The 449,545-nt window shown below is 66.5% G+C and carries 398 protein-coding genes, 1 tRNA gene and 6 pseudogenes (2 of these 405 running past the window's edge); 228 read left to right on the plus strand and 177 right to left on the minus strand.

What is annotated here, in order from left to right; genetic code table 11:
* A protein-coding gene (locus AC0J42_RS11580) for an MFS transporter (protein ID WP_473006233.1) crosses the window boundary here: on the minus strand, positions 1 to 946 show its 5' portion. Its footprint begins 212 nt before the window's first position; 946 of the gene's 1,158 nt are visible here — the first part of the coding sequence; the start codon lies at positions 944 to 946; its stop codon lies off the left edge, out of view.
* Between the two features lie 341 nt (positions 947 to 1,287).
* Between AC0J42_RS11580 and AC0J42_RS11585 the strand changes: the two genes are divergently transcribed.
* The 3 genes from AC0J42_RS11585 (at position 1,288) to AC0J42_RS11595 (ending at position 4,863) form a co-directional block, all read left to right on the plus strand.
* The gene (locus AC0J42_RS11585) at positions 1,288 to 2,403 is read left to right on the plus strand and encodes an aromatic ring-hydroxylating dioxygenase subunit alpha (protein WP_473006234.1); all 1,116 of its coding nucleotides are present in this window, start codon (positions 1,288 to 1,290) and stop codon (positions 2,401 to 2,403) included.
* A 69-nt stretch (positions 2,404 to 2,472) separates the two neighbouring features.
* Positions 2,473 to 3,222 carry a sulfite exporter TauE/SafE family protein gene (locus AC0J42_RS11590; protein ID WP_473006235.1) on the plus strand — a complete coding sequence of 250 codons (750 nt, stop codon included), beginning with the start codon at positions 2,473 to 2,475 and terminating at the stop codon, positions 3,220 to 3,222.
* Between the two features lie 129 nt (positions 3,223 to 3,351).
* Complete coding sequence (locus AC0J42_RS11595) at positions 3,352 to 4,863, plus strand: DHA2 family efflux MFS transporter permease subunit (RefSeq protein ID WP_473006236.1); 1,512 nt, start codon at positions 3,352 to 3,354, stop codon at positions 4,861 to 4,863.
* A gap of 19 nt (positions 4,864 to 4,882) precedes the next feature.
* Here the strand turns inward: AC0J42_RS11595 and AC0J42_RS11600 are convergent, their stop codons facing one another.
* Both AC0J42_RS11600 and AC0J42_RS11605 read right to left on the minus strand, forming a co-directional pair.
* Positions 4,883 to 5,371, minus strand: coding sequence for a hypothetical protein (locus tag AC0J42_RS11600; protein ID WP_473006237.1), 489 nt, complete (start codon positions 5,369 to 5,371; stop codon positions 4,883 to 4,885).
* Positions 5,307 to 5,690 (minus strand): polymorphic toxin type 44 domain-containing protein, encoded by a 384-nt coding sequence (locus AC0J42_RS11605; RefSeq protein WP_473006238.1) that lies wholly within the window; start codon positions 5,688 to 5,690, stop codon positions 5,307 to 5,309. Before AC0J42_RS11605 ends, AC0J42_RS11600 begins: the two co-directional genes overlap by 65 nt.
* 474 nt (positions 5,691 to 6,164) lie before the next feature.
* Between AC0J42_RS11605 and AC0J42_RS11610 the strand changes: the two genes are divergently transcribed.
* Positions 6,165 to 6,458 (plus strand): hypothetical protein, encoded by a 294-nt coding sequence (locus AC0J42_RS11610; protein ID WP_473006239.1) that lies wholly within the window; start codon positions 6,165 to 6,167, stop codon positions 6,456 to 6,458.
* Positions 6,459 to 6,581: 123 nt separating this feature from the next.
* Here AC0J42_RS11610 and AC0J42_RS11615 read toward each other — a convergent pair whose 3' ends face one another.
* From AC0J42_RS11615 to AC0J42_RS11630, 4 genes are all read right to left on the minus strand, one after another.
* Positions 6,582 to 7,001, minus strand: coding sequence for a hypothetical protein (locus AC0J42_RS11615; protein ID WP_473006240.1), 420 nt, complete (start codon positions 6,999 to 7,001; stop codon positions 6,582 to 6,584).
* Positions 7,002 to 7,025: 24 nt separating this feature from the next.
* Positions 7,026 to 8,120 carry a polymorphic toxin type 44 domain-containing protein gene (locus AC0J42_RS11620; protein WP_473006242.1) on the minus strand — a complete coding sequence of 365 codons (1,095 nt, stop codon included), beginning with the start codon at positions 8,118 to 8,120 and terminating at the stop codon, positions 7,026 to 7,028.
* Positions 8,121 to 8,160: 40 nt separating this feature from the next.
* A complete protein-coding gene (locus tag AC0J42_RS11625) occupies positions 8,161 to 8,652 on the minus strand; it encodes a PAAR domain-containing protein (protein ID WP_473006243.1) in 492 nt (163 codons plus the stop codon).
* Between the two features lie 364 nt (positions 8,653 to 9,016).
* Complete coding sequence (locus AC0J42_RS11630; RefSeq protein WP_473006244.1) at positions 9,017 to 9,418, minus strand: hypothetical protein; 402 nt, start codon at positions 9,416 to 9,418, stop codon at positions 9,017 to 9,019.
* Positions 9,419 to 9,594: 176 nt separating this feature from the next.
* Here AC0J42_RS11630 and AC0J42_RS11635 point away from each other — a divergent pair, with 176 nt between their 5' ends.
* From AC0J42_RS11635 to AC0J42_RS11650, 4 genes are read left to right on the plus strand one after another with little or no spacing between them, the layout of a single operon-like run.
* The gene (locus tag AC0J42_RS11635) at positions 9,595 to 10,047 is read left to right on the plus strand and encodes a (2Fe-2S)-binding protein (protein WP_416423700.1); all 453 of its coding nucleotides are present in this window, start codon (positions 9,595 to 9,597) and stop codon (positions 10,045 to 10,047) included.
* Between the two features lie 10 nt (positions 10,048 to 10,057).
* Positions 10,058 to 12,250 carry a xanthine dehydrogenase family protein molybdopterin-binding subunit gene (locus tag AC0J42_RS11640; protein ID WP_473006245.1) on the plus strand — a complete coding sequence of 731 codons (2,193 nt, stop codon included), beginning with the start codon at positions 10,058 to 10,060 and terminating at the stop codon, positions 12,248 to 12,250.
* Positions 12,251 to 12,261: 11 nt separating this feature from the next.
* Positions 12,262 to 13,485, plus strand: coding sequence for a c-type cytochrome (locus tag AC0J42_RS11645; protein ID WP_473006246.1), 1,224 nt, complete (start codon positions 12,262 to 12,264; stop codon positions 13,483 to 13,485).
* Positions 13,472 to 14,668 (plus strand): XdhC family protein, encoded by a 1,197-nt coding sequence (locus tag AC0J42_RS11650; RefSeq protein ID WP_473006247.1) that lies wholly within the window; start codon positions 13,472 to 13,474, stop codon positions 14,666 to 14,668. The genes AC0J42_RS11645 and AC0J42_RS11650 overlap by 14 nt, the downstream gene beginning before the upstream one ends.
* On the opposite strand, the gene AC0J42_RS11655 is transcribed toward AC0J42_RS11650, so the two are convergent.
* Positions 14,579 to 14,974 carry a nuclear transport factor 2 family protein gene (locus AC0J42_RS11655; protein ID WP_473006248.1) on the minus strand — a complete coding sequence of 132 codons (396 nt, stop codon included), beginning with the start codon at positions 14,972 to 14,974 and terminating at the stop codon, positions 14,579 to 14,581. The two genes, AC0J42_RS11650 and AC0J42_RS11655, sit on opposite strands and share 90 nt — an antisense overlap.
* A 184-nt stretch (positions 14,975 to 15,158) precedes the next feature.
* On the opposite strand from AC0J42_RS11655, the gene AC0J42_RS11660 reads away from it, so the two are divergent.
* Positions 15,159 to 15,464, plus strand: coding sequence for a DUF4124 domain-containing protein (locus AC0J42_RS11660; protein WP_473006249.1), 306 nt, complete (start codon positions 15,159 to 15,161; stop codon positions 15,462 to 15,464).
* Positions 15,465 to 15,559: 95 nt separating this feature from the next.
* Here the strand turns inward: AC0J42_RS11660 and AC0J42_RS11665 are convergent, their stop codons facing one another.
* From AC0J42_RS11665 to AC0J42_RS11680, 4 genes are all read right to left on the minus strand, one after another.
* Positions 15,560 to 17,056 (minus strand): aldehyde dehydrogenase, encoded by a 1,497-nt coding sequence (locus AC0J42_RS11665; protein WP_473006250.1) that lies wholly within the window; start codon positions 17,054 to 17,056, stop codon positions 15,560 to 15,562.
* The gene (locus AC0J42_RS11670; protein WP_473006251.1) at positions 17,053 to 17,958 is read right to left on the minus strand and encodes a dihydrodipicolinate synthase family protein; all 906 of its coding nucleotides are present in this window, start codon (positions 17,956 to 17,958) and stop codon (positions 17,053 to 17,055) included. The genes AC0J42_RS11665 and AC0J42_RS11670 overlap by 4 nt, the downstream gene beginning before the upstream one ends.
* Before the next feature lie 31 nt (positions 17,959 to 17,989).
* The gene (locus tag AC0J42_RS11675; RefSeq protein WP_473006252.1) at positions 17,990 to 19,321 is read right to left on the minus strand and encodes an MFS transporter; all 1,332 of its coding nucleotides are present in this window, start codon (positions 19,319 to 19,321) and stop codon (positions 17,990 to 17,992) included.
* Positions 19,322 to 19,487: 166 nt separating this feature from the next.
* The gene (locus AC0J42_RS11680) at positions 19,488 to 20,807 is read right to left on the minus strand and encodes an NAD(P)/FAD-dependent oxidoreductase (RefSeq protein WP_473006253.1); all 1,320 of its coding nucleotides are present in this window, start codon (positions 20,805 to 20,807) and stop codon (positions 19,488 to 19,490) included.
* A 507-nt stretch (positions 20,808 to 21,314) separates the two neighbouring features.
* On the opposite strand from AC0J42_RS11680, the gene AC0J42_RS11685 reads away from it, so the two are divergent.
* From AC0J42_RS11685 to AC0J42_RS11715, 7 genes are all read left to right on the plus strand, one after another.
* Complete coding sequence (locus tag AC0J42_RS11685; protein WP_473006254.1) at positions 21,315 to 22,028, plus strand: GntR family transcriptional regulator; 714 nt, start codon at positions 21,315 to 21,317, stop codon at positions 22,026 to 22,028.
* Positions 22,029 to 22,239: 211 nt separating this feature from the next.
* A complete protein-coding gene (locus AC0J42_RS11690; RefSeq protein ID WP_473006255.1) occupies positions 22,240 to 23,091 on the plus strand; it encodes a glycine betaine ABC transporter substrate-binding protein in 852 nt (283 codons plus the stop codon).
* Positions 23,092 to 23,169: 78 nt separating this feature from the next.
* Positions 23,170 to 24,288 (plus strand): quaternary amine ABC transporter ATP-binding protein, encoded by a 1,119-nt coding sequence (locus tag AC0J42_RS11695; RefSeq protein WP_416423710.1) that lies wholly within the window; start codon positions 23,170 to 23,172, stop codon positions 24,286 to 24,288.
* Positions 24,285 to 25,148: an ABC transporter permease gene (locus AC0J42_RS11700; RefSeq protein ID WP_473006256.1), complete on the plus strand. Its 864-nt coding sequence runs from the start codon at positions 24,285 to 24,287 to the stop codon at positions 25,146 to 25,148. Before AC0J42_RS11695 ends, AC0J42_RS11700 begins: the two co-directional genes overlap by 4 nt.
* Positions 25,145 to 25,996, plus strand: a complete 852-nt coding sequence (locus AC0J42_RS11705; protein ID WP_416423712.1) for an ABC transporter permease — start codon at positions 25,145 to 25,147, stop codon at positions 25,994 to 25,996. Before AC0J42_RS11700 ends, AC0J42_RS11705 begins: the two co-directional genes overlap by 4 nt.
* 10 nt (positions 25,997 to 26,006) lie before the next feature.
* Entirely contained in the window at positions 26,007 to 27,005 is a 999-nt protein-coding gene (locus AC0J42_RS11710; protein WP_473006257.1) for a 4-hydroxyproline epimerase, read from the plus strand.
* Positions 27,006 to 27,121: 116 nt separating this feature from the next.
* The gene (locus AC0J42_RS11715; protein ID WP_416427583.1) at positions 27,122 to 28,042 is read left to right on the plus strand and encodes a GlxA family transcriptional regulator; all 921 of its coding nucleotides are present in this window, start codon (positions 27,122 to 27,124) and stop codon (positions 28,040 to 28,042) included.
* A gap of 37 nt (positions 28,043 to 28,079) precedes the next feature.
* Here AC0J42_RS11715 and AC0J42_RS11720 read toward each other — a convergent pair whose 3' ends face one another.
* Positions 28,080 to 28,925, minus strand: a complete 846-nt coding sequence (locus tag AC0J42_RS11720) for an NAD-dependent protein deacetylase (protein ID WP_473006258.1) — start codon at positions 28,923 to 28,925, stop codon at positions 28,080 to 28,082.
* 33 nt (positions 28,926 to 28,958) lie between these two features.
* Complete coding sequence (locus tag AC0J42_RS11725; protein WP_473006259.1) at positions 28,959 to 29,855, minus strand: LysR family transcriptional regulator; 897 nt, start codon at positions 29,853 to 29,855, stop codon at positions 28,959 to 28,961.
* Positions 29,856 to 29,955: 100 nt separating this feature from the next.
* Here AC0J42_RS11725 and AC0J42_RS11730 point away from each other — a divergent pair, with 100 nt between their 5' ends.
* On the plus strand, positions 29,956 to 30,933 hold the full coding sequence (locus AC0J42_RS11730; RefSeq protein WP_473006260.1) for an aldo/keto reductase: 978 nt from the start codon (positions 29,956 to 29,958) through the stop codon (positions 30,931 to 30,933).
* A gap of 82 nt (positions 30,934 to 31,015) precedes the next feature.
* Here the strand turns inward: AC0J42_RS11730 and AC0J42_RS11735 are convergent, their stop codons facing one another.
* Together AC0J42_RS11735 and AC0J42_RS11740 are read right to left on the minus strand one after the other, a co-directional pair.
* Positions 31,016 to 31,246 (minus strand): hypothetical protein, encoded by a 231-nt coding sequence (locus tag AC0J42_RS11735; RefSeq protein WP_473006261.1) that lies wholly within the window; start codon positions 31,244 to 31,246, stop codon positions 31,016 to 31,018.
* 2 nt (positions 31,247 to 31,248) lie between these two features.
* Entirely contained in the window at positions 31,249 to 32,832 is a 1,584-nt protein-coding gene (locus AC0J42_RS11740) for a phytoene desaturase family protein (RefSeq protein WP_473006262.1), read from the minus strand.
* Between the two features lie 154 nt (positions 32,833 to 32,986).
* On the opposite strand from AC0J42_RS11740, the gene AC0J42_RS11745 reads away from it, so the two are divergent.
* From AC0J42_RS11745 to AC0J42_RS11760, 4 genes are all read left to right on the plus strand, one after another.
* The gene (locus AC0J42_RS11745) at positions 32,987 to 33,400 is read left to right on the plus strand and encodes a winged helix-turn-helix transcriptional regulator (RefSeq protein ID WP_473006263.1); all 414 of its coding nucleotides are present in this window, start codon (positions 32,987 to 32,989) and stop codon (positions 33,398 to 33,400) included.
* 163 nt (positions 33,401 to 33,563) lie between these two features.
* On the plus strand, positions 33,564 to 33,884 hold the full coding sequence (locus AC0J42_RS11750) for a hypothetical protein (protein ID WP_473006264.1): 321 nt from the start codon (positions 33,564 to 33,566) through the stop codon (positions 33,882 to 33,884).
* Between the two features lie 67 nt (positions 33,885 to 33,951).
* Positions 33,952 to 34,311: a DUF427 domain-containing protein gene (locus AC0J42_RS11755; RefSeq protein WP_473006265.1), complete on the plus strand. Its 360-nt coding sequence runs from the start codon at positions 33,952 to 33,954 to the stop codon at positions 34,309 to 34,311.
* Positions 34,312 to 34,744: 433 nt separating this feature from the next.
* Positions 34,745 to 35,032 (plus strand): DUF3077 domain-containing protein, encoded by a 288-nt coding sequence (locus AC0J42_RS11760; protein ID WP_473006267.1) that lies wholly within the window; start codon positions 34,745 to 34,747, stop codon positions 35,030 to 35,032.
* Positions 35,033 to 35,453: 421 nt separating this feature from the next.
* On the opposite strand, the gene msrA is transcribed toward AC0J42_RS11760, so the two are convergent.
* Positions 35,454 to 35,960 (minus strand): peptide-methionine (S)-S-oxide reductase MsrA, encoded by a 507-nt coding sequence (gene msrA / locus AC0J42_RS11765; RefSeq protein ID WP_416423721.1) that lies wholly within the window; start codon positions 35,958 to 35,960, stop codon positions 35,454 to 35,456.
* Between the two features lie 73 nt (positions 35,961 to 36,033).
* On the minus strand, positions 36,034 to 36,939 hold the full coding sequence (locus tag AC0J42_RS11770; RefSeq protein ID WP_473006268.1) for a LysR family transcriptional regulator: 906 nt from the start codon (positions 36,937 to 36,939) through the stop codon (positions 36,034 to 36,036).
* A gap of 168 nt (positions 36,940 to 37,107) precedes the next feature.
* On the opposite strand from AC0J42_RS11770, the gene AC0J42_RS11775 reads away from it, so the two are divergent.
* Entirely contained in the window at positions 37,108 to 37,875 is a 768-nt protein-coding gene (locus AC0J42_RS11775; protein ID WP_473006269.1) for an SDR family NAD(P)-dependent oxidoreductase, read from the plus strand.
* Between the two features lie 24 nt (positions 37,876 to 37,899).
* Here the strand turns inward: AC0J42_RS11775 and AC0J42_RS11780 are convergent, their stop codons facing one another.
* On the minus strand, positions 37,900 to 38,427 hold the full coding sequence (locus AC0J42_RS11780; RefSeq protein WP_473006270.1) for a hypothetical protein: 528 nt from the start codon (positions 38,425 to 38,427) through the stop codon (positions 37,900 to 37,902).
* 360 nt (positions 38,428 to 38,787) lie between these two features.
* Between AC0J42_RS11780 and AC0J42_RS11785 the strand changes: the two genes are divergently transcribed.
* From AC0J42_RS11785 to AC0J42_RS11830, 10 genes are all read left to right on the plus strand, one after another.
* A complete protein-coding gene (locus AC0J42_RS11785) occupies positions 38,788 to 39,918 on the plus strand; it encodes an FAD-dependent oxidoreductase (protein ID WP_473006271.1) in 1,131 nt (376 codons plus the stop codon).
* 14 nt (positions 39,919 to 39,932) lie between these two features.
* Positions 39,933 to 40,949 (plus strand): SMP-30/gluconolactonase/LRE family protein, encoded by a 1,017-nt coding sequence (locus AC0J42_RS11790; protein WP_473006272.1) that lies wholly within the window; start codon positions 39,933 to 39,935, stop codon positions 40,947 to 40,949.
* 28 nt (positions 40,950 to 40,977) lie between these two features.
* Complete coding sequence (hisD, locus tag AC0J42_RS11795; protein WP_416423726.1) at positions 40,978 to 42,261, plus strand: histidinol dehydrogenase; 1,284 nt, start codon at positions 40,978 to 40,980, stop codon at positions 42,259 to 42,261.
* Positions 42,261 to 43,007 carry an SDR family NAD(P)-dependent oxidoreductase gene (locus tag AC0J42_RS11800; RefSeq protein ID WP_416423727.1) on the plus strand — a complete coding sequence of 249 codons (747 nt, stop codon included), beginning with the start codon at positions 42,261 to 42,263 and terminating at the stop codon, positions 43,005 to 43,007. Before hisD ends, AC0J42_RS11800 begins: the two co-directional genes overlap by 1 nt.
* Positions 43,008 to 43,018: 11 nt before the next feature.
* Complete coding sequence (locus AC0J42_RS11805; RefSeq protein WP_473006273.1) at positions 43,019 to 43,450, plus strand: VOC family protein; 432 nt, start codon at positions 43,019 to 43,021, stop codon at positions 43,448 to 43,450.
* Positions 43,447 to 44,430 carry a fumarylacetoacetate hydrolase family protein gene (locus tag AC0J42_RS11810; RefSeq protein ID WP_473006274.1) on the plus strand — a complete coding sequence of 328 codons (984 nt, stop codon included), beginning with the start codon at positions 43,447 to 43,449 and terminating at the stop codon, positions 44,428 to 44,430. The genes AC0J42_RS11805 and AC0J42_RS11810 overlap by 4 nt, the downstream gene beginning before the upstream one ends.
* 2 nt (positions 44,431 to 44,432) lie before the next feature.
* Positions 44,433 to 45,371 carry an NAD-dependent epimerase/dehydratase family protein gene (locus AC0J42_RS11815; protein WP_473006275.1) on the plus strand — a complete coding sequence of 313 codons (939 nt, stop codon included), beginning with the start codon at positions 44,433 to 44,435 and terminating at the stop codon, positions 45,369 to 45,371.
* 123 nt (positions 45,372 to 45,494) lie between these two features.
* On the plus strand, positions 45,495 to 46,730 hold the full coding sequence (locus AC0J42_RS11820) for an MFS transporter (RefSeq protein ID WP_416423731.1): 1,236 nt from the start codon (positions 45,495 to 45,497) through the stop codon (positions 46,728 to 46,730).
* Between the two features lie 85 nt (positions 46,731 to 46,815).
* Complete coding sequence (locus tag AC0J42_RS11825) at positions 46,816 to 48,270, plus strand: carbohydrate porin (RefSeq protein WP_473006276.1); 1,455 nt, start codon at positions 46,816 to 46,818, stop codon at positions 48,268 to 48,270.
* A gap of 14 nt (positions 48,271 to 48,284) precedes the next feature.
* Positions 48,285 to 49,028 (plus strand): SDR family NAD(P)-dependent oxidoreductase, encoded by a 744-nt coding sequence (locus tag AC0J42_RS11830; RefSeq protein ID WP_473006277.1) that lies wholly within the window; start codon positions 48,285 to 48,287, stop codon positions 49,026 to 49,028.
* Positions 49,029 to 49,123: 95 nt separating this feature from the next.
* Here the strand turns inward: AC0J42_RS11830 and AC0J42_RS11835 are convergent, their stop codons facing one another.
* On the minus strand, positions 49,124 to 50,410 hold the full coding sequence (locus AC0J42_RS11835; protein WP_473006278.1) for a hypothetical protein: 1,287 nt from the start codon (positions 50,408 to 50,410) through the stop codon (positions 49,124 to 49,126).
* Positions 50,411 to 50,661: 251 nt separating this feature from the next.
* Here AC0J42_RS11835 and AC0J42_RS11840 point away from each other — a divergent pair, with 251 nt between their 5' ends.
* The gene (locus AC0J42_RS11840; protein WP_473006279.1) at positions 50,662 to 51,636 is read left to right on the plus strand and encodes a VOC family protein; all 975 of its coding nucleotides are present in this window, start codon (positions 50,662 to 50,664) and stop codon (positions 51,634 to 51,636) included.
* 20 nt (positions 51,637 to 51,656) lie between these two features.
* Positions 51,657 to 52,817, plus strand: a complete 1,161-nt coding sequence (locus AC0J42_RS11845; protein ID WP_473006280.1) for an alpha/beta hydrolase family protein — start codon at positions 51,657 to 51,659, stop codon at positions 52,815 to 52,817.
* A gap of 100 nt (positions 52,818 to 52,917) precedes the next feature.
* On the opposite strand, the gene AC0J42_RS11850 is transcribed toward AC0J42_RS11845, so the two are convergent.
* Genes AC0J42_RS11850 through rutA form a run of 6 tightly spaced genes read right to left on the minus strand, consistent with a single transcriptional unit; the run spans position 52,918 to position 57,497 of the window.
* A complete protein-coding gene (locus AC0J42_RS11850) occupies positions 52,918 to 53,943 on the minus strand; it encodes a purine-nucleoside phosphorylase (protein ID WP_473006281.1) in 1,026 nt (341 codons plus the stop codon).
* Between the two features lie 23 nt (positions 53,944 to 53,966).
* Complete coding sequence (rutF, locus tag AC0J42_RS11855; RefSeq protein WP_416423737.1) at positions 53,967 to 54,488, minus strand: NADH-dependent FMN reductase RutF; 522 nt, start codon at positions 54,486 to 54,488, stop codon at positions 53,967 to 53,969.
* Between the two features lie 14 nt (positions 54,489 to 54,502).
* Positions 54,503 to 55,282, minus strand: coding sequence for a pyrimidine utilization protein D (gene rutD / locus AC0J42_RS11860; protein WP_473006282.1), 780 nt, complete (start codon positions 55,280 to 55,282; stop codon positions 54,503 to 54,505).
* 9 nt (positions 55,283 to 55,291) lie between these two features.
* The gene (gene rutC / locus AC0J42_RS11865) at positions 55,292 to 55,675 is read right to left on the minus strand and encodes a pyrimidine utilization protein C (protein ID WP_416423739.1); all 384 of its coding nucleotides are present in this window, start codon (positions 55,673 to 55,675) and stop codon (positions 55,292 to 55,294) included.
* A gap of 11 nt (positions 55,676 to 55,686) precedes the next feature.
* Positions 55,687 to 56,415, minus strand: a complete 729-nt coding sequence (rutB, locus tag AC0J42_RS11870) for a pyrimidine utilization protein B (protein WP_473006284.1) — start codon at positions 56,413 to 56,415, stop codon at positions 55,687 to 55,689.
* A complete protein-coding gene (gene rutA, locus AC0J42_RS11875) occupies positions 56,415 to 57,497 on the minus strand; it encodes a pyrimidine utilization protein A (protein ID WP_416423741.1) in 1,083 nt (360 codons plus the stop codon). Before rutA ends, rutB begins: the two co-directional genes overlap by 1 nt.
* A gap of 300 nt (positions 57,498 to 57,797) precedes the next feature.
* Here rutA and rutR point away from each other — a divergent pair, with 300 nt between their 5' ends.
* Positions 57,798 to 58,394: an HTH-type transcriptional regulator RutR gene (rutR, locus tag AC0J42_RS11880; RefSeq protein WP_473006847.1), complete on the plus strand. Its 597-nt coding sequence runs from the start codon at positions 57,798 to 57,800 to the stop codon at positions 58,392 to 58,394.
* Between the two features lie 1,465 nt (positions 58,395 to 59,859).
* Positions 59,860 to 60,318, plus strand: coding sequence for an REP-associated tyrosine transposase (locus AC0J42_RS11885; protein WP_473006285.1), 459 nt, complete (start codon positions 59,860 to 59,862; stop codon positions 60,316 to 60,318).
* Between the two features lie 103 nt (positions 60,319 to 60,421).
* On the opposite strand, the gene yghU is transcribed toward AC0J42_RS11885, so the two are convergent.
* Entirely contained in the window at positions 60,422 to 61,261 is an 840-nt protein-coding gene (yghU, locus tag AC0J42_RS11890; protein ID WP_473006286.1) for a glutathione-dependent disulfide-bond oxidoreductase, read from the minus strand.
* 199 nt (positions 61,262 to 61,460) lie between these two features.
* On the opposite strand from yghU, the gene AC0J42_RS11895 reads away from it, so the two are divergent.
* The 4 genes from AC0J42_RS11895 to AC0J42_RS11910 all read left to right on the plus strand — a co-directional run bounded on the left by AC0J42_RS11895 (position 61,461) and on the right by AC0J42_RS11910 (position 64,855).
* Positions 61,461 to 62,321 (plus strand): aldo/keto reductase family oxidoreductase, encoded by an 861-nt coding sequence (locus tag AC0J42_RS11895; protein ID WP_473006287.1) that lies wholly within the window; start codon positions 61,461 to 61,463, stop codon positions 62,319 to 62,321.
* A gap of 304 nt (positions 62,322 to 62,625) precedes the next feature.
* Positions 62,626 to 63,021 carry a cytidine deaminase gene (locus AC0J42_RS11900; protein ID WP_473006288.1) on the plus strand — a complete coding sequence of 132 codons (396 nt, stop codon included), beginning with the start codon at positions 62,626 to 62,628 and terminating at the stop codon, positions 63,019 to 63,021.
* Positions 63,022 to 63,052: 31 nt separating this feature from the next.
* Positions 63,053 to 64,318, plus strand: coding sequence for a NupC/NupG family nucleoside CNT transporter (locus AC0J42_RS11905; protein WP_473006289.1), 1,266 nt, complete (start codon positions 63,053 to 63,055; stop codon positions 64,316 to 64,318).
* 126 nt (positions 64,319 to 64,444) lie between these two features.
* A complete protein-coding gene (locus AC0J42_RS11910; protein WP_416423748.1) occupies positions 64,445 to 64,855 on the plus strand; it encodes a response regulator in 411 nt (136 codons plus the stop codon).
* A 4-nt stretch (positions 64,856 to 64,859) separates the two neighbouring features.
* Here AC0J42_RS11910 and AC0J42_RS11915 read toward each other — a convergent pair whose 3' ends face one another.
* From AC0J42_RS11915 to AC0J42_RS11925, 3 genes are all read right to left on the minus strand, one after another.
* Positions 64,860 to 65,807 (minus strand): aldo/keto reductase, encoded by a 948-nt coding sequence (locus tag AC0J42_RS11915; protein ID WP_473006290.1) that lies wholly within the window; start codon positions 65,805 to 65,807, stop codon positions 64,860 to 64,862.
* A gap of 73 nt (positions 65,808 to 65,880) precedes the next feature.
* Positions 65,881 to 67,284: a DUF2252 domain-containing protein gene (locus tag AC0J42_RS11920; RefSeq protein ID WP_416423750.1), complete on the minus strand. Its 1,404-nt coding sequence runs from the start codon at positions 67,282 to 67,284 to the stop codon at positions 65,881 to 65,883.
* A gap of 69 nt (positions 67,285 to 67,353) precedes the next feature.
* Positions 67,354 to 68,307 carry a LysR family transcriptional regulator gene (locus AC0J42_RS11925; RefSeq protein ID WP_473006291.1) on the minus strand — a complete coding sequence of 318 codons (954 nt, stop codon included), beginning with the start codon at positions 68,305 to 68,307 and terminating at the stop codon, positions 67,354 to 67,356.
* 99 nt (positions 68,308 to 68,406) lie between these two features.
* Here AC0J42_RS11925 and AC0J42_RS11930 point away from each other — a divergent pair, with 99 nt between their 5' ends.
* From AC0J42_RS11930 to AC0J42_RS11950, 5 genes are read left to right on the plus strand one after another with little or no spacing between them, the layout of a single operon-like run.
* Positions 68,407 to 69,429, plus strand: coding sequence for a Gfo/Idh/MocA family protein (locus tag AC0J42_RS11930; protein WP_473006292.1), 1,023 nt, complete (start codon positions 68,407 to 68,409; stop codon positions 69,427 to 69,429).
* A complete protein-coding gene (locus tag AC0J42_RS11935; RefSeq protein ID WP_416423753.1) occupies positions 69,426 to 70,253 on the plus strand; it encodes an amidohydrolase family protein in 828 nt (275 codons plus the stop codon). Before AC0J42_RS11930 ends, AC0J42_RS11935 begins: the two co-directional genes overlap by 4 nt.
* A gap of 55 nt (positions 70,254 to 70,308) precedes the next feature.
* Entirely contained in the window at positions 70,309 to 71,637 is a 1,329-nt protein-coding gene (locus tag AC0J42_RS11940) for an MFS transporter (protein WP_416423754.1), read from the plus strand.
* A gap of 13 nt (positions 71,638 to 71,650) precedes the next feature.
* Positions 71,651 to 72,391 carry an SDR family NAD(P)-dependent oxidoreductase gene (locus AC0J42_RS11945; RefSeq protein WP_416423755.1) on the plus strand — a complete coding sequence of 247 codons (741 nt, stop codon included), beginning with the start codon at positions 71,651 to 71,653 and terminating at the stop codon, positions 72,389 to 72,391.
* Positions 72,388 to 73,170, plus strand: a complete 783-nt coding sequence (locus AC0J42_RS11950; RefSeq protein ID WP_473006848.1) for a sugar phosphate isomerase/epimerase family protein — start codon at positions 72,388 to 72,390, stop codon at positions 73,168 to 73,170. The genes AC0J42_RS11945 and AC0J42_RS11950 overlap by 4 nt, the downstream gene beginning before the upstream one ends.
* Before the next feature lie 86 nt (positions 73,171 to 73,256).
* Here AC0J42_RS11950 and AC0J42_RS11955 read toward each other — a convergent pair whose 3' ends face one another.
* A complete protein-coding gene (locus AC0J42_RS11955; RefSeq protein ID WP_416423756.1) occupies positions 73,257 to 74,837 on the minus strand; it encodes an aldehyde dehydrogenase (NADP(+)) in 1,581 nt (526 codons plus the stop codon).
* A 224-nt stretch (positions 74,838 to 75,061) separates the two neighbouring features.
* Between AC0J42_RS11955 and AC0J42_RS11960 the strand changes: the two are divergent.
* Positions 75,062 to 75,784, plus strand: a pseudogene (locus AC0J42_RS11960) (MCP four helix bundle domain-containing protein); the annotation flags it as partial.
* Positions 75,785 to 76,090: 306 nt separating this feature from the next.
* Positions 76,091 to 76,687 (plus strand): annotated as a pseudogene (locus tag AC0J42_RS11965) (methyl-accepting chemotaxis protein); the annotation flags it as partial.
* A gap of 109 nt (positions 76,688 to 76,796) precedes the next feature.
* Here AC0J42_RS11965 and AC0J42_RS11970 read toward each other — a convergent pair.
* Positions 76,797 to 77,177, minus strand: coding sequence for a winged helix-turn-helix transcriptional regulator (locus tag AC0J42_RS11970; protein WP_473006293.1), 381 nt, complete (start codon positions 77,175 to 77,177; stop codon positions 76,797 to 76,799).
* 89 nt (positions 77,178 to 77,266) lie between these two features.
* Between AC0J42_RS11970 and AC0J42_RS11975 the strand changes: the two genes are divergently transcribed.
* Positions 77,267 to 78,112: an SDR family oxidoreductase gene (locus tag AC0J42_RS11975; RefSeq protein WP_473006294.1), complete on the plus strand. Its 846-nt coding sequence runs from the start codon at positions 77,267 to 77,269 to the stop codon at positions 78,110 to 78,112.
* A 4-nt stretch (positions 78,113 to 78,116) separates the two neighbouring features.
* Here the strand turns inward: AC0J42_RS11975 and AC0J42_RS11980 are convergent, their stop codons facing one another.
* From AC0J42_RS11980 to AC0J42_RS11990, 3 genes are all read right to left on the minus strand, one after another.
* The gene (locus AC0J42_RS11980) at positions 78,117 to 79,046 is read right to left on the minus strand and encodes an AEC family transporter (RefSeq protein ID WP_416423759.1); all 930 of its coding nucleotides are present in this window, start codon (positions 79,044 to 79,046) and stop codon (positions 78,117 to 78,119) included.
* Positions 79,047 to 79,358: 312 nt separating this feature from the next.
* A complete protein-coding gene (locus tag AC0J42_RS11985) occupies positions 79,359 to 79,670 on the minus strand; it encodes an RcnB family protein (RefSeq protein WP_473006295.1) in 312 nt (103 codons plus the stop codon).
* A 178-nt stretch (positions 79,671 to 79,848) separates the two neighbouring features.
* Positions 79,849 to 80,673 carry an HDOD domain-containing protein gene (locus AC0J42_RS11990; protein ID WP_416423761.1) on the minus strand — a complete coding sequence of 275 codons (825 nt, stop codon included), beginning with the start codon at positions 80,671 to 80,673 and terminating at the stop codon, positions 79,849 to 79,851.
* Positions 80,674 to 81,002: 329 nt separating this feature from the next.
* On the opposite strand from AC0J42_RS11990, the gene hppD reads away from it, so the two are divergent.
* Positions 81,003 to 82,079 carry a 4-hydroxyphenylpyruvate dioxygenase gene (gene hppD, locus AC0J42_RS11995; RefSeq protein ID WP_416423762.1) on the plus strand — a complete coding sequence of 359 codons (1,077 nt, stop codon included), beginning with the start codon at positions 81,003 to 81,005 and terminating at the stop codon, positions 82,077 to 82,079.
* A gap of 42 nt (positions 82,080 to 82,121) precedes the next feature.
* On the opposite strand, the gene AC0J42_RS12000 is transcribed toward hppD, so the two are convergent.
* Together AC0J42_RS12000 and AC0J42_RS12005 are read right to left on the minus strand one after the other, a co-directional pair.
* Entirely contained in the window at positions 82,122 to 82,907 is a 786-nt protein-coding gene (locus AC0J42_RS12000; RefSeq protein WP_473006296.1) for a CSS-motif domain-containing protein, read from the minus strand.
* A 121-nt stretch (positions 82,908 to 83,028) separates the two neighbouring features.
* Positions 83,029 to 83,931, minus strand: a complete 903-nt coding sequence (locus AC0J42_RS12005) for an AraC family transcriptional regulator (RefSeq protein ID WP_416423764.1) — start codon at positions 83,929 to 83,931, stop codon at positions 83,029 to 83,031.
* 183 nt (positions 83,932 to 84,114) lie between these two features.
* On the opposite strand from AC0J42_RS12005, the gene AC0J42_RS12010 reads away from it, so the two are divergent.
* The 4 genes from AC0J42_RS12010 (at position 84,115) to AC0J42_RS12025 (ending at position 89,541) form a co-directional block, all read left to right on the plus strand.
* Entirely contained in the window at positions 84,115 to 85,167 is a 1,053-nt protein-coding gene (locus tag AC0J42_RS12010) for an NAD(P)-dependent alcohol dehydrogenase (protein WP_416423765.1), read from the plus strand.
* Between the two features lie 216 nt (positions 85,168 to 85,383).
* Positions 85,384 to 86,766: an ATP-binding protein gene (locus AC0J42_RS12015; RefSeq protein ID WP_416423766.1), complete on the plus strand. Its 1,383-nt coding sequence runs from the start codon at positions 85,384 to 85,386 to the stop codon at positions 86,764 to 86,766.
* On the plus strand, positions 86,763 to 87,440 hold the full coding sequence (locus AC0J42_RS12020; RefSeq protein WP_416423767.1) for a response regulator: 678 nt from the start codon (positions 86,763 to 86,765) through the stop codon (positions 87,438 to 87,440). The genes AC0J42_RS12015 and AC0J42_RS12020 overlap by 4 nt, the downstream gene beginning before the upstream one ends.
* A gap of 55 nt (positions 87,441 to 87,495) precedes the next feature.
* Complete coding sequence (locus AC0J42_RS12025; protein WP_416423768.1) at positions 87,496 to 89,541, plus strand: ATP-binding protein; 2,046 nt, start codon at positions 87,496 to 87,498, stop codon at positions 89,539 to 89,541.
* Here the strand turns inward: AC0J42_RS12025 and AC0J42_RS12030 are convergent.
* The 3 genes from AC0J42_RS12030 to AC0J42_RS12040 are packed head-to-tail and all read right to left on the minus strand — an operon-like array spanning position 89,492 to position 92,467.
* Positions 89,492 to 90,466 (minus strand): lysylphosphatidylglycerol synthase domain-containing protein, encoded by a 975-nt coding sequence (locus AC0J42_RS12030; protein ID WP_473006297.1) that lies wholly within the window; start codon positions 90,464 to 90,466, stop codon positions 89,492 to 89,494. The two genes, AC0J42_RS12025 and AC0J42_RS12030, sit on opposite strands and share 50 nt — an antisense overlap.
* The gene (clsB, locus tag AC0J42_RS12035; RefSeq protein ID WP_416423770.1) at positions 90,459 to 91,688 is read right to left on the minus strand and encodes a cardiolipin synthase ClsB; all 1,230 of its coding nucleotides are present in this window, start codon (positions 91,686 to 91,688) and stop codon (positions 90,459 to 90,461) included. Before clsB ends, AC0J42_RS12030 begins: the two co-directional genes overlap by 8 nt.
* The gene (locus tag AC0J42_RS12040; RefSeq protein WP_473006298.1) at positions 91,685 to 92,467 is read right to left on the minus strand and encodes an endonuclease/exonuclease/phosphatase family protein; all 783 of its coding nucleotides are present in this window, start codon (positions 92,465 to 92,467) and stop codon (positions 91,685 to 91,687) included. The genes clsB and AC0J42_RS12040 overlap by 4 nt, the downstream gene beginning before the upstream one ends.
* A gap of 252 nt (positions 92,468 to 92,719) precedes the next feature.
* Here AC0J42_RS12040 and AC0J42_RS12045 point away from each other — a divergent pair, with 252 nt between their 5' ends.
* Positions 92,720 to 93,664, plus strand: a complete 945-nt coding sequence (locus AC0J42_RS12045) for a 2-hydroxyacid dehydrogenase (protein WP_473006299.1) — start codon at positions 92,720 to 92,722, stop codon at positions 93,662 to 93,664.
* A 21-nt stretch (positions 93,665 to 93,685) separates the two neighbouring features.
* On the opposite strand, the gene AC0J42_RS12050 is transcribed toward AC0J42_RS12045, so the two are convergent.
* From AC0J42_RS12050 to AC0J42_RS12070, 5 genes are all read right to left on the minus strand, one after another.
* Positions 93,686 to 94,768 carry a M14 family metallopeptidase gene (locus AC0J42_RS12050; RefSeq protein WP_416423773.1) on the minus strand — a complete coding sequence of 361 codons (1,083 nt, stop codon included), beginning with the start codon at positions 94,766 to 94,768 and terminating at the stop codon, positions 93,686 to 93,688.
* A gap of 101 nt (positions 94,769 to 94,869) precedes the next feature.
* The gene (locus AC0J42_RS12055) at positions 94,870 to 96,120 is read right to left on the minus strand and encodes an MFS transporter (RefSeq protein WP_473006300.1); all 1,251 of its coding nucleotides are present in this window, start codon (positions 96,118 to 96,120) and stop codon (positions 94,870 to 94,872) included.
* Positions 96,121 to 96,320: 200 nt separating this feature from the next.
* Complete coding sequence (locus AC0J42_RS12060) at positions 96,321 to 97,238, minus strand: LysR family transcriptional regulator (protein ID WP_416423775.1); 918 nt, start codon at positions 97,236 to 97,238, stop codon at positions 96,321 to 96,323.
* Between the two features lie 126 nt (positions 97,239 to 97,364).
* On the minus strand, positions 97,365 to 98,717 hold the full coding sequence (locus AC0J42_RS12065; RefSeq protein ID WP_416423776.1) for a DUF1329 domain-containing protein: 1,353 nt from the start codon (positions 98,715 to 98,717) through the stop codon (positions 97,365 to 97,367).
* A gap of 16 nt (positions 98,718 to 98,733) precedes the next feature.
* Entirely contained in the window at positions 98,734 to 100,563 is a 1,830-nt protein-coding gene (locus AC0J42_RS12070) for a DUF1302 domain-containing protein (protein WP_416423777.1), read from the minus strand.
* Positions 100,564 to 100,745: 182 nt separating this feature from the next.
* On the opposite strand from AC0J42_RS12070, the gene AC0J42_RS12075 reads away from it, so the two are divergent.
* Positions 100,746 to 101,777, plus strand: a complete 1,032-nt coding sequence (locus tag AC0J42_RS12075) for a WD40/YVTN/BNR-like repeat-containing protein (RefSeq protein WP_473006301.1) — start codon at positions 100,746 to 100,748, stop codon at positions 101,775 to 101,777.
* On the plus strand, positions 101,774 to 104,158 hold the full coding sequence (locus tag AC0J42_RS12080; protein WP_473006302.1) for an efflux RND transporter permease subunit: 2,385 nt from the start codon (positions 101,774 to 101,776) through the stop codon (positions 104,156 to 104,158). The genes AC0J42_RS12075 and AC0J42_RS12080 overlap by 4 nt, the downstream gene beginning before the upstream one ends.
* Before the next feature lie 96 nt (positions 104,159 to 104,254).
* Here the strand turns inward: AC0J42_RS12080 and AC0J42_RS12085 are convergent, their stop codons facing one another.
* Both AC0J42_RS12085 and AC0J42_RS12090 read right to left on the minus strand, forming a co-directional pair.
* On the minus strand, positions 104,255 to 105,343 hold the full coding sequence (locus AC0J42_RS12085; protein WP_473006303.1) for a polyamine ABC transporter substrate-binding protein: 1,089 nt from the start codon (positions 105,341 to 105,343) through the stop codon (positions 104,255 to 104,257).
* A gap of 35 nt (positions 105,344 to 105,378) precedes the next feature.
* Positions 105,379 to 106,671 (minus strand): NAD(P)/FAD-dependent oxidoreductase, encoded by a 1,293-nt coding sequence (locus AC0J42_RS12090; RefSeq protein WP_473006304.1) that lies wholly within the window; start codon positions 106,669 to 106,671, stop codon positions 105,379 to 105,381.
* Between the two features lie 145 nt (positions 106,672 to 106,816).
* Here AC0J42_RS12090 and AC0J42_RS12095 point away from each other — a divergent pair, with 145 nt between their 5' ends.
* Positions 106,817 to 107,692 carry a LysR substrate-binding domain-containing protein gene (locus AC0J42_RS12095; RefSeq protein WP_473006305.1) on the plus strand — a complete coding sequence of 292 codons (876 nt, stop codon included), beginning with the start codon at positions 106,817 to 106,819 and terminating at the stop codon, positions 107,690 to 107,692.
* 43 nt (positions 107,693 to 107,735) lie between these two features.
* Here AC0J42_RS12095 and AC0J42_RS12100 read toward each other — a convergent pair whose 3' ends face one another.
* From AC0J42_RS12100 to AC0J42_RS12145, 10 genes are all read right to left on the minus strand, one after another.
* Positions 107,736 to 108,224, minus strand: a complete 489-nt coding sequence (locus AC0J42_RS12100) for a winged helix-turn-helix domain-containing protein (RefSeq protein ID WP_473006306.1) — start codon at positions 108,222 to 108,224, stop codon at positions 107,736 to 107,738.
* A gap of 94 nt (positions 108,225 to 108,318) precedes the next feature.
* Positions 108,319 to 109,155, minus strand: coding sequence for a helix-turn-helix domain-containing protein (locus tag AC0J42_RS12105; RefSeq protein ID WP_473006307.1), 837 nt, complete (start codon positions 109,153 to 109,155; stop codon positions 108,319 to 108,321).
* 221 nt (positions 109,156 to 109,376) lie between these two features.
* Positions 109,377 to 111,833 (minus strand): TonB-dependent siderophore receptor, encoded by a 2,457-nt coding sequence (locus AC0J42_RS12110; RefSeq protein ID WP_473006308.1) that lies wholly within the window; start codon positions 111,831 to 111,833, stop codon positions 109,377 to 109,379.
* Positions 111,834 to 111,885: 52 nt separating this feature from the next.
* Positions 111,886 to 112,842 (minus strand): FecR family protein, encoded by a 957-nt coding sequence (locus tag AC0J42_RS12115; RefSeq protein WP_473006309.1) that lies wholly within the window; start codon positions 112,840 to 112,842, stop codon positions 111,886 to 111,888.
* Positions 112,839 to 113,354, minus strand: a complete 516-nt coding sequence (locus AC0J42_RS12120; protein ID WP_473006310.1) for a sigma-70 family RNA polymerase sigma factor — start codon at positions 113,352 to 113,354, stop codon at positions 112,839 to 112,841. The genes AC0J42_RS12115 and AC0J42_RS12120 overlap by 4 nt, the downstream gene beginning before the upstream one ends.
* Before the next feature lie 127 nt (positions 113,355 to 113,481).
* Entirely contained in the window at positions 113,482 to 115,911 is a 2,430-nt protein-coding gene (locus AC0J42_RS12125) for a TonB-dependent siderophore receptor (RefSeq protein ID WP_473006311.1), read from the minus strand.
* Between the two features lie 103 nt (positions 115,912 to 116,014).
* A complete protein-coding gene (locus AC0J42_RS12130; RefSeq protein WP_473006312.1) occupies positions 116,015 to 116,965 on the minus strand; it encodes a FecR domain-containing protein in 951 nt (316 codons plus the stop codon).
* Positions 116,966 to 116,968: 3 nt separating this feature from the next.
* A complete protein-coding gene (locus tag AC0J42_RS12135) occupies positions 116,969 to 117,478 on the minus strand; it encodes a sigma-70 family RNA polymerase sigma factor (RefSeq protein ID WP_416423790.1) in 510 nt (169 codons plus the stop codon).
* Positions 117,479 to 117,648: 170 nt separating this feature from the next.
* The gene (locus AC0J42_RS12140) at positions 117,649 to 118,317 is read right to left on the minus strand and encodes a class I SAM-dependent methyltransferase (protein WP_473006313.1); all 669 of its coding nucleotides are present in this window, start codon (positions 118,315 to 118,317) and stop codon (positions 117,649 to 117,651) included.
* Between the two features lie 41 nt (positions 118,318 to 118,358).
* Entirely contained in the window at positions 118,359 to 119,195 is an 837-nt protein-coding gene (locus AC0J42_RS12145; protein ID WP_416423792.1) for an aldo/keto reductase, read from the minus strand.
* Between the two features lie 168 nt (positions 119,196 to 119,363).
* Here AC0J42_RS12145 and yjdN point away from each other — a divergent pair, with 168 nt between their 5' ends.
* Positions 119,364 to 119,792, plus strand: coding sequence for a VOC family metalloprotein YjdN (gene yjdN, locus AC0J42_RS12150; protein WP_416423793.1), 429 nt, complete (start codon positions 119,364 to 119,366; stop codon positions 119,790 to 119,792).
* A gap of 199 nt (positions 119,793 to 119,991) precedes the next feature.
* On the opposite strand, the gene AC0J42_RS12155 is transcribed toward yjdN, so the two are convergent.
* Both AC0J42_RS12155 and AC0J42_RS12160 read right to left on the minus strand, forming a co-directional pair.
* Positions 119,992 to 120,858, minus strand: a complete 867-nt coding sequence (locus tag AC0J42_RS12155; protein WP_473006315.1) for a pirin family protein — start codon at positions 120,856 to 120,858, stop codon at positions 119,992 to 119,994.
* The gene (locus AC0J42_RS12160) at positions 120,855 to 121,283 is read right to left on the minus strand and encodes a DoxX family protein (protein ID WP_473006316.1); all 429 of its coding nucleotides are present in this window, start codon (positions 121,281 to 121,283) and stop codon (positions 120,855 to 120,857) included. The genes AC0J42_RS12155 and AC0J42_RS12160 overlap by 4 nt, the downstream gene beginning before the upstream one ends.
* 173 nt (positions 121,284 to 121,456) lie before the next feature.
* Between AC0J42_RS12160 and AC0J42_RS12165 the strand changes: the two genes are divergently transcribed.
* Positions 121,457 to 122,365, plus strand: a complete 909-nt coding sequence (locus AC0J42_RS12165) for a LysR family transcriptional regulator (RefSeq protein WP_473006318.1) — start codon at positions 121,457 to 121,459, stop codon at positions 122,363 to 122,365.
* 33 nt (positions 122,366 to 122,398) lie between these two features.
* On the opposite strand, the gene AC0J42_RS12170 is transcribed toward AC0J42_RS12165, so the two are convergent.
* Positions 122,399 to 122,713: a winged helix-turn-helix transcriptional regulator gene (locus AC0J42_RS12170; RefSeq protein WP_416423798.1), complete on the minus strand. Its 315-nt coding sequence runs from the start codon at positions 122,711 to 122,713 to the stop codon at positions 122,399 to 122,401.
* Between the two features lie 137 nt (positions 122,714 to 122,850).
* Between AC0J42_RS12170 and gstA the strand changes: the two genes are divergently transcribed.
* Together gstA and dapF are read left to right on the plus strand one after the other, a co-directional pair.
* Positions 122,851 to 123,480: a glutathione transferase GstA gene (gene gstA, locus AC0J42_RS12175; RefSeq protein ID WP_473006319.1), complete on the plus strand. Its 630-nt coding sequence runs from the start codon at positions 122,851 to 122,853 to the stop codon at positions 123,478 to 123,480.
* Positions 123,477 to 124,304 (plus strand): diaminopimelate epimerase, encoded by an 828-nt coding sequence (gene dapF, locus AC0J42_RS12180; protein WP_473006320.1) that lies wholly within the window; start codon positions 123,477 to 123,479, stop codon positions 124,302 to 124,304. Before gstA ends, dapF begins: the two co-directional genes overlap by 4 nt.
* 67 nt (positions 124,305 to 124,371) lie before the next feature.
* On the opposite strand, the gene AC0J42_RS12185 is transcribed toward dapF, so the two are convergent.
* From AC0J42_RS12185 to AC0J42_RS12195, 3 genes are all read right to left on the minus strand, one after another.
* Complete coding sequence (locus tag AC0J42_RS12185; protein WP_473006321.1) at positions 124,372 to 125,190, minus strand: hypothetical protein; 819 nt, start codon at positions 125,188 to 125,190, stop codon at positions 124,372 to 124,374.
* Positions 125,191 to 125,340: 150 nt separating this feature from the next.
* A complete protein-coding gene (locus tag AC0J42_RS12190) occupies positions 125,341 to 125,712 on the minus strand; it encodes a DoxX-like family protein (RefSeq protein ID WP_473006322.1) in 372 nt (123 codons plus the stop codon).
* A complete protein-coding gene (locus tag AC0J42_RS12195; protein WP_473006323.1) occupies positions 125,709 to 126,161 on the minus strand; it encodes a thiol-disulfide oxidoreductase DCC family protein in 453 nt (150 codons plus the stop codon). Before AC0J42_RS12195 ends, AC0J42_RS12190 begins: the two co-directional genes overlap by 4 nt.
* 221 nt (positions 126,162 to 126,382) lie before the next feature.
* Here AC0J42_RS12195 and AC0J42_RS12200 point away from each other — a divergent pair, with 221 nt between their 5' ends.
* Positions 126,383 to 126,700, plus strand: a complete 318-nt coding sequence (locus tag AC0J42_RS12200) for a TM2 domain-containing protein (RefSeq protein ID WP_473006324.1) — start codon at positions 126,383 to 126,385, stop codon at positions 126,698 to 126,700.
* Between the two features lie 32 nt (positions 126,701 to 126,732).
* On the opposite strand, the gene AC0J42_RS12205 is transcribed toward AC0J42_RS12200, so the two are convergent.
* Positions 126,733 to 127,344, minus strand: a complete 612-nt coding sequence (locus AC0J42_RS12205) for a LysE family translocator (RefSeq protein ID WP_473006326.1) — start codon at positions 127,342 to 127,344, stop codon at positions 126,733 to 126,735.
* 127 nt (positions 127,345 to 127,471) lie between these two features.
* Between AC0J42_RS12205 and AC0J42_RS12210 the strand changes: the two genes are divergently transcribed.
* From AC0J42_RS12210 to AC0J42_RS12235, 6 genes are all read left to right on the plus strand, one after another.
* Complete coding sequence (locus AC0J42_RS12210) at positions 127,472 to 128,344, plus strand: LysR substrate-binding domain-containing protein (protein ID WP_473006327.1); 873 nt, start codon at positions 127,472 to 127,474, stop codon at positions 128,342 to 128,344.
* Positions 128,345 to 128,520: 176 nt separating this feature from the next.
* Positions 128,521 to 129,063 (plus strand): hypothetical protein, encoded by a 543-nt coding sequence (locus AC0J42_RS12215; RefSeq protein WP_473006328.1) that lies wholly within the window; start codon positions 128,521 to 128,523, stop codon positions 129,061 to 129,063.
* A 177-nt stretch (positions 129,064 to 129,240) separates the two neighbouring features.
* Entirely contained in the window at positions 129,241 to 135,885 is a 6,645-nt protein-coding gene (locus AC0J42_RS12220; protein ID WP_473006329.1) for a DUF3320 domain-containing protein, read from the plus strand.
* A 67-nt stretch (positions 135,886 to 135,952) separates the two neighbouring features.
* The gene (locus AC0J42_RS12225) at positions 135,953 to 136,681 is read left to right on the plus strand and encodes an Nmad2 family putative nucleotide modification protein (protein WP_473006330.1); all 729 of its coding nucleotides are present in this window, start codon (positions 135,953 to 135,955) and stop codon (positions 136,679 to 136,681) included.
* A gap of 199 nt (positions 136,682 to 136,880) precedes the next feature.
* Complete coding sequence (locus tag AC0J42_RS12230; RefSeq protein ID WP_416423811.1) at positions 136,881 to 138,152, plus strand: PDDEXK-like family protein; 1,272 nt, start codon at positions 136,881 to 136,883, stop codon at positions 138,150 to 138,152.
* Between the two features lie 67 nt (positions 138,153 to 138,219).
* Positions 138,220 to 139,023 (plus strand): endonuclease NucS domain-containing protein, encoded by an 804-nt coding sequence (locus AC0J42_RS12235; protein ID WP_473006331.1) that lies wholly within the window; start codon positions 138,220 to 138,222, stop codon positions 139,021 to 139,023.
* A gap of 171 nt (positions 139,024 to 139,194) precedes the next feature.
* On the opposite strand, the gene AC0J42_RS12240 is transcribed toward AC0J42_RS12235, so the two are convergent.
* The 3 genes from AC0J42_RS12240 to AC0J42_RS12250 form a co-directional block, all read right to left on the minus strand.
* Positions 139,195 to 139,449: a hypothetical protein gene (locus AC0J42_RS12240; protein WP_416423813.1), complete on the minus strand. Its 255-nt coding sequence runs from the start codon at positions 139,447 to 139,449 to the stop codon at positions 139,195 to 139,197.
* Positions 139,450 to 139,627: 178 nt separating this feature from the next.
* The gene (locus AC0J42_RS12245) at positions 139,628 to 139,882 is read right to left on the minus strand and encodes a DUF3077 domain-containing protein (protein WP_416423814.1); all 255 of its coding nucleotides are present in this window, start codon (positions 139,880 to 139,882) and stop codon (positions 139,628 to 139,630) included.
* Positions 139,883 to 139,946: 64 nt separating this feature from the next.
* Positions 139,947 to 140,168: a hypothetical protein gene (locus AC0J42_RS12250; protein ID WP_473006332.1), complete on the minus strand. Its 222-nt coding sequence runs from the start codon at positions 140,166 to 140,168 to the stop codon at positions 139,947 to 139,949.
* Positions 140,169 to 140,612: 444 nt separating this feature from the next.
* On the opposite strand from AC0J42_RS12250, the gene AC0J42_RS12255 reads away from it, so the two are divergent.
* Both AC0J42_RS12255 and AC0J42_RS12260 read left to right on the plus strand, forming a co-directional pair.
* On the plus strand, positions 140,613 to 140,873 hold the full coding sequence (locus AC0J42_RS12255) for a hypothetical protein (RefSeq protein ID WP_416423816.1): 261 nt from the start codon (positions 140,613 to 140,615) through the stop codon (positions 140,871 to 140,873).
* Between the two features lie 71 nt (positions 140,874 to 140,944).
* Positions 140,945 to 141,454, plus strand: coding sequence for a helix-turn-helix transcriptional regulator (locus AC0J42_RS12260; protein WP_473006333.1), 510 nt, complete (start codon positions 140,945 to 140,947; stop codon positions 141,452 to 141,454).
* A gap of 175 nt (positions 141,455 to 141,629) precedes the next feature.
* Here AC0J42_RS12260 and AC0J42_RS12265 read toward each other — a convergent pair whose 3' ends face one another.
* Positions 141,630 to 142,337: a cupin domain-containing protein gene (locus AC0J42_RS12265; protein ID WP_473006334.1), complete on the minus strand. Its 708-nt coding sequence runs from the start codon at positions 142,335 to 142,337 to the stop codon at positions 141,630 to 141,632.
* 17 nt (positions 142,338 to 142,354) lie between these two features.
* Positions 142,355 to 143,182, minus strand: coding sequence for a GNAT family N-acetyltransferase (locus AC0J42_RS12270; RefSeq protein WP_473006335.1), 828 nt, complete (start codon positions 143,180 to 143,182; stop codon positions 142,355 to 142,357).
* Positions 143,183 to 143,683: 501 nt separating this feature from the next.
* Between AC0J42_RS12270 and AC0J42_RS12275 the strand changes: the two genes are divergently transcribed.
* From AC0J42_RS12275 to argE (AC0J42_RS12320), 10 genes are all read left to right on the plus strand, one after another.
* Entirely contained in the window at positions 143,684 to 144,355 is a 672-nt protein-coding gene (locus AC0J42_RS12275; RefSeq protein ID WP_473006336.1) for a haloacid dehalogenase type II, read from the plus strand.
* 64 nt (positions 144,356 to 144,419) lie between these two features.
* On the plus strand, positions 144,420 to 145,694 hold the full coding sequence (locus AC0J42_RS12280; RefSeq protein ID WP_473006337.1) for an NAD(P)/FAD-dependent oxidoreductase: 1,275 nt from the start codon (positions 144,420 to 144,422) through the stop codon (positions 145,692 to 145,694).
* A gap of 82 nt (positions 145,695 to 145,776) precedes the next feature.
* Entirely contained in the window at positions 145,777 to 147,420 is a 1,644-nt protein-coding gene (locus AC0J42_RS12285; protein ID WP_473006338.1) for an ABC transporter substrate-binding protein, read from the plus strand.
* Positions 147,421 to 147,528: 108 nt separating this feature from the next.
* On the plus strand, positions 147,529 to 148,485 hold the full coding sequence (locus AC0J42_RS12290) for an ABC transporter permease (RefSeq protein WP_416423823.1): 957 nt from the start codon (positions 147,529 to 147,531) through the stop codon (positions 148,483 to 148,485).
* Entirely contained in the window at positions 148,482 to 149,342 is an 861-nt protein-coding gene (locus AC0J42_RS12295) for an ABC transporter permease (RefSeq protein WP_416423824.1), read from the plus strand. The genes AC0J42_RS12290 and AC0J42_RS12295 overlap by 4 nt, the downstream gene beginning before the upstream one ends.
* A complete protein-coding gene (locus AC0J42_RS12300) occupies positions 149,343 to 151,187 on the plus strand; it encodes an ABC transporter ATP-binding protein (protein ID WP_473006339.1) in 1,845 nt (614 codons plus the stop codon).
* Positions 151,184 to 151,492 (plus strand): (2Fe-2S)-binding protein, encoded by a 309-nt coding sequence (locus AC0J42_RS12305; RefSeq protein ID WP_473006340.1) that lies wholly within the window; start codon positions 151,184 to 151,186, stop codon positions 151,490 to 151,492. The genes AC0J42_RS12300 and AC0J42_RS12305 overlap by 4 nt, the downstream gene beginning before the upstream one ends.
* Positions 151,474 to 152,850 carry an FAD/NAD(P)-dependent oxidoreductase gene (locus AC0J42_RS12310; RefSeq protein WP_473006341.1) on the plus strand — a complete coding sequence of 459 codons (1,377 nt, stop codon included), beginning with the start codon at positions 151,474 to 151,476 and terminating at the stop codon, positions 152,848 to 152,850. The genes AC0J42_RS12305 and AC0J42_RS12310 overlap by 19 nt, the downstream gene beginning before the upstream one ends.
* Entirely contained in the window at positions 152,847 to 154,058 is a 1,212-nt protein-coding gene (locus AC0J42_RS12315) for an NAD(P)/FAD-dependent oxidoreductase (protein ID WP_473006342.1), read from the plus strand. The genes AC0J42_RS12310 and AC0J42_RS12315 overlap by 4 nt, the downstream gene beginning before the upstream one ends.
* A 5-nt stretch (positions 154,059 to 154,063) precedes the next feature.
* Positions 154,064 to 155,215, plus strand: a complete 1,152-nt coding sequence (gene argE / locus AC0J42_RS12320) for an acetylornithine deacetylase (protein WP_473006343.1) — start codon at positions 154,064 to 154,066, stop codon at positions 155,213 to 155,215.
* Between the two features lie 87 nt (positions 155,216 to 155,302).
* Here argE (AC0J42_RS12320) and AC0J42_RS12325 read toward each other — a convergent pair whose 3' ends face one another.
* Positions 155,303 to 156,934 (minus strand): methyl-accepting chemotaxis protein, encoded by a 1,632-nt coding sequence (locus AC0J42_RS12325; RefSeq protein ID WP_473006344.1) that lies wholly within the window; start codon positions 156,932 to 156,934, stop codon positions 155,303 to 155,305.
* 235 nt (positions 156,935 to 157,169) lie between these two features.
* Between AC0J42_RS12325 and AC0J42_RS12330 the strand changes: the two genes are divergently transcribed.
* Positions 157,170 to 158,627 (plus strand): NAD-dependent succinate-semialdehyde dehydrogenase, encoded by a 1,458-nt coding sequence (locus AC0J42_RS12330; RefSeq protein ID WP_473006345.1) that lies wholly within the window; start codon positions 157,170 to 157,172, stop codon positions 158,625 to 158,627.
* A gap of 55 nt (positions 158,628 to 158,682) precedes the next feature.
* On the opposite strand, the gene AC0J42_RS12335 is transcribed toward AC0J42_RS12330, so the two are convergent.
* Entirely contained in the window at positions 158,683 to 159,609 is a 927-nt protein-coding gene (locus AC0J42_RS12335; protein ID WP_473006346.1) for a 2-hydroxyacid dehydrogenase, read from the minus strand.
* 190 nt (positions 159,610 to 159,799) lie between these two features.
* Between AC0J42_RS12335 and gabT the strand changes: the two genes are divergently transcribed.
* The 7 genes from gabT to AC0J42_RS12370 all read left to right on the plus strand — a co-directional run bounded on the left by gabT (position 159,800) and on the right by AC0J42_RS12370 (position 167,248).
* Entirely contained in the window at positions 159,800 to 161,095 is a 1,296-nt protein-coding gene (gene gabT, locus AC0J42_RS12340; RefSeq protein ID WP_416423832.1) for a 4-aminobutyrate--2-oxoglutarate transaminase, read from the plus strand.
* Positions 161,096 to 161,160: 65 nt separating this feature from the next.
* Positions 161,161 to 161,802 carry an HAD family hydrolase gene (locus AC0J42_RS12345; protein ID WP_416423833.1) on the plus strand — a complete coding sequence of 214 codons (642 nt, stop codon included), beginning with the start codon at positions 161,161 to 161,163 and terminating at the stop codon, positions 161,800 to 161,802.
* Positions 161,803 to 161,847: 45 nt separating this feature from the next.
* Positions 161,848 to 162,336, plus strand: coding sequence for an Lrp/AsnC family transcriptional regulator (locus tag AC0J42_RS12350; protein WP_158153280.1), 489 nt, complete (start codon positions 161,848 to 161,850; stop codon positions 162,334 to 162,336).
* Positions 162,337 to 162,461: 125 nt separating this feature from the next.
* Entirely contained in the window at positions 162,462 to 163,925 is a 1,464-nt protein-coding gene (locus AC0J42_RS12355; RefSeq protein WP_473006347.1) for an aldehyde dehydrogenase family protein, read from the plus strand.
* A gap of 140 nt (positions 163,926 to 164,065) precedes the next feature.
* Positions 164,066 to 164,953 (plus strand): LysR substrate-binding domain-containing protein, encoded by an 888-nt coding sequence (locus AC0J42_RS12360; protein WP_473006348.1) that lies wholly within the window; start codon positions 164,066 to 164,068, stop codon positions 164,951 to 164,953.
* A 94-nt stretch (positions 164,954 to 165,047) separates the two neighbouring features.
* The gene (gene aguA, locus AC0J42_RS12365; protein WP_473006349.1) at positions 165,048 to 166,160 is read left to right on the plus strand and encodes an agmatine deiminase; all 1,113 of its coding nucleotides are present in this window, start codon (positions 165,048 to 165,050) and stop codon (positions 166,158 to 166,160) included.
* Positions 166,157 to 167,248 (plus strand): extracellular solute-binding protein, encoded by a 1,092-nt coding sequence (locus AC0J42_RS12370; RefSeq protein ID WP_416423837.1) that lies wholly within the window; start codon positions 166,157 to 166,159, stop codon positions 167,246 to 167,248. Before aguA ends, AC0J42_RS12370 begins: the two co-directional genes overlap by 4 nt.
* A 117-nt stretch (positions 167,249 to 167,365) precedes the next feature.
* On the opposite strand, the gene AC0J42_RS12375 is transcribed toward AC0J42_RS12370, so the two are convergent.
* Together AC0J42_RS12375 and AC0J42_RS12380 are read right to left on the minus strand one after the other, a co-directional pair.
* Positions 167,366 to 167,917 (minus strand): cysteine hydrolase family protein, encoded by a 552-nt coding sequence (locus tag AC0J42_RS12375; RefSeq protein WP_416423838.1) that lies wholly within the window; start codon positions 167,915 to 167,917, stop codon positions 167,366 to 167,368.
* Positions 167,918 to 167,959: 42 nt separating this feature from the next.
* Complete coding sequence (locus AC0J42_RS12380) at positions 167,960 to 168,859, minus strand: LysR family transcriptional regulator (RefSeq protein ID WP_473006350.1); 900 nt, start codon at positions 168,857 to 168,859, stop codon at positions 167,960 to 167,962.
* Between the two features lie 114 nt (positions 168,860 to 168,973).
* On the opposite strand from AC0J42_RS12380, the gene salA reads away from it, so the two are divergent.
* The 3 genes from salA to AC0J42_RS12395 all read left to right on the plus strand — a co-directional run bounded on the left by salA (position 168,974) and on the right by AC0J42_RS12395 (position 172,284).
* On the plus strand, positions 168,974 to 170,227 hold the full coding sequence (salA, locus tag AC0J42_RS12385) for a salicylate 1-monooxygenase (RefSeq protein ID WP_473006351.1): 1,254 nt from the start codon (positions 168,974 to 168,976) through the stop codon (positions 170,225 to 170,227).
* Positions 170,228 to 170,332: 105 nt separating this feature from the next.
* Complete coding sequence (gene solA, locus AC0J42_RS12390) at positions 170,333 to 171,508, plus strand: N-methyl-L-tryptophan oxidase (RefSeq protein WP_473006352.1); 1,176 nt, start codon at positions 170,333 to 170,335, stop codon at positions 171,506 to 171,508.
* A complete protein-coding gene (locus AC0J42_RS12395) occupies positions 171,505 to 172,284 on the plus strand; it encodes a MetQ/NlpA family ABC transporter substrate-binding protein (protein ID WP_473006353.1) in 780 nt (259 codons plus the stop codon). The genes solA and AC0J42_RS12395 overlap by 4 nt, the downstream gene beginning before the upstream one ends.
* Positions 172,285 to 172,426: 142 nt before the next feature.
* Here AC0J42_RS12395 and pcsA read toward each other — a convergent pair whose 3' ends face one another.
* Both pcsA and AC0J42_RS12405 read right to left on the minus strand, forming a co-directional pair.
* Positions 172,427 to 173,146 (minus strand): phosphatidylcholine synthase, encoded by a 720-nt coding sequence (gene pcsA / locus AC0J42_RS12400; RefSeq protein WP_473006354.1) that lies wholly within the window; start codon positions 173,144 to 173,146, stop codon positions 172,427 to 172,429.
* 130 nt (positions 173,147 to 173,276) lie between these two features.
* Positions 173,277 to 173,522, minus strand: coding sequence for a hypothetical protein (locus tag AC0J42_RS12405; RefSeq protein WP_416423845.1), 246 nt, complete (start codon positions 173,520 to 173,522; stop codon positions 173,277 to 173,279).
* Between the two features lie 164 nt (positions 173,523 to 173,686).
* Between AC0J42_RS12405 and AC0J42_RS12410 the strand changes: the two genes are divergently transcribed.
* Positions 173,687 to 174,148, plus strand: coding sequence for an Lrp/AsnC family transcriptional regulator (locus AC0J42_RS12410; protein ID WP_416423846.1), 462 nt, complete (start codon positions 173,687 to 173,689; stop codon positions 174,146 to 174,148).
* Between the two features lie 40 nt (positions 174,149 to 174,188).
* Here the strand turns inward: AC0J42_RS12410 and AC0J42_RS12415 are convergent, their stop codons facing one another.
* A complete protein-coding gene (locus AC0J42_RS12415; RefSeq protein WP_416423847.1) occupies positions 174,189 to 175,070 on the minus strand; it encodes a LysR substrate-binding domain-containing protein in 882 nt (293 codons plus the stop codon).
* 116 nt (positions 175,071 to 175,186) lie between these two features.
* Here AC0J42_RS12415 and AC0J42_RS12420 point away from each other — a divergent pair, with 116 nt between their 5' ends.
* Both AC0J42_RS12420 and AC0J42_RS12425 read left to right on the plus strand, forming a co-directional pair.
* The gene (locus tag AC0J42_RS12420) at positions 175,187 to 176,677 is read left to right on the plus strand and encodes a UbiD family decarboxylase (protein ID WP_473006355.1); all 1,491 of its coding nucleotides are present in this window, start codon (positions 175,187 to 175,189) and stop codon (positions 176,675 to 176,677) included.
* Complete coding sequence (locus AC0J42_RS12425; protein WP_473006356.1) at positions 176,674 to 177,294, plus strand: UbiX family flavin prenyltransferase; 621 nt, start codon at positions 176,674 to 176,676, stop codon at positions 177,292 to 177,294. The genes AC0J42_RS12420 and AC0J42_RS12425 overlap by 4 nt, the downstream gene beginning before the upstream one ends.
* Positions 177,295 to 177,301: 7 nt before the next feature.
* Here AC0J42_RS12425 and AC0J42_RS12430 read toward each other — a convergent pair whose 3' ends face one another.
* Together AC0J42_RS12430 and AC0J42_RS12435 are read right to left on the minus strand one after the other, a co-directional pair.
* The gene (locus AC0J42_RS12430) at positions 177,302 to 178,870 is read right to left on the minus strand and encodes a GMC family oxidoreductase (RefSeq protein WP_473006357.1); all 1,569 of its coding nucleotides are present in this window, start codon (positions 178,868 to 178,870) and stop codon (positions 177,302 to 177,304) included.
* A gap of 12 nt (positions 178,871 to 178,882) precedes the next feature.
* Positions 178,883 to 179,443 carry a twin-arginine translocation signal domain-containing protein gene (locus AC0J42_RS12435; RefSeq protein WP_416423851.1) on the minus strand — a complete coding sequence of 187 codons (561 nt, stop codon included), beginning with the start codon at positions 179,441 to 179,443 and terminating at the stop codon, positions 178,883 to 178,885.
* A gap of 172 nt (positions 179,444 to 179,615) precedes the next feature.
* On the opposite strand from AC0J42_RS12435, the gene gloA reads away from it, so the two are divergent.
* On the plus strand, positions 179,616 to 180,143 hold the full coding sequence (gene gloA, locus AC0J42_RS12440) for a lactoylglutathione lyase (protein ID WP_473006358.1): 528 nt from the start codon (positions 179,616 to 179,618) through the stop codon (positions 180,141 to 180,143).
* 67 nt (positions 180,144 to 180,210) lie between these two features.
* Here the strand turns inward: gloA and glsB are convergent, their stop codons facing one another.
* On the minus strand, positions 180,211 to 181,119 hold the full coding sequence (gene glsB, locus AC0J42_RS12445; RefSeq protein WP_473006359.1) for a glutaminase B: 909 nt from the start codon (positions 181,117 to 181,119) through the stop codon (positions 180,211 to 180,213).
* 271 nt (positions 181,120 to 181,390) lie between these two features.
* On the opposite strand from glsB, the gene AC0J42_RS12450 reads away from it, so the two are divergent.
* The 4 genes from AC0J42_RS12450 to AC0J42_RS12465 all read left to right on the plus strand — a co-directional run bounded on the left by AC0J42_RS12450 (position 181,391) and on the right by AC0J42_RS12465 (position 185,826).
* Positions 181,391 to 183,718, plus strand: coding sequence for a T6SS phospholipase effector Tle1-like catalytic domain-containing protein (locus AC0J42_RS12450; RefSeq protein ID WP_473006360.1), 2,328 nt, complete (start codon positions 181,391 to 181,393; stop codon positions 183,716 to 183,718).
* A 64-nt stretch (positions 183,719 to 183,782) separates the two neighbouring features.
* Positions 183,783 to 184,271, plus strand: a complete 489-nt coding sequence (locus AC0J42_RS12455) for a DUF3304 domain-containing protein (protein ID WP_473006849.1) — start codon at positions 183,783 to 183,785, stop codon at positions 184,269 to 184,271.
* Between the two features lie 274 nt (positions 184,272 to 184,545).
* Entirely contained in the window at positions 184,546 to 185,022 is a 477-nt protein-coding gene (locus tag AC0J42_RS12460) for a DUF3304 domain-containing protein (RefSeq protein ID WP_473006850.1), read from the plus strand.
* Between the two features lie 120 nt (positions 185,023 to 185,142).
* Entirely contained in the window at positions 185,143 to 185,826 is a 684-nt protein-coding gene (locus tag AC0J42_RS12465) for a GNAT family N-acetyltransferase (RefSeq protein WP_416423854.1), read from the plus strand.
* On the opposite strand, the gene AC0J42_RS12470 is transcribed toward AC0J42_RS12465, so the two are convergent.
* Complete coding sequence (locus tag AC0J42_RS12470) at positions 185,823 to 187,097, minus strand: glucarate dehydratase family protein (protein WP_473006361.1); 1,275 nt, start codon at positions 187,095 to 187,097, stop codon at positions 185,823 to 185,825. The genes AC0J42_RS12465 and AC0J42_RS12470 overlap by 4 nt on opposite strands.
* Positions 187,098 to 187,128: 31 nt before the next feature.
* Complete coding sequence (locus tag AC0J42_RS12475) at positions 187,129 to 188,451, minus strand: MFS transporter (protein WP_473006363.1); 1,323 nt, start codon at positions 188,449 to 188,451, stop codon at positions 187,129 to 187,131.
* A gap of 104 nt (positions 188,452 to 188,555) precedes the next feature.
* On the opposite strand from AC0J42_RS12475, the gene AC0J42_RS12480 reads away from it, so the two are divergent.
* Positions 188,556 to 189,446, plus strand: coding sequence for a LysR family transcriptional regulator (locus AC0J42_RS12480; RefSeq protein WP_416423857.1), 891 nt, complete (start codon positions 188,556 to 188,558; stop codon positions 189,444 to 189,446).
* Positions 189,447 to 189,479: 33 nt separating this feature from the next.
* Here AC0J42_RS12480 and AC0J42_RS12485 read toward each other — a convergent pair whose 3' ends face one another.
* The 4 genes from AC0J42_RS12485 to AC0J42_RS12500 form a co-directional block, all read right to left on the minus strand.
* Positions 189,480 to 190,676, minus strand: coding sequence for a hypothetical protein (locus AC0J42_RS12485; protein WP_473006364.1), 1,197 nt, complete (start codon positions 190,674 to 190,676; stop codon positions 189,480 to 189,482).
* Positions 190,676 to 191,302 carry a hypothetical protein gene (locus AC0J42_RS12490; RefSeq protein WP_473006365.1) on the minus strand — a complete coding sequence of 209 codons (627 nt, stop codon included), beginning with the start codon at positions 191,300 to 191,302 and terminating at the stop codon, positions 190,676 to 190,678. The genes AC0J42_RS12485 and AC0J42_RS12490 overlap by 1 nt, the downstream gene beginning before the upstream one ends.
* Positions 191,303 to 191,394: 92 nt before the next feature.
* On the minus strand, positions 191,395 to 192,594 hold the full coding sequence (locus tag AC0J42_RS12495; RefSeq protein WP_473006366.1) for an MFS transporter: 1,200 nt from the start codon (positions 192,592 to 192,594) through the stop codon (positions 191,395 to 191,397).
* Between the two features lie 230 nt (positions 192,595 to 192,824).
* Positions 192,825 to 193,664, minus strand: a complete 840-nt coding sequence (locus AC0J42_RS12500) for a LysR family transcriptional regulator (RefSeq protein ID WP_473006367.1) — start codon at positions 193,662 to 193,664, stop codon at positions 192,825 to 192,827.
* A gap of 94 nt (positions 193,665 to 193,758) precedes the next feature.
* Between AC0J42_RS12500 and AC0J42_RS12505 the strand changes: the two genes are divergently transcribed.
* The 3 genes and pseudogenes from AC0J42_RS12505 to AC0J42_RS12515 form a co-directional block, all read left to right on the plus strand.
* On the plus strand, positions 193,759 to 194,268 hold the full coding sequence (locus AC0J42_RS12505; RefSeq protein ID WP_473006368.1) for a thioredoxin family protein: 510 nt from the start codon (positions 193,759 to 193,761) through the stop codon (positions 194,266 to 194,268).
* 209 nt (positions 194,269 to 194,477) lie between these two features.
* A pseudogene (locus AC0J42_RS12510) lies at positions 194,478 to 195,089 on the plus strand (PAS domain-containing protein); the annotation flags it as partial.
* Between the two features lie 153 nt (positions 195,090 to 195,242).
* A pseudogene (locus tag AC0J42_RS12515) lies at positions 195,243 to 195,674 on the plus strand (methyl-accepting chemotaxis protein); the annotation flags it as partial.
* Between the two features lie 89 nt (positions 195,675 to 195,763).
* Here AC0J42_RS12515 and AC0J42_RS12520 read toward each other — a convergent pair.
* Positions 195,764 to 196,666 (minus strand): sugar phosphate isomerase/epimerase family protein, encoded by a 903-nt coding sequence (locus AC0J42_RS12520; RefSeq protein WP_473006369.1) that lies wholly within the window; start codon positions 196,664 to 196,666, stop codon positions 195,764 to 195,766.
* 120 nt (positions 196,667 to 196,786) lie between these two features.
* On the opposite strand from AC0J42_RS12520, the gene AC0J42_RS12525 reads away from it, so the two are divergent.
* The 3 genes from AC0J42_RS12525 to AC0J42_RS12535 all read left to right on the plus strand — a co-directional run bounded on the left by AC0J42_RS12525 (position 196,787) and on the right by AC0J42_RS12535 (position 201,615).
* Positions 196,787 to 197,824: a LacI family DNA-binding transcriptional regulator gene (locus AC0J42_RS12525; protein ID WP_473006370.1), complete on the plus strand. Its 1,038-nt coding sequence runs from the start codon at positions 196,787 to 196,789 to the stop codon at positions 197,822 to 197,824.
* Between the two features lie 388 nt (positions 197,825 to 198,212).
* Entirely contained in the window at positions 198,213 to 200,636 is a 2,424-nt protein-coding gene (locus AC0J42_RS12530) for a glucose/quinate/shikimate family membrane-bound PQQ-dependent dehydrogenase (protein WP_473006371.1), read from the plus strand.
* A gap of 100 nt (positions 200,637 to 200,736) precedes the next feature.
* Positions 200,737 to 201,615 (plus strand): pirin family protein, encoded by an 879-nt coding sequence (locus AC0J42_RS12535; protein ID WP_473006372.1) that lies wholly within the window; start codon positions 200,737 to 200,739, stop codon positions 201,613 to 201,615.
* A 375-nt stretch (positions 201,616 to 201,990) separates the two neighbouring features.
* Here AC0J42_RS12535 and AC0J42_RS12540 read toward each other — a convergent pair whose 3' ends face one another.
* Positions 201,991 to 202,644, minus strand: a complete 654-nt coding sequence (locus AC0J42_RS12540) for an O-methyltransferase (protein ID WP_473006373.1) — start codon at positions 202,642 to 202,644, stop codon at positions 201,991 to 201,993.
* Between the two features lie 91 nt (positions 202,645 to 202,735).
* On the opposite strand from AC0J42_RS12540, the gene AC0J42_RS12545 reads away from it, so the two are divergent.
* From AC0J42_RS12545 to AC0J42_RS12555, 3 genes are all read left to right on the plus strand, one after another.
* Positions 202,736 to 203,380: a TetR/AcrR family transcriptional regulator gene (locus AC0J42_RS12545; protein WP_473006374.1), complete on the plus strand. Its 645-nt coding sequence runs from the start codon at positions 202,736 to 202,738 to the stop codon at positions 203,378 to 203,380.
* Between the two features lie 117 nt (positions 203,381 to 203,497).
* Entirely contained in the window at positions 203,498 to 203,740 is a 243-nt protein-coding gene (locus AC0J42_RS12550) for a type II toxin-antitoxin system MqsA family antitoxin (RefSeq protein ID WP_416423869.1), read from the plus strand.
* 113 nt (positions 203,741 to 203,853) lie between these two features.
* Positions 203,854 to 204,255, plus strand: a complete 402-nt coding sequence (locus AC0J42_RS12555; protein ID WP_473006375.1) for a DUF1801 domain-containing protein — start codon at positions 203,854 to 203,856, stop codon at positions 204,253 to 204,255.
* 36 nt (positions 204,256 to 204,291) lie between these two features.
* Here the strand turns inward: AC0J42_RS12555 and AC0J42_RS12560 are convergent, their stop codons facing one another.
* From AC0J42_RS12560 to AC0J42_RS12570, 3 genes are all read right to left on the minus strand, one after another.
* Positions 204,292 to 204,930 carry a 3-oxoacid CoA-transferase subunit B gene (locus AC0J42_RS12560; RefSeq protein ID WP_416423871.1) on the minus strand — a complete coding sequence of 213 codons (639 nt, stop codon included), beginning with the start codon at positions 204,928 to 204,930 and terminating at the stop codon, positions 204,292 to 204,294.
* A gap of 8 nt (positions 204,931 to 204,938) precedes the next feature.
* Entirely contained in the window at positions 204,939 to 205,634 is a 696-nt protein-coding gene (locus AC0J42_RS12565; protein ID WP_416423872.1) for a 3-oxoacid CoA-transferase subunit A, read from the minus strand.
* Positions 205,635 to 205,876: 242 nt separating this feature from the next.
* Entirely contained in the window at positions 205,877 to 208,429 is a 2,553-nt protein-coding gene (locus AC0J42_RS12570; protein ID WP_473006376.1) for a sensor domain-containing protein, read from the minus strand.
* 142 nt (positions 208,430 to 208,571) lie between these two features.
* Between AC0J42_RS12570 and AC0J42_RS12575 the strand changes: the two genes are divergently transcribed.
* Both AC0J42_RS12575 and AC0J42_RS12580 read left to right on the plus strand, forming a co-directional pair.
* Positions 208,572 to 208,982, plus strand: a complete 411-nt coding sequence (locus AC0J42_RS12575; protein WP_416423874.1) for a RidA family protein — start codon at positions 208,572 to 208,574, stop codon at positions 208,980 to 208,982.
* Between the two features lie 162 nt (positions 208,983 to 209,144).
* A complete protein-coding gene (locus tag AC0J42_RS12580; RefSeq protein ID WP_416423875.1) occupies positions 209,145 to 209,648 on the plus strand; it encodes a GNAT family N-acetyltransferase in 504 nt (167 codons plus the stop codon).
* 65 nt (positions 209,649 to 209,713) lie between these two features.
* On the opposite strand, the gene AC0J42_RS12585 is transcribed toward AC0J42_RS12580, so the two are convergent.
* The 3 genes from AC0J42_RS12585 to AC0J42_RS12595 all read right to left on the minus strand — a co-directional run bounded on the left by AC0J42_RS12585 (position 209,714) and on the right by AC0J42_RS12595 (position 212,704).
* Positions 209,714 to 210,616 carry a LysR family transcriptional regulator gene (locus AC0J42_RS12585; RefSeq protein ID WP_473006377.1) on the minus strand — a complete coding sequence of 301 codons (903 nt, stop codon included), beginning with the start codon at positions 210,614 to 210,616 and terminating at the stop codon, positions 209,714 to 209,716.
* Positions 210,617 to 210,778: 162 nt separating this feature from the next.
* Positions 210,779 to 211,762, minus strand: coding sequence for an aldo/keto reductase (locus tag AC0J42_RS12590; RefSeq protein ID WP_473006378.1), 984 nt, complete (start codon positions 211,760 to 211,762; stop codon positions 210,779 to 210,781).
* A gap of 153 nt (positions 211,763 to 211,915) precedes the next feature.
* Positions 211,916 to 212,704, minus strand: coding sequence for an NAD(P)H-dependent oxidoreductase (locus tag AC0J42_RS12595; RefSeq protein WP_473006379.1), 789 nt, complete (start codon positions 212,702 to 212,704; stop codon positions 211,916 to 211,918).
* 87 nt (positions 212,705 to 212,791) lie between these two features.
* Here AC0J42_RS12595 and AC0J42_RS12600 point away from each other — a divergent pair, with 87 nt between their 5' ends.
* The 5 genes from AC0J42_RS12600 (at position 212,792) to AC0J42_RS12620 (ending at position 218,660) form a co-directional block, all read left to right on the plus strand.
* Entirely contained in the window at positions 212,792 to 213,697 is a 906-nt protein-coding gene (locus AC0J42_RS12600) for a LysR family transcriptional regulator (RefSeq protein WP_473006380.1), read from the plus strand.
* A gap of 205 nt (positions 213,698 to 213,902) precedes the next feature.
* Entirely contained in the window at positions 213,903 to 215,600 is a 1,698-nt protein-coding gene (locus AC0J42_RS12605; protein WP_473006382.1) for an NAD-dependent malic enzyme, read from the plus strand.
* 135 nt (positions 215,601 to 215,735) lie between these two features.
* The gene (locus AC0J42_RS12610; protein ID WP_473006383.1) at positions 215,736 to 217,337 is read left to right on the plus strand and encodes a PqiB family protein; all 1,602 of its coding nucleotides are present in this window, start codon (positions 215,736 to 215,738) and stop codon (positions 217,335 to 217,337) included.
* 96 nt (positions 217,338 to 217,433) lie between these two features.
* Entirely contained in the window at positions 217,434 to 217,901 is a 468-nt protein-coding gene (locus AC0J42_RS12615; RefSeq protein WP_416423882.1) for an RcnB family protein, read from the plus strand.
* Between the two features lie 456 nt (positions 217,902 to 218,357).
* Positions 218,358 to 218,660, plus strand: coding sequence for a DUF3077 domain-containing protein (locus AC0J42_RS12620; protein ID WP_416423883.1), 303 nt, complete (start codon positions 218,358 to 218,360; stop codon positions 218,658 to 218,660).
* 191 nt (positions 218,661 to 218,851) lie between these two features.
* Here AC0J42_RS12620 and AC0J42_RS12625 read toward each other — a convergent pair whose 3' ends face one another.
* Positions 218,852 to 220,066, minus strand: a complete 1,215-nt coding sequence (locus tag AC0J42_RS12625) for a DUF1835 domain-containing protein (RefSeq protein ID WP_473006384.1) — start codon at positions 220,064 to 220,066, stop codon at positions 218,852 to 218,854.
* Between the two features lie 253 nt (positions 220,067 to 220,319).
* Here AC0J42_RS12625 and AC0J42_RS12630 point away from each other — a divergent pair, with 253 nt between their 5' ends.
* The gene (locus tag AC0J42_RS12630; RefSeq protein ID WP_473006385.1) at positions 220,320 to 221,648 is read left to right on the plus strand and encodes an LLM class flavin-dependent oxidoreductase; all 1,329 of its coding nucleotides are present in this window, start codon (positions 220,320 to 220,322) and stop codon (positions 221,646 to 221,648) included.
* Positions 221,649 to 221,667: 19 nt separating this feature from the next.
* Positions 221,668 to 221,824, plus strand: a pseudogene (locus AC0J42_RS12635) (hypothetical protein); the annotation flags it as partial.
* A 145-nt stretch (positions 221,825 to 221,969) separates the two neighbouring features.
* Here the strand turns inward: AC0J42_RS12635 and AC0J42_RS12640 are convergent.
* The 3 genes from AC0J42_RS12640 to AC0J42_RS12650 form a co-directional block, all read right to left on the minus strand.
* Positions 221,970 to 222,185 (minus strand): hypothetical protein, encoded by a 216-nt coding sequence (locus tag AC0J42_RS12640; protein ID WP_416423886.1) that lies wholly within the window; start codon positions 222,183 to 222,185, stop codon positions 221,970 to 221,972.
* Positions 222,186 to 222,269: 84 nt separating this feature from the next.
* Positions 222,270 to 222,668, minus strand: coding sequence for a DUF4440 domain-containing protein (locus tag AC0J42_RS12645; RefSeq protein WP_473006386.1), 399 nt, complete (start codon positions 222,666 to 222,668; stop codon positions 222,270 to 222,272).
* 315 nt (positions 222,669 to 222,983) lie between these two features.
* The gene (locus AC0J42_RS12650) at positions 222,984 to 223,541 is read right to left on the minus strand and encodes a type 1 glutamine amidotransferase domain-containing protein (protein WP_473006387.1); all 558 of its coding nucleotides are present in this window, start codon (positions 223,539 to 223,541) and stop codon (positions 222,984 to 222,986) included.
* A gap of 228 nt (positions 223,542 to 223,769) precedes the next feature.
* On the opposite strand from AC0J42_RS12650, the gene AC0J42_RS12655 reads away from it, so the two are divergent.
* Positions 223,770 to 224,873, plus strand: a complete 1,104-nt coding sequence (locus tag AC0J42_RS12655; protein WP_473006388.1) for a catalase family protein — start codon at positions 223,770 to 223,772, stop codon at positions 224,871 to 224,873.
* Positions 224,874 to 224,916: 43 nt separating this feature from the next.
* On the opposite strand, the gene AC0J42_RS12660 is transcribed toward AC0J42_RS12655, so the two are convergent.
* From AC0J42_RS12660 to AC0J42_RS12685, 6 genes are all read right to left on the minus strand, one after another.
* Positions 224,917 to 225,201 carry a DUF6555 family protein gene (locus AC0J42_RS12660; RefSeq protein ID WP_416423890.1) on the minus strand — a complete coding sequence of 95 codons (285 nt, stop codon included), beginning with the start codon at positions 225,199 to 225,201 and terminating at the stop codon, positions 224,917 to 224,919.
* Between the two features lie 222 nt (positions 225,202 to 225,423).
* The gene (locus AC0J42_RS12665) at positions 225,424 to 226,680 is read right to left on the minus strand and encodes an NAD(P)/FAD-dependent oxidoreductase (protein WP_473006390.1); all 1,257 of its coding nucleotides are present in this window, start codon (positions 226,678 to 226,680) and stop codon (positions 225,424 to 225,426) included.
* A gap of 3 nt (positions 226,681 to 226,683) precedes the next feature.
* The gene (locus AC0J42_RS12670; protein WP_473006391.1) at positions 226,684 to 228,261 is read right to left on the minus strand and encodes an aldehyde dehydrogenase (NADP(+)); all 1,578 of its coding nucleotides are present in this window, start codon (positions 228,259 to 228,261) and stop codon (positions 226,684 to 226,686) included.
* Positions 228,262 to 228,317: 56 nt separating this feature from the next.
* Entirely contained in the window at positions 228,318 to 229,265 is a 948-nt protein-coding gene (locus tag AC0J42_RS12675) for a dihydrodipicolinate synthase family protein (RefSeq protein ID WP_473006392.1), read from the minus strand.
* 42 nt (positions 229,266 to 229,307) lie between these two features.
* The gene (locus AC0J42_RS12680) at positions 229,308 to 230,234 is read right to left on the minus strand and encodes a 4-hydroxyproline epimerase (RefSeq protein ID WP_473006393.1); all 927 of its coding nucleotides are present in this window, start codon (positions 230,232 to 230,234) and stop codon (positions 229,308 to 229,310) included.
* 18 nt (positions 230,235 to 230,252) lie between these two features.
* Complete coding sequence (locus AC0J42_RS12685) at positions 230,253 to 231,887, minus strand: APC family permease (protein ID WP_416423895.1); 1,635 nt, start codon at positions 231,885 to 231,887, stop codon at positions 230,253 to 230,255.
* A gap of 269 nt (positions 231,888 to 232,156) precedes the next feature.
* On the opposite strand from AC0J42_RS12685, the gene AC0J42_RS12690 reads away from it, so the two are divergent.
* The 4 genes and pseudogenes from AC0J42_RS12690 to AC0J42_RS12705 all read left to right on the plus strand — a co-directional run bounded on the left by AC0J42_RS12690 (position 232,157) and on the right by AC0J42_RS12705 (position 235,260).
* A complete protein-coding gene (locus tag AC0J42_RS12690; protein WP_473006394.1) occupies positions 232,157 to 232,948 on the plus strand; it encodes a helix-turn-helix domain-containing protein in 792 nt (263 codons plus the stop codon).
* Between the two features lie 51 nt (positions 232,949 to 232,999).
* Entirely contained in the window at positions 233,000 to 233,431 is a 432-nt protein-coding gene (locus tag AC0J42_RS12695; protein WP_473006395.1) for a GFA family protein, read from the plus strand.
* A 125-nt stretch (positions 233,432 to 233,556) separates the two neighbouring features.
* Positions 233,557 to 233,934 (plus strand): annotated as a pseudogene (locus AC0J42_RS12700) (glyoxalase superfamily protein); the annotation flags it as partial.
* Between the two features lie 114 nt (positions 233,935 to 234,048).
* Positions 234,049 to 235,260 carry a DUF2252 domain-containing protein gene (locus AC0J42_RS12705; RefSeq protein WP_473006396.1) on the plus strand — a complete coding sequence of 404 codons (1,212 nt, stop codon included), beginning with the start codon at positions 234,049 to 234,051 and terminating at the stop codon, positions 235,258 to 235,260.
* Positions 235,261 to 235,308: 48 nt separating this feature from the next.
* Here the strand turns inward: AC0J42_RS12705 and AC0J42_RS12710 are convergent, their stop codons facing one another.
* The gene (locus AC0J42_RS12710; RefSeq protein WP_473006397.1) at positions 235,309 to 235,785 is read right to left on the minus strand and encodes a hypothetical protein; all 477 of its coding nucleotides are present in this window, start codon (positions 235,783 to 235,785) and stop codon (positions 235,309 to 235,311) included.
* A gap of 127 nt (positions 235,786 to 235,912) precedes the next feature.
* On the minus strand, positions 235,913 to 237,133 hold the full coding sequence (locus AC0J42_RS12715) for an MFS transporter (protein ID WP_473006398.1): 1,221 nt from the start codon (positions 237,131 to 237,133) through the stop codon (positions 235,913 to 235,915).
* Between the two features lie 107 nt (positions 237,134 to 237,240).
* Here AC0J42_RS12715 and AC0J42_RS12720 point away from each other — a divergent pair, with 107 nt between their 5' ends.
* Positions 237,241 to 238,170: a LysR family transcriptional regulator gene (locus tag AC0J42_RS12720; RefSeq protein ID WP_473006399.1), complete on the plus strand. Its 930-nt coding sequence runs from the start codon at positions 237,241 to 237,243 to the stop codon at positions 238,168 to 238,170.
* 25 nt (positions 238,171 to 238,195) lie between these two features.
* On the opposite strand, the gene AC0J42_RS12725 is transcribed toward AC0J42_RS12720, so the two are convergent.
* The gene (locus AC0J42_RS12725) at positions 238,196 to 239,086 is read right to left on the minus strand and encodes a LysR substrate-binding domain-containing protein (RefSeq protein WP_473006400.1); all 891 of its coding nucleotides are present in this window, start codon (positions 239,084 to 239,086) and stop codon (positions 238,196 to 238,198) included.
* On the minus strand, positions 239,083 to 239,205 hold the full coding sequence (locus AC0J42_RS12730; RefSeq protein ID WP_473006401.1) for a hypothetical protein: 123 nt from the start codon (positions 239,203 to 239,205) through the stop codon (positions 239,083 to 239,085). The genes AC0J42_RS12725 and AC0J42_RS12730 overlap by 4 nt, the downstream gene beginning before the upstream one ends.
* Before the next feature lie 33 nt (positions 239,206 to 239,238).
* On the opposite strand from AC0J42_RS12730, the gene ydiJ reads away from it, so the two are divergent.
* The 3 genes from ydiJ (at position 239,239) to AC0J42_RS12745 (ending at position 243,933) form a co-directional block, all read left to right on the plus strand.
* Positions 239,239 to 242,256, plus strand: a complete 3,018-nt coding sequence (ydiJ, locus tag AC0J42_RS12735) for a D-2-hydroxyglutarate dehydrogenase YdiJ (protein ID WP_473006402.1) — start codon at positions 239,239 to 239,241, stop codon at positions 242,254 to 242,256.
* A gap of 137 nt (positions 242,257 to 242,393) precedes the next feature.
* Positions 242,394 to 243,134, plus strand: coding sequence for a hypothetical protein (locus tag AC0J42_RS12740; RefSeq protein WP_473006403.1), 741 nt, complete (start codon positions 242,394 to 242,396; stop codon positions 243,132 to 243,134).
* A gap of 73 nt (positions 243,135 to 243,207) precedes the next feature.
* Positions 243,208 to 243,933: a hypothetical protein gene (locus tag AC0J42_RS12745; protein WP_473006404.1), complete on the plus strand. Its 726-nt coding sequence runs from the start codon at positions 243,208 to 243,210 to the stop codon at positions 243,931 to 243,933.
* Positions 243,934 to 244,015: 82 nt separating this feature from the next.
* Here AC0J42_RS12745 and AC0J42_RS12750 read toward each other — a convergent pair whose 3' ends face one another.
* On the minus strand, positions 244,016 to 244,381 hold the full coding sequence (locus AC0J42_RS12750; protein ID WP_473006405.1) for a hypothetical protein: 366 nt from the start codon (positions 244,379 to 244,381) through the stop codon (positions 244,016 to 244,018).
* 173 nt (positions 244,382 to 244,554) lie between these two features.
* Between AC0J42_RS12750 and AC0J42_RS12755 the strand changes: the two genes are divergently transcribed.
* A complete protein-coding gene (locus AC0J42_RS12755; RefSeq protein ID WP_473006406.1) occupies positions 244,555 to 245,736 on the plus strand; it encodes an MFS transporter in 1,182 nt (393 codons plus the stop codon).
* 64 nt (positions 245,737 to 245,800) lie between these two features.
* On the plus strand, positions 245,801 to 246,160 hold the full coding sequence (locus AC0J42_RS12760) for a YciI family protein (protein WP_473006407.1): 360 nt from the start codon (positions 245,801 to 245,803) through the stop codon (positions 246,158 to 246,160).
* 107 nt (positions 246,161 to 246,267) lie between these two features.
* On the opposite strand, the gene AC0J42_RS12765 is transcribed toward AC0J42_RS12760, so the two are convergent.
* From AC0J42_RS12765 to AC0J42_RS12775, 3 genes are all read right to left on the minus strand, one after another.
* Positions 246,268 to 246,696, minus strand: a complete 429-nt coding sequence (locus AC0J42_RS12765; protein ID WP_416423909.1) for a GNAT family N-acetyltransferase — start codon at positions 246,694 to 246,696, stop codon at positions 246,268 to 246,270.
* Positions 246,693 to 247,496, minus strand: a complete 804-nt coding sequence (locus AC0J42_RS12770; RefSeq protein ID WP_416423910.1) for a PhzF family phenazine biosynthesis protein — start codon at positions 247,494 to 247,496, stop codon at positions 246,693 to 246,695. The genes AC0J42_RS12765 and AC0J42_RS12770 overlap by 4 nt, the downstream gene beginning before the upstream one ends.
* A 166-nt stretch (positions 247,497 to 247,662) precedes the next feature.
* Positions 247,663 to 249,042: an MFS transporter gene (locus AC0J42_RS12775; protein WP_473006408.1), complete on the minus strand. Its 1,380-nt coding sequence runs from the start codon at positions 249,040 to 249,042 to the stop codon at positions 247,663 to 247,665.
* 95 nt (positions 249,043 to 249,137) lie between these two features.
* Between AC0J42_RS12775 and AC0J42_RS12780 the strand changes: the two genes are divergently transcribed.
* Positions 249,138 to 250,004, plus strand: a complete 867-nt coding sequence (locus AC0J42_RS12780; RefSeq protein WP_473006409.1) for a LysR family transcriptional regulator — start codon at positions 249,138 to 249,140, stop codon at positions 250,002 to 250,004.
* A 483-nt stretch (positions 250,005 to 250,487) separates the two neighbouring features.
* Here AC0J42_RS12780 and AC0J42_RS12785 read toward each other — a convergent pair whose 3' ends face one another.
* Positions 250,488 to 251,399: a LysR substrate-binding domain-containing protein gene (locus AC0J42_RS12785; protein WP_473006411.1), complete on the minus strand. Its 912-nt coding sequence runs from the start codon at positions 251,397 to 251,399 to the stop codon at positions 250,488 to 250,490.
* Between the two features lie 132 nt (positions 251,400 to 251,531).
* On the opposite strand from AC0J42_RS12785, the gene AC0J42_RS12790 reads away from it, so the two are divergent.
* The 6 genes from AC0J42_RS12790 (at position 251,532) to AC0J42_RS12815 (ending at position 259,201) form a co-directional block, all read left to right on the plus strand.
* The gene (locus AC0J42_RS12790; RefSeq protein ID WP_473006412.1) at positions 251,532 to 252,434 is read left to right on the plus strand and encodes a glycine betaine ABC transporter substrate-binding protein; all 903 of its coding nucleotides are present in this window, start codon (positions 251,532 to 251,534) and stop codon (positions 252,432 to 252,434) included.
* A 27-nt stretch (positions 252,435 to 252,461) separates the two neighbouring features.
* Positions 252,462 to 254,504: an oxidoreductase gene (locus tag AC0J42_RS12795; protein ID WP_473006413.1), complete on the plus strand. Its 2,043-nt coding sequence runs from the start codon at positions 252,462 to 252,464 to the stop codon at positions 254,502 to 254,504.
* A 59-nt stretch (positions 254,505 to 254,563) separates the two neighbouring features.
* Complete coding sequence (locus AC0J42_RS12800) at positions 254,564 to 254,695, plus strand: hypothetical protein (protein WP_473006414.1); 132 nt, start codon at positions 254,564 to 254,566, stop codon at positions 254,693 to 254,695.
* Positions 254,696 to 255,060: 365 nt separating this feature from the next.
* On the plus strand, positions 255,061 to 256,896 hold the full coding sequence (locus AC0J42_RS12805) for a phospholipase D-like domain-containing protein (protein ID WP_473006415.1): 1,836 nt from the start codon (positions 255,061 to 255,063) through the stop codon (positions 256,894 to 256,896).
* A 56-nt stretch (positions 256,897 to 256,952) separates the two neighbouring features.
* Positions 256,953 to 258,161: an SEL1-like repeat protein gene (locus tag AC0J42_RS12810; RefSeq protein ID WP_473006416.1), complete on the plus strand. Its 1,209-nt coding sequence runs from the start codon at positions 256,953 to 256,955 to the stop codon at positions 258,159 to 258,161.
* A 266-nt stretch (positions 258,162 to 258,427) separates the two neighbouring features.
* Positions 258,428 to 259,201, plus strand: a complete 774-nt coding sequence (locus AC0J42_RS12815) for a ParA family protein (RefSeq protein WP_416423919.1) — start codon at positions 258,428 to 258,430, stop codon at positions 259,199 to 259,201.
* Positions 259,202 to 259,246: 45 nt separating this feature from the next.
* Here AC0J42_RS12815 and AC0J42_RS12820 read toward each other — a convergent pair whose 3' ends face one another.
* Positions 259,247 to 260,785 (minus strand): HAL/PAL/TAL family ammonia-lyase, encoded by a 1,539-nt coding sequence (locus tag AC0J42_RS12820; RefSeq protein ID WP_473006417.1) that lies wholly within the window; start codon positions 260,783 to 260,785, stop codon positions 259,247 to 259,249.
* A 130-nt stretch (positions 260,786 to 260,915) separates the two neighbouring features.
* Here AC0J42_RS12820 and AC0J42_RS12825 point away from each other — a divergent pair, with 130 nt between their 5' ends.
* Entirely contained in the window at positions 260,916 to 261,827 is a 912-nt protein-coding gene (locus AC0J42_RS12825; RefSeq protein ID WP_473006418.1) for a LysR substrate-binding domain-containing protein, read from the plus strand.
* Between the two features lie 100 nt (positions 261,828 to 261,927).
* Here the strand turns inward: AC0J42_RS12825 and AC0J42_RS12830 are convergent, their stop codons facing one another.
* Both AC0J42_RS12830 and AC0J42_RS12835 read right to left on the minus strand, forming a co-directional pair.
* Positions 261,928 to 262,653, minus strand: a complete 726-nt coding sequence (locus tag AC0J42_RS12830; protein WP_473006419.1) for an aspartate/glutamate racemase family protein — start codon at positions 262,651 to 262,653, stop codon at positions 261,928 to 261,930.
* Positions 262,654 to 262,674: 21 nt separating this feature from the next.
* Positions 262,675 to 264,195, minus strand: a complete 1,521-nt coding sequence (locus AC0J42_RS12835; RefSeq protein WP_473006420.1) for an NCS1 family nucleobase:cation symporter-1 — start codon at positions 264,193 to 264,195, stop codon at positions 262,675 to 262,677.
* Between the two features lie 410 nt (positions 264,196 to 264,605).
* Between AC0J42_RS12835 and ku the strand changes: the two genes are divergently transcribed.
* Positions 264,606 to 265,433 carry a non-homologous end joining protein Ku gene (gene ku / locus AC0J42_RS12840; RefSeq protein ID WP_473006421.1) on the plus strand — a complete coding sequence of 276 codons (828 nt, stop codon included), beginning with the start codon at positions 264,606 to 264,608 and terminating at the stop codon, positions 265,431 to 265,433.
* An 18-nt stretch (positions 265,434 to 265,451) separates the two neighbouring features.
* On the opposite strand, the gene AC0J42_RS12845 is transcribed toward ku, so the two are convergent.
* Together AC0J42_RS12845 and ligD are read right to left on the minus strand one after the other, a co-directional pair.
* Positions 265,452 to 266,378, minus strand: coding sequence for a DUF72 domain-containing protein (locus AC0J42_RS12845; RefSeq protein ID WP_473006422.1), 927 nt, complete (start codon positions 266,376 to 266,378; stop codon positions 265,452 to 265,454).
* The gene (ligD, locus tag AC0J42_RS12850) at positions 266,378 to 268,858 is read right to left on the minus strand and encodes a DNA ligase D (RefSeq protein WP_473006423.1); all 2,481 of its coding nucleotides are present in this window, start codon (positions 268,856 to 268,858) and stop codon (positions 266,378 to 266,380) included. The genes AC0J42_RS12845 and ligD overlap by 1 nt, the downstream gene beginning before the upstream one ends.
* 196 nt (positions 268,859 to 269,054) lie before the next feature.
* On the opposite strand from ligD, the gene xth reads away from it, so the two are divergent.
* Positions 269,055 to 269,849 (plus strand): exodeoxyribonuclease III, encoded by a 795-nt coding sequence (gene xth / locus AC0J42_RS12855; RefSeq protein ID WP_473006424.1) that lies wholly within the window; start codon positions 269,055 to 269,057, stop codon positions 269,847 to 269,849.
* A 96-nt stretch (positions 269,850 to 269,945) separates the two neighbouring features.
* Here xth and AC0J42_RS12860 read toward each other — a convergent pair whose 3' ends face one another.
* The 5 genes from AC0J42_RS12860 to AC0J42_RS12880 form a co-directional block, all read right to left on the minus strand.
* On the minus strand, positions 269,946 to 271,553 hold the full coding sequence (locus AC0J42_RS12860; protein WP_473006425.1) for a dipeptide ABC transporter ATP-binding protein: 1,608 nt from the start codon (positions 271,551 to 271,553) through the stop codon (positions 269,946 to 269,948).
* A complete protein-coding gene (locus tag AC0J42_RS12865) occupies positions 271,550 to 272,443 on the minus strand; it encodes an ABC transporter permease (RefSeq protein ID WP_416423930.1) in 894 nt (297 codons plus the stop codon). Before AC0J42_RS12865 ends, AC0J42_RS12860 begins: the two co-directional genes overlap by 4 nt.
* Positions 272,444 to 272,446: 3 nt before the next feature.
* Positions 272,447 to 273,403, minus strand: coding sequence for an ABC transporter permease (locus AC0J42_RS12870; RefSeq protein ID WP_473006426.1), 957 nt, complete (start codon positions 273,401 to 273,403; stop codon positions 272,447 to 272,449).
* Positions 273,400 to 275,022 carry an ABC transporter substrate-binding protein gene (locus AC0J42_RS12875; RefSeq protein WP_473006427.1) on the minus strand — a complete coding sequence of 541 codons (1,623 nt, stop codon included), beginning with the start codon at positions 275,020 to 275,022 and terminating at the stop codon, positions 273,400 to 273,402. The genes AC0J42_RS12870 and AC0J42_RS12875 overlap by 4 nt, the downstream gene beginning before the upstream one ends.
* 62 nt (positions 275,023 to 275,084) lie before the next feature.
* Entirely contained in the window at positions 275,085 to 277,520 is a 2,436-nt protein-coding gene (locus AC0J42_RS12880; RefSeq protein WP_473006428.1) for a TonB-dependent receptor plug domain-containing protein, read from the minus strand.
* Positions 277,521 to 277,958: 438 nt separating this feature from the next.
* Here AC0J42_RS12880 and AC0J42_RS12885 point away from each other — a divergent pair, with 438 nt between their 5' ends.
* The gene (locus tag AC0J42_RS12885) at positions 277,959 to 278,930 is read left to right on the plus strand and encodes an aldo/keto reductase (RefSeq protein ID WP_473006429.1); all 972 of its coding nucleotides are present in this window, start codon (positions 277,959 to 277,961) and stop codon (positions 278,928 to 278,930) included.
* Here the strand turns inward: AC0J42_RS12885 and AC0J42_RS12890 are convergent.
* Positions 278,863 to 279,819, minus strand: a complete 957-nt coding sequence (locus AC0J42_RS12890) for a LysR family transcriptional regulator (protein WP_473006430.1) — start codon at positions 279,817 to 279,819, stop codon at positions 278,863 to 278,865. The genes AC0J42_RS12885 and AC0J42_RS12890 overlap by 68 nt on opposite strands.
* A gap of 211 nt (positions 279,820 to 280,030) precedes the next feature.
* Here AC0J42_RS12890 and AC0J42_RS12895 point away from each other — a divergent pair, with 211 nt between their 5' ends.
* From AC0J42_RS12895 to AC0J42_RS12910, 4 genes are read left to right on the plus strand one after another with little or no spacing between them, the layout of a single operon-like run.
* Positions 280,031 to 280,543: a Csu type fimbrial protein gene (locus AC0J42_RS12895; protein WP_473006431.1), complete on the plus strand. Its 513-nt coding sequence runs from the start codon at positions 280,031 to 280,033 to the stop codon at positions 280,541 to 280,543.
* An 18-nt stretch (positions 280,544 to 280,561) separates the two neighbouring features.
* Positions 280,562 to 281,284, plus strand: coding sequence for a fimbrial biogenesis chaperone (locus AC0J42_RS12900; protein WP_473006432.1), 723 nt, complete (start codon positions 280,562 to 280,564; stop codon positions 281,282 to 281,284).
* 15 nt (positions 281,285 to 281,299) lie between these two features.
* Positions 281,300 to 283,621, plus strand: coding sequence for a fimbria/pilus outer membrane usher protein (locus tag AC0J42_RS12905; RefSeq protein WP_473006433.1), 2,322 nt, complete (start codon positions 281,300 to 281,302; stop codon positions 283,619 to 283,621).
* Positions 283,618 to 284,616 carry a Csu type fimbrial protein gene (locus AC0J42_RS12910; RefSeq protein ID WP_473006435.1) on the plus strand — a complete coding sequence of 333 codons (999 nt, stop codon included), beginning with the start codon at positions 283,618 to 283,620 and terminating at the stop codon, positions 284,614 to 284,616. The genes AC0J42_RS12905 and AC0J42_RS12910 overlap by 4 nt, the downstream gene beginning before the upstream one ends.
* Here AC0J42_RS12910 and AC0J42_RS12915 read toward each other — a convergent pair.
* The 5 genes from AC0J42_RS12915 to AC0J42_RS12935 all read right to left on the minus strand — a co-directional run bounded on the left by AC0J42_RS12915 (position 284,594) and on the right by AC0J42_RS12935 (position 290,260).
* Complete coding sequence (locus AC0J42_RS12915) at positions 284,594 to 285,652, minus strand: metallophosphoesterase (protein WP_473006436.1); 1,059 nt, start codon at positions 285,650 to 285,652, stop codon at positions 284,594 to 284,596. The two genes, AC0J42_RS12910 and AC0J42_RS12915, sit on opposite strands and share 23 nt — an antisense overlap.
* A gap of 29 nt (positions 285,653 to 285,681) precedes the next feature.
* Entirely contained in the window at positions 285,682 to 287,382 is a 1,701-nt protein-coding gene (arnT, locus tag AC0J42_RS12920; protein ID WP_473006437.1) for a lipid IV(A) 4-amino-4-deoxy-L-arabinosyltransferase, read from the minus strand.
* Between the two features lie 118 nt (positions 287,383 to 287,500).
* A complete protein-coding gene (pmrG, locus tag AC0J42_RS12925; RefSeq protein WP_473006438.1) occupies positions 287,501 to 288,208 on the minus strand; it encodes a lipopolysaccharide core heptose(II)-phosphate phosphatase PmrG in 708 nt (235 codons plus the stop codon).
* Positions 288,209 to 288,484: 276 nt separating this feature from the next.
* Complete coding sequence (locus AC0J42_RS12930; RefSeq protein WP_473006439.1) at positions 288,485 to 289,159, minus strand: putative quinol monooxygenase; 675 nt, start codon at positions 289,157 to 289,159, stop codon at positions 288,485 to 288,487.
* Between the two features lie 198 nt (positions 289,160 to 289,357).
* Complete coding sequence (locus AC0J42_RS12935; protein ID WP_473006440.1) at positions 289,358 to 290,260, minus strand: LysR family transcriptional regulator; 903 nt, start codon at positions 290,258 to 290,260, stop codon at positions 289,358 to 289,360.
* Between the two features lie 101 nt (positions 290,261 to 290,361).
* Between AC0J42_RS12935 and AC0J42_RS12940 the strand changes: the two genes are divergently transcribed.
* Positions 290,362 to 291,444 carry an extracellular solute-binding protein gene (locus AC0J42_RS12940; protein WP_416423944.1) on the plus strand — a complete coding sequence of 361 codons (1,083 nt, stop codon included), beginning with the start codon at positions 290,362 to 290,364 and terminating at the stop codon, positions 291,442 to 291,444.
* Positions 291,445 to 291,459: 15 nt separating this feature from the next.
* Positions 291,460 to 292,440, plus strand: a complete 981-nt coding sequence (speB, locus tag AC0J42_RS12945; RefSeq protein ID WP_473006441.1) for an agmatinase — start codon at positions 291,460 to 291,462, stop codon at positions 292,438 to 292,440.
* Positions 292,441 to 292,944: 504 nt separating this feature from the next.
* Here the strand turns inward: speB and AC0J42_RS12950 are convergent.
* The gene (locus AC0J42_RS12950) at positions 292,945 to 293,100 is read right to left on the minus strand and encodes a DUF6021 family protein (protein WP_473006442.1); all 156 of its coding nucleotides are present in this window, start codon (positions 293,098 to 293,100) and stop codon (positions 292,945 to 292,947) included.
* Positions 293,101 to 293,270: 170 nt separating this feature from the next.
* Between AC0J42_RS12950 and AC0J42_RS12955 the strand changes: the two genes are divergently transcribed.
* The 3 genes from AC0J42_RS12955 (at position 293,271) to AC0J42_RS12965 (ending at position 295,650) form a co-directional block, all read left to right on the plus strand.
* The gene (locus AC0J42_RS12955) at positions 293,271 to 293,393 is read left to right on the plus strand and encodes a hypothetical protein (protein WP_416423947.1); all 123 of its coding nucleotides are present in this window, start codon (positions 293,271 to 293,273) and stop codon (positions 293,391 to 293,393) included.
* Positions 293,394 to 293,556: 163 nt separating this feature from the next.
* A complete protein-coding gene (gene cycA, locus AC0J42_RS12960; RefSeq protein ID WP_416423948.1) occupies positions 293,557 to 294,966 on the plus strand; it encodes a D-serine/D-alanine/glycine transporter in 1,410 nt (469 codons plus the stop codon).
* A gap of 93 nt (positions 294,967 to 295,059) precedes the next feature.
* A complete protein-coding gene (locus AC0J42_RS12965; RefSeq protein ID WP_473006443.1) occupies positions 295,060 to 295,650 on the plus strand; it encodes a cupin in 591 nt (196 codons plus the stop codon).
* 467 nt (positions 295,651 to 296,117) lie between these two features.
* Here the strand turns inward: AC0J42_RS12965 and AC0J42_RS12970 are convergent, their stop codons facing one another.
* The 3 genes from AC0J42_RS12970 to AC0J42_RS12980 form a co-directional block, all read right to left on the minus strand.
* The gene (locus AC0J42_RS12970) at positions 296,118 to 296,540 is read right to left on the minus strand and encodes a GTP pyrophosphokinase (protein WP_416423950.1); all 423 of its coding nucleotides are present in this window, start codon (positions 296,538 to 296,540) and stop codon (positions 296,118 to 296,120) included.
* Positions 296,537 to 296,635 carry a hypothetical protein gene (locus AC0J42_RS12975; protein WP_473006444.1) on the minus strand — a complete coding sequence of 33 codons (99 nt, stop codon included), beginning with the start codon at positions 296,633 to 296,635 and terminating at the stop codon, positions 296,537 to 296,539. Before AC0J42_RS12975 ends, AC0J42_RS12970 begins: the two co-directional genes overlap by 4 nt.
* Before the next feature lie 170 nt (positions 296,636 to 296,805).
* Positions 296,806 to 297,537 carry a GntR family transcriptional regulator gene (locus AC0J42_RS12980; RefSeq protein ID WP_473006445.1) on the minus strand — a complete coding sequence of 244 codons (732 nt, stop codon included), beginning with the start codon at positions 297,535 to 297,537 and terminating at the stop codon, positions 296,806 to 296,808.
* 109 nt (positions 297,538 to 297,646) lie between these two features.
* Between AC0J42_RS12980 and AC0J42_RS12985 the strand changes: the two genes are divergently transcribed.
* The 4 genes from AC0J42_RS12985 to AC0J42_RS13000 are packed head-to-tail and all read left to right on the plus strand — an operon-like array spanning position 297,647 to position 302,653.
* On the plus strand, positions 297,647 to 298,486 hold the full coding sequence (locus AC0J42_RS12985) for an ABC transporter ATP-binding protein (RefSeq protein WP_473006446.1): 840 nt from the start codon (positions 297,647 to 297,649) through the stop codon (positions 298,484 to 298,486).
* Complete coding sequence (locus tag AC0J42_RS12990; protein WP_473006447.1) at positions 298,483 to 299,475, plus strand: ABC transporter substrate-binding protein; 993 nt, start codon at positions 298,483 to 298,485, stop codon at positions 299,473 to 299,475. Before AC0J42_RS12985 ends, AC0J42_RS12990 begins: the two co-directional genes overlap by 4 nt.
* A 7-nt stretch (positions 299,476 to 299,482) precedes the next feature.
* Complete coding sequence (locus AC0J42_RS12995; RefSeq protein ID WP_473006448.1) at positions 299,483 to 300,232, plus strand: ABC transporter permease; 750 nt, start codon at positions 299,483 to 299,485, stop codon at positions 300,230 to 300,232.
* Positions 300,233 to 300,274: 42 nt separating this feature from the next.
* Positions 300,275 to 302,653, plus strand: coding sequence for a CehA/McbA family metallohydrolase domain-containing protein (locus AC0J42_RS13000; protein ID WP_473006449.1), 2,379 nt, complete (start codon positions 300,275 to 300,277; stop codon positions 302,651 to 302,653).
* 136 nt (positions 302,654 to 302,789) lie between these two features.
* Here the strand turns inward: AC0J42_RS13000 and AC0J42_RS13005 are convergent, their stop codons facing one another.
* The gene (locus tag AC0J42_RS13005; RefSeq protein ID WP_473006450.1) at positions 302,790 to 304,934 is read right to left on the minus strand and encodes a TonB-dependent siderophore receptor; all 2,145 of its coding nucleotides are present in this window, start codon (positions 304,932 to 304,934) and stop codon (positions 302,790 to 302,792) included.
* Between the two features lie 249 nt (positions 304,935 to 305,183).
* Here AC0J42_RS13005 and AC0J42_RS13010 point away from each other — a divergent pair, with 249 nt between their 5' ends.
* Together AC0J42_RS13010 and AC0J42_RS13015 are read left to right on the plus strand one after the other, a co-directional pair.
* The gene (locus AC0J42_RS13010) at positions 305,184 to 307,055 is read left to right on the plus strand and encodes an FAD-binding monooxygenase (RefSeq protein WP_473006451.1); all 1,872 of its coding nucleotides are present in this window, start codon (positions 305,184 to 305,186) and stop codon (positions 307,053 to 307,055) included.
* Between the two features lie 13 nt (positions 307,056 to 307,068).
* Positions 307,069 to 307,503: a MarR family winged helix-turn-helix transcriptional regulator gene (locus AC0J42_RS13015; RefSeq protein ID WP_473006452.1), complete on the plus strand. Its 435-nt coding sequence runs from the start codon at positions 307,069 to 307,071 to the stop codon at positions 307,501 to 307,503.
* Between the two features lie 3,101 nt (positions 307,504 to 310,604).
* Here AC0J42_RS13015 and AC0J42_RS13020 read toward each other — a convergent pair.
* The gene (locus AC0J42_RS13020) at positions 310,605 to 311,906 is read right to left on the minus strand and encodes an aminotransferase class I/II-fold pyridoxal phosphate-dependent enzyme (RefSeq protein WP_473006453.1); all 1,302 of its coding nucleotides are present in this window, start codon (positions 311,904 to 311,906) and stop codon (positions 310,605 to 310,607) included.
* A 55-nt stretch (positions 311,907 to 311,961) separates the two neighbouring features.
* Between AC0J42_RS13020 and AC0J42_RS13025 the strand changes: the two genes are divergently transcribed.
* The 5 genes from AC0J42_RS13025 (at position 311,962) to AC0J42_RS13045 (ending at position 315,718) form a co-directional block, all read left to right on the plus strand.
* On the plus strand, positions 311,962 to 312,636 hold the full coding sequence (locus AC0J42_RS13025) for a glutamine amidotransferase (protein WP_473006454.1): 675 nt from the start codon (positions 311,962 to 311,964) through the stop codon (positions 312,634 to 312,636).
* Complete coding sequence (locus AC0J42_RS13030; protein WP_473006455.1) at positions 312,636 to 313,343, plus strand: MOSC domain-containing protein; 708 nt, start codon at positions 312,636 to 312,638, stop codon at positions 313,341 to 313,343. Before AC0J42_RS13025 ends, AC0J42_RS13030 begins: the two co-directional genes overlap by 1 nt.
* 1 nt (position 313,344) lies before the next feature.
* Positions 313,345 to 313,581, plus strand: coding sequence for a hypothetical protein (locus tag AC0J42_RS13035; RefSeq protein ID WP_473006456.1), 237 nt, complete (start codon positions 313,345 to 313,347; stop codon positions 313,579 to 313,581).
* Positions 313,582 to 313,745: 164 nt separating this feature from the next.
* On the plus strand, positions 313,746 to 314,648 hold the full coding sequence (locus AC0J42_RS13040; RefSeq protein WP_473006457.1) for a diiron oxygenase: 903 nt from the start codon (positions 313,746 to 313,748) through the stop codon (positions 314,646 to 314,648).
* Between the two features lie 50 nt (positions 314,649 to 314,698).
* Positions 314,699 to 315,718 carry a 2Fe-2S iron-sulfur cluster-binding protein gene (locus AC0J42_RS13045; protein ID WP_473006458.1) on the plus strand — a complete coding sequence of 340 codons (1,020 nt, stop codon included), beginning with the start codon at positions 314,699 to 314,701 and terminating at the stop codon, positions 315,716 to 315,718.
* An 84-nt stretch (positions 315,719 to 315,802) separates the two neighbouring features.
* Here AC0J42_RS13045 and AC0J42_RS13050 read toward each other — a convergent pair whose 3' ends face one another.
* From AC0J42_RS13050 to proP, 3 genes are all read right to left on the minus strand, one after another.
* Positions 315,803 to 316,768, minus strand: a complete 966-nt coding sequence (locus tag AC0J42_RS13050; RefSeq protein ID WP_473006459.1) for a ribonuclease Z — start codon at positions 316,766 to 316,768, stop codon at positions 315,803 to 315,805.
* A 38-nt stretch (positions 316,769 to 316,806) separates the two neighbouring features.
* A complete protein-coding gene (locus tag AC0J42_RS13055; protein ID WP_473006460.1) occupies positions 316,807 to 317,577 on the minus strand; it encodes a substrate-binding periplasmic protein in 771 nt (256 codons plus the stop codon).
* A gap of 186 nt (positions 317,578 to 317,763) precedes the next feature.
* Positions 317,764 to 319,266, minus strand: coding sequence for a glycine betaine/L-proline transporter ProP (gene proP / locus AC0J42_RS13060; protein ID WP_473006461.1), 1,503 nt, complete (start codon positions 319,264 to 319,266; stop codon positions 317,764 to 317,766).
* 361 nt (positions 319,267 to 319,627) lie between these two features.
* On the opposite strand from proP, the gene AC0J42_RS13065 reads away from it, so the two are divergent.
* The 4 genes from AC0J42_RS13065 (at position 319,628) to AC0J42_RS13080 (ending at position 324,438) form a co-directional block, all read left to right on the plus strand.
* On the plus strand, positions 319,628 to 319,876 hold the full coding sequence (locus tag AC0J42_RS13065) for an acyl carrier protein (RefSeq protein WP_416423972.1): 249 nt from the start codon (positions 319,628 to 319,630) through the stop codon (positions 319,874 to 319,876).
* Between the two features lie 161 nt (positions 319,877 to 320,037).
* Complete coding sequence (locus tag AC0J42_RS13070; protein WP_473006462.1) at positions 320,038 to 321,810, plus strand: HAD-IIIC family phosphatase; 1,773 nt, start codon at positions 320,038 to 320,040, stop codon at positions 321,808 to 321,810.
* Between the two features lie 34 nt (positions 321,811 to 321,844).
* On the plus strand, positions 321,845 to 323,002 hold the full coding sequence (locus tag AC0J42_RS13075) for an SGNH/GDSL hydrolase family protein (RefSeq protein WP_473006463.1): 1,158 nt from the start codon (positions 321,845 to 321,847) through the stop codon (positions 323,000 to 323,002).
* On the plus strand, positions 322,999 to 324,438 hold the full coding sequence (locus tag AC0J42_RS13080; RefSeq protein ID WP_473006464.1) for an MBOAT family O-acyltransferase: 1,440 nt from the start codon (positions 322,999 to 323,001) through the stop codon (positions 324,436 to 324,438). The genes AC0J42_RS13075 and AC0J42_RS13080 overlap by 4 nt, the downstream gene beginning before the upstream one ends.
* A 123-nt stretch (positions 324,439 to 324,561) precedes the next feature.
* On the opposite strand, the gene AC0J42_RS13085 is transcribed toward AC0J42_RS13080, so the two are convergent.
* The 3 genes from AC0J42_RS13085 to AC0J42_RS13095 form a co-directional block, all read right to left on the minus strand.
* A complete protein-coding gene (locus AC0J42_RS13085) occupies positions 324,562 to 326,211 on the minus strand; it encodes an SGNH/GDSL hydrolase family protein (protein WP_473006465.1) in 1,650 nt (549 codons plus the stop codon).
* 128 nt (positions 326,212 to 326,339) lie between these two features.
* Entirely contained in the window at positions 326,340 to 327,296 is a 957-nt protein-coding gene (locus tag AC0J42_RS13090) for a LysR family transcriptional regulator (protein ID WP_473006466.1), read from the minus strand.
* 27 nt (positions 327,297 to 327,323) lie between these two features.
* Positions 327,324 to 328,091 (minus strand): IclR family transcriptional regulator, encoded by a 768-nt coding sequence (locus AC0J42_RS13095; RefSeq protein ID WP_473006467.1) that lies wholly within the window; start codon positions 328,089 to 328,091, stop codon positions 327,324 to 327,326.
* Between the two features lie 238 nt (positions 328,092 to 328,329).
* Here AC0J42_RS13095 and AC0J42_RS13100 point away from each other — a divergent pair, with 238 nt between their 5' ends.
* The 3 genes from AC0J42_RS13100 to AC0J42_RS13110 are packed head-to-tail and all read left to right on the plus strand — an operon-like array spanning position 328,330 to position 334,025.
* A complete protein-coding gene (locus AC0J42_RS13100) occupies positions 328,330 to 329,460 on the plus strand; it encodes an efflux RND transporter periplasmic adaptor subunit (protein ID WP_473006468.1) in 1,131 nt (376 codons plus the stop codon).
* Positions 329,461 to 329,496: 36 nt separating this feature from the next.
* Positions 329,497 to 332,637 (plus strand): efflux RND transporter permease subunit, encoded by a 3,141-nt coding sequence (locus AC0J42_RS13105; RefSeq protein WP_473006469.1) that lies wholly within the window; start codon positions 329,497 to 329,499, stop codon positions 332,635 to 332,637.
* The gene (locus AC0J42_RS13110; RefSeq protein ID WP_473006470.1) at positions 332,634 to 334,025 is read left to right on the plus strand and encodes an efflux transporter outer membrane subunit; all 1,392 of its coding nucleotides are present in this window, start codon (positions 332,634 to 332,636) and stop codon (positions 334,023 to 334,025) included. Before AC0J42_RS13105 ends, AC0J42_RS13110 begins: the two co-directional genes overlap by 4 nt.
* A 1,068-nt stretch (positions 334,026 to 335,093) precedes the next feature.
* Here the strand turns inward: AC0J42_RS13110 and AC0J42_RS13115 are convergent.
* Positions 335,094 to 336,866 carry an acyl-CoA dehydrogenase C-terminal domain-containing protein gene (locus AC0J42_RS13115; protein WP_473006471.1) on the minus strand — a complete coding sequence of 591 codons (1,773 nt, stop codon included), beginning with the start codon at positions 336,864 to 336,866 and terminating at the stop codon, positions 335,094 to 335,096.
* 177 nt (positions 336,867 to 337,043) lie between these two features.
* Here AC0J42_RS13115 and AC0J42_RS13120 point away from each other — a divergent pair, with 177 nt between their 5' ends.
* From AC0J42_RS13120 to AC0J42_RS13155, 8 genes are all read left to right on the plus strand, one after another.
* Positions 337,044 to 338,270, plus strand: a complete 1,227-nt coding sequence (locus AC0J42_RS13120) for an acyl-CoA dehydrogenase family protein (protein WP_473006472.1) — start codon at positions 337,044 to 337,046, stop codon at positions 338,268 to 338,270.
* Positions 338,271 to 338,302: 32 nt separating this feature from the next.
* Positions 338,303 to 338,812: a flavin reductase family protein gene (locus tag AC0J42_RS13125; protein ID WP_473006473.1), complete on the plus strand. Its 510-nt coding sequence runs from the start codon at positions 338,303 to 338,305 to the stop codon at positions 338,810 to 338,812.
* A gap of 96 nt (positions 338,813 to 338,908) precedes the next feature.
* Positions 338,909 to 339,838 (plus strand): VOC family protein, encoded by a 930-nt coding sequence (locus tag AC0J42_RS13130; RefSeq protein WP_473006474.1) that lies wholly within the window; start codon positions 338,909 to 338,911, stop codon positions 339,836 to 339,838.
* Between the two features lie 24 nt (positions 339,839 to 339,862).
* Positions 339,863 to 340,729, plus strand: coding sequence for a fumarylacetoacetate hydrolase family protein (locus AC0J42_RS13135; RefSeq protein ID WP_473006475.1), 867 nt, complete (start codon positions 339,863 to 339,865; stop codon positions 340,727 to 340,729).
* 58 nt (positions 340,730 to 340,787) lie between these two features.
* Entirely contained in the window at positions 340,788 to 341,723 is a 936-nt protein-coding gene (gene kce / locus AC0J42_RS13140) for a 3,5-dioxohexanoate:acetyl-CoA acetone transferase (RefSeq protein WP_473006476.1), read from the plus strand.
* 63 nt (positions 341,724 to 341,786) lie between these two features.
* Positions 341,787 to 342,974, plus strand: a complete 1,188-nt coding sequence (locus tag AC0J42_RS13145; RefSeq protein WP_473006477.1) for an OmpP1/FadL family transporter — start codon at positions 341,787 to 341,789, stop codon at positions 342,972 to 342,974.
* 67 nt (positions 342,975 to 343,041) lie between these two features.
* The gene (locus tag AC0J42_RS13150) at positions 343,042 to 343,677 is read left to right on the plus strand and encodes a TetR/AcrR family transcriptional regulator (RefSeq protein ID WP_473006478.1); all 636 of its coding nucleotides are present in this window, start codon (positions 343,042 to 343,044) and stop codon (positions 343,675 to 343,677) included.
* A 128-nt stretch (positions 343,678 to 343,805) separates the two neighbouring features.
* Positions 343,806 to 344,276, plus strand: a complete 471-nt coding sequence (locus AC0J42_RS13155; protein ID WP_473006479.1) for a GNAT family N-acetyltransferase — start codon at positions 343,806 to 343,808, stop codon at positions 344,274 to 344,276.
* 4 nt (positions 344,277 to 344,280) lie between these two features.
* Here AC0J42_RS13155 and AC0J42_RS13160 read toward each other — a convergent pair whose 3' ends face one another.
* From AC0J42_RS13160 to xylA, 4 genes are all read right to left on the minus strand, one after another.
* The gene (locus AC0J42_RS13160; RefSeq protein ID WP_416423983.1) at positions 344,281 to 345,417 is read right to left on the minus strand and encodes a sugar ABC transporter permease; all 1,137 of its coding nucleotides are present in this window, start codon (positions 345,415 to 345,417) and stop codon (positions 344,281 to 344,283) included.
* A complete protein-coding gene (gene xylG, locus AC0J42_RS13165) occupies positions 345,418 to 346,974 on the minus strand; it encodes a D-xylose ABC transporter ATP-binding protein (protein WP_473006480.1) in 1,557 nt (518 codons plus the stop codon).
* Positions 346,975 to 347,062: 88 nt separating this feature from the next.
* Positions 347,063 to 348,064, minus strand: a complete 1,002-nt coding sequence (gene xylF, locus AC0J42_RS13170; protein ID WP_416423985.1) for a D-xylose ABC transporter substrate-binding protein — start codon at positions 348,062 to 348,064, stop codon at positions 347,063 to 347,065.
* Positions 348,065 to 348,172: 108 nt separating this feature from the next.
* Positions 348,173 to 349,489: a xylose isomerase gene (gene xylA / locus AC0J42_RS13175; RefSeq protein WP_473006481.1), complete on the minus strand. Its 1,317-nt coding sequence runs from the start codon at positions 349,487 to 349,489 to the stop codon at positions 348,173 to 348,175.
* 152 nt (positions 349,490 to 349,641) lie between these two features.
* Between xylA and AC0J42_RS13180 the strand changes: the two genes are divergently transcribed.
* A complete protein-coding gene (locus AC0J42_RS13180; protein ID WP_473006482.1) occupies positions 349,642 to 350,829 on the plus strand; it encodes a XylR family transcriptional regulator in 1,188 nt (395 codons plus the stop codon).
* Positions 350,830 to 352,007: 1,178 nt separating this feature from the next.
* On the opposite strand, the gene AC0J42_RS13185 is transcribed toward AC0J42_RS13180, so the two are convergent.
* On the minus strand, positions 352,008 to 353,183 hold the full coding sequence (locus AC0J42_RS13185) for an MFS transporter (RefSeq protein ID WP_473006483.1): 1,176 nt from the start codon (positions 353,181 to 353,183) through the stop codon (positions 352,008 to 352,010).
* Between the two features lie 94 nt (positions 353,184 to 353,277).
* On the opposite strand from AC0J42_RS13185, the gene AC0J42_RS13190 reads away from it, so the two are divergent.
* Together AC0J42_RS13190 and AC0J42_RS13195 are read left to right on the plus strand one after the other, a co-directional pair.
* Positions 353,278 to 354,237 carry a LysR substrate-binding domain-containing protein gene (locus tag AC0J42_RS13190; RefSeq protein WP_416423989.1) on the plus strand — a complete coding sequence of 320 codons (960 nt, stop codon included), beginning with the start codon at positions 353,278 to 353,280 and terminating at the stop codon, positions 354,235 to 354,237.
* 75 nt (positions 354,238 to 354,312) lie between these two features.
* Positions 354,313 to 354,388 (plus strand) — tRNA-Phe (locus AC0J42_RS13195).
* Positions 354,389 to 354,441: 53 nt separating this feature from the next.
* Here AC0J42_RS13195 and AC0J42_RS13200 read toward each other — a convergent pair.
* The gene (locus AC0J42_RS13200; protein ID WP_473006485.1) at positions 354,442 to 355,362 is read right to left on the minus strand and encodes a LysR substrate-binding domain-containing protein; all 921 of its coding nucleotides are present in this window, start codon (positions 355,360 to 355,362) and stop codon (positions 354,442 to 354,444) included.
* 97 nt (positions 355,363 to 355,459) lie between these two features.
* Between AC0J42_RS13200 and AC0J42_RS13205 the strand changes: the two genes are divergently transcribed.
* Complete coding sequence (locus AC0J42_RS13205) at positions 355,460 to 356,392, plus strand: DMT family transporter (protein WP_473006486.1); 933 nt, start codon at positions 355,460 to 355,462, stop codon at positions 356,390 to 356,392.
* A gap of 79 nt (positions 356,393 to 356,471) precedes the next feature.
* On the opposite strand, the gene AC0J42_RS13210 is transcribed toward AC0J42_RS13205, so the two are convergent.
* Positions 356,472 to 358,196: an ATP-binding protein gene (locus tag AC0J42_RS13210; protein WP_473006487.1), complete on the minus strand. Its 1,725-nt coding sequence runs from the start codon at positions 358,194 to 358,196 to the stop codon at positions 356,472 to 356,474.
* A gap of 95 nt (positions 358,197 to 358,291) precedes the next feature.
* Here AC0J42_RS13210 and AC0J42_RS13215 point away from each other — a divergent pair, with 95 nt between their 5' ends.
* On the plus strand, positions 358,292 to 358,768 hold the full coding sequence (locus tag AC0J42_RS13215) for a VOC family protein (RefSeq protein ID WP_473006488.1): 477 nt from the start codon (positions 358,292 to 358,294) through the stop codon (positions 358,766 to 358,768).
* On the opposite strand, the gene AC0J42_RS13220 is transcribed toward AC0J42_RS13215, so the two are convergent.
* A complete protein-coding gene (locus AC0J42_RS13220) occupies positions 358,758 to 359,669 on the minus strand; it encodes a DMT family transporter (RefSeq protein WP_473006489.1) in 912 nt (303 codons plus the stop codon). The genes AC0J42_RS13215 and AC0J42_RS13220 overlap by 11 nt on opposite strands.
* 77 nt (positions 359,670 to 359,746) lie before the next feature.
* Positions 359,747 to 360,475 (minus strand): helix-turn-helix transcriptional regulator, encoded by a 729-nt coding sequence (locus tag AC0J42_RS13225; RefSeq protein ID WP_473006490.1) that lies wholly within the window; start codon positions 360,473 to 360,475, stop codon positions 359,747 to 359,749.
* Between the two features lie 89 nt (positions 360,476 to 360,564).
* Between AC0J42_RS13225 and AC0J42_RS13230 the strand changes: the two genes are divergently transcribed.
* Entirely contained in the window at positions 360,565 to 360,945 is a 381-nt protein-coding gene (locus tag AC0J42_RS13230; RefSeq protein WP_473006851.1) for a termination factor Rho, read from the plus strand.
* A 126-nt stretch (positions 360,946 to 361,071) separates the two neighbouring features.
* Here the strand turns inward: AC0J42_RS13230 and AC0J42_RS13235 are convergent, their stop codons facing one another.
* Both AC0J42_RS13235 and AC0J42_RS13240 read right to left on the minus strand, forming a co-directional pair.
* Entirely contained in the window at positions 361,072 to 361,287 is a 216-nt protein-coding gene (locus tag AC0J42_RS13235; RefSeq protein WP_473006491.1) for a hypothetical protein, read from the minus strand.
* A gap of 71 nt (positions 361,288 to 361,358) precedes the next feature.
* Positions 361,359 to 362,258 (minus strand): SDR family oxidoreductase, encoded by a 900-nt coding sequence (locus AC0J42_RS13240; protein WP_473006492.1) that lies wholly within the window; start codon positions 362,256 to 362,258, stop codon positions 361,359 to 361,361.
* Positions 362,259 to 362,412: 154 nt separating this feature from the next.
* On the opposite strand from AC0J42_RS13240, the gene AC0J42_RS13245 reads away from it, so the two are divergent.
* Positions 362,413 to 363,096 (plus strand): glycosyltransferase family 2 protein, encoded by a 684-nt coding sequence (locus AC0J42_RS13245; protein ID WP_416423997.1) that lies wholly within the window; start codon positions 362,413 to 362,415, stop codon positions 363,094 to 363,096.
* A 34-nt stretch (positions 363,097 to 363,130) separates the two neighbouring features.
* On the opposite strand, the gene AC0J42_RS13250 is transcribed toward AC0J42_RS13245, so the two are convergent.
* The 3 genes from AC0J42_RS13250 to AC0J42_RS13260 form a co-directional block, all read right to left on the minus strand.
* On the minus strand, positions 363,131 to 364,471 hold the full coding sequence (locus tag AC0J42_RS13250) for an OprD family porin (RefSeq protein WP_473006493.1): 1,341 nt from the start codon (positions 364,469 to 364,471) through the stop codon (positions 363,131 to 363,133).
* Positions 364,472 to 364,535: 64 nt separating this feature from the next.
* Positions 364,536 to 366,077 (minus strand): MFS transporter, encoded by a 1,542-nt coding sequence (locus AC0J42_RS13255; RefSeq protein WP_473006852.1) that lies wholly within the window; start codon positions 366,075 to 366,077, stop codon positions 364,536 to 364,538.
* An 11-nt stretch (positions 366,078 to 366,088) separates the two neighbouring features.
* Positions 366,089 to 367,297: an aspartate transaminase gene (locus tag AC0J42_RS13260; RefSeq protein ID WP_473006494.1), complete on the minus strand. Its 1,209-nt coding sequence runs from the start codon at positions 367,295 to 367,297 to the stop codon at positions 366,089 to 366,091.
* A gap of 344 nt (positions 367,298 to 367,641) precedes the next feature.
* On the opposite strand from AC0J42_RS13260, the gene nac reads away from it, so the two are divergent.
* From nac to AC0J42_RS13320, 12 genes are all read left to right on the plus strand, one after another.
* Complete coding sequence (gene nac, locus AC0J42_RS13265; protein WP_473006495.1) at positions 367,642 to 368,538, plus strand: nitrogen assimilation transcriptional regulator NAC; 897 nt, start codon at positions 367,642 to 367,644, stop codon at positions 368,536 to 368,538.
* A 212-nt stretch (positions 368,539 to 368,750) separates the two neighbouring features.
* A complete protein-coding gene (locus AC0J42_RS13270; RefSeq protein ID WP_473006496.1) occupies positions 368,751 to 369,170 on the plus strand; it encodes an acetyl-CoA carboxylase biotin carboxyl carrier protein in 420 nt (139 codons plus the stop codon).
* The gene (accC, locus tag AC0J42_RS13275; RefSeq protein ID WP_473006497.1) at positions 369,170 to 370,522 is read left to right on the plus strand and encodes an acetyl-CoA carboxylase biotin carboxylase subunit; all 1,353 of its coding nucleotides are present in this window, start codon (positions 369,170 to 369,172) and stop codon (positions 370,520 to 370,522) included. Before AC0J42_RS13270 ends, accC begins: the two co-directional genes overlap by 1 nt.
* Positions 370,519 to 371,190, plus strand: coding sequence for a 5-oxoprolinase subunit PxpB (pxpB, locus tag AC0J42_RS13280; RefSeq protein WP_473006498.1), 672 nt, complete (start codon positions 370,519 to 370,521; stop codon positions 371,188 to 371,190). Before accC ends, pxpB begins: the two co-directional genes overlap by 4 nt.
* Positions 371,187 to 372,146 carry a 5-oxoprolinase subunit C family protein gene (locus AC0J42_RS13285; protein ID WP_473006499.1) on the plus strand — a complete coding sequence of 320 codons (960 nt, stop codon included), beginning with the start codon at positions 371,187 to 371,189 and terminating at the stop codon, positions 372,144 to 372,146. The genes pxpB and AC0J42_RS13285 overlap by 4 nt, the downstream gene beginning before the upstream one ends.
* A gap of 10 nt (positions 372,147 to 372,156) precedes the next feature.
* Positions 372,157 to 372,552: an acetyl-CoA carboxylase biotin carboxyl carrier protein gene (locus tag AC0J42_RS13290; RefSeq protein ID WP_473006500.1), complete on the plus strand. Its 396-nt coding sequence runs from the start codon at positions 372,157 to 372,159 to the stop codon at positions 372,550 to 372,552.
* Between the two features lie 10 nt (positions 372,553 to 372,562).
* Positions 372,563 to 373,333 (plus strand): LamB/YcsF family protein, encoded by a 771-nt coding sequence (locus AC0J42_RS13295; protein ID WP_473006501.1) that lies wholly within the window; start codon positions 372,563 to 372,565, stop codon positions 373,331 to 373,333.
* Between the two features lie 94 nt (positions 373,334 to 373,427).
* Positions 373,428 to 374,180 (plus strand): SDR family oxidoreductase, encoded by a 753-nt coding sequence (locus tag AC0J42_RS13300; protein ID WP_416424007.1) that lies wholly within the window; start codon positions 373,428 to 373,430, stop codon positions 374,178 to 374,180.
* A gap of 106 nt (positions 374,181 to 374,286) precedes the next feature.
* Entirely contained in the window at positions 374,287 to 374,988 is a 702-nt protein-coding gene (locus AC0J42_RS13305; protein ID WP_416424008.1) for an amino acid ABC transporter permease, read from the plus strand.
* 6 nt (positions 374,989 to 374,994) lie between these two features.
* On the plus strand, positions 374,995 to 375,738 hold the full coding sequence (locus AC0J42_RS13310) for an amino acid ABC transporter permease (RefSeq protein ID WP_473006502.1): 744 nt from the start codon (positions 374,995 to 374,997) through the stop codon (positions 375,736 to 375,738).
* A gap of 23 nt (positions 375,739 to 375,761) precedes the next feature.
* Positions 375,762 to 376,490, plus strand: a complete 729-nt coding sequence (locus tag AC0J42_RS13315; RefSeq protein ID WP_416427590.1) for an amino acid ABC transporter ATP-binding protein — start codon at positions 375,762 to 375,764, stop codon at positions 376,488 to 376,490.
* A 29-nt stretch (positions 376,491 to 376,519) separates the two neighbouring features.
* Positions 376,520 to 377,353: an ABC transporter substrate-binding protein gene (locus tag AC0J42_RS13320; RefSeq protein WP_416424010.1), complete on the plus strand. Its 834-nt coding sequence runs from the start codon at positions 376,520 to 376,522 to the stop codon at positions 377,351 to 377,353.
* Between the two features lie 60 nt (positions 377,354 to 377,413).
* Here the strand turns inward: AC0J42_RS13320 and AC0J42_RS13325 are convergent, their stop codons facing one another.
* The gene (locus tag AC0J42_RS13325) at positions 377,414 to 377,548 is read right to left on the minus strand and encodes a hypothetical protein (protein ID WP_416424011.1); all 135 of its coding nucleotides are present in this window, start codon (positions 377,546 to 377,548) and stop codon (positions 377,414 to 377,416) included.
* A gap of 163 nt (positions 377,549 to 377,711) precedes the next feature.
* Here AC0J42_RS13325 and AC0J42_RS13330 point away from each other — a divergent pair, with 163 nt between their 5' ends.
* Entirely contained in the window at positions 377,712 to 378,860 is a 1,149-nt protein-coding gene (locus AC0J42_RS13330) for an aldose epimerase family protein (protein WP_473006503.1), read from the plus strand.
* A 39-nt stretch (positions 378,861 to 378,899) separates the two neighbouring features.
* Positions 378,900 to 379,310, plus strand: coding sequence for a cupin domain-containing protein (locus AC0J42_RS13335; RefSeq protein WP_416424013.1), 411 nt, complete (start codon positions 378,900 to 378,902; stop codon positions 379,308 to 379,310).
* A 75-nt stretch (positions 379,311 to 379,385) separates the two neighbouring features.
* On the opposite strand, the gene AC0J42_RS13340 is transcribed toward AC0J42_RS13335, so the two are convergent.
* The 9 genes from AC0J42_RS13340 to AC0J42_RS13380 form a co-directional block, all read right to left on the minus strand.
* Positions 379,386 to 380,213 (minus strand): ABC transporter ATP-binding protein, encoded by an 828-nt coding sequence (locus AC0J42_RS13340; RefSeq protein WP_416424014.1) that lies wholly within the window; start codon positions 380,211 to 380,213, stop codon positions 379,386 to 379,388.
* Complete coding sequence (locus AC0J42_RS13345; RefSeq protein ID WP_416424015.1) at positions 380,201 to 381,004, minus strand: ABC transporter permease; 804 nt, start codon at positions 381,002 to 381,004, stop codon at positions 380,201 to 380,203. The genes AC0J42_RS13340 and AC0J42_RS13345 overlap by 13 nt, the downstream gene beginning before the upstream one ends.
* A gap of 9 nt (positions 381,005 to 381,013) precedes the next feature.
* The gene (locus AC0J42_RS13350) at positions 381,014 to 382,000 is read right to left on the minus strand and encodes an ABC transporter substrate-binding protein (RefSeq protein WP_473006505.1); all 987 of its coding nucleotides are present in this window, start codon (positions 381,998 to 382,000) and stop codon (positions 381,014 to 381,016) included.
* Between the two features lie 288 nt (positions 382,001 to 382,288).
* A complete protein-coding gene (locus tag AC0J42_RS13355) occupies positions 382,289 to 383,905 on the minus strand; it encodes a GMC family oxidoreductase (RefSeq protein WP_473006506.1) in 1,617 nt (538 codons plus the stop codon).
* Positions 383,902 to 385,296: a purine-cytosine permease family protein gene (locus AC0J42_RS13360; protein WP_473006507.1), complete on the minus strand. Its 1,395-nt coding sequence runs from the start codon at positions 385,294 to 385,296 to the stop codon at positions 383,902 to 383,904. The genes AC0J42_RS13355 and AC0J42_RS13360 overlap by 4 nt, the downstream gene beginning before the upstream one ends.
* Positions 385,297 to 385,468: 172 nt before the next feature.
* Positions 385,469 to 386,959, minus strand: coding sequence for an aldehyde dehydrogenase (locus AC0J42_RS13365; RefSeq protein ID WP_473006508.1), 1,491 nt, complete (start codon positions 386,957 to 386,959; stop codon positions 385,469 to 385,471).
* 211 nt (positions 386,960 to 387,170) lie between these two features.
* Positions 387,171 to 388,325, minus strand: a complete 1,155-nt coding sequence (argE, locus tag AC0J42_RS13370; protein WP_473006509.1) for an acetylornithine deacetylase — start codon at positions 388,323 to 388,325, stop codon at positions 387,171 to 387,173.
* Entirely contained in the window at positions 388,315 to 388,989 is a 675-nt protein-coding gene (locus AC0J42_RS13375; protein WP_416424021.1) for a DUF1028 domain-containing protein, read from the minus strand. Before AC0J42_RS13375 ends, argE (AC0J42_RS13370) begins: the two co-directional genes overlap by 11 nt.
* 211 nt (positions 388,990 to 389,200) lie before the next feature.
* Positions 389,201 to 390,583, minus strand: a complete 1,383-nt coding sequence (locus AC0J42_RS13380) for an aspartate aminotransferase family protein (RefSeq protein WP_473006511.1) — start codon at positions 390,581 to 390,583, stop codon at positions 389,201 to 389,203.
* 131 nt (positions 390,584 to 390,714) lie between these two features.
* Between AC0J42_RS13380 and AC0J42_RS13385 the strand changes: the two genes are divergently transcribed.
* The 3 genes from AC0J42_RS13385 (at position 390,715) to AC0J42_RS13395 (ending at position 393,282) form a co-directional block, all read left to right on the plus strand.
* A complete protein-coding gene (locus AC0J42_RS13385; protein ID WP_473006512.1) occupies positions 390,715 to 391,326 on the plus strand; it encodes a TetR/AcrR family transcriptional regulator in 612 nt (203 codons plus the stop codon).
* A 213-nt stretch (positions 391,327 to 391,539) separates the two neighbouring features.
* Positions 391,540 to 392,844, plus strand: coding sequence for a flavin-containing monooxygenase (locus tag AC0J42_RS13390; RefSeq protein WP_473006513.1), 1,305 nt, complete (start codon positions 391,540 to 391,542; stop codon positions 392,842 to 392,844).
* A 27-nt stretch (positions 392,845 to 392,871) separates the two neighbouring features.
* Entirely contained in the window at positions 392,872 to 393,282 is a 411-nt protein-coding gene (locus tag AC0J42_RS13395) for a RidA family protein (RefSeq protein ID WP_416424026.1), read from the plus strand.
* 150 nt (positions 393,283 to 393,432) lie between these two features.
* Here the strand turns inward: AC0J42_RS13395 and AC0J42_RS13400 are convergent, their stop codons facing one another.
* Positions 393,433 to 393,990 carry a flavin reductase family protein gene (locus tag AC0J42_RS13400; protein WP_473006514.1) on the minus strand — a complete coding sequence of 186 codons (558 nt, stop codon included), beginning with the start codon at positions 393,988 to 393,990 and terminating at the stop codon, positions 393,433 to 393,435.
* Positions 393,991 to 394,167: 177 nt separating this feature from the next.
* Here AC0J42_RS13400 and AC0J42_RS13405 point away from each other — a divergent pair, with 177 nt between their 5' ends.
* A complete protein-coding gene (locus AC0J42_RS13405) occupies positions 394,168 to 394,818 on the plus strand; it encodes a trypsin-like peptidase domain-containing protein (RefSeq protein ID WP_416424028.1) in 651 nt (216 codons plus the stop codon).
* A 9-nt stretch (positions 394,819 to 394,827) separates the two neighbouring features.
* Here AC0J42_RS13405 and AC0J42_RS13410 read toward each other — a convergent pair whose 3' ends face one another.
* The 8 genes from AC0J42_RS13410 to AC0J42_RS13445 form a co-directional block, all read right to left on the minus strand.
* Complete coding sequence (locus AC0J42_RS13410) at positions 394,828 to 396,009, minus strand: beta-barrel domain-containing protein (protein ID WP_473006515.1); 1,182 nt, start codon at positions 396,007 to 396,009, stop codon at positions 394,828 to 394,830.
* Entirely contained in the window at positions 396,006 to 398,165 is a 2,160-nt protein-coding gene (locus tag AC0J42_RS13415) for a type I secretion system permease/ATPase (RefSeq protein WP_473006516.1), read from the minus strand. The genes AC0J42_RS13410 and AC0J42_RS13415 overlap by 4 nt, the downstream gene beginning before the upstream one ends.
* On the minus strand, positions 398,162 to 399,577 hold the full coding sequence (locus AC0J42_RS13420; protein ID WP_473006853.1) for a TolC family outer membrane protein: 1,416 nt from the start codon (positions 399,575 to 399,577) through the stop codon (positions 398,162 to 398,164). The genes AC0J42_RS13415 and AC0J42_RS13420 overlap by 4 nt, the downstream gene beginning before the upstream one ends.
* A 145-nt stretch (positions 399,578 to 399,722) precedes the next feature.
* Positions 399,723 to 412,751 carry a BapA/Bap/LapF family large adhesin gene (locus AC0J42_RS13425; protein WP_473006517.1) on the minus strand — a complete coding sequence of 4,343 codons (13,029 nt, stop codon included), beginning with the start codon at positions 412,749 to 412,751 and terminating at the stop codon, positions 399,723 to 399,725.
* Positions 412,752 to 413,227: 476 nt separating this feature from the next.
* Positions 413,228 to 413,926: a hypothetical protein gene (locus tag AC0J42_RS13430; protein ID WP_473006518.1), complete on the minus strand. Its 699-nt coding sequence runs from the start codon at positions 413,924 to 413,926 to the stop codon at positions 413,228 to 413,230.
* Between the two features lie 195 nt (positions 413,927 to 414,121).
* Positions 414,122 to 414,580, minus strand: a complete 459-nt coding sequence (locus tag AC0J42_RS13435) for a hemerythrin domain-containing protein (RefSeq protein WP_473006519.1) — start codon at positions 414,578 to 414,580, stop codon at positions 414,122 to 414,124.
* A 205-nt stretch (positions 414,581 to 414,785) separates the two neighbouring features.
* Entirely contained in the window at positions 414,786 to 415,904 is a 1,119-nt protein-coding gene (locus tag AC0J42_RS13440) for an MBL fold metallo-hydrolase (RefSeq protein WP_473006520.1), read from the minus strand.
* Positions 415,905 to 415,980: 76 nt separating this feature from the next.
* A complete protein-coding gene (locus tag AC0J42_RS13445) occupies positions 415,981 to 417,171 on the minus strand; it encodes an MFS transporter (RefSeq protein WP_473006521.1) in 1,191 nt (396 codons plus the stop codon).
* Between the two features lie 119 nt (positions 417,172 to 417,290).
* On the opposite strand from AC0J42_RS13445, the gene AC0J42_RS13450 reads away from it, so the two are divergent.
* The 3 genes from AC0J42_RS13450 to AC0J42_RS13460 all read left to right on the plus strand — a co-directional run bounded on the left by AC0J42_RS13450 (position 417,291) and on the right by AC0J42_RS13460 (position 420,057).
* Positions 417,291 to 417,908 carry a TetR/AcrR family transcriptional regulator gene (locus AC0J42_RS13450; protein ID WP_473006522.1) on the plus strand — a complete coding sequence of 206 codons (618 nt, stop codon included), beginning with the start codon at positions 417,291 to 417,293 and terminating at the stop codon, positions 417,906 to 417,908.
* Between the two features lie 148 nt (positions 417,909 to 418,056).
* A complete protein-coding gene (locus AC0J42_RS13455) occupies positions 418,057 to 419,385 on the plus strand; it encodes an MATE family efflux transporter (RefSeq protein ID WP_473006523.1) in 1,329 nt (442 codons plus the stop codon).
* A gap of 21 nt (positions 419,386 to 419,406) precedes the next feature.
* Entirely contained in the window at positions 419,407 to 420,057 is a 651-nt protein-coding gene (locus tag AC0J42_RS13460; protein WP_416424040.1) for a TetR/AcrR family transcriptional regulator, read from the plus strand.
* 105 nt (positions 420,058 to 420,162) lie between these two features.
* Here AC0J42_RS13460 and AC0J42_RS13465 read toward each other — a convergent pair whose 3' ends face one another.
* Entirely contained in the window at positions 420,163 to 422,859 is a 2,697-nt protein-coding gene (locus tag AC0J42_RS13465) for a beta-glucosidase (RefSeq protein WP_473006524.1), read from the minus strand.
* Positions 422,856 to 423,089, minus strand: a complete 234-nt coding sequence (locus AC0J42_RS13470; RefSeq protein ID WP_416427592.1) for a hypothetical protein — start codon at positions 423,087 to 423,089, stop codon at positions 422,856 to 422,858. Before AC0J42_RS13470 ends, AC0J42_RS13465 begins: the two co-directional genes overlap by 4 nt.
* Before the next feature lie 486 nt (positions 423,090 to 423,575).
* Here AC0J42_RS13470 and AC0J42_RS13475 point away from each other — a divergent pair, with 486 nt between their 5' ends.
* The 15 genes from AC0J42_RS13475 to AC0J42_RS13545 all read left to right on the plus strand — a co-directional run bounded on the left by AC0J42_RS13475 (position 423,576) and on the right by AC0J42_RS13545 (position 439,369).
* Positions 423,576 to 425,300 (plus strand): GspE/PulE family protein, encoded by a 1,725-nt coding sequence (locus AC0J42_RS13475; RefSeq protein ID WP_473006525.1) that lies wholly within the window; start codon positions 423,576 to 423,578, stop codon positions 425,298 to 425,300.
* Position 425,301: 1 nt separating this feature from the next.
* Positions 425,302 to 426,579 (plus strand): type II secretion system F family protein, encoded by a 1,278-nt coding sequence (locus AC0J42_RS13480; protein ID WP_473006526.1) that lies wholly within the window; start codon positions 425,302 to 425,304, stop codon positions 426,577 to 426,579.
* 22 nt (positions 426,580 to 426,601) lie between these two features.
* On the plus strand, positions 426,602 to 427,012 hold the full coding sequence (gspG, locus tag AC0J42_RS13485) for a type II secretion system major pseudopilin GspG (protein ID WP_416427423.1): 411 nt from the start codon (positions 426,602 to 426,604) through the stop codon (positions 427,010 to 427,012).
* 2 nt (positions 427,013 to 427,014) lie between these two features.
* The gene (locus AC0J42_RS13490; protein WP_473006527.1) at positions 427,015 to 427,443 is read left to right on the plus strand and encodes a prepilin-type N-terminal cleavage/methylation domain-containing protein; all 429 of its coding nucleotides are present in this window, start codon (positions 427,015 to 427,017) and stop codon (positions 427,441 to 427,443) included.
* On the plus strand, positions 427,440 to 427,790 hold the full coding sequence (locus tag AC0J42_RS13495; protein ID WP_473006528.1) for a prepilin-type N-terminal cleavage/methylation domain-containing protein: 351 nt from the start codon (positions 427,440 to 427,442) through the stop codon (positions 427,788 to 427,790). The genes AC0J42_RS13490 and AC0J42_RS13495 overlap by 4 nt, the downstream gene beginning before the upstream one ends.
* Entirely contained in the window at positions 427,787 to 428,386 is a 600-nt protein-coding gene (locus AC0J42_RS13500; protein ID WP_473006529.1) for a prepilin-type N-terminal cleavage/methylation domain-containing protein, read from the plus strand. Before AC0J42_RS13495 ends, AC0J42_RS13500 begins: the two co-directional genes overlap by 4 nt.
* Positions 428,383 to 429,093, plus strand: coding sequence for a type II secretion system minor pseudopilin GspK (locus tag AC0J42_RS13505; RefSeq protein ID WP_416424047.1), 711 nt, complete (start codon positions 428,383 to 428,385; stop codon positions 429,091 to 429,093). The genes AC0J42_RS13500 and AC0J42_RS13505 overlap by 4 nt, the downstream gene beginning before the upstream one ends.
* Positions 429,090 to 430,097 carry a type II secretion system protein GspL gene (locus AC0J42_RS13510; protein WP_473006530.1) on the plus strand — a complete coding sequence of 336 codons (1,008 nt, stop codon included), beginning with the start codon at positions 429,090 to 429,092 and terminating at the stop codon, positions 430,095 to 430,097. The genes AC0J42_RS13505 and AC0J42_RS13510 overlap by 4 nt, the downstream gene beginning before the upstream one ends.
* The gene (gene gspM / locus AC0J42_RS13515) at positions 430,072 to 430,686 is read left to right on the plus strand and encodes a type II secretion system protein GspM (protein ID WP_473006531.1); all 615 of its coding nucleotides are present in this window, start codon (positions 430,072 to 430,074) and stop codon (positions 430,684 to 430,686) included. Before AC0J42_RS13510 ends, gspM (AC0J42_RS13515) begins: the two co-directional genes overlap by 26 nt.
* Positions 430,683 to 431,192 carry a hypothetical protein gene (locus tag AC0J42_RS13520; protein WP_416424050.1) on the plus strand — a complete coding sequence of 170 codons (510 nt, stop codon included), beginning with the start codon at positions 430,683 to 430,685 and terminating at the stop codon, positions 431,190 to 431,192. Before gspM (AC0J42_RS13515) ends, AC0J42_RS13520 begins: the two co-directional genes overlap by 4 nt.
* Positions 431,189 to 433,399, plus strand: coding sequence for a type II secretion system secretin GspD (gspD, locus tag AC0J42_RS13525; RefSeq protein ID WP_473006532.1), 2,211 nt, complete (start codon positions 431,189 to 431,191; stop codon positions 433,397 to 433,399). Before AC0J42_RS13520 ends, gspD begins: the two co-directional genes overlap by 4 nt.
* Before the next feature lie 279 nt (positions 433,400 to 433,678).
* Positions 433,679 to 434,575: a nucleoside-specific channel-forming protein Tsx gene (locus AC0J42_RS13530; RefSeq protein ID WP_416424052.1), complete on the plus strand. Its 897-nt coding sequence runs from the start codon at positions 433,679 to 433,681 to the stop codon at positions 434,573 to 434,575.
* A gap of 75 nt (positions 434,576 to 434,650) precedes the next feature.
* On the plus strand, positions 434,651 to 435,979 hold the full coding sequence (gene deoA, locus AC0J42_RS13535; protein ID WP_473006533.1) for a thymidine phosphorylase: 1,329 nt from the start codon (positions 434,651 to 434,653) through the stop codon (positions 435,977 to 435,979).
* A 141-nt stretch (positions 435,980 to 436,120) separates the two neighbouring features.
* On the plus strand, positions 436,121 to 437,764 hold the full coding sequence (locus AC0J42_RS13540; RefSeq protein WP_473006534.1) for an acetolactate synthase large subunit: 1,644 nt from the start codon (positions 436,121 to 436,123) through the stop codon (positions 437,762 to 437,764).
* A 264-nt stretch (positions 437,765 to 438,028) separates the two neighbouring features.
* Complete coding sequence (locus AC0J42_RS13545; RefSeq protein ID WP_473006535.1) at positions 438,029 to 439,369, plus strand: chloride channel protein; 1,341 nt, start codon at positions 438,029 to 438,031, stop codon at positions 439,367 to 439,369.
* Positions 439,370 to 439,399: 30 nt separating this feature from the next.
* Here the strand turns inward: AC0J42_RS13545 and AC0J42_RS13550 are convergent, their stop codons facing one another.
* The gene (locus AC0J42_RS13550; protein WP_473006536.1) at positions 439,400 to 442,162 is read right to left on the minus strand and encodes a beta-glucosidase; all 2,763 of its coding nucleotides are present in this window, start codon (positions 442,160 to 442,162) and stop codon (positions 439,400 to 439,402) included.
* A 443-nt stretch (positions 442,163 to 442,605) separates the two neighbouring features.
* On the opposite strand from AC0J42_RS13550, the gene AC0J42_RS13555 reads away from it, so the two are divergent.
* The 10 genes in view from AC0J42_RS13555 to gspM (AC0J42_RS13600) are tightly spaced (at most 11 nt apart) and all read left to right on the plus strand, a layout consistent with a single transcriptional unit that may run on beyond the window.
* A complete protein-coding gene (locus AC0J42_RS13555; protein WP_416424056.1) occupies positions 442,606 to 442,812 on the plus strand; it encodes a hypothetical protein in 207 nt (68 codons plus the stop codon).
* On the plus strand, positions 442,754 to 444,502 hold the full coding sequence (gene gspE / locus AC0J42_RS13560; protein WP_473006537.1) for a type II secretion system ATPase GspE: 1,749 nt from the start codon (positions 442,754 to 442,756) through the stop codon (positions 444,500 to 444,502). The genes AC0J42_RS13555 and gspE overlap by 59 nt, the downstream gene beginning before the upstream one ends.
* Positions 444,503 to 444,511: 9 nt before the next feature.
* Positions 444,512 to 445,717 (plus strand): type II secretion system inner membrane protein GspF, encoded by a 1,206-nt coding sequence (gene gspF, locus AC0J42_RS13565; protein ID WP_416424058.1) that lies wholly within the window; start codon positions 444,512 to 444,514, stop codon positions 445,715 to 445,717.
* A 9-nt stretch (positions 445,718 to 445,726) separates the two neighbouring features.
* Complete coding sequence (gene gspG, locus AC0J42_RS13570; RefSeq protein ID WP_416424059.1) at positions 445,727 to 446,134, plus strand: type II secretion system major pseudopilin GspG; 408 nt, start codon at positions 445,727 to 445,729, stop codon at positions 446,132 to 446,134.
* Positions 446,131 to 446,556: a GspH/FimT family protein gene (locus AC0J42_RS13575; RefSeq protein ID WP_473006538.1), complete on the plus strand. Its 426-nt coding sequence runs from the start codon at positions 446,131 to 446,133 to the stop codon at positions 446,554 to 446,556. The genes gspG (AC0J42_RS13570) and AC0J42_RS13575 overlap by 4 nt, the downstream gene beginning before the upstream one ends.
* Positions 446,553 to 446,927 carry a type IV pilus modification PilV family protein gene (locus AC0J42_RS13580; protein ID WP_416424061.1) on the plus strand — a complete coding sequence of 125 codons (375 nt, stop codon included), beginning with the start codon at positions 446,553 to 446,555 and terminating at the stop codon, positions 446,925 to 446,927. The genes AC0J42_RS13575 and AC0J42_RS13580 overlap by 4 nt, the downstream gene beginning before the upstream one ends.
* Positions 446,924 to 447,544 carry a prepilin-type N-terminal cleavage/methylation domain-containing protein gene (locus AC0J42_RS13585; RefSeq protein ID WP_416424062.1) on the plus strand — a complete coding sequence of 207 codons (621 nt, stop codon included), beginning with the start codon at positions 446,924 to 446,926 and terminating at the stop codon, positions 447,542 to 447,544. The genes AC0J42_RS13580 and AC0J42_RS13585 overlap by 4 nt, the downstream gene beginning before the upstream one ends.
* A complete protein-coding gene (locus AC0J42_RS13590) occupies positions 447,541 to 448,266 on the plus strand; it encodes a type II secretion system minor pseudopilin GspK (protein WP_473006540.1) in 726 nt (241 codons plus the stop codon). Before AC0J42_RS13585 ends, AC0J42_RS13590 begins: the two co-directional genes overlap by 4 nt.
* A gap of 11 nt (positions 448,267 to 448,277) precedes the next feature.
* On the plus strand, positions 448,278 to 449,315 hold the full coding sequence (locus AC0J42_RS13595) for a PilN domain-containing protein (RefSeq protein WP_473006541.1): 1,038 nt from the start codon (positions 448,278 to 448,280) through the stop codon (positions 449,313 to 449,315).
* A protein-coding gene (gene gspM / locus AC0J42_RS13600) for a type II secretion system protein GspM (protein ID WP_473006542.1) crosses the window boundary here: on the plus strand, positions 449,290 to 449,545 show its beginning. It continues 359 nt past the right edge of the window; only the first 256 of its 615 coding nucleotides appear in the window; its start codon is at positions 449,290 to 449,292; its stop codon lies beyond the right edge, outside the window. The genes AC0J42_RS13595 and gspM (AC0J42_RS13600) overlap by 26 nt, the downstream gene beginning before the upstream one ends.

The following is a 449,545-nucleotide window of genomic DNA, read 5'->3' on the forward strand; positions in this document are numbered from 1 at the left end:
CGCCAATCAGCACGATGGCCAGGGTGTAGGTGCCGCCCGCCGCCGCGCCCAGCAGGAACAGCACCGGCCACAGCAGGCTGCCGGCGCCGATCAGCCACGCCAGGCTGGCGCCGATGGCCAGCACGCACACGCCGCAGGCCAGGTGCAGGGCGGCACGCGGCACGCGGTCGGCCAGCCAGCCCAGGGGCAGCTGCAGGCACATGTCGCCCAGCAGGATGACGCTGACCATCAGCGCCGCCTCGGCCGGGGCGATGCCGTTGTCGCTGGCGTACACCGGGAAAAGCGCCAGCACCACGCTGTCGAAGAATGAGAAGAACAGCACGCCCATGCACAGCGTCGGCGCCAGGCGCAGGAAGCCGGCCAGGGAGAAACTGCGGGCGGTGTCTGCTTCGCTGGCGGCGGGGTCGCTGCTGTCCAGGCCCAGCAAGGCCAACCAGGCCAGCACCAGGCTCACGCTGGCGGTGACGATCACCGCCGGGCCGTCGGTGCCCAGCAGCGAGATCAGCAACGGGCCGAGCATCTGGCTGCCGGTGTAGGCGGTGGTGTACACGGCGATGGACTGGCCGCGGCGCTGGTCGCTGCTCAGTTCATTGATCCAGGCCTCACTGAGGATGATCACCAGGCCCATGCCCAGCCCCATGCCCAGGCGCAGCGCGGCCAGGCTGTACAGCGAATGGCGCGCCGGTTCCAGCAGCGCCACGCTGGCCAGGCACAGGGCCAGGCAGGCCTGGAATAGCTGGCGGCGGTGGAAGCGCCGGGCCAGCCGCGCGCACAAGCTGGCGGCCAGCATCATGCCCACGGCGGGCAGGGCCGAGAGCATGCCGATTTGCGCGGCACTGGCGCCGCCTTCCAGCAGGCGCAGGGCGGTGAGGGGCGCGGTGGCGCCCAGGCAGATGCCGGTCACGGCGGCGACGAACAACAGTACAGGCAGGGTCAGGCGATTCATGGGTGGTCCACGCAGGCAAATCAACCGCGCGCGCAAACCGTCGGGCACGCGCGCGCAACCGGGCGAGCCGCTGCCGTCAGGCACAGGGGCTGGCCGTGGGGATCAGGCGTGGCGGGGCGGGGAGAAGGTGAACGCGAACAGCACGCTGCGGCGGCGGCTCAGGCCGGCGTCGGTGGGGCAGAGTGGCAGTGCCTGGAAAGGGTGGTGGGCACGAAGCATGTGCAAGGCAGTCCGCTGAAACAGGCGGCTACTCTAGGCCAGGCCTGGCCGAACGGTCAACTGTTTGGCCCTGGCGTGGTCCAAGGGGTAACCTTGTTCTTCCTTCTGGCCTGTTCATTCCCATGCTGAAAAATCTCTGGTACGTGGTGCTGCCTTCGGCGCAGCTGACTGATGGCCTGGCGCCGGTGCAACTGCTGGGCCAGCCGTTCGTGGCCTTCCGTGACGAGGCCGGGGTGGCGCGGCTGCTGTCCGATATCTGCGTGCACCGCGGCGGCTCGCTGTCGGCGGGCAGCAAGGTCGGCGCCAGCGTGCAGTGCCCTTACCACGGCTGGCGCTTCGGCGCCGATGGCCGCTGCACGCACATTCCGGCGCAGCCCGAGGCGCGCATTCCGCTCAAGGCGCGGGTGGACGCCTACCCGACCCTTGAACGCCATGGCTGGGTCTGGGCCTTCATCGGCGACCTGCCCGAGGCCGAACGGCCGCCACTGCCGGCGCTGGACTGGGTCGACGACCCCAACGTGCGCGTGGTCTCCGGGCATTTCGACTGGGACGCCAGCTGGGACCGGGTCATGGAAAACGGCCTGGATTTTGCCCACGCGCCGTTCGTGCACGGGTCCACCTTCGGCGACCCCGACCACCCGCAAATCGCCGCCTTCGAGGTGCAACGCCAGGCCTGGAGCGGCCACGCCCACATGGTCATGCGCCGCCCGGTGCGCAAGGGTTGGCTGCGGCGCCGGCCCACGGGCGAGCACGTGGACGTCACCACCGTGCCCGGCTTCCACTTCTCCGGCCCCTGCGCCACCCTGGAGCTGGCGCCGCGCGCGGGCTGGCGCATCCATATCGTCTCCGCCCACGTGCCGGTGGCCGCCAACCGCACGCGCACCTGGTGGATGATGGGCCGCACCTTCCTGCGCTCGCCGCTGTTCGACCGCCGCACCATCGCCAGCAACCTGCGCATCTTCGAGCAGGACCACGAAGTGTTGCGCAAGGTGCGCCCCGAACGCGTGCCCGACACCTGGCAGCAGGAGGTGTCGGTGAAGTCCGACGGCCTGCAGATCGCCTTCCGCCAGCGCCTGCGCGAGCTGGAACAGCGCGGCTGGCGCATCGACGAGGCGCGCCTGGCCCGTGAGTTCACCGGCCGCACCGCCTGCGTGGTGCCCAGCCCGGCGCGGCGCGAGGGCGGGGCCTGGGCCATCGAGGAAATCCCGCTGCTGGACGTCACCGCCCCGCGTTCATGATTGTCCTGCGCGCCGCGCTGCAGTAAGGTCGCCGCCGCGCACGGGGCGACGACGAATGAAGGTAGCAAGATGATCGAGTGGCTGATGTACCTGGTGCTGGGCGCCGCCATGGGCACCCTGGGCGGGATTTTCGGCATCGGCGGCGGGCTGATCGCCATTCCGGTGCTGGCGCTGTTCTTCAACCTCGACCAGCAGCTGGCCCAGGGCACGGCGCTGGTGATGGTGGTGCCGAACATTCTGCTGGCCATGTGGCGCTACCACCAGCGCACGCCCATCAACTTCTTCCAGGCGCTGCCGCTGGCGGCCGGCGGGCTGGTGTGCGCAGGGCTTGCCTCGATGATTGCCGTGGGCCTGGACCCCAATGCCATGCGCATCGGCTTTGCCGTGTTCATGCTGGTGCTGGCCGCCTACAACTACGCGCAGATGTTCCTGCCCAAGGCCGCCGGCAGCGGCGAGGTGCGCGCCCGCTGGCCGGCACTGCTGGCCCTGGGCGGCGGCAGCGGGGTGCTGGGCGGTTTCTTCGGCGTCGGCGGCTCGGTGCTGGCCACGCCGGTGCTCACCAGCGTGTTCGGCGCCAGCCAAGTGGTGGCCCAGGCACTGTCCCTGGCGTTGGCAGCGCCCAGCACCGGCATCACCCTGGTCACCTACGCGCTGCACCATCATGTGAACTGGTTGATGGGCATTCCCATGGCGGTGGGCGGGCTGGTTAGCGTCAGCTGGGGCGTGAAAGTCGCCTACCGCTTGCCCGAGCGCACCCTGCGCACGCTGTTCTGCCTGTTCCTGGTGCTGTGTGCCGGCTTGCTGGCATTGAAACACTAGGCAGCGCGGCCCGGCTCTTCGGCAACTGTGCAGAAACTGCGGAGCTTTCGCCCCCACCCTTGTCAGATGGATAGCCGGCAAGGCTAAATCAGCGGCCGCGCCTTTACCTGACCTTCAAGGAACTGCCCGTTGTCTTCCACCTCCACCACGGAAACCGCCGCCACGGCCTCCACCTCACCGCGCTTCTGGCTGCTGGCCTCGCTGCTGGTGGCCATGGTGCTGGCGGCCCTCGACCAGAGCATCGTCGCCACCGCGCTGCCGGTGATCGCCAGTGAAATGAAAGGCATCGAGGGCATGAGCTGGGTGGTGACGCTGTTCATGCTCACCAGCACCATCGGCGCGCCGCTGTACGGCAAGCTCTCGGACCAGTACGGCCAGCGGCCGCTGTTCCTGATCAGCATCGGCGTATTCGTCGGCGCCTCGCTGCTGTGCGGGCTGGCCACCAGCATGACCCAGCTCATTGCCTTCCGCGGCCTGCAGGGGCTGGGCGCCGGTGGCTTGATGACCTTGTCCCAGGTGGTGATCGGCAGCGTGGTCAAGCCGTCCGAGCGGGGGCGCTATCAGGGGCTGTTCTCGGCAGCCTTCGCCGTCAGCGCCGCGGCGGGCCCGCTGCTGGGCGGCTTCATCACCACCCAGTGGAGCTGGCGCTGGGTGTTCCTGATCAACATTCCCCTGGGCGCGCTGGCCATCGCCGGGCTGATGATCAACCTGCCGGCCATCAAGCGCCAAGCCGATGTGAAGGTCGACTACCGTGGCGCGGCGGTGCTGTGCGTGGCCACCTCGGCGCTGCTGTTGCTCACCCATTCCTTCTCCCTGGCCGGCCAGGCGGACAGTTTCAGCACCTGGGCCCTGGGCCTGCTGGCGTTCTTCGGCTTCGCCCTGCTGTACCGCGTGGAGCACAAGGCGCCGGAGCCGATCATCGACCCGCGTCTGTTCGCCAACCGCCGCTACTCCATCGCCATTGCCGCCATGGCGGCCATGGCCTTCGCCATGATGGGCTCGCTGGTGTTCATGCCGCTGTACTACCAGGCCGTGCTGCACCAGACGCCAACCGAGTCGGGCATCATGACCCTGCCGCAGGTGGTGATGATGGTCATCAGCTCGTTCATCGGCGGCGCCATCTCCACCCGCAAGCAGAACCACGTGGTGCTGCTGTTGCTGGGCGTGGGCCTGGAAGCGGTGGGCCTGTTCATGCTGCTGATCTTTGCCCAGCACAAACTGGGCGCCGGCTACTTCCTGCTGGCCATGGGCGTGCTGGGCTCGGGCATGGGCATCGGCATGCCCAACGCCACGGTCATCGTGCAGAACGCCGTGCCGTTGAAGGTGATGGGCGCGGCCACGGCGGGGCTGTCGTTCTGCCGCTCCCTGGGGGCTGCGCTGGGCGTGGCCGTGGCCGGCGGCATCATGAGCTACACCCTGCGCCGGGAACTGGCAGAGCTGCCGGCGGCGCTGCAAGGCATGTCGCTGACCTTGCCCCAGGGGCTGGGTGCGGCGGCGGGGGCGGATGTGGCCCAGCTGACCGAGCTGTACCGCACGGCAATCAGCGCCAGCCTGTTGGCGGGCGGCGCGGTAATGACGGTGGCGTGGCTGTTGGTGCTTAGCCTGGTGCTTTCCCGCGCAACCACAACCCCACCCCCGTGACGCGGCCTGGCGGCCGCTGCTACGGGCGGACCGCGGTTTGTATCATTGAAAATCGCACCTGCCGGTAATGGTTGGGCGCTGCGACCAATGCGTCACTTCGATAGTCGAATACCCGGCCGTTGACCTTGATCGTGATGCTGTCCTGGCCCTGTTCCGCTTTAACGGCATCATCATCAGCCACCAGGAACGCAGAGGCCTGGGCAAGCTTTTCCAACGTCGCTGCGTCATCCCCCGCGTCCTGCTGCACGTAGTATCGATAGCTGAAGCCGGTGGTCGCGCCTCCACGGTTGTCGCGTGCGCCGTAGAGGAAGGTGCTGTCGCCCAACGGCTGCTTGACCACCAGTTTGTCCAAATGCGGGGCGGTGGGGCGGGTGAGCCATTGCCAGGCGAGGGTGGCGAGCGCCAGCACCAGTAGGACATTGGCAGCGCGTTGCAGGTTTGAACTAGAAGTTTTTCCACTTGGCATACGCAATCCCTTGTTTGATGCAAAGCTGGTCTTGAAGATCATCACCGTACGGCGCGTTGCCCCACCAATGACCCAAGTCGGGATTGGAGGTGCCAGCACGACTCTGCGCAAAACCGGCGGCGCGCAGAAGGACGGTTTCGGAAAAACCGGCGGCCGTTCCGGTGGCGCCATAGTTGAAGTTGCCGAATGCTTCATAATCCCGAGATAGCTGCTTGTAGTCCCACGGCCCCTTATTGCGGACCTGATTGTAGAACCACGAGTAGAGGAAAGCCGAACCGGGCTTCAATACCTGTTTTTTCTGGGCGGCGATGTACAGGTTGGCATCAATGGAAACGCCACGAGGTGATGGGGGAATACGCATGTATCGTCCTGATATGCAGTGCGGCCCGGCATTTTACACGGCGTTTACGCTATCGGATCCTCGGTATGAATAATCAGATAATTCCTACAGATTTTTCGCATACCTATACCCCGTAGCTGCTGCCGCAGGCTGCGTCCGGCCCCTATGCGGTGTCCCCCCAAACGGCGGCGCCCATGACGCGGCCTGCGGCGGATGGCAGCCCCGCCGCAGCTACATCCTTTGGGAGCTGGCTTGCCAGCGAGCTGTTGGGGCCATAAAAGCTCGCTGGCAAGCCAGCTCCCACAGGTAGTGCCATTGCACCCGGTTGCGTCGCCGCTGCCGCAAAGCGGATGTAGGGGTTGCCTCGCGCCGACCAATCCGGGTAAGGTCCGCCCGCCGCTGCATCAGCGGCCCGGGATTGGCGTTCCGGAAAGGAGAAACAACTGAAAAAGCTTGAATGGCTTTCTCGTCGTATTGTTTCGTGAGGATTCTTCCGTGAAATCTGCAACCCAATCGCCAGCCCTTGCCCGCATTCAAAATATCGTTCTACTGCTCGAAAATCTTGATTCTGATTGCTTGAGGGGCGGTGCCGTGCATGCGCTTCTGCTTGAGCAATTGTGCAATTTGCGCGAAGAGTATGTTTCGCACGCCGAAGTACGTTCCCTTGGTTACGTGAAACTGAACGCCGAAGAAAAAACGCTGGTAGAAAACCTGCGCTGGACCCGCCACAAAGGGCGCGACAAGGTGTACCGCCTGGCCGAACAAATGCGCCTGCAAAAGCCCTGGTAACCCACCGCGTAGCAGCTGCCGCAGGCTGCGTCCGGCCCCGCCGCGGTGTATCTGGTAAACGCTGGCGCCCCTGACGCGGCCTGGCGGCCGCTGCTACAGGTGTTGCGATTGTCCCCGGGCAACTCAGGGCGGTGTGGTATCCAGTTCGCACCGCTTCAGGAGCTCCACGTCTGTGCCGCTCCCGGGCCGCCAATCGATGTTGCCGTTAGCATCCAGGTAGACGTGGGTACCTCGTAGCGTCGGGGTGATGCTGATGCAGTGTCCTGGATCTTTATTGTTCCACCATCCAAACTCCATGAAGAACCCGTCGTCAGGAAACAGATATCCAGACCCGAAAGATCCACCGCCAGGTTCCATCTGCCCTCTGTAGATGCGGTGCTGCACATTCCACACATACCACTGTTCGTCTTTGGCGTCCTCATGGTAGTGGATGGTGGCCGAGGGCGTTAACCAGAGCCAGAGATAAAGAGCACCGGCAGCGATGATGGGGATTAACAACCACTTAGCCCAGCGTGGTTGCAAATTATCTGCAGGGTTGCTCATCGCATAGTTGACCCCATGAATGTGCTAGACGCAGGCATGAGCCTTAATCCCGCTGCCCCATTGATTTGGTGGAATGGCAAGTACCTCTTCCATGATGATTCGCCCGCTGATATTGCCTCGCGGATATTGACGTGCAAGCTTTACACCGATACTGATGGAAACTCGATCAGCAACGTCATCCCAGGATCTCAAATCAGTCCATTTATCGGCTGTCGGGTGAGGCCCTGGCATTTTCCATCTCTCCTCCTCGGTGGTAACCATCTCTTCAGCTTTTCTGTACAGGTCTGACGCTATCTGCTCGAGCCCTGCACCATCAAGCAAAATACTTTCGGAGAACCCTGCGATGATGCCGATGTAGCCATAGTGAATATTTGACCAGATGTCATAGAAATAGCTATAGGCTCCTTGTTTGTGCCAGACGCTGGAGAACAACGCTTGTAGCTTCGGTTTATGATCCCACGGCCTGTTTTGCCCCACGCGTTCCGTCCATATAGCGAATGCCCTGGCTTTTTTGCCGATGGCAAGTGAATGGAATTGTGGTGGGTGCCCCATCTTCAAGTGGTAAGGGAGAGCGTTATACTTTTTGAACTCATCGTCTGCTGAAAAATTGTTCAGGCTTTGCATTTTCAACACCGAGGGATGGGAGATATTTTGATTCATTTCTCCCGATATGTAGGTGGCTAAGTCGGCCATTTGGTCAGGGTGTTTGCATTCTCGGGAGTTAACAGTCGAGAATGAACGCTGGTCGGGATGTGAGATGGTCTGGTTTGGTGTTGCGGCATGGGGTGGGAGAGAAGGGGGCGCAGCGTGCCATACTCGCGGGGCTGTTTCATACGTACTGTCGCTGTGGTAGGTAGCGGAGATTACGGATGGTATGAATCGAGCACGGCATGGGCAGGTGCTGACGCTGTCCAAGGTGCCAGCTACTAATTTGCCATGGCTGCTCATATAAGAAACGCCGCCGCTAACTTGATAGGTTTTACCGTCTTTGCCGCATGAAACGGCATCGCCCTCCCTTGCGTGTAGAAGCCCGTGCATGACAACACTATCGCTCCCATTTAATACTTGGCCGCCGCATGTGGTCTTGTCTCCCGCGCCAACGAAATAGCCTGTGCTCATTGGATGTCCTTTTTATTTTGGTTTGCCAGCTGTCGAAAGTTTATAAATTTGGGTGTTGGCGGTGCGGCAGAAAGTCTTCGGGTATCGCAACGTTTCGTCGCACCAATAAGCATCCACAGTTTTGTGGAGTGTTAATGATTTCATCTGAGTTACAGCATTGACTACCTACCAAGGCTGCTCCGTCGAATTTAATCCCCCTGCCCGTAGTGATTCGTGTCTTGCTACCGTCTCCGTAGACAACCCAATCGCCGACTTTTGCGACATTTGCGAATTCGCCGTTCGCTAACCTGATCTTCATTGTGGATGAGCCTGCGGTGATCACACCGCCGTCACGCGTTTGGCTGCCTTCGACAGCCAGTCGATAAATTCCGATAACAGGATGGTCGCGTTCGTACGCGTCCCTGCTTTCCAGTATTGCTAGTGCTTCCATACAGAAGGTCAAGCGTTGTTCTTCAGTGAAAATAGAGGTCCTGTGGTTTTTGGTGAAATCAATGGGTAATTCATTCGTGTAATACATTTTTACATTATTCATTCTGTATCACTGTCTGGATGAGTGTTTGCGAACTGATAGCCGACGTACGCCTCGGGCGGTACAGGCTGAGGTTGAAACTAACAGAGGTTTTCTGGCGGTGTCGTGCGGGGAGTGGTGATCGGGAGGTGTCCTTCAAGAAAAGAATCCTTTTCCTACAGAAATTGCCTCTTGCGGAGTGCAAAGGAATGAATTTCTGCGCGAGACATGCTCGGGGTAATGGAAGTTGGATTGGGTGGGTTTAGCTAATAGACGAGCGTTCAGGCTTGGGCAGCCCGGCTGAGCGGCACTTGAAGGTGCGGAGCGTTACAGGATTTTTAGCATTGCCACTGAGTATCCTGGCAGAAACGGCACATGAGCAGCATCCTCACGCATCGCGCAACAAATCCTCCGCATCCAGCAACCTGAACAATATCTCCGGCTTTTGCACCAACGCCCGCCGTATTGCCGCCGGTATCGCCTCGCGCGTTTTGCGGCACAGCCCTGGCTGTTCGTCGAATTCGATCAGCAAGCCGCGCGCGCTGCGCACTTCGTTGTGGCTGGGGCGGATGCGCACGCGGATGCCCAGCAACTCGTGCATGCGCCCGCACAGGCGCTGCAGGTCTTCGAAGCTTTGCAGGCTTTCCAGGCGCTCGAGCAGTTTGCGTTCCTCGAAGCGGGTGAGTTGCAGGATGCGCAGGTCGGCGCCGGGGTCGGCCAGCAGCTGGCCGTGCCCGCAGTTGCAGGCGGCCGGGGGGCAGGGCTGGCGGATCGGGATGGGGCTGGTCATGGCTCCAGCATAGCGGCTTGCACAAAACTGCGGAATGCTTGCTTCATCGTCCGGTTATAGCACGTCGGTCCAATAAACCGAGGCCTGCACTGCTAGAGTTCTAGACTTGCAAATCGTACTGCCCGGCCAACGTAGCCCGGCAGGCGCCACCGTGATCGCTGTAATGAGGAAACACCATGCACACCTTGACCATCAATGGGCAGGCGCATGACGTCGACGTGCCCGACGACATGCCCCTGCTGTGGGTACTGCGCGATGTGCTGGGCATGACCGGCACCAAGTACGGCTGCGGCATCGCCCAGTGCGGCGTGTGCACGGTGCACCTGGACGGCCAGGCGGTGCGTTCCTGCGTGCTGCCGGTGAGCGCAGTGCAAGGCCATGCCATCACTACCATCGAGGGCGTCGGCGAGACGCCGGTGGGCGCGCAGTTGCAGCAGGCCTGGCTTGAGCACGAAGTGGTGCAGTGCGGCTACTGCCAGCCGGGGCAGATCATGGCCGCGGCGGCGTTGCTGCACAACCACCCCAAGGCGGACGACGAGCAGATCGTCACGGCGATGAGCGGCAACCTGTGCCGCTGCGCCACCTACACGCGCATTCGTGCCGCGATCAAAAGCGTCAGCCAGGCCTGAGGGTAACCCCATGAACTCTGCAAAATTCCCCGGCCCCGACCTGTCGCGCCGTGGCCTGCTCAAGGGCAGCGCGCTGACCCTGGGCGGCCTGGTGCTCAGCACCTGGCTGCCACCGCTGGTGGCCCGCTCCGCCGCGGCTGAAGCGGTGGCGCCCGGGCGCCCCGGTGCCACCCAGTTCGAAGGCTTCGGCGCCTTTGTGCAGATCGGCGAGGACGGCCGCGTGCGCGTCATTTCGCCAAAGATCGAGATGGGCCAGGGCGCCCAGACCGGCATCGCGATGATGGTCGCCGAAGAGCTGGAAGTGGGCCTGGAACAGGTGCAGATCCAGGAAGCGCCGCCCAATGGCGCGCTGTACACCGACACTATCCTGCAGTTCCAGGCCACCGGCGGTTCGTCGTCCACGCGCTACACCTGGGAGCCGCTGCGCAAGGCCGGCGCCACCGCGCGCATCCTGTTGACCCAGGCCGCCGCCATTCGCTGGAAGGTCGCGCCCAGCCAGTGCCGCGCCGAACACGGCCAGATCCACGGCCCCCAAGGCCAGGTGGCCGGTTACGGCGAGCTGGCCAACGCCGCCGCACAACTGCCGCTGCCCACCGACGTGCCGCTCAAGGCCATCGGCGACTTCAAGCTGCTGGGCACCCCGGCCCGGCGCCTCGACACCCCCGACAAGGTCACCGGCAAGGCGCAGTTCACCATCGACCTGCACGTGCCGGGCATGCGCATCGCCTCGACCCTGACCTGCCCGGTGCACGGCGGCACGCTGAAAGCGCTGGACGAAGGCGACGCGCGCAAGGTGCCCGGCGTGCATGACATCATTAAGCTGAGCAACGCCGTGGCCGTTATCGGCGACCACTTCTGGGCCTGCCAGCAAGGCCTCAAGGCCCTGCGCATCGACTGGGACTACGGCCCTAACGGCGAAGGCCATTCGGCGCTGCTGGACAAGGCCTTGCTGGACGCCAGCGGCCGCGACGGCGTGGTCGCCCACACCAGTGGCGACATCGCCCAGGCCCTGGGCGCGGCCAGCAGCCGCTTCGAAGCGGTGTACCAGCAGCCGTTCCTTTCGCACTCGCCGCTGGAGCCCATGGGCTGCGTGGCCCACGTGCGCGCCGACGCCTGCGAGCTGTGGGTGGGTACCCAGGCGCCGGTGTTCGCGCAGATGGGCGCGGCGAAAATCAGCGGCTTGCCCCAGGAGAAAGTGATCATCCACAACCAGCTCATCGGCGGCGCCTTTGGCCGCCGGCTGGAGTCGGACTTCATCTTCCAGGCCGTGGACATCGCCCGCCAGGTCGACTACCCGATCAAGCTGGTGTGGAGCCGTGAAGAGGACATGACCCACGACCTGTACCGCCCGCACTACGTGGACCGCATCAACGCCGCGCTGGACGACGACGGCCGGCCCCAGGGCTGGGACCACCGCATTGCCGGGGCCTCGGTGATCGCCGCCTTCGTCGGTGCGTTGCCGCCCAGTGGCGTCGATGCCGACGCGGTGGAGGTGGCCATCGAGCCCATCTACCAGCTGCCGCACCTGCAGGTGCGCTACATCCGCGAAGACCCGAAAACCATCCCCGTGTCGTGGTGGCGCGGGGTAGGGCCGCTGCGCAGCACCTATGTGCTGGAGTCGTTCGTGGACGAGCTGGCGCACCGCGCCAAGGCCGACCCGGTGGCCTACCGCGCGGGGCTGATCAGCACGCAGCCGCGGGCGCTGGCGGTGCTCAAGCGCGCCGCCGAGCTGAGCGACTGGCACACGCCGTTGCCCAAGGGGCAGGGGCGCGGCATTGCCGTGACCGCCGTGTTCGGCAGCTTCATCGCCACCGTGGTCGAGCTGGAAATGCAGGGTGAGCGCGCCATCAAGATCAAGCGCCTGGTGTCGGTGATCGACTGCGGCTTCGTCAACAACCCCACCTCGGTGACCTCGCAGGTGGAGGGCGGCACGCTGTTCGGCCTGTCGGCGGCGCTGTTCAACGAGATCCTGGTGGAAAACGGCCGGGTGCAGCAGAACAACTTCAACGCCTACCGGCAGATCCGCATGAGCGACGCGCCGCCGGTTGAAGTGCACCTGATGCCCAGCCTGGAAAGCCCCGGTGGCGTCGGCGAGACCGGCGCGGTGCCGGTGGCGGCGGCCCTGGTCAACGCCTTGCACGCAGCGTCCAACGCCCGCGTGCGCCGCTTGCCCCTGAGCCGTTCCGGCTACTACACCGTTTGAGGATGGCTGACATGACGTTTATCAAGATTGCCCTGGCCGCCACCCTGGCCGTGCTGGGGGCCAACGCCCTGGCCGCCGACCCGCAGTTGATCGCCAAGGGCGAATACCTGACCCGCGCCGCCGACTGCGAGGCCTGCCACACCACCCCCGGCGGCAAGCCGTTCACCGGCGGCCTGGCGTTCCAGCTGCCGTTCGGCACCCTGTACTCGCCCAACATCACCGCCGACGCCGCCACCGGCATCGGCAGCTGGAGCGACGACGACTTTGTCAGCGCCCTGCAGAAAGGCGTGGGCAAGGACGGCAAGCATTATTACCCGGCGTTCCCCTACACCTCGTACACGCTGATGCCGCGCGAGGACATCCTGGCGATCAAGGCGTACCTCACCAGCCTGCCGGCGGTGAACCAGCCGCCGAAGGAAAACAGCATCGGCTTCCCGTTCAACCAGCGCTGGGGCATGGCCCTGTGGAACATGGTGTTCGCCGACGACAAGCGCTTCACGCCGGACCCGGCGCAGTCCGCCGAGTGGAACCGCGGCGCCTACCTGGTGCAGGGCCCCGGCCACTGCGGCGAGTGCCATTCGCCGCGCAACCTGGCCCAGGCGGTGGACACCAGCAAGTCCCTGGCCGGCGCAACCCTCGGCAACTGGCAGGCCTACAACATCAGCGCCGACAAGCGCTATGGCGTGGGCAGCTGGCCCCAGGACGTGCTGACCCGCTACCTGGCCACCGGCGAGGCGCCCGGCTACGCCATGGCCGGCGGGCCGATGAGCGACGTGGTGGAGCACAGCCTGCGCTTCCTCACCCCCGATGACATCAAGGCCGTGGCGGTGTACCTGCAGGGCTCGCCGGCCCGTGCCGAGGGCATTGCGCGGCCAGCGGTAGTGGTCAACGACGGGCCGCTGCCGCCGGGCGATGGCCTGGGCCGCAAGGTGTTCGTCGACGCCTGCGCCGGCTGCCACCGCCTGGACGGGCAGGGCAACCAGACTGGCGTTGCGACCCTCACCGGGCTCAAGTCGCTGAACGATCCGGCGGGCACCAACGTCGTTGCCGTGTTGCTGGCCGGGCACTATCCGTTCACGTTCGGGTCGCAACAGAAGATGCCTGATTTTGCCCAGGCCTACAGCAACCAGGAGTTGGCCGCCGTGAGTACCTTCGTCTTGCGCCGCTTTGGCGAAACCGATGCCCGCATCACCGCCCAGCAAGTGGCCCGGAGCCGTGCCAGTGCACTGCATTGATGAGCTGCTGGGCGCCCTGGATGACGGCGCCGAGGCGGTGCTGGCCACCGTCGTCAAGGTCCAGGGTTCGGCCTACCGCCGGCCGGGCGCGCGCATGCTCATCCCCCAGGTGGGCGACCCGCGCGGCACGGTCAGCGGCGGCTGCCTGGAAAACGAGGTGGCGCGCAAGGCCTGGTGGCTGAGCGAACAGGGGCCCAAGGTGGTGGCCTACAGCACGGCCGCCGATGAAGACGACCCGCTGGACGAGGCCGCGTTCAGTTTCGGCCTGGGCTGCAACGGCACGGTGTTCGTGCTGATGGAGCGCGTGCAGCACGACTCGCTGCTGATGCGCACCCTGCGCCGGGTGCGCGACCGTGGCGAGGCCTGCGCCCTGGCCACGGTGATCGCCAGCGACGGGCCGTTGCCGGTCGGCGCGCGCAGCGTGCCGGGCAGCGAAGGTTGGCCGCAGGCGTTGAATGATCAGGTGCAGCAGGGGCTTGCCTGCGTGCTGCAGCAGGGCAAGTCGGCGCTGCGCCGTTACCGTGGCGAGTGGGGTGAAGTCGAGGTGTTCCTGGAATACCTGGCCCCGGCGCGCCGGCTGGTGGTATTCGGCGCCGGCCACGACGTGCAGCCGCTGGTACGCATGGCCGACCTGCTGGGCTGGAAGGTCACGGTGGTGGACGGCCGTTCGCATTTCGCCCGCCCCGAGCGTTTCCCCCAGGCCCAGGCGGTGCTGTGCGCCCAGGCGCGCGAGCCGTTGCCGGCCAGCGTGCAGTTGAACGGCGCCGCCGTGGCCGTCATGACCCACAGCCTCACCCAGGATTTCCACTGGTTACAGGCGGCGCTGGGCAGCGGTGCGGCGTACATCGGCCAGCTGGGCCCACGGGACCGCACCGAGCGGCTGCTGGCGGACATGGACGCCGCGCACCTGCCCGCGCTGGACCGCCTGCATTACCCCATGGGCCTGGACCTGGGCGGCGACAACCCGGAAAGCGTGGCCATGGCCATCCTGGCCGAGATAGCCGCGGTGTTCAATGGCCGCGCCGGCGGGCCGTTGAAGGCGCGCCAGCAGGGCATTCATGACGTCGAGCCGTCAGTGCTGCACGGCGCCCAATCAGGCGTCGGCGACCTTGGTGGCGTGGAACGAGCAGATCTGCCAGTCAGCGCCGGTGCGGCGCCAGACCTGCGTGGTGAAACCGCCTGACGCCACGCTGTGCTCGCCGCCGCGTTTCTGCAGGGTGTTGGCGTGGGGGCCGGTCATGATCGCCAGGTCATCACCGGCGAAGCGCACCTGCAGCGGGCCGCGCTCCACACTCAGGTAGCGCACCACGTCTTGCGCGTAGGCCAGGTACTGGGCCTTGTCGTGGACCAGGCCGGTGGTGTGCACGTACACCAGGTCGTCGGCAAACAGCCGTGCCACTTGGGCGTGGTCGTCCTGTACCAGGGCGCGGCTGCGCTCGGCTTCCAGGGCCAGCAGATGGGCGTGGGTTTCGGTGTGGGTAAGCGTCAAGGCAGTGCCCTCGCAAGGTGGTTGGGGGAGGGGGCATTCTAGGAAGGCAGGGGCCCTGGGCGCTCATCGTGTTTGCCGATGGCAGGCAGTGGCCGCGGCGATGGCCGGCGCATTCATTCACGTTACAAGCGCTCGGCTGCTTGATAGCATTGCGCCGCCATTGGCTAGACAAGGACGGGCGGGGATGAGCAAGGCGTTATTCGTGCTGCTGGCGCTGGCCGCGCCTTCGGTGTTCGCGGCCACCTACAAATGCGTTGCCCCGGATGGCGCGGTGGCCTTTGCCGCCACGCCCTGCGCGCCGGGCGCGGGCGAAAGCACCTTCGTGCCCCCCGCCAGCGGCAACGACCCGGCGGCAGCCGCCCGCCAGCGCACGGCCGCCGCCGCGCCGGCGCGGGTGGTGCTGGTGCGCACGGTCATCACCCACCAGGAACACATCACTTGGACCGTGCGCCACACCCGCGCCGCGCCGCCGCCCAGCGTCATTCCCTGACGCCCCTGACGCGGCCTCCGGCCGCTGCTACGGGAACCGCGCGATCGGCGGGGTGCGCGCGTCCTTGTAGCAGCGGCCGCAGGCCGCGTCTGGAATCAGCGCTCGGACACGTCGATCCAGATGGTCTTGATCTCGGTGTACTGGTCGTGCGCCCACACCGACTTGTCGCGCCCGCCGAACCCCGACTCCTTGTAGCCGCCAAACGGGGTGGAGGCGTCGCCTTCGCCGAAGCAGTTGACGGTGACGATGCCGGCGCGAATCTCGCGTGACAGCTTGATGGCGTTGCGCAGGTTGTCGGTGTACACCGACGCCGCCAGGCCGTACACGGTGTCGTTGGCCAGGGCGATGGCCTGGTCGATGGTCTTGAAGGTGGTCACCGCCAGCACCGGCCCGAAAATCTCCTCCTGGAACAGGCGGCTGTCGGCTGGCACGCCGTCCACCACCGTGGGCTGCACGTACACGCCTTGCTCGGTCTGGCCGCCCACGCGCACCTGCAGTTGTTCCACGCGCGCCTGTTCAAGGTAGGAGGCCACCTTGTCGAAATGCGCCTTGCTGACCATGGCGCCCAGGCGGTTGTCCGGGTCCAGTGGGTCGCCCAGTTGCCATTCGCGCAGGTGCACGGCGATGCGTTCGAGCAAATCGTCCTTGATGTCTTCGTTGACGATCAGCCGCGAGGACGCCGAGCAGTTCTCGCCCATGTTCCAGAACGCGCCGTTGACCACGTGGCTGGCCACCAGGTCCAGGTCCTCGACGTCGCTCATGACCACGGCCGGGTTCTTGCCGCCGCACTCCAGCACGATGCGCTTGAGGTTGGAGTCAGCGGCGTAGTGCAGGAAGCGGCGGCCGGTGGCGGTGGAGCCGGTGAAGCTGACCATGGCCACGTCCATGTGCCGGCCCAGCGGTTCGCCCACTTCCTGGCCGCCGCCGGGCAGCACGTTGAACACGCCTGCCGGCACGCCGGCCGCGAAGGCCAGCTCGGCCACGCGCAAGGCGGTGAGGGTGGTTTCGGTGGCTGGCTTGACCACGATGGAGCAGCCGGCCGCCAGCGACGGGCCGATTTTCCACGCCAGCATCAGCAGCGGGAAGTTCCACGGCAGCACCAGGCCGACCACACCGATGGCTTCGCGCACCACCAGGGTCAGGGCGTCGTTGCCCACCGGGGCGGTGTTGTCGTAGATTTTGTCGATCAACTCGGCGTGCCAGCGGATCATGTGAATGGTTTCCGGCACGTCGATCAGCGCGCACTCGCGCACCGGCTTGCCGCTGTCCAGGCTCTCCATCACCGCCAGTTCGTCGGCGTGCTGTTCCAGCAGATCAGCGAAGCGCAGCAGCACCTTCTTGCGCGCGCCGGGCGAAAGCTTGCTCCAGCGGCCATCCTCGAAGGCGGCCTTGGCCACCGCCACGGCGTGGTCGACGTCGCTGCTGTCACAGGCCACGACGTGCGCCAGCACTTTATCGGTAGCCGGGTTGGTGGTGGCGAAAGTCTTGCCCGAGCGCGACGCATAGGGCGCGCCGTCAACGAACGCCTGCGTCGGCAGCACCAGGGTTTCAGCGATGGCCGCGTACTCGGCCTTGCTCAGCAACGTGCTCATTGCACACCTCCGGTGATCTGCGCCACTTCGCGCTTGAGGTCAGTGATGACGTTCTTCAGCGCCTGCTTCTCTTCAGCCGTCATGGCCTGCAGCGGTGCGCGCACGCCGCCGGTGCTCTGGCCGTTGAGCTCGCAGCCGTACTTGATCGACTGCACGAACTTGCCGCTTTCGAGGAAATCCATCAGCGGCATGAACGCCGACATGATCCTGCGGCCCTTGTCGAAGTCCTTCTCCACCACGCAGGCCTCGTACAGCGCCACGTGCTCGCGCGGAATGAAGTTGGAACCGGCGCACACCCAGCTGCGCGCGCCCCAGGCGAAGAACTCCAGGGCCTGGTCGTCCCAGCCGCAGGACAGGGCGATGTTGGGGTAGTTACGCGCCAGGAAGTGCAGCTGCGCCGGGTCGCCGGAGCTTTCCTTGATGGCCACCACGTTCTTCACCTGCTTGATGGCGGCGAAGTAGGCGGCGCCTATGCTCACGCCCATGCGCGCCGGGTAGTTGTACAGCATGATCGGCAGGTTCGCGGCGCGGTCCACGGCCTGCAGGTGCGCGGCGTTCTCCAGCTCGGTGGGCAGGGCGTAGGGCGGCGAACCCACCAGGATGGCGTCGGCCTTGATCGCGCGCGCGGCCTGGGCGTAGGCCACCGAGTCTTCGGTGCGGATGGCGCCGGTGCCGATCACCAGCGGCAGGCGGTTGCCGATCACGGCCTTGGCGTGGGTGGCCAGGTCCAGGCGCTCCTGGGCGGTGTGGGCGTAATACTCGCCGGTAGAGCCGCCGATGATGATGCCGTGCACCTTGGCCTCGATCAGGTATTCCAGGGTCTCGGCAAAGGCGTGGCGGTCGATCTGGCCGTCGGCGGTCAGTGCGGTGATGGCCGGGGTATAGATGCCTTCGAATTTCATGCGTGGTTCTCCTAGATAAAGGGCAGCAGGTTCAATTGCCGAGCGCCGCGGCGTCGCGCAGGCTCAGGGAACGGGTTTCAGGGGCCATGGCCCAGGCAGCCACAAGGCCTACCAGGGTCACGGCGGCGGCTACATACATGGTGTGGCCGATGCCAATGCCTTGCAGCGAGAGGGGCACCAGGTAGGTGCCCACCGCCGCTCCAACCCGCGACAGCGAGGTACCGATGCCCACGGCAACGGCACGGATTTCAGTGGGGAACAGCTCGTTGGGGTACACCAGTTGCAGCACCTGGGCGCCGCCGATGAACAGCGCGTAGGCGCCGAACAGGGCCAGCACCAGCAGTTCGTTGCCATCGGGGAACAGCCCCAGCAGCAACAGCGCCAGGCCCGACCAGAGGAAGCTGTGAATGAGCATGCTGCGCCGGCCCATGACGTTGATCAGCTGGCTGGCGAAAATGCAGCCGATGACGAACAGCAGGGTGATGGCGATGGAGCCGAACGCCGCCCAGTCGCCCTTCAGGTGCAGGGCTTCGAGCACCTTGGGCGCGAAGGCGTACACGGCGAACACGGGAATGATCGAGCACGACCAGAACAGCGTGACGAACACCAGGCGCTTGGCGTAGCCGCTCACCAGCAGGCCCCACAGCGTGGTGCAGGCCAGCTCCGCCTGTTCCGGCAGGTTGGCCAGGCTGAACTGCGGGCCATACACGCCCTTGATGACCTGTTCGGCCTCGGCGGCGCGGCCCTTGCTCAGCAGCCAGCGTGGCGATTCCGGGGTGCCCAGGCGCAACAGCAACAGGCCCAGGCCGATGGCCGCGGCGCTGGCCAGCACATAGCGCCAGGCGTCATCGCCGCCCAGGTTGATCAGCGTGTTGCCGACGATGTAGGCGAAGGCGGCGCCGGCAAACCACAGGATGGTCAAGGCGGCCAGGCGTGGGCCGCGGTATTTGCGCGGCAGGAACTCTACCAGCAGCGCGGTGGCCACCGGGTATTCGATGCCCACGGCCAGGCCGATGATAAAGCGGCACAAGAATAGCGCGGGGGCCGAGTCCACCCACAGTTGCGCCAGGGAACAGACAATAAATAACAGCGGGCCAATAAAATAAACTTTCTTGCGGCCCAGGCGATCAGTCAGGAACCCCCCGAAGAAGCCACCAAAGAACACGCCAATTAACGCCGAGGCGGCAATCATGCCTTGCCAGAATTCGGTAAGTTGCAACGCCGCGGACATTTGCAACATGGCAATGCCGATAATACTCAGTACATAACCGTCGACAAAAGAACCACCGCCGGAACGCAGGGTAAGTTTGCGGTGAAATGCATTGAGCGGGACATCTTCAATGCAACAGTTGGAAGGTTTCATGAGTCTCTCCTCTATCGCCCGGTAGTGCATTACCGGGCGTACGTTGCGGGAGCTGGCTTGCCAGCGAGTTTTGGCAGTTGTTCGATAGCTCGCTGGTAAACCAGCTCCCACAAGGGGCGTTGTTGTTATTGTTGGTGCAAGAGTGTTGAAACAGGCTCAAGCGTAATCAGCTCTCCTGGCCGGCGCGGTATTGGCCCCACGCCAGGTTCATGTTCACCCCGGCCGACAGCAGCGGTTGCGGCGGGTTCTGGCTGGGCCCGGGGGCGGCCAGCAGGAAGTCGGTGAGGTGGCTGCGCTCGCCCGCCAGCCAGTCGGCCAGCAAGGTGCCGGTGACGGTGCCGCGGGTAACCCCCAGGCCGTTGCAGCACAACGCCCCGTAGACATTGGGTGCCAGCTCGCCAAAGTGCGCCATGTGGTTGCGCGACAGGCTCAGCGAGCCGCCCCAGGTGTACTCGAAGCCCACGTCCGGCAGCATCGGGAAGCGCTTGGCGAACGACACCTGATGGCGTTTGACGAACTGCTGCAGGTACTTCTGTTTGCTGGCGCCGTCCGGGTTGAAGCTGAAGCTGTTGCGCACCAGCAGGCGGTTGTCGACGGTACGGCGCAGGGTGGTGCCGAACGGGTCGGCGGGTATCACCCCCCAGAAGGGCTTGCCGCCCAGGCGTGCCTGCTCGTCCACCGTCAGTGGGCGGGTAAGGCTTGCGTAGGTGAAGATCGGCAGCATGCGCCCTTTCAGGAAGCCGAAGCTCATGCCAAAGGCGTTGTTGGTCAGCACCAGCTTGTCGGCCAGGATGCTGCCGCCCTGGTGTATCAGGCGGGTTTGCGCGCCGTATTCCACCTGGGTAATGGGCGTGTTTTCGTACAGGGTGACATTGCCTGGCAGGCTCTCGGCCAGGCCTTTCACCAGGGCGGCGGGTTGCACCAGCGCGGTGCCGGGGGTGAACAGGGCCTGGCGGTAAAAGCCGGTGCCGATGTGCCCGGGCAGGTCTTGTTGGGCAATAACCTCGTAGGACTGGCCCAGCTTGTCCAGGCCGCGGCGGTAGGCGTCCAGCACGGCGATGCCGCGGTCTTCGATGGCGGCCTGGTACTTGCCGCATTCGCGCAACTGGCAGTCGATGCCGTGTTCTTTCACCAGCGCCTTGAGTATCGACTGGCCTTGCAGGTTCAGCGCCAGGCTCATCTTCGCCGTGGCGATGTCACCGATGTAGTCGTCGGCGCCGATGTCGTGGGGCAGGTCGATGGCGAAGCCGGCGTTGCGCCCCGAACTGCCGTAACCCACCTGCTGGGCTTCCACCAGCACAATCTCTTCGTCAGGAAAACGCCTGGCCAACTGCCGCGCCGCGGCAAGCCCGGTGAAGCCTGCGCCTATCACCACCCAGCGCGCCGTGCGGTGGCCCACGTGGGCAGGGCGCGGCGTGCGCGGTGGGGCCAGGTGGAACCAGCCGCACGTGGAATCATCTGCGGGAATATGCGTGACCTTTGCCATTTCAACGACCCGGTTTTTTTATTTGTCGAACCGGTGGCTGTTCACACCGGCGTCACATGCCTGAGCTAAAAATACTCTGTGTATACATCGTGTCGACACACTATAGGGCAGGTTTTATCGGGGTGTCTAGAGGCCCCGATTTATCCGTTTGAAGGGCTTTGAAAAGCGTCCGCAATGGCCGTTTTTTTCCGCAAAGCCCTTATGCCACGGGCGTTTGCGGGTATATTGGCGCAGCAAATTTCACTGCGGCGAGCGGCCGCAGGTGGCAAGCGCTGCCTTCGCACTGTTCCAAAAACGACAGCCTTGTTTCCTGTTCACGACCAGGCCTTTTGCTAGCCATGTGCGCAAAGGCTTGAACCGCAAGGCTTTGGCCCCGACAATGAAAAAATCTCAGGTATTCACGGTGTATACATCGTGAATACAACCCGTTGACCGATCCCCGTCGCCGTGCGAGTCTGGCTCCATAAGCCGGCCGTTGTTGACGAAAACAGCCCTTGGAGGTCGTTTGTGAAAAGCGGCAAGAACAGTTTGTACGACGACTTGAAGCGTCAGATCCTGACCATGGAACTGGACCCCGACGAGGTGCTGGACGAGGTGGGCCTGAGCGAGCGCTACGGGCTGTCCCGAACCCCGGTGCGCGAAGTGTTCCGCCGCCTGGCAGGCGAGGGTTACATTGATATTCAGGAAAACCGCGGTGCGCGGGTAATCGCCATGAACTACGCCACCCTGCGCAACTTCTTCCTAGTGGCGCCCATGATCTACGCGGCCATTGGCCGTTTGGCAGTGAACAACTTCCGGCCTAAACAACTGGAAGACCTGAAACAGACCCAGTTCCGCTTCCGCCAGGCCACACTGGCCAAAGACCCGCTGGGCATGGTGCTGGAGAACAATCGCTTTCACGAGATCATGGGCGAGATGGCCGGCAACCAGTACCTGGAGCCCAGCCTGGGGCGGCTGCTGATTGACCACGCACGCATCGGCCATACCTTTTACCGGCCGCGCGACCCGGACATGGAGCGGCGCCTGGACTTGTCGGTAGAGCACCACGACCAGTTCATCGAGGCCATCGGCAAACATGACGAAGGTGCCGTAGTGGACCTGGTGTTCGAACACTGGGAGTTGTCGCGGGAAAACATGGAAATATTCATTGCGCCGCAAGGGCTCGATGTCAATGGCCTCGGCGAACTACCCCGCGGTTCGAACTCCGAAAAGTGGTCGTGAACGGCCGCTGTTGAATAACCGGCGCCTGGGTTAACTGCCCGCGCCGGCTTATATATAAACATTGAAACAACGCAAAGGCGTACGGTCGCCGGCTGCGCGAAATTCGAGGTGCAACTTAAAGTAACGACCGCACGCAACGTGTGCGGAGCGATGGCGTGTGGCTTTAACAAACTCAACCCTGTGTTTTTTATTGCGTACTACGAGGTCAGTCATGAAGAAGATGTGGAAAGCACTGTGCGCGGCAACCCTGGCAACGATGGTGATGTTGCCGGTACACGCCGAGGAAAAGACCATCACCATGGGGACACTGTCCTGGGAAGACCTGACGCCCATTACCGGTATTACCAAGAAAGTGCTGGAAGACTCCGGTTATACCGTGAAAGTGGTGGAGTTCTCGGAGTGGGGCATTGCCTACGCCGCCCTGGGCAAAGGTGATATTCAGGTACTGGCTTCGCAGATCGACTACGCGGCCTATGACTACTGGAACAAGAACAAGAGCCGCCTGGAAAAACTCTCGCCGGTGTCCCACGGCCTGTACCAGGCCATCGCCGTGCCCAAGTACGTGCCCATCGATTCGCTGGACCAACTCAACGACAACGCCGACAAACTGGGCGGCAAGATCATCGGCATCGAGCCCGGTTCGGGCCTGATGAGCGACGCCACCAAGGCGGTCAGCGAATACGGCATCAAGCTGCAACTGGTGGAAGGCAGCACCGCGGCCATGACCGCCGCGCTGAAGTCCGCCGTGGACCGCAAGGAACCCATCGCCGTCACCGTGTGGGAGCCATCGTGGATGGCGCAGAAGTTCGACCTCAAATTCCTCAAGGACCCCAAAGGCGTGTTCCCGCCGCCACAAGGCTACTACTGGATCGGCCACAAGGGCTTCTCGGCTGAGTACCCCCACGCCCGTGAGCTGATGGCCAGCGTCTTCGTGCCGGTGGCCGACATCACCGCCATCAACGGCGAGGTGAAGGACGGCAAGACCATGGAACAGGCCATCCAGGGCTGGACCGCCAGCCACGGCGAACTGCTCAAGCGCTGGGAAAACGTAAAACAACAATAAGCCTCGACACTGCTGTGCCACTGCCGAACTTGGATTAATTAGAAAAACCAGCGAAAAACTGGTTCGACGGGTTCCGAAATGACAATGTCCAACGCAAACGCCAATGAAGTGCTGATCGATTGCCAGTCCCTGTGGAAAATCTTTGGCCAGAACGCCCCTGCCGCCATGAAGGCGGTGGTGGACAAAGGCCTGAGCAAGACTCAGGTGCTGCAACAGTTCAGCTGTGTGGTCGGGGTCTCCGACGTTAGCCTGCAGGTGCGCCGGGGCGAGATCTTCTGCATCATGGGCCTGTCCGGCAGTGGCAAATCCACGCTGATCCGCTTGTTGAACAAACTGATTACCCCCAGCGCCGGCAAGGTGGTGGTGAAGGGCCAGGACCTGTCCACCCTCAACCCCACCCAGCTGCGCCAGGTGCGCGCCCGCCACATCGGCATGGTGTTCCAGAGCGTGGCGCTGCTGCCCAACCGCACGGTGCTGGAAAACACCGCCTTCGGCCTGGAAGTGCAGGGCGTGGGCAAGGCCGAGCGCTACCAGGTGGCCGAGCGCGCGCTGGCCAAGGTCGGCCTCACCGACTGGGCCCAGCGCTACCCCAATGAACTGTCCGGCGGCATGCAGCAGCGCGTGGGCCTGGCCCGGGCGATCACCGCCGACCCGGAAATCATCCTCATGGACGAGCCCTTCAGCGCCCTTGACCCGCTGATCCGCCGCCAGCTGCAGGACGAGTTCCGCCAGCTGACCAAGGACTTGGGCAAGTCGGCGGTGTTCATCACCCACGACCTCGACGAGGCCATCCGCATCGGCGACCGCATCGCCATCATGAAAGACGGTGTGATCATCCAGGTGGGCACCGCCGAGGACATTGTCCTCAACCCTGCCGATGACTACGTCGCCGAGTTCGTCGCCGGCATCTCGCGCTTGCACCTGGTAAAGGCGCACTCGGTGATGACCCCGGTGGCCGCCTACAGCGCCGCGCATCCGGGCAGCGACCTGTCGCGCCTGAGCAAAACCACGGTCGAGGCCGACATCGACGAGCTGATCGGCCTGATCATGACCTCGGACCGCGACGCCCTGGCCGTCACCGACAAGGGCGCCATCGTCGGCATCATCACCCCGCGCGACCTGTTGCGCGGCGTGCAGGGCTTGCCCAACGACTTCACCCAGGATGTGCCTGAGGCTGCGGTGGAGCGTGCCCAATGAGCCTGGCCAGCGTTGCCTTGCCCGATTTCGCCCAACCCTTCGACGACCGCGTCGACGCCGGCCTGCAATGGCTGTCGGACCACGGCGCCGACTGGTTCGACCTGGCCAACGCCGGGCTCAAGAGCCTGTTCCAGGCCGTGCTGTGGCTGGTGGCCTGGCCGCCGTGCTACGTGATTGCCCTGTTGATCGCGCTGCTGGGCTGGCGTTTGGTCGGCCGGCGCTTTGCGCTGCTGGCGTTCGTCGCGCTGCTGGGCTGCAACCTGATCGGCCTGTGGCCGGAAACCACCAGCACCCTGGCCCTGGTGCTGACCGCCACGGTGCTGGCGCTGGTGGTGGGCATTCCCCTGGGCGTGGCTGCCGGCCTGGCGCCGCGCCTGGACCGGCTGGTGGACCCGTGCCTGGACCTGGTGCAAACCCTGCCGCCGTACATCTACCTGCTGCCGGCCATCGCCCTGCTGGGCTACGGCCCGGCCACGGCGCTGCTGGCCACCTTCATCGTCGCCGTGCCGCCGGTGCTGCGCCTGACCGCCCTGGGCATCCGCATGACGCCGCGCGAGTTCATCGAACTGGGCGACGCCAGCGGCGTCACCGCCACGCAGATGTTCTTCAAGATCCGCCTGCCGTTCGCCCTGCCCAGCATCATGGCCGGCATCAACCAGAGCCTGATGATGGCCTTCGGTATGGTGGTGATCGCTGGCATCGTCGGCTCCGGCGGCCTGGGCGAGTCCATCTACGGCGCGATACGCACCCTGGACATCGCCAAGTCGATCAATGCCGCCATCGCCATCGTTATCCTTACCCTGATTCTCGACCGCCTGGCGCAGAGTTTCGCCCACAGCAAGGCCGGAGGTGGCCAATGAGCATTGCCGATCTGCGTTTCTCCCCCGGCGAGTACCTGGCGCCCGTGGTGGACTGGCTCAACAGCCACCTGCACCCGCTGTTCGTGGTCATCAGCGAAATCATCGAGGCCACCTTGGGCGCGGTGCAAGGCGTATTGCTGGCGCCGCCGCCGTTGCTGCTGGTGGCCATCGTCGTGGCCCTGGCGCTGTATTTCGCCAACCGCCGCGTGGCGCTGTTCGCCGGGCTGATGCTGCTGTTCTGCCTGTTCAGCGGCCTGTGGCTGGCGTCCCTGCAGACCATCGCCCTGGTCTCGGTGGCGGTGCTGATCTCGGTGGCCGTGGCCTTCCCGCTGGGCGTGCTGGCGGCGCGGGTCAAGCGCGTGGACACGCTGATCACCCCAGTGCTGAACATCATGCAGACCGTGCCGCCATGGGTGTACCTGATTCCGGCGGTGATGCTGTTCAGCCTGGGCCGCGTGCCGGCGATCATCGCCACCATTGTCTACGGCATTCCGCCAATGCTGCGGCTCACCACCCTGGCGTTCAAGCAGCTGCCCAAGGACCTGCTGGAGCTGGGCCAGGCCTCGGGCGCCTCGCCGCGCGACATTCTGTTGAAGATCGAACTGCCCACCGCCGCGCCTACCCTGCTGGTGGGGCTTAACCAGTGCATCCTGCTGTCGCTGGCCATGGTGGTGCTGGCCGGGCTGGTGGGCGCCGGCGGCCTGGGCGCCGAGGTCACGCGCGGCCTGACGCGCATGGAGATGGGCCTGGGCCTGCGCGCCGGCCTGGCCATTGTCGCCGTGGCGCTGTTGCTTGACCGCCTGTCCCGTGGCGCCCTGCAGCGCCATTCACCACGCCAGCTGGCCTGAGGAGTCGACCATGCGCCACAGCTTTTTCTGCATCGACGCCCACACCTGCGGCAACCCCGTGCGCGTGGTGGCCGGCGGCGGGCCGCTGCTGCCGCTGCTGCCCATGGCCGAACGCCGCGACCTTTTCGTGCGTGACCACGACTGGGTGCGCACCGCACTGATGTTCGAGCCGCGCGGCCATGACGTCATGTCGGGCGCCATCCTTTACCCCAGTGTGCGTGAGGACTGCGACTTCGCCGCGCTGTTCATCGAGGTCAGCGGCTGCCTACCCATGTGCGGCGCCGGCACCATTGGCCTGGCCACGGTGGCCATCGAAGAAGGCCTGGTCACCCCGCGCGAGCCGGGCCGGCTGGCCATCGAGACCCCGGCCGGGCGGGTGGACGCCGAGTACCAGATGGGCCCCGGCGGGGTCGATTCGATCCGCCTGCGCAATGTGCCCAGCTACCTGCACGCCGCCAACGTCGAGGTGGACGTGCCGGGGGCAGGGCGTCTGGTGGTGGACATTGCCTACGGCGGCAATTTCTATGCGGTGGTAGAGCCGCAAGCCAACTGGCCGGGGCTGGAGGGCATGGGCAGCGGCGACATCGTCAGCCTCAGCCGGCGCCTGCGCACGGCCCTGGCCCAGGTGTGCCAGCCGGTGCACCCGCTGCATAGCCACATCCACGGTGTGCACCACGCCATCTGGTGCGACGCCCCGCGCAGCCCCAAGGCCGACGGCCGCTGCGCGGTGTTCTACGGCGACAAGGCCATCGACCGCTCGCCCGGCGGCACCGGCACCTCGGCGCGCATGGCGCAGCTGGTGGGCAAGGGCCGGCTCAAGGCCGGTGACACCTACTGGCACGAGAGCCTGATTGGCACGCTGTTCGAAGGAAGGGTGGAGGCGCTGCTCAAGGTGGGAACCTACGATGGCATCGCCCCCAGCATTGGAGGCTGGGCAAGGATCACCGGGCACAATACAATTTTCGTCGATGACCGCGACCCCCTGGTCCACGGCTTTCTATTGCTGTAGGCGCCAGCCACGAATAAGAGAACAACGTGATTTCACACCGTACTTCCCCCGTTGCCGCCACCCGCCAGGCAGGCGCCAGCCCCGCAGCCCCGGCGGCGGGCGCGCGGCAGACCCGCGTGGGCTTTGTGCTGCTGGAGCACTTCTCGCTGCCGGCCTTCACCCAGGCCCTGGACACCCTGGTCACCGCCAACCTGCTGCGCCCCGGGCTGTTCGCCAGCACCACCCTGGGCCTGGCGGGCGAGGAGGTGACCAGCGACCTGGGCCTGGTGATTCGCCCCGATGCCTTGCTGGGCGCCGTGACACCGGCGGATTTCGACCTGCTGGTGGTGTGCGGCGGCCACCGCACCGAGCTCAAGGCCGACCCGGCCCTGAGCGCGTTCATCACCGCGGCCGCCAGCCGCGAGGTGACCCTGGCCGGGCTGTGGAACGGCGCCTGGTTCCTGGGCCGCGCCGGGGTGCTGAACGGCTACCGCTGCGTGGTCCACCCCGAGCACCGGCCGGCCCTGGCGGAAATCGCCAAGGTGTCCCACGTGACCAGCGAAGCCTATGTGCTGGACCGCGACCGCCTCACCGCCTCAAGCCCGGCGGGGGCGTTCCAGATGACCCTGGAGTGGATCAAGGGCCTGCACGACAAGGCCCTGATCGAAGGCATCGAGGATATTCTGGCGTTTGGCGAATCCCGCTACCGGCGCCTCAACCCGTCGAAGAACGTCTCGGTGAGCCCGGCGTTGCGCCAGGTCATCGACCTGATGAACGCCAACCTTGAGGAACCGCTGGAATTCGCCCAGCTGGCCGCGTATGCCGGGCGTTCGCGGCGGCACATCGAGCGGTTGTTCAAGGAGCAGCTGGGCACCACGGCCCAGCGTTATTACCTGGAAGTGCGCATCATCGAGGCGCGGCGCCTGCTGCAGCACACCGAGCTGTCGATGGTGGAAGTGCTGGTGGCCTGCGGCTTCGTCTCGCCCAGCCATTTCAGCCGCTGCTACAGCGGCTACTTCGGCTACCGGCCGTCCAAGGAGACCCGGTTCGTCAAATGATCTGTGGGAGCTGGCTTGCCAGCGAGCTTTTCGGGCCTCAACGGCTCGCTGGCAAGCCAGCTCCCACAAGGCCCGCCGCCAACCGCGGCAAACACTCATCGCACGGCACTTCCAACTTCATCGCCAACAAATCATCGGCACGGGTCCTGCCCAGATTGATCGCCACCACCGGCCGCCCGCGTTCGGCCACCGCGCGGCACAGGCGGAACGCCGAATACGCCATCAGCGACGAGCCCACCACCAACAGCCCCGGCGCCGCGCTGGCCAGGGCCATGGCCCGTTCGGCGGTAGGCGCCGCCACGTTTTCGCCAAAAAACACCACGTCGGGCTTGAGCCGCTGGCCATGGCAATGGGGGCACACCGGCACCTTGAAGCGCGCCTCGAAGCGCGGGTCCAGCAGGGTGTCGCCGTCCGGCGCCTGGGTGGCATCGACGCCGGCCAGGTAGGGGTTCTCGGCCTCCATCACCACCTGCACGTCATCGCGCCGCTGGCGCTGGCCGCAGTCCAGGCACAGCACCCGGTGCAAATTACCGTGCAGCTCCACCACCTCGGTGCTGCCGGCCTGGTCGTGCAGGCCGTCGACGTTCTGGGTGATCAGGCCGCTGATCAACCCGCGCGCCTGCAACGCCGCCAGCGCCTGGTGGGCGACGTTGGCGCGCGCCTGGCGCACCTTCGGCCAGCCGAGCATGGCCCGCGCCCAATAGCGCTGGCGCAGGGCTGCGCCGCTGAGGAATTCCTGGAACATCATCGGCGCGCGGCCGCGGCGCACGCCCTCGCGGTCGCGGTAGTCGGGGATGCCCGAGGGCGTGCTGATGCCTGCACCGGTCAGCACCACGAAGGGCTGGGCGGCCATCAGCGTGCACAGGGTGTCGAAGTCACTCATGGGCAGGCTCCGCAAAAGCAATCAGCATAGCCCCTACGCGGGGCGGTAACGCAAGGCCTCCACCAGCGCCGCCAGCGCCGGCGGCGTCTGGCGGTGGCCGGGGTAGTACAGGTAGAAGCCTGGGAACAGCGGGCACCAGGCTTGCAACAGGCGCACCAGCCTGCCGCTGGCCAGGTGCTGCTCCACCTGCTCTTCCAGGGCGCAGGCGATGCCCAGGCCATCCACCGCAGCCTGCACCACCAGGCCGTTGTCGTTGAACACCAGCGGGCCATCCACCTTGACCCGCAGCGGCCGGCCCTTGTGCGCGAATTCCCACTGGTAGAGGGCCTGGCTGCTGGCCAGGCGGTAGTTGATGCAGCGGTGGGTCGTCAGCGCCTGGGGCGTCTTCGGCGTGCCATGGGCCGCCAGGTAGGCGGGGGCCGCCACCACCGCGCCGCGCAGGTCGGGGCCGATGCGCACCGCCACCATGTCTTTCTCCACCGACTCGCCAAAGCGGATGCCGGCGTCGAAGCGCTGCTCGACGATGTCGGTGAAACGCTCATCCACGTTGATTTCCACGCGGATGTCCGGGTACTGGGCCAGGAAGGCGGGCAGGGCGGGGCTAAGGATCGACACGGCCGCCTGGTGCACGGTGGTGATGCGCACACTGCCGGCCGGGGTGGCGCGCAGCTCGCCCAGCGCGCCCAGTTCGGTGGCGATGGCGGCGAACGACGGGCGTAGGGTTTTCAGCAGCCGCTCGCCGGCCGCGGTGGGCGCCACGCTGCGCGTGGTGCGGGTCAGCAGGCGCAGCCCCAGGCGGCTTTCCAGGCCACGAATGGCGTGGCTCAGGGCCGAGGGTGACATGCCCAGGCGCGCGGCGGCGCGGGTGAAACTTTGCTCGTCAGCCACCGCGACGAAGGCCGCCAAATCGTTCAGTTCATCACGTTTCATTGCTGCATCCTGCTCACAAGGCCATGCCGATTGTGCTGTCTAGTCGCATTGTCCTCGCACTTTTACCATGGCGGCTCACTGACTGAAAGGACACCACGCAATGAACGGACACGACCCGATCGCCACCACCCGCCTGGGCGCCCACGGCCCGCTGGTGGGCGTGCAAGGCCTGGGCTGCATGGGCATGAGCGAGTTCTACGGGGTCAGCGACCGCGACGAATCCCGGGCCACCCTGGAGCTGGCGCTGGACCGTGGCGTCAGCCTGATCGACACCGCCGACATGTACGGCAGCGGCGACAACGAACGCTTCATTGGCCCGGTCATCCGTGCGCGCCGCGCCGACGTGCTGATCGCCAGCAAGTTCGGCTTCGTGCGCACACCCGGCGAGGGCCTGAATTTCAGCCTCGACAACCGCCCCGAGTACATCCGCCGCGCCATCGATGAAACCTTGCGCCGGCTGAACATCGAGACCCTGGACCTGTACTACATGCACCGCCGGGTCAAGGACGTGCCGCTGGCGGAATCGGTGGGCGCCATGGCCGACCTCGTCACTGCCGGCAAGGTGCGTTACCTGGGCCTGAGCGAGGTGACGGCTGAAGAGTTGCAGGAGGCCCACAGCATTCACCCCATCACCGCGGTGCAAAGCGAATGGTCGCTGTTTGCCCGCGACGTGGAGGCCGACGTGGTGCCCATGGCGGCGGAACTGGGCATCGCCTTCGTGCCGTACGCGCCGTTGGGCCGGGGCATGTTGACCGGCGCTGGGCTGACGGGCGCCGAGGGTGATATCCGCGGTTTGCTGCCGCAGTTCGGCGGCGCGGCCGGTGATCACAACCGCCAGTTGGCGGCGCAGGTCACGGCCTTGGCCGGGCAGTTGGGGGTGACGGCGGCGCAGGTGGCGCTGGCCTGGGTGCACCAGCGGGCGCAGGTGCATGGGCTGACCGTGGTGCCCATTCCAGGCACCCGCCGCCGGGTGCGGTTGCAGGAAAACCTGGCGGCGCTGACCCTGCGCCTGGACACCCATGCGCTGGCCAGCCTGGATGCGCTGGCGGCATCCGTGCAGGGCCAGCGCTTGGTGTAACGTATACCCCTGTGGGAGCTGGCTTGCCAGCGAGTTGTTGAGGCCCTAGAAACTCGCTGGCAAGCCAGCTCCCACAAGACAATCAGCGGTGCGGCTTCTTCACTTTCACCGTCGGCCGGAACAACAGGCTCAACAAAAACATCACTGTCCTGAAGTCCAGCAACTTCAACGCCGCCCGCGCTTCCTCGGGCCGCACCTTGGCGATCATCGGCATGGCGCCGAAAATCTTGCCCTTGAGCACCAGTTCGTTGCCGCTGCGTTCGATGGTGCTTACGGCCATCAGCTCACTGTTATCGCTGCCAAAAATCTTCATGGTCAGTTCCTCGTCACTCGCTCGAAATCCATGCCCAGGTCATCGAACATCTTGATGGCCGTGCCACGCCCTGCGCCGAACACACCGCCGCCGGGGTGCATGAACGGCCCCACCAGGTACAGGTTGTCCAGGCCCGGCACGCTCAGGCGGCCCAGGTCGGGCGTGGGGCGGTGGGCGAAGTTCTGGTAGAAATAGGGCGCCACGCCGTGCACGTCGCCCTTGACCATGGAATTGGGCGAGCTGCGCTCAAGGTCCAGCGGCGAGCACACGGTGCGGGCAATGATGTTGTCGGGCGTCAGGTTCTTCACGAACTTGCGGTACGCCTGCAAACTCAGGTCGCCGAACTCTTCCTTGTACTCGTCCCAGCGCGCCGCGCCGCCATCGGCCAGGTTGTACGGTGCGAAGGTCATGCCATGGAACATGCCCTTGCCGGCGGGCACGCGGGTAGGGTCGTTGATGCTCTCGTCGCCGCCGGCCACCAGCCTGCGTTTGGACACGCGGCCGCGGCGCAGCTCGTCGAAGTCGTCGAGCATGTCGCTCAGGCGGTCGCTGCTCATCATGGTCAGCATGGTCGCCCGGCCGACGTCGGGGCCGGCGTGGAATTCGGCTTTGTTGTGCAGGTCGTAGTGGCTGACAAACAGGCTGAACGGCGCCAGGCTGGCGCGTTCGGCGCGTTGCACCACGCCGGCGTCCAGGCCTTCGACGAAGCGGCTGATGACGTGGGGGTGCAGGGCGCCGATCACCGCGTCGCGGGCCAGTATGCGTTCGCCATCGCTCAGTTCCACGCCGGCGGCGCGGCCGTCGCTGACGATCACCTTGCGCACCTCGCTGTTGACCCGGATCTCGCCGCCGTAGTGTTCGATGCAGCGCGCCAGCGCCTCCGACAGCTTGCCGCTGCCGCCCACCGGCTGCGACACGCCGTGGCTGTGCATGATGCCGACGAAGGCGTACACGCCCATGCCGGTGCCCAGCTCGTCGGGCATCTGCAGGTTCTCGGCGATCACCCGCAGCAGGTGGATCTTGACCTTATCGTGCTCGAACAGGTGGTCGATGATGTCCAGGGTGCTGCGCTGCATGGCGTCGAACAGCTCGCGGCCTTCCAGGCTCTGGTCGAGCATGGCCACCATGGCGCCCATGGGCAGCGGCGGCGAGTAGAAGCCGGAGAGGAACATGGGCAGCAGGCCCATGGCTTTCAGCGCCAGGCGCCGGTAGGTCTCGGCATCGCGCGGCGACACGCTGGCGATCGACTCGCAGGCCTTGTCCAGGTCGCGGTAGGTGATCAGCGCGCTGCCGTCTTCAAAGACCGTGGCGTGGGGAATGTCGGAGTAGTTGTATTTCAGCCCGAAGTGCTTGAACAGGCCCAGTTCGTCCTGGGTGATCATGGGGTTGCCCTGGATCATGATGTGCACGCTTGAGTGCTCGTCATGCCAGAAACCGGGCGTGTTAAGCTGGCGCGTCGACACGCCACCGCCCACGTAGTCCTTGCGCTCCAGCACCAGGACCTTCTTGCCGGCCTTGGCCAGGTAGGCCGCGGCCACCAGCCCGTTGTGCCCGCCGCCGATGGCGACGACATCGTAGTGATTCATGTGGACCTTCCGCGTCATTGTTGTTCTTGTCAGTCAGCTCATGGGCTGTGTGGGCGATGATGGGGCAGGCGTGCAGCGCGCGGAAGATCGCACTTTTATGTGGGTGGGTTACCTGAATGTGCGTACCCCCCCGGCCAATAACAAGGAATACCCCGTGAACGACGACGCCCAACGCCAGGCCCTGGACCAACTGCGCGCCCGCGTGCAGCACAACGGCAACGACCCCCAGGGCCCCATCCGCGAAACCCTGGCGCGCCTGGGCGACCGCTGGAGCCCGCTGCTGTTGCTGATACTGCGCCACGGCATGCTGCGCTTCACCGAACTGCAGCGCGAGGTCAACGCCATGGCCGACAGCGAGCTGTCCCAGCGCATCCTCACCCTGAAACTGCGCGCGCTGGAGCGCGACGGCATGCTGCAGCGCACCGTGATCCCGACCATTCCGCCGCAGGTGGAATACCGCCTGACGCCGCTGGGAATGGAACTGGTGGCGCGGTTGGAAGGGCTGGTGGGGTGGCTGGAGCAGCAGGCGCCGACGATCGAGGCGGCGCGGGTGGCGTACGATCAATGATGTACTCGAAGGCCCGGTTCCTGCTCAAGTGGAACACCCATACCTTCGATGTTCCGATGGGGAGAGTCGTTGGCTGGGGCATTCGTCGTCAGGCGCCGGACACTATTGTTGAAATGTCCAAGTCATCGTGACAGCGTTCCCGGTCTTATGAGGAGCAAGAACAGTGGCGTATAACGTCCTGGTTGATTTCATGTATGAGGTGGGTAATGGCGTTGGCGTATTCCTGCCGGAGGACGAGCAGCGTGAATTCACCCCGTTGCCGCTTCCGGCCATCGTAGGCAGTTATGCCCGGTCCCGTGGCCGCTTGGCGGTGTTCTTGTTGCGATGGCAAATTCGCCGCTACATTCGCGCCAACCTGACGCCCTCCGGGTTGAGATACGCCGACCCGTTCGACCAGGAGCTTGCTTTTCCGGAAGATTATTTCGAAGGGGATTTGCTGGTCTTTCTCAGGACGGTCCAGACGCTCCTGAAGCTGGCGCGCTAGCGCCCACAAATGTCCGGCGCCGCAACGGCTACGCTTAGGGCTGGCCCCCTGCGCGTCGAGGCACCTGATGAAACAGCCATCCGCCGACCACCCCATCACCGTCAGCCCCGTGGGCGGCACGCTGGAGGTGCAGTTCCACGGCACCACCATCGCCCGCACCTCCCGCGCGCTGACGCTCAAGGAGGCGCATTACCCGCCGGTGTATTACCTGCCGCGCGCGGATATCGTCGCCAGGCACTTCCAGCGCACGGCGCATTCCAGTTATTGCCCGTACAAGGGCCAGGCCAGTTATTTCAGCCTGGTGGCGGGCGATCAGGTCAGCGAGAACGCGGCGTGGAGCTATGAAAAACCCTACCCGGCGGTGGCCGGTATCGAGGGCTACGTGGCGTTCTACCCCGACCGCGTAACGTTCACCACAACCCCGTAGCAGCTGCCGCCAGGCTGCGTCCAGCGGTGTACCAGGAAAGGAGGGGGCGCCGGTGACGCGGCCTGCGGCCGCTGCTACGGGGGTAATGGTCAGGATTTGGCGGCTATGCCGTGGGCTTTTGTAGGACGCTTCTGAAATAATACCCCGCGCGGATTCTGCGCTTGTTCCGGTTCCAGGGCTGCCATTACCCTCCGTTCGCCGCTGCCATTGCAGTGGTCGGGTTTTAGCAGACCTGGAGGAAATCAACGAACAAGCGCCGGTTCACGGCCAGCTGACGCATCTTGTGTGTCCGATGGCCCGCCACTATGGCGGCTGTGTGCGGGGCATCTTCGGATGCGCCGGGTTCGTTGGTTTCCTCGGTCTGCTAACCCGCGTACAGCCGCCACCCACCGTTTAGCAGCGGCGGGTGTGGGCAACCACATGGAAGCCAAAGATGGACAATTTGACACCCGATACCCCACGCACCACCCACAACCACCCCTTCGGCATCCGCGACAGCGACGACCAGCCGCTGTTCTGCATCCCCGAAGGCGCCAGGGCCGAAGACGCCTTGGCCCACGCCTCGCTGCTGCTCAAGGGCGCCTACGAAACCACCTACGAACTCACCGACATAGGCCTTGGCCATTCCGGCCTGCTGTGGTCGGTGCTGCACCTGGTGGAAAGCGCCAAGGCGCTGGTGGATGCGGTGGTGGCCCAGCCGCACCCCACGGCTCACACCTGACCGTAGCCGCTGCCGCCAGGCTGCGCTGGCCCTGTGCGTCGCTGGAAATCTTCAGGGTTCACACCGGCCAGCGCAGCCTTCGGCAGCGGCTACGCGCCAGGCGCATGGAACCTGTACAAATTAGGTTGGAGTGCACATTCGTGGATCAGCGAGATGACCGAAGCAACGCTGCGGCGGATGCTCTGACCAACACAGCGCCCAGCGACCCGTGGGACAGCTGGTTCGAGGAAAATGGCGCAACGGATGATTTTCTGGCTGAACGTGATCAGCCTGTCGAACAGCGGCGAGGAAGCTTCTGAAGCGTTGTCGCCGCAAGGCCACCGCCGTTCAGGTGGCCCCATCGCGGCCAAGGCCGGCTCCTACCACGGTTGGGGTAGGAGCCTGCCTTGGCCGCGATACAGGCGACGCCGAGCCCTGGCCATTAACCGCGCTTGGGCAACTTCCAGCTAGGCCGAATGAAGTGGCAGGTATACCCGTTCGGAATACGCTCCAGGTAATCCTGATGCTCCGGCTCCGCCTCCCAAAAAGGCCCCGCCGGCTCGATCTCGGTCACCACGCGCCCCGGCCACAACCCTGAAGCGTTCACATCGGCCTCGGTGTCTTCGGCAATGTCACGCTGCTGCTCGTTCAGGTAATAGATCGCCGAACGGTAGCTGGGCCCGCGGTCATTGCCCTGGCGGTTGGGGGTGGTGGGGTCGTGGATCTGGAAGAAGAATTCGAGAATCTGCCGGTAGCTGATGCGCGCCGGGTCGAAGACGATCTCGATGGCTTCGGCGTGGTCGCCGTGGTTGCGGTACGTGGCATTGGGTACGTCGCCGCCGGTGTAGCCCACGCGCGTGGCGAGCACGCCGGGGTAGCGGCGCAGCAGGTCCTGCATGCCCCAGAAGCAGCCGCCGGCGAGAATCGCGGTTTCGGTTTGGGTGGTCATGGTGCGGTCCTTCCCCTCGGAATGAGTCAGAAGGGCAGCATACGCCATCGTAGCCGCTGCCGCAGGCTACAGATCAGGCCAGGCTCGCCGCCGTCTCGATAACCAGATTGCGCAACCACGCCAACCCTGGGTCATGCTGCTGGTACTTGTTCCACTGCAGGCTGATGGTCATCTGCGGCGCCGCCCACGGCGTGGGCAGGATGCGCAGCGGCAGGTACTGCGCCCAGCGCTGGGCCAGGCGCTTGTGCATGGTGGCGATGCGCGGGGTGCCGATCAGGTAGGGCGGCACGCTGTTGAAGGTGTGGGTGGTGACTTCCACCTTGCGCTCGAAGCCGAAGCTGCGCAAAAACCAGTCGTCCACCGTGGGCGCACGGTGTTCGGTGCCAAAGCGCACCAGCACGTGGCCGTTGTGCTTGTAGTCGTCGAAGGTCAGCGCCTGCGGGCCATGGTCGCGGCACACCACGCAGACGAATTCGTCGCTGAACAGCGCCGTCGAAGGGTGTTGTTCGAGGATGTGGGTGTCGGGCAGCAGCAGGAAGTCCACGTGCCCGCGTTCAATCTCAAGCGACGCATCGTCGGTGGGCGAGAACAGCTCGATGGCGCACTGCGGGGCGATGGCATTCAAGCGCCGGCTGACCTCGGGCATCAGCACCATGCCCACGTAGTCGGAGGCCATCAGGGTGAACGTGCGGCTCGACAGGTGCGGCTGGAACTGGCTGCGGTTTTCCAGGGTGGCGCGCATCTGTATCAGCAGGTCGCGCACCGGCTGCGCCAGGGTTTCGCCCATGGGCGTGCGCACCATCTTGCGGCCTATCTGCACCAGCAGGTCGTCGTCGAAATAGCTGCGCAGGCGGGCCAGGGCGGCGCTGGTGGCAGGCTGGCTGAGGTGCAGGCGCTCGCCGGCACGGGTGATGTTCTGCTCGGCCAGCAGCACGTCCAGCACCACCAGCAGGTTCAAGTCCAAACCATGGAAACGCATGGTCGTTGCTCCGTTTTTCTTATGATTGTGGGCACAGGCATTTGTTGCCGTTATACCTGCGCCGGGGTTATTCGTCGAGCCCATGGCAGGCATGCCCAAGCCGAATTTCCGCAGCCGCGCGGGGCTTCTTATAGTGATTGGCCTCACTGGCAATCATAAGGAAACCGCATGCGCCTCTTGGGAAAAACCGCCATTGTCACCGGAATCGGCAGCGGCATCGGCCAGTGCTGCGCGCTGATGTTCGCCCGCCAGGGCGCGCGCGTCGTCGGCGCCGAACTGGACCCGGCCGCCGCCCGCCACACCGTAGCCCTGGCCGCAGCCGAGGGGCTGCACATCGACAGCCTCGACCCCTGCGACCTCACCGACCCGGCCCAGGCCGCCGCCCTGGTGGAGTTCGCCTGCGGCCTGCACGCAGGCTTCGACATTGTGGTGAACGCTGCAGCCTTCGGCGCCTTCGCCTGGATCGAAGACATGGACTACCAGCAGCACTGGCGCAAGACCCTCACCGGCGAACTGGACCTGGTGTTCCTGCTGTGCCAGGCCGCCTGGCCGGTGCTGAAGGCCCGCGGCGGCGGTTCGATCATCAACTTCGCCTCGGCCAACGCCTGGATGAGCCTCAAGGGCTCGCCCGCCCTGGCCCATTGCGCGGGCAAGGGCGGGGTGCTGGCCATGACCCGGCAACTGGCCATGGAGGGCGGGCCCCACGGGATTCGCGCCAACAGCATTTCACCGGGGTTGATCGAGACCAGTGCCACCCGCGCGCATTTGGCCGCAGACCCGGGGTTTCGCCAGGCGGCGCTGGACCATCAGTTGCTGCCACAGCGTATCGGCCGGCCGGAGGACATCGGTTGGGCGGCGGTGTATCTGGCCAGCGATGAGTCGGCTTGGGTGACGGCAACAGATCTGCGCATAGACGCCGGCGCGACGGCCTGCTAATTGATGATGAATGTAGCAGAGACGCTATCGCTTAAAATACGGCTCACCGTTGAGTTTCGCTGCTGTGAGCAGGTGAGGTGATTTTAACGGGGTAAGGGATAGTTTTATATTGTCAACGTCGAGTTGATAAAAAGAGTAGCAGTTGATGATCATGAGATCATGCTGGGTTTCACGCCGCTTAAATAGGTGGCCTTCCACATGTTTCCATGCGCCGGGTAATGTTTCCGATGTCGGCACGGCAATATGCATGGCTACATGAAGGCCAGGAAAGCCGTTGCCGACGATAATCTGGACGCCCATGATTTCTGAGTGTTCAGAAGTAAATTGATAGGTGCGCATGTCCATGCTGAATGCGTAGTAAGCGCCTACCTCGATGTTTGGAACGTTTTTTTCAAAGTCCATGCCGTTGTATGCGTAGTCATTTTTACTGACAAGGAAGTCATTTCCGTTTTCTGTGGCAAGAAATGTATTGGGTGTGTCTTCATGAATTCGCCATCCACTGAGATTTCCGCCGGTGAAATCGATGAGTTCATAGTTGTTAAGTTTAGACATGGTTTTGTGCTCAAGAATGAGGGGTGATGTAATTGTAGTTGGGGCAATGGTTAAGTGCGGAGAGGGTGCATGAATATCTTTGTTTTTTTGTTTGTTGCTTGAATTCAACTATACGAGTTGTGCGATTTCGATATATCCACCCCACAAATGCCTCGCATCCAAACAAACAATTTCCGGCATACCCGCCCGCTGTTTAAGGTAACCCCAACGCTGCACACAATAAGAACAAACCGGAGATACCCCCATGTCGCTTCCCCCGAATACCCCCCACACCTGACCCCCTTTCGCCGTTTGCACAGGCATGCGCCGGGCTTCCCCGTGCGTGGCCGTCCAGAAGAATCGTTGCATGAGGAACGCTTGATGAGCGACATCGCAAAAGTGCTGATCGTAGGCGCAGGCATTGGTGGGCTGAGCGCCGCCATTGCCCTGCGCAACGCCGGGGTGGAGGTCGATATCGTCGAGATCAGCCCCCAGGCCAAGGTCTATCACGTGGGCATCGTGGTGCAGGCCAACTGCATTCGCGCCATGGCCCAGTTGGGCATCGCCGACGCCGCCGTGGCCGCCGGTTTCCCCTACAAGGGCCTGCGCATCTGCAACCAGCAGGGCCAGGTGAAAGCCGAGCTCAGCGGCGCGCAATTGGCCGGCAAGCAGTACCCGGCCAACCTCGGGCTGACCCGCCCGGCGTTGCACCAGGTGCTGCTGGACGCGGTAGCCGCCAGCGGCGCCACCTTGCGCCTGGGCCTGACCTTCAGCGACATCGAACAAAGCGCGGACAAGGTCTCGGTGCGCTTCACCGACGGCAGCAGCGGCGAGTACGACCTGCTGGTGGGCGCCGACGGCGTGTATTCGAAAGTGCGCACCACGGTGTTCGGCGAACAGTACAAACCGCGCTTCACCGGCCAGGGCGTGTGGCGCTACAACCTGCCACGGCCCAAGGACCTGCTGTGGTCGCACATGTTCGAAGGCAAGCCGGGCGGCAAGGCCGGCTACACGCCGCTGACCGAAGACAGCCTGTACGTGCTGTCGGTGTTCGAGGAACCGGGCAACCCGTTCTTCGCCCCTGACACCCTGGCCGCCGAGTTCCGCAAGCGCCTGGAAGGCTACGGCGGCCTGGTGTCCGAGCTGCGCGAGCAGATCACCGACGACAGCCAGGTGGTGTACCGCCCGCTGGAGGCGCTGCTGATGCCCGCGCCCTGGTACCGCGGCCGGGTGCTGCTGATTGGCGACGCCGCCCACGCCACCACCCCGCACATGGGCCAGGGCGCCGCCCAGGCGGTGGAAGACGCGGTGGTGCTGGGCGAGCTGTGTGGCCTGCCGCGGCTGAGCCTTACCGAGGTGCTGGAGCGCTTCATGGCGCGGCGTTTCGAGCGCTGCAAGTTCATCAACGAAGGCTCGGTGCAGATCGGCGAATGGGAACAACGGCCCAGTGCCGACGCCGACTTCACCGGCCTGATGGCGCAGATGATCAACGTCGTTGCCCAACCTATCTGACCAAGGTGCCCTGCATGAAACCCAACCCGCTCAAAGGCTGGCAGGTCGACCGCGACGCCATCGGCTTCATCGGCCACGACCTGCAACGCCCCGAATGCATCATCGCCCAGCCCGACGGCAGCCTGTGGGCCGCCGACGCCCGCGGCGGGGTGATGCACATTGCCGTCAACGGCGAGCAGACCCTGCTGGCGCCCAAGCAGCCCGCGCCGCAGCAGGCCTCGTTCGAGTCGCGCTACGTGCAGTCCCAGGGTGCCTCGCTGCCCAACGGCCTGGCGCTGACTGCGCAGGGCGACTTCATCATCTGCAACTGGGGCCTGGACCGCATCGAGCAGCTCGACCGCCAGGGCAACATCAAGGTGCTGTTCGACCAGCTGGACGGCAAGCCCCTGGGCAAGACCAACTTCCCGCTGCGCGATAGCAAGGGCCGTATCTGGTTCACCGTGACCACCACGATGCAGCCCTGGACCGACTCGATCAATTCCGGCGTGCTGGACGGCTACATCGGCGTGATCGACGACAACGGCATGCGCATCGTCGCCGAGGGTTTTGGCGGCACCAACGAGATCCGCTTCGACGACAACGAAGAGTGGCTGTACGTGGTGGAAAGCAACGTGCGCCGCATCTCGCGGCTGCGCCTGAACGCCGACGGCTCGCTCGGCGACCGCGAGGTGTTTGGCCCGGCCGAACTGGAAGGCTTCCCTGACGGCTTTGCCTTCGACAGCTACGGCAACCTGTGGGTGACCCTGGTGATGACCGACAAGCTCATTGCCCTGACCCCGGACGGCGAAGTGCTGACCCTGCTGGACGACAGCAACCCGGCCGCCACCGCCGAGCTCAACCGCCACTACCACGCCAAGACCCTGACCCCGCAGATCATGCAGGCGGCCCACGGCACCCTGGCGCCGTGGCTGGCCAGCCTGACCTTCGGCGGGCCGGATCTGAAGACCGTGTACCTGGGCAGCCTGCAGGGCACGCGCATCCCGTTTTTCCAGGCCCCGGTGGCCGGCCAGGCGTTGATCCACTGGCGCTGAATTCGATTAGAACAACAAGGAACCGACCATGATTCGTTATCTCAAGCAAGGCAAGCCGGCCCAGCAGAAGGCCGAACTCAACGCCCAGGTGCGCGACACCGTGGAGCAGATCATCCAGGCCATCGAACAGCGCGGCGAAGCGGCGGTGCGTGAGTATTCGGAGAAGTTTGACCGCTGGAACCCCACCAGCCTGCGTTTGAGCGCCGAGGAAATTCAGGGCTGCATCGACAGCCTGTCGCCCCAGGCCATCGCCGACATCAAGTTCGCCCAGGCACAGATCCGCCGCTTCGCGCAGATCCAGCTGCTGTCGATGCGCGACGTGGAAGTGGAGACCCTGCCTGGCGTGGTGCTGGGCCACAAGAACATCCCGGTGAACTCGGTGGGTTGCTACATTCCCGGCGGCAAGTACCCGCTGCTGGCGTCGGCGCACATGAGCGTGCTGACCGCCAAGGTGGCCGGGGTGAAGCGCGTGATTGCCTGCGCGCCGCCGTTCGACGGCAAGCCGTCGCCGGAGATCATCGCCGCCATGGCCCTGGCCGGCGCCGATGAGATCTACGTGATGGGCGGGGTGCAGGGCGTGGCCGCCATGGCCTTGGGCACTGAACACATTGCCCCGGTGGACATGATCGTCGGCCCCGGCAACGCCTACGTGGCCGAAGCCAAGCGCCAGCTGTACGGCCGCGTGGGCATCGACCTGTTCGCTGGCCCCACCGAAACCATGGTGATCTGCGACGACACGGTGGACGCCGAACTGGTGGCCGTCGACCTGCTGGGCCAGGCCGAGCACGGCCCGACCTCGCCGGCGTTCTGCGTCACCACCAGCACGCGCATCGCCGAAGAACTGCCGGCGGCCATCGAGAAAGTGCTGGCGCGCCTCGACACCGCGCCAATTGCCAGCGTGGCCTGGCGCGACTATGGCGAGATCATCCTCTGTGACACCGACGAGGAAATGCTCGCCGAATCCGAGCGCATCTGCTCCGAGCACGTGCAGGTGATGACCCGCGACCCGGACTGGTTCCTGGCGCGCATGACCAACTACGGCGGGCTGTTCCTGGGCCATCGCACCAATGTGTCCTACGGCGACAAGGTGATCGGCACCAACCACACCCTGCCCACCATGGGCGCCGGGCGCTACACCGGCGGGCTGTGGGTGGGCAAGTTCATCAAGACCCACACCTACCAGCGCGTGCTCACCGATGAGGCCAGCGTGGCCATCGGCGAGGTGTGCTCGCGGCTGTGCGCCCTGGAGCATTTCTCCGGGCACAAGGAACAGGCCGACATTCGTGTGCGCCGCCTGAAGCAGGCCCTGTGATGCAGGCCCTGGAAGGCAAGGTGGCGGTGGTCACCGGCGCCACCGGCGGGTTGGGCGGGGCGATCTGCGCCGCCCTGGCCCAGGCCGGCGCGCGGGTGGTGGCCGGCTACAACCGCAGCGCCGAGGCGGCCCAGGCGCTGGTCGCCGCGCTGCCCGGCGGCGACCACCTGGCGGTGGCCGCGCCGGTCACCGACAGCGCTGCGTTACACGCCCTGGCAGCCACGGTGCAAGCGCACTACGGCCGCTGCGACCTGCTGGTGAACTGCGCCGGCACCACGCGCTTCGTTGCCCATGCCGACCTCGACGGCCTGGACGACGGGCTGATCGACAGCATCCTGGCCACCAACGTGCGCGGCCCCATTGCCTGCGTACGCGCCCTGGCGCCGCTGCTCAAGGCCAGCGGTGACGGCCTGGTGGTGAACATCAGCTCCATCGCCGCGCGCACGGCCATGGGCAGCAACATCGCCTACTGTGCGTCGAAGGCGGCGGTGGACAACCTTACCCAATCCCTGGCCCGCGCCCTGGCGCCCCAGGTGCGGGTGGTGTCGGTGGCGCCGGGGCTGGCCGACACCGAGTTCGTCCAGGGCCTGGCCCAGGACTGGCGCGACGAGCAGGCCGCGCGCACGCCCCTGGGGCGCCTGGCGCTGCCGGCCGAAGTGGCGCGCGCGGTGCTGGCCCTGGCCACGCAACTGACCTTTACCACTGGCGCCGTCATCCCTGTGGATGGCGGCCGGCCGCTGAGCTGAGGAGGGCGCCCATGTTCGCGATCAAACCGCACCACGGCGGCATCAGCGTGCCCAGCCTGGACGAGTCGATTGACTGGTACCGGCACATGCTCGGCTTCGAGCTGGAAAGCCGCGCCTTCATCGAGCAGATTCCGGCGCATATCGCGTTCATTCGCAGCGGCGACTACCGCCTCGAACTGTTCCAACTGGCGCAGGCCAAGCCCTTGCCGGCCGACCGCCGCGAGCCACACCTGGACCTGCAGACCCACGGCCACAAGCACCTGTGCTTCGCCGTGCAGGACGCCCCGGCCGCCTTCGCCGCGCTGCGCGCCAAGGGCGCCGACATCGTCTTCGAGAACGTCATCGACGGCACGCCCATGGGCTTCCTGCGTGACAACAGCGGCAACCTGCTGGAACTCATCCAATACCCGGCCCTGTGGGCCGACCAAGGAGCACCCCTATGAAACTGGCCACCCTCAAGGACGGCAGCCGCGACGGCCGCCTGGTCGTGGTATCCCGTGACCTGCGCCGCGCCGTGCTGGCGTCGGGCATTGCCGCCACGCTGCAGGCCGCCATCGAAGACTGGCCGCGCTGCGAGCCGCTGTTGCAGCAGCTGTCTGCCGCGCTGAACGGCGGCCGTGCCACCCAGGCGTTCGATTTCGAGCCGCGCGAGGCCATGGCGCCGCTGCCACGGGCTTACCAATGGGCCGACGCCTCGTCGTTCCTCAACCACGGCATGCTGATGGAGCGCGCGTACAATCTGGACATCAAGAAAGACCCCGGCGTGCCTATTATCTACCAGGGCGCCGGCGATGATTTCCTCGGCGCCTGCGACGACTACCCGGTACCCGGTGAAGAGCATCAGATCGATTTCGAAGGGGAGGTCGCCGTGGTACTCGATGATGTGCCCATGGGCATCCAGCCTGCCCAGGCGGCAGGCCATATCAAGCTGTTGATGCTGCTCAACGACGTGAGCCTGCGCGCGCACCTGTTCAAGGAAGTGAGCATCGGCTTCGGCCCGCTGCGCGCCAAGCCCAGCACGGTGTTTGCGCCGGTGGCGGTCACCCCAGACGAGCTGGGCGCGGCCTGGGACGAGGGGCGGGTGAAGCTGCCCATGCACGTGCAGTGCAACGGCCAGCGTTTCGGCGAGCCCAACGGCACCGAGATGGACTTCAGCTTCCCCGAACTGGTGATGCACCTGGCCCGCACGCGCAAGCTGGGCGCCGGCACGGTGCTGGGCTCGGGCACCTTCTCCAACCGCGACTACAACGTCACCGGCTCTGCGTGCCTGGCCGAGCGCCGGGCGGTGGAGACCATCGAGCAGGGCGAGGCGAAGACGCCGTTCCTGAAGTTCGGCGACCGCCTGCGCTTCGAGATCTTCGGCCTGGACGGCGCCAGCGTGTTCGGCGCCATCGACCACCGCTTCGTACCGGCGCAGGTGTGACCATGCACATACTCATCACCGGCGCCAACGGCTTCGTCGGCGCCACCCTGGTGCAACGGCTGCTCAGCGATCCGGCGGCGTTGCCGGGCTGGAGCCAACTGACGCTGCTGGACCTGACGTTCGATACGCCGATCCACGACCCACGGGTGCGTTCGCTGGCGGGCAGCATTGACGACAGCCGCCTGTTGGCCGACGCCCTGGAAACCCCTGTGGACGTGGCCTTCCACCTGGCCAGCGTGCCCGGTGGCCTGGCCGAGCGCGATTACGCGCTGGGCCGCCGCGTGAACCTGGATGCCACCCTGGCCTTGCTGGAAGGCTTGAAGGCCCAAGCCACGCCTGCGCGGGTGGTGTTCGCCAGCACCATCGCCGTCTACGGGGCGCCGTTGCTTGAGACGGTGGACGACCACACGCCGCTGCGCCCGCAGCTGAGCTATGCCACGCAAAAACTGATGGGTGAACTGCTGATCGACGATTTCAGCCGCCGTGGCTGGATCGACGGTATCAGCCTGCGCCTGCCCGGCATCGTCGCCCGGCCGCCAGCGCCCTCGGGGCTGCTGTCGGCGTTCATGAGCGAGGTGTTCTGGAAGCTCAAGGCTGGCCAGCCGTTCGTGTGCCCGGTGTCGCCGGGCGCGCAGGCCTGGTGGATGTCGGCGGCGCGCTGCGTCGACAACCTGCTGCATGCGGCGCGCGTGCCGGCGGCTGCGTTGCAGGCGCGGCGGGTGTTTGCCTTGCCGGTGCTGCATTTGAGCCTGTTGCAGTTGATTGATGGGCTGTGCGCGCGCTTTGGCGAGGACCGCCGGGCGTTGGTCAGGTATGAACCCAACGAAGCCCTGGAAGCGAACTTCGGCCGCTACCCGCCGTTGCACGCCGAAGCGGCCGAGGCGCTGGGCCTGCGCCATGACGGCACTTTGGAGGAATTGATCAACAACACTTTGGCGTGACCCGTGGGAGCTGGCTTGCCAGCGAGTTGTTGGCGCCCCCAAAAGCTCGCTGGCAAGCCAGCTCCCACATCAAGCGATACAACGCGTGCCCATTACTCTAAATAATAACAATCCGGAGAGGCCATGAACGCTCCCAGCCGTGTCACCCAGTCCAAGGCGACGTTCGCCACGTACCTGCTGTTGCTGATCAACTGCCTGTCGCCCATGGCAGCCATCGTCGTGGCGCCCAGCCTGCCGCAGATGCAGGCCCACTTCGCCGCGGTGCCCAATGTCGAATTCCTGATTCCGGTGGCGCTGACCATTCCCGGGCTGCTGGTGGCCCTGCTCAGCCCGGTGGTCGGCATCCTCGCCGACCGCTACGGGCGCAAGCGCCTGCTGGTGGCGTCCATCGTCGGCTATGGCATCTTCGGCCTGCTGCCGATGTTCCTCGACTCGCTGTACGCCATCATCGTCAGCCGCGTGGCCCTGGGCTGCGTGGAATCGGTGGTGGTGACGGTCAGCACCATGCTTATCGGCGACTACTACAGCGGCGCCCAGCGGCAGAAGTACCTGGCGCTGCAGACCACTTTCGCCTCGTCCTCGGCCATCCTGTTCTTCATGGTCGGCGGCGCCCTGGGCGAGATCGGCTGGCGCGCGCCCTATGTGGTGTACGCCGTGCCGCTGCTGCTGGCGCTGGTGAGCAAGGCGCTGCTGTGGGAACCCAAGGCCGCGGCCATGGCCGACGCCGAGGAGCGCGGGCCGCTGGTGCGCTTCCGGCCGCTGGTGCTGCTGGGCATCTGCGTGGTCACCTTCATTGGCGCGGTGATGTTCATGATTCTGCAAATCCAGATGGCCTACCTGCTGGGCGACATCGGCGAGCACTCGCCGCAGACTGCAGGCCTGGTGGCCTCGGCCTGCAGCGTGATGATCGTGCTCGGTACCCTCAGCGTGCACATGCTCGCCCGGCTGGGGCTGCGCACCCCGCACTGCCTGGCGCTGGCGTTCGGCCTGATCGCCGCCAGCTTCATCGCCATCCCGGCCATGCACACCTGGCAGGGCATCATGGCCGTGGCCCTGGTCAACGGCCTGGGCTGCGGCCTGATGCTGCCCACCCTGGCCATCTGGAACATGCGCGAACTGCCCTGGCAGCGCCGCGGCCTGGGCACCGGCATGTGGTACGGCAGCTACTGCCTGGGCATGTTCTTCAGCCCGTTGCTGGTGGTGGCAGTCAGCAAGGCCAGCGGCAGCCTGGCCACCACCGTCAGTTGGGCCGGCGGCCTGTGCGTGCTGGTGGTGCTGGCGGCGCTGGGCGCCAGCCTGGTGAAGCGCCGGGCCCAACGCGACCTGCAACTGGCCGCGGTCAACCTCGAAGACGCCTGACCCGTTGAACCCTTGATACACCCCCGGCGCGCGTGCGCGCCGGGGCGGACAGCCTCATCCTGAAAACAACAAAAAGAGACCGAACATGAGCAATCGAGCGGCGTTTGGCTGTGCCCTGATCATCACCCTGGCAGGCCCGGTAATGGCCGAAGAGCCTGCACCTGTACAAGGCCCGGTGGCCGATACCATGGCCACTGAATACCCCAACCAGAAGATCGGCCCGCGGGTGCTCAACGTCGAGAACAACGTGCCGGCGTCCAGTGGCAAGCTGCTGGAAGAGCAGGGCAAGTGGCTGAACGACCACGGCATCAGCCCGCACCTGTCGATGACCGAAATCTACCTGCGCAACCCCAGCGCGGGGCTGAGCACTGGCAACCACGAGGCGCTGACCATCTTCGCCATCGGCGGCGACTTCAACCTCGACAAGCTGGTGGGCATTCCTGGCGGCACGCTTCACTTCGAGCAACTGTACGTGCCCTGGACCAGCAACCTGGCCTACGGCACCCAGGTCGGCGACGTCATCGCCGGCAAGCCGGGGCCGTACATTCCACGGGTCAGCCACCTGAGCCTGTTCACCTACGAGCAGAAACTGCTGGGTGACAAGCTGGCCATCGAGGTGGGCAAGAGCAACGCCGGCAACTACTTCGCGCTGCCGCTGTGCAACGTGCCGCTGGGTTGCGTCAACGCCATTTTGCAGGACACTGCGGGCATCAATCCGCCGCCCTACGCCAACTGGGGCGCGCGCATCGGCTACGACCTGACCCCGGCCCTGCGCGCGCAGGTGGGCGCCTGGCGCAGCAACAACGCCTACCCGTTCACCAACGGCTGGGAGCGCACCGGCGGCGACAGCGGCGGCACCCTGAGCACGGTGTACCTGGCCAACCTGGCCTACCGCACCGACTACCACATGGAAGCCTACCCGCAGACCTACGAGATTCTCGGTTTCCACAACAACGGCGAGCAGACCGACCCGTACTACACCGTCAACGGCACCTCGAAGGTGCAGGACAGCACCGCGGCGGCCCGCACCAGCAAGGGTGTCAGCGGCTTCTACCTGGGCGCGAAGAAGACCTTCTGGCGCCAGGACGGCGGCAAGGGCAACGACGTCAATCCCACCGCGCTGACCGCCTTCGCCAGCCTGACCCACACCGTCGACCAGGACACCGCCAACGGTGTCGGCACCCAGGGCAACGCCGGCCTGATCCTGTCGGCCCCGTTCCGCAGCCGGCCGTTCGACAGCTACTCGGTGAACGTCAACTGGGCGCAATTAACAACCCGCGAACAGCGCTTCCTCGAGGAAGCCCACGAAGCCTCCGGCGCCGGCAGCTACAGCCCCGGCCGCAACGAATACGGGGTGTCGCTGGACGCCAACTTCGTGCTCACCGACAGCATCGTGGTCAGCCCGTTCGTGCTGCGCACCTGGGGCGCCAGCACGTGGCTCAACCCCTACAGCACCGTCAGCCCGCGTGACGGCTACGCCGCCGGGCTGCTGTTCCACATCCAATTCGACGAACTGCTGGGCCTCAACGCCCATCACTGACCAGGAGCTTTGCCATGACCGAACACCTGCAACCCCGCGTGGCGCTGATCACCGGCGCCGCTGGCGGCCTGGGCCACGCCTTTGCCCTGCGCCTGGCCGCCGCCGGCCTGCACATTGCCGTGGTCGACTGCGTCGACACCGGCCCCACGGTGCGCGCCATCCAGGCCCAGGGCGGCACCGCCCAGGGCTTTCACTGCGACCTGCGCCAACCCGAGCAGATCGCCTACCTGGGCCGCCAGGTGCTGGAGCACTTCGGCCGCTGCGACGTGCTGGTCAACAACGCCGCCTGGATCCCGCTCAAGTCCCTGGACGACACCAGCCTGCTGGACTGGAGCGACTGCCAGGCGGTGACCCTGGACGCGCCGTTCCTGCTCAGCCAGCTGTTCGCCCCGGGCATGCGCGAGCGCGGCTGGGGGCGCATCGTCAACCTGGCGTCGAGCAACACCGGCCGGCCGCAGAAGGGCTTTCTGGCCTACATCGCGGCGAAGATGGGCGTCATCGGCCTGACCCGCGCGCTGGCAGTGGAGCTGGGCGAGCACGGCGTCACCGTCAACGCCATCTCCCCGGGCCTGATCCGCCACCCCGGCAGCGCCGCGGCGTTGCCGGCGCAGCTGTTCGAGCAGGTCCGCGACAGCCAGATGATCAAGCGCAACGGCGTGCCGGAGGATTTGTGCGGGGTGCTGGCATTCATCGCCTCGGACGCCAGCGCCTACATGACCGCCCAGGTCTTCAACCTCGACGGCGGCTTCCTCCTCTAACCCGTAGCAGCTGCCGAAGGCTGCGTCCGCGGTAGGCCTGCGTATCCGCGCCACCTGCGGACGCGGCCTGGCGGCCGCTGCTACGTAGAGGGTGGTCAGGCGTTGTAGCGGAAAGTGTAGATGTGCCGTGCGACCAGAATCTTGCCGGTGCCCGGGTGCAACTTCATCGTTTGACCCGCTTGACTTCCAAGGGGGAGGTGGCTGATCCAGGCGCGCCCGGCTTCGCCGAATGCTTCATCCTTGACGCCTGACTCCAGCAGGCGAGCGGTTACGCACCCATTGGCGGAGGCAAATTTGGTACATGTCAGCCGGTAACCGTCTGGTTGCTCGCTCGAGCGAAAGATCACTTTGCCTTGGTTGCCGGGGTTAAACGCGTCGTTCGGGAACGATTCCAGCAGGGCGGTGCCGCGGTTGAAGGCTGTATCGATTTGGCCACTGACCGTGAAGGCGAACACTTTTTCGAAGGTGTCCTCGTCCTCATTAACCACGGTACCGCATAGTTTGACCGTACCGGACGGGTCGACCACCACCTGCATATGCAAGAGGCGGTCTGGGGCAACCCAAGCGAACCCGCGCTCGGCGAAGGCTGCGTCGATAGTCCCGTTGACGTCGAAGCGGGCAATAAACAGTGCTTCGCCGGGGGCTTCGGCCCAGCCGACGGCGACCACCGGTTTGCCGAGGTTGTTGGCGTCGCGGTGGACATCCAGCCCGCGCAGCTGCATGGCGCGCGAGACGTCGCGCGGCGGATGCACCAGCAATTGGCCGGTGCCGTTGAAGCCGGGAACAGGCACGCCTTCAAGGCTCAATGCGGTCACGCTGGCGACCGTGTCGCCACTGGCCAACTCGGCAGTGACACCGATATAGAAGGTCTGTCCGTCAAAGATGCTGATCAACTCACCCTGGACGTGGAAGCCCGTCCCACCGTCAAGTGCGCCCAGGGCAATGGTGCGTTGGTGGCTGCCGGAGTCCTCGAACGCTGCGCCTGGCAAGCCCGCGGCCGTGTAGCGAGCCAGGTGCAACGCGCCTTCCCCCAAGCTCAATACATAAAACGAACCATCGTCCAGGGCATGCAACTGCGGTAGCACCCGAGGGGTGCCAAACGTGTCTTTCAGAAAACGCTCGCCGGGGGCTTGCGCGTGGTTGCCAAAGTCTGTGGCCAGTGTTCCTCCCGGCAATACCTTGGTGACGTAAAACTGATTTTGCCCAGGGTCACTTAGGTTGAAGGTCGCCACCAGCATCGACTCGTCGGCCAGTGGCGCGATGGAGGTGGCCATTGCAACGCCTGCCCAGGGATAGACATCGACTTGCCGGCCGCCGTTGAAGGTCGGGTCAGGGTGTCCCGCATCAGCCTGGCCAGTAGTGGTGAGGAAAGTGGTGGTCATGAGGGTGAATCCTTAATGAGGTTGGTCAAGGATCAGTGTGCGACGTGGCGGGTAAAGGCACACCTGACAGATCTGACAGGTATCTATCCGCCCTGCCTTCGACACTGGCGCTTAACCATCCACGCCATGGATGCATCCCATGCCCACAAACGATTGGTTTCCGTGCGCCGGGCTTCGTACGCTGGCCGGGCAAACGCGTTCTATAAGGACAATAACAATGCACCGCAACTCACGATTCCAGGAGGCCTGACATGGCGATCATCGGCATCGACACCCTGTTGTACGGCGTCGAGGACCTGGCCCGGGCCTCGCAGTTTTTCGACGATTTCGGCCTGGTGCGCCTGAGCGCCAGCGACGACGAAACCGTCTACCGGCTTGACGAGGGCTCGAGCATCATCGTCCGCGCCCTGGAGCATCCGTCCATACCGGCCTCGCGCTACGAGGGCTTCGGGGTCAAGGAAACCATCTGGGGCGTGGACAACGCCGACAACCTGCGCCGCCTGGTGGACGACCTGGCCCGCGACCGCGAGGTGCGCCTGGGCGACGACGGCGCCTGGCACTTCCTCAGCGACTGCGGCCAGGCCCTGGGCCTGCGGGTGTTCACGCGCAAGAAGGTGACGTATGCGCCGGACCCGATCAACGCCGCCGGCAACGTCAACCGCCTCAACCAGCACCGCAAGTGGCGCACCCGCGCGCGGCCCAAGACCATCAACCACGTGGTGTTCGCCGTGGACGACTACTGGGCCAGCTTCGCCTTCTTCCGCGACCGCCTGAATTTTCGCCTGTCCGACCACCAGAAGGGTGTGGGCACCTACCTGCGCGCCGACGGCGCCAACGAGCACCACAACACCTTCCTGCTCAACAACAAGGCGCCGGGTGCCGGCGGCGTGCCGCGTTTCCACCACACCTGCTTTGGCGTGGAAGACTTCGACGAGGTGATGGTGGGCTCCAACTACATGACCCGGCGCGGCTGGCAGCACGGCTTCCTCGGCACTGGCCGGCACCGCATTGCGTCGGCGATTTTCTGCTACTTCAACTCGCCCACCGGCGGCGAGGCCGAGTACGGCGCCGACACCGACTACCTGGACGACAACTGGGTGCCGCGCGAGTGGGAATTCCGCTTCGGCACGGCGCAGTGGATGGGCAACCCGCCGGCGTTCATGCAGGACGACATCCCCTGGGACGTGACCTTCTACCAGGGCAGCGAACCGGCCATGCGCCGCTGATCACAACAAGGAAAACCACGATGTTCCAGTATTTCGAGACCAATTACGTGTGGAGCCTGGCGGTGGCGGCGGCCATCGAGATGGGCGGCAAGATCGGCGAGATCGAGGCCATGTGCCGGCCACTGGTGGAGGTGGCGCGCCAGGGCGACGACGCCGGCACCCAGGCGTTCCTCAAGGCCTGGGAGGCGGGTGGCGACAACCTGGTGGCCCTGGCCCAGGAGGACAAGGCGTGCGGCCGTCTGTTCAGCGCCGGCGACAAGCTCAACCGCGCCGCCGTGTATTTCATCACCGCCGAGCGCATGCAGGCCCACGGCTACGCGCCGCGCAAGGCGCTGTATGCCAAGTTCCTGCAAACCTTCGCCGAGGGCGCGCGGCTGGCCGGCGAGCCGTTGCAACGGGTGGGAATTCCTTACCGCGGCGCGCACCTCGCCGGTCTCTATACCCCGGCTGAAGGCGTGCAGGGGCCGGCGCCGTGCCTGGTGATCATCAACGGCCTGGACAGCACCAAGGAGATGGTTTACCGCGCCGGGCTGTTCCCGCAACTGTTGGCCAAGCGCGGCATCGCCAGCGTGTTCCTCGACCAGCCGGGCACCGGCGAGGCGCTGCGCCTGCACGGCATGAACGCCGTGGCCAACACCGAGGTTTGGGCGAGCAAGGTGGTGGATTACCTGCAAGGGCGCGCTGACATCGACCCGCAACGCATCGGCCTGCTGGGCGTGTCCCTGGGCGGTTACTACTGCCCGCGCGCGGTGGCCTTCGAACCGCGTTTTGCCCTGGGCGTGGTGTGGGGCGCCAACCACAATTGGGGCGAGATGCAGAAACGCCGCCTGGCCCGCGAAGGCGAGCGGCCGGTGCCGCATTACTGGGAGCACGTGCGCTGGGTGTGGGGCGCGGCGGACATGGACGAATTCATGGCCATCGCCGAGCAGGTGCACCTCAATGGCGTGATGGAACGCATCAAGGTGCCGTTCCTGGTGACCCACGGCGAGGCCGACCGGCAGATCCCGCTGGAGTATGCGCACCAGTCGTTTGACCAGCTGACTGCCAGCCCGGACCGCGAGCTGAAGATTTTCACCCCGCGCGAGGGCGGCATCCACCACAGCAGCCTGGACAACACCGCCAATGCCGGCGCCTGGATTGCCGATTGGGTGGCGCAGCGGTTGGGTGGGCGCCTGTCCTGACCCCACCGCCAGCGTAGCCGCTGCCGAAGGCTGCGCTGGCCCTATGCCTCGCTGGAGATCCCGGGGGTTCACACCGGCCAGCGCAGCCTGGCGGCAGCGGCTACGGCGCGGAAGGCACGCCATGCTGCCATTGCGCCCAGTGCCCGGTAATGTCTTGCACCAGCGCATTGCCCGCCCGGTACAGGTTGTCCAGCGCCGGCACGAAGCCGCCCTGGTCGGCGTACTTGAGCAGGTTGTCCACCTCGCTGTAGCCCGGGTACGGCCGGTCGAAGTCGGAACCGGCGCGCAGCACCGCCAGCCGCTGGATGTCCACGCGGCCCAGGCGGCTGGCGCGCAGCAGCGCTTCGTAGGTGGAGTTGTCCTCCTGCTGGGTGGTGCAGTAGGTGCCCTTGTTATCGGTGAGCAACTTGGTCCACGCCTCGGCGCGCTCGCTCAGGCGCGTGCCCGAGTACCAGGTGTTGCCCGCCAGGGTATCGCAACGGGTCACCACCGGCGGCTGGTTGGCCGGGGCGTAGGGGTAGTGCTGGCGCCAGGCCGCCGATTCCTTGCTTTCCCCCAGCACCACGTTCTGCGACAGGGCAAAGGCCTTGGCCTGCAGCGCCGGGTTCAGTTCGAACACTTCGGTCTTGTAGTCCAGCGGCGGCTTCTCGTTCGGGCCCTTGGTGTTGATGCCCAGGTAGCCGGTAGGCCAGTCCTTGGGCACGTCACGCGAATCCAGCTCCCATTGGGTGCCGAACTCCACCAGGTAATGGGCCCAGGCGGCGGTGCCCAGGGTGCCTTCGCGGGGGTTGATGCCGGCAATGCCGGCCACCAGGAAATAGGTCTGGCGCAGGTCGAACTGGCTGGACAGGGTAAGGGCCAAGGTGGACGCGGCGGCGTTGGTCTGGCCCATGCCGGTGGTCATCAGGCACACCTGCTGGCGGTTGCAGAGCACGTCGGGGTATTCGGCGGCAAGGCCGGGCACCGGCACCTTTTCGCTGAGGTGCAGGCGCTCGATCCAGTTCTGCGCCTCGGGGCCGAACATGGTGATCAGCATCACCTTGGGTTGCAGCGGCGCCGCCACGGCGCCCAGGCTCAGGGTGGTCCCCAGTGCCAGAGTGGCCAGGGGGAACAGGGTATGACGCATGTGAAGTCCTTTTTCAGGTGAAATCAGGCTGGGGGTTGCTGCGGGTGCACCTCATGGTAGGCGCGGTCGAAATATACCAGTGCGTCGGCGTCGGTTTCGCGACGCAGGGCCATCACTTCGCAGAACAGAATGTCGTGGGTGCCCACGCTCAGGGTTTGGCTGATGCGGCAGTCGAAGCTGGCCGCCGCGCCGTCCAGCACCGGCGCACCGCTGACCCAGGTGCTCCAGGCGCCGGCGGCGAAGCGTTCGCTCATGGCGGTCTTGCCGCCGAACAGGTTCGACAGCTCGCGCTGGTCGCTGCCCAGGGTGTTCACGCACAGCACGCCGTTGGCGCTGAACACTGGGTGCACCGAGGCGCTGCGGTTCAGGCACACCAGCAGGGTGGGCGGGTTGTCGGTGACGCTGCACACCGCGGTGGCGGTGAACCCGGCGCGGCCCTGGGGGCCATCGCTGGTGATGACGTTGACCGCGGCGGCGAGGCCGGCCATGGCGTGGCGGAAGTCCTGGGCAGCGACGTGGGGGGCGACGATTTCGGACATGAGCATGATGGGCACTCCAGTCAGGCTTGTTCAGCCAGGTAATCGAGCAAAACGCGGTTGAACGTGGTGCTGTCGCTGACGCTGGAGGCGTGGCCGCCATAGTCCAGCAGGCACAGCCGGCCGTTGGCCAGGCCGTCGGCGAGGTGCTGCGAGCGTTGCCAGGGCACCAGCATGTCGTCGCGGTTGGCGATCAGCAGGGTGGGCACGCTGATGTCGCCCAGGTGCGCCTCGACGTTGAACGCCTGCAGCGCGGCGATGCGCTTGAGCAGGTTGGCAGGGTCGGGAAAGTGCGCCAGGGCGTGGGCGTCGTCCTCGGCCAGTTGCGCGCTGTTGGCGGCGATCCAGTCGGCGGGGTACAGGAACAGCGCCTGGGCCTGCACGTAGGCGGCCGGGCCGCTGTGGTTCAGCAGATTCTTGCGCACCGCAAAGCAGCGCGCGCTGTGGGGGTTGGGGCTGCTCCAGGCGTTGATCAGCACCTGGCTTTGCAACAGCCCGGGGCGTTGCAGCGCCAGTTCCAGGCCCACCAGGCCGCCCAGGGCGTGGCCGATGAAGTGGCAGCGCTGCACGTCCAGTTCGTCCAGCAGCGCCAGCAACTCGGCAGCCATGGTGGCGATGCTATAGCCCTCGGGCAGCGTGGCCGGGCTGCGGCCGCTGCCGGCGTGGTCGTATACCAGCACCCGGTAGGCCTGGGTGAGCACCGGCAGTTGCGGCGCCCAGAAGCGCGCGGAGCCGCCCAGGCCCGAGCTGAGCACCAGGGTAGGAGCGTGCGGGTCGGTGCGGCCAAGCAGTTCGTGGTACATGGGCGCTCCTCAGCCGACGTGGGCGATGCTGGCGATTTCAATCAGGGCGTCGGGCTTCACCAGGCCGCACTGGATGCAGTAGCGCGCCGGTTTCTCGCCGGCGAAGTATTCGGCGTACACCGCGTTGATGGCGGCGTAGTCGGCCCAGTCGCGCAGCATGATCATGTTGAAGGTGACATCGTCCAGCGTGCCGCCGGCGGTCTCCACCACGCCCTTGATGGTCTCCAGCACATGGCGGGTCTGGGCGGCGGCGTCGCCCACGTGCACCACGTTGTTGTCCTTGTCGAAGGGCAGGGTGCCGGACACGTAGAGGATGCCGTCGGCCAGCGAGCCGGGCACGAAGGGGGCGATGGGCACGCCGGTGCCGGCGGGGATAATGGCTTTTTTGCTCATGCTCGGGCTCCTCAAGCGGTGGCGAAGGTGCTGCAGAAGGCGTCGACGCTGGACACCCAGCCAAAGAACGTCTCGATGTTGAACAGCGCCGCCTGCTGGGCGAACGCCGGGCCGGCCTGGTGGGTGGCGTCGGCCAGCACCACGCCGAAGTATTCGAGGAAGAAGCCGTCGCGCAGGGTCGACTCCACGCAGACGTTGGTGGCAATGCCGGTGAACACCAGGTTGCGGATGCCGCGGCTGCGCATCAGGCTGTCGAAGTTGGTGTTGAAGAAGCCGCTGTAGCGGGTCTTGGGCACCAGGATGTCGACGGGCTGGGGCTTGAGTTCGTCCACCAGTTCATAGTCCCAGCCGCCCTTGGCCAGCAGCGTGCCTTGCAGTTCCGGGCGCTGGCGCATGGTTTTCAGGGCGTTGGACTTGTGCCAGTTGGGCGAGCCGGGGCCGCCGGCTTCGACGTAGTCGGCGTCCCAGCCGTTCTGGAAGAACACCACCGGCATGCCGGCCGCGCGGGCGGTGGCCAGAGCCTTCTGGATGTTGGCGATCACCGGGCCAGTGCTGCTGACGTCGAAGCCGGCCAGGTCCAGGTAGCCGCCCAGGCTGGCGTAGGCGTTCTGCATGTCCACCACCACCAGGGCGGTCTCGCTGGCCTTCAGGTTCAGGGCCTCGGGGCGCGCGGGCAGGGTGCGGGCAGGCAGGGTGTCCAGGGGCAGGGCGTAGCCGCTGAGCGGCGCAGGCGCGTTCATCAGGCAGTTTCCTTGAGCAGGTTGATGTGTTGGCGGCAGGTCATCAGCGGCTGGATTTTTTCGCCGAAGTCTTCCACGCCCTGCACGAAGTCATCGAAGGTCAGCATCACGCCCTGGGTGCCGGGCACGCTGGCCACCTCGTCGAGCATGCGCGCCACGCTGGCCCACGAGCCCACCAGGGTGCCCATGTTGATGTTCACCGCCGAGGTCGGGTCGGCCATCTGCCGCATGTTCGAGCCGGGGCTCTTGTCGGCCGCGCCTTTCTCGGCCAGCCAGGCGATGGCTTCCTCGTCGGCGCCGGCCTTGTACAGCTCCCAGCGCTCGCGGGCGGCTTCGTCGGTGTCGGCGGCGATGATCATGAACAGCACGCAGGAAGTCACCTCGCGGCCGCTTTTTTCGTTCGCCTGGATCAGCCGTTCGGCCGTGGGCGCAAACGCGGTAGGAGTGTTGACGCCCTTGCCGAAGCAGAAGTTGTAGTCGGCGTACTGCGACGAGAAGGCCATGCCGGCGTCGCTCTGGCCGGCGCAGATCACCTTCATGGCGGCCTGGGGCTTGGGGCTGACGCGGCAGTCGTCCATCTGGAAGTACTGGCCCTTGAAGTCGCTGCTGCCGGTGGCCCACAGCTCGCGCAGCACTTGGGCGTATTCACCCAGGTAGTCGTAGCGGGTGTGGAAGAACTCGTCGCCGGGCCACAGGCCCATCTGCTCGTATTCGGGCTTCTGCCAGCCGGTGACCAGGTTGACGCCGAAGCGCCCGCCGGAGATGGAGTCGATGGTGCTGGCCATGCGCGCGACGATGGCCGGCGGCAGGGTCAGTGTGGCGGCGGTGGCGAACAGCTGGATGCGGCTGGTGACCGCGGCCAGGCCGGCCATCAGGGTGAAGGATTCGAGGTTGTGCTCCCAGAACTCGGTCTTGCCGCCGAAGCCGCGCAGCTTGATCATCGACAGGGCGAAGTCGAAGCCGTAGTGCTCGGCCTTCTGCACGATGGTCTTGTTCAGTTCGAAGGTGGGCTTGTACTGCGGCGCCGTGGTGGAGATGAGCCAGCCGTTGTTGCCGATCGGGATGAAGATGCCTACGTCCATGATGTGAGCCTCTTGGGGTCGAGTACCCAAGGGATTTAGCAGGAAGCAGGCCAATAATCTTTTAGCGTTATGTAACAAAGGGTTATATTTAGTGACGGACCAAATGGTCTGGTGCAGAGCGCCTGGTTGGTGCGCCGTGCACGGCCTTGGGGCGCTATTGGCCATTGCCTGGTGGCGCGGGCAGGGTAAAGTGCGGGGGTGTTTCGTTGGCCACAGGTCCCTTACGTGAAGCAGAAGTCGCCCCCCGCCAAGCCCGCCCGCACCCCCAGCGCGTCCACCCTGCAGCGCCGCCACCGGCTGATGGAGGGCAAGCGCGCGGTCATCCTCGATGCCGCCTTGCAGCTGTTCTCGCGCTTCGGCGTGCACGGCACCAGCCTGGACCAGGTGGCCAACATGGCCGACGTGTCGAAGACCAACCTGCTGTATTACTTCGCCAGCAAGGACGAGCTGTACCTGAGCGTTTTGCGCCAGTTGCTGGACGTGTGGCTGCGGCCGCTGCGCGGCTTCAGCGTGGAGCAGGACCCGCTGCAGGCCATTGGCGAGTACATTCGCATCAAGCTGGAACTGTCCCGCGACCACCCGGCCGAGTCACGGCTGTTCTGCCTGGAAATCGTCCAGGGCGCGCCGCTGCTGCTCGGCGAGCTGCAGGACCCGCTGCGCGAGCTGGTGGACAGCAAGGTGCAGGTCATCCAGGCCTGGATCGACGCCGGCCGCCTGGCGCCCATCGACCCGCACCACCTGATCTTCTCGCTGTGGGCCACCACCCAGCACTACGCCGACTTCGCCAGCCAGGTCCACGCCGTGACCGGCAAGACCCTGGCCGACCCGGTGTTCTTCGACGAGGTGCTGGTGAACGTGCAGCAGCTGGTGCTGAACGGCATTCGCCCGCGGGCTTGAGGGCCAGGACGCGGCCTTGGGCGCATTCGCCCGCCGCGTAGCCGCTGCCGCCAGGCTGCGCTGGCCCTGTGCCTCGCTGGAGATTTTGGCTGTTCATACCGGCCAGCGCAGCCTGCGGCAGCGGCTACGCAATTGCGGTGGTGGGTGATTGGGGTGCGCCAGTGGGCCGCGTAGCCGCTGCCGCCAGGCTGCGCTGGCCCTGTGCCTCGCTGGAGATTTTGGCTGTTCATACCGACCAGCGCAGCCTGCGGCAGCGGCTACGGAGTTGCGATGTCGCGTGGTTGGGGGGCGCCAGCGGGCCGCGTAGCCGCTGCCGCCAGGCTGCGCTGGCCCTGTGCCTCGCTGGAGATTTTGGCTGTTCATACCGGCCAGCGCAGCCTGCGGCAGCGGCTACGGATTTGCGGTGGTGCGTGATTTGGGGTGCACCTGCGGGCCGCGTAGCCGCTGCCGCCAGGCTGCGCTGGCCCTGTGCCTCGCTGAAGATTTCGGGTGTTCATACTGGCCAGCGCAGCCTGCGGCAGCGGCTACGCAATTGCGGTGGCGGGTGATTGGGGCGCACCTGCTGCCCGCGTAGCCGCTGCCGCCAGGCTGCGCTGGCCCTGTGCCTCGCTGGAGATTTTGGGTGTTCATACCGGCCAGCGCAGCCTGCGGCAGCGGCTACGCAATTGCGGTGGTGGGTGAATTTGGGTGCACCAGTGGGCCGCGTAGCCGCTGCCGCCAGGCTGCGCTGGCCCTGTGCCTCGCTGGAGATTTCGGGTGTTCATACCGGCCAGCGCAGCCTGCGGCAGCGGCTACGGAGTTGCGGTGGTGCGTGATTTGGGGTGCACCTGCGGGCCGCGTAGCCGCTGCCGCCAGGCTGCGCTGGCCCTGTGCCTCGCTGAAGATTTCGGGTGTTCATACCGGCCAGCGCAGCCTGCGGCAGCGGCTACGCAATTGCGGTGGTGGGTGATTGGGGTGCGCCAGTGGGCCGCGTAGCCGCTGCCGCCAGGCTGCGCTGGCCCTGTGCCTCGCTGGAGATTTCGGGTGTTCATACCGGCCAGCGCAGCCTGCGGCAGCGGCTACGGAGTTGCGGTGGTGCGTGATTTGGGGTGCACCTGCGGGCCGCGTAGCCGCTGCCGCCAGGCTGCGCTGGCCCTGTGCCTCGCTGGAGATTTTGGCTGTTCATACCGGCCAGCGCAGCCTGCGGCAGCGGCTACGGAGTTGCGGTGGCGGGTGATTGGGGTGCGCCAGTGGGCCGCGTAGCCGCTGCCGCCAGGCTGCGCTGGCCCTGAGCCTCGCTGGAGATTTCGGCTGTTCATACCGGCCAGCGCAGCCTGCGGCAGCGGCTACGGAGTTGCGGTGGTGCGTGATTTGGGACGCACCTGCCGCCCGCGTAGCCGCTGTCACGTTTGCTGATGATTTGACAGTACCGATCTTGAGGGTCGCACCTTAAGGTAGCGTTTCCATCGACGAAGGGAACGCAAGGATGCTGACTCGTAGCTTGGGACATCGGTTGCTGACAGGCCGTTGCAGTGAGGTCGGTCGTGTGTACCTGTTGACGGTCGTGACCCAAGGCCGCCATCCGGTATTTGCCGACTGGCGGTTGGGGCGGCTGCTGGTCCATGAAATGCGCCACGCGCATGAAGCGGGTCGGGTGGAATCGCTGGCGTGGGTGGTGATGCCGGATCATCTGCACTGGCTGGTCGAACTGCAGCGGGGCACGTTGGGCGAATTGATGTGTCAGGCCAAGTCACGCAGCAGCTTGAGTGTGAATGCGGCCCGACACCAGCAAGGTCGTCTCTGGCAGAAGGGCTATCATGATCGCGCACTGCGTCAGGAGGCTGATCTCAAGGCTGTGGCGCGCTACGTAATCGCCAATCCTCTGCGTGCTGGCATAGCAGGACGTTTGGGCGATTACCCGCTTTGGGACGCCAAATGGCTGTAGCCGCTGCCGGCAGGCGGCGCTGGCCCTTCGCCTCGCTGGAGATCTCCAGGGTGAACGAAGGCCAGCGCAGCCTGTGGCAGCGGCTACGCGATGGTAGGGAGTATCAATCCAGGTCGGCCGCCGCATGGCGTTCGGGGACTTGGGTGGCTTCGTCGCCCCAGGTGCGGTTGACGCGCTGGCCGCGCTGCACGGCGGGGCGCTCGGCGATGGCCTGGGCCCAGCGCTGGACGTGGGTGTAGCTGCCGGCGTCGAGGAATTCGGCGGCGGAGTAGAGGTTGCCGCGCACCAGCTGGCCGTACCACGGCCATACGGCGATGTCGGCGATGGTGTAGGTGTCGCCGGCCAGGTACGGGCTTTCGGCCAGGCGCCGGTCGAGCACGTCCAGTTGGCGCTTGGCTTCCATGGTGAAGCGGTTGATCGGGTATTCGAGCTTCTCCGGCGCGTAGGCGTAGAAGTGCCCGAAGCCGCCGCCCAGGTAGGGCGCGGCGCCCATCTGCCAGAACAGCCAGTTCAGGGTTTCAGTGCGCCCAGCGGGGTCGGTCGGCAGGAACGCGCCGAACTTCTCCGCCAGGTACAGCAGGATCGAGCCCGACTCGAACACGCGAATGGCCGGGTCGGTGCTGCGGTCGAGCAAGGCCGGGATTTTCGAGTTGGGGTTCACCTCGACGAAGCCGCTGGAGAACTGGTCGCCATCACCGATACGAATCAGCCAGGCATCGTACTCGGCGCCGCCGTGTCCCAGGGCCAGCAGCTCCTCCAACAGAATGGTGACCTTGACGCCGTTGGGCGTCGCCAGCGAATACAGCTGCAGCGGGTGCTTGCCCACGGGCAGCGTCTTGTCGTGGGTAGGGCCGGCGGTGGGGCGGTTGATGCTGGCGAACTGGCCACCGGACTCGGCGTCGTTGGTCCAGACCTTGGGGGGGACGTAGGTGGATGGCGACATGAGATACCCTCTGGGAGAAATCGAGGGGGTTGACCTTAACAGAGTCATCCGGCCCATGGCAGGCCAGCCCAACTGAAGATTTTCGTCTAACTGCCAACCCGACGCTTCTATGCAGGCGATGCATCAGCAAACCAAGGCGCCATGGTTTTTTTGCGCCTATCATCGTTGCCTCTGCCACTGCGACACGAGGAATTTTCCCATGACCACGCCGTCTACCGCCACCCACTTCACCCTCGGCCACCGCCCCGTCAACCGTCTGGGCTACGGCGCCATGCAGCTCGCCGGCCCCGGCGTGTTCGGCCCGCCCAAGGACCGCGACGCGGCGCTGGCGGTGCTGCGCGCGGCCATCGCCAGCGGTGTGAACCATATCGACACCAGTGACTTCTACGGCCCGCATGTCACCAACCAGCTGATTCGCGAGGCGTTGGCGCCGTACCCGCAGGACCTGGTGATTGTCACCAAGGTCGGCGCCCGCCGCGGTGATGACGGCGCCTGGCTGCGCGCCGACAGCGCCGCGGAGCTGACCGCCGCAGTGCACGACAACCTGCGCAACCTGGGCCTGGACGTGCTGGAGGTGGTCAACTTCCGCGCCTGGGGCAGCATGCACGCGCCGGACGAGGCGTCGATTGCCGAGCAGTTCGCCACCCTGGCCGAGTTGCAGCGCCAGGGCCTGATCCGCCACCTGGGCGTGAGCAACGTGTCGGCGGCGCAGGTGGTGGAAGCCCAGGGCATCGCGCCGGTGGTGTGCGTGCAGAACCACTACAACCTGGCGCACCGTGTTGATGATGCTCTGATTGACCAGTTGGCGGGGCAGGGCATCGCCTACGTGCCGTTCTTCCCGCTGGGCGGCTTCACGCCGCTGCAGTCGGCCACCCTGGACCAGGTGGCGGCGCAGTTGCAGACCACGCCCATGCAGGTGGCGCTGGCGTGGCTGCTGCAGCGTTCGGCGAATATCCTGCTGATACCGGGGACTTCTTCGGTGGCGCATCTGCAGCAGAACCTGGCGGCCGGGGAGCGGGTGCTGGCACCGGAAATCGTCGCGCAGCTCAACGCGATTTAACCTCCCTATCCCGCCGCCGATCCGTGGTGCATCCGGACGCAGCCTTTGGCCGCTGCTACAGGTGATCTGCGTAGCAGCTGCCGAAGGCTGCGTCCGCGGACGCGGCCTGGGCCGCTGCTACAGGGCGGTGCGTTGTGCGCGAACCAGGTGCTCTGGTTCGGAGCATGTGGTCCGCCATTCTTCATCAAGCGCTTGAATTGCAACGTACTCCCGCCTGTGGCACATAAAATGCTCTCGCTTGCCGCTCGACGTGTTTACACAATTGCCCTTCATGCTGTTGCGCTTTTCGAGGAACGAACCACTCATGAATGATGATGCCCTGCTGGCCCAGGCCAGGCTTGCCGCCGACCGTAGCTGGTCGCCCTATTCGCAGTTCCCCGTGGGGGCGGCGCTGTTGGCGGAAAACGATGAAGTGGTGCTGGGCACCAACGTCGAGAACGTCTCCTACGGCCTGACCAACTGCGCCGAGCGCAGCGCGCTGTTTGCCGCCATCAGCCAGGGCCTGGCGCCGCGGCGCTTCAAGGCCATGGCCATCTACGCGCCCAAGGTGGCGCTGATCAGCCCCTGCGGCGCCTGCCGCCAGGTGCTGGTGGAGCTGATGGCGCCCGACGCGCGCATCATCTGCCAGGGCAGTGACCTCGACGCCACGCGGGTGTGGACCCTGGCGCAACTGCTGCCAGGCGCCTTCGAATCCTTCTGATCCACCCTTTGCGCGACACGGAGTCAACTGCATGATCAGTCTTGTTGGAATGGCCGCCTTGCTGGCCATCGCCCTGGCACTATCGTCCCGGCGCAGCGCCATCAACTGGCGCACGGTGCTGGGCGCGTTCGGTATTCAAGTGGTGATCGGCGCCTTTGCGCTGTACGTGCCCTGGGGCCAGGCGGCCCTGGCCGACCTGGCCAGCGGCGTGTCGGCGTTGCAGGTGTACGCGAACAAAGGCATCGAATTTCTGTACGGCGGCCTGAGTTCGCCGCACATGTTCGAGGTGTTCGGCAGCGGTGGCTTCGTGTTTGCCATCCGCGTGCTGCCGATGATCGTGTTCTTCGGCAGCTTCATCGCCGTGCTCTACCACCTGGGCGTGATGGGCTGGATCATCCGCATTGTGGGCGGCGTGCTGCGCCTGGTGTTGCGCACCAGCCGGGTGGAATCCATGGTAGTGACCTCGGCCATCTTCATCGGCCAGTCCGAGGTACCACTGGTGGTGCGGCCGTTCCTGGCGCGGCTGACGCGCTCGGAGCTGTTCGCGATCATGGTCGGCGGCTTCGCGGCAGTGGCCGGCTCGGTGCTGCTGGGCTACGCCGGCCTGGGGGTGGAGCTCAAGTACCTGATCGCCGCCTGTTTCATGGCCGCCCCGGGGGCGCTGCTGATGGCCAAGCTGATGGAGCCGGAGACCGAGCAGGCCCACGACCACCAGGCCCTGGAGGCCCTGCACGCCAAGGAAAACCGCGCGGCCAACATCGTCGATGCCGCCGCCGAAGGCGCCCAGGTGGGCTTGCGCCTGGCCCTGGCGGTAGGGGCGATGCTGCTGGCGTTTGTCGCGCTGATCGCCATGGTCAACGGCCTGCTGGGCTGGGCCGGCGGCTGGCTGGGTTTCCCGCAGCTGACCCTGCAGCTGATACTGGGGTACGTGCTGTCGCCGCTGGCGTACCTGCTGGGGGTGCCGTGGAACGAGGCGATCCTGGCCGGCGGCTTCATTGGCGAGAAGATGGTGCTCAATGAATTCGTCGCCTACGCCGACCTGGCCAACCACCTTACGCCCGGCAAGGCGGCGGAGGCGGGCGTGCCGCTGCTGTCGGCGCACACCCAGGTGATCGTGACCTTCGCCTTGTGCGGGTTCGCCAACCTGTCGTCGATTGCCATCCAGCTGGCGGGCCTGAGCAGCGTCGCCCCCGAGCGGCGCCAAGAGCTGGCGCGGCTGGGGCTGCGGGCGATGATCGGCGGCACGTTGTCGAACCTGATGAGTGCGGCGATCGTCGGGTTTTTCATCTCGTTGTGACGCCGCGGCAACGGAAATCGGCGAGAAATGTAACTGTATTGAATCAAAATTGAATTTCCGTCCGGGTTGCTGCTCCTACGTTGTACACGCGGCGCACGCTGTAGCCCAGATCAGGAAATGATAGTCATGAATTCAGTCACGATGGAACGCAACGAACTCGCTCACCCCCTGGTCGTGGTGGTAGAGGATGAGGTGATCATCCGCGAGTTCGTTTGCGAGATTCTCAAGGAAGAGGGGTACCAGACCGTCGAGTTCGAGACGGCCGACGCCGCCGTGCCCTTCCTTGAGCAACGTGCGCCCGAGGTCGGCCTGCTGCTGACCGATATCCTCATGCCCGGCCAGCTCAATGGCGCTGACCTGTCGAACTTTGTCCACGACCACTGGCCGCAACTGCCGATATTGATCATGTCGGGCCACGAAACCCCGGAGTCTTCCGGGGTGAAGTGCGAGGTGGCGTTCCTGCGCAAGCCGTGGACCATCGGGCAGATGCTGCAAGGGGTGGAAGATGCCCTGCAGCACGCCCGCGCCGCCCACTAGGCGGCTAGGCGGCGGTCAGCGCCGCCAGTTCCTGGGCGCTGAGGCTCAGCCGCGCCGCCCGCCCGAAGCTTTCGACCTGGGCCACGCTGGTGGCGCTGGCGATGGGCGCGGTCACGCCTTCGCGGGCCATCAGCCAGGCCAGGGCCACTTCCCCCGGTTGCGCCTGATGGGCCTGGGCGATGCCGTCCAGTGTTTTCAGCAACGCCAGCCCGCGGGCGTCCAGGTACTTGTCGATGCGCCCGCCGCGCACGCTTTTGCCCAGGTCGGCCTTGCTGCGGTATTTACCGGTGAGGAAGCCCGAGGCCAGGCTGTAGTAGGTGACCACGCCGATGTGCTCGGCGATGCACAGCTCGCGTAGCTCACCCTCGAAGCTGCCGCGGTCGTAGAGGTTGTACTCCGGTTGCAGCACCTGGTAGCTGGGCAGGTCGTGGGCGCGGGCGGTGGCCAGGCTGGCGGCCAGTTGGCCGGCGGTGAAGTTGGAGGCGCCGATGGCGCGGATCTTCCCGGCGTCCAGCAACTTGGCGTAGGCCGCCAGGGTTTCCTCGGCCGGCGTGCTGGCGTCGAACTGGTGCGAGAAGTACAGGTCGATGCGCTCGGTGTTCAGCCGGCGCAGGGAATCCTCCACCGCCTGCACGATCCACTTTGCCTTCAGGCCCTGCTTGTCGTCGCTGCCCATGCGCATGCCAACCTTGGTGAACAGCGCCACCTTGTCGCGTACGCCGGGGCGGCTGGCGAACCATTTGCCGAGCAGGGTTTCCGATTCGCCACCCTGGTGGCCCGGCACCCAGGCCGAGTAGACGTCGGCGGTGTCGATGGCGTTGAAACCCTGGTCGATGAAGGCGTCGAGGATGGCCAGGCTGGTCTTTTCGTCAGCGGTCCAGCCCAGTACGTTGCCACCGAAGACCAGCGGCGCGATGTCGATGCCGGTCGTGCCCAAGTGTCGCAGTTGCATGGCGTTGCTCCTGGCAGTGAGAGGAAAGAACCCCTTGGATGTAAGCACAGATAAACCGGCCAGCGGATGAAGATCAAGGCAGGCGATCGGCCGTGAAATCCGCTTCGCTGCGCGCTTGCAGGCGCCCGCTGCGGCAGGCGTGCTGGAAACGCTCATAGTCTTTTTCGTTCTGCAGTGCGTACGCCTGGGCATAGGCGAACAGCGCATCGGCCATGGCCTGGCCGCGGCCGATGTAGCCACTGATGGTGGCCGCCTCGCCGCTGGCCTTGGCGTGGGCGCGGGCCAGGGCGCGGCCGCACAGGCGCGCGTAGGCGGCCAGGGTCTGGTCGTCGAAGGTTTCCAGCTCGGCCGAGACCTTCATGTCGCGCAGCTGGCGCAGGTAGAAATGGTGGCCGTTGGGGCTGGCGGTCCAGCCCAGGAACAGGTCGCTGGCCGGCTGCATCAGGCGCTGGCCTTCGACCACGCGCTGGCCGTGGTGCTTGAACGGCGAGCGCGCCTTGACGTAGTCGGCCAGCACCGAGCGCCGCGCTTCCTTGAACTGCAGGAACAGCGGGTTGCGCAGCTCGTCGGTGAGCAGCGCCACCAGGCAGCGGGTGCCGACGCTGCCCACGCCCACCACCTTGAAGGCCAGGTCGTGCACCTCGAAGCGCGAGAACAGCTCGCGGCGGTCGCCCTGCAGGGTGCTGCGGTACTTGCTGATCAGCGCCTTGTACAGCGGTTGCCAGCGGTGCGCAGCCAGCCAGTCGTCATCGTGGTCCAGCAGCGAGTGCTTGCCGTGCAGGTGGAAGATCTCCGGCAAGTCGTCGCGCAGGGTCAGGTGGCCGTGGCGGCTCTCGTTGACGATCTTGGGCAGCAGCCGCGCGTGGGTGCGGCGCTGGGCTTTCTCGATGGTCTGGCGCAGGTATTCCAGGGTGTGGCTGTTCTGTGGCTGCTCCATCAGCTCGCCGGGGCTGATGCGCCCGTACCAGGTGTTGAGCACGCCTTGCTCGGCGCACAACAGCAGGGTGGCCTGGTAGCTGTTGACCACCTCACGGCAGAGGTTCTCCTCGACGCTTTCGCTGTGGCGCAGCGAGCGCGCGGCAATCAGGAAGCTGGCGGTGAGGCGCTTGAGGTCCCATTCCCAGGGGCCGGGGTGGGCCTCGTCGAAGTCATTGAGGCCAAACACCAGGTTGCGTTCGGGGGTGGCGAAGCCGCCGAAGTTCATCAGGTGCGCGTCGCCGCACAGCGGCACGTTGAGGCCCATGTCCGGGGTGCCGGCCAGGTCGTGTGCCTGCAGCAGCGCGCTGCCGCGGTAGAAGGTGAAGGGCGAGGCCAGCATGCGCCCGTAGCGCAGGGCCACCAGGGATTTCACCCGGCCCTTGCTGGACGCCTCGATCAGCGCCAGCGGGTCGCGGTCGACGTTGCCGGGGTGGCGGTGGCTGGAACGCGGGCAATGCTTGCGCGCAGCCTTGCCGTGGTTTTCGCGGGGGGTGGGCATGGGGTGTACGCTTCCTTGGCAGACCCGGCCAGTGTAGCAGCGGCCCGCTCCCACATGAAAATGTGGGCGTCAGGCGGGCCAGTTGAAGCCGGGGATCTGGCGCCCCAGGCGCTGTGCCTGGTCCAGCAGCACCTGCATCATCCGCCGCGCCGCCTCGGGCAGCGGGTCGAAGCGCGAGAACACGAAGCTGATATCAAAGCCGATCTCTTCCGCCAGCGGCTTCACCACCAGGCCACTGTCCTGGGCCACGAACTCGTCGATGATGGTCACCCCCAGCCCTTGTTTCACCAGCGCCACCGCCTCCGGCGCGTTGGTGAAATCCAGGAACGAGTTCAGCGCCACGCCGCTACGCTCGATGGCGTCGCTGATCAGCTTGCCGAACGGGATGTCGGGGCGGAACAGCAGCAGCGGCTCGCGGGCCAGGTGGGCCATGTCGATCACCGGCTGGCTTTCCAGCGCGTGCCCCGGCGGCAGCACGCAGACCATGCGCCCGCGCATGAACGGCAGCGAATACAGGTGGTCGTGCACCACCGGCAGCGCCGAGATCGACAGGTCGACCTTCTTGCCGAGGATCTGCACCGGCATCTCGCTCATCAGAATGGTGCGCCATTCAATGTGCATGGCCGGCACCTGGCGCTTGAGCTCGGCCAGGGCATGGGGCAGCACTACCGTGGACAGCGAGGCACTGCAGCACACCCGTAGCTGGCGGTTGGGCGTGGTGGCCAGGGACTGCGCGCACTCGTTCACCCACAGCGCCGCCTGGTACACGCGCTCCACCTCGCGGTACAGCGCCTGGGCCTCGCTGGTGGGCACCAGGCGGTTGTTGACGCGGTCGAACAAGCGCAGCGCCAGGCGGCTCTCGACGTAGGCGATCAGCTTGCTCACCGCCGGCTGCGAGACGTAGAGCATCTTCGCCGCGCCGCTGATGGAGCCGGTGAGCATCACCGCGCGGAACACTTCCATGTGGCGCAGCTTGAAGGCCATGTTGCCCGGTTCAGGGCCTTCGGCAGGGAGCAGGGGCATGTCTTAACCTTTGGTTATGGTTTGCGCCATCTGAGTATGAGCCATCGCGGGGGTATTTTTGTAGTCTGGCGCCATTCATAACAACAAGGGTGACCGGCCATGGCCAGGACTATCCAGTGGGGCGTGCTCGGCGCCGCCAACATCGCCACCGAACGCACCATGCCCGCCATGCTCCTGGCCCCCAGCGCCCGCCTGGTGGCGCTGGCCAGCCGCGACGCGAGCAAGGGCCGCGAGGTGGCCGAACGCTTCGATATTCCCCATCTGCACGCAAGCTACGATGACCTGCTGGCCAACCCGGCGGTGGACGCGGTGTACGTGCCGTTGCCCAACCAGCTGCATTTCGACTGGGCGGTACGCGCCCTCGAAGCCGGCAAGCACGTGCTGTGCGAGAAGCCCCTGTGCCTGAGCGCCGCCCAGGTGCAGCAGCTGTGCCAGGTGCGCGACCGCACCGGCCTGCACATCGAGGAAGGCCTGGCCTTCCGCAACCACCCGCAGTGGGCGGCGCTGGAGCAGGCCAGCGTGCAAGGCACCCTGGGTGCGGTGCGCGCCGCGCACATCACCCTGGCCAAGCAGTTTCTCGACCCGGCCGACATCCGCAACGACCCCACGGCCGGTGGCGGCGCCCTCTATGACCTGGGCGTGTACGCGGTCAGCGCCTGCAACCTGGTGTTCAAGCGCTCGCCAAAACGCGTGATCGCGGCGCTGGAGTACGACCCGGTGTTCGGCATCGACCGGCTGTCCAGCGCCTTGCTCGACTACGGCGACTGCCACGCCGCGCTCACCGTGGCCACCCAGGCCGGGCCCGACGGCTGGGGCACGCACCAGCGCCTGGCGGTGCTGGGCGCCACCGGCTGGGTGAATTTCGATTTCCCCTGCGCCCACGCGCGGCCCAGCGCCTGCCACCTGCAGATCGGCGACCACCTGAGCGTCGGCGCCTTCCCCAGCGAAGTGTTGAGCTTTGAACCGGTGAACCATTACCAACTGCAGATCGAACGCTTCTCGCGCAAGCTGCTGGGCGACGACGTGCCCAGCTGGCCCATCGAAGATGCCCTGGCGACCCTGCGTACCCTTGAAGCGCTGTTTGCCTCGCAGCGCAGCGGTGGCTGGGAGGCCGTGCAATGAGCATCTACGACGAACCGAAGATCGACTGCCACAACCACCTGTTCGACCCGGCCAATTTCCCTTACCTGGCCAACACGATCTACCGCCCCGCCGGGCAGGAGATCGGCACCCTCAACCAGTTCGACCGGGTGCTGGACGCCTACGGCGTGCAGCACGCGCTGCTGGTGCAGCCCACCAGCGGCTACCGCGGCGACAACCGCCTGCTGCTGTCGGCGCTGGCCGCAGGGCAGGGGCGCTACAAGGGCGTGGTGGTGGTTGACCACGACATCAGCCTGGAGGCCCTGGCCAGCTACCAGGCCAAGGGCGTGGTGGGCGTGGCCTTCAACCCGGCCACCGAGGGCCTGACGGTGATGGCCGGCGCCGAGGCGCTGCTGCCCAAGCTGGCTGAGCTGGGCATGTTCGCGCAGATCCAGACCGTGGGCGACCAATTGGTGCAATTGCTGGAACTGATTGACCAGAGCGACGTGCGCCTGCTGATCGACCACTGCGGCCGCCCCGAGATCGAGCACGGCCTGTACCAGCCCGGCTTCCAGGCGCTGCTGCGCCTGGCCGAGCGCGGGCGGGCCACGGTGAAGATCTCCGGCATGCAGAAGTTCGCGCCCATGGACACGGTGTTCGAGGACACCGTGGGCTATGTGCAGGCGCTGCTGGAAACCTTCGGCGCGGATAACTGTGTGTGGGGGTCGGACTGGCCGTTCCTGCGCATGCAGCAGCGCGTCGACTACGGCCCGCTGCTGAAGCTGGCCGAGCAGTTCATGCCCGACGTGGCCGTGCGCCGCACCGTGATGTGGGAGACGCCGCGGCGCCTGTTCGGGTTCTGCTGATTTGCCGGCGGCAAGGATGCCTGTGCACTAACAAAAACAAGATGAGGTACCCGCCATGAGTGTCGACAGCAAACTTGAACTTCCCGCGTACGCCGCCCCCGCCGTGGCCGCGCGCAGCCGCACCCGCTTCATGATCCTGGGGTTGATCGCCGGGGGCACCCTGATCAATTACCTGGACCGCAGCGTGATGGGCATCGCTGCCCCCAGCATCAGCGCTGACCTGGGCTTGAACGCGGCCATGATGGGCCTGATTTTCTCGGCGTTCTCCTGGACCTACGCCGCCGCGCAGATTCCTGGCGGCATCCTCCTGGACCGCCTGGGCACCAAGCTCACCTACTGGCTGGCGCTGACCCTGTGGTCGCTGTTCACCGGCCTGCAGGGCCTGGCCACCGGCTTCGCCTCGCTGCTGGGCATCCGCCTGCTGATCGGCGCCACCGAAGCGCCGTGCTTCCCCACCAACAGCCGCGTGGTCGCCATCTGGTTCCCGCAGAGCGAGCGGGCGCGGGCCACCAGCATCTACACCCTGGCCGAGTACTGCGGCCTGGCGTTCCTCACGCCGTTGCTGTTCTGGGTGCTGCACGCCTACGGCTGGCGCTTCATGCTGATGTCGGTGGGCGCCGTGGGCGTGCTGTACGGGCTGGTGTGGTGGCGCAAATTCCATGAGCCCCACGAGTCGACCCAGGCCAACCAGGCCGAACTGGACTACATCGCCGAGGGCGGTGGCGTGGTGGACGGCAGCCAGAAGGCCACGCGCTTTGCCTGGTCGCAGATTCCGGCACTGCTCAAGCAACGCAACATGCTGGGCATCTGCCTGGGCCAGTTCGCCTGCAACTCCACCAACGTGTTCTTCCTCACCTGGTTCCCCACCTACCTGGTCACCGAGCGCCACATGCCGTGGCTGAAAGTGGGCTGGGTGGCGGTGCTGCCGTTCATTGCCGCCTCGGTGGGCACGCTGTTCGGCGGCTGGCTGTCGGACGCCATGCTGCGCCGCGGGATCTCGCTGAACGTGGCGCGCAAGCTGCCGGTGATCACCGGTTTGCTGATGGCCTCGGTGATCGTGCTGGCCAACTACGTGGCCTCCGACGCCCTGGTGATCGCCATCCTGTGCGTGGCCTATTTCGCCCAGGGCATGTCGTCGCTGGCCTGGATGATTGTCTCCGACATCGCCCCCAAGGGCCTGATCGGCCTGAGCGGCGGCCTGTTCAACCTGTTTGCCAACGCCGCCGGCATCGTCATTCCGCTGGTGATCGGCATTATCGTGACCCTGACCGGCTCGTTCGTCTGGGCCATGGCCTTTATCTCGCTGGTGACGCTGTTCGGCGCCGCCTGCTACCTGTTCATGGTGCAAGACCTCAAGCGTCTGCCCGATATCCCGAACCTTTGAAAGGAGCGTTTTCATGAGTCAACACCTGGAAGGCCAGACGGCCATCATCACCGGCGGCATGCGCGGCATCGGCCTGGGCATCGCCAAGCGCCTGCGCCAGGCGGGCGCCAACATCGTGATCTGGGACCTCAACGTCGACAACTGGGACACCAGCGCCAACGGCTTCACCCCGGCCCTGCGCCAGTCGGTGAACGTGGCGTCGCTGGCGTCGGTGGAAGCTGCCTTCGCCGAGGTGGTGGCGCAGCTGGGCCGCGTCGACATTCTGGTCAACAACGCCGGCATCAACGGCCCGGTGGTGGAAAGCTGGAACTACCCGGTGGAGGCCTGGGACCAGGTGCTGGCCATCGACCTGACCGGCGTGTTCTATTGCTGCCGCACCGCCATCCCGCACATGCGTGAACGCAAGTACGGGCGCATCGTCAACGTCGCCTCCATGGCCGGCAAGGACGGCGTGCAGTACATCTCGGCGTATTCGGCGGCCAAGGCCGGCGTCATTGCCTTCACCAAGTCGGCGGCCAAGGAACTGGCCCAGGACGGCGTTCTGCTCAACTGCATTGCCCCGGCCATGGTGGAAACCGGCCTGATGGCCGAAATGACCGCCGAGCACATCGCCGCCAGCAAGGCCAAGATCCCCATGGGGCGCTTCCTGCAGATCGAGGAAATCGCCAACATGGTGACCTGGATCGCCGGCCCCGAGTGCAGCTTCACCACCGGCTTCGTGTTTGACCTCAGCGGCGGCAGGGCCACCTACTGATGGCCCTTGGCGTGGCTCACCTGACCGCGCTGCAACTGGCCCCCGCCGACCTGGTTCGCCAGGCCGCGGGGGCCGGTTTTTCTGCCGTGGGCCTGCGCCTGCACCCGGCCACGCCGGGCGGCTTGTGCTACCCGCTGGACGCCGCGGCGCGGCAGGCCTTGAAGGTGCTGCTGGACGCCGAAGGCATGGCTGTCAGCGACATCGAGTTCGTCGAACTGACACCCGGCGTCGACGTGGCGGCCTGCCTGCCGCTGCTGGAAGCCGGTGCTGACCTGGGCGCGGTCAGCTTAACGGTGTCCGGCGACGACCCGCAGTTCTCGCGCCTGACCGACCACTACGCGCACCTGTGCGAGCTGGCGGTGGATTTCGGCCTGCGGGTGGACCTGGAATTCATGCGCTGGCGCGCGGTGGGCAACCTGGCCCAGGCGCGGCAGATCGTGGAAGGGGCAGGGCAGGCCAACGGCGGTATCCTGGTGGATGCGTTGCACCTGTTCCGCAGTGGGGGCGACGTGGCAATGCTGGCCGATATCGACCCGCGCTGGCTGCGTGCGGTGCAGTTGTGCGACGCGCCGTTGTTGGCGCCGCCTGAAGCGCTGATCATCACTGAAGCACGGGAAGGGCGCCTGCCACCCGGGCAGGGGCAATTGCCGCTGGCCGGGTTGCTGGCGGCGTTGCCGAAGGATGTGCAGGTGAGTGTGGAGATGCCCTATGGGGCGTTGGAAAGCCAGGCGCGCCTGGCCTTGGCCTATCAAACCTCAACACAATTGCGACCCCTGTAGCAGCGGCCAAAGGCCGCGTCACCGACCCCACGATGCTGCAGGTGGGCCGTGGACGCAGCCTTCGGCAGCTGCTACGGGGTTTTGCGCTACAGCGCGGCGTCGCTCCACTCGCCGTTCACCAGGCGCTTGAGGCCCAGCGGGTTGCTGTTGCGCAGTGCTTCAGGCAGCAGCTCCTGCGGGTAGTTCTGGTAGCACACCGGGCGCAGGAAACGGTCGATGGCCAGGGTGCCCACCGAGGTGCCGCGGGAGTCGGAGGTGGCCGGGTACGGGCCGCCATGTACCATGGCTTCGCACACTTCCACGCCAGTGGGGTAGCCGTTGACCAGGATACGCCCGACCTTCTGCTCCAGCAGCGGCACCAGCCACTGGTAGGCGACCAGGTCGGCGGACTCGCCGATCAGCGTGGCCGTCAACTGGCCGCGCAGGCCCTGCAGGGCCGCTTTCAGCTGGGCATCGTCCTTGGCCTCGATGACGATGGTGGCCGGGCCGAACACTTCTTCCTGCAGCAGTTCATCACCTTCCAGCAACAGCGACACGTCAGCCTTGAACAGCTGCGGCCGCGCCTGGTTGCCCGACTGGGCCTCACCAGCCAGGTGGGTGACACCCGGGTGGGCCAGCAAGTGCGCAAGGCCCTGGCTGTAGCTGCGCAGGCCGCCGGCGTTGAGCATGGTCTGCGGCGCCTGGGCGGCCATCTGCGTTTGCAGCTGGCCCAGGAACGCGGTGAAGGCTGGCGAGCTGACGCCGATCACCAGGCCCGGGTTGGTGCAGAACTGGCCGCAGCCCATCACCACCGAGGCCGCCAGGTCCTTGGCCACGGTCTCGCCGCGGCTGGCCAGGGCTTCGGGCAACAAGACCACCGGGTTGATGCTCGACATCTCGGCGAACACCGGAATCGGCTGCGGGCGCTCGGCGGCCATCTTGCACAGGGCGTTGCCGCCGCTCAGCGAACCGGTGAAGCCCACGGCCTGGATGGCCGGGTGCTTGACCAACCACTCGCCCACGCCGCCGCCGAAGATCATGTTGAACACGCCCTTGGGCATGCCGGTCTTCTCGGCCGCGCGGATGATCGCGCAGCCCACCTGGTCAGCGGTGGCCATGTGGCCGCTGTGGGCCTTGAACACCACCGGGCAACCGGATGCCAGCGCGGCGGCGGTGTCGCCACCGGCGGTGCTGAAGGCCAGCGGGAAGTTGCTGGCGCCGAACACGGCCACCGGGCCTACGCCGATGCGGTATTGGCGCAGGTCCACGCGTGGCAGCGGCTTGCGGTCGGGCAGGGCCAGGTCGATGCGCGCGCCGAGGAAGTCGCCGCGGCGCAGCACCTTGGCGAACAGGCGCATCTGCCCGCTGGTACGGCCACGCTCACCCTGGATGCGGGCGGCGGGCAGGGCGGTTTCGCGGCAGACGATGGCCACGAAGTCGTCGCCCAGGGCGTCGATTTCGTCGGCGATGGCCTCGAGGAATTCGGCGCGACGGGCCGGGCTCAGGTGGCGGAATTCGGCGAAGGCGCTGTCGGCGGCCAGGCAGGCGGCGTCGACTTCGGCTTCGGTGGCCTGGATGAATTCGAACGGCAGGGCCTCGCCGGTGGTGGCGTCCAGGCTCTGCAGGCGCTTGCTGCCCTGGGCGCTGCGGCTGCCGGCAATGAAGTTGTGGCCGAGAAGGGTGGACATCGTGATCTCCTGGTTCTTCAGATTGTTCTGAGAAAGCACTAACGGCTTGATGTTGACGGACATCGTACAACCATGATGAGGCTTGTGCAATCGCAGGTCCGTGAGTAAAGACGGGTATTCCATCGGAGAATATTTGCATTCAGGGCTACAGATTGCACTGTGATGTACGATAACTAGGCAGGATTTGGCCACTGGCCATTACTCACCTGCCTCGGGACACGTTCATGCTAATAAGAAACATCGGTGTTGCCCCCCGCGCCTTGACCGGCTTCTCCCTGATCGCCGCCCTGGTGGCCCTGCTGGGGTTCTTTGCCCTGGGGCAGATGGCCAATATTCGCCAGGGCCAGGTGGCCACTGAAAACGACTGGGTGCCCAGCCTGCGGGCGGTCAGTGACATCCGCGAAATCATGCTGCGCATCCGCACCATCTCCCTGCGCATGGCGCTGGACACCGACCCCACCAGCATCACCAGCTACCGCAGCCAGATGGACACCCGCCTCAACGACCTGCAGGCGAAACTGCAGGGCTACCGGCCACGGGTGAACACGCCCCAGGAGCAGGCGATCTTTGCCCGCTTCGAGCAGTCGCTCAACGGCTACAACAGCGCCCTGCAACGCTCGTTCGTGCTGGCCGGGCAGGGCGACCGCGCCGGCCTGTTGAAGCTGCTGCTGGTGGACATGAAGCCGCTGGTGGATGACTCCGGCAGCCAGCTCAATGAGCTGGCCGACTACTACAGCGCCGGCATCGGCAACGAAACCCAGGGCTCGGCCGAGCAGTACGCGCGGTCGCGCACGGTGATCCTGGTGTTCATCGGCCTGGCGGCGCTGGCCACCATCAGCCTGGCGCTGATCCTCACCCGCAGCATCGTCACCCCGCTGAACGCCGCCCTGGCCGCGGCCGAGCGCATTGCCGGCGGCGACCTCAGCCAGCCGATCAAGGCCGACGGCAGCGACGAGGCCGGGCGCCTGCTGACCGCGCTGGCGGCCATGCAGCAGCAATTGCGCCAGACCCTGGGTGAAATCTCCACCAGCGCCAGCGCCCTGGCATCTTCCCTGCACGCCCTGCGCCAGGCCTCGGAGGCCGGCAGCGACGGCATGCACCGGCAAAGCGAAGAAGTGAACATGGCCGCCACCGCCGTTACCCAGCTGAGCGCGGCGGTGGACGAGGTGGCCAGCCATGCGGTGTCCACGTCCGACTCGACCCGCGACTGCAACCAGGTGGCGCGCCAGGGTCAGGGGCAGGTCGCCGACACCCGCGCCAGCATCGAACAACTGCGCAGCGACCTGCAGGCCACCGCGGCCCAGGTCAGCGCCCTGGCCGAGCGCTCCCAGGCTATCGGCACGGTGCTGGACGTGATCGGCGCCATCGCCGGGCAGACCAACCTGCTGGCGCTGAACGCGGCCATCGAGGCGGCGCGCGCCGGTGAATCGGGGCGTGGTTTTGCCGTGGTCGCCGACGAAGTGCGGGCCCTGGCCCACCGCACCCAGCAGTCGACCCTGGAGATCGAAACCATGGTGCAGGGCATGCGCAGCGGCTCCGACCTGGCGCTGCAGGCCATGCACACCAGCGCCCAGCGCGCCGACGCCACCCTGGGCATCGCCGATGGCGCCGCCCAGGCGTTGCAGGGCATCACCCAGGCCATGGAGCAGATCATGGAGCGCAACCTGGTGATCGCCAGCGCCACCGAGGAACAGGCCCAGGTGGCCCGCGAGGTGGACAGCAACCTGCTCAACATCCGCGACTTCGCCAGCCGCGCCGCCGAGGGCGCCGAGCAGTCCCGCGAAGCCACCCGCGACCTGGCGCAGCTGGCCGGCAACCTCGACGGGCTGGTGTCGCGGTTCAAGTTCTGAGGTTCGCCCCGTAGCCGCTGCCGCAGGCTGCGCTGGCCGGCAGCCACGCCGCAGATGTGTGGTGTACGTGAGGGCCAGCGTAGCCTGGCGGCAGCGGCTACACGGGGCGCTACTCGATATCGGCCGCCGCCCGGTGCGCCATGATCTGCGGCAAGGTGCGCTCGATCCAGTCCGCCAGGCCGCCCACCAGGGCGGCCGCTTCCTCGCCCCAGGGCGTCAGGCGGTATTCCACATGGGGCGGCACCACCGGCAGCGAGGTGCGCAGCACCAGCCCGTCGCCTTCCAGGCCTTGCAGCGTCTGCGCCAGCATCTTCTCGCTGACCCCGCCGATCTTGCGCCGCAAGTCGCTGAAGCGGTGCATGCCGCCCGCCAGAATCACCAGCACCAACACCCCCCAGCGGCTGGTGACATGCTTGAGCACGTCGCGCGAGGGGCAATTGGCGTCCATCAGTTCGCCCCGGCGCGCCTGGGCGGAGAATGAATCGCTCATTTCATACTTACCTTTTTGTGCGTACTTACTTTTCGTTAGCTTAGGCTATAGGGTGATCGCTCTTTCATCACTTGCCAAGGTAAATCGTCATGATCGCAATCACTGGTGCCACCGGTCAGCTGGGTCGTCTGGTTATCGCTGCGCTGCTCAAGCGTGTGCCCGCCGACCAAATCATCGCCCTGGCCCGTCACCCGGAAAAGGCCGGCGACCTGGGCGTGGCCGTGCGTGAATTCAACTATGACCAGCCCGAAGCCATGGTGGTAGGCCTGCAGGGCGTGGACAAGCTGCTGCTGATTTCGTCCAGCGAACTGGGCAAGCGCGCCGCCCAGCACCAGGCCGTCATCAACGCCGCCAAGCAGGCCGGCGTCAAGCTGGTGGCCTACACCAGCGTGCTGCACGCCACCGGCTCGGCCCTGGGCCTGGCTGCCGAACACCAGCAGACCGAACAGGCGCTGGCCGCCAGCGGCGTGCCCCATGTGCTGCTGCGCAATGGCTGGTACAACGAGAACTACAGCGCCGGCGTGCCGGCCGCCGTGGCCCATGACGCCCTGCTGGGCGCCGCCGGGGAAGGGCGCATCGCCTCTGCTGCCCGCGCCGACTACGCCGAGGCCGCCGCCGTGGTGCTGACCAGCGAAGGCCACGTGGGCAAGACCTACGAACTGGCTGGCGACAACAGCTACACCCTGGCCGAGCTGGCTGCCGAGGTGTCGCGCCAGGCTGGTAAAAACGTGCCCTACAACAACCTGCCGGAGGCCGACTACAAGGCCGTCCTGGTGCAAGTAGGCCTGCCTGAGCCGATCGCCGACCTGCTGGCCAACTCCGACGCAGCAGCGGCCAAGGGCGCGCTGTTCGATGACAGTAAAGTGCTGAGCGGCCTGATCGGCCGGCCCACCACCCCGGTGGCCGAGGCGGTGGCGGTCGCCCTGAAGGGCTGAGGCGTCAGTTGTTTATGACGTAGAGGCAGATCGACAGGGTCAGCAGCGAACCGAGGGTCGAGATCAGGATGGTGCTGGACACCACCGAGGCCTCGCGCTTGTAGTACTCGGCCAGCATGAACGGCCCGGTGCCGGTGGGCAGGGCGCTGAGCAGCAGCGCCGAATGCGCCCACAGCGGCGGCAGGTGGAACACCTTGTAGGCCAGGAACCAGGTCAGCAAGGGGTGGCCCACCAGCTTGATCAGCACCAGCAGCGAGGTCCCCTGGCGGGGGCCTTGCTGTTTCTGCGCCAGGAACAGCCCCAGGGAAATCAGCGCGCAGGGCGTGGTGGCTGCGCCCAGCAGGCTCAGGAACTTGCTCGCCGGCGCCGGCAGCGGCGCGCCGGTCATGGCCCAGCAGGCGCCGAGGATCGGCGACACCACCAGCGGGTTCTTGGCCAGCGCCACCAGCACTTTCAACACGATGCGGTGCACCTGGGCTTCGCTCTGCAGGCCAATCTCGATGCACACCAGGGCCAGGCCGAACAGCACGCACACCACCAGCAGCGAGGCGATCAGCGCCGGCTCCAGGCCGCTGCCGCCCAGCACCATCACGCACAGGGGAATGCCGATGTAGCCGGTGTTGGCGTAGGACGCGCTGAGGGCGTCGATGCTGGCGTCGGCGAAGTGCCCGGCCTTCTTCCAGCGCAGCGCCAGGGTCAGCACGAACATCGCCAGGGTACCCAGGGTGAAGGTGGCGACGAAGCCGGGGTGCCAGATCTGCTCCCAGGTGGCCGTGGCGGTGGAGGTGAACAACAGCGCCGGCAGGCACAGCCACACCACCATGCGGTTGATCTCCGAGGCAGCGGTGGGGCCCAGGCGGTTGGTGCGGCGGCAGACATAGCCCACCAGGATCAGCGCGAAAATGGGCAACAGGACATTCAACACAGAAGACATGAGCAGCGGAAACCTTGGTGTGCCGGACAGGCTGGCAAGGTTAAGGAAGTGAATCGTTAGCGTCCAATCTTTCTTGCCGGGGCTGGCGTACAGCGTGTAGGAGAATGCTTACACGGGCCGGCGGGAATCTCCTCTATGGGAAAATTCTCACCCTGCGTAGACTTGGATCCATCAACTGCTGCACAGGAGTGCAGCGGGATCAGGGAAGATCGACCATTGGCCCGGAGGGCTGCCGACAAGGAGTTGGATGGTCTTGAAGAAAACCCGCTTCGGCGGGTTTTTTGTTGCCTGCGAAAAAGCCCCCGCAGGGGCTTATTTTTTCACCGGCACGATTTTCTCGATGACGCTGTTGCTCAACTGCACCAGCACGTATTTGTCGTTCACCCGCACCCAGTGGCTCTTGTCCTCGTCGGGGGCCGACAGGCCGTGGGCCTGCCAGTTCTTCACCTCTTCGGAATCGCGGCGGAAGTGGTCGGGGATCTTGTCGCCGACCTTGAACTGGCCGGTGTCGGTGCCGGGTATCTGCACCGCCGGCTCCGTGGGTTGCGCCGCCTGGGCCAGCCCCGCCACGCCACTCAGACTTGCCACCACGACCGCCATCGCGGTCCATGTCGTGATTTTCATCCTGTACTCCCGGTGATTGAGGTCGTCACAACCTCTGACCCCGGGGGCGCCGAAACATTCCTTTTTTGCCGGCGGACGCCTTTGTGGGAGCGGGTTCTACCCGCGAAAAGACCACTGCGGTCGGACTGTTTCCCCGCAGTGTGGCTTTCGCGGGCAGAGCCCGCTCCCACAGGGCCCCTCAGGTCAACAACTCGGCAAACGCCTTGTCAGCTTCCAGCACCGCCGGCAGGGCGCTGAACAGCGCGTCCAGGTCCAGGCCCTCCAGCAGCGGGCCGTCCACGGCCTCGCGGGCGTCGTCGGTGTCGCCGCCGCTGGCCTGCAGGGCGTCGGAGATGGCGATGGCCTGGGCCACCACGCGTGGCAGCTCGGCGGGCGGCGGGGCCTGCACGGGACGGGCCTGGTAGGCGATGGCGTGCTGGATGCTCACCGGCAGCTGCCAGCGCCGCGCCAACTCGGCACCCACCTCGGGGTAGCCAAAGCCCAGGTGCAGGGTTTCGCTGGCCGCGCGGCCGGCGTTGCCGGCCTTGTGGGCGTGGTTGATCTGCGCCGCCACCATGGGCGCGCCGGTCTGGATCAGCAGCTCGCCGATGTTGTGCATCACCCCGCAGGTAAACGCGGTCTCGGCGTCCAGCCCGGCCTGCTTGGCCAGCAGGCGGCAGATGCCGGCCACCTGGAAGCTCTTGAGCCAGAAGCCCTTGAGGTCGAAGTTGGCGCTGGCCTTGAAGGCACCGGTCACGGCCGAGGCCAGCACCAGGGTGCGCAGGGTGTTGAAGCCCAGGCGCAGCGCGGCGTCCTCGATGCTGGCCGACTCACGGGCGCCGCGAAAGCGCGCGGAGTTTGCCAGGCGCAGGATCTTGGCGGCGATCACCGGGTCTTTCTCGATATTGCGGGCCACGCTTTCGAGGCTGGTTGAGGGGCTGTCGAACTGCTGGATCAGGTCTTGCGCCACCTTGGGAATGCTGGGCAGGCTGTGCAGATCGGCGAATAGCGTTTCGATTTCCATGGCATGACACCTGTTGTGGACGCGGGTAGATTCAACCATAGGCAATTTTTGCCGGCTTGCCCGGCAAATCCCGACGCAATGTGCTGTTACCCCGACCGGGAAACCAGGGCGGGACAAATCGAATTACGCGTTGTAGAATCAAGTTACGCATATAAGAATAAACCGGCGGGGAATGGGTCCACATGAAGCGACTCGGGTTCAAATTGATTTTTGGTGATTTTCTCGCCCGCAGCGTGCGGGGCATCTCCTGCGCGCCACCCCGTGCACGTGCCTGACCGAACGACACCCTCTTTCGTTTTTAGCGCACTGCCTGCACGAGGAAACACATCATGGCCGATCTCTACGACAACCCCATGGGCCTCATGGGCTTCGAGTTCATCGAATTCGCCTCGCCCACCCCTGGCACCCTTGAGCCGATCTTCCAGATCATGGGCTTCACCAAGGTGGCCGAGCACCGCTCCAAGGACGTGCACCTGTACCGCCAGGGCAGCATCAACCTGATCCTCAACAACGAGCCGCACAGCCTGGCGTCGTACTTTGCCGCCGAGCACGGGCCGTCGGTGTGCGGCATGGCTTTCCGCGTGGCCAACGCCCACAAGGCCTACGCCCGCGCCCTGGAACTGGGCGCCCAGCCCATCGAGATCGCCACCGGGCCCATGGAGCTGCGCCTGCCGGCCATCAAGGGCATCGGCGGCGCGCCGCTGTACCTGATCGACCGCTTCGGCGAGGGCAGCTCCATCTACGACATCGACTTCAACTGGCTGCCGGGCGTGGACCGCCACCCCGTGGGCGCGGGCCTCAAGGTCATCGACCACCTGACCCACAACGTCTACCGCGGGCGCATGGCCTACTGGGCCGGGTTCTACGAGAAGCTGTTCAACTTCCGCGAGATCCGCTACTTCGACATCAAGGGTGAATACACCGGCCTGACCTCCAAGGCCATGACCGCGCCCGACGGCCTGATCCGCATCCCGCTGAACGAGGAATCGTCCAAGGGCGCCGGGCAGATCGAGGAGTTCCTCATGCAGTTCAACGGCGAGGGCATCCAGCACGTGGCGTTCCTCACCGACGACCTGGTGCAGACCTGGGACGCGTTGAAGGCCATTGGCATGCGCTTCATGACCGCGCCGCCCGACACCTACTACCAGATGCTCGAGGGCCGCTTGCCCGGCCACGGCGAGCCGGTGGGCGAGTTGCAGGCGCGCGGTATCCTGCTGGACGGCTCGTCGCAGCCGGGTGACCAGCGCCTGCTGCTGCAGATCTTCTCGCAGACCCTGATGGGCCCGGTGTTCTTCGAGTTCATCCAGCGCAAGGGCGACGACGGCTTCGGCGAGGGCAACTTCAAGGCGCTGTTCGAATCCATCGAGCGCGACCAGATCGAGCGCGGCGTGCTAAGCACCGAATAACCCCGATCCACGGTGCACGCGGACGCGGCCTGGCGGCCGCTGCTACGGACGCTGCTGGCGGCGCAACAGCCAATGGCACACGCCGCCGGTCAGCACCCCCAGCAACAACAACCCGCCCAGGGTCGACAGTCCCTGTATCCTCCACAGCTCCCAGGCCTTCTCCGGCGAGAACCCGCTGTGCACCCGGTAGCCATGGCGTTCCGACACCTGCGAGGTGTGATGCGCCTGGTGGTCGGGAATCTCGCCATCCTGGATGCTGCTGTCGCCCCACAGGAACGCGTTGCCTACCTGCATGATCAGCACTGTGTCGCCCTGGATCAGCCGCAGCGCCTCGGCCAGCGTGCGGCCGTCGATCACCGTGCGCACGCCCAGCGGGTGTTCGTACAGCCGGTACACCAGCGATGCCTCGTTCGGGGTCACCGGGTTGCTGGCGCGCAACAGCAGGTGACGGTTGAAGTATTCGCCAGGCTCCACCGCCCGCTTGTAGGCGCCGTAGAACGAGCTGCAGTAGGCGTCGTGGTTGCGCACCAGGTTGGCCGAGCGCACGTAGGGCTCGATGGTGACTTCCTGCAGGATCGCCTGGATCACCGCGGCGTTGCAGGGCTTGCCCGCCAGTGGCATCAGGCGTTGGGCGCTCTGGGCGGCCTGGTCAATCATGCTGTCCAGCTGGCGCACGGCTTCGCCAGCCACATGCTGGGCCTGGAATTCGAAGGTGCGGGTCACCTGCCAGCGCAGCACCAGCATGCCGCTGAGCACCGGCAGCAAGCCGATAAGCCCGGCGACGAGCAGCGCGCGCACGCGCGCCGAGGGGAGGGGAAAGGCTTTCATGGGCACGTCCTTGTGTCGGGGGAGGAGGATCATCCCGCCAGCATAAGGGCGCGTGCCCGGCGTTTTTGTGGCCGCTATCGCAGCGTGGCGTGGGACTTCACGCAGCGCCCGGTGGGCCGTTTCAATTGGCCAGCGCCTCGGCGCGCGGCAGGCGTTCCTGGGCCGGGCTGCGAGCGAAGTAGCGCTTGTACTCGCGGCTGAACTGCGAACTGCTCTGGTAGCCCACGCGGTGCGCCACCTGGCTGACGCTCATGCCTTCGGCCACCAGCATCGAGCGTGCCTTGATCAGCCGCAGCTGCTTGAGGTACTGGATGGGCGAGGCCATGGTGGCGCGCTTGAAATGCTCGTGGAAGGTCGAGGCGCTCATGTTGGCCCGGCGCGCCAGTTCATCCACCTGCAGCGGTTGATCGAAATGGCTGTGCAGCCAGGTCAGGGCGCCGGCAATGCGCGCGAACTGCCCCTGTTGCTCCACCAGCGCGCGCAGCACCCCGCCCTGGGGCCCGCGCAGGGCGGCGAACAGCACCTCGCGCAGGCGCGACTGGCCCAGGATGCGGCAGGCTTGCGGGTCGTGCAGGCACTCCAGCAGGCGTTCCACGGCGCAGCGCATGTCCTCGTCCAGCTCGGCGCTGACCATCGAGGAGGGCGTCTGCACCTGATGCTCGGCTGGCCCCATGGCCAGCACCAGCTCACCCAGCACCAGGCGGTCGATGGGAATGCTCACGCCCAGCAGCGGCAATTGCTCGGTGGCGAAGGTCTCGTACTGGAACGGCACCGGCAGCGCCTGCACCAGGTAGTGGCCGGCGCCGTACTCCAGCGCACGCTCGCCCAGGTAGGCGATCTTGCTGCCCTGGGCAATGATCATCAGGCTGGGGTCGTAGATCTGTGGGCAACGGGCGGCGTTGCCGTGGGAACTGACCACGCGCAGGCCGTCGATGGCCGTGGGCAGGAAGCCGTCGCAGTGGGCCAGGGGCTGGAGCAGGGACACCAGACGGGCATTGGCGTCCAGGTGGCAGGTGGGTGACATGAAGGGTTCCGCAGTGGTGATGACAGTCAGGGTGCCATGATCGCAAATTTTTGCCCGCCTGCGGGGGCTTCCGGAGGAATAGGCATGCATCGCGCAGGATCACCCATGGCCCCGGGGCGCCTGAATCCGGACAATGCCGCCGCTTTAAGGGCTTGTGCCCTGTTATCGCAAAAGAGGTACCGCATGTCTAAAGCTCTGGGTTACGCCGCACTTACCCCCACCACGCCCCTGGCGCCACTGGCCTTCGAACGCCGCGACCCGCGCGCCAACGACGTCAGCATCGATATCCTGTACTGCGGCGTGTGCCACTCCGACCTGCACCAGGCCCGCAACGAGTGGGGCATTGCCGTGTACCCGCTGATGCCTGGCCACGAAATCGTCGGCAAGGTCACCGCCGTGGGCCCGGCCGTGCGCAACTACAAGGTCGGCGACCTGGTGGGCGTGGGCTGCATGGTCGACTCGTGCCAGCAGTGCGCGGCCTGCCGCAAGGACCTGGAGCAGTACTGCCAGGCCGGCCCGACCATGACCTACGCCACCCCGGACCGCATCGACGGCACCAACACCATGGGCGGCTACTCCGACCACATCGTGGTGCGTGAAGAGTTCGTGGTGCGCATTCCCGAGGGCATGGACCTGGCTGCTGCCGCGCCGATCCTGTGCGCCGGCATCACCACCTACTCGCCGCTCAAGCACCACGGCGTGGGCGCTGGCCACAAGGTCGGCATCCTGGGCATGGGTGGCCTGGGCCACATGGGCATCAAGTTCGCCAAGGCCCTGGGCGCCGAAGTGACCGTGTTCACCCGTTCCGCCAGCAAGGCCGCCGAGGCACGCAAGCAGGGCGCCGACCACGTCATCGTCTCCACCGATGAGGCGCAGATGGCCGCTGCCGCCGGGCGTTTCGACTTCCTGCTGGACACCATCCCGGTGCAGCACGACCTCAACCCCTACCTGCAGACCCTGACCTTCGACGGCGTGCACATCCTGGTGGGCCTGATCGAGCCGGTGTCGCCGCCGCTGCACGCTGCCAACCTGGTGCTGCAACGCCGCGTGCTGGCCGGCTCGCTGATCGGCGGCATCGCCGAGACCCAGGAAGTGCTGGACTTCTGCGCCGAGCACGGCATCACCTGTGACATCGAGATGCTCGACATCCGCAACATCAACGAAGCGTTCGAGCGCATGATCGTGGGTGATGTGAAGTACCGTTTCGTCATCGACATGGCCACCCTGAAGGCCTGATGCACCGCACCCCGTAGCCGCTGCCGCCAGGCTGCGCTGGCCCTCGCATGCACTGAAGATCTTCAGCGTACGCAAGGGCCAGCGCAGCCTGCGGCAGCGGCTACGGCGTGGTGTGGCAAATGTGCAGCAAATGCGAACTTTGCCCCGCAACCCTTGCACCCATCCCCCCGGCGCGCCTTAAATACACGGCTCCAGCGACTCCCGTGTGCCCGCCCGATGAAAACCCGCCTGTCCACCAAACTGTTCCTGGCCCTGATGACCACCATGATCCTGGTGGTGCTGGCCATGGCCTTCGCCAACGGCTTCAGCTTTACCCGCGGGTTCCTTGGCTATATCAACGAACTGGCCGAGCAGCGCACCCGCGACGCCCAGCCACGCTTCGTGCAGGCCTACCGCGAGCACGGCAGCTGGGACTTTCTGCGCAACCAGCCCCACGCCTGGTTCCAGCTGGTGCGCCCCGACGCGCCGACTGCCGACGACGTGGTGCGCTTCACCCCCACCTCCGACCTGACCGGTGCAGTGTTCCGCATCACCCTGCTGGACACCGACAACCAGCGCGTGATGGGTTTCGACGACGTCAGCGACGACGCCCTGCGCGTGCCCGTGGTGGTCGCTGGCAAGACCGTCGGCTGGCTGGCCACCACGCCGCTGCAAAGCGTCACCGAGGCCGGCGGCGAGCGCTTCATGCGCCAGCAGATCGCCTCCAGCCTGATCGTCGCCATGGTCGCGCTGATGCTCGCCGCCTTGATTGTCTGGTGGGTGTCGCGGCGCCTGCTGGGCCCGGTGCGCCAGGTGGCCGCCGCCACCCACCGGCTGGCCGCGGGCACCTACAGCGAGCGGGTGGCGGTGGACAGCGACGACGAGGTCGGCCTGCTGGCCCGCGACTTCAACCAACTGGCCCTGACCCTGGAGCGCAACGAGCGCATGCGCCGCGAATTCATGGCCGACGTCTCCCACGAACTGCGCACGCCGCTGTCGGTGCTGCGCGGCGAGCTGGAAGCGCTGGAAGACGGCGTGCGCAAGCTCGACGGCGAATCGCTGCAGTCCTTGCTGGCAGAGGTGGGCATGCTCGGCAAGCTGATCAACGACCTCTACGAGCTGTCCCTGGCCGACGTCGGCGCGCTGTCCTACCGCAAGCACTCCATGGACGTGGTCGACGCCCTGGGCCAGTGCGCCGCCATCTTCCGCGAGCGCTTCGCCAGCCATGACATTCGCCTGGACCTGCAGGCCCATCGCGGGCCCATCCAGGTGCTGGGCGACGAAGGCCGCCTGCAGCAGCTGTTCAACAACCTGCTGGAAAACAGCCTGCGCTACACCCAGGCCGGCGGCCAGCTGCGAGTCAGCGCCATCGCCGAAGGCGGCCGGGTGCACATCGACTTCATGGACACCGCCCCCGGCGTCAGCCCTGAATTCCTGCCACGCCTGTTCGAGCGTTTCTACCGCGGCGAAGCCTCGCGCAACCGCGCCAGCGGCGGCGCCGGCCTGGGCCTGGCCATCTGCCACGCCATCGTCGAGGCCCACGGTGGTACGCTAACTGCGCAGCCTTCGCCCATGGGCGGGCTGTGGCTGGCCATCGTGTTGCCCCTGGAGCAAGCATGAGCATCGAAGACCTACCTGCACACGTCCTCGTAGTAGAAGACGAACCCAAGCTGGCGGCGCTGCTGCGCGACTACCTGAGCGCCGCCGGCCACCAGGTGCAATGCATCGGCGACGGCCTGCAGGTGCTGCCCGCGGTGCGCGCGGCCATGCCCGACCTGATCCTGCTGGACCTGATGCTGCCCGGCCAGGACGGCGTGGCGGTGTGCCGCCAGCTGCGCGCCTTCAGCGACGTGCCGGTGGTGATGATCACCGCGCGGGTGGAGGAGGTGGACCGCCTGCTGGGCCTGGACGTGGGCGCCGACGACTACATCTGCAAGCCCTTCAGCCCCCGTGAAGTGGTGGCCCGGGTGCGCGCCATCCTCCGCCGGCGCCCGCGCGCGGCCAGCGACGCCGGCCTGCAGCTGGATGAAAGCACCTGGAAGGCGCGCTTCAACCAGGTCGAGCTGGACCTCACGCCCGTGGAGTTCCGCCTGCTCAAGGCGCTGAACGAGCACCCGGGGCGGGTGTATTCGCGCGACCAGCTGATCGACCGCCTGTACAGCGACCACCGCGTGGTCACCGACCGCACCGTGGACAGTCACGTCAAGAACCTGCGGCGCAAGCTGGAGCAGGCGGCGCCGGGCCAGGAGCCGATCCAGTCGATCTACGGCGTGGGCTACAAGCTGGAGTGGTAGCCGCCCCGGCACCCAGGGGCTATCCTGTCGGGCTCAGCCATTGAAGGTTCAGCCGATGCAGGAAGTATCGCTGGGTGTTTTTCCCGCCACCACCGGCGTGATGAGCGACGAAGTGCGCCGCTTCGACTGGAGCGCCACGCCCCTGGGGCCCATGGACGACTGGCCGCTGGCCCTGCGCATGGCCGTGGAGCTGGTGCTGTCCAACGCCTTCCCGGCCTGCCTGGCCTGGGGCCCGCAGCTGATCGCCATCCACAACGACGCCTTCGTGCCGATCCTCGGTGACAAGCCCGCGCCCCTGGGCCGGCCGTTCAGCGAGGTGTGGGGCGAAGTGTGGCCCCAGGTTCGCGCCATCGCCGACCGCGCCCTGGCTGGCGAACCCACCTTCAACCAGGACCTGCCCCTGGTGATCAACCGCCGCGGCTACCCCGAGCCCGCCTGGTTCACCTTCTCCTACAGCCCGGTGCGCGACGAGCAGGGCCAGGTCATGGGCTTTCTCGACACGGTGATGGAGACCACCGACACCATCATCGCCCAGCGCCGCACCAAGGAGCTGGCCGACAGCTTCGAGCGCCAGGTGGCCGAGCGCACCGCCGACCGCAACCGCCTGTGGCAGCTGTCCTCGGACATCATTCTGGTGACCCGCCAGGACCTGCAGGTGGTAGCCCTGAACCCGGCCTGGGAGCAGGTGCTGGGCTGGAACGAGTGCCAGCTGCGCGGCAGCAGCGTGCTCGACCTGGTGCATGAAGATGACCGCGCCACCGTGCTGGCCGCCGCCGCGCAGCTGGCCCGCGGCGAATCGGTGCACGACCTCGACTGTCGCCTGCGCCACAGCCACGGCGGCTACCGCTGGATCAACTGGGCGGCGGTGCCCGGCGACGGCTTCTTCAACGCCGTGGGCCGCGATATCACTGTCGAGCGCGAGCGCACCGAGGCCCTGCGCCAGGCCGAAGAGCTGCTGCGCCACAGCCAGAAAATGGAAGCCGTGGGCCAACTGACCGGTGGCCTGGCCCACGACTTCAACAACCTGCTGACCGGTATCACCGGCAGCCTGGAGCTGCTACGGCGGCGCATCGACCAGGGCCGCTTCGGTGAATTGGACCGCTACCTGGACGCCGCCCACGGCGCCGCCAACCGCGCGGCCACCTTGACCCACCGGCTGCTGGCCTTCGCCCGCCGCCAGACCCTCGACCCGCGCCCCACCGACGTCGTGCTGCTGGTGGACGGCCTGCGCGACCTGATCCGCCAGACCCTGGGCCCCACCGTGGTGCTCGACTGGCAGCCGCAGCTGGCGCCGTGGACCGTGCTGGTGGACCCCAACCAGCTGGAAAGCACCGTGCTGAACCTGTGCATCAACGCCCGCGACGCCATGCCCGACGGCGGCCACCTGGTGCTGCAGGTGCACCATCATGAGCAGTCGCTGCCGGCGCGCAGCGACGACGATCTGCCCGCCGGCCAGTACCTGTGCCTCAGCGTGATCGACAGCGGCACCGGTATGCCCCCCGAAGTCATCGCCCGGGCCTTCGATCCGTTCTTCACCACCAAGCCCATCGGCCAGGGCACCGGCCTGGGGCTGTCGATGGTCTACGGCTTCGCCCGCCAGTCGGGCGGGCGCGTACGCATCGAATCGACCCTGGGCGAGGGCACCGCGGTGCGCCTGTACCTGCCGCGCCACCTGGGCGCCGCGCAGCAGGCCAGCGACCCTTGCGCCAGCCCGGTGGCGCGCCCGGCGCGGCTGGGCGAGACCGTGGTGCTGATCGACGACGAGGCCACCTTGCGTACCTTGGTGGCCGAGCAACTGGAGGAGATGGGCTACGAAGTGCTGCAGGCCGCCGACGGCGTGGCCGGCCTGGCGCTGTTGCAGATGACCGGTGAGGTGGACCTGCTGATCACCGACGTCGGCCTGCCCGGTGGCCTCAACGGCCGCCAGGTGGCGGACGCCGCCGCGCGCATACGCCCGGGGCTGAAGGTGCTGTTCATCACCGGCTACGCCGAGCAGGCGGTGATGACCCGGGCGCAGCTGGAGCCGGGCATGCACCTGCTGGTCAAGCCGTTCACCTTGCAGGCCCTGAGCGAGCGGGTGCGGGCGGTGCTGGACGCGTGACCGCCCTGGCCCGGCGTTCCAGCCACAGGTAGGCCACGCAGGCAATCAGCAGCGGCAGCAGGAAGTACAGCGCGCGGTAGCCCAGCAGCGCCGCCAGCAGCGTGCCCTTGGAGTACTGGCCCTGCAGCAGGCTCATGAACACCGCTTCCAGCACCCCCAGCCCGGCGGGAATGTGGGTGATGACCCCGGCAATGCTGCTGATCAGCAGGATCGCCAGCACCGTCGGGTAGCCGACCTTGGCCGGCAGCAGCAGGTAGATCAACGCCGCCATCAGCGACCAGTTCAGTGCCCCCAGCAGCGCCTGCGCCAGCGCCAGGCGCACGCCGGGGAGGGTGATGGCCTGCTGGCGGACATGCCAGGTGCGGCGCGTGGCAAAGGCGCAGGCCAGCAGGTACGCGGCGCCGGCCAGCAGCATGGCCACGCCGATCAGGCGCAGGCCGTCCTGGCCCATCTTCACGCTGTCGGGCAGCGGCGGCAGGCCGGCGGCGAACACCGCGCCGCCCAGCAGCAAATAGCCCAGCCAGTTGGTGACCAGCCCCAGGCTGAGGATTTTGGTGATGGTCGGCACGTCCAGCCCCAGCTTGCCATACAGGCGATAACGCAGGGCGATGCCGCCCACCCACGAGCTGAGGTTGAGGTTGAACGCGTAGCAGACGAACGCCAGCGGCACCACCTGGCGCGCGGGCAGGCGGTGCCCGGTGTAGCGCCGCGACAGCAGGTCGTAGCTGGCGAACACGCCGTAGCTCAGCAGGGCGATGCCAGCGCCCGCGGCCAGCAGCGGCCAGGGGTAGGCGCGCAGGGCGTGGCCCACCTCCTGCCAGTCCATGTTACGCAGCAGCATCACCAGCAGCACGGGCACCAGCACCAGGAACAGCACGTTGACGCCCCGGCGCAGCCATTTCCACAGGCGTGGGTGGCTACTCATAAGCCTTGGCCTCGGCGCTCTCCACCGGTTCCTTGAGCACCGGCCCCAAGGGAGCCAGCTTCGGCGAGTGGGCCGGGAACATGCCGACGATGGCCGGGAAATGCCGCAAAAAGTGGAAACTCAGGAAAATCAGCGGCGCCCGCCACCAGTAGCCGCGCAGCACCCGCTGCAGGGTCACGGTCTTGCAATGCTGGCTGGCCAGCTCGGCCAGGTGGTCATGCAGCACCTGGTTGAACGTGGCGTCGTCGATCACCACGTTGGCTTCCAGGTTCAGCGACAGGCTCAGCGGGTCGAGGTTGCTGGAGCCCACCGTGGCCCACGTCTGGTCGATCACCGCGACCTTGCCGTGCAGCGGCCGCTGGGTGTATTCGCGAATCTGCACGCCGTCGCGCAGCAGGTAGTTGTACAGCAGCCGCGAGCACAGGCGCACCAGCGGCATGTCGGGCATGCCCTGCAGAATCAGGGTTACTGCCACGCCCCGGCGCGCGGCGTTGCGCAACTCGCGCAGCAGGCGGTAGCCGGGGAAGAAATAGGCGTTGGCGATGATGATGCGCTGCTGCGCGCGGCGGATGCCCAGCAGGTACTGGTGCTCGATGTCATCGCGGTGGGCCTGGTTGTCGCGGATCAGCAACAGCATGCGCGCGGTGCCGCTGTCGGCCTCGATGCGCTGCCGCGGCGTCAGCCAGGGCCGGGCCTGGCGGCGCACGCGGCTGGTCTCGTCGAGCAGGGTGAGGGTGGCCTGGTGCAGGTCGGCGACGATCGGCCCCTGCACCTTCACCGCGTAGTCCTGCTTGGCCATGGGCCCGGACTGCAGCAGGTGGTCGGCGCTGTAGTTGATGCCGCCGATGAAGGCGGTCTCGCCGTCGACCACCACGATCTTGCGGTGCAGGCGGCGGAACAGGTTGGTGCGCAGGCCCAGCACCTTGGGCCGCGGGTCGAAAGCCTGCAGGTGCACGCCGGCCTCCACCAGTTCGCGCAGGAAGCGGCTGCTGAGGTCGGCGGTGCCGTAGCCGTCCACCAGCACCTCCACGCGCACGCCGCGGTGGGCGGCGCTGATCAGCGCCAACTGCAAGGGCCGGCCCACTTCGTCCTCGAACAGGATGAAGGTCTCGATCAGCACCTCTTCGCGCGCCGCGGCGATGGCCTGCAGCACGCTGTCGAAGAACGCCTCGCCGTTGATCAGCAGCTGCACGGCGTTGTCATCGCGCCACGAGCGGTTCACAGGCGCACCTCCACGGCCAGTGGCACATGGTCGGACAGGTGCGACCAGGGCTTGCGCGCCAGCACCTTGGGCGTCAGGGCGGTGGCGTTGCGCAGGTACACACGGTCCAGGCACAGCAGCGGCAGGCGCGCCGGGAACGTACGGGCCGGGGCGCCGTAGGCCTGGGCGAACACCTCGTGCAGGCCGCACTCGGCCAGCACCGCGTCGGCGCGCTTGCGCCAGTCGTTGAAGTCGCCGGCGACGATCACCGGGGCGTCGATGGGTAGCGCGTCCAGCAGCTGCGCCAACAGTTGCAACTGGCGCTGGCGCTGGCGCTCGCCCAGGCCCAGGTGCACGCACACCGTGTGCACCTCGCGGTGCCCCGGCACGGCCAGCACCGAGTGCAGCAGCCCGCGCTGCTCGGCGCCGTTGACGCTGATGTCGTGGTTGTCGTGGCTCAGGATCGGGAATTTCGACAGCAGCGCGTTGCCGTGCTCGCCGTCGGGGTACACCGCGTTGCGGCCGTAGGCGAACACCGGCCACATGCTGTCGGCGAGGAACTCGTACTGCGGCACGTCCGACCAGTTGTCGAACCGCTGGCCGTGCAGGCGGTGCATGCCCAGCACCTCCTGCAGGAACACCACGTCGGCCGACACCGCCCGCACCGCCTCGCGCAGCTCGGGCAGCACGAAGGTACGGTTCAGCGCGCTGAAGCCCTTGTGGGTGTTGACCGTCAGCAGCCGCAGGGTTCGCACCGTGGCGGCCGGCTCGGCGAATGGCCGGGGTTGGGGCGTGAGCATGGCGTGACCGTCCTTGCGCGGCTGGGTATTCAATACCGACTCGGGGGGGCGGGCAAAGTTCGCTGGTGTGGGTGGGACGCGGCCTGCGGCCGCTGCTACAGGTGCTGCGCGCAATCCGTCGCCGCAGCCTGCGGCAGCGGCTACACCAAACCTCCGTAGCAGCGGCCGCAGGCCGCGTCCTTTGCGTACACTTCTGCTAAGTTGTACGATGACTTCACCCGCTTCGCACAACAACGACTTCCAGGAGCTCCCATGACCCAGCCCACCCCAGTCCTTATCGCAGGCCCCTTGCTGCCCAGCCTGCAAACAGCGGTAGACACCCACTTCGCCGCCACCCACTACTGGGAACTGGCCGACCAGCAGGCCTGGCTGCAGGCCAACGGCGCCAGCATCAAGGCCCTGGTCACCAGCGGCGTGTACGGCGCCAGCGCGGCGTTGTTGGGGCAGTTGCCCAACCTGGAGGCCATCTTCAGCTTCGGCGTGGGCTATGACGCCATTGCCGTGGACGTGGCTCGCGACCGCGGCATCGTGGTCACCAACACCCCGCAGGTGCTGGACGATTGCGTGGCGGACACGGCCATGGGCCTGATTCTCGACACCTTGCGCCGCTTCACCGAGGCCGACCGCTACGTGCGTGCCGGCAAGTGGCCCCAGGCGCGCTTCCCGGTGGCGGTGAAGGTCGGCGGCAAGAAGCTGGGCATCGTTGGCCTGGGCAACATCGGCCAGGCCATCGCCAGGCGGGCGGCGGCGTTCGACATGGAGATCCTGTACCACAACCGCAGCCCCAAGGCGGGGGTCGACTACCGCTACTTCGCCGAACTCGACGCGATGATCAGCGCCTGCGACGTGCTGGTGCTGGCAGTGCCGGGCGGCAAGGCCACCGACCGCCTGATCGACGGGCGGCGCCTGGCGTTGCTGGGCAGCAAGGGCTTCCTGATCAACATCGCCCGCGGTTCGGTGGTGGACCAGCCGGCGCTGATCCAGGCGCTGCAGCAGGGCACCATCGCCGGCGCCGGCCTGGATGTGTTCGAGGCCGAACCGCAGGTGCCCGAAAGCCTGTTGGCGATGGACAACGTGGTGCTGCTGCCCCACGTCGGCAGCGGCACCCAGGAAACCCGCCAGGCCATGGGCGACCTGGTGTGGAAGAACATCGAGGGCTGGTTCTACAACGGCAAGCGCCCGCTCACCCCGGTGTAACCCCTTTGCGGTTACGGGGCTTTATCGGGTGAGCAGGCCGTCCACCGTCTGCCGGCACACCTCGCGGGCCTGCTCCAGCACCCGGCGCTTCCACTCATCGGTCTCCACGTAGAACGCCTCGCGTATCTGCTGCTTGATACGCTGGCGTTGCTCGGCGCCGGTGCGCGGGTGGCGTTGCAGCCACTGTTCGGCGCGCAGCGCCTGCAGCACTTGCGGGCCGGGCTGGGTGCCGTATTCCAGGGTCAGGCCGTTGTACTGGGCCTGCGGGCATTCTTCCATCACGGCCAGGTCGAGGGTGCCGCGCAGGTGCGCCGAGGTGGAGCTGCCGTCGAAGCTGTTGGTCACCGCAGGGCCCCACCAGGCCTTGGCCCGGGCCAGGTCGTCGGCGCTGGCCGGGCCTTTGTAGATGCGTTCGCCCACGCCCATCGGGCCCAGCCCGGTGTGCAGGTCGATCCAGCCGATGCGCTGGCAGGCCTGGGCGTGTTCGCGCAGCACCTGGCGCACCCGCTGGTTGCTCCAGGTGGGCGCGGTGCCGCTGAAGAACAGCCCGTCGGGGTGGCTCGCCTGGCCGCTGGAGATGGCCGCTTGCAGTGCCTTGCGGCCCTTGCGCAGCACCTGCAGCATCAGCTTCAGTTCGTTGATGCGCGACGGCGGCCACTGCTCGGGCAGCAGCCGCTGGGCAATGGCGGCGTAGCCGGGGTTGGCCGGCTGGGGCTGGCTGAAATCGAGGAAGTTGCGGTTCAGGTCGACGTTTTCATGGGTCACCCGCCGCAGCCACGAAAACCCGTAGGGGTTGAGCGCGTGCAGGTACAGCACGGCCAGGTCCTGCTGTTCGGTCAGCGCCATCCAACTGTCGTCGTTCAACAGATCCAGCTGCACCGCCGAGCCACAAAAGCCCTCGATGCCATGGCAGCCGCTGCTGATCACCATCAGGTTGCGCGCGTCGGGCGCGCCCACCCGGCACACGTCCAAGGCCAGGGTTTCATTGTCACTGCCGGTGTGCGGGTGCACGTGCGACTGCACGGCGAGGCCGCGGCGCGCGCAGGCCAGCAGAAACTGTTGGCGCGCCTGGGCGTAGCTTGAAGCAAACACGGAAAGGTTCATGCGAGAGTCCTGGTAGGCAACGAACGGGAACGGCGCGCGCAGGCAGGCGCCGCGCGGGGCAGGCCCGCGCGCCGTGGGTCAAGCAATGGAAAACAGGGGGTTCAGCCGGCCCAGCGCGCCTGCAGGGCTTGGCGCGTGCGCGCCGGCGCGATGATCACCAGCCCCAGCGCCGCGCAGACCATGGCGGCCACGCCGATGCCGTGCAGCGCGGTCTCGAAGCCGCGGGCGATGTCACCGTCGAACAGCGTCACCAGCCGGCCCACGGCCCAGGGCGCGAACATGCCCGAGAGGGTCATGCTGCCCACGTGGATCGCCAGCATGGCGCCGCGCTGGCGCAGCGGCGAGATGTGCGAGGTGATGGTCATGCCGAAGGCGAACACGCCGTTAACCAGCACGCCGCCCAGCACGTAGCACGCCAGCTTCATGGCCAGCCCGGCGGTCAGCGTGCCCAGGGCGCAGAAGGCCAGGCCGCCGAGCATGCAACAGGCCATGGGCGGCAGCACCAGGCTGCGCTGCACGCTGGCGCCGTTCCTGAGCAGGCGTTGGGACAGCGCCGACAGCAGCAGGTTGATGACGATGATGCTCAAGGTGGCGGCAAACAGCACGTAGCCGGCCTGCATGCTGCCCAGGCCCAGGCCTTTCTGCAGGTACACCGCCGACCAGCTGAACGACAGCGCGTTGGGCAGGTAGGCCAGGAAGCACATCAGCGAGATCCACACGAAGGTGCGGTTGAGCAGCAGGTGCCGGTAGGGCACGGTCGGGCTCGCCGCCTGGGGTGCTGCGCCCTGGCTGCCTTCGGCGCCGAACAGCCACCAGGCCAGCATCCACGCCAGGCTCAGGCCTGCCAACAGCAGGTAGGCCGAGCGCCAGCCAAAATGGGCAATGCTGAAGGGCAGGGCGATAGCGCCCAGCAGGCCGCCCAGCATGATCGACACCTGCAGCAGCGACGCCGGCAGCACCTGCTTGTCGGCGGCGTACCACTTGAAGCTGGCGTGCTGGGTAACCGCCGTGCCCGGGCCACAACCGGCGCCCAGCAGCAGGCGGCTGGCGGTCAGCGCCGCCAGGCCATTGGCGAAGGTCACCAGCAGCTGCGCGCTGGTCCACACCAGCGCCATCAGGGCCAGAATCCAGCGGGTGGGAAAGCGGTTGGCGAGGAAGCCCACGGCGATGCCCGACAGCGAATACAGGAAGAAAAACGCGCTGCCGACGAAGCCGAACTGCTCGGCGCTCAGCTGCAGTTCATCGATGATCTGCGGGCCGGCGAAGGCGAAGATGGTCTTGTCCAGCACGCTGATGACCATCACGGCCATCAGCAGGCCGATCACCAGGGGGCGGCGCGGGGGCGCTCTCATGGGAAATCCTTGTGCGGTGGAGTTGCGATGGCCACAGCATGCCCCAGCCCCTTGCGCCTGGATAATCACCTCTGCACATGCGTATCAGGGTTGGTTATGACAACCGTAGCCGCTGCCGAAGGCTGCGCTGGCCGGTGTGAACACCGGAGATTTTCAGCGAGGCACAGGGCCAGCGCAGCCTTCGGCAGCGGCTACGGGTGTCAGGCCAGCTCCGGCGCCTTCACCGCATGCGGGCTCTTGTACACATAGATCAGCTCATCGGCCAGCGCCTTGGCCTCGCGCGTCATCAGCTCCTGGTCGCGGCACACTAGCGAGATGTTCATCGGCGGCACCGGCTCGGCGATCTTCAGCACCTGCAGGCCGTTGGTGAAATTCTGCGTGCGGTCAAGAATGCGCTGCGACCAGTAGCTGACCGCGTCGCTGGTGGCGGCCATCTCGGAAAACAGCACCACCGAGGCGCACTCGATGACGTTGTCGGGCCAGGCGATGGCGTGGTGCTCGAACATCATGTTCACCTTGGACTGCTCCATGGAGTCCTGCAGCAGCCAGTCCAGCTCGCGCAGTTCGGCCAGGCTGGTGGCGCCGGCACTGGGGTGGCCGGTGCGCACAGCCAGCACCGCGGGTTGTTCGAACAGCTCCACCCAATGGAAGCCATCGGTGCAGCGCGCGGCGGGCAGGGAGGTCAGGGCCATGTCCAGCAAACCCTCGCGCAGACCCTCCATCAGCTTGGAAGGGCGCAGCTCGTGGATCTGGATGTGCACCTTTGGGTAACGTTTGCGGTAACGGTTGAGGCTGTTGACGAACTGCGGCCCCGGCGTCACCGGTGACACGCCGATGGACAGCTTGCCGTCCATCACGCCCTTGAGCGTCTCGATTTCCTCGCGTGCGCGGCGCACTTCCTCGAGGATCAGGCGTGCGCGGCGCACCAGCCGTTCACCGTACTCGGTGGCGGTGATGCCGCGGTTGGAGCGGATCAGCAGGGGCACGCCCAGCTCCGCTTCCAGTTCCTTGATGCCCTTGGACAGGGCCGGCTGGGAGATATGCAGCAGGCGCGAGGCCTCCTGGATACTGCCGCTTTCACAGATGGAGACCATGGCCCGCAGTTGATGCAACTTCATGAGCACTCGCCGAACTTCAGGATGTTCATGAATTCAAAGCAAAATTCGGGCCTATGAGGCGGCCTGGCGGCCGCTGCTACGGGATTCGCGAACACCGTAGCAGCGGCCGCCAGGCCGCGTCCGCTTTTAGCGAATGCCGGTCACCCGCAACGCCGACGGGGTGAAGTCCTTGCGGCTCATGGGTACGTTGAAGGTGTAGCCGTTCTTCTCCTCGTTGTGCAGCGAGTTCACCGCGTAGCGCCCTGACAGCAGGTCGTAGTGCACCTCGGCGGCGAATGACGGCGCCTTGACGTTGTAGAAGAAGCTCGCATGGCCCTCCGACACCCGCCACAGCGCGCCGTGGCCGTCGTAGGCCTCGGTCTCGGCGCCTTGCCAGCTGTCTTCGTCGATGTAGATATCACGCCGCGAATAGATATGCCGCTCGCCCGGCTTCAGCGTCGCGGTCAGGTGCCACACCCGGTGCAGCTCGTAGCGGGTCAGGTCCTGGTTGATATGGCCGGCCTTGACGATGTCGGTGTACTTGAGCGTCGGCGCTTCCAGGCGGTAGCTGTTGTAGGGAATGTACAGCTCCTGCTTGCCCACCAGCTTCCAGTCGAAGCGGTCCGGGGCGCCGTTGAACAGGTCGAAGTCGTCGTAGGTGCGCAGGCCTTCGGCGGCCGGGCTGTCATAGGCCACCTGCGGCGCGCGGCGCACCCGGCGCTGGCCGGCGTTGTACATCCAGGCCTCGCGCGGCTCCTTCACCTGGTCCACGGTCTCGTGCACCAGCAGCACGCCACCGACCATGCGCGCCGGGGCCAGGAACTCCTCGCGGTAGAAGCTGAGGATATTCGCCTGCTCCTGCGGGTCGTAGTCGCTCAGGCCGGTGGGGAAGGCCAGCTCCTGCTTGAGCACGGTGGGGGTGAAGTCGCCGTTGGCCTGGGGCGAGGCCTGCATGACGATGCGTTTCATGGTGTCGCCACGGTAGCGGCCGATCAGGTTCCAGATCACCTCCAGGCCGTCCTTGGGAAGCGGGAAGGGCACCGCGCCGGGGTGGTAGTGTTCCAGGCCGTTGCCGCCGGCCACCAGCTGCGTGTCGGTGGCGTTCTGGCGGGTGGCGGCCAGGCTCTTGTCGGGCAGGCTCACCGTGCGGTGGCTGGGGTACACGGGAATGCGGTAGCTGTCGGGGTAGCGGGCGAACAGCGCCAGCTGGCCCGGGGTGAGCTTGTCCTTGTACTGCGCGGCGTTGGCCTGGGTGATCACGAACAGCGGCTTTTCGCTGGCGAACGGGTCGGCCAGGAAGCCGTCGGCGTCGACCTTGCCGGCGTTCACCGGCAGGCCGCCGGTCCAGGCCGGGATGCTGCCGTCGGCGTTGCCGGCCTTCTGCGCGCCCACCGGGGTGAGGTCGGCGCCCAGGCGCGCGGCCTGGTCGGCGGTCACCGCGGCGTGCACGTGGGACGCCAGCAGGCACAGGCTCAGGGTAAACAGGTGCAAGTGTTTCATCGGGTACCTCGCAGGATCAGAAGCTGACGCCGACGCTCAAGGCGACGAAGTCACGGTCAGTGTTGGTGTTGTAATCGCCGCCGAAGAAGTTGGTGTAGCTGAGGCTGGCGGTGTATTTGGTCAGGTAGTCGGCATCCACGCCCACGCTGATGGCCTTGCTGCCCTCGGTGAAGGTCGGGCCGTTGCCGCGCACGTCGTGTGAGAAGGTGACGTTGGGCTTGAGGTTGACCCCGGCGAACACGTCGCTGTATTCCTCCACCGCGCGCAGGCGGTAGCCCCAGGAGATCGGCGTGTAGTAGCCCTTGCTGTTGCACTGGCCGGGGTTGGAGCTGTTCAGCGCCTGGCAGATGGCGTTGCCCGACAGCCCGCCCAGCAGCAGGGCGGTGCCGGCGTCGGCCAGCGCGCCGTTGCCGTAGACGCTGCTGCGGCCAAAGCGCAGGTCCGAGCCGTCGGTGGCGCCCAGGCCGCTGATGTAGCCCATGCCCACTTCGCCCACCAGGCTCAGGCGGTCGCCGCCCAGCACGTGGTCGAAGGTGCGCACCGCGGTGGTCTGCGCCTGGGTGTAGGGCATGCGCTTGTAGCCCTGGATGGTCGAGCCGTAGGTCGAGCTGGCCCAGCCGCTGCTGAAAATCGGCAGGCCGGCGTTGACCAGCGGGCTGGTGGCGGCCGAGCCCAGCACGGCGGCGTTGGAGACGTCGCTGGCGTTGAGCGACATGGGCATGTTCGGCCGGTAGCTGATCTCGCCCGACAGCGCCGTGGCGCCAACGTTGGTGGCGAAGCTCAGGCCGTACAGGTGGATGTCCTCGGGGTAGGTGAGGTAGTAGGTGGCGGTGCTCACGCCGCCCTTGCCACTCAGCCCGCCCACCGGGTCGGCCAGCGCGCCCTTGCCCACAGTCCAGTTGAACTCCGGGTTGCGCGCGTGATAGTTGAGGGCGTAGAAGCCGAACTCGGTGTCGTTGAGCTGCGGCACGGTCCAGTGCAGCGACACGCCGAACTGCCCGCTGTTGCGCGCGTCGTCGTCACTGCCGCGCGGCACGTAGCCGTAGTTGCTGGCCGTGCGGTCGAAGTCGCTACCGTTGATGGTCATGCCCTGGGTGCAGCCCTTGGCGGCCACGTCGCTGCCGAAGAAGGTGCCGCAGTTGTCCAGCTCGGTCTTCTGCCAGGTCAGCTGGTAGAAGGCTTCCACCGACAGGTTGTCGCTCAGGCCTTGGCTGACGTACAGCATGTTCACCGGGATCAGCCCCTCCTTGACCTCGGAGCCGGGGCGCCGCAGGGCCGAGACGTCCACCGGGTTAATGGCGTTGATGGAGTTGCCGATGAAGGTGCTCTCGCCCCAGCTGACCACCTGCTTGCCGGCACGCACGCTGCCCGGCAGGTCGGCGATGCTGTAGTTGTGGTAGACGAAGGCGTCGAGAATCTCCGCGCCCTGGCCCTTGGCGGCTTCGTCGCGGCCGCTGTCGTCAATGTCGTAGAGGTGCGTGTTGCCGTGCTCCACGGCGTAGTCGTACCAGTACTTGGCGCGGATGAACACGCCGCTGTCCTGGTACTTGAGCTGCAGGTCGTGCACGCCCTTGAAGATCTCCGAAAACGCCTGGCCCTTCTTGAAGTTCAGGCGCCCGTCGTCGCTGGTGCGGGTGGCGGCGTGGCCGCCGTTGGCGGTGCCGATGAACTGCTTGTCCGGGTTGGCGGTGCCGAAGCTGGCGCCGATGGACAACGTCGAGTCCAGGTGGCCCTCGATGTCGCCGATGCTGAAATCTGCCGCCATGGCCGGTGCGGCGCCGGCAAGGGCCACGGCCATTGCCAGGGTGTGGGGATACAGTGTCCCCAAGGTTTTTATCGTGTTCACGCTGCTCTCCCCCAAAACCTGCATGGCTAAGACGCGGGGTCAGTTGCCCCGCTGGCTGCTGGTGATATCCCCTGTGCTCCAGGTCTGCCGCATGGTAGGGAGCGCGCCGGGTTCTGCCTTCCAGCAAATTCTTATGCCTATAGCCAAAGGTGAAGTGCGTGGGCCTGGGGCGGCTCCCTAGAATGGCCCCGGGCCGCGCCCTGGGGGCGGCGGCGACAGTCATGGGAGCGAGTGCGGTGGCGAGGCAGCGGTTGAGGGTGGGCAAGGGGGGCGCCTGGTGGCTGGCGCTGGTGATGGCCGGGGCCGTGCAGGCCGGCGAACTGCCACGGGCGGCGTCGGGGTTGTTGACCGACGTCGCCAGTGTCGGCACGCGGCAGGTGGCGGTGGGCGAGCGCGGCCATGTGCTGCTGTCCGATGACCAGGGCCGCAGCTGGCGCCAGGCGAGCGTGCCGAGCCAGCAACTGCTGACGGCGGTGTACTTCGTCGATACCCAGCACGGCTGGGCGGTGGGGCACGACGCGCAGATCCTCGCCACGGCCGACGGCGGCGCCACCTGGGCCCTGCAGTTCCAGGACCCGGCGCGGCAGGCACCGTTGCTGGGGGTGTGGTTCGAGAACGTCAGCCACGGTTTCGCCGTGGGCGCCTACGGTGCGCTGCTGGTGACCGAGGACGGCGGCAGCCACTGGCAGGACGCCAGCGCACGGCTGGACAACCCCGACCAGCTGCACCTCAACGCCATTGCCGCGGTGAAGGACGCGGGCCTGGTGATCGTCGGCGAGCAGGGCCTGCTGTTCCGTTCCGCGGACGGCGGTGCCAGCTGGCAGCGCCTGCAAGGCCCCTACGAGGGAACGCTGTTCGGCGCCGTCGCCACCGCCCAGGCCCGCACCTTGCTGGTGTTCGGCCTGCGCGGCCATGTGTTCCGTTCCACCGACTTCGGTGACAGCTGGCAAGCCATCGCCGTGCAGGGCGAACGCGGGCCGCTGGACGCCGGCCTGGCCAACGCCCGGCTGCTGAACGACGGCACGCTGGTGCTGGTGGGCGAGGGCGGCACGGTGCTGCGCAGCGTCGACGACGGCCAGCGCTTCAGCCGCGTCACCCGCCCGGACCGCCAGGCCCTTGCGGCTGTGGCAGCCGCCGGCGACGGCCTGCTGCTGGTAGGCGAAAACGGTGCGCATCGCGCGACCATCAACGGCATCGAGGCCGTGCAACCATGAGCATTCAGCAACGCTTCCCGGCACCCCAGGGCACCCTGCTGGAACGCCTGATCTTCAACAACCGCCCCGCGGTCATCATCCTCTGCCTGCTGGCCAGCCTCTTCCTGTTCTGGCAAGCCACACAGATCCGTCCCTCCACCAGCTTCGAGAAGATGATCCCGCTCAAGCATCCGTTTATCCAGCGCATGCTCGAGCACCGCAACGACCTGGCCAACCTGGGCAACACCGTGCGTATCTCGGTGGAGGCGGTGAACGGCGATATTTTCAACAAGGACTACATGGAGACCCTGCGGCAGATCAACGACGAGGCGTTCTACATTCCCGGCGTCGACCGCTCGGGCATGAAGTCGCTGTGGAGCCCCAGCGTGCGCTGGACCGAGGTCACCGAGGAGGGCTTTGCCGGCGGCGAGGTGATTCCGCAGAGCTACAACGGCTCGGCCGACAGCCTCGAATTGCTGCGCAGCAACATCCTCAAGTCCGGCCAGGTGGGGCGGTTGGTGGCCAACGACTTCAAGTCGAGCATCGTCGAGATCCCGCTGCTGGAGTCCTACCCCGACCCCAGCGACCAGGGCAAGCTGCTGAGCCTGGACTACCAAAAGTTTTCCCACAGCCTTGAGGAAAAGATCCGCGACAAGTTCCAGGCGCAGAACCCCAACGTCAAGGTGCACATCGTCGGCTTCGCCAAGAAGGTCGGCGACCTGATCGACGGGCTGATCATGGTGGTGATGTTCTTCGGCGTCGCCTTCGTCATCACCCTGGTGCTGCTGTATTTCTTCACCAACTGCCTGCGCAGCACCATCGCCGTGCTCAGCACCACGCTGGTGGCGGTGGTATGGCAGCTTGGCCTGATGCACGCCTTCGGCTTCGGCCTGGACCCGTATTCGATGCTGGTGCCGTTCCTGATCTTCGCCATCGGCATCTCCCACGGCGTGCAGAAAATCAACGGCATCGCCCTGCAGTCCAGTGACGCCGACAACGCCCTGACCGCGGCGCGGCGTACCTTCCGCCAGCTGTTTTTGCCGGGCATGATCGCCATTCTGGCCGATGCCGTGGGTTTCATCACCCTGCTGATCATCGACATCGGCGTGATTCGCGAGCTGGCCATCGGCGCCTCGATTGGCGTGGCGGTGATCGTGTTCACCAACCTGATCCTGCTGCCGGTGGCGATTTCCTACGTGGGCATCAGCAAACGCGCCATTGAGCGCAGCAAGAAGGACGCGGTACGCGAGCACCCGTTCTGGCGCGCGCTGTCGAACTTTGCAAGCCCGAAAGTGGCGCCGGTGTCGGTCGCGCTGGCGTTGATCGCCCTGGGTGGCGGCCTGTGGTACGGCCACAACCTGAAGATCGGCGACCTCGACCAGGGCGCCCCGGAGCTGCGCCCCGACTCGCGCTACAACCAGGACAACCAGTTCATCATCGACCACTACGCCACCAGCTCCGACGTGCTGGTGGTGATGGTGCAGACCGCCGCCGAAGGCTGCTCGCGCTACGAGACCATGCAGCCGATGGACGAGCTGATGTGGCAGCTGGACAACACCGCCGGGGTGCAGTCGACGGTGTCGCTGGTCACCGTGAGCAAGCAGGTGATCAAGGGCATGAACGAGGGTAACCTGAAGTGGGAAAGCCTGTCGCGCAACCCCGAGGTGCTCAACAGCTCGGTGGCCCGCGCCGATGGCCTGTACAACGGCAATTGCTCGCTGGCGCCGCTGCTGGTGTTCCTCAACGACCACAAGGCCGAGACCCTCGACCGCGCTGTGGCGGTAATCAAGCAGTTCGCCGCCAGCCATGACAGCGACGGCCTGCAGTTCCAGCTGGCGGCGGGTAACGCCGGCATCGAGGCGGCCACCAACGAGGTGATCAAGCAGGCCGAGCTGACTATCCTGATCCTGGTGTATATCTGCGTGGCGGTGATGTGCCTGATCACCTTCCGCTCGTTCGCCGCCACGCTGTGCATCGTGCTGCCACTGGTGCTGACCTCGGTGCTGGGCAACGCGCTGATGGCGTTCATGGGCATCGGCGTCAAGGTCGCGACCCTGCCGGTGGTGGCGCTGGGCGTGGGCATCGGCGTGGACTACGGCATCTACATCTACAGCCGCCTGGAGAGCTTCCTGCGCGCGGGCCTGCCGCTGCAGGAAGCCTATTACCAGACGCTGAAATCCACCGGCAAGGCGGTGCTGTTCACCGGCCTGTGCCTGGCGATCGGCGTGTGCACCTGGATCTTCTCGGCCATCAAGTTCCAGGCCGACATGGGCCTGATGCTGACGTTCATGTTGCTGTGGAACATGTTTGGTGCGCTGTGGCTGTTGCCGGCGCTGGCGCGGTTCCTGATCAAGCCGGAGAAGATGGCGGGCAAGGCGGGGGGGTCGATATTCGCGCACTGACGCGGCCTGCGGCGGATGGCCGCCCCGCAGCTGCTACACGGCACCTCGCGTAGCAGCTGCCGCAGGCTGCGTCCGGGCGTTACGCGGACGACGGGGTCAGGTGTTGGTCTTGAGCTTGGTCCACAGCCGGGTGGTAAGGCGGGCGATGGCCGGCGGCAGGTCCTCGACGATGAACACCCGGTCCAGCACGTCCTTGGGCGGGTAGATAGCCGGGTCGTTCTTCACCGCAGGCGTCAGGTAGGCCTCGGCGCCGCTGTTGGGGTTGGCGTAGTGGATGCTGTTGCTGATGTTGGCAATTACCTGGGGTGTGAGCAGGTAGTTCATGTAGGCGTAGGCGTTCTTTTCGTGGGGCGCGGCCTTGGGCATCACCACCATGTCCATCCACAGGGTCGAGCCCTCTTTCGGAATCGAATAGGCGATGTTGATGCCGTTGTGGGCTTCCTTGGCGCTGGCGGCGGCCTGGACGATGTCGCCGTTGAAGCCGATCACCGCGCAGATGTTGCCGTTGGCCAGGTCGCTGACGTACTTGGAGGCGTGGAAGTATTGGATGTACGGGCGAATCTTCAGCAGCGCCGCCTCGGCCTGCTGGTAGTCGGCGGGCTCATGGCTGTGATGCGGCAGGCCCAGGTAGTTGAGGGTGATGGGCAGCACCTGGGTGGGGTTGTCGATGATCGCCACGCCGCACTGGCTGAGCTTCTTGATGTTGGCTTCGTCGAAGAACAGGCTCCACGACTGGGTGACGTCGGTGTTGCCGAAGATCGCCTTGATCTTCTCGACGTTGTAGCCGATGCCGGCGGTGCCCCACATGTAGGGGAAGCCGTACTGGTTGCCGGGGTCGTTGGTCTCCAGTTTCTTCATCAGCACCGGGTCCAGGTGTTGCCAGTTGGGCAGCTGGCTCTTGTCCAGCTTCTGGATGGCGCCGGCCTTGATCAGCCGCGAGAGGAAGTGGTTGGACGGGCTGACCACGTCGTAGCCGGAGTTGCCGGTCATCAGTTTCGACTCCAGCACCTCGTTGCTGTCGTGCAGGTCGTAGGTGGCCTTGATGCCGGTGGCCTGGGTGAAGTTCACCAGGGTGTCGTCGGCGATGTAGCCGTTCCAGTTGGAGATGCTCACCTGCTCGTCGGCGTGGGCGGCCAAGGCGAAGGTGGACAGCAGGGTGGCGGTGCAAAGCGTGAGTGCGCGCATGTTCCAGGACCTGTCGGGGTTGAGGTTATTGTTGTTCAGATTTCGCTGCGGGCGCGCACGGTTTCCACGCGCATGCGCAGCCAGGCGCCGATGTCCAGCAGCGGCTTGGGCGGCAGCCAGCCGGGGCGGGCGCGCTCGAGCACGGCGTCCAGCAGTGGCGAGCGCTGGTCGCTGGCCAGTTCCGCCAGCAGCTGGCCCCACAGGGTGCCACGGGCCACGCCCGAGCCGTTGCAGCCGGCCACCGCGTACAGGCCGCGTTCCACCTCGGCGAAGTACGGCTGGCCCGAGCGCGAGGCGCTGAGGTGGCCGGTCCAGGTGTAGCGAATGTCCTCGGCCGTCAGCCACGGGAAGCGCCGTTGCAGGCCTTGCAAGTGGTGCTGGCGGCGCTGCAGCAGCTGCGCGTCGGAGAGGTCGGTGCCGCGGTATTCGGCGGTGTTGCGGATCATCACCCGGCGGTCCGGGGTCAGCCGCACGGTGGCGCCCAGCGGGCGGGTGGACAGCACGCCCCAGGGCGTGACGTCGCCTAGTTCCTGCTCGCTCAGGGGGCGGGTGAGGCTGGCGCTGAGTTCCATGGGGAAGGTGGCGCTGGCGGCCAGGCCGCTGCGGGCGATGAAGGCGTTCAGGCACACCAGCACCCGTGGCGCCGTGACGCTGCCGTGTGCGGCAACCGCACGTAACCCACCCTTGGCCAGTCGCTCGAGGCCGGTAACCGCGGTGTGTTCGTACACCGTGACCGAGGCGGGCAGGGTGTCGAGCAGGCCGCGCACGTATTTCGCCGGCTGCAGCAGGGCATTGCCGCCCGCGCACTCGATGGCCGCCTGGTAATGGCCGGTGCCCAGGCGCTGCTGCAACGCCGCGCCTTGCAGGAAGCGGGCTTGGGCACCCACGGCGCGCAGGGTGGCCAGGGTGGCGTCGATGTCGGTGAGCTTGGCCGGGTCGTTGACCGCGAACAGGTAGCCGTCGTCGCGGAACTCGCAGTCGATCGCCAGCCGCGCCAGGCGCTGGCGCAGTGCATCGTTGGCCGCGCGGGAGATGGCGGTGTCGGCCTGGTAGCCGGCGAACCCCGGCTGGCCGATCAGCTCAAGGGCCCCGGGGTGCTCGTGGGCCACGGCGAAGCCGGAATTGCGTGCCGAGGCGCCTTGGGCGGCGCGTTGCCGGTCGAGCACGACGATGCGCGCCTGGGGGTGCGCTTCGGCCAGCGCATGGGCGGCGCTGAGGCCGGTGATGCCGGCGCCGATGATCAGGAAGTCGGCCTGCTGGTTGCCGTGCAGGCGGGCCCGCGGGGCGGCAGTGCCTGCCAGCGCTATCCAGCCACAGTGATTGTTCATGGTTTGCCTCGATAAGGTGCGGGCCCCGGCCACGCATGCGAAATAGGCATGATGGCTTTCGGTGGTTGGCCGTCGTGGCTACAATTTATGAGGTGGCGCGGGCTGCGGCCAACGTTAAATTCGCATTCGTCTATTCGGAAAACGCATGGATAACAATCGGCATGTGCCGTCGCTGCAAGGCCTGCAAGCGCTGGTGGAAGTGGCGGACAGCGGCAGCTTCACCCTGGCCGCCAACGCCCTGTGCCTGACCCAGAGCGCGGTGAGCCGCAAGGTGCAGCAGCTGGAAAGCCATTTCGGCGTGCCGCTGCTGTTGCGCAACAGCCGTGGGCTGCAGGTGACGCCGGAGGGCGAGCAGGTGCTGGCCAGCGCGCGGCAGATCCTGGCGCAGTTGAAGGCGCTGCATGAACGCCTGGCACCGCAGAAGCGGCCGTTTCGGATTCGCATGCACGTGTCGCTGGCGGTGCGCTGGCTGCTGCCCAAGCTCAGCGATTTCTACCTGCGCCACCCCGAGGTAGCGCTGGCCATCGAAACCGTGGCCACCGAGGTGGTGGAGCCGTCCAGCGACAGCGATGCGTTCATTCTGTACCTGCCACAGGCGCCCGCCGACCCGGCCTGCCTGACCCTGTTCGAGGAAGCGCTGATACCGGTGTGCGCGCCGGGGCTGGGGCCGTTGTCAGGGCTGGACGACCTGCTGCGCTTCCCCCTGCTGCACCGCTCGGCCGATCGCCAGGCCTGGCGCGACTGGCTGGCGGCCCACGGCAAACGGCCGCTGGCCGACTACCGGCACATTCCCTTCAACCTCGACGAACTGGCGCTGGACGCCGCTGCCCGGGGCCTGGGCGTGGCCGTCACCGACCAGACCCTGGCCCAGGAGTCCCTGGACCGCGGGGTGTTGGTGGTGCCGTTCGGCCCGGCGCTGCGCACCGGCGGCGTCTACGCCCTGTGCCCGCAGCCCGCGGCCGCCAGCCACCCGGCCTGCGCGCAGGTGATGCAATGGTTCCAGGCCCAGGCCAGCCAGTAGCAGCTGCCGCAGGCGGCGTCCGGCCCCAACGCGGCCGGTGTAATTATTCAGGGTGCAGGTGCTCTGGCAGGTCGATCTGGAAGCGCACGTTGTGCGCCTCGAACTCCGGCACCTTGCTCAACAACGCCCCCAGGAAGGCGCGGATCGCCTCCTTGCCGCGCACGCGGCTGACCAGGCCCACCGACTCCACATACTCGATTTCCAGCACGCCGCGGTCAGTGGTGAGCGCTGCGCAGCCGGGCACCGGCCTGATGTGCAGGCGGTAGCCCTTGCCGGGCAGGGTCTGCAGGGTGGTGCGGTCCAGCTTCAGCTGGCGGCGCAGGGCATTGACCTGCACGGCGAGGTTGTTTTCCTCGACACACAGGTCGGGCCAGGCGGCGTCCAGCAGCGCCTGTTTGCTGACCAGCTGGTTGGGGCTGGCGATCAGCGTTTCCAGCACATCGAAGGCGCGGCTGCCCAGGGCCACCGGCATGCCCGCCACAAAGGCCTCACGCCGCTCGATGCAGACAGTTGCTTCACCCACGCGAATCATGGTCGTTCCCCGGAATTCGTTGCCCGCCGCCAGTGTGCCCAAGGCCGGGCGCCGGCATGCGCCCGATCGGGCCATGGGCGCGCCCGTTTGGGCCTCAGCCGGGGCGGCGCAGCTCGCTGGGTGCCACGCCCAGCAAACGCTGGAACAGCCGGGCCAGGTAGGAGGGCGACTGCAGCCCCACCGCCAGGCTGACGTCGAGGATCGACAGCGAGGTGCCCGATAGCAGCCGGGCGGCGCTTTCCACCCGCGCACGATTGATGAACTCCACCAGGGTCTGCTCGCTGACGGCCTTGAAGATGCGGGTCAACTGGCGCCGGGACAGGTGAAACTCATGGCCGATGGCGTCCACCGACAGGTCCCGGTCGAGGTTTTCCCGCACGTAGCGCTGGATGTCCTGCACCAGCAGGGCCTGTTGCTGGTGGTCGCGGGGCCGGGCGTGCGCCGGCTGGCTGGCGATGAGCCGGGCGCACTCGGTGAACAGCAGTTGGTTGAGGTGCGGCAACTGCTGCGCGAAGGCCTGGGGCGACGTGCCGTGCTGCAGTTGGTCGTGCAGGCGCAGGATATTCTCCAGCGCCGGGCTGGCCGGCCACACCCCGGAGCGGTCAAGCTGCCGGGCGAAGCCGCGGTAGCCGCAGGCCTGGCCCTGGTGCCGCACGTAGCCGGGGTCGACGTACAGCGTCATGTGTTTCTCCCGGCCCGGCGCCGCCTGGGTGGCGTGGGCGAAGCCGGCGGGCACGAAGGAGAACGACTGGCTCGACAGGTAGGCCTGCGGGTTGCTTTCGGTGGCCAGCAGCAGGCCGCCCAGGCGCGGCAACAGCAGCATGTCACCGTCATGGGCGTGCCAGTCGACGGTGTAGCCGCTGGTGTCGCTGGTCTCCAGGCAGAACACCCCGGTGGACGCGCCGCCAAGCTTGGGTGACAGGTAGGCCATGAAGCTGACTCCGTGTATGCGCAGGCCGCCGCAGTGTAAACCACAACACCCCACCCGCGTAGCAGCTGCCGCAGGCGGCGTCCGAGGACGCCGCGCTGTACCTGACAAAACCCGGCGTCCATGACGCGGCCTGTGGCCGCTGCTACGCAAAATCCGGCGTCCGTGACGCAACACCCCACCCGCGTAGCAGCTGCCGCAGGCTGCGTCCGGGGGCACTGCGGTCAAAAGTCCCAGCGGGTGGTCACCATCAGGTTGCGCGGTTCACCGTACACGGCCGAGTTATAGAAGCCGATGTTGGTGTAGTAGTACTTGTCGAACAGGTTGTTGAGGTTCACCGTGGCCGACAACTGCGGGGTGATCTGGTATTTGGTCATCAGGTCCGCCACCCAATAGGCCTTCTGCTCGAAGGTTTCATACTCGTCATGGGGCGAGTTCCAGATCGCCTGCCAGGCCCGGCTCTGCCAGCGGCCGCCACCGCCCACGGTCCATTGGCTGAGTGCACCCGGCAGGTTGTAGGTGGTGTACAGGGTGAGCTGGTTCTCGGGCTCGAAGGTGGAGATTTTCTCGTTGCCGTCGTCGCGCACTACCTTGTGGGTGAAGCCGGCCTGCAGCTGCCAGCCCTTGGCCAGTTGCCCGGACACCTCTGCCTCGAAGCCCTTGGTCTGCGCGTCGGTGCCCTTGAAGGCGTAGTTGGGCGGCGTCGGGCTCTGGTTGTTGTAGGCGTCGTCCGAGACCGGGCGGTTGCTTTCCTTCACCTGGAAATACGCCAGGCTGGCGTTCAGGCGGCCGTCGAAGAATTCGCCCTTGATGCCGGTCTCGTAGTTCTCGCCTTCGTCGGGGTCGAGCAGCTTGCCGTTGCGGTCGAGGTTGTAATAGTCCTGCGGGATGAAGATGTCGGTGTAGCTGGCGTACACCGAGAACTGCTTCGTCAGGTCGTAGACGGCGCCCGCATATGGGATGACCCGGCCACTCTCGCGGTAGGTGTCGGTGGTGCCGGTGAGGGTGTAGTTCACCAGCCGCCCGCCAAGGATGAAATGCAGGTCGTCGGTGACCGCCAGGCGCGTGGCCAGGTACACCCCGGTCTGGCGAATCACGTCGTCATTCACCTGCTGCGCCGTGCCCCAGTAGGGTTTGTCGACGTTGCCGTGCCAATTGTAGAAGTCCAGCTGGTTGCCGCTGGGGAAGGTCACTTCCCAGTAGCCCTTGCCATCCCAGTCGGCCTTGCTGATGGAGCCGCCCAGCACCACCTCGTGCTCGCGGCCGAACAGGTTGAAGGGGCCGCTGACATAGGCATCGGCGGCGTCGCTGGTGGTGTCGCCGCGGTAGCGCTGGGCGGTGATGCGGGCGGTGCCGTCAGCGGCCGGGGTGTTGCCCTGGATAGTGCCCATCTGCGCGTCGTAGCCGTTGAGCTTGTGGTCCAGCTGCAGCTTGCTCACCCAGCCATCGCCCAGCTGATGTTCGACGGTGGCGAACAGCGTGCGCGTGTACTGGCGCCAGCTGCTCCAGTCGGCGGCGTTGCTGAACGAGCGCTTGACGCTGTTGCGCTCGCCCTGGGCGTTGATCAACGGGAAGCTGCCCGACCAGGTGGAACCGCGCGGGGTGTTGTCCTGGTAGTCGCCGCCCACGGTCAGCAGGGTGTCGGGCGACAGGTCGAATTCGAGGATACCGTAGTACACCTCGGCCTTGCTGCTGTAGCGGTCCATGAACGACTGCTTGTCCTGGAAGGCGGCGACGGCGCGGCCCCGGACGTTGCCGGTGGGGGTGAGCGGGCCACTGACGTCGACCTCGCTGCGGTAATTGTCCCACGAGCCGGCGCCCAGGCTCACGTGGCCCTGGAAGTCGGCGGTGGGTTTCTTGCGGATCAGGTTGATGGTCCCGCCCAGCGAGCCGGCGCCCACCAGCAGGCCGGGCGAGCCCTTGAGCACTTCGATGCGGTCGTAGATGGCCATGTCGCTGAGGGTGTTGCCTGCCGAATAGCCGACGTTGCGCACCGCCGAGGGGATGCCGTCGTACTGGAAATTGTTGATGGAGAAACCGCGGACGTAGTAGTTCGAGCGGTCGCTGTCGTACGCCGACACGGTGATGCCGGGTGTGTGGCGCATCACGTCGTCGACGTTGTCCAGGGCGAAGTCGTCCATGTGCTGGCGCGTCACCACCGTCACCGACTGCGGGGTCTGCCGGGGGCTGAGCACCAGGCGGGTGGCAGTGCCGAGCAGGCCCGGGGTGTAGGAGCCGGTGCCCTCGGTGATGTTGCCCAGCTGGTTGCTGGTGATTTCGGTGGGCGCCAGGTCCAGCGCGGTGCTGGCCGGTGCCGCCGGCACCAGCACGAAGCCGTCGGGCTGCTTCACCACGTCCAGGCTGCTGGCGGCCAGCAACTGCTGCAGCGCCTGGTCGGCGGTGAAGCGCCCGTGCAGGCCGGCGCTGCGCTTGCCGGCCAGCAGCTGTGGGTCAACGATGATGTTGACGCCCAGGCTACGGCTCAGTTGGGTCAGGGCACTGTCCAGGCTGCCGGCCTGGATGTCGATCTGCAGCGGGTCGGCGGCCTGGGCCAGGGGCGCGCAGAGGCTGCCGCACAGCAGGGCGCGGCGCAGCGTCTGGTTGAGGAGGCGGGGGCGAAGCGAAAGGGTGGCGCGCTGGGTCACGTCGGGAATCTCGAAGGGAAGGAATGGGGCGTTCATGTAGCTATGCCGTCCCAGTCGCCAAACCCCATCAATCTGCGCCAGGTTTTTTTCAAGCGGCGCTCACGCGCAGCCAGTAGCGGGTGACCTGGCGCACCCGCCAGCCGTACGCCCGGGCGATCAGCGCCACCGATTGCTCCGGGTTCACAGTGCTGAAATTGCCGCTCACCGGCGCGCTGGCAAGCGTGGCGTCCCAGCCCAGGTAGCCGACGCGATAGCGGCCCAGCTCGGCCAGCACCTGGGACAGCGGCAGGCTGCGGGCGATCAGCATGCCGTCGCGCCAGGCGCCGTGTTCCGCGCCAGGGGCAGGCAGCGGCCGGGCGCCGGCCTTGCTCACCAGCCATTGTTCGCCGGCGGCCAGGGTGAGGGGCGTCCCGGTGGCCCTGGCCGTCACCCTGACCTGGCCCTGGGCGACCGTGACGCAGGTGCCGTCGGCCATCAGCCGCGCTTCGAAGCGGGCGTCGGTAGCTGCCACTTCGCAGTCCGGTGTTTCCAGGCGCCACGGCTGCGGGTTGCCATGGGCCGTGGCCAGGGCCAGTTCACCGCGCAGCAGGGTCAGCCGGTGCGCGTCGTTCACGGCCAGGCTGGCAGCGCTGTCGGTGTTCAGGTCCAGCACGCTGCCGTCGGGCAAGGTCCAGCGCCGGTGCTCGCCGGTGCGCGTGCTGTAGTCGGCGACCAGCCGCTGCCAGGGCGCCTGGCGCTCCGCGGTCCAGCCCGTGGCGCCCACGCCTGCGGCCAGCACCACGAACTTGAGCAGCTGGCGCCGCTGCAGGCGGGTGTCGGGCAGTTTGTTCAGGGTGGCGCGTGCGGCCTGCGCCGGCAGCGCGGCGAATTGGCCATGCAGGCCTTGGATGCGCTGCCAGGCGCTGCGGTGCAGTTCATCCGCCGCCAGCCAGTGCTCGAACGCCTGCCGCGCCGCGGCGTCCGGGGTGTTGAAGGTGACCTTCAGCGACCAGTCGATGGCGGCGTCGAGCACTGCCGGCGGAATGTGTCTGGGCGTGCGGTTCATGGCAGGTCATCGCCGAAGGTGGCGGCGTAGCACTGGCGCAGCGCCTGGGCGATGTAGCGCTCCACGCTGGGTACCGAGACGCCCAGCTCGCGGGCGATGGCGGGGCATTTCAAGCCGTCCAGCTGGGCCAGCAGGAACGCCTGGCGGACGATGGGGCGCAGGCTGTCGAGCAGGCGGTCGATGGCCATCAGCGCCTCGATGACCAGCAGGCCGGTCTGCGGCGACGGCGCCTCTTGGGGTGGCAACTCGGCCAGGGTTTCCAGCCACGCCCGTTCGATGTCCCGGCGCCGCCACAGGTCGATCACCAGCCCCCGCGCCACCGTGTGCAGGTAGGCGCGGGGCTGCGCCAGCGGTTGCAGCTGGCGCCGTTGCAGCACGCGCACAAAGGTGTCCTGCGCCAGGTCCGCGGCATCGGCGGTGTTGCTCAGGCGCTGGTACAGCCAACCGCGCAGCCAGGCACTGTGGTCGCGGTAGAGTTGTTCGACGAGGGCTGGGGGGTCGGAACGCTGCATGGCGGATCCTGCGAGGGGTCTATTTGATAAATAGTCGCATTATCATCTGTCATGTGGCGATTGGGAAGTAGCGCGGTGTTGCCGGACGCGGCCTGTGGCCGCAGGCCGCGTCCAGCCGCGCAACGGTCTACCAGCTGTACTTGACGCTGGTCAGCAAGGTGCGGCGCAGCCCCGGGTAGCACTCATAGGTGTCGTCGCAGGTGGCCACGTACTCGGTGTTCAGCAGGTTCTGGGCGTTCACCGACAAGGTCAGGTGCGGGTTGATCGGGTAGCTGGCGCCGGCGTCGAACAGGGTGTAGTTGTCGACGTGGAAGGTGTTGGCGTTGTCACCGTACAGGGCGCCGGTGTAACGCACGCCGCCGCCCAGGCTGAGGCCGTCCAGCAGGGTGTCGTGGAAGCTGTAGTTCAGCCACGCCGAGGCCATGTGCCTGGGCACGTTGGCCGGGCGGTTGCCCTGGTCGCCGTTATTGCTTTTGGTGATTTCGGCGTGGGTGTAGGTGTAGGACGCCAGCAGGTCCCAGTTGCGGTCCAGGCGCGCCTTGACCTCGGCCTCGAGGCCGCGCGACTGCTGTTCGCCGGAGGCCACCGAGTAGCCGGTGGTCACGCCGCCCACCAACTGGTTGGTCAGCACGTTGGTCTTGGTCAGGTCGTAGGCGGCCACGGTCATCAGCAGGGCGTCGCTGGGCTGGTATTTCACGCCCACTTCCCACTGGTGCGCCATGCTCGGGTCGAAGGCGCTGCCGGTGCTGCTGGTGCCGGTGTTGGGGTTGAACGATCCGGCGTAGCTGACGTACGGCGCCAGGCCGAAATCGGTGAGGTAGGTCAGGCCCACGCGGCCGGTGAAGGCGTTGTCCTTCTGGTTGCTGGAGGCGCCGACGTGGTTGTCGAGGTCGTTGCGCACGTAGTCGTAACGGCCGCCGGCGGTGAGTATCCAGTGGTCGTCGAACCTGATCTGGTCCTGCAGGTAGCCGCCCACCTGCTGGATGGTCTGGTCGTAGTCAATGGAGCTGATGCTGTTGGCGGCGCTGGGGCGGGCGATGCTCTGGCCGTATTGCGGGTTGTAGATGTTCAGCGTCGGCGCCAGGGTGCGCCAGCGGCTGATGTCGGCGTCCTGCCAGGCGTAGTCAACGCCCATCAGCAGCTTGTGCACCAGGGGGCCGGTGCTGAAGTCGGCCTGCAGCTGGTTGTCGAGGTTGAAGGTGTCCATGTGCTGGTCGAAGCGGTCGGCGATGCGTGAGGTGGTGCCGCTGGCCAGGTCGACGGCGGTGGGCAGCAGGTTCTGGAAAATCAGGTCCACCTGGCCGTAGCGGGCGTTCTGGCGGAATTCCCAGGTGTCGTTGAAGCGGTGGCGGAACGCGTAGCCCAGGGTGTACTGGTCCTGGTCCAGGTGGTTGAAGCTGTGGTCGCCCATCAGCGTGCTGGTGGTGTGGCCGCTGGGGGTGCTGTAGGCAAACAGCGAGCCGCCGTTGTGGTCGCGCAACAAGTCGCTGAGCACGGTCAGGCTGGTGTCGGCGTCCGGCGCCCAGGTGAAGGAGGGCGCGATGTACAGGCGGTCGTCTTCCACCTGGTGGCCGTCGGCGTATTTCACCTGGGTATCGGCGTCGCGGGCCAGGCCCACTACGCGGTACAGCAGGCTCTGGTCGGCGTTCAAGGCGCCGCCGACGTCGAACTGGCCTTGCACGCGGTTGTTGTTGCCGCCGGTCAACTGCACCTCGTTGACGTGGTCGGCTTCGGGCAGCTTGCTGACGCGGTTGACGATGCCCCCGGCGTCACCCTGGCCGAACAGGCTGGACGCCGGGCCGCGCGCCACTTCCACGCGGTCGTAAGCGTAGGGCTCGCTGCGGAAGAAGGCATAGCTGTTGTTCTGCTGGCGCAGGCCGTTGAGGTAGTCACTGGTGGCCTGGCCGTTGAAGCCACGGATATACAGCCAGTCAAAGCCCTTGGGGTCCAGGCCGTAGGCTTCCACCTTCACCCCCGGCACGTAGCGCAGGGCATCGGTGACGGTCTGCGCGCCCTGGGCTTGCATCTGCTGGCGGGTGATGACCGAGATCGACTGGGGAATCTCGATGATCGGCGTGTCGGTCTTGGTGCCGGCGCTGCTGCGCGTGGCCACGTAGCCCTGGCCCGGGTCGGCGCTGCCGTCCATGGCCTTGCCGGAGATGCTGGTGGGCGTCAGTTGCACGGCGGCGTCCACCGCCGGGATCAGCGAGTAACTGCCGTTGGCCAGCAGCACCGGCTGCAGCGTGCTGCCCGCCAGCAGCTGGCGCAGGCCGGCGTCCACCGCGTAGGTGCCGTGCAGGCCGGGCGAGCGTTGCCCTTGGGCGGTGCGCGGGTCATAGGAGATGTTGACGCCGGTGGCGCTGGAGAACTGCTCCAGGGCCGCGCTCACCGCCCCGGCGGGAATATCGAAGCGCAGCTGCGCGGTGGCCTGGGCCCAGGCGCTGGGTGCCACCAGCAGCGCCGTCATCGGCGTGGCCAGGGTGATGCTCATGAGGCCCTGGCGCACCGCGCGCTTGAGCAGGTGCGGTCGATTGAAAGTTGGCTTGCGTGCAGACATGTGTGTTCCCTTCGCCCCTGTGGCAGTGGTGATGGCGCTTATTGCGTCTCTGCTACCAAGTCGAACGAGAATTGAAATCGACAACACCCCCGGCGAATTTTTTTCATCCGGCGTCGACGGCCGGCTCCACGCGGGCCCAGTACGGGGTGAAATGGCGGATGCGTACGGGCAGGGTGGCAGCGAGGTTGTCCAGCACGGCGTTGATGTCGGCCAGGTGGAAGGCCCCGGAAATACGCAGCTGGGCGACCTGCTGCGCGCACCCCAGGTAGCCGCTGCGGTAGCGCTGCAGTTCGCTGATCAGGTCCTGCAGGCGCCAGTCGTTGGCCACCAGCATGCCGCGGGTCCAGGCGTCGGCCTGGCGGTTGCCCGGCTGCACCGGGCCCAGCTGGTCGGCGCCGAACTGCAGTTGCTGGCCGGCCTCCACGCGCACCGCCGGCAGCAGCGTCGCGGTGCGCACCTGCACGGCGTGCTCCAGCACGCAGACGCGGGTGCGCTCGCCTTCGCTGCGTACCACGAAGCGCGTGCCCAGGGCGCGGACGCTGCCTTGCGGGGTGTGTACCACGAACGGCCGGGCCTGGGCGTCGCGGGCGGTCTGCACCAGGATTTCCCCGCGCAGCAGCTGCACCTCGCGCAGCTGGGGGCTGTAGCGGATATTCACCGCAGTGGCGGTGTCGAGCTGCACCTGGCTGCCGTCGTCCAGCTGCAGGGTGCGCTGCTCGCCAGTGGCGGTGCGCTGGTCGGCCATCAGCGTCGGCAGCGGCGTCAGGCGCCAGGACAGCGCGGCGCTGCCGCTGCCCGCCAGCAGCAGTGCCAGCACCTTGAGGGTTTCGCGGCGCTTGAGCCGCGCGCTGGCCAGGGTAGGGCGCGCCACGCCCGGGCCTACGCGTTCAAGACGTTCCTGCAGGCGCGCCAGCCGTTCCCACGCCTGGCGGTGGCCGGGGTGGGCTGCAAGCCAGCGGTGGTGCGCCTCGCGGGTGGCGTCGTTGGCGTCGTCGCAGCGCAGCTCCACGTACCAGCGTGCCGCCGCTTCAAGCACCGCGTGATCCAGGGCCACGGCTCAGTCCTCGGCCGCCAGCAGGCAGTGGGTCAGGGCCCGCGCCGCATGCTTCTTGACGGTGTTCACCGAGACCTTCAGCTCGCGGCCGATCTGAACGTAGCTCAGGCCGTCGAGCTGGGCCATGAGGAAAATCTCGCGGGTGCGCGGGCCCAGGCCATCGAGCAACCGGTCGATTTCGACCAGGGTCTCGATGATCAGCAGCCGGGTTTCCGGGGAAATGTCCTCGGCTTGCGGGCGTGCGGCCAGGGTTTCCAGGTAGGCCTGCTCCAGCGCCCGGCGGCGGAACATATCGACCATCAGGCTGCGGGCGATGCTGCTCAGGTACGCCCGCGGCTCGCGCAGCTCAGGCGCCTTGCGTTGCAGCAGCACGCGAATGAAGGTGTCTTGCGCCAGGTCCGCCGCGTGGTCGAAACAGCCCAGGCGTTTGCGCAGCCAGCCGCAGAGCCAGCCGTGGTGCTCGCTGTAGAGGGTGTGGATGGCCGGGTGCTGCGTGCGGTCGAGGGAGGACATGGCTCATACCTGAGACGAGTTCATATGAAAATGAATCTCATTTTCTTCAGTGTGCGGGCATTTGGCAATATGTATCGGGCCGCCCTACGTAGCAGCTGCGCAGGCGGCGTCCTGCAACCACGCTGTGTCAGGTGTGCCGCGGCGTTTGTGACGCGGCCATTGGGCCGCTGCTACGGGGTGGTGGCGGTCAGCAGCAGGGACTGCGGCATCGGGCTTTGCGGGTGCTGCGGCTCTTGTATCGACGCCACGCGCAAACCGGCCATGTCCAGGGCGTTCACCCAGCTGGCCAGGGTGCGGAAGTACCAGGGCATGGGCTGCCACTGGCCCTGGAACCCGGCGAAGGTCTCTTCGCGCCAGCCATCCTGGTAGTCACCCGCCGCCGCGGCCCAGGGGTGCAGGGTCTGGATCACCAGGGCGCCGCCAGGCACGAGCAGGGCGCCCATCGCCGCCAGCAGCGGGATGATGTCCTGGTGCAGCAGGGCGAAGTTGGCGCACACCAGGTCGTAGCCGCTGCCCACGTCCACCGCCGCCTCGGCCAGCTGCGCATAGCTGGCCAGGTGCACCGGCGCCGCACCTGCCGCCTGCGCCGCTGCCACCAGGGTGGCGTCGCCGTCCACGCCCACCGCCTCGATGCCGCGCTGCGCCAGGGCGCGCAGCAGCCAGCCCTCGCCGCAGCCCAGGTCCAGCACGCGCGCCGGCTGGCGGCCCAGCACCGCCAACAGGATGGCCTGGTCGGTGACCTGGCGGCGGCTTTCGATGCTGCCGTCGCGCACGGCCTGGGTCCAGGCCTGGGCGTTGTGGTGCCAGCTGTGCAGCAGGGCGGCTTCGGGGGTGGGCATGGCCGGTTCCTTTGGGTGAGGGGTAGCGCTGGGCGCTGCTGTCAGAGGCCCATCTCGATGGTCAGCGGGTCTGGCCCCAGGCGTCCGGTCTGCTTGAGCTGGGCGATGGCCTGCAGTTCCTGCGGGCTGAGCTCGAAGTCGAACACGTCGAGGTTGGCGGCAATGCGCTGGGCGTTGGACGAGCGCGGAATCACCACGTGGCCCTGCTGCAGGTGCCAGCGCAGGATCACGTGGGCGGCCGTCTTGCCGTGGCGCTGGGCGATCTCGGCGAACAGCGGCAGTTGCAGCAGCTCGCCGCCCTGGCCCAGCGGGCTCCAGGACTCGGTGACGATGCCCTTGGCGCGGCACCACTGGCTCAGCTCGGCCTGGTTGAAGTCGGGGTGGATCTCGATCTGGTTCACCGCCGGCACCACGCCGGTGTCATCGATGATGTGGGTGAGGTGCTCGGCATTGAAGTTGGACACGCCGATGGAGCGCACCCGGCCTTCTTCCTGCAGGCGCACGAAGGCTTTCCAGGTGTCGCGGTAGGCACCTTTCTTCGGGATGGCCCAGTGGATCAGGTACAGGTCCAGGGTCTCCAGGCCCAGGCGCTCCAGGCTGGCGTCGAACGCGCGCAGGGTGCGGTCGAAGCCCTGGTCGGCGTTCCACAGCTTGGTGGTGACGAAGATCTGCTCACGGGGCACCTCGCTTTCGGCCACGGCCCGGCCCACGCCGGCTTCGTTGCCGTAGATCATCGCCGTGTCGATATGCCGGTAGCCGGCGGCCAGCGCGGCCTTGGACGATGCGTAGGCCTGGTCGTCATCCAGCTGCCAGACGCCGAGGCCGAGTTGGGGGATTTGTGCGCCGTCGTTGAGGGTGATCAGTGGAGCGGTTGGCATGTCAGTCTCCTGCTCGGGCTTTAACGAAAGGTCTTTGGGTTCGAGGGACGGCCACTGGAAAAGTTGCAGGCCTCCTTGGCCATGACGCGCCCTGGCGGGCGCTGCTACAGGGGTTATGCTGTTGAACGGGGCGGTGCATTCGCGCCGCCACTGCCTGGGAGCTGCGTCATGAACGTGCAACCCTACCTGTTTTTTCCTGGCACCTGCCAGCAAGCGATTGATTTCTACTGCGCCGTGCTGGGCGCTACCGTGCAATTCAAGATGACTTTCGCCGAAGCGCCGCAAGCGTCGAGCGGCGCCGACTGCCCCGCCGCACCGCCCGACGGCATCATGCACGCCAACCTGCTGATCGGCACCACCCAGCTGATGATGAGCGACGACCCCACCCCCGGCGAGAAAACCCACGGCGGCTTTGCGCTGTCGGTAGCCACCGATGACCTGGCCAAGGGCAAGGCCTGGTTCGACGGGCTGGGGCAGGGCGGCACGGTGCGCATGCCCTGGGGCGAGACGTTCTGGGCGCAGGGCTTCGGCATGTTGACCGACCGCTTTGGCGTGCCGTGGATGGTGAACGTGGAGAAAAAGCCAGGGGCTGCGTAAACGTAGCAGCTGCCGCCAGGCGGCGTCCTGGCCCCTGAGTCCGGGCCAGCGCAGCACTGCGGGAGGAGGCGGTGGCTTCGGACGCGGCCTGCGGCCGCTGCTACAGGGCGTGCCCTAATCCGCGTAGCAGCTGCCGCAGGCCGCGTCCTCGGGTTGCGCGGTGGTTGGGGACGCGGCCTGCGGCCGCTGCTACGGGGGGTTATTTGAAGACTGGGATGGGGCTCGCGGTAGGTGTCTGCTTCAGGTACTCGCGCAGCCGGCGGCCGATGGCGGCGATGTTCGCCTCGCCGGCGCGCAAGGCCTGGGGGTTGGTGTGCACGGAGTAGTCGCCCAGGGCCAGGTCATAGGGATGCGGCGCGGCAGAGCCGATGACGAACACCGCGTCCTTGCCCAGAGCCCTTAGCGTCACTGCATCGCTGCCCGGCTCGAAGACCACCAGTTCGCCCCCCAGCACGCGGTCAGGCGCAGCCAGGGCGCCGCGGCTGACACTCAGCCACAGCGACTCATGGCCCGCCGGCGGCGTGTAGGTCCAGGACTGCCCGGTGCCCAGCGTCACCAGCAGGTAGTTCACCCCGGTGGGCGCGCGCACCGGGCTTTGCACCCCCTGGTACTCGCCAAGGATCACCCGTGCCGGGCCCGCCTCGGGCATGGCGCGGGACTCCAGGTACTGGCTGTCGACGCTGGCGTTTTCCAGCGCCGGCGGCAGGGCCAGCCACAATTGAAAGCCCTGGATGCGTGGCGAGGTACCCACCGACATTTCCTTGCCGTGCCACACCCCGCCGCCGGCGCGCATCCATTCCACGCCGCCGTAGTCGATGAAGCCCTGGCCCGAGTCGGCGTCGTCGAAGCGCAGGTTGCCTTCGGTAATCAGCGTGACCGTGGCAATGCCCGAGTGCGGGTGCATGGGCATGCCGTTGATGAACGCACTCTCGCCTTCAAACAGGTCCAGGAACACGAAGGGCTTGAGCCACTGGCCCAGATCGCCCGGGCTCATCAGCCGGACGATGGCGCCGTGGCCGCTGCCGGTGGTGCGGTAGGCGATCGCGCGGGGCGCTACCGGCTTCATTTACGTGCATCCAGGCTGAAGCGGCCGGCGCCGAACGCCACGACCTGCAGCAACCCGCCGGCCATGGCGATGTTCTTGAAGAAGTGGATGAACTGGTTCTGATCGCCCAGGGCGTTATGGAAGGCCAACGCCGTCGCCACGCTGAACACCGCCAGCACGGCCGCGACGGCGCGGGCGCGGTAGCCGGCGATCAAGGCGATGCCGCCGCCAATTTCGACCAGGATGGCTATCACCAGCGCCACCTGGGGCAGCGGCAAACCTGCCGAGCTGATGTAGCCCACCATCATCGCCGGGGCGGCCAGCTTGGAAAAACCGGAGAGGATGAAAATGGTGCTGAGCAGCACGCGGCCGATCAACGACACCGAGGCCTGGGCCACGTCGGAGCTGCCTGGGGTGGCGGCGGCTTGAGCAATGTTTGCAGTCATGGGGTATTTCCTTTAGGGAGGGCGGATTCGCCATGAACCGCCGCAGTGAAGAAATGGTGCGCCGGCCCCGACCATCTGAATAGCCGGCTAATTTAGTACGTTACGTTCGAAAAAATAGGCAAGCTGAGGCAGGCAGGCGGATACTGTCGCTCTTCATCGTCAAGGACACCGTCATGATCACCGAGCCCGGCACCCCCACACTCGACCAGCTGCGCGTGTTCATGACCGTGGTCGAGGTCGGCAGCTTCGCGGCGGCCGCCAGGAAACTGCACCGCGCCACCTCGGTGGTCAGCTACTCGATCGCCAACCTGGAACTGCAGCTGGGCGTGCAGCTGTTCGACCGCCACACCACCCGCAAGCCGCAGCTCACCGAGGCGGGCCGCACGGTGCTGGCCGAAGCGCGCAGCATTACCCACGGCATCCACGGCCTGCGGGCCAAGGTAAAGGGGCTGCTCCAGGGCCTGGAAGCGGAAGTTCGCCTGGTGCTGGACGTGATGCTGCCGGCGGAGCGGGTGGTGGATGCGTTGAAATCCTTTCGTGAAACCTTCCCCACGGTCGCCCTGCATCTGCACATGGAGGCGCTGGGCGCGGTCACCGACCGGGTGATCAACCGTGGCGCCACGCTCGGCGTCAGCGGGCCGATGAGCAACGCCATCGACGGTATCGAGAAAATGGCCGTCGGCAGCGTCGAACTGATCCCGGTGGCCGCCCCCGACCACCCCCTGGCCATGAACGGCGCCAACCCGCCGGGCGCGGTGCGGGCGCACACCCAGCTGGTGCTGTCCGACCGCTCGCACCTGACCGAAGGCAAGGACTTCGCCGTGCTCGGCAACCGCACCTGGCGCCTCGCCGACCTGGGTGCCAAGCACATGCTGCTGCGCGAGGGCATTGGCTGGGGGAACATGCCGGCGCCGATGGTGGCGGAAGACCTGGCGAGTGGCCGGCTGGTGCACCTGGACATAGCCGAGTACGCGAGTGGGCATTATGCCTTCGATGTCATCTACCGCACCGATCAGCCGCCGGGGCCGGCGGCGAGGTGGTTGATCGAGCGGTTTGTGCACCAGGCAGGCGGGCAGGCGTAGCAGCTGCCGCCAGGCGGCGTCCGGGCCTCTGCATCAGCGGCTTTTAACCCACAGCCCAAACTCGCGCATCACCTCCACGACCGGCGCCAGCCGCCTGCCGTCCTCCGTCAGTTCGTATTCAACGGTTACCGGCACGGTAGGAAACACCGTGCGCTTGAGCAACCCCGCTTCTTCCAGCGCCCGCAGATCAAGCGTCAGCATGCGCTGGGATATGGCCGGCATATCACGCCTCAGGGCGTTGAAACGCTTGGGGCCCTCCAACAGGTATGAGGCAATCAACAAGCGCCATCGCCCGCCCAGCAAGCGCATTGCTTCTTCCACCGAACAACCGGATATGTTGTGTTTCATCAGCTCAAGCCCCGGGCAAACAGGTATATATTTTGTACCTATACTACAAATTACTGCCTTCTTCTTATTTTATACCCGCGCTCTAGAATGGCCCGAAGCCGTCACTGTGCCGTTTCCCCATGTTCTGGAGCTCGCCCATGAAGCTGTACTACATCCCCGCGTCCTGCTCGCTAGCCCCTCATATCGTGCTGAATGAACTGGGCCTGCAAGCGACCTTGATCAAGGTCGACCACAAGAAGCACCGCACCGATTCGGGCGCCGATTATCTCGCGGTCAACCCCCTGGGCTACGTGCCCGCCCTTGAACTGGAAGACGGCACCTTGCTGCGCGAAGGGCCGGCGATTGTGCAATACCTCGCCGACCTGAAACCGGAGTGCCAGCTGGTGCCCCCCGCAGGCAGCCTGGCGCGGTACCGGCTACAGGAGTGGTTGAACTTTCTGTCGTCCGAGGTGCACAAGGGCTTTATCCCGTTGCTTTACGCCACCCTGGCCGGTTCATACGTGGCCACCGCCAAACCCAAGCTTGAGCAACGCTTCCACTGGATCGATGCTCAACTGGCCGAAAAGCCGTACCTTATGGGGGACGCCTTCAGCGTGGCGGACGCCTACCTGTTTGCACTGACAGGCTGGGGGCAGGCCGGCTGGTTGACTAGTTACTACAAGGCCGACATCCACTTTGACCACCTGCACAACCTTCGCGCCTGGCATGAACGGGTCAAGGCACGGCCTGCGGTTTTAACAGCGTTGCGTGAAGAAGGGCTTGCATGACCACGACCTCGTTCCTGGAATTCCACAAGATGCACGCCAACGGCGACGACTTCGTCATTGTCGACGCCCGGCGCGTGCCCGTCGCCATCACCGAGCAGCTGGCGCGACGGTTGGGTGACAGAAACCGCGGCATCGGCTTCAACCAGCTTGCCGTGATGCTCCCCTGCGAGCACGCCGAGGCGCAGTTGGTGTTCTGGAACGCCGACGGCTCGCCCCTGGCCACCTGTGGCAGCGCCACCCGCGGCGCCGCCGATTTTCTGATGCGTGAGGGCAATACCTCCGCCGTGGTGGTGCGTACGGGGCGCGGACTCTTGACGTGCACGCGCACCGCCTCCGGCGATATTTCCGTGAGCATGGGCCAGCCTTCGCTTGGCTGGGCGGACATCCCCCTGGCAAGGGAAATGGACACCCGTGAGCTGCCCATCGCCGGCAGCCCTGCCACCGTCAGCATGGGCAACCCGCACTGCACCTACTTTGTGGACGACCTGGCCACCGTAAACGTGGCCGCCCTGGGCCCCGCGCTGGAACACCATGCGCTGTTCCCCGCCAGAACCAACGTGCATTTCGTCCAGGTCATCAACCGCCAGCACATCCGCCTGCGCATCTGGGAGCGCGGCGGTGGCGTGGCGCTGGGGTCGGGCTCCTGCGCCTGCGGCGCGGCCGTGAACGGCATGCGCCGGGGGCTGCTGGACAGCGAGGTACGGGTTGAATGCGATGGCGGCAGCACGACCGTGCAGTGGGATGGGGTAGGGCCGGTGACGTTGACCGGGCCGGTGGCAAGGCTGTACTCGGGGCGCCTGGCAGACGCTTTTCTCCCCCCGTAGCAGCTGCCGCAGGCGGCGTCCCGCCCCTCACTATCCTGAAGCCCAGCAGTGTGGCGCAGCGCTGCGGCTAGCCCATGATGCACAGGTTGTAAGCGCCGCTGACGGTCAGGTGAACAGCCCGTTGGGCCTGCTCTTGCGCTGCGCCGGCGGGCACGGCGAACTGGCTTGTGTAGTAGGCCGCCAGCTCAGCGGCTGCTTGCCGCATCAACGCCTGGTGATCGGCGATAAAGCGCGGCTCGCCCACTGGGTACTGCATTGATGCCTCGGGCACGTCACTGGCCGCCCGCCACAGCGCCATGTCGTGCAACCGCACCGCCAGCCGCGTCCTGGTGTATTCACGATACAGCGAGAACCGTACCGTCCCCGGGCAATCGGGCTGCACCTGTTCTGCAGCGTGCGCCAACGCATCCAGGGCGGGCAGGGCAGGCAGGGTGGCTTCGCAGTCCGTAGCGACCAGTTGGCTGTCAATGGCCCCGCCATAGACCGAGCCCAGCGCCGCCATCAGCCCAGGGCGGCGCACCAGCGCTGCGCACGGCAAGGTCAGGGGCGCATTGGGCGGGGTGAAGGTGGCGCCGAGCGAGGCAACGCCCAGAAACCGGGCGAACGCGGCGTCCGAACTGGCGAGCTCGAGCGCGGACGCGTTATTCAACGGGTGGCCTAACGTTGGGTTGGCTTCGAGTTGGCGGACCATCGGAGCGATCATCACCGCCACCACGGCGGTGCGCTTGGTGGCGTCTTCGATGGTCGAGTAGCGGTCGATGGCCTCGTAGATCGACGCCGCCGGTGGATTGGGCTGCGTAAGCGCTGTGGCGGCGAAGCAGACGTTGACGATGTTCGTTGCCAACAGCGTGAACGCGACCCTGCAGGCAAGGCGTGACAACTTCATGGGGAACTCCCTTTCCGCAAAGCCCCCATCATAGGCCGGCAGCTCCCCCTGGAAGATGAATTAACACCCCCCCGTAGCAGCTGCCGCAGGCAGCGTCCCGAAGCCCACCACGTTCACCGCGGCGCCTGGGACGCGGCCTGGCGGCCGCTGCTACGGGGGCCGTGTCACCCAGGCGATTGCGGCCAGCGCCATGCCGGCCACGTTCAAGGTCACCGGGTTGAACGCATCCGCCAGCATCGATGGCTGCACCAGCGCCACATCCACCAATAGCGCCAACAACGCCACGCCCGCCACCAGCAACGGCCAACTGCGCCCCGGCGTGAACAGCAACAACGCCGCCAGCGCCAGCTCGGCCACCCCGGCCGCCTGGGAAAACCACAGCGCATCCCCGAGGCCATGGGCCTGCAGCAACGTGCGCTCCCCAGGGGCGGTCATGATCAGCTTGGGCACCAGCCCATGGTAGGCAAACATGAACGCCAGGCCGCCACGCCCCAGCCAATGTGCCTGGCGCAGGCGGTTCATGCCGGCGCCTTGAGAAAGCGCCGCTGATGGTCCGGCGTGGGCATCAGGCACACGTCATATTTGCCGAACAGCCGGTAGCGGTTGAGCGCGATGCGGTCGTAGGCCCAGTCGCGCAACCACAATGGGCAAACGCGCAGCGCCCGCAGCGCCGGCCAGGGCGCAGGCAGCAGCGCCACCACCGCGAAAAACGCCTCCGAACGCACCCAATAATGGTGGTCGCGGATGACCGCCATGGTGTCGAACGCATCCACCGGCAGGCCGGCCCACGCCAGCAACGCCTGCCCCTCGGGCGACTGCACTGTGGCCAGGCGCACCCGCTGGCTGCGGTCATGGCGAATCAGGAACTTCGCCCAGCCATTGCACAGCTTGCACACCCCGTCGAACAGCACCACGGTTTCACCGGGAGCCAGCAGCGGGGCGGGGGTGGGGCGGCGCAGGGAGGTGGGCATGGGCGGGGCTCGTGGGTGGGGTTGTGGGAAGCAGTGTAACCCGCTCTGCATTCTTTGCACTGCGGCGCCTGGGACGCGGCCTGGTGGCCGCTGCTACGGGACCGTGGACGTCTCTACAGATCCAGGCACATGCTTTCTTGATTGCAAAATGATATCGTTTTGCGTTGTCCAAGATCGTGTCAGTTCGACACATGGAATCCCGATTGGGAAAGGAAACCTGAATGTCATCCCTGCAAGCCGAAATGCTTATTGAACAGAAAGTGGCAAACGCCAAGAAGTCCACTGGCGTTGCCTACCTGTTGTGGTTATTCGTGGGCGGCTTCGGCGCACACCGTTTTTACCTGGGTAAAACGGGCACTGCCGTGGCTCAATTGATCATCACCGTTATCGGTTGTTTCACCATCTTCCCGCTCATCATTACCGGCCTCTGGTTATTGGTGGATGCGTTCCTGATCCCGGGCATCATCCAGGAGCACGCGGAAAAAGCGCGCCGCGAGGCACGTCTTGAAGTAGCGTTGATTCAACAGAGTCAAGCGTGATGCGCCCTGTAGCCGCCGCCTGACAGCCGCGGCTACAACCCAGCCAGCGCCAAACCCACCCCCAACCCAATCAACGCCGCACCAATCACCCTGTCCAGCACCCGTTGCCTGGCCAGCAAACGCCCGCGCAACGCCTCTGCCGAAAAGAACACCGCCACAACGCTGAACCACCCCCAATGCGCCAGCGACATGAACAGCCCATAGCCCAAATCAGTCGCCAAACCGTTGCTGACCTGCACCACCTGGCTGTAAGTGGCCACCACGAACAGCATCGTCTTCGGGTTCAGCGCGTTGGTCAGGAACCCCATCCCGAACGCCTTGCCAGCAGACGGGCGCGGACCGCTGGCCACGCCCACCTCCAAGGCCGACGTGCTGCTCAACGACTTCCACCCCAGGTAGATCAGGTAACCCGCCCCCAGCAGCTTCATCGCCGTGAACACCATCGGCGAGTGGGTGATGATCAGCGCAATGCCCAACACCGTATACAACACATGCACCTGCACCCCGCAGGCGATGCCCAGCGCCGCCATCAGCCCGCTGCGGCGCCCGTAGGCGTAGCTGTTGCGGGTGACCATCGCAAAGTCCGGCCCTGGGCTGATCACCGCCAGCATCGTGATCGCCGCTACGGCCAACAACTCATTCATACCTGCTCCCCATTTTGCACGACGTTTTCGCACAGGTACCGTGCGCCATGCCGCGCAGAGTGGCGCTTTGCGATGGGGAACAAAAACGATTTATAGTGCAGCTAATCTGTGAGAAATCATCGCCTATATGAAGCTGCCAACCCTCACCGCGTTGCACTTCTTCACCGTCGCCGCGCAAACCCAGAGCTTCGTCCAGGCCGCGCGCCTGTTGCACGTCACCCACGGCGCCGTCAGCCGCCAGGTGCGGCTGCTGGAAGAGGGCATCGGCGTCGAACTGTTCGACCGGCGCAACCGCGCCATCTTCCTCAACGACGCCGGCCGGCTGCTGTACAACGTCACCGGGCCGTTTTTCGAACAGCTCGAAGGCGCCGTCGACACCCTGCGCCGCGACGCGCGCGAAGACGTGCTGGTGGTGTCCTGCGAACCGACCATCGCCATGAAATGGCTGATCCCGCGCCTGCCGGACTTCCACGCCGCCCACCCGCACCTGCAAGTGCAACTGCTGACCGCCGGCGGCCCCATCGACTTCGCCCGCACCGGCGCCGACGTGGCGGTGCGGCGGGACGACTTCTACTGGGGCGAGTCGCTGTACAGCGAAACCATCTGCGAAGAATGGATAGGCCCGGTGTGCACGCCAGCGCTATGGCCCGAAGGCCAGCAGCTGGACGGGATGCGCCTGTTGCGCAGCAAGACCCGGCCGTTGGCGTGGGAGCATTGGCTGCGGTTGGCGGAAGTGGCGGCACCGGCGTCGACGCGGTTGGAGTACGAGCATTTCTACCTGTGCATCCAGGCGGCTGCGGCGGGGTTGGGGGTAGGATTGTCGTCGTTCCTGATGGTGCAGGATGAGCTGGCGTCGGGGCAGCTGGTGGCGCCGTTCGGGTTTCGGCGCGATGGGTCGAAGTATTGCCTGCTGGCGCCGCGGGGGTTCGAGGAGGGCGGAAAAGGGTGCGTTTTCCTGCAGTGGATTCGCGCACAGATGGCCGCCATAAAACCCACGTAGCAGCTGCCGAAGGCTGCGTCCGACGCCCCCGCAAAACCGCAGGGGCCTGGACGCGGCCTTGCGGCCGCTGCTACGGAGTCCTGGTGTAGCCGCTGCCGAAGGCTGCAGCTGATCTGGAGGAGCACACGGCAGCCCATGGTATCGTTGGCGAACTATCGGAATTGATGCAGCCCCAAATGACCACTGACCATCTAGCGCCACTGCGCGCTGCGATCCACGACCGCAAAATAACCGCGCCTCCGCATCCGTGGATAGAGATTGCCCGGTATTGCGTAGCCGGGTTGTTTGACATCGGCTTTCATCGCGATTCAGAGCTGCTTTTTGTGGTGTCGAGTTCTGGGCGTGGCGTATTCGATTGCCTTACGGGAGCAAAAATCGCGCGGGATTATGCCGACGATGTACTGACCGATGCCTACCTGGAGTGCGAAGGAATAGGCCCGCTGGCCGGCATGAATATACGAACGTCAGGGATCAGCGGGGGCGGGCTGCCCGTTGCGTCACCGGATGGGTGGTGTGTTGAGACCGTAACGTTGAGTTGGCCGGAACATCACCTGTTGCTGGTGGAACCGGGGTCGTGGCTGTATGGCGAACGTTATAAGCAGCCATGCACTTTTCATAAGTTGGCGGTCGAGCGCGAGTTGAGGGCGTTTGGGTTTTCCTGGTCGGGGAAGAGCTTGGTGATTGCTACGTCCGGGGAGTTGGTGGTTTATCGTCGGTAGGGCTTGGCCTGTCCCAGCCATGCCGGATCATCGCTAGAGAACACGCGTCCGACGACCAAAGGCTGATTACCACCCCACCCAAGAAGCGCTATCATCGCGCCACTAGCCTGAGCGGGGCCTACCAAGATCGGGCGCTCGTCCGCACTCCCTTGGGCACCATGACAAGGATGGTTGCACATGGACGATTCCGTTCAGCCTGTTCCGGCACCTGAAGCCCCGCTGCCCAAAGAACTCAAAATCCTCGCCACGCTGGTTTCCAAACTTAACCTGGCAGATTTCCAAAACGCTATTCCGGTCATTCGCGAACTGCGGATTCTGAACGAAACGGATAAGCGTTACTTGAATGCAACGCTTACCCTGACTTCGTCGCCAGCGGTGTTCAAACCCAAGATCTGGCGCATTGATGAGATCAGTGCCGGAGCATTCCAGATCATCCCTGGCCTTGACCTGGTGCTCGACGGCGCATTGCTCGGGCGTCTGACAGAAGCAGAAAGCTCAACCTTCACTTTCTTGCTCGAAGCCGACGACCGTGAAGCCGGCGCTGGCCGCACAGAGGTGCTGCGCACTGAGCATGTGGTTGAACTGTTACCTCGCAACCAGTGGGGCGGTCTGGCACACATACCCGACATGACCGCCGCCTTTGTGCAGCCGAACGACAGCGCCGTTGAACGCTTGCTCAAGCAGGCGGCGGATGTGTTGCGCAAAAGCGACAGGCCGTCGGCTTTGGATGGCTACGAAGGGGGCGCCAAGCGGGCGTGGGAGTTGGCTTCGGCGATCTGGGCTGCCGTGGCGCGCATGAAGCTGGACTACGCGCTACCGCCCGCCAGTTTCGAGCAGTTTGGTCAAAAGGTCCGCAGCCCCAGCCAAGTCACCGATACCGGCTTGGCCACGTGCCTGGACCTGGCGTTGTTTTTCTGTGCGGCACTGGAGCAGGCTGGTCTAAATCCGGTGATGGTCTTTACCCATGGCCATGCTTTCGCCGGCCTGTGGCTCAAGCCCGAGGAGTTCACCACGGCGCTGGTCGACGACGTCACCACTATCCGCAAGCGGGTAAAGCTGAAAGAACTGGTGTTGTTCGAGACGACCCTAATTACCCAGCACCCCATTTGTTCATTCTCTTATGCGGCAGAGCGGGGAACCCTTCAGGTTGCCGAAGACGCGGAAGTGCCATTCCAAATGCTGTTGGATATTCGGCGAGCACGTCTACAGCGCATCAAACCGCTTGCTAGCGCGGAAGCGCATGTCGCGCGCCCGGTTGACACTGATGAGGCCGGGATATCGAATCTTGGCGTTGAAAGTAACGCGGATCTGCCAGTCGATAACGCTCAGGTAGCAGACGTCGATGTTTCCAGACTGGACCCGGCAGACCGCCTGGGCCGTTGGCAGCGTAAGCTCCTGGACCTTTCCCTCAAGAATAACCTGCTCAACTTCAAGACCGGCAAGCGCGCCCTCAAGCTCGAAGCGCCAGACCCGGGTGCGCTCGAGGATCTCCTGGCCAGTGGCCAATCACTTCGCCTGCTGACCCGCCCAGACTTGATGGACGGCGCGGATCCCCGCGAGCGTGCGCTCTACGAACAGCGTGAGCGGGAAGATGTGCGGCGTCGCCATGCCGAGGATGCGCTGAAGCGGCGGGAAGTCTTCGTCGCGCTGTCGGGTGCGGAAATGGACTCACGGCTCACTGAACTCTACCGCGGTGCCCGAACCGCGTTGCAGGAGGGTGGGGCTAACACACTATTCCTGGCACTCGGCTTCCTCAGCTGGACACGCGAGGATCGCGCCGACCAACGCTACCGCGCTCCCCTGGTGTTGATCCCCGTTACGCTTGAACGCAGGAGTGCCCGGTCTGGTTTCTCCATTGTGTTGCACGATGATGAGCCACGCTTCAACCCCACGCTTATCGAGATGCTGCGCCAGGACTTCGAGCTTGGGCTCGGGTCGCTCGAGCACGAGCTGCCCCAGGACGACTCAGGCCTGGATATCGCTGGAATCTGGCGGCAGGTCGGTCATGCAATCAAGGACGTGCCAGGTTGGGAGCTGAATGAAGACGTGGTGCTGTCGATGTTCTCGTTCGCCAAATACCTGATGTGGAAGGACCTGGCGGAGAACGAGGCGCACCTGCGGCAAAGTCTGGTGGTGCAGCACCTGCTGGACACGCCGCGAGACTCGTTCGCTTCTGACCTGACGTTCCCTGAGGCCCGGGCACTGGACCGTGACTTCGGTCCGGCCGACGTGTTCTGCCCGCTGCCGTCCGACTCCTCGCAGCTTTCCGCCGTGATGGCTGCCTCCAAGGGCAAGGATTTCGTGCTGATCGGCCCGCCAGGCACGGGTAAAAGCCAGACCATTGCCAACATGATCGCGCAGTCCATCGCCCAGAACCGCCGCGTGCTGTTTGTTTCTGAGAAGATCGCAGCGCTGGATGTGGTGTATCGCCGGCTTCGGGAAATCGGGCTTGGGGAGTTCTGTCTGGAGGTCCACTCCAGCAAGGCCCGGAAGACCGATGTGCTGGCTCAGCTGCAATCTGCCTGGGAAGCCAAGGGGCAGGTCGACACCGCCGCGTGGGAGGCCGAAGCACTGCGTTTGAGTGCGCTGCGCGACAGCTTGAACCTGTATGTGGAACGTCTGCACCGTCGCCACCGTAACGGTTATTCCATCTATGAAGCCATTGGTGTCGTCACTGACGGCGTAGACGTGCCGCATTTTTCGTTGGCGTGGCCGACCCCGGAGTTCCACGACCACAAGGCGTTGCTTGACCTGCGTGAAGTGGGCGACCGGCTGGAGGTCAACGCTCAGGCTGTCGGGTTCGACCAACTGGCAGGCCATGCACTGTCTGTAGTCGGGCAGACAGATTGGTCGCCCCACTGGCAGCAGCATTTTGTACAAGCTGCGCGCGACGCCATTCCGGCAGCTGAGGCCGTCCAGCGCGCCGCAGATAAGTTTATCGAGTTGACTGGGTTACCTTCGGCAGCTCTCACACACACTGGCTTGCAGGGCTTGTCAGCCTTGTCCGAGGTTCTGCCTGAAGCGGCAGGGCATGATTGGCGCTTCGCCCTGAGGCCCGATGCCCGTACCTTGGCCCAGCGGTTGGGGGACGGCTGTGAGCACATCGAGCAACATCGTCAACTGAGCGCCGGCCTTTCGGCACCCTGGCCGTCAGCCGTAGTCACCCAAGCGAAGCACGCCTTGGACTTACTCCAGCAACGCCGTGAGACGTTGGAGCAGGTGGGCCCGGTCTGGTCCGAATCGACCCAGACGGTACTGACCCAGGCGATTGGCTTGTTGGCGCAGATAGCGGCGCTCAAGCAGCAGTTGTCGGTGAGCTATGCCGACTCCGTCGAAGCGTTGAATATCGACCAGCTACAGCAGCAATGGAATGCGGCCGAAGCCACCTTTTGGCCCAAGTCCTGGTTTGCCAAGCGGCAAATCACGGCCGTGCTGGCGGCTACGCAAGCAGCGCCTGGTGAACTGGATGCGGGCAAGGACCTGGATACCTGGAGCCAGATTCGCGCCGTACGCAAAGCCATCCATGCGCTTGAACCGACCGGCGAAGCGGCTGCGGTTTGGAAGGGCGCCGAGTCGAATGCCCTGCATTTGGAAGTCAGCCTTCGGTTGCAGCAGGCGATCAGCGCGCAGAAGGCCAACAACACTTGGACGGATGAAGGATTCGAAGCGGTAGATCAAGGCCATCTGGGCGAAGCGTTGAAAGCAGAGCTCAGCCGACTGCGAAAAATAGTGCGGCTCGATGGTGAAATGGTCGAACTGGGTTCCCTCGACCAGCAAGTGCACGGCTTGTGGAAAGGACTGGATACTTACGTCGATGGGCTCCGTGCGGCGCTTAAATTCCAGGCCGACAAGCATGAAATCGTCGAGCGCGGCAAGCTGTCGGACGAGCACTCACTGGTTGAGGCCGGTACTTGCGGTGCCGTGCTGAAGGCTGACTTCGAGCTGCTTCGCCAGCGGTCAGGGGTCGAACGACAGCTGGCTGATCTGGTGGATTTAAAAGAGTTGATTCCGTTGTGGAGCGACCTTAAAACCAAGCTCGAACACGCCCGTCAAGCCATCGCATTCCAGGCGCGGCTGGCCACTGCGCTCGCCAAGCTGGCGCTGAATCCTGAGCAGATATCGGCCTACAAAGCGCCACTGAACACATTGCTTGGCGATGGCAACGCGCTTCTCGAGCCCGAGGGCGCCATTGTTCTAAGTGGGGTAGCCTTGCGCGAAAAGCTCGCGCAATTGGCGGAGCGCACCGACCAGTTCGTCACGGTAGGGCATTTCACCGGGCCAGGAGCGGCGGCCGTCGTCGAGCAGACCCTGGAATCGTTCAAACAAAGTTGCCATACCGTGGTCCTGTCCGAGCCGCGTCTCAAATCCTGGTGCGCCTGGCGCAAGGTTAGGGATGAAGCCTATGTGCTGGGCTTGGGCACCTTGGTGGAATCCATGGAAGTCGGCAGCACCGGCGTCGCCAGTGTCCGCCGCCACCTCGAAGTGAACTACGCCCGTTGGTGGTTGAACGCGACGGTCGACAACGAAGCCGTCATTCGTACCTTCGTCAGCGTTGAACACGAACAGCGCATTCGCGATTTTCGCGTGCTGGATGACCGCTTTACCGCATTGACTCGTGATTGGCTACGGGCACGGCTGTGCGCGGACCTGCCCAGCCAGGACAGCGTCAGCCGATCTTCGGAATGGGGGCTGCTGCGCCATGAGATGGGCAAGAAAACCCGGCACATCCCTTTGCGTGAACTGATGAGTCGGGCTCCCGAGGCGTTGACCAAGCTGACGCCTTGCCTGTTGATGAGCCCGCTGTCGATTGCCCAATACCTGCCGCCTGGTACTGCGCCCTTCGATCTGGTGATTTTCGATGAGGCCTCACAGATCCCCGTGTGGGACGCTATCGGCGCCATGGCGCGCGGGCGCCAGGTGGTGATGGTCGGAGACCCGAAGCAGCTGCCGCCGACCTCGTTCTTTGATCGCGCTGAGTCCACGGCTGAAGATGAAGATGTTGAAGCTGATCTGGAAAGCATCCTCGATGAATGCATCAGCGCCAACCTGCCCACTCGCAACCTCAACTGGCACTACCGCAGCCGCCACGAGAGCCTGATCGCGTTCTCCAACCAGCGTTACTACAACTCGAAACTGGTCACGTTCCCATCGCCCCACACGGCTGACAAAGCGGTCAAGCTGTGTCCGGTGGCGGGCGTGTACGAGAAAGGCGGGTCCCGCACCAACCCCGTTGAAGCAAGGGCGCTGGTCGCGCATCTGGTCGCCAGGTTGAAATCTCCTGAATTCCGGGCGTCTGGCCAAACCGTGGGCGTAGTGACCTTCAACGGCGAGCAGCAGAAACTCATCCACGACCTCCTGGATGACGCCTGCCGCAAAGACCCGTCGCTGGAGCCGTATTTTGCCGAATCGGAACTTGAGCCGGTGTTCGTCAAGAACCTGGAAAGCGTGCAGGGTGATGAGCGTGACATCATTTACTTCTCGATCACCTACGCCAAGGATGCAGCGGGTGTCATGTCCATGAACTTCGGCCCTCTGAACCGTCAAGGTGGCGAGCGCCGGCTTAACGTGGCCGTTACCCGGGCTCGGCATGAACTGTTGGTGTTCTCCAGCTTGCGCCCCGAGTCTATCGACCTGGCCCGCACACAAGCCGTCGGCGTCAAGGACCTCAAGCACTTCCTGGAATTCGCCGAGCGCGGTGCAGCCGCATTGGTCGAGGCCAACTCCGGCAGCGTGGGCGGCTTCGACAGTCCGTTCGAAGAAGCAGTGGCCGCAGTACTGGCGAAGAAAGGCTGGCAGGTTCACACCCAGATCGGAGTGTCGTCCTTCCGCATCGACCTGGGGGTCGTCGACCCCGACGCGCCTGGCCGCTACCTGGCGGGCGTGGAATGCGATGGTGCCACTTACCACCGCAGTGCCACGGCTCGTGACCGCGACAAACTGCGTGAACACGTGCTGCGCGGCCTGGGCTGGGACATCGTACGCATCTGGTCGACGGACTGGTGGGTTGACGCGGCCGGTACAGCGGAAAAAGTGCATCAGAGCCTTTCGGCGCTGCTGGCGAACGCTCGCGCTAAACAGGCACAGGTAGATGCCACGCAAGAAGCCGCCCGGCAGCAGGTGGACGCTGCGGTGGCCGAGGCTATCGCCATTGCCGATGAGGTGGGGCAAGTACTGGCGCCAGACGTGCAAGCGCCGGGGGCGAATGATCCGGACGGCGCATTGCCACAGGTGCTTTATGCCGGCGTCGCGACGCCTGCACCTCCACCAGCGGCGGCTCACGCGCCAGCGTTGCACGCGCTCACGGTTGCCCGTCCGGTTTACCGCGAAGTAGACGCGGCTCAGGCAGTGGACGGCGTGGACCCGGATCGGTTCTTCGATGCGGGATACACCCCGGTTCTTGAGCAGATGATTACCTATGTAATCGATCAAGAAGGCCCCGTGCTCGACACGGTCTTGGCGCGCCGTATCGCACGGGCCCATGGCTGGGTGCGTACAGGGTCGCGAATTCGGGATCGTGTCGACCAGTTGGCGAAAGGCCGTTTCCGCTCTCATGAGGAAGAACAGGTCGGCGTGTTTTATTGGCCGGCAGCGCTGGAGCACGATGGCTTGGCTGTTTTCCGGGGGGCGGATGAAGAGGATGCGATTCGGAGTTTGATGGAGATTTGCTTGCCTGAGCTCGGAGCGCTGGTAGAGGAGATGGTGGTGCGTGGGTTATCGGGGGAGGCGTTGGTATATGCGGTGTCGCGCGAGGCGGGTGTGCAGAAGTTGACGCATGCGGGGCGGGCGCGGATTGAGCGGGCGGTTCGGCGGCGAGGGGAGTAGCCGCTGCCAAGGGGGTAGATATCCGTTCCAGCAGTTCGATGTTTGTACAGTCAGTCAGAGGGTAAGGATGAAACTGCTCAAGTACGTAATGACGCATGATTCGGGCTTAGCCCCCAACCCTTTCTTTGGCGTATGTTCGCTGGCGCTGTGTACGCCCAATCACATGAATGCGCGCCTGGTACCGGGGGACTGGGTCGTCGGGCATTCGACCAAGGCCACCGGTAACCGGCTGGTATACGCAATGCGCCTGACGAAGGTGCTCGGTATGGACGAGTATTTCCACCAGTTTCCAGCGAAGCGCCCCGACCCGGATGGTTCTATTGAGCAGCAGTATGGGGATAACCTGTACTTTCGCGAGAACGACCGATGGCGGAGGTTGCCATCGGCTCAGCACAACTGGATTGAAGCGTTCAGGCATGACCAAGGGCGCAGGGTTTATCTGGCGGAGGGGACGGATCGCTTCTGGTATTTCGGCGCAGACAATTCCGCGCCGTTTCTTGCTGAATTGATGGACCGGTTTCCCTGGCTGGTGCAGGGCCGACAGGGCTTTACTTATGTTCATGATGTGGAGCGTATTCACGCTTTCGGGCATGCGCTGGAGGCGCTAGGGCAGAGCGGGCAGCTGGGGCGGCCGCGTGACCAGCAACAGTTCGTGGAAGACAGTTATCTTATTTCTATCGATCCCGAGCCGCTTTGGCTCAAGGCACCACAAGACGACAGGGTCTTGGAAGGGCCAACCGTAAATCGCTGCGGAGCTCGTTGGACGTTGCCGAATGAAATCAAACGAGGTTGCTGAGAACAATCTCTTTTGATCTGTACCGGTGGAGTGTTTGTTGCTCTTGAGGATGCTATTTGGCATTATTTGGCCATCATCTCTCCCGGCTAGAGCGTTGCACGACCGAATGACCGCTCGGCATAGCGCTAGCTGAACTGCGTCGCCAATGGGGCTCCCATGGTAACGCCTCCCACTTCTCTTACGTAGTGAGCATTAGCGCATGGATGCAACACCTGAAGCTGTAGAAGCGTTCCTGTGTGCCCCTAAACTGTCCGAACTCTGTGAAATCCTGAAAATCGGCGATGACATTTTGGACGTCATCAACCTGAGCGAAAACCAGCACTCGGATTTTCTGGCTTGGTTATTTGACCCTCGCGAAGGGCATGGCCAAGGTGATCAGATTGTCCGAGACCTGCTGATCACCGCCACTCAAGCAGCTGCCGAGTGTGGATTGGATGGCAGAAGCACTACGGCTCGTTTCTTTGCCGATTGGCCGCCATCGCGAATTCGCACTGCCAGCTTCGGCAGCGTATTTACGGCTCGTGAATTAGGGCTGAAGGCCACTGAACGGGTTGATCTGTTCGTGATTGACCCAGACAACAAGTTTGTGTTGTTGATTGAGAATAAAGCAGGCACGGCTCACAGCCAAAACCAACTGGACGGTTACCGTGCCAGCTGGCAAGACACCGTAGCCAGTAATCCCCATCTAAAAGATTACGACAGCGTCTTTATTGCACTCGATAGGGATTTTGTCGGGGGTGACTGGTCTGACCGGCCTTCCAATGGCTATTGGTTGCATTTGGGTTATGACTGGCTGAAAGCATCGGCTGATCGTGCATTGTTGCACGTAGAGCGCGGTAATGCGGCCGCCAGGTTGGTGGTGAGCTACTGCAACCGGCAGACTGATTGGGAGAGCCCCGCGAGTCAGCGAGCCATTACCTTGGCTGCGGAGCTGCATCAAACCCATGGTGCCGCAATCAGGCATTTGCTTGAAGCCAACACTGGTCGTCTCGAAAAATGCTGGCTGCAAGACGGCAGCTCTACGTACATGATTTTCATGCTGCAGAACAAGGCAGCTTTTTCTTTCCTTCGTGAAACCCAGGGCATGGCGTCTATCAAGGAGACGTTGGTGGCCAAGGTGCCTGGTTTCAGCCGAGAGAATATCGAACATGCCCGAGCGTGGCTCGATATCTGCCCTCCTGGGTGGGAGCGGTTCAAAGGGGAAGACTGGTGGCCAGTGTACCTTCATGTCAGGTACACAGATAGCACCAAGACTAAATATGACGTTGCATTGATTCTTGATACGGGCTTCGCAACTTCCGAAGCGGAAGGTGAACGATTGCGCGAATTCCTCATAGTATTTGACAGCCGATTTGGTAAGCATCAAGGTACTTCATGGCGTAAAGTGGTGCTCCAAAAGGAGGTCGGCGTTAATGATCTTATCCGCAAGCTTGAAGAGTACGCCGTTCGCTTGAAGACGGTCTGTTCTTAGGCAAGTCGGGCGCGACGGTATTTACTAACCTGTATTAACCTGATGGATATTTCTATAGGAGCGCGCGGTGACTGATGTTCCCCGCTTGGCCGTCTGGCAGATGGTTCGCGAAGCAGTGCAGCAGATGAGTGGTGAATGTACATACACTGCGATCAGAGCCAAAGTTAGGTCAATGTATGGAGCTGATGTCAATGGCAGCTCTATGACTTGCAGCATCATCTCTGGCGCAGTGAACCATCCATCTCGAATTCACTACGGAGAGAACAAAAAGCCACGCCTCACTGAGTCGGATTACGACTACCTATACAGCACGGGTCGCGGCCGAGTTGTTTGGTATCAGCCTGAAAAACATGGCGTATGGGAAATTGCGAAGTCAGCCGACGGAACACTGAGCGTTCGCCTTGCTGAGGGCGTTGACGAGAATCCGCTGTCGATAATCGAGGACGAACATTCGCCGGATGAGGCGTATGGAATGTTCGCTCTTGAGGCTCACCTGCGTGACTACCTCGCTAAAAAGCTTCCCAAATTGCCGGGCCATGACGTAGCTCTTTCGCTTTACCACGCAGTTGATCGCGATGGTGTGGAGTTCCAGACGGATGTTGGTCCAATTGATATTCTGGCTACGGGGAACGGTGATTTTTATGTGCTCGAACTGAAAGTAGGGCGAGGGGCGGATGCGGCAATGGGGCAGATTCTTAGGTATATGGGGTGGGTGAAGGAGCATCTTGCGGGCGAACGGAATGTATACGGAATTATTGTGGCATCGAATATTGGGCAGAAACTGCGATATGCGGCTTCACAGGTGCCGAATGTTCGCTTGATGGAGTATGACCTTGCTGTCTCGCTTCGATCTGTGGCTCTGGGACAGTGACCGATAGGGCCCTCTCTGCAAGGCTACTGACTTTCGTGAAACGATGTGCGATTGCTTGACAGCATGAGCTCGATTTGAAATTCATTTTTTGCCAAAACCACCGGCCCCCCTGTCACAAGGTTGAAGGGGGTGCCGGAGAAGGGCCTGAATCTTCTTCGCGGTAACCAGCCCCTACTTACACTTCACCAGAACAACCCGACAAGTCCCCGGCGTCCCCCCACTTCTCCCTGCATACGTCGCACAATCACGCACCGCTTTCCCCTCGGCAGCCTTCGCATTAGGCCCCCACGCCAACCCACCTTCGCCCTGTGTAGGCAGCGCTTTGGCATAACACCGCGAACGATCGCTCGCGCACCCCGTCATCAGCAAGGCCAGCAAAGCGGGCAGCGCCCAGGTCAAAACGGTACGGCCGGTCACTCTGTTCATTCCACATTCCATACGGCAAAAAACGGCGTCGTCCGGCATGAAGCCGAACGTTAGGCGGTCATTATGCGGCAGGTGGGGCCGTAGAAAAGATGAATTCTGTGTTGAGCGTAATGGTGTGGCCGAGGGCCAGCGCAGCCTTGCGGCAGCGGCTACGGCTGCTGCTGCTGCAGGGCATGGCTTACCTCACGGCAATCAACGCATCCACCAACCCCTTGGCGCCTTCGATGTGGTGCAGGGTGGACCAGGCCAGGCCTTTTTCGATGCCGTCGCCGTCGGTGAGTTCGTAGGCGGAGTCGTAGGCGCAGCGCAGCAGGTGTGCCAGGTGGCACAGGGTGTCTTCCAGGCTGATGCCTGGGTTCACGCTGAAGAACGGCTGTTGTTGCGAGTCGCGCATGCCGAAGGGCAGGGCGGTGGTTTCCTGGAAGTCGCTCATGATCAATGTCCCTATGTGTAAACCAGCGTGGCCGCCCGGGGCAGCCACGTGCAGCGCGTTGCGATTACCAGGCTTTACGCCAGCGCCAGAATTGCCACCATCGAGGCGGTTTGGCGGTGTGCAGGGCTTCGTTGCGGCGTGCGACCTCTAGCAGGGTGCTTTGATGCACGAAGTGTTCGACCACGCGCTTGGGGTCGAACTCGGTTTGGGGCAAGGGGGAGGCGTAGAACGGGTGATCGGGGGGTGGTTTTTTGCTGAAGGGTGGATCGGGGGTTGGCTTGACCATGATGGAACTCCCAACAAATGGAAAGAACCTCCACCGCATCGTGACCAAACGAATAGGTGGCGGCTGTGCGAGGGTTGGTCAACCGGAGTTGGGCACCCGGCGCATCCGAAGATGCCCCGCGCACAGCTGCCATTAAGCTTCACACCTGCCGTAGTGGCGGGCGTGGATGGCGACGCTAGTGCGCCCAATTCTCGGGTGACCAAACCCGGCCGCTGATATGCAGCGGTGGCGGGAGATTAGTAACGAGAGGTGATTGGCGCAAGCGTGAAAATGTAAGCTAATTATTCGATTATCGTGGAAGTTGTAGGAAATTTCCTAGGATTTTTCCGATAGATTTGTTTCTGGAAATGTGCGGACACGTCCCCGGCTTGCCCCTGCATCGCGCGTCTGGCATGGTTGTCACTTGACAACCGATTGTCGTCATCCCATGCTGGAGAACTGCTGATGGGGCGTACCAAGCATCCGAAGAAGGAAATCGAAGCAGCCTTGCAGCATGCCGAGTCGCAAGGTTGGGTAGTGAAGCTGGGAGGGGGGCACGCTTGGGGAAAAATCTATTGTCCCTTCAACGACAGCGAATGTCGTTGTGGAGAGTTCTGCATCACTTGTGTGTGGAGCACCCCCAAGAACCCAACGACCCACGCTTCGCAGCTGTGCCGGGTGATAGATAACTGCTCGCGGCAGCGGGAAAAGCTCAAAACTGAGTAAAGCAAGCCCAGCAACATTACGTTCAAAAGCAAGCAGAGCAACCTAGCAAGCCAATCCACGGAGCAACAGGGATGGAATTTACCTTCACTCTCAAGTACCAACTACCCACCCACGACACCGACGCGCTTATCGAGCGCCTGGCAGAGCAGGGGTGTGACGATGCATTGGTCGGCGTAGGCCAGCCAGGGCGGCTGGGGCTCGAATTCGTGCGCGAAGCCGCTTCGGCCAGGGAAGCGGTTGAAAGCGCGTTGGCGGACGTTCAGCGGGCGGTGCCCGAGGCCCGTTTGATTGAGGCGACACCCGATCTGGTGGGGCTTACCGATGTTGCCGAGGTGATGGGGGTAACGCGGCAGAATATGCGCAAGCTGGTGGTCAGTTATCCAACCTTTCCAACGCCGGTGCATGAAGGCAGCTCTGCGATCTGGCATCTGGCCGAGGTGCTGGGGTGGATGGAGGGTAAGGGGTATCAGCAGGTGCCTCGCGTTGTGCTGGATGTGGCGCGCGTGGCGATGCAGGTGAACATCAGGAAGGAAAATGCGCGCGTGGCGGGTGATCCTGGGATGGCCGTTGCGGTGTTTTAAGGCCTGGCAGCACTGGCTACGCGATATCTGTAGCAGCGGCCGCCAGGCCGCGTCATGAGCAACGCGGACCGTAATTCAGCCAGGGACACTGAGGCGTTCTTTTCGCGGGCAGAGCCCGCTCCCACAAGGGTGCCCGCCACAGCACCAGCCAGTGCCCACGGGTTGCGTTCGGGCCTCAGGTCACCGCGTAGTATTTGCGTACATAGCCCGTGCTCAACCACCCACAAGGCGTGCCTTTCGCCACAAACACCGTATCCCCCGCATGCACCACCAGTTCCTCCCCGCCAGCCAACCGCAGCGTCACCTTGCCTTCAGTCAGGTGCATGAACTCATGGCACAAATGCCCACGGCTGTGCCGCTCATAAGCCGTCGAATCCCACACGCCAACTCGTAGCGGGCCCTCTTCAAACACCCCCTGCGCCCGGCACTGCGGCGCGCGGCTGATGAGGATCTGGTCATCGGGCGGCGCCGACGGGCTCAGGTGCAGGTCGCGGTTCACCACGGTCAACCCAGGCACCACGGCCGCCTCGGCGCGCGTGGCGGCAAACCAGGCCCACAACCCATCGGCGCTGGCATCCAGCGCAAACGCCGTGCCCCGCGCAATTACCAGGCAGTCCCCAGCCTTCAGCACAATCGTCTGTTCATTGCTGGTAAAGCTCAGCTCACCCTCATGCACCACCAGCGTTTCAGTGAACGGGTAGGCCGCCACGTCGTACCGGCCCGAGACGGCCGCCAGCCCCGCAGCGAAGCCCTGTTCATCGCTGAACACGGTGCTGCGGTACCCGCCGAACGGGTCGCCTTCTGCCAGCGGGCCTGCTTCACCGGAGTGAAACGCCGCACGCCCATCCGCAAACGCCAATACCCTTGCAACTGAAGCCGACATGTCACTTCCTCAATCAATCAACCAATGGCCTGTGTCACCAACGCAAACGCCTGCACGCCTTCGCAGGCCTGGGGTATTTCGCCGCGGCTCATGCAGGTGACGGTGTCGATGCCGGGCAGGCCGACGCTGTCCAGGTAACCTTCCAGGCCGCAGCCCACGGGGATGTCGATGCGCACGAAGGCGTCCGGCACGCTGGCCAGCAGCTGGGCGATCAAGGCTTGGGCCTGGGCGGCATTTTGCGCCACCACCGGGCCGATGCAGCGGCCACGGCCGAACGGGCGAATGATGGCAAAGGCCTGCAGCTGGCCGTCCACGTCAAGGCCCACAGCCTGCTCGATGTCGGGGAATACGGCGTGCATCACCGCGCCGCGGTCCAGGCCGGTGGCGGCGCTGGCCAGGTAGCTCATGCGTGGGTAATCGTCTGCGCCCAGGGTGCGGCCAGCAGAAGCTGCTGCAACCACGCCAACGGTGCCCTGGCGCTGCTGGATCTGCCCGAACTCGACGAAGCCCATTTTCCGGTACAGCGGTGCGCCGGCCACGGTGGCATTCAATAGCGCGGTGCGCGGGCCGACGCTGTCCAGCGCCAGGTCCATCAGCCGGCGGCCGATGCCGTGGCCCTGGTATTCGTCGCTGACGATGACCAGGCCGATGGTCGACCAGCCGCCCTGGTGGCAGGCGAAGGCCGAGCCGATGACGCGGCCCTGGTCCAGGGCCACGAAGCCGTCTGCGACGCTTTGCAGCATGGCCCAGTCCTGGGCGCGGTGCGGCCATTTCAAGGCGACGGATAAAGCATGGGCGGCCGGCACGTCGGCGGCGGTCATGGGGCGGTACTGGAAGTCGGTCATGGGTGGCTCCGTTTGAGTCGCGATGGCGCCTTGTATCGCACCTGCACCAAGGGGGTGGCAATAGGGTGGGGCAAGTTCGGCAGATTGTGCAGCGCCATGACGGCCGCGCCACATTAACTGCTTCAACCCGGACGGCCGCCAGCAGTAAATACCAGAGGCAGCCCAAGATAAGGCCTGCGCACGCACCTGGCGCCCGTCTTGCATTGGTCTACGCTGACGCAGAATCTGCTGTGGTTTATTGGGGCCGCCCGCGCCACCCCCGTATTTCGGGCCCAAAACAGCGCACTTTTTTGCGGTTTGCCCGCGTGTGGAGCAGGAAGCACGCTCTGCTGCCGGAACGCGTCAAAACGGTTTTTTGTGTTTTCAAGGCTGCGCTTTAAACGCCATCTGCTGAATTCACGGTGTTGTAATGAAGTCGCTGCGCAACGGAGGGGTTGCCCTCCACGGGACTGTATACCGGGCCTTTGCGCCACAGACTTCCACGAACTCAGGAACGGCACCATGAGCTTTCTTCGCCCGAAATTCATTACCTTCGACTGCTACGGCACCCTCACCAATTTCCACATGGGCACCATGACCCGCGAGCTGTTCGCCGACCGCGTGCCGGCTGACAAGATGGACGCCTTCGTCAAGAGTTTCTCGGCCTACCGCCTGGATGAAGTGATGGGCGACTGGCAGCCCTACGACGTGATTCTGAAGAACGCCCTAGAGCGCACCTGCAAACGCTGGAACGTGGCCTTCAAGGAAGCCGAGGCGCGCCTGTACTACGACGCCGTGCCCACCTGGGGCCCGCACCCGGACGTGACCGCCGGCCTTGCGAAAATCGCCGACAAGATCCCCCTGGTGATTTTCTCCAACGCCAGCGACTCGCAGATCATGTCCAACGTCGACAAGCTGGGCGTGCCGTTCCACAAGGTGTTCACCGCCGACCAGGCCAAGGTCTACAAGCCGCGCCTGGCCGCCTTCGAGTTCATGCTGGACAACCTGGGGTGCGGCCCGGAAGACGTGCTGCACGTGTCCTCCAGCTTCCGCTACGACCTGTTCTCGGCCCACGACATGGGTATCAAGAACAAGGCCTTCGTTGCCCGTGGCCATGAGCCTGCGGCCAACGCCAGCTACGGGTACAACCAGATCGCCGACATCGGCGGCCTGCCGGGCCTGGTCGGTCTCTGACCGTTCGCCCCTGGCTGCCACTGCGGTGGCAGCTGCACTCAACCGTGGCCCGCAGGAGCAAGACATGAGCAGTGAATCCTACTGGTTGGACACCGCACCGGCCTTTGGCCTTGGCCAGGTGGGCCCTGTGGAGGGGCAGGTGGACGTGGCCATTGTCGGCGGCGGTTTTACCGGCCTGTCGGCGGCCCGCGCGCTGGCGATGAAGGGCGCACGGGTGGCGGTGTTCGAGGCGGGCCGGGTGATTGGCGAGGCGTCTGGCCGCAACGGTGGCCAGTGCAATACGGGGGTGGCCCAGGACTACGCGGCGCTGTCGGCCAAGCTGGGTGCCACCCAGGCGCGCGAGTTTTACCAGGCCTATGAGAGCGCGGTGGCCAGCGTCGATGACATCGTGCGCAGCGAGGGCATCGACTGCAATTACCAGCGCAACGGCAAGTTGAAGCTGGCGGCCAAGCCCGAGCATTTCGCCGGCATGGCCAGGACCTACGAGTTGATTCGCCGCGAGGTGGACGCCGACGTCGAGCTGCTGTCGGCCGAAGACGTGCGCAGCGAGGTGGACTCCAGGCAATTTCACGGCGGCCTGCTGCAGCGCAACGGTGTGCAGATGCACGTCGGGCGTTTCGGCGTGGGCCTGGCCGAGGCGGCGGCGCGCAAGGGTGCACTGATCTACGAGCACGCCGCGGTCAGCCAATGGCAGGCCAAGGCCGGCGGCTACCAGGTGCACACCGCGCGCGGTGTGGTACAGGCGGGGCAGTTGCTGCTGGCCTCCGGGGCGTCGCAGGTGGGGGACTTGAACTGGTACCGCCGGCGCATGGCGCCCGTGGGCAGTTTCATCATCGTCACCGAGGTGTTGCCCCAGGCGGTGCTGGCGCGCCTGTTGCCGGCCCAGCGCTCGTACGTGACCAGCCGCATCATCGGCAACTATTTCCGCGTGACCCCGGACAACCGCCTGCTGTTCGGCGGCCGGGCGCGCTTTGCCATGTCCAGCCCGCGTTCGGACGCCAAGAGCGGCGAGATTCTGCGCGCCGCCCTGGCGCAGATGTTCCCTGAGCTGGCCCAGGTGCGCATCGACTATTGCTGGGGTGGCCTGGTGGACATGACCGCCGACCGCTTGCCACGCGCAGGCTCCCACGACGGCATTTTCCATTCCATGGGCTACAGCGGCCATGGCGTGCAGATGTCGGTGCACATGGGCCGGGTAATGGCCGATGTGCTGGACGGCAACGCCGCCGCCAACCCCTGGCGCAGCCTGGACTGGCCGGCCATTCCGGGGCATTTCGGCAAACCGTGGTTCCTGCCGTTGGTGGGCGCGTATTACCGCCTGCAGGACCACTTGCACTGATTGAACCTGCTTTCGCTTCAAGCACGTTCGCGGCCAACCGCGAGCCCTTCGTGTAACCCGATTATCGACAGGTAGCACCGCCATGACAGACAAAAAGGTCGAATCCGCGCTTATCACCGGCCCCGACAGCGTACGTATCTTCGAAGGCTTGAACCGTGGCATGTCGCGCCGTGAAGCGCTGCGCATGCTCGGCGTGGCCGGCATCATGGCCAGCAGCGTGGGTGGCTTGCTGGGCGGCGCCGGCTCGGTGTTCGCCGCCGAGGCCGACGCCGGCCCCGCCACCGTGGGCAAGAAGGGCGGGCGCATTCGCGTGGCGGGCATGTCCTCGTCCACCGCCGACACCCTGGACCCGGCCAAGGGCGCGCTGTCCACCGACTACGCCCGTCAGTACATGTTCTACAACGGCCTGACCCGTTTCGACTCGCACCTGGTGCCGCAGCTGGAGCTGGCCGAGAAAATTGACCACACCGACGCCAGCCTGTGGACCATCACCCTGCGCAGCGGCGTCACCTTCCACAACGGCAAGTCGCTGACCGCCGACGACGTGGTGTTCTCGCTGACCCGCCACAAAGACCCGGCCACCGGTTCCAAGGTGATGCCGCTGATGGAGCAGTTCGCCGAAATCAAGGCCACCGGCCCGCTGGAAGTGCAGATCAAGCTGACCGCGCCGAACGCCGAGCTGCCGTCGATACTGGCGGTGTCGCACCTGTTGATCGTGCCGGCCGGCACCACCGACTTCAACCTGGGCATCGGCACCGGGCCGTTCACCGTCAAGGAGTTCCGCCCCGGCGTGCGCTCGGTGGCGGCGCGCAACCCCAACTACTGGAAGCCGGGCCTGCCGTACCTGGACGAGATCGAGTTCATCGCCATCTCCGACGAGCCGTCGCGGGTGAACGCGCTGCTGTCGGGCGACGTGCACATGATCAACGAAGTGAACCCGCGCTCCACCCAGCGCATTGCCGCCAGCGCCGGGCATAAAGTGGTGGACGCGCCGTCGGGCAACTACACCGACATGATCTTGCGCCAGGACCAGATGCCTACCCAGAACGCCGATTTCAGCCAGGCCATGAAGTACCTGCTGGACCGCGAGCAGGTGAAGTCGGCGGTGTTCCGTGGCTACGCGGTGGTGGGCAACGACCACCCCATTGCACCGGGCTCGCGTTACTACAACGCCGACCTGCCGCAAACCCCATACGACCCGGACAAGGCGCGCTTCCTGCTGAAGAAGGCCGGCATGAGCAGCGTGAAGATGCCGCTGGTGGCCTCGCCGGCGGCCACAGGTTCGGTGGACATGGCGGTGCTGCTGCAGCAGTCGGCCAAGCAGGCCGGCCTGGACCTGACCGTGAACCGCCTGCCGCCGGACGGCTACTGGTCCAACCACTGGATGAAGCACCCCATCAGCTTCGGCAACATCAACCCGCGGCCGAACGCCGACATCATCTTCTCGCAGTTCTTCCAGTCCACCGCGCCGTGGAACGAATCAGGCTGGAAGAACGAGCAGTTCGACCAGTTGCTGATGACCGCGCGCGGCGAGACCGACGACGCCAAGCGCAGCCAGATGTACAAGGACATGCAGACCCTGGTGCACGACCACTGCGGCATCGGCATCCCGGTGTTCATCAGCAACATCGACGGCGTGGATGCGCGCATCAAGGGCTACGGCAGCAACCCGCTGGGCGGCTTCATGGGCTACATGTTCGCCGAACAGGTGTGGCTGGACGCGTGACCTGAGCTTTAGCGGGCCTGTGGGAGCTGGCTTGCCAGCGAGCTTTTCCAGGCCCCCAAAAGCTCGCTGGCAAGCCAGCTCCCACAAAAACGGTGCAGGAGACGTACCATGCACAACACTCTGTACTGGCTGATCGCGCGGCGCCTGGGGCTGGTGGCCCTGACGCTGCTGATCGTGTCGATGGTGGTGTTCGCCATCACCGCGGTGCTGCCCGGCGACGCCGCGCAGCAGGCCCTGGGCCAGTTCGCCACGCCCGAACAGGTGGCGGCGCTGCGCACCCAGCTGGGCCTGGACCAGCCCGGCATCGTCCGCTACCTGCACTGGCTGGGGGGCCTGGTCACCGGCCACCTGGGCGAGTCGGTGTCCAACGCCATGCCGGTCAGCGAGCTGATGGCCGGGCGCCTGCCCAATACCTTGATGCTGGCGGCCGTGACGGCGCTGGTGTCGGTGCCGGTGGCGCTGACCCTGGGCATCGTCTCGGCCATGCGCCGTGGCGGGCGCCTGGACAGCGTGCTGAGCTTCTGCACCCTGACCCTGGTGGCGGTGCCGGAATTTCTGGTGGCGACCCTGGCGGTGCTGATTTTCGCCGTCAAGCTGCGCTGGCTGTCGGCCTTGTCGTTCGCAGCCGAGGTGCACACGCCGCTGGAATTCCTGCGCGCCTATGCCTTGCCGGTGGTCACCCTGTGCTGCGTGATCGTGGCGCAGATGGCGCGCATGACCCGCGCCGCGGTCATTGACCAGCTCGACAGCCCCTACGTGGAAATGGCCCGCCTCAAGGGCGCCAGCCCGGTGCGCATCGTGCTGCGCCATGCACTGCCCAACGCCATCGGCCCTATCGTCAACGCCGTGGCCCTGAGCCTGTCGTACCTGCTGGGCGGCGTGGTCATCGTCGAGACCATCTTCAACTACCCCGGCATCGCCAGCCTGATGGTGGACGCGGTCACCAACCGCGACATGGCCCTGGTGCAGGCCTGCACCATGCTGTTCTGCGCCGCTTACCTGGCGCTGGTGCTGGTGGCCGATGTGGTGGCAATCATTTCCAACCCGAGGCTGAGACAGCGATGAACAACGTCATTGGCAAGTCCGCTGGTTTCAAACCCCTGGCCCGCCCGCGCACCCCGGTGCTGGGCGTGGTGGGCGCCGTGGTGTGCCTGTTCTGGCTGCTGGTGGCCATATTCGGCGGCCTGCTGGCGCCCCACGGCGTGGGTGACGTGGTGTCCAGCAACGTCTTCGACGACCTGGGCCGCGCCTTCCCGCTGGGCACCGACTACCTGGGCCGCGACATGCTCAGCCGCGTGCTGATTGGCGCGCGCTTCACCGTCGGCCTGGCGCTGGTGGCGGCGGTGCTGGCCAGCACCGTGGGCACCGCGCTGGCGCTGCTGTCGGTGGTGTCGTCGCGCTGGCTGGACGGCTGCGTCAGCCGCCTGATGGACGCGCTCATCTCCATCCCCAGCAAGATGCTGGCGCTGGTTGTGGTGTCGGCGTTCGGCGCCTCGGTGGAGCTGCTGATCGCCACCGCGGTGCTCAGCTACGCGCCGGGCTGCTACCGCATCGCCCGCAGCCTGGCCACCAACATCGAAGCGCTGGAGTACGTGCAGGTAGCGCGCACCCGTGGCGAGCCGCGCTGGTACATCGCCTGCGTGGAGATCCTGCCTAACATGCTCAACCCGGTGCTCACCGACCTGGGCCTGCGCTTTGGCTTCATCGTGCTGCTGCTCAGCGGCATGAGCTTCCTGGGCCTGGGCGTGCAGCCACCGGACGCCGACCTCGGTTCGCTGGTGCGCGAGAACATCGGCGGCCTCAGCCAGGGCGCGCCGGCGCTGGTGATTCCGGCGCTGGCCATCGGCTCCATGACCGTGGGCATCAACCTGCTGATCGACAGCATTTCCAGCCGTCGCCAGCGCAGCAAGGGAGGGCACTGAATGAGCCATCTCATCCAAGTCAAAGACCTGCGGGTGAATGCCTGTGGCGACCACGGCGAGACCGAGATCGTCAAGGGCGTGAGTTTCAACCTGGAGCGCGGCGAGGTGCTGGCGCTGATTGGCGAGTCGGGTTCGGGCAAGACCACCATTGCCCTGTCGCTGCTGGGCTATGCCCGCCGCGGCTGCCGCATTGCCGGCGGCCAGGTGCGGGTGGGCGACGACGACCTGCTGGCCCTGAGCGAAAGCGAGCTGCAGGCCCTGCGTGGCAACCGCGTGTGTTACGTGGCGCAAAGCGCCGCCGCAGCCTTCAACCCGGCGCAGAAGCTGATCGACCAGGTGCTGGAAGGCGCGCTGATCCACGGCGTGGGCGGCAGCCGCGACGAGCTGCGGGTGAAGGCCATCGAGCTGTTCCGCGACCTGGCCCTGCCAGACCCGGAACACATCGGCGAGCGCTACCCGCACCAGGTCTCGGGCGGGCAGTTGCAGCGCGTCATGGCGGCCATGGCGCTGATCAGCGACCCGCTGCTGGTGGTGCTCGACGAACCCACCACGGCGCTCGACGTGACCACCCAGATCGACGTGCTGCGCGCCTTCAAGCGCGTGGTGCGCGAGCGCGGCGCCACGGCGGTGTACGTCAGCCACGACCTGGCGGTGGTGGCGCAGATGGCCGACCAGATCATCGTGCTCAACGGCGGGCAGATCCTGGAGGACAACGGCACCGCCGCACTGCTCAAGTCGCCCAACCACGAATACACCCGCAGCCTGCTGGCCGCGGCGCGCCCGGCGGCGAAGATCCGCGTGGACGACGTGGCGCGCGGCAACACGCCGCTGCTGACTATCCAGGGCATGACCGCCGGCTACGGCCCGCGCGACCTGCACGGGCTGCCGCGCATTCGCGTGCTGGAAGACATCGACCTGACCCTGCACCGTGGCCAGGCCATGGGCATCATCGGCGAGTCGGGCTCGGGCAAGTCGACCCTGGCACGGGTGGTGGCCGGGCTGCTGCAACCGGCGCGCGGCGAAGTGCTATTCGACGGCCAGCCGCTGTCCGGCGACCTCAAGGGCCGCAGCGCCGACCAGTTCCGCCGCATCCAGATGGTGTTCCAGAACGCCGACACGGCGCTGAACCCCATGCACAGCATCGCCAATATCCTCGGCCGGCCGTTGCGCGCGTACCACGGCCTGAAAGGCGCGGCGCAGAGCAAGCGCATCGATGAACTGCTGGACCTGGTGAAGCTGCCGCGCAGCCTCGCCGAGCGCCGCCCGGGCGCCTTGTCGGGCGGGCAGAAGCAGCGTGTAAACCTGGCGCGGGCGCTGGCGGCCAAGCCGGACCTGATCCTCTGCGACGAGGTCACCTCGGCGCTGGACACCGTGGTCGGCGCCGCCATTCTCGAGCTGCTGGCCGAACTGCGCCGCGAGCTGCAGGTGTCGTACCTGTTCATCAGCCACGACATTTCCACCGTGCGCGCCCTGTGCGACGACGTGGCGGTGATGTACAGCGGCCATATCGTCGAGAGCGGCAGCCGCCAGGCCCTGGCCCAGGCGCCGTTCCACCCCTACACCAACCTGCTGATCAACTCGGTGCCGGCGCTGCGCCAGGGCTGGCTGGAAAGCACCGCAGTGGCCTGTAAGCTGCCGCCCATCAGCGCGCCCACGGCCAACCAGCGCGAGCTGTGCACCTTCCTCAACCGCTGCCCGCTGCGCGTGGAAGGCCTGTGCAACCACACCGCGCCGAACCGCCGCGCCATCGTCGGCGGCAGCGAGATACTCTGCCACCTGGACAGCCCGCAACTGGCCGCTGGCCAACCGACCCTCATTTTGCCCACCCAGGGAGCCTACGCATGAGTGCCCGTTTTGTTCGCCTGGCCGAGCAGCAACGCCCGGCCGTTCACCTCAAGGTCGATGGCCAGCCGGTGCAGGCGCTGGAAGGCGACACGCTGATGGTGGCGCTGCTGACCTGCGGCGACAGCCTGCGCGGCTCGGAATTCGACAACGGCCGCCGCGCCGGCTTCTGCCTGATGGGCGCCTGCCAGGACTGCTGGGTGTGGACCCGCAGCGGCGAGCGCCTGCGCGCCTGCAGCCAGGACGTGCGCGACGGCCTGGACATTCTCACCGCACAACCGGAGGCATTATGGCCACTGCGCGGGTAACCATTGTCGGCGCCGGGCCTGCGGGCATTCGCTGCGCCGAGACCCTGCTGGCCGCGGGCATCCGCCCCACGCTGGTGGACGAGGGCCGCCGCGCCGGCGGGCAGATCTACCGGCGCCAGCCCGAGGGCTTCACCCGTGACTACACGCAGCTGTACGGCAGCGAGGCCGGCAAGGCCCGCGCCCTGCACGAGCGCTTCGACCAGTTGCGCGCGCAGCTGGACTACCGCCCGGACACCCTGGTGTGGAACCTGGCCGACCAGCAGCTGTGCTGCGCCAGCCAGGGCCGCCATTCGGCGCTGGACTACGACGCGCTGGTGCTGTGCACCGGCGCCACCGACCGCCTGTTGCCGGTGCATGGCTGGCAGCTGGCAGGCACCTACAGCCTGGGCGGCGCGCAGATCGCGCTGAAGGCCCAGGCCGTGTCCATCGGTGCCAGCGTGGTGTTCATGGGCACCGGCCCGTTGCTGTACCTGGTGGCCAGCCAGTACGTGAAGGCCGGCGCCCAGGTGGCGGCGGTGCTCGATACCTCGCCGCTGTATTCGCGGCTGAAAGCCACGCCCAAGCTCATGGCGCGCCCCGGCGTGCTGGCCACCGGCGTCAGCCTGCTGGCGGGCCTGTACCAGGCCGGAGTCCCGGTGCACCTGGGCGTCACGCCGCTGCAGATCCACGGTGACGAGCGCACTGGCGTCGAGGGCGTGACCGTGCGCACCGGCAAGGGCGTGCGGCTGCACGTGCCGTGTGACGCCGTCGCCCTGGGCTACCACCTGCGCCCGGAGACCCAGCTGGCGGACCTGGCCGGCTGCGCCTTTGCCTTTGACGAGGCGTCGGGGCAGTGGCTGCTGCAGACCGACGAAGACGGCCGCACCTCCCTGGCCAACGTCTACGCCGCCGGTGACGGCGCGCGCATTCGGGGCGCCGACGCGGCAGAAGCGGCGGGGCGCCTGGCGGCCCTGGCGCTGCTCAAGGATCTGGGCCTGCCAGTGGCGGACGATCAGGTGCAGGCCCAGCGCCGCCTGCTGGCGCAGATGGAGCGCTTCCGCCTCGGCCTGACCCAGGCGTTCCCGTGGCCGGCGGCCCAGGTCGAGCACCTGCCGGATGAGGCCATCGTCTGCCGCTGCGAGATGATCAGCGCCGGCGAGTTGCGCAACGTGGTGCGCGAGAAGGGCGCCTGCGAGGTCAACCGCGCCAAGGCCTTCAGCCGCGTGGGCATGGGCCGTTGCCAGGGGCGCTACTGCTCCCAGGCCGGCGCTGAAATCATTGCCGCCGAGGCCGGCGTGCCGGTGCGCGAAGTCGGCCGCCAGCGCGGCCAGGCGCCGGTCAAACCCTTGACCCTGAGTTTGCAGGAGGTAACACCATGACCGTGCAAAAGGCGGACGTAGTCATCGTCGGTGGCGGCTTCATGGGCGCCGCCGCGGCGTTCTTCCTGCGTCAGCATGGCCGTTCGGTGATCTTGCTGGAGCGCGACCAGATCGGCCAGTACGCCAGCGGCGTCAACTTCGGCAACGTCCGCCGCCAGGGCCGCTACCTGTGCCAGCTGGAACTGTCGAACCGCTCGTTCCACCTGTGGAAACGCCTGTCGGCGCTGATCGGCGAAGACCTGGAGTTCATGCCCAGTGGCCACATGCGCGTGTGCTATGACGCTGCGCACATCGCTGACCTTGAGGCCTACGCCCAGGCGCCGGAGGCCCGCGAGCTGGACCTGCAGATTTTCAGCGGCAAGGCCTTGCACGAACGCTTTCCGTTCCTGGGCCCGGAGGTGCAGGGCGGCTCCTACGCCCCCCACGACGGCCACGCCAACCCGCGCCTGGCCGCCCCGGCGTTCGCCCGCGCGGCCATTCGCGCCGGCGCCACGGTGCATGAACGCACCGAGGTGCGCGAGGTGCAGAAGGTGGGCGGCGATTTTTACATCGACACCACCGACGGCCGTCGCTTCAGCGCGCCGAACCTGCTGGTGACCGCCGGCGCCTGGGGCGACAAGCTCTCGGCGCAGTTCGGCGAGCCGGTGCCGCTGGACACCAACGGCCCGCAGATGGCCGTCACCGAGCCGGTGCCCTATGCGCTGAAGACGGTGATTGGCGTGTACACCAAGATTCCCGAAGAGGTGATCTATTTCCGCCAGATCGCCCGCGGCAACATCGTCATCGGCGGCGGCTACCGCAGCAAGCCGGACATGCTCAACCGCCGCGCCCACGTGGAGCCGCGCAGCATCCTCAACCAGATCAGCCAGATGCGCCGGCTGGTGCCGGGCATCGCGCCGTTGAACATCATCCGCGTGTGGAGCGGCATCGAGAGCTACACCCCCGACTCGTTGCCGATCATGGGCCCCAGCGGCCAGGTGGACGGCCTGTACTACGCCTTCGGCTTCTGCGGCGCCGGCTTCCAGCTGGGCCCGGGCGTGGGCGCGGTGATGGCCGAACTGATCGCCACCGGCAGCACCAGCACGCGTATCCACGACTTTCACATCAACCGCTTTGCCTCTGTGGGAGCTGGCTTGCCGGCGAGCTTTTCAGGGGCCCAACAGCTCGCTGGCAAGCCAGCTCCCACAAAAACGGCCCCTACAGCGTGAAAATCATGAACACCCGCACCCTGGATATCCTCAAGCAGCTGATCAGCTTCGACACCACCTCCAGCCAGTCCAACCTGGCGCTGATCCACTACGTGCAACAGCTCCTCAACGCCCAGGGCATCGACACCACCCTGGTGCACGACGAAGCCGGCAGCAAGGCCAACCTGTTCGCCAGCGTCGGCCCCAGGGACGTGCCCGGCGTGCTGCTGTCCGGGCACACCGACGTGGTGCCGGTGGCCGGCCAGGCCTGGACCCGGCCGCCGTTCCAGGCCACGCTCAGCGACGGCAAGCTCTACGGCCGTGGCACCTGCGACATGAAGGGCTTTATCGCCGTGGCCCTCGACGCGCTGCTGAGCGCCGTCGGCCAGCCGCTGCAACGGCCGTTGCAACTGGCGCTCAGCTACGACGAAGAGATCGGCTGCGTGGGCGTGCGGCGCCTGCTGGACGTGCTGCACCTGGCGCCGCAGCGGCCGTTCCTGTGCATCGTCGGCGAACCCACCAACATGCACTTCGCCCTGGGCCACAAGGGCAAGGCCTCGTACCGCGTGCACTGCCACGGCCAGGAGGCGCATTCGTCGCTGGCGCCGCTGGCGGCCAACGCCATCCACCTGGCCAGCGACTTCATCGGCAGCCTGCGCAGCGCCCAGCAGCGGCTGCAACAGCAGGGCGCCCACGACGACGCCTATGACATTGCCTACAGCACCGTGCACGTCGGCCGCATCGACGGCGGCAAGGCGCTGAACATTGTGCCGAACCTGTGCACCCTGGAATTCGAGATTCGCCACCTGCCGGCCGATGACCCCGAGGTGATGCTGGCGCAACTGGCCGAGCAGGCCGAGGCCATTGCCCGCGAGGCGAAGAAGGTCAGTGGCGTGGCGGATATCCGCATTGAAAGCCTGAACGCCTACCCGGGGCTGGACACCTCGCCCACGGTTGACGCCGTGCGTTGGCTGAAGGCCTTTGCGGCGCCGGAAACGGCGCAGGTGAAGGTGGCGTTCGGCACCGAAGGCGGGCTGTTCGCCCAGCGCCTGAACGTGCCGGTGGTGGTGTGCGGGCCGGGCTCGATCGAGCAGGCCCACAAGCCCGATGAGTATGTGGAGCTGGCGCAGCTGCAAGCCTGCGAACGCCTGCTGCAAACCCTGCTCAAATCCCTGTAGCGGCGGTAACCTGTGGGAGCTGGCTTGCCAGCGAGCCGTTGGGGCCACTGAAAAGCTCGCTGGCAAGCCAGCTCCCACAAGGTTGCATTACACCTTGAACTGCAACACCACCTGATTCAACTGCACCGCCAACCGCGACAGCTCGCCACTGGCCGACGAGGTCTGGTCGGCGCCCGCCGAGGTCTGGATCGACAGGTCGCGGATGCTGGTCAGGTTGCGGTCCACCTCGCGGGCCACCTGCGCCTGTTGCTCGGTGGCGGTGGCGATGCTGACGTTGCGCTCGTTGATCTGCACAATGGCCGCGGTAATCTCGGCCAGCGCCTGGCCAGCGCCCTGGGCCACTTCCAGGCTGGCGCGGGCGCGCTCGCTGCTCTGGCCCATGGAGGTCACCGCCTTGCTGGCGCCGCCCTGGATGGAGACGATCATGGTCTCGATTTCCGCCGTGGACTGTTGGGTGCGATGGGCCAGGGCCCGCACTTCATCCGCCACCACCGCGAAGCCACGGCCGGCATCGCCGGCGCGCGCCGCTTCAATGGCAGCGTTCAGGGCCAGCAGGTTGGTCTGCTCGGCCACCCCGCGAATCACGTCCAGCACGCCGCTGATGTCCTTGAGTTGCAGGGCCAGGCCGTCGATTTCCACTGCGGTGGCGCCCACCGATTCGTGCAGGGCGTTGATCACGCTCAGGGTTTCGTCCACGCGCTGGCGGCCGTTTTCCGCCGACTGGCTGGAGTCGCGGGCAGCGGTGGAGGCCAGGGCGGCGTTGCGCGCCACCTCTTCGACGGCGGCGCTCATCTGGTTGATGGCGGTGGCGGCCTGGTTGATTTCGTCGTTCTGGCGCTGGATGCCGTGCAGGGCGTCCTGGGTCAGGGCGGCCATCTCTTCAGAAGTGGACGCCAGGTGGTTGGACGAACCGCCCAGCTCGGCCAGGGTGCGTTGCAGGTTGGCCTGCATGCGCGCCAGCGCCGCCAGCAGGCGCCCGGGCTCGTCGCGGCCATCGACGACAATGGGCTTGCTCAGGTCGTTGGCGGCGATCTGCTCGGCCACCGCCAGGGCGCGGGCCACCGGGGTTACCAGGCTGCGGGTGAACAGCGTGGCCAGGCCCAGGGTGGCGGCCAGGGCCACCAGGATGGCGCCGATGGTCACGTTGCGCGCCTGGCTGTAGGCATCGTTGGCCACCACGTCGGACTCGGCCATGGTCTGGTTGACCTGCTGGGCCACGGCGTCGATGTCGCTGCTGAACTGGTTGCCGGCCACGGTCTGCTCGCCGGTGGGCTGGCTGAGGGCGGTGGCGACGTCGTCACGCTTCTGTTCGATGGCCTGCAGGAAGCGCGTGTGCACTTCCAGGTAGCGGCCCATGGCGGTTTCCAGCTGTGTGTAGGCCTGCAGCCCGGCGTTGCTGCGCAGCATGGCCTTGAGCTTGCGCACGTCGGCCTGCAGGTCGTCGCGGCCGCGGTTGATGCTGGTGCGCGCCAAGTCTGCGCCCTGGCTGCTTAGGGCCACGCGCAGGTTGGTGTTGCCCAGGCGGATGGTCAGCAGGTCGCTCTTGATTCGGCCGATGGTCTGCACGGCGGGCAGCACCTGCTCCTGCAGGGTGGCGCGCGAGCCTTTCAGCTGGCTGAACTGGAACAGCGAAAACAGCCCGAGGGCGGTGATCAGCAGGGCGAAAAAGCCGAAGCACAAGAGTGATCGGGGGGCGATGTTCAAGTGACGAAGGTTCATCAAGAAGGTCTCGATAGTGGCAAAGTAATACCCTTCTTTCGGCATGAAACGTTTAAGCTTGAGGCCCGGAATAGACACTTCGGCAACTTTGTATAGACCGGTACGTCAAAATTAAGCAGCACCTGCTGCCGGCGGCTTTTTTTCAGCATTCGCCACCGTTGCCACGGCGTATTCGGCATTCGCGCGCGGCGCATGTTTTTAGACTGGACCTACCGTGACTCACAGGACCCGTCCCATGCTGCGCAACCGACTGAAAGACCCCACCCTGTTGGCCGAACGCGCCTACATCAACGGCCAGTGGCTGGCCGCCGACACCGGCGCCACCCTGGACGTACTCGACCCGGCCACCGGCGCGTGCATCGCCCGGGTGCCGGCGCTGCTGGGCGCCGAGACGCGCCATGCCATCGCGGCTGCCGAGGCTGCGCTGCCGGCCTGGCGCGCCCGCCCGGCGGCCCAGCGTGCGCTGTTGCTGGAGGCCTGGCACCAGGCGATCCTCGACAACCTCGACGACCTGGCGCTGATCATGACCCTGGAGCAGGGCAAGCCGCTGGCCGAGGCCCAGGGCGAAATCCGCTACGGCGCCAGCTTCGTCAAATGGTTCGCCGAGGAAGCCCGGCGCATCTACGGCGACACCATTCCGGCGCCCGCCGGCGACCGCCGCCTGCTTACCCTCAAGCAGCCGGTGGGCGTGTGCGCCGCCATCACCCCGTGGAACTTCCCCACCGCGATGATCACCCGCAAGTGCGCGCCGGCGCTGGCGGCGGGCTGCACCATCGTGGTCAAGCCGTCGGATTTGACGCCGCTGTCGGCCCTGGCCCTGGCGGTACTGGCCGAGCGCGTGGGCATCCCGGCCGGGGTGTTCAACGTGATCACCGGCTTGCCCCAGGCCATCGGCGCCGAGCTGACTGGCAACCCCACCGTGCGCAAGATCTCGTTCACCGGTTCCACCGCCGTGGGCCGCCTGCTGATGCGCCAGAGCGCCGAGCACATCAAGCGCCTGAGCCTGGAACTGGGCGGCAACGCGCCGTTCATTGTCTTCAACGACGCCGACATCGAGCAGGCCGTGGCCGGGCTGATGCTGAGCAAGTTCCGCAACGCCGGGCAGACCTGCGTGTGCGCCAACCGCATCCTGGTGCAGAGCGGCATTTACGAGCGCTTCGCCGAACGCCTGCTGCAGGAAGTGGCCACGCTGAAGCTGGGCAACGGCCTGGAAAACGGCGTGACCCTGGGGCCGCTGATCAACCAGGCGGCGGTGGAGAAGGTCGCCCGCCATGTCGATGACGCGCTGGGGCAGGGCGCACGGCTGCTGTGCGGCGGCGTGCCGGATGCCGCCAGCCCCTTCGTGGCGCCGACGGTGCTGGCCGACGTGACCACCGCCATGCTCTGCACCCAGGAAGAAACCTTCGGGCCGCTGGTGCCGTTGATTCGCTTCGACAGCGAAGCCCAGGCCATCGCCATCGCCAACGACACGCCCTATGGCCTGGCGGCGTATTACTTCACGCAAAACCTGCAGCGTTCGTGGCAGGTGGGCGAGGCCCTGGACTTTGGCATGGTGGGGCTGAACACCGGGGTCATTTCCATGGAGGTAGCGCCGTTTGGTGGCGTGAAACAGTCGGGCCTGGGGCGCGAGGGGTCGCGCTATGGGCTGGACGAGTACCTGGAAATAAAGGCCTTCCATATCGGCGGTGTCTGAAGCAGACGCCGCCTTCGGCAGCTGCTACGGCCCGTAGCAGCGGCCGCAGGCCGCGTCAATAACCGTCGCTGCGGTCTACCTGCCCATTCAACCGCTCGCCGCGCTGGTGCCGGCGGATGTTGTCCAGCAGCACCGCAAAGGCGCTGTCGGGCTGGGTCATGGCGGCAATGTGCGGGGTGAGCACGATGCGCGGGTGCTGCCAGAACGGGTGGTCGGCGGCTGCCGGCTCCTCGGCCAGCACGTCCAGCACCGCGCCGCCGAGCTGGCCGCTGGCCAGGGCGTCGAGCAAATCCGCTTCGTTGAGGTGCGCGCCACGGCCCATGTTGATCAGCCCTGCGCCCTGGGGCAGTTGCGCGAACAGGCGGCGGTCGAGGATGCCACGGGTGTGCTCGGTCAACGGCAGCAGGCAGATTAGAATGTCGCACTGGGCCAGGAACGCCGGCAGCTGGCCATCACCGGCAAAGCATGCCACGCCGGGCAGGTCGTGGGCGCTGCGGGCCCAGCCGCTCAGGGCAAAACCGAAGGGTTGCAGGGCGTTGACGATGGCCTGGCCCTGCTGGCCCAACCCCATCACGCCCACGCGGCGCTGGCTGGCCGGCACCAGCGCGTGGTCTTCCCACACGCCCGCCTGTTGCTGGGCGCAGTAGCGCAGCATGTCGCGGTGCAGGCTGAGCACCGCCCAGGTCGCGTACTCGCACATGCCCTGGGTAATGCCGGGGTCGAGCATGCGTGCCACCGGCAGGTGGGCGGGCAGGGTGGCCAGGTTCAGCTGGTCGACGCCGGCGGAAATCGCCAGCAGCGCCTTGAGGTTGGGCAGCAGGGTGGCCAGGTCGTCCGGCGCCTGCCAGGCGGCCAGGTAGTGAATGTCGGCCGGGTCGCCGATGTCTGGCCACTGGCGGAACTCGATGTCGGGGGCGTGGGCGGCGAACAGTTGTCGCCAGCGCTCGCCACGCTGGGGGTCGGCTTTGTAGAGCAGGGCCATGGTGTCCTCGGCGGCATGAAAAGGGCTGGGCCTATTGTGGGCCATCGGCGCCAAGCGATTCTGCCGTTTGCGCCGTGCAAAACAGTGGATCTGCGCAGGCTGGCAGGCAAGTTCGGCCAAGTCGGCTCCGCGCAAGCCGTACTCTGGAAGGCATCGAGACCCACTCCCGGGCATGGCCAGAGGAACCCTGATGAACAGCAAACTCAACGATACTCCCCGCCTGCTGCAGCAGCGTGAACAATCGGTGCCGCGCGGCGTGCTCACCGCCCACCCGCTGGTCATCGACCGCGCCCAGGGGTCGCAGCTGTGGGACGTGGACGGCAAGCGCTACCTGGACTTCGTCGGTGGCATTGGCGTGCTCAATATCGGGCACAACCATCCGAAAGTGGTCGAAGCGGTGCAGGCGCAGTTGCAAAAGGTCTCCCACGCCTGCTTCCAGGTGGTGGCCTACCCACCGTACATCGAGCTGGCCCAGCGCCTCAGCCAACTGGTGGGCGCTGACGTGCCGCACAAGGCGGCGCTGTTCACGTCTGGTGCGGAGGCGGTGGAGAACGCCATCAAAATCGCCCGTGGCCACACCAACCGCCCCGGCGTGATTGCCTTCCGTGGCGGCTTCCACGGCCGCACCCTGCTGGGCTGCAGCCTGACCGGCATGAGCCAGCCGTACAAACAGAACTTCGGCCCGTTCGCCCCGGAAATCTTCCACACCCCGTACCCCAACCCGTACCGCGGCGTGAGCAGCGACGACGCCCTGGCCGCGCTGCAGGAGGTGTTCGCCACCCAGATCGCTCCGGACCGCGTGGCCGCCATCATCGTCGAGCCGGTGCAGGGCGACGGCGGTTTCCTCACGGCGCCGCCCGAGTTCCTCCAGGCCCTGCGCACGCTCACCGAGCAGCATGGCATTGTGCTGATCCTCGATGAAATCCAGGCAGGCTTCGGCCGCACCGGGCGCTGGTTCGGCTTCCAGCACGCCGGCATCCAGCCCGACCTGGTCACCGTGGCCAAGAGCCTCGCTGGCGGCCTGCCGCTGTCGGCCGTGGTGGGCCGCAGCGAGATCATGGACGCGCCGACGCCGGGCGGCCTGGGCGGCACCTACGGCGGCAACGCCCTGGCCTGCGCGGCGGCGCTGGCGGTGATCGACGCCTTTGAAGACGAACAGTTGCTGGCCCGCGGCGAGCAGTTGGGCGCGCGCCTGCGCCAGGGCCTGGAAGCGCTGCAACAGCGGCACGCGCGCATTGGCGACGTACGCGGCCAGGGCTTCATGCTGGCCATGGAGATGGTCAGCGCCGACGGCAGCGCCAGCCCCGACGCGGCCCTGGCGCAACAGGTGATCGACGCCGCCCGCGAAGGTGGCCTGCTGGTGATCAAGTGCGGCGTGCACCGCAACGTGGTGCGCTTCCTGGCGCCGCTGACCACCAGCGACGCCGAGCTCGACGAAGCCCTGGCCATTCTCGACCGCGCCTTGGCACGGGTCTTGATTGCCTGAATTCCACGACAGGCCCGGGCGTCGCCGCCTGGGTCGCGGTTGTCCATCATAGGGATGAAGTTGGCATGCGCCTGACTGATTATCGTGTGTTGCTGCTGGATTGTGACGGCGTGCTGATCGACCGTGACAGCGGCGTCTGGACGGCGCTGCAGGGCCTGTTCACCGGTGGCCCCGCCGCGCCGGAAAAAGCCTTGGTGCTGGACCGCTTCGAACAGGTGCTGCACGGCCTGTATCCGCGGTTCGACGAACTGGGTTTTACCGGCCTGTTGTGCTTTACCCACCGCCAGCTGGCCGAAGCGCTGGGGCTGCGGGCCAGCTGGGAGGAAAGCCTGAGCTTCGCCCGCACGCCCGTGGCCTGGCCGCTGTTCGAGGACGCGCCGGGGGCCTTGCTGTACCTGCGCAAGTTCTACCGGCTGGTGATACTGTGTGACCGCGACGCCCAGGACCGTGAAGCCTTGTGCGAACGCCTGGGCATCCAGGGTGAGGAGCTGCTGGCGCCCGCCGAGGCCCAGGCCTGGCTCGACCAGCAACAGGTGCCGTTCGAGCAGGCGCTGTGGGTGCGCGCCAGCCTGCCCGAACCTGCCCAGCAGGGCGCGGTGTGCCTGCTGCGCCGGGGCCGGCGGCACGCGGGGGAATGCCCGGTGGACGAGTGCATCAACAGCCTCGCCGACCTGGTGTCGCAACATCAGCTATGGTTACGCCGTTGAATTGATTGAAGAACCTCAGGGACATTGGCATTCGAGGGCTACACAATGGAAGGCATGGTCAAACTGGACCGCATCGACATCAACATCCTGGTCGAGCTGCAAAAGGACGGCCGCATGACCAACGTCAGCCTCGCCGACGCCGTGGGCCTGTCGGCCAGCCCCTGCCTGCAGCGGGTCAAGCGTCTGGAAGCGGCGGGGTACATCTCCAGCTACAAGGCCCACATCAACCTGGCGAAGATCACCGAGTCGGTGACCATCTTCACCGAGGTCACCCTCAGCGACCACAAGCGCGAGGACTTCGCCAAGTTCGAGGCCAACATCCGCCAGGTCGACGAGGTGCTCGAATGCCACCTCATCAGCGGCGGCTACGACTACCTGGTGCGCTTCATGACGCGCAGCATCCAGCACTACCAGGAAGTGATCGAGAGCATCATCGACAAGAACATCGGCATCGCCAAATACTTCAGCTACATCGTCATCAAGTCACCGGTGATGAAAGAGGTGGTGCCCCTGCGCAAGCTGATCCGGCATTAACGCGCCGTTTACCCCCGACGATACAGCACAACCTTCCATGCAGCCGCTGCGAACGGCACGCGGCGCGGGGGCGGGTTTGGTAGCGTAGGCGTCATGGTTTTTTCCTTTTTTCCGGGGCCCCGCCAATGACCGACCAGAGCGCCAACACCTTCAGCATCGACCCGGCCCTGACGCGCCGCTTCTACATCAACGGCGACTGGTGCCTGCCGGTGCAGGCGGCCGGCAGCCTGCCGGTGGTGAACCCGGCCACCGAAGCGGTGGTGGCCGAGGTGGCCGCAGGTTCCGCGGCGGACGTGGACAACGCGGTGCTCGCGGCCCGTGCTGCGTTTGCCCAGTGGAGCGTGTCGGCGGTAGAGACCCGCGTGCAGGTGCTGACGCGGCTGCATGAGCTGATGCTCGAGCGCACGGAGCAGTTCGCCCAGGCGCTGTCACTGGAGATGGGCGCGGCCATCAGCTTCGCCCGTACCTTGCAGGTGCCGCTGGCGGCCGAGCACATTCGCGTGGTGCGTGACCTGCTGCCGGCTTACCCGTTCCAGAAGCTTGAGCACGGCACGGCCATTACCCGCGAGGCCATTGGCGTGTGCGCGCTGATCACGCCGTGGAACTGGCCGCTGTACCAGATTACCGCCAAGGCTGCCGCGGCCATTGCCGCCGGCTGCACGGTGGTGCTCAAGCCCAGCGAGCTGTCGCCCCTGAGCGCGCTGTTGTTCGCCCAGCTGGTGCATGACGCTGGCGTGCCGGCTGGGGTGTTCAACCTGGTCAACGGCAGCGGCGCCGAGGTGGGCGAGGCCATGGCCAGCCACCCTGATATCGACATGATTTCCATCACCGGTTCCAACCGCGCCGGCGCCCTGGTGGCCCAGGCGGCCGCGCCGACGGTGAAGCGGGTGACCCAGGAACTGGGCGGCAAATCGCCCAACGTGCTGCTGCCCGACGCCGACTTTGCCAAGGTGGTGCCGCTGGGGGTGATGACCGCGTTCCGCAACGTCGGGCAGTCGTGCAGCGCGCCGACGCGCATGGTGGTGCCGCGCGCGCGGCTGGCGGAAATCGAGGCGCTGGCGGCGGCTACGGCTGGCGCCATTCTGGTGGGTGCCCCGGCGTCGGCCGACACCGTCCTGGGCCCCATTGCCAACCAGGCGCAGTTCAACCGCGTGCAGGCCATGATCGCCAGCGGTATCGACGCCGGCGCCAAGCTGATTTGCGGCGGCCCCGGCCGGGTGGCGGGGCTGGACGTTGGCTATTACGCGCGGCCGACCATCTTCTCCGAGGTAGACGCCGACATGGCCATCGCCCAGGAAGAAATCTTCGGCCCGGTGCTGTGCATCATCCCCTACGACAGCCTCGACGAAGCCGTGGCCATCGCCAACAACACCGTCTACGGCCTCAGCGCCCACGTGCAGGGCAGCGACCTTGGCGTGGTGCGCGCGGTGGCTGCGCGCATCCGCGCCGGCCAGGTGTTGCTCAACCACCCGGCCTGGAACCCCCACGCGCCGTTCGGCGGCTACAAGCGCTCGGGCAACGGCCGCGAATTCGGCGTGCACGGCTTCGAGGAATACCTGGAAACCAAGGCCATCATCGGTTACGAATAACGGCGGGATCAACACAATCGCGTAGCCGCTGCCGCAGGCTGCGCTGGCCCTCAACCACACTGGAAATCTTCAGCGCACTCAGGGGCCAGCGCAGCCTGGCGGCAGCGGCTACGCACTCTGATCACCACAAGGACCCTTGTATGCGCCGCCTGCCATCCCTGACCGCCCTGCGCACGTTCGAATGCGCTGCCCGCCACGCCCATTTCGGCCGTGCCGCCGCCGAGCTGTGCGTCACCGACAGCGCCGTCAGCCACCAGATTCGCCAGCTGGAAGGCGAACTGGGCGTGGAGTTGTTCGTGCGCGAAGGCCGCCAGGTGCGCCCCACGCCCGCCGCGCTGCGCCTGCTGCAGCGCCTGCAGCAGGCGTTCGAACTGGTGGGCGAGGCCTGTGACGAGCTGCGCGACCCGGCCTCCCAGGCGGTGCTGCGCATCGCCGTCACCGCCGAACTGGCGCAGAAATGGCTGGTGCGGCGCCTGGCCGATTTCACCGCCCAGTGCCCGCACATCACCTTGCACGTGCACGAGCAGGCCATCGACGCCAGCGCCCCGGGCGAGGACATTGACCTCGCCATCACCTACGGCGCCGGCCCCGACGATGGAGGCGCCTATTGGGTGAAGCCGTTGCCGGTGCTGGTGTTCTTCCCGGTGTGCAGCCCGGTGCTGTTCAACCAGGGCACCCTCGGCGAGCCACGCGACCTGGCGCGCCACGGCTTGCTGCACGACGACCAGGACGGCAGCACCTGGGCCACCTGGCTGGCCGCCCACGCCGGCGACGTGCAGGGCTTGCGCCACGCCTATTTCGCCCATGCCGGCCTGGCCCTGGAAGCCGCCGCGCAAGGGCAGGGCGTGGCCATGGGCGACAACCTCACGGCCACCGAGGACCTGGCCAGCGGCCGCCTGGTGCGGCCCTTCAGCGCCAGCATCACGGCGCTGGGCCAGTACGCCATTGTCTGCGAGCGCCTGCGCCTGGAACGCCCCGCCGTGGCGGCGTTCCTGCAGTGGCTGGAAGGGCAGCTGCACCTTGCCTGAATTTAACTCACCTATTGCTTAGAAATGCTCGTTGGAAGGCCCTGCATGGCGGGTGTTAGCGTGCCTGTCATCCCCACCCAACGAGGCGTTGCCCATGTCCCGCTCCCTGCACACCACCCCCAAGGCCGATGGTTTCCGCTTGCCCGGCGAGTTCGAGCGCAAGAGCCATTGCTGGCTCGGCTGGCCCGAGCGCCCGGACGTATGGCGCAACGGCGCCAAGCCGGCGCAGCAGGTGTGGGTGCAGATTGTCAGCGCCATCGCCCTGAGCGAACCGGTAACGGTGTGCGCCTCGGCCGCCCAGTACGCCAACGCCCGGCGCCTGCTGCCCGAGCACATTCGCGTGGTGGAGATGACCTGCAACGACACCTGGTTTCGCGACAGCGGCCCCTGCTTCGTGGTCAACGACACCAGCGGCGAGGTGCGCGGCGTCGACTTCCAGTTCAACGCCTACGGCGGCCTGGACGGCGGGCTCTACTACCCCTGGGACAAGGACGACCAGATCGCGCAGAAAATCCTCGAAATCGAGCACTTCGACCGCTACCGCGCGCCACTGATCGCCGAGCTGGGCGGCATCCAGAGCGACGGCCAGGGCAGCATTCTCACCACCGAGCAGTGCCTGCTCAACCGCAACCGCAACGCCCACCTGGGCAAGGACGAGGTCACCCGGCGCCTCACCGATTACCTGGGCGCCGAGCAGGTCATCTGGCTGCCACGTGGCTGCAAGTTCGACGAGACCGACGGCCACGTCGACGACCTGGCCTGCTTCGTGCGGCCCGGCGAGGTGGTGCTGCAATGGACCGACAACCGCGACGACCCGCAGTGGGAGATCTACCAGGAGGCCTACGACATCCTGCGCAGCACCCGCGACAGCCGCGGCCGCGAGCTGGTGGTGCACAAGCTGCAGCAACCCGACGTGCTGGAATGGACCGCCGAGGAAGCCGCCGGCCTCGACCACATCGACGGCACCCACGTGCGCCAGGCCGGCACGAAAATCTGTGCCTCGTACATCAACTACTACGCCGGCAACTCGGTCATCGTGGTGCCGCTGTTCGGTGGCCGGCACGACCAGGCGGCCCAGGCCACCCTGGCCGAACTGTTCCCCGGCCACCGCATCATCGGCATCGAAAATTCGCGGGAAATCCTGCTGGGCGGCGGCAACGTGGCGTGCATCACCATGCCGCAATACGCCGGCGGGGTACCGGCATGAAAGGCCTGCTCGCAGCCGCGCTGCTGACGGCGGCCGTGGGCGCGGCCGCCGCCGAGCCGCCCACGGTGAACCTATACATCTGGGGCGAGTACCTGGCGCCGGACACCCTCAAGCGTTTCGAGGCCGAGACCGGCATTCGCGTGGTGGAAGACCATTTCGACTCGCTGGAAACCATGGAGACCAAGCTGCTGACCGGCGGCAGCGGCTACGACCTGGTGCTCAGCGCCGGCCAGCACCTGAGCCGCGCCATCGAGGCCAAGGCCATCCAGCCCCTGGACAAGGCGCAACTGCCGCATTTCAACGGCATCGGCGACGAGTTCCGCCAGCACATGGCGGTGTTCGACCCGGGCAACCGCTACGCCGGCATCTACGGCTGGGGCACCACCGGCTTTGGTTACCAGCAGGAAGCGGTGAACAAGCGCCTGGCCAACGCCCCGACCGACAGCTGGGCGATGCTGTTCGACCCGGCCGTGGTAGCGAAATTCGCCGACTGCGGGGTCAGCCTGCTCAATGACCCCAACGAGCTGTACGCCGCGGTAATGCGCTACCTGGGGCTGGACATCAACAACCAGAGCCTGGCCGACCTGAAGACCGCCCAGGCGCAGCTGATGAAGATTCGCCCCTACGTGCGCTACTTCGACAACGACCGCAACATCAGCGACCTGGCCAACGGCGACACCTGCGTGGCCATGTCCTGGAACGGCAACGTTGGCATCGCCGCAGCCCAGGCGAAACAGGCCGGCAAGCCGTTCAGCCTGCACTACAGCATTCCCCGGGAGGGCACGCTGATCTGGTTCGACGCCATGGTCATCCCCCGGGACGCCCCGCACCCGGCGGCAGGCCTGGCGCTGATGGACTTCCTGATGCGCCCGGACGTGATCGCGCCTATCACCGACACCATCCACTACGCCAACGCCATCACCGCCGCCGACGCGCTGGTCAGCCCCGAGATCCGCAACGACCCCGGCACCTACCCACCGGCGGCCGTGCGCGCCACGCTGTTCAGCAAGAACGACAACGGCAAGGCCTTCAACCGCGCGCTGACCCGGGCATTCACCACCCTCAAGGCCGGCGAACCAACCCCGTAGCAGCAACTGTCTTGTGGGAGCTGGCTTGCCAGCGAGCTTTTATGGCCCCAACAGCTCGCTGGCAAGCCAGCTCCCACAGGATGCAGCAGCTGCCGCAGGCTGCGTCCGGGCGTAGTGTCATACCAGCTCGTGGGTGTCGACGATGGTGGCGTAGTCCATCGCCAGGTTGCTCAGCGACAGGGCATGCACGTCTTCGGCCGGCCAGGTGCGGCCGTTGAGGTCGACCTGGTCGAAGGTGTAGCAGGCGTCGCCCACCACCTGCACCGCGAAGCCCAGGTTGCCGCCGGTGCGCGCCGTGGCTTCCACCGAGTTGTTGGTTACCACGCCAGCGATCACCACGTGGCGAATGCCGCGCACATGCAGCCAACGCTCAAGCCCAGTGGCAATGAACGCGTCCGGGACGTTTTTTTCCACCACGTGCTCGTGGTCCAGCGGCGCCAGCGCTGGCTGGAACGCGCAGCCCGCCTGGCCCGGCCAGAACACCGAGCCAGGCGTGCGCGAGATGTGCCGCACGTGCACCACTGGCCGCTGCGCCGTACGCCAGGCGTGCAGCAGTTGCGCGATGTGCGCCTCGGCCCCGGGGTTGTTGCGGCGGCCCAGGGCAGGGGTGTTCATGCCCTGTTGCATGTCGATGATCAGCAGGGCGGTGTTGGCGTCCGGTGCGGGCATGGCAGGTCCTTGGCGTCGATAATGGAGTGGCGCGGCAGCGATTCAATCAGTGAACACTTCGGCCATCAAACCGCGCAACCACTGGTTTGCCGGGTCGCGATGATATTTGGCGTGCCAGAACAGGTTGATGGCAATGTCCGGCAGCGCCACCGGCACCGCCACGGTGGCCAGGCCGAACGGTTGCAGGCAGCTGCTGGCCAGGCGTTGCGGCACGGTGGCGACCAGGTCGCTGTGCTGGAGGATGTGGCCCAGGGCGCCGAAGTCCGGGATTTGCAGGCGAATGTCGCGGCACAGGCCGGCGCGGTTCAGGTGCGCCTCCACGGCCTCATGGCCGGTGCTGGCGGCCACCACGCGCACGTGGCCGTGGGCGCAGTAGCGTTCGGCGGTCAACGGGCCCCGGGTCAGCGGGTGGCCCTGGCGGCACAACCCCACGTAGCGGTGGTGGAACAGGCAACGCTGGTAGAACCCGGCTTGCAGGCCTGGCAGCAGGCCCACGGCCAGATCCACCTCGCCATTGGCCAGCTGTTCGTTGAGGCCGGGGTGGGCGCGCAGGGTGGTGACGCCCACGCCCGGCGCGCGTTGCAGCAAGGTCTCGAGCAGGCGCGGCAGGAAATGGATCTCGCCGATGTCGGTCATCGCCACCACGAAGCGCCGCTGGCTGCTGGCCGGGTCGAAGCCGGCCGGGTGGTTCAGCGCGCCACGCAGGGTGGCCAGGGCCTGAGCCACCGGCTCGGCCAGGTGCAGCGCATAGGGCGTCGGCGCCATGCCTTCGCGGGTGCGCACGAACAGCTCGTCGTTGAGACGGCTGCGCAGGCGCTTGAGCGCATTGCTCAGCGCCGGCTGGGTCAGCCCCAGGCTGTCGGCGGCGGCGCTGACGCTGCGGTCCAGCAGCAATTGGTGAAACACCACCAGCAGGTTCAGGTCCAGGTCACGCAGTTCCATGGTCGTCCCGGTGCGTATTCAGGGTGGTGATAGTGTCTATGCAGTTTGCGCCATTTATCAATAGAGGTGAGGCGGGCATGCTCGGGCTACTCCAACAACAACAGGAATTTCCCCATGCAAACTGCTCTGCGTATTGGCATCGTCGGCGGCGGTATCGCCGGCGTGGCGCTGGCCCTGGACCTGGCGCGCCATCAACATCTGCAGGTGCAGCTGTTCGAGGCGGCCGCGGCCTTTGGTGAAGTCGGCGCTGGCGTGTCGTTCGGCGCCAACGCCGTGCGCGCCATCGAAGGCCTGGGCCTGGGCGGGCCGTACCGGCAGATCGCCGACGCCACCCCGGCGCCCTGGCAGGACGTGTGGTTCGAGTGGCGGCGCAGCGCTGACGCCGGCTACCTGGGGGCCAGCGTGGCGCCGGGAGTGGGCCAGTCTTCGGTGCACCGCGCCGATTTTCTCGACGCCCTGGCCCGGCAGCTGCCGCCCGGCGTGGCCTGCTTCGGCAAACGTGCGGTGGCGGTGCAACAGGCGGCGGGGCAGGCCACGGTTGCCTTCGCCGATGGCAGTGAGCACCGCTGTGATTTGTTGATCGCCGCGGACGGCATCAAGTCCAGCCTGCGCCAGCACGTGCTTGAAGGCCTGGGCCAGCCGCCGGTGGTGCCGTGCTTCAGCGGCACCCGTGCCTACCGCGGGCTGATCGACAGCGCGCACCTGCGCGCCGCCTACGCCGAGCAGGGCATCGACACTCACCTGATCGACGTGCCGCAGATGTACCTGGGCGCGGATGCGCACATCCTCACCTTCCCGGTAAAGCAGGGGCGCTTGATCAACGTGGTGGCGTTCGTCACCGACGCCACGCCCTGGCCGGCGGACCAGCCCTGGGTACGCGCCGCCAGCCACGCCGAACTGCTGCAGGCGTTCGCTGGCTGGTGCCCGGCGGTGCAGGTGCTGCTGGGCTGCATGCCGCCGCCGTCGCTGTGGGCGCTGCACGACATCGAGCCGCTGGCTGGCTACGCCCATGGCCGGGTGGCGCTGATCGGCGACGCCGCCCACGCCATGCTGCCCCACCAGGGCGCCGGCGCCGGCCAGGGCCTGGAAGATGCCTGGCTGCTGGCGCGCCTGCTGGGCGACCGCCGCGCCCTGGGCACCGCGCCCGATACCCTGTTGCAGGCCTACGACGCCCTGCGCCGGCCACGGGCCAGCCGCGTGCAGCAGACCTCGCGCGAAGCGGGGGACCTCTACGAAGGACGCGCGCTGTCGTTCGCCCGCCAAGAGCAGGCGCTGTCAGCCACCCTGGCCAGCCGTTTCGATTGGTTGTGGCAGCATGACCTTGAAGCCGATTTGGCCGCGGCGCAGCGGATTCTCGACTGGCGCTGACGCGGCCTTCGGCCGCTGCTACGGGCATAAGGTTATAATTTTTTAATCTTTGTTTTTGCTGACGTTTTTCAATCAACTACACGCCTTTTGCAGGGACGACAGTTGATGACGGAACGATTCGAATCATTGGTCCTGGGCCTGGGCGCCATGGGCGCTGCCACCGTTTACCAGTTGGCCAGAATGGGCGTGAAGGTGGCGGGCATCGACCGCCATCACCCGCCCCATACCTTCGGCTCCAGCCACGGTGACACGCGCATCACCCGGCTGTCCGTGGGCGAGGGCGCGCAGTACGTGCCCATCGTGCGCAACTCGCACCGCATCTGGCGCGAGCTGGAAGCGCTGTCGGGCGAGGCGCTGTTTGAACAGTCGGGCCTGCTGGTGCTGACCTCCAGCCCGGATTTCGACCCCAGCGACAGCAGCGATTTCACCCTGCGCACCATTGGCCTGGCGCAGACCTACGGTATCGAACACGAAGTGCTCGACGCCGGGCAGATCCGCCAACGTTTCCCGCAGTTCGCCCACGTGCGTGACGATGCCATCGGCTATTTCGAGCCGGGTGGCGGTTTCGTGCGACCCGAGCGCTGCATCGATGTACAGCTGAAACTGGCCGAGCAGCACGGCGCTACCCTGTACAAGGGCGAGACCGTGACTGCGATCACCTCGGACGCCCAGGGCGTGACGGTAACCACCGACCAGCGCACCCTGCAGGCCGACAAGCTGGTGATCAGCGCCGGCAACTGGGCCGGTGGCCTGCTGGGGGCGCCATTCGACGGCCTGCTGGAGGTGTACCGCCAGCAGCTGTTCTGGTTCGAACTTGCGGACGAGGCGCTGCTGGGCGCCTCGCCGACCTTCATCCTGACCCACGGCCGCGGCGACGACAAGGTCAACTACGGCTTCCCCGCCTTGCCGGGCGAGGGCACCGTGAAGATCGCCACCGCCCAGTACCACACCGCCTCGCACCCCGACACCCTGGACCGCCGCGTGGCGCCTGCCGAGGAGCAGGCCATGTACGCCCAGCAGGTGCAGGGCCGCATCGCCGGCGTCGGCCCGCGGGTGGTGAAATCGGCGGTGTGCGCCTACACCGTCACCCCCGACCGCCATTTCATCATCGATGAACACCCGTCCTTGCCGCACACCCTGGTGGTGTCGGCCTGCTCGGGCCATGGCTTCAAACACTCCGCCGCGCTGGGCGAAGCCTTCGCCCAGTGGTGCACCCGCGGCACCACCGACCTTGACCTGTCGTCCTTTTCCCTGAAACGCTTCGAAGGTAAACCATCTTGAAACGTGTCGCTCTGTCATTGGCGCTGTTGGTCGCCGCCGTCGGTTCGGCCTATGCCGAAACCCTGAAAATCGCCGTGGTGCCGGTGCCCCACGCGCAGATTCTCGAATTCCTCAAGCCGGAGCTGGCCAAGGAAGGCATTACCCTGGACGTCAAGGTGTTCGCCGACTACGTGCAGCCCGACCGCCAGACCGACGAAGGCCTGCTGGACGCCAACTATTTCCAGAGCAAGCCGTATTACGAGGCTTACAAGAAAGACCGTCCCAGCAGCGACCAGGTGCCGATCGTGGCGGTGCACATCGAGCCGTTCGGGGCTTACTCGAAGAAAATAAAGAATATTGCCGAGCTGAAGGACGGCGCCACCATCGCCATTCCCAACGATCCCGCCAACTCGGGCCGTGCCCTGCTGCTGATCGCCAAGCAAGGCCTGATTACCCTGAAAGACCCGAGCAACATCATGGCCACCCGCCAGGACATCGTCAGCAACCCCAAGCACCTGAAGTTCCAGGAACTGGAAGCGGCCATGCTGCCACGCGTGCTGAACCAGGTGGACCTGGCGCTGATCAACGCCAACTACGCGCTGGAGGCCAGGCTTGAGCCGCACAAGGATGCGCTGTTCATCGAAAGCTCGGACTCGCCCTACGCCAACTACCTGTACGTGCGCCGCGACAAGGCCAACGACCCGGCGGTGCAGAAACTGGGCGCGCTGCTGACCTCGCCACAGGTGAAGCAGTTCATCCAGCAGCGCTACCACGGCGACGTAGTCCCGGCGTTCTAAAGCCCATGACGCGGCCTGCGGCCGCTTGTGGGAGCGGGCTCTGCCCGCGAAAGCCACACCGCGCAGTATCAGACAGGCCGCAGTGTTCTTTTCGTGGGTAGAACCGGATGGCCGGCCCCCAGCTCCCACAAGACAGTTGCTGCTACGGGTGTTGGGTGTGGAACCAGTCCGCCGCCGTGCGCCACAGGCACACGCCAAGGAAGTACGCCGACATCAGCAGCCACAGCGTCAGCACCAGCGGGTTGATGGCCGGGTGGTCGTGCACCAGCGACAGGCTGCACAGCAGCCAGATGGCGGTGACGGCGATGTTCACGGGCATGAAGCGGCGCACCCGGAACGGGTGGAGGAATTTCATCCGGGTCACGGTCAGCAGGGCCAGCAGCACGATGGTTGCCAGGGTCCACCACGGCGACGGGCTGAGGGTGTACAGGCACAGGGCGACCACGTTCCAGGCGGCGGGGAAGCCCTGGAAGTAGTTGTCCTTGCTCTTCATGTTGACGTTGCAGAAGCAGAACAGCGACGACACCAGCATGATCGAGGTGGCCACCAGCGCGGTGTAGTCGGGCAGCGGGATATAGCGGTAGATGAACAGCGCCGGGATGAATACGTAGGTGAGGTAGTCGATCACCAGGTCCAGCACCGAGCCGTCGAAATGCGGCAACACCGTCTGCACGTTCACCCGGCGCGCCAGCGAGCCGTCGACGCCGTCGACGATCAGCGCCACGCCCAGCCACATCAGGCAGGCCTTGGGCTGGTTTTCGAACAGCGCCAGGGTGGCCAGGAAGGCGGTGACCACGCCAGTGGCGGTGAAACCATGGGCGCCCCAGGCTTTGAGCCTGGCCAGGTGCAGGGTCGAGATCACAATGCGTCTCCGAAAAAGGGAAGGGCAGCGACATGCTGGCTGCACCTACAGACCGGGTGCGGCCGGCAGGGTTCAGCGCGGTGATCTCAGAATAGGCAATGGGCGGCATGTGCCGCCGAGGTTTTTGCGTTCAGGCCGCCGGGTGGTGTACCGGCGTGTCCAGCAGGTTGGCCTGCAAAATAGCGTTGAGGAAGCGGAATGGGTCGTTCAGGCCCACCACCTCGCTGCTGAAGTGGCGGCTGGTCTGGGGCATCAGCACCGCGGCGTAGCGCGGATTGTGGATCAGCGTGGGCGTGCTGCGCAGCACCACGTGCTGGCGGAACATGTTTTTGCCGAAACGCGGGAAGCTGACGTGCAGGTGGACGGCTCGAAACATGGCGGTGCCTCCGGGGTGATGTATCAGGGCCTTGGTCCCGTTATACCAAGCCAACCTGAAGGGCAGCTGAACACCCGGGACCGCTGGTCGCCGTGAAATATTCACCTGTCATTCCCTGCCGCGTGCGAATAAAATTCGCCAAAACCCGCTTTCAAGGCCTTCTGATGGACAAACTCGACCGCGCTATCCTCGACATCCTCCAGGTGGACTGCACCCGTTCGGTCAGCGACATCGCCGACCAGATCGGCCTGGGCAGCACCGCCTGCTGGCGGCGCATCCAGAAAATGGAAGAAACCGGCATCATCCGCGCCCGCGTGGCGCTGCTCGATGGCAAGCAGCTGAACGTGGGCGTGGTGGTGTTCGTCTCGATCCGCACCACCCAGCACAACGCCGAGTGGATCGAAGGCTTCCACCGCGCCGTGGCCGATATCGAAGAGGTGGTGGAGGTGTACCGCATGGCCGGCGACACCGACTATCTACTGCGCGTGGCGGTGCCGGACGTGGCGGGGTATGACGCGGTGTACAAGCAGCTGATTCGCATACCGGGGCTGTCGGACATCAGCTCGAGTTTTTCCATGGAGCAGATCAAGTATTCCACGCGGTTGCCGCTGCGCTATGCGCCTTGATTTGGCCAGCGGGGGGCCGGGACGCTGCCTGCGGCAGCTGCTACAGGAGGTCCAGGAAGCGCTGGATGGCGGGGGTGATGCGGTCTTCGTTCCATACGTACCACAGCTCCGCGTAGGCGCCTTCATCGGTCAGCGGCCGGAAGCTCACCGTGGGCATCGCCAAGCTGGCAATCGACGCCGGCACGATGCCATAGCCCATGCCCGCCGCCACCAGCCCGAGAATGCTCGCCACTTCCGGCACCCGCCAGGCCACGTTCAACTGCACGCCGGCGCGCTGGGCCAGGGTGTGGGCGATCTGCAGGATAGCCAGGCTGGAGGGGTCGTCGAAGCTGATCATCGGCTCGGGCGCCAGGTCAGTGATGCTCACCGCGGCCTGCGCCAGCAGCGGGTTGTCGTTGGGCAGGGCGACGATCAGCGGCCGCCGCGAGCCCACGCGCTTGTGCTGGCGCGGCCCCAGCTCAACGCCCGGCGCACGCACCACGGCGATGTCCAACTCGCCACGCTGCAGGGCGGCCAGCTGGTCCTCGATGCGCTGCTCATGCAGGGCCAGGCGCACGCCGGGGTACTGGCTGCGCAGGCGCTTGAGCAGTGACGGGAACTCGGGCTCGAACATCGCCGAGCCCACATACCCCAGGTGAATCGAGCCCAGCTCGCCACGGGCGGTGCGCTGGGCCACCTCGCTGGCCTGCTCGTGCATGGCCAGCAGGCGCTGCACCTCCAGGCGGTAGGCGGCACCGGCCACGGTCAGCTCGATGCCGCGCTTGCGGCGCAGGAACAGCTGCACCGCCAGCTCGGTTTCGAGTTTCTTGATCTGCTGGCTCAGGGCCGGCTGGGCGATGCCCAGGCGCTCGGCGGATTTGCCGATGTGCAGGGTTTCACACACGTCGAGGAAGTAGGCGAGGCGGCGCAGGGAAGTCGTCATGGCTGGATTATAAGTTTTTTCTTATCAATAACACACCTTCCAGTGGATGGATCATCCATTCATTCGGGTTCATTGTGGTTGCACCTTACGTGTACAGCCAAAGAGGCGAAGAACCCATGCCCAAGCCACCGATCAACGACCTGCGCAGCGCGCTCGCCCGCCTGCAAGACCACCCCGGCCAGCTGCTGGAAACCGACCACCCGGTAAACCCTCACGCGCAACTGGCCGGCGTCTACCGCCGCATCGGCGCGGGCGGCACGGTGAAGCGCCCGACCCAGCTGGGCCCGGCGATGATCTTCAACAACATTGAAGGTTACCCCCATTCCCGCGTGCTGGTGGGCCTGATGGCCAGCCGCGAACGCGTCGGCCTGCTGCTGGACAGCGCCCCGGAAAAACTCGCCGAACGCATGGGCGAGGCGGTGCGCAACCCCGTCGACCCGGTGATGGTCGACCACGCCGACGCGCCGTGCCAGGAAATCGTCTTCCACGCCGACGACCCCGACTTCGATATCCGCACCTTGCTGCCGGCCCCCACCAACACCGAGGAGGACGCCGGGCCGTTCTTCTGCCTGGGCCTGGTGCTGGGCAGCGACCCCGAGCATGGCCACACCGACGTCACCATCCACCGCCTGTGCGTGCAGGACCGTGACAAATTGACGATTTTCTTCGCCCCCGACCGCCACATCGACCATTTCCGCCAGAAGGCCGAGGCCGCCGGCAAGCCGCTGCCCATCACCATCAACATGGGCCTGGACCCGGCCATCCCGATCGGCGCCTGTTTCGAAGCACCGACCACGCCACTGGGCTACGACGAGCTGAAGATTGCCGGTGGCCTGCGCGGCACCGGCGTGGAACTGGTGGACGCGGTGACCGTGAACCAGAAGTCCATCGCCCGCGCCGAGATTGTCATCGAGGGCGAGATCCTGCCCCATGAGCGCATGCGCGAAGACATCAACACCAACACCGGCCACGCCATGCCCGAGTTTCCCGGCTACAACGGCCCGGCCAACCCGGCGCTGCCGATCATCCGCGTGACTGCCGTGACCATGCGCCGCGAGGCCATCCTGCAGACCCTGGTGGGCCCGGGCGAAGAGCACACCAACCTGGCCGGCATTCCCACCGAGGCCAGCATTCGCAACGCCGTCGACCTGGCCATGCCCGGCTTCCTGGTCAATGTGTACGCGCACACCGCTGGTGGCGGCAAGTTCCTGGCGATTTTGCAGGTGGCCAAGCGCAAGGCCGGCGACGAAGGCCGCCAGCGCCAGGCGGCGATCATTGCCCTGGGCGTGTACCGCGAGTTGAAAAACGTGATCCTGGTGGACGAGGACGTCGACCCCTTCGACTCCAACGACGTGCTGTGGGCCATGCAGACCCGCTACCAGGGCGACATGGACACGCTGTTCCTGCCCGGCGTGCCCGGCCACGTGCTGGACCCCTCCCAAGGCCCGGAATACAACCCGGCGCTGCTGGTGCGCGGCAACACCTGCAAGACCATCTTCGACTGCACCGCGCCGTTCCACCTGCGTGAGCATTTCACCCGCGCCGAGTTCGTCGACGTCGACCCGCACCCCTACGCCCCAGAACTGTTTCCCCGGAGGCCAGCATGAGCACTAAACGCCAACGCCTCGTGGTGGGTATCAGCGGCGCCACCGGCATCATCTACGGCATCCGTGCCCTGCAGATGCTCAAGGCCCTGGACGTGGAGAGCCACCTGGTGGTGTCCAAGGCCGCCGAGATGACCCGCTCCTACGAGACCGACCTCAGCCGCGAGCAGCTGTATGCCCTGGCCGACCACGTGCACCCCATCGCCGACGTCGGCGCCAGCATCGCCAGCGGTTCGTTCCGCACCCTGGGCATGCTGGTGGCGCCGTGCTCGGTGCGCACCCTGGCCGAAATCGCCAGCGGCGTGACCACCACGCTGCTGACCCGCGCCGCCGACGTGGTGCTCAAGGAGCGCCGGCGCCTGGTGCTGATGGTGCGCGAGGCGCCGCTGCACGCCGGGCACCTGCGCAACATGCTGGCCGTGAGCGACCTGGGCGGGGTGATCCACCCGCCGGTGCCGGCGTTCTACACCCACCCCACGAGCCTTGCCGACATCGTCGACCACACCGTGGCACGGGCGCTGGACAGCTTCGGCCTGGAGGTGGAGGACATGCCGCGCTGGGGCGAGAACATCGACGTGGCACCGGCCGCGCGCAAGTACGCGGCGGCCGTGGGCCACTGACTGACGGTCAGACGCGCTGGTCCTTCATGGCCTGGGCAATGTAGTCCGCCTGGCGAATCGCCAGGGTGGCGATGGTCAGCGTCGGGTTCTCGGCCGCGCTGGTGGTGAACTGGCTGCCGTCGCTGATGAACAGGTTGGCGATTTCATGGCTCTGGCCGAAGCCGTTGCACACGCCGTCCTCGGGCTTGGCGCTCATGCGGCAGGTGCCCAGGTTGTGGGTGGAGGGGTAGGGCGGCACGCGGTGGGTCTTCAGCGCGCCCACCGCCGTATACAGCGCCTGGCCCTGGGTGTAGGCGTGCTCGCGCATGGCCAGGTCGTTGGGGTGGTCGTCGTAGTGGACGTTGGCCACCGGCATGCCGAACTGGTCCTTGACCTGGTCGTTGACGGTGACGCGGTTGCTCTCGCGCGGCATGTCCTCGCCCACGATCCACAGGCCGGCCAGGTGCGTGTACTGCTCCATCACCCGGGTGAAATCCGGGCCCCAGGCGCCGGGGTTGAAGAAGGCGCCGAGGAACGACGGGCCCAGGGAGATCGTCTCCATCTCGTAGCCGCCGACGAAGCCGCGGTCGGGCTTAAACTTCACTTCGTCGCTGATGATGCCGGCCATGATGGTGCCGCGGTAGAAGTGCACCGGGTCGCTGAATTCGGCGAACACCGAGCCGGTGGTATGGCGCATGTAGTGCTTGCCGACCATGCCGGCGCCGTTGCCCAGGCCGTTGGCAAACCGGCCGCTGTGGGAGTTGAGCAGCAGCCGCGGGGTCTCGATGGCGTTGCCGGCCACCGCCACCAGTCGCGCCTTCTGCCGTTGCAGCTGGCCGGTGGCGTCGGCGTAGACCACGGCGTTCACCAGGCCCTGGTCGTTGTGTTCGATGTGCACCACTTGTGATGAAGGGCGCAGGTCGAGCTTGCCGGTGGCCTCGGCGGCGGGGATTTCGGTGTACAGCGTCGACCACTTCGCGCCCATCTTGCAGCCCTGGAAGCAGAAGCCCAGTTGCTGGCACGAGGCGCGGTTGGCGCGTGGGCGGCTGTTGATGGCCATGTGGCCGGTGGAGCACTCGGTGTAGCCCATCTTCTGCGCGCCGTTGTACAGCACCTTGAAGTTGTTGTTGCCGGGCAGGCCGGGGATGTCGTTGGTGCGGGTCACGCCCATCTTGTCCTCGGCGCGGGCGTAGTAGGGCTCAAGTTCGGCCAGGGTCACCGGCCAGTCCAGCAGGTTGGCGTCCTGGATCGCGCCGTAGGTCTGCAGCGCGTGGAATTCGTGTTCCTGCAGGCGCAGGCTGGCGCCGGCCCAGTGGGTGGTGGTGCCGCCCACGGTCTTGCAGATCCAGGCGGGCAGGTTGGGAAAGTCCTTGGCCACCCGCCAGGTGCCGGAGGTGGTGCGCGTGTCGCCCCACGCCAGCTGCGAGAACGATGGCCATTCGTCGTTGATGAAGGTGCCCGGGCTCTGCCGCGCGCCGGCTTCGAGCAGCACCACCTTGATGCCTTTCTGGCACAGTTCGTTGGCCAGGGTGCCGCCGCCGGCACCCGAGCCGATGACGACCACGACCGAGTCGTCGTCATGGTTGAAGTTGGTCATGGGCGTGCTTCCTCAGGAGAACGGATCGGGGCTGGCCGAGGCGGGTGGGGCGGGTAGCCAGGACAGGTCATTGAACCCGCGCATCAGGTAGCCGCCCTTGGGAAAGGACGCGCCTTCGTAGCCGAAGTGCAGGTAGGCCAGTTCGTTGCTGTACAGGCTATTGACCGCGTTGCCGCGCACCAGGGCAAAGAACGGCGTGTCCTGGATGTCCTGGAGGATGGCGAACTGGCGTGCCGCGTCGAGCTTGCGCCAGTCGCCGCCGGCCTTCTGGTCGAGGGTGGCGATGCCTTGCCTGAGGGTGTCGGCGACGCCGGGGTCGGTGCTGGCCTTCTGGTCCAGGGCCTGCACCGGGAAGGCGTAGACCGCGTCTTCCATGGTGTCGTGGGGGTAGATGCGGCGGATCATCAGGAGCAGCTTGTCGCCGCTGTCGCTGTCCAGGGTGGTCATGGGCAGGGCCCAGCTCTGGCTGGGGGCCATCAGGGCAATGGGACCGCTGGCGAACAGCAGCGTGCCCAATAGCACGCCGCCGCTGCCCTGAAGAAACCGGCGACGATCGAGTGTCAGGTTACTCATGGCGAAGTCCTTCTTATTGTTGTTGTCACGCAACCCATAGTAGTAACGCCAGCGGGGGGCGGGTAATAGGCGCCTACTACGTTGGAATAAGCTTAGACCCGTAGTAGGCGCCTATTACCCGGCTGTGGCGCGGCAGTTCTAGACTGGGCCACCTCACTTGAGTGCCCCTGCCATGTCCTTCATCAGCGAAAACCAGCCAGGCGTGTGCCTGGAGCCCGATGCCGAAACCCAAGCCTACGTGTTCAACCACAGCATGATCCGGGTCAAGGACCCGTGCCGCTCGCTGGACTTCTACACCCGCGTGCTGGGCATGCGCCTGCTGCGCCAGGTGGACTTCCCCGAGGCGAGGTTTTCGCTGCTGTTCCTGGCCATGACGGCGGGCGAGGACGTGCCGGACGAGCGCGGCGCCCGCCAGGTGTATACCTTCGGCCGCCAGTCGGTGCTGGAGCTGACCCACAACTGGGGCACCGAGAGCGACGACTCGCAGTACCACAACGGCAACAAGGACCCGCGCGGGTTTGGCCACATCTGCTTCAGCGTGCCGGATATCGAGGCAGCCTGCGCGCGCTTCGAGCGGCTGCAGGTGCCGTTCGTCAAGCGCCTGGACAAAGGCATGAAGCACGTGGCGTTCATCAGCGACCCGGACGAGTACTGGATCGAGATTGTGCAGGCGGATTTGTTGGCTGACTTGGGGCAGTGAGGGGAGGGGACGCGGCCTTTGGCCGCTGCTACGCGGGTTCGTAGCAGCGGCCAAAGGCCGCGTCGGGCTAAAACACCGACCAGTTGATCCGTTCGCTCAACAGCTCAAGCGCCTTCATCCCCGCCAGCGAATTGCCCGCCGCGTTCAGCTCCGGCGACCACACGCACACGGTGAACTGCCCCGGCACCACGGCGATAATGCCGCCGCCCACGCCACTCTTGCCCGGCAGCCCGACGCGGTAGGCGAAGTTGCCGGCCTCGTCGTACAGGCCGCTGGTGGCCATGATCGAATTCACCTGCTTGCTCTGCCGCGCCGTCAGGATCTGCTCGCCGCTGTGCTTGCAGAAGCCCTCGTTGGCGAGGAAACAGAAGGCCTTGGCCAGGTCCACGCAATTCATCTGCAGCGCGCAGTGGCTGAAGTAGCTGCGCAGCACCGCCTCCACCTCGTTGTGGAAATTGCCGAACGACTGCATCAGGTACGCCATGGCCGCGTTGCGCGAGCGATGCTGGTACTCCGACTCCGCCACCTTGCCGTCCACCAGCACATGGGGGTTGCCGGACAGCCGCCGGACGAAATCACGCATCGACAGCGCCGGTGCGGCAAAGCGCGACTGGTTGATGTCGCAGATCACCAACGCCCCGGCATTGATGAACGGATTGCGCGGCCGCCCACGCTCGAACTCCAACTGCACCAGCGAATTGAACGGCTGCCCTGACGGCTCATGCCCCAGCCGCTCCCAGATCGCCTCCCCGGAATGCCCGATGGCCTGCACCAGGCTGAACACCTTGGAAATACTCTGCACCGAAAACGGCGTGTACGCATCGCCGGCGCTGTGCAGGCTGCCGTCGTTGCCATACACGGCAATGCCCAATTGATTCGCCGGCACCTCGGCCAGTGCGGGAATGTAATCGGCGACCTTGCCCTGGCCGATCAGGGGGCGGACTTCGTCGAGGATCTGGTTGAGGAGCGTTTGCATGGGGGGCCTTGTTGTTGGAATGCCGGTGACTAGACGCCGTTTCCCGGCGCGGCATCACACCGTAGCAGCGGCCGCGAGGCCGCGTCACTGGCGCTTTAGATCGTGGGGCCTTGGACGCAGCCTGGCGGCAGCTGCTACGGGGCTTTCGGGTTTTCGGAAAATGCGCGGGGATGATCGGATGTGTCCTACATCTTTCTTGTTTTGCAATCCCTAGAGTTCGGGTTCAACCGCGCCGCATGCCCGGCGCCTGGAACATGACAAGGGGGAATTGATGACATCTCACGGCCCTGATTACAGCAGCGATGCTCCACGTTCAACGACCAGCGCCACGGAAATATCCGGAACAGGGCATTCCCCTGTCTGGTATCCGCCACAGTTTCCGGAAGCGGGGCGGCTGCCACGGCAGGCGGGGCAAGTGGCCCGAAACATTCATCGTCAAGAGAGCATGGAAAGGGACTACCAGGATGCCCTGTCCATTGCCGCAAACTATCGCGTGACGCCACCTTGCTGCAAAACCCTGCACATCAGCCTGTGCTTCGACGGCACTGGCAATAACCTGAATAACGACTTGCTGCAGTCGGAAGTCCCCCACCCGACCAACATCGCTCGGCTTTTTCGCGCTTGCATTGGGGATGGCATTGCGGGTGGAACAACACATCAAGGTGATAAGGCTCGCGGGCTTATTGACAATGCGGGGGTCGGGCTGGGTTCGTACTTCAAATATTACATGCCGGGGGTAGGCACGCCGTTTCCGGAAATGGGTGATCTTGATTACAGCACCGCCGGGTTGGCCAGTGCCTGGTTCGGCGAAGAACGCGTCAACTGGGGGTTGTTGATGATCATCGACGCCATCCGTCGAACCCTAGACCAGCCGCCGCTAGCCACCGAAGTGTTGTCGGCAGCCGTCAAGTCCATGGGGACCTGGCCGGGATTCGAGGGAGTGAGCGGCCAACGCCACCGCTTGGCCGAGTTCACCAAACAACTTAGCGCCATAGAGGCCCCACTGCGTTATGCAGTGCTGCAACCCACGCCAGGGGTTTGCAAGTTGTTGGGTATCAAGCTTTACGTGTATGGCTTTTCTCGAGGGGCGGCCGCAGCGCGCGCGTTTGTCAGTTGGTTGGACGAATTAATGCGCTCGCGTCCGACCCTGTCATTTGGCGATCTGGAAATACCCATCACCGTAGAGTATCTGGGGATTCTCGACACGGTAGCCTCAGTGGGTATAGCCGACATAGTGCCTGGCGCGCGCGGCCACATGGGGTGGGCTGACGGCAACCAGCAGTTGCCAGCCAGTGGCTTGGTCAAGCGCTGTCTGCATTTGGTGGCGGCTCATGAACAACGGGTGAGTTTTCCACTTGAGTCGATTCGTCGGCAGACTGGGGATTATCCGCCTAATTGCATTGAGGTGATTTATCCCGGGGTGCATTCGGATTTAGGGGGTGGGTATTTGCCGGGCGATCAGGGGAAGGGGGGCGGGCGAAGCGATGGCTCCCTAGTGTCGCAAATTGCACTACATGATTTGTATGCGGATGCCTTTGCACATGGCGCACCTTTGAAAGTAGAGAAGCGGGCATTGGGTGCGGGTCTCCACAATGAGCATTGGCGAGTTTTGGAAGATAACGTGGTTCTGGCCCTCGACATAGACCCTACTCTGGTTAGCCGCTTCAACGCATGGCGCCAGGTGACAGTGGGGCTGGCTTCCAACCTGACCCACCAGACCGACGTAATGAAGGAGCAATTTGAGCCGATTCTCGCCGACACTTCTCTCGAGCGTGCCTTGCGCGTTCAACTAGCCTGGATCACCGCCTGGAGGATTGATCGATACGCCTTCACCAGTCTGATAAATACATCTTTTTATAAACAAGCAACCGACAGCCACAGTGATCCGCTCAGTTACAACCTGGCAAAAAAACAGCGAGATGATCGCCAGGTTGTAATCGAGGATCAGCGTAAGCTGCAGGTGTCGCTCCACCGGCCTGGAAGTGATAGAAGACCGTTTCAGCCAGGCATCCCGACCTTCGATCCGGACCTGGCGCGCACACAGCTGCGCGAAGCTGCCGAAGAGTTCGCCAAGGCTTACCGCAATGACCGTTTGATGGCGGCAGCACTCAACCGCCTGGTACCAGCCTACGGCCCTCCCGCGTTTGTCGCCCGCATCATCACGGCCAATGTGTATGCCGAGGCGCTGCACATGAAGGCATCTGGCAGGGAAAAGGTCAGTCGCTTGTTTCCGCCCTTTGCAGGCTATCGTAACCATGTCGACGAGAACATTCGTGGCGAGGTCGATGAGTATCGCAATGCGAGCATGCCCGAAGGGCTGTTGCGAGACTTGTTCGACGATCAGGTACATGACTCTCGTGCCTGGTTTCTCCATTCGTTCGGCCGCGAGCCAATGGGCAGCTATTTCCGCGAACGCATGGTGTTCTTTGGTACAGCCAGCCGCAGGGAAGTGGCGATTCACGGCGAAATCGACACATCCGGCATGGCATATTTTCCCCGGGACCCAGAACATATCGCGAGGGCCCAGCAGGCGATTAATGCCAGATGGGCTGCCTTTCACGCCCAACTGGAGGACGAGGCAGCCGATGATTTGGCGTGAGGGTAGCTGCCAATCTCGTCACAAATGGACAGCTTCCATCAAAACGTGGTGCACCACTTTGCTGATGGGGATCGTCGCTGGCCCGGTTTCCGCCAATGTAATCGTTGGCATAAATCACACTCATCGGGGCATAGAGCAATTTAGTGTGGACGGGCGTTCGGCCATCGATAGCATTGGCCCCTATCAAGGCGGGGGCGGGGCTTGTTGTTTTAGGACCGCTGCTCGCTGGCAACCCGGAATGACTGTACGGATAGACTGGGAAACCGGTGCCAGCGGGGTCAGCAAGCTGGCTGACGAGTTTCCCGGTTTTGCGGATGAAGCCAAATACGACGCATGGCTCGACAAGGTCCAGGCGCAAAAACGCCGACATAGCAAGATTGTCTCGGTACCTGACTATACCAACCAGCAAACCTGCGGAATCACTGTTCACTTTCTCCCTTGCGATGACGTGCAAGTCACTACCTCATGCCATGTATACGGCAGCCCCGGCTACCCCATAAAAGCGCCACTTCGCTCACCGAACCCCCCGTCATGTCCCCATAAGGAGCACTAAACCTGTAGCAGCGGCCACCAGGCCGCGTCCCAGGCGCCGCAAATCCTGTGGCCTTGGACGCAGCCTCTCGGCAGCTGCTACGGGGCTTTCGGGTTTTCGGAAAAAGCGTGGTTAGGGTCGGATATGTCCTACATCTTTTCTGTTTTGAAGTCCTTAGAGTCCGGGATCAACCGCGCCGCATGCCTGGCGCTTGGAACACGACAAGGGGGAATTGATGACCTATCGCGGCCCTGATTACAGCATCGATGTCAGAATGCTTTTCGTCGCTTTGCTGATGGGGGTTGCTGCTGGCCCGGTTTCGGCCAACGTAATCGTAGGTATCAATCACACAGGGCAGGCCATCAACTACTTCAGCGTCGATGGTCGGTCGGCAGCGGATATTATTGGACCTTACCGCAGCGGAGGCGGTGGTTGCTGCTACGCAGTACCAGCAATTTGGCATCCGGATATGGGTGTACGCATAGAGTGGCAGACAGGTAGTGCCTACTCCGAGGATTTTCCGGGGTTCGCCGACCGTCCCAAGTTTTTTGCATGGAAGGAGAAGGTCGAGGCTCAGACGCGTAGCCTTGACAAGTGGGTGTCAGTGGCGGACTACACCAACCAGCAAACCTGCGGAATCACTGTTCACTTTCTCCCCTGCGATGACGTGCAAGTCACCACCTCATGCCATGCATACGGCAGCCCCGGCTACCCCATAAAAGCGCCACTTCGCTCACCGAACCCCCCGTCATGTCCCCAAAAAGAGCACTAAACCTGTAGCAGCGGCCACCAGGCCGCGTCCCAGGCGCCGCAAATCGTGGGGGTTGGGACGCAGCCTGGCGGCAGCTGCTACGGTACAATGCTGAACGTTCAATCAGAGCAGCTGCCTTCAATGCCCAGTATCACCCTGTTCCAAACCCCACCCCCCGAGTCGTTCCAGGCGCAGATCCAGCAGCTGGTGATCGACAACCTCACCGCCATCAGCCAGGTGGCGCTGCCGGCCGGTAATGCGCTGTACCCGCTGTACCAGTACGGCGTGGGTTATGAGGTGTATCAGTACCTGCAGGCCATGGACGGTTCGCGCGGTTTTGCGGTGGAGGTGGTGGCGGCGCTGGATGACGAGGACCCGTCGCAGCTGCTGGGCTTTGCCCTGTACCTGCCGCTGAGCGGCGACGCCGAGGCGTGTTCGCTGTTGTTCCTGGCGGTGAAGGACGGGCATCGGCGCCAGGGCATTGCCAGGGCCATGGTGCAGAAGGTGCTGGCGCGCTACCCCCATGCGGAGCTGGGCTGCGTGGTGAGCCAGGTGGCGTGCGGGCAGGCGCTGGGGTTCCAGGTGATCGGCACGCGCGGCTCGCAGGTGTTGATGAACACCCGCGACCACGCCTCCCAAGGGCTGACGCCGGTGCTGGACACCGCGCCCATCTACCGCTCGGTGGAGGTGCGGCAGATTCATGCCTACCTGTTGAAGCAACATGGCGAGCCGGCCATGGTCAACGCCGAGAAGCAGCGCGACCGGCACCTTGACGCCCTGGCGCGCGAGGCGCAGGCGTTCGTCAAGGTGCACCTGGGCCTTTAGAAACGCGGCTTCACCGTCTTCCAATCCGGTTTGTAGCGTTGCATCTGGCGCACGTCGTCGCGCTGGCGGATGCCGCAGCTCAGGTACTGGTCGTGCAGCTTGCCCAGCTGGTCGTGGTCCAGCTCCAGGCCCAGGCCGGGGGCGCGGGTAATGCTCACGCAGCCGTCGACGATGGGCAGCTTGCCGCCCTTGATCACTTCCTCGTCCGGCTCTTGCCAGGGGTAGTGGGTGTCGCAGGCGTAGTCCAGGTTGGGCACGGCCGCGGCCACGTGGGCCATGGCCATCAGGCTGATGCCCAGGTGCGAGTTGGAGTGCATGGACACGCCCAGGCCGAACACCTGGCACATCTTCGCCAGCGTCTGGGTGTCACGCAGGCCGCCCCAATAGTGGTGGTCGGCGAGCACGATCTGCACGCTGTTCAGCGCCACGCTGCGGCGGAACTCGTCGAAGTCGGTGACCACCATGTTGGTCGCCAGCGGCAGGCCGGTGCGCTTGTGCAGCGCGCTCATGCCGTCCAGGCCGGGGCAGGGGTCTTCGTAGTACTGCAGGTCGTCGCCCAGCAGTTCGGCCATGCGGACGGCGGTCTCCAGCGACCAGTTGCCGTTGGGGTCGATGCGCAGCGGGTAGCCGGGGAAGGCCTTTTTCAGTGCCTTGATGCAGGCCACCTCGTGCTCGGGCGGCAGGGTGCCGGCCTTGAGCTTGATGCTCTTGAAGCCATAGGCCTCGATCATGCGCGCGGCCTGGGCGACGATCTGTTCCTCGTTCAGCGCCTCGCCCCAGTTGTCGGGCTTGTAGGGTGAGTCAATGTGCTGGGCGTATTTGAAGAACAGGTAGGCGCTGAACGGCACCTTGTCGCGCAGGGCGCCGCCCAGCAGGTCCACCAACGGCACGTTGAGGGCGTGCGCCTGCAGGTCGAGGCAGGCCACCTCGAACGCGGAGTAGGCGTTGCTCACTGCCTTGCTGGCATGGGAGCCGGGCGCCAGTTCGGCGCCGGCCAGGGCGCTGGTGCGGTTGGCCGCCACCGTGGCCTCGACGATCTGCCGCAGGCGGTTGAGGTTGAACGGGTCCAGGCCGATCAGCTGGCTCTGCAGCTGCTGCTGGATGGCCAGCGCCGGGGCGTCGCCGTAGCTTTCCCCCAGGCCGATGTAGCCGTTGTCGCTCTCGATCTCGATGATCGAGCGCAAGGCGAAGGGTTCGTGGATGCCGCTGGCGTTGAGCAACGGCGGGTCGCGGAAAGCAATGGGGGTGACGGTGACGCGCTTGATTTTCAAAAGTAATGCTCCTGAAGGCAGGCTCGACGAATTAGGCGATGACAACGGTGGCCTTGCGCGGCTTGGGCGCGCGCGGGGCCGGGGTGCTGCGGGCGAAGAAGATCACCACCGCAGCCACCAGCGAGGTGGCGGCCAGGCCATACAGGCCGCCCTCGATGCTGCCGGTGGTCTGTTCAAGGAAGCCGAAGGTGGCCGGCGCGACGAAGCCGCCCAGGTTGCCGATGGAATTGATCAGGGCAATCACCGCGGCGGCGATGCGCGCGTCCAGGTAGCCCTGGGGAATGGGCCAGAACAGCGCCGAGGCAGCCTTGAAGCCGATGGCGGCGAAGCAGATGGACACGAAGGCGAACACCGGCCCGCCGACCGTTGACATAAACATGCCCAGCGCCGCTACCACTAACGTCACGGCCACCCAGGCCTGCTGGTGCTTCCACTTCGCGGCCACGGCGGCGAAGCCGTACATGGCGACGATGGAGATCAGCCAGGGCACCGAGTTGAACAGGCCCACCTCGAAGTCCGCCAGGTTGCCCATTTGCTTGATCATGCTCGGCAGCCAGAAGGTGGCACCGTAGATGGTCAGGGCGATGGAGAAGTAGATGAAGCAGAACAGCGCGATCTGCCGGTCGGCCAGCAGCTTGAACATCGACGGCTTGACCACGTGCTGGGCCTCGCGGGCGCGCTGTTCCTCGGCCAGGCAGCTTTCCAGCGCCTGCTTTTCAGCCTCGTTGAGCCAGCGCGCCTCCCGTGGGTGCGACTGCAGCCAACACCACACGAACCCGCACAGCACCAGCGAGGCGCCGCCCTCGATCAGGAACATCCACTGCCAGGCGTGCAGGCTCAGGGCGTTGATGCTCAGCAGCGCGCCGGACACCGGCCCGGAGATCACCGAGGCGATGGCCGAACCGCTGAGGAACACCGCCATGGCCTTGCCGCGTTCGGCGGCCGGCAACCATTGGGTGAAGTAGTAGATGATGCCCGGGAAGAACCCGGCTTCGGCGGCGCCCAGCACGAAGCGCAACACGTAGAAGCTGGTTTCGCCGCGCACGAAGGCCATGGCCATGGCGGCGGCGCCCCAGGTGAACATGATGCGGGTGAGCCAGGCGCGGGCGCCGAAGCGCTGCAGCAGGATGTTCGACGGCACCTCGAACAGGGCGTAGCCGATGAAGAACAACCCGGCGCCCAGGCCATAGGCGGCCGCGCCGATGCCCAGGTCGGCTTCCATGTGGCTGCGCACGAAGCCGATGTTGACGCGGTCGATGTAGTTGACGATGAACATCACCACGAACAGCGGCAGCACATGGCGCTTGACCTTGGCCGCGGCCTGTTCCAGCACGCTGGGGTTGAGGGTTTTCAAGGGCGACTCCCGGTATTGTTTTTGTGGGGACAGGCCGATGATGGACGGGTACATTGTTCCCGTCTAATCTAACCTGGCTGTTGATTGATACCTGGATTGAATCAATGTTCGAACTGACCCAGCTGCGCTGCTTCACCACCGTGGCCACCGAGCTGAATTTCCGCCGCGCCGCCGAGCGCCTGAACATGACCCAGCCGCCGTTGAGCCGGCAGATCCAGCTGCTGGAGCACCACCTGGGCGTCGAGCTGTTCACCCGCAGCACCCGCAGCGTGGCGCTGACGGCGGCGGGGCGGGCGTTCTTCGTCGAGGCGCAGAACCTGCTGGAGCGCGCCCAGCAGGCGGCGGTGGCGGCGCGGCGGTTTGCCGAGGGCGACATTGGCGCGGTGGCCATCAGCTTCGTCGGCAGCGCCGTGTACGAGTTTTTGCCCAAGGTGATCGCCGAGGCGCGGCTGAAGCAGCCCCACGTCAAAATCGACCTGGCAGAGATGAACACCTACACCCAGCACGAGGCGTTGCGCGCCCGGCGCATCGACCTGGGCATCGCCCGCGCGCCGTTGCTGGAACCGGGCTACGCCACCGAATGCCTGGTGCGCGAACCCTTCGTGCTGGCGGTGCCGCGCGGCCATGCGCTGGCGTCGAGCGAAGAGGTCAAGGTCAGCGACCTGGATGGCCAGCCGTTCCTGATGTACTCCCATGCCGCCTACCCGCCGTTCAACGAACTGCTTACCGGCATGTTGCGTTCGGCGCGGGTGGCGCCCGACTACGTGCAGTGGCTGGGCTCGTCGCTGACCATCCTGGCGCTGGTGAACGCTGGCCTGGGCCTGGCGCTGGTGCCGCGCTGCGCCACCAGCGTGGTGTTCAAGAACGTGGTGTTCCGCGACATCGACCTGGGGGAGGGGGTACAGAGCGAGCTGCACCTGATCTGGCGCGAGGATAACGACAACCCGGCGTTCGCGATGCTGCTGGAGGGTATTCGCAACGCCACCATCACGTAGTCACGCCCCCGGTAGCCGCTGGCCCCGCACCTGTCATTTGCCTGCGTCGAAGGCCCGGTCGAAGCGCTCGCGGAAGATCCCGCCCCACTGTTTCAGCCCGTCGATAAAGGCCAGTTTCTCGGGATAACGCGAGACGTTGCCCGCGCGCCAGTTCGAATTGCCTGGCAGTTCGGCCGGGTCGGACGCAATGCCCTCGCGCTCCGGGTTGAACCAGTAGCTGGCCTCCAGCAGCCCCCAGGGCTCGGCCCTGATGAACTCCACTTGCACGTAGTCCTGCGCGTAGCCCACGTGGCTGGCAGCAAGGGTGGCGGCGCCGGTGCGCATCAGCATGCTCATGGGCACGGCAGCGTCGTGCCAGTGCTGCAGCGGTGGGGTGAACACGTGGCTCAGGCGCCAGCAGCTCTGGTGGTCTGCCGAGGAGGCTGGCTCCAGTTCCTGGGAATAGACGGAGGGGCCGTGCAAGGCGTCGCAGCCCTTGCCGTGAAAGCTCAGTAGTTGCGTGCGGTTGCGCAGGCTGGTCACCTGCACGGCGGCCATCAGCCTCCCGTGTTCGATTTGCCCCAGCAGGTAGTGCTTGCCCACGGCGTTGCCCTCACGGGCGTCGCCGCCAGCCAGCGTGAGCCACTGGCCGGGTGGCAGGGGCAGCTCGAAGCCGTCCATGGCGAAGCTGTTGGTGAACGGCCGCGTCGAGGGCATGGCGACGACCGGCGGCTCGGCCGTGGTGAAAATAGCCATGTTGCCGGGGGCGGCGGTGCTGCCACCCGGCGGGGTATAGGTCACTACCTCCGCCATGGGTGGCAGGTTCATTACCGCTTGCGGCCGGTACAGTGGCCCGAAGGTGATGAACAGCGCGGTCAGCGCCAGCGTGCCCAGCACGCTGGCCCGCCACCATGGCGCGCGGGCCCACAGCGAGGCCACCGGGGGCGCCGTCGGGGTGCCGGTAAAACGATTCAACAGGCTGACCAGCCAGTGGCCATCGGCGGGCCACGCCTGCCGGCGGCGCTGGCGCTCATGGAAGATGCCAACGAAGGTCAGCAACCAGCCCGCCCGTACCAGCCCCAGCAGCAACCAGGCGCCGCGGTGCACCACGCCGGCCATGGCCACGCCGAGGCGTTGCAGCGTGGGATCGACGCCAGGCAGCTTCAGCCACAGCGGCAGGGCAAACATCAGTGCCGTCGCCAACGCGGCGACAGGGGCCAGGGAGAGAGCCCACTCACGGAATGCGCGCATCATTGCACCTTGACGGTAAAGGACAGCCGTTGATTGACCGCCATCACGGGCAGCAGCACGTGGTGGGGCCCCGAGCCGAACCCCAGGGTGATGCCGCCGCCGGGGCCTTCGCGCACGCCGTACACGACAACCTGGCCGTCGCTGGCCACGGGAATGGCGAAGGTCTGCGGCTGGCGCGTCAGTGACAGGGTGCGCCCATAGCCGGCGCTGAACAGCCGTACCACGTCGCCGTTGTCGCGGTCCGAGTCCCACAGGCTGACCCAGGCCAGGCGCGGCGCGGCGTGAGTGTCGGCGGGCGGGGCAGGCGTGGCGCTGGTCCACACCGACAAGTGCGTGCCCTTGGGCAGGTGCAGGGTGGCGGCCGCCTTGGGTATATCGGCCTTGTCTACCTGTTGCAACGGCAGTGGCAGGCTGGCGTTGAATGCGGATTCACGGGCTTGCCGCTCGGCAGCGCCCAGGGTGGTGGGTGGTGCGCTGCCGGTGGGCGAAAGGGAGTAGGGGGCCAACAGGCTGAAAGCCGCCAAGGCAGCGGAGACCGCCACGCTGGCCGCGATCGAGCATGCAATGACACGCCCGGCGGCCAGTTGCGCCGGGGTGGCGGGGTTCGCTTTGCGCGGTGCATCCATTCAACACCCATCCTGATCGAGCCTGCCGCTGGGGCCGCGGTTCCGCAGAATACCCGAGCGCCCTGGCGGCAGCGATAGCACCGCGCCATGTTTCATCTTGGCCGATCAGTCCGTCCCAGGCTCAGCAGGGCGGCCAGCGCCAGCGCCGCAATCAACCCGGCCAGCACACTGACGCCCACGGCCATGCCGTGCAGGTCGATCAGGTGCCCGGCCACCACCGGCAAGGCCCCGGCGGGCACGTAGCCGCCCATGTTGAACACGCCGTTGGCCTCGGCGCGGCGGTTGGCCGGCACGTGCAGGGCGATCAGGCTCAGGCCGCCCAGCTGGCCCAGGCCCTGGCCGGCGCCGGCCAGCAGGGCGGCGACGATCAGGCAGGGAATGGAGACCTGGTGCACCGCCAGCCACAGGGTGGCCATGGACAGCACGGTGGCCAGCCCGCTGAGCAGGAAAATGCGCTTCACCGCCAGCCGCTGCACCGCGAACTGCACGCCCACGCCGACCATGAACATGGCGAATGCGGTGCCGCCGGCGATCAGCGGGCTGCTGACGTGGGCGAACGCCGAGAACAGCCCCGGGCCCAGGCTGAGCACGAAAGAGGTGCAGGTGATGCCCGGGCCGAAGAACGCAATGCCGCGCAGCACATGGCCGACGCTGTCCCGTGGCACCCGGGGCAGCCGCAGTTTCAAGGCGGAAGTGGCACGGGGCTGGCGTGGCTGCGCCAGCACCACCCACAGCGCCAGGGCCAGCAAGGCCAGTTCCAGGTTGAAGACGATGGCCACCGGGTGCGCGCTGTACTGCGCCAGCACGCCCGCCAGCAGCGGCCCGGTGCCGGCGCCCAGGACCATGGCCACCGAGGCCAGCAGCGAGGCCTGGCGCTTGTGGCTGTCGGCGGCCTGGTCGACCACATTGGCCATGCCGGCGGAGACGATGATGCCCACCGCCACGCCGGTCAGCAGCCGCGCCAGCATCAGCACCGCGACGCTCTCGGCGAGCTGGAACAGCACGGCTGCGCCCATCGCCAGGCCCAGGCCCGGCAGCAGCAGGGCCTTGCGGCCAAAGTGATCGGACAGCTGCCCGGCCACGAGCAGGGTGGCCAGCAGGCCGAGGATGTAGCAGGTGAAGATCGTTGCCAGGGTGCCGGCGCCGAAGCCCAGCTGTTGCTGCCAGTGGCCGTACAGCGGGGTGGCGGCGTTGGACAGGATGAACACCGCCGTCACCACCCAGGCGGCGCGCAGCAGCGGGGCGTTGGTGGTGGCCGGGGCGGCGGTGAGGGCCGAGGGGCATGCGGACATGGGGGGAGTACCGTGCTGTGAATCGAGGGGGGCGATGCTAGTCGCGTGGTCGCACGGGTAGAACTCCCCAAGGGCGCATCTGGGGTATGCAAAAATGCACAGCCTGCGAAAGACCAGCCCCGTAGCCGCTGCCGATAGGCTGCGCTGGCCCTCATTCACACTGGAGATCTCCGGTGGCCTCCAGGGCCAGCGCAGCCTTCGGCAGCGGCTACGGTGGTGCGCGTATAGGTTCAGGCCCCCACGCACTCCACGATGAAATCCATCACCGCCCGTATCGGCGCCGCGTTGCGCACGTCTTCATGCACCGCCAGCCAGATCTCCCGCACCAGGCACGGTCCGTCGGGGTCCACCAGCACCAGGCGGTGCTCCGCCGCCATGAACGCCGGCAACGACACCACACCGGCGCCGCCGGCCGCGGCGATGGCCTGCAGGCGCAGGTCGTTGCTGGTCAGGGTGATGGGCCGGCCGTTGGCCTGTTCCAGCAGCCAGTTCTGCTGCGCCGAGCCGTCCATGCTGTCGTCGTAGCCAATAAAACTGTAGTCGCGGGTGCGCGCCAGGTAGTCGGGGCTGGCGTACAGGCGAAACTCCATCTGGCCCAGGCGCCGGGCCACCAGGGTGGGCTCGCTGGGGCGCATCAGGCTGATGGTGATGTCGGCCTCGCGGCGGGTCAGCGAGGCGCGGGCCTTGGCGCCGATCAGGCGCAGTTGCAGCAGCGGGTGGCGGCGGGTGAGTTCGCCCACGCGCGGGGCGATCAGGCTGCCGACGAAGGCCGGTGGCGACGACACCACCACTTCGCCCTGCACCTGGGCCTGTTCGCCGCCGGCGAAACGTTCCAGGGCGAACGAGGACAGGGTCATCTGCTCGCCGAACTGGCTCACGCGCTGGCCGTCCTCGGTCAGCACGTAGGCGCGCTGGCGGCGGTCGACCAGTTTCAGCTTGAGCGCGGCCTCCAGCGCGGCGATGCGCCGGGCCACGGTGGCGTGGTCGACGCGCAGCTGGCGCGCGGCGGCGGACAGCGAGCCAAGCTTGGCGAAGAGGGTGAAATAACGCAGGTCTTCCCAGTCGAACATGACAGGTTCCACAATGAACGAGGGCAGATGATAGGCCAAAACGGCGTCGCTGCCGTACACTGGGGCACTTTGCAGCATCAGGAAAACCGGTCCCATGACCCCGTACTCAGAACTCTTCCCCATCGGCCAGGGCTTCGACGCCTTCGCCGCCGCCGGCCTGCCCGCCGAACGTGCCACCGTGGCCCAGGCCCGCCAGGCGCTGGACACCGCCGGCATCAGCGAGGCGACCCTGCAGCGCCTGGCTTCCTTGAAAGGCACCTATCACCTGCTGGCCGCCGGCGAGATGTGGTGCCCGGACTGCCAGCTGAACCTGGCGGCGCTGGACTACCTGTGCCGCGTGCAGCCGCGCGTGCGCCTGGGCATCATCACCAAGGCCCGCGCCGAGCAGGCCTTGCGCGAGCGCCTGGGCCTGGAGAAGGTCTCCATTCCACTGGTGGTGGTGCTGAGCGCTGATTTTGAACAGATCGGTCTATTCGTCGAGCGGCCTCAGGCGGTGATCGACGGCGGCGAAGCGGTGCTGGCGGCCTACAAGGCCGGCCAGTGCCTGGAAGCCACCCTCACCGACGTGCTGGCGCTGCTGGAAAGCGCCGAACTCGCCGCATAGCCCGGCGGGCGGGGGATAAAAGCCGCCGAACGGTGCTTATCCCCCGAAAAACCTCGCCGATACTCTCCTTACCACAAGGAGGTCATCGGCTCATGTTCAACACCCAAATAAAAAAGCAGCTCGCTGAACAATCGGCCGAACTCGATGAGCTGCGCCAGCTCGTCGACGGCTTGCAACGGGAAATGCTGACGCTGAGCCTCGACCCGCAGATGCGCATCGACGACTGCAACGAGGGGTTCGCCAAGGCGCTGGGCTATTCGGTGGCGCAACTGGTGGGGCGGCCCATGGCCGAGATCGTACCCAGCTACGTGTCCAAGCTGCCGTGCTACCACAGCCTGATGGCCGCCATTGGCTCGGCCCGCTCCATCACCGATGACTACCGCTTCCTGCGCGCCGACGGCGTGCTGGTGTGGATACGCGCGCACTGGCAGCCGATCAAGGACGCCAGCGGCACCCTGACCCACATCCGCTGCTTCGCCAACAACATCACCGCCAACATCGAGAAGGCCGCCGAAAGCACGTCCTTTATCGACGCGTTGCTGCGTTCCACGGCGGTGATCGAGTTCGACCTCAAGGGCAACGTGCTGTCGGCCAACGACCAGTTCCTGCGCGCCATGGGCTACACCCTGGCCCAGGTCAAGGGCCAGCACCACCGACAGTTCTGCACCAGCGAGGAGACCAACTCGCCCCGGTACGCCGAGTTCTGGGCCACCCTCAACCGTGGCGAGTTCGTCGCCGGGCGCTTCAAGCGAGTCGACGCCCACGGCCACCCGGTGTGGCTGGAAGCCACCTATAACCCGGTGTACGACCCCGAGGGCAAGCTGTGCAAGGTGGTGAAATTCGCTACCGTGGTCAGCGATCAGGTGGCGCGCGAGGAGGAAGTGAACGCCGCCGCCCACACCGCCTACGGCATCTCCCAGCAGACCGACGTCACCGCCCAGCGCGGCGCCGTGGTGGTCAACGACACCGTGCAGACCATGCGCAAACTGGCCGATGACATGCAGTCGGCGTCCACCGGTGTCGAGGCCCTGGGCAAGCAGTCGCTGTTGATCAGCTCGATCATCCAGACCATCAGCAGCATCGCCCAGCAGACCAACCTGCTGGCCCTCAACGCTGCCATCGAGGCAGCGCGGGCCGGGGAGCAGGGCCGGGGCTTCGCGGTGGTGGCCGATGAAGTGCGGCAGTTGGCCGGGCGCACCAGTACCGCCACCGAGGAAATCGCCGCCGTGGTGCAGCAGAACCAGACCCTGGTGGAAGGCACCGTGCGCGAGATGGCCCACAGCAAGCAGCAGGCCGAGCAGGGCGTGCAACTGGCCAGCCAGGCCGGCGAGGTGATCGTCGAAATCCAGGAAGGCGCGCGCAAGGTGGTGGACGCAGTAGGGCGGTTCGCGCACCAGTTGAGTTGATGCACGCGTTGTTGTGGGAGCTGGCTTGCCAGCGAGCTGTCAAGGCCTGAAAAGCTCGCTGGCAAGCCAGCTCCCACACTGCTCATGACTTAACGGAAGTACTTATCCACGTACCGCTGGATCTCCTGGCGCATGAAGCGCCCGGAGTCGTCCGCGCGCTCCTCCCAGCCAAACACGCAGGCGGTGACGATGCCGTCGAACCCGGTGCGCGCCAGCTCGCCGAAGAACACGTCCCAGTCGATCTCGCCCTGGTGCATGTCCATGTGCTGGTGCACCGTCACCTTTGCCCCCGGCGGGTTGATGATGTAGCGCAGCCCTGACGACGCCTTGTGGTTGTAGGTGTCGGCGATGTGCACGTGGTTGATCAGCGTGCCGGCCTGGCCAATCATGCCGGCCATGTCGTCGCCGAAGTGAAAGGTGTGCGGCGCGCAGTACAGGAACCTGACGTTGGCCGAGCCCACGGTCTTGATGATGTCCAGCGCCGGGTTGAGGGTCTCGCACCAGTCCTCGGGGTGCGGCTCGACGTTGAGGGTGATGCCCTCGCGCTCCAGGATCGGCACCAGTTCCTCCATCGACCGCCACCACGCCGCCTCGCTGGACTCGTGGCTGTGCACGCCACCGCAGCAGCTGACGCTGTGGCCGCGGTCGGGCGAGGGGCCGCGGCCGAACTCGGAGTTCATGGTCTGGCAGCCCATCTCCACCGCCACCTCGATGGCGCGCTTCCAGTGTTCAACCGCCGTGCGGCGCTCGTCTTCGTGGGGGCTGGCCCAGCGGTACATGGGCAGCAGGGAGGCCAGTTGCACGTTGTGGTCGCGCAGGGCCTGCTTGAACTCGGCGATGCGCTCCTTGTGCGCGCGCGGGTGCACCCACCAGGGCAGGAAGTCATCGCGGGGCGACAGCTCCAGGTACTCGAAGCCCAGCTCGGCGCTCTTGCGGCACAGCGCTGGCAGGCTCAGGTGGCGGTGCATATACGGGTCCAGGGCGATTTTCATGGCGGCGCTCCATTGTTTTTATTCTCCGGGCTGATGCTAGGCGGGCCAGGCGCGGGGCGCCATGAGCCGCTGGCTTAATGTGTCAGAACCTCTCATGATGCGGGCAGGAGGTGTCAAGACATGTCAGAGCCAACCCAGTACACCCGCCGCCCGACCATGGCCGATGTCGCCCGTGAAGCCGGGGTCAGCCTGTCCACCGTCGACCGGGTGCTGAACCTGCGCGCTGATGTGCGCGCCGACACCGCCCAGCGCATTGCCGAGGCGGCGAACAAGGTTGGCTTCCATGCCAAGGCGGTGATCGAGCAGCGCCTGCTGACCAACCGGCCCACGGTGCGCCTGGGTTTTCTGCTGCACAAGAGCGGCGTCGCGTTCTACCAGGGGCTGGCCCAGGCGCTGTCGGCAGCCGCCGTCAACTACGCCCATGCCCGCGTTCGCGTGGTGATTGCTTACCTTGATGAACTGGACCCGGCCAAGGTCGCCGAGCGCATCCTGGCCCTGCGCGGGCAGGTGGACGGCCTGGGCGTGGTGGCCGTGGATCACCCGCTGATCCGCGCGGCCGTGGCGCGCCTGGGCGACAGCGGCGTGGCGGTGGTGGCGCTGGTGTCGGCGCTGTCGGCGGCGGCGGGCGCCGGTTACGTCGGCGTCGATAACCGGCGCATGGGCCGCACCGCTGGCTGGTTCGTCTCGCAGCTGGCCAGGCAGCCGGGGCCGGTGGCGGTGGTGCTGAGCAGCCAGAGCTTCCAGTGCCAGGAGCTGTGCGAACTGAGTTTTCGCAGCTACCTGGCCGAGCACTCCCCGGAGTGGGAGCTGCTGGCCGCGCGGCTGACCCTGGAAGACGACGGCTTCGCCTACGGCAACACCCTGGACCTGTTGATGGGCACGCCGGACCTGGCCGGGCTGTACGTGGCCGGCGGCGGCATTGCCGGGGTGGTGCGGGCGTTGCGAGAGCTCAAGGCGCGGGGCGCGCGCTTGCCCATCGTGGTGTGCCACGAGGTCACGGCCTTGACCCGCGAGGCGGCAGCCGAGGGCCTGCTGCACGCGGTGCTGTCGCAGCCGGTGGCAGCGCTGGCCGAACGCGCCGTGGCGGCGCTGGCGCAGCCGGTAGCCGGCCAGACAGTCATCGTGCCCCTGCAAGTCGACGTCCGCGAAAGCCTATGACAACCCGTAGCAGCGGCCCCAGGCCGCGTCCCGCCATTACGCGGTGCACCTGGAAAACCGTGGCGTTCGCGGACGCGGCCTGGGGCCGCTGCTACGGGGCGTGGCGCCCCATTGTTACCATCCAAACAACAGTGTTTCTCCCCCGATCAAATGACAACTTGTCGCAGGGACGTGATTTTTTGGTATGCTTACATTCAGTAACTAACTGATTAGTTAATTGCGTTTAAGTGGTCACCGACCCAAGCTGGCGAGTCGCATCGCCCAGGGCGGTGCGCAGACCTTGCAAGCCCCACGGTGAACATTGTCAAGGCTTTGGCTTCCAAAAGCCGAGGCCTCCACTACTCTTAAAACTTCCCCGCAACGTTCATGCGTCAGTAGGATCATGTACATGACTAACACTCGAACTTCGGCAAACGTCAGCCGCTGGCCCGCATGGGTCGCCGGTCTGGGCGTGCTGGTTTTTGCACTTCTCTACATCGGGCTGGGTGGTTACCTCGCGTCCGTTGGCGGTAGCTGGTACTTCGTACTGGCCGGCGTCGGCATGCTGGTTTCCTCTGTCCTGCTGTTCAAGCAGCGCCTGGCCGGTGCCTGGCTGTTCGCCGTTGTAATGGTGGCCAGCGTCATCTGGGCCATCGCCGATGCCGGCTTTGTGTTCTGGCCTCAGGTGTCGCGCCTGTTCGCCCTGGCTGTCCTCAGCCTGGTGGTAGCACTGGTCTACCCGACCCTGCGCAAGGCCAATGGCCTGGCCGGTGGCAAGGGTGGCTACGCGCTGGGTGGCCTGCTGGCTGTCGGCGTGGTGGCCGGTGCCTATGGCATGTTCATCCCGCATGACTCGGTGTCCCCGACCGGCGACGGCCCAGGCCTGACCAAGGTTGACCCGGCTCACGCCCAGAAAGACTGGAAACACTACGGTAACGATGAAGGTGGTGGCCGCTTCGCCGCGCTGGACCAGATCAACCGCAGCAACGTTTCCAAGCTGGTACCCGTGTGGACCTACCACACCGGTGACGTGGCCGTCAGCGACGGCAACGGTGCCGAAGACCAGGACACCCCGCTGCAGGTTGGCGACAAGGTGTTCATCTGCACCCCGCACAACAACATCATCGCCCTGGACGCCGACACCGGCAAAGAGCTGTGGAAGCGTGACAACCACGCCCAGAGCAAGGTCTGGCAGCGCTGCCGTGGCCTGGCGTACTTCGACGCCACCGCCGCTGTCGCCGCGCCTACCGATGGCAGCACGCCAGCCGCCGCCGTTTCGGTTGCCCCAGGTGCCATGTGCCAGCGTCGCCTGCTGACCAACACCATCGACGCCCGCCTGATCGCAGTTGACGCCGACACCGGCGAGTACTGCAAGGACTTCGGCAACAACGGTCAAGTCGACCTGAAAGCCGGCCTGGGCGACGTGCCTGACTCCTACTACCAACTGTCCTCGGCACCGCTGATGGCCGGTACCACCGTAGTAGTGGGCGGCCGTGTAGCCGACAACGTCCAGACCGACATGCCTGGCGGCGTGATCCGTGGTTTCGACGTGGTCACCGGCCAGATGCGCTGGGCGTTCGACCCGGGCAACCCGGAAGACAAGAAGGCCCCGGAAGCTGGCAAGACCTACGTGCGCAGCACCCCGAACAGCTGGGCGCCGATGTCCTACGACCCGGCCATGAACACCGTGTTCCTGCCGATGGGCAGCTCGTCCACCGACATCTACGGTGTAGAGCGCAGCAAGCTGGACCACAAGTACGGTGCCTCGGTACTGGCCTTGAACGCCACCACCGGCGAAGAGAAGTGGGTCTACCAGACCGTCCACAACGACCTGTGGGACTTCGACCTGCCGATGCAGCCTAGCCTGATCGACTTTGCCAAGCCTGACGGCACCAAGGTCCCTGCCGTGGTGATTGGTACCAAGGCTGGCCAGATCTACGTGCTGGACCGCCACACCGGCAAGCCGCTGACCGAAGTCAAAGAAGTACCGGTCAAGGCTTCCAACATCCCGAACGAGCCGTACTCGCTGACCCAGCCGAAATCGGTTGGCATGCCGCAGATCGGCGCGCAGACCCTGACCGAATCGGACATGTGGGGTGCCACGCCGTTCGACCAGATGCTGTGCCGTATCGCCTTCAAGAAAATGCGCTACGACGGCCTGTACACCGCACCGGGCAGCGACGTGTCGCTGAGCTTCCCAGGTTCGCTGGGTGGCATGAACTGGGGCAGCATCTCCACTGACCCGGTACACGGTTTCATCTTCCTGAACGACATGCGTCTGGGCCTGTGGAGCCAGATGGTGCCACAACAGAAAGACGCCAAGGCCTCCTCGGGTGGTGAAGCACTGAACACCGGCATGGGCGCTGTACCGCTCAAAGGCACCCCATACGCCGTGAACAAGAACCGCTTCCTGTCGGTAGCCGGCATTCCTTGCCAGGCACCGCCGTTCGGTACCCTGACCGCCGTTGACATGAAGACCCAGAAGATTGCATGGCAAGTGCCGGTCGGCACCGTGCAGGACACTGGCCCGATGGGCATCCGCATGCACCTGCAACTGCCAATCGGCATGCCAACCCTGGGCGGCACCCTGTCCACCCAAGGTGGCCTGGTGTTCATCGCCGGTACCCAGGACTTCTACCTGCGTGCGTTCAACACCGCCAACGGTGAAGAAGCCTGGAAAGCCCGCCTGCCAGTCGGCAGCCAGGGCGGCCCGATGACCTACGTTTCGCCGAAAACCGGCAAGCAGTACATCGTCATCACCGCCGGCGGCGCTCGCCAGTCGACCGACCGTGGCGACTACGTGATCGCTTACGCGCTGCCTGACAGCAAGTAAGACCCTCGCGTGAAAGCCCGCTGTCGCCCCCAGGGTGGCAGCGGGTTTTTTTATGCGTGGCCACTGGCGTACCATTTGATTTTTACCGCGAGGCGCACCCATGACCAGCCGCACCGTCGCTGCGAGCCACCCGGCCTACCGGGATGACATCGCCGACCTGATTACCCGCCGGCCATTGCCCGGCCCGGGCCTGGAACAGGTCGACCCGTTCCTGTTCCTCAACCACCACGGCCCGCAGGTGTACGCGCCGAACAACAACGGCCTGCCGTTCGGCCCGCATCCGCACCGCGGTTTCGAGACCGTGACCTTTATCCTCACCGGCAACCTGGCGCACTACGACACCGGCGGCCACGAGAGCGTGATCGAGGCTGGCGGCGTGCAGTGGATGACCGCTGGCAGCGGCCTGATCCACGCCGAAGTGTCGCCACCCAGCTTCAAGCAGAGCGGCGGCCCGCTGGAGATCCTGCAGCTGTGGGTGAACCTGCCGTCGAAGTTGAAAATGACCGCGCCGCGCTACACCGGCGTGCAGGCCGATGGCATTCCGGCGCTGCTGGTGGCCGACGGCAAGGGCGTGCTCAACCTGATTGCCGGCCAGTTCCAGGGCACCCAGGGGCCGATCCCGTCGCTGACCGGCGTGTTCATGAGCACCCTGCGCCTGCAGGCGGGCGCCCAGGTGCAACTGCCGGCCCCGGCCACGCGCAGCGTGTTCCTGTACGTGGTCAGCGGCCAGGTGAGCATTGGCGGCACGCCGGTGAAGCCGTGGCACCTGATCAGCCTGAACGCCGACGGCGACACCCTGGCCATCGACGCCAGCAGCGACGCCGTGCTGGTGTTCGGCCACGCCGACCCGATCGACGAACCGGTGGTGGCCCACGGGCCGTTCGTGATGAACACCCGTGGCGAGATCGAGCAGGCCATCCGTGATTACCAGGCAGGCAAGTTCAATGGCGATGGCAAGCTGCTGGAGGTGGGGCAGTAACTGTCTTGAAATGGCGCCGTCTGCATCGCGACTAAAGTCGGCTCCTACAGCGTTCGTGGTAGGAGCCGGCCTTGGCCGCGAGGCAGGCCACGCGATCCAAGCGGTTACGCATTCGCGTAGCAGCAACTGTCTTGTGGGAGCTGGCTTGCCAGCGAGCTTTTATGGCCCCAACAGCTCGCTGGCAAGCCAGCTCCCACAGGATGTAGCAGCTGCCGCAGGCGGCGTCTTGCACGCACGGTGCGCCAGCCCCTGCGCAGCGGCTACAACAAACCCGCGTAGCAGCTGCCGAAGGCTGCGTCCGGCAACGGCGCGGTGTGCCTGGGGATGCGCGGTGTGTTCGGACGCGGCCTGCGGCGGATGGCCGCCCCGCCGCTGCTATAGGGCGCGCATCGACAGCTCCACGTCCTCGGCGAACGGCAGCGACAGGTAGCCGCTGGCCGTGGAGCGCACCTTTGCCAGGTACTCGGGGCTGTGGTCGGCGTTGTCGGCGACGATCAGCGCGCCGGGCTTCAAGCGGCTTTCCAGCAGTGCCAGGATCTCCGGGTACAGCGCCTTGGCGCCGTCCAGCAGCACCAGGTCGATCTGCGCAGGCAGGTCGCGGCTCAAGGTCTGCAGGGCATCGCCGTCGCGGATTTCCACCAGGTCCAGCAGCCCGCCGGCGCTCAGATTCTGCCGGGCGATGGCGACCTTGGACGCTTCGAACTCGCTGGTGATCAGCCGGCCGCCGCCGTTGTCCCGCAGGGCTGCGGCCAGGTGCAGGGTAGACAGCCCGAACGAGGTGCCGAACTCGACGATGGTCGTCGCCTGGCTGCTGCGCGCCAGCAGGTACAGCAGCTTGCCGGTGGCGCGGGACACGGGCAGGGCGAAATCCTTGAGGCGGCTGTACAGCTCGCGGTAACCGGTCTTGCTTTGCATCAGCTGCGCCAGCTGCTCGGCTGGCAGCTGCGACATGTCCGGGTGGTAGGCTTCGGCTTCGTCGAACAGGCGCTCCAGCAGGGCGGCGAGGGGCGCGCAAGTCAGAGTATTCATCGCATTCTCCAGGGTGAGTGTGCAGCGGTGTGGGTGTGGGTCTAGAATGCGATCAATCCATCACATTTTCTATTCGCATTCCCGAGCCCCCATGAGCGAACGCCCCGCACCCCCGATTTCACAGCGCAAACAGCCGCGCCAGGCCCGTTCCACCGAGCTGGTGGCGGTCATTCTCCAGGCCGCCACTCAGGTTTTGGCCCAGGAAGGTGCCCAGCGTTTCACCACCGCGCGGGTGGCGGAGAAGGCCGGCGTGAGCATCGGCTCGCTGTACCAGTACTTCCCCAACAAGGCCGCGATTTTGTTCCGCCTGCAAAGCGAGGAATGGCGCCAGACCAGCGACCTGCTCAGCGCCATACTCGCCGACGCCGCCACACCGCCCTTGCAGCGCCTGCGGCAGTTGGTGCACGCGTTCATCCAGTCCGAATGCGAAGAAGCCGCCATGCGCGTGGCCCTGGACGACGCCGCCCCGCTGTACCGCGACGCGCCCGAAGCCCAGGCGGCGAGGGCGGCGGGCGAGGGCGCGTTCCAGCGCTTCCTGCTGGAGGTGCTGCCGCAGGCTGACGACGCTACGCGTGGGCTGGCCGGGGAGCTGCTGCTCGCGACCTTGAGCGGGGTGGGCAAACGATTTTCCGAAACCCCGCGTACCCCGGCGCAAATCGAGGCGTATGCAAAGGCGATGGGGGATATGTTTTGTGCGTATTTGATGGGGTTGGGAGGCTCGGACCCTACGGGGTGAATGCAGGCGCCGACCCGTAGTCGTATTGTCTGTTGCAACGAAAACTGACAATACCGGACTATTGCCCAAGCGGACTATCAGGTTACTGTCGGGCGCCTCGTTCAAGGAGCGTTGACCATGAAGTGCCCTATCTGTAGCCATACAGAGCTGGTCTCCGGCATCTTCGACCTACCCTATACCTATAAGGGCAAGACGACCTATATCGTCGCTGTCCATGCTGAGCGCTGCGCGCGGTGTGAAGAAATAATACTGGGGGCGCAGGAATCACAAAGAGTCAGCGAGTCGATGCTGGCGTTCCGAAAATTCGATACCCTTGTGGGAGCTGGCTTGCCAGCGAGCTTTTCGGGGCCCATAAGCTAGCTGGCAAGCCAGCTCCTGCCCCCGAATTTTCCTGCATTGCCTCAACGTGGCCAATCCAGCTTGGCCGCGTCTACAAACTATGCTCATAGGCATGTTCGTATCGGAGCCCCCGCATGACCGACGCTGCCGACACCCCCAGCCCCTCAAGCCTCATCGACGCCCGTATCCACGACCTCGCCGACTGGCGCGGCGCAACCCTGGCCCAAGTGCGGGCGTTGATCAAGGCGGCGGATCCGCAGGTGGAAGAAACCTGGAAATGGCGAGGCGTGCCGGTGTGGGAGCACGACGGCATTCTGTGCACCGGGGAGACGTACAAGCAGGCGGTGAAGCTGACGTTCGCCAAGGGCGCGGCGCTGGAGGATCCGGCGGGGTTGTTCAATGCCAGCCTGGACGGCAATGTGCGGCGGGCGATTGACCTGCGCGAGGGGGAGGCTGTGAATGAGGAGGCGTTCAGGGCGTTGATTCGCGCGGCGGTGGCCTTGAATCAGCAGAGCAGGCGCTCCAAACGCTCGTAGCCGCAGCCTGGCGGCAGCGGCTACGAGGGTTTTCGCTTACTTGATCAGCGGCACGCCGCTCAGCTTCTCCAGCTCTTCAAAGCTGATGTCCGCGACGATCTCGCGCACTTTCAGGCCGTCGCTGGTGACGTCCAGAATGGCCAGGTCGGTGTAGATGCGGCTCACGCAACCAATGCCGGTCAGCGGGTAGGTGCACTCGGGCACCAGCTTGCTTTCGCCGGTCTTGGTCAGGTGGTCCATCATCACGAACACTTCGCGTGCGCCGGTGGCCAGGTCCATGGCGCCGCCCACGGCCGGGATCGAACCCTCGGCGCCAGTGTGCCAGTTGGCCAGGTCGCCCTTGACCGACACTTGGAAGGCGCCCAGCACGGCGATGTCGATGTGGCCGCCGCGCATCATCGAGAACGAGTCGGCGTGGTGGAAGAAGGCGCCGCCAGTCAGCAGGGTCACGTGCTGCTTGCCGGCGTTGATCAGGTCGTCGTCCTCTTCGCCTTCGGCCGGGCTTGGGCCCATGCCCAGCACGCCGTTCTCGCTGTGCAGGAACACTTCCTTGTCGCCCAGGTAGTTGGCCACCAGGGTCGGCACGCCGATGCCCAGGTTGACGTAGGCGCCTTCTTTGATGTCTTCGGCCACGCGTTGGGCCATTTCGTTACGCGAGAGTTTTTTCAGGGTCATGGCGGGCCTCAAACGGCTTTGGCGGTCGAAGAAACAGGGTAGGTCGGCACGGCGACCACGCGCTGGACGAAGATGCCCGGCGTGATGATGTGCTCAGGGTCCAGTTCACCCAGTTCGACGATTTCATTGACCTGCGCGATGGCGGTCTTGGCGGCCATGGCCATGATCGGGCCGAAGTTGCGCGCGGCCTTGCGGTACACCAGGTTGCCCCAGCGGTCGCCCTTGTAGGCTTTGATCAGCGCGATGTCGGCGTGCAGCGGCATTTCCAGCACGTAGTTGCGGCCGTCGATGACGCGGGTTTCCTTGCCTTCGGCCAACAGGGTGCCGTAGCCGGTTGGCGAGAAGAACGCACCAATGCCCGAGCCTGCGGCGCGGATGCGCTCGGCCAGGTTACCCTGGGGTACCACTTCCAGCTCGACCTTGCCGGCGCGGTACAGCTCGTCGAACACATAAGAGTCGGACTGGCGCGGGAACGAACAGATCACCTTGCGCACGCAGCCGGCTTTCAGCAGCGCGGCCAGGCCAACCTCGCCGTTGCCGGCGTTGTTGCTGATGATGGTCAGGTCGCGGGCACCGGTGGCGATCACGCCATCGACCAGCTCCGAAGGCATGCCGGCGGTGCCGAAGCCACCCACCATGATGACCGAACCGTCGGCAATCCCTTCCACCGCGGCAGCGACGGACTCAAACGTTTTATTGATCAAAGCGAGCTCCTGGTTTTTCCTGGAGTGTGAATGAGTCAAGGCACGGGCCACGGGCAATGGCCACGTCTTCTTGTTATCAATTTAGCCGAAGCGCTGTCGGCAGCGACGCCAGGCGCCCAATGGGCGGCGCTTGGCGTCATGGCTATAGCGTGCCGCAAAACGGGGGTGGGGGGAGAGTGCCTGAAGCTGAATTGGTGCGATTATCGGACTGTTGTGCGATATAAGGCCGCTTTTTACCGCCTTCAGCTCATTGACGGCGCCTGGCGCCGCGCCCATTGCTTGAGCCACGCCTCCAGCGCCGCGGGCGCCAGGGGCGGCGAGAACAGGTAGCCCTGGCCCACTGGGTAGCCTTGTTCCTGCAGCCGCGCGCGCTGCGAGTGGGTTTCGATGCCCTCGGCCACCAGGGTCAGGTGCAGGCTTTGGCCCACCCCCAAAATGGCCTGGCTGAGCGCGCGGGCGGCCTCGCTGTGGTCAAGGTCGGCGACGAAGCTGCGGTCCAGTTTCAGCTCGTGGAAGGGCAGGCGCCGCAGGTAGCTGAGGCTGGAATAGCCGGTGCCGAAGTCATCCATGGACAGGCGGATGCCGCGCGCCTGGATGCGCTGGATGGTGTCCAGGGTGCTGGGGTTGCTGTCCAGCAGGATACTCTCGGTGAGTTCGATGATCAGGTCCTTGGGCGCCAGGTGGTGGCGGTGCAGCAGGGCGTCCACCAGCGTTGCCAGGTCCAGGCGGTGGAAGCTCACCGAGGACAGGTTGACCGCCACCGACGGCACGTCCACACCCTGGGCACGCCAGGCCGCCAGTTGCCGGCAGGCCTCGTCCAGGGCCCAGCGGCCCAGCTCGTCGATCAGCCCGCTTTCCTCGGCCAGCGGGATGAAGCGGCCTGGCGGGATGTCGCCCAGCTGCGGGTGGCGCCAGCGCGCCAGGGCCTCGACGCCGTACAGGCGGCCGCTGGCCAGTTCGACCTGGGGTTGGTAGTGCAGGTGCAACTGGCGGTGGGCGATGGCCTGGCGCAGCGCCGACTCCAGCGCCAGGTGCTCGCGGGCGACGCTGTTCATCTCGTGGCTGAAGAAACGGAAGGCGCCGCGGCCGCTGTTCTTGGCCTGGTGCATGGCGATGTCGGCGCGGTGCAGCAGGCTTTCCATGGTGGCGCCGTCCAGCGGGTACAGGGCGATGCCGACGCTAGCGGTAATGCTCAGGCTGGTCTGGGCGATGGTCATGGGTTGGCTGAGCAGCGCCTGCAGGCGCTCCACCGTCAGGGCGGCGTGCTCAGCATCGCCGTCGGTGAGCAGCACCACGAATTCATCGGCCGACAGCCGCGCGGCAATGTCGGCCTCGGTCAGCTCGTGGCGCAGGCGCGCGGCCACTTGGCGCAGCAGCTCGTCGCCAGCCGGGTGGCCCAGGGAGTCGTTGACCTGGGTGAAACGGTCGAGGTTGATGAACAGCACCGCCACCGGGTGCGCCTTGCCGGCACCGCTGGCGATGATGGCATCGGCGCGGGTCTGCAGGAAGGTGCGGTTGGGCAGGCCGGTCAGGCCGTCGTAGAACGCCAGCTGGCGGATGCGATGGCGCGACGCGTCGCGCTCCAGCGCCAGGGCGCAGAGGTTGGCGCAGGCGTCCACCAGGCGCTGGTGGAAGGCCTCGGCGTGGGCGTTGCGCGGCGCATGGAAATAGAAAGCGAAGGTGCCGATGGGCTGGCCTTCGCTGTTGCGAATGGGCGTTGACCAGCTGCCGATGATGCCCAGCGGCAGGGCCAGGTAGAGGAAGTCGGCCCACAGCGGGTCTTCGGCGATGTTGTCGATGCGCACCGCTTCGTTGCGCCAGGCCGCGGTGCCGCACGAGCCCACCTTGGGGCCGATGCTCAGGCCGTTGAGCTGGCGGCAGTATTCGGGGTCCAGGCTGGGCGCGGCCAGTGAGTGCAACTGGCCCTGGTCGTCCACCGCCAGGATCGACGCGGTGACCTCGGGGGCGATGCGTTCCACCTCAAGGCAGATAAGCTCCAGCACCTCGGTCAGCGGTTGTTCGCGCGCCACCGCTTCCAGCACCTGGTGCTGCAGGGCGCGGTGGATCTTGCTCTCGGTGATGTCGGTGAACAGGGTGACGGTGTGCTGCAGGCGGCCGTTGTCATCCACGATCGGGCTGCTGGTCATGCGCGCCCAGTAGCGTTGGCCCTGCTTGCCGGTGACGATAGCCTCGCGATGGCCGCCGTCCTCGGCGCTGGAGTCCTCGCGCGGCGCCAGCAGCTGGGCGGGGTCGCAGCCCCAGACCTCGTGGTCGCTCCAGCCGAACATCTGCCGGAAGCCGCTGTTGGTGTAGGTGATCAGCCCTTGGCGGTCGGTGATCACCGCGGCGGTGTCGCTGACCTCGGCGGCGATCGACAGCAGCTTCAGGCGCTCCTGCTGGGCGTGTTCCTGCTCCAGCCGCGCGGTGATGTCGGTGGCGATCTTGAGGATCTGCGCCACCTGTCCGTTTTCATCCAGCACCGGCAGGTAGGTCGCCTCCAGCCAGCAGCTGCTGCCATCACGGCGCAGCCGCTCGGCGACGCCCGAGCGCGAGCCGCCGTCGCGCAGGCTCTGCCAGAACGCTGCATATTCGGCGCTGTTCACCAACGTTGGCGGGCAGAACGCGCTGTGATGGCGGCCGCGCAGGTCCACCCCGCCATAGCCCAGCAGGGCCTGGTAGTTGGCGTTGGCGTCGAGCAAGGTGCCCTCGGGGCTGAACCAGGCCATGGCCATCACCCGGTGCAGGGCGGCCAGTTGGACGGCGTTGGCGGTGACGCTTGCGGTATCGGGTGTCATGTGCACGGCCTGCTTGCGGCAAACGGAAGGCTGCCGGCATCCGTGCCGCTCATGAGTGCTGAGTATAGCGCCGGGTTTATGCCGTGGCTGCAGGACGGCGGCGTGCAATACTGCCGTTTCATTTTGTCAGGGAATACACGCCATGAGCCGCAGCGCCTTCGAACTGTCCAACCCACCGGGCCTCTACGACCCCGCCCCGAACGCCTATTCCCACGTGGCCAGCGTGCCCACCCAGGCGCGCATGATCTTCCTGGCCGGGCAGGGCGGCGAGGACCGCGACGGGGTGCTGCCCGCCGACTTCGCCGCGCAGGCGCGCCAGGCCCTGGCCAACGTGCAGGTGGCGCTGCAATCCCAGGGCGCGACGCTGGCCGACGTGTTCAAGCTGACCCTGCTGATCGTCGACCACGACGATGCCCGGCTGCGCGCCTGGGTGGCCGCGGCGGACGAGGCCTGGGGCACGGCCATGAAGCCTGCCTGCACGCTGATCCCGGTGCCGCGCCTGGCGCTGGAAGGCATGCTGATCGAGGTGGAGGCCATGGCCGCGTTGGCTTGATGATATTTGCCCATGGCAATGCGCGGCGCTTTTGTAAACAATAGCGCCCTGCAAAACCGCGCGGCCCGTTCGGGCCCGCGCCATGGTCATTTTTACCGGGAACTCCATGCCTTCGATTTTCGCCTGCCACGCGCCATGCTCTCCTGCCCGGGAGCTCCAGCCATGAACGATTTCACCGTCGAGCTGCTGCCCACCCAGGTGGACCAGGCGCAGCTGATCCGCAACCTGTACCAGTTCTACGCTTACGAGTCTTCCGACTGGGAGCAGGAGGACGTCGACGACGACGGCCGCTACTACATCCACGACGAACACCTGATGCGCTACTGGCACGAGCAGGACTGGAGCGCCAACCTGCTGCTGGTCAACGGCTGCGTGGCCGGTTTCCTGCTGGTGGAGCGCAGCGAGCTGCCGGGCATCGACGCCCTGGAGCTGGCCGACCTGTTCATCCTCAAGCGCTACCGCCGCAAGGGCATTGGCAAGGCGTTGGTCACCCAGGTGCTGATGGGCGGCCACGAGAACTGGCTGGTGCGCTACTACCGCCAGGATGATGCGGCCATGGCGTTCTGGGACTCGGTGCTGGAAGAACTGCCGCGCCCGGCGCGGGCCATCGAGCTGGATGACGAGCCGGATCTGGCGAATTTCCTGGTCACCCGGGTGATGCACTGACGCGGCCTTTGGCCGCTGCTACAGGAGCCCCATCTACCGCCCCGTAGCAGCTGCCGCAGGCTGCGTCACAGGGACGGGGCAGGGTGCCGCAAAGCCTCGACCAACAAGGCGAACGCCGGCGAAGCCTGGCGCCGGCTGGGGTAATACAGGTGAAAGCCGGCAAACGCCGGGCTCCAGTCCTCCAGCACGCGCACCAGTTCACCGCGCTGGAAATAAGGCGCGCACAGGTCTTCCGGCACGTAGCTGAGCCCCAGCCCGTCCACTGCCGCCGCCAGCAACTGGTAGACGCCGTTGTGGATGACCTGCCCGGTCACTTTCACGTTCAGGCTTTCGCCGCCCTTGGCGAACTCCCAGGCGTATAACCCGCCGTGGGTGGCCAGGCGCAGGTTGTTGCACGGGTGGGCGGTGAGGTCGCGGGGTGTCAGCGGCTTGGGGTAGCGGGCGAAATGCTCGGGCGTGCCCACCACCGCCATGCGCATGTCGGCGCTGATGCGCGTGGCGATCATGCCTTCGGCCACCTGCTCGCCCAGGCGCACGCCGGCGTCGAAACCCTGGGCGGCGATGTCCACCAGGCCGTTGTCGCAGCACACCTCGACCTTGATGTCCGGGTACTGCTGCAGGAAAGTCCTGAGCCTGGGCCGCAGCACCGTATCCAGGGAGTAATCCGAGGCGTTGATGCGCAGGTTGCCGGCGGGGCGGTCGCGCAGGTCGCTGAGGGCGGCCAGCTGGATCTCGATTTCCTCGAAATGCGGGCCTACGGTCTGCAACAGCCGTTGCCCGGCCTCGGTGGGCGACACGCTGCGGGTGGTGCGAATCAGCAGGCGCAGGCCCAGGCGCGCTTCCAGGCCACGGATGGTGTGGCTGAGCGCCGATTGCGACACGCCGATCTTGGCTGCCGCCTTGGTGAAGCTTCGCTCGCGGGCCACCGCGAGAAAGGCGAGCAGGTCGTTGGCGTTCTCGCGCAGCATTGAGGCGATTCCTTCATGGACAATCCCGGATTCTAGCAAGGTGTGACGGACGCCACCTCCTTGTAGCCGCTGCCGCAGGCTGCGCTGGGCCTGTGCCTCGCTGAATATCTTCAGTGTTCTAAGGGGCCAGCGCAGCCTGACGGCAGCGGCTACGGTCGGAGGTCAGCCGCCTACGCGCTTCTGCAAATGGGCCGGGTAGCGGTCACCCACCACGGTGATACCGTCCAACGCCACCTGGATGGCTGCCAGGTCGTCGGCGCCCAGCACCACGCTGGCGGCACCGGTGTTTTCCTCCAGGCGATGCAGCTTGGTGGTGCCCGGAATCGGCACAATCCACGGCGCCTGGGCCAGCAGCCAGGCCAGGGCGATCTGCGCGCGGGTGGCCTGCTTGCGCTCGGCGATCTGCCCCAGCACCTCGACCAGCGCTGCGTTGGCCTTGCGGTTGTCTTCGCTGAAGCGGGGCACCTGGTTGCGGAAGTCGCTGGCGTCGAAGGTGGTGGTCTCGGTAATGGCGCCCGTCAGGAAGCCCTTGCCCAGCGGGCTGAACGGCACCAGGCCGATGCCCAGTTCGGCCAACGTCGGCAGCACCTCGCGCTCGGGCTCGCGCCACCACATCGAATACTCGCTTTGCAGCGCCGCCACCGGCTGCACCGCGTGGGCACGCCGGATCGAGCCGACCCCGGCCTCCGAGAGGCCGAAGTGCTTGACCTTGCCCTCGGCGATCAGGTCCTTGACCGCGCCGGCCACGTCTTCCATGGGCACGTTGGGGTCGACCCGGTGCTGGTAGAACAGGTCGATGCGGTCGGTCTTCAGGCGCTTGAGCGAGGCTTCGGCCACTGCACGAATGCGCTCGGGGCGGCTGTTGAGCGGCTGTTTGGAGTCGCCGTTCTCAAAGCCGAACTTGGTGGCGATGATGACCTGGTCGCGGAACGGTGCGAGGGCTTCGCCCAGCAGTTCCTCGTTGGTGAACGGGCCGTAGCATTCGGCGGTGTCGAAAAAGGTCACGCCGCGTTCAAAGGCGGCGCGCAGCAATTGCACGCCGGTGGCGCGGTCGACGGCGGGGCCGTAGCCGAAGCTCAGGCCCATGCAGCCCATGCCCAGGGCCGAGACCTGCAGGCCGGTGCTGCCGAGTTGGCGGGTTTGCATGGTGGGTGCCTCCTGGTGGGTGAGCAGCCCATGCTACAAGCCGCGGCGGCGCTGATTAAGGCGCCCCTGCAGGATTAACTTATGAGCCTGGCTCATGAATGTAGCAGCGGCCGCCAGGCCGCGTCAGGGCCGGACGCGGCCTGGCGGCCACTGCTACGGGCGGTGGGGGATCACGTGGGCGTGGAAGCCGGTCTGGCCGGGCGCCACGTCATCGCGCAGCGTCAACTGCGGAATCTGGTAATCCCCGCCGTTCTGCGTCCGGAACGCGATCGGCGTCTCGCTGAACAACGTATCCAGCCGCTGCCCCAGGGCATGGGCCAGCGTGGCATAGCGGTCCTCGTCCACGCGGCTGGTGCGGTGCACCAGGAACGGCGGCAGCACGTCGAAGCCGGGGTAGTGCAGCATGCCGTGGTGGATGGGGAACAGCAGGTCGGCCATGGGCCCGTTGATACCGCGCTCGCTGTAATGGGACTCCCAGCCACCGCTGGTCACCACTAGCATGGCGCGTTTGCCCTGCATTGAACCCTCGCCGTAGCGGTTGCCCCAACGGGTGTCGGAATGTTCGCCCACGCCGTAGGCAAAACCGTAGGCGTACACCCGGTCGAACCAGCCTTTCATGATCGCCGGCATCGAGAACCACCACAGCGGGAACTGGAAGATCACCGCATCGGCCCATAAAAGCTTCGCCTGTTCGGCGGCGATGTCGGCACTTTGCTGGCCGTTGGCGAAGGCGTGGCGGGACTCTTTCGAGGCGTCGAAGTGCAGCGGGTCCAGGCGCTGCTGGGTGTCGTCGGCGTCCAGCGTGGTCTTCCAGTGCATGGCGTACAGGTCCGAGACCTGCACCTGGTGGCCGGCCTGCTGCAGGTGGGCGACGCTGAAATCCTTCAGCGCGCCGTTGAGGGATTTGGCTTCGGGGTGGGCGTAGACAATCAGAATGTTCATGGTCAGGTCCGGGCGGGTGGGGTTGGGGCTATCCTCGCGCCGGCTGGGGTATAGTGGAAATGAATAACTGATATTGCAGGTATTGGCATGGTTAATTTGCGGCAGTTGGACCTGAACCTGCTGGTGACCCTGGACGTGCTGCTCAGCGAGCAGAACGTGACCCGCGCGGCGCAGCGCCTGAACTACTCGCAGCCCTCCATCAGCGTGCACCTGGCCAAGCTGCGCGAGGTGTTCGATGACCCGCTGTTGCTGCCAGGCCCGCGTGGCATGCGCCCCACGGCGCGGGCCCAGGCCCTGCGCGAGCCGCTGCGCCAGGCGCTGGCGGGGCTGGAGCAGGCAGTGGCGCCCGTGGCGCCGTTTGACCCGGCCCAGGCGCGGGACACCTGGCGCCTGGCAGCCTCGGACAAAAGCACCGCGACTATCCTGCTGCCGGCCCTGAGCAGCCTGCGCGCCGCCGCCCCGCATACGCGGGTGGCGGTGCTGCAACTGGTGCCGGCGCGGCTGGCGCGGCAGGCCGAGGAGGGCGAGGTCGACCTGGCGTTCCACACCCGTGACGATTCGCCGGAAAGCCTGCGCAGCCGCGTGCTGTTCGATGAGCGCTACGTGCTGGTGGGCCGCAAGGACCACCCGCGGCTCAAGCGCAAGCCCACCCTGGCGCAGTTCTGCAAGCTTGAGCAGGTGATCGTCTCGCCCGATGGCGGCGGCTTCAGCGGCGCCACCGACAACGCCCTGGCGGCGCTGGGCCTGAGCCGCCGGGTGGTGCTGTCGGTGCCGCATTTCCTCCTGGTGCCCCATGCCCTTGCCAGCAGCGACCTGGTGGCGCTGCTGCCCGAGCGCCTGGTGCGTGGCGATCCCGAACTACGCGTGCTGGAACCGCCGTTGGCGGTGGCAAGCTTCCAGATGACCATGCTCTGGCCCGAGCGCTGCCACCGCGACCCGGCGCACCGCTGGCTGCGCGAGCATATCGCCCAGGCCTGCACCAACCCCCTGTAGCAGCTGCCGCCAGGCGGCGTCCGGGGCCACCACAACAGGCCTGTCGAGAATTTCATGGTGTGGCAACTTGACGCAGGGGTGTCAAAATTGCGCTAATCGGTGCTTTGACGTGTATACAAAAAGCCTTCTCCAGCGGTGTCACGGGCGTGCAGCCTGCCGGCGATACCCTGGCCGGAGTGCTTTTGCCTGATGACGGAAATCACCCATGAAAAATGTGCCGAACCAGTCTCGCCCCCTGTACATCGCCTACGCCGGCCCTTCGCTGCTGGAAATGCCGCTGCTGAACAAGGGCAGCGCCTTCACCCCGCAAGAACGCATCGACTTCAACCTGATCGGCCTGCTGCCGCAGAACGTCGAGACCATCGAAGAGCAGGTGGACCGCGTCTACCGCCAGTACGAACAGTGCGCCAGCGACCTGGACAAGCATATCTACCTGCGCTCCATCCAGGACAACAACGAGACGCTGTTCTTCCGCCTGCTGGAGTCGCATCTGGACAAGATGCTGCCGATTATCTACACCCCCACCGTCGGCCAGGCCTGCCAGGAGTTCTCCAAGATCTACCGCACCCACCGCGGCCTGTTCATCTCCTACCCCGACCGTGACCGCATCGACGACATCCTGCGCAGCGCCACCAAGGACTCGGTGAAAATCATCGTGGTCACCGACAGCGAGCGCATCCTCGGCCTGGGCGACCAGGGCATCGGCGGCATGGGCATTCCCATCGGCAAGCTGTCGCTGTACACCGCCTGCGGCGGCATCAGCCCGGCCTACACCCTGCCGATCGTGCTGGACGTGGGCACCAACAACCAGGAACTGCTGGACGACCCCATGTACATGGGCTGGCGCCACCCGCGCATCACCGGCCAGGACTACGCCGAGTTCGTCGACCTGTTCATCCAGGCGGTGAAGCGCCGCTGGCCGGGCGTGCTGTTGCAGTTCGAGGACTTCGCGCAAACCAACGCGATGCCGCTGCTGGAGAAGTACCGCGACGAGCTGTGCTGCTTCAACGACGACATCCAGGGCACCGCCTCGGTGGCCGTGGGCACGCTGCTGGCGGCCTGCAAGGTCAAGGGCCAGAAGCTGGGCGAGCAGGTGGTGGCCTTCGTCGGCGCCGGTTCCGCGGGTTGTGGCATTGCCGAGCACATCGTCGCGGCCATGCAGATCGAAGGCCTGTCGGAAAGCGAGGCGCGCCAGCGCATCTTCATGGTCGACCGCTTCGGCCTGCTGACCGACGACATGACCGGCCTGCACGACTTCCAGATGCGCCTGGCGCACAAGGCCAGCGCCCTGCAAGGCTGGCAGCGCGACGACAGCGGCCTGCCGTTGCTGGAGGTGGTGAAACAGGCCAAGCCGACCATTCTCATCGGCGTCTCGGGCCAGCGTGGGCTGTTCACCGAGGCCGTGGTGCGCGAGGTCTACGCCCACTGCAAGCAGCCGCTGATCATGCCGCTGTCCAACCCCACCTCGCGCGTCGAGGCCACCCCGGCCGAAGTGCTGGAGTGGACCGAAGGCAACGCCCTGGTCGCCACCGGCAGCCCGTTCGCACCGGTGGAAATCAACGGCCGCAGCCTGCCGATCGCGCAGTGCAACAACGCCTACATCTTCCCCGGCATCGGCCTGGGCGTGGTGGCTGCCAAGGCCACGCGCATCACCGACGCCATGCTGATGGCCGCCTCCAACGCCCTGGCCGAGTGCTCGCCGGTGGTTACCGGCAGCGGCGACGCGGTGCTGCCGCCGCTGAAAGACATCCAGGCGGTGAGCAAGAAAATCGCCGTGGCCGTGGCCAAGCAGGCCCAGGCCGATGGCGTGGCCCTGGAAACGCCCGAGGAGCTGCTGCTGGCGGCCATCGAGCGCAACTTCTGGTTCCCGCGCTATCGCTTTTACCGGCGCTCGGCGGTATAAGTTGCAGCTATCCAGCTGAGTGAAAACGGGCCTGGTCAGGCCCGTTTTTTTTCGCCTGTCTTTCGTCCGATGGCCGCGCCGAAAGCCCGGTCATCGCCTATTACTCAGTGACACCCAACGCACAGGACCCGCTGCGTGAGCGAGCGCCCGCACTCCCGATTCTCGCTGTTCTGGCTGCTGCCCCTGGCCGCGGCCATTACCGCCGTGCTGGTGCTGACCGGGCACTTCATCGGCCAGGGCCCGCGCATCACCGTCAGCTTTCGCACCGCCGAGGGCCTGGAAGCCAACCACACGCTGGTGATGTTCAAGCACGTGCCCATCGGCAAAGTGGTGGCCATCGATATCGACAAGAACCGTGACCGCGTGGACGTCAGCATTGAGTTGCAGGCCTCGGCCAAGGCCTTCGCCGACAAGGGCACGCGTTTCTGGGTGGTGCGCCCGCGCATCGGCTTCAACGAGATTTCCGGCCTCAAGACCCTGCTCAGCGGCAGCTTCATCGGCGCCGACGCCGGCCGCGACGGTGAGCAGGCCGATCATTTTCGTGGCCTGGAACACCCGCCCGCCACCAGCTTCGGCGAGGCCGGCACGCGCTTTGTGCTGCACGCCGACGACCTGGGCTCGCTGAACGTCGGCTCGCCGGTGTACTACCGTCGCGTGCAGGTGGGCCGGGTGATTGGCCGTGGCTTGAGCAGCGAGGGCAAGGGCGTCGACGTGACGGTGTTCATCAGCGCGCCCAACGACCGCTTCGTCACCCAGAACAGCCGCTTCTGGAACGCCAGCGGCGTCGACATCAACGTCGGCGTGGGCGGCCGCGAGGTCAACATCGAGTCCCTGGCCGCGGTGCTCAACGGCGCCGTGGCGTTCCAGAACCCGCCGTACCCGGATAACCCGCCCGTGGCCCTGGCCAACAGCCGCTTCACCCTGTTCGACGAACGCGACGACGCCCTGGCCCGGCCCCTGGGCTATGCCCGCTACATGGTGATGCACTTCGACGACTCGGTGCGCGGCCTGGCGGTGGGCGCGCCGGTGGAGTTCTTCGGCGTCAGCATTGGCCAGGTCACTTCGGTACGCCTGGACTACGACGAGGCGCGGCAACGGCCGGTGACCCACGTGGGCGCAGTGATCTACCCCAACCGCCTGGGCGCGGTGCACGAAAAACTGCACAAGGACCTGGGCCGCGATGACGAAAGCACCACCGCCATGCTGGTGGGGCGCTTTATCGAGCACGGCATGCGGGGGCAGGCGCGCACCGGCAATCTGCTGACCGGGCAGAAATACATCCTGCTGGGTTTCGTGGCGGGCGCTGCGCCGGTGAAGTTCGACTATGCGGCGCGGCCGCTGGAGGTGCCGACGGTGTCGGGCAGCCTGTCGGTGATGGAAGACCAGCTCAAGCAGATCATGGCCATGGCCGGGCGCCTGCCCACCCGGCAGTTGTCGGAAAACTTCACCCGCAGCCTGCAGCAGCTGCCGCTGGTGGTGCAGCAGGTGAACCAGCAGGTGGTGCCGCAATTGCGCGATACGCTGTTGGAAGCGAACCAAACCTTCAAGGGCGTGGTCGATAGCGTCGCCGAGGGTGCGACCCAACGCGAGCAGTTCGACGAGACGGCGCTGCAGATCAAGCAGGCTTCGCGCTCGGTGCAGGCGCTGCTGGACCTGTGGAACCGCTACCCCGAACTGTTCCTGCGCGGGCGCGCCGCCGACGACCCGGCGGCAGCCACGGCGCTGCCGCGAAACTGACCGAAAATTTACCCTTTGCAGACGTTGCCTGCGTGTTTTTAACCGATACTCAAAGGCGTGAGAGCGAGCGCTGCTCGACTAGCCATGGAGATACACATGAAAAAGATCATTGCGGCAGGTTGTGCCTGCCTGATGCTGCTGACGCCGCTGGCGAGCTTCGCCCAGCCCGGCCCGGACAACGGCGGCCCTGATCGCGGCCACGGCGGTGGGCAGCAGCAGGGGCGCCCACCACAGGGTGGCGGTGGCGGCCCGCAACACGGCGGCGGCCAGCAGCAGCGGCCACCACAACACGGTGGTCCACAACAACAGCATCGCCCGGGCTGGCAGGGCGGTGGCGGCCAGGCCTACCGCCCGCAACCGGGCATGCCGCGGCCGCACAGCGAATGGCACCGCGGCGGCTTCGCGCCGCAGCAATACCGTGGCGACCGCTACTGGGTCACCGACTGGCATGCGCGCCACCTGCGCCAACCGCCGCGTGACCACCGCTGGCTGTACGTGAACGGCGACTACGTGCTGGTGGCCATCGCCACGGGCGCCATCGTGCAGATCCTCAGCGGTTATTGAGCCCGTAAGATTCGCGTAGCCGCTGCCGCCAGGCTGCGCTGGCCCTTGTGTTCACTGGAGATCTTCAGCGTGGTACAGGGCCAGCGCAGCCTTCGGCAGCGGCTACGGTAATTCCTTGGGCACCCGCTGGGTCGGCTTGTAGGACGTTTCCGAAATGTCAGGCCATCGCCTGAAAACGCTTGTTATGGTGCCTGGGCAAACCTACCCTCTGCCGGCCGTTGCACAAACAACGGCTCGGTTTTGACAGACCGAAAAAAGCTGAATATGTGCTAGCTCTCATGGTGGATCATCAGGCATCGTTACGCCTGTCATTCGCCTTCATGGCGGCTGTACGCGGGGCACCTTCGGGTGCGCCGGGTTCTTTAGCTCCTGGTCTGTCAACCCTCGTACTGCCGCCACCCTTACTGTTTGACAGCGGTAAGGAGGTGGTTCAACCAGCTAAGGAGATTGACTGTCATGGATACACCGGTACCTGATTCCCAAACCGTGGGCGCTCGCCCTCCAGACCACGTCACGGCAGAGCTGCCGTTCGGTGCTTGCGGTCCTTACGAGCAACGGTTGTTCACCATCGCCCCTGGCGTTCGCATCGAGGATGCCCTGAACCAGGCGTCGCTGTTGCTCAAGGGGGCGTACGAAACGACCTATGAGCTTGCGGAAAATGACCTGGGGCATTCCGGGCTGATCTGGTCTGCTCTGCATCTGGTCGAGGCAGCCAAGGCGTTGGTTGACGCGGTTGTCGCAGGCGCTCCGCATAACTGATGTAGCCGCTGCCGCGAGGCTGCGGCTACGGTAATTTCGCGTAGCAGCAACTGTCCTGAAACCGCGTTGCCTGCATCGCGACTAAAGTCGGCTCCTACCCCGTTCGTGGTAGGAGCCGGCCTTGGCCGCGATGCAGGCAACGCGATTTAAGCGGTGTGCGCATTCGCGTAGCAGCTGCCGCAGGCGGCGTCTTACTGGCGAACCTGCCACACAGGCACACCCTGCTCATCAATGGCCCAATGCGCCGCACCGGGGGCTATGCACACGCCACCCACCCAACGCTCATGGCTGGCCAGGTCCGGCCAGTAGGCCAGCCCAGCCAGCACTTGTTCGCCCAATGCCGTCAACCGTACCGGCCGCTGCGCCCACGGCAACTGTGGTTCCTGCCCGATCAACAGCGGGTTGGCGCCCTCGATCAACGGCCGCATCATGGCGTAGAACATCAGGTCCCCCAGGTACGGCAGCGGCTCGTGCCGCAGCATCAGCACACCGAATACCTTGCCCAGCGGCAACGAGCCTGCCTCGGCGATGACCTGCAGCGCCAGGCGCTCGGTCAGCGACAGCCCGTCACACACGCCGGGCAACTCCTGCAGCTGTCGCCGCAACGCGCCGCCCAGCAAGGGCAGGGCGGGGTGGTCTGTCCTGGCCAGGGCCGCCAGCGGCACCGGGGAAGCATCGCAATAGGCCTGCCACGCCTGCCGTGCCAGCTGCAGCATGGCGGCGTCCACCGGCCGCCGTTGTGGCCACAGCCACGCCAGCACGTCCGGCGCCAGCTGGCCGATGCCGATGAAGCGCTCGACCCCGGGCACCTGGCTGACCTCGATCAGCTCAAGCCCCGCAGGCACCTGCGCCAGCCCGGCCAGCGCACGAATCAGGAACAGCTGGTCATAGGCGTCCGCCTCGCACCACAACACGCCCGGCTGGCCGTTGCCCAGCTCGGCCAGGTCGCGGTATTCATCGTCGAAGCGGCGGCTGACTTCGCCCAGCGCCAGGCCGAACGCCTGGCTGACGAAGCGGCTGCGCTGGCGCTTGTAGGCCGCCGCCGGCAACTGTTGCACCGGCCCCATGCACAGCGGGTCGGCGAGCATGCGAAAGCGCCCCTTGAACCCGGCCAGTTGCAGGCTGTGGGCAATGTCGTTGCCGCAGCGCCAATGGGTGGTGCGCGGCTCGTCGCTGGCGGCAAAATCGGGATGGCGGGCGGCGAAGTCGATGGCGTCGACGTGGGCCACCAGCTTGGGCCAGCTGCTGAAACCCAGCTCCTTGGCGATCTGCCATTGGGCGTCGGCCAGGGTCTGGTCGAAGGGCGGGTGTTGCCTGAGCTGCTTGAGGCGTTCCTTGGCGCGCTTGCGCTGCTGCTCAAGGTTGATACGGCCATCGGTAGGGGATGACGGGACTGGGGCGGGCATACGATCTCCTTGTGCAACCAAGGTCCGCTTCATGGTTGGGAGTCGTAATGACAGGCAGGCGATTCGTGTCCTGGGCGCAGCCCTTCCCGCGGATGGCGGCGTGGATGACGCCGTGGTGGCCACTATAGGCAGCCAGGCCGCGGCTGGCAACGCTTATGCTTCCCCGGCATAACCGGGCACCATCGATTATTGGACGGCCAGCGTGCCGCCGGGGAATGCTGCTGGCTTTTGCACGGCACAGGGAATCCCGCCCATGAGCACCACGCGACAACTCAAGCTGGGCGCGTTCATGCGCCCCGTCAGCATCCACACCGGCGCCTGGCGCTACCCAGGCGCCTGGCGTGACGCCAACTTCAACTTCCAGCACCTCAAGCGCCTGGCCCAGACCCTGGAGCGCGGCAAGTTCGACGCCTTCTTCATGGCCGACCACCTGGCGCTGCTGAACATGCCGCTGGACGCCCTCAAGCGCAGCCACACGGCTACCTCGTTCGAGCCGTTCACGCTGCTTTCGGCCCTGAGCCAGGCCACCGAGCACCTGGGCCTGGTGGCCACGGCGTCCACCAGCTTCGATGAACCCTTCCACATCGCCCGGCGCTTCGCCTCCCTGGACCACCTGAGCAACGGCCGCGCCGGCTGGAACATCGTCACCACCTCCAACCCCGACGCTGCGAAAAACTTCGGCCTGGAGCAGCACCTCGACCACGACCAGCGCTACGCCCGCGCCCGCGAGTTCTACGACGTGGTCACCGGCCTGTGGGACAGTTGGGCCGACGATGCCTTCATTCGCGATGCCGACAGCGGCGAGTTTTTCGACCCGGCCAAGCTGCACACCCTCAATCATCATGGCGAGCATTTGCACGTGCGCGGGCCGCTGCACATCGCCCGGCCCGTGCAGGGTTGGCCGGTGATCGTGCAAGCGGGCTCATCGGAGCCAGGCCGGCAGCTGGCGGCGGAAACCGCCGAGGTGATCTTTGCCGCGCCCAGCAACCTGGACGACGGCCGCGCCTTCTACGCCGACGTCAAGGCGCGGCTGGCGCCGTTGGGACGCGAACGCGACCACTTGAAAATTCTCCCGGCGGCCTTCGTGGTGGTGGGCGACACCCTGCAACAGGCGAAAGCCATTCGCGCCCGGCTCGACAGCCTGGTGCACTACGAAAGCGCCATCGCCTCGCTGTCCATCGCCCTGGGCACCGACGCCTCGCGCTTCGACCCCGACGGCTACCTGCCACCGGTGCCGCAGACCAACGACAGCCAAAGCAGCCGCGAACGGGTGCTGGCCCTGGCCGACCGCGAGCAGCTCACCGTGCGCCAGCTGGCCCAGCGCCTGGGTGGTTACGCGGGCCTGGCATTCGTCGGCACCGCGCAGACCATCGCCGACCAGATGCAGGAATGGCTGGAGCGCGAAGGCAGCGACGGCTTCAACGTGATGTTCCCGTGGTTGCCCGGCGGGCTCGATGATTTTGTCGACAAAGTGGTGCCGGAGTTGCAGGGGAGGGGGATTTTCCGGCGAGAATACGAAGGCACTACCTTGCGGGAAAACCTTGGCTTGCCGCGCCCGGCGAACCGCTTCTTCCCTGGTTAGTGAGCGTCTGCGCCGGCCTTTGTTGCGGCGGCTGCAGGCCGACCATGGCCTGGCCTACATTTTCATCAGCCACGACCTGGCGGTGGTGCGCGCGTTGGCGCACCAGGTGATGGTGCTGCAGGCGGGCAAGGGTGGTGGAGTACAGCAGCACTGAGCGGTTGTTCACCCAGCCGCGCCTTGACCGAACCGCGTCGGGGCCGGACGCAGCCTTCGGCAGCTGCTACGGGGGTACGCACCTCCCCGTAGCAGCGGCCGCCAGGCCGCGTCCACGGGCAACGCGATGTTGCGGTGGAACCGCGTTGGGGGCGGAGGGGACGGGTATCAGGCGTCTTTGAGCACCGAACGCAATATCGCATCCAGGTCCAGCCACGGGTATTGGTCCTGCTCGGTACGCGCCGCGCAGGCCTTGGCGTGGGTGAATGGCGTGTACGCCTTGCTCGCCAGCTGCGATTGCCCGCACAGCGGGCACTGCAGGTGGTCGCCCAGCAACCGCCAGGCGCGGTCCCAGTTCTGCAGCTTGAGGGGTCTGTCTGGCACGGCATCATGCCCCGTCGACGTAAACCCAGAGCATGCGCCTATCTGGAAGGGAAATGCCGGCCATTGGTCGGGATCAGCAAGTATTCAGACTGCCGTTTCCTGTAAAAAATGCCACTGCACGCCCGCCTCGCCGACACTCATCACCACCACGGACCAGCGCGCGCTTTCCACGCCCTGCAGGCGATGCACCTCGCGGTAGCGCAGGGTCACGGCGTTGCCGGCCTGCCACACGGCCTGCACGTCGCTGACCTCGATCTGCAACCCCGGCCGGGCACCGGCTGCGCCCTGGAACATGCGTTCGACCTGCTGGCGGTCCACCTCGACGCCCTGGGTGGTGACCATGCGGAAGTCGTCGGCGAAGGCGGGCATCAGCTCGGCGATTGCCGTCTGGGCGGGGCCATGGGCTGCGCTGAAAGCGGTGTGAATCAGTTCGTGTATGTGATGCACGCTGTGGCAGGCGCGCTCAAGCTTGGTGGTGGGCATGGCATTCCTTTTGAACAGGCAATGAAGTGAGCTGCAGCAGTGGCATAAGCCCCAGCAAGGCGGCGATCCGAATACAGCCTGCCGCAGCAACCGGTCAGTGTAGTGTTTCCCAACACCGATCCGTTACCTGCCAAGACTCGGGCGTTCATTGATTTCCTGACGACGCAGTTGAGCCAGTGACGCGGCCTGGTAGCCGCTGCCGCCAGGCTGCGCTGGCCCCTGAGTGCGCTGAAGATCTCCAGCGTGGAAAAAGGCCAGCGCAGCCTTCGGCAGCGGCTACAGATACTGCCGTGGCAATCTTGGCGAGGACAGTTGCTATTGCAGCGCCTTGGCGATAGCGTCGTTGAACGCCGGCAGGTCCTTGGGCGTGCGCGAGGTAATCAGCGTCCAGCCATTGGCGCCGCATTGTTTCACCTCTTCATCCACCCAGGCCGCCGCCTTGGCATTGACCAGGTCGGTGCGCACGCTGGCGTAGGAAGTCAGGGTCTTGCCTTCGATGACCCCGGCGTCAATCAAGGCCCAGGGGCCGTGACAGATGGCCGCCACGACCTTGCCGGCGTCAACGAATTCGTTGATCAGACGCTGGGCGTCCTTATCCTGGCGCAGGGTGTCGGCGTTCACTGTGCCGCCGGGAATCACCAGGGCATGGAAGTCCGCGCCTTTCACATCCGCCAACCTGGCGTCCGACTCCACCGTGCGGTCCTTCTCGGTGTCCTGCTGGAACGTTTGCGTGGTGCCGCCCTTGATCGAGGCGTGCACCAGTTCGGCGCCAAAGCCGCGCAGTGCTTCCAGTGGCTTGACCAACTCGTCGCGCTCGATGCCGGTGTTGCTGGTGATGACCAAAATTTTCTTGCCTTGGAGTTGCGTGCTCATGGGAAAGCCCTCAGGTGGAAAATGCGGGAACAAGCGTTTGGGTACAAGGGCAATGCTCCGGTTCCATTTTTCTCGTTGCCCGTGCCACCCGTCCGCTCGGCCAGTGAAAGACTTGAACGCAAGTACCTCGGCCCATGACTGACTCCTTGTGAGCGGACACTTTTCCGCAAGGCGTCGAGGGTCATCAAGAACCCCTGCGCCGCGTCGTCGACCTGATGAGGTATCGCCATGAGTGCCATTCCACTGGGTGTCACGCCCCTGTTGTTCCAAGCGTCCTTCGAACAGATACCGGAGGATGAGGCGCAGACCAGCGCCGAGCTGGTCGAGGCCATGCACAGCATCCTGGAGAAGACCCAGGCGGATTACGGCCACCCGGTGCGCAGCGTGCACGCCAAGGCCCACGGGCTGTTGCTGGGCAGTCTGGAAGTGCTGCCGGGCCTGCCCGTGGAATTGGCCCAGGGCGCCTTCGCCCAACCTGGCACTTACCGGCTGGTAATGCGCCTGTCCACCAACCCGGGGGACATCCTCGATGACAACGTGTCCACGCCGCGCGGCATGGCCATCAAGGTAATTGGGGTGGACGGTGCGCGGCTGCCCGGCAGCGAGGGCGACACCACCCAGGACTTCGTCATGCAGAACGCCAAGGCGTTCACGGCGGCTACCCCCAAGGCGTTTCTGCGTACCTTGAAGCTGCTGGCCAAGACCACTGACAAGATGCCTGGTTTCAAAAAGGCCATGTCAGCGGCGCTGCGAGGCATCGAAAGCACCGTGGAGGCCTTGGGTGGCGAGAGCGGCACCTTGAAAAGCCTGGGCGGCTACCCGCGCACCAACCTGCTCGGCGAAACCTACAACACGGTGGTGCCGCTGCTCTACGGCCCCTACTACGCGAAGTTGAGCGTGGCTCCGGTGTCGCCTGAACTGCAGGCGCTGACCGACCAGCCAGTGGACCTGGACGATAAACCCGACGGCCTGCGCGAGTCAGTGACGCAGTTTTTTGCCAGCCATGACGGCACCTGGGAGGTGCGCGTGCAGTTGGCTACCGACCTGGACAAAATGCCCATCGAGGATGCGTCCAAAGCCTGGCCCGAGGAAGCTAGCCCCTACGTCACCGTGGCGCGCATTCATGTGCCCCGGCAAGTGTCGTGGTCAGCGGAGAAGGTCAGCCGCATTGACGAGCGCATGGCGTTCAGCCCCTGGCACGGGTTGGCGGCGCATCGGCCGTTGGGTGGGGTGATGCGCGTGCGCAAGCCGGCCTATGAACATTCCGCCGGGTTCCGCGGGCAGCATCAGGGTTGCCCGATGCAGGAGCCGCGTTCGCTGGATGAGGAGTAATGGTGGGAGTACAAAAGTACTCCTTGCTGTGAAAGCGCGACAGTCAGCTTTCGGCGGGTTCCGATGAAGCGGTTTCATCGTTGCCCTGCCGGGGTGCCCCGCGCTGGCCGGCCAGGCGCCATTTCACCTCGGTAATGCCGTAGCGCTCGGCCATGGGCCGGCTGACCTGGCGGGTCTGCTGGCGGCCGAACTTGGGGATGATGCCGACCCCTGCGTCGCAACTGGCCCAGTGCCAGGCCAGGGCGTTGTCCATTTTTTCCAGGCGGATGATGAACGAGGCCGGTTTGCCGTGTAGCAGGTATTCGATGACGTAGAGCTGTGGGTTCATGGGCGCCTCCATCGTGCCATGTGGTTGGGAACACGGCGGGGCGTGGTTGATTCAAAAAAAATGCAGGCAAATGCGATAAATGGCGTGTCTGCGCGGGTTCGTCGGATTCCTGACGCCGAGGCGCCTACGGGCCTGACCTGTGGGAGCTGGCTTGCCAGCGAGCTGTTGAGGCCTTCAAAGCTCGCTGGCAAGCCAGCTCCCACAAAAGCCCCACGGCGCGGATCAGAACCGAGCCAGGCGGTAGGCGCTCGAGGCAGGTGCCTCGCCGCTGGCCAGCGCCGCAACCATCTCTGCCGTCAGCGCTGCCTGGGTCAACCCCAGATGCTGGTGCCCGAACGCCAGCAGCACCCTGCCGCCCGCCACCCGGTCGATGACCGGCAGGGAGTCGGGCAACGACGGCCGGAACCCCATCCACTCGGTAGCGCCGCGGGCGTCCAGGTCGTGGCTGAACAGGCCCTGGCTCAGGCGGTGCAGTTGCCGCGCGCGGGCCATCGACGGCGGTGCGTCGAGACCTGCGAATTCCACCGTGCCGGCCAGGCGCAGGCCGCCCTCCATGGGGGTCATGATGAATTTGCGTTCCAGCGAGGTGACGGCGAACGGCAGGCGGTGTTGCTCCGCCGGCAGCATCAGGTGGTAGCCGCGCTCGGTGTCCAGCGGCACCTGCTTGCCGGTGAGCCGCTTGACCAGCGGCGCCGAATGAGCGCCACAGGCCAGCAGCACCTGGCGCGCGCCGATCGTGCCCTGCTCAGTGTTCAGCACCACGCCGCCGTCGTGCAGGCGGCCGTCGAGCACGCCGTGCTGCAGGAACTGCACGCCGCAGCTCTTGGCCGCTGCCACCAGTTCGGTGAGCACTTTGTAGGGGTCGACGAAGTGCCCGGTGGCGGGGAAGAACAATCCGCCCTGCAGGCGCTCGTTCAATTGCGGCGCGGCCTGGCGCACGGCGTCGGCGGCCCAGAAGTCCACCGGCACCTGCTGCTGGCGCAGGCGCGCTTGCAGGGCATCCAGGGCGGGGCGGGACGCGGCGCGTTCGAACACCAGCAGCGAGCCGTCTTCCTTCAGCAGCCCCGGCCGGTGCACGCTGGCCAGCAGGCGCTGCCAGGCGCCCAGGCTGCCTTCGTTGAGCGCGCGGATGCCGGCCACCGTGCGCTGGAACGGCGCCGGGCGCAGGTTCAGCAGCAGCCGGGTGAACCACGGCAGCGCCCGCGGCAGGTACTTCCAATCCAGGCGCAGCGGGCCCATGGGGTCCATGAGCATGGCCGGCAGGCGCTTGAGAATCGACACGTCGGCGATGGGGAACACCTGCTCGGTGGCCAGGTGCCCGGCGTTGCCGTAGGAGGCGCCATGGCCCGGGGCCTGGCGGTCGATGACCAGCACCCGGCGGCCCTGGCGCGCCAGGGCCAGGGCGCAGCTGACGCCGATGATGCCGGCGCCCACCACGGCGACGTCCGCCGTGGTCGGCTCAGCGAAAGGCTGGCTCATGGCTCAAGCCTCCCGCTGGCCGTCGACCAGCCGCCGCAGCTGCAGGTCGTTGGCAGCGCCAAGGGCCACGGGCAGCAGGCTGTCGGGGAAGTCCTGGTAGCAGACCGGGCGCAGGAAACGCAGGATGGCCGCGGTGCCCACCGAGGTGCCCCGGGCATCGGAGGTGGCCGGGAACGGCCCGCCGTGCACCATGGCGTCGCAGACTTCGACGCCGGTAGGCCAGCCGTTGACCAGCAGGCGCCCGGTCTTGCGCTCCAGCACCGGCAGTAAGGCGCGGGCCTGGGGCAGGTCGGCGTCGTCCAGGTGCAGGGTGGCCGTCAGTTGGCCTTCCAGGTGTTCGAGCACCTGGCGCACTTGCTGGTCATCGTCGCACTGGACGATCAGCGAGGCGGCGCCGAACACTTCGGCTTGCAGCGCCGGGGCGGCGAGGAAGTCGCTGGCGTCGGCAATGAACAGTTGGGCCTGGCCCTGGTTTGGCCCGGTGGCAGACAGGCCCTGGCCCAGGGTGTGCGCCAGCGGGTGGCTGGCCAGCGCCGCGACGCCCTGCTGGTAGGCCTGGCAAATGCCGGGGGTCAGCATGGTCTGCGCCGGGGCGTCCGTGAGCGCCGCCACGGCGGCCGTGGCAAAGCGTTCCAGCGCTGCGCCGCGCTGGCCGATGACCAGCCCGGGGTTGGTGCAGAACTGCCCGGCGCCCTGGGTCAGCGAACCGACGAACGCCTGGGCCAGCGCTTCCCCGCGGGCCTGCAGGGCGGCCGGGAACAACAGCACCGGGTTGATTGAACTCATTTCCGCGTACACCGGAATCGGCTCCGGCCGCGCCTGGGCGGCAGCGCACAGGGCCAGGCCGCCGCTGCGCGAACCGGTGAAGCCGACGGCCTTGATGCGCGGGTCGCTTACCAGTGCGATGCCCACTTCGCGGCCCGAACCGTACAGCAGCGAGAATACGCCCTCCGGCAGCTGGCAGCGCTGCACCGCACGGGCGACGGCCTGGCCCACCAGCTCGCTGGTGCCGGGGTGGGCGCCGTGGGCCTTGACCACCACCGGGCAGCCGGCGGCCAGGGCCGAGGCGGTGTCGCCACCGGCCACCGAGAAGGCCAGGGGGAAATTGCTGGCGCCGAACACCGCCACCGGGCCCAGGGCGATGTGCCGCTGGCGCAGGTCGGCGCGCGGCAGGGGCTGGCGCTGGGGCAGGGCGGGGTCGATGCGCGCGTCCAGCCATTCGCCGGCCAGCACCACGCGGGCGAAGGTGCGCAGCTGCTGGCAGGTGCGCCCGCGTTCGCCAAGCATACGTGTGCGCGGCAGCCCGGTTTCGTCCACCGCGCGGTCAATCAGGGTGTCGCCCAGGGCTTCGATTTCCTCGGCGATGGTCTGTAGAAAATGCGCACGGACGGCGGGTGCTGTCTCGCGGTAGGCGTCAAAGGCGTTCCACGCCAGGGCGCAGGCCTGGGCCACGTGCTCGCGGTTGCCGCCCGGGTAGCCGGGTTGCAGCGGCTGGTCGGTGGCGGGGTTGATGGCGTAAACCGGGGCGCCGGTGCCGGCGACGGCGTGGCGGCCGATCAGCAGCTTGCCTGTCAGTGTCATGGTGCATCCTTAAAAGGTCACGAGGCCGGGCCCCAGGGCCCGGCGCGGCAAAGGTGTCAGGCCTGGTTCTGCTCGGCCGACCAGGCGGCGTACCACTGGCGGAACAGCGCGTACTGCTGTTCGGCGTAGCGGCGCTGGGCGTCGCTGAGCACGTCGGTGTCGTTGAAGTGCAGGCTGTATTCCAGGTCGCCGTTGAGCACCATCAGGTGCTTGTAGTACAGCACCAGGTCGCAGCCTTCATCGAACGACGACAGCACTGCCAGCGCCGCCTCCAGCTCGCGGGCCAGGCGGCGGGCGCGGGCGTCGCCCTTGGCCGCCTGCTTGCTCAGCGCCACCAGGTGCAGCACCTCGCGCGGCAGGGCGTTGCCGATGCCGGTGATGGCGCCGGTGGCGTTGCAGTTGACGAAGCCGTGCACCACCTGGGTGTCGACGCCCACCATCAGGGTCACGTCGTCATCCTGGGAGGTGATGTTTTCCGCGGCGTAGCGCAGGTCGGCGGCGCCGCCGAATTCCTTGAAGCCGATCAGGTTCGGGTGCTCACGGCGCAGGTCGAAGAACAGCTCGGCGCGGGTGGCGAAGCCGTAGTAGGGGCTGTTGTAGATCACCGCCGGCAGTTGCGGGGCGGCTTTCAGGATGGCGCTGAAGTGCGCCTTCTGCGCAGCCGGCGAGGCGCCACGCGACAGCACCCGCGGAATCACCATCAGGCCCTGGGCGCCGACCTTGGCGGCATGGGCGGCGTGGGCCACAGCTTCGCGGCTGTTGACCGCGCCGGTACCGACGATGGTCGGGATGCCGGCGGCCACCAGGCGCGCCACGCCTTCCTGGCGCTGGGCCTCGGTGAGCAGCGGCCAGTCACCCATGGAGCCGCAGTAGACCACGGCGCTCATGCCGGCTTCGATCAGTTGGCGACCCTTGGCCACCAGGGCGTCGAAGTCCGGGGTGCGCGCGGCGGTGCACGGGGTCATCAGGGCGGGCATGCAGCCGGTGAAGATGTTGTCGGTCATGGTGTGTTCTCCAGTAGTCAGGTGGGTGCGAAAAAAGTGGGCTCAGATGCCCCAGGCAAACGGGTCTTCCTCGTCGATCAGCAGGGTGCTGTCGGCGGTCATGTAGGCGCGGCCGGTGATGAACGGGCGAATGCGCTCGCCGTCCCATTCGAAACGGCCTTCGAACTGGCTGCCGGTGATGCTCGCCTGCACCCAGCGCTCGCCCTCGGCCAGCTTGCCGTCGGCGGCCAGGCACGCCAGTTTGGCGCTGGTGCCGGTGCCGCACGGGGAGCGGTCGTAGGCCTTGCCGGGGCACATCACGAAGTTGCGGCTGTTGGCGTGCGGATCGGCGGCGAACAGCTCCACGTGGTCGATCAGCGCGCCGCCTTCGCCGTGGATGCCCTGGGCTTCCAGGGCCTTGAGCAGCGCCCAGGTGAAGGCGGTGAGGGCCTCGACGTTGGCCAGTTCCAGCACCTGGTCATGCTCGGCCACCAGGAAGAACCAGTTGCCGCCCCAGGCGATGTCGCCGTGCACCAGGCCATGGCCGGGCACCTGCACCGGCACGCGCTGGCGGTAGCGGTACGACGGCACGTTGCCGACGGTGACGGCGCCGTCGGCGTGCAGCGTGGCGCTGACCTGGCCCACCGGCGTGTCGATGCGGTGCTCGCCGGGGCCGATCAGCCCCAGGTGCTGCAGGGACGCCACCAGGCCGATGGTGCCGTGGCCGCACATGTTCAGGTAGCCGCTGTTGTTGAAGAAGATCACCCCGCAGGTGGCGTCGGCCGACACCGGCGGGCAGTACAGGGCGCCCACCAGCACATCGTTGCCGCGTGGCTCCAGCAGGCAGGCGCGGCGCCAGTGGTCATGCAGCTCGCGCAGTTCGTCGCGCTGGCCGGCGACGGTGCTGGCGGTCAGCGCCGGGAAGCCTTGCATCACCAGCCGCGTGGGTTCGCCGCCGGTGTGGGAATCGATCACGTGTACCTGTTTCATGGGTGCGTCCAGGTTGAATTAACGGGTGGTGGCGTGGGGCAGGTGCGCCGGTTGCGCGCGGCCGGCGTGCTCCACCGCCTCGCTTTCGGCGTCGTCCGCGTCCAGGCGCACCAGGTGGGCCGGCACCCCGGTGGCGGCGCCCCAGTAGTAAATGACCAGCGCGCTGGCGGCCACGGCCAGGGTGTCGTAAGGGTGGCCGAGCACGCCCAGGCCGCCGAAGCTGCCCAGCCAGGAGAGCAGGATGGTCACGGCGTAGAAGCCGATCAGCCAGGCCGAGGAACGCACTTGCTGGCCGATGCTCAAGTGGTCGGTAGGCACCAGGCGCTGGCACAGCAGGTACACCACGAACATCACGATTTGCAGGCCCAGCAGCCAGGACACGGTGCCCCAGCCCGACCAGTAGACGATCAGCGCAGCGACAATGAACGACACCGGGCCCAGCAGCGCGAAGCCTCTCACCCGGAACGGCCGGGGCATGTCGGGGGCGTTACGGCGCAGGGCGGCCACCGAGATCGGCGCGATGGCGTAGCTCAGCACCAGGGCGGCGGACACCACGTTGATCAGCGCTTCCCACGACGGGAACGGCAGGGTCCAGAACAGCGACAGGCCGAAGGTCAGCCACAGCGCCGGGCGCGGGATGCCTGATTTCTCGTCGATGCGGGTGAAGACCTTGAAGAAGGTGCCGGTGCGCGCCCAGCCGTAGATCACCCGCGGCGTGGCGTTCATGTAGATGTTGCCGCAGCCGCTGGGCGAGATCACCGCGTCGGCCACCACCAGGTACGCCAGCCAGCCCACGCCCAGGGCCAGGGCGATGTCACGGTAGGGCAGCGAGAAGGCCTTGCTGATGCCGGCCCAGCCCTGGCTGAGCATCTCGGTGGGAATGCCGCCCAGGAATGCCACCTGCAACAGCACGTAGATGCCGGTGGACAGCAGCACCGAGAGGATCAGCGCAATGGGAATGGTGCGTTGCGGGTTGCGCACCTCGCTGGCCACCGAAATGATCGGCGTCAGGCCCAGGTAGGCGAAGATGATGCCGCCGGCCGACACCGCCATTTCCACGCCGGACAGGCCGAACGGGGCGAAGCCGTGCACGGTGAAGTTGGCCGGTTTGAAGAAGGTGAACAGCACGCCGATCACCAGCAGCGGCACGATGAATTTGAACAGACTGATGAAGTTGTTGGCCTTGGCGAAGGTCTTGACGCTGTAGTAGTTCAGCGCGAAGAACAGGCACAGCAGGGCGAACTGCAGCAGCCAGCCAAGCAACGTCGGGTTGCCGGTGCCCGGTTGGCTCAGCGCCGGCAGCCACGCCGCGGCGTACTGGCGGGCGGCGACCACCTCAATGGCCACCAGGCTGGAAAACGCGATCAGCGTGATAAAGCCCATCAGGTAGCCCAGCAGCGGGCCGTGGGAGAACACCGGGTAACGCACCACGCCGCCGGCGCGGGGCAGGGCGGCGCCCAGCTCGCAGTAGACGATGCCCAGCAGCAGCACCGCGAAGCCGCCCAGCATCCACGAGAAAATACCCGCGGGGCCGGCGATGGTGGAGACGTGACTGGCTGCGAACAGCCAGCCGGAACCGAAAATGGCACCCAGCCCGATGAAGGTCAGGTCCATCAATGAGAGTTGTTTCTTGAACTTGCCTGTGCCGGACATGGCGTCGCCTTCTTGTGTGTTATTGGTCGGCAGGAGTGGATGTCGCCTTGCAGTTGTTATTGTTGGGCGGCGCCGCTTGGGCGCTTCCCGTGGGCTCTACAGTGAACCTTGCGGCGCCGCTTTACTTGATGCTTTTCGCCAGCGACGATGACGAAATCGGCACAATTGGCAGAATGGTTTCAGCCGCTGGACAGCGCTCGCCCAGTGCGGCAAGCTGGCCGGCCGCAGCGCTGCCATGGCGGTGCGTGCCGCCGTGAGGAGCCTGGTCCATGACCCTGGATGCGCTGACGCTGCTGGGCCAGGGGCACGCCCTGGAACGCCCGCAAACACTGGATGAAATGCTCGCCGGCATGGCGCCCCTGCTGCCCATGCTCGACGTGATTCCCAACGCGGTGGTCTTCATCAAGGACCCCCAGGCGCGCTACCGCCTGGCCAACCGCACCCTGCTGCAGCGCTGTGGTTTCAAGCGCCTGCAGCCGCTGCTGGGCAAGACCAGCGCCCAGGTGTTCCCCGCACAATTGGGCCCCGGCTACACCGAGCAGGACCGCCGCGTGCTGGAGGAAGGCCTGGTGCTCGAGGACCAGCTGGAGCTGCACCTGTACGGCAGCCGCGAGCCGGGCTGGTGCCTGACCCACAAGCAGCCCATCTACAACCGCGACGGTGCAATCATCGGCCTGGCCGGCATCTCCGTGGACCTGCAGACCGCCAGCGCCAGCCACCCGGCGTACCAGCGCCTGGCGGCAGTGGACGAGTACATTCGCGGGCACTTCCAGGGCCCCATCAGCATGGCCGAGCTGACCCGCATTGCCGGGATCTCGGTGGCGCAGTTGGAGCGCTACTGCAAGCGCGTGTTCCACCTCACGCCGCGGCAGATGATCCACAAGGTGCGCCTGGAGCACGCCCATCGGCTGCTGCACAGCGAACTGCCGATCACCGAGGTGGCGATGCAGTGCGGCTACACCGACCACAGTGCGTTCAGCCGCCAGTTCAAGACGCTGACCGGGTTTACCCCGCGGCAGTATCGGCAGGCGACGGTTGCCCGGGGTGGTGGCGGGTTTTGACGCGGCCTGGCGGCCGCTGCTACAAAGGTGGTTTATTTCAAGGGAATGGTCATGACGTCAGGACAATGCCTGTGCGGCACCGTGCGCTTCAGCCTGGAAGCGGCGCCGCGAACCTTCTACCGCTGCCACTGCAGCTTGTGCCGCCGGCAGACGGGCGTGGGGCATAACCTCGCTACCGTGGTGAAGGCCGCCGACTTCCATTGGCACGCCGGCGCAAGCGCCATCAGCACCTGGCAGAAGGCAACCGGCTACCGCAACGACTTCTGCGGCCAGTGCGGCGCCACCGTGCCCAACCCCCTGCGCGGCGAGCCGTATGTGTGGGTACCGCTGGGCCTGCTGGACGGCCCGCTGGACGCCGAGTGCGTGGGCGACTACTGCACCGACGACGCCATGCCCTGGGACCGGCAACGCTGCGCCAGCCACCACGCCGCCGCCCCCGAAACCCTCGACGCCCTGATCCAAGCCCTGGCAATATCCCCGTAGCAGCAACTGTCTTTGTGGGAGCTGGCTTGCCAGCGAGTTTTTAGGGCCTCAACAGCTCGCTGGCAAGCCAGCTCCCACAACAACGGCCGCGTCAGGGGGCATGCCCCCCCCCCACACATCCGTTCCAGGAGGGAACCATGACCGCACCCACGTTCGATAGCCCCATCCCCATCCTGCGCAGCTTCGATGAAGCCAAGGCTCGCGAGTTCTACCTCGATTTCCTCGGCTTCAGCGTCGAGTTCGAGCACCGTTTCGAGCCTGGCCTGCCGCTGTACCTGGGCATTCGCCGCGGCGCGCTGCAACTGCACCTGTCAGAACACCACGGCGATGCCTGCCCGGGGGCGACGGTGTTTATTCCGATGCACAACATAGAACAGCTGCGCGATGAGTTGCTGGCCAGGCGCTACGGCAATGCGCGGCCCGGTATCGTGCAGCAGGACTGGGGGCAGGTGCTGGAAGTGTACGACCCGTTCGGCAACCGTCTGCGGTTCTGCCAGATGTGAGGGTGGTGGGGCGGGACGCGGCCTGGCGGCCGTTGTTATCGGGTATCTGGGAAATATTTTGAAACATTTATGACGGCTGTAAGTCCACTGCATACATCTGCCAAAGACGCCCCCATGAAAACACCCAGACCCTCCGCGCGCCTCGCCCCGCTCACCGAACTTCGCAACCTGAAAATGGCCCGTTCTGCCCACGCCTACGTGCGCGGCAGCACGGTGCAGTTCTACCAGTGGCTGCACAGCCAGCCGGGCAAGCGCCTGCCCAGCGGGCCGGCGGTGTGGATCTGCGGCGATTGCCACGCCGGCAACCTGGGCCCCACGGGCGACCTCAAGGGCAAGATCGACATCCACATCCGCGACCTCGACCAGACCGTGATCGGCAACCCGGCCCACGACCTGGTGCGCCTGGCGCTGTCGTTGGCCACCGCCGCGCGCGGCTCCGACCTGCCCGGCGTGGCCACCGCGAAAATGCTCGAGGAGATGATGCGCGGCTACGAGCTGGCGTTCGAAACCAACGTCGACGAAGACCCGCCACGCCCGGCCCAGGTCAAGGCCGGCATGCGCAGCGCCGTGCAGCGTACCTGGAAGCACCTGGCCCAGGAGCGCATCGAGGACACTCGCCCAACCATCCCCCAAGGCAAGCACTTCTGGCCACTGGCCAAGGACGAGCGCACCGCGTTGAAGAAGCTCTGCGCCAGTGACGACATCCACGCGCTCGTGACCTCGCTCAAAGGCCGCTCCAAAGATGACCGCGTCGAGCTGCTGGACTCCGCCTATTGGGTCAAGGGCTGCAGCTCCCTGGGCCTGCAGCGCTACGCGGCGTTGCTGAGCGTGGGCGATGACGACGACCCCGACTACTGCCTGATCGACATCAAGCAGGCCGTGGGCGCCGCCGCGCCGCGCGCCGCCCGCGCGTCCATGCCACGGGACAACGGCCAGCGCGTGGTGGAGGGCGCCCGCCACCTGTCACCGGGCCTGGGCAACCGCATGCTGGCCACGCGCATGCTCGACAACGGCTTCTTCATCCGCGAACTGCTGCCCCAGGACATGAAACTGGAGCTGGACCAACTCACCCAGGTCGAGGCCATGCGCGTGGCGGCCTACCTGGCGCGGGTGGTGGGCCTGGCCCACGCCCGGCAGATGGACTTGGCCACCCGCGCCGGCTGGATCAAGGACCTGCAACTGAACCGCTCGCGCACCCTGGATGCACCGTCGTGGCTGTGGAAGAGCGTGGTGCAGCTGGTGGCCAGCCATGAAATGGGCTACCTGGAGCATTGCCGGCGGTATGCGCTGGAGGAGGCCAAGCGGGCGAAGTCGAGTAAGGCGTAAAGACAAAAAACCGCCTTGGCGGTTTTTTGTACATGGCCGGTATGGGTTTTAATGCTGTTTGAATGCTTTAAGAACGGCTTTCAATTCCTCGGTAAGAAGTTTGCGGGATGGTTGTTGGACGTCGAAGCTTGATGTGATCGATAAGGCTGTTGGGAAGAATCCAGTAATACTTCCTGACAGGTTTCCCTCCGTGTCCAGTTTGATATCAACTTGCCCTCCGCCGGCCGTTCCGCTAACTGGATTGTTCACGTCATCCAAGCCACGCATGTAGTAGACTCTAGCAGAATTCGGGCCAATCGAAACGGTGCCGTTGAAGGACCCGTCAGGGTGTACTGGAAATACCAGGACTAGGTTTTCCCTTGTGAAAACAGGGCCGGCAATACGCGCTTGCCCCTGTAGAACAGCAAACAGGCCCGCCTCGTCGGGGATCCTGTCGATATGCAAATCAATTTGATTTGCCTCGCGGAATTCGGTGTCCAGGTTCCAGTTATAAGTGCCGGTGGCAGGCGATTTAGTGGTTGACATTTGGTTTCTCCTTTACTGGGTTTTCGCTTTTAATTGCGAATAGTCAGCAGCGTGGGCGAACCAGCAGGCACTGTCACCTGTAAGAACTGACAGTAGATAAAACTTTCAAAACCGGCAACTTCGTTAATTAACAGACGACCCTGCTTTCGCCATCACAGGGACGAACTGGCGTCCGGCGCCCAATCATCAGCAGTGCCACCAGCAGGGCCAAGGCGGCGATGGCCGTGGCGATCAAGCCCAAGGCTTCCAACCCCAGGTGCCGAATCCCCAGCCCGCCCAGAATAGCCCCCAGGCCAATGCCCGCGTTGGCCGCCGAAATGTTCAGCGAAGCCGCCAGTGCCTGGGCGCGGGCGCCAGCCTGCATCACCCGCACCTGGCACACCGGGAACAGCGCGGTGTAGCCGATGCCCCAGGCGACCAGCGCGACGATCAGCCAGGCGTGGTGCCCGGCGGCCGGGACCACGGCGAGCATGCCGGCGCCCATGACCAGCAGGAACAGCACCATGGCCCCCAGCGGCTTGCGGTCCACCAGCTGGCCGCCCCAATGGTTGCCCAGCATGCCCACGGCGCCGAAGCCCATCAGCCACCAGCCGACCTGGCTGGCAGGTACGCTGGCCACGCGTTCAAGGATATCGGCCAGGTAGGTGTAGGCGGTGAACATGGCCGTGAAGGCCAGCACCGACAGCAGCACGTGGGCCAGGAAGCGCGGCTGGCGCAGGATGGCGGTCTGCTTCTCGCCATGGGCGGGCTTGGGTGAGGTGGGCAGGGTGGGCATGGCTAGGTGCATCAGCGCGGCGATCACCAGCGACACCGCCGCCAGCGCCCAGAACGTGCCGCGCCAGCCCAGGGTGTCGGCGGCCACGGTGCCCAGCGGCACGCCAAACACCAGGGCCGCGGAGATGCCCAGGTACACTTTGGACACCGCCTTGCCGGCGTTGCCCGGCCCTGCCAGTTGCCCGGCGGTTTCGCTGGCGGTGCCCCAGAACACCGGCAGGGCCAGGGCGGGGATGAAGCGCGCCAGGGCCATGATCCAGATATTGCTGGCCAGCGCGGCCAGCACGTTGGAGGCGGCGAACACCAGCAAAATCACGGTGAACAGGCGCTTGCGCTCCACCTGCGCCAGGCGCGCGGTGAGCAGCGGGCCGAACAGCATCACGGTGAAGGCGAACAGCGTCACCAGCTGGCCGGCCACGGCGATGGACACGTCAAGGTCGCGGGCCAGCGCCGGCAACAGGCCGACGATGAGGAACTCGGTGGTGACGATGATGAACGCCGCCACGGTCATGATCAGGATTTGCAGGGCTGAATGGGCGGACGGCGTGGCGTGGGCCACGGTTGAGGACGGCATGACACTTAACTCCAGAAAGGTTTTGCCGTAGCCTATTAGAGAATTGATGGCCTATTTGCGCCGTTTTTTACCAACTGTCTTGAACCCAGTTCAACAATGGAGCGGCGATGTTTTCCTCGGAACGGCTCAAGGGCATCGACGTGTTCGTCAGCGTGGCAGACCTGGGCAGCTTCACGGCGGCCGCCGAGCGCCTGCACCTGAGCATTTCGGCGGTGAGCAAGAGCATCGCCCGCCTCGAGGCACGGCTGGGCGCGCGGCTGTTCAACCGCACCACCCGGCGCATGGCGCTGACCGAGGCCGGGCAGACCTTCTACCGCACCTGCACGGCGGTGCTCTGCGACCTGGAGCAGGTGGAGCTGGCGCTGGGCGCCGAGCAGGGCGAGCCCCATGGCCACCTGCGCATCGACCTGCCGGCGTCCTATGGGCGCCTGCATGTGCTGCCGCTGATCCTCGATTTCGTCAAGCAGCACCCGCGGTTGCTGCCCCATGTGTCATTCTCCGACCGCTTCGTCGACCCGGTGCAGGATGGCATCGACATCGTCGTGCGCATCGGTGGCGCCGACGCTTGGCCCGCGGCGCTGGCGCACCGCTACATCGGCGCCCAGCGCATGATCTTCTGCGCCGCGCCCGCGTACCTGGCGCGCCAGGGCGTGCCGCAGTCGGCCGACGACCTGGACCACCACCATTGCGTGGGCTATGGCCAGAACGATGGGCTGGTGGGGCCGTGGTATTTCAAGGGGCGCCAGCCGGGGGAGATGGAGCGGCGCATCATGCACCCGCACATTGCCGTGGGCGATGGCGAAGGCGAGGTGATGGCAGCGCTGGCGGGGCTGGGCATCGCCCAGTTGCCGACCTGGCTGGTGGCGACGCACGTGGCGAGCGGGGCGCTGGTGGAGGTGTTGCCGGAACTGGCCACCGATGGCCAGCCGATGAACCTGGTGTGGTTGCGCAGCCGCGAGAGCCTGCCCAAGGTGAGTGTGTTGGTGGATTACCTGGGTGAGCGGTTGACGTCGGTGGGGGGCACGCGGCGGCTGTGACGCGGCCTGGCGGCCGCTGCTACGGTTACGGGGACGGGTTGCCGAGCAACCACTCGCGAAACGCCACCAACGCGGGCAACGCGCGGTTGCGCGGCGGGTACACCAGGTAATAGCTGCGCGCGCTGGCGTAGGGCAGGGCAGGGCTGAGCAGCTCGCCGCTGGCCAGTTCCTCGGTGATCAGCACCCGTGGCACCAGGCCGATGCCGATGTCGGCGCGGACCGCCTGCACCAGGTGCGAGGTCAGCTCGAAGCTGGCCCCCAGGCGCATGCCCTGGTGCGCCAGGCCATGGTAGGCGAACCACTCGCCCCAGGCGCTGGGGTTGTTGACCACGCTGAGCAGCACCTGCTGGCCGAGGGCCGCCGGGCTCCATTCGGCGCGGGTGGCCGCCAGGGTTGGCGACAGCACCACCATCAATTCCTCGGCGTACAGGCGGTGGCAGACCAGCCCGGGCTGGTCGCCGGTGGCGACGACGATGGCGGCGTCGATGCCGCTGGTCTCGAAGTCCACGGTCTCGATGCGCGAGTTGATGTGCACCATGATGTCCGGGTGCTGGCGGTAAAAGTCATGCAGGCGCGGCAGCAGCCATTTCGAGCCGAAGGTGGGCAGGGTGGCCAGGCGCAGGCTGCCGCTGCCGGTCTGGTGCGCCATGGCGTGCAGGGTGGCGCTGCGCACCCGGCCCAGGGCTTCGCTGATCTCGCGCTGGTACAGCCGGCCCACCTCGGTGAGCCGCACCGCACGGCCCTCGCGGCGGAACAGCGTCACCCCCAGTTGCTGCTCCAGGGCCTGCACCTGGCGGGTCACCGCGCTCTGGGTCAGGGACAGTTCCTCGGCGGCGCGGGTGTAGCTTTCATGGCGCGCCGCCGCCTCGAAGGCCAGCAGCACCGACATGGACGGGGTGAGGTTGCGGTAATTCATTCGTAAAAGTCATCAATGCAGGTGCGAATATCGGTTTGTGCCGAACGCCGGGCTCCGGGATCATTGGCATCATCCACTACCTGGCCGCTGATAACCAGCACGCCCAGGCCAGTATCCATGATTATCCTGACATAAAGACGAGGCCATCCCCGATGATCGCCCAACTGACCGGCACCGCACCGGCCACCCTGTACCCCGAGTTCCTCGATGCCCTGCGCAGCGCCGGCTTCAAGGGCCAGCTGAGCACCGACTACGCCACCCGCACGGTGCTGGCCACCGACAACTCCATCTACCAGCGCCTGCCCCAGGCGGCGGTGTTCCCGGCCGATGCCGAGGACGTGGCCCGCGTCGCCACGCTGATGGCCCAGCCGCGCTTCCAGGGCGTCAAGCTCACCCCCCGTGGTGGCGGCACCGGCACCAACGGCCAGTCGCTGACCGATGGCATCGTCGTCGACCTGTCGCGGCACATGAACAACATCCTCGAGATCAACGTCGAGGAGCGCTGGGTGCGCGTGCAGGCGGGGGTGGTCAAGGACCAGCTCAACGCCGCGCTGAAACCCCACGGGCTGTTCTTCGCCCCGGAGCTGTCCACCTCCAACCGCGCCACCGTGGGCGGCATGATCAACACCGACGCCAGCGGCCAGGGCAGCTGCACCTACGGCAAGACCCGCGACCACGTGCTGGAACTGCACAGCGTGCTGCTGGGCGGCCAGCGCCTGCACACCTACCCGCTGACCGACGATGAACTGGAGCAGGCCTGCGCCGTGCCCGGCCGTGCCGGCGAGGTGTACCGCGCCGCCCGCACCATCCAGGAAACCCAGGGCGAGCTGATCGAGCGCACCTTCCCGCCGCTCAACCGCTGCCTGACCGGCTACGACCTGGCGCACCTGCGCGACGAGCAGGGGCGCTTCAACCTCAGCAGCGTGCTGTGCGGCGCCGAGGGCTCGCTGGGCTACCTGGTGGAGGCCAAGCTCAACGTGCTGCCGATCCCCACCTACCAGGTGGTGGTCAACGTGCGCTACGCCAGTTTCATGGACGCCCTGCGCGACGCCAATGCGCTGCTCGAGCACACGCCGATCTCCATCGAGACGGTGGACTCCAAGGTGCTGTTGCTGGCCATGAAGGACATCATCTGGCACGCCGTGGCCGAGTACTTCCCGGCCGACCCGGCCCGCCCGACCCTGGGCATCAACCTGGTGGAATTCGCCGGCGACGACCCGGCCGAGGTCAACGCCCGCGTGGCGGCCTTCGTCGAGCACCTGCAGGCGGACAAGAGCATCGAGCGCCTGGGCCACACCCTGGCCGAAGGCGCGGCGGCGGTGAACCGCGTGTACACCATGCGCAAGCGCTCGGTGGGCCTGCTGGGCAACGTCGACGGCGAGGCACGGCCGCAGCCGTTCGTGGAAGACACCGCGGTGCCGCCGGAAAAACTGGCCGACTACATCGCCGACTTCCGCGCGTTGCTGGACAGCCATGGCCTGGCCTATGGCATGTTCGGCCACGTCGACGCCGGCGTGCTGCACGTGCGGCCCATCCTCGACATGAAGGACCCGGCCCAGGCCGCGCTGGTCAAGCCGATCTCCGACGCGGTGGCGGCGCTGACCCAGAGCTACGGTGGCCTGCTGTGGGGCGAGCACGGCAAGGGCCTGCGCTCGGAATACGTGCCGGCCTACTTCGGCGAGCTGTACCCGTCGCTGCAACAGCTCAAGGGCGCGTTCGACCCGCACAACCAGCTCAACCCCGGCAAGATCTGCACCCCGCCGGACAGCGCCGAAGGCCTGATCAAGGTCGACGAAGCGCCGCTGCGTGGCGACTACGACCGCCAGATCGACGAGCGTGTGTGGCAGGACTACGGCACGGCGATGCACTGCAACGGCAACGGCGCCTGCTACAACTTCGACCCCGACGACGCCATGTGCCCGTCGTGGAAAGCCACCCGCGAACGCCAGCATTCGCCCAAGGGCCGTGCCTCGCTGATTCGCGAATGGCTGCGCCTGCAGGGCGCGGCGGACATCGACGTGCTGGCGGCGGCGCGCCACCAGGTGTCGTGGCTCAAGGGCCTGCCGGCGCGGCTGCGCAACAACCTGGCGCGCCGTCGTGGCCAGGCCGATTTCTCCCACGAGGTGTACGACGCCATGGCCGGCTGCCTGGCGTGCAAGTCCTGCGCGGGGCAGTGCCCGGTGAAGGTCAACGTGCCCGAGTTCCGCTCGCGCTTCCTCGAGCTGTACCACGGCCGCTACCAGCGCCCGCTGCGTGACTACCTGATCGGTTCGCTGGAGTTCACCCTGCCGTACCTGGCCCACGCACCCGGGCTGTACAACGCGGTGATGGGCTCGGCGCTGATCGGCCGGCTGCTCAAGGGCCAGGCCGGCATGGTCGACAGCCCGCTGATCAGCCGCTACAACCTGCAGGCCACCCTGAGCCGTTGCAAGGTGCGCGTGGCCACGTTACCGGCCCTGGCCGAGCTGACCCCGGCCCAGCGCGAGCGCAGCGTGGTGCTGGTGCAGGACGCCTTCACCCGCTACTTCGAGACGCCGCTGCTGGCCGCGTTCATCGAGCTGGCGCACCGCCTGGGCTACCGGGTGTTCCTGGCGCCCTACAGCGCCAACGGCAAGCCGCTGCACGTGCAGGGCTTCCTCGGTGCGTTCGCCAAGGCCGCCATCCGCAACGCCCGCCAGCTCAAGGCCGTGGCCGACTGCGGCGTGCGCCTGGTGGGCCTGGACCCGGCCATGACCCTGGTGTACCGCCAGGAATACCTCAAGGTGCCGGGCCTGGGCGAGTGCCCGAGCGTGGCCTTGCCCCAGGAATGGCTGATGGACGTGCTGCCCGAGCAGGCCGCCAGCGCCAGCGGCAATTACCGCCTGATGGCCCACTGCACCGAGAAGACCAACGTGCCGGCCAGCACCCGCCAGTGGGAGCAGGTGTTCGCGCGCCTGGGCCTGAAGCTGGCCACCGAGGCCACCGGCTGCTGCGGCATGTCCGGCACCTACGGCCACGAGGCGCGCAACCAGGACACCTCGCGGACCATCTTCGAGCAGTCCTGGGCCGGCAAGCTGGACAAGCAGGGCGAAGCCCTGGCCACCGGCTACTCGTGCCGCAGCCAGGTCAAGCGCATGGCCGACCGCGAACTGCGCCACCCGCTGGAAGTGGTCCTGCAAACCCTGCTGTAACCCCCCCCCGTAGCAGCTGCCAAAGGCTGCGTCCCAGGCCACCAAGGTGCCCAGGACGCCGCCTATCGGCCGCGGCTACAGTTTTTTGTAAGGTTGTCGATACAAGGAGGTAACTCACTGGTACACGGAGGCGCAGGATGCGCATCAACCTATATACCCAGCAGTCGGTTTCCACCCTGGCAGCGTCTCCCGCTGCGCAATCCACCACGGTGCTGAGCACCGCGCGCAGCGCCGGGCAGACCGCCCAGCAGGCCACCGTCAACCTGAGCATCGACGCGATCACGCGTAGCCAGGCAGCCAATCTCTACAACCGCTATTTCCCGGTGCGCGAAGGTTTCAGTGCCGATGCCCTGGGGCTGGCCACCGCGCTGCCCCAGGCGACCTCAAGCTCAACGGGCCTGTCCGGTGACGCGATAGGCGTGGATGCGCGCAAGCGTATGGACGCCGTGTACGCGGCGATGGAAGCGTCGGGCAACCCCTATTCAATCGACAGCTATGAAGGCCAGGACACCAACACCCTGTTCGGCAGCCTGGACCGCCGCTCGCTGTCGGCCGTGGCGAACAACCAGGGCGGCTTGTTCTCGTCCCAGGAGCAAATGCTGGCCAAGTCGGTGATGGACCAACAGCAATCGCTGGCTTCCGGACTGTACTCGGGGCCGATTCGCCTGGAGTCGACGTTCAAGTCAGTCACCGACAGCAACGTCTCCCAGGTGCTGGCCGCCAGCTTCCTCGACAACGCCAGCGACGAAGAAAAAGCCACGTCCAATTGGCAGGCCGCGCGCGCACGTGTTCTGCCCGCAGCGCCCACCCACACCCAGGACACCGTCGCCGACGCACTGGCCAAGGTGCTCGTGGCAACGGGCCTGGGTTCGCGGTGAAAGGTTCAAGTCTGCAGATCTCAGTAAAAACAACCTCACAAGAGCGTCGTTCACAGGCACATGGAGGCGCAGGATGCGCATCAATCTGTATACCCAGCAGTCGATCACCCAGCTTGCCGCCAGCAAGGCCGCACAATCCACCACGGTGATCAGCACCGTGCTGCAGCCTGGCCGGCAGCCGAAAGATGCCACGGTCACCCTCAGCATCGACGCGGTTACCCAAAGCCAGGCCGCCAGCCTATACGGTGCCTTCTTCACTGGCCGTGAAGGCTTCAACACCGACGCCCTGGCCCTGGGCGCAGTATTGCCCCAGGCCACTTCCAGCTCTACCGGGCTGTCCGACGACCAGGTCAGCCAGGACGCTCGCCAGCGAATGGATGCGGTGTATGCGGCGATGGCCACCACCAGCAACCCGTTCTCCAATACCGACCAGGACTACAACAGCCTGTTCGGCAGCCTGGACCGCCGTTCATTGCTGGCGGTGGCCCAGAACGAGGGGGGCTTGTTCTCGGATCAAGAGCAGGCTTGGGCCGACGGCTTGATGGGCCGACAACAGGCCCTGGCCACCGGCCAGGTCACGGGGCCCCAGGCCGATGCCCTGGGTTTGAAGCGTGTGGACGATTACAACCAGATACTGACGCTGACGGCGTCGTTCCTCGACAACGTCAGCGACGCGGAAAAGGCCACCTCGGAATGGAAACTGGCCCGCGCCAGGTCCGCCGGCGTATCGCCCACCACCACCAAGGACAGCACCGACGACGCCTTGGCGAAGCTGATGATCTCCATGGGCCTGCGCTAACCCCGCACCCCGTAGCAGCTGCCGCCAGGCGGCGTCGCCGGACGCCGCCTGGCGGCAGCTGCTACGGGGTGCGGGCCTGGAGTCAGGCGCCCACCGCCAGCCGCGCCCGTTCTTCCGACAGCGGCTGCAGCAGCGGCGCCGAGCCTTCGGTGTGCAGGTAGAGGAACCAGCGATCGGGTGGGCTGTGCAGGATCATGTGCACCTGGAACGGCCGCCAATGCATTATGTTGGTCCCGCGGGTGCCCAGGCTGGTGCTGTCCTTGAGCACCAGCACGGCGTCCACCCCGTGACGTGCCAGGGCCTGCTGGAACAGCGGCTCGTTGCGCTGGTGCAGCCGGGCGATCTCGACCCGGGTCACATGGCGCGCGGCAAAAAACAGCGCCACGCCTGCCCCGGCCAGCATCAGCGGGATCACGGCGTGTGCCTTGAGCCAGAGTAGCGAGTCCATCGTCGGGGTGCCTTCCTTGTTGTGCGCGTCGGTTGGATCATACCGCGAGCGTGAATGGCTCGACACCGTTGTGACAGGTGCGCCGATGCTGACCCTGACTCCGCTATTTGCATGACAAACCGTGCGCACGGCCGTGTTACAACAGCGCGACTACTCCGCACGGAATGCCCTTGATGCCTGCACCTGCCCAACGCCCCGGCCCGCGCTTTGGCCTGTTCTGCCTCGCCAGTTTCCTGCTGTCCATCGCCTATGGCAGCACGTTCCTGCTGTCGTTGCTGGTGGCCAGCCACGGCGGCAGCGAGCGCGATGCCGGCCAAGTGTTTGCCGTGGCCATGGTCAGCACCCTGCTGGCGGTGCTGGTGTCCGGGCATGTGATGCAGCGCCTGGGCGCCGGGCGCTCGGTGGCGTTGGGCGCCGGCTGCCTGGTGCTGGCCTCGCTGGGCTTTGCCCTGGTGCCGGGGCTGGGCCTGGCGCTGCTGGGTTGCGGGCTGCTGCTGGGGGTTGGCTGGGGGCTGTTCTACACCCTAGGGCCGATCATGGTCGCGGCCATGGTCGAGCCGGCCCGGCGCACCCACTGCTTCGCGCTGCTGTCGGGCAGCATGCTCACCGGCATCGGCAGCGGCCCCCTGGCCGGCAAGCTGGCCAGCCTGTATGGCTTGCCGGTGCAGAGTGCGTTCCTGCTGGCCGCCGCGTGCGCGGTGGTGGGCGGGGCGTATTTCTGGCGGCTTGGCAGCGGCGCGCAGGGCTCGGGCGAGCCGGTGCAGATCAGCCTGGCGAGCGCCGCCCAGGTGCTGCGCTCGCGCGCCGCGCTGGCGATTCTGATGGTGGGCCTGGGCGGGGCGATCTTTGGCGGCATGGGCAGTTTCCAGACCAGCTACGCCGCCAGCCTGGGCCTGGATTATTCACTGTTCTTCATCGGCTTCATGGGTGCGGCCATCGGCTGCCGCTTGCTGATTGCCGGCTGGGTGGTGAAGCGCAACCCGCTGGCGGCATCCGCCGTGCTCACCACGCTGATGCTGGTGGCGGTGTTCGGTTTCTCCAGCTGGGTGCACGGCAGCCTCAGCTACCTGCTCACCGCCGCGCTGCTGGGGGTCGGCTATGGCCTGAACTACTCGGTGATCAACGGCCTGGCCGCCAACCAGGCGCCACCCCGGCTCACGCCCCAGGCGCTGCTGTTGTTCAGCCTGGCGTATTTCATCGGCGTGTTCGGCTTTCCCTTCGTGATGGGCAAGGTCATCAGCGCGGCGGGGGTGCATGGGATGCTGGTGAGTGTCGGCAGCATCGCGGTGCTGGTCTGGGTGTTGGCCGTGGCGCGGGTGATCGGCGGGCGCATTACCACTGCAGCGGCAGCGTGAGAGTCGCACCTATGGGTTTGCGCTACGCTGATAACTGTCCAACCTTTGAAAAAGGAGGCAGGTTATGCGCGTCATGGTATTGGTCAAGGCTACTGAAGAGAGCGAAACAGGCACGCTGCCCAGCACCGAGCTGATGGAGGCGATGGGCAAATTCAACGACGAACTGGTGAAGGCGGGGTTGCTGCAGGCTGCCGATGGCCTGAAGCCGTCGTCCCAGGGTAAGCGCGTGGCGTTCGATGGCTCCAAGCGCACCGTCAGCGATGGCCCGTTTGCCCACACCCGCGAGCTGGTCGCGGGGTTCTGGATCTGGGACGTCAAGGATATGGACGAGGCGGTGGCGTGGGTGAAACGCTGCCCCAACCCCATGCCCGGGCCGAGCGAAATCGAAATCCGGCCGTTCTATGAGATGTCGGATTTCGAATGACGCCTGTGGGAGCGGGTTCTACCCGCGAAGAAGAACAACGCGTATAGCCAGACGTTCCGCTGCGTCCTTTTCGTGGGCAGAGCCCACTCCCACAAAACCGGCAGCTGCTACGGGTGCAGGCGTTTCTGGAAGAAGTGGCGGGTGTGGGTGGGCGGGTAGTCGTCGATGTGGCCGAACTCGGTGTAGCCGTGACGCTGGTAGAACGCCGGGGCCTGGAAGCTGAAGGTATCCAGCCAGATGCCCACGCAGTCCTTGGCCCGCGCGTGCGCCTCGGCCATTTCCATCAGGCGTGAGCCGGTGCCCTGGCCACGGGTCTGTTCGGGCACCACCAGCAGCTCGATGAACATCCAACGGTAGAACAGCTTGCCGTACAGGCCGCCGATGATCGCGTCGGTCTGCTCGTCGCGCACCAGCAGCGCGAAGGTCTCCGGCACCGTGCTGCCGGCGTTGGCGATGTTGAATGCGCGCAGCGGCTGGAGGATGGCGTTGCGCTCGGCTTCGCCGGGGTTGGTGTCCAGTTCGATGCGCACGTTCATTGGCCGGCCCTCACGGTGATCATCCCTTGCAGGTATTGCACGGCATGACCGGCCACGAACACGCGGCCGTCCGCCACGCGGCAGTCCAGCTCGCCCTGGCGTTGCAAGCCTTGCAGCGCTTGCAGGTGCGACTTGCCCAGGCGCTTGGCCCAGAACGGTGCCAGCCCCGCGTGGATGGAACCGGTGACCGAGTCTTCCTCGCCGCCGTTGGCCGGCCAGAAATAGCGCGAGTGGAAGTCGTGGGCAACGCCCGGCGCGGTGACCACCACATCGCGTGGGGCCAGGGTTTTCAGCAGGTCGGAACGCGTGACCACGGCCTCCACCTGCGCCGCGTTGTCGTACACCGCAAAGTATGCCTGGCGGCTGATCCAGTATTCACTGGGGGCAATCGACAGCCCTTCGACCAGGGCCGCAGGCACCTCGGAAAGCGGCGTGGGCGCAAGTTCGGGGAAGCTCAGTTCGAGCTTGCCATCCGGCAGGCGGCGCACCGGAATATCGCCGACGGCCTTGGCCCAGAAGGTCAGGGTTTCCGGGGCGCCAAGCTGGTTGAACAGCACGAAGGCGCTGGCCAGGGTGGCGTGGCCGCAGAAGTCGATTTCGGTGAACGGCGAGAACCAGCGAATCTCATAATGGCCACGCGCGTTACGCACGAAAAATGCGGTTTCCGCCAGGGCGTTTTCAATGGCGATGGCTTGCATGACCTCGTCGGGCAGCCAGGCGTCCAGGGGCACCACGGCGGCAGGGTTGCCGGCGAAGAGGCGGGAGGTAAAGGCGTCGATCTGGTAGAGGGGGAGTTGCATGGGCTAAGTCCTTGCCGATTCGTGCACGCACGTTAACAACCCCACGCACCGCCCAGAAGTGACAGATCGCGATTATTTCCACGATACAGTGCCCGTAGCAGCTGCCGCCAGGCTGCGTCCTCCAGGCACCACCGCAGCGGGGCCGGACGCGGCCGGGCGGCCGCTGCTACGGGGTGGTGTGGGGCAATGGCTGGAGGGTGGGGCGCAGGCCGGTGGACGCCAGTGCGGCTGCGGCGAGCAGTGCTACCACGCAGATCACCAGCGCGTCATGCATGCCTTGCATGAACGCCTGCGGCGCAGCACCGCGCACCAGAAAGCCGAACAGCGCCACGCCGGTGATACCCCCCACCTGCCGCGCTGCGTTCAGCAACCCGGACGCTACCCCGGCCTGGTGCCGGGCCGCAGCCGCCAGCGCTGCGCCGGTGATGGTGGGGATGGTCAGGGCAATGCCGCCCCCTGCCAGCAGCATCGGCACTACCAGCCAGGCGAAGCCGTGGGCGGCCAAGGCTGGCAGCATCAGCAGGTAACCGAGCGCCGAAATCAGCAGGCCCCCGGTCGCCAGGCGCCGCCGGCTGGTTCGTTGCAGCAACCGGCCCGCGAGGATGTTCACTGCCATGAGAATCGCCATCATCGGCAGGAACGCCAGGCCCGTCTGCTCGGGCGTGAGGCGCTCAATGGTCTGGAAATACAGGCTCAACGCGAAGACCATGCCGTAGAACACCAGGTTGACCAGCACGCCGATGGCGTTGGCGCTGGCCAGCAGTGGGTCGCGCAGCAGCGCCAAGGGCAGCATTGGCCGCGCCGCCCGAGCCTCCAGCCACACGAACAACACCCCACTCATTACACAGGCCAGCGCGGCGACGATGATCACCGGGCTGGCCCAGCCCAAGTCGCTGGCTTGGGTCAGGGCAAACGTGAAACTGGCCAGGGTCAGCACGCCTGCCAGCTGCCCGGGCACGTCCAGGCTGCGTTGCGGCTGTGAAGGGGAGCGGGGCGCGTGGCGGGCGGTCAGCCACAGGCCAAGCAGGCCGATCGGCACGTTGATGAAAAACAGGCTGCGCCAGCCCAATGTGGCAATCAACACGCCGCCTATCACCGGGCCGGCTGCCAGGGCGATGCCACCGCCTGCACCCCACCAGCCCACCGCACGGTTGCGCGCGGCTTCTTCCGGGAAGGCGTGTTGCAACAACGACAACGAAGTGGGCACCAACAGCGCGGCGCCCACCCCCTGGGCCAGGCGCCAGGTGATCAATGCGCCCAGGCCCTGTGCCAGGCCGCAGCCCATGGACGCCAGCGCAAACAGCGCGTAGCCCAGCATGAACACCCGCTTGGCGCCAAAGCGGTCGGCGAGGGTGCCGGCCATCAACAGCAACGCGGCGAACACCATGGCGTAGGCGTTCACTACCCACTGCAGGTCGGTGACGCTGGCCGACAAGTCCTGACGCAAGGCCTGCAGCGCCACGTTGACCACGCTGACGTCCATCAGCACGATGAAAAAACCCAAGCAGGTGGCGAATTGGACCTTCCTGGCAGTGGAACTGAACATAGGGTTGACCTCCAGATTGAGGTCTCCACGCTAACGTGCCTGCTTCTGTGCGAAAATTCCATATATGCGCACCGCTACCTGGAGAAAACGCACCGATGTTCAATTGGGAGAGTCTGCGAGTATTTCTTGCCATTGGCCACGCCGGCAGCCTGGCCGGTGCGGCGCGGGCCTTGAAGGTTGACCATGCCACGGTCAGCCGGCGCCTTGGCGCGCTGGAGGCCGAGTTGCAGGTGCGGCTGGTCGACCGCCTGCCCCGTGCCTGCCAGCTCACCCCCGTGGGCTTGCAGGTGTTTGCGCTGGCCAGCGAGATGGAGGCCAGTGCGTTTGCCGTGCAGCGCGTGGTGCGCGCCGAACAGTCGCCGGCATCCGGCCGGGTAGTGCTCAGCGCGCCGCCGGTGCTGGCCAGCAACTTCCTCGCCGCTACCCTGCGCCGCTTCCAACAGCAGTATCCGCAGGTGCAGCTGTCCATCGTCAGCCAGGTCCACAGCGTGTCCCTGGGCCGCCGCGAAGCCGACATTGCCGTGCGCCTGTACCGGCCCACCGAGCCGGACAGCGTCACGCGCAAAGTCGGCAGCATGCCGTTCGGCCTGTATGCCAGCGTCAACTACGAACACCTGCATGCACCTGCGCAATGGCAGTTCATCACCTACGGGCCGGAGCTTGCCGACATGCTTCACCAGCAATGGATGATGGCCGTGGCCCAGGGGCGGCCGGTTGCCTGCGAAGTCACCGACCTCACCACCCAGCACGCTGCCGCCCGCAGCGGCGTGGGCGTGGCCGGGCTGCCACGGTTCATGGGGGATGCCGACCCGTTGTTGCAACGCCTGCCGTTCGAGGGCGAAGGGTTCGCCCGGGAGATCTGGCTGGTGCTGCATGCAGACCTGCGGCATTCGCCGTTGCTGCGCGCGGTGATGGCGTTCCTGGTGGACGTGATAAGCGAGACGTTCGACACCGCCCCGTAGCAGCTGCCGCAGGCCGCGTCCGGGTGCGCCGCGGTGTGCCGGGAACAGTGCGGTGCCTTGGACGCGGCCTACGGCCGCTGCTACGGGAGCGGTGTGCGCGATTGGCCAGGCTGCGCTGGGCCCGGCGTGCACGGAAGATATTCAGCGTGGAGAAGGGCCAGCGCAGCCTGCGGCAGCGGCTACACCAAATCCGCGTAGGAGCAACCGTCTTGAAACCGCGTTGCCTGCATCGCGATCAGCGGGTTGCGCGCGTCCCCGTAGCAGCAACTGTCTTGTGGGAGCTGGCTTGCCAGCGAGCTTTTAAGGCCCCAACAGCTCGCTGGCAAGCCAGCTCCCACAGGATGTAGCAGCTGCCGCAGGCGGCGTCCGGGTGCGCTGCGGTATGCCGGGAACAGCGCGGCGCCTGCGGACGCGGCCTACGGCCGCTGCTACGGGTGCGGTGTGCGTGATTGCTGTAGCCGCTGCCGCCAGGCAGCGTCGGGATCACGCGGCGCCTTCCAGCCACGCCTGCAACCGCGCCACTGCCTGCGGCCGGGTGCTGTGCTCGTTCACCGCCAGGTAATAGCCACGCCGGGTCGCGTAGCGGTGGGGCAGGGCCTGCACCAGGCGGCCGTCGGCCAGCAGGTCGGTGAGCATGTGCGGGCTGCCCAGGGCGATGCCGCGGCCTTCCAGGGTGGCGAGGATCTGCTGGGCGTGGTTGTTGAAAGCCAGGCGCGCGGGCGGCAGCGGGCCGCGCACCTGCATCTGGTCGAACCAGGCGGCCCAGTCGGCCACCGCCCAGTTGAAGCCACGCCAGTGCTCGCGGTCGAGGTTCAGCAGGCGCTCGCACAGCAATTCATGGGGCTCGTGCAGGGTGCGGCCCTGCAGGTAGGCGGGGCTGCACAGCGGCACCAGTTCCTCATCCATCAAATGGCTCAGGCGCACGCCGTGACGCTGGCCGCCGTTGCCGCAGGTAATGGCCATGTCGACGTTTTCCGCGCGCAGGTCGATCTCGCGGTCGAAGGCAAACAGGCGCAGCGCCACCTGCGGGAATTCACGCTGGAAGGCGTCCAGGCGCGGCATCAGCCAGTAGGTGGCCATGCACACGGTGGCGGCGATGGTGATGGCGTCGCTGGCGTCGCCGCGGATCTCGGTGCTGGCCTGGGCGATGCGCTCAAGGCTCTCGTCCACCGCTTCGAACAAGCGCTGGCCGGCGTTGGTCAGGGTGACGTTGCGGTGGTTGCGGATGAACAGCGGGTTGGCCAGGTGCTCCTCCAGCTGGCGAATCTGCCGGCTGACGGCGGCCTGGGTGATGCACATCTCCTGCGCCGCCAGGGTAAAGCTCTGTAGGCGCGCGGCGGCTTCGAAGACCACCAGGGCGGTGAGGGGCGGCAGGCGTCGACGCAGTCTTTCCATAATCTTTTCTCATGGCAACCGGCAGTTTTAATCGATTGCAGGCGCGGCCCGGGATTTGCTTTGATCAACAAAAAACATAGCGCTGACTTCGACTGCCCAGGAAACCGTGACCTAACGTTGAGGAACAAGCCAATGCATCTGTATAGCCCAAAAGCTTATGCCAGGCTCGCCGCCTTGTTGCTGGCCGCCACCACCCTGATGGCCCACGCCGCCGACGCGCCCGCGCCGATACGCATCGGCTGGGTGAACTGGTCCGACACCGAAATCACCGCCAAGCTGGCCCAGACCGCCCTGGAAGACCACCTCAAGCAGCCGGTGAAAATGGTACAGGCCGACATCGGCATCCAGTTCCAGGCCCTGGCCAACGGCAACATCGACCTGATTCCCATGGTGTGGCTGCCCAACACCCACAAGGACTACTGGGACAAGTACAAGGACCGCCTCGAAGACCTCGGCGTGCTGTACGAAGGCCGCATCGGCTGGGCGGTGCCCGAGACCGTGCCGGCAAGCGAGGTGGCCAGCGTCGAGGACCTGAACAAGCCCGAAGTGCGGGCCAAGCTCGACGGCCGCATCCTCACCTCCGAGGCCGGCAACGGCCAGTACAAGCTGTCGCTCAAGGCCATCGACGCCTACCACCTGGCCGGCTACAAGCTGGTGGCCTCGTCCGAGACCGGCATGCTCACCGAGATGGACCGGGGCCTGCGCCGCGGCCAGTGGGCGGTGATCAACGCCTGGAACCCGCACTGGATGTTCTCCAAATGGAAGCTGCGCTACCTGGCCGAGCCCAAGGGCATTTTCGGTGGCGCCGAGCAGATCCACGCCGTGGCGCGCAAGGGCTTCAGCCAGCAGCACCCGCAGGTGGCGTACTTCTTCGCCCATTACTCGATGCCCCTGGCCGAGCTGCAGGGCCTGATGTTGAAGGCCCGTGACAGCGGCACCGACCGCGTGGTGGCCGATTATTACGCCGCCAACAAACCCCGTTTCGACGCCATGTTCGACCAGGCGGCGCAGACCGCCAGCAGCACCCAGCCCTGATCCCGCCGCCATCGATGAGGATGCCCCATGGCCAGCGCCAACGATCCGCTGTTGCAACCCTTTGCCCTCAAGCACCTGCACCTGCGCAACCGCGTGGTCAGCACCTCCCACGAGCCGGCCTATTCGGAAGACGGCATGCCGCGCCAGCGCTACCGCCTCTACCACGAGGAAAAGGCCAAGGGCGGCGTGGCCCTCACCATGATCGGAGGCTCGTCGATCGTCGCCGCCGACAGCCCACCGGCCTTTGGCAACCTGCACCTGTACAAGGACGAGGTGGTGCCATGGCTGGCGGAACTGGCCGACGGCGTGCACCAGCACGGCACCGCAGTAATGTGCCAGCTGTCGCACCTGGGCTGGCGCGCCAGCAACTTCACCGATGACTGGCTGCCGCTGATGTGGCCCCAGCGTGGCCGCGAGCACTCGCACCGCAGCTTCGCCAAGCAGATGGAGGACTTCGACATCGCCCGCATCGTGCGCCAGTACGCCGACGCCGCCGAGCGCTGCAAGGCCGCCGGCCTGGATGGCGTGGAGATCGAAGCCTACGGCCACCTGTTCGACGCCTTCTGGAGTCCCGGCAACCGCCGCGACGACGGCTACGGCGGCGGCCTGGAAGGACGCCTGCGCTTTCCCCTGGAAGTGCTGGCGGCCATGCGCAAGGCGGTCGGGCCGCAGTTCATCATCGGCGTGCGCATGGCGGTGGAGGAGGACATGCCCGGCGGCCTGGGCCAGGAAGAGGGCCTGACCATCGCCCGCACGCTGGCCGACCACGGCATGGACTTCATCAGCGTGATCAAGGGCCGCATCGACAGCGGCGAGGCCCTGGCGCGGGTGATCCCCGGCATGGGTACCCCGGCCGGCCCGCACCTGGAACTGGCCGGCGTCGTACGCCGCGCCGTGCCGGTGCCGGTGATGCACGCCGCGCGCATCAGCGACGTCGCCACTGCCCGCCACGCCCTGCGCGAAGGCCTGGTGGACCTGGTGGGCCTGACCCGCCCGCACATGGCCGACCCACACCTGCTGGCCAAGGTGGCCGCCGGCCAGGAAGAACGCATCCGCCCCTGCGTGGGCGCCAGCTACTGCATCGACCGCATCTACATTTCCGGTGAGGCCCACTGCATCCACAACCCGGCCACCGGCCGCGAGGCACGCATTCCCCAGGTCACGCCCCCCAGCACCACGCCCGGCCGCCACGTGGTGGTGGTTGGCGCCGGCCCCGCGGGCTTGGAAGCCGCGCGGGTGTGCGCCGAGCGCGGCCACCGCGTCAGCGTGCTGGAAGCCGGCGACCAGGCCGGCGGCCAGGTGCGCGTGGCCGCCATGCCGCTACGCCGCCGCGAGCTGATCGGCGTGGTCGACTGGCGCCTGGCCGAGTGCGAGCGGCTGGGCGTGAGCATTCGCTACAACTGCTACGCCGAGGCCAACGACGTGCTGGCCCTGGCCCCGGACGTGGTCGTCATCGCTACCGGCGGCGTGCCCGACTGTGAGTTCCTCGAGCAGGGCAACGAGCTGGTGCGCAGCAGCTGGGACGTGCTGACCGGCGACTTCAAGCCCCAGGGCGAGGTGCTGGTGTTCGACGGCAACGGCGCGCACCAGGCCCTGAGCTGCACCGAAGTACTGGCGCAGCAGCCCGGCGTGCACGTGCAGTTCGTCACTGGCGAAGCCATGCTCGGCCCGGACGTGGGCGGCCTGAACATGCCGGCCTACCTGAAGGTGTTCGTCGAGCACAACGTGCAGCAGACCTTCAGCCAGCGCCTGGTGGCCGTGCGCGCCGAAGGCGGCCGCCGCGTGGCGCGGTTGTGGTGCGAGGCCACGCGCCAGCACTACGAACGGGTGGTGGACCACGTGGTGGTGGAGCACGGCACCCTGCCGCTGGACGATCTGTACTTCGCCCTGAAAGCGCAGTCACGCAACCGTGGCGAGCTGGACCAGCAGGCGTTCATCGACGTGCGCGAGCAGGCGTTGGTGGCCAACGCTGATGGCCGCTTCCAGCTGTTCCGCATAGGCGATGCCGTGGCCAGCCGCGACATCCACGCCGCCATCTACGATGGCCTGCGGCTGTCGCTGGCGCTGTGATACCTGTAGCCGCTGCCTGCGGCAGCGGCCACACTAAGCGCATTTGCGGAACACATGCCATGAGCCGTGCTGCGCGTAGAAGTCTGTTTGATTTCATCTGTGTTGGTTTTATTTTGCTTATTACAGTGCAATTTGGATTTGATATTGTTGCTGAACGTCAATTGGTAAGTGGCACTTGTGTGAATGTTTGATAGCCGCGCTAAGTAAGCTATCCAGTCAGGTATTGTAGGAAATGTCACCGCGTGCTGTAGGGCACCTCGTAAATCCCCCGCCATGGCTAGTAACTGTCTGCGCATTGGTCTACTGTTTTGTTCGCCGTTTCCCTTGAAAATACTGGCTTGGCCCGTATTGCGGGCGTGTGGCAGAGGGGCGGCGCTGATCATCGGTTTAGATAATCTTTGTTACGAAGAAGCAGTGCCTGTGTCGGCGGGTTCTCCAATATAAGTACTGGCGGCGTCTGGCGCTAAAGCGCTTAGGTGGCGTAGGTAACAAGTTGTATCCCAGTGCGCACCGGTTGATTAATGGATGACCCCCACCTTGAAGAGGGAACTGAACCATGAAACATCCGGAAGTTATCGTGCCGGTCGCGTTCGAACACACGAACACCGCGACCTGCACGCCAGGTTGGTACATCAAGAGCACCGAATACAACCCTGCCAGGGCCACGTTCGAGCCCTTGGTCAATGGTGAGGAGGCGTTTGGCGCTGTTCACTTGGCCATTGCCCAGGCTGTCCAGAGCATTGACATCATTTGCTGGGGTTTCCAGCCCTCCATGTATTTCATCAGGGATGGCCAGGCGCCCAGCATCGGTGAATTGCTGAAGACGAAAGCGGCGCAGGGTGTACGGGTACGGGTACTGGCCTGGGAAATGCCGCTCAACCTGGCAGGCGTTGGGGGCGAGGCCAACTTGCCCGGCAAGGGCAAGTTCAGGGTTGGCAGCCACGCCATGCAAAGTTCCACGCCTGCACAGTATGCAGAAGACCGGGCCTGGTTCGATGCTTATGCAGTCGCCGATGGCCGCGCGATACACGAAGTTGCGCGGGGTGTTCCGGTGTTGGTCAGCCGCGGTTTCAGCCTGCGGGAGCGGCGGGAAATCTTCGCGGATGTCAAAAACAACAGCCTGGATGCTGATATCAGCAAAGGCACTCGGCTCGCGCATGCGGCAGCGCCGAGCCACCATCAAAAAAGCGTTATCGTTGATTTCAAGGTACCGGAAGTCGCGGTCGGGTTCGTCATGGGCCACAACATGCTCGACGAGTACTGGGACACCGAAAAGCACTCCGGGCTCAACCGTACCCCGGCAACCAAACCTGCGCCGAATCGTGGTGCGCGGGGAAATACCCCTAGGCAAGACATTTCCAGCCGAATCAGCGGCCCGGTATTGGCCGATCTGCACCATAACTTCGCCACGGCCTGGTTCAAGGAAACCGGCGAAGACCTGCTCGTCGCCCGCAATGCGGCGCAGATAAAACCGACACTCAAGTATCGGCATGGCGTTACCCGGCAAATGGCCCAGATGCTGGTGACCCAGCCACAGAGAGACCCCGCGAACCCCGACACGGAAAGCCGCAAGGAAATTCAGGAAGCCTACCTGCAGGCCGCCAACAACGCCGCGCAGTTTATCTACATCGAGAACCAGTACTTCCGCTGGCCGCCGCTGGCGGAAGTGATCAAGGCCGCAGCGGCCAACCAGGTGAGGGATGGGCGCAATCCTGATGAGCACGGGGTTGTTCACCTTTTCGTTGTCACCAACGCCAGTGAAGAGGGCATAGGGCCGGGTGCGTTGAATACGCAGCGGATGCTCGAAAGCCTGGGGCGCGCAGACACCATTCCCAAGGTCACCCAACTGCGGCGCATCAAGGCAGCGCGGGACAACGCGCCACCCAAGCCAAGGCCGGACCTGCGCGACTCGCTTGGCCAACGCGAACTCAAGGAATGGCAGGCCTCGCTGGACAAACAGGTCGAGGCAATAAAAGACCACAAGCTGGAAATCGAGGACATTCCTGGCCTGAAAGTTCACGTGTGTTCGCTGGTGGCGCCTGACACCCCTGACGGCACGGAGTGGATGCCGGTTTATATCCATTCCAAGTTGATGATTGTTGATGATGCTTTTACTACGCATGGTTCAGCGAATGTCAATACTCGAAGCATGCAAGTTGATAGTGAATTGAATATTGCCCATGAGTGGGTAAGTGTGACTAAGGCGCTGAGGCGGAGGTTGTGGGGGATGCATACGGGGATGGAGGGGGCGCAGGATGATGTGGGAGAGGCTTTCAGAAATTGGGATCGCATCATTAAGGAGAATAAAGGGTTACTACTTGAAAAAAAGCCGCCGTATGCGTCGTTGGTAGAGTTTTTTTATAATAAAGAAACGCTTGTGGACTTGGATTGATGCGTAGGTGGCTTATATTTTCGGTTTTAGGGTTGGTGGCCTGTAATCATCGTTCGATGGCCTATAATGTGGAGGATATTTCTGTGAGTCCGATTGCAGAGTTGAAGTTCAATTGCGCGCATGAAAGTTTTCCTGTTTTAGGAGAGGAGGCGGACCTTGTTTTTAAATATGCGCGTTGGCTACAAAAAAATAACGAGCTAAAACGAGAGCCCGAAAGGAATGTGGAGATCGAGCGGCTTTATCGGATCGCGGCGGAGAGTGGTCACCATAAAGCCAAAATTAACTTGCAAAATGGCGCCATGCGCCGTCAATTCAAGCTGAAAAGTGAAGAGTATCAGCGCTTCAGTCAAGAGCTTATCGATGCAGATGTTGCGACGGGCTACTATTTTGTCGCGCGCTTCGTCAAGCATGGTGCGTTCGGGCTCAGGGAGGATCCTGAAATGGCGCTACGCTATTATCGCAAGGCCGCGGATAAGGGTAGTGCCCAAGCTCAACAGTATATAGCGGACCAGCTCGCGCCCATTGATATTGCTCCGGAGGTTGCCCGGCAACTGCGCCGCTGCGCTGCAGAGCAAGGGAACGGAGATGCAGCCTTGGATTTAGCAATTAATTTTGCTATCAATGGACATTACGAGAAGTCCGTTGAAATGTTTCAATTGGGTGTGGCTGCCGGGAATCCTACTGCAGCGTTAGCCTTGGAAGAGGGTTTTAAAGGTCCCCCTCCGGAGAGAAAGCTCCATTATCTAGCTCTTGAGAAAGACCTAGAGCGGGCCGCTCGTTACAAAGAAATAGGCGCGCGCCTCAGTGGCTTCTCCTATGCCCATCCCACAGTCCCTGATGTCAACGAAATCGTCCCCCTGCCGCCCGCAGAGCTCCCCGAGTGGGATGGCAAACTTCAGTGGGTCAAGGAACGCAAGGCCAACATCCCGCCACCCAAGCCCAGCGAGGAACTGATCCTGCGCCTGGCCAACGCCAAAAAGCTTGACCCGGCCACCGGCAAGCCACTCCCCAGTTCCCCCGACTTCACCCAGGCCAACTTCCCGCAGCAAATCTGCTACCCCGGCGAAGCCTGCCCACAGGCCGGACACTGGAAAGTCATTTGGCCGTCGCTGCGCAACGTCAGGCCGAAAGAGGTAATTCGCTACTTCAATGAAGACGATATTTTTCCGCTGCAAACGGTGGAACGCTACCACCTGCGCCCGTGGCCGCTGCGTGACAAGACCACATTCCGCGAAGAGGCGGTTGAGTGGGGGCTAATTGGATGAGCCACACCGTGAGCATCACCTGACCAATCGCCGCTGTCATACAAGGCCTCGCGGGCAGATCAGATCCCGCTGACCTGGCATTTGCGCACTGAACTGTGCGTGGGGCCGGTGGCGATGTTAAAGCTTCTCGGCTTCAGTTTGCCGCTCGGCAGGTGGCAACGTCAGGCACGGATTAAAAAAGACCGCTTCGCCGCACCCGCGATAGCAAAACTGTAACAATTAGTTGATAGGATCCAAGCCCCTTTTTTCAGCGGAACAATGGACTGATGCGTCGTGTGGTGTTCAATCAAAAAGGTGGCGTTGGCAAGTCGAGCATCGCCTGCAATCTCGCCGCGGTCAGTGCCGCCGAGGGCTACAAGACGCTGCTGGTGGACCTGGACCCCCAGGCCAACTCCACGCATTACCTGACCGGGTGCGTGGGCGAGGCGATTCCCATGGGGATCGCCGATTTCTTCAAGCACACCCTGTACCCGGGCGGGTCGGGCAAGAAGTACAAGGTGGCGATCACGCCGACGCGCTATGACAACCTCGACGTGATCACGGCTTCGCCCGAGCTGGCCGACCTGCAGGCCAAGCTGGAGGCCAAGTTCAAGATCAACAAGCTGCGCAAGCTGCTGGTGGACTTGTCCGAGGACTACGAGCGCATCTACATCGACACGCCGCCGGCGCTGAACTTCTACACCTTCAGCGCGCTGATCGCCGCGCAGCGGGTGTTGATTCCGTTCGACTGCGACCTGTTCTCGCGCCAGGCGCTGTACAACGTGGTGGCCCAGGTGGCTGAACTGCGCGCCGACCACAACGAGACGCTGGTGGTGGAGGGCGTGGTGGTGAACCAGTTCGAGAGCCGCACCAGCCTGCACCAGACGCTGGTGGACGAGCTGATTCAGGAAGGCCTGCCGATGCTGCCGGTGTACCTGAGCAGCACGGTGAAGATGCGCGAGTCCCACGAGGCCGGCGTGCCGATGATTCACCTGGCACCGCGGCACAAGCTGGCGGTGCAGTTCCAGGAGTTGTTGGCGACGCTGGAGCGTGCGGCCTGACATTGGCCTGGCCGCGGCTTCAGTGACGCCGCCTGGCGGCAGCTGCTACGGGGTGATGGGCGCGCATTTGAGCAGCGCGCCGCTGCGCAGCTGCTCGGTCACGCTGACGATGTCGGCGTAGAACGCCCGGTCCTGCTCGGCCACCGGCACCACGCTGCGCACCAGGTCGTACAGCGCGCGGGTGGCGCTGGCGGCCTTGTCCACGGCGTGGAAGTCCAGGGCCTGGCAGCCGACCAACACCTCGATGGCCAGCACCGACTCCAGTTTCTGCGACACTTTGTACGCCTTCATCGCCGCGTTGTAGGCGAAGCTGACCGGGTCTTCCTGGTTGCCGCAGGTCGACACGCTGTCCACCGACGCGGGGTGCGACAGCACTTTCATTTCCCCCAGCAGGCCGGCGGCGGTGTACTGGATGATCATGTAGCCGCTGTTGAGCCCCGGCTGGCGCACCAGGAAGGCGGGCATCTCACTGAAGTGCGAGTTGACCATGCGGTCGGTGCGCCGCTCGGAGAATTTGGCCAGGTTGGTCATGGCCACGCACAGGGTGTCGGTGGCCATGCCCACGTAGGAGCCGTCGAAGTTGGCGCCGGAAATGGCCACGCCGTCGCCGTTGCCGGTGGGGTAGATCACCGGGTTGTCACCGCTGGAGCACAGCTCGGCCTCCAGGGCCTGGCGGGCGAACTCGATGAACTGCTTCACGGCGCCGTGCACCTGGGGGATGGCGCGCAGGCTGTAGAAGTCCTGCAGGCGGTGGTCGATGTTGTCGGCAGCCAGTTGGCTGTCGGCCAGCAGCGCGCAGAGGGTGCGCGCAGTCTGCGCCTGCAACGGGTGGGCCTTGACCGAGTGGTAGCGCGGGTCATAGGCGCGCACGGTGCCGCGCAGGGCTTCCACCGACAGCGCTGCGGCCAGGTCGGCGACGCGCGCAGCCTGGGTGGCGTTGTACAGCGCCAGCAGGCCCAGGGCGGTGACCGAGGTGGTGCCGTTGAGCATCGCCAGGCCTTCCTTGGTGTGCAGCTGCGTGGGGCGCAGGCCCACCTGGCGCAGGGCCTCGCCGCCATCCAGCCAGTCACCATCGGCCACCCGCGCGCGGCCTTCGCCCAGAAGCACCAAAGCGATGTGGCCTTCCACGGCCAGGTAGCCCACTGACCCCTCGCCGGGGGCGAACGGCATCACGTCGTGGTTGAGCACGCCGGCAATCAGCTCCAGCAGTTCCAGGCGCACGCCGGAAAAGCCCTTGCCCAGGCTGACCAGCATCATCAGCGCCACGGCGCGCACCTGCTCGCGGTTCAACGGCTCGCCCACGGCCACGGCGTGGGAGCGGACGATGTTGGTCTGCAGGGTGCGGGCGTCCTCGGGGGCGATGACGTGGCGCACGTTGTCGCCGAAGCCGGTGGTCACGCCGTAGACCAGGCGGTTCTCTTCAAGGAAGCGGTGCACCAGCTGGCACGAGGCGTTGACGCGCGCCTTGTAGGCGTCGCTGAACGCCACCGTGGCGCCATGGCGGGCCACGGCGACGAAGGCGTCGAGGCTGAGGTCGGTGTCGCCCAGCACCACGTGCTGGATTGAGTCGGGATAGCGGTTCATCAGTCACTCCACCTGGCTAATGGCCCCCGTCGTGGGGGATGGGAATAGCCTACGGGGCGGAACCAGTGAAGATAAGGTGGCTAAAACTGCGCTGTTGTTTAGAATACCTAAACTATTGAAGGAGGCGCCGATGACGCCATTGCCACCCTTGCGGGCCATGGAGATATTCGAAGCGGTGGGCCACTGCGGCGGCATCACCCAGGCAGCGCGGCGCCTGGGGATTTCCACCGGCGCGGTCAGCCAGCAGATGAAGCTGCTGGAGCAGGCGCTGGGCATCAGCCTGACGGTAAAAGTCGGGCAGCGCCTGCAACTGAGCCCCAACGGCCAGCGCTTTCATGCGCGTTGCAGTGCGGCGTTCGAGACCCTGCGCCTGGGCGTCGACGAGGCCCACCGCGCGCGCGACCCGCACAGCCTGTCCATCAGTGGGCTGCCGTCGCTGCTGGCGAAGTGGCTGGCGCCGTTGATGCCGGAATGGGAGCAGCAGCACCCAGGGGTAAGCGTGTACCTGGACAGCACCCTGAACGAGGACCTGCTGGCCGACGGCGTGGATTTTCGCATTGGTTATGGCGACAGCCCGCAGCCCGGCGAGCATGCCGCGGTGCTGTTCCACGACTGCGTGGTGCCGGTGTGCGCGGCCAGCCTGTGCGGCCCCTGCGCGACGCCGGCGGCGCTGGTGCAGCTGCCGTTGATCCGGGTTGACTCACGGCCCAAGTTCGACTCGCCGCCGTCCTGGGAGAGCTGGTTCGCCAGCGCCGGCGTGGCCGTCGAGCAGCCGTTGCGGCAACCACGCACCTATTCCTCCACCAGCCTGGCCATCGACGCGGCGCTGCTGGGGCAGGGGGTGGTGCTGGCGCCTTATGCCATGGTCAGCGGGCTGCTGGCATCCGTGCAATTGCTGATGCCCTACGCCCATGCGCTGCCCTTGGCAGCGGCGTATCAGCTGCGCTGGAGCAGCGATGCCTTCAACAAGCCCCAGTGCCGCAGCTTCCACCGCTGGCTGGTGGCCAAAGGCAAGGCTCAACAGGCACCCCACATCCCGTAGCAGCGGCCGCTTTTGTGGGAGCTGGCTTGCCAGCGAGCTTTTCGGGCCTCAACAGCTCGCTGGCAAGCCAGCTCCCACGGTGTTTCAATGGGATTCGTTGTCAGCTGCGCGCCAGCGGCCAGCCGTCGATGCGCTTGCTGCGCGGCGTGGCGTAGGTGCGTACCTTGGAGGTGCTCAGCCCCAGCCGCACCAGCGATTCGGCCAACGCAACCGCCGCGGTCACGCCGTCCACCACCGGCACGCCGGTGGCTTCGCGAATCAACTCATCCAGCCCGGCCATGCCGCCGCAGCCCAGGCAGATCACCTCGGCCTTGTCGTCGCGCACCGCCTGTTCGGCCTGGGCGACGATGGCGGCCACCGCGCGGGCCGGGTCTTCTTCCAGCTCCAGCACCGCCAGGCCGCTGGCGCGCACCGAGGCGCAGCGCTGGTACAGGCCGGCCAGGCGCAGGCGGTCCTGGATCAGCGGCACGGTGCGGTCCAGGGTGGTGACCACCGAGTAGGCGTGGCCCAGCAGCATGGCCAGGCTGGCGGCGGCTTCGGTGATGTCCACCACCGGCACGTTCAGCAGCTCCTGCAGGCCCTCGCGGCCGTGCTCGCCGTAGCCGGCCTGGATGACGGCGTCGAACGGCTGGTCGTAGCGCATCACCGCGTCCATCACGCCGATGGCGGCCATGTAGCTTTCGAAGTTGCCTTCCACCGACTCGGCGCCGAAGCGCGGCGTCAGGCCGACGATTTCGGTGCCCGGTGCGGCCACGCTGCGCGCCTGCTCGGCGATGGTGGCGGTGATGGATTCAGTGGTGTTGACGTTGACGACAAGGATACGCATGGAGGACCTCATTGGCAGGAATCAGTGGCTGGCGTTGTCGACGGCGATGCACTCGCCGCTGACGTCGGCGAACGTCTGGTGACGGTCGCTGATCAGCAGGTAGACGGCCGCGGCAATGGCAGCGCCGAACAGCCAGGAGAACGCCGACACGGTGGCGAACGCCGGCACCAGCGCCAGCACGATGGCGATGATCGCGGCCGGCAGCACCGCGGCCACGGCGCGTGGGTTGATGCCGCGGCGGTAATGGTAGGCGCCGTCGCTGGCCTCGGTGTACAGCTGCGGCACGTTGACCTTGCCGCGGCGCAGCAGCCAGTAGTCGGCGCTGATGATGCCGTACAGCGGGCCCAGCAGGGCACCCAGGCCGGCCAGGAAGTACTGGATCACCACCGGGCTGTTGTACAGGTTCCACGGCAGGATCAGCACCGCCACCGCGGCGCTGATCATGCCGGCGCGGCGGAAGGTCAGCAGGCGTGGCGCCAGGTTGCTGAGCACGAAGGCCGGGGCGACGAAGTTGGCCATGATGTTCACCGCCACGGTGACGATCAATAGCGCCAGGCAGCCCAGCACCAGGAACGCGGTGTGGGGGATGGCCTGGATGATCTGCGTGGGGTTCTCGATGGTCTGGCCGTCGATGGAGAACTGCGCGCCGCAGAGCAGCACCGTCACCACGGCGAAGGCGAGGATGTTCACTGGCAGGCCCCAGAAGTTGCCCACGCGGATGCAGCGCCGCGACGGCGCCGAGCGGGCGAAGTCGCAGAAATTGAGGATCAGCGTGCCGTAGATCGCCAGCCACAACGCGCCCCCGGCGAAGATGCTGCGCCACATGGCGGCGCCCTGCAGCGGCTCGCGGATGGCCCAGCTGATGTGGCCGCCCACGCGGCTGTACATCCACGCCGCCAGCGCGGTCATGGTCAGCAGGATCACCGGCCCGGCGAACGCTTCGTAGCGGCGCACGGTTTCCATGCCATAGGCGAGGATCACCAACTGCACCAGCCAGATGCTGATGAAGCAGCCCCAGCCCAGGCTCGACAGGCCCAGTAGCAGGTTGTGGTTGTAGGCGGCCAGGCTCGGTGCCAGGGCCGTGGCCAGCACCTTGAGCACCACCGAGGCCAGGTAGGTCTGGATGCCGAACCAGGCGATGGCGATGACCGCGCGCACCAGCGCCGGCAGCTGCGCGCCATGAATGCCGAAGCTGATGCGGCTGATGACCGGGAACGGCACCCCGGTCTTCTGGCCCATGTAGCCGGACAGGTTCATGAAGCCATACACCAGCGCCGCACCGATCAGCAGCGACAGCAGAATCTGCCAGCCGCCCAGGCCCATGGCGTACAGGCCCATGGCGAAGGAGTAGTTGGCGATGTTGTGCACGTCGTTGGCCCACAGCGAGAAGATGCTGTAGCCGCCCCAGCGCCGGCCTTCCTGGCGGGTGGGGGCCAGGTCACGGTTGTGCAGGCGCGGGCTGAGGGCCGGCACCTCATGGTCACGCAGGTGTGCGGGGGCTAGATCGGCTAGGGAGGACTCGGCAGGGCTGTTCAGCTGCATCGGTAGGGCTCCACGTTATTGTATTTATGTATACAAGTTGGTGGTTTCGGTAAGCCATTTTTGTGCCAGTTGTGTGAACTGTTTTTTCGATGGTCTTGTTCGTAGCGCCACAGAGGGTTGATTTGCAAGGAAACATGGAGGTTTGGTGGGAACAACAGGCAAGGAAATCATGCCCAAACGGTCAGGAAAATATTGTATACAATCGTGTTACCCATGGTGACAGGGTGGCTGTCCACAACCGCTGCGCCCCTGATCAGGGCGGCGCTTCCCCATTTTGGGGCGATTGGTAACCGCACCGGCCTGTAGCAGCGGCCGCAGGCCGCGTCCTGGCCCCCCCCGACTAAACCTTCCGTGCACCGTGTAGTCAGTCTTTCTATAGGCCCACCCGCGGGCCCTGCAGGAGGTCAACCATGGCTAGAGCCATCTGGAAAGGCGCCATCAGCTTCGGCCTGGTGCACATCCCCGTGGCGCTGACCACGGCCGTGTCCAGCGAGCGCATCGATTTCGACTGGCTGGACAAGCGCAGCATGGACCCGGTGGGCTACAAGCGCATCAACAAGGTCACCGGCAAGGACATCGACAAGGACAACATCGTCAAGGGCGTGGAATACGAGAAAGGCCGCTACGTGGTGATCAGCGAGGAGGAGATCCGCAAGGCGCGCCCGGAAGCCACCCAGACCATCGATATCTTCTCGTTCGTGACCGCCGGCGAGATCCCCCTGCAGGCCTTCGAGACCCCGTACTACCTGGCCCCGGACAAGCGCGGCGGCAAGGTCTACGCACTGCTGCGCCAGACCCTGGACAGCACTGGCAAGGTGGCCCTGGCGCGGGTGGTGCTGCACACCCAGCAGCACCTGGCGCTGATCCGCCCGCTGGAGGACGCGCTGGTGATGATCACCCTGCGCTGGCCGAGCCAGGTGCGTGCGCTGGAAGGGCTGGAGCTGGACAGCAGTGTCACCGAGGCGAAGATCGACAAGCGTGAACTGCAGATGGCCAAGCGCCTGGTGGAGGACATGAGTGGCAGTTGGACGCCCGAGGAGTACCAGGACGACTTCAAGCAGACCATCATGGACCTGGTGGAAGAGAAGGCCAGCAAGGGCAAGATCGCCACCGTGACCTCGGTGGACGAGCAGGGCGAGCAGAAAGGCGCGGATATCCTCGACCTGACCGACCTGCTCAAGCGCAGCCTGGCCGGAAAAAAACCGGCGCCCAAACGCGCCAGCAAAAAAGCCTCCTGACCCCACAACGGGGGGGCGTTACGTCGGATCTGGGGGGAGTTCGCCCGGGGTGGTTTGCAGGTTCTTGTCCAGTTTCAGCAACGCCAGCAAGCGCCGCGCGTCGTAGGGCGCGTGCACCTTGATGTCGTTGTCGAAGTAGCAGAACACCTCGCGCGCGGTGGCCTTGGGCGGCGCAACGCGCGCGTCGATCAGCTCGGCATCCCCCGGCTGCGCGCCGCGCTTCCAGGCCATGATGCGCTTGCGCCACTGCTCCAGCGCCGCGTCCGAATAACCGCTGGCGTAGAGCTTCTTGTCACCGTGCAGGCGCAGGTAAATGAAGTCGCTGGTCACGTCCTGCACCCGCGGCCATTTACGCGCCGCGTCGGCCACCACCAAGGCCACGTCGTGTTTACGCAGCAGGGCGACGAAGGCGGGGTCGACGAAGCTCTCGTGGCGAATCTCGATGGCGTGGCGCAGGCGTTGTTGCGGGTTACCGTCCAGGTACCCCGGGCGTTGCAGGCGTTCGGCGCAGTGGCGGGCCTGGTCGAGCAACTGTTTGCCGGTACGCGGCAGCTGCGCCATGAAGGCGTCGAACAGCCCGGCGTCGAAACGCAGGTTGGGCGGGAACTGCCACAGCATCGGCCCCAGCCGGTCGCCCAGCGACAACGGCCCGGACGCGAAGAAATTGGCCAGGGCCTCGTCGATGTCGTGCAGGCGTCTGGTGTGGGTGATGTAGCGCGGGCCCTTGACGCTGAACAGGAAACCCTCGGGCGTCTCGGCAGCCCATAGGGCGAAGCGTTCGGGCCGTTGCAGGGCGTAGAAGGTGCCGTTGATCTCGATGCTGCTGACGGCGCGGGAGGCGAAGTGCAGCTCGTCCTTCTGCTTCAGGCCTTCGGCGTAGAAGTCGCCGCGCCACGGCGTGTAGCGCCAGCCGGAGATGCCGATGTGCACCGTAGCCCTGGCCATCAGTGCACGCCCAGGCGCTTGCGCAAGGCCGCGGTGATCGACTGTTTGGTGCTGGCGTAGTCGGCCCAGGGGTCATCAAGGTCGGCCAGGCGCTCGGCCAGGTTGAACAGGGTCCACTGGTTGGCACCCTTGAGCTCGGTGAGCTCGTCGCGGCGGATAGGCACCGACACCGGCAGGCCTTCGCGGGCGCGCACCGAGTAGGCGCAGGCGGTGGTGGCGCCACGGGTGTTGCGCAGGTAGTCGATGAAGATCCGCCCCACGCGGTTCTTCGGCCCCGACACGGCGGTGAGGCGGTCGGGCAGCAGGTCGGCCAGGTGCTTGACGATGGCGTGGCTGAAGTCCTTGACCTCGTCCCAGCTGGCACGGCGGGTCAGCGGCACCACAATGTGCATGCCCTTGCCGCCACTGGTCTTGAGGAAGGCGGCCAGGCCCAGTTCGTCCAGCAGGGTCAGGGTCAGCTGGGTGGCTTCGAGCATGCTTTTCCACGGGAGCGCCGGGTCCGGGTCAAGGTCGAGGATGAAACGATCGGGTTTGTCGTAGTTGGCGCGGGTGGTGTTCCAGGTGTGCAGCTCCAGGGTGTTCATCTGCACCGCACCCAGCAGCGCGTCGGCGCGGTTGATGATGATCACCGACTGCCCGGCGGCCTCATCGCTGACCAGGCCGGGGATGTCCAGGTGCCCGGCGTTCTTCTGGAAGAACAGCTCGCCAGCCAGGCCTTCCGGGGCGCGTACCAGGGCCACGGGGCGGTCCTTGAGGTGCGGCTCGATCCACGGCGCCACCTGGGCGTAGTACTCGGCGAGGTCGCGCTTGGTGGCGCCGCTGCTGGCGTCGATGACGCGGTCGGGGTGGGTCAGGCGCAGGGTATCGCGGCTGGAGGAGGGGCGGGTTTTAACCTTGGCGGCTGTCACGGGTTTCTCCTGGGCAATAGCCTTGGCCGGCTTGTCGTCGCGCAGGCCATGGAACACCGAGTGGCGCACCACGCCGTCGCGGGTCATCTGCGCGTAGGCGACCTCGGCCAGCAGCTGTGGCTTGAGCCAGTGCACGTCGCGGGCCTGGGCGCCGGTGGGGGCGTTGCTGACCTGCGGCTTGCCGGTGGCCAGCGGCTTCAGGCGCTGGAGGATGCTGGCCGGGGTGGCGGCGTTGAAGCCGGTGCCGACCTTGCCGGCGTAGCGCAGCGCGCCGCTGTCGGCGTCATGCAGGCCCAGCAGCAGCGCGCCGAAACCGCTGCGGCTGCCCTTGGGGTCGGTGTAGCCGACGATCACGAACTCCTGGCGCTGCTTGCACTTGAGCTTGATCCAGTCGCTGCTGCGCTTGCCGCTGTAGAGGCTGTCCACGCGCTTGCCGATCAGGCCTTCCATGTCCATCTGGCAGGCGCTGGCCAGCAGGGAATCGACCGGTTGGTCGAAACCCTCGGAGTAGCGCAGTTGCGGCGCATCGTTGTGCTTCAGCACGGCGGCCAGGGCGGCGCGGCGCTCCTGCAGCGGGCACTGGCGCAGGTCGTGGCCGTTGAGGTAGGGCAGGTCGAACAGGTAATAGACGATGGCCTCGTCGCTGCCGTCGTCGAAGGCGTTCTGCAGGGCCTGGAAGTCGGACACGCCTTCGGCGTTGGCCACCACCATCTCGCCGTCCAGCCAGGCGGACTCAAGGCCCAGGGCGGCCAGGGCCTTGGCCTGGCTGGGCATCTTCGCGGTCCAGTCCTTGCCGTTGCGGGTGAACAGGGTGACCTTGGCGCCGTCGATGCGCGCCATCACCCGGTAGCCGTCGAACTTGATTTCGTACAGCCAGTCGCCGCTGGGCGGTGACTCGACCAGCGTCGCCAGCTGTGGGGTGAGGGTGGCGGGCAGGGCGGCCTTGGGCGCATGGCTCCGCGCAGCCTTGGGTTTTTTTGCCGGCTTGGCTGGTTTCCTGGCCGCCTTGGGAATCAGCGTACGGTCGCTGAGCACGCTGTCGGGGGCGGCCTGGACGATGTCGAATTCGGCTTCCGGGCGGGCCTCGGCGTCCGCCGACTTGATCAGCAGCCACTGCTCTTTCTTGCCGGCCAGGTGGGTGCGAAACAGGTTCCAGATGCCCGACAGCTTTTCGCCTTGCAAGCGGAAGCGCAGTTTGCCCTTGTCATAGCTTTGCTGCGGGTCGCCCTCGGGAATCCACACGCCACGGTCCCACACGATCACGTCGCCGGCGCCGTAGTGCCCTTCGGGGATATGCCCTTCGAAACTGGCGTAGTCCAGCGGGTGGTCTTCCACATGCACCGCCAGGCGCCGCACCTTCGGGTCCAGCGACGGGCCCTTGGGCAGGGCCCAGCTTTTCAGGGTGCCGTCCAGTTCCAGGCGGAAGTCGTAGTGCAGGTGGCTGGCGTCGTGCTTCTGGATGCAGAACTGCAGCGCATGGCCCTTGCTGCGCCGGATGGCCTTGCCGCTGGGCTCGGGGGTGGCGTCGAAATTGCGCTTTTGCTGGTAGTGTTCGAGCGGTCTGGCGGCCATGGCAGGGGCTCCGGAACGTGCGGGTGTCTACAAGGTGGGAGGGGGCGGGTGGGGGAGAGTTCAACGGCGGTGACGAGGTGAACGTTCTGCTGCCAAGGCGACTCGAAACATCAGCGTTGCCCCCGACGCGACACCGTTCCGTAGCAGCGGCCAAAGGCCGCGTCCGGCCGCAACGCACCTCCTGGGAGAGCCCCCCATGAAAGCCCTGAAAATCGCCACCTTCAACATCAACGGCCTGCGCGCGCGGCTGCCCAACCTGCTGCACTGGCTGGAGCGCGAGCGCCCGGACATTGCCTGCCTGCAGGAGCTGAAAGCCACGGATGCACAGTTCCCCGCCGCCGACTTCGAATCCATCGGCTACGGCTGCCTGCACCACGGCCAGCCGTCGTGGAACGGCGTGGCCATCCTCGCCCGCGATGCCGAGCCGCTGGAATCACGCCGTGGCTTGCCGGGGGACGCCAGCGACAGCCAGAGCCGCTACCTGGAGGCGGCGGTGCACGGGGTGCTGGTGGGTTGCTTGTACCTGCCCAACGGCAACCCGCAGCCGGGGCCGAAGTTTGCCTACAAGCTGGCGTGGTTCGAACGCCTGATCGCCCACGCCGCGCAGTTGCAGGGCAGCGAGCACCCGGTGGTGCTGGCCGGGGATTACAACGTGGTGCCCACCGATTTCGACATCTACAACCCCAAGTCGTGGCTCAAGGATGCCTTGCTGCAGCCCGAGAGCCGCGCCTGCTTCGAGCGGCTGCTGGCCCAGGGCTGGACCGATGCGCTGCGGCACCTGTACCCGGAGGAGCGGGTGTATACGTTCTGGGATTACTTCCGCCAACACTGGCCACGCAACTGCGGGTTGCGCATTGATCACCTGCTGCTGAACCCGGCGATGGCGCCTTACCTGAAGAACGCCGGGGTTGATGCCTGGGTGCGCAATGAGGAGCACGCCAGCGACCATGCGCCGACGTGGATCGAGTTGGGCACCCGCAAGCGCCGCTGACCCGTAGCCGCTGCCGCAGGCTGCGCTGGCCCGTTGCCCCGCTGCAGATTTCCGGGGTACATACCGGCCAGCGCAGCCTGCGGCAGCGGCTACGGGTTAGGCGCTAAGGCGATGACCAGGAATCGCCTCCAGCAGCTCCCGGGTATACGCATGCGCCGGCCGGTGCAGCACCTGGCTCGCCGGCCCTTGTTCCACCACCAGTCCCTGGCGCAGCACCACCACCTCATGGGCCAGGCTCTGCACCACCGCCAGGTCGTGGGACACCAGCACGTAGGCCACGCCCAGCTCGGCCTGCAGGCTGCGCAGCAGGTCGAGGATCTGCGCCTGCACCGATACGTCCAGCGCCGACACCGGCTCGTCCAGCAGCAACAGGTCGGGTTTCAGTGCCAGCGCCCGGGCAATCGCCACGCGCTGGCGCTGGCCGCCGGACAGCTCGCGCGGCAGGCGGTCGAGGAAGCTTGCGGGCAATTGCACCTGCTCCATCAACTGTCGCGCCGCCTGGTGCAGCGCCGCCTTGTCGCGCACGCCGAAGGACAGCAGCGGCTCCACCACGCTTTCGTAGATCGTGAACCGCGGGTTCAGCGAGGCGAAGGGGTTCTGCTGCACCAGCTGGATGCGCTGGCGCAGCGGCCGGAACTGCTGCCAGGTCAGGTCGGTCACGTCCTGGCCGGCGAAGCGCACCCGGCCCTCGCTGGGCGGCTCCAGGCCCAGGGCGATGCGCAGGCTGGTGCTTTTGCCCGACCCCGATTCGCCGACGATGGCCAGGGTCTGCCCCGGGTACAGGTCCAGGCTCAGGCCCTTCAATGCCTGGAACGGCTGGCCCTGGCCACCGGGCCGGTAGTACTTGCCCACGCCGTGCAGGCTCAGCAGCGGCGCGGCGGTGGGCGCCGGCAGCGGCAGTGGCTGCTGGCCCTGGCCGAACGCCGGGGCGGCGGCCAGCAGGTCGCGGGTGTAGGGCTGGCTGGGCGCCGACAGCACCTGCCGCGCCGGGCCTTGCTCCACCAGCGCGCCGTCCTTCATCACCAGCACCCGGTCGGCGCGGTCGGCGGCCACGCCCAGGTCGTGGGTGATGATGATCAGCGAGATGCCGCGGGCCTGCACCAGCTGCTCCAGGTGGTCGAGGATGCGCCGCTGCACGGTCACGTCCAGGGCGCTGGTGGGCTCGTCGGCGATGATCACCCGCGGGTTGCCGGCCAGGGCGATCGCGATCAGCACGCGCTGGCGCATGCCGCCTGACAGCTCATGGGGGTACTGGCGGGCGCGCAATTGAGGGTTGTCCAGGCCCACCTGGCCCAGCAGCTCCAGCACGTCGGCGTCCAGCGCCGGGTAGCGGCGGCCGCCGTGGGCCAGGATCAGGCTTTCGCCGATCTGCTTGCCGATGCTCAGGGTGGGGTTGAGGCTGACCATCGGGTCTTGCGGCACCAGGCCGATAAAGCGCCCGCGCAGCTGGCGGCGGACCCGCTCGCTGGCATGGCTGATGTCGTTGCCACCCACGTGCAGGCTGCCCCCTACCACCCGGGCGCCGGCCGGCAGCAGGCCCAGCAGGGCGCTGGCCAGGGTGGTCTTGCCCGACCCGGACTCGCCGACGATGGCCAGGGTTTCGCCCGGTTGCAGGCTGAAGGACACGCCGCGCACGGCCTCTTTCACCCGGCCGCCGTTGTGGTAGCTGACGCTCAGGTTGTGTACATCGATCAGCGCGCTCATCGTTGGCTTTCCTCGAAGGTGCGGGCGATATGGTTGAGGCTGAACACCACCAGCACCACCACCAGCCCCGGCAGCAGCGACACCCAGGGCGCGGTCATCAGGAACTGGCGGCCGTTGGCGATCAGCGTGCCCCATTCCGCCGCAGGTGGCTGGGCGCCGAAGCCGAGGAAACTGAGGCCGGCGGTGGCCAGGATGGCGGCGCCAAAGTCCAGGGTGGCGAGCACCGCCACGGGCCCCCAGGCGTTGGGCAGCACGTGGCGCAGCAGGGTGCGGGTCCAGCTGGCGCCGCCCAGGCGCGCGGCTTCCACGTAGGGCAGGGTCTTGACCCGCAGCACTTCGGCGCGGGTGGTGCGGGCGAAACCGGGGATGATGCCCACGCCCACGGCGATGGCCACCGGCAGGGTGCCGAAGCCGATGGCGGTGACGATCGCCAGCGCCAGCAACAGGCCGGGCAGGGCCAGCATCACGTCGATCAGGCGCATGATCACTGCATCGCTGCGGCCGCCAATGAAGCCGGCGACAATGCCCAGGCCCAGCCCGCACACCAGCGCCAGGCCCACCGCCAGCAGCGCCGCCAGCACCGACAGGCGCGAGCCGTAAAGAAGCCGGGTATACAGGTCGCGGCCCAGTTCGTCGGTGCCCAGCCAGTGGCCGGCGCCCGGCGGCAGCAGCTTGGCCGCCGGCGCCGTGGCGTACGGGTCGAGGTTGCTGAACAGCCAGGGCGCGGCGGCGGCCAGCAGGGTGAAAAGCACCAGCAGCGCGGCCAGCACAAAGCCGGGGCGGCGCAGCAGCGGCAGCGCCACGTCGAGGCTGCGGCGCAGGCGGCCGCGCGGCTGCCAGTGGTCGGCAGCGGTGAGGGCGGGGGCGAGGGCACGTTCGAGGGTGGTCATGGGTCAGGTCACCTTGGGCGAATGGCTGATACGCGGGTCGAGAATCGGGTACAGCAGGTCCACCAGCAGGTTCACCACCACGAAGGCGGCGGCGGACACGGTCACCACCGCCAGCACCACGGGGATGTCCTGGCGCAGCACGGCGTCCTGCACCAGCCGGCCGACGCCGTTGCGGGCGAAGATGGTTTCCACCAGCACCGCACCGCTGACGGTGTTGCCCACCTGCAGGCCGATCAGCGTCAGCAGCGGCAGCGCGGCGTTGCGCAGGCCGTGGCGGGCCTGCACCTGGCCACGGCTCAGGCCCTTGGCCCAGGCGGTGAGGATGTACGGCTCGCGCCACACCTCGAGGAAGCCGCGCTGCAGCACCTGGGCGTACACCGCGGCGCTGGGGATGGCCAGGGTCACGGCTGGCAGCACCAGGCTTTGCACGCCGTCGCTGCCGGTGGAAGGGAACCAGCCCAGGCTGAAGGCGAACACCTGGATCAGCAGCAGGCCCATCCAGAACACCGGCACCGAGAAGCCCAGCGCCGGCAGCCGCGCCAGGGCGGTCTTCAGCGGTTGCCAGCGCACGTAGGCGGTCAGGTAGGCCAGGCCGATGCCGCCCAGCAGCGACAGGGCGATGGCGCTGCCGGCCAGCGCCAGGGTCTGCGGCAGGCGCTCGGCCAACACTGCGGTCACCGGTCGGTTCAGGGTCAGCGACTGGCCCAGGTCGCCGTGCAGCACGCCCCACAGCAGGTGCAGGTAGCGCTCCACCAGGCTCTGGTCCAGGCCGTAATAGGCACGGGCCTTGGCCAGTTGTGCCGGCGACAGCGAGTCCACTTCCATGCCCGAGGCGCTGAGCATGATCGACAGCGGGTCGCCGGGCAGCAAATAGAGGATGAAGTAGGTGATGGTGTAGGCGCCCCACAGCACCAGCAGCGCCTGGCCGATGCGCCCGGCGAGGTAGCGGTTCGTGCTCATGGGGTCACCTCGATGTCATTGAGGAAGGCGAAGCCTTCGGCGCTCCAGCGGAAGTTGTGCACCCGTGGCGCGGTGGCGGCTTGCCACACCCGTTCGAACACTGGAATGGCCGAGCCCTGGTCAATCAGCAGGTCCTGCAGCTGGCCGTAGGCCTGGGCACGCTGGTCGCTGGCGGTGGCGGTCAGGCCCTGGTCGAACAGGCGCTGGGCCTGGGGCAGCACCGCCGGCGGGTAGACGTTGGTGGCCAGGGTGGAGGCGTTGGCGCTGCGCGGGTCGAGGATGGTCTGCAGCACGATCGGGTCGGCGCGGGTCATGTACGAGAACGTCAGGTCGTAGTTGCCCGAGGCGTTGGTGTTGAACCACTCGGCGGTGGTCTGCACTTTCAGTTTCAGCTCGATGCCGGCCTTGCGCAGCTGGTCCTGGATCAGCACGTCGCCGGCGGTTTCCTTGGCCGGGATGTTGTAAACCAGGCTCAGGCGCTTGCCATCCTTGGTGCGGTAGCCGTCGGCGCCCAGCGTCCAGCCGGCTTTGTCCAGCAGTTGCGCGGCGCCTTGCGGGTCGTAGGCCAGCTTGTCGCCCTGGCTGCGGAAGTAGGGCGTGGTCACGTCGTACACGCCGTCCACCACCGGGAACTGCGGGCTGTAGACGGTGCTGGCGTAGCTCTTGCGGTCGATGGCCTTCTGCACGGCCAGGCGCACGTCGGCGTCGGCGAGGATGCGCCCGCCGCGGGTGTTGGGGTACAGGTTCCACGCCGGGCCCGGCAGCGAGCGGCTCTGGATGGTTGCCTGCTTGCTTTCGAACAGCTTCAGGTCAACGTCGGAGAATGGGTTGCGCGGCCACAGGATGTCGACCTTGCCCTGCACGAACTGGCCGTTGCGCACGCTTTCCTCGGGAATGTAGCTGACGTCGATGGCCGCCAGGTGCGACTCGCCCTTGTTCTGCACGTTGGCCGAGGCCCAGGCATAGCCCTTGCGGCGCTCCAGGCGCAGGCCGGTCTCGGGGGTGTAGTGCTGCAGCACGAACGGCCCGGTGCCGATGATCGCGCCCAGCGAGCGCTCCTTGGCGCTCTTGCGGTACGACTCGGGCGCCAGGATGGCCAGGTTGGTGGTGGAGGTGGCCTGCAGGAAACCTGCGTTGGGCGTGCTCAGCACCAGCTTGATGGTCTGCGGGTCGATGATGTCGGCGTGGTCGTAGCCGGTCAGGTAGGTGGCGCCGAACACGCTGGGCAGCTCGGCGGCGAAGGCCTTGTCGCTGTCGAAGGCAGTTTTCACCGCCCGGGCGTCGAAGGCCTCGCCGTTGCTGAAGGTCACGCCCTTGCGCAGGTGGAAGGTGTATTCGCGGGCGTCAGGGCTGATGTCCCAGCTGTCGGCCAGCCAGGGGATGATGGCGCCGGTGCTGGGGTCCTGGTCAGTCAGCGACTCCACCACGTTGCGCAGCACCACCCGGTGTTCCAGCCAGTAGACCTGGAAGGGGTCGAGGCTGACCAGTTGCGTGTTGTCGCCGAAGAAGGCGATTTTCAGGGTGCTGGCGGCCTGGGCGTCGGGGTGCGACGGGCCGCAGCCGGCCAGGCCCAGGGCCAGGAGGATGGCCGCGCTGGCCAGGGTTCGTTGCAGCTTCATGGGCGGTGCCTCGTCAGCAGGAAAGGGCCGCAGCGCCGGGGGGCGGTGCAGCCGCAGTGGGGTCAGAAGTCGTAGGCGAGCTTGGTGTACCAGGAGCCGCCACCGGGGTAGAACGGCGGGTTGCCGTAGGGCGCCAGGCCCAGGCTGCTGTACACGGCGTTCTTGTCGGGGCGCACGTCGAAAATGTTGCTGCCACCCAGGCTCAGGGTCAGGTGGTCGAAGAAGGTGTAGCTCACGTCCAGGTCGGTGATCCACTTGGCGCCGAAGCTGCGGTCGCCGCTTTCATTCACTGCCAGGGTCGACACCGAGCCGTAGCGGGTGGTGCTGAGGTTGGTGTTCCAGTTGCCCACCTTCCAGTTGGCGCCCAGTATCCATTTGGTCTTGGGCAGCGCCTCGGTGAGGTCGCCCTCGCGGTTGCGGCCCACCAGGGTCACGCCGGCCGCGGCCAGGGACGCCGGGGTGTCCTTGGCGTCCATGATGGTGGTCTTGTTGTAGTTGAACGCTGCGCTCCAGCGCACGTCGCCGTACTGGCCGAACGGCGTGGTGTGGTCGGCCACCACGTCGAGGCCGCGGGTGCGGGTGTCGAAGGCGTTGGTGTAGTAGTCCACCCAGGTGCCGCTGGTGACGCCCTGGGAGGCGAGGATGCTGTTGACCACGCCGTCGCCGTGGTCGTAGATGGCGCTGGTCAGGGCGATGCGGTTCTGGATGTCGACCACGTAGGCGTCGGCAGTGACGCTGGTGCGCGGCGCCGGCTGCCAGGTGATACCCAGGCCCACGTTCTGCGATTTCTCCGGTTTCAGGTCGCTGCCGCCCAACGCCTTGGCCAGGCTGCTGCCGGCGGGGGTGAGGCGGGTGGTGGCGGGCACCACGTTGCCGTTGACGTCAGTGTTCACGCGGCTGTCGGTGGTGGTGTAGCCCTCTTGGGTCAGCGACGGCGCGCGCACGCCGGTGCCTATGGTGCCGCGCACGGCCACGGTGTCGGTGAGCGTGTAGCGGCTGTTGAATTTCAGCCCCAGCTTGTTGCCCGAGTAGTCGTCGTAATGCTCCACCCGCGCGGCGATGTCGGCGTACCAGCGGCTGGTCAGGTCGAAGCCCAGGTCCAGGTAGCTGGCGTAGGTGTTGCGGATCAGGTCCACCTCATCCTGCGGGCGAATGATCACCGAGGCCTGGGCGCCGCTGGCAGCGTTGTAGGTGCCGGTCTCGTAGGAATCGGCCGAGCCTGCGAAGGTGCTGAAGCGCTCCCACTTGTGCTCGATGCCGGTGGACACGGTCACCGGCACGCCCAGGTTGAAGGGGTTGTCGAAGCGGCGGCTGAGGTCGAGGTTGTTCACCCACTGGTCCGAGCGGAAGGTGGCCAGGTTGCCGAAGCTGGTGGGCGAGTCGGTGCCCAGCGACGGGTTGAGGTTCAGTTCGCTGGAGTACTTGAGGGTGTCGCGGCCGTAGCTGGTGCTCAGGTCGTAGTTCCAGCCGCCGACGTCGCCCTTGCCGCCGAACACGAACTGGTAGTCGATGTCGCGCAGGTTGTTCACCGGGTAGTAGCCGTCGGGGAAAATCTCCGGCACCGAGGCGGTGCCGTTGGGGAAGCGGTAGTAGTTCTGGATCACCGCCTTGCGTTCGCCGTAGGTGCCGAACGAGTACAGGGTCGCGTTGTTCACTGGCAGCTCGGCGTTGTAGCCGACATTGAAGGCCTTGAGCTCAGGGTCGCCGTTCTTGATCGCCACCCGGTCCCACGCTGCCTGCTTGGCCGGGTCGTTGTAGGCAATGACGCTGCTGTCGGCCTTGCCGTCCCACTGCGCGTAGTCGCGCTTGCGGGCGTCGGCGGACAGGTGCAGAAAGCCGCCGTCACCGAGCTTGAAGCCCTCGTCGGCGGCGATCTTCTTGGTCGCGCCCTGGCCGGAGAACAGCTCGCCATAGCTGGTTTCGATATGCCCGCCCGCGTCCTGGTCCTTGAGGATGATGTTCACCACCCCGGCCACCGCGTCAGCGCCATAGCGCGCCGCAGCGGCGTCCTTCAACACCTCGATGTGGTCGATGGCGCTGATGGGGATCATGTCGATGTCGACGACGTTGGCGCCGCTGTTGTCGGTGGAGCCGTTCTGGATGGCCGCCCCCAGGTGACGGCGCTTGCCGTTGACCAGCACCAGGGTGTACTCCGGGCCCATGCCGCGGTTGCTTAGCGGGCGCGTGGTGGAGTTGAAACCGGCGATGTTGGTGCCGAAGGTGAACGAGGGCAACAGCTTGGCGATGGCCTCGGACAGTTCCGCGCGGCCGGTCTTTACCAGGGCGTCGTTGCTGATGATGTCGATGGGCGCCGAGCTGTCCACCACCGTGCGCTGCTGCGCGCGGGCAGCCTCCGGCGCGGCGGTGACCGTGACGGTCTGCAGTTGCGGGTCAGTGCTGGCGGCACGGGCCAGAGGCGCGGCGGCCAGCAGCACCGACACCGTCAGGGTCGAGAGCGGGAAGGTGCGGGCGGGCTTGGGAAAATACGAAGGCAGCATAGCGGGCGATGTCCATTAAAGCTGGCACTGGCCCGTGGTATGGGTACAGGTTCCATTCCTGAATTCGATGGTGTGGGACGGCGTGTGTGTCGTCTTGGGTTGATAGTATTTTCATAACAAACGCAACGGAAATTCTATTTTGGTATATTGATATTATTCGTTTGTTGTATGACGTTTATTTTGTTTCATGAATATTTGTAATGTTTTGACTGGCTGGGCAGGTTTTCCCAGGATGGCCACTCGTAGCAGCTGCCGCAGGCGGCGTCCGGCCCCGGCGCGGTTCGGTGGGTATACCGCGGCGCCGGTGGACGCGGCCTGCGGCTGCTGCTACGGGGGTTTGGTGATACTAGAAAGGTATTGCTGAAACGGTATTGGACCTACCCGTGCCGTGCTCCCTAGCCTGTGCCCACTCACCTCAACCACGACGGAGTGGACACCATGAAATACCTGCGATTGGGCTCGGCCGGCCTGCAAGTCAGCAAACTGTGCCTGGGCGGCATGACCTACGGCTCGCCCAGCTGGCGCGACTGGGTGCTGGACGAGGCCGCCAGCCGGCCGTTCATCAAGCAGGCGCTGGACGCCGGCATCAATTTCTTCGACACCGCCGACATGTATTCCCTGGGCGCTGGCGAGCAGGTGCTGGGCCGGGCACTGCTGGACTATGCGCCCCGCGACGAGGTAGTGCTCGCCACCAAGGTCAACTACCCCATGAGCGACAAGCCCAATGCCCAGGGGCTGTCGCGCAAGCACATCCTCAGCAGCATCGATGCCTCGCTCAAGCGCCTGGGCACCGACCATGTCGACCTGTACATCATCCATCGCTTCGACCCGCACACGCCGATCGAGGAAACCATCGACGCCCTCGACACCGTGGTGCGCTCGGGCAAGGCCCGCTACATCGGCGCCTCGTCCATGCACGCCTGGCAGTTCATGCACATGCTGGGGCTGCAACGCCAGCATGGCCTGGCGCAGTTCGTGTCGATGCAGAACCATTACAACCTGATCTACCGCGAGGAAGAGCGCGAGATGCTGCCGCTGTGTCGCGAACTGGGCATTGCGGTCACGCCGTGGTCACCCTTGGCGCGAGGCTTGTTGGCCGGGTCACGCGCGGCGCAGACCACCCGCGCAGTCACCGACCAGCCGGCGCAGCTGTGGTACGACCAGCATGCCGAGGAGGCGGCGATCGTTGCCGCAGTGGCGCAGGTGGCGGCCGAACGCGGCGTGCCGCCGGCGCAGGTGGCCATGGCCTGGGTGGCCAGCCGGGCCGGGGTGACGGCGCCGATCATCGGCGCCACCAAGCCTCATCACCTGGAGGACGCCGTGGCCGGCATCGAGTTGGTGCTCAGCGCCGCCGAGGTGGCGCTGCTGGAACAGCCGTATCGTCCGCGCCCGGTGGCAGGGCACGAGTGAGGTCACGCAGCCGTTGCAGCATCGCCTGCAGCACCGGCGAGGGGTTGCCTGGCGCATAAATCACCGCCACGCCGGCAGTCAGCTGCCCATCCGTGCCTTTCAGGCGCCGGAACACCACGCCGCTGCGCTTGACGTGCTGCAGCGACGCCGGCAGCAGGGCAATGCCATGGCCCTCGGCAATCATGCCCAGCAGGATATGGTGGTCATCGGGCTCGGGCAGGGTCGTGGGGTTGAAGCCGATGCGCTCGAAAAACGCCTGGCAATGGTCATAAAAGCCCGGGTTCAGGCGGCGTTCGAAGCGGAAGATGGCCTGGTCGGCGAGGTCGTCGAAGCTTAGCTGGCGCTTGCGGGCCAGGGGGTGATTGGCGGGCAGGGCGGCCACCAACGGCGCCTCCACCAGTACCTCCTGGGGCAGGCCGCGGGTGTCGGTGTGCAGGCCGATGAACGCGGCGTCCAGGGTGCCGTTGCGGATGTCGCGCACCAGGCTGATGGAGTGCTTGCCCCGGGTCACCAGGCGGCAGGCGGGAAAGTCCTGCTGCAAGGCGCCCAGCACGTCGGGAATGGCACTGCGGTCCTGCACCGTGGTGTAGCCGATCACGAACTGTTGGCCGGGCGCCTCCCCGGCAGCCCTGGCGGCGGCGATGGCTTTTTGCGCCTGGGCCAGCGCCCGGCGCGCTTCGGGCAGCAAGGCCAGGCCGGCACGGGTCAGCAGCACGCCGGTGCGGGTGCGCTCGAAAAGTTGCACGCCCAGGTGATCCTCGAGCTGGCGAATCTGCCGGCTCAACGGCGGCTGGGAGATGAACAGCCGCGCCGCGGCCCGGCCGAAATGCAGGGTTTCGCTGAGGGCGACGAAGTAGCGGAATTGGCGCAGGTCGATGGAGTCGGTCATGCGTAAAAGGTATCACGGTTGCGCCAGGCGCACCGCATCGCCCGTGGCTCGCCCCTGTAGCAGCGGCCGCCAGGCCGCGTCCGGCCCCGACGCGGTTCGGTGGCGTGCGCATTTACCTCTACACACCGCTACAAAGTCGAAATACTCCCACGCCTCCCGCAGGCGCATAGTCGTGCCGTGAAGGACCCACAGATCCCCCGCGGGAGGCACCATGAAAGGATTGGCCGCTGCACTCGGATTGTTGTTGAGCGTGACCGTCCTGCCCGGGCAGGCGGCGACTTATTCCAACGGCACGGCGACCGCCACCTTCCTGGTGTCGCTGACCATCACCGCCAGCTGCACGGTGTCGGCCAATGCCCTGGCCTTCGGCAGCAGCGGCCTGCTCAGCACGGCCGTCACCGGCAGCACCACGCTGTCGGTCACCTGCAGCAACAGCACGCCGTACAACATCGGCCTCAACGCCGGCGGGGTCACCAGTTCCACCACCACCACGCGGCTGATGGCCGGCATCACCACCGGCAACACCACCAGCACGGTGTCGTACAAGCTGATGCAGGACTCGGCCCTGAGCACCAACTGGGGCAATACCCAGGGCACTGACACGGTGGCCGGCACCGGTACCGGCAGCGCCCAGAGCCTGACTGTGTACGGCCAGGTGCCGACCCAGACCACCCCCACCCCCGACACCTACAATTCGACGGTCACGGCCACGGTCTACTTCTGACGGGCGGAGTACTTGAGCATGGAATGCTTGCACAGGATGCTGTGCGGCCCGCTGTTGGCCGCGTGCCTGATCACCCAGGCCCAGGGGGCGACGCTGCAGGTGGCGCCGGTAAAAATTGATTTCGTGCCCGGCCAGAACGCCGCCGGGTTGTCGCTGCACAACCCCGGTGACGCCCCGGTGTACGGCCAGGTGCGGGTGTTCCGCTGGGACCAGGACGCCAACGGCGACGTGCTCAGCGCCAGCCCCGAGGTGGTGGCCAGCCCGCCGATCATCCAACTGGCGGGGCGCGGCGAGCAGTTGATCCGCCTGGTGCGGGTGCAGCCGGGCAACCCCGGGGTGGAGCAGAGCTACCGCCTGCTGATCGACGAAATTCCGCCGCCGGGCAGCGACAAGCCCGTGGGCGTGGCCATCCGCATGCGCTATTCGGTGCCGGTGTTCGTCGCCCCGGCCAGCAGCGGCGCGCCGCAACTGGCCTGGCAGGTGCTGCGCCAGGACGGCCAGTGGCTGCTGCGCCTGGACAACCGCGGCCAGCGCCACACCCAGGTCGGCGCGCTGACCCTGCAGGACGCCGCCGGCAAGACCCTGCAGGTGAGCAAGGGCCTGCTCGGCTATGCCCTGGCCGGCCACGCACGGCAATGGCCGTTGCCCCATGACAGCGGCGCGCGGCTGGCCGGCCCGCTGCTGATCAAGGTCAACCTGGACGGCCACCCCAGCACCTTCAAGGTGACGGGCGAGGGCTGAGGCGGACGCGCTTGAGTGAGCCGAGATGAAGTCCGCGCCCGCTGTCGTCGCCTGGGTACCGCGCTGTTGCTGTGCCTGATCGGCCGCGGGGTGGCGGCCGCCGACCTGTACCTGGAGGTCGACCTCAATGGGCAGCCGACCCAGACCGTGGCGCATTTTCGCGAAGCAGGCGGGCACCTGAGCACGGACGGCCAGTCCCTGGACGACCTGGGCCTGGACCTGCGCGCCCTGGGTGTCAGCGCCAACCAGCAGGTGCGCCTCGACGACCTGCCCGGCGTGACCTGGCGCTACGACACCAGCCAGCAGCGCGTGGACCTGCGCGTGGGCGACAGCCTGCGCAAGGCCCGTCACCTCAACCGCGGCGCCGACGGCCGGGTCACGCCCAGCCCGGTGGGCCGCGGCCTGGTGCTGAACTACGACGCCTACGCCTCGCGCGATGACACCGGCAACCGCCTGGCGTTGTGGAGCGAGGAGCGCTATTTCGACCCCCATGGCGTGTACAGCAACACCGGCACCGCCTATTCCTACCAGACCAGCACCCAGCAGCATTACGTGCGCTACGACACCGCCTGGAGCCACTCCAACCCCGACACCCTGAGCACCTGGCAGCTGGGCGACACCATCAGCGGCTCGCTGGACTGGACCCGCTCGGTGCGCCTGGGCGGCGCGCAGTACAAGAGCGACTTCGCCCTGCGCCCGGACCTGGTGACCTTCCCGCTGCCGGCCTACAGCGGCTCGGCCGTGGTGCCTTCGGCGGTCAGCCTGTACGTCAACGGCATCCAGCAGTACAGCGGCTCGGTAAGCAGCGGGCCGTACATCATCGACCAGTTGGTGCCGGGGATCACCGGCGCGGGCGAGGCCACGGTGGTCAGCCGCGACGCCCTGGGCCGCTCGGTGACCACCTCGGTGCCACTGTACGTGGACACCCGGCTGATGGCGGCGGGGCTGTCCGGCTATTCGCTGGAGCTGGGCTATTTGCGCCACAACTACAGCGTCGACTCGTTCGACTATTCGCCGCGCACCGCCAGCAGCGCCTCGGTGCGCTATGGCCTGAGCGACAACCTCACGGTGGAAGGCCACGGCGAGGTCACCCCCGGGGTGTACAACGCCGGCGGCGGCGCGCTGTATCGGCTCGGCCAGCTGGGCGTGATCAACGGCTCGCTGGCCGCCAGCGCCGGCATGGCCGGGGTGCAGTGGGGGCTGGGCTACCAGTACATCACCCCGCGCTTCAGCATCAACGCCCAGACCCTGCGCACCGCCGGCAATTACGGCGACCTGGCGGCCCGCGACGGCACGCCGGTGCCCAGCGTCAGCGACCGCCTGACCCTGTCGTTCCCAGTGGCCAGCAACCAGAGCCTGTCGCTCAGCTACCTGGGCTACAAGGTGCCGGGCAGTGGCGCCTCGCACATCGTCAGCGTCGGCCACTCCATGAGCCTGTCACATCGCCTGTCGGTGACCCTCAACCTGTACCAGGACGTTGAGGATTCGGCCTCGCGCGGTGCCTTCGTCAGCCTCAGCTACGCCCTGGGCGAGCGTACCTCGGTCAGCAGCAGCGTCAGCCTGCAGAACAACCAGGCCGGCTACGCCGTCAGCGCCGCCCAGGCCCCGGACTACGGCGGCGGTTGGGGCTGGGGCGCGCAGACCAGCGGCAGCGGTGGCAGCGCCGGCAGCACTTACCAGCTGGCCCAGGTGCAGTACCTGGGCAACAACGCCCAGGTCACCGCCAGCGCCCAGCAGGTGGCCGGCGACACCCTGTGGGCGCTGGACGCCACCGGCGCCCTGGTGTGGATGGACGGCACCGTGGAGACCGCGCGGCGCATTGGTGACGGATTTGCCCTGGTGTCCACCGACGGCGTGGCCGGCGTGCCGGTGATGCACGAGAACCGCGAGATCGGCACCACCGACAGCAGCGGCCATTTCCTGGTGCCCGACCTTGACGCCTACCGCAGCAACCAGGTGGCCATCGACAGCCTCGGCCTGCCGGCCAACGTGCAGGTAGCCAGCAGCGACCAGGCGGTGGTACCGCAGTCGCGCTCGGGGGTGGTGGTGCACTTCGGCCTGAAACCCTACCAGGCGGCGTCGCTGATTCTGCAGGACGACAAGGGCGCGCTGCTGCCGCCGGGCCTGCGCGTCACCCACCTGGAAAGCGGCGCCAGCACGGTGCTGGGCTACGACGGCCTGACCTTCATCGACGGCCTGGTGGCGCTCAACCACCTGCGCGTGGAAGGCGACGGCGTGCACTGCCAGGTGACCTTCCCGTTCACACCACCGGCCGGCAACACGCTGCCCACCCTGGGGCCGCTGCGTTGCCTGCCTATTCCCGAGGGCAGCCCATGAAGTCGTTGTTATTGAGCTTGATTCTGCTGTTCGCCGGCCTGGGCCTGAGCGTCCAGGCCCAGGCCAGCAGCTGCACCGCCAGCAGTTCGGCGGTGGCGTTCGGCAGCATCAGCCCGATCGCCAACACCGCCACCACCGCATCCGGGTCGATCACCGTGACCTGCACCTGGGACGCCGCCGCGCTGTTTCGCAACGTGCTGGTGTGCGCCAACCTGGGCACCGGCGACGGCTCCAGCAGCGCCGCGCCGCGTAGCCTGGCCAACGGTAGCAACCTGCTGAGCTACAACCTGTACACCGACTCGGCGTACTCGACCATCTGGGGCGACGTCAGTGGCACCAGCGCCACCACGCCCTTGTCCATCACCCTGAGCAGCGCGCTGTCGCTGCTGACGTCCACCACGGCGTCAAGCACGGTGGCAATCTATGGCAAGGTCCCGGCGGGGCAGACCACGGTGCCCACCGTGAGCAACAGCAGTACCGTCTACACCGAGACTTTTTCCGGCACCTACACGCGTTTGGACTACCAGTTCTACGAGCTGATCACCCCCACCTGCGCGAGCATGACCGCGCAGACCGTGCGCTTCCCGTTCGTGGTCAACGCCACGGTGATCAACAACTGCAACATCACCACCACGCCCCTGGCCTTCGGCAGCAACACCTTGCTCAGCACTGCGGTCACGTCCACGGCCAGCATCAGCGTGCAATGCACCAACGGCGACGCCTACGAGGTGGCCCTGGACGGCGGCACCACTGCGGGCAGCGTCAGCGCGCGGCAGATGGTGGGGGCCAGCAGCGGGGCAAAGGTCAGTTATCAGCTGTACCTGGACAGCGCCCGCGCCACGCCCTGGGGCGACGGCACTGCCAGCACCAGCATGGCCACCGGCACCGGCAGTGGCGCCGCCCAGAGCCTGACCGTGTACGGTCGGGTGCCGGTGCAGACGGTGCCGGTGCCCGACAGCTACAGCGACACGGTCAAGGCGACGGTGTATTTCTAGCCAGCGCCGTGCCGGTGTCCTGGCGGCGCAGGCAGCCGTCGGCCAGCCACGGGCAGTCGCGTTGCCAGGCGAAGCGGGCGGTGGCGGTGGCCTGGTCGTCGTAGAACACCAGGTCCAGGTGGCGGGCGTCGAGGTCCAGCTTGACGAAGCCGGCTTCGGAGGCGGCGAAGTCATGGGCAGTGTCCACGTGCAGCGGCGCTGACAGGCGCTGGCCGCCACCGCCGGAGATCACCCAGGCCGGCTCGCCGGGGCGCAGGACCAGCTGGTGGCTGTGGTCGTGGCCGGACAGGTACAGGTCCACGTGCTGGCGCAGCAGGGTCGGCAGTAGCGCGGCGGCCAGTTGCTGGTCCTGCTGCTGGCTGACCACGTCGCGCAGCGGGTGGTGGGCGGTGACCATGCGCCACACCGGCGCGGGGCCGGGTTGTTCGAACGCCTGCTCCATGGCCTGCACCTGGCCCTCCAGGTCGTCGGCGCTGCCGGCGCTGTCGAGGAACACCACCCGCAGCAGCGGGCGGCCGTCCACCTGGCCGAAGTCACGGGTGTAGGTGCTGGCGGGCATCTGCCAGCGCCCGGAGCCCGAATGCAGGCGGGCGTAGTCCAGTTCCACCTGTTGCGACCCCAGGTAGTCATGGTTGCCCAGCACCGCATAGAAGGGCACGTGGCTGAGCCAGCGGCCGTGGTAGACCTTCTCGAACTTGGTCTGCCAGTTGACGTCATCGACGCCGGTGAGCACTTCACCGTAGAAGTTGTCGCCCAGCAGGGCTACCAGGTCCAGGCGGCCGTCGCGCTCGGCCACGGTTTCCATGGCGCGGCCCACGGCCCACTGGCGCAGGCTGCCGCTGCCCTGGTCGCCCAGGGCGATGATGGACAGGTGCGCAGGGTCCAGGCCGGTGACGGGCGTGTAGGGTTTCATCGGGTAGTAGAACACCCAGCCGGCGCCGCCCAGGGCGCAGGCGACGCTGCCCAGCACCGCCACCAACAGCCAGGTGCCAAGCCTTCGCCAGGGGCGGCGGCGCCGTGAAACAAGGTGGTTCATGGGCACGCCCCCCGTGGGGAATCAATGGCTCAAGGCGTCGCGGCCAGTTTGGGGTAGAGCAGCAGGGTCAGCTCGCCGCGGTCGTAGCGGGTGGCGTCCTTGGGCAGGATTGCCAGCTCGCGCTTCTCGCTCTGGGTGCGCACCCGCAGCAACATGGCCACCGAGCCGCTCTGGCGCTGGCGGGCCAGCCACGGGTTGATGGTCTCGACGTTCTGCGCACGGCCTTCGGCGTCGGGGTAGCCCAGGCCGTACTGGGCCTCGCCGATCACGTCGTACAGGACCACGTGGGGACGGCCGGTGTGCCAGGCCATGCCGGCGGCGGCGCCCAGTTCGTTGCTGACCAGGGTGTCGGCCTGGCGCAGCTCGTCCAGGTGCTGGGCGGCGAAGGTGTCGGGCATTTCGCCGTCGGTGATGCTGTTGGGCACCGCTGCCGGCAGCACGGCCACGAACACCAGCATGGCCAGGGCCGGGGCCAGGTAATGGCGCAGTGGCTTGGCCACGGCCATGGCGTTGGCCACCACGAACACGCCCAGCGCCAGGCTGATCAGCAGCAGGTGCAGGGGTTCGTCCACGTACAGCGGGCGCTTGATTTGCAGGCCGGCCAGCACCAGCAGGGCGCTGCCGGCCAGCACCAGGTTGAACAGAGCGTTGGCCCGTGCCCAACGCACGGCGCCTTGTTGCACCTGGTCCACCAGCGCGTGGCCAATCAGCAGGGCCAGGGGCAGCAGGCACGGCATGATGTAGGTGGGCAGCTTGCCGCGGCTGAGGCTGAAGAACACCAGCGGCAGGGCGAACCACAGCAGCAGGAACATCACCGGCGCCGTGCGCCGCTGCTGCCAGCCCTGGGCCAGCGCCTTGGGCAGCCACAGGGTCCAGGGCAGCGCAGCGGCCGCCAGGATCGGCAGGTAGAACCAGAACGGCCGGGCGTGCTGGGCGTCGTCACCGGCAAAGCGGCGCACGTGCTCGTGCCAGAAGAAGAACCGCCAGAAGTCGGGCTCCTGCTGGTGGATGGTCAGCGCCCAGGGCAGGGTCAGCACGGTGCACACCGCCACGGCCAGCCAGCCGAAGCGGATCAGCTCCGGCAGGCGACGTTGCCAGGCCATGTAGGGCAGGGCGATCAGCACCGGCAACAGCAGGGCCAAAAAGCCCTTGGTCATCAGGCCCATGGCGCAGGCCGCGCCCAGCAGGGCCCAGGCCAGCAGGCGCTGACGCCCGCCGGTGCCATCCAGCGCGTACCACAGGGTCACCAGGCTAAGGTTCACCCACAAGGTGAACAGCGGGTCGAGGTTGGCGTAGCCGGCCTGGCCGGCCACCAGGCCGAAGCTCATGTAGATCAGCGCGCAGGCCAGGCGCTTGGCCGGCGACTGCCACAGGCGCCCGGCGATCAGCCAGGCCAGCAGGCCGCTCAGGCCCAGCGCCAGCGCCGAGGCGATGCGCACGCCGAACAGGTTCTGGCCGAATATTGCCTGGCCCACGGCGATCAGCCAGTAGCCACCCGCGGGTTTTTCGAAATAGCGCAGGCCCATGAAGTGCGGCGAGGCCCAGTGGCCGGTCATGAGCATTTCCTGGCTGACCTGGGCGTAGCGGGTTTCGTCGGGAATCCACAGGCCGTGGAAGGGCAGGGGCATGACATACGCCAGCACGAAGGCGGCCAGCACGATAAACAGTGCGTGGCGCGCCGTGGCGGCACGGGACAGTTCCGCCGGGGTGCGGGTTATTGATATATCCATCTTCAACGGTCCGGGAAAGGGCAACGCGTGCCTGCAAGGCACAAGCTTGTTACACCAGTATTAAGGGGCTGCAACTATAGAGTAAGCAGTGCCCCCGCAAAGGTGATGAAACTTTGGATTACAAATTATTCTGCTTGGCACTTAATTGCAGTTGCACCAGGGTCTTGGGCCAAGCGTCCGCGTTGATCACACCGAGGATCACGGCCTTGCCGTGCTCGTCCAGGGTCAGCACCAGGGCGCTGTTGTATTCGGCGCCCGCCGCATGGGGGTAGCCCAGTTGTTTCTCGACATGGCCGATGCAACCGCTGTGGGTGACGGTCACCAGGTTGCGCTCCGGCACCTTGTGGGCGATGGCGTTCTGCAGCAGCGAGGTGTCGCAGTTGGCCAGCCATTCGGGGGCGGCAATGCCCTGGCCGAACATGTATTGGGCCGTCTGGGCGGTGCGGGTGGTGGGGCTGGTGAGCACGTCGGCGTGGCCCATGCCCAGGGTTTTCAGGGCCTGGCCCACTGTGGTGGAGGTCTCACTGCCCAGCTGGGTGATGCCGTCGGCGGGGCCCAGGCAGGTATTGCTGGAGCGGTCGCAGCGCTCGGCATGGCGCACCATCATGATCACGTCACCGGCCTGCCAGTGGCTGAGCAAACCCTGGCTGACGGCGTTGTGGCCGCTGCCCAGGTCGGTGGGCGAGCGGTGCAGGTAGCTGAACGTGCCCAGCAACGCGGCGGCCACGGCCACGGCGGCGGCCGCGATCAACGCTTTGTGGATCACGGCACGACGCCGTCCGGTGGGCGCTGTGGTGGCAGCCTGTGCGCTGACGCTGTGAGCCATGGGAACACTCCTGCGGGAAAGTTAAACTTTTGTTCAGCTATTTATCGCAAGTTATGTGACAGCTTGCGTGGCTGGGATGGGCAGGAAGTTAAAAGGCGCGCCGTTGCATTGCGATGAAAAAGATGTAAAAAAATCGGTGTGGGCGGAGGAGTGGTTGGATAAGTCGGCATGCGTTAAGCATTCGTTAAGGCAAATGTGAAAAAACTGTGCTAATTGGAATTGTTTTGTATTAATTAAACGGTCACGTTTAATTAGGTTAAAACATAAGGGAGCGCCTCAGTCGTCAATCCGATCGCGCACTTCCCAGCCCTCCGGCGCGCCGGTCAGCATCGGGTTCAGGCCGGCGATGAACGCCGCGGTATAGGGCGTGGCCAGGTGTGCCTGGTGAGCGGCAGCATCGGCCCAGCGTTCGTGGATCACGAAGGCGTTGGCGTCATCGCGTTGCTGGTAGACGTTGAACACCAGGCAGCCGGGTGCCAGGCGCGATTGCTCGACCACCGGGCGCACGGCGTCGATGAAGCGCTGGCGCTGGGCCGGCCGGGTGCTCAGGCGCACCACGATGTTCTTGCTGGCAGCTGGGGCAGCAATGGCCTTGCGCGCGGGGGCCGGAAGGTCAGGCACTGGCTGCAGCGCGTACAGGCGTTCGGCGCGGGTGAGGGCGGCGGGCAGCAGCGCGGCCACCGGGGGCGGGTTCTGGTGCGTCGCGTAGGCCGCCTGGTCGCGCCAGCTTTCGAGCACCACCAGGGTGGCGTCTGTGGTGCCCAGGTCGAACATGATGTTGGCCGGGGCTGCCCGGCTGGCGTGGGCGTTGGCGCGCATGGCAGCGAGGTAGGCGTCGCGGGTGGGCGCCGCCAGCGTCTGGATGTGCAGGTACTGCACCTGGCCCTCATCCCCCCGCGCAGCGCCCAGCATCAGTACCCCGGCCAACAACGTCGCGGCAAACCTGCCCATGGCATCCCCCAAATCAAAAAACTGTAGCAGCTGCCGCAGGCGGCGTCCGAATGCCCCCGCAATCTCACCGGGAATACGCGGCGCCGGCGGACGCGGCCTGTGGCCGCTGCTACAGAAACCGCGTCGCAAACGACGCGATCGGCGGGTTGCGCACGGCCCCGTAGCAGTTGCCGCAGGCGGCGTCCGAATGCCCCGCAGCTACGGGTGCTGGGCAAAACTAGCCAGCACATCTTCCGCGAACGCCCGTTGCGCTTCACTAACCCCTTGGCCACGGCGCCCGGCCAGGTAAAACGGCACGTCGAACAGCGCCTGCGCCTGCTCGATGGCGCGCAACAGGCCCCTGTCCACCCACGGCTGGGCGTAATGGCGGGGCAGGTAGCCAATGTGCCGCCCGGAGAGAATGAACGCCAGGGTGCCTTCCACCTGTTCCGAGCGCGCCGTGCTGTTGGCCATCAGCTGCGCCTCGCGGTTCTGCAGGAAGCGGTAGGGGTGTTCAACGCGGTCGGCGCCGCGCAGCAGCTCGTCGGCATCGCCTTCGGCGCTGAACAGCGGGTGGCCCTGGCCGCAGTACAGCTGTTGCACCTCGGTGAACAGCGGCCGGTAGTCGAACGCCGTCTGGCCCCTGGAGAAATAGCCGATGGCCAAATCCAGACGTTGCTCCAGCAGCAGGCGCTCCATGTCCGCCGGCATGGTGCTGAGCAGTTCGATGCGCACCGATTCGTCGCGCTGGCGGAAACGCTGCACCGCCCGGCCCAGGCGCTGGATGACGGTGGGGTCGAGCGCCTCGGAGAAACCCAGCCGCACCTCGCCCAGCAGGCGCCCGGCAACGCCGTTGGATTGCTGGCGGAACTGTTCGATGGAGGCAAACAGCGTGCGCGCCGCCAGCAGCAGCTGTTCGCCCTTGGCGGTCAGGCGGAAACCGGCCTTGCCACGGCTGCACAGGCGGTAGCCCAGGCGAGTTTCCAGGCGCGCCATGTGCTGGCTGATGGTGGGCTGGCTCAGGCCCAGCGCGCCTTGGGCCGCGCTGAAGCCGCCCGCTTCGACCACGCTGACGAACAAGCGCAGGTGGTGCAGATCCAGGTCATGCAGTTGGCCCAGCATCAAACATTGCTCCGCTTGAATGTCAGCTTCCGTGGTTCGGTATTTTTTCAATTTAAACCGCGCCGCATCATCAGCGCACGTCCTTTCTCGAGAGATCCGTCATGCGCCCATGGTTACTGATGCTGTCCTTTGCGCTGGCCTTGCCGGTGCAGGCCGAAGACAAGGTGGTCAACCTCTACAGCTGGGCAGACTACGTCAGCCCGCAGACCCTGCAGCGCTTCGAGCGGGAGACCGGCTACCAGGTGCGCTACGACACCTTCGACACCCCCGAGGTGCTGGAGACCAAGCTGCTGATGGCCGCCAGTGGCTACGACGTGGTGGTGCCGTCCAGCAGCGTGCTGGCGCGGCTGCTCAAGGCCGGCGCCTTGCAGCCCACGGGGCAGCAGGGCATGCCTGGCTACGGCAACCTGGACCCGGACCTGCTGGGCAAGGTCGCCGCCGTGGACCCCGGCAATCGTTATGCGCTGCCCTACACCTGGGGCACCCTGGGCCTGGGCGTGAACCTTGAGGCGGTGCGCAAGCGCCTGCCGGACGCGCCGCTGGATAGCCTCGACCTGCTGTTCAAGCCCGAGTACGCCAGCCAGCTCGCTGATTGCGGTATCTCGCTGATCGACTCGCCCCAGGAGGTCATCGGCCTGGCCCTGCATTACCTGGGCAAGGACCCCTACAGCACCGACAAGGCCGACCTTGACGCCGCGGCCGCGCTGCTGCACCGCCTGCAACCCTATGTCAGCTACGTCGCCAACGGCCGGCAGATCAACGACCTGGCCAACGGTGCCACCTGCCTGGCGCTGACCTACAACGGCGACGCGGCCACGGCCGCCGACCAGGCGCACAAGGCCAACAAACCGTACCAGGTGCAGTACCACATACCGCGTGAAGGCACGCTGATCTGGCAGGACAACCTGGCCATTCCCAAGGACGCCCCCCACCCCGAGGCGGCGCGCGCGTTCATCGCCTTCATGCTGCGCCCCGAGTCGGTGGCCGACCTGACCAACACGCTGTTCTTCGCCAACGCCAACCAGCAGGCCACGCCGTTGGTGGACGAAGCCGTGCGCAACGACCCCGACATCTACCCCGGCGCGCCCATGCGCCAGCGCCTGTACGCCGACCAGAGCATGAGCCTTGCCGCCATGCGCCAGCGCACCCGCCTGTGGACTGCGTTCCGCAGCCGCGAACAGTAAAAAAGGAGCACATCCATGGAACAAGCCTTCGACAATGACCAGGCCCTGACCCGCTCCAGCCTCTACGGCACGGCGGCGGAAAGCACCTACGGCGGCATTACCAGCTTCATGCGCCGCCGCTACAGCCGCGACCTCACCGGCGTGGACCTGGTGGTCAGCGGCGTGCCCTTCGACACCGCCACCAGCAACCGCCCCGGCGCGCGCTTTGGCCCGCGGGGCATCCGCAACGCCTCGGTGCAGTCAGCGTGGGCGCGCCACTGGCCCTGGCAGTTCGACCCCTTCGAGCACCTGGCGGTGATCGATTACGGCGACTGCAGCTTCGACCACGGCCGTCCCGAGTCGGTGCCGGCCAGCATCCAGCAGCACGCCGAGCATATCCTCGGCGCTGGCTGCGCGATGCTGACCCTGGGCGGCGACCACTTCATCACCTACCCGCTGCTGGCCGCCCATGCCAAGCTGCACGGTCCGCTGTCGCTGATCCACTTCGACGCCCACAGCGACACCTGGCCGGACGAGGAGGGCCAGCGCATCGACCACGGCACCATGTTCTACCACGCCGCCCGCCAGGGCCTGGTCGACCCCGGGCGCTCGGTGCAGATCGGCCTGCGCACCACCAACGACGACACCCTGGGCTTCCAGGTGCTGGACGCCCGCCAGGTCCACCGCCAGGGCGTCGACGCTATCGTCGCGGCCATCCGCGAGCGGGTCGGCGACCATCCGGTCTATTTAACCTTCGACATCGACTGCCTGGACCCCGCGTTCGCGCCCGGCACCGGCACCCCGGTGTGTGGTGGCCTGAGCACGGTGCAGGCGCTGGACATCCTCGGCGGCCTGCGCGGCATCAACCTGGTGGGCATGGACCTGGTGGAAGTGGCACCTGCCTATGACAGCGCCGAGATCACTTCGCTGGCAGGGGCGGCGTTGGCGATGGAGATGGTGTGTTTGTATGCGGCGCGTAGGATCGAGATTGCCGATCGGGATTCTGTCGCACGATAGGGGCTAGGGTGGCAAGGGCAGGTCAAGTGTATTGGCGGTGCCACTGTTGCCCTCGCCATCCTTGTCAGGCCTGTCTCAAGCGTAAAGCCGCAGCCCTGAACGCGGCCCTCAATTCGTCGTCGGTTTTGCGTGTCTCTGTGATTATCCGCGTTATGGCGTGCGGAAACGCCTGGCTGGAGCGGCTATCAGGTTTTGACAGCTTGACGTTGGCGTCACTGATGACAGCACGCGAAAAATATCGAATGAAATCCATTTGGCAGATCCTCCAAGCAGGTGCCAGAAACACTGGGGCGCAGTGTTCCTCCGGGATACAGGGCTGCGAGGGTAAGCGCATGGGTTCGGTGCGACAAGCGGGTTAGGCCGTTGCCAGTAAAAATCAGAAACGTCCTACGCCACCAGCGGGCCACACCCCCGTAGCAGCTGCCGCAGGCTGCGTCCTGGGCCTACGGGGTGGCCCAGACGCAGCCTGCGGCGGCTGCTACGGGGGGGCTTGCGTCGTTTGCATCAGGGTTGTTTGGTGGGTTTCCGGTCTTTCGCCGGGTTGTCGATGGGCGGTGGGTGGGGCGGGTCGGTGGCGGGGTCTTCGAGGGCTGGCGAGTCGGGGTCGAACCCCAGGTCTTCGTCCTTGTCGTGGGGCTTGTCACTGGTGGATGTGGCCATGTGGGTGTCTCCTTGAGCGGGTACGGGGCATCCGCACCTACCGTTGAGAAGCCCGCAACCGCCCCAAGTGCCGCGAACCAGACGGGTGGCAGCCCAGCAGCTTGCACCGGCGGAAGAGAGTAGGCAGGATAATGGCTATGTGATATCTCCCACTCCGCGAGGATACAGCCATGGCCCTGCGTATTCGGAAGTTCTCCCAACACGTCAAACTCGAGATGGGCGGCGCCCAGATGGGTTCCAGCCTGATGGTCGCGCTGATTTTCGGCGGCATTATCTGGGCTATTTTCAACTGAGGCAGCGGCTGTGCGGGCCGCCTGTGGCGGCCCATGACGATCCGTCGCGGGCACTGGTTCTGGAGCTGTCGCGCTTTCCGTGGCAAGGTACGCGCCAAAGACGGGAACGCCAGCCATGGTTGGCGTTGCCCCAGCACGTGCAACGCTGACACTGGAAACCCGCATGCCCGATCCAACGGCGACCTCGCCGCACGCCCCCGAGCCCACGCTCAAACGCAACCTGTCCAACCGCCACATCCAGCTGATCGCCATTGGCGGCGCCATCGGCACCGGCCTGTTCATGGGCTCCGGCAAGAGCATCAGCCTAGCCGGCCCGTCGATTTTGTTCGTGTACATGATCATCGGCTTCATGCTGTTCTTCGTGATGCGCGCCATGGGCGAGCTGCTGCTGTCGAACCTCGAATACAAGTCGTTCATCGACTTCGCCACCGACCTGCTGGGCCCCTGGGCCGGCTTCTTCACCGGCTGGACCTACTGGTTCTGCTGGATCGTCACCGGCATCGCCGACGTCATTGCGGTGTCCAGCTACGCGCACTTCTGGTTCCCCGATGCGCCGCAATGGGCGCCGGCCCTGGCCTGCGTCGGCCTGCTGCTGGCGCTGAACCTGATCACCGTGAAGCTGTTCGGCGAGATCGAGTTCTGGTTCGCCATGATCAAGCTGGTGGCCATCGCGCTGCTGGTGGCCACGGGCATCTACCTGGTAGCCAGCGCGCCGGCGGCGGTGGCGGGGCACGGCCCGAGCCTGGCCAACCTGTGGAATGACGGCGGCCTGCTGCCCCACGGCTGGATGGGCTTCTTTGCCGGCTTCCAGATCTCGATCTTCGCCTTCGTCGGCATCGAGCTGGTAGGCACCGCGGCCGCCGAGACCAAGGACCCCCACCGCACGCTGCCGCGGGCGATCAACTCGATTCCGGTGCGTATCATCCTGTTCTACGTGCTGGCGCTGATCACCATCATGGCCGTCACCCCATGGCGCGAAGTGGTGGCCGACAAGAGCCCGTTCGTGGAACTGTTCCTGATTGCCGGCTTCCCGGCTGCGGCTGCCTGCATCAACCTGGTGGTGCTGTCCTCGGCGGCGTCGTCGGCCAACAGCGGTATCTTCTCCACCAGCCGCATGCTCTTCGGCCTGGCCGGCGAAGGCCACGCCCCGCGGTCGTTCCAGCGCCTGGCCCGCAGCGGCGTGCCGGCCAACGGCCTGCTGTTCTCCTGCGCCTGCCTGCTGCTGGGCGTGGTGGTGATCTACCTGGTGCCCAACCTGATGCAGGCGTTCACCCTGGTCACCACCTTGTCGGCGCTGCTGTTCATGTTCGTCTGGACCATCATCCTGGTGTCGTACCTGGCCTACCGCAAGCAGCGCCCGCAGCTGCACGCGGCGTCCAGCTACCGCATGCCCGGCGGCCGCCTGATGTGCTGGGTGACCCTGGCGTTCTTCGCCGGCGTGCTGTGCCTACTGACGCTCAAGGACGACACCCGCCAGGCGCTGTGCTTCGCGCCGTTGTGGTTCGTGATATTGGCGGTTGCCTATCCCTTCGTGCGCAAGCGCACGGCGCTGGCCACGCTGGCCAGCGAGTGAGGGAAGAGGAGGGCGGCCAGTGGTCGCCCTTTTTTTTCGCCTGCCGCTCTGTGCTAGGCTGAAACCGGTTTCAAATGGACTCTGGAGACAGCCATGTTGCGTCGTCATTTCAGCCAACTAGCCGCCCTGGCGCTGGTTGGCGGCTGGAACAGCCTCACTGTCGCTGCGCCTAAGGCGGTGCAGGCCCTGCGCCTGCAGCGCAACGGCTGGGTGCCCAACAACCCGCGCCTGCCGGTGCTGGTCTACCCCCAAGCCATCGCCGTGCAGGGCAGCGACCCGGCGGCGCTGTTCGAGCGCACCTTCGCCGCCAACGGCTGGCCGCCGCAATGGCGCTACGGGGTGTTCGACTATCACCACTACCACACCGAAGGCCACGAAGTGCTGGGCGTCGCCAGCGGTAGCGCACGGCTGATGCTGGGTGGGCCGGATGGCCATGTGGTGCCGGTCAGAGCCGGGGACGTGCTGCTGTTGCCGGCCGGCACCGGCCATTGCAACCTGGGTTCCAGCGACGATTTCCTGGTGGTGGGCGCCTACCCGCCGGGGCAGCACGCCGACATCTGCCGGGCGGCGCCCACGGCGGCGCAGCAGGCGCGCATCGACGGCTTGCCGTTCCCCGACAGCGACCCGGTGCAGGGCGCTCAAGGCGCCGTGGAGCAATATTGGCTGTCAACGCGCAACACGTAGCAGCAGCTCCCACAGTGTGAACCCTAACGACGTAGCAGCTGCCGCCAGGCTGCGTCCGGCTATGGCGCGGACGTGAGTGTGTTCGGACGCGGCCTGCGGCCGCTGCTACGGGTGCCTGGCGCGATTGCCTCCCGGCGTGCACTGAAGATTTCCGGCGTGGAAAAGGGCCAGCGCAGCCTTCGGCAGCGGCTACACCGAACCCGCGTAGCAGCTGCCGCAGGCGGCGTCCGCCCCACGCGGTGTGCCAGGCTTGACGCGGCGCTCATGACGCGGCCTGCGGCCGCTGCTACGGGTGCCTGGCGCGATTGCCTCCCGGCGTGCACTGAAGATTTCCAGCGTGGAAAAGGGCCAGCGCAGCCTTCGGCAGCGGCTACACCGAACCCGCGTAGCAGCTGCCGCAGGCTGCGTCCGCTCCACGCGGTGTGTCAGGCACAGCGCGTCGCGTATGACGCGGCCTGCGGCCGCTGCTACGGGGTGTTGAGGTAGGCGAGGGCCTGGTGGTATTTGCGGGCGCGGGCCAGGTCCTTGTCGCTGAGCGCGGGCAGGCGCGTAAGGTTGAGGTTGTCCTTGATGTCCTCGATTTTCACCCGCCGCGCCAGCGGGTTCACCGCCAGGCGCTGGATGAACGCCGTGTAGTCCTCACCGGCCTGCTTGGTCAGGCACTCGATGGCGTTCACCACGGCCTCGGCAAAGCCCAGGGCGCGCAGGTCGGCCAGGTCGATGTCGCTGTCTTCCACCACGTCATGCAGCACCGCCACCATTTGCGCGTCGAGGTCGTCGAAGCGCAGCATCAGCCGCAGGGGGTGAAGGATATAGGCGCCCCCGGCCTTGTCGACCTGCCCGGCGTGGGCGCGGCAGGCCAGGGCGATGGCGGTGTCGAGGTTGCTCATGGGCGGGCCCGTCCCAGGCGGTATTGCTGGGCGCTGATTTCCTCGCCGTAGAGCAACGCATCGTTGAACAGTCGGTTCGCCGACGGCACGGGCATTGGCTTCCCTCGCTGCGTTGTAAACAGTCTTGGTCTGTTCGGTGTGCGCCTTCGCCCCGCCGGCTTTCGCGGCGATGGCTTGGAAATTAAGGGGCCAGTTTAAACGGTTTTGCTGTTCGGCTCATTAGCGGGCTTGCCCCGCCGGCCATGACCCCACCTGGCCGCAGCGGCTACGCCTTCGAGGCAAACACCCCGCTCAGCACGAACGAATAGCGCTCCGGCCGAATGTGGAAGGTGGTCCGGTCGCAACAGCGGTCATCGGCGAACCACGAGGTGCGCTCCATCACCAGCAACGCTGCCCCGCGCTTCACCCCCAGCGCACTGGCCAGGGCCTTGTCGGCCTGCTGGGCGCGGATGGCCATGTCGGCGCGGGCCACGGCGCTGCCAGTCACGCTGTGCAGCACCGAGTAGATCGGCTGCTGCTCCACCTCTTCCCATACCACGCTGGCCAGCTGCGCCGGCAGGTAGCTGCGGCCCAGGGCGATGGGTTCGCCGTCGACATAATGCAGGCGCTCCACGCACAGGCACTGCGCGGCGCCTTCGAACAGCTGGCGCAGGGCGTCCGGGGTGGGCACCAGGTGCTGGCCGATCACCCGCATGCTGGGCTGCAGGCCCTGCAACAACAAGGCTTCGTGGAAGCTGCGCAGGGCATCCAGGCCGTGGCGCACCTGCTTGGCGGCGGCAAAGGTGCCCTTGCCCTGTTTGCGCTCCACCACGCCGTCGTCGCACAGCTTGCCCACGGCCAGCCGCACGGTCACCCGGCTCACGCCAAAACGCTGGCCCAGTTCGGCTTCCGAGGGCAGCTTGCCGCTGGGCTCGAAGGCCCCACGCTGGATTTCGTCCAGCAGTTGCTGGGCAATTTGCTCGTAGAGCGAGGTGGTGCTGTCACGAAGGATGGACACGGCTGGGCTTCCGTTGCTTCTAAGGTTATGAAAATACAATCTTGGTCTAACTTGTATTAATACGTATTATGTCAGGCAATCCATTGTAAACCACCTGACTGCGCTTGCCATGCCCCTGACTCCCTTTGTTTCGCCGCCTGGCGCCAACGCGCTCTGCGTGGACGCCATCCGCTTCAGCTACGCCAACGGCCACACGGTGTTCCAGGATTTCAGCCTGAGCGCGCGGCCGGGTGAGTTCGTCGCCATCCTCGGGCCATCGGGGTGCGGCAAGACCACCTTGCTCAACCTGCTGGCCGGCTTCCAGGCGCCGTCCGCCGGGCAAATCCACATCAACGGCAAGCCGGTGAAGCCCGAGCTGGCCGAGCTGGGCTACGTGTTCCAGGCGCCGCAGTTGTTCCCCTGGCTCACTGCGTTGGAGAACGTGCGCTTCGGCCTGCGCATGGCCGGGCAGGGCAGCGAAGCCGAGCAGCGCCACAAGGCCCTGGGCTACCTGCGCCTGGTGGGTCTGGAGCACGCCGCCCAGCGCCTGGCGCACCAGCTGTCCGGCGGCATGCAGCAGCGCGTGTCCCTGGCCCGCACCCTGGCGCTGGAGCCAGGTGTGCTGTTGATGGACGAGCCGTTCGCGGCGCTGGACGCCATCAGCCGCAACACCATGAACGAAGAAACCCTGCGCCTGTGGGCCGAGCTGGGCCAGACCGTGCTGTTCATCACCCACGACATTGACGAGGCGGTGTTCCTCGCCGACCGGGTGATTGTGCTGAACATCGCCCCCGGCGGCATTCACAGCGAGCTGGCCATCGACCTGCTGCGCCCGCGCAGCAACCGGGTGACCCGCCGCCTGCCGGCCTTCCTCGACTACCGCAATGAGCTGATGGAGCGCATCTCCCAGGTCATGGCGCAGTCCCCCAGTGCCATTCCCGCCCGTCCCTTGCCCGAGACCACCGCATGATCAGAACCCTTCTGCTGGCCGCTTCACTGTCGGCCCTGGCCCTGGCCACCAGCGCCTTCGCCGCCGATAAACCGCTGCGCATCGGCTACGTATTCGCCATGGCCAACGCCCCGGCGCTGATCGCCGATAAGGAAGGCTTCTACAAACAGGAAGGCCTGGACGTCGACCTCAAGGCGCTGGGCGACGGCCCGGTGATCCAGCAGGCGCTGGCTGCCGGCGAGCTGGACGTGGCCTACGTGGGCACGCCGCCGGTGTACCAGTGGTACTCGCGCGGCCTGAAAAGCACCATCCTGGCCAAGGTCAATTACGGCCAGGCGGCCGTGCTGGTAGGTGAGAAAAGCCCGATCGCGAGCCTGCAGGACCTTGCGGGCAAGAAGTTGGCGGGGGTGAAGAAGGGCAGCGGCATGGACGTGCTGCTGCGCGGCTACGTGCTCAAGGACAAGGCCGGCCTGGACCCGGACCACGACCTGAACATCATCGACATGCCGCCGGGCAACATGAACGCCGCCCTTGAGCGCGGCATCGTCGACGCTGCCTTCGCCTGGGAACCCTTCGTCAGCCAGGCCGAGCTGCGCGGCACCGCGCGGGTGCTGTTCGACGTCAACCAGGCGCTGCCGCAGTACCCCTGGTACGTGGTCATCGCCTTGCCGAAAACCCTGCAGGAACGCCCCGACGACGTGGTCAAGCTGCTGCGCGCGCACCGCAAGGCCGTGGCGTTCCTCAACGACCACCCGGCCGAGGCCAACCGCATCATCGCCGACGCCTTCCGCCTGGAGCCGGTGCAAGGCGCCGATGGCACCACCATCAGCCCCGAGCAGATCGTCGCCCGGGCGCGCACCCGCCTGGGCTGGTCGGCGGAGTTGAAACCCACCGACCTGGCGTTCATCCAGCGCCTGATGAACGACTCCAAGGCCCTGGGTTTCATGGATGTCGACATGACCCCGGCGCAGCTGGTGGACACCTCGTACCTGGAAAAAGCTTCGCACTGAGCCGCTCATGACCTTACCGAAACCAAATTGGGGCTGGGCCTCGCTGCCGTTCCTGGCGCTGGTGTGGATTGCCCTTGCCAGCCGTTTTCCCAGCTACGTGCTGCCGCAGCCGTGGGTGGTGGCCCACGAGGCCATGCGCTGGCTGGCCGACGGCTCGCTGCTGGTGCAACTGCGCGCCAGCCTGCTGGAAGAACTGGCCGGCTTCTGCGCCGCGGTGCTGGTGGCGGTGCTGCTGGGCAGCGCGGCAGGCCTGTCGCGGCATTTTCGCGACTTTGTCGCGCCGCTCAACAGCCTGTTCATGGCCATTCCGCCCATCGCCTGGGCTCCGCTGATCCTGATCATTTTCGGCCTGGGGTTCTTCGCCATCGTGCTGGTGATTTTCATCGCCGCCGTGTTCCCCATGGCCGTGACCCTGCAGGAAGGCGTGCAAGGCATTCGCGGCGGCGAAGTGCGCGCCGCGCGCACCCTGGGCGCCAGCCGCTGGCAGCTGCTGGCCCATGTGTACCTGCCGGCGTCGCTGCCGTTTCTCACCGCGGCGCTGCGCATTGGCTTCAGCCAGGGCTGGCGGGCGCTGGTGGCGGCGGAAATGATCGGCGCCTCCCAGGGCATCGGCTGGATGGTGTCCATGGGCGGGCAGATCGGCAACAGCAGCCAGGTGCTGCTGGGCATCGTGCTGATCGGCCTGCTGGCCTGGCTGATGGAGAGCCTGGTGTTCCGCCGCATCGAACGTCACTACCAGGCCTGGCGCGTCAACTGACCGGCCTGCTTTTCCAGAATTGATCACTGCAAGAGGTGTCACGTGAGCACTACTTTCGATCCGCGCGAAGCCGGTCATTACATCGCCCCCCAGGGGCTTTATGAGCGCAACAAGGCGCGGCCATTCCTGGGCGCCATCAGCTGCGACCGCCACACCCTGGTGGCCGGCCAATGGGACGAGATCACCCTGGTGTACGAAGTGGGCGGCAGTGGCCTGGCCGACGGCGCCTGGCTGAAGCTGGCGTTCAAGTTCTACTCCGACTGGGCGCTGTTCCAGACCAGCAACCCGGCAAGCGCCAACTACGTCAGCGCCGAATACCAGGCCGGTGAGCTGGCGCCGGGCCAGAGCCAGGCCACGGTGCAGCACCTGAAGGTGCGCTTCGACCAGAAGGGCCACGAGCGGCCGTTCCAGAAGGCGCTGATCATCGACATCGTCGACGGCTACCTGAACCCCGGCGACCGCATCGTCATTCGCCTGGGCGACCGTCGCCAGGGCGGCGCCGGCACGCGGGTGCAGAGCTTCGTCGAAAAAGGCTTCCAGATGCGCCTGTTCATAGACCCGCTGGGCAGCTCGAAATTTGCCGAGGTGCCGGGCGACCTGCTGCTGGACATCGTGCCGGGGCCGGCCAGCCACCTGCAGGTGATCGCGCCGCGGCTGATCAGCGCCGGCGAGGCGTTCGACGTGCTGGTGCGCGCCGATGACGCTTGGGGCAACACCTGCCGGCAGCTGCCGCTGGCCGGCGTGCTGAGCCTGATAGGGCCTGAGGGCGCAAGCCGCGAGGAACCATTTGTGCTGGCCGAGCAGGGTTGGGCGGTGGTGCGCCTGGCCGGGCTGCAGTTGCAGGGGCTGGGCGAATGGCAGCTGCGTGCGCGCATCAACCACTCCGGCGTGGCGCCTAGCGTGGCGTTCGTCACGGTGGATGCCGCCGGCGCCGGCCTGCGCCCGCTGTACGCCGACCTGCACGTGCATTCCGATGACACCGTGGGCACCAACGACACCCTGTACAACCTCAGCTATGGCCGCGACGTTGCCGGCCTGGACGTGCTGGGTTACACCGCCAACGACTTCAACATTACCGAGCAGCGCTGGGACCAGGCCGTGGCGCTGATCAGCGAACTCAACGAACCGGGCCGTTTCGTCTGCTACCCGGGCACCGAATGGTGTGGCAACTCCTGCGCCGGTGGCGACCGCAACGTGGTGTTCCTGCACGACCGCAAGCCCGAGTTCCCGTTCGACAACCAGGGCCGCCTGGTACGCTCCTTCGAGTGGAACGAGTTCACCGCCGGCACCATCAAGCCCGGCGCCTGGCCGGTGGACGAGCTGTACGCCGCCTATGCCAAGGACCCTGAGGGCCACCTGATGATGCCCCACGTGGGCGGCCGCCGCTGCAACCTGGACTGGCACCACCCTGAGCTTGAACGCCTGATTGAAGTGGGCTCGGCCTGGGGCCAGTTCCACTGGGTGTACGCCGAGGCGCTGCAGCGCGGCTACCGCGTCGGCGCCGCCGCCAACAGCGACGAACACCAGGGCCGCTGCGGCGGTGGCGTGCCCGCGACGGCGGTGTTCGGCTCGCGCGGCGGGCTCACCGGCGTGCTGGCCAGCGGCTTCGACCGCGCCAGCGTCGGCAAGGCCTTGCGCGCCCGCCGCACCTTCGCCACCACCGGCGAGCGCACGTTCGCCAGCCTGCGCCTGGGCGAGCATTTGATGGGCGAGGTGTGCCGCGCGCCGGCCAGCGCCACCCTCGACTACCGCCTGCTGGGCGACAGCGGCTGGGAGCAGGTGGACCTGTTCGACGGCGAGCAACTGATCTGGTCGCGCAACCTGCACCAGGAACTGGGCCTGTCCAGCCAGCGCATTCGCCTGCGCTTGGGCGGCGCGCGCATCAAGGACCGTTACCGTGGCGCCTACTGGGCGGGCGAGATCCAGGTCACCGGCGCGGTGATCAAGGGCTTCACCACCCAGGGCCTCGACCACCCTGAACAAACCGTGTGGCGCCAGGACGCCACGCGCCTGGCGTTCCGCACCGACACCAACGGCGACACCGACAGCATCGAGCTGGAGCTGTCGCAACTGGCGGGCGCGCGCATCCAGGTGCGCAGCCGCATCGACAACTACGTAAAGGTCGGCGACCCGTCCCAGCCCCAACCGTTCGTGCACGCGCCAGGGGTGGACATCGACCTGAGCGGTGATGCGCTGCTGGCCGCCGGCGAGCACATCCAGCGCCTGCCGGGCGCCGAGTTGCAGGTGTCGCTGGAGCGCATGACCCAGGCAGCGCTGCCGCGCGAACTGCAGGGCCGCATCGGCCTGGGCGAGCTGGGCCTGGACCCCAGCCGTGAACATCCGTTGTTCATCTGCGCGCGCCAGCGCGACCAGTCAAGGGTGTGGACCTCGGCGTTGTTCCTGAGCGTGCCAGCTGAATAGGTGCGGTGTGCGCCGGATTTCGCGTAGCCGCTGCCGATAGGCTGCGCTGGCCCCTGAGTGCGCTGTAGATTTCCAGTGTGGACAAGGGCCAGCGCAGCCTTCGGCAGCGGCTACAAACCGCGTAGCCTGTCTCGCGCTACAGGCTGTACGCAATCCCCACCTGCACCGTCCGCGGCGCGCCGGGGTAGGCGTACACGTTGCCGAACGCGCCTTCCTCGTAGTAGCGGTTGAACAGGTTCTTCACGTCCAGGTTCAGCCGCACGTGTTCGTTGACCTTGTAGTAGCCCAGCAGGTCGAACACGCTGTAGCCGGCCATGGCGAACGCGGTGTTGGCGGTCTGCCCGGCGCGCTCGGCGACGTAGCGGCCGCCGGCGCCCAGGCCCAGGCCCTTGAGGCTGCCGTCCTGGAACTCGTAGACGTTGAGCAGGCTCAGGCTGTTGCGCGGGATGTTGACCAGGCGGGTGCCGGCACGCAGGGTGTTGTCCTTGGTCACTTCGGCATCGACGTAGGCGTAGCCGCCGGTCACCCGCCACTCGGGGGTGAGGTTGCCGGCCACGTTGATGTCCAGGCCACGGCTGCGCACCTGGCCAGCGGCAACGCTATAGTTGCTGTCCACCGGGTCGGTGGTCAGCACATTGCGTTTGTCGATCTGGTAGACGGCGGCGTCGACGCTGAGCGGGCGGTCGAGGGATTGCCACTTCACCCCCAGTTCCACCGACTTGCCTTTCTCCGGGGCGAAGCCTGCACTGCTGGTGCTGCCGCTGGTGGGGCGGCTGGCGCCGGTGTTGGGCTTGAACGAGCGAGCGGCGTCGGCATACACCGCCAGGCTGTCGGTCAGGTCGTAGATCACCCCCACGCGCGGGGTGACTGCGTTGTCGGCGGCAGTCCAGTCGCGGCCGCCGGCCACGTAGGTTTCGTAGTCATGCTCGAAGCGCTCGAAGCGCGCGCCGGCCAGCACTTTCAGGCGCTCGGTCAGCGCCACCTGGTCCTGGACGAAGGCGGCGTAGGTCTTGAGGTTTTCCTTGTCGTGGGTCGGCGTGCGCGTCAGTGCCGGGCGCGGCTGGCCGTACACCGGATCGAAGAGGTCGATCGGGTAGGCGCCGACCGCGCCGCTGGAGCGCTGGATGATCGATTTGTAGTCGTAGGTTTCGACCTCGACGCCGGTCAGCAGCGTGTGCTCCAGACCGCCGGTGGCGAAATGGCCGGTGAGGTTCAGCTGGCTGTCCTTGTCGGTCCATTCCAGCTTGCGGTAATTGAAGTTGCGGCCCAGGGTGCGGCCGTCGGCGCCGATGCCGTTGGCCTCCACGGCGTTGCCGGCCAGGGTGCCGTCCAGCCACTGGAAGCCGCCGCCCAGGGTCCAGTTGTCATTGAGGAAATGCTCGAAGCGCAGCTGGGCCATGTTGTTGTCGTTGTGCAGCTTGCCGGCGTCCTTCTCGCCGAAGAAGGTCGAGCGCGAAGCCGTGCCGAGCTGCCCGGGGTAACGGGTCACGCCGCGGTCCAGCGGGTGGTTGTTGCGCATGAAATCGCCTTCGAACACCACCCTGGTGTCGTCGCTGACCTGCCAGCTCAGTACCGGCGTAATGCCGTAGCGCTCGGTCTGCACGTGGTCGCGGAAGGTGTCGCCGCCTTCGCCCACCACGTTCAGGCGGTAGGCCAGGCGGCCTTGTTCGTCCAAGGGGCCGCTGGCGTCGAGGGTGCCGCGGCGCATGCCCTGGCTGTCGAGCTGGCTGCCCAGCGTCACGGCAGGCGCCGCCAGCGGCTGCTTGGACACCACGTTGAACGTGCCGCCGGGGTCGCCGCGGCCGTACAGGGTCGTGGCCGGGCCGCGCAGCACTTCCAGGCGCTCGATGGTGTTGGCGTCGGGCATGTTCGGGTAGCCGCGGTTGACGGGGAAACCGTTGCGGTAGAACTCGCCCGTGGTGAAGCCGCGCACGGTGAAGGTGGTCAGCCCCTGCCCGCCGAAATTGTTGGCGCGGCCCACGCCGCCGGCGTAGTCGAGGGCGTCCTGCAGGCGGGTGGCGCCGATGTCGTCGACCACGTCGCGGGTCACCACGCTGATCGACTGCGGGGTGTCATGGATAGCGGTGTCGGTGCGCGTGGCACTGGCCGAGCGGGTCGCCAGGTAGCCGGTGACCGGGCCCTGGGCGCTTTCGGCGTCGGCGATGCCGGTGATGGCGGTGGCCTGGAGTTCCAGCTGGCCGTTTTCAGCGCGGGTTTCTTCCGCCCACGCAGCAGGGGCGAGCACGTGCAGCACGCAAAGGGGGAGCAGGGTACGACGCATGGATCGGGGTCTCGACAGGGAGTCTGGGAGGGGCGGCGTCCGTGCCGTAGATTGTATCGAGATGATAACAATACGTAGATACAAATGACATTCGTTATTGTTTGTCATGTTGTTGCAAAAACCCGTAGCAGCGGCCCCTAGGCCGCGTCCCGCCCCATGCACAAAAACACAACACTTGAAATAGTTCGTATACTGAGCATATCGTAATGGCGCGTCGCATCCCTTCAATAACAACAAGGACAACGCCCCATGCAATTCCACCTCAACGGCTTCCAGCCCGGTGACCCCGACCTCCATCCCGCCGCCTGCGGCGCTACCACCGCGCTGCCCGAAGCGGTCGATGTACTGATCGTCGGCAGCGGCCCTGCCGGGCTGGTGCTGGCCGCGCAGCTGGCGCGGTTCCCCGGCATCGTCACCCGCGTGGTCGAGCGCCGTGCCGGCCGCCTGCAACTGGGCCAGGCCGACGGCATCGCCTGCCGCAGCGTCGAAATGTTCCAGGCGTTCGGCCTGGCCGAGCCGCTGTTGCGCGAGGCCTACTGGGTCAATGAAACGGCGTTCTGGCGCCCGGCCGCCGCTGACCGCCAGCGCATCGAGCGCACCGGCCGGGTGCAGGATACTGAGGACGGGCTGTCGGAATTCCCCCACGTCATCGTCAACCAGGCCCGTATCCAGGATTACCTGCTGGACAGCATGCTCAAGAGCCCCCAGCGCCTGGCGCCGGACTACAACCTGGCGCTGGCGCACATCACCCGCGATGAGCATCCCAGCCACCCGGTGCAAGCCACCTTGCAGCGCACCGACGGTGGGCCTGAGGTGCAGGTGCGCGCCCGCTACCTGGTGGGGTGTGACGGTGCCCGCAGCCAGGTGCGCGCGGCCATCGGCCAGCAGCTGCGCGGCGATGCCGCCAACCACGCCTGGGGCGTGATGGACGTGCTGGCGATGACGGATTTTCCCGACGTGCGCCTGAAGGCCGCGGTGCAGTCGGCGGCGGGCAACATGATCCTCATCCCGCGCGAAGGCGGGCACCTGGTGCGCCTGTACGTGGACCTGGGCGAGGTTACCGAGGCCAACCGCGCGGCCATTCGCGCCACGGCGGTGGAGGCGTTGATTGCTACCGCGCAGCGCATCCTGCAGCCGTATGTGCTGGAGGTGAAAAGCGTGGTGTGGTCGTCGGTGTATGAGGTGGGCCAGCGCCTTACTGACCGTTTCGACGACAGCGTGGACGCCGCCGGGCAAGTGCGTGAACCGCGGGTGTTCATCGCCGGCGACGCCTGCCATACCCACAGTGCCAAGGCCGGGCAGGGCATGAACGTGTCCATGCAGGACGCCTTCAACCTGGGTTGGAAACTGGCGGCGGTGTTGCAGGGGCGTAGCCCAACATCGCTGTTGGCCAGCTATTCCCAAGAGCGCCAGCCGGTGGCCCAAGAGTTGATCAACTTCGACAAGGAGTGGTCGGCGATGATGGGGGCGCCGCCCAAGGACCCGCTGAACCCGGCCGCTGGCGGCGTCGACCCCAGCGAGCTGCAGGCGTATTTCGTCCAGGCCGGCCGCTACACCGCTGGCGTTGCCACCCGCTACCGGCCGGGGCCGCTGACCGGGCGAGGTACCTGGCAGGCCCTGGCCAGTGGCTTGGCGATCGGTGCGCGGTTCCATTCTGCGCCGGTGATTCGCCTGGCCGATGCCCGGCCCATGCAGCTGGGCCACGCGGCGCAGGCGGACGGGCGCTGGCGGCTGTATGCCTTCGCCGATGCCTCGGGGCAGGCGCTGGCGGGGCTGTGCGAGTACCTGCTCAACGACCCTGGCTCGCCGGTGCGGCGCTTCACCCCGGCCGGTGCCGACCTGGACAGCGTGCTGGACGTGCGTGCCGTGTACCGCCAGGCGGTGCCCGTCGAACAGCTGCCGGCCCTTCTGCTGCCGCGCAAGGGTTGCTTCGGGCTGATCGACTATGAGAAGGCCTTCGTCGTCGACCCGGCGGCCGACATCTTCGCCCTGCGCGGCATCGACCCGGTGCACGGCGCGCTGGTGCTGGTGCGGCCTGACCAGTACATCGCCCACGTGCTGCCACTGGACGGCCACGGTGAACTGGAGGCATTCTTGCAGCCGATTCTTGTTCCGCAATAGAAGGCAGTCCACTGTGCCGCTTGACGCTCACCCTCGCATTCTCGTGCACACCGGCAGCCTGATACGCCGGGCGCAACAACGCCACGTCGCCATCTGGCAGCGCGAAGTGTCCACGGAAGTCACCAGCGTGCAGTACGCGGTGTTGCTGGTGCTGGAGCAACGCCCCGGCATCAGCCAGCGCGAGCTGGGCGACGAGCTCGACCTGGACCGCTCCACCATCGCCGAACTGGTGGCGCGCATGGTGCGCAACGGCGTGCTCGAACGCGTGGGCGACCCCCAGGACAAGCGCCGCAACACCCTCTACCTGACCGCGCCCGGCCGGGCGCAACTGGGCGAACTCAAGCCGCGGGTCGCCAACGTCGAACAGGTGCTCACCCAGCACCTGAGCGGCGAAGAGCGCGAGCAACTGCGCGGCCTGATGGAACGCCTGCTGGCCCCCCTCCCGTAGCAGCGGCCAAAGGCCGCGTCCGGCCACGCCGCGCTGTGCCTGAAAATACGCGGCGCATTCAGACGCGGCGGGGTGTGTAGCCGCTGCCGCAAGGCTGCGCTGGCCTGGGAAAAAAACGCAGATCCTCCACGTGCCACAGACCCCACGTAGCAGCAACTGTCTTTGTGGGAGCTGGCTTGCCAGCGAGTTTTCAGGGCCTCAACAGCTCGCTGGCAAGCCAGCTCCCACAACAACGTCGTAGCAGCGGCCAAAGGCCGCGTCCGGCCACGCCGCGCTGTGCCTGAAAATACGCAGCGCATTCGGACGCGGCCTGCGGCCGCTGCTACGGGGTGTGGTGTGTAGCCGCTGCCGCCAGGCTGCGGTCGCGTGCCACAGAGCCCACGTAGCAGCAACTGTCTTTGTGGGAGCTGGCTTGCCAGCGAGTTTTCAGGGCCTCAACAGCTCGCTGGCAAGCCAGCTCCCACAACAACGTCGTAGCAGCGGCCAAAGGCCGCGTCCGGCCACGCCGCAGTGTTGCTGGGAAATATGCAGGGTATTCGGACGCGGCCTGCGGCCGCTGCTACGCGGGTGTGGTGTGTAGCCGCTGTCGCCAGGCTGCGCTCGCGTGCCACAGACCCCACGTAGCAGCAACTGTCTTTGTGGGAGCTGGCTTGCCAGCGAGTTTTCAGGGCCTCAACAGCTCGCTGGCAAGCCAGCTCCCACAACAACGTCGTAGCAGCGGCCAAAGGCCGCGTCCGGCCACGCCGCGCTGTGCCTGAAAATACGCAGCGCATTCGGACGCGGCCTGCGGCCGCTGCTACGGGGTGTGGTGTGTAGCCGCTGCCGCCAGGCTGCGGTCGCGTGCCACAGAGCCCACGTAGCAGCAACTGTCTTTGTGGGAGCTGGCTTGCCAGCGAGTTTTCAGGGCCTCAACAGCTCGCTGGCAAGCCAGCTCCCACAACAACGTCGTAGCAGCGGCCAAAGGCCGCGTCCGGCCACGCCGCAGTGTTGCTGGGAAATATGCAGGGTATTCGGACGCGGCCTGCGGCCGCTGCTACGCGGGTGTGGTGTGTAGCCGCTGTCGCCAGGCTGCGCTCGCGTGCCACAGACCCCACGTAGCAGCAACTGTCTTTGTGGGAGCTGGCTTGCCAGCGAGTTTTCAGGGCCTCAACAGCTCGCTGGCAAGCCAGCTCCCACAACAACGTCGTAGCAGCGGCCAAAGGCCGCGTCCGGCCACGCCGCGCTGTGCCTGAAAATACGCAGCGCATTCGGACGCGGCCTGCGGCCGCTGCTACGGGGTGTGGTGTGTAGCCGCTGCCGCCAGGCTGCGGTCGCGTGCCACAGAGCCCACGTAGCAGCAACTGTCTTTGTGGGAGCTGGCTTGCCAGCGAGTTTTCAGGGCCTCAACAGCTCGCTGGCAAGCCAGCTCCCACAACAACGTCGTAGCAGCGGCCAAAGGCCGCGTCCGGCCACGCCGCAGTGTTGCTGGGAAATATGCAGGGTATTCGGACGCGGCCTGCGGCCGCTGCTACGCGGGTGTGGTGTGTAGCCGCTGTCGCCAGGCTGCGCTCGCGTGCCACAGACCCCACGTAGCAGCAACTGTCTTTGTGGGAGCTGGCTTGCCAGCGAGTTTTCAGGGCCTCAACAGCTCGCTGGCAAGCCAGCTCCCACAACAACGTCGTAGCAGCGGCCAAAGGCCGCGTCCGGCCACGCCGCGCTGTGCCTGAAAATACGCAGCGCATTCGGACGCGGCCTGCGGCCGCTGCTACGGGGTGTGGTGTGTAGCCGCTGCCGCCAGGCTGCGGTCGCGTGCCACAGAGCCCACGTAGCAGCAACTGTCTTTGTGGGAGCTGGCTTGCCAGCGAGTTTTCAGGGCCTCAACAGCTCGCTGGCAAGCCAGCTCCCACAACAACGTCGTAGCAGCGGCCAAAGGCCGCGTCCGGCCACGCCGCGCTGTGCCTGAAAATACGCGGCGTATTCAGACGCGGCCTGCGGCCGCTGCTACGGAGTGTGCTGTGTAGCCGCTGCCGCCAGGCTGCGCTCGCGTGCCACAGAGCCCACGTAGCAGCAACTGTCTTTGTGGGAGCTGGCTTGCCAGCGAGTTTTCAGGGCCTCAACAGCTCGCTGGCAAGCCAGCTCCCACAACAACGTCGTAGCAGCGGCCGCAGGCCGCGTCCGGCCACGCCGCGCTGTGCCTGAAAATACGCGGCGTATTCAGACGCGGCCTGCGGCCCCTGCTACGCGGGTGTGGTGTGTAGCCGCTGTCGCCAGGCTGCGCTCGCGTGCCACAGAGCCCACGTAGCAGCAACTGTCTTTGCGGGAGCTGGCTTGCCAGCGAGTTTTCAGGGCCTCAACAGCTCGCTGGCAAGCCAGCTCCCACAACAACGTCGTAGCAGCGGCCAAAGGCCGCGTCCGGCCACGCCGCAGTATTGCTGGGAAATATGCAGGGTATTCGGACGCGGCCTGCGGCCGCTGCTACGCGGGTGCGGTGTGTAGCCGCTGCCGCCAGGCTGCGCTCGCGTGCCACAGAGCCCACGTAGCAGCAACTGTCTTTGTGGGAGCTGGCTTGCCAGCGAGTTTTCAGGGCCTCAACAGCTCGCTGGCAAGCCAGCTCCCACAACAACGTCGTAGCAGCGGCCAAAGGCCGCGTCCGGCCACGCCGCAGTATTGCTGGGAAATATGCAGCGCATTCGGACGCGGCCTGCGGCCGCTGCTACGCGGTGTTGTCCGCGCGTAATTTCGCGTAGCGGCTGCCGGCAGGCGGCGTCTTTTTACGGCGCGGTCTTCCTGGCAATACTCGGGGGTTTAGGGGCGGCCTTGGGACCGCAGGCCACCCAGCCAATGGCATGCGGCTGGGGTAGGGTGACGGCTGTGCGCCGGTTCGCAGATCGGACCGTCAGGCATCCGACGCACCGTCAGGTGCCCCGCGCCCAGCCGCCATAGCAAAGACATTCATCGAACGACGCAATCCTGAAATAGAGCTGGCGCAGGGTAGCCTCGTCGAAATGTCGGGGCAAGCGATAACCAAGCACGAGTGAGGTCGAAACAATTGCCAATTATTTCGAGGCTTTAAGGTGGTCATTCGCTTCATTTTGGGCTGAATTTCCGAATTTCCTCGCGGCTCAATACACTGGCTTATAACTCACCCTCAACCCCGCCGCCATATCCCTCGCCAACCCCGGCACATCCTCTATACCCATGTTCGCCACGCTCAGCCGAATCGCCGCGCCATCCCCCAAGCGAAACGGCTTGCCAGCCTGCACCGCCCACCCATACGACGCCAGCGCCTGCACCGCCGTGGTCTCATCGGCCACGGCAATCCACACATGTAACCCTTCGCCCGGCCCCTCGCAGCGCACGCCTTCGGCGTTCAGCGCGCGAATCAATGCCAGGCGCCGCTGCGCGTAGCTGTCGGCGGCGCGCGCCAGTTGCCCATCGGCCACCACCTGCTGCCACAACCCGGCGGCCAGCCGCTGCAAAAGGTGGCTCACCCAGCGCGACGCCACCGCCTGCAAGCGCTGCATGTCGGCCAGCAACGCCCCGTCGGCGGCCACCACCGACAGGCGCAGGTCGGGGCCCAGGAATTTGCTCACCGAGGTGATGTGTAGCCAGCGCGCGGGCAGGGGCGCAAGCTGCGCGGGCCCGCCTTGGCTCAAGGGCCCCCAGTGGTCGTCGAGGATCAGCAGCGTCTCGGGGCTACCTTGCAACGCGGCCGCCCATTCGCGCCAACGGGCGGGTGAAAACGAGCGCCCCGTGGGGTTGTGCGCCCGTGGCGTGAGGATGACCGCAGCCACATCGCCCAACCCGGCAGGGGGGCAGGCGCCGTGCACGTCGCCGGCCAACGGCACGGCCTTGAGCCGCAGGCTCGCCAGCAGCGCCAGCACCGGCGGCCAGCAGGGGTCTTCCACCAGCACCCGGTTGCCCGGCCGGCAGTGCGCGCGCAGGGCTTTTTCCATGGCGTCCATGGCACCGTGGAACACGCCGATATGCTCGGTGGGCAGCTGTTGGTCGCGCAGCCATTGCGCGGCCATGGTCAGCAGCGCGGGATGGTCGCTCTGCAGGTCATGACCCGTGTCGGCAGGCAACTGGTTCAGCCAGTCCCCGTGCAGCCGCGGCAGCAACCTGGGGTCGACGTTGCCGCTGGCCACGTCACGCAAATGCGCGGGCAGGGCATGCCGCGCCACGGCTGGCGCCACGCGCTCGGCGACGCGGGTGCCGCGGCGCCCGTCGGTGTCCACCCAGCCGGCATCGCGCAGGTGCTTGTAGGCCGCCGCCACAGTGTTGGGGCTGACCTGCAGCTGGCTGGCGAGCTGGCGTACGGCTGGAAGCAGTTGCCCGGTAACAATTTCGTGGGCACGGATTGCCCGCTCAATCGATTCAGCGATCTCGACAGCGGTGGTGCCTGAAGCCAATAATGTATTCATACATTCACTATATTGTATTGGTACAAATATGAAAAGCGCTTGGATTGTACGGCATGTGCCGTTTGAGGGTATTGGCGTGTACGGCGCCGTGCTGGAACAGCGTGGCTATCAGCTTCGCGTCATCGAGGCGCCGTTGGCAGCACTGGCCGAACTCGATGCCGGCGAGTCCGACCTGCTGGTAATGCTTGGCGGCCCGCTCGGCGCGTTCGACGAGGCCACGTACCCTTACCTGGCCGACGCACTGCGCCTGGTGCAACAGCGGCTGGCCAGCGGCAAGCCCTTGCTGGGCATCTGCCTGGGCGCGCAACTGATCGCCCGCGCGCTGGGCGCCGAGGTCCGCGCCATGGGCTACAAGGAAATCGGCTACGCGCCGGTGACCCTGACCGAAGCGGGCCAGCAGTCGGTGTTGGCCCCCCTGCAAGGGGCCGGGCCGATGCTGCACTGGCACGGTGACCAATTCCAGATTCCGGCCGGCGCCACCCACCTGGCCCGTTCCGAACACTGCGAAAACCAGGCGTTCAGCGTCGGCAATGCCGTGCTGGCGCTGCAGTTCCACCCCGAGGCCGACCCACGGCAGCTGGAAGCCTGGCTGGTGGGGCACGCCGCGGAACTGGCCGGCGCCGGTATCGACCCGCGCACGTTGCGGGCACAGGCGGCAACGGTGGCGGACGACGAGGTGCGCGTGAACCAGCACCTGTTCGCCGCCTGGCTCGACCAGGCCGGCGCCTGATGCGCCTGGGCCAACTGGACGCCTTGCTGGTAGGCAAGGCCGTGCCTTTTGCACGCAGGGGCACCCGCAGCGCCATCGCCAAGCAGGCCGTTGAAGGGGCATTGGCGGCTACGGCCCTCGGCCTTGCGGGCGATGAGCAAGGTGACCTGCGCATTCATGGTGGCGTGGACAAGGCCATCCACTTGTACCCCCGGGAACACTACACGCGCTGGCAGCAGCTGATAGGCGAGCACCCGCTGCTGGCCGCGCCCGGCGCCTTCGGTGAAAACCTCGCCACCGTGGGCATGACCGAGCAAACCATCTGCCTGGGCGATGTCATCCGCTGCGGCACCACGCTGCTGGAGGTCAGCCAGACCCGCCAGCCGTGCTGGAAGCTCAACGACCGTTTCGGCGTGCCGGACATGGCCTTGCGCATGCAGGGCACCGGCATGACCGGCTGGTATTTCCGGGTGCTGGAGGGCGGGCAAATGCGCGCCGGTGACCGCTTCGCCCTGGAGGCCCGACCCCATCCCGACTGGAGCCTGGCGCGGGTGGTGGCGGTGCTGTACCAACGCACCCTGGACCGCGATGAGCTGCTGGGGCTGGCGGCGTTGCCGCTGGTGCCGTCATGGCAGCGGCTGGTGCAGCGGCGGGTGGAGCAGGCGCAGGTGGAGGATTGGAGTGGCAGGCTATGTGGGCCTGCGCAAATGACGGTAGAAGGGGGTTGAGATGGATATGTACAGGGTAGTGGTGTGCAAGGATAAAAAGCGCTGGTGCGTGGTGGACATCGAACATCTGGACGCCAGGGCGATATTGGCCGACGTTGCCGCACGTTTCCCCTTGGAACAAGGCTTCGATATATCGGTGGTGAAAAAGCATGGCGAGAAGCGCCTGCTGGAGGTTTCTCCTGCGGGGGTGAAGATGCTGTCTGCTGAACCACTGTTCGAGTTATTCCCATTTAATTGATTATTGCGGGTCGGCCTTCGTTTGAATGTAGGAGACTTCTGATTTTGCCCGATAGGGTATTCGCTTGAACCAACTTGCATGATAATCATTTTCCTTGGATCCCGATGCCGGGTGACAAGAAGAATCAAGATGATTTATCACGCGAGTTGCTCAGGAGGAACACAATGTCGAACGTGTATCGGGAATCCAATCCAGTCATGGAGATGCTTGCCAAGCTATCCGAACTGTGGAGCACCCGGGCTGCAGTCAATAAGCCTTCCCTGGATATCTCGGCCTTGTTGTTTGATTCGACTCGGCCGGATTTCTGCGAAGCGCTGTTACCATTTTCACAACATGACGCATGGCGCGGCGCCGATCCACAGGTGAAATCAAGCTGTCTCTCTTATGCCTGGATCATTTATAACCTGAAGACCATTTATATCGAGTGCGATATTGTCACCCCGGCGTGCGAGGACCTGCTCAAGGTCTCGCCGCTCACGGGAGAGAGCCGAAGGATGTTCCAGGCGGCCATCGCCGAGGCGTTGCTGGACGAAGCCCTGCACACCAAGATGTCTGTCAGCGCCTGCAACTACATCTACTGCCACCGCCGGCTACCGGTGCTGCAGTTTACTGACTTCAACCTGTTGCGTTGGAAAGACGAGATTCTATCTTCCTGTTGCGCTGAATGGGAGCGTCGCCTGACCCGCTTCGGCATGGCGTGCGCCAGCGAGACGATGATTACCGACTACCTCAAGCGAATGTCCGAAGATAACGCTATCCAGGCTGTGTGTCGTGAAGTGACACGTACTCATGCGGAAGATGAATGGAGCCATTCAAGCGTGTTCTCCTTTGCTGCCATCGAAATTGTTTCCGACCTGACCAAGGCTGAGCGTAATTACTTGCAGCGCATTATCCGCAAAACAGTGCATATGTTTGCCGATAATGAAATGGGGGCGTGGGGCAGGGTGTTCGCCATGGTCGGCCTGCAGGAGGGTGCCGATATAGTTGCCGACAGTTCCAGTTTTGCCGAGGTCGAAGTTTATACCGATTCGGTGAATTCCCTGTTATCCCGAATTGGCCTCGCGTAAACCCGTCACGCCGTTCCTGGTATTTATGAAGTTGAGAGGTTGGACGCTTTATGGGCGCATTTTTATCGTGCGAGTTTGTCAGGCAAGAGTCAATGGATGTCTGGTCGTTTGGTTTCAAGGCCATGCAACCGCAGCCGGAGCAAGCCTTTGACCCGGGGCGTTTCGTGATGATTGATTTTCCCGACGTGCAAGGCAACAGTGGCACCCGTTGTTATTCGATATCTGGCGCTACTGCACCGGATACGTTCGAGATTTCGGTGCGGCGTAAAGGCGACGGTGGGGTTTCGGACAATTTGGTGAGGCGCTTGCAGCCCGGCGCGCTGGTGAACCTGGTCGACGTTGCAGGCCAGATAACCTCACGGCAACTTGCCGGTCACAGCACGGTACTCATGCTGGCAGCGGGTATCGGTGTAACCGTACCCATTGCGTTGGTGCGGGATATCGCCAAGCAGCATCTGGCGGGCGTCGCTGCGCCCAGGGTGAGGCTGGTCATCGTGACGCCGGTGCTGGAGTGCTTGCCGTTCCTGACGGAGTTGCTGTCCTTGAGCTTGACCGCGGTGTGGTTTGAGTTGAGCGTCCGGCTTACCCGCCAGGCCGTGGTGTCTGGCCACTCCTGCTTCGCTGCAAGCCGGCCCACCGCCGGGGAGGTATTTGGCGGCTCGTCATGGGACAGCGTGGTGATTTGTGGCGGCCTTGCCTTTGCCGATTTTTTCGCGGCGCAGGCTCGTCAACGGCTGCCCCACTGCACGGTGTTCGTCGAAGCGTTTTCGGCCGCTGAGGTGCCGCAACGGCAGGGCGGCGCGAATGCCGTGGCGGTAAAAATCGGCGGCGACACGGTAGTGATTGACTCGGCCAAGAACCTCCTCACAGCGCTTGAGGAGCAAGGCGTCAGTATCCAGCACCAATGCCGTGCGGGCATTTGCGGTCGATGCAGGATCAAGGTGGTGGACGGCGATTACCGTAGCAACGCCCAGTTGGCGCTTAGCGATAAAGAGCGTCAGCAGGGCTATGTGCTGGCGTGTTGCACGTTTGCGACGGGTGCTGGGATTTCCATCGACATCACAGGCTAAGCCGGCGTTGGCTGTGACGCGGCCTGCGGCCGCTGCTACAGGGGGTGTAGCAGCGGCCGCAGGCCGCGTCCGGCACCCCCCCAGTCATAACTCCGTAAGCTCCACCAACCCCCCATCCCGCCCCAAACGATACCGGCACAAGTCCCCCGCCAGCACCAACCGCCCGCCATACTGCGCGGCCGCCTCTTCCCGCACATCGCCAATGCACGGGCTGCGCTGCGGGTTGTTCTGGTACCGCGCGCTGAAGTGCGTCAGCACCAGGTTCGGCACACCCGCAGCCTGCGCGAAGCGTGCCACGGCCGCGGCGGTGCTGTGGCCGTAGTGGGTACGGGCGCCTGCCAGCACAGGCTCGGTGAAGGTGGCCTCGTGCACCAGCACGTCGGCGCCTGTGGCGACGCTGGCCAGCAGCTCGGGGCGGTCGTTGTCGCCGCAGACGATTACCCGGTGGCCAGGGCGGGAAGGGCGCTGGTAGTCGCGCGCCTGTATCAGCCGGCCTTCATGGGTCACGTCCTGGCCGCGGGCCAGCTCGCCCCACAGCGGCCCGCGCGGCACGCCGTCGGCCAGCAGGCGGTCGGTGTCCAGGCGCGGCTCGGGGTCCAGCTCGTCGAACACGTAGCCGTAGCTGGGCACCCGGTGCGACAGCTCAACAGTGCTCACTTTCATGCTGGCGCAGCTCCAGGTGCCCAGGGTTTCCAGGGCGTGCAGGCGCAGCTCGTAGGGCAGGTGGGTGTCGCTCACGGCCAGGCTCTGCAGCACCCAGGCCTGCAGGGCATCGGGCAGGATCAGCTCCAGCGGTTCGCTGCGCCCGGACATGCCAGCGCTGGCCAGCAGCCCCGGCAGGCCGAAGCAGTGGTCGCCGTGCACGTGGGTGATGAAGATGGCACGCAGGTCGCGCACCGACAGCGGCGTGCGCAACAGCTGGTGCTGGGTGCCCTCGCCGCAGTCCACCAGGTACCAGGCCTTGCCGGATGCCTCGATGACGGCGGTGGCGCTGACGTTGCGGGCCTTGGTGGGGACCCCGGAGGAGGTGCCCAGAAACTGCAGGTCCATGGGTTGAATGCCTCGCTGGCAAAACCCCAGTGTAACGCCTACGGAGCGGTGCCGGCAGCCGCCTGGGGGCCGGCCTTCAGGTAGGCGTCGGCGATGCGCTGCAAGGTGTCGTCACTGCGCAGGTTGTCGACGGCCTGGCGCAGGCTGCGCACCATGGCTTCGTCACAGCGTTTGGAGCAGGCCAGGTACAGGTCTGACTGCATCAGCGGCGGGCTCATCTGCAAGGGCCGGTCCGACACGCCGCGCCAGATGTAGCGGGTTTCCGGCACGCCGTTGAACCAGGCGTCGACGCGGCCCATCAGCAGCAGTTGCGCGGGGTTCTCGCCGATCTGCAGGGGGTAGATCTGCTCGTCGCTGAAGCCCTCGTCGCGCAGTTTCTGCTCCTGGGCGCTGCCGCGGCCCACGGCAATGCGCGCGTAGGCCTGGCGGGCCTGGGCAAACGTCTCGACGCGGCGGTCGAGGCTGAAGAAGGCCCGGTCCATGCTCATGATCGGCGCGATCCAGGTGTAGTCGTTTTCCCGGTCCGGGGTGCGTGACAGGGGGATGATCAGTTGATTGATGCCCTGGCGCACGTCGTGCTGGGCACGCGGCCAGGGCAGCACCAGCAGGTGCAGGTCGAGGCCGGCCTGGGCGGCGGCCTTCAGCGTGGCTTCGCCGACGATGCCGTGCTGGCCGGCGCTGCCGCTCATGCTCAGGGGCGGCGCTTCGGGCAGGTACAGGTCCACCGTGCGAGCCGCCACGGCAAGCGCGGGCAACAGCAGCACGAGCAGGCCGGCGCAGCAGCGCAGCGAACGCTTGAAATGACTCATGGCAGTGACTCAAAACGGGTACAGGGGTAAAGCTGTTATGGGCAGGAGCATAGGTGTAAATCGCCATCACTGCACCTGCTCGGGCCCTGTAGCCGCTGGCGAAGCCTGCGCTGGCCCTCCAGTACACTGGAAATCTCCAGTGCAGGCGAGGGCCAGCGCAGCCTGTCGGCAGCGGCTACGCAAGGGTCAATTGATGCGGGGGTGCTGTTGCACCAGGTTTTCGCGCTTGGCCTGCAGTTCGGCGATCTGCGCGTCGATGTCCTCGATTTTCTGCTCGATGTTGTCGTGGTGCTCCTGCAGCAGTTCCTTCGCCTCGGCAAGGTCCGACGCGGCGGGGGCGGCGCCGCGCAGCGGCTTGTTGGCGGTTTCCTTCATCGACAGGCCGGTGAGCAGGCCGATCACCGCCACCACCATCATGTAGTACGCCGGCATGTACAGGTTGCTGGTGGTTTCCACCAGCCAGGCGGCCAGGGTCGGGGTCAGGCCGGCGATCAGCACCGAGATGTTGAAGGCGCTGGCCAGGGCGCTGTAGCGAATGTGGGTGGGGAACATCGCCGGCAGGGTCGAGGCCATGACGCCGATGAAGAAGTTCAGCAGCACGGCAATGATCAGCAGGCCGGCGAAGATCAGCCCCAGGCTGCCGCTGGTGATCAGCATGAACGCCGGAATGGCCAGCACGAACAGGCCCACGCTGCCGGTGATGATGAACGGGCGGCGGCCGACCTTATCGCTCAGCAGGCCGAACACCGGTTGCACGAACAGCATCCCCACCATGATGGCGATGATGATCAACACCCCGCGGTCTTCGCTGTAGTGCAGGTTGTGCGACAGGTAGCTGGGCATGTAGGTGAGCAGCATGTAGTAGGTGACGTTGGTCGCCACCACCATGCCCACGCAGGTCACCAGGCTGCGCCAGTGCTGGGTGGCCACCTCCTTGAACGACACTTTCGGGCCGCCGGCCAGGCCTTCGCGGTCACCCTGTTCGAGCTTTTCCACGTGCTGCTGGAACGCCGGGGTTTCTTCCAGCGCGTTGCGCAGGTACAGGCCGAGCATGCCCAGGGGCAGGGCGAGGAAGAACGGCAGGCGCCAGCCCCATTCCTGAAACTTGTCCTCGCCGATCACCGTGGAAATCAGCACCACCACGCCGGCGCCGAAGACGAAGCCGGCAATCGAGCCGAAGTCCAGCCAGCTGCCGAGAAAGCCGCGCTTGCGGTCCGGGGCGTATTCGGCGACGAAGATCGAGGCGCCGGTGTATTCGCCGCCCACCGAGAAGCCCTGGGCCATTTTCGCCAGCAACAGCAGGATCGGCGCCCAGATGCCGATGGAGGCATAGGAGGGAATCAGGCCAATGGCGAAGGTGCTCAGGGACATGATGACGATGGTGGCGGCCAGCACTTTCTGCCGGCCGTACTTGTCCCCCAGCGCGCCGAAGAACAGCCCGCCCAGGGGGCGGATCAGGAACGGCACGGAGAAGGTCGCCAGGGCCGCGATCATCTGCACGCTGGGGTTGGCGCCGGGGAAGAAGACCTTGCCCAGCACGTAGGCGACGAAGCCATACACGCCGAAGTCGAACCACTCCATGGCGTTGCCCAGCGCGGCGGCGGTGATCGCCTTGCGCATCTTGACGTCGTCGACGATGGTGATGTCTTTCAAGCCGATGGGCTTGACGCGTGTCTTGCGTAGTTTCATACGGGTTACTCGGTACCAGAGGTGTCTATGGCATCAGATACGTTGGCACGCAAAATAATTCCATCCTCCCCCCGATCCCGCACCCGTAGCAGCGGCCCCTAGGCCGCGTCCCGCCCCCCCCCAAAAAAAACACTTGGATAAATGGTAGTTACACAGGTGTAACACCTGTACTACAGTCAAAGCCGTTATCCGAACTTTGCCACTCGTGTTGCGCGTGAACTTCACGTCGCACCGCGATTGTGCGTGCGCGCAGGAAAAGTTCGAGTTTTGACGCCAGTTAATCGCCGCGCCCTGAAGGATGAATTGGCGGCGTCAAATTTAAATAAAGCCACCGTCGCCATTAAACAGAGAGTCAAACAAAATGAGTGCACAGGAAAGTGTTATCTACAGCAAATTGACCGAAGTCTTCCAGGACGTCTTCGACGAGGATGACCTGGCGCTGACCCCCGAAACCACGGCTGATGACGTGGAGGGCTGGGACAGCATGGCCCATGTGCGGCTGCTGCTGTCGATCAAGAAGAAGTTCGGCATAGAGTTCGCTGCTTCGGAAACAAGCTCGCTGAAGAACGTCGGCGACCTGGTCGCGGTCATTGCCAAAAAGAGCAAGTAGTCCGCTCACTTTTTATTGATGGGGATCACACCATGTCTCGATTGATTAGCGCACTTCCTTGGTTGGTACATGCACCCGACGACTTCTCCTTGCAATGCCGCGGTTTAAAAGCAGATGTCCCCGAACTGGGTCGAAGTATTCAAGCGCTGGCCAATTGCGCCATGGACGGCAACCAACTTCAGAAACTCGCCGGTGCCATTGGCAAGTTGCAGGCCAGTGATGTTTCCCTGGCGCCATTGACGCCCCTGCGCCTGGCGGTGCTGGGCAACGGCACCCAGGATTTTGTCGCCGCCGCCCTGGTGGCCAGCGCCGCGCGCCATGGCCTGGCGCTGCAGGTGGTGAAGGGTGAATACGACCAGGTGCTGCAGGAGGCTAACGAGGCGCATTCCTCGGTCAACGCCTTCCGGCCCCAGGCCGTGCTGATTGCCGTGGACTACCGCGCGCTGCCCTGGCAGCCCACGCCGGGTGACGCTGGCACGGGGCTGGCCAACGTCGAGATGGCCATGAACTACCTGCAAGGCGTGCGCAACGCGGTGCACCGCCACAGCGGTGCCACCTGCATCGTGCAAACCCTGGCGCCGCCGCCGGAAACCCTGTTCGGCAGCTTCGAGCGCCGGGTGCCCGGCACCCCGCTGTGGCTGGTGGACGAGCTGAACCGGCGCCTGGTGGACAGCCTGGCCAAGGGCGAAGACCTGCTGCTGGACGTGGCGCAACTGGCCGCCACCGTGGGCCTCGACACCTGGCACTCGCCCGGCGAGTGGAACCTGGCCAAGCTGCCGTTCGCCAGCGACTGCCTGCCGCTGTACGCCGACCATGTGGCGCGGCTGCTGGCGGCCTGGCGCGGGCGCAGCCGCCGCTGCCTGATCCTCGACCTTGACAACACCGTGTGGGGCGGGGTCATCGGCGACGATGGCGTGGAGGGCATCAAGGTCGCCCAGGGCGATGCCACGGGCGAGGCACACCTGGCCGTGCAACGCATGGCCCTGGCGCTGCGCGAGCGCGGCATCGTGCTGGCGGTGTCGTCGAAAAACACCGAGGAAATCGCCCGCAAGCCGTTCCAGGAACACCCGGAGATGCTGCTGCGCGAAGACCATTTCGCTGCGTTCCAGGCCAACTGGCAGGACAAGGCCACCAACATCAAGGCCATCGCCGAGTCGCTGGCCCTGGGCCTGGACGCCATGGTGTTCCTCGATGACAACCCGGTGGAGCGCGGCCTGATCCGCCAGATCCTGCCCCAGGTGGCGGTGCCCGAGCTTGAGGAAGACCCAGCGTCCTACGCCCGCACCCTGGCCGCCGCCGGCTATTTCGAGGCGGTGCTGTTCTCCGAGGAAGACCGCAAGCGCGCCGCCCTGTACCAGGAAAACGCCCGGCGCATCACCCTGCAGCAGCAGGCCGGCGACGTGAACGCCTACCTGGCCTCGCTGGACATGGAAATCGTCTTCAAGCCCTTCGACGCCATGGGCCGCGCGCGGGTGGCGCAGCTGATCAACAAGTCCAACCAGTACAACCTCACCACCCGCCGCTACACCGAGGCCGACGTGCTGGCCGCGGAACAGGAGGCCGGCACCCTGACCCTGCAGGTGCGGCTGATCGACCGCTTCGGCGACAACGGCATGATCAGCGTGATCATCTGCCGGCCCTCGGCCCCCGACACCTGGGCCATCGACACCTGGCTGATGAGCTGCCGGGTGCTCGGCCGGCAGGTGGAAGACAGCGTGCTGTGCGAGATTCTGGCCCAGGCCCGGCAGCGTGGCATCACCCGCCTGGTGGGCGAGTACATCCCGTCGGAGCGCAACATGATGGTGCAGAAGCACTACCAGAAGCTGGGCTTTGCCCAGGTGGGCGAGGAGCCCAACGGCACCACGCTGTGGGAGCTGGGCACTGACGTCGAGAAATCGGCACCGCTGATGCGCGTACGGCACGAAAGCGCCTGACCAACCCCAACAACAAGAACAATGGAGCAGGCTGATGGACGACACTCCCAACGAGCAGCGCAAGCCCAGGTTGCCGCGGCGCGACCTGGTGCTGATACCCATGCTGGTCGGCGTCACCCTGGCGGTGCTGCTGGGCGCCGGCGAGGGCCTGGCGCGTTATTTCTACCCGGCGCAGCAGCTGGACAGTTGCCAGATTCCCGACGACATCATGGGCACGCGCTTCAAGCCCGACTGCACCTCCAGCACCAAGGCCCCCGAGGGGCCCTGGGTGACCAACCACTACAACGACTGCGGTTTTCGTTCCCAGGGCAGCTGCGCCAGCAAGCCGGCGGGTGCGTTGCGCATCGTCGCCTTCGGCTCGTCGCTCACCCAGGGCTACCTGGTGCCGTACGAGCAGTCCTACCCGGTGCGCGTCGGCGCCAGCCTGGCCACCTCCTGCCATCGCGCCATCGACGTGCAGGACGTGGCCAGCATCGGCTACAACTGGAGCCGCGCCAAGCTGGACTTCGATGAGGCGGTGAAACTGGCGCCGGACCTGCTGATCACCAGCATCGTGCCGTTCGACCTGGAGCGCGACCCCGCCGACTTCGAGGCCAGCAGCACACCCGCGGCGCCGGCCCCCGAGCCGCCACTGCTGAACCGCCTCTACGTGGCCATCAAGGAACAGGCGCGCTCGGCGTACGTTGCCCAGTACTTCTACTTCAAGAACGCCGAGGCGTTCACCGACCTCTACCTGCACTACGGCGAGAAGGCCAACTTCCTGCGTACGCCGTTCACGCCGTTCTGGCAGAGCCGCCTGGACACCTACGAGAAACTGCTCGCTGACATGGCTGACCAGGCCCGTGCCGCCCACGTGCCACTGGTGCTGGTGTACGTGCCGCAACGGGCGCAGGTGGCGATGATCAGCGGCACGCGCACGCCGCCGGGCGTCGACCCCTGGGCGTTCAGCCGGGCCATCGGCGACATCGCGCGGCGCCACGGCATTGTCTACGTCAACACCAGCGACGAGTTCAGCCACCTGAAAAACGCCGCCGACCTGTATTACCCGGTGGACGGCCACCCTTCGGGGGCAGGCCATGCGGTGATCGCCGACGCCGTGGTGTCGCGGCTGGTGAACCTGCCCGATGACCGCTTCGCCAGCTGTGCCACCGGGGCGGCCACCGCCGCCTTGCAGCCGAGGACCACGCCATGAACGTACCGTCATTCGAATTCCTCGGCTTTGCCGCCATTGCCGCGCTGGTGTTCAACCTGTTCCTGGCGGCGGGCTGGCGCCAGGCGGTGCTGCTGGCCACCAACCTGGTGTTCTTCGCCACCCTGATGCCCAGCGCCTCCGCCTGCGTGCCGTTCCTACTGTTCCTGGCCTTCGGCTTCGGCCTGATGCGCCTGGTGCAGCGCACGCCGGGGGCCGACCACCGGCTGCTGTTCGCAGGTTCGGTGCTGGCGATCGTGCTGGTGTTCGCCTGGCTGAAGAAATACGGGTTCTTCCCCTCGGGGATGTTCCTGGCGTTTCCCTACGCCACCGTCGGCCTGTCCTACGTGTTCTTCCGCGTGCTGCACCTGGTGATCGACGCCCGGGGCGGCACCTTGCCGCCGATCACGGCGCTGGGCTACGTCAACTACACGCTGAACTTCACCGCGCTGATCTCCGGGCCTATCCAGCGTTACCCCGACTACAAGGCGCAGGCCGACACGCTGTCGCGGCCGGACCTGATCATCGCCGGGCAGGGGGTCGAGCGCATTTTCATCGGCTTCTTCAAGGTGTTCGTGCTCTCCCACGTGCTGCATGACCTGCAGTTGCAGGCGCTGGCATTGCTGCCGGAAACCCCCGGATTGTGGGGCACGGCGGCCCAGGGCGTGATCGTTGCCGTGAGCTACCCGCTGTTCCTGTACTGCAATTTCTCCGGCTACACCGACGTGGTCATTGGCGTGGGCTATTTCTTCGGCCTCAGGTTGCCGGAGAACTTCAACAAGCCCTTTATCGCCGAGAACTTCATCAACTTCTGGGGCCGCTGGCACATGTCGCTGTCCAACTGGTTGAAGACCTACGTCTACAACACCGTGCTGATGAGCCTGATGGAGCGCTTCCCGGCGCGCAGCGTCGAGCCGTTCCTGGGCGTGCTGGCGTTCTTCGTGACGTTTTTCCTGGTGGGTATCTGGCACGGGCAGACCTCGGAGTTCGTGATGTTCGGCCTGTTGCAGGGCGGCGGTGTGGCGGTGAACAAGCTGTACCAGATCCAGATGGCCCAGCGCCTGGGCAAGAAGCCGTACAAGGCCTTGTGCGCCAACCCGCTGTACCTGATTGCCGCGCGTGGGCTGACCTTTGCCTGGTTTGCCTTCACGCTGTTCTGGTTCTGGGCCAGCTGGGCGCAGATTGGTGCCTATTACGCGGCGCTGGGCTGGGCCGGCACCTTGCTGGTGTGGGCGCTGGTATGGGTCGGCGCAGCAGTGGTCATCGAAGCGGTGCGCCGGCTGTGGGCCGTGGTGCTGTTGCTCAAGGCCGGTGGTGCGCCGGTGGCGCAGTCGCGCTACACGCGCACCGTGGCGATCACCGTGGTGGCAACCCTGACCACGGTATTCATCCTGCTGGCCAACTCCCCAGCCCCGGATATCGTCTACAAGACGTTCTGATGCCACCCCGTAGCCGCTGCCGACAGGCTGCGCTGGCCCTCAGCCACGCTGGAGATTTTTAGCGTACCTGGGAGCCAGCGCAGCCTGGCGGCAGCGGCTACGCAATTGTGTTGGCGCGACGAGTCATTTCAATAACCCGGCGATTACCGCCGCCGCCATCCGTGCCTGCAGCGCTTGCCCCTGGGCCGTCAGGTGAATGCGGTCGCTGGCGAACAGCGGCGGCGGGTAGGGGCCAGCGGGCCGGTTGAACGCCGGCTCGCTGGCCCAGTCGATCACCGCGTCGCAGCTGTCCAGCGGCGCGCGGAGGGCGGCGTTGACCACCATCAAGGTGCTGTTGGCGCGTGGCTCGGCGCTGCGGATCACGTCGGCCACGCACACCACCTTGGCCCCGGCCTTGTGCGCCAGGGCGGCGCCGCGGCGGTAGGTGGCGAGGATGTCGTCGGCGCTTTGCCCCGATTGCTGGTCGTTGTAGCCGCCTTGCAGGATGACGACCTTGTTCGGCGAGCGGCTCGCGGCAAGGTTGGGCAGGGCATATTGCTCCCACAGGCCCACGGCGTCGGCCAGCCGCCCGCCATAGCGCGCGGCATTGACCAGCTGGATATCGTCGCGGCCCAGCTGGCGAATCATCTGCTGCGGCCAGCCTTGCTGGAACGGCGCGCCGCTGCCATCGGAATGGCTGTCACCCAGCACCACGATCACCCCACCGTTGGGCGCCGGCAGGCCGAAGGTCTGTGCCAGCGAAGTGTTCAACGCGACACGCGTGTCAGCGCCCAGCGGCCAGGGCACGATGATTACTGCCGACATGTTCACCAGCCCCGAACGGTCACCGCCGCTCAGGCCCAGGCTGCCACCGGCCAGCGGCGTGGCATTGCCGCCGGGGGTGGTTGTGGAAGTGCCGAGCATGTCCAGGGTCTTGCCCTGGGCGTCGGCGCTGCAGACGATGACTGCCGGGGTCTCGGTAGGCACCACGGCGGCGTAGGCGTTGTCGCCGGCGCCGTCGCAGGCGGTGGGCTGGGTGCTGTAGTGGGCGAATTCCAGGCCGGCGTTGCGGTCGGCGATATCGCCCACCGTCACGAAGCCGACCGGCGCGAACGCCGAGGTGGCCGCGCCGATCACCGCCAGGGTGAAGTGGTTGGCCGCCAGGGTCACGCTGGCGGGCAGGTTCAGGTAGGTGTTGGCCGGGTCCCATTCACCCGCACCCGCGTGGGCGTCGAACAGCACCGCGCGGCTGTTGCCGTGGCGGCGCTCGGCACTGAGCACGGGGCGCAGGGTGGTATCGGGCTGGGTGGCGTCGTTGTTGCCGCCGCCCTGGTCGTGCCACGTCGTGATGCGGGTAAGGGTGCCTAGGGCCAACGTGCCGTCGGCGAGGAACTTCAGCGCCTTGCCTTCAGCGGTGATGGCCGGGCCCTGGTAGCAGCGGCTCAACAGGTGAGTGCCGTAGGCGGTGGGGCGCAGCACGGCCAGGGTGAACTGCGCGCCGCTGCCGTGGGTGGAGGAGGCCGTTACGGGCCCGGGTCCCAGGCAGTCGTGCAGCAACGGTTGGGTGACGCTGACCTCGGCGATGCCGGTACCGGCCGTCAGCTTCGCGACGCTGACCGTGGCGCCGCCGGGCAACGCCAACGTGTCGCCAGCCTGGTAGCCGCTGCCAGCCACTACCGGTGTGGCGCCGGTGACATACAGCCCGATCACATCCAACGGCAGCGGCGCCGCCTGCACGCCGAGGCTTGCCACCCACAACCACGCCAGCACACCGGGTTTGCAAGGGCGCGCCATGGCCACCTCCTGAGGGTAAACCAGGTAGCGTAGCCGCTGCCGCCAGGCTGCGCTGGCCCTTGAATGCACTGAAAATCCCCAGTGTGGGTAAGGGCCAGCGCAGCCTTCGGCAGCGGCTACGGGTAGCTTCAGGCGCTTTGCAGCCGTTCCCTGGCCCAGTAGCGCGGGTCGTCCATGACGCGGTTGTCGTTGTGCAGGTGGCCGGGCATGCGTGCCTGCAGGTAATCGATCCATGACTTGATCTTGGCATCGACGAAACGCCGCGACGAATACAGCGCATACACGTTGCGGTCAGGCGCCTTGTACGTCGGCAGCACCCGTTGCAGGGTGCCGGCCTTCAACGCATTGGCGGCAATGAAGCTGGGCAGCAGGCACAGGCCCATGCCGGCCACGGCGCCCGACAGCAATGCATCGGACAGGTTGACCCGGAACGTCTCGCCCGGGGTAAAGCTTTCCTCACCCTTGGGCCCGACCAGGCTCCAGGTGTCGTCGCGCAAGGGCAGGGCCAGCCGCAGGCAGGTGTGGTGCGCCAGGTCGTCGAGGCTGCGCGGCGTGCCGTGCCGTTGCAGGTACTGCGGCGCGGCGCAGATCACCCCGCAGAAGCGCCCCAGCGGCTGGCCGACCATCTCGGAATCGGGCAAATGCTCGGACAAGGCAATGGCCATGTCGAACTGCTCCTCCACTAGGTTCACCGGCCGCCGTTCCAGGGTCAGGTCCAGCGTGACCTGGGGGTGCAGGCGGGTGTAGTCGGGCACCAGTGGCATCAGGCATTCCAGGCCGAACTCGGTCACCGCGTGCACGCGCAGGCAGCCGCTGGCCGTGAGGCAGGCCTCGCCGGCTTCCAGGGTGGCATCGTCGATCAGCGCGAGAATTTCCCGGCAGCGCGCCAGGTAGCGCGCGCCCACTTCGGTGAGCGAGCGCGAGCGAGTGGTGCGCTGCATCAGCCGCGCCTTGAGGATGTTCTCAAGCTCGGTGACCGAGCGCGACGCCTGGGCGGTGGAAATGCCCAGGCTGTGCGCGGCAGCGGTGAAGCTGCCGGTTTCGGTGACTTTGACGAAGGCCTGCATCGCATTGATGAGATCCATTGGTTAAACCCTTGCTGACAGTGGGCTTCAACCACCGCCGGCCAGCGCCATGATGCTGGCCTTGCAGGTGTGAAGCGATTCGATGAACAGGTCGGCGCGCTCGGTGAAGCGCGCAGTGGGGGCGACGATGGCCACCGCGTGGGGCCCGGCGAACGTGGGCACCAGGATGGAACAGGCGCTGATGCCGGTGACGAACTCCTCGTGGTCGAAGGCGACGCCGGTCTGGCGAATGCCGGTCATCTCCGCCAACAGCGTGGCCAGGTCATGGGTGGCCGGGGTCAGGCGTGGCAGCGCCTGGCCCAGGCAATCGGCGACCTCGCGGTCGGTGAGGGTCGACAGCAGCACCTTGCCGTCGGCCGTGGCGTGCATGGGCATCGGCTGGCCCACCGGGAACACCACGCGCAGTGGGTGCTCGGCCACCACCCGGTCGATCACCGAGGTCTGGCCCCGGCGCATGCACGACAGGGTCACGCTTTCCTGCACGGTGTCGCTCAGCTCATCCAGCGCCTTGTGGGCGATGGTGACGATGTCCACGTGGGTCTGGTGGACCATCTGCGCGAACGCCGGCCCCAGGCGAAAACCCGTGCCCGGGCGCACCGGCTCCACCAGCGCCTCGCTTTCCAGTGCCGCGACGATGCGCTGCACGGTGGAGCGCGCCAGCCCGACCTGCTGGGCGATGGCCGCCAGGCTCAGGCCTTTGGGGTGCTCGCCCAGGCTGCGCATGATGGCGCTGGCCCGGGCGATCACCTGAATGCCGCCTGCGCGCGTGTCGTCGATGTCGTGTTGCTCTTTCACCTGGCCTTGCCCTCTGGAATGTGTCGCGGCTGCCTGCCAGCCGCCAAGGAAGACGCGCAGTGTACCGATTCGTCGTCCCGGCCTGCACCGCGGCCTGAGGTTGCGTCGTCGCCGATAACCACATTATGATACATCGAATCGCATCGTGGTTAAATTCTCATCCCATTGAATTTCCCCTGTCGGGTTCCAGCCCGACGGGCGGGGCGAGTGCGTTTCATCTGGAACCTGGAGAACGAACATGAAGATCAGTCCCAACCGCAGCCGTTGGTGCGCCTTGCCGCTGTCGGCCCTGCTGCTGTGCGCCTGCAAGGAGGCCCAGCCGCCTGCCGACACGCGCCCGCCGGAAGTCGGCGTGGTCACCCTGAAGAGCCAGCAGGTGCTGCTGAGCAGTGACCTGCCGGGCCGCACCTCGGCCTACCGCGTGGCAGAAGTACGCCCGCAGGTCAGCGGCATCGTGGTCAAGCGCCTGTTCGAAGAAGGCGCGGCGGTGAAGAAGGGCCAGCAGCTGTACCAGATCGACCCGGCCACATACGAGGCCGCGGTGGACAAGGCCCAGGCCAACCTCGACAGCACGCGCAACCTGGCCCAGCGCTACCAGCGCCTGCTGGACAGCCGCGCCATCAGCCGCCAGCAGTACGACGACGCCAACGCCAACTACCGCCAGGCCCAGGCCGACCTGAAAACCGCGCGCATCAACCTGGAGTACACCAAGGTGCTGGCGCCCATCGACGGCCGTATCAGCCGTTCCGCCGTCACCGAGGGTGCGCTGGTCAGCAACGGCCAGGCCGATGCCCTGGCCTCGATCAACCAGCTGGACCCCATCTATGTCGACGTCACCCAGGCGTCCACCGACATGCTCAAGCTGCGCCGCGAACTGGATTCCGGGCAGCTGGCCATGGCTGGCCCCGACCAGGTCAAGGTGCAACTGCGTCTTGAAGATGGCTCGGCCTACAGCGAGGCCGGCGCGCTGAAGTTCTCCGAAGTGACCGTGGACCCCACCACCGGCGCCGTCACACTGCGCGCGGCGTTCGCCAACCCCAGGGGCATGCTGCTGCCGGGCATGTTCGTCCATGCCACGTTGGCCGAAGGCGTGCGCGAGGACGCCATCCTGGTGCCGCAACAGGGCGTGACCCGCGACCTCAAGGGCGAGGCCACGGCGTTGGTGGTGGACGCCGACGGCAAGGCCCAGCTGCGCCAGCTCAAGCACCTGCGCGCCATTGGCAACCAGTGGCTAGTGGAATCGGGCCTGGCGGCCGGTGACCGGGTGATCACCGAAGGCGTGCAACGCGCCCGCCCGGGCATGAGCGTGGCGGCGGTGGCGGCGCACAACGTCGACGTCGCGGCGCCCCTGGCCAGCGCCGCCCAGTGAGGGCGGCGTCCTCTTTCTTTCAAGGTAACCGCGTAAATGGCTAATTTCTTCATCAACCGGCCGATCTTCGCCTGGGTGGTCGCGATCGTGATCATGCTGGCGGGGGGGCTGGCGATCCTCAAACTGCCGATCAACCAATACCCCAACATCGCCGCCCCGGCGGTGAACATCACCGTGACCTACCCGGGCGCCTCGGCGCAGACCGTGCAGGACACCGTGGTGCAGGTCATCGAGCAGCAACTGAACAACCTCGACGGCCTGCGCTATATGTCGTCGGAGAGCAACAGCGACGGCAGCACCAACATCACCGTCACCTTCGACCAGGGCACCAACCCCGACATCGCCCAGGTGCAGGTGCAGAACAAGCTGCAACTGGCGACCCCGCTGCTGCCTGAAGAAGTGCAGCGCCAGGGCCTGCGCGTGGCCAAGTACCAGGTCAACTTCATGTTGATCGTGGGCCTGTACTCCGAAGATGGCTCGATGGACGACTTCGACATCGGCAACTACATCGCGTCGAACATGAAAGACCCGGTGCTGCGCACCAAGGGCGTGGGCGACTACCTGATGCTGGGCGCGCAGTACGCCATGCGCATCTGGGTCGACCCGGAAAAGCTGGTGAGCTACCAGCTGACGCCCCAGGACGTGATCGATGCGGTGTCGTCGGAAAACGTCCAGGTGTCGTCCGGTTCCCTGGGCGGCCTGCCGACCCGCAAGGGCGTGCAACTGAACGCCACCATCCTGGGCAAGTCGCGCATGACCACTGCCGAGGAGTTCCGCGAGATTCTGCTGAAGGTCAACCCAGACGGCTCCCAGGTGCGGGTGAAAGATGTCGCCGAGGTTGGCCTGGGCGCGGAGAACTTCTCCATCTCCGGCACCTATAACGGCAAGCCGGCGGCGGCCCTGGCCCTGCGCCTGGCCACCGGCGCGAACCTGCTGGACACCGTGAAAAACGTGCGCGACACCGTCGCCCGGCTGCAACCCTACATGCCCAAGGGCCTGAAGGTGGTGTTCCCCTACGACACCTCGCCGGTGGTGGGCGCCTCGATCCATGAGGTGGTCAAGACCCTGTTCGAAGGCATCGTGCTGGTGTTCCTGGTCATGTACCTGTTCATGCAGAACCTGCGCGCCACGCTGATTCCCACCCTGGCGGTGCCGGTGGTACTGTTGGGTACCTTCGGCGTGCTGTCGGCGTTCGGCTTCACCATCAATACCTTGACCATGTTCGGCATGGTGTTGGCCATCGGCCTGCTGGTGGATGACGCCATCGTGGTGGTGGAAAACGTGGAACGGGTGATGGTCGAGGATCACCTGTCGCCCAAGGAGGCCACGCAAAAATCCATGGGCCAGATCCAGGGCGCGCTGGTGGGCATCGCCATGGTGTTGAGCGCGGTGTTCGTGCCCATGGCCTTCTTCGGCGGTGCCACGGGCATCATCTACCGGCAGTTCTCGGTGACCATCGTCTCGGCCATGGCCCTGTCGGTGCTGGTGGCCATGGTCTTTACCCCGGCCCTGTGCGCCACGCTGCTCAAGCCGGTCAGCCACGACCATCACGACAAGAAGGGCTTCTTCGGCTGGTTCAACCGCACCTTCGACCGTGGCGCCGACCGCTACAAGGGCGGGGTGGCGGCCATTGCCAAGCGCAAGGGGCTGTTCATGCTGGTGTGGGCGGTGATCGTCGCTGGCGTGGTGCTGCTGTTCCCGAAAATCCCCACGGCGTTCCTGCCCGATGAAGACCAGGGCACCATGGTGGTCCAGGTGCAGATGCCGCCCAATACCGCCGCCGGGCGCACCCAGGTGGTGCTGGACCAGGTACGCGACTACCTGTTGAAAGACGAAAGCGCCATCGTCGAATCGGCCTACACGGTAAACGGCTTCAACTTCGCTGGGCGTGGGCAGAACTCGGGCATGCTGTTCATCGGCCTCAAGCCCTGGGAAGAGCGTGAGGGCAAGGACACCTCGATCTTCAACCTGGCGGCGCGCCTGCAAAAAATGGGCTCGGCCATCAAGGACGGCACCGTGGTGGCCATCGTGCCGCCGGCCATTCTCGAGCTGGGCAACGCCAAGGGCTTTGACCTGTACCTGCAGGACAACACTGGCATGGGCCATGAACAGCTGATGGAAGCGCGCAACAAGTTCCTGCAACTGGCGGCGCAGAACCCGCTGCTGATGAACGTGCGCCCTAACGGCCTGAACGACGAACCGCAGTACAAGGTGGTGATCGACGACGAGAAGGCGCGGGCGCTGCAGGTGAGCATCGCCGATATCAACGAGACTATGACCACGGCCTGGGGCTCGTCCTACGTCAACGACTTCGTCGACCGCGGGCGCGTGAAGAAGGTGTACGTGCAGGGCCAGGTCGACTCGCGCATTTCGCCCCAGGACTTCGACAAGTGGTACGTGCGCAACAACAAGGGCGAGATGGTCAAGTTCTCGGCGTTCGCTTCGGGCTACTGGACCTACGGCTCACCGAAGCTTGAGCGCTACAACGGCATTCCGGCGGTGGAGATCCAGGGTGAACCGGCGCCTGGCCACAGCACCGGCGAGGCCATGGCCGAGGCGGAGAAGATCCTTGCGCAGCTGCCTTCGGGCATCGGGATCCAGTTCACCGGCATTTCCTATGAGGAGCGTTCGGCGGGCTCCCAGGCGCCGGCCTTGTACGCCATTTCGCTGCTGATCGTGTTCCTGTGCCTGGCCGCGCTGTATGAAAGCTGGTCGGTGCCGGTGGCGGTGATCATGGTGGTGCCACTGGGTGTCATCGGTGCGGTCATCGCCACCCTGGCGCGCGGCCTGTCCAACGACGTGTTCTTCCAGGTCGGCTTGCTGACCACGGTGGGGCTGTCGGCGAAGAACGCCATCCTCATCATCGAGTTCGCCAAGGCCCTGCATGAAGAACACGGCAAGCCGTTGCTGGAAGCCGCGGTGGAAGCGGCCCGGCTGCGCCTGCGGCCGATCATCATGACCTCGCTGGCGTTCATGCTCGGGGTACTACCACTGGCCATCTCCAACGGCGCCGGCTCCGGCAGCCAGCACTCCATCGGCACTGGCGTGGTCGGTGGCATGGTCACCGCGACCTTCCTGGCGGTGTTCTTCGTGCCGATGTTCTTTGTGTTGATCTGCAACCTGTTCAGCAAGAAACCCGCGCAACAACCTGCGCCGGCGGTGGGAGAAGAAGCATGAAACACACAGGCTTGAAACTGGCCGCGCTGGTGGCGGCCATGGCGCTGGGCGGCTGTTCGCTGATCCCGGTGTACCAGCGGCCCGAGGCGCCGGTGCCGCCGCAGTGGGACACCCCTGCACCAACAGTGGCCGGGGGTACGCTGGCCAGCTGGCCTGTGTTCTTCAAGGACGCGCGCCTCAAGGAGCTGATTGGCCAGGCGCTGGAGAACAACCGTGACCTGCGCGTGGCGGCCTTGAACGTCGAGAAGGCCCAGGCGCTGTATCGCATCCAGCGCGCCGACCTGTTGCCCACCATCGGCGCCACGGTGGCGGGTGACAGCCAGCGCACGCCGGCGGACCTGAGCACCACCGGGCGCACCCAGGTCACCCACGTCAACAGCGCTGGCATTGGCTTCACCGCCTATGAGCTGGACTTCTTCGGGCGGGTGCGCAGCGTCAATGAGGAGGCGCTGGAAACCTACCTGCAGGGCGTGGAAGCGCAGCGCAGCGCGCACATCGCGCTGGTGGCGGAAGTGGCAAGCGCCTGGTACCAGCTGCAGGCTGACCAGCAGCTGCTGGCCATTGCCCGCCAGACCCTAGCCAGCCAGCAGGCCAGCTATGGTCTGGTGAAAAGCAGCTACGACAACCAGGTGTCTACCGAGCTGGACCTGAGCCAGGCCGAGAGCACCGTGCACACGGCGCAGTCGAGCCAGGCGCAGTACACCCGCCAGGTGGAACAGGACAAGAACGCCCTGGTGCTGCTGGTGGGCAAGCCGCTGGCGCCCGAGGTGTTCCAGGCGGTGCAAGGCCTGCCGGCTGGCATGGAGGACAACCTGCCGGTGGGCCTGCCCTCGGACCTGCTGACCCTGCGCCCGGACATCCAGGGTGCCGAGCACGCCCTGAAGGCGGCCAACGCCGACATCGGCGCGGCGCGCGCAGCGTTCTTCCCCAGCATCAGCCTGACCGCCTCGGCGGGCTCGGCCAGCAGCGACCTGGGCCACCTGTTCGCAGGCGGGCAGGGCGCCTGGAGCTTTGCGCCGAGCATCAACCTGCCGATTTTCAACGCTGGCCGCAACCGCGCCAACCTGGACGCGGCCAAGGTGCAGAAGTCCATCGAAGTGGCCAACTACCAGAAGGCCATCCAGGTAGCCTTCCGCGAAGTGGCGGACGGGCTGGTGGCCCAAGGCACGTTGAACGACCAGGTGAACGCCGACAGCCTGCTGGTGACGGCGAACATGCGCAGCTACCAGCTGGCCGACCGACGTTACCAGGAAGGCGTGGACACCTACCTGAACAGCCTGGACGCGCAACGCAACCTGTTCGCCTCGCAACAGACCCTGGTGCAAAGCCAGCTGGCGCGGCTGAACAACAGCGTGTCGCTGTACAAGGCCCTGGGCGGCGGGCAGTAAGCCGATCCTGCGTGGCGCCGTGCGGTGCGCGCAGCATTTCGCGTAGCCGCTGCCGCCAGGCTGCGCTGGCCCCTGAGTGCACTGAAGATTTTTAGCGTAGAGAAGGGCCCGCGCAGCCTGCGGCAGCGGCTACAGAAACCACCACGGCAATTGCGACGTCGTAGCAGCGGCCAAAGGCCGCGTCCGGCGGCGGTTCTGCGTTGCTCCAGGACGCGGCCTTCAGCCGCTGCTACAGGTGCGGTGGGCGCAGCATTTCGCGTAGCCGCTGCCGCCAGGCTGCGCTGGCCCCTGGGTGCACTGAAGATTTTCAGCGTGGAGAAGGGCCTGCGCAGCCTGCGGCAGCGGCTACAGAAACCACCACGGCAATTGCGACGTCGTAGCAGCGGCCAAAGGCCGCGTCCGGCGGCGGTTCTGCGTTGCTCCAGGACGCGGCCTTCAGCCGCTGCTACAGGTGCGATGTGCGCAGGATTTCGCGTAGCCGCTGCCGCCAGGCTGCGCTGGCCCCTGGGTGCACTGAAGATTTTCAGTGTGGAGAGGGGCCTGCGCAGCCTGCGGCAGCGGCTACGGAGACCACCACGGCAATTGCGACGTAGCAGCTGCCGAAGGCTGCGTCCGGCGGCGATCCTGTGTTGCCCCCGGACGCGGCCTGCGGCCGCTGCTACAGGTGCGGTGGGCGCAGGATTTCGCGTAGCAGCCACTGTCTTGAAATGGCGTCGTCTGCATCGCGACTAAAGTCGGCTCCTACGCCGTACGCGGTAGGAGCCGGCCTTGGCCGCGATGCAGGCGACGCGGTCCATGGGGTATCCGCATTCGCGTAGCAGCTGCCGAAGGCTGCGTCCCGCGGCGGTTTTGCGTTGCTCCAGGACGCGGCCTTCAGCCGCTGCTACAGGTGCGATGTGTGCAGGATTTCGCGTAGCAGCAACTGTCTTGAAATGGCGTCGTCTGCATCGCGGCCAAGGCCGGCTCCTACGCCGTACGTGGTAGGAGCCGGCCTTGGCCGCGATGCAGGCGACGCGATCGGCGCGCGCGCGCCCCTTTACCAAGCTACCGCAGGCTGGGCCCGGAGGCTCAGAAATCTTCCGCCTGGATCTGGTAAAGCGCGTCGCTGCCCGCGCGTATCGCGGCCTCCAGGCTGAGGACGCGCGGCAGCAACTTGGCAAAATAAAACCCGGCGGTGGCCAGCTTGGCGCCGTGGAAGGCCTCGTCTTCCGCGCGCTTGAGCGTCGCCACCCTTGCCATCCGCGCCCACATGTAGGCATAGGCCACGTAGCCGAACAGGTGCAGATAGTCCACGCAGGCGCTGCTGACGGCATTCGCATCCAGCGCCGCCTGGTCCAGCAGCCAACTCCCCACTTCCTCCAACCGCTGCAGCGCACCCAGCAAAGCCTTGCCATGCGGGCAGCCGGGCAGGGCTGCGTACGCGCGAATTTCATCGGTGAACATTCGCAACGCCTCGCCACCGTTGGCGAGCACCTTGCGCCCGAGCAGGTCCAGGGCCTGGATGCCGTTGGTGCCTTCGTAGATCTGCGCGATGCGCACGTCGCGCACCAACTGTTCCTGGCCCCATTCGCGAATGTAGCCGTGGCCACCGAACACCTGCTGACCGTGGATGCAGCTCTCAAGCCCAGTGTCGGTGAAGAAGGCCTTGGCCACCGGCGTCAGCAGCGCCACCAGCGCCTGGGCGCGCTCGCGCTCGGCGGCGTCGGGGGCGTGCTTGGCCAGGTCCAGCTGCTGGCCCACGTAGCAGGCGAACGCGCGGCCGCCTTCGGTCATGGCCTTCATGGTCAGCAGCATGCGCCGCACGTCACCGTGGACGATGATCGGGTCGGCGGCCTTGTGCGGCGCCTGGGCACCGGCGGCCGCACGGCCTTGCAGGCGGTCGCGGGCGTAGGCCACGGCGTTCTGCCAGGAAGCCTCGGCACAGCCGATGCCCTGCAGGCCGATGGACAGGCGCTCGTAGTTCATCATTGTGAACATCGCCGCCAGGCCCTTGTGCGCTTCGCCCACCAGCCAACCGGTGGCGCCGTCGAAGTTCATCACGCAGGTGGACGAGGCCTTGATGCCCATCTTGTGCTCGATGGAACCACAACCCACGGCGTTGGCCGGGCCCAGGCTGCCATCGGCATTGACCAGCCGCTTGGGCACCAGGAACAGGGAAATGCCCTTGGGCCCGGCCGGCGCGTCGGGCAGGCGGGCCAGCACCAGGTGGATGATGTTCTCGGTGAGGTCCTGTTCGCCACCGGTGATGAAAATCTTGCTGCCGCTGATGGCATAAGCGTCGTCACCGGCCGGCACGGCACGGGTGCGGATCAACCCCAGGTCGGTGCCGGCATGGGCCTCGGTCAGGCACATGGACCCGGCCCAGCGCCCCTCGTACATAGCCGGCAGGTAGGTGGCCTTGAGCGCCTCGCTGGCGTGCACGTCGATGGCCAGGCAGGCGCCGGCGCTGAGCACCGAGTACAGCGCCAGGCTGGAGTTGGCGGCGTACAGCATCTCCTCGAACTGCACCGCCAGCATCTTCGGCATACCCATCCCGCCCCAGGCCGGGTTGCCGCTCAGGCCTACCCAGCCGCCGCCACTGTAAGTGGCATAGGCCTGCTGGAAGCCGGCCGGGGTACGCACCTGGCCGTCCTCCCAGCGCGCGCCTTCTTCGTCGCCGCTGCGGTTGAGCGGGGCGAGGATGCCGGCGCTGATCTTCGCCGCCTCCTCAAGCACCGCGTCGGCGGTGTCGGCGTCCACCGTCTCGGCCAGGCCAGGCAGGCGTGCCCACAGCGCGGGGCCTTCGAATACATCGTGCAGCACGAAACGCAGGTCTTTCAGCGGGGCGGTGTAGGCAGGCATGGCGGGTAAAACCTCTTGTGATTGTTAGGGGTGAAGCCCGTGGCAGAGCGGTTTGAAAAATCGCTCAAAAAAACTATTGATGACTCTATCAAAAATGATGACTATATCAATAGTGCTCGACCCGGCCCCTTCCACTGGGTACGAGCGGACAACAACAATGACAAACAGGACGACACCATGAACGCGATTGATCCCGCTGCACGCCCGCACGCCGCCACTGGCCAGGACCGCAGCACTGTGCTGCGCGACTACGCCCGCGGGCTGATTCCCACCCTCAAGGCCCGCGTCGCCGAGACCGTGCGCCTGGGCCGCTTGCCCGCTGAAACCATTGCCGACCTGGAAGCCGGCGGCCTGCTGAGCATGACCACGCCGCGCCTGTACGGCGGCGACCCGGTCAGCGTGCGCACCTTCCTCGACGTGGTGGCCGAACTGGGCCGCGCCGACGCTTCGGTGGCCTGGGTCGTCGCCCTGACCAACGTCACCACCTGGGCTGCGGCGGCGCTGTTCAACCAGCAAACCGGCGACGCCATCTTCCGCGGCGACAAGCCGGCGCGGGTCACCGGTGTGCTGTCGCCGCGCAAGGCGGTGGTGCGCAAGGTCGAGGGCGGCTACGTGATTGAAGAAGGCCTGTGGGGCTTCAACTCCGGCGTCTATCACGCCACCTGGGACTTCCTCGGCATGCCCATCGTCGACGCTGCCGGCAAGGTGCTGGACCAGGGCGCGGCGATGATCCCGGCCCATGAGCTGGAAATCCTCAACGACTGGAACGTGATCGGCATCTGCGGCAGCGGCAGTTCCAGCGTCAAGGTCACTAACCTGTTCGTGCCCGACGCGCGCGTGACGTCCATGAGCCGCGCCATCGAGGGCGACTACGCCTCCAGTCACCTGGCCGACGAGCCGCTGTTCCGCACCGCGTGCATGCCGATGCTGGCCATCATCCTCGCGTTCCCCGCCCTGGGGCTGGGCGTGGCGGCGCTGGAAACCTTCCTGGAAACCCTGCCGCGCCGGGGCATCCAGTACTCCTGGTACGCCAAGCAGTCCGAGGCGCCCATCACCCACCTGCAGGTGGGCGAGGCGTCGGCGAAGATCGACGCGGCGCGGGCGGTGCTCGAACGCCACGCCGCAACCATGGACATCAGCGCCGCCTCCGGCCAGTACATGGACTTCCAGGAACGCGCGCGCATCCGCCGCGACGTCGGCTACGCCGAAAAGCTGATCTGGGAAGCGGTGGACCTGCTGGCCTCGGCCTCCGGTGGCTCGCTGGCGTCGGTCAACAACCCCATGACCCGCATCTGGCAGGACGCGCGCATCGCCTCGCTGCACGGCGTGGTCAGCCCCAACACCAACTTCGAGACCTACGGCCGCATCCTCTGTGGGCTGACGCCCGGCACTCCGTTCATCTGAACCCGGCGTCATTCATCTCAGGAGACAGGCACATGCAGGTTGAGCAAATCGACGCCCGCGCCTTTCGGCGGGTCATGGGCAAATTCGCCACCGGCGTCACGGTGGTTACCTTCGAGCACGAGGGCAGCACTGCCGGCATGACCGCCAACGCGTTCATGTCGCTGTCGGTGGACCCGCCCATGGTGCTGATCGCAGTGCGCAACCCGTCGCGCTTCGCCAGCAGCGTGGCAGTGGGCGACCCGTTCGGCATCAGCTTCCTGCGCGAAGAACATGAAACGCTGAGCAGCCACTTCGGCGGCCGCCCGCAGCCAGGCCACGCGCCGGCCTTCGTGCCGGTGCAGCAGGTGCCGGTGCTGGACGGCGCGTTGGTGCAGCTGGCGGTGCGCGCCAACGCCGTGCACGTGGGCGGCGACCACCTGATCTACACCGCCGACGTGCTGGGCCTGGCCGAGTCGGACGGGCGCCCGTTGCTGTTCTTCTCCGGCGCCTACAAACAGCTGCACGCACTGGACCCGGCCACCTGCTGGTTCGACGTCGGCTGACCGCCGGCAGCCTCTGAACACGGCTTACCCACACGGTCCCGCGGGCACCGTGCGGCCCCCCTTTGCCCGCGAATTTACAAGAACAAGGAGCACAAGATGATTGCCGTTCGCGATATTGCCTACGTGCGCTACCAGGTGCCGGACCTCATCACCCAGGCGCGCTTCCTCGAAGACTTCGGCCTGCGGGTGCACCAGCAGAGCGCCTCGGCGCTGGTGATGGCCAGCCATGCCGGCGGCTACCCGGCGTACCTGGCCAGCAAAGGCCCGGCCCAGGCCCTGGGCGCAGGGTTCGTGGTGCAGAGCCTCGCCGACCTGCACGCAGTAGCCGCGCAGCAGGGCACCGAAGTCAGCTTCAACCATGAACTGGGCGCCGGCTCCGTGGTGCACCTGCGTGACCCCGACGGCTTCCAGATCGACCTGCTGTTCGGCGGCGAGACGGTGCCGCCGGCACCGGTGCGCCGCCCGCTGCAGCTCAACAACGCCGGCGAGCGCCGCCGGGTAGGGCGCACCAACCGCGTGGCCGGCCAGGCCTCGCAGGTGATGCGCCTGGGCCACGTGGTGCTCAAGACCGTGGATTTTCCGGCGATGCTGGCGTTCTACCAGGACGTGCTGGGCTTCCGCGTCTCCGACAGCTACCACGGCGAACGCCCGGAGCAGACCGTGGCGGCGTTCCTGCACTGCGGCCTGGGTGAGCAGTACACCGACCACCACACCCTGGCGCTGCTGGGGCTGGGCAATGCAACGCCGGCCTTCGACCACAGCGCCTTCGAGGTGCTGGACTGGGACGACCTGGCGTGTGGCAGCCACCACCTGCAGGCCAAGGCCTACACCCACTCCTGGGGCATCGGCCGCCACGTGCACGGCAGCCAGGTGTTCGACTACTGGCGCGACCCGTTCGGCAACAAGGTCGAGCACTGGACCGACGGCGACCTGGTCAACGACCACACGCCCACCACCCACACCCCCCTCAACCCCGATGCGCTGGCGCAATGGGCGCCGCCGCTGGCCCCGGATTTCCTCGCCTGAACCCTTTTTACTGGAGCAACCACGATGAAACTTGCACACTACAGCCACGCCGGTAAAACCTGCGTGGGCAAGGTCGAAGGCGACCGCGTCGTCGACCTCACCGCCCTGGCCACCCCCCACGCGCTGCTGGACGTGGCCGCGCTGTTGGCGCCAGCCACCCTGGCCGCCGCAGCCGACGTCCAGCCCAGCGCCAGCAACAGCCTGGCCCTGGACCAGGTGCGCCTGCTGGCGCCGATTGTGCGCCCAGGCAAATTCCTTTGCCTGGGCATGAACTACAAGGACCACGAAGCCGAAGCCCGGCGCCTGGGCGTGGCGATTCCGCCGTCGCAGGTGTGGTTCAGCAAGCAGATCAGCTGCATCACCGGCCCCTACGACCCGGTGCACGACCCCATCGCCTGCGAGCGCCTGGACTACGAGGCCGAACTGGGCGTGGTGATCGGCAAGGGCGGCCGGCGCATCAGCGAGGCCGAGGCGCTTGACCACGTGGCCGGCTACTTCGTCGCCAACGACGTCAGCGCCCGCGACTGGCAGGCCAAGAGCCCGACCTGGACCCTGGGCAAGTCGTTCGACACCCACGGCCCCATCGGCCCGTGGATCGTCACCGCCGACGAGATCCCCGACCCCCAGGCCCTGGGCATCCGCCTCAGCGTCAACGGCGAAGTGCGCCAGGACTCCAACACCCGCCTGATGAACTACAGCATTGCCCGGCAGATCGCCTACCTCAGCGAGGTGATGACCCTGGAGCCGGGCGACATTCTCATCACCGGCACCCCGGCCGGCGTCGGCATCGGCATGGACCCGCCGCGCTTCCTCAAGGCCGGCGACGTAGTGCGGGTGGCCATCGACGGCATCGGCCACATCGAGAACACCATCGTCAACGAAGCGTCCTGAACCTGCGGGCCGGCAGCGCCTGCCGGCCTTCACCCTCGACAATAAAAAGGAACTCCCCATGGCTGCCAGCAACCGCAAAGTCATCATCACCTGCGCCATCACCGGCTCCATCCATACCCCGTCGATGTCGCCGTACCTGCCCATCACCCCGGCGCAGATCGCCCGCTCGGCCATCGAGGCCGCCGAGGCCGGCGCCGCGGTGGTGCACCTGCACGCCCGCGACCCCGAGACCGGCATGCCCAGCCAGGACCCGGCGCTGTTCGCGCAGTTTCTGCCGGTGATCAAGCGCGCGTCCGACGTGGTGCTGAACCTCACCACCGGCGGCGCGCCGACCATGAGCATCGAGGAACGCCTGGCGCCGGCGCTGCAGTTCCAGCCCGAGGTGGCCTCGCTGAACATGGGCACCATGAACTTCGGCTCCTATGAGCTGCTGGAGCGCTACTCGAGCTTCCAGCACGCGTGGGAGCGGCCGTACCTGGCCGACAGCGACGAGCGGATTTTCCGCAACACCTTCCGCGACATCGCCTTCATCCTCGACGCCTGCGCGGCCAACCGCACCCGCTTCGAGATCGAGTGCTACGACATCGGCCACCTGTACACCGCCGCGCACTTCCGCCAGCGCGGGCTGGTCAAGGACCCGCTGTTCATCCAGTCGGTGTTCGGCATCCGTGGCGGCATCGGCAACCACCCCGAGGACATCACCCACATGAAGCGCACCGCCGACCGCCTGTTCGGCGACGCCTACAACTGGTCGGTGCTGGGCGCCGGCGCGCAGCAATCGCGCATCGCTACCCAGGCGCTGTTGCAGGGCGGCCATGTGCGCGTGGGCCTGGAAGACAACCTGTGGCTGGGCAAGGGCCAGCTGGCCGAGAGCAACGCCCAGCAGGTGCGCGCCATTCGCCAGGTGGTCGAGGCCCTGGGCTTCGAGGTGGCCACGCCCGACGAGGCGCGGCAGATCATGGGCCTGAAAGGGCGCGACAGCGTGGCCTTCTAACCCCGGCAGGGGCGTTTTACCAACGCGTTATCCAATAACAATAAAATCAGTGCGGGTAAACACATGACTCACAAGACAAGCACCGCCGCGTGCGTGGCCGGCGCGCTGCTGGCCAGTGCCAGCGCCCACGGCATGAACTTCAACATCCCCACCTCCGCCAGCATCGAGTCGGCGCAGATGGGCGGCGCCTCGCTGGCGTTTCCCCAGTCGAGCATGATCGCCAGCGACAACCCGGCGGGCATGGCCGTGCTCGGCAACCGCACCGATGCCGGGATGCAGCTGTTCCTGGCGCACTTTCGTTCAAGCTTTGGCAACGAGAACAACCGCGACGACTTCAAGGTGGCCGCGCCCATTCCCAGTGGCGGCATCAACTGGATGGCCAGCGAGCGCATGAGCCTGGGGTTGTCTATGTACTCGGTGGGCTCGGGGGTGGACTACGACCATGCCGCCGTGCCGGGGCAGGGTTTCCCGGCCGCGAAGACCAAAGTGGCGTTTCTCAACTTCGCCCCGACCCTGGCCTACAAGGTCACCCCGGACCTGAGCCTGGGCGTCTCGGCGCTGATCGGCGTGCAGCACCTGCAGGCGCGCGGCATGGTCGCGCCGCAGGCGGACGGCAGCCTGGGCCTGCTGCCCAGCCACGGGGTGTCGACCAACATGGGCTATGGCGCGCGCGTCGGGGCGTTGTGGAACCTCAACAGCGCGGTCAGCGTGGGCGCGTCGTGGTCACCGAAGATGCGCTTCGGCAAGGCCGACGGCTACAAGGACGACCTGCTGGCCGGCGCCGGTGGCCACCTGGACCTGCCCGAGCAGTACGGGGTAGGGGTGGCGTTGCATGTCACGCCGACGCTGACCCTGGCCGCCGACTACCTGCGCATCGAGTGGAGCCACGTCGGCTTTCTCGACGACCCCCAGGGCGCCGGGCTGCGCAGCCAGAACGTCTACCGGGTGGGCGCTTCGTGGCAGGCGATGCCGGCGCTGACCCTGCGCGCCGGCTTCAAGCAGGCGTCGCGGGCGGTGGACTCGGACCACACGGCGGCCAATTACTTCTCGCCGGGCATCCTCGACAATTCCCTGAGCAGCGGCTTCAGCTGGCAGGCCACGGCCTCCACGGCGCTGTCCCTGGGCTGGGAGTCTGCCGCAGACGGTGCGTGGCACCGGGCCGAGCACCGGCAGCAACCTGGGCGCGCATTATTCGCAGGTGTTGTTGGGGCTGGGCACGCAGTTCTAGGGCAACGCCCTTGGCGGGGATAATCGTCTTGCCGCGCAGAGTCGAGTATCCTGTGGCCCGTCACGGTCACGTCTGCACTAAGGGAAGGTTATGCCTGCCAAGGGCGATCAGCACGGCGCACCCCAGCCGAAAATCAATCACAAGGCCCGTGAGCGCACGCGCGGCAAGCTGCTGCGCGCGGCGCGTACGGTCATGGGCAGCAAGGGCATCGATGCCACTGCCATCAATGACATCACCGAAGAGGCCGGGCTGTCGTTCGGCTCCTTCTACAACTATTTCAGCAGCAAGGAAGACGTGGCCCGGGCGGTGTTCCAGGAAGACGCCCTGCTGATGGCCGACCTGCTGGACGCCGCCACCTTGCCGGACGCCGGCATTGCCGAAGTGGTGGGGGTGAACATGCGCCGCACCATCCACCGCGGCCTCACCGACCCGGTGTGGGGCTGGTTCATGATTCATTCGGTGTACAGCATCAACGACATGGTCGTGACCATGGGCACCCGCCTGGCCCGCGACCTGGAAACCGGCAAGCGCGCCGGGGTGTTCAACGTCAAGGAAATCGACGCCACCGTGGACTGTGTGGTGGGCGGCATGCTCTACCTACTGCGGCAGATCCTGGAAGGCGCACGCCCGGCCACGGCGGTGGAAAGCATGGTGCATTTCGTCCTCAGCGGCCTGGGCGTGAGCAGCGAAGAGATCGAGCGTATCAACAGCATTGATTTGCAGTGACACCGCCCGTAGCCGCTGCCGCCAGGCTGCGCTGGCCCCTGAGTACGCTTGATATCTACGGTGTCGACGCGGGCCAGCGCAGCCTACGGCAGCGGCTACGCAATTTTGGTTTGTTTGGAGACGCACGGATGCAACCCCTGGACATTCGCCCGCTTGAACGCACCGACGCACCTGCCTTGCTGGCTTTCGAAACCGCGAACCGTGGCTGGTTCGAGGCGCATATCGACCCGCGCGATCCGGGCTTTTATTGCCTGGAAGGCGTGGCTGCGCACATTGATCGATACCTCACCGGCTTCGCCCAGGGCACCTGGCACCCGCTGGTGATCGTCGACGCCAAGCAGGCCATCGTCGGCCGCGCCAACCTCAAGGACATTGACCCAGTAGCCCGCAGCGCTGAAGTCGGCTACCGCATCGCCGAGCACGCCTGCGGCCAGGGCCTGGCGACCCTGGCGCTGCGCCGGCTGATCGACGAGGCCCGTGGGCGCTGGCAGCTGACGCGACTGGTGGCCCAGGTGTACGACAGCAACCTGGGTTCGCGGGCGGTGCTGCAGCGTTGCGGCTTCGTGCCCGGCGGTGCCGGCTTCGTGCTCACGCTGTAGGCGCTCAACGCCGCCCGCTGCGGGTGCTGACGTCGACCCACACGGCCAGCACCAGGATGCTGCCCTTGACGATCATCTGCCAGTAGCTGTCGACGTCGAGCATCGACATGCCGTTGTCCAGGCTGGTGATCACCAGCGCGCCCAGCAGCGCGCCGTACACCGTACCCGAGCCGCCGCGCATGGAGGTGCCGCCGATGAAGCAGGCGGCGATGGCGTCCAGTTCGCCCATGTTGCCCGCCGACGGCGAACCCGCCGCCAGCCGCGCGGTGTTGACCAGCCCGGCCAGGGCGCACATCACCCCCATGATCCCGAAGATCCACAGTTTCACCGCCTGCACGTTGATGCCCGACAGCCGCGTGGCCTCCATGTTGCTGCCCACCGAGTAGATACGACGGCCGAACACGGTCTGGCTGGTGACGTAGCTGAACACCCCCAGCAGCACCAGCAATAGCAGCACCGGCACCGGAATGCCGTCGTAGCTGTTCAGCGTATAGACGAAGCCCGCCAGCACCGCGCCAATCAGCACCACGCGCAGGCCGTCACGCAGCAGCGGCCGCGCGGCCAGGCCGTGCAGGGCACGGTTGCGGCGCTGGCGCCAGGTGAGGTAAAGGGTCAGGGCGAACAGCAGCACGCCCAGCACCAGCCCCACGGTGGGCGGCAGGTAACCCTGGCCCACGTACACCAGCGGCGCCGACACTGGCGCAATGGTGGTGCCGCCGGTCACCCCCAGCAAAATGCCGCGGAACGCCAGCATGCCGCCCAGGCCGACAATGAACGAGGGAATGCGCAGGTAGGCGGTCATGTAGCCGTTGGCCAGGCCGATCACCAGCCCGCACACCGCCACCAGCGCCAGATTGCCCAGCAGCGGCACGTGGTAGACCACGTCGAGAATCGCCGCCACGCCGCCCAGCAGCCCCAGCAGCGAGCCCACCGACAGGTCGATCTCGCCGCTGATGATCACCAGCACCATGCCGCAGGCGAGGATGCCGGTGATCGACATCTGCCGCAGCAGGTTCGACAGGTTGCGCGGGGTGACGAAGCCGCCCTCGGTCTGCCAGCTGAAAAACAGCCAGATAATGGCCACGGCAATCACCAGCGCGAGCATTTTATAGCGGGTGAACAACTGTTTGACCTGGTTCATCTACGCGAACTTCCCGTTCTGGTTGGCAGGGCTTGGAGGTTGAGTGATGGCGGCGGCGAGCACCTGTTCCTGGGTGAGGCCCTGGTTGGCGAAGTCGCCGCGCAGTTGGCCTTCGCCGATCACCAGCACGCGGTCGGACACCCCCAGCACCTCGGCAAGCTCGGACGACACCATGATGATCGACACGCCCTGGGCGGCCAGGGCGCTCATCAGCTTGTAGATCTCGTACTTGGCGCCCACGTCGACGCCGCGGGTGGGCTCGTCGAGAATCAGCACCCGCGGCTGGGCCAGCAGCATCTTCGCCAGCACCGCTTTTTGCTGGTTGCCGCCCGACAGGCTGGTGATGGGCAGGAACGGGCTGGCGGTCTTCAGGTGCATGCGCGCGATTTCCCGGTCGATGCTGCCCAGCTCGGCCTCGGCGTCGATGCGGGTCAGCTTCGAGTAGTTGTCCAGTACTGCCAGGGTGATGTTCTGGCCCACCCCCAGGTCGGGGATGATGCCCTGGCGCTTGCGGTCCTCGGGCACCATGCACAGGCCCGCGCGAATGGATTTCAACGGCGTGCGGGTGTCAATGCGCTGGCCGTCCAGCCACACCTCGCCGTGGTAATTGCCGGGGTAGGCGCCGAACACCGCTGACACCAGCTCGGTGCGGCCAGCGCCCACCAGGCCGGCGATGCCGAGGATCTCGCCGCGCCTGAGCACGAAAGAAATGTCGTCGACGCGCTTGCGCCGCGGGTTGTCGACGTCGAAGCAGGTGAAGTGGCGCGCCTCGAAGATCACCTCGCCGATGGCGTGGGCCGTGGTGGGGTAGAGGCTGCTCATCTCGCGGCCGACCATCTGGGTGATGATCTGGTTGATGTCGAGGTCGGCCATGGCGGTGGTGGCGATGTGTTTACCGTCGCGGATCACGGCGATGGTGTCGCACACCGCCGCCACCTCGTCGAGCTTGTGCGAGATGTACACGCAGGCCACGCCCTTGGCCTTGAGGTCGCGGATGATGTCCAGCAGCACCTCGATTTCCGAGCGGGTCAGGGCCGAGGAGGGCTCGTCGAGAATCAGCAGGCGCGCCTGCTTGTTCAGCGCCTTGGCGATCTCCACCAGCTGCTGGTAGCCGCCGCCGTACTGCGACACCGGCAGCGACACGTTCATGTCCGGCACCTTCAGCTCGCGCATCAGCGCCTCGGCGCGGTGGATCATGGCCGGGTAGTTCATGCGCCCGCCCGGCAGGGTCAGTTCGTGGCCCATGAAGATGTTCTCGGCCACCGACAGGTCGGGCACCAGGGTCAGTTCCTGGTGGATGATGACGATGCCGGCGGCCTCGGTCTCGCTGATGGACTGCGCGCGCAGCGGCTGGCCGTCCCAGAGGATCTCGCCCTCCCAGGTGCCGTGGGGGTACACCGCCGACAGCACCTTCATCAGCGTGGACTTGCCGGCGCCGTTCTCGCCACACAGGCCCACGCACTCGCCGGGCCTGACCTGGATATCGATGCCGTTGAGGGCTTTCACACCGCCAAAGCTCTTGACGATGCCGTTCATTTGCAGAAGGAATTGGGACATGACTGCGGGCTCGTGGAAGGGGTGGCGGGACGCGGCCTGTGGCCGCTGCTACGGGCGTAGCAGCGGCCGCAGGCCGCGTCTCGGGTTATCACTGCCCGGCGATTTGCGCCTTGCTGTAGAACCCGTCCTTCTCCAGCAGGTCGATGTTGTCCTTGGTCAGCGGGGTAGGGGTGAGCAGGATGGTGTCGACCTTCTTGCTACCGTTGTCGTACTGCGAGGTGTAGGTGGGTTTCTCGCTGCGGGCCAGTTGCACCGAAAGCTTGGCGGCTTCCGAGGCAATAAGCTTCAGTGGCTTGTACACGGTCATGGTCTGGGTGCCATCAAGCACGCGCTTCACTGCCGCAAGGTCGGCGTCCTGGCCCGAGATTGGCACCTTGCCGGCCAGCTTCTGCGCCGCCAGCGCCTGGATCGCGCCGCCGGCGGTGGCGTCGTTGGAGGCGACGATGCCGTCGATCTTGTTGCCGTTGCGGGTCAGGGCGTTCTCGACAATGCTCAGGGCCTCGGTGGGGTTCCATTCCTTCACCCACTGCTGGCCGACAATCTTGATGTCGCCCTTGTCGATGGCCGGCTGCAGCACCTTCATCTGGCCTTCACGCAGAATCTTTGCGTTGTTGTCGGTAGGCGCGCCACCCAGCAGGAAGTAATTGCCCTTGGGCGCCGCCTGCAGCACGCCGTTGGCCTGCATTTCCCCGACCTTTTCGTTGTCGAAGGAAATGTAGGCGTCGATGTCGGCGTTGAGGATCAGCCGGTCATAGGACACCACCTTGATCCCGGCCTTCTTCGCCTCGGCCACGGCGTTGGTCAGCACGGTGGCGTTGAAGGGCACGATGACGATGACGTCGACGCCGCGGGAGATGAGGTTTTCGATCTGCGAGATCTGCTTCTGCTCGTTGGCGTCGGCCGATTGCACGTAGACCTTGGCGTCCATCTTCTCCGCCGCCGCCACGAAGTAGTCACGGTCGCGGGCCCAGCGCTCCAGGCGCAGGTCGTCGATGGAAAAGCCGATCTTGGGGTGGGCGGCGTCGGCCATCACCGGCAGCGAGAGCAGGGCGAGGGCACTGGCCAATAGCGTACGTTTTAACGATTTCATGCTGGGCGTCCTTTTATTGTTGTTTGAGACACTACTTGTCGCCTGAAACTGTAGAGCGTGATTGATACCCGCGCGCAGAGAATTGTCGCGCGAATGTAACCGCTGCCCTCAGGGGTAGATAAAGCGGTTGACCACGCCCTCCAGCAGCTCCTGGCGGCCGCTGACGGCCTGGGGATCGAGGTTGTTGTCGAAGGCATGCTCGGCCAGCGCCTGCAGGCTGAACTCGCCCGCCAGCACCGCCTGGCCGAAGGGCTGGCGCCAGCCGGCGTAGCGCTGGTCCTTGAAACGTTGCAGCTGGTCGTTCTCGACCATGGCGGCGGCACGCTTCAGCGCCAGGGCCAGCACGTCCATGGCGGCCACGTGGCCGTGGAACAGGTCGGTGTCGTCGACGCTCTGGCGGCGCACCTTGGCGTCGAAATTGAAGCCGCCGGTGCGGAAGCCACCGGCCTTGAGGATCTCGTAGGTGGCCAGGGTCATTTCCTCGACGCTGTTGGGGAACTGGTCGGTGTCCCAGCCGTTCTGCGGGTCGCCGCGGTTGGCGTCGATGCTGCCGAAGATGCCCAGCGAGACCGCGGTGGCGATCTCGTGGTGGAAGCTGTGGCCGGCGAGGGTGGCGTGGTTGGCCTCGATGTTGACCTTGATCTCCTTCTCCAGGCCGTACTGCTGCAGGAAGCCGAACACCGTGGCGCTGTCGTAGTCGTACTGGTGCTTGGTGGGTTCCTGGGGCTTGGGTTCGATCAGCAGGTCGCCACGGAAGCCGATGCGGTGCTTGTGTTCCACCACCATGGTCATGAAGCGGCCCAGCTGCTCGCGCTCGCGCTTGAGGTCGGTGTTGAGCAGGGTCTCGTAGCCCTCGCGGCCGCCCCACAGCACGTAGTTGGCGCCCTTGAGCCGCTGGGTGGCGTTCATGGCGCTGAACACCTGGGCGGCGGCCACGGCGAACACCTCGGGGTCGGGGTTGCTGGCGGCTCCGGCGGCGAAGCGCGGGTTGCTGAAGCAGTTGGCGGTGCCCCACAACAGCTGGATGCCGGTGTCCTGCTGGTGGCGTTCGAGGCGGTCGACCATGTGCGCGAAGTTATTGCGGTACTGCGCAAGCGATTTGCCTTCGGGGGCCACGTCGGTGTCGTGGAAACTGTAGTAGTCGATGCCCAGCTTGGTGAAGAACTCGAACGCGGCCTCGGCCTTGGCGATGGCCATCTCCATGGGGTCGGCCACCTGCTGCCAGGGGCGCTTGAAGGTGCCCACGCCGAACATGTCCACGCCCGGCCAGACGAAGCTGTGCCAGTAGCAGGCGGCCATGCGCAGGTGCTCGCGCATGGGCTTGCCCAGCACCAGCGCGTCGGCATCGTAGTGGCGGAAGGCGAGGGGCGACTCGCTGGCCGGGCCCTCGTAGCGAATCTTGTCGACAGCGGGGAAGTAGGACATTCGCGTTTCCTTTGTTGTTCTTGGCGGTGTGCTGATGGTAGCGAGGCCCCGGCCTGCGCCGGTCATGAAAATCACCAACAGGCAGTGCGATTTTGCGTTGAGCTTCTGCCATTCGCGGCCTAGGCTGGAAGCACTGGCCAAGGACAACAACAATGAAAAACCTGCCTCCTGCCCACCGCATTGCGCTGCTGTTCAACGGCAGCAAGGTTTACGACCGCGGCATCATCAGCGGCATCGGCAACTACCTGAGCAGCACCCGCGCGTCCTGGGACCTGTTCCTGGAGGAAGACTTCCTGTGCCGGCTGAACGGCATCGAGCGCTGGCAGGGCGACGGCATCATCGCCGACTTCGACGACCCGCAGATCGGCGAGGCCCTGGCCCACAGCCGCCTGCCGGTAGTGGCGGTGGGCGGCTCGTACCAGGACGCCAGCGCCTACCCGCGGCACATTCCGTACGTGGCCACCGACAACGCGGCGCTGATCAAGCTGGCCTACGACCACCTGATCGAGGCCGGGCTGACGCGCTTCGCCTGCTTCAGCCTGCCGCCGGCCCAGGCCAACCGCTGGGCCCAGGAGCGGGAAAAGGCCTTCCGCCAGCTGATGCGCCGCGACGGCCTGCACGCCGAGGTGTACCGCGGCCTGGGCACCAGCGCGCCGCTGTGGGACAGCGCCGTGGAACAGCAGATTGCCTGGCTGCACAGCCTGCCCAAACCCATCGGCATCATCGCGGTTACCGACGCCCGCGCGCGCCAGCTGCTGCAGGCGTGCCTGACTGCCGGCATTGCGGTGCCGGGGCAGGTGGCGCTAATTGGTATCGACAACGACCCGCTGACCCGCAGCCTGACCCGGGTGCCGCTCAGTTCGGTGATCCAGGGCACGGAAACCATGGGCCGCACCGCCGCGCACCTGCTGCACCAGATGCTCCATGGCATGCCGTCGACGGCGCAGCAGATCCTGGTGCCGCCCGACGCGGTCAACGTCCAGGCGTCCAGCCTGCACCAGCCGCTGGACAACCCTTACGTGATGCAGGCGCTGCACTTCATTCGGCAGTACGCCTGCCAGGGCATCAAGACGGCGCAGGTGGCGGGGTATGTGGGGGTGTCGCGCTCGTCGCTGGAGTCGCACTTTCGCAAGGCCCGTGGCTGCACGGTGCACGACGAGATTCTGAGGTTCCGGCTGGCAGCGGCGGCCAGCCAGTTGCAGGACGGCGCGGTGGCCATCGCCGAGATCGCCAGGCGCTGCGGGTTCACCTCGGCGCAATACCTGCACACGGTGTTTCGCCGTGAGTTCGGCTGCACCCCGCGCCAATATCAGCAGCATAAAACCGTGGATACCGCCTGACGCGGCCTGGTCACCGCTGTAGCCGCTGCCGCCAGGCTGCGCTGGCCCCTGAGTACACTGAAGATCCCCAGCGTGGGTTCGGGCCAGCGCAGCCTTCGGCAGCGGCTACGCGACGGGGTGTCAGCGGCGGCAACGTTGTAGCCGCTGCCGCCAGGCTGCGCTGGCCCCTGAGTACACTGAAGATCCCCAGCGTGGGTTCGGGCCAGCGCAGCCTTCGGCAGCGGCTACGCCACGGGGTGTCAGCGGCGGTAACGTGGTAGCCGCTGCCGCCAGGCTGCGCTGGCCCCTGAGTACACTGAAGATCCCCAGCGTGGGTTCGGGCCAGCGCAGCCTTCGGCAGCGGCTACGCGACGGGGTGTAAGCGGCGGCAACGTTGTAGCCGCTGCCGCCAGGCTGCGCTGGCCCCTGAGTACACTGAAGATCCCCAGCGTGGGTTCGGGCCAGCGCAGCCTTCGGCAGCGGCTACGCCACGGGGTGTCAGCGGCGGTAACGTGGTAGCCGCTGCCGCCAGGCTGCGCTGGCCCCTGAGTACACTGAAGATCTCCAGCGTGGGTTCGGGCCAGCGCAGCCTTCGGCAGCGGCTACGCCACGGGGTGTCAGCGGCGGTAACGTGGTAGCCGCTGCCGCCAGGCTGCGCTGGCCCCTGAGTACACTGAAGATCCCCAGCGTGAATTCGGGCCAGCGCAGCCTTCGGCAGCGGCTACGCGGCAGGGGTGTCAGCGGCGGCAACGTTGTAGCCGCTGCCGCCAGGCTGCGCTGGCCCCTGAGTACACTGAAGATCTGCAGCGTGGTTTCGGGCCAGCGCAGCCTTCGGCAGCGGCTACGCGACGGGGTGTAAGCGGCGGTAACGTGGTAGCCGCTGCCGCCAGGCTGCGCTGGCCCCTGAGTACACTGAAGATCCCCAGCGTGGATTCGGGCCAGCGCAGCCTTCGGCAGCGGCTACGCGGCAGGGGTGTCAGCGGCGGCAACGTTGTAGCCGCTGCCGCCAGGCTGCGCTGGCCCCTGAGTACACTGAAGATCTCCAGCGTGGATTCGGGCCAGCGCAGCCTTCGGCAGCGGCTACGCCACGGGGTGTCAGCGGCGGTAACGTGGTAGCCGCTGCCGCCAGGCTGCGCTGGCCCCTGAGTACACTGAAGATCCCCAGCGTGGGTTCGGGCCAGCGCAGCCTTCGGCAGCGGCTACGCGGCAGGGGTGTCAGCGGCGGCAGCGTACTGGGCGCGCCAGGTCATGGCCAGCACCATCACCAGCCCCAGTGCGCCCATGCCGGCGCCCGCCAGGGAAATGGCCGGGTAGCCCAGGCCTGCGTTGATCACCGCGCCACCCAGGGCCGCGCCAATGGCGTTGCCGAAGTTGAACGCGCCGATGTTCACCGCCGAGGCCAGGTTCGGCGCGTCCTTGGCGGCCTCCATCACGCGCATCTGCAGCGGCGGCACCAGGGCGAAGCTCGCCGCGCCCCACACCAGAATCGCCACCGCAGCCGCCAGCGGCCAGCGCATCAGCACCGCGAAGGCCAGCAGCACCACGATCAACACCGCCAGCGAGACGATCAGCGTGCGGTCCACCGAGCGGTCGGCGGCCTTGCCACCCCAGATATTGCCCAGGGTCAGGCCGATGCCGAACAGCACCAGCATGCCGGTGATGAAGTTGGTGGAGGCGTGGGTGGCGTCGCGCAAAATAGGGGCGATGTAGGTGAACACGGTGAACATGGCGCTGGAACCCACCACGGTCAACGCCAGCGCCGACAGCACCGGGCCGCGGCCGAGCACGCGGATTTCTGCCATCAGGCCATCACCCTTGGGCGCCGGGACGTTGGGCAGGGCGTACCACAGCGAGGCCATGGCCACCGCACCCAGGCTGGCAATGCCCCAGAACGCCGTGCGCCAGCCGAACGTCTCGCCGAACCAGGTGGCCAGGGGCACGCCGCCGATGGTCGCCAGGGTCAGGCCCATGAACATCGCCGCCACGGCGCCGGCGCGCTTGTCCGGCGGCACCACGCTGGCGGCGACGATGGAGCCGATACCGAAGAACGCGCCGTGGTTGAGCGAGGTCACCACCCGCGCCATCAGCAGGGTTTCGTAGTTGCTGGCCAGGGCCGACAGCAGGTTGCCGAGGGTGAAGACCGCCATCAGCCCGATCAGCAGCTGGCGGCGCGGCACGCGGGCGGTGGCCAGGGTCATCAGCGGCGCGCCGATCAGCACGCCCAGGGCGTAGGCGCTGACCAGCAGGCCGGCAGAGGGAATCGACACGCCGAGGTCGGCGGCAATGCCCGGCAGCATGCCCATGGGCGCGAACTCAGTGACGCCGATGCCAAAGGCGCCGATGGACAGGGCGATTAACGGTGGATTGATACGCATAGGTTACTCCTCATCTATGCGGTGAATGCTACGATCGAGGCTTTTACAGCGGTAGTCCCAGTTCGGGACCAACACCTTTGCGTAGGAAGCACAAATGGACATCACCGGGCGTTCGGGGGAAATGGACGTGTTCGTCAGGGTGGCCGAGGCCGGCAGCCTGTCGGGCGCGGCGCGGGCACTGGGGCTGACGCCGTCGTCGGTCAGCCGCATCATCGCCCGCACCGAGCAGCGCCTGGGCACGCGGCTGCTGATCCGCACCACCCGCGCCATCACCCTCACGGCTGAAGGCGAGGCCTACCTGCGCGGCGCGCGGCGGATTTTGGCGGACCTGGCCGAGGTCGAGGACGCCATCACCGACCAGGGCGTGCCGCGCGGCCGGCTGCGGGTCAGCGCCGCCCTGGCCCATGGCCGGCAGACCATCGTGCCGCTGGTGGCGGCGTTCAGCGCCCGTTACCCGGCCATCCTGGTGGACCTGATGCTGGGCGACGAGGTGGTCGATATTCTCGCCGGCCAGGCCGACGTCGCCATCCGCTTCGGCCAACTGGCCGACAGCCCGCTGACCGCGCGGCTGATCGGCGACACCGGCCAGGTGGTGGTGGCATCCCCCGAGTACCTGGCCCGCTGCGGCACCCCGCAGGTGCCCGAAGACCTGCTGGCGCACAACTGCCTGCGCTTCAACTTCCGTCGCGCCACCAGCGACTGGCCGTTCCGCCGCGACGGCGAGGACTTCGCTTTGAAAGTCAGCGGCACCATCGAAGGCAACAGCGGCGAGGCGCTGGCGCAGCTGGCCAGCCTGGGCGCGGGCATTGCGCGCATCGGCGCCTTCAGCGTCGCGCAACAGCTGCGCGACGGCACCTTGGTGCCGCTGCTGGAAGCCTACAACCCCGACGACCGCGAGCCGATCCACGCCGTGTTCATCGGCGGCGCGGCCATGCCAGCCCGCGTCCGCGCCTTCGTCGACTTCCTGCTGGAGCAACATCCCGTGGGAGCTGGCTTGCCAGCGAGCTTTTCGGGCCTCAACAGCTCGCTGGCAAGCCAGCTCCCACAGGCGTAAGTTTCGGTATTTGTTGTATTTTTTTTGTTTTGGCGCTTGACGCATGGGCTGAAAACACGTTTAATGCGCCCCGTTGCCCAGATAGCTCAGTCGGTAGAGCAGAGGATTGAAAATCCTCGTGTCGGCGGTTCGACTCCGTCTCTGGGCACCACAACTTCCGAAACCCCTGATGGCCGCAAGGCGTCAGGGGTTTTTTGTTGGTCGTCATTCCTGCATCGACGCCAGCAGCCACTCACGAAACACCGCCGCGCACGCCGAGCGCCCACGGTGCTTAACCGACACCAGGTATTCGCCCTTGCCGGTGCGGCATTCAAAATCCGTCACCCGTTGAAGCTCGCCCCTGGCCAACGCCTCATCGGCCATGAACGACCATGCCAGGCCAATGCCCATGCCTTGCTGCACGGCGCGGTAGGCCAGGGTCAGCTGGTTGAACACCGGCGCCTTGTCCCGCGGCGAGTAGTCCACGCCCAGGTGGCCGAACCATTGCGGCCAGTCCATGCATTGCCAGGCGCGGGTGTCGATCTGCACCAGGTTGGCCTTGGCCAGCTGCGCCAGGCTGTCGATGGCGGCCACGTCCAGGCCGGGGTGGGCCACCGGGTAGACGATCTCCGGCAGCAGGAAATCGCTGTCCAGGGTCGCCCAGTCGCCGTCGCCGTACAGCACGCCCAGGTCGAAGTCGTTGAGACTGGTGTCGTCGAATTCGTTGATGGCGTGCACGTGCACGGCGATGTCGGGGTAGGCCTTGTTGAACTCGATCAGCTTGGGGAACAGCCAGAACTGCGCCAGGGCGTGGGTGGCCAGCACCGACACAGCGTTGCTCTGGTGCACGTTGCGGATGCGCGTGACGCTCTGGTACAGGGTGCCCAGCAGCACGTTGACGGTCATCAGCAGTTCGTCGCCGGCGCCGGTCAGGGCCACGCCGCGCGGCTTGCGCTCGAACAGCGGCACGCCCATGGCGTCTTCCAGCTGGCGCATCTGCTTGCTCACCGCGCTCTGGGTGAGGAACAGCTCGCCCGCTGCGGCGGTGAAGCTGGCGTGGCGGGCCACGGCCTCGAAGGTGATCAGGGTTTCCAGTGGCGGCAGGGTACGCAGGTAACGGTTGATGATGAGGCTCCTCGCAGGCATTCCCCTGGGGAATGGGTAGCCCACTTTTTATCGCAGGTGGCGGGCGCTGTCCACGGCTAGAATCGCGCCATTAGCGTTAACTGCCAGAGTTGAAACAATGAACCGTGGGATAGTGTTTGCCGTGTTGGCCGGGGCCATCTGGGGCGGGGTGATCATCGCCCCGTCGTTGCTGCCCGAGTTCAATGCGGTGCTGATCAGTAGCGTGCGTTTTGCCTTGTACGGGCTGTTTTCGTTGCTGGTGGCGCTGCCCATGGCCGGGCGCCTGCTGGCGCGGCTCAAGCGCCGCGACCTGTCGATGCTGCTGCGCCTGTCGCTGACCGGCAACGTGCTGAACTTCGCCCTGCTGGGCGCCTCGGTGCAGCTGAGCGGGGTGACCACGGCGGCGCTGATCAACGGCATGCTGCCGGTGGCCATTACCTTCCTGGGGCGCGGCGACGCCGGTTCGCTGCCGATGAAGCGGCTCAAGCTGCCACTGCTGATGGTATTCCTCGGCATCGTATCGGTGAGCCTGCAGCACGCCGGCGGCCATGCTGGCGGCACCTCCCTGGGCCGCCAGCTGCTGGGCCTGGCCTGCGGCCTGAGTGGCGTGGTGTGCTGGTCGTGGTACGCCACCCACAACGGGCGCTACCTCAAGCACAGCCACTTCAACAGCAGCGAGTGGTCGACGCTGCTGGGCATCGTCACCGGCGGCGTTGCCGTGGTGGTGGGCGCGCTTGCCCTGTTGCTGTTCCCCAACCTGGTGCCGACCCAGCTGGACCACGCTCGTTGGATGACCTTCCTGTGGGTAAGCCTGTTCCTGGCGCTGTGCGGCTCGTGGCTGGCCAACAGCCTGTGGAACGCCTGTTCGCGGCGCATGGCCAGCTCCTTGAGCGGGCAGATGATCGTCTTCGAGACGCTGTTCGCCTGCGTCTACGGCTTCGTCTACGGCCAGCGCGCGCCGGGGCTGATGGAGCTGGTGTCGATCGCGCTGCTGGTGGGCGGGGTGGTGTGGGCGGCGCGGCGGCACCAGCACGCGCACATAGCCTTGTAAACCTTGTGGGAGCTGGCTTGCCAGCGAGCTTTTAGGGCCTCAACAGCTCGCTGGCGAGCCAGCTCCCACAAGGCCGGGGTTACGCGGCGGTAATGGCGGTGTTGATGCGGCTGGCCAGGTCTTCCATGGTGAACGGCTTGGTCAGCAGGTGCATGCCCGGCTCCAGCTGTTGCGCCCAGGCCTCGGCGTTGTGGGCGTAGCCGGTGATGAACAGAACCTTGAGCCCAGGGCGCAGGCTGCGGCCGGCGTCGGCCACCTGGCGGCCGTTGATGCCGCCGGGCAGGCCGACGTCGGTGACCAGCAGGTCGATCCGCCGGCCGGACTGCAGGATGTCCAGGCCGCTGGCGCCGTCGGCGGCTTCCAGGGCGGTGTAGCCCAGTTCGTCCAGCACTTCGATGATCAACATGCGCACGGTGGGTTCGTCGTCGATCACCAGCACGGTCTCGCCCTGTTCCGCGTGGGGCAGCGGCGCGGGTGGCAACGGCGCCTGGGCGTCGCCCAGGGTTTCGCGCGAGCGTGGCAGGTACAGGGTCATGGTGGTGCCCTGGTCGGGCTGCGACTGGATGTGCACGCTGCCGCCGGACTGGCGCACGAAGCCGTAGATCATCGACAGGCCCAGGCCGGTGCCCTTGCCGGTGGGCTTGGTGGTGAAGAACGGGTCGAAGGCGTGGGCCATGACGTCGCTGCTCATGCCGCTGCCGGTGTCGCTGACGCTCAGGGCCAGGTACTCGCCGGGCACCAGGTCGCGCTCGCGGGCGGCCTTGGCGGCCAGGGTGCAGTTGCGGGTCTGGATGCCCAGGGTGCCGCCCAGGGGCATGGCGTCGCGGGCGTTGATGCACAGGTTGAGCAGGGCGTTCTCCAGCTGGTTGGCGTCCACCTGGGTCAGCCACAGCGGCTGTTCGCTGTGGATGTCCACCTGCACGGCCGGGCCGACGGTGCTGCGGATCAGCTCCAGCATGCCCAGCACCAGGCGGTTGGCGTCGGTGGGCGTGGGGTCCAGGGTCTGCCGGCGCGAGAAGGCCAGCAGCCGATGGGTGAGCGCCGCGGCCCGGCGCGCGGCGCCCAGGGCGGCGTCCAGGTAGCGCCCGGTCTCGGCGACGCGGCCCTTGGCGATGCGCAGGCGGATCATCTCCAGGCTGCCCATGACGCCGGTCAGCAGGTTGTTGAAGTCGTGGGCCAGGCCGCCAGTGAGCTGGCCCACGGCTTCCATCTTCTGGCTCTGGCGCAGCTGCTGTTCCAGCAGGCGCTGGGCGGTCATGTCGACGCCCACGCCGGTGCGCCGCACGGGCTCGCCGGCGGCGTTGAAGTAGGTGTGGCCGCGCGACAGCACCCAGCGCACCGAGCCGTCGGGGTGGACGATGCGGTATTCCAGCTCCAGGTCGCCGCTGTTGACCAGGCCGCCGGCCATGGTCCGGCGCAGCGCGGCCAGGTCGTCGCCGTGCACGTTGGCGAGAAAGTCCGTGCGCTTGATGCCCTGGGCGCCCTGCACCGGGTCGATGGCGTACAGCTCGCTGATGCCGGCGTCGCAGTAGAAGCAGTCGTTGGCCACCTCGTAGGTCCACACGCCCACGCCGCTGACGGCGGACAGGGCCAGGCGGGCGAAGTCCATGGAGTCGTGCAGGGCGGTCTCGCGCGGCTGTTCGGCGGTGACGTCGCGCGCCTCGGAGGGCGCGGCGTGGAGGATCTGCTGCGCCGCCTGGCGGGCGTCCTCGACGCTGGCGTAATGCCCCTCGCGCACCTGGTTCTCGAGCAGGCTGCGCAAGGCGAGGTCAAGGGCGAGGTCCCGTGGGGCCCGGTAAGGCATGCGCGACTTCTCGGCTGGAAATGGCTGAGCGGCAATTATCACACAACCGCGCAAGCTACGCTTCAGGGTGGACTCATTGCCTGGAGCGCACTGCCATGAACAAGAACACCCTTTGCCTGTGGTACGACGGCACGGCGCTGGACGCCGCGACCTTTTACGCGCAAACCTTTCCCGACAGCGCGGTGGGCGCGGTGCACCGCGCGCCCTCGGACTACCCGGCGGGCAAGGAGGGCGACGTGCTGACGGTGGACTTCACGGTGATGGGCATCCCGTGCCTGGGCCTCAACGGCGGCCCGGGGTTTCCCCACAGCGAGGCTTTCTCCTTCCAGGTGGCCACCCAGGACCAGGCCGAAACCGACCGCCTGTGGCACGCCATCGTCGGCAACGGCGGCCAGGCCAGCGAGTGCGGCTGGTGCAAGGACAAGTGGGGGCTGTCCTGGCAGATCACTCCACGGGTGCTGACCGAGGCGTTCACCGGTAGTGATCGCGAGGCCGCCCGGCGCGCGTTCGAGGCGATGATGACCATGGGCAAGATCGACGTCGCCGCCATCGAGGCCGCGATCAAGGCGTGACCCGGTGGCGCTGGTGGCTGCGCAGGCACCAGGCCACGCCCACCACCAGCAGCACCATGGCGACCACCTCCTGGCGGTCCGGCCAGCGCTGCTCCCAGAGGAAGCCCAGCATCAGCGCGCTGAGGGTTTCGATCACCAGCACCTGGCCGCTCAGCGCCAGGGGCAGCAGGCGGCTGGCCTGGTTCCAGAAGGCGCCGCCGATCACCGAGGCCAGCAGCGCCACCCCGGCGGTGACCAGCACGGCGTGCAGGTCGATAGCGGCCAGGTGGCTGCCCAGCACCGGCACGGCCAGCAGCAGCGCCAGGGCGCCGGTAACCACGCCGGTCAACAGCGCCCAGTCCTGGGCCGAGACGGCGGTCAGCGCCAGGCGCCGGGCGTTGCTGACCGCGTACCAGCTCCAGGTCAGCAGCGCGCCAAACGCGCACAGCAGCCCGACAATGCTGCCCAGCGCGGCGCCGTGCATGGCGTGCAGGCTGATCAACGCCACCCCGGCCGTGGCGCACGCCAGCGACGGGAGCAGCCGGGCGAAGGGCACGGCGCCGGCGTCGCCACGGCCGGCAAGCGCCACCAGCACCGGAATCAGCCCGACCACCAGCGAGGTGGTGGCCACGCCGACCCGCTGCACGGCGCTGCCCACCAGCGCGTAATAGATCAGCGTGCCGACCAGGCTCAGCCAGCCCAGCGCCCGCCAGTCGGCGCGAGTCAACTGCGCGCGCACCTTGCGCCAGCGCGGCAGCAGCAACGCCAGGGAAAACAGCCCGTAGGCGAGAAAGCGCAGCACCGCGAATTCAAGCCCCGACAGCTGCGGCGTCAGCGCCGGGCCGAGAAAGATCACGCCCCAGCACATGCCCGCCGCGACGCCGCAGCCAATACCCTTGGCCAAGGATGGATGAGTTGTCATGCAGCAACCGCCTGATGGAAAGGGCCGCAGTGTGCCGGCTGCGCGCTTCGGCGTATTGGCCCAGGCTGTCGACGCCTTTACCCAGGCTGGCGCGCGGCGTGGCGGTAGGCCGCCGGCGTGGTGTCGCACAGGCGGCGCATGGCCCGGGTTAGGGCGGCCTGGTCGCTGAAACCGACCTTCAGGGCGATATCGGCGAGTGGCAGGCGGCTTTCGGCCAGCCAGCGGCAGGCATGGCGCATGCGCAGCTGCGCCAGCCACGCCTGGGGCGCTTGCGCGTAGCGTTCGGCAAAGCGCCGGTGCAGCTGGCTGACGCTCATGGCGGCGACGCGGGCCATGGCTTCGTTGCTCCAGGCCTGGCCGGGGTCGGCTTCCAGGTGCGCCAACAGACGGTCCATGCCGCTGGCCGGCTGGCCGGCGTCGCGGCCCAGGCTGTCGAGCAACAGCGGCAGCAGGTGTGGCGCACTCTGGGGCAGGCCCTGCGCGCCGAGCAGGTCGGCGAACTCGATCAGGCGGCGGGTGGCGGCGGAGACTGGCACGTAGGTACGGCGCGCCAGGGCGTCGAGGGTGCGCGCCTCGAACCAGGCGTTGGGGCAGTCCAGCACCAGGAAGCGGTTGGCGCCGTCGGCGCGCTGGCCGTGCTCGGCGCCGGGGGCGATCAGCGCCGCCAGCGACAGGTCCAGGCGCGCGCCACGGCCCTGCACCTCCATCTCCATGCCGCCGGCCACGGGCAGCACCAGCTGGGTAAAACCGTGCTGGTGGTGGGCGCATTCGCCGCTGTAGCTACGCAGGTCGAGGGAGGGAGTCACGGCAGTATTCCAGCGAACTAATTCAAAAACAGGGCTTCACACCATTACAGGCCGGAAAAAATCGCCGGCGCCACATAGGGGTGAACATCATGCCACGGGGTAGCAAAGACAAATACACCGCCGAGCAGAAACGCAAGGCCGAACACATCGAACAGAGTTACGAGGATAAGGGTGCATCGAAGAAAACCGCCGAGGCGCGTGCCTGGGCAACGGTGAACAAGCAGTCGGGCGGTGGCGAGAAACCCGGTGGCTCGGGGCGCCACACCTCGAAGGCAAAAAAGGAGACTGCGGCGTCGGATTCGGCCAAGCGTGCGGCAAAGACCCGGCAAGGGCATGGGCGCAGCGATCGTGCTTCGCTGGCCAGCCAGACCAAGGAGAGCCTGATGAGCGAAGCGCGCAGCCGCAACCTTCGTGGGCGCTCGACCATGACCAAGGCTCAGCTGATCGAAGCCCTGCACAAAGCCGCCTGACTGCAGCTGTGTGGGAGCGGGCTCTGCCCGCGAAAAGCACACCGCGATATGTCGGACCAACGCGGTGATCTCTTCGCGGGCAGAGCCCGCTCCCACGCACGTGATTCGCCGGGGAACAGTGTGGGGTCAGTTGCCGTCGGCGACCTTGCGTTCGATTTCGGCGGTTTTCTTTTGCAGGGTCTCGGCGTCCTGCTCCTTGGCGCGGGTGGAGGAAGGGGTGATGGCCTCATCGACGCCACGGGTGTCGTCGTCGCGGTCTTCCAGGTCGCGCTTCACCACGTTCACCGGTTTGCCGGAAGTGTCGGTGGGCGGCGCGTTTTCGGGGCGGTTGTCTGTGCTCATGGTGGTGTCCTCGGGTGTATGCACGGTTGAACCGCCGCCCGGCCAGGAGTTCCAGCCGGGCGGCCGGCCGGTCATGGCAGCGGGTTGCCGCCGGTCACGCCGAAGGTTTCACCGGTGATATAGCTGGATTCCTGAGTGGCCAGGAACACATACAGCGGCGCGCATTCGGCCGGCTGGCCGGGGCGGCCCATGGGCGTCTGCGAACCGAAGGTGGGGATTTTCTCTTGAGGTTGGCCGCCGCTGGGTTGCAGCGGTGTCCACACAGGGCCCGGCGCCACGGCGTTGACCCGCACGCCCTGGGCAATCACCTGCTTGGCCAGCGACTTGGTGAAGGCGACGATGGCGGCCTTGGTCGAGGCATAGTCCAGCAGGTTTTGCGACGGGCTGTAGGACTGGATGGACGCGGTATTGATGATGGTGGCGCCGGCTGGCAGGTGCGGCAGCGCTGCCTTGCACAGCCAGAACAGCGCGTAGACGTTGGACTTGAAGGTGGCGTCGAACTGCTCGGTGGTCAGCTCGGCGATGGCTTCCACCGCTTGCTGCTTGCCGGCGACGTTCACCAGTATGTCCAGGCCGCCCAGGGCGGCCACCGCCTTCTGCACCAAGGCCTGGCAGAACGCCTCATCCTTGAGGTCGCCGGGAATGGCCACCGCCTTGCGGCCCTCGGCTTCGATCAGCTTCACCACTTCGCGGGCGTCGCTTTCCTCTTCAGGCAAGTAATTGAGGACGATGTCGGCACCTTCGCGGGCATAGGCAATTGCCGCCGCGCGGCCAATGCCGGAGTCGGCACCGGTGATCAGCGCCCTGCGCCCCAGCAAGCGGCCGAAGCCCTTGTAGCTGTGCTCGCCGTGGTCCGGCGCGGGCGTCATCTTGTGCACGGTGCCGGGCGCGCCCTGGGGCTGTTTGGGGAATTCGGGGTGTGGATACTGGGTCAGTGGGTTCTGCATCGAATACTGGTTTTCAGTTGCCATGGTGGACTTCCTCTCTTGCCCAATCGAATCAGGACAATGGAGGCAGACGGCCAGGCGAACGTTCAGTTTTTCTGCCGATGAAAATTTTTTAAACCTTCCGCCAACCGCCCGGGTCGATTGGGAACAGGCGGGCTCGGGCAGAAGAGGGCGACTCATGATTGGTGTGGTGATTCCGGCGCACAATGAAGCAAGCTACATCGCCCCTTGCCTGGCCTCGATCCAGGCGGCGGCGCGGCACCCGCAACTGGCGGGCATGACGGTAAAAGTGCTGGTGGTGCTCGACCACTGCAGCGACGAAACCGGGTTGCTGGCGGCTGCGGCCGGGTGCGAGGTGCTGGAGGTGGGCTTTCGTAACGTCGGCAAGGCGCGGGCCTTCGGCGCCCAGGCGTTGCTCAACGCCGGCGCGCAGTGGCTGGCGTTCACCGATGCCGACACGCGGGTGCCAGGCGACTGGCTGGCCCGCCAATTGGCGTTCCAGGCCGATGCCGTGTGTGGCACGGTGGCGGTGGACAGTTGGGCCGAGCACACCGAGCAAGCGCGGGCGAAGTACCTGGCGGGGTACCGGTTCGAGGAGGGGCACCGGCACATCCATGGTGCCAACCTGGGGCTGAGCGCCGAGGCCTATGCCAGGGCTGGCGGTTTCCAGCACCTGGCGGCCCATGAAGACGTGCAACTGGTAGCGGACCTTGAGCGCATCGGCGCGCGCATCGTGTGGACGGCGACCACCTCGGTGGTCACCAGCGCGCGCCGCGATTTCAAGTGCCGCGAGGGGTTTGGCGAGTATTTGTTGTCGCTGCAGGAAGAGCGTGTGGGAGCTGGCTTGCCAGCGAGTTTTTAAAGGCTCGCTGGCAAGCCAGCTCCCACAACCACGGTCAGAACAGATTGATCGGGTAGGTAACGATCACCCGGTGCTCGTCCTGGTCGCGCACGCCGGGAAACTCGGTGCGCATGGAGGCGTGCCGCAGCGCCACGCTGAGGTCCTTGGCCGGGCCCGATTGCACGGTATAGGTCAGGGTCAGGTTGCGCTCCCACTCACTCTTGTCGCCAGCGGCGGTGCGTGCGCCCGAGCCGCTTTCGTACATGCCCAGGAAGGTCAGGCCGGGCACGCCCATGGCGGCGAAGTCATAACCGTAGCGCACCTGCCAGGTGCGCTCGCCGGCGCGCTGGAACTTGCCGATCATTGACTCGGTGATGAAGTACGAGGTCGAGCCGTCGCCCTGGTTCAGCCACACCGCATCGCTGTCGCCGGTCACCTGCTGGTAGCCGGCGGCGATGGTGTGCGGGCCCACCAGGTAGGTGAACAGCGCGCTGGACAGTTGGCTGTCGACCTTGCCCTTGGTCACGCCGTCGCCGTAGTAGCCGGCGGTGTAGTAGTCCGCGTCATTGTCGTTCTTGCCGGCCGCGCTGTTGTTGAAGTAACGCAGGTCGGTGCGCAGGGTGCCGGGGCCCACCTTCCAGTTGTTCACCAGGCCCAGGAAGTGCTGGTTGTAGAAGTTCTCCAGGCCGCCGTAGTAGTACTGCAGCAGCAGGTCGGGGGTGGCTTTCCAGTCGACGCCGGCGTACTGGAACTTGTGCACGAACTTGCCGGTGAGGCGGCTGTTGGCGCCGGGAATGGACATGCCCATCTGGTTGGTCGACCCACGGCCCTTGACGCTGTCCAGTTGGCCGGCGATGAAGGTGAAGTGGTCCAGGTCCTTGGACTGGATCTGCTCGCCGTTGAAGGTCTGTTGCAGCAGGCGGTCGGTGGACATCACCACCGGCAGCATCGGCACCAGGGTACCGGCGCGCACTTCGGTCTTGGCGAAGCGCATCTTCGCCGTGGCGCCCAGGCTGCCGAACTCATCGGCGGCGCGGCCGTCGTCGGTGGGGAAGATGTTGCCGTTGTAGGCGGTGCCCGACGGGTTGTAGTGGGTGCCCTTGCCCGAGTCCAGCTTGATGCCGAGCATGCCGATGGCGTCCACGCCGAAACCGACGGTGCCCGGGGTGTAGCCGGACTTGAAGTTGAGGATGAAGCCCTGGCCCCATTCCTGGGTGTAGTTGGGGTTGGCGGCGCCGCTGCGGTTGTCGGCGTTGCTGAAGAAGTTGCGCGCCAGCAGGGTCGCGGTGCTGTCCTCGATAAAGCCTTCGGCGTTGCTTGGTTGCGCCATGGCCAGGCCGCACAGGCCGGCCAGAATTGCGGGTGCGCGGTAAGCTGCGCGATTCAAGAGCACCATCGGGAATTCCTCGTGCTGTAGTCAATGTTGTGAGAGGCAGGTGCAGGGGCGGCAGTTAAGGTTTTTATTGTTCTTCAGGAGCAACAGGAGCAACGGGTGCGGCGGCGCGGGTCAGCGCCACCGGCGGCAAGCGGTACAGCACCCACAGGGCCAGCACGCCCAGGCCGGCGCACAGCAGCAGGCCGCTGCCCAGCGCTTGCGCCAGGGCCTGGCGGGCCAGTTGCAGCAGCGCCGGATCGCCGCCGGCCTTGAGCAGCACTTGCGGGTCGATGAAGAGGGGCAGGGCGTCGGCCTGGCCTGCGGCGATGAACGCGCCTTGCAGGTGGCTGGCGTACAGCAGCTTGACCAGCACGCCCATCACGGCCGTGCCCAGCAGCCCGCCGACCAGGCGCAGCGACTGGGTGAGGGCGGTGGCGATGCCCAGGAACTGCCGCTCGGCCAGGGTCTGGGTGAACACCGTGAGGTTCATCAGGATGAGCCCCAGGCCCAGCCCGGCCAGCAGGATCAGCCCCAGCAACGCGTGGAACGAGGCGTGCAGGCCCACCAGCGCCAGCCCGGCGCAGGCCACCAGCAGCACGGCGAAACCGGCCAGGGGAATCAGGTTGGGGTTGCGCAGGTGGGTGATGATTCGACCGTTGACGATGGCCCCCAGGGTGATGCTCAAGGCCAGGGGCGTGATCAGCAGGCCGGCGTCCTGGGGCGAATAGCCGTAGCTGCCTTGCAGCAGCAGCGGCAGGTAGAACAACAGGCTGAACATGATGGCCCCGGCCAGCAGCGACAGCACGAACAGCAGACGCACGCTGGGCGCCCGGAACAGCGCGGCCGGCAACAGCGCATCGCTGCAGCGGCGCTCCCAGCACCACAGCGCGACCGCAGCGGCGATGCACACCGCACCCAGTATCGCGCTGCCCCACACCTGGGCCTGGCCCAGCCATTCCACGAACAGTTGCAGGCTGCCCAGGGCCACCGCGATCAGCAGCGCGCCCAGCCAGTCCAGGCGAATGGCGCGGCTTTGCAGCGGGCGGTAATGGGGCAGGTAGCGCCAGGCGAAGCACAGCGCCACCGCCCCCAGCGGCAGGTTGATATAGAACACCGAGCGCCAGCCGAACGCGCCGGTCAAATAGCCGCCCAGGCCCGGGCCGATGGCGTTGACCACGCTGAACAGCGCGCTCAGCAAAATCTGCCAGCGCAGGCGCTGGCGGGTGTCGGGAAACAGTTCGGGAATGCAGGCAAACGCGGTGCCGATCAGCATGCCGCCGCCCACCCCTTGCAGGGCGCGGCCCAGCACCAGCACCAGCATGTCGTTGGCCAGGGCGCACACCAGCGAGGCCAGGGTGAAGATCACCGTGGCCGCCAGCACGAAGGGCTTGCGCCCGTAGTAGTCGCCCAGGCGGCCGAAAATCGGGATGGTGACGATGGAGGCCAGCAGGTAGCCGGTGGCTACCCAGGCGTACAGCTCGAAGCCCTGCAACTGGGCGACGATGCTCGGCAAGGCGTTGCCGATCACCGTCTGGTCGAGGGCTGAAAGCATCAGCACCAGGGAGAGGCCGAGCATGGCCAGCAAGGCTTGCTTAAAGGTCAGGGCGCTGTGGCTCGGCATCGTCATCATCGAACCCCTTACACCAGCGCCGCGACGGCGGCGGCGATGCGCTGGCAGCCGGTTTCCAGGGTCTCGATGGCCGAGGCTGTGGACATGCGGAAGAACGGTGCCAGGCCGTAGGCGCTGCCGGGAATCACCGCCACACCCTGGCTTTCCAGCAGGTAAAGGATGAAGTCGCTGTCGCTGGCCAGCACCTGGCCTTGGGGAGTGCGCTTGCCCAGCACGGCGCCGCAGTTGACGTACAGGTAGAACGCGCCTTCGGGCGGGATGCAGCTGAGGCCGTCGATGGCGTTGATCAGCTCAAGGCAGCGGTCGCGGCGCTGGCGGTACACCGCGCGGCTTTGCTCGATGAAGCCCTGGTCACCGTTGAGGGCGGCCACCGCGGCGGCCTGGCTGACGCTGCAGGCGTTACTGGTGGACTGCGACTGCAGGGTGGCCATGGCGGTGATCAGGTCGGCGGGGCCGGCGCCGAAGCCGATGCGCCAGCCGGTCATGGCGTATGACTTGGACACGCCGTTGATCACCAGCACGCGGTCCTTGAGCCGCGGTTCCACGGCCAGGATGTGCGTGGCGGGGCGGTCGTCGTAGCGGATGTGCTCGTAGATGTCGTCGGTCATCACCAGCACGTCGGGGTAGTCCAGCAGCACGTCGGCCAGGGCGCGCAGTTCTTCGGCGTGGTACACCGCGCCGGTGGGGTTGCTCGGCGAGTTCAGCAGCAGCCAGCGGGTGCGCGGGGTAATCGCGGCACGCAGCTGCTCGGCGGTGAGCTTGAAGTGGTGTTCCTCGGTGCAGGCCAGGGTCACCGGTTCGCCTTCGCAGGCCAGCACCATGTCCGGGTACGACACCCAGTAGGGCGCGGGAATCAGCACCTCGTCGCCCGGGCCCAGGGTGGCGGAGAAGGCGTTGTAGATGGCGCTCTTGGCGCCGTTGGTGACCACCACCTGGGACGGCGTATAGGCCAGGCCGTTTTCGCGCTGCAGCTTGGCGACGATGGCCTGGCGCAGCTCCGGGGTGCCGGCGTTCTGGGTGTAGCGGGTGTCGCCGTTGTCGATGGCGGCGCAGGCGGCCTGGCGGATGTGCGCCGGGGTGTCGAAGTCGGGCTCGCCCACCACCAGGTTGATGATCGACTTGCCGGCGCGGCGCAGTTCGTTGGCGCGGTCGGCAGCGGCGCTGCTGGGCGAGGGTTTGATGCGGTGCACTCGGGCGGCGATGCGGGAAGCGGTCACGGGGGAGTCCTCGGTGGTGGCCTGATGACGGCTACGTTACGAGGCGGGGCGGCGGGGCTGATAAGACAAGTTTGTTCTGGTTTGATAGGCACAGCTTATGACCGCTGCGCACCAAAATGGTGCTAGCCAGCATTTACAAGGCCCGCCCGCACCTCCTGCGGCCGCAAGATGCACACCCATAGCAAACACTTATACCCGTAGCAGCTGCCGCAGGCTGCGTCCGCGCCCGACACGGTCATTTCAGGTCCGCCGCAGCGCCTGGGGACGCGGCCTGTGGCCGCTGCTACGGGAGGTGGCGCGGCTTTTGCTGTGGCAATGCTTTCAGCCTTGTTTCGAGTGTTGCCGTGAACCTGCGCCGTTTGAAGTACTTCGTGAAGATCGTCGATGTCGGTAGCCTGACCCAGGCTGCCGATGTGTTGCATATCGCCCAGCCAGCGCTGAGCCAGCAGCTGGTCACCCTGGAGGCCGAGCTGCAGCAGCAGTTGATCATCCGCACCAAGCGCGGCGTCACGCCGACCGAAGCGGGCAAGGTGCTGTACGGTCATGCGCAACTGATCCTGCGCCAGTGCGAGCAGGCCCAGAGCGACGTCAACGCCACCGGTTTCGCCTTGTCCGGCCAGGTCTCGGTCGGCCTGGCCCCGGGCACTGCGGCCTCGGCGCTGTCGCTGCCGTTGCTGCGCCGGGTGCGCGAGCGCCACCCCGGCATCCTGCTGTACCTGAATGAAAACTTCGGCACCACCCTCAGTGAGCTGATCATGAACGGCCGCATGGACATGGCCGTGCTCTACGGCGGCCGTGAAGTGCACGGCCTGACCTTCGTGCCGCTGCTGCGCGAACAGCTGTACCTGGTGAGCGCCGACCCCGAGCTGCAACACCGCGACGAGATCGGCCTGGCCGAGGTCGCCGAGCTGGACCTGCTGCTGCCGCGCACCTACAACACCATGCGTCGGCTGGTGGACGAAGCCTTCCTGAAGATCGGCCTCAGCGCCCGGGTGATCGCCGAGGTGGAGTCGTCCACCACCCTGGCCACCGCCGTCAGCGAGCATTTCGGTTCAACCATCCTGCCCGAATCCGCCGCCCGCGCCCTGGTGGCCGTGCACGAGGCGCACCTGTTGCGCATCACCGCGCCGGACATCGAGGCGCCGCTGGCGCTGTGCCTGTCGGGGCATTTGCCGCTGTCAGTGCCGGCCCAGGCGGTGAAGGCGATCTTGCTGGAGTTGATTGCCGAGATGCGTGGGTAACGCCGCCGTAGCCGCTGCCGTCAGGCTGCGCTGGCCAGTCTGAACCCTGAAGACCTTCAGCGAGGTACAGGGCCAGCGCAGCCTGGCGGCAGCGGCTACGCGATGGTCATAAGCGACCCTTATCTCCCCACAGTCAAACCGTCTTGGCCGTGTTTTTGTGCGCTCGATAGAGTTCATCCAGCCACTTTTACTATTCACGGCAGGGCCATTGCATGAACCCGGAACGCATTAAAGCGCTGATCGACCTGATGGCCGAATCCGACCTCCGCGAGCTGAGCCTCAACGAAGGCGACACCCAGCTGCGCCTGCTGCGCGACGGCCAGCCCGTGGCGGCCGTCGCTCGCCCGCTGGCGGCGACAGTTGCCGCCGCCACCCCGGCACCCAGCAGCGACACCTTCGACGCCAGCGCCGCCCTCTACGGCGTGCTGCACCTGACCCCCGCGCCCGACCAGCCCGCGTTCGTGCAGGTGGGTGATGCGGTCGAGGCCGGCCAGACCCTGGCCGTGGTGGAAGCCATGAAGATGTTCCACCCGCTCAAGGCCGAACGCGCCGGCGTCGTGCGCGCCATCCTCGCCGCCAGTGGCGATGAAGTCGCCGCCGGCAAGCCGCTGTTCCGCCTGGAGGCCGTGTGATGTTCGATACCGTCCTTATCGCCAACCGCGGCGAAATCGCCTTGCGCATTTTGCGCGCCTGCCAGGGCCTGGGCCTGAAGACCGTGGCCGTGTATTCGGAAGCCGACCGCGACGCCCGCTACGTGCAACTGGCCGACCAGGCCATCTGCATCGGCCCCGCGGCCCCCGGCCAAAGCTACCTGGACCACGCCGCCGTGCTGTTCGCCGCCGAACTCAGCGGCGCCCAGGCGATTCACCCCGGCTACGGCTTCCTGTCCGAGAACGCCGCCTTCGCCGAGCGCGTCGAGCAGGCCGGCCTGACCTTCATCGGCCCCAGCGCCGCGTGCATCCGCACCATGGGCGACAAGGTCTCGGCCAAGCGCGCCATGCGCGAAGCCGGCGTGCCCTGCGTGCCGGGCCCCGACACCAGCATGCCGGACGACGCCGAGAGCATCCTGGCCATCGCCCACGACATCGGCTACCCGGTGATCGTCAAGGCCGCCGGCGGCGGTGGCGGGCGTGGCATGCGCGTGGTGGAGCAGGAGGCCGCGCTGCTCGACGCCATCAACCTGACCCGCGAAGAAGCCCGGCGCGCCTTCGGCAACCCGGAGCTGTACATCGAGAAATTCCTCGGCCAGCCGCGCCACGTGGAAATCCAGGTGCTCTGCGACGCCTACGGCAATGCCTTGTGGCTGGGCGCGCGGGACTGCTCCCTGCAGCGCCGCCACCAGAAAGTGCTGGAAGAAGCGCCGGCGCCTGGCATCGACCCCGCGTTGGTGGCCAAGGTCGGCGAGCGCTGCGCCGCCGCCTGCCGGCAGATCGGCTACGTGGGCGTCGGTACCTTCGAATTCCTCTACGAGCACGGCGAGTTCTACTTCATTGAAATGAACACGCGCCTGCAGGTTGAACACCCGGTGACCGAGATGACCACCGGCATCGACATCGTCCAGCAGCAGATCCGCATGGCCCAGGGCGAGCGCCTGACGCTGACCCAGGCCGACATCGGCGTGCACGGCCACGCCCTGGAGTGCCGCATCAACGCCGAGGACCCCGACACCTTCATGCCCACCCCGGGCCAGGTGAGCCGCTGGGAAATCCCCGGTGGCTACGGCGTGCGCGTCGACAGCCACGTCAGCCACGGCTACCGCGTGCCGCCGTACTACGACTCGATGGTGGCCAAGGTCATCACCCACGGCGCCACCCGCGACGAGGCCCTGGCGCGCATGCGCCTGGCCTTGGGCGAGATGCGCGTGGAAGGCATCAGCACCAACATCGCGCTGCACCGCGACATTCTCCAGGACCCCGGCTTCTGCGAGGGCGGCGTCGACATTCACCACCTTGAACGCTGGCTGCAACAGAGGACCGCATCATGAGTGCCATGCACATGGACGCCACCCCGCGCATCAGCCTGCTGGGCACCACCGCGCTGCTGCTGGAAGCACCGGGCAGCCTCGACCTGCCGCCGCAGCAACGCATCTGGGCCCTGGCCCGCCTGGCCCAGGACTGGGGCGGCGTGGCCGAGGCCGTGCCGGGCATGAACAACCTGATGCTGACCTTCGCCACACCGCCGCGCGACCTGCTGGGCCTGCAAAGCCGGTTGCTGGAGGCCTGGGAGCAGTGCCAGCCGCTGCCGCTGGAAGGCCGCATCATCGAACTGCCGGTGATCTACGGTGGCGAGCATGGCCCGCACATGGCCGACGTGGTCGCCCACACCGGCCTGGACATCGAGACCATCGCCAACCTGCACGCCGAGCCGCTGTACCCGGTGTACGCCCTGGGCAGCCACCCCGGCTACTGCTACCTGGGCGGCATGGACCCGCGCCTGGCCACGCCGCGGCGCCAGGTGCCGGTGCTGAGCATCGGCGCTGGCGCGGTGTCGATCGGTGGCGTGCAGACCGGTGTGTCGGCCTCGGCCGGCCCCAGCGGCTGGAACACCATCGGCCACACCGACATGGTGTTCTTCGACGCCGAACAATCGCCCCCGGCGCTGCTGCAACCCGGCGACCACATTCGCTTCCGTATCGAGAGGATCATTCGATGATCGAGATCATCAGTGCCACCGCCCTGGCCACCGTCCAGGACCTGGGGCGCCACGGCAGCCTGGGCTACGGCGTGGGTACCTCCGGGGCCATGGACAACCTGTCGCTGATCCTCGGCAACCTGCTGTTGGGCAACGACGAAGGCGCGGCCGCCATCGAGATTCCGCTGTTCCCGTTCGAGGCACGCTTTATTGAAGCCTGCGCGTTTGCCGTGACCGGTGCCGCCTGTGGCGCCACCCTCGACGGCCAGGCGCTGCCGCCCAACTGGGTGGCCCAAGCCAGCGCCGGCCAGGTGCTGAAGCTCAACTACCCCTCCGCCGGCAGCCGCGCCTACCTGTGCCTGGCCGGTGGTGTCGACGTGCCTGAGGTGCTGGGTTCGCGCAGCACCCAGTTGCGCGGCGAATTCGGCGGCCTGAACGGGCGCATGTTGCAGCAGGGCGACCGCCTGCCCGCAGGCCGCCCTGGCAAGGCCGGCAACAGCGACTTCGGCGTTAGCCTGGCGACCCGCGCCTTGCCCCTGGAAGTGGATGGCGTGCCGGCCATGCGCGTGCTGCCCGCCGCCGAATACGACTGCTTCAGCGCCGAGGCGCAAGCGGCGTTCTGGGCCGGGGAGTGGAAGGTCACCACCCAGAGCAACCGCTACGGCTACCGCCTGGAGGGCCAGCCGCTGCTGCCGGAAAAGCCCCTGGAGGTGCGCTCCCACGGCATCGTCCCAGGGGTGATCCAGGTGCCCCACGGCGGCCAGCCGATCATCCAGATGCGCGACGCCCAGCCCAGCGGTGGCTACCCCAAGTTCGGCACGGTGATCGAGGCCGACCTCTGGCGCCTGGGCCAGGCGCCCATCGGCAGCCGCGTGCGCTTTATCCACTGCAGCTACGCGCAGGCCCTGGACGCGCTGGAGGCTAATCGCGCCTTCCTCGACGCCACCCGCCGCCTGCTGACCTTGCACAGCCTTTGAGGAACCTGCCATGAACATCAAGGAAATTCGCCAGCTGGCCGGCTGGCTCGGCGCCGCCAACCTCAGTGTGCTGCATATCCAGCGGCCTGGTTTCGACCTGCTGCTGCGCCGTGGGGTGGCGGCTGCTCCCGTGTTGCACGCTGAGCCGCCAGCTCGCGTCGACGTGCCCGTGGCGTCGATCAAGGCCAGCGGCCCGGGGCTGTTCTTCAGCCACCACCCCGACGAGCGCGCGCCCTGGGTCAAGCCCGGCGACAGCGTGCGCAGCGGGCAATTGGTGGGCGTGCTGCAGATCGGCCACTTGTTGCTGCCGGTGCGCAGCCAGCAGGACGGGCAGGTGAGCGCCGTGCGCGCCGCCGAAGGTGAACAGGTGGGCTACGGCCAACCGCTTTTCGACCTGGCCGGCTGAGGAGGCCCGTATGCGTATCGACTTGAACGCCGACCTGGGCGAGGGCTTTGGCCCGTGGACCCTGGGCGAAGACCAGGCGCTGATGGAGATCATCTCCTCGGCCAACGTGGCCTGCGGTTTCCACGCCGGCGACCCGCTGATCATGGACACCACGGTGCGCCGCGCCAAGGCCCTGGGCATCGACCTCGGTGCCCACGTCGGCTACCCCGACCTGCAGGGTTTTGGCCGCCGTGCCATGAACATCGACCTGGCGGAGCTGGCCACCTACGTGGTCTACCAGTTGGGCGCCCTGGCCGGCATGGCGGCGGTGGCCGGCTACCGCATGACCCACATGAGTTTCCACGGCGCGCTGGGCAACCGCGTGGCCGCCGACGCCGCCATGGCCGACGTGCTGGTGGGCGCGGTGGCGCAGTTCGACCGCAGCCTGATCATCAGCTCGTCCAGCAGCCAGGCCATCGAGGCCGCCGCCGACAGGCACGGCCTGCCAGTGGCCACCACCTTCCTCGCCGACCGCGCCTACGACGCTCAGTGCCTGCTGGTGCCGCGTGGCACGCCCGGCGCGGTGATCAAGGACCCGGCCCAGGTGCGCGAGCGCGTCGCCCAGCTGTTGCAGGACGGCACCGTCTCCACCCTCGACGGCCAGCGGGTCAAGGTCAACGCCAGCTCCATCCTGCTGCACGGCGACACGCCGGGCGCGGTGGACCTGGCCCGCGACCTGCGCGCGTTCATCGAAGGGCAGGGCGCCGTCATCACCCCGATCAGCCAACTGGTGCGGTCATAAGCGCACCTTATTGCCACACAACCAATGCGTCTTGGCCGGTGCGAGCGGTGCTCGGTACAGTCCAAGGCAGACGCAGGATTCAAGGAGTTTCCCCATGCCATTTTCCGATTACAAAACCGCGCTGGTCACCGGCGCCTCGTCCGGCATCGGCGCCGCCGTGGTCGAGCGCCTGTGCGCCGAGGGCATCGAAGTGCACGCCCTGGCCCGCAGCGCCGACAAGCTGGCGGAACTGGCCGAGCGCACCGGCTGCATCGCCCACCCCATCGACGTCACTGACCTGGCCGGGCTGACCGCGCTGTTCCAGCGCCAGCGCTTCGACATCCTGGTCAACAACGCCGGCGTCGACCGCCCGGGCTCGCTGCTCAAGGCCGACGCCGAAGGCATCGACCTGCTGGTGGACGTCAACCTGCGCGCGGTGCTGCACCTGGCGCGCCTGGCGCTGCCGGGCATGGTAGAGCGCGACTGCGGCCACATCATCAACATCAGCTCCATTGCCGCCGCCTACAACTTCGGCGGCAACGCCACCTACCACGCCACCAAGGCGGCGGTGAGCATGCTCTCCAAGCAGCTGCGGGTGGACGCCTTCGGCAAGCGCGTGCGGGTCACCGAGATTTGCCCGGGGCGTGTTGCCACCGACATCTTTGCCCACGTGCATGGTGACTCCGAAGAGGTGCGCAAGCGCTTCATCGAGGGCTTCGAGCTGCCGGAAGCCAAGGACATCGCCAACGCCATTGCCTTCGCCATCGCCGCCCCGGTGTCGATGAACGTCGGCCACATGGAAATCACCCCGACCCTGCAGGTGCCCGGCGGCCTGTCCACCGCGCGGCCCCAGGAGTGGCAGGGCTGAAGCGCTGGCCTGCGAAGAAGAACGGCTCTAGCCGTCATTGCTGCGCCCGCGTCGGGTTCGCCCCGGCGCCTTGCTTCTGCCCCACGCCAGTCGATGGGAATTGACCATGACGCACGACTTCAATCTTGCCGCGATTCTGCACGGCGAATACGCCGAGCTGATCCTCAAGGGCATTGGCATGACCCTGCAGTTGGCGCTGTTCGCCTGGTGCCTGGCCATGGTCCTGGCCCTGCTGCTGGTGTCCATCCGCCTGACCGGCAACCAGTACGCCGAGCGCCTGGTGGCGGCCTACGTCTCCTACCACCGCAACGTACCCACCCTGGTGCAACTGATGCTGTGGTACTTCGGCATCCCCACGCTGCTCAGCGACAACACCCAGGTGTGGCTGGCCAACTACAGCAGCGAATACCTGTTTTCCATCATCGCCCTGGGCCTGTGCCAGGCGGCGTATTTCAGCGAGGACATCCGCAGTGGCCTGCGCGCCATTCCCAACGGCCAGACCGAGGCCGCCCGCGCCCTGGGCCTGGGCTACGTGCGCTCGCTGCGCTACGTGATCCTGCCCCAGGGCGTGCGCAACTGCCTGCCGTCGTTGATCAACCACAGCGTGCTGCTGTTCAAGAACACCAGCCTGGCCATGGCCATCGGCGTGGTGGAGCTGACGTACGCCACGCGCGAGGTGGAGAACTACACCTTCCGCACGTTCGAGTCGTACCTGGTGGCCACGGTGGTGTACCTGGTGTTTTCGCTGTTGCTGATGGGCGCTGGCGCCCTGGTGGCACGGCACTTCAGCAAAGCCCTGGCGAGGTAGGCGGCCATGTTCGATTTGTTCAAGATTGTCCACGACAACTGGCCGCTGTTCCTCATCGGCCAATACCCCCACGGCCCCCTGGGCGGCCTGGCCAGCACGCTGATCCTGGCGGCCGCGGCCCTGGTGCTGGCGTTCCCACTGGGCCTGCTGCTGGCCCTGGCGCGGGTGTCGCCATGGCGCTGGCTGCGTTACCCGGCCACGGTGTGGGTGTACGTGCTGCGCGGCATCCCGCTGTTGATGGTGATCTTCTGGACCTACTTCCTGGTGCCCTTGCTGATCGGCCACAACATTACCGGCTTCACCACCATGCTCTGCACCCTGGTGGTGTACCAGAGCGCCTACCTGTGCGAGATCATCCGCGGTGGCATCCAGGCGTTGCCCGGCGGCCAGTACGAAGGCGCACGGGCCCTGGGCCTGGGCTATGTGCGCACCACGCTGTGGGTGATCCTGCCCCAGGCGCTGTACAACGCACTGCCCAGCCTGATCAGCCAGTTCGTTTCGATCATCAAGGAAACCTCCCTGGGCTATGTGATCAACGTGCAGGAGGTGACGTTCGCCGCCAACCAGGTCAACAACCAGCTGCTGACCAAGCCGTTCCAGGTGTTCTTCATTCTTGCTATTACGTATTACGTATTGTGTTACGGCCTGACCCGCCTGGCCGGCGTGCTTGAAGGGCGCATCGCCCGCAAGCGCCTGGGCCAGGCCACCCCAGCCGCCCCGCAGGCTTCCCTGCTGACCACCGATAACTGAAGAGGGTTGCCTTCATGCATCCGATGATCATGTTTTCCAGCATCAATAAATGGTACGGCGAGTACCAGGCGCTTACCGACGTTACCGCCGAGGTCAAGCGCGGTGAAGTGGTGGTGCTGTGCGGGCCCTCGGGCTCGGGCAAGTCGACGCTGATCCGCACCGTCAACCGCCTGGAAGACATCCAGAAGGGCCAGATTCTGTTCGACGGCCAGGACGTCAACGGCACCGACGCCAACCTCAACCGCCTGCGCAGCCGCGTCGGCTTCGTGTTCCAGAGCTTCAACCTGTTCCCGCACCTGTCGGTGCTGGACAACATCATCCTCACGCCCACCAAGGTGCGCGGCCTCAAGGCCAGCGACGCCCGCGCCCACGCCATGCAGTTGCTCGACCGCGTGGGCCTGGCGCACAAGGCCAGCGCCTACCCGGCGCAGCTGTCGGGCGGCCAGCAGCAGCGCGTGGCCATTGCCCGCGCGCTGGCCATGGAGCCGCCGGTGATGCTGTTCGACGAACCCACCAGCGCCCTCGACCCGGAAATGGTCGGCGAGGTGCTGAGCGTGATGAAGGGCCTGGCCAAGGAGGGCATGACCATGATGTGCGTGACCCACGAAATGAACTTCGCCCGCGAGGTGGCCGACACCATCTGGTTCATGGACGCCGGGCAGATCCTGGAAAAAGGCACCCCCGAGCAGTTCTTCAGCCAACCGTCCCACCCGCGCGCGCAGCGTTTCATCGCTGACCTGCGTGCCCACTGAATTCACCTTGATTGAACTGGAGTAAGCCCATGGCTATGAACAAACTGATGGTGGCACTGGCGTTGGCCCCCTTGGCAATCTCGGTGGCCCAGGCCGACCAACTGGCCGACGTGATGGCGAAGAAGAGCCTGAGCTGCGGCGTCTACGCCGACGTGCCGCCGTTCTCCGCGCCCGACCCGCAGACCCGCGAGTTGGTGGGCATGGACGTCGACCTCTGCACCGCGCTGGCCAAGCGCCTGGGCGTGGCCCTGGAGCTGAAGCCGATGTCGGTGGAGGCGCGCATTCCGGAGGTGAAGATGGGCCGCGTCGACCTGATCTTCGCCAACCTGGCCTACACCAAGAGCCGCGCCGAACAGATCCAGTTCAGCGACCCGTACTACATCGCCAAGGAAACCCTGGTGGTGCGCGCGCCCAACGCCGACCAGCCGCGCGAGTTCTTCGCCGGCAAGAAAATCAGCTCCACCAAGGGCTCCACCTCCGAGCAGTCGATTCGCATGGCCAACGCCACCCCGGTGACCTTCCAGGACACCGGCTCGGCCTACATGGCCCTGCAGCAGAACAAGGTGGTGGGCCTGGTGACCAACACCATGACCGCCATCAAGCTGGTGGGCCAGGCGAAGGAGGGCGGGGTGAACCTGGCCATCGCCAAGGACCCGATGGCCCTGGAACCCATCGGCGCCGGCATGCGCCAGGGCGAACCGGCGTTCCTGGCCAAGGTCAACGAAGCCCTGCGCGCCATGGACCAGGCGGGCGAGATCGACAGCATCTGGAACCGCTGGATCGGCCCTGAAACGCCTTACAAAATGGTCCGCGAAGACAAGGTGCAGAGCCTGGCGCAGCTGAAGTTCGAGCCGTTGCCGTAAGCTTCGGACGCGGCCTGCGGCCGCTGCTACAGGTGGCTGTAGCAGCGGCCGTAGGCCGCGTCAGGCCACACTGCAAATCCAGTGATGATCATGCCGGTAAGGCGCGCGCGTGAACTTCACGTCGCGCACCAGAATGAGCCCGCGTTGCTGCAAGGCTTCGGTAAGTTCTGCCAGTGTGTCTGCTTCGAGCGTCATGGGAATTGCCTCGTCAGATTACCTGTACATAGGTCTTGACCGGGCCTTTGCCGGGATGATTCAGTTTTTCTTGCCCCTACGTTTTCCAGGGCGACCTTGGTAGGGCCTGCCTGGCATCGGCTATCGTGTTTTCATGGATTTCTTTGCGCACAGGAAGTCACCGATGAAAAACCTCTCGCTGCTGTCCGGGCTATCCCTGGCCTTGCTGTTGGCCGCCAACGCCCACGCCGCCGGGCTGGCCAGCCAAAAAAGCAGCTTCGGCACGCTGGCCGACGGCACGCCCATCGAGAAATACACCCTGAGCAACAGCCAGGGCACGCAGGTGGCGGTGATTACCTACGGCGCCATCCTGCAGTCGGTGGTGGTGGCCGACAAGCATGGCGCGTTCGACGACGTGCTGCTGGGCTTCGACAACGTCCACGACTACGAACTGAAGAATAACGACCCGCACTTTGGCGCCACCATTGGCCGCTATGCCAACCGCATTGCCGACGGCAAGTTCAGCCTTGACGGCCACGCCTACAGCATTCCCGTCAACGCCGCGCCGAACGCCATGCACGGCGGCCCGGAAGGCTTCGACCGGCACGTGTGGAAAGCCACCCCTACCCATGACAAGGGCTCGGTAGGCGTGACCCTGAGCTACCTGAGCGCCGACGGCCAGATGGGCTTTCCGGGGGCACTGGACACCCAGGTCACCTACAGCCTCAACGAGCGCAATGAACTGCGCATCCAGTTCCACGCCACCACCAGCAAGCCGACGGTGATCAACCTGACCAACCACGGTTATTACAACCTGGCGGGCGCCGGCAACGGCACCATCCTCGACCAGGTCGCCACCCTGCACGCCAGCCACTACACGCCGGTGTCGGCTAAGCTGATTCCCACCGGCGAAATCGCCCCGGTGGCGGGCACGCCCATGGATTTCCTCAAACCCACGCCCATTGGCACTCATATCAAGGCTGACCACCCGCAGCTGAAGTTCGCCGAGCCCAAGCAGGGTGGCTTTGATTTCAACTACGTGCTCGACACCAAGGGCGACCTGAGCAAGCCTGCCGTGGAAATCAGCGACCCGCAGTCGGGCCGCCATCTGCAGCTGTTCACCACCCAGCCAGCGGTGCAGTTCTACACCTCCAACTCGCTGGACGGCAGCATCAGCGGCAAGGCCGGCAAGGTGTACGGGCACTGGGGCGCCTTTGCGCTGGAGGCTGAACACTACCCGGATTCGCCCAACCAGCCGGCGTTTCCGAGCACGCGCCTGAACCCAGGTGAAACGTTTCTGCAAACTACCGTGTTGAAGTTCAGCCACGAGTGATAGCCTGTGGCCTTTAGCCACGTTTTGGAAGGGAAACACATGATCTTCGGCTTCAATGGCAAGACCTGCGCCGTGTTGGCGGCAGCCCTGGTACTGGGCGGCTGCGCTTCGCTGAACACCCCTGCCGCCAAGCCCGCCGCCGGTTCGCGCACGGTGCTGCAGCATGTGGTGTACCCGGCAGGCTACGAGGTGAACGTGATTCGCATCGTGCTGCCGGCCAACACCAACTCGCCGCACCACACCCACCCGGGCCTGGAATCGGGCTACGTGGCCCGTGGCTCGGTGACCATCGCCATCGATGGCCAGCCCGAGCATGTGCTGCACGCCGGGGATACCTTCGAGACCCCGGCGAACGCGCCGCACATCGTCAAGAACGGGCCGCAGGAGACGGAGATCGTCAGCACCTACATCACCGAGCTGGGCAAGCCGTTGACGCACGTGTTGCCGTAAATTGTGTGGGAGCTGGCTTGCCAGCGAGCCTTTCGGGCCTCCACTGCTCGCTGGCAAGCCAGCTCCCACAAGGGCTCAATGAGCGTCGTCGTGGAGCAGGTGGAAGATCTCGCGCTTCATGCGGATGAAGTCCGCGTCCATCACCATGTCCAGGTTGCGCGGCCGCTCGATCGGCACGTCCAGCACCTGCTTGATGCGCCCGGGCCGTGCGCCCATGACGAAGATGCGGTCGCCCAGCAGGATGGCCTCGTCGATGTCGTGGGTCACGAACAGCACGGTCTTCTTGCTGTGTTCCCACACCTTCAGCAACAGCTGCTGCATCTGCAGCCGGGTCTGGCTGTCCAGCGCGCCGAAGGGTTCGTCCATCAACAGAATCTGCGGGTCGTTGGCCAGGGCGCGGGCGATGGCCACGCGCTGCATCATGCCGCCTGACAGCTGCTTGGCGTAGTTGTCGGCGAAGCGCTGCAGGCCTACCTCGTTGAGGTAGAACTCGACGATGTCCTTGCGCTCGGCCGCCGGCATGCCCCGGCGTTTCAGGCCGAACTCGATGTTCTGCCGCACCGTCAGCCAGGGGAACAGGGTGTAGCTCTGGAACACCATGCCACGGTCGGCGCCGGGGCCGTCCACCTGCTGGCCACCGACGTAGATGGCGCCACTGGTGGGCTCGGCGAGGCCGGCCGTGAGGTACAGCAGGCTCGACTTGCCGCAGCCCGATGGCCCCACCAGCACCGCGAACTGCTGGTCGGGCACCTGGAACGACACCTGTTCAAGCGCGGTGAAGGTGTCGCCCGAGGGCGTCTTATATTGCAGGCAGACCTTGTCCACCTGCAGCCGCGGCGCGGCGCTGGCGGCCGGGGCCACGGGCGTCACCAGCCGGGGTGAGGTTGCGGTTACTGAGCCCATGCGGCCACCTTTATGCGCAGGAAACGGAACAGTTGATCGGTGATCAGGCCCAACAGGCCGATAACCGCGATCGCCAGGAAAATCACGTCCACCTGGAAGCCACGCATGGCCTTCAGGCTCAGGTAGCCCAGGCCGCTGGAGGCGGCCACCAGTTCAGCCACCACCAGGTACGTCCAGGCCCAGCCCATGGTCACCCGCAGGGTGTCGAGGATACCCGGCACCGAGGCCGGGGCGATCACGTGCACCACCGCGTCGACGCGGTTGGAACCCAGGGTGTACGAGGCGTTGATCAGGTCCTTGGAGATGCCCTTGGAGACGTCGGCGATCATCACCAGCTGCTGGAAAAACACCCCGAAGATGATGATCGACACCCGCTGTTCCAGGCCGATGCCGATCCACAGGATGAACAGCGGCACGAACGAGGTCACCGGCAGGTAGCGGATGAAGTTCACCAGCGGCTCCAGGAACGCCTGAACCACGCGGAAGCTGCCCATCAGCAGCCCCACCGGCACGGCGACGATGGAGGAGACCACGAAGCCGACCATCACCACCTCGACGCTGGCCCACACGTGGGTGCCCAGGGTGCCGTCGCGCGCCAGGCGCACGGCGGCGTCCCACACCGCGCCGGGGCTGGGCAGGAACATCGCCGGCACCACGCCGCCGTAGGAGAGGAAGGCCCACAGGCCGATCAGCAGGATCCAGGCCAGGCCGCTGGCGCTCCACACCACCTGCACCGGCAGGCTGGTCTTGGGCGTGAGGCAGCGGTTGAGCCATGAGTTGCGCTTGGACATGCCAGGCTCCTATCGTGGGGTGACGAAGCGGTTGTCGATCAGGTCGCTGTAGCTGACGTTGAACGGTTTGCCCTGCAGGTCGCTGGCGGTCTGGTTGGCCAATTTGATCACGGTGGCGGCGTCGCCGCTGGTGCCGGCGGTGCCCAGCAGTTTTTCGCTCATGGCCTGGTCATAGAAGCGCACGCCCTTGGCTGCGGCGGCCAGTTCCGCCGGGTCGGCCAGGTAGCCGCCGACGCCCTTGGCCATGATCGCGTAGGCCTCCTTGGGATGTTCCTGGGTGTACTGCACGGCCTTGTACAGCCCGGCCACCAGGGCTTTTACGTCTTCAGGCTGCTTTTCCACCACGTCGCAGTTGAGTGCCACCACGTCGACGATCACGCCTGGGGTGGTGCTGCTGTCCACCAGCACCTTGCCCACGTTCTTGTCGCGCACGCTGGTCAGGTGCGGCTCCCAGGTGACGGCGGCGGGCACGCGGCCGGCGATGAAGGCGGTGGCGGCGTCGTCGGCGGTCATGTTCTGGATGGTCAGGTCACTCATCTTCATGCCGGCGTTCTTCAGCAGGTAGGCCAGCCAGAACTGCGACACCGAGCCTTCGTTGACGGCCACGGCCTTGCCCTTGAGGTCCTGCAGGCTGCTGACGTCCTTGCCCACCAGCACGCCGTCGCCGCCGTGGCTTTCATCCAGCGCGGCCACGGCCTTGAAGCAGAATTGCGGGCGGTACTTGAGGATCTCGTCCAGGGTGGAGGCCGAGCCGGACAGTTTGCCCGAGGCCTGGGCCGCCATGTACATGGAGGCTTCCTCGATGGTCGGCAGCTCGACGGTCAGGCCTTTTTCCTTGAAGTAGCCCAGGTCCTGGGCCAGGTACAGGGTGCCGTAGCCGACCCAGGTGGTATGGCCGATGGACAGGGTGCCGGCCTGGGCGCCGCTGGCGATGCCGGCGGCGAGGGCGGTGAGGGCCAGTGGGCGCACGCAGCGTGAAACGAACGACTTGATCATGTGACACTCCCGGAATCTTGGTTTTCTGATGGGTTTCTCGGGGCAGTGGGCGTAACGCCAAAAACGTTGTACGTGGGGTCTCTGACGGACCTTTTGCCTCTGTGCGGCAGGGTCGATGTTGGCCCATGTGGCGGGGCAGGAAAACGATGAAATATGTGGTCGCTAACGAGGAAAAAGGTTGTTCGGCATGCGCCGGTGATTTGATCGGGGCGTAGGTGGGAGCTGGCTTGCCAGCGAGCTGTTGGGGGCCCCCAAAGCTCGCTGGCAAGCCAGCTCCCACACGCCCTGTTAGCCGGTGGTGCGTTCGAGTGTCGGCCGGGGGATGTTTGATTCATGCAGCATCATCGCCGCCGCCTTCTCGCCAATCATGATGCACGGCGCGTTGGTGTTGCCGCTGATCAGCGTCGGCATGATCGACGCATCCACCACCCGCAGCCCGCGCACCCCATGCACGCGCAGCTGCGGGTCGACCACGGCCAGCGGGTCGCTGCCCATCTTGCAGGTGCCCACGGGGTGGAACACGGTGGCGGCATGGTCGCGCACATAGTCCAGCAGTTGCGCGTCGCTCTGCACCTGGGCGCCGGGCAGCATTTCCTTGCCGCGCAAGGCGTCGAAGGCCGAGTCGGCGAGGATTCGCCGCGCCAGCTTGATGCCTTCGACCAGCACCTTGGCGTCGTGGGGGTCGCTGAGGAAGTTGAAGTCGATCACCAGCTTGCCGTCGCGGCCCAGGCGCAGCTCGCCGATGCTGCCGGGGCGCAGCACGCAGGTATGCACCGCGTAGCCGTGGCCCCATTCGAACAGCCGTCCACGGTGGCTGCGGTAGCCGGGCACGAAGTGGAATTGCACGTCCGGCAGCCCCTCGGCCAGGGGCGTGCGGGCGAAGCCGCCGGCTTCCACGTAGTTGGTGGTCAGCCAGCCCGTTTTGCTCAACACATAGCGCAGGGGCGCGGCGAGGATGGCCGGCAGGGCGCCAGCGGAAAAGCCCAGGGTGAGCGGGCTTTTCGAGCGCACCGTCACCAGGCCGTCCAGGTGGTCCTGGAGGTTCTTGCCCACGCCCGGCAGGTCGTGGCGCACCTCGATGCCGGCCTCGGCCAGCTCGGCGGCCGGGCCGATGCCCGAGGCCAGCAGCAGCTGCGGGCTGCCCAGGGCGCCGGCGCTGAGGATGACTTCGCGGCGGGCCTTGAGGAAGGTCTGCACGCCGTCGCTGTCCACCACCACGCCTTTGGCGACTTTTTGCTCCAGCACCACGTGCTTGACGGTGCAGTCGGTGACCACGGTGAGGTTTTCCCGCGCCAGCACCGGCGCCACGAAGGCGCGGTAGCTGGATAGGCGCCTGGCGTTCTTCTGGGTCAGGTTGTAAATGCCGCAACCCTCCAGCCGCGTGCCGTTGAAGTCGTCATTGCGCCGGATGCCGATGGCTTCGGCCGCTTTGACGAACAGCGCCGACAGCGGATTGGGATCACGCGCCGCTTCCACGTTCAGTTCGCCGCCGCTGCCGTGCAGGGTAGGGTCCTGGCCCAGGCGGTTGTTTTCCGACTGCTTGAAGTACGGCAGCACGCTGGCCCAGTCCCAACCCGGCTGCGCCCAGCGGTCATAGTCGCTGGCGTGGCCGCGGATGTAGATCATGCTGTTCATCGAGCTGGAACCGCCTAGGGCCTTGCCGCGCGGAGTGTGCAGCGAGCGGTTGGCGAGGTGCTTCTGCGGCGCGGACAAGAAGTTCCAGCTGTACTTCTTGCTCTTGTACAGCGTGATGGTGCCGGCCGGGGTCTGGATGCGCGGGCTGTTGTCATGGCTGCCGGCCTCGATCAGGCACACCTTGACCTGCGGATCGGCGCTCAGCCGGTTGGCCAGCACGCAGCCCGAAGAGCCTGCGCCAACGATGATGTAGTCGTAGTCAGTGTTCATGCGTTTCTCCCGGCCAGCAGCGCGGGGGCGCGGAAGCGGCGGCTGAGCAGGTAGTAGACCGGCGAGATCACCAGCAGCCCGACGATCCAGGAAATGTCGGCGCCGCCCATGGCCTTGGCCACCACGCCGGTGTACAGCTCGGTGGCCATGAACGGCACCTGCACCAGCACGCCCAGCACGTAGCAGCCCACGGCGGTCCAGTTGAAGGTGCCGTAAATGCCGCCATCGCGGCGGAAGAACGACGCCACGTCGTAGCTGCCGTGGGCCACCAGGTAGTAGTCCACCAGGTTGATGGCGGTCCAGGGCACCAGCACGTACAACAGCAGCAGGATGAAGTTGGTGTAGTTGGCCATGAAGTCATCCTGGCCCAGCAGCGCCAGGGCCAGGGAAATGCCGAACAGCACCAGCGCGGTAACGGTGCGCGACAGCGCGCCGGCCGACCATTTCGGTACCAACGTCTGGCCCACGGTGATGGCCGACAGGGTGCCGCAGTACAGGTTCATGGCATTGGTGGCGGCGATGCCCACCGAGAACACCGCCACCACCAGGGTGGCGATGGGGCCGGTCAGCTCGATCAGGCCGGCGATGATGTCACCGTTAACGCTGAGGCCGACGATTACCCCCAGGGCCATGGGCAGGATGGAGCCCAGGCAGCAGCCCCAGTAGCTGGACCAGAAGGCCGCGCGGCCGCCGGTGTCGGCGGGCATGTAGCGCGAGTAGTCCGACACGTACGGCGCGTAGGCCAGCTGCCACAGCGCCGCCACCGACAGGGTGCCGAGGAAGCCGGGCAGGTTGAAGGCGTTGCGTTGCAGGAAGTCGGCGGGCAGGCCGTGCACGGCGACGATCCAGATGAAGCACAACAGCAGGATGGCCCCCGACAGGTAGGACATCAGCCGCGTGTAGGCGTGGATCAGGCGGTAGCCGAACACCGTCGCCACCACGCTGATCAGCCCCACCAGGACGATGCCCTGGTTGGTGCTGACCAGGGCGTATTGGCTGTGCAGCGACTGCCCGCCCAGCACCAGGTTGGAGGCGAAGAAGCCCAGGTACATGATCACTACCAGGGCCACCACCAGCAAGGAGCCGTAGGAGCCGAACTGGCCGCGGGTCTGGACCATCTGCGGCACGCCCAGCTGTGGGCCCTGGGCCGAGTGCAGGGCCATGAACACACCGCCGATGAGATTGCCGGCCACCAGCGCCAGCAGGGCGGCGGTGAAGGGCAGCTTGAACACCGTCACCGCCAGGGCGCCAGTGACCACGGTCAGCAGCATGATGTTGGAGCCGAACCAGATGGTGAACAGGTCGCGGGCGCGGCCGTGGCGCTGGTCGGCGGCAATGGGCTGGATGGTGCTCAACTCCAGCGTGGCGGGCTTGGGGGTGGGGTGATTCATGGCATGCGTTCGCTCTATGGGTGGCGGGCAGATAAATCAAGGAAGTGCTGCATGGTTTTTATTCTTCTCTCGCCTCAATCCGGTAGGAGCCGACCTTGGTCGCGATGCAGGCGACACAGTTTGGCGGTGTCGCCATCGCGACCAAGGTCGGCTCCTACGGAAAAGGGGAGGTTCAGCGCAGCTGGAACCAGGTGGTTTTCAGCTGGGTGTACTTGTCGAACGAGTGCAACGACAGGTCGCGGCCAAAGCCCGACTGCTTGCCGCCGCCGAAGGGCACGCACACGTCGAGGGCGTCGACGGTGTTCACCGACACGGTGCCGGCATTCAAGCGCCGTGCCACGCGGTGGGCGCGGTTGAGGTCGTCGGTCCACAACGAGGCGGCCAGGCCGTAGATGTGGTCGTTGGCCAGCTGCACCGCCTCGTCCTCATCGTCGAACGCGCTGATGGCCAGCACCGGGCCGAACACTTCCTCGCGGGCCAGGCGCATGTCGGCGCGCACCTCGGTGAACAGCGTCGGCTGGATGAAGTTGTTCGAGCCATTGAAAGTCAGGCGTTCACCACCGGCCACGCGGCGGGCGCCGCTGGCGTCGGCGTCGGCGATATGTTCGATGATGCGCGCCGCCTGGCTGGCGTCGACGATGGCGCCCATCTTGCTGGCCGGGTCCAGCGGGTCGCCGGGCTGCCAGTCGCGGGCCTTGGCCACCAGGCGTTCGACGAACTCGTCGTGGATGCTGCGCTCCACCAGCAGCCGCGAGTTGGCCGAGCACACCTCGCCCTGGTTGAAGAAAATGCCGAAGGCAGCTTTCTCGGCGGCCAGGTCCAGGTCCTGGCAGTCGGCGAACACCAGGTTCGGGCTCTTGCCGCCGCACTCCAGCCACACCTGCTTGAGGTTGGACTGCGCGGCGTACTGCATGAAGTATTTGCCCACCTGGGTGGAGCCGGTGAACGCCAGGGCGTCGACGTCCGGGTGCAGGCCCAGGGCGCGGCCGGCCTGCTCGCCAAGGCCGGTGACCACGCTGAACACACCCTCGGGCACGCCGGCCTGCAGGGCCAGTTCCACCAGGCGCAGGGCCGAGAACGGCGACTGCTCGGCGGGCTTGAGGATCACGCTGTTGCCGGCGGCCAGGGCCGGGGCCAGCTTCCAGGCGGCCATGTCCAGCGGGAAGTTCCACGGCACCACGGCGGCGATCACCCCCAGTGGCTCGCGGGTGATGGTGGCCAGGGTGCCGGGGCCGGTGGGTGCCACCTGGTCGTAGAGCTTATCGAGGCTTTCGGCGTACCAGGCGAACACCTGGGCGGCGCCGGGCACGTCGATGTTCCAGGCGTCCATCACCGGCTTGCCCATGCTCAGCGAGTCGAGCAGCGCCAGCTCTTCGCGGTGCGCCAGGATCAGCTCGGCCAGGCGCAGCAGCACCGCCTTGCGCTCGCGCGGTGCCATGCGCGCCCACGGGCCGTTGGCGAAGCTGTGGCGCGCCACCTGCACGGCCAGGTCGACGTCGGCGTCGCCACAGGCGGCGACGTGGGCGAGCAGGGCGTTGGTGGCGGGGTTGATGACCGCGAAGGTCTCGCCCGACAGCGCCGCATGGGCGCGGCCGTCGATGTGGGCGGTGGTGATGAAGCGTTGTTCACGGGCCAGGCGTTGCCAGGTGCTGAGGTCGGTCACGGTGGTCTCCAGAATCCATGTCCACGGTTGATGGGGGTGATACTGGGCGATGCGTGGCGGGCAGGAAATTAGTAAAAATGTGCTCCGCCTCGATAAAAAACCTCGGCAGTTCCGGTGACCGGTAGGAGCCGGCCTTGGCCGCGATGACGGTTGGCCTGCCACACCTGCGGTGGCCGCATCGCGACCAAGGTCGGCTCCTACGGTGGTTGCGTCACGACGTATGCAGATACTCGGCAACACGCCCCAGCATCACATCGCACGCTTCCAACTGCGCCACGCTGACGAACTCGTCGGGCTTGTGCCCCTGGTCCATGCTGCCCGGCCCGCACACCACCGTGGCGATGCCCAGGGCGTCGAACAGCCCGCCCTCGGTGCCGAACGCCACGGTGCCGAAGGCGTCACTGCCACAAAACTGCGCAATCAACTGCGCCGCCTGGCTGTGCCGGTCGGTGGCCAGGCCCGGGTAGGCCGATAGTTCGCTGAAGTGGATGGCACTGTCGGCGTGCACCGCTTGCATGCGCGGCAGCACTTCAGTGCGCGCATAGCGTTGCAGCTGTTCGACCACCTGGCGCGGGTCTTGGGCGGGGAGGGCGCGCACCTCGAAGTCGAAGCGGCAGTCCTCGGGCACGATATTCAGCGCCTTGCCGCCGCCGATCACGCCGGTCTGCACGGTGCTGAACGGTGGGTCGAAGCGCTCGTCATGGAGCTCCGGCGCGCGCAGCCCGGCGCCGATGCGGCCCAGCTCGCCGATCAATTCGGCGGCGTATTCGATGGCGTTCACCCCCTGCGGTGCATAGGCCGAATGGCAGGCCGCCCCGTGCACGTCGCAGCGCATGGCCAGCTTGCCCTTGTGGCCCAGCACCGGCCTGAGTTCGGTGGGTTCGCCGATGATGCACAGCAGCGGCCGGTGCGGCCGCTGGGCCAGTTCGGCGAGCAGCGAGCGCACGCCCAGGCAGCCTACTTCCTCGTCGTAGCTCAAGGCGATATGCACCGGCAGGCGCAGCGGCGCGGCCAGCAACGCCGGCACCGCCGCCAGTACGCAGGCAATGTAGCCTTTCATGTCGGCGGTGCCACGGCCGTACAGCTTGCCGCCGTGCTCGGTGAGGCTGAATGGCGGCACGCTCCAGGCCTGGCCGTCGGCGGGCACCACGTCGGTGTGGCCCGACAGCACGATGCCGGGGCGGTCGTCCGGGCCCAGGGTGGCAAACAGGTTGGCCTTGCTGCGCTGCTCGTTGAAGATCAGCTGGCAGGGCACGTCGAAGCGGGCCAGGTAGTCGCGCACGTATTCGATCAGTTGCAGGTTGGACTCACGGCTGGTGGTGTCGAAGCCGATCAGGTCGGCCAGCAGGGCGCGGCTATTCATCACCGGGCACGCCGTAGCTGGGGGCCTTGGTGGGGTCCAGGGCGCGGGTCAGGTAGTCCTGCAGCTGCGGGCGGTAGGCGTGCCAGAGCGTTGCCAGGGCGTCGATGGGGGCTTCGTCGGCCCAGTCCACGCGCAGGTCGACGATGGGCCAGGTCAGTTCACCCACCACCACCAGGGCGGCCGAATGCACCGGCCCGGCTTCGCCACCGGCGGCCACGGCGGCCTGCATGGCGGCCAGCAGGCGGTCGGCCAGTTGCCCTTCGCTGGTTTCGAAGGTGCGCACCAGGGTGTCGATCACGGCGCGGTCGGCGAGCATGTTGCCGGCGCCCACACATTGCTCGCCTGCCACGGCGTTGTGGGTGCCCAGGGTCTCGCTGCCGCTGAAATGCGCGGCGTTGCCCAGGTGGTCCAGGGCGGTGACCTGGCGGTACTGGCTGTAGCCGTTGCTGGTCAGCGCCTTGTCCAGCGCCTGGGCGGGGGTGAGGCCCTGTTCCAGCTGGTCGAGCACCTGCGGGCCCAGGGCCGGCAGGGTGATGTTCTGGGTGGACACCGCGCCCACGCCGGGGCGCAGCCACGGGCAGCGCGCGCCCACGGCGATGCTGGAAGAGCTGATGGCAATGCCCAGTTGGCCGGTTTCGGCGCAGCGGCCGACGATGGAGAAGGTCATGAGGGTTCGTCCTGTTGAGTGCTCAAGACCATCATGGCCATGGCCCCGGGCGGGCGAAACGAGGATTTTTATCGTCGCAGGTTCGTAAAAAGCTCTGTAACTGAATAATCGCCTGTGCTCAAAAAGGCCAGCGCAGCCTACGGCAGCGGCTACACCCCGTAGCCGCTGCCGTAGGCTGCGCTGGCCCTGACGGCCGGGCACCGCGTACGGGTTAAAGCACGCCGATCTCGCGGGCGGTGCGGTCCACGGCGATGCGGGTCTTGTCCACCAGCTCGTCCAGCTCCAGGCGCGTGGCCACCAGCGCCGGCGCCATGATCATGCGCCCCAGGGTGCTGCGGATAATCAGGCCTTCCTCGAAGCCGATGGTGCGGCAGCGCCAGGCGATATCGTTCTCGTTGGCGAAGCGCTGGCGCGTGGCCTTGTCCTGGGTGAACTGCAGCGCCGCCACCAGGCCGATGCCTTGCACCTCGCCCACCAAGGGGTGATTGCCGAACACCTCGCGCAGGGTGTTCTGCAGGTAGGGGCCAGTGTCGCTTTTCACCTGGGCCACCACGCCTTCGTCCCGCAGGGCCTTGAGGTTGGCAATCGCCACCGCCGCCGCCACCGGGTGGCCGGAGTAGGTCAGGCCGTGGGCGAACACGCCGCCGCGCTCCACCAGCGCCTCGGCCATGCGTTTGGACAGGATCAGCCCGCCCATGGGGATGTAGCCCGAGGTCAGGCCCTTGGCGATGGACAGGGTGTCGGGCTCGAAGCCCAGGGCCTGGTGGGCGAACCACTCGCCGGTGCGGCCAAAGCCGCCGATGACTTCGTCGGCGCACAGCAGCACGTCATGTTTGCGGCAGATGCGCTGGATCTCCGGCCAGTAGGTGGCCGGCGGGATGATCATGCCGCCGGCGCCCTGGAAGGGCTCGGCGACGAAGGCGGCGACCTTGTCGGCGCCCAGTTCGAGGATTTTGTCTTCCAGCTGCCGCGCCGCGCGCAGGCCGAACTCTTCTGGCGTGAGGTTGCCTTCGTGGGCGTACCAGTAGGGTTCGTCGATGTGCGCCACGTCGGGCACGGTGCCGCCCATGTCGTGCATGAACTTCATGCCGCCCAGCGCCGTGGCCGCCAGGGTGGAGCCGTGGTAGCCGTTCCAGCGGCCGATCATGATCTTCTTCTCGGGCTTGCCCTGCACCTGCCAGAACTTGCGCACGGTGCGGATCAGCACCTCGTTGGCCTCGGAGCCGGAGTTGGTGTAGATGGCGTGGCTGTAGTGGCCGGGCAGCAGGCTGAACAGCAGCTCGGACAGTTCGATGACCGCCGGGTGGGTGGTGTGGAAGAACATGTTGTAGTACGGCAGCTGTTCCAGCTGCTGGCTGGCGGCAGCGGCCAGGTCCTTGCGGCCGTAGCCCAGGTTGGTGCACCACAGGCCGGACATGCCGTCCAGGTAGCGCTTGCCTTCGTTGTCCCACAGGGCCAGGCGCTCGCCGCGCACCATCACCCGCGGGCCTTCGGCGTTCAGGGCTTTCTGGTCGACGAAGGCGTGGATGTGGTGGGCGGCGTCGGCGGCCTGGTAATCACGGGTGCTGCGGGTAGGGCGGGTCTGGTCGGACATTGCCTGGCTCCTGGGGCGGCGAAGTGTGGATTAATTATTTGCAGCCAAAAATATTTTTGTAAACAAAATATTTTGCAGAGAAAAGACAAACCCTTACCCTAGGGGCTTCCATGCCGCCGCCCAGAGCCTCCATGACCGGTCTACGCGAAAGACAGAAAGAACAGCGCCGCCAGGTCATCGCCGAGGCGGCCCTGGCGCTGTTCATCAGCCAGGGCTTCGTCGCCACCACCCTTGAGCAGATTGCCAACCGCGCAGGGGTCTCGGCGCCCACGGTGGTGAATTATTTCGGCGGCAAGCAGGAGATTCTGCTGACCCTGCTCAAGGGCCCCGACCAGCAGGCCATGCTGGAAGCACGCGCGCACCTGGACGACGACTCCGACCCGCTGGACGCCCTGTGCGAGCTGGAGGGGTTGATGACCCGCTACCAGCTGCAGGCCATGCCCGCCACCTTGTGGCGCGAGCTGGCGCCGTTCCTGTTCACCGGCGAGTTTGCCGCCGTGCTGCAACCCTGGAACGACGCGGTGGTGGCCGAGACCCGCGCGCTGCTGGCGCACTTCCAGCGCCTGGGCAAGGTGCGCGCCGAGGTGGACATCGAGGTGGCGGCGACGGTGTTCAACCAGTACGCGAACCTGGCGTTTATCCGCCTGGCCACCGAGCCTGCTCCCGATCGCGCCGCCCATGCCGCGCACATGCGCGCCATGCTCGGGCTGCTGTGCCATGGCCTGCTGGCTGCGCAGTGCTAGTGACGCGGCCTGACGGCCGCTGCTACAGGTAACGCGCTGTAGCAGCTGCCGGAGGCTGCGTCACTAGCGACGCGGTTCTTCGGCCGCCTAGCTTTTTCCTGCCCTGCGACCACAAAAAACCTCATTTCGCCCGCCACCGTCCTTGCACAGAATGCGCTCAAGAGCACCCACCTGACCGAACCACTTCGGCACGCTTTTGAGAAGGACACAGACATGACAGTGGCAACCGTGGAAATCGATACGCTTATCGTCGGCGCCGGCCAGGCCGGCGTGGCCATGAGTGAGCACCTGAGCAAGCTGGGTGTGCCGCACCTGGTGCTGGAGCGCAACCGCATCGCCGAGCGCTGGCGCACCGGCCGCTGGGATTCGCTGGTGGCCAACGGCCCGGCCTGGCACGACCGGTTCCCCGGCATGGAATTCGATGACCTGAGCCCCGACGGTTTCGCCCCCAAGGAGCGCGTGGCCGACTACTTCGAAGCCTATGCGCGCAAGTTCAACGCGCCGATCCGCACCGGCGTCGAGGTGAAGAAGGTGCAGCGCAACGCCGGCCGTCCCGGCTTCACCGTGGACACCAGCGAAGGTGTCATCGAGGCCAACCGCGTGGTGGTCGCCACCGGGCCGTTCCAGGTGCCGGTGATTCCGGCCATTGCCCCCAGGAACGTGCCGTTGACCCAGATCCACTCCGCCGACTACCGCAACCCGCAGCAACTGCCGGCCGGTGGCGTGCTGGTGGTGGGCGCCGGCTCCTCCGGCGTGCAGATCGCCGATGAACTGCGCCGCGCCGGCCGCGACGTGTACTTGTCGGTGGGCCAGCACGACCGGCCGCCACGGGCCTACCGCGGGCGGGATTTCTGCTGGTGGCTGGGGGTGCTGGGCGAGTGGGACGCGGCGGCCATGAAGCCGGGCCGCGAGCACGTCACCATCGCCGTCAGCGGCGCCCATGGCGGGCGCACCGTGGACTTCCGCGAACTGGCGCAGCAGGGCATGACCCTGGTGGGCCTGACCCAGGCCTTCGACGGCGCGGTGGCGCGCTTCCAGCAGGACCTGGTCGACAACCTCAAGCGCGGCGACGACAACTACCTGGCCCTGCTGGACGCTGCCGACGCCTACATCGAGCGCAACGGCCTCGACCTTGCGCCCGAGCCCGGCGCGCGCCGGGTGTTCGCCGACGCGCCGTGCATCAGCCAGCCGCTGCAGCAGCTGGACCTGCTGGCAGCCGGGGTCAGCACCATCATCTGGGCCACCGGCTTTGCCACCGACTACACCTGGCTGGCCGTGGACGCCTTCGACGCCAAGGGCAAGCCGACCCACCAGCGCGGCGTGTCCACCGAGCCGGGCGTGTACTTCCTCGGCCTGCCGTGGCAGTCGCGGCGCGGCTCGTCGTTCATCTGGGGCGTGTGGCACGACGCCAAGTACATCGCCGACCAGATCGCCATCCAGCGCCAATACGCCGCCTACCACCGTGATGCCAGCCAGCGTCAGGCCCGGGCCGTCGAAAAAACCACCGTCAGCGCTTGATCATTCGTGTTTGCCAAGGAGCCACCGATGCCAACCCATACCCGTATTCGCATGTTCAACACCAAGGAAACCTACCCCAACCAGGCCCTGGACAACGACCTGTGCCAGGCCGTGCGCGCCGGCAACACCGTGTACGTGCGCGGCCAGGTGGGCACTGATTTCGAAGGCAACCTGGTGGGCCTCGGCGACCCCCGCGCCCAGGCCGAACAGGCGATGAAAAACGTCAAGCAACTGCTGGAAGAGGCAGGCTCGGACCTGTCGCACATCGTCAAGACCACCACCTACCTAATCGACCCGCGCTACCGCGAGCCGGTGTACCAGGAAGTGGGGAAATGGCTGAAGGGCGTGTTCCCGATTTCCACCGGGCTGGTGGTGTCGGCGCTGGGGCAGCCGCAGTGGTTGATGGAGATTGATGTGATTGCCGTGATCCCGGATTGACCGTTGGCCGCGGACGCCGCCTGCGGCAGCTGCTACGGGGCGGCACAAGGCCGCCTCCCTTGTGGGAGCTGGCTTGCCAGCGAGCTTTTATGGCCCCAACAGCTCGCTGGCAAGCCAGCTCCCACAGGATGTAGCAGCGGGGTTCGTGATTCAGGTCAGCATCGATGCCTTGAACAAGCGCTTGCGGTCGATGGTCTTGCCCGACAGCATGAACTGGCCCATGCCCTGGTAATGCAGGGTTTCGGGCTGGGCGGGCGAGGGCGCCACATGGGCCTTCACCACTTCGAAGATAAACAGGTTGTAGCCATCCACCATGGCGTCATCGTGCAACCGGCACTCGAAATTGGCGTGGCACTCTTCGATCAGCGGCGCCTTGACCTTGCTGGCCTTGCCCTGCGTCAGGCCGAAGTGCTCGAACTTGTCCAACTCGGTGCCCGAGCAGTTGCCAATCCCCACCACCGTGTCCACCCACTTCGCCTCGGGCAGGTTGATCACGCATTCGCCACTGTTGCGCACCAGCTCGAACGAATGGTTGGCGCTGGAGATCACGCAGCCGATCAGCGAGGGCGTGAACTCCATCACCATGTGCCAGCCCAGGGTCATGATGTTGCTCTGGTCTTGCCAGCGCGACGACAGCAGCACGATGGGGCCAGGTTCCAGGAAGTGGCGGACGTTGGCGACGGGGTAGGACTTTTTCGTGGCGGGCATGGGGATCTCCGGGTGGGTTGATCTCCCTTGTTTGGGTAGCACGGGCGGAAAAAATTCAATAAGTCAGACGATATTCAAAACAAATTGGATCCAGCCGAACGGTAGACTCACCCTATCGACCGCATGATGGCACACTGATATATTTGCGCCATCACTCACCCACCCCAGCGTGAAGAAATGAACCCCCTCAAGTCGCTCCTGGCAGCCTGTGTGCTGCTCAGCGGGTGCAATGGAATGCCGACCGCTTACACCACGGACCCTGTCTATGACCAAGCCTTCGTCGTTCACTCAGGGGGGCCTTTGCCCTTTATGCTGATGGGCACGGCGGTGCAGTGGAACGCCGATTATGCGGTCACGGTGAAACACATTCCATACCTGCCGGGCGCCGTCTATCAGGGCCAGGCGGATGTGCAGTTCTTCCGCCACAAGGCCGAGGGTGCGCCGCAGTGGCGCGCCTATGTGCCGGGCGAGACGCTGACGGCGGTGGGCTTCAATTCCCTCTATGTACCGGTGAAAGGCCAGGGCCGCGCGCTGCCGGCCATGGTGCGGCTGGACGCGAAGGAAGGCAACGTGATGTACGCCACCAACGATGCGCCCACGGCCAAAGGCATGTCCGGCGGGCCGGTGTTTGCCGCCGACGGCAAGGTGGTGGGGATCAACGTGGCGTACCTGACCCACGGCGACCTGGCGGGCCTCAAGCGCGCGGACCTGGCCAACCAGCCGCGGGTCAGCGTGTTCCTGCCCTATGCCGAGATCACCCGGGAGTGGAACCGTTACCTGGCGCAGTCGCAGCCGCTGAAGGCGCCGACTAGCCTCGCCAGCCGCTGATGCAATTCCTTATCGTTCGCGCAGCGCTTCGCGCGCGCGGTTCAGGGGTTTGATCAGGTAGTCGAGCACGGTCTTCTCGCCGGTGCGGATGTCCACCGTGGCGATCATCCCCGGGACGATGGCGAAGGTCTTGCCGGCCTTGTTGCGCAGCACGTCGGCGTTGGTGCGGATGAACACCCGGTAGTAGAAGATCTCCGGCTTGGCCTGGTCCTGGATAGTGTCGGGGGAGATGGTCACCACCTTGCCGTCGAGGCTGCCGTAGATCGAATAGTCATAGGCGGTGATCTTCACCTTGGCGTCCTGGTCGGGGTGGATGAAGGCGATGTCGCGGGGGGCGATGCGCGTCTCGATCAGCAGCTGCTCGTCCAGCGGCACGATCTCCATCAGCTTGCCGTTGGGCGGAATTACCCCGCCCACGGTGGTCACCTCGATGTCCTTGACCACGCCGCGCACCGGCGAGCGCAGGGTCATGCGTTCCAGCGAGTCGTTGCGGCCACGAATCACCGCCACCAGCATGTCCGCCTCGGCGTTGGCCTTGGCCAGGTCTTCGCGGGCGCGCACCATGTAGTCCGAACGGGCCTCGGTGGCCTTGAGTTCCAGCTCCGAGCGCTGGCGGTTCAGGCGCAGCACTTCGACGCGGCTGGAGGCGCCGATCTTGGCCAGGTTCTGGGTGATGTCCAGTTCGCTGCGCACCAGCTTCAGCGATTCCTGGATGCCCGCCAGGGTGGCCTCCAGGCCGCGCCGGCGGGTGGTGTACAGCGCGGTCTCGGCGCTGATCAGCTCGGGGTAGGCCTGCAGCGAGGGCGCGAACTTCAGCGGCGTGTCGTTGACCTCGGCCTGCAGGCGGTTGACGCTGGCCAGGGCGGCGCGGTACTTGGCCTCGCTTTCGCCGACGTTGGACTCGTTCTTCACCGGGTCCAGCTGCGCCAGCACCTCGCCGCGCTCCACCAGCGCGCCCTCGCTGACGTTCAGTTGCTTGACGATGCCGCCCTCCATGGACTGGATCACCTGCTCGTGGGAGCTGGGGATGACCTTGCCGGTGCCGGTGGACACTTCCACCACCTGGAACCAGTAGGCCCACACGAAGAAACAGCCGAGCATGAGCGCGCAGCCCCAGATCACCCGGGCGCCGCGCACCAGGCCGCGGTCGTCGTCGCCGTCCAGGTACGACGCGTGTTCGTAAGTGCTCATGCCTGCGCTCCTTGCGGTTGCTTGAGACGGGCGAGGGCGGCGTCGCGGTGGTCGTCGATGACGATGTGCCCGCCGTCCACCACGATGATGCGCTCCACCAGTTGCAGCAGGCTGACGCGGTGGGTGGCCACCACCAGGGTGCGGCCCTGGGTGAACTGTGCCAGCTGTTCCAGCAGCCGCCGCTCGGTGATGTCGTCGAGGCTGGCGGTGGGCTCGTCCAGCAGCAGCACCTGGGGCTGGCGCAGCAGCAGGCGCGACAGCAGCAGGCTCTGCCGTTGCCCGCCCGACAGGCCCTGGCCGCCTTCGAGGATCACGTGGTCCATGCCCTTGGGCAGCATCCGCACGAAGTCCAGGGCCCCGGTCTGCGACAGCGCGGCAAGGATCTCCTGGTCGCTGGCCTGGCCGGCGCCCAGGGTGATGTTGTCGCGCAGGGTGCCGTGGAACAGCCGCGCGTGCTGGGCCAGCAGGCCGACGTCGCGGCGCAGGTCGGCGGGGTCCAGGTGGGCGAGGGCGATGCCGTCCAGGGTGGTCTCGCCGGTGCCCAGGTCCATGCCGCCGGCCAGCGCCTGCAGCAGCGTCGACTTGCCGGCGCCGTTGCGGCCCAGAATGGCAATGTGCTCGCCGGGGCGGATGGTCAGGTTGATGTTGCTCAGGGCCGGCGCCGCTTCCTCGCTGTAGCGGAAGCTGGCCTGGCGGAACTGATACTCGCCGCGAATGGCCGGCAGGTGCACGCGCTGGCTGCCCTGGGGGTGGTCCACGGGCAGCTGCATGATGCGGTTCAGGCCCTGCAGCGCCACCTTGGCCTGCTGCCAGCGGGTGAGCACGTGGGTGAGCTGGGCCATGGGCGCCATCATGCGTGACGACAGGATGGACGCTGCCACCAGGCTGCCGGTGGTCAGGTCGCCGGCAATCACCATGGGTGCGCCGAACACGATGACCACGGCGAACACCGCGCTCTGCACGTTCTGGGTCCAGGCCACCAGGCTGTTGGTGAGGTTGCGCAGGCGCAGGCTGCTCTCCGCCGAAGCGGCGTTGTAGTGGTTCCACTGCTGCTGGAAGCGCTGTTCGGCCTGCAGCGCCTTGATGTCGTCCAGGCCCTGGATGGCCTCCACCAGCATGGCGTTGCGCAGGGCCGCCTCGCGCATGGACTCGTTGGCCAGCCGCGCCAGCTTGCGCTGGGCCAGCACCCCGGGCAGCACCATCAGCACCAGGGCGACCACGGGTATGGCCACCAGGGCGCCGCCGATCAGGTAGAACACCAGCAAAAACATCAGGAAGAACGGCAGGTCGGCCAGTGCCGTGGCGGTGCTGGAGGTGATCAGGTCGCGGATCTGCTCCAGCTCGCGCAGCTGCGAGATGAACGAGCCGGTGGAGCGCGGCCGCGCCGAATTGCGCAGGCGCAGGGCGTGGCCGAACACCAGGTCGGAGACCCGCAGGTCGGCGCGCTTGCCCAGCAGGTCGGTGATGCGCAGGCGCATGATGCGCATCACGAAGTCGAACACCACCGCCAGCAGCACGCCGCCGAACAGCACGTAGAGGGTGGGCAGCGACTCGGCGGGAATCACCCGGTCGTACACCTGCATGGAAAACAGCACGCCGGCCATGCCCAGCAGGTTGGCCACCAGCGAGGCGATCATTACCTGGGTGTAGGGCCGCAGGTCGCGCAGCACGATGCGCCGGAACCAGTGTTCGTCGAAGGGTTTGACGTAGTCGTCGGTGCGCACGTCGCTGAGCACCTGGGTGGGCCGCAGCACCACCGTGCGAATGGCCTGGCCGGCGAGGGTGGCCGGGTCGATGCGGCTTTGCAGGCCCTGGTCGCCGCTGAAGACGATGCCCAGCTCGCCGTCCTCGCCCACGCTTTCCACCACGCCCACCTGGCCGTCGCGCAACTGCACCACCAGCGGCGCGCGCCAGCGGCTGAGGCTGCGGCGGTCGAAGCCGGCGAACTTGACGCTCAGGCCGGCCTGACGCGCCATGTGCCGCACCACGTCCTCCAGGCGCGCGTCGGGCTGCTGCGAGGCGATGCGAATGCTCTCCGGCGACACGTCCAGGCGGTAGTGGCGGGCGATGGTCAGCACTGCTTCCAGCCAGGGCGCGTAGTCGGCACGCGGCGGCGGCGCGGCAGGTTCGTGGTTGATGACGATGGCGTCGGTCATGGCAGGATCTCCACGTGCTGGATGGTGCTGTGGTCGATGCCGAAGGCGCGGCGCAGGCCGCCGCTGTTGTACAGGCAATCGATTTGCAGGCGGCGCGAGTCGGCCACGGTGTTTTCCAGGTCGAAGCGTGACTGGTAGATCTCCTGCTCGGCGTTGAGCAGGTCCAGCAGTGGCCGGGTGCCCAGCTCCAGGTACTGCTTGCCGTACAGCTCGCGGGCCTGGCGGATGCTGGCTTCGCGGGTCTGCAGGGCGCCCAGGCGGCGGTTGAGGCTGGCGGTCTGCGCCTGGGCTTCGGTGAGGCCCTGGCGCGCCTGCAGGCGCGCGGCGTCCTCTGCCGAGTCGGCGGCGCTCAGGGCGTGGCCGGCGGCGCGGGTGCGGGCGCTGGTGGCGCCGCCCTGGTAGATCGGCACTTCCAGGTTGAGGAAGATGCCCACCTGGGTGCGGTTGATGTCGGGGTTGTCCTTGTTGTAGTCGTTGTCCAGGTACTGGTTCAGCGACGGCTCCAGGGACAGGGTGGGGTAGGCCTGGGCCTTGGCGTTGGCCAGTTCGGCCTGGGCCTGGGTGCGCTGGGCCACGGCGGCCAGCACCGCGGGCAGGGCGTCGCCGTTGTCGGGGGCCTGGCAGGACTGCTCCAGGGCCGTGGCGAAGGCGTCGGTGACCTGGGGCACGCTGCGCCGCCCCAGCAGGTTGGCCAGGGTCGACTGCCAGCGCGCGTACTGGGCCTTGTAGTCCTGCAAGGTGGCCATGCCGCCGTCGGCGCGGGACTGCGCCTGGACCACGTCGGAGCGGGTGCTGGCGCCCATGTCGCTGCGCTGCTGGGCCAGCTCGACGATGTCGCCGATGCCCTTGATCTGGTCGCGGGCGGTGGCCAGCAAATGCTGGTAGCGCTGCACCTCGATGTAGGCGTAGGCAGTGTCGCGGGCCACCTGGTCGATGGCCAGCAGGATGTTCGCCTGGCTCTGCGCGGCCTTGGCGCGGGCGGCGTCGACCGAGCTGTCGACCTTGCCGAAGTCGTAGAGCATCTGCTTGAGGGAAATGCTCACGGCCTGGGTGTTGCGGTCGCCGTCGTAGCCGCTGTCATAGCCGCCCTTGATGCCGCCGGTGACCTGGGGGTAGTAGCCGGCCTGGGCGACGTTGATGTTCTCGCCCTGTTGCAGCAGGGTACCCACGGCTTCGGCGATGCTGGGGTGCCAGTCCACGGCCACGCGGATGGCCTGTTCCAGGCCCAGGCGCTGCTCGCTGGCGCTGACCGTGCGCGGCGCCGCGGGCACCCGGGCGGCGTTGCCCGGGTTGGGTTGCAGTTTGGTCGGGCTGATGACGCTGAGCCCGGGGTCCAGATGATCGTCGGCGAGGGCCGACACCGTGATGCAAGGCTGCAGGCCGACGGACAGCACGACCGCCGACAACTTCAAAAGGCGAACTGGCTTCACTGGGTTCCCTTACTGTTATTAGGTTCTTCCTTAAACACCACCCTGTAGCAGCGGCCGCAGGCCGCGTCCGGCGCCATGGCTGACGGACCGCGTTGCCTGGGACGCGGCCTGCGGCCGCTGCTACGGGTTACACCACATGCACCCCGCTTTGTACCCACAGGTGGTGACTTGGGTCTTCCTGGGGGGTGTATTGGGTATAGTCGACGCCGCCCGATTGTTCGCTGGCGTCGGCCACCCAGGTGCTGCCGGTCATGTGCACGCTGTCGTTGCTGCCCCCCTTGATGATCAGTTTGTCGGCGCCGGTCTCGGTGACCGCGATGATGCCCGCCAGGTTCAGCGTCAGGCTCACGGTGCCGGTGTTGGTGAGGTCGATGATCTCGATGTTGTGGATGCGGCTGGCCAGGTTGCCCAGGTCGATGGTGGCGTCGCCACCGGCCCATTGCAGGGTGTCGGTGCCGGTGCCGCCGTCCACCGAGGTGAAGTTCTGGTCGTGGACGATCAGGGTGTCGTTGCCGGCGCCACCGTTGAGGGTCACCGCGCCGCCGTGGCCGGCGTCCAGGGTGTCGTTGCCGCTGGTGCCCTGGATGACCTCGGTGGTGGTGGCCACCGCCGCCGTGGTGGCGGCGGTGCTGTCGTCGCTGACCAGCGCCAGGGCCGAGAAGGTGGCCACGGCGCCGGCCTGGTTGAGGTCGATGGTCAGGGTGGCGACGTCGGTGGTGCCGTTGGGGTGGGTGAGCTCGTAGGTGAACACGTCGGTGTGGCCGATCACCGCGTCGGTCAGGCCGGCATTGAGGGTGTACACGTAGCTGCCGTCGGCGTGCACCAGCAACGACCCGTAGGTGCCGGTCAGCGTGGTGCCGTTGTAGCCCGGCGTTACGTAGGTGCCGGCCAGCAACACGCTGAGCACGGTGTAGGCCGAGCCCAGCACGTCGGCGCCACCGCCGGCGGTGTCGGTGAGCAGGTTGCCGGTGACCGGGGTGTAGCTGCTGACCACGTTCTGGTTGGTGTAGGTGGCGGCGTTGGTGATGCTGGTGGTGATGGTGCTGAGGATGCCCAGCCCGGTCACCGCCACTTTCACCTGGTAGGTGCCGGCGGTCTGGTCGTCGAAGGTCACCCCGTAGTTGTTGCTGCCCAGGCTCAGCAGCGAGCTGCCACTGACGGTTTTCACCACCACGTAGACGCCCGAGCTGTTCATCTTGTACAGCGTCACCGTCAGGCCACCGGCCACGCTCAGCAGGTTGCTGGCGTTGAGGGTCACGGTCAGGTCACTGACCGTGTTGCTGGCGACGCTGGTGGTGTAGGTGGCGCTGCCGCCCAGCAGTGGCACGTTGAGGGTGCCCAGGGTGGAGGTGCTGGTGACCTCCTTGGCGGCCAGGGTGATGCTGGTGCTGGCGATGTCGTTGGTGGCGTCCACCACCACGGCCGGGCTGGCCAGGTTGGTGCTGCTCCAGGTTTCCGTGGCCTGGGGGCTGTCGATGCGCACGTAGAGGGTGGCGGTGGCGGTGCCCGCGGTGGGGTGCACCAGCTCGTAGCTGAAGGTGTCGACCTTGCCCACGCTGCTGGTGCTGCCGTTGGCGGTGTAGGTGTAGCTGCCGTCGGCATGGATCACCAGGGTGCCGTACAGGCCCTGCACCGTGGTGCCGGCGCCGCTGGCGACGGTGACGTAGCTGCCGTTCACCAGCACCTTGAGCACCGCGAGGTTGTTGGGCCCCAGCTGGTCGGCGACGCCGCTGGTGCCCAGGTCGGTGAGGACGTTGCCGGTGGTGGCGGCACCGGCGGTGCCGGTGAACTGGGTGAGGCTGGTGGTCTGCAGCGCCAGGTCGCTGGTGACGGTGGTCAGCAGGCCGATGCCGGTGCTGGAGACGACCAGTCTATAATCGCCGGCCAGCAGCGTGCCGATCTTCGCCTGCACCTGTTGCGAACCCAGGGTCAGCAGGTCCAGCAGGCCGCCGTTGCCGTTGATGTCCAGGGTCACCCAGGCGCCGCTGGCGTCCTTGACCTGCAGGGTGTAGACCACGCCGTTGAGCAGCGACACCAGGCTGCCGGCCGTGAGGGTCAGGGTCGGGGTGCCGGTGGTGCCGGCGCTGATGCTGAACGAATAGGTCTTGGAGAAGCCCGACAGCAGGGTGGTGAACGAGTCCGAGTAATGGGCGGTGCTGCTCACCGGCGCCAGGTTCACCGTGGCGGTGGCCAGGTCGTTGCTGGCCACCAGCGGGATGTTGGCGTCGATGTTGCTGGCCACCACGGTGGTACCGGTGGAGACGTTGCCGCTGCCGTCGGTGAGGCTGACGGTGAGGGTCTCGCCATGGTTCTGGGCGCTGCCCAGGGTCACGCTGAACAGCCCGCCGCTGAGCACGGTGGCGGTGCCCAGCACCAGGCCGCTGGCGGATTTCACCGTGACGGTGCTGCCGGCCTCGCCGCTGCCGGTCAGGGTCAGGCCGTCGGCGCTGACCACAAGGCCCGTGGCCGCGGCCGGCGGGGTGAGGTCAGGCGCGGTGGCGGTAGCCGCGACCGAGACGTTGCCGCTGGGGTCGGCCTGGGTGACGGTCAGCACCTGGCTGTTGATTTGCGCGGCGATCGCCACCGAGAAGCTGCCGTTGGCCGCCACCGTGCCGGTGCCCAGCACGGTGGTGCCCAGCAGCACCTTGACGGTGGAGCCGGCCACGCCGGTGCCGGTGACCAGGGTGCCGCTGGCGTTGACCACCACGCCAGTGGGCGCGGCCGGCGCGGTGATGTCCGGGGCGGTCAGGCTGGCGGCGGCCGAGACGTTGCTGGCGGCGTCGCTCAGGCGCACGGTCAGCACCTGGCCGTCCAGTTGCGCGCTGTTCAACGTGAGGGTGAAGGTGCCGCCAGCGCCGACGGTGCCGGTGCCCAGGGCGGTGCCCGCGGCGTTGGTGACGGTCACCGTGGCGCCGATTTCGCCGCTGCCGGTGAGGGTCAGGCCGTTCGCTGCCAGGCTGACGCCGGTGGGCGCCGCCGGGGCCTGCACGTCGGCGGCGGTGAGGGTGGAGGCGGGCGATACGTTATTGGCGGCGTCGGCCTGGGTCAGGCTCAGCACCTGGCCGTTGAGCTGGGCGCTGCTCAGGGTCACGGTGAAGGTGCCCGCGGCGTTGACCACCGCGGTGCCCAGGGTGGTGGCGCCGCTGACCACGGTGACCGTGGCGCCGGCTTCGCCCTTGCCGGTCACCTGCAGGCCGCTGCTGCTCAGCGCCAGGTCGGTGAGGGTGGCCGGGGCAGTGACGTCGGTGGCCACCAGGGTGGCGGTGGCCGAGACGTTGCCGGCGGCGTCGGCCTGGCTGACGCTGAGGGTCTGGCCGTTCAGCTGCGCCGCGTTGAGGGTGACGGCGAAGACCCCGCCGACCACGGTGGCAGTGCCCAGCACATCGCCGGCGCTGCTGCGCACGGTGACGGTGGCGCCGGTTTCACCCACGCCCGACAGCACCAGCCCGGCGCCGTTGAGGCCCAGCACGCTGGGGGCGGCGGGCGCGGTGGTGTCGGGGGCGGTGAGGGTGACCGCGGTCGAGCTGTTGTGGGCTGCATCGGCCTGCACTGCGCTAAGCAGTTGGCCGTTGGTTTGGGCGCTGCTCAGGGTCACGCTGAACGTGCCGGTGGCCCCCACCGTGCCCGTGCCCAGTACAGTACTGCCGTTGCTGACCGTGACCGTGGCCCCGGCTTCGCCCCGACCGGTGACGATCAAGCCGGTGACGTTGAGCGCCAGGTCGCTGATCGGGTCCGGCGCGGTGGTGTCCGCGGCTACCACGGTGGCGGGCAGCGAAGCGCCGCCGGTGCTGGTGGTGGCGGTAACCGACAGGGTCTGGCCGTTGGTCTGCGCGGCGTCCAGGGTCAGGGTGAACAACCCGCCGACCGTGGTCGTGCCGGTGCCGATCACCGTGCCGCTGGCGTTGTACACGGTGATGGTGCTGGAGGCCTCGGCCACGCCCGTCAGGGTCAGGCCGTTGGCGGCCAGCAACAGGTCGCTGGGCGCGTCCGGCGCCGGGTTCACCGGCACCGTCAGCACGGCGTCGAGGGAGTGGTTGCCCGCCGCGTCGGTCAGCACCACGTTCAACACGTCGTTGGCGTTGATGCCGGGGCTCAGGTTGATGACGAAGCTGCCGTTGGCGCCCACGGTGCCAGTGCCCACGCTGGTGCCGCCGGCGTTGGTGACGGCCACGCTGGCCCCCACCTCGCCGCGGCCGGCCAACTGGCTGTGGTCGGCGCTGATGCTCAGGTTGGTGGCTGCGTCCGGCGCCGTGATGTCGGCAGTGGCGTAGGTCAGGGGCAGGGAATGGTTGCCGGCGGTATCGGTGGCCACCACCGACAGCACCTGGCCATTGGCCTGGGCCGGGCTCAGGGTGACGTGATACTGGCCGTCAGCGCCGGTGGTGACGGTGCCCAGCAGGGTGCCGGCGGCGTTGGTGACGCTGATGACGCTGCCAATTTCGGCGGTGCCGTTGAGCGTGCCGCCGTTGTTGGTCAGCGAGGTCACCAGCGGCGCCGTTGGCGCGGTGATGTCCCGGGCGTCGAGGGTCTGCGCCGTCGAGGGGTTGAGCGCGGCGTCGGTCTGGATCACCGACAGCTGCTGGCCATTGAGCTGGGCGCTGGTAAGCAGGACGCTGAAGGTGCCGTCGGCGGCCACGGTGGCGGTGCCGATGGGCAGGCCGCCGGAGGTGACGGTAACGATGGCATTGGCCTCGCCGGTCCCGGTCAGCACCAGGCCGCTGTTGCTCAGCGCCAGGTTGTCTACCTGGGCCGGCGGGGTGACATCGGCCGCGGTGTAGAGCAGGGCCGCGCCGTGGTTGCTGGCGCCATCGGTCTGCACCAGGGTCAGCACCTGGCCGTTGAGCTGCGCGGCGTTGAGGCCGACGCTGTAGCTGCCGTCGGCGTTTACCGTGGTGGTGCCCAGGGTGGTGCCGGTGGCCGAGGTGACAACCAGGGTGGCGCCGGCCTCGCCGGTGCCGGTCAGGGTCAGGCCGTCGGCGCTCAGGCTGGTGACCACCGGCGCGGCCGGGGCCGTCACGTCCAGGGCGGTGAAGGCAGTGGCGGTGGCGTTGTTGCCGGCCCCGTCCTGCTGCACCACCGAGAGCACCTGGCCGTTGAGCTGGGCGCTGGTCAAGGTAAGGGTGAAGGTGCCGTCGGCGGCCACGGTGCCGTTGCCCAGCACGGTGCCGGTGCCGGAGGTCACGATGACGCTGGCGCCGACCTCGCCGGTGCCGCTGAGCACCAGCCCGGCGGCGTCCAGGGCCAGGTTCTGCACTGGGTTCGGAGCGGTGCTGTCCGGCGCGAGCAACGTGGCGGTGGCCGAGACGTTGCCGGCGTCGTCGGTCAGGGTTACCCACACGGTCTGGCCGTTGGTCTGCGCTTGGCCAGCGGTGAGGGTGACGAGGAAATGCCCGGTATTGTCCACGGCGCCGCCGTTGATCACGGTGCCGTCGGCCAGGGTGATTTTCACCGTGCTGCCGACTTCACCCGTGCCGGTCACTACCGTGCCGGTGGCGTTGAACTGCAGCTGGGCGGGCACGTCGGGCGGGGTCAGGTCCGGCGCGATGATCAGGGTCGGGCTGCTGACGTTGCCGGGTGGGTCGGCCTGCTGCACGCTTAGTTGCTGATGGTTGACCTGCGGGGTGCTCAGGCTGACGGCGAACGAGCCGTCCGCCAGCACCACTGTGCTGCCCAGCACGGTGCCGGCCGCGTCCTTGACGGTGACGGTGGCACCCGCTTCGCCGGTGCCGGTCACCAGGGCGCCGGCGGCGTTGATGGCGACGTTGGCCAGGTCTGCCGGCGGGGTGAAGTCCGGGGTGGTCAGGCTGGTGGCCGGCGAGACGTTGCCGGCGGCGTCGGCCTGCACCAGGGTCAGCACCTCGGCGTTGGTCAGCGCCGGGCTAAGCGTCAGGGTAAAGGTGCCGGTGCTGCCGACCACGGCCTGGCCCAACGGGTTGCCGTTGGCGTCAGTGACGGTGACGGTGGCCCCGGCTTCGCCGTGGCCGGTGATGCTGGCGCCGTCGCTGCCGATGGCCAGTTGCGTGAGCGCGGCTGGCGCAGTGGTGTCCACCGACACGTGATTGGTGGCCGCCGAGGTGTTGCCGGCGGCGTCGGTCAGGGTCACCGCCAGGGTCTGGCCGTTGGCCTGCGGGGTGTTCAGGGTGACCTGGAAGGTGCCGTCCAGGCGCACGGTGCCGGTGCCCAGCAGGGTGCCGTCGGTGCCCATCACCTTGACCGTGGCGCCGGCTTCGCCGCTGCCCGACAGCACCAGGCCGTCGCTGCTGACGCTGGTGACGGTGGGGGCGTTCGGCGCGATCAGGTCGGGCGCGGTGAGGTTGACGCTGTTGGACTCGTTGCCGGCAGCGTCGGTTTGGCTGAGGCTGAGCACCTGGGCGTTGGTTTGCGGGGTGGTCAGGGTCAGGCTGAACGTGCCGTTGGCGCCGACCACGACGCTGCCCAGGACGATGCCGCCCTGGCCCAGCACGGTGACGGTGGCGCCGGCTTCGCCGCGGCCGGTCAGCGCGGCGCCATCGGCGGCCAGGTGCAGGTTGCTCAGCGGCGCCGGGGCGGTGACGTCGGCCGCGGTGAGGCTGGCCGGCAGCGAGTTGATGCCGTCGCTGGAGGTGGCGTTGGCCGCCAGCACCTGGCCGTTGAGCTGGGCGCTGGCCAGGGTGACGCTGAAAGTGCCGTCGTTGAGCACCAGGGCGCTGCCCAGCAAGGTGCCGGCGGCGTTGTGCACGCTGACCGTGCTGCCGGCGGTGGCGGTGCCGCTCAGGGTCAGGCCGTCGGCGCTGAGCACCAGGTTGGCGGGCGCAGGTTCGGCCAGGGTACCCGGCGCGGTGACCGAGGCGCTGGGCGAAGCGTTGCCGGCGGCGTCGGTCTGCACCACGCTGAGGTTGCTGCCGGCGCTGGCGCTGGGGCTCAGGCCGACGCTGAAACTGCCGTTGCCGCCCACCACCACGGTGCCCAGCAGGGTGCCGCCGGCGTCACGCACGGTGACGGTGGCGCCGGCCTCGCCGCTGCCGGCCAGGGTGGCGCCGTCGCTGGCCACGGCCAGGTTGGTCACGGCCAGCGGTGCAGTTGTGTCAGCGGCGGTGAGGCTGGCCGGGCTGGAGACGTTGCCGGCCGGGTCGGTGGCGGTCACGGTCAGGGCCTGGCCGTTGGTTTGCGCGCTGTTGAGGGTGACGTGGAACACGCCGTCGCTGCCGCTGGTGATGGTGCCCAGCACGGTGCCCTGGGCGTTGGTGACGGTGACGGTGCTGCCGGCCTCGGCGTGGCCGGTCAGCTGCAGGCCGGCGCCGTTGAGTGCCAGGTCGCTGGGGCTGGCCGGTGGCGTCAGGTCCACGGCGGTGATGTCCACGGCCGTGGAGACATTGCCGGGCGGGTCTTCCTGGGTCACGGTGAGCACCTGCGCGTTGAGCTGCGCGGTGTTGAGGGTCAAGGTGAAAGCGCCGTTGGCGGCCACCAGGCCAGTGCCCAGCAGGGTGTTGTCGGCGCTGTAGACCTGCACGGTGGCGCCGGGCTCGCCGTGGCCGGTGACAGTGACGCCGTCGGCGTTGATCGCCACCTGGGTAAGGGCGGCGGGCGGCGTGGTGTCGGGGGCCACTTGGGTGACCGAGGCGGAGGTGTTGCCGCTGGGGTCGGTCTGGCTGACGTCGAGGACCTGGCCGTTGGTTTGCGCGGTGGTGAGGGTCACCGAGAAACTGCCGTTGCTGGCCACCACGGCAGTGCCCAGTGGGTTGCCGTTGCTGTCGGTGACGTGCACGGTGGCGCCGGGTTCGCCGCTGCCGTTGAGGGTGGTGCCGTCGTTGCTGATGGCCAGGCCGCTGACCACCGCCGGCGGGGTGGTGTCGACGGTGACCAGGGTTGCGTCGGCGGAGACGTTGCCGGCGGCGTCGGTGAGGCTGACGTGCAGGGCGGCGCCGTTGGTCTGGGCGCTGCCCAGGCTGACCTGGAAGTTGCCGCTCTGGTCCACCGTGCCGGTGCCCAGCACGGTACCGTTGGCGTCGCGCACGGTGACCGTGGCGCCCACCTCGCCGGTGCCGCTGACCACGGTGCCGACGTTATTGATCGACAGGTTGGCGGCCGGGTTCGGCGCGGTCAGGTCGGGGGCCTGGGTGCTGGCCGGCTGCGAGACGTTGCCGGCGGCATCGCTCTGGGTCACGGTCAGCGCCTGGGCGTTGAGCTGCGGGGTGGTGAAGGTGACGACGAAACTGCCGTTGCTGGCCACCAGCGCAGTGCCGACCACGGCGCCGCTGGCGTCGGTCACCGCCACGCTGGCGCCGGCCTCGCCCTTGCCGGTGAGGGTGCTGCCGTTGGCCGCCACGGCGACGTCGGTGGGGGCGTCGGGGGCGGTGCTGTCGCTGGCCACCACGGTGGCCGGTACCGAGGTGTGGGTGCCGTCGCTGGCGGTCACGTGCAGGGTCTGCGCGTTGACCTGGGCAATGCGCAGCAGCACGCTGAAGCGCCCGCTGCTGTTGACCAGCGCGGTGCCCAGGCTGGCGCCGCTGCTGTCCAGCACGTTGATGGTGGTGCCGGCGGTGCCGCTGCCGGTCAGGGTGCTGCCGTCGCTGGCCAGGGCCAGGTCACTGGGGCTGGCGACCTGGGTGCCGTCGGGGCCGGCCACGGTCCCGGGCTCGGACGTGTTGTTGGCCGCGTCGGTGCTGGTGACGCTCAAGGTGCTGCCGTTGGCGGCCGGGGTGGTCAGGGTCACCACGAACGCGCCATCACTGCCTGCGGTGCCGCTGCCCAGCAGGGCACCGCCGCTGTCGCGCACGGTGACGGTGCTGCCGGCCTCGGCGGTGCCGGAGACCTGGCTGCCGTCCGGGGTCACGGCGAGGTTGCCCGGCTGGGCCGGGTTGGTGGTGTCCGGGGCGGTGACGGTGGCCGGCAACGAGGTGTAGCTGCTGTCGGAGGCCGTGACCTGGAGGACTTCGGCGTTGAGCTGCGCAGAGGGCAGGGTGGCGGTGAAGTGGCCGTCGCTGCCGGCAGTGACGGTCACCAGCAGGTTGCCGTCGGCGTCCAGCACGCGCACGGTGCTGTTGGCCTGGGCGAGGCCGGTGAGCGTGGTGCCGCTTGCGTCCACCAGCAGTTCGCTGGGCGCGGGTGGCGCGGTGAGGTCCGGCGCGGTCAGGGTCTGGGTCGCCGAGGCGTTGGTGGCGGCGTCTTCCTGGTGCACGCTCAGGGTCTGGCCGTCCAGTTGCGCGGGGCTCAGGGTCACGCTGAAGCTGCCGTTGCCGGCCACCACGGCGCTGCCCAGCAGCGTGCCGCTGGCGTCACGCACGTACACGGTGTCGCCGGCCACGCCGGTGCCGGTGACGGTGGCGCCGTTGGGGCTGATGGCCAGGTTGTCGAGGCTACCGGGCGGCGTGGTGTCCGGCGCGGTGAAGCCGGCATCGGCGGAAACGTTGTTGTGCAGGTCGGTCTGGTTGACGTGCAGCACCTGGCCATCGGCCTGGGTGCCGCTCAGGGGCACGCTGAAGCTGCCGTTGTCGTTCACCGTGGCGAAGCCCAGCAGGGTGCCGTCCTGGGCGTATACGCGCACGGTGGCACCGGCCTCGCCGACGCCGCTGAGGGTGTTGCCATCGCTGCTCAGGGTGAGCTGCGTGGGCGCGTCGGGGGCCTGGGTGTCCGGGGCGGTCAGGGAGCTGCTGGGCGACGGGTTGCCGGCGGCATCGGCCTGCGCCACGGTCAGGGTCTGGCCGTTGGTTTGCGCGGTGCCCAGGGTGATCTGGAACAGTCCGTTGCTGCCCACCACGGCGCTGCCCAGGGAGGCGCCGTTGGCGTCCTTGACGGTGACGGTGGCGCCCACTTCGCCGTGGCCGCTGACGACGGCGCCGTTGGCGGAAATGCTCGCGTCGGTGATCTGCGCCGGTGGCGTCAGGTCGGGGGCGCTGACGCTGGCGGGCGTCGACGGGTTGCCGGCGGCGTCGGCCTGCACCACCAGCAGCGCCTGGGCGTTGGTTTGCGGGGTGGTCAGCAGGACGCTGAAATGGCCGTCGGTGCCCACCGTGGCGGTGCCGATCACGGTGCCGGACGGGTCGCGCACGGTGATGCTGGCGTTGGCTTCGCCATTGCCGGTCAGTTGCGTGCCGGTGGCGTTCACCGCCAGGTCGGTGACCGGGGCGGGCGCCTGGGTGTCGGGGGTGACGTAGCTCACCGGCCCGGCGCCGTTGCCGGTGCTGTCGGTGGCGCTCACCAGCAGGGTCTGGCCGTTGTGCTGCGGGCTGCTCAAGGTGACGCTGAAGGTGCCATCGGCGGCCACCACGGCGGTGCCGAGCACGGTGCCGGTGGTGCTGGTGACGGTGATGTGCGCGCCGGCCTCGCCGACGCCGCTGAGCACGGTGCCGGCGCTGTTGACGGCCAGGTTGCCCGGTTGCAGCGGGCCGTCCAGGTCCGGTGCGTTGATGTCGGCGACGGCCGAAGGGTTGCCGGCGGCATCGGCCAGGGTCACGTGCAGGGCCTGGCCATCGACCTGGGCACTGGCCAGGGTCACGCTGAAGCTGCCGGTGGCCGAGACCACGGCGCTGCCCAGCACGTTGCCGGCGGCGTCCTTGACGGTGACGGTGGCGCCGACTTCGCCGCGCCCGGTCAGCAGCAGGCCGTTGTTGCTCACGGCCAGGTCGGTGGCCGCGGCGGGGCCGGTGATGTCGGGGGCGGTGACGGGGACGCTGACCGAGACTTCGCTGTTGCTGTCGGTGGCCTGCACGCTGAGCACTTCGCCGTTGGCCTGGTTGGGGAGCAGGCTGACGATGAAGGTGCCGTCTGAAGCCACCACGCCGGCGCCGATCACGGTGCCGTTTTTGTCGAGCACCTGGATCGCATTGCCGGCGGTGCCGGTGCCGCTCAGTTGCGAACCATCGTCGTTGACCTGCAGGTTGGCCGGCGTGCCGGGGCCGTCGGCGTCCGGGGCGACCACGACAACTGCAGGCGAGGCGTTGCCGGCGGCGTCGGCCTGGGTGATGCGCACGATGTCGCCCTCGGTAACGGGCGGTTGCAGGGTGACTTCGAAGGTGCCATTGGCGTTGACCAGGCCGCTGGCAATGACCACGTTGTTGCTGTCGCGCACGGTGACGGTGGCGCCGGGTTCGCCTGTGCCCGACAGCGCCTGGCCATCGGCGCTGATCACCACGTCGGTGACCGCGTCGGGGCGGGTAGTGTCGGCGGCCACCAGCAGCGTGGGCGTGCTGGTGTTGCCGGCGGCGTCGGTGGCGGTGACGTCCAGGTGCTCGCCATTGGTCTGGGCGCTGCTCAGGGTCAGGCTGAAGGTTCCGTCGGCGTTGGCACGGGTGAGGCCGATCACCTGGCCCTGGTTGTCATGCACCAGCACCCGCGAGCCGGCTTCAGCGGTGCCGGTCAGGGTCAGGCCGTCGGCACTCAAGACCAGGTTGCCGGGCTGCGCCGGGGCGGTGAGGTCGGGGGCGGTGAGCGCGACGTTGGGCGAGACGTTGCCGGCAGGGTCGGTGAGGGTCACCTGCAGGGTCTGGCCGTCGCTTTGCGCGGGGCTGAGGGTGACGCTGAACAGGCCGTCGCTGCCGACCACGGCGGTGCCCAGCACGGTGCCGTTGGCGTCGATCACGGTGGCGGTGGCGCCGGCTTCGCCGTGGCCGCTGACCAGGCTGCCGCTGCCGCTGATGGCCACGTCAGTGGCAGGTGCGGGTGGGGTAGTGTCCGGCACGCTGAGGTCGGGCGCTTGCGCAGTGGCGGCGGGCGAGCTGTTGCCGGCCGCGTCGGTGTCGATCACCGTCAAGGCCTGGCCGGCGGTTTGCGCCGGGGCCAGGGTGACGCTGAAGCTGCCGTCGCTGGCCACCAGGGCGGTGCCCAGCACGGTGCCGTCGGCGCCTTTCACGGTGATGGTCGAGCCAGCTTCACCGGTGCCGGTGAGGGTGGTGCCGTCGGCGTTCACCGCCAAGTTGCCGGGCACGGCCGGTGGGGTGGTGTCGGCCGCGACCAGGGTGCCGGGCGCCGAGCTGTTGCCGGCGGCGTCGGTGAGGGTGACGTTGAGTGTTTCGCCGTTGGTTTCGGCCTGGTTCAGGGTTATCTGGAAATGCCCGTCGCTGCCCACGGTGCCGGTGCCCAGTACGTTGCCGGCGCTGTCGCGCACGGTCACGCTGCTGCCGGGTTCGCCGTTGCCGCTCAGGGTCAGGCCATCGCCGGTCAGGGCCAGGTCGGCGGGGGCGGCGGGCGCGGTGGTGTCCGGCGCCACGATGGTGCCGGGCGCCGAGCTGTTGCCGGCGGCGTCGGTGAGGGTGACATTGAGTGTTTCGCCGTTGGTTTCGGCCTGGTTCAGGGTTATCTGGAAATGCCCGTCGCTGCCCACGGTGCCGGTGCCCAGCACGTTGCCGGCGCTGTCACGCACGGTCACGCTGCTGCCGGGTTCGCCGTTGCCGCTCAGGGTCAGGCCATCGCCGGTCAGGGCCAGGTCGGCGGGGGCGGCGGGCGCGGTGGTGTCCGGGGCCACGATGGTGCCGGGCGCCGAGGTGTTGCCGGCGCCGTCGGTGAGGGTCACGTCGAGGCTTTGGCCGTTGTTCTGGGCGCTGCCCAGCGGCACCTGGAAATTGCCGTCGCTGCCCACGGTGCCGGTGCCCAGTACGTTGCCGGCGCTGTCACGCACGGTCACGGTGCTGCCGGGTTCGCCCAGCCCGCTCAACAGCAGGCCGTTGGCGGACAGCGCCAGGCCCGTGGGGGCGTCGGGCGCGGTGGTGTCGACAGCGGTGCCACCACCGCCGCCGCTTCCGCTGCCGCCGCCGGTGCCTACCGCGGCTGCCGTGGCGCCGCCGGCCCCCAGCAGGCCGAGGCCGGCGATGGCCCATTCGGGCGTGGCACTGCCGACCACGGCAACGCCGGCCAGCAGGTCGTCGATAGAGGAGACTTCGGCAAAGGTGAAACCATTGAAGCTTTCGGCGCTGTACTGCGCCTGCCACAGGGTGCCGTTGTCACCCTGGAACACCATGTCGCTGTGCACCCCCTGGGGGTTGGCCTTGAAGAAGTTGTCGACCCGCACCTGTTCACCGTTTTTCAGGTGCAGCACCGCGGCATCGCCACTGCGGCCAACGGACGCCACCTGCTGGGGGGGCACGGGGATCTGTACCACGGCGGGGTCTTGCAGGGAAACGTTGCCAAACGCTTGGGCAGTGACTTGGGCAGTGGCTTTGTCAGCGACGACGATATTGTCCATTATCGGCTCTTCCTTTCGCTTCTTCCGTCACCACACAGCAAATGGCGTGGTGATCGCTACGGCTCGCCGGGCACGGCAACGCCGAAAAATCCTGTACGAATTGGATCCTTCATGTATAGCAAATGGATACGAAAGCGTCGGCTAGCTTGGGCGCTAGCAGCGATTGCGCGACAGGCGGCAGAGGGATTGGGCGGGGGTAATCTAGGTATGACCGGGGTATTGGGAAAAGGTGCTTTTTTTGTACAGGTTTTTATCAATAGGTACGTAGCAGCGGCCGACGGCCGCGTCCTATACCTGGCACACCACAGTGAATCCGGACGCCGCCTGCGGCAGCTGCTACAGGGATGCGCGCACCGCCGATTGCGATGCATGCAACGCGTCTTCTGTAGCAGCGGCCGACGGCCGCGTCCAAGGTGCCGCGCTATTTCCTGCACACCGCAGCGAATCCGGACGCCGCCTGCGGCAGCTGCTACGGGTCAGGTGCGGTTTGCGAGCATGACGGTTTCGATTTGTTGGGTCATTTTTTCGCCCTTGGTGTAGAGCTGGTTGAAGAACAGCCCCTGGATCGACTCCTTCGTCGGGGTAGGGCCCTTGGGCACGAACAGGGCGCCCAGGTCGATGGTCTTGGCGAAGTTGGCCTGGGTCAGGCTGTAGCCGCCCAGGTAGCTGCCGCTCCAGGGCGAATCGGCGTTGACCACGTCGATGGCGGCGTCGCGGTAGCCGACGGCTGCGTCTTTCAATTGCGCAGAGCCATTGAGCAGGGTGTTCAGCTTGGCCAGGTCGACGCTGCTCAGCTGGCCGCCACTGTTCAGCGCTTTCAGGCTGCCGTCGGCCTGCACGGTGAAACCGAATTTCTTGTCGGCGATGGCCGGGAAGGTCGCGGCCAGGCTGGCCTTGAAGTCGTCGAAGGCTGACTTCAGCGTGGCGTGCGCTACCTGGTGGGCGGCGGCCTTCTGCGGGAAGTCCGCCGACTGCTCACGGCCAATCCAGGTATTCACCGCTTCCATGGTCAGGCCCAGCTGCTGCGCGGCTTCGCTGGGGTAATACACCGCGGCCGGGCCGGCCGCAGCGGCTTGCAGCGTTTGTGCGGCCGCCCCGGTGACGGGCTGCAGGGTGATTTTCTGCTCGGAAACCGTGAGGGAGGCCGTCGAGGTGGTGCTGACAGAAAGATCCATTTCATCAGTCCATGTATCGTGATTGCTACTGATGGTATCGGCGGTGATACGTGGAGCTTGAGTGGCTGGGGCTGCAACCTCGCATCGTTTATATCAGCTATATCAGCCGCACCGCGTTGGCAGGACGCAGCCTGCGGCAGCTGCTACGAGTGGTGCGAGGCTTGCCAGGAGCTGGCTGGCAAGCCAGAGTTGCACTCAGGCGGCTTTCTGGTGGGCCGCTTTTTTCATGGCTTCCATTGCCGCGCCAAGTTCCTCGAGCCGGGCTTCGCCCAGCAATTTCTGCGCCTGGGGAAACATCTCGCTTTCTTCTTCCTCGATATGGTGCTCGAGCAGTTCCCTGACCACCTTCACCCGGCCGGAAAATTCTACTGTGCCGGGGTCGGTTGCCTGCAGGTCGGGCAATACCAGTGAGTCCACCGTGCGGTGTTCTTCCTTGGCCTCGTAGTACATCACGTCCTGCTCTTTGCTACCCGCCGCCTTGAAGGCGGGGTACAAAATCTCTTCTTCCAGCTGGGTGTGGAGGGTAATTTCCATCTCCAGCTTGGCCAACAGATCGGTGCGCTTTTTCACGCCCCGCTCGGTGGAGTCGCTCAGTTGCTCAAGAATGGCTTTCACGCGTTTGTGGTCGGCCACCAGCAGTTCGATTGCATTCATTTTCCAGTACCCCTATCACGGTTGACGGACCGATCTGACTGCCGATCCTGGGAGAAGCTGGAAGAGTGGTGCATCGGCTATGCCACTTTCGACCACCGGTACAATCCGTTATTTGCCAAGGGCTTGGGTGATGGTCCAGTGCTTGCTCGCCGTGCACATTGCATGAATGCCGCTTGGCGCGGTGTGCAGATAGCGGCGCGGTGCCTCAATGGCCACTGGCGTTGCTGTCCAGGGGAATCGTCTGGCCGTGGTGCAACACCGTGAAGGCGTCGTCCGCCAAACCTGCGGCCCTGGTCGCCTCAAGCAGTTTTTTCGGCGGCTCGTCCAGCGGTTCGTCGGTCAGTTCGAAGGTGCCCCAGTGAATGCCGATGGCCTTCTTCGCGCCGATGTCCTGAAAGATTTTCACGGCCTCGCCCGGGTCCACGTGCTGCGGGCCCATGAACCAGCGCGGCGCGTAGGCGCCGATGGGAATCAGCGCCAGGTCGAAGCCACCGAAGGCCTTGCCGATGCGCTTGCTGTCGTTGGAATAACCGGTGTCGCCGGCGAAGTACAGCGAGAACGGCTGCGCAGCCGCCGGTGGTGTCTTTACTGCCCAGCCGCCCCACAGGGTGTCGTTGCGGTCGCCCAGGCTGCGCGCAGACCAGTGGGTGGCCGGCACGAACCAGAAATCCAGGCCGGACACCCGGGTGTGGTCGCTCCAGTCCAGCTCCTCGACGTTGTCGATGCCCTTGTCAGCCATCCATTGCTTGATGCCCAGCGGCACCAGGAAGCGCGGCGGGCCGCCGACCTGCTGGTTCAGCGCCTGCACGCTGGCCGTGTCGAGGTGGTCGTAATGGCTGTGGGAGATCAGCACCACGTCGATGTGCGGCAGTTGGTCCAGGGCCAGGCCAGGCGCGACCTTGCGCTTGGGCCCGATGAAGGAGAACGGCGAGGCGCGCTCGGAGAACACCGGGTCGGTGAGGATGTTCACGCCGTTGATCTGCAGCAGGGCGCTGGCGTGGCCGATCCAGGTCAGGGTGTTGTGGGTGTGGTTGGCCTTGAGCGCGGCCACGTCGGGGTGGTCGATGGGGAACTGGTAATTGTTCGCCGGCGGTGGCGGCAGCCGGTTGACGAAGGCGTTCCAGCGCCACTTCCAGACGCTGCCGCGCGCCAGGGGGCCGTCGTTGTTTGCGAAATGGCCGTCTGCACGCGGGGCGTGGTGGATGTCACTGGCGGCCAGCTGTTCGGGCGAGGGCGCCAGCGGCGGCTCGCCGCCAGCGCTGGCGCAGGTGGCGGCGCAGAGTAGCGAGAAACCGCATAGCAGGGCGCTGGGGCGAATGGGCACGGGGCACTCCTTGTGGCGGGATGACGATATCGAGTGTAGAGAGTCCACGTGCCAAAGCAGTTCCTTCGGATTCCGTTCAGAACGTAGCAGCTACCCCATGGCCACGCCCGCCTGGCTGGAACCCATGCGCCCGTGCCCCGGCGGCGATCACCAGTGCCACCCCCAGCAGCGCCAGCACTGCCCACGGGAACACGCCAATCCCGGCGTACTCCAGCAATACCCCACCCAACACCCCGGCGCCGGTAATCGCGCCGTTCCAGGCCACCACGTTCATCGACAGCGCCACGTCGGCGCCGGGCCCGGCGCTGTCTGCCAGGGCGGTCTGCAGCAGGGTCGCCGCGCCACCGAAGCTCAGCCCCCAGAGCAGCACCGCCACGGCCACCACCGTTGGCTGGCTGCCGGCGACACCGAGTAGCAGGGCGACGGCGGCGAAGGTGGCGAGGCTGAGCAGCACCGCGTGGCGCAGGTAGTGGTCCACCAGGCGCCCGGTGACCCAGATGCCCAGCAACGCCGCCACGCCGAACGCCAGCAGCACCAGGTCCACCCGCGCGCCAAGGCCGGCACGGGCCACGAAGGGGGCGATGTAGGTGTAGAGAAGGTTATGCGCCAGCATCCAGGCGATGACCACTGAGAGCACCGGGCGCACGCCAGCCGTAGTGAGCACGCGGCGCAGCGGCAGTTGTTCATGGCTGGCCTGGCCGGGGAAGTTCGGCACCTTGGCGAGGACCCAGCCAACCAACCCGAGGGTGACCGCCGACATCACCCAGAAGGTCGCGCGCCAACCCAGCAGCGTGCCCAGCCAGGTGCCTAGCGGCACGCCAAGGGACAACGCGATGGGCGTGCCGACCATGGCGATGGCCATGGCCTTGCCCTGTTGCCGGGGCTGCACCATGCGCCGGGCGTAGCCGGCCAGTTGGCTCCAGGCCAGGCCCGCCGCCATGCCGGCGCCAAAGCGTGCGGCCAGGGTCAGCCCATAGTGGCTGGACCAGGCGGTGACCGAGTTGAACAGCAGGAAACCAATGATGCTCAGCAGCAACACGCTGCGCCGCGACCAGCTGCGCGTGGCCATCACCAGGGGGATGGCGGCCAGCACCGAGCCCAGGGCGTAGGCGCTGATCATCTGGCCGGCCAGCGCGGCGCTGATGCCCAGGCCAGCGCTGATCTGCGGCAGCAGGCCGGCGGGCAGGGTTTCAGTGGCGATGCACAGGAAGCCGGTCATGGCCAGGGCGAGCAGGGCGGCCAGGGGCAAGGGTGGGGAGGGGTTCATGGGGGATCCTTTAAGTTAGTTATGTATCGGTCGGTATATATATACCCAGAGAAGCCGGCCGATTGTCAATGACTTCTGTATCGACTAGTATTTAAGTCAGTCGCCACCCGGAGTTCGCCATGGCACAAATGGGCCGCCCCCGTTCTTTCGATCGTGACCACGCCGTTGAACAGGCGATGCTGCTGTTCTGGGAGCACGGTTACGAAGCCACCTCGCTCAGCCAGCTCAAGGCCAGCATGGGCGGCATCTCCGCGCCCAGCTTTTACGCCGCCTTCGGCTCCAAGGAGGTGCTGTTTCGCGAGGCGGTGGCGCGTTACCTGGGCAGCCACGGGCAGGTCACCGAGTGCCTGTGGGACGCTGAACTGCCGCCGCGCCAGGCCATTGAAACGGCGCTGCGGCGCTCGGCGCGCATGCAATGCGCGGCCGGCCACCCCAAGGGCTGCATGGTCAGCCTGGGGGTGATGAGTGCGCCCAGTGCCGAGTTCGCTCCGGTTGTTGCGCCGTTGACCGCGTCACGCGAGCGCACCCGGGCCGGGTTGTTGCAGTGCGTGGAGCGCGGGGTGGCCAGCGGTGAGTTGCGCGAGGCGACCCATGCGCAAGTGCTGGCCACGGTGTTCGACAGTTTCCTGCTGGGCCTGTCGACCCTGGCGCGTGATGGTGTGACATGCGAGCAGATCGATGCCGCGATCGGTCAGGTGATGTGCGTATGGGATTACGCATCACGCACATCCCTGTAGCAGCGGCCACAGGCCGCGTCATAAAGCGCCGCGGTGCGCCTGATACAGCGCAGTTGCAAGACGCCGCCTGCGGCAGCTGCTACGGGCTCTGTAGCGCCCGGGATTTGGTGCGTGGTAACATTGGCGTCCATCCCCGAGTACCCCATCCATGCCCACCCCCACCGCCCGGTTCACGGAAGGCTCTATCGCGCGCCATGTGCTGGCCATGGCCAGCACCAGCGCGTTGAGCCTGCTGGCGGTGTTCATGGTGGATATCCTGACCCTGGTCTACGTCTCGCGGCTGGGCGACCAGCGCCTGCTGGCGGCGGTGGGCCTGGCCAAGACGTTGATGTTCCTCAACGGCGCGTTCGCCGCCGGGGTGGTGATTGCCGGCGGTGCGCTGCTGTCGGAGCGCATCGGCAAGCATGGTGGCCGGCGCCTGGCACGGCTGGTGACGCACCTGTTGCTGATGGTGCTGGCGGTGGCGGCAAGCGTGGCGGCGCTGGAATGGCTGGCCATGGCGCCGCTGGCCCGCTGGCTGGGTGCCGACCCCGGCGCCTATGCCTCGGCCCGTGGGTTCGTGTGCATGACCCTGGCCGCCAGCGTGCCGGTGGCGCTGGCGCAGATGAGCGCACAGCTGCTCAAGGCCCAGGGCCACGTGCGCCTGGCGCTGTGGGTGCTGCTCAGTGGTGCGCTGACCCTGGCAGTGGCCGACCCGCTGCTGATCCTCGGGCTGGGCATGGGCCTGGAGGGCGCAGGCTGGTCGTGCGCGCTGGCGGCACTGGTGTCAATGCTGGTAGGGCTTTACTGGCTCAAGCGCCACCTGGGCCTGGCGCTGCGCCTGAACGCCCGGTTGCTGTGCCTGCACATCGGCCGCACGGCGCGGCTGGCGGTGCCGGCGATACTGGGCAACCTGGCCATGCCCGTGGGCATCAGCTACCTGATGATCACCCTGGCCGGGCTGGGCGCCTCGGCGCTGGCCGGCATGGCGGTGGTGGACCGCGTACTGCAACTGGGCTACTGCGTCTATTTTGCCCTGCCCACGGCGCTGGTGCCGGTGCTGGCGCAGAACCTGGGCGCCGGCCGCCATGACCGGGTGCGCCAGGCCATCGCCTTTACAGCCCGCGGGGTGGTCCTCTATGGTGTGGCGTTCTGGCTGCTGGTGCTGCTGGCGGGGCCACTGGTGGCCGACTATTTCCACCTGCAGGGCAACGGCCGCGACATTTTCCTCACGGTGACGCGCCTGGGCATGGGCCTGTGGGTGCTGTTCGGCCTGGACTTCGTCGCCCAGTCGCTGTTCCTCACCCTGGGCCGCGCCTGGTGGGTGCCTACCTTCGGCTGGCTGCGCGGCACCCTGGGCACCCTGCCATGGGTGTACGCCGGTGCCCACGGCCATGGCGCCAGCGGCGCGGTGCTGGGCATGTGGCTGGGCAACGCGGTGGTGGCGCTGCTGGCGATCATCACCGTCTGGCGCCTGCTGCGCCGGGCCAATCAATGAATTCAAGTGCAACGGGTTTTTATGTCAGATACGGATAACCAGCACGACGCGGCGCAGCTGCCAGCCCCCAAGCGCCGACGTGCGCCCAAGGGCGAGATGCGCCGCATGGCGTTGCTGGACGCGGCCACGCAAGTGTTCGCCAGGGACGGCTACCAGGGCGCGTCGATGCGTGACGTGGCCGACATCGCCGGCATCACCACCGTGGGCCTGCTGCACCATTTTCCCAACAAGGTGGCGTTGCTGCGGGCCTTGCTCGACCGTCGCGACCAGCGCGTGACCGAACGCTTCAGCGAACTGGAAACGGCGCCCACCCTCGATGGCTTCCTGCGCTTTCTGCGAATGAGCATGGGGTTCAGCGTGGAAGATGCGGCGGAGTGCCAGGCGGCACTGATGATCAACGTCGAGAGCCTGTCGGACAAGCATCCGGCGTTTCCCTGGTACCAGGAGAAATTCGAGGTGGTGCATGGTCACGCCCAGGCGCACCTGGCGTCACTGGTGGCCAGCGGCGCGATCCGCGCGGACGTGCAACCCAGGACCCTGGCCCTGGAGCTGTTCTCGGTGATGGACGGCCTGCAGATCCAGTGGCTCAGGGGGCGGGACAGCGTCGACGTGATGCAGGTGTTCGACGCCTACCTGGGCCGCCTGGCCAAGGACCTGCAGCCTCATCCCTGAGGCTGCGTCAGCCCGCGTAGGACCCGGCCTTGGCCGCGATGGGACTGGGGTGGCCGCATCGCGACTAAAGTCGGCTCCTACCGTCGGCTCCTGCGCGGCGTATCCTCAGTAGGTCTGCGAGGTGGACACCTGCACGGCCTTGCGCAGTGGCTTGGGCAGCGGGTTGCTGTCGCGGGTGGTCAGCTGCTCGGCGTACAGCGTGGTCAGGGTCTGGCTCAGCGACAGGTCGGCGGAGCTGGTGCCGACGCGGATCTTGAACTTGCCGGCATCGACGTTCCAGCTGTCGGTGTTGTCCACGTAGTAGGCCAGCGAACGCGAGTCCAGCGGGATGCTCACGGTCTTGCTCTCGCCCGGCTTGAGGTACACCTTGGTGAAGCCCTTCAGCTCTTTCTCGGGACGGTCGACGCTGGGGTTCACCGGCTGCACGTACAGCTGCGCCACTTCATAGCCGGCCTTGGCGCCGGTGTTGGTGATGGTGAACCTGGCGTTGACGGTGGCGCCCGGGGTCAGCACGTTGGTCGACAGTTTTAGGTCGCTGTAGCTGAACGTGGTGTACGACAGACCGAAGCCGAACGGGTACAGCGGCTTGGTGTTGCGCTTGTCATACGCGCGGTAGCCCAGGTACAGGCCTTCGCTGTAGGTCAGCTGGGTGAGGGCGTTGTCGCCACGGTACTGCGCCGGGTCCGGGTAGGAGGCGTAGCTGGCGTTGTCCTCGATCTGCTTGTCGATGGTGACCGGCAGCTTGCCCGACGGGTTGACCTTGCCGAAGATGATCTCCGCCAACGCCTGGCCGCCTTGCTGGCCTGGCAGCCAGGCTTCCAGGGTAGCGCCGACTTTCTTCGCCCATGGCTGCATGTTGGCGATACCGCCGCCGTGCATTACCACGATGGTGTTGGGGTTGGCCTTGGCCACCGCGGTGATCAGGTCAGCCTGTTGGTCGGGCAGGTCGAAACCGTGGTCCGATCCTTCGCCTTCGTTCTCGTAGTTGGTGCCGGCAGACACCACCACCGCGTCGTACTTGGACAAGTCCTTAGGCGCAGCCAGCGCCGCCCAGCTCATCTGCACGCCCGCCAGGCCGCCCAGGGCCGGGGTGAAGTTGCCCTGCACGCGCTCGTACTCGAGTTTCACGGTGTAGGCCTTGCCGGCGGTCAGCGAGGCAGTCTTGCCCGAGGTGACCAGGGCGTTGACCACGTCGGAGGAGTACGGCACGCCGTCGCTCTGCAGCACCAGCACGTCGTTCACCCACAGCTTGTACGGGCCGTCGGCGCGCACCTTGAACACCTGCGGGCCGGTCACGGTCGGCTTGATCACGCCGGTGAAGCGCGCCGAGAACGCACCCGCGGTCGGGGTGAAGCCTGACACGGTGGTGGTGCCGGCGTTGGTGACGTTGGTGCTGGTGGTCCAGTTGAGGTTCACGCCGGGCTCCACGCGGGTCAGCGCCGGGTCGCCGGAGAAACTGGTGTTGGCGTAGTACTCGGCCTTGATGCCGGAGTTGCTGACGTCGCTGCTGCCGTTTGACGGCTGGTACCACACCGACGCCTGCGGGTTGAGGCTCAGGGCCGGCAGGTAGGTGACGTTGCTGCTGTCGGACGCCAGCTGCTGCAGGCCGCTGAGTTCGGTCACGTAGCTGTTGGGTGGCGAGTTGGCGGTGCCGAACGGCGAGCCCGGGGCCTGGTACGCCCAGTCACCGATCACGGCGATCTTGGCGCTGCGCGCCAGGGGCAGCAGCGGGGCGCCGGCGCTGGTGTTTTCGTTGCGCAGCAGGATGGTGGACTCGCGCGCGGTGTCCAGCGCGGCCTTGGCGCCGTACTCGGTGTGGGTCAGGGTCTGCGCGGTGTTCAGGTGTTCCTGCAGGTCATAGCTGACAATGCCGCGCAGGTTGCGCTTGGCCTTGTCGTCGATGACGTTCTGGGTCAGCTGGCCGCTGTACAGCAGTGGCAGCAGGTTGGCCTCGGTGAATTGCAGGCCCGACGGCATGTCGATGTCGGTGCCGGCCCAGGCGCCCTTGAAGGCATCGTGGATGGCGTTGAAGTCACTGATCACCATGCCCTGGTAGCCCCATTCGCCCTTGAGCACGTCGGTGATCAGGTGATGGTTCTCGCAGGCGTAGTCGCCGTTGATCTTGTTGAAGCCGCACATGATCGACGCCACGTTGGCGTTCTTGACCATCGACTCGAAGCCCGGCAGGTACATCTCGCGCAAGGTGCGCTCATCCACCACCACGTTCACCGCCTGGCGGTTGGCTTCCTGCTCGTTGGCCACGTAGTGCTTGCCGCTGGCCTGGATGCCCTGGGCCTGGATGGCGTTGACCACGGCCGGGGCCAGCACGGCGCCGAGGAACGGGTCTTCACCGCTCAGGTACTCGGCCGCGCGGCCGCCGTAGGGGGTGCGGTACAGGTTGACGCCCGGGGAGAGCATCTGCTGGCCGCCGGAGATGCGCGTCTCGTAGGCGATGGCCAGGCCGAATTCCTTGGCGCGGTTGATGCTCCAGGTGGCGGCGATGGCCGATTGCGACGGGTACTGCGCGCCGAAGGTGGCGTTGTTGACGTGCACGCCCATGGACGAGTCATAGGCCACGGTGCCCTGGATGCCCCACTTGGTCAGCTTGGGGATCATGTGGCCGTCGTCGACGCGGGTGAAGTTGATCTTCTCCGAGGTGCTCATGTTGTCGAGGATCGAGCTGACCCGCGCTTCCACCGCATCGCCGGTGGCCGGAGTGACTTCGGCCAGCGCCAGGTTGGCGTGGGCCACGCTGAAGGCCAGCACGCTGAGGCTCAGCGCCTGCTTGAATACCCTGCTCATTGTTGCTGCTCCTGGCTGGGGGCGTCGTCGGTGACCACCGGGTCGTCTTGCACGGTGGCGGCGGTGGCCTGGGCGGCCTTGCTCACGCTGGCGGCGCCGGACAATTGATCGCGCTTGGCTTCCAGTTGTTCGCGAAGTTGCTCGTGCGTGTTGGTCGTGGAAGTTGTATCCGCCGCCAGCGCGCAGAAACTCTGGGCGCACAAGAGCACAGTGCCCATGACGGGCAACATGAGTCGGTTCATCGATTGATTCTCGAGTGAAGGTTAAATGATGGCACTTCGATGTTATTGCGAAGTTGCGCCGAAGTGTAAGTCCCGATGATGCCTTTAAAAGTTCAATGTTCGCAAAGATATTTTTCCGAACGGATAAAAAACGCCGGAAAAGCGATGAAGGGGCATGCTGGCGAAGGGGTGATACTGGCTGAATTATTCATGAATAATGGAAAAATGTTATGTTTTGTTGCGTAAAAATTGCTTTATTTGGGTTTGTTCTGGTGTTGAGCGGTTATTAAAAGCAATAAATAACCAATTTGGTAAACCTAATTGCAGTTAGGTTTTAGGTTCTGGTAAGCTGTGTCAGCGTTGAAAAATACGCTCGCTAATTCTATTGATACTTTCCTGTTAGTTGCTCGCCTGGGCTGTTTCGTGCGCCAAGTACGAAGGCGCAAGTGTGCGTTTATTATTAAATACTTCGTGGCCTGGCCATCGAGCGATACTGTGTCGTCAGTCATAACGTCCGCCGGGTGCGTGCAACTTCCCACGCAACTCGAACTGTGCCAGTGGTTGGCCGAACATACTGAAGTCAAAGTCTCGGACATCAACCGGGCGCGCAAGCTGTGCCTGGCCGAAAGTGGCAGCGACGACGACATCCTGCGCACCCTGGTGCGCCTGGGCGCCGTGCGTGACGAAGAGGTGGCCCAGGCCTGCGCAGCCCTGCTGGGCGTGCCGCGCCTGGACCTGGCAAAGCTGCCCGGCGACGCCGCGCCGCTGCTGCTGGGCAGCGAACGCTTCCTGCGCCACCATGGCCTGGTGGTGCTTGACGCCCAGCCGGCGCACATCGAGGTGGCTGCCAGCGCGCCGCTGTCGGCGTACGCCCTGGACGCCCTGCGCTACTGCGCCCAGCGCCCGCTGACGCTGGTGATCGCCACCGCCGCCGAGGTCAACACCTTGATCGAACGCTTCCACGGCCAGGGCCGCAGCGCCATGGACGCGCTGATCGAGTCCCTGGACGGCGAGCCGGACGCCCAGGAAGACATCGAGCACCTCAAGGACCTGGCCTCCGAGGCGCCGGTGATTCGCCTGGTCAACCTGATCCTGCAGAAGGCCGTGCAGGACCGCGCCTCCGACGTGCACGTGGAGCCCTTCGAGGACCAGCTGCAGGTGCGCTACCGCGTCGACGGCCTGCTGGTGCAGGGCGAGGCGCCGCCGCCCAGCCTGGCGGCGGCGGTGATCTCGCGCTTGAAAATCATGGCCCGGCTGGACATCGCCGAGCGGCGTTTGCCGCAAGATGGCCGCATCATGCTGCGCATCCAGGGCAAGGAGCTGGACCTGCGGGTATCGACGGTGCCCACCAGCTTCGGCGAGTCGGTGGTGATGCGCCTGCTCGACCGGCAGACCGTGAGCTTCGATTTCCCCACCCTGGGCATCGACGGCCCGCGCCTGCACAGCCTGCTGGAGCTGCTCGAACGCCCACACGGCATCTTCCTGGTCACCGGCCCCACCGGCTCGGGCAAGACCACCACGCTGTACACCGCGCTGTCGCGGCTCAACACCGCCGAGCGCAAGATCATCACCGTCGAAGACCCGGTGGAGTACCAGCTGGCGGGCATCAACCAGATCCAGGTGAAACCGGCCATCGGCCTGGATTTCCCGGGGGCGCTGCGCTCCATCGTGCGCCAGGACCCGGATGTGATCATGATCGGCGAGATGCGCGACCTGGAAACCTGCCGCATCGCCATCCAGTCGTCGCTCACCGGCCACCTGGTGCTGTCTACCCTGCACACCAACAGCGCCGCGGCGAGTATCACCCGCCTGCTGGACATGGGCGTGGAGCACTACCTGATCGCCTCGACCCTGCAGGGCATCCTCGCCCAGCGCCTGGTGCGGCGCCTCGACCCAGCCACCCGGGTGGCCTTCGAGGCGCCGCCGGAGCTGATCGCGCGCCACCGGCTGGACCAGTACACCGCCCAGCGGCCCATTGTGCTGTACCGCCCGGCCACCGACAGCCCCGGCGGCGGCTACCACGGCCGCAGCGCCATCACCGAACTGCTGGTGATGAACGACGAACTGCGCAGCCTGCTGATGCGCCAGGCCGACGCCGCCACCCTTGAAGCGGCCGCGCGCCGCCACGGCCTGGTGACCCTGTACGAGGACGGCCTGCGCCAGGCGCTGGCCGGCATTACCTCGCTGGAAGAAGTGCTGCGCGTGGCACGGGGCGACTGACATGCAGACCTTCCGTTACCGCGCCCTGGCCGCCGACGGCGCCGCGCACAAGGGCAGCCTCGACGCCGCCAGCGAACAGGCGGCCGTGGCCCAGTTGCAGGCCCGCGGCTGGCTGGTACTGAGCCTGGAAGCCGGCAGCGCGCGCAGCGCCCGCGCCAGCCAGGCCATGAACGGCGCCGCCCTGGTCAGCTTCACCCAGCAGTTGGCCACCCTCCTGGGCGCCGGCCAGCCGCTGGAGCGTTCGCTGGGCATCCTGCTCAAGCAGACCCAGGAAGCCAAGGCCCGCGCGCTCATCGAACGCATCCGCGAACAGGTCAAGGCCGGCAAGCCGCTGTCCCAGGCGCTGGAAGAAGAGGGCGGGCAGTTCTCCACGCTGTACATCAGCATGGTCCGCGCCGGCGAGGCGGGCGGTGCTCTAGAGAACACCTTGAGGCAGCTCAGCGACTATCTCGAACGCAGCCAGACCCTGCGCGGCGAGGTCATCAACGCGCTGATCTACCCGGCGTTTCTGGTGGTTGGAGTGCTCGGTTCGCTGGCCCTGCTGCTGGCCTACGTGGTGCCGCAGTTCGTGCCGATTTTCCGCGACCTTGGCGTGCCGATTCCGCTGATTACCCAGGTGATCCTGGCCATGGGCGAGTTTCTCAGCGCCTGGGGGCTGGTCGTTCTAGCCGGCCTCATCGTCGTCATCTCGGGCAGCGCCATCGCCCTGCGCGACCCGGCCCGGCGCCAGCGCAATGACCTGCGCCTGCTGAAGATAAAAATCATCGGCCCGCTGCTGCAACGCATCGAGGCCGCGCGCCTGGCGCGCACCCTCGGCACCCTGCTGAGCAACGGCGTGGCGCTGTTGCAGGCGCTGCTGATCGTGCGCCAGGTGTGCAGCAACCGCGCCATCGTCGCCCAGGTGGAACAGGCCACCGACTGGGTCAAGGGCGGCGGCACCCTGGCCAGCGGCCTGAGCCAGGAGCTGTCTGTGGGAGCTGGCTTGCCAGCGAGCCTTTCAGGGCCCCAAAGCTCGCTGGCAAGCCAGCTCCCACAAGGCAGGTCGCAATTGCTGTTGCCCGAATTGGCCATCCAGATGATCGACGTCGGCGAACAGGCCGGCGAGCTGGACGGCATGCTGCTGAAAGTCGCCGAGGTGTTCGACGTCGAAGCCAAGCGCGGCATCGACCGCCTGCTCGCAGCGCTCGTGCCCACGCTCACGGTGGTCATGGCGGCGATGGTCGCCGTGATCATGCTCGCCATCATGCTGCCGCTGATGAGCCTCACCAGTAACATTTAAAGGACCACACCCCATGAAAACCATGAACACGGGCCGCCGCCAGGGCGGTTTCACCTTGCTGGAAATGCTCGCGGTGATCGTGCTGCTGGGCATCGTCGCCACCATCGTCGTGCGTCAAGTTGGCGGCAACGTCGACAAGGGTAAATACGGCGCTGGCAAGGCGCAACTGGCCAGCCTGAGCATGAAGGTCGAGAGCTACGCCCTGGACATGGGCGCGCCACCGGCCAACCTCAACCAGCTGGTGACCAAGCCTTCCACGGCGGGCAACTGGGCCGGCCCCTACGCCAAGCCGTCGGATTTGAAAGACCCGTTCGGCCATCCGTTCGGCTACCGCTTCCCCGGCGAACACGGCAGCTTCGACCTGATCTTCTACGGCCAGGACGGCCAGCCGGGCGGCGAAGGCTACAACGCCGACCTGGGCAACTGGGAATAACCATGCAGCGCGCCCGCGGCTTCACCCTGCTGGAAATGCTCGTGGTCATCGTGCTCATCGGCGTGGCCGCGGGGCTGGTGGGCTATGGCTTGCAGCGTGGGTTGCACAGCGCCGGCGAGCGCAAGGCGCTGGCGCAGATGGTCGATGCCCTGCGCGCCTCGCGGGTGCAGGCGATTGTCAGCGGCCAGCCGGCGCGCACCGGTTTCGACCTGCGCGCCCGCACCGTGCAGGCGCCGGGCAAGCCCGTGGCCCACTGGCCCAGTGATTGGCAGGTGCGCCTGCAGACCGCCGACGGCCTGGGTGCCGGGTTCGAGTTCTACCCTGACGGCGGTGCCAGTGGCGGCAACGTGCTGATCACCCAAGGCCAGCGCCAGTGGCGCATCGACGTCGCCTGGCTGACCGGCAACGTGCGCCTGCGGGACCTGCGATGAACCGCCAACGCGGCTTCACCCTGCTGGAAATGCTCGCGGCGCTGGCGGTGCTGGCGCTGTGCGCGACCGTGCTGCTGGGTGCCTTTGGCGAAAGCGCGCGGGCCTTGCAGCAGAGCGCGCGCAGCGACCGGCTGAACCTGGCGGCGCGCTCGCTGATGGACGAGTTGGGCGAAGGCCCGCTGGCCAGCGGCCGGCGCCAGGGCCAGTGGCAAGGCGTGGCCTGGGTCTGCGACGTCAGCCAGGTGCCGTCGGTGGCCGGTGCGGCGCGGCTGTTTCGCCTGCAACTGACCCTGAAGGCCGACGGCCGCCAGGCGCAGTTCAGCACCTTGCGGGTGCGCGGCTCGTGAGGCGTGAACGCGGTTTCACCTTGCTGGAAATCCTCGTGGTGCTCAGCCTGCTGGGCGTGCTGCTGGGCCTGGTAGCCACGGCGCTGGTGGGCGCCAACCGCGCCGTGGCCAAGGCGCAGGTGTTCAGCGAGCGCCTGGACGAGGTGCGCGCGGCCCAGAACTTTCTGCGCCGCGCCATTGGCCAGGCGCTGCCGGTGGCCCAGGGCGACGTCACGGCGAAGCCGGTGCGCTTTGTCGGCCACGCCGCTGCCATGACCTTTTATGCGCCGCTGCCGGATTCGATTGGCGGCGGCCTGTACCAGCAACAGCTGAGCCTGGTGCACCAGCAGTTGCAAGTGCGCCTGGCCCGGCTCGACGGCCAGGCCCTGAGCGCCTTCGGCGAGCCCCAGGTGCTGCTGCGCGAGGTACAACAGTTGGCCTTCAGCTACCGCGGGCTGTCGCCCCTGGCCAAGGACAGCGGCTGGCTGGCGGAGTGGCCGTGGCCCGAGCGCCTGCCGCGCGCGGTGCGTATCGAGGCAACGCTGCGGGGCGTGTTGCCCTGGGTGCGCGAGCAGGTCAGCCTGCGCCTGGACCTGGCCAGCGAGGCGGCGCCATGAACCGCCAACGCGGCGTGGCGCTGCTGCTGGTGCTGTGGGTGCTGGCGCTGTTGGGCACCTTGCTGGCGGCGCTGGCCGGCACCGTGCAACTGCAGCACCGCCAGGCGCTGTGGCAGGCGGCCAACGCCCAGGCGCTGTTCGCCGCCGAGGCCGGCCTGGGGCAGGCCGTGATGGCCCTGCAGGGGCGTGACGTGGAGGCGCGCTGGCGCGCCGATGGCGCAGTGCATGCGCTGGTGTTCGATGGCGCCCAAGTGGCGGTCAGCGTGGTCAGCGAGCGCGGCAAGCTGGACCTCAACGCCGCGTCCCTGGCCGATGTGCGACGGCTGCTGAAGGCCTGCGGCGGCGCACCCGAGTCGGCCCTCCAGGCCCTGGAACGGCAGCGCAACGGCCCCGTGCCGCTGCGCACCCTGGACGAATTACGCGAGCTGCCGGGCATGAGCTACGCGCTGTACCACTGCGCCTTGCCCTGGGTAACCGTGTGGGCCGGCCAGGCGCAACCCGACCCGGCACTGGCGCCGCCGCCACTGGCCCAGGCCCTGGGCCTGCCGCGCGTACGTTTGAGCGGCGCCGACCCTGGGCAGATTTTCACCGTGGTCAGCCAGGCGACCCTTCCCAGCGGCTACCACGCCACCTTGCAGGTAACCCTGATGTTGATCACCGCGAAGGAGGGCGCCAGGCCATACCGGGTCCTGCGCTGGCAAGAATGAACCTGATCGCACTCCCTCGGCACCTCGCCGACCTTCACCGCCGCTGGCAGGCCAGCCTGGCGCGGCGCTGGCTGCAGCTGTGGCTCGACGAACTGCACGGCCTGCTGCCGCCCGCGTGGCGTGCGCGCCTGGCTTCGGCGCCGCTGACGCAACGGCTGGCGTGGCCGCTGCCCGACACCTTCGACCGGCGCCTGCCGGCCGTGCTGGCCTTGCCTGCCCAGGAGGTGATGGCGCAGGTCATCAGCCTGCCCGTGGCGGCCACGGCGGAGCTGCAGCGGGTGCTGGCCTTCGAGATCGACCGCTACACGCCTTACCCGGCCGAGCAGGTGCAGTTCGCCGCACGTGTCGAGCGCACGCGCGGCGACACGGCGCAGGTGCGGCTGGTGGCGGTCCACCGCGAGCGGCTGCGAGCCATCCTCGAGCACTGCCACGCGGCGGGGCTGGCGGTGGTCGGCGTCGATGCCGAGGGCCTCGACCTGCTGCCGGCCGAGCTGCGCCCCCCGGCGCCTGCCGCCTGGCTCAACCGTGTGCTGGCGCTGGGCGTGGTGGTGTCGTTGGCGGTGTTGATGCTGGTGCTGCTGAACGGTCGCCAGGCCAGTGTCGCGCGCATGCAGGCCCAGGTGCAGCAGCAACGCCAGCAGGTGCAGGCCCTGGAGCAACAACGCCGCGAGCTCACCGACACCCAGGGCGCTGCCAGCTACCTGGCGCGCCTCAAGCAGGCGCGGCCGACCGTGACGGCGCTGCTGACCGAACTCACCCAGTGCCTGGGCGACGACACCTGGCTTGAACAGCTGGAGGTGCGCGATGGCGGCGAGCTGAACATCAGCGGCCAGAGCAGGCATGCCAGCGCGCTGATCACCCGCGCCCATGCTTGCCACAGCCTGCAGGACCCGCGTTTTCAGGGCGTGATCCAGCCGGACGGGCAAACCGGCAACGAGCGCTTTTCGCTGGTGGCCCACCTCACCCAGGAGGCCGTCGATGCGCCGTCAACCCACGCGCAATGAGCGCCGTATCGTCGCCCTGGCCGTGCTGGCATTGCTGCTGTGGGCGGCCTGGCAACTGCTGGTCGCCAGCTGGTTCAGCGCGCCCATGGCCGAGCTGGCCGACCAGGCCGCCACCCTGCAGGCCCAGCATCAGCGTTACGCCCAGGTGCTGGCCCAGGGACCGGCGTTGCAGGCGGCGCTGGCCCAGGCCCGGCAAAACCCCAGCGCGCGGCGCAGCCTGTTGCCCGGCAACGACCCCAGCGCCGCGGCAGCTGACCTGATGCAGGCCGCCGTCGACCGGGTCAAGGCCGTGGCCGCCCTGGGCCCTGGCTGCGAAGTCACCCAGCGCATGCCCATCGTGCCCGAGGCCGACGGCGGCCAGGCCTACCGGCAAGTCAAGGTCAGCCTGACCCTGGCCTGCGCCAGCGAACCGCTGATGCAACTGCTGCACGGCCTGGAATATGGCCAGCCGTACCTGTTCGTCGAAGCGCTCAGCGTGCACCGCAACAACGACGCCCCGGCGGCCGGCGGCCCAGGGCGCCTGAGCGTGCAGCTGCTGTTGCGCGGCTACCTGACTGGCGCTGCCGCCGCCAAGGAGCCACGACCATGAGCCACAAGCGCCTGTTGTTGCTGGCAATCAATGCACTGCTGCTGGCCGCGCTGACCTGGGCCTGGCTGGACCAGGAGCACGCCGTGGCCTGGCTGCCCGCCGAGGGCAAGGCCCCTGTGCCAGCACCGCCTGCGCCGCCGCCGGCCATGGTCGACCTGCCCGAGGCCCAGCGCATGATCGCCTGGCAGCAGCCGTTGTTCAGCCCAGGCCGCCAGCCCGATGTCGCCAAGGCTGCCGCGGCGCAGACCCTGGACGGCGTGCGCCTGAGCGGCGTGGTGGTCGACGGCCAGGCCCGCTGGGCGCTGCTGCGCCTGGCCGACCAGCGCTCGCTGAAGCTGGCCCGCGGCGCCGCGCTGGACAGCGGCTGGGTGCTGGACCAGGTCGAGGCCACCAGCGCCACCTTCCAGCGCCAGGGCCAGGCCCGCACCTTGAGCCTGCCCGTGCCGCGCCTGCCGGCGTCGGCTGCAACGCCCCCCATTACCCTTCCACACGTAACGGCACCATGACCCACATCTATCGCCACACCCCCATCGCCGCGCGCCTGCGCACCCCCTCGCTGGGGCTGGCGGCTGCGCTGGCCCTGGCCGGTTGCGCCGGGCAACCCCATGAACTGGCCAACGACCCGGCGCTGCTGCACGAGGCCCTGGCCGGCACCGGCGCGCAACGGCCGGTGCTGCCGCCCAGCGCGGCGGTCATCGACGCCCCCGCGCCGGCCCGGGCGCCGGTCGCGCGGCAGATCATCACCGGCAACCAGCGCTTCATCCGCCCCCAGGCGCCGGCCAAGGCAGCGGAGGGCGGGGCGGGCGACATCATGTTCAACTTCACCGACCAGCCCATCGAGGCGGTGATCAACACGGTGATGGGCGACCTGCTGCACGCCAACTACAGCATCGCCCAGGGCGTGAAGGGCAACGTCAGCTTCTCCACCTCGAAACCGGTGAACAAGCAGCAGGCGCTGTCGATTCTCGAGACGCTGCTGTCGTGGAGCGACAACGCCATGATCCGCCAGGGCGACCGCTACGTGATCCTGCCCGCCGCCCAGGCGGTGGCCGGCAAGCTGGTGCCGGAGATGCCGGTGGCGGCGCCCACCAGCGGCTTGTCGGCGCGGCTGTACCCGCTCAAATACATCGCCGCCAGCGAGATGCAGAAGCTGCTCAAGCCGTTCGTGCGCGACAACGCCTTCCTGCTGGTGGACCCGGCGCGCAACGTGCTCAGCCTGGCCGGCACGCCGCAGGAGCTGGCCAACTACCAGGACACCATCGACACCTTCGACGTCGACTGGCTCAAGGGCATGTCCATTGGCGTCTACGGCCTGCAGCACGCCGCGGTGGCCGAGCTGATGCCGCAGCTACAGAAGCTGTTCGGCCCCGACAGCGGCCTGCCGTTGGCGAGCATGGTCAAGTTCATGCCCAACGAGCGCACCAATTCCATCGTCGCCATCTCCCCGCAGCCGGCCTACCTGCAGGAGGTGGGCGACTGGATCAAGACCATCGACGAGGGCGGTGGCAACGAGCCGCAGATGTATGTGTACGACGTACGTAATATGAAAGCCACGGACCTGGCCAAATACCTGCGGCAGATCTACGGCAGCGGCCAGGTCAAGGACGACAGCGCCGCCAAGGTCGCGCCGGGGCTGCGCACCACCACGCTGTCGTCGCTCAACGGCAGCAGCGGCGCCAGCACCGTCACGGGCGGTTTGACGACCCAGGCCGCCACCCGGCAAACGGCGCAAGGTGACGACGACAGCGACACTGACGCCAGCACCGACGACAGCAACGGCGCCGCTGCCCAGGGCACGCAGAAAACCCTGGAAGACAGCGTGCGCATCACCGCGCAGAAAGGCACCAACCAGCTGCTGGTGCGCACCCGCCCGGCGCAGTGGAAGGAAATCGAGGCGGCCATCAAGCGCCTGGACAACCGGCCGCTGCAGGTGCAGATCGAAACGCGCATCCTCGAGGTCAAGCTCACCGGCGAGCTGGACCTGGGCGTGCAGTGGTACCTGGGCAAGCTGGCCGGCAATTCCACCAGCACCACGGTGGCCAACAGCAGCGGTTCGCAAGGTGCGCTCGGCAGTGGCGGGGCAGGGCTGGGGTCCACCGACACGGCGTTCTATTCCTTTGTCAGCAGCAACTTCCAGGTAGCGTTGCACGCATTGGAAACCAGCGGCCGCACCCAGGTGCTGTCGGCGCCGTCGCTGGTGGTGATGAACAACCAGCAGGCGCAGATCCAGGTGGGCGACAACATCCCCATCAGCCAGACCACGGTGAACACCAGCACCTCGGACACTACCCTGAGCAGCGTCGAGTACGTGCAGACCGGCGTGATTCTCGACGTCACCCCGCGCATCAATCCGGGCGGCCTGGTGTACCTGGACGTGCAGCAGCAGGTGAGCGACGCCGACACCAGCAGCGTCACCACCAGCCAGCCCAACCCCAGCATCTCCACGCGTTCGGTGTCTACCCAGGTGGCGGTGCAGAGCGGCCAGACCGTGCTGCTGGGCGGGCTGATCAAGCAGGACAACAGCGAGAGCGTGTCCAGCGTGCCGGGCCTGGGCCGTATCCCTGGCCTGCGTTGGTTGTTCGGCAGCACCAGCAAGGCGAAAGACCGCACCGAGCTGATCGTGCTGATCACCCCGCGCGTGGTCGCCAGCGCCGACGATGCGCGGCAGGCCACCGATGATTACCGGCAGCAGATGCAGTTGCTCAAGCCCTGAGGATACGCGGTGCCTGTGGACGCGGCCTGCGGCCGCTGCTACGGGGATGCGGGGGGGGGACCTGTAGCAGCGGCCGCAGGCCGCGTCCCAGCCGCTGCGCCAACACGGCGCAGCGCGCACAAACCGAGTGCTCCACACCAGACCGTTTGGTAAAAACCAACTGCGTCTTTTTGCTATCCGCTTGATCTACAACGCCTTATTCCCCTGGCACACATCGTGCTATCGCTGAACCCGGTCATGCCAAGGCATTTGCCTGCAGCTACTTATGGAGAAGTGATTGTGGAGCACTGTTCTTTCCCGCGTGTCTGGGCCTTTACCGCATTGACCCTGGCGGCCGCGCCAACCACCTGGGCCGCCACCGGCCCGTCGGTGGCCGCCAACCCGCTGCCCGAGGACACGCCCTGGTTCAACCAGGACGTCACCCTGATCGGCAGCAAGGACATCAGCTTCGGCCCCCGGCCTTCCGACGACATCTACCTGGAATACGAGTACTACGGCCGCAAGGGCCCGTACGAGCTGTACGGCTACATCGACGCGCCCAAGGTGCTGGGCATCGGCAACAGCCATGACAGCGGCGAATGGGACAAGGGCTCGCCGGTGTTCATGGAGCACGAGCCGCGCATCTCCATCGACGAACTCAGCGGCCACAAGCTCGGCTTCGGGCCCTTCAAGGAGTTCTACCTGGCGTTCGACTGGATCTACGACATGGGCCACACCAGGGCCGACCGCGCCAACACCCTGTACAGCGGCCTGGGCACCGACATCAAGACCGGCACCCCGGTGATCCTCTCGGCCAACCTGTACGCGCGCCGGCAATGGGAAAACTACGGCGCCGCCAACGAGAACAGCTGGGACGGCTACCGCGCGCAGCTTAAATACATCCTGCCGCTCAAGCACTTCGGCAACGGCGCCTCGCTGACCTACATCGGCTTCACCAACTACGACTTCGGCTCCGACCTGCACGAAGAGGCCGGCGCCACGCGCACCGCCAACGCCACGGTGGCCACCAACGTGCTGCTGTACAACTTCAAGCACCTGCGGCTGATGGCGGCCGGGCGCTACTTCCACAACGGCGGGCAGTGGAAGGACGGCACCGAGCTGAACTTCGGCGACGGCAACTTCAACGCCCGTTCCACCGGCTGGGGCTACTACTTCGGCGTCGGCTATCAATTCTGATCTGGCCTGGCGGCGTGCCGCCGGTTATCGTCTGGCAGCTGTTTTACCGGTGAAGTGTTTCCATGGAGGGCGTACATGCAGTCGCAACCTGTAGAAGTGTGTGCAGCGGCAACTGATGGCTGGCTGGCCCAGGAGGTCATCCGCCGCAAGCGCGACGGCGGCGCGCTGGCCAGCGGCGATATCCAGCGCTTTGTCGCCGGCATCGCCGACGGCAGCCTGTGCGAGGGCCAGGTGGCGGCGTTCGCCATGGCGGTGTGCATACGCGGCATGAGCCTGGACGAACGCATTGCCCTGAGCACGGCCATGCGCGACTCTGGCCAGGTGCTGCGCTGGAACCTGCCGGGGCCGGTGGTGGACAAGCATTCCACCGGCGGCGTCGGCGATTGCGTCAGCCTGGTGCTGGCGCCGTTGCTGGCCGCCTGTGGCTGCTACGTGCCGATGATTTCCGGGCGCGGCCTGGGCCATACCGGTGGCACCCTGGACAAGCTGCAGAGCATCCCCGGCTACAACCTGCAGCCCAGTGCCCTGCAGTTGCGCGAGGTGGTGGCCGCGGTCGGCTGCGCCATCATCGGCCAGACCGCCGACCTGGCGCCGGCGGATCGCCGCCTGTACGGCATCCGCGACGTGACCGCGACGGTGGAGTCCATCGACCTGATCACCGCCTCGATCCTGGCCAAGAAACTCGCGGCCGGGCTGGACGTGCTGGTGATGGACGTAAAAAGCGGCAACGGCGCCTTCATGGTCGCCACCCAGGACGCCCAGGCCCTGGCCGACAGCATCGTCGCCGTGGCCAACGGCGCCGGCGTGCGCACCCGCGCGCTGGTCACCGACATGAGCCAGCCGTTGGCACGCAGCGCCGGCAACGCCTTGGAAGTGGCCGAGGCCATTGCCCTGCTGCAGGGCCAGGTGCGCAGCCCGCGGTTGTGGGAGGTGACCCTGGCGCTGGGCGCCGAGGCGCTGGTGGCGGCGGGCAGGGCGGGCAACCCCGTTGCGGCGCGCGAGCAACTGCTGCACGCCTGGCACAGCGGCGCGGCGCTGGCGCGGTTCCAGCAGATGGTGGCGGCGCTCGGTGGCCCGGCCGACCTGGTGCAGCGCCCGGGTCACTATCTGGCCCAGGCGACGATCCAGCGGCCGGTATGGCCCGCCGCGTCTGGCCAGGTCGAGGCTATCGACACCCGTGCGGTAGGCATGGCCGTGGTGCTGCTGGGCGGCGGCCGCCGCCACCCTGACGACAATTTGGACCTGTCGGTCGGTTTCCGCGACCTGGCGTTCGTGGGCGAAGCGGTGGGCCGTCAGCGCCCGCTGGGCTGGGTGCATGCAGCCAGCGAAACGGCGGCCGAAACCGCCGCCCAGGCCCTGCGCAATGCCTACTTTTTAGGCGCTGGGGGCCAGAGTGTTTGTTGACCGAACACTCAATTGTGCGTGTACCAACATCCGGGCTCGCCCCCGCGCCCAGTAACGGCTAACCTATGCCGGCAACTCCCAGCCCCGGGGCCAATGACGGACCCCGGGCTGCATCCGCATGCCCAGATTTGAGGAATAAAAATGGCCAAGGCCGCAGATGTCGTCGTTCAATGCCTGGAAAACGAAGGCGTCGAATATGTGTTCGGTATTCCAGGTGAAGAAAACCTGGACCTGCTTGAATCCCTGCGCAAATCGCCGATCAAGCTGATTTTGACCCGCCACGAGCAATCGGCCGGCTTCATGGCTGCCACCTACGGCCGCCTGACCGGCAAGACCGGCGTCAGCCTGTCCACCCTCGGCCCGGGCGCTACCAACCTGGTGACCGCCGGCGCCTATGCCTACCTGGGCGGCATGCCCATGCTGATGATTACCGGCCAGAAGCCGATCAAGAAGTCCAAGCAGGGCCGCTTCCAGATTCTGGACGTGGTCGGCATGATGCAACCACTGACCAAGTACACGCATCAACTGGCCTCCGCCGACAACATCCCGTCGCGCGTGCGTGAAGCCTTCCGCCTGGCCGAAGAAGAAAAACCGGGTGCCGTGCACCTGGAGCTGCCTGAAGACATCGCTGCCGAGCAGACCGACAGCATGCCGATCACCCCGAGCCTGCACCGCCGCCCGCTGGCCGAGCACAAGGCCATTGAAGCCGCCGTGGCCAAGCTCAAGGCTGCCCGCAGCCCGATCCTGGTGATCGGCGCCGGCGCCAACCGCAAGATGACCGCCAAGGTCCTGCGCCAGCTGATCGACAAGACCAACGTGCCATTTGTCACCACGCAAATGGGTAAAGGTGTGGTCGACGAGCGCCACCCGCGCTTCCTGGGCAACGCCGCGCTGTCGGCCGGTGACTTCGTGCACCGCGCTGTCGAGGCTGCCGACCTGATCGTCAACATCGGTCACGACGTGATCGAGAAGCCGCCGTTCTTCATGGTGCGTGGCGGTACCGAAGTCATCCACATCAACTTCCGTTCGGCTGAAGTGGACCCGGTGTACTTCCCGCAGATCGAAGTGGTGGGCGACATCGCCAACGCCGTGTGGCAGATCAGCGAAGCCCTGGAGCCCCAGCCGCACTGGGACTTCACCCGCCTGATGACCATCCGCGAGGCCAACGAGGCGCAGATCGCCGAAGGCGCCGACGACAACCGCTTCCCGATCTACCCGCAGCGCATGGTCGCCGACGTCCGTCGCGCCCTGCCTTCGGAAGGCATCGTGGCGCTGGACAACGGCATCTACAAGATCTGGTTCGCGCGCAACTACAAGGCCCACAAGCCTAACACCGTGCTGCTGGACAACGCCCTGGCGACCATGGGCGCCGGCCTGCCGTCGGCCATGGCCTCGCACCTGGTGTACCCGGACCGTCCGGTGGTGGCCGTGTGCGGCGACGGCGGCTTCATGATGAACAGCCAGGAACTGGAAACCGCGGTACGCCTGAAGATGAACCTCACCGTCATCATCCTGCGTGACGACGGCTACGGCATGATCCGCTGGAAACAGTCGAACATGGGCTTCACCGACTACGGCCTGGACTACGGCAACCCGGACTTCGTGATGTACGCGCAGTCCTACGGTGCCAAGGGCCACCGCGTGGAAAGCGCCGAAGGCTTCCTGCCGCTGCTTGAGCAGTGCCTGTCCACCCCGGGCGTGCACGTGATCGACTGCCCGGTCGATTACTCCGAGAATGACTTCATTCTCAACAGCGAGCTCAAGCGCCGCAGCGCCTTGGTGTAAGCGCCCCTGACGCGGCCATGCGGCCGCTGCTACGGTGGATTGCGTGCGCAAACCCCTGACGCGGCCTGCGGCCGCTGCTACGGTGGATTGCGTATGCAAACCCCTGACGCGGCCTTGCGGCCGCTGCTACGGTGGATTGCGTGCGCAAAACCCCGTAGCAGTGGCCGCAGGCCGCGTCTCCACTCCCCACGCATTCGCGTTTCACTGAACATCCCCCGCACGGCTGGCATACTAGGCACTTTGACTGCCACCGCCAGGCGCCCCATGCTCAAGCCCTCTACTGCGAACCCCACCCTGTCGTCACCGATGCAACGCGGCCGTCGCCTGCTGCGCTCACGTTGGCGCACCGGCCGCCAGCGCGCCGTCTTCTGGGTCGGCGCTTTGCTGGTGGGCCTGGTGGCGCTGGCCTTCGCCTGGCTGGCGGACCAGTCCTTCGCCCTGTTCCAGCGCCTGCTGGCGATCGCCCCCTGGGCGCCACTGCTGGTCACGCCCCTGGGCTTCGCCGGCCTGGCCTGGGTCACCCAGCGCTGGTTCGTCGACGCCAAGGGCAGCGGCATTCCCCAGGTGATCGCCGCGCTGGAGCTGCCGTCGCGTAGTTTCCGCAACCGCGTGCTGGGCCTGCCCGTGGCGGCGGCGCGCATGCTGCTGACCCTGGGGGCGCTGCTGGTGGGCGGTTCCGTGGGCCGCGAAGGCCCCACGGTGCACCTGGGCGCGGCAGTGCTGCACGCCTTCGGCACCCGCCTGGGCCTGCACAGCCGCCGCACGGTGGCCGGGCTGATCCTGGCCGGCGGCGCAGCGGGCATCGCCGCGGCCTTCAACACGCCGCTGGCCGGGGTGGTGTTCGCCATTGAAGAGCTGAGCCGTACCTTTGAGCAGCGCTTCAGCGGCCTGGTGCTGACTGCCGTGCTGATCGGCGGCGCCGTGACCCTCGGGCTGATGGGCCATTACGCCTACTTCGGCGAGGTGGGCGGCCACCTGCCCGCCGGCTGGGGCTGGAGCGAGGTGCCGGTGTGCGCGGTGCTGGGTGGGGTACTGGGCGGGGTCTACGTCAAATTGGTGCTGCCAGCACGCACGGGTTGGCTGGGCCACCTGTGTGCCCTGCGCGAACGTGGGCCGGTGCGTTTTGCCGGCGCCTGTGGCCTGTTGCTGGCGGTGCTGGGGCTGGTGTCCGGCAACCACGTGTTCGGCACTGGCTACCAGGAAACCCATGCCTTGCTCGACGGCCAGCCGGTCACCGGCAGCAGCTTTTTGCTGTGGAAGTTCCTGGCCAACGTGGTGTCCTACCTGGCCGGTATCCCGGGCGGGTTGTTTTCACCATCGTTGAGCATTGGCGCCGCCTTCGCGCCGTTGCTGGCCTGGCTGCCGGGCTTCAACCTGCAGACCTGCGCGTTGCTGGGCATGGGCGCCTACCTGGCCGGCGTCACGCGCTCGCCGCTGACGGCCTCGGTGATCGTGCTGGAGTTGTCCCACAGCCCGGACCTGGCCATTCCCATGCTCGGCACCACGCTGATGGCAGCCGCAATATCGGGCTGGATCGCCCCGGTGTCGCTGTACCACGCCCTGGCGCACCAGTTCCTGGAACGGTTCGCCCCGCGCAAGCCCTGAGGGGGCTGCGCGGGGCCTGGCCGTCATTGCCTACTGGGTGCTGCTGCCTCCGGTGGTCGTGGTGGTGGCCGGGGTGCTGGTGTCAGTGGATATGGCCGGGGTGTCCAGTTCATCGCCACTGGCCTGGTCGGTCGTTGCGCTCATGCGCAGTTCCCGGGCGCTGACCTGGGCGGCCTGTTGCACCGAGCGCGGCAATGGGTTGCTGTTGGTCACGGACAGCTGCTGCCGGTACGGGCTTACCAGTTTGGCTTTCAGGCGGATGTCGTTGGACGCCGAGCCGACGCTGATATTGAACGTGTCGGCATCAATCACCCAGGTGCTGCGGGTGGGGTTGTAGTACGCCAGCGAGCGACCATTGAGTTCGATGGTCACGCGGCGGCTCTGCCCCGGTTGCAGAAGCACTTTCTGGAAGCCCTTGAGTTCCTTGATTGGCCGTTCCAACCGTGGGTTGCGTTGGCCCACGTACAGCTGGGCCACCTCGGCCCCGGCACGCCGCCCGGTGTTGGTGACGTTGAACGAGACCCTGACCGGGTTGTTGCCGAACGCCACCGACGGGTTGACGTGGATGTTGGAATAGCGGAACTGGGTGTACGACAGCCCATAGCCGAACGGATAGAGCGGCGTCGTGCCTTTTTTCTCGTAGCCGCGGTAGCCCAGTTCCAGGTCACCGGCATAGCTGATCTGGGTGAGGGTGCCTTCGTTGTCGAAGTTGGGGAAGTAGCTGTAGATCGGGTTGTCCTGGATGTTGCGCTCCAGGCTGATCGGCAGCTTGGCCGACGGGTTGACCTGCCCGTACAGAATTTCGGCCAGCGCCTGCCCACCGTTCTGGCCCGGGTAGAAGGCGTGCAGCAGCCCGCCCACCTGGTCCACCCAGTCACTGACTTTCAGCCCCGTGCCGCCATGCAGCGCGACGATGGTGTGCGGGTTCTGGCTGGCGATGCTCTGGATCAGCTGGCCCTGGAATTCAGGCAGCTCCCACATGTGGTCGAAGCCTTCACCCTCGTATTCGTTGCTGTTGCCGGCGGCCACCAGCACTGCGTCATAGCTGCTGATGTCGCTGGGTGCGGTCAGCGAGGCCCAGCTCATCTGCACGCCGGTGTAGCCGCCCAGGCTGGCGATGTAGTTGGGGCGACGGGAGTATTCCAGCACCACGTCGTAGGTCTGCCCGGCCTGCAGGGTGATCTTCGCGTACTGCGGGATGGTGGGCGGGATGCTGTTGTCGGGCAGCGGTGTGCCATCGCCGTTGTTGATGATTTCCTGGCCGTTGACGGTCAGGTGGATGACGCCGTCGGCGCGCACCTTGAACACCTGGTCGCCGCTGACCGTGGGGGTGATGCGCCCGGTCCAGCGGATCGAGGTGCTGGAGGTGTCGCCGTTGGTGGGCAGGTTGGTGTCGCTGTCCCAGTTGAGGTTGACGAAGGTGTCGGTGCGCGTGGCGGCCGGCGTGCCGCTCCAGTCGGTGGTGGTGTAGTACTGCGCGGTCATGCCCGCCACCGAGGTGGTGCCGTCGGTGTCCAAGTGGGTCCAGGGCGCGGCGGCGGGGTCCAGGGACAGCCCGTCGAGGAAGGTCACCTGGGTTTGCGGCGCCACTTGCGCCATGCCGCTGACTTCACTGACATAGTTGCGCGCCGACACATAGGCGCTGCCGAAACCGGTGGGCGGCGCGTATTTGCCGAGTACGCCCACCACCGCCACTTTTTTCACGGTATTGCGGTTGAGGGGCAACAGGTTGTTCTGGTTTTTCAACAGCACAATGCCTTCGCGGGCCACGTTCAACGAGGCCTGGTTGCTGGCCGGGTTATCCATGTCGTGGGTGGTGGGCGGCACATAAGTGTCGAAGTCGAACAGGTAGATTTCGCGCAGGATGCGCCGCACTTTGTCGTCGATAGTGGCGACGCTCAGTACCCCGCTATTGATGTAGGGGGTCAGCACAGTACTGTTCATTTGCGTGCCAAACAACATGTCGATATCGGCGCCGGCCTGGGCCGCTTTCAAGCCGTCGGTAATGGCCGCATAGTCACTTTGCACGAAGCCGGGGAAGCCCCACTGGTCCTTGAGTATTTCGCGCAGCAGGTGATGGCTTTCGCAGGCATGATCGCCGTTCACCAATTGGAACGAACACATCATCAACGCTACTTTGCCGTTCTTGGCAGCCGACTCGAACGGCGGCAGGGTCATTTCCCGCAGCACCCGTTCGGGGATGGTCTCGTTGAGGGTGAAGCGGTTGGTTTCCTGGTCGTTGGCCGCGTAGTGCTTGGCGTCGGCCCAGATGCCGCGGGACTGGATGCCGTTGATCACCGCCGGGGCCATGCTGGCGCCCAGGAACGGGTCTTCGCCGGTCAGGTATTCGAAATTGCGCCCGCCGTAGGGCATGCGGTAGATGTTCATGCCCGGGCCGGTGATGTAGTTGTAGCCGCCGCTGGCGGTGTCATAGCCCAGCGCCCGGCCGAAATCCACTGCGCGGCGCAGGTTGAAGGTGGCCGCCAGGTTCGGCCCGCTGGGGTAGACCACGCCCTGGTCGTTGCCCTGGCTGGTGTAGCGCACCCCCAGGCCACCGTCGGCGCCGTAGATTTGCGGCAGGTTGAAGCGGGCCAGGGGCTTGATGTCCCAGCCGCCGGTGCCGCCGATGTAGGCGAGTTTTTCCTCCAGGGTCATCTGGCTCACGGTCTGCTGGGCGAGGGCGTCGGCCTGTTGCGCGGTGCGGGCCCAGGCCTGGGTCGCCAGGCATTGGGCAATGGCCAGGGTCAGCAAGGTCAATGAAGTGGCAAGTCTGGGCGAGTGTGTGCTTCTCATTTTAATTACTCCCACGCGCGGGCCTCCAGGGAGAACCGGGTGTAATAAAGTCAACGAGGGCAAACTTTGTTAATTGGGTGAAACAGAATCCAGTATTAATGCCTGTCAGAGGCTGGCGGATAATTATTATTGGCCGCGCTGTAAGTTGCTTATTGGATCCGTTATTACCCACCTCGTTATCCGGCGCCAATGCGAACACTGGCAGAGGTCTTGCTTTTTTATACCGGTTGAATAGGACTCCCATCCGCCGGGGCTGTCAAACAGTTGCAGCGCAACGGTTATTATAAATTTGTCTGAGGCGGGCGCCGGCTACATCATTGGAGTATGAGCGGTGAAGTTGCCAAGTTGCGGTGTGGGGTCTAAGGTGAGTGCTGTTTCAATAATTATCCAGAGGAGGGTGAAGTGCCGGTGTAATTGCCTAGCTAACTAAGTTGGAGGTTGTAATGAAAATATCCACGATGATAGTGCTGGTTGTTCCGCTGTTGGCTGTTTCCGGCCTGAGCCGTGGCGACGATACCGACAACACGTCGGGCGCCCCGAACGCTACCGTCCTGACCCAGACCCACGACAGCAAGGCGGCGGGCAACAAACATGGCGACGACTTCAAGGGCGGGCGCCCCACCGCCCAGAGCGGCGCCACCAAGCCCTGATGGCGAAGTAACTGCGGCGCTGTGCCTGTGGCTGGGCGAGCACGCCGGCCTCAAGCCCGGCGACCTTGAGCGGGCCACCCGGCTGGCACCCCAGGGCAGCCTGCACACGGCGTTGCCGGGCCTGCTGACGCGGCTGGGCAGCGTCAGCGAAGCGGAAATGGCCCGGGGCTGGGCGGCGGTGCTGCAGCTGCCACTGCAAGCCGCCGATGACGCACCCACCAGCCTCGAGCCTCTACCGGGCCTGAGCGAACGTTTCCTGCGCCACCACCACCTGGTGCCGCTGGCCTGGGTCGACGGCCAGTTGCAGCTGCTGCTCAGCGAACCCGCCGACCCTCACCCCGCGCGCGCCGTGGCGTTCGCCTGCCAGTGCGCGGTGCAGCGGCGGGTGGGCACCCGCAGCGACGTCGACAGCCTGATCGAGCGCTACTACGGCCAGGGCCGCTCGGCCATGGGCAGCCTGATCGAGAACCTCGACGGCGACGCCGGCGGCCAGGCCGACGACATCGAACACCTCAAGGACCTGGCCAGCGAAGCGCCGGTGATCCGCATGGTCAACCTGATCCTGCAGCGCGCGGTGGAGCAGCGCGCCTCGGACATCCACATCGAACCCTTCGAAAGCCAGTTCAAGGTGCGCTACCGCATCGACGGCGTGCTGGTGGACGGCGAGGCGCCGCCGGCCACCTCCGCACCCGCGGTGATCAGCCGGGTGAAGATCATGGCGCGCCTGGACATCGCCGAGCGCCGGCTGCCCCAGGACGGTCGGATCATGCTGCGCATGCAGGGCCGCGAGCTGGACCTGCGGGTGTCGACGGTGCCCACCAGCTTCGGCGAGTCGGTGGTAATGCGCCTGTTGGACCGCCAGACGGTGAATTTCGACCTGCCCAGCCTGGGCTTCGACGGCGAACGCCTGGAGGGTTTCCTGGGCATGCTGGAACGGCCCCACGGCATCCTGCTGGTGACCGGGCCCACCGGTTCGGGCAAGACCACCACGCTGTACACCGCGCTGACCCGGCTCAACACCAGCGAGCGCAAGATCATCACCGTCGAAGATCCGGTGGAGTACCAGATCGAAGGCATCAACCAGATCCAGGTCAAGCCTGCCATCGGCCTGGACTTCGCCGCCACCCTGCGCTCCATCGTGCGCCAGGACCCGGACGTGATCATGATCGGCGAGATGCGCGACCTGGAGACCTGCCGCATCGCCATCCAGTCCTCGCTCACCGGCCACCTGGTGCTGTCCACGTTGCACACCAACAGCGCCGCCGCCAGCATCACGCGGCTGTTGGACATGGGCGTGGAGAGCTACATGATCGCCTCGACGGTGATCGGCATCCTCGCCCAGCGCCTGGTGCGCCGCCTCGACCCGCAGTTTGCGCAGGCCTTCGAGGCGCCGCCGGCGCTGGTGGCCGAGCACGGTCTGGAACGGTTCACCCAGCAGCGGCCGATCCTGCTGTACCGGCCGCGGGCCGATGCCCCCGGCGGCGGTTACCGCGGCCGTTGCGCCATCACCGAGCTGCTGGTGATGAACGAGGAACTGCGCGGGCTGCTGATGAACCACGCCGACGCCGCCACCCTTGAGCAGGCGGCCCGTCGTGGCGGCCTGCGCACCCTGTACGAGGACGGCCTGCGCCAGGCGCTGGCCGGCACCACGTCGCTGGAAGAGGTGCTGCGCGTCACGCGCAGCGAGTGACCGGCGCCCATGGCCAAATTTCGCTACCGCATTCTCGACCCCGATGGCAGCGCCCGCCAGGGCGTGCTGGAGGCTGCCGACCCGCAGGCCCTGGCCGCCCAGTTGCAGCGCCAGGGCGCGCTGGTGCTGCACATCGAACCGGCAGGCCAGCGCTGGCTGGCCTGGCAGCCACGGCGCAGCCTGGGCGGCGCGGCGCTGGTGGCGTTCACCGCGCAGCTGGCGATTCTGCTCAACGCCGGGCTGGCCCTGGACCGCGCCCTGGGCATTCTCATGCACCAGCCGGGCAAGGCCCAGGCGCCGGTGCGTGCCCTGGTGGGCCGTGTGCGCGAACGAGTCAAGGCCGGCCAGCCGCTGTCGGCGGCCCTGGCCCAGGAACCCGCGCAGTTCAGCCCGCTGTACCTCAGCCTGGTGCGTGCCGGCGAGGCGGGCGGGGCGCTACAGGACAGCCTGCAGCAGCTGGCCGACTACCTGGAGCGCAGCCAGGCGCTGCGCGGCGAGGTGATCAACGCGCTGATCTACCCGGCGTTCCTGGTGGTGGGCGTGCTCGGTTCGCTGGTGCTGTTGCTGGCCTACGTGGTGCCGCAGTTCGTGCCGATCTTCCAGGACCTGGGCGTGCCGATCCCGCTGGTGACCGAGCTGATACTGGCCCTGGGGCAGTTCTTCAACCGCTTCGGCCTGCTGCTGTTGGCGGCGCTGGTGGTGCTGGCACTGGTGGGCCGGCGCGCCTGGCAGCGGCCCGCCGTGCGCTTGCGCTGGGACCGCCGCCTGCTGCGCTGGCCGGTGCTGGGCGGGCTGCTGCAACGCCTGGAAGCGGCGCGCCTGGCGCGCACCCTGGGCACCCTGTTGCGCAACGGCGTGGCGCTGCTGGCGGCGCTGAAGATCGCCTGCGCGGTGGCCAGTAATTACGCCGTGCGCGCCCAGGTCGAGGCCGCCACCGAGCAGGTCAAGGGCGGCGGCGCGCTGGCCTTGGCGCTGGCTGGCGACAATGTGCTGCCGGAGCTGGCGTTGCAGATGATCGAGGTGGGCGAGGAGGCCGGCCAGCTCGACAGCATGCTGCTCAAGGTGGCCGAAGTGTTCGACGCCGAGGCGCGACGCAGCATCGCGCGGCTGCTCGCCGCCCTGGTGCCGACCCTGACCATTGTCATGGCGGTGCTGGTGGCGTTCATCATGTTGGCCATCATGCTGCCGCTGATGAGCCTGACCAGTAACATCTGAGGGCTGACCATGAGGCTGTCACGTACGCGTGGGTTCACCTTGCTGGAGATGCTGGCGGTGATTGTGCTGCTGGGCATTGTCGCCACCATCGTGGTGCGGCAGGTGGGGGGCAACGTCGACAAGGGCAAGTACGGCGCCGGCAAGGCGCAGCTGGCGAGCCTGTCGATGCAGATCGAGAACTATGCCCTGGACATGGGCGCGCCGCCCCGCGACCTCAACCAGCTGATCGAGCGGCCCGCCGGCCCCAGCCACTGGGCCGGGCCCTACGCCAAGCCGTCCGACCTCAAGGACCCGTTTGGCCACCCCTTCGGCTATCGCTACCCGGGCCAGCATGGCGCCTTCGACCTGATCTTCTACGGCCAGGACGGCCAGCCGGGCGGCGAGGGCTACAACGCCGACCTGGGGAACTGGGAATGAAAGCCGCCGGCTTCACCCTGCTGGAGCTGCTGCTGGTCATCGTCCTGATGGCCGTGGCCCTGGGCGTGCTGAGCTTCGGCCTGGGCCGTGGCCTGGAGGCGGCGCGCGAGCGCCAGGCGCTGCGCGACATCGTCGGCGCCCTGCGCCAGGCGCGCACCCAGTCGGTGCTCAGCGGCCTGCCCCAGCAGGTGCGCTTCGACCTGCCAGGCCACCGTTTCCAGGCGCCGGGGCAGGCCCTGGGGCACTGGCCGGCCGACCTCGGCCTGCAACTGACCACCGCTGCCGACCTGGGCGCGGCGGTGGCGTTCTTCCCCGATGGCAGCTCCAGCGGCGGCCACCTGCTGCTGGCGCGGGGCGCGCAGGCCTGGCGCATCGACGTCGGTTGGCTGCTGGGCGACGTGCGCCTGCAGGCGCTGCCATGAAACGTGCCGGCAGCGGCTTCACGCTGCTGGAAATGCTCGCCGCGCTGGCGGTGTTCGCCCTCGGCTGCACGGTGTTGCTGGTGGCGTTCGGGCAAGCCGCGCGGACCCTTGAGCAGGTGCGCGGCAACGACCACCTGAGCCTGGTGGCGCGCAGCTTGATCGACGCCCGGCGCGGCCAGCCCTGGCAGGTGGGCGAGCAGCAGGGCGTGGAGGCGGGCGTGGCCTGGCGCCTGCGCATCAGCCGCGAGCCCGGCGCGGCCAACCTGCTGCCGCTGCTGCGCCTCGACCTGCAGGTGCGCGAAGGCCCGCGCAGCCTGCACCTGAGCACCCTGGCCGTGCAGGGCCAGCCGCCCCTGGAAGCCGGCCGATGAAGCGCCGGGCCCAGGGCTTCACCCTGCTGGAGATGCTGTTGGCGCTGGCGTTGCTGGCGGTGCTGCTGGGCCTGGTGGGCACGGCGCTGATCGGTGCCAACCGCGCCTTGCTCAAGGGCGAACGCTACAGCCAGCGGCTGGAACAGGTGCGCGCCAGCCAGGACTTCCTGCACCGGGCGCTGCAAGGGGCGCTGCCGGTGGACGTGGCGGCCGCCGAGGGCGAACAGGTACGGGTGTTCGACGGCGAGCCCCAGCGGCTGGTGTTCGCCGCCGGGCTCAACAGCGCCCTGGGCGGTGGCATCCAGGTTCATACCATAGAGCTGGTGACCCAGGGCGGCCACCAGGCCTTGCAGGTGCGCTTTGCCCAGCTGCTGCGCGGCGGCTTGCGGCCCTGGGGCCAGCCCCAGGTGTTGCTGGACGACGTCCGCGACCTGCGCCTGAGCTACCGCGGCCGCGACGACCGTGGCCAGGCCACCGCCTGGTTGCCGCGCTGGCCCTGGCCGGCGCGGTTGCCCCAGGCCGTGCGCATTGACCTGGCCAGCGCCGGCGCGGTGCCCTGGGCCACCCAGGTCGTCGCCCTGCGCCTGGAGCTCAGCGACCAGCAGGGGGCGCCATGAACCGCCGGCAGCGGGGCATGGCGCTGCTGCTGGTGCTGTGGGCGCTGGCGCTGCTGGCCATGCTGCTGGCCGGGCTGGTGGTGGAGGTGCGCCAGCAGGCGCGCTTGAGCCTGTGGCAACGCGAGCACAGCCGCGCCAGCCTGGCCGCCGAGGCCGGGCTGAACCTGGCGGTGCGCGCCCTGAGCGACCAGGATGGCCAGCGCCGCTGGCAGGCCGACGGCCGCGTGCGGGCGTTGCAGTTCGATGATGCGCAGCTGCTGGTGAGCGTGCGCAGCGAGCGCGGCAAGCTCGACCTCAACGCCGCGCCGGCCGCCGACTTTGCCCGCCTGGCCCAGGCCCTGGGCGCCTCGCCGGCCCAGGGCCGGGCCCTGGCGGTGGCGCTGGAGCAACGCCGCGGCGACAACCAGCCGCCCCTGCGTGCCCTGGAAGAGCTGCGTGACCTGCCGGGCATGAACGCCGCGCTATACCAGGCGCTGCTGCCGCAGGTCACGGTATGGAGCGGCCAGGAAGGCCCCGACCCGGCCTTCGCCACCCCGGCGCTGCAGCAGGCCCTGGCACTGCCGCGGGTCACCGGCCTGGGCGCCGATGCCGGCGAGGTGCTGAACATTCGCAGCCAGGCCCGACTGCCCGACGGATTCACCGCCGTGATCGACAGCACGGTGCTACTGTCAGGCATGGAGGACAGCGCGCGGCCGTTCCGTATCGTGCGCTACAACGAATGAGACCCCGGCCCATGCGTTCAGTGTCCCTGTGGCTCTGGCAGGAACGGCTCAAGGGGCGTTGGCAGGGCAGCCCGCCGCAGGCGTTCATGCATGCCTGGGGTCGGGAGTTGCTGGCCAGCCTGCCTGGCGCCGTGCGCCGCGGCCTGCAACCAGGCCGCGCGCCCCGGCATTGCCCCTGGCCGCTGCCGGCCCAGGCGCTGGCCGTGGGCGAGCGGGTTATTCTCGACCTGCCCGCCGAACACGTGCTGGTGCAGCGCCTGGCCCTGCCGCTGGCGGCCGCCCGCGACCTGACCCAGGTGATGCAGTTCGAGCTGGACCGCTTTACCCCTTTTACAGCCGACCAGGTGCACTACGTGGTGCGTCGCGAGGCGGTGGACGCCGAGCAGCTGTGGGTGACCCTGGCGCTGGTGCGCCGCGAGTGGCTGCAGCAGTGCCTGGCCCAGTGCAACGAACAGGGCCTGGTGCTGGACGGCATCGAAGTGCTCGACGACCACGGCCAGCCCACCGGCCTGGACCTGCTGCCGCGCGCGCAACAGACGGCCGCCAGCGGCCGCGGCCGCTACCTGGTGCCCGGGCTGGCGCTGCTGTGCCTGCTGCTGGCGCTGGCGTTGCCGGCGGTGTGGCTGCACAACCGTGGCCTGGCCGTGGCCGCCATGCATGCCGAGGTGCAGGCCCTGCGCCAGCAGGCCGGCGAGGTGGCGGCGCTGCGCACCTCGCTGGACGCTGCCCAGGGCGCCGCGCAGTTCCTTGGCAAGCGCCGCCAGGCCCAGCCGGGCCGGGCGCTGCTGCTCAGCGAGTTGACCGCTTGCCTGCCGTCCGATACCTGGCTGCAGAGCCTGGAGGTGCACGCCGACGGCCAGGTCGACCTGGCCGGCTTCAGCGCCCGCGCCAGCGCCCTGATCGGCCAGATCAAGGGCTGCCCGCACCTGGTGGAGGCCCAGTACCAAGGCGTGATCCAGCCTGACGAGGCCAGCGGCCGCGACCGTTTCTACATGCGCGCGCGGGCGCGCGGGGAGGCCGCCGATGCGCCGCACCCTGACGCCCCGTGAGCGGCGCCTCGGCGCCTGGCTGCTGCTGGCGGCGCTGCTGGCGCTGGTGTATGCGCTGCTGATCTGGCCGCTGTACATCGCCCCCGGGCAAGACCTCGACGCCCAGGCCCAGGCCTTGGCCGAGCAGCGCCAGCGCTACCAGCAACTGCTGGCTCAGCGCCCGGCCCTGGAGCAGGGTTTGCAGGCCGCCCAGGGTGACGACGTCGGCCTGCTGGCCGGCGACGACCCCA

This window comes from Pseudomonas sp. Tav-5-1A (assembly GCF_055755055.1).

Excerpts from the sequence above, each read along its gene's own strand:
- AC0J42_RS13235 (WP_473006491.1), bottom strand. The coding sequence starts at position 361,287 with ATGAGCACAGACAACCGCCCCGAAAACGCGCCGCCCACCGACACTTCC.
- AC0J42_RS12120 (WP_473006310.1), bottom strand. The coding sequence starts at position 113,354 with ATGCAGCGTTCCGACCCCCCAGCCCTCGTCGAACAACTCTACCGCGAC.
- AC0J42_RS13595 (WP_473006541.1), top strand. The coding sequence starts at position 448,278 with ATGCGTTCAGTGTCCCTGTGGCTCTGGCAGGAACGGCTCAAGGGGCGT.
- AC0J42_RS11725 (WP_473006259.1), bottom strand. The coding sequence starts at position 29,855 with ATGAAACGTGATGAACTGAACGATTTGGCGGCCTTCGTCGCGGTGGCT.
- gstA (WP_473006319.1), top strand. The coding sequence starts at position 122,851 with ATGAAGCTGTACTACATCCCCGCGTCCTGCTCGCTAGCCCCTCATATC.
- AC0J42_RS11935 (WP_416423753.1), top strand. The coding sequence starts at position 69,426 with ATGAGCATCTACGACGAACCGAAGATCGACTGCCACAACCACCTGTTC.
- AC0J42_RS13300 (WP_416424007.1), top strand. The coding sequence starts at position 373,428 with ATGCCATTTTCCGATTACAAAACCGCGCTGGTCACCGGCGCCTCGTCC.
- dapF (WP_473006320.1), top strand. The coding sequence starts at position 123,477 with ATGACCACGACCTCGTTCCTGGAATTCCACAAGATGCACGCCAACGGC.
- AC0J42_RS11790 (WP_473006272.1), top strand. The coding sequence starts at position 39,933 with ATGAAACCCAACCCGCTCAAAGGCTGGCAGGTCGACCGCGACGCCATC.
- AC0J42_RS12895 (WP_473006431.1), top strand. The coding sequence starts at position 280,031 with ATGAAAGGATTGGCCGCTGCACTCGGATTGTTGTTGAGCGTGACCGTC.
- rutC (WP_416423739.1), bottom strand. The coding sequence starts at position 55,675 with ATGAGCAAAAAAGCCATTATCCCCGCCGGCACCGGCGTGCCCATCGCC.
- AC0J42_RS11835 (WP_473006278.1), bottom strand. The coding sequence starts at position 50,410 with ATGACCACCACTTTCCTCACCACTACTGGCCAGGCTGATGCGGGACAC.
- AC0J42_RS12845 (WP_473006422.1), bottom strand. The coding sequence starts at position 266,378 with ATGGCCAGGGCTACGGTGCACATCGGCATCTCCGGCTGGCGCTACACG.
- AC0J42_RS12670 (WP_473006391.1), bottom strand. The coding sequence starts at position 228,261 with ATGACACTGACAGGCAAGCTGCTGATCGGCCGCCACGCCGTCGCCGGC.
- AC0J42_RS12880 (WP_473006428.1), bottom strand. The coding sequence starts at position 277,520 with ATGCTGCCTTCGTATTTTCCCAAGCCCGCCCGCACCTTCCCGCTCTCG.
- msrA (WP_416423721.1), bottom strand. The coding sequence starts at position 35,960 with ATGACCACCCAAACCGAAACCGCGATTCTCGCCGGCGGCTGCTTCTGG.
- AC0J42_RS12820 (WP_473006417.1), bottom strand. The coding sequence starts at position 260,785 with ATGAACCGCTATCCCGACTCAATCCAGCACGTGGTGCTGGGCGACACC.
- AC0J42_RS11625 (WP_473006243.1), bottom strand. The coding sequence starts at position 8,652 with ATGAATAATGTAAAAATGTATTACACGAATGAATTACCCATTGATTTC.
- AC0J42_RS11720 (WP_473006258.1), bottom strand. The coding sequence starts at position 28,925 with ATGAGTGACTTCGACACCCTGTGCACGCTGATGGCCGCCCAGCCCTTC.
- AC0J42_RS12415 (WP_416423847.1), bottom strand. The coding sequence starts at position 175,070 with ATGACGACTTCCCTGCGCCGCCTCGCCTACTTCCTCGACGTGTGTGAA.
- rutD (WP_473006282.1), bottom strand. The coding sequence starts at position 55,282 with ATGTACCACGAACTGCTTGGCCGCACCGACCCGCACGCTCCTACCCTG.
- AC0J42_RS12210 (WP_473006327.1), top strand. The coding sequence starts at position 127,472 with ATGAAGCTGCCAACCCTCACCGCGTTGCACTTCTTCACCGTCGCCGCG.
- AC0J42_RS13240 (WP_473006492.1), bottom strand. The coding sequence starts at position 362,258 with ATGGCAACTGAAAACCAGTATTCGATGCAGAACCCACTGACCCAGTAT.
- AC0J42_RS13390 (WP_473006513.1), top strand. The coding sequence starts at position 391,540 with ATGACAGTGGCAACCGTGGAAATCGATACGCTTATCGTCGGCGCCGGC.
- AC0J42_RS12125 (WP_473006311.1), bottom strand. The coding sequence starts at position 115,911 with ATGTCTGCACGCAAGCCAACTTTCAATCGACCGCACCTGCTCAAGCGC.
- AC0J42_RS12930 (WP_473006439.1), bottom strand. The coding sequence starts at position 289,159 with ATGGGCAGGTTTGCCGCGACGTTGTTGGCCGGGGTACTGATGCTGGGC.
- AC0J42_RS12280 (WP_473006337.1), top strand. The coding sequence starts at position 144,420 with ATGAGCAGTGAATCCTACTGGTTGGACACCGCACCGGCCTTTGGCCTT.
- AC0J42_RS13230 (WP_473006851.1), top strand. The coding sequence starts at position 360,565 with ATGCCACGGGGTAGCAAAGACAAATACACCGCCGAGCAGAAACGCAAG.
- AC0J42_RS13075 (WP_473006463.1), top strand. The coding sequence starts at position 321,845 with ATGGACGACACTCCCAACGAGCAGCGCAAGCCCAGGTTGCCGCGGCGC.
- AC0J42_RS13085 (WP_473006465.1), bottom strand. The coding sequence starts at position 326,211 with ATGGCGCGCCCTTGCAAACCCGGTGTGCTGGCGTGGTTGTGGGTGGCA.
- AC0J42_RS12720 (WP_473006399.1), top strand. The coding sequence starts at position 237,241 with ATGTTTTCCTCGGAACGGCTCAAGGGCATCGACGTGTTCGTCAGCGTG.
- AC0J42_RS12410 (WP_416423846.1), top strand. The coding sequence starts at position 173,687 with ATGGACAAACTCGACCGCGCTATCCTCGACATCCTCCAGGTGGACTGC.
- AC0J42_RS12775 (WP_473006408.1), bottom strand. The coding sequence starts at position 249,042 with ATGTTCAGTTCCACTGCCAGGAAGGTCCAATTCGCCACCTGCTTGGGT.
- AC0J42_RS13135 (WP_473006475.1), top strand. The coding sequence starts at position 339,863 with ATGAAACTTGCACACTACAGCCACGCCGGTAAAACCTGCGTGGGCAAG.
- AC0J42_RS12110 (WP_473006308.1), bottom strand. The coding sequence starts at position 111,833 with ATGAACGCCCCATTCCTTCCCTTCGAGATTCCCGACGTGACCCAGCGC.
- AC0J42_RS12190 (WP_473006322.1), bottom strand. The coding sequence starts at position 125,712 with ATGAACCGCCTGCGCCAGGCACATTGGCTGGGGCGTGGCGGCCTGGCG.
- AC0J42_RS12330 (WP_473006345.1), top strand. The coding sequence starts at position 157,170 with ATGCTGCGCAACCGACTGAAAGACCCCACCCTGTTGGCCGAACGCGCC.
- AC0J42_RS12835 (WP_473006420.1), bottom strand. The coding sequence starts at position 264,195 with ATGCAGCTGAACAGCCCTGCCGAGTCCTCCCTAGCCGATCTAGCCCCC.
- AC0J42_RS13125 (WP_473006473.1), top strand. The coding sequence starts at position 338,303 with ATGCAGGTTGAGCAAATCGACGCCCGCGCCTTTCGGCGGGTCATGGGC.
- AC0J42_RS13005 (WP_473006450.1), bottom strand. The coding sequence starts at position 304,934 with ATGCGTCGTACCCTGCTCCCCCTTTGCGTGCTGCACGTGCTCGCCCCT.
- AC0J42_RS12275 (WP_473006336.1), top strand. The coding sequence starts at position 143,684 with ATGAGCTTTCTTCGCCCGAAATTCATTACCTTCGACTGCTACGGCACC.
- AC0J42_RS12165 (WP_473006318.1), top strand. The coding sequence starts at position 121,457 with ATGATCACCGAGCCCGGCACCCCCACACTCGACCAGCTGCGCGTGTTC.
- ligD (WP_473006423.1), bottom strand. The coding sequence starts at position 268,858 with ATGGCCGCCAGACCGCTCGAACACTACCAGCAAAAGCGCAATTTCGAC.
- AC0J42_RS11590 (WP_473006235.1), top strand. The coding sequence starts at position 2,473 with ATGATCGAGTGGCTGATGTACCTGGTGCTGGGCGCCGCCATGGGCACC.
- AC0J42_RS12485 (WP_473006364.1), bottom strand. The coding sequence starts at position 190,676 with ATGCGCGCATTCCGTGAGTGGGCTCTCTCCCTGGCCCCTGTCGCCGCG.
- AC0J42_RS12655 (WP_473006388.1), top strand. The coding sequence starts at position 223,770 with ATGAGTGCCATTCCACTGGGTGTCACGCCCCTGTTGTTCCAAGCGTCC.
- AC0J42_RS11785 (WP_473006271.1), top strand. The coding sequence starts at position 38,788 with ATGAGCGACATCGCAAAAGTGCTGATCGTAGGCGCAGGCATTGGTGGG.
- accC (WP_473006497.1), top strand. The coding sequence starts at position 369,170 with ATGTTCGATACCGTCCTTATCGCCAACCGCGGCGAAATCGCCTTGCGC.
- AC0J42_RS12935 (WP_473006440.1), bottom strand. The coding sequence starts at position 290,260 with ATGCTGGGCCAACTGCATGACCTGGATCTGCACCACCTGCGCTTGTTC.
- AC0J42_RS13210 (WP_473006487.1), bottom strand. The coding sequence starts at position 358,196 with ATGCCTTACCGGGCCCCACGGGACCTCGCCCTTGACCTCGCCTTGCGC.
- xylF (WP_416423985.1), bottom strand. The coding sequence starts at position 348,064 with ATGAAATCGTTAAAACGTACGCTATTGGCCAGTGCCCTCGCCCTGCTC.
- AC0J42_RS13200 (WP_473006485.1), bottom strand. The coding sequence starts at position 355,362 with ATGCCTGCGAGGAGCCTCATCATCAACCGTTACCTGCGTACCCTGCCG.
- AC0J42_RS12575 (WP_416423874.1), top strand. The coding sequence starts at position 208,572 with ATGAGCCGCAGCGCCTTCGAACTGTCCAACCCACCGGGCCTCTACGAC.
- gspG (WP_416424059.1), top strand. The coding sequence starts at position 445,727 with ATGAGGCTGTCACGTACGCGTGGGTTCACCTTGCTGGAGATGCTGGCG.
- AC0J42_RS13245 (WP_416423997.1), top strand. The coding sequence starts at position 362,413 with ATGATTGGTGTGGTGATTCCGGCGCACAATGAAGCAAGCTACATCGCC.
- AC0J42_RS12025 (WP_416423768.1), top strand. The coding sequence starts at position 87,496 with ATGCAGGAAGTATCGCTGGGTGTTTTTCCCGCCACCACCGGCGTGATG.
- AC0J42_RS13435 (WP_473006519.1), bottom strand. The coding sequence starts at position 414,580 with ATGAATGCAATCGAACTGCTGGTGGCCGACCACAAACGCGTGAAAGCC.
- AC0J42_RS12285 (WP_473006338.1), top strand. The coding sequence starts at position 145,777 with ATGACAGACAAAAAGGTCGAATCCGCGCTTATCACCGGCCCCGACAGC.
- AC0J42_RS12195 (WP_473006323.1), bottom strand. The coding sequence starts at position 126,161 with ATGCCCACCTCCCTGCGCCGCCCCACCCCCGCCCCGCTGCTGGCTCCC.
- AC0J42_RS13395 (WP_416424026.1), top strand. The coding sequence starts at position 392,872 with ATGCCAACCCATACCCGTATTCGCATGTTCAACACCAAGGAAACCTAC.
- AC0J42_RS12065 (WP_416423776.1), bottom strand. The coding sequence starts at position 98,717 with ATGAAACACTTGCACCTGTTTACCCTGAGCCTGTGCCTGCTGGCGTCC.
- AC0J42_RS11770 (WP_473006268.1), bottom strand. The coding sequence starts at position 36,939 with ATGCGTTTCCATGGTTTGGACTTGAACCTGCTGGTGGTGCTGGACGTG.
- AC0J42_RS11840 (WP_473006279.1), top strand. The coding sequence starts at position 50,662 with ATGGCGATCATCGGCATCGACACCCTGTTGTACGGCGTCGAGGACCTG.
- AC0J42_RS13215 (WP_473006488.1), top strand. The coding sequence starts at position 358,292 with ATGAACAAGAACACCCTTTGCCTGTGGTACGACGGCACGGCGCTGGAC.
- AC0J42_RS12950 (WP_473006442.1), bottom strand. The coding sequence starts at position 293,100 with ATGGCCACATCCACCAGTGACAAGCCCCACGACAAGGACGAAGACCTG.
- AC0J42_RS11760 (WP_473006267.1), top strand. The coding sequence starts at position 34,745 with ATGGACAATTTGACACCCGATACCCCACGCACCACCCACAACCACCCC.
- AC0J42_RS12915 (WP_473006436.1), bottom strand. The coding sequence starts at position 285,652 with ATGAACCACCTTGTTTCACGGCGCCGCCGCCCCTGGCGAAGGCTTGGC.
- AC0J42_RS12865 (WP_416423930.1), bottom strand. The coding sequence starts at position 272,443 with ATGACCACCCTCGAACGTGCCCTCGCCCCCGCCCTCACCGCTGCCGAC.
- AC0J42_RS12075 (WP_473006301.1), top strand. The coding sequence starts at position 100,746 with ATGGCCCCGGGCCGCGCCCTGGGGGCGGCGGCGACAGTCATGGGAGCG.
- AC0J42_RS13055 (WP_473006460.1), bottom strand. The coding sequence starts at position 317,577 with ATGAGTCATTTCAAGCGTTCGCTGCGCTGCTGCGCCGGCCTGCTCGTG.
- AC0J42_RS13430 (WP_473006518.1), bottom strand. The coding sequence starts at position 413,926 with ATGGATCTTTCTGTCAGCACCACCTCGACGGCCTCCCTCACGGTTTCC.
- AC0J42_RS13220 (WP_473006489.1), bottom strand. The coding sequence starts at position 359,669 with ATGACAACTCATCCATCCTTGGCCAAGGGTATTGGCTGCGGCGTCGCG.
- AC0J42_RS13070 (WP_473006462.1), top strand. The coding sequence starts at position 320,038 with ATGGACGGCAACCAACTTCAGAAACTCGCCGGTGCCATTGGCAAGTTG.
- AC0J42_RS12745 (WP_473006404.1), top strand. The coding sequence starts at position 243,208 with ATGCGCATCAATCTGTATACCCAGCAGTCGATCACCCAGCTTGCCGCC.
- AC0J42_RS13555 (WP_416424056.1), top strand. The coding sequence starts at position 442,606 with ATGAAAATATCCACGATGATAGTGCTGGTTGTTCCGCTGTTGGCTGTT.
- AC0J42_RS12245 (WP_416423814.1), bottom strand. The coding sequence starts at position 139,882 with ATGAGCGACTTCCAGGAAACCACCGCCCTGCCCTTCGGCATGCGCGAC.
- AC0J42_RS11615 (WP_473006240.1), bottom strand. The coding sequence starts at position 7,001 with ATGAGCAACCCTGCAGATAATTTGCAACCACGCTGGGCTAAGTGGTTG.
- AC0J42_RS12495 (WP_473006366.1), bottom strand. The coding sequence starts at position 192,594 with ATGTCCGCATGCCCCTCGGCCCTCACCGCCGCCCCGGCCACCACCAAC.
- AC0J42_RS13360 (WP_473006507.1), bottom strand. The coding sequence starts at position 385,296 with ATGAATCACCCCACCCCCAAGCCCGCCACGCTGGAGTTGAGCACCATC.
- gspD (WP_473006532.1), top strand. The coding sequence starts at position 431,189 with ATGACCCACATCTATCGCCACACCCCCATCGCCGCGCGCCTGCGCACC.
- AC0J42_RS11820 (WP_416423731.1), top strand. The coding sequence starts at position 45,495 with ATGAACGCTCCCAGCCGTGTCACCCAGTCCAAGGCGACGTTCGCCACG.
- AC0J42_RS12910 (WP_473006435.1), top strand. The coding sequence starts at position 283,618 with ATGAAGTCGTTGTTATTGAGCTTGATTCTGCTGTTCGCCGGCCTGGGC.
- AC0J42_RS13510 (WP_473006530.1), top strand. The coding sequence starts at position 429,090 with ATGAACCTGATCGCACTCCCTCGGCACCTCGCCGACCTTCACCGCCGC.
- AC0J42_RS12140 (WP_473006313.1), bottom strand. The coding sequence starts at position 118,317 with ATGCCCACCCCCGAAGCCGCCCTGCTGCACAGCTGGCACCACAACGCC.
- AC0J42_RS12135 (WP_416423790.1), bottom strand. The coding sequence starts at position 117,478 with ATGTCCTCCCTCGACCGCACGCAGCACCCGGCCATCCACACCCTCTAC.
- AC0J42_RS12465 (WP_416423854.1), top strand. The coding sequence starts at position 185,143 with ATGCCCAGTATCACCCTGTTCCAAACCCCACCCCCCGAGTCGTTCCAG.
- AC0J42_RS12155 (WP_473006315.1), bottom strand. The coding sequence starts at position 120,858 with ATGAAGCCGGTAGCGCCCCGCGCGATCGCCTACCGCACCACCGGCAGC.
- AC0J42_RS13305 (WP_416424008.1), top strand. The coding sequence starts at position 374,287 with ATGACGCACGACTTCAATCTTGCCGCGATTCTGCACGGCGAATACGCC.
- AC0J42_RS12810 (WP_473006416.1), top strand. The coding sequence starts at position 256,953 with ATGGCCTATAATGTGGAGGATATTTCTGTGAGTCCGATTGCAGAGTTG.
- AC0J42_RS12705 (WP_473006396.1), top strand. The coding sequence starts at position 234,049 with ATGAAAACACCCAGACCCTCCGCGCGCCTCGCCCCGCTCACCGAACTT.
- AC0J42_RS13460 (WP_416424040.1), top strand. The coding sequence starts at position 419,407 with ATGTCAGATACGGATAACCAGCACGACGCGGCGCAGCTGCCAGCCCCC.
- AC0J42_RS12265 (WP_473006334.1), bottom strand. The coding sequence starts at position 142,337 with ATGTCGGCTTCAGTTGCAAGGGTATTGGCGTTTGCGGATGGGCGTGCG.
- AC0J42_RS11700 (WP_473006256.1), top strand. The coding sequence starts at position 24,285 with ATGAGCCTGGCCAGCGTTGCCTTGCCCGATTTCGCCCAACCCTTCGAC.
- AC0J42_RS11775 (WP_473006269.1), top strand. The coding sequence starts at position 37,108 with ATGCGCCTCTTGGGAAAAACCGCCATTGTCACCGGAATCGGCAGCGGC.
- AC0J42_RS13590 (WP_473006540.1), top strand. The coding sequence starts at position 447,541 with ATGAACCGCCGGCAGCGGGGCATGGCGCTGCTGCTGGTGCTGTGGGCG.
- AC0J42_RS11985 (WP_473006295.1), bottom strand. The coding sequence starts at position 79,670 with ATGAAAATCACGACATGGACCGCGATGGCGGTCGTGGTGGCAAGTCTG.
- AC0J42_RS13160 (WP_416423983.1), bottom strand. The coding sequence starts at position 345,417 with ATGAACCAGGTCAAACAGTTGTTCACCCGCTATAAAATGCTCGCGCTG.
- AC0J42_RS13050 (WP_473006459.1), bottom strand. The coding sequence starts at position 316,768 with ATGGACCTGCAGTTTCTGGGCACCTCCTCCGGGGTCCCCACCAAGGCC.
- AC0J42_RS12585 (WP_473006377.1), bottom strand. The coding sequence starts at position 210,616 with ATGCTGCGCGAGAACGCCAACGACCTGCTCGCCTTTCTCGCGGTGGCC.
- ydiJ (WP_473006402.1), top strand. The coding sequence starts at position 239,239 with ATGATCGCCCAACTGACCGGCACCGCACCGGCCACCCTGTACCCCGAG.
- solA (WP_473006352.1), top strand. The coding sequence starts at position 170,333 with ATGACGGAACGATTCGAATCATTGGTCCTGGGCCTGGGCGCCATGGGC.
- AC0J42_RS12045 (WP_473006299.1), top strand. The coding sequence starts at position 92,720 with ATGACCCAGCCCACCCCAGTCCTTATCGCAGGCCCCTTGCTGCCCAGC.
- rutF (WP_416423737.1), bottom strand. The coding sequence starts at position 54,488 with ATGCTCATGTCCGAAATCGTCGCCCCCCACGTCGCTGCCCAGGACTTC.
- AC0J42_RS13035 (WP_473006456.1), top strand. The coding sequence starts at position 313,345 with ATGGATATGTACAGGGTAGTGGTGTGCAAGGATAAAAAGCGCTGGTGC.
- gspF (WP_416424058.1), top strand. The coding sequence starts at position 444,512 with ATGGCCAAATTTCGCTACCGCATTCTCGACCCCGATGGCAGCGCCCGC.
- AC0J42_RS13105 (WP_473006469.1), top strand. The coding sequence starts at position 329,497 with ATGGCTAATTTCTTCATCAACCGGCCGATCTTCGCCTGGGTGGTCGCG.
- AC0J42_RS12815 (WP_416423919.1), top strand. The coding sequence starts at position 258,428 with ATGCGTCGTGTGGTGTTCAATCAAAAAGGTGGCGTTGGCAAGTCGAGC.
- gspG (WP_416427423.1), top strand. The coding sequence starts at position 426,602 with ATGAACACGGGCCGCCGCCAGGGCGGTTTCACCTTGCTGGAAATGCTC.
- AC0J42_RS13090 (WP_473006466.1), bottom strand. The coding sequence starts at position 327,296 with ATGGATCTCATCAATGCGATGCAGGCCTTCGTCAAAGTCACCGAAACC.
- rutA (WP_416423741.1), bottom strand. The coding sequence starts at position 57,497 with ATGGACGTAGGCATCTTCATCCCGATCGGCAACAACGGCTGGCTCATC.
- AC0J42_RS13425 (WP_473006517.1), bottom strand. The coding sequence starts at position 412,751 with ATGGACAATATCGTCGTCGCTGACAAAGCCACTGCCCAAGTCACTGCC.
- AC0J42_RS12620 (WP_416423883.1), top strand. The coding sequence starts at position 218,358 with ATGGATACACCGGTACCTGATTCCCAAACCGTGGGCGCTCGCCCTCCA.
- AC0J42_RS13205 (WP_473006486.1), top strand. The coding sequence starts at position 355,460 with ATGAACCGTGGGATAGTGTTTGCCGTGTTGGCCGGGGCCATCTGGGGC.
- salA (WP_473006351.1), top strand. The coding sequence starts at position 168,974 with ATGCAAACTGCTCTGCGTATTGGCATCGTCGGCGGCGGTATCGCCGGC.
- AC0J42_RS12900 (WP_473006432.1), top strand. The coding sequence starts at position 280,562 with ATGGAATGCTTGCACAGGATGCTGTGCGGCCCGCTGTTGGCCGCGTGC.
- AC0J42_RS13520 (WP_416424050.1), top strand. The coding sequence starts at position 430,683 with ATGAGCCACAAGCGCCTGTTGTTGCTGGCAATCAATGCACTGCTGCTG.
- AC0J42_RS13130 (WP_473006474.1), top strand. The coding sequence starts at position 338,909 with ATGATTGCCGTTCGCGATATTGCCTACGTGCGCTACCAGGTGCCGGAC.
- AC0J42_RS13180 (WP_473006482.1), top strand. The coding sequence starts at position 349,642 with ATGAAAAACCTGCCTCCTGCCCACCGCATTGCGCTGCTGTTCAACGGC.
- AC0J42_RS13330 (WP_473006503.1), top strand. The coding sequence starts at position 377,712 with ATGAAAAACCTCTCGCTGCTGTCCGGGCTATCCCTGGCCTTGCTGTTG.
- AC0J42_RS12625 (WP_473006384.1), bottom strand. The coding sequence starts at position 220,066 with ATGCCCGCCCCAGTCCCGTCATCCCCTACCGATGGCCGTATCAACCTT.
- AC0J42_RS13155 (WP_473006479.1), top strand. The coding sequence starts at position 343,806 with ATGCAACCCCTGGACATTCGCCCGCTTGAACGCACCGACGCACCTGCC.
- AC0J42_RS12345 (WP_416423833.1), top strand. The coding sequence starts at position 161,161 with ATGCGCCTGACTGATTATCGTGTGTTGCTGCTGGATTGTGACGGCGTG.
- AC0J42_RS13445 (WP_473006521.1), bottom strand. The coding sequence starts at position 417,171 with ATGAACCCCTCCCCACCCTTGCCCCTGGCCGCCCTGCTCGCCCTGGCC.
- AC0J42_RS13120 (WP_473006472.1), top strand. The coding sequence starts at position 337,044 with ATGAACGCGATTGATCCCGCTGCACGCCCGCACGCCGCCACTGGCCAG.
- AC0J42_RS12870 (WP_473006426.1), bottom strand. The coding sequence starts at position 273,403 with ATGAGCACGAACCGCTACCTCGCCGGGCGCATCGGCCAGGCGCTGCTG.
- AC0J42_RS13405 (WP_416424028.1), top strand. The coding sequence starts at position 394,168 with ATGAACCCCCTCAAGTCGCTCCTGGCAGCCTGTGTGCTGCTCAGCGGG.
- AC0J42_RS12030 (WP_473006297.1), bottom strand. The coding sequence starts at position 90,466 with ATGAGTAGCCACCCACGCCTGTGGAAATGGCTGCGCCGGGGCGTCAAC.
- AC0J42_RS11735 (WP_473006261.1), bottom strand. The coding sequence starts at position 31,246 with ATGAAGATTTTTGGCAGCGATAACAGTGAGCTGATGGCCGTAAGCACC.
- AC0J42_RS13290 (WP_473006500.1), top strand. The coding sequence starts at position 372,157 with ATGAACATCAAGGAAATTCGCCAGCTGGCCGGCTGGCTCGGCGCCGCC.
- AC0J42_RS12500 (WP_473006367.1), bottom strand. The coding sequence starts at position 193,664 with ATGTTCGACTGGGAAGACCTGCGTTATTTCACCCTCTTCGCCAAGCTT.
- AC0J42_RS11740 (WP_473006262.1), bottom strand. The coding sequence starts at position 32,832 with ATGAATCACTACGATGTCGTCGCCATCGGCGGCGGGCACAACGGGCTG.
- AC0J42_RS12645 (WP_473006386.1), bottom strand. The coding sequence starts at position 222,668 with ATGCCCACCACCAAGCTTGAGCGCGCCTGCCACAGCGTGCATCACATA.
- AC0J42_RS11645 (WP_473006246.1), top strand. The coding sequence starts at position 12,262 with ATGACGTTTATCAAGATTGCCCTGGCCGCCACCCTGGCCGTGCTGGGG.
- AC0J42_RS12050 (WP_416423773.1), bottom strand. The coding sequence starts at position 94,768 with ATGAACCTTTCCGTGTTTGCTTCAAGCTACGCCCAGGCGCGCCAACAG.
- AC0J42_RS12250 (WP_473006332.1), bottom strand. The coding sequence starts at position 140,168 with ATGGTCAAGCCAACCCCCGATCCACCCTTCAGCAAAAAACCACCCCCC.
- AC0J42_RS11885 (WP_473006285.1), top strand. The coding sequence starts at position 59,860 with ATGCTGACTCGTAGCTTGGGACATCGGTTGCTGACAGGCCGTTGCAGT.
- yjdN (WP_416423793.1), top strand. The coding sequence starts at position 119,364 with ATGAACGTGCAACCCTACCTGTTTTTTCCTGGCACCTGCCAGCAAGCG.
- pxpB (WP_473006498.1), top strand. The coding sequence starts at position 370,519 with ATGAGTGCCATGCACATGGACGCCACCCCGCGCATCAGCCTGCTGGGC.
- AC0J42_RS12890 (WP_473006430.1), bottom strand. The coding sequence starts at position 279,819 with ATGACCGACTCCATCGACCTGCGCCAATTCCGCTACTTCGTCGCCCTC.
- AC0J42_RS13400 (WP_473006514.1), bottom strand. The coding sequence starts at position 393,990 with ATGCCCGCCACGAAAAAGTCCTACCCCGTCGCCAACGTCCGCCACTTC.
- AC0J42_RS12965 (WP_473006443.1), top strand. The coding sequence starts at position 295,060 with ATGTTGCGTCGTCATTTCAGCCAACTAGCCGCCCTGGCGCTGGTTGGC.
- AC0J42_RS13480 (WP_473006526.1), top strand. The coding sequence starts at position 425,302 with ATGCAGACCTTCCGTTACCGCGCCCTGGCCGCCGACGGCGCCGCGCAC.
- AC0J42_RS12095 (WP_473006305.1), top strand. The coding sequence starts at position 106,817 with ATGGATAACAATCGGCATGTGCCGTCGCTGCAAGGCCTGCAAGCGCTG.
- AC0J42_RS11730 (WP_473006260.1), top strand. The coding sequence starts at position 29,956 with ATGAACGGACACGACCCGATCGCCACCACCCGCCTGGGCGCCCACGGC.
- AC0J42_RS12360 (WP_473006348.1), top strand. The coding sequence starts at position 164,066 with ATGCGCCGCCTGCCATCCCTGACCGCCCTGCGCACGTTCGAATGCGCT.
- AC0J42_RS12665 (WP_473006390.1), bottom strand. The coding sequence starts at position 226,680 with ATGAGCCAGCCTTTCGCTGAGCCGACCACGGCGGACGTCGCCGTGGTG.
- AC0J42_RS11665 (WP_473006250.1), bottom strand. The coding sequence starts at position 17,056 with ATGAGCACGTTGCTGAGCAAGGCCGAGTACGCGGCCATCGCTGAAACC.
- AC0J42_RS11635 (WP_416423700.1), top strand. The coding sequence starts at position 9,595 with ATGCACACCTTGACCATCAATGGGCAGGCGCATGACGTCGACGTGCCC.
- AC0J42_RS12230 (WP_416423811.1), top strand. The coding sequence starts at position 136,881 with ATGGATGCAACACCTGAAGCTGTAGAAGCGTTCCTGTGTGCCCCTAAA.
- AC0J42_RS13065 (WP_416423972.1), top strand. The coding sequence starts at position 319,628 with ATGAGTGCACAGGAAAGTGTTATCTACAGCAAATTGACCGAAGTCTTC.
- AC0J42_RS12255 (WP_416423816.1), top strand. The coding sequence starts at position 140,613 with ATGGGGCGTACCAAGCATCCGAAGAAGGAAATCGAAGCAGCCTTGCAG.
- AC0J42_RS13575 (WP_473006538.1), top strand. The coding sequence starts at position 446,131 with ATGAAAGCCGCCGGCTTCACCCTGCTGGAGCTGCTGCTGGTCATCGTC.
- AC0J42_RS11940 (WP_416423754.1), top strand. The coding sequence starts at position 70,309 with ATGAGTGTCGACAGCAAACTTGAACTTCCCGCGTACGCCGCCCCCGCC.
- AC0J42_RS13380 (WP_473006511.1), bottom strand. The coding sequence starts at position 390,583 with ATGTCCGACCAGACCCGCCCTACCCGCAGCACCCGTGATTACCAGGCC.
- AC0J42_RS11920 (WP_416423750.1), bottom strand. The coding sequence starts at position 67,284 with ATGCCCACCCCCCGCGAAAACCACGGCAAGGCTGCGCGCAAGCATTGC.
- AC0J42_RS12545 (WP_473006374.1), top strand. The coding sequence starts at position 202,736 with ATGAGCGAACGCCCCGCACCCCCGATTTCACAGCGCAAACAGCCGCGC.
- AC0J42_RS12455 (WP_473006849.1), top strand. The coding sequence starts at position 183,783 with ATGGGGATCGTCGCTGGCCCGGTTTCCGCCAATGTAATCGTTGGCATA.
- AC0J42_RS12315 (WP_473006342.1), top strand. The coding sequence starts at position 152,847 with ATGACCGTGCAAAAGGCGGACGTAGTCATCGTCGGTGGCGGCTTCATG.
- AC0J42_RS13415 (WP_473006516.1), bottom strand. The coding sequence starts at position 398,165 with ATGACCGACGCCATCGTCATCAACCACGAACCTGCCGCGCCGCCGCCG.
- AC0J42_RS12295 (WP_416423824.1), top strand. The coding sequence starts at position 148,482 with ATGAACAACGTCATTGGCAAGTCCGCTGGTTTCAAACCCCTGGCCCGC.
- proP (WP_473006461.1), bottom strand. The coding sequence starts at position 319,266 with ATGAAACTACGCAAGACACGCGTCAAGCCCATCGGCTTGAAAGACATC.
- AC0J42_RS11915 (WP_473006290.1), bottom strand. The coding sequence starts at position 65,807 with ATGCAACTGCGACACTTGGGCACGACCGGCATCGACATCGCGCCGCTG.
- AC0J42_RS11620 (WP_473006242.1), bottom strand. The coding sequence starts at position 8,120 with ATGAGCACAGGCTATTTCGTTGGCGCGGGAGACAAGACCACATGCGGC.
- AC0J42_RS12105 (WP_473006307.1), bottom strand. The coding sequence starts at position 109,155 with ATGGCCTACCTGTCACCCAAGCTTGGCGGCGCGTCCACCGGGGTGTTC.
- AC0J42_RS12405 (WP_416423845.1), bottom strand. The coding sequence starts at position 173,522 with ATGTTTCGAGCCGTCCACCTGCACGTCAGCTTCCCGCGTTTCGGCAAA.
- AC0J42_RS12205 (WP_473006326.1), bottom strand. The coding sequence starts at position 127,344 with ATGAATGAGTTGTTGGCCGTAGCGGCGATCACGATGCTGGCGGTGATC.
- AC0J42_RS13270 (WP_473006496.1), top strand. The coding sequence starts at position 368,751 with ATGAACCCGGAACGCATTAAAGCGCTGATCGACCTGATGGCCGAATCC.
- AC0J42_RS13030 (WP_473006455.1), top strand. The coding sequence starts at position 312,636 with ATGCGCCTGGGCCAACTGGACGCCTTGCTGGTAGGCAAGGCCGTGCCT.
- AC0J42_RS13345 (WP_416424015.1), bottom strand. The coding sequence starts at position 381,004 with ATGTCCAAGCGCAACTCATGGCTCAACCGCTGCCTCACGCCCAAGACC.
- AC0J42_RS12480 (WP_416423857.1), top strand. The coding sequence starts at position 188,556 with ATGTTCGAACTGACCCAGCTGCGCTGCTTCACCACCGTGGCCACCGAG.
- AC0J42_RS13115 (WP_473006471.1), bottom strand. The coding sequence starts at position 336,866 with ATGCCTGCCTACACCGCCCCGCTGAAAGACCTGCGTTTCGTGCTGCAC.
- AC0J42_RS13145 (WP_473006477.1), top strand. The coding sequence starts at position 341,787 with ATGACTCACAAGACAAGCACCGCCGCGTGCGTGGCCGGCGCGCTGCTG.
- AC0J42_RS13315 (WP_416427590.1), top strand. The coding sequence starts at position 375,762 with ATGATCATGTTTTCCAGCATCAATAAATGGTACGGCGAGTACCAGGCG.
- AC0J42_RS13325 (WP_416424011.1), bottom strand. The coding sequence starts at position 377,548 with ATGACGCTCGAAGCAGACACACTGGCAGAACTTACCGAAGCCTTGCAG.
- AC0J42_RS12715 (WP_473006398.1), bottom strand. The coding sequence starts at position 237,133 with ATGCCGTCCTCAACCGTGGCCCACGCCACGCCGTCCGCCCATTCAGCC.
- AC0J42_RS12650 (WP_473006387.1), bottom strand. The coding sequence starts at position 223,541 with ATGAGCACGCAACTCCAAGGCAAGAAAATTTTGGTCATCACCAGCAAC.
- hppD (WP_416423762.1), top strand. The coding sequence starts at position 81,003 with ATGGCCGATCTCTACGACAACCCCATGGGCCTCATGGGCTTCGAGTTC.
- AC0J42_RS12740 (WP_473006403.1), top strand. The coding sequence starts at position 242,394 with ATGCGCATCAACCTATATACCCAGCAGTCGGTTTCCACCCTGGCAGCG.
- AC0J42_RS13585 (WP_416424062.1), top strand. The coding sequence starts at position 446,924 with ATGAAGCGCCGGGCCCAGGGCTTCACCCTGCTGGAGATGCTGTTGGCG.
- AC0J42_RS12780 (WP_473006409.1), top strand. The coding sequence starts at position 249,138 with ATGTTCAATTGGGAGAGTCTGCGAGTATTTCTTGCCATTGGCCACGCC.
- AC0J42_RS13385 (WP_473006512.1), top strand. The coding sequence starts at position 390,715 with ATGACCGGTCTACGCGAAAGACAGAAAGAACAGCGCCGCCAGGTCATC.
- AC0J42_RS11925 (WP_473006291.1), bottom strand. The coding sequence starts at position 68,307 with ATGCCCCTGCTCCCTGCCGAAGGCCCTGAACCGGGCAACATGGCCTTC.
- AC0J42_RS13040 (WP_473006457.1), top strand. The coding sequence starts at position 313,746 with ATGTCGAACGTGTATCGGGAATCCAATCCAGTCATGGAGATGCTTGCC.
- AC0J42_RS12970 (WP_416423950.1), bottom strand. The coding sequence starts at position 296,540 with ATGAGCAACCTCGACACCGCCATCGCCCTGGCCTGCCGCGCCCACGCC.
- AC0J42_RS12490 (WP_473006365.1), bottom strand. The coding sequence starts at position 191,302 with ATGGATGCACCGCGCAAAGCGAACCCCGCCACCCCGGCGCAACTGGCC.
- AC0J42_RS12300 (WP_473006339.1), top strand. The coding sequence starts at position 149,343 with ATGAGCCATCTCATCCAAGTCAAAGACCTGCGGGTGAATGCCTGTGGC.
- AC0J42_RS13255 (WP_473006852.1), bottom strand. The coding sequence starts at position 366,077 with ATGACGATGCCGAGCCACAGCGCCCTGACCTTTAAGCAAGCCTTGCTG.
- gabT (WP_416423832.1), top strand. The coding sequence starts at position 159,800 with ATGAACAGCAAACTCAACGATACTCCCCGCCTGCTGCAGCAGCGTGAA.
- AC0J42_RS12370 (WP_416423837.1), top strand. The coding sequence starts at position 166,157 with ATGAAAGGCCTGCTCGCAGCCGCGCTGCTGACGGCGGCCGTGGGCGCG.
- AC0J42_RS11825 (WP_473006276.1), top strand. The coding sequence starts at position 46,816 with ATGAGCAATCGAGCGGCGTTTGGCTGTGCCCTGATCATCACCCTGGCA.
- AC0J42_RS12220 (WP_473006329.1), top strand. The coding sequence starts at position 129,241 with ATGGACGATTCCGTTCAGCCTGTTCCGGCACCTGAAGCCCCGCTGCCC.
- AC0J42_RS12725 (WP_473006400.1), bottom strand. The coding sequence starts at position 239,086 with ATGAATTACCGCAACCTCACCCCGTCCATGTCGGTGCTGCTGGCCTTC.
- AC0J42_RS12375 (WP_416423838.1), bottom strand. The coding sequence starts at position 167,917 with ATGCCCGCACCGGACGCCAACACCGCCCTGCTGATCATCGACATGCAA.
- AC0J42_RS11710 (WP_473006257.1), top strand. The coding sequence starts at position 26,007 with ATGCGCCACAGCTTTTTCTGCATCGACGCCCACACCTGCGGCAACCCC.
- AC0J42_RS11605 (WP_473006238.1), bottom strand. The coding sequence starts at position 5,690 with ATGCGTATTCCCCCATCACCTCGTGGCGTTTCCATTGATGCCAACCTG.
- AC0J42_RS11910 (WP_416423748.1), top strand. The coding sequence starts at position 64,445 with ATGAATTCAGTCACGATGGAACGCAACGAACTCGCTCACCCCCTGGTC.
- ku (WP_473006421.1), top strand. The coding sequence starts at position 264,606 with ATGGCTAGAGCCATCTGGAAAGGCGCCATCAGCTTCGGCCTGGTGCAC.
- AC0J42_RS12020 (WP_416423767.1), top strand. The coding sequence starts at position 86,763 with ATGAGCATCGAAGACCTACCTGCACACGTCCTCGTAGTAGAAGACGAA.
- cycA (WP_416423948.1), top strand. The coding sequence starts at position 293,557 with ATGCCCGATCCAACGGCGACCTCGCCGCACGCCCCCGAGCCCACGCTC.
- AC0J42_RS13340 (WP_416424014.1), bottom strand. The coding sequence starts at position 380,213 with ATGGGCTCAGTAACCGCAACCTCACCCCGGCTGGTGACGCCCGTGGCC.
- AC0J42_RS12710 (WP_473006397.1), bottom strand. The coding sequence starts at position 235,785 with ATGTCAACCACTAAATCGCCTGCCACCGGCACTTATAACTGGAACCTG.
- AC0J42_RS11640 (WP_473006245.1), top strand. The coding sequence starts at position 10,058 with ATGAACTCTGCAAAATTCCCCGGCCCCGACCTGTCGCGCCGTGGCCTG.
- AC0J42_RS12570 (WP_473006376.1), bottom strand. The coding sequence starts at position 208,429 with ATGACACCCGATACCGCAAGCGTCACCGCCAACGCCGTCCAACTGGCC.
- AC0J42_RS13355 (WP_473006506.1), bottom strand. The coding sequence starts at position 383,905 with ATGAACACTGACTACGACTACATCATCGTTGGCGCAGGCTCTTCGGGC.
- AC0J42_RS12615 (WP_416423882.1), top strand. The coding sequence starts at position 217,434 with ATGAAAAAGATCATTGCGGCAGGTTGTGCCTGCCTGATGCTGCTGACG.
- AC0J42_RS13080 (WP_473006464.1), top strand. The coding sequence starts at position 322,999 with ATGAACGTACCGTCATTCGAATTCCTCGGCTTTGCCGCCATTGCCGCG.
- AC0J42_RS13465 (WP_473006524.1), bottom strand. The coding sequence starts at position 422,859 with ATGAGCAGGGTATTCAAGCAGGCGCTGAGCCTCAGCGTGCTGGCCTTC.
- AC0J42_RS12995 (WP_473006448.1), top strand. The coding sequence starts at position 299,483 with ATGACCTTACCGAAACCAAATTGGGGCTGGGCCTCGCTGCCGTTCCTG.
- xylG (WP_473006480.1), bottom strand. The coding sequence starts at position 346,974 with ATGTCCCAATTCCTTCTGCAAATGAACGGCATCGTCAAGAGCTTTGGC.
- AC0J42_RS12225 (WP_473006330.1), top strand. The coding sequence starts at position 135,953 with ATGAAACTGCTCAAGTACGTAATGACGCATGATTCGGGCTTAGCCCCC.
- AC0J42_RS12695 (WP_473006395.1), top strand. The coding sequence starts at position 233,000 with ATGACGTCAGGACAATGCCTGTGCGGCACCGTGCGCTTCAGCCTGGAA.
- AC0J42_RS13310 (WP_473006502.1), top strand. The coding sequence starts at position 374,995 with ATGTTCGATTTGTTCAAGATTGTCCACGACAACTGGCCGCTGTTCCTC.
- AC0J42_RS12420 (WP_473006355.1), top strand. The coding sequence starts at position 175,187 with ATGCCCAAGCCACCGATCAACGACCTGCGCAGCGCGCTCGCCCGCCTG.
- arnT (WP_473006437.1), bottom strand. The coding sequence starts at position 287,382 with ATGGATATATCAATAACCCGCACCCCGGCGGAACTGTCCCGTGCCGCC.
- AC0J42_RS12805 (WP_473006415.1), top strand. The coding sequence starts at position 255,061 with ATGAAACATCCGGAAGTTATCGTGCCGGTCGCGTTCGAACACACGAAC.
- AC0J42_RS12145 (WP_416423792.1), bottom strand. The coding sequence starts at position 119,195 with ATGCCAACCGCTCCACTGATCACCCTCAACGACGGCGCACAAATCCCC.
- AC0J42_RS11810 (WP_473006274.1), top strand. The coding sequence starts at position 43,447 with ATGAAACTGGCCACCCTCAAGGACGGCAGCCGCGACGGCCGCCTGGTC.
- gspM (WP_473006531.1), top strand. The coding sequence starts at position 430,072 with ATGCGCCGTCAACCCACGCGCAATGAGCGCCGTATCGTCGCCCTGGCC.
- speB (WP_473006441.1), top strand. The coding sequence starts at position 291,460 with ATGGAACAAGCCTTCGACAATGACCAGGCCCTGACCCGCTCCAGCCTC.
- rutR (WP_473006847.1), top strand. The coding sequence starts at position 57,798 with ATGGAGGGCAAGCGCGCGGTCATCCTCGATGCCGCCTTGCAGCTGTTC.
- AC0J42_RS13450 (WP_473006522.1), top strand. The coding sequence starts at position 417,291 with ATGGCACAAATGGGCCGCCCCCGTTCTTTCGATCGTGACCACGCCGTT.
- aguA (WP_473006349.1), top strand. The coding sequence starts at position 165,048 with ATGTCCCGCTCCCTGCACACCACCCCCAAGGCCGATGGTTTCCGCTTG.
- AC0J42_RS12460 (WP_473006850.1), top strand. The coding sequence starts at position 184,546 with ATGGGGGTTGCTGCTGGCCCGGTTTCGGCCAACGTAATCGTAGGTATC.
- AC0J42_RS12990 (WP_473006447.1), top strand. The coding sequence starts at position 298,483 with ATGATCAGAACCCTTCTGCTGGCCGCTTCACTGTCGGCCCTGGCCCTG.
- AC0J42_RS12060 (WP_416423775.1), bottom strand. The coding sequence starts at position 97,238 with ATGAAGTTGCATCAACTGCGGGCCATGGTCTCCATCTGTGAAAGCGGC.
- AC0J42_RS12005 (WP_416423764.1), bottom strand. The coding sequence starts at position 83,931 with ATGTCACCCACCTGCCACCTGGACGCCAATGCCCGTCTGGTGTCCCTG.
- AC0J42_RS13455 (WP_473006523.1), top strand. The coding sequence starts at position 418,057 with ATGCCCACCCCCACCGCCCGGTTCACGGAAGGCTCTATCGCGCGCCAT.
- AC0J42_RS12215 (WP_473006328.1), top strand. The coding sequence starts at position 128,521 with ATGACCACTGACCATCTAGCGCCACTGCGCGCTGCGATCCACGACCGC.
- AC0J42_RS12430 (WP_473006357.1), bottom strand. The coding sequence starts at position 178,870 with ATGACCAACTTCAACCATGACGACGACTCGGTCGTGGTCGTCATCGGC.
- AC0J42_RS13010 (WP_473006451.1), top strand. The coding sequence starts at position 305,184 with ATGCAATTCCACCTCAACGGCTTCCAGCCCGGTGACCCCGACCTCCAT.
- AC0J42_RS13580 (WP_416424061.1), top strand. The coding sequence starts at position 446,553 with ATGAAACGTGCCGGCAGCGGCTTCACGCTGCTGGAAATGCTCGCCGCG.
- AC0J42_RS12185 (WP_473006321.1), bottom strand. The coding sequence starts at position 125,190 with ATGAAGTTGTCACGCCTTGCCTGCAGGGTCGCGTTCACGCTGTTGGCA.
- AC0J42_RS11815 (WP_473006275.1), top strand. The coding sequence starts at position 44,433 with ATGCACATACTCATCACCGGCGCCAACGGCTTCGTCGGCGCCACCCTG.
- AC0J42_RS11980 (WP_416423759.1), bottom strand. The coding sequence starts at position 79,046 with ATGTCTTCTGTGTTGAATGTCCTGTTGCCCATTTTCGCGCTGATCCTG.
- xth (WP_473006424.1), top strand. The coding sequence starts at position 269,055 with ATGAAAGCCCTGAAAATCGCCACCTTCAACATCAACGGCCTGCGCGCG.
- AC0J42_RS12760 (WP_473006407.1), top strand. The coding sequence starts at position 245,801 with ATGCGCGTCATGGTATTGGTCAAGGCTACTGAAGAGAGCGAAACAGGC.
- AC0J42_RS12800 (WP_473006414.1), top strand. The coding sequence starts at position 254,564 with ATGAGCCGTGCTGCGCGTAGAAGTCTGTTTGATTTCATCTGTGTTGGT.
- AC0J42_RS12595 (WP_473006379.1), bottom strand. The coding sequence starts at position 212,704 with ATGAACATTCTGATTGTCTACGCCCACCCCGAAGCCAAATCCCTCAAC.
- AC0J42_RS13545 (WP_473006535.1), top strand. The coding sequence starts at position 438,029 with ATGCTCAAGCCCTCTACTGCGAACCCCACCCTGTCGTCACCGATGCAA.
- AC0J42_RS13150 (WP_473006478.1), top strand. The coding sequence starts at position 343,042 with ATGCCTGCCAAGGGCGATCAGCACGGCGCACCCCAGCCGAAAATCAAT.
- AC0J42_RS12425 (WP_473006356.1), top strand. The coding sequence starts at position 176,674 with ATGAGCACTAAACGCCAACGCCTCGTGGTGGGTATCAGCGGCGCCACC.
- AC0J42_RS12680 (WP_473006393.1), bottom strand. The coding sequence starts at position 230,234 with ATGAAACAGGTACACGTGATCGATTCCCACACCGGCGGCGAACCCACG.
- argE (WP_473006343.1), top strand. The coding sequence starts at position 154,064 with ATGAACACCCGCACCCTGGATATCCTCAAGCAGCTGATCAGCTTCGAC.
- AC0J42_RS11830 (WP_473006277.1), top strand. The coding sequence starts at position 48,285 with ATGACCGAACACCTGCAACCCCGCGTGGCGCTGATCACCGGCGCCGCT.
- gloA (WP_473006358.1), top strand. The coding sequence starts at position 179,616 with ATGTCCTTCATCAGCGAAAACCAGCCAGGCGTGTGCCTGGAGCCCGAT.
- AC0J42_RS13375 (WP_416424021.1), bottom strand. The coding sequence starts at position 388,989 with ATGACCTTCTCCATCGTCGGCCGCTGCGCCGAAACCGGCCAACTGGGC.
- AC0J42_RS12260 (WP_473006333.1), top strand. The coding sequence starts at position 140,945 with ATGGAATTTACCTTCACTCTCAAGTACCAACTACCCACCCACGACACC.
- AC0J42_RS12955 (WP_416423947.1), top strand. The coding sequence starts at position 293,271 with ATGGCCCTGCGTATTCGGAAGTTCTCCCAACACGTCAAACTCGAGATG.
- AC0J42_RS11805 (WP_473006273.1), top strand. The coding sequence starts at position 43,019 with ATGTTCGCGATCAAACCGCACCACGGCGGCATCAGCGTGCCCAGCCTG.
- AC0J42_RS12875 (WP_473006427.1), bottom strand. The coding sequence starts at position 275,022 with ATGAAGCTGCAACGAACCCTGGCCAGCGCGGCCATCCTCCTGGCCCTG.
- AC0J42_RS12520 (WP_473006369.1), bottom strand. The coding sequence starts at position 196,666 with ATGAAAATCGCCCTGGACCCGTATATGCACCGCCACCTGAGCCTGCCA.
- AC0J42_RS12380 (WP_473006350.1), bottom strand. The coding sequence starts at position 168,859 with ATGGAACTGCGTGACCTGGACCTGAACCTGCTGGTGGTGTTTCACCAA.
- AC0J42_RS12100 (WP_473006306.1), bottom strand. The coding sequence starts at position 108,224 with ATGATTCGCGTGGGTGAAGCAACTGTCTGCATCGAGCGGCGTGAGGCC.
- AC0J42_RS12830 (WP_473006419.1), bottom strand. The coding sequence starts at position 262,653 with ATGCGTATCCTTGTCGTCAACGTCAACACCACTGAATCCATCACCGCC.
- AC0J42_RS12290 (WP_416423823.1), top strand. The coding sequence starts at position 147,529 with ATGCACAACACTCTGTACTGGCTGATCGCGCGGCGCCTGGGGCTGGTG.
- AC0J42_RS12435 (WP_416423851.1), bottom strand. The coding sequence starts at position 179,443 with ATGAGTAACCTGACACTCGATCGTCGCCGGTTTCTTCAGGGCAGCGGC.
- AC0J42_RS12055 (WP_473006300.1), bottom strand. The coding sequence starts at position 96,120 with ATGAGAGCGCCCCCGCGCCGCCCCCTGGTGATCGGCCTGCTGATGGCC.
- AC0J42_RS12450 (WP_473006360.1), top strand. The coding sequence starts at position 181,391 with ATGACATCTCACGGCCCTGATTACAGCAGCGATGCTCCACGTTCAACG.
- AC0J42_RS11945 (WP_416423755.1), top strand. The coding sequence starts at position 71,651 with ATGAGTCAACACCTGGAAGGCCAGACGGCCATCATCACCGGCGGCATG.
- AC0J42_RS13320 (WP_416424010.1), top strand. The coding sequence starts at position 376,520 with ATGGCTATGAACAAACTGATGGTGGCACTGGCGTTGGCCCCCTTGGCA.
- AC0J42_RS12090 (WP_473006304.1), bottom strand. The coding sequence starts at position 106,671 with ATGAACAATCACTGTGGCTGGATAGCGCTGGCAGGCACTGCCGCCCCG.
- AC0J42_RS13470 (WP_416427592.1), bottom strand. The coding sequence starts at position 423,089 with ATGTTGCCCGTCATGGGCACTGTGCTCTTGTGCGCCCAGAGTTTCTGC.
- AC0J42_RS12530 (WP_473006371.1), top strand. The coding sequence starts at position 198,213 with ATGACTAACACTCGAACTTCGGCAAACGTCAGCCGCTGGCCCGCATGG.
- gspE (WP_473006537.1), top strand. The coding sequence starts at position 442,754 with ATGGCGACGACTTCAAGGGCGGGCGCCCCACCGCCCAGAGCGGCGCCA.
- AC0J42_RS12240 (WP_416423813.1), bottom strand. The coding sequence starts at position 139,449 with ATGAACAGAGTGACCGGCCGTACCGTTTTGACCTGGGCGCTGCCCGCT.
- AC0J42_RS12885 (WP_473006429.1), top strand. The coding sequence starts at position 277,959 with ATGAAATACCTGCGATTGGGCTCGGCCGGCCTGCAAGTCAGCAAACTG.
- AC0J42_RS12690 (WP_473006394.1), top strand. The coding sequence starts at position 232,157 with ATGACCCTGGATGCGCTGACGCTGCTGGGCCAGGGGCACGCCCTGGAA.
- AC0J42_RS11680 (WP_473006253.1), bottom strand. The coding sequence starts at position 20,807 with ATGGCAAAGGTCACGCATATTCCCGCAGATGATTCCACGTGCGGCTGG.
- AC0J42_RS13185 (WP_473006483.1), bottom strand. The coding sequence starts at position 353,183 with ATGCGTATCAATCCACCGTTAATCGCCCTGTCCATCGGCGCCTTTGGC.
- AC0J42_RS11905 (WP_473006289.1), top strand. The coding sequence starts at position 63,053 with ATGATCAGTCTTGTTGGAATGGCCGCCTTGCTGGCCATCGCCCTGGCA.
- AC0J42_RS13295 (WP_473006501.1), top strand. The coding sequence starts at position 372,563 with ATGCGTATCGACTTGAACGCCGACCTGGGCGAGGGCTTTGGCCCGTGG.
- pmrG (WP_473006438.1), bottom strand. The coding sequence starts at position 288,208 with ATGGCTCACAGCGTCAGCGCACAGGCTGCCACCACAGCGCCCACCGGA.
- AC0J42_RS12605 (WP_473006382.1), top strand. The coding sequence starts at position 213,903 with ATGAAAAATGTGCCGAACCAGTCTCGCCCCCTGTACATCGCCTACGCC.
- AC0J42_RS12355 (WP_473006347.1), top strand. The coding sequence starts at position 162,462 with ATGACCGACCAGAGCGCCAACACCTTCAGCATCGACCCGGCCCTGACG.
- AC0J42_RS12170 (WP_416423798.1), bottom strand. The coding sequence starts at position 122,713 with ATGAAACACAACATATCCGGTTGTTCGGTGGAAGAAGCAATGCGCTTG.
- AC0J42_RS11990 (WP_416423761.1), bottom strand. The coding sequence starts at position 80,673 with ATGGAAATCGAAACGCTATTCGCCGATCTGCACAGCCTGCCCAGCATT.
- AC0J42_RS11670 (WP_473006251.1), bottom strand. The coding sequence starts at position 17,958 with ATGAAATTCGAAGGCATCTATACCCCGGCCATCACCGCACTGACCGCC.
- AC0J42_RS13550 (WP_473006536.1), bottom strand. The coding sequence starts at position 442,162 with ATGAGAAGCACACACTCGCCCAGACTTGCCACTTCATTGACCTTGCTG.
- AC0J42_RS13285 (WP_473006499.1), top strand. The coding sequence starts at position 371,187 with ATGATCGAGATCATCAGTGCCACCGCCCTGGCCACCGTCCAGGACCTG.
- AC0J42_RS11970 (WP_473006293.1), bottom strand. The coding sequence starts at position 77,177 with ATGAGCGATTCATTCTCCGCCCAGGCGCGCCGGGGCGAACTGATGGAC.
- AC0J42_RS11585 (WP_473006234.1), top strand. The coding sequence starts at position 1,288 with ATGCTGAAAAATCTCTGGTACGTGGTGCTGCCTTCGGCGCAGCTGACT.
- AC0J42_RS12325 (WP_473006344.1), bottom strand. The coding sequence starts at position 156,934 with ATGAACCTTCGTCACTTGAACATCGCCCCCCGATCACTCTTGTGCTTC.
- AC0J42_RS12040 (WP_473006298.1), bottom strand. The coding sequence starts at position 92,467 with ATGCTCACGCCCCAACCCCGGCCATTCGCCGAGCCGGCCGCCACGGTG.
- AC0J42_RS12085 (WP_473006303.1), bottom strand. The coding sequence starts at position 105,343 with ATGCGCGCACTCACGCTTTGCACCGCCACCCTGCTGTCCACCTTCGCC.
- AC0J42_RS13100 (WP_473006468.1), top strand. The coding sequence starts at position 328,330 with ATGAAGATCAGTCCCAACCGCAGCCGTTGGTGCGCCTTGCCGCTGTCG.
- AC0J42_RS11845 (WP_473006280.1), top strand. The coding sequence starts at position 51,657 with ATGTTCCAGTATTTCGAGACCAATTACGTGTGGAGCCTGGCGGTGGCG.
- AC0J42_RS12000 (WP_473006296.1), bottom strand. The coding sequence starts at position 82,907 with ATGAAAGCCTTTCCCCTCCCCTCGGCGCGCGTGCGCGCGCTGCTCGTC.
- AC0J42_RS12080 (WP_473006302.1), top strand. The coding sequence starts at position 101,774 with ATGAGCATTCAGCAACGCTTCCCGGCACCCCAGGGCACCCTGCTGGAA.
- kce (WP_473006476.1), top strand. The coding sequence starts at position 340,788 with ATGGCTGCCAGCAACCGCAAAGTCATCATCACCTGCGCCATCACCGGC.
- AC0J42_RS12765 (WP_416423909.1), bottom strand. The coding sequence starts at position 246,696 with ATGAACGTGCGCATCGAACTGGACACCAACCCCGGCGAAGCCGAGCGC.
- AC0J42_RS12730 (WP_473006401.1), bottom strand. The coding sequence starts at position 239,205 with ATGGATACTGGCCTGGGCGTGCTGGTTATCAGCGGCCAGGTAGTGGAT.
- AC0J42_RS13490 (WP_473006527.1), top strand. The coding sequence starts at position 427,015 with ATGCAGCGCGCCCGCGGCTTCACCCTGCTGGAAATGCTCGTGGTCATC.
- AC0J42_RS12975 (WP_473006444.1), bottom strand. The coding sequence starts at position 296,635 with ATGCCCGTGCCGTCGGCGAACCGACTGTTCAACGATGCGTTGCTCTAC.
- AC0J42_RS11850 (WP_473006281.1), bottom strand. The coding sequence starts at position 53,943 with ATGCGTCATACCCTGTTCCCCCTGGCCACTCTGGCACTGGGGACCACC.
- AC0J42_RS12540 (WP_473006373.1), bottom strand. The coding sequence starts at position 202,644 with ATGAATACTCTGACTTGCGCGCCCCTCGCCGCCCTGCTGGAGCGCCTG.
- AC0J42_RS12010 (WP_416423765.1), top strand. The coding sequence starts at position 84,115 with ATGTCTAAAGCTCTGGGTTACGCCGCACTTACCCCCACCACGCCCCTG.
- xylA (WP_473006481.1), bottom strand. The coding sequence starts at position 349,489 with ATGTCCTACTTCCCCGCTGTCGACAAGATTCGCTACGAGGGCCCGGCC.
- AC0J42_RS11780 (WP_473006270.1), bottom strand. The coding sequence starts at position 38,427 with ATGTCTAAACTTAACAACTATGAACTCATCGATTTCACCGGCGGAAAT.
- AC0J42_RS11895 (WP_473006287.1), top strand. The coding sequence starts at position 61,461 with ATGACCACGCCGTCTACCGCCACCCACTTCACCCTCGGCCACCGCCCC.
- AC0J42_RS11975 (WP_473006294.1), top strand. The coding sequence starts at position 77,267 with ATGATCGCAATCACTGGTGCCACCGGTCAGCTGGGTCGTCTGGTTATC.
- AC0J42_RS11930 (WP_473006292.1), top strand. The coding sequence starts at position 68,407 with ATGGCCAGGACTATCCAGTGGGGCGTGCTCGGCGCCGCCAACATCGCC.
- AC0J42_RS12270 (WP_473006335.1), bottom strand. The coding sequence starts at position 143,182 with ATGACCGACTTCCAGTACCGCCCCATGACCGCCGCCGACGTGCCGGCC.
- AC0J42_RS13110 (WP_473006470.1), top strand. The coding sequence starts at position 332,634 with ATGAAACACACAGGCTTGAAACTGGCCGCGCTGGTGGCGGCCATGGCG.
- AC0J42_RS12335 (WP_473006346.1), bottom strand. The coding sequence starts at position 159,609 with ATGGCCCTGCTCTACAAAGCCGACCCCCAGCGTGGCGAGCGCTGGCGA.
- AC0J42_RS12200 (WP_473006324.1), top strand. The coding sequence starts at position 126,383 with ATGTCATCCCTGCAAGCCGAAATGCTTATTGAACAGAAAGTGGCAAAC.
- AC0J42_RS12580 (WP_416423875.1), top strand. The coding sequence starts at position 209,145 with ATGAACGATTTCACCGTCGAGCTGCTGCCCACCCAGGTGGACCAGGCG.
- AC0J42_RS12675 (WP_473006392.1), bottom strand. The coding sequence starts at position 229,265 with ATGACCGACAACATCTTCACCGGCTGCATGCCCGCCCTGATGACCCCG.
- AC0J42_RS13045 (WP_473006458.1), top strand. The coding sequence starts at position 314,699 with ATGGGCGCATTTTTATCGTGCGAGTTTGTCAGGCAAGAGTCAATGGAT.
- AC0J42_RS12350 (WP_158153280.1), top strand. The coding sequence starts at position 161,848 with ATGGAAGGCATGGTCAAACTGGACCGCATCGACATCAACATCCTGGTC.
- AC0J42_RS13495 (WP_473006528.1), top strand. The coding sequence starts at position 427,440 with ATGAACCGCCAACGCGGCTTCACCCTGCTGGAAATGCTCGCGGCGCTG.
- AC0J42_RS12310 (WP_473006341.1), top strand. The coding sequence starts at position 151,474 with ATGGCCACTGCGCGGGTAACCATTGTCGGCGCCGGGCCTGCGGGCATT.
- AC0J42_RS12555 (WP_473006375.1), top strand. The coding sequence starts at position 203,854 with ATGACCGACGCTGCCGACACCCCCAGCCCCTCAAGCCTCATCGACGCC.
- yghU (WP_473006286.1), bottom strand. The coding sequence starts at position 61,261 with ATGTCGCCATCCACCTACGTCCCCCCCAAGGTCTGGACCAACGACGCC.
- AC0J42_RS12630 (WP_473006385.1), top strand. The coding sequence starts at position 220,320 with ATGAGCACCACGCGACAACTCAAGCTGGGCGCGTTCATGCGCCCCGTC.
- AC0J42_RS12560 (WP_416423871.1), bottom strand. The coding sequence starts at position 204,930 with ATGACCCTGAAAAAACTCTCGCGTAACGAAATGGCCCAACGCGTGGCC.
- deoA (WP_473006533.1), top strand. The coding sequence starts at position 434,651 with ATGCAGTCGCAACCTGTAGAAGTGTGTGCAGCGGCAACTGATGGCTGG.
- AC0J42_RS12770 (WP_416423910.1), bottom strand. The coding sequence starts at position 247,496 with ATGCAACTCCCCCTCTACCAGATCGACGCCTTTACCTCCCGCCTCTTC.
- AC0J42_RS13190 (WP_416423989.1), top strand. The coding sequence starts at position 353,278 with ATGGACATCACCGGGCGTTCGGGGGAAATGGACGTGTTCGTCAGGGTG.
- AC0J42_RS11695 (WP_416423710.1), top strand. The coding sequence starts at position 23,170 with ATGACAATGTCCAACGCAAACGCCAATGAAGTGCTGATCGATTGCCAG.
- AC0J42_RS11705 (WP_416423712.1), top strand. The coding sequence starts at position 25,145 with ATGAGCATTGCCGATCTGCGTTTCTCCCCCGGCGAGTACCTGGCGCCC.
- AC0J42_RS11900 (WP_473006288.1), top strand. The coding sequence starts at position 62,626 with ATGAATGATGATGCCCTGCTGGCCCAGGCCAGGCTTGCCGCCGACCGT.
- AC0J42_RS13335 (WP_416424013.1), top strand. The coding sequence starts at position 378,900 with ATGATCTTCGGCTTCAATGGCAAGACCTGCGCCGTGTTGGCGGCAGCC.
- AC0J42_RS12525 (WP_473006370.1), top strand. The coding sequence starts at position 196,787 with ATGTCAGAGCCAACCCAGTACACCCGCCGCCCGACCATGGCCGATGTC.
- AC0J42_RS12550 (WP_416423869.1), top strand. The coding sequence starts at position 203,498 with ATGAAGTGCCCTATCTGTAGCCATACAGAGCTGGTCTCCGGCATCTTC.
- AC0J42_RS12860 (WP_473006425.1), bottom strand. The coding sequence starts at position 271,553 with ATGAGCGCGCTGATCGATGTACACAACCTGAGCGTCAGCTACCACAAC.
- AC0J42_RS12825 (WP_473006418.1), top strand. The coding sequence starts at position 260,916 with ATGACGCCATTGCCACCCTTGCGGGCCATGGAGATATTCGAAGCGGTG.
- AC0J42_RS12660 (WP_416423890.1), bottom strand. The coding sequence starts at position 225,201 with ATGAACCCACAGCTCTACGTCATCGAATACCTGCTACACGGCAAACCG.
- glsB (WP_473006359.1), bottom strand. The coding sequence starts at position 181,119 with ATGCAAACGCTCCTCAACCAGATCCTCGACGAAGTCCGCCCCCTGATC.
- AC0J42_RS12115 (WP_473006309.1), bottom strand. The coding sequence starts at position 112,842 with ATGAACCGCACGCCCAGACACATTCCGCCGGCAGTGCTCGACGCCGCC.
- AC0J42_RS11660 (WP_473006249.1), top strand. The coding sequence starts at position 15,159 with ATGAGCAAGGCGTTATTCGTGCTGCTGGCGCTGGCCGCGCCTTCGGTG.
- AC0J42_RS11755 (WP_473006265.1), top strand. The coding sequence starts at position 33,952 with ATGAAACAGCCATCCGCCGACCACCCCATCACCGTCAGCCCCGTGGGC.
- AC0J42_RS13410 (WP_473006515.1), bottom strand. The coding sequence starts at position 396,009 with ATGAGCACTTACGAACACGCGTCGTACCTGGACGGCGACGACGACCGC.
- AC0J42_RS11800 (WP_416423727.1), top strand. The coding sequence starts at position 42,261 with ATGCAGGCCCTGGAAGGCAAGGTGGCGGTGGTCACCGGCGCCACCGGC.
- AC0J42_RS12985 (WP_473006446.1), top strand. The coding sequence starts at position 297,647 with ATGCCCCTGACTCCCTTTGTTTCGCCGCCTGGCGCCAACGCGCTCTGC.
- AC0J42_RS13250 (WP_473006493.1), bottom strand. The coding sequence starts at position 364,471 with ATGGTGCTCTTGAATCGCGCAGCTTACCGCGCACCCGCAATTCTGGCC.
- AC0J42_RS12685 (WP_416423895.1), bottom strand. The coding sequence starts at position 231,887 with ATGTCCGGCACAGGCAAGTTCAAGAAACAACTCTCATTGATGGACCTG.
- hisD (WP_416423726.1), top strand. The coding sequence starts at position 40,978 with ATGATTCGTTATCTCAAGCAAGGCAAGCCGGCCCAGCAGAAGGCCGAA.
- AC0J42_RS12535 (WP_473006372.1), top strand. The coding sequence starts at position 200,737 with ATGACCAGCCGCACCGTCGCTGCGAGCCACCCGGCCTACCGGGATGAC.
- AC0J42_RS12015 (WP_416423766.1), top strand. The coding sequence starts at position 85,384 with ATGAAAACCCGCCTGTCCACCAAACTGTTCCTGGCCCTGATGACCACC.
- AC0J42_RS11955 (WP_416423756.1), bottom strand. The coding sequence starts at position 74,837 with ATGTCCACCCTTCTCGGCCACAACTTCATTGCCGGCAGCCGCAGCGCC.
- AC0J42_RS13020 (WP_473006453.1), bottom strand. The coding sequence starts at position 311,906 with ATGAATACATTATTGGCTTCAGGCACCACCGCTGTCGAGATCGCTGAA.
- AC0J42_RS12590 (WP_473006378.1), bottom strand. The coding sequence starts at position 211,762 with ATGCAAACCCGCCAACTCGGCAGCACCGGCCTGCAGGTCTCGGCCCTG.
- AC0J42_RS12160 (WP_473006316.1), bottom strand. The coding sequence starts at position 121,283 with ATGACTGCAAACATTGCTCAAGCCGCCGCCACCCCAGGCAGCTCCGAC.
- AC0J42_RS11630 (WP_473006244.1), bottom strand. The coding sequence starts at position 9,418 with ATGACCAGCCCCATCCCGATCCGCCAGCCCTGCCCCCCGGCCGCCTGC.
- AC0J42_RS12940 (WP_416423944.1), top strand. The coding sequence starts at position 290,362 with ATGCGCCCATGGTTACTGATGCTGTCCTTTGCGCTGGCCTTGCCGGTG.
- AC0J42_RS13540 (WP_473006534.1), top strand. The coding sequence starts at position 436,121 with ATGGCCAAGGCCGCAGATGTCGTCGTTCAATGCCTGGAAAACGAAGGC.
- AC0J42_RS13505 (WP_416424047.1), top strand. The coding sequence starts at position 428,383 with ATGAACCGCCAACGCGGCGTGGCGCTGCTGCTGGTGCTGTGGGTGCTG.
- AC0J42_RS12750 (WP_473006405.1), bottom strand. The coding sequence starts at position 244,381 with ATGGACTCGCTACTCTGGCTCAAGGCACACGCCGTGATCCCGCTGATG.
- AC0J42_RS12790 (WP_473006412.1), top strand. The coding sequence starts at position 251,532 with ATGCATCTGTATAGCCCAAAAGCTTATGCCAGGCTCGCCGCCTTGTTG.
- AC0J42_RS12505 (WP_473006368.1), top strand. The coding sequence starts at position 193,759 with ATGACCCCGTACTCAGAACTCTTCCCCATCGGCCAGGGCTTCGACGCC.
- AC0J42_RS12755 (WP_473006406.1), top strand. The coding sequence starts at position 244,555 with ATGCCTGCACCTGCCCAACGCCCCGGCCCGCGCTTTGGCCTGTTCTGC.
- AC0J42_RS13350 (WP_473006505.1), bottom strand. The coding sequence starts at position 382,000 with ATGATCAAGTCGTTCGTTTCACGCTGCGTGCGCCCACTGGCCCTCACC.
- AC0J42_RS12600 (WP_473006380.1), top strand. The coding sequence starts at position 212,792 with ATGGTTAATTTGCGGCAGTTGGACCTGAACCTGCTGGTGACCCTGGAC.
- AC0J42_RS12785 (WP_473006411.1), bottom strand. The coding sequence starts at position 251,399 with ATGGAAAGACTGCGTCGACGCCTGCCGCCCCTCACCGCCCTGGTGGTC.
- AC0J42_RS12305 (WP_473006340.1), top strand. The coding sequence starts at position 151,184 with ATGAGTGCCCGTTTTGTTCGCCTGGCCGAGCAGCAACGCCCGGCCGTT.
- AC0J42_RS11675 (WP_473006252.1), bottom strand. The coding sequence starts at position 19,321 with ATGAAACCTTCCAACTGTTGCATTGAAGATGTCCCGCTCAATGCATTT.
- AC0J42_RS11600 (WP_473006237.1), bottom strand. The coding sequence starts at position 5,371 with ATGATCTTCAAGACCAGCTTTGCATCAAACAAGGGATTGCGTATGCCA.
- rutB (WP_473006284.1), bottom strand. The coding sequence starts at position 56,415 with ATGAACGCGCCTGCGCCGCTCAGCGGCTACGCCCTGCCCCTGGACACC.
- AC0J42_RS12795 (WP_473006413.1), top strand. The coding sequence starts at position 252,462 with ATGGCCAGCGCCAACGATCCGCTGTTGCAACCCTTTGCCCTCAAGCAC.
- AC0J42_RS11690 (WP_473006255.1), top strand. The coding sequence starts at position 22,240 with ATGAAGAAGATGTGGAAAGCACTGTGCGCGGCAACCCTGGCAACGATG.